This window comes from [Bacillus] enclensis (assembly GCF_001456935.1).
Classification (GTDB): Bacteria; Bacillota; Bacilli; order Bacillales; family Bacillaceae_B; genus Rossellomorea; species Rossellomorea enclensis.
Genome location: NZ_KQ758482.1, coordinates 56,841 through 474,323 on the forward strand (window position 1 = coordinate 56,841; position 417,483 = coordinate 474,323).

Annotated in this window: 395 protein-coding genes, 6 pseudogenes and 5 riboswitches (1 of these 406 cut by a window edge); of the genes and pseudogenes, 87 read left to right on the forward strand and 314 right to left on the reverse strand. The window is 44.0% G+C overall.

From position 1 onward, the window contains the following. The 3 genes from AS034_RS00300 to AS034_RS00310 form a co-directional block, all read left to right on the forward strand. Positions 1-859, forward strand: partial view of a FecCD family ABC transporter permease gene (locus AS034_RS00300; RefSeq protein WP_058297015.1) — the 3' portion only. The gene continues 149 nt to the left of window position 1, outside the view; 859 of the gene's 1,008 nt are visible here — the last part of the coding sequence; its start codon lies off the left edge, out of view; it ends in the stop codon at positions 857-859. Beyond that, positions 859-1,866, forward strand: a complete 1,008-nt coding sequence (locus AS034_RS00305) for a FecCD family ABC transporter permease (RefSeq protein WP_058297016.1) — start codon at positions 859-861, stop codon at positions 1,864-1,866. The genes AS034_RS00300 and AS034_RS00305 overlap by 1 nt, the downstream gene beginning before the upstream one ends. 149 nt (positions 1,867-2,015) lie before the next feature. After that, entirely contained in the window at positions 2,016-3,329 is a 1,314-nt protein-coding gene (locus AS034_RS00310; RefSeq protein WP_058297017.1) for a short-chain fatty acid transporter, read from the forward strand. A gap of 223 nt (positions 3,330-3,552) precedes the next feature. Here AS034_RS00310 and AS034_RS00315 read toward each other — a convergent pair whose 3' ends face one another. Further along, on the reverse strand, positions 3,553-4,536 hold the full coding sequence (locus AS034_RS00315; RefSeq protein WP_058297018.1) for a bile acid:sodium symporter family protein: 984 nt from the start codon (positions 4,534-4,536) through the stop codon (positions 3,553-3,555). After that, on the reverse strand, positions 4,533-5,930 hold the full coding sequence (locus AS034_RS00320) for an FAD-binding oxidoreductase (RefSeq protein ID WP_058297019.1): 1,398 nt from the start codon (positions 5,928-5,930) through the stop codon (positions 4,533-4,535). The genes AS034_RS00315 and AS034_RS00320 overlap by 4 nt, the downstream gene beginning before the upstream one ends. A gap of 167 nt (positions 5,931-6,097) precedes the next feature. Between AS034_RS00320 and AS034_RS00325 the strand changes: the two genes are divergently transcribed. After that, positions 6,098-6,361, forward strand: coding sequence for a hypothetical protein (locus tag AS034_RS00325; protein WP_058297020.1), 264 nt, complete (start codon positions 6,098-6,100; stop codon positions 6,359-6,361). 43 nt (positions 6,362-6,404) lie between these two features. Here the strand turns inward: AS034_RS00325 and AS034_RS00330 are convergent, their stop codons facing one another. From AS034_RS00330 to AS034_RS00350, 5 genes are all read right to left on the reverse strand, one after another. Continuing rightward, positions 6,405-7,370, reverse strand: coding sequence for an alpha/beta hydrolase (locus tag AS034_RS00330; protein WP_058297021.1), 966 nt, complete (start codon positions 7,368-7,370; stop codon positions 6,405-6,407). A gap of 290 nt (positions 7,371-7,660) precedes the next feature. Then, complete coding sequence (locus tag AS034_RS00335; protein WP_058297022.1) at positions 7,661-9,049, reverse strand: bifunctional metallophosphatase/5'-nucleotidase; 1,389 nt, start codon at positions 9,047-9,049, stop codon at positions 7,661-7,663. Between the two features lie 135 nt (positions 9,050-9,184). Further along, positions 9,185-9,817, reverse strand: coding sequence for a class F sortase (locus AS034_RS00340; RefSeq protein WP_058297023.1), 633 nt, complete (start codon positions 9,815-9,817; stop codon positions 9,185-9,187). Then, entirely contained in the window at positions 9,817-10,611 is a 795-nt protein-coding gene (locus AS034_RS00345; RefSeq protein WP_058297024.1) for a DUF4397 domain-containing protein, read from the reverse strand. The genes AS034_RS00340 and AS034_RS00345 overlap by 1 nt, the downstream gene beginning before the upstream one ends. Before the next feature lie 258 nt (positions 10,612-10,869). Next, positions 10,870-12,399, reverse strand: coding sequence for a flotillin family protein (locus tag AS034_RS00350; RefSeq protein WP_058297025.1), 1,530 nt, complete (start codon positions 12,397-12,399; stop codon positions 10,870-10,872). 181 nt (positions 12,400-12,580) lie between these two features. Further along, positions 12,581-12,776, forward strand: a riboswitch (cobalamin riboswitch). A gap of 147 nt (positions 12,777-12,923) precedes the next feature. On the opposite strand from AS034_RS00350, the gene AS034_RS00355 reads away from it, so the two are divergent. Next, complete coding sequence (locus AS034_RS00355; protein ID WP_058298043.1) at positions 12,924-13,397, forward strand: acyl-CoA thioesterase; 474 nt, start codon at positions 12,924-12,926, stop codon at positions 13,395-13,397. A 531-nt stretch (positions 13,398-13,928) separates the two neighbouring features. On the opposite strand, the gene AS034_RS00360 is transcribed toward AS034_RS00355, so the two are convergent. The 17 genes from AS034_RS00360 to nagA all read right to left on the reverse strand — a co-directional run bounded on the left by AS034_RS00360 (position 13,929) and on the right by nagA (position 38,813). Further along, complete coding sequence (locus tag AS034_RS00360; protein WP_058297026.1) at positions 13,929-15,290, reverse strand: SLC13 family permease; 1,362 nt, start codon at positions 15,288-15,290, stop codon at positions 13,929-13,931. 76 nt (positions 15,291-15,366) lie between these two features. After that, a complete protein-coding gene (gene tcuA / locus AS034_RS00365) occupies positions 15,367-16,881 on the reverse strand; it encodes an FAD-dependent tricarballylate dehydrogenase TcuA (RefSeq protein WP_058297027.1) in 1,515 nt (504 codons plus the stop codon). 15 nt (positions 16,882-16,896) lie between these two features. Further along, positions 16,897-18,411, reverse strand: a complete 1,515-nt coding sequence (locus AS034_RS00370; RefSeq protein WP_058297028.1) for a tripartite tricarboxylate transporter permease — start codon at positions 18,409-18,411, stop codon at positions 16,897-16,899. A gap of 12 nt (positions 18,412-18,423) precedes the next feature. Next, positions 18,424-18,870, reverse strand: a complete 447-nt coding sequence (locus AS034_RS00375; RefSeq protein WP_058297029.1) for a tripartite tricarboxylate transporter TctB family protein — start codon at positions 18,868-18,870, stop codon at positions 18,424-18,426. 69 nt (positions 18,871-18,939) lie between these two features. Then, positions 18,940-19,917: a tripartite tricarboxylate transporter substrate binding protein gene (locus tag AS034_RS00380; protein ID WP_058298044.1), complete on the reverse strand. Its 978-nt coding sequence runs from the start codon at positions 19,915-19,917 to the stop codon at positions 18,940-18,942. A 252-nt stretch (positions 19,918-20,169) separates the two neighbouring features. Further along, positions 20,170-20,865, reverse strand: coding sequence for a response regulator (locus AS034_RS00385; RefSeq protein ID WP_058297030.1), 696 nt, complete (start codon positions 20,863-20,865; stop codon positions 20,170-20,172). 2 nt (positions 20,866-20,867) lie between these two features. Then, positions 20,868-22,466: a sensor histidine kinase gene (locus AS034_RS00390; RefSeq protein WP_058297031.1), complete on the reverse strand. Its 1,599-nt coding sequence runs from the start codon at positions 22,464-22,466 to the stop codon at positions 20,868-20,870. 128 nt (positions 22,467-22,594) lie between these two features. Next, positions 22,595-23,143: a DUF3231 family protein gene (locus AS034_RS00395; RefSeq protein ID WP_058297032.1), complete on the reverse strand. Its 549-nt coding sequence runs from the start codon at positions 23,141-23,143 to the stop codon at positions 22,595-22,597. A gap of 119 nt (positions 23,144-23,262) precedes the next feature. Then, positions 23,263-24,567 (reverse strand): DUF4179 domain-containing protein, encoded by a 1,305-nt coding sequence (locus AS034_RS00400; protein ID WP_058297033.1) that lies wholly within the window; start codon positions 24,565-24,567, stop codon positions 23,263-23,265. After that, positions 24,560-25,087 carry a sigma-70 family RNA polymerase sigma factor gene (locus tag AS034_RS00405; protein WP_058297034.1) on the reverse strand — a complete coding sequence of 176 codons (528 nt, stop codon included), beginning with the start codon at positions 25,085-25,087 and terminating at the stop codon, positions 24,560-24,562. Before AS034_RS00405 ends, AS034_RS00400 begins: the two co-directional genes overlap by 8 nt. 490 nt (positions 25,088-25,577) lie before the next feature. Next, positions 25,578-26,306 carry a DUF2161 domain-containing phosphodiesterase gene (locus tag AS034_RS00410; RefSeq protein ID WP_058297035.1) on the reverse strand — a complete coding sequence of 243 codons (729 nt, stop codon included), beginning with the start codon at positions 26,304-26,306 and terminating at the stop codon, positions 25,578-25,580. Positions 26,307-26,892: 586 nt separating this feature from the next. After that, positions 26,893-28,338, reverse strand: coding sequence for an N-acetylglucosamine-specific PTS transporter subunit IIBC (gene nagE / locus AS034_RS00415; RefSeq protein ID WP_058297036.1), 1,446 nt, complete (start codon positions 28,336-28,338; stop codon positions 26,893-26,895). Positions 28,339-28,677: 339 nt separating this feature from the next. Continuing rightward, a complete protein-coding gene (locus AS034_RS00420) occupies positions 28,678-30,165 on the reverse strand; it encodes a glutamate synthase subunit beta (protein WP_058297037.1) in 1,488 nt (495 codons plus the stop codon). 18 nt (positions 30,166-30,183) lie between these two features. Then, positions 30,184-34,770, reverse strand: a complete 4,587-nt coding sequence (gltB, locus tag AS034_RS00425; protein ID WP_058297038.1) for a glutamate synthase large subunit — start codon at positions 34,768-34,770, stop codon at positions 30,184-30,186. 529 nt (positions 34,771-35,299) lie between these two features. Continuing rightward, the gene (mnmH, locus tag AS034_RS00430) at positions 35,300-36,349 is read right to left on the reverse strand and encodes a tRNA 2-selenouridine(34) synthase MnmH (RefSeq protein WP_058297039.1); all 1,050 of its coding nucleotides are present in this window, start codon (positions 36,347-36,349) and stop codon (positions 35,300-35,302) included. A 551-nt stretch (positions 36,350-36,900) separates the two neighbouring features. Beyond that, positions 36,901-37,620, reverse strand: coding sequence for a glucosamine-6-phosphate deaminase (gene nagB / locus AS034_RS00435; protein WP_058297040.1), 720 nt, complete (start codon positions 37,618-37,620; stop codon positions 36,901-36,903). Further along, complete coding sequence (nagA, locus tag AS034_RS00440; RefSeq protein WP_058297041.1) at positions 37,617-38,813, reverse strand: N-acetylglucosamine-6-phosphate deacetylase; 1,197 nt, start codon at positions 38,811-38,813, stop codon at positions 37,617-37,619. Before nagA ends, nagB begins: the two co-directional genes overlap by 4 nt. A 224-nt stretch (positions 38,814-39,037) precedes the next feature. Here nagA and AS034_RS00445 point away from each other — a divergent pair, with 224 nt between their 5' ends. The 6 genes from AS034_RS00445 to AS034_RS00470 all read left to right on the forward strand — a co-directional run bounded on the left by AS034_RS00445 (position 39,038) and on the right by AS034_RS00470 (position 46,364). Beyond that, positions 39,038-39,772, forward strand: a complete 735-nt coding sequence (locus AS034_RS00445; RefSeq protein ID WP_321174901.1) for a GntR family transcriptional regulator — start codon at positions 39,038-39,040, stop codon at positions 39,770-39,772. Positions 39,773-39,945: 173 nt separating this feature from the next. After that, on the forward strand, positions 39,946-41,325 hold the full coding sequence (locus AS034_RS00450) for a PTS transporter subunit EIIC (RefSeq protein ID WP_058297042.1): 1,380 nt from the start codon (positions 39,946-39,948) through the stop codon (positions 41,323-41,325). Positions 41,326-41,578: 253 nt separating this feature from the next. Next, positions 41,579-42,649 carry a DUF871 domain-containing protein gene (locus AS034_RS00455; protein WP_058297043.1) on the forward strand — a complete coding sequence of 357 codons (1,071 nt, stop codon included), beginning with the start codon at positions 41,579-41,581 and terminating at the stop codon, positions 42,647-42,649. Further along, positions 42,646-43,554 (forward strand): N-acetylmuramic acid 6-phosphate etherase, encoded by a 909-nt coding sequence (gene murQ / locus AS034_RS00460; RefSeq protein ID WP_058297044.1) that lies wholly within the window; start codon positions 42,646-42,648, stop codon positions 43,552-43,554. Before AS034_RS00455 ends, murQ begins: the two co-directional genes overlap by 4 nt. A 75-nt stretch (positions 43,555-43,629) precedes the next feature. Beyond that, entirely contained in the window at positions 43,630-45,042 is a 1,413-nt protein-coding gene (glcD, locus tag AS034_RS00465) for a glycolate oxidase subunit GlcD (protein WP_058297045.1), read from the forward strand. Next, positions 45,039-46,364: a (Fe-S)-binding protein gene (locus AS034_RS00470; RefSeq protein ID WP_058297046.1), complete on the forward strand. Its 1,326-nt coding sequence runs from the start codon at positions 45,039-45,041 to the stop codon at positions 46,362-46,364. Before glcD ends, AS034_RS00470 begins: the two co-directional genes overlap by 4 nt. 182 nt (positions 46,365-46,546) lie before the next feature. Here AS034_RS00470 and bioA read toward each other — a convergent pair whose 3' ends face one another. Beyond that, complete coding sequence (bioA, locus tag AS034_RS00475; RefSeq protein ID WP_058297047.1) at positions 46,547-47,914, reverse strand: adenosylmethionine--8-amino-7-oxononanoate transaminase; 1,368 nt, start codon at positions 47,912-47,914, stop codon at positions 46,547-46,549. After that, positions 47,892-48,617 (reverse strand): dethiobiotin synthase, encoded by a 726-nt coding sequence (bioD, locus tag AS034_RS00480; RefSeq protein WP_058297048.1) that lies wholly within the window; start codon positions 48,615-48,617, stop codon positions 47,892-47,894. Before bioD ends, bioA begins: the two co-directional genes overlap by 23 nt. Positions 48,618-48,711: 94 nt before the next feature. Between bioD and AS034_RS00485 the strand changes: the two genes are divergently transcribed. Continuing rightward, a complete protein-coding gene (locus AS034_RS00485; protein WP_058297049.1) occupies positions 48,712-49,287 on the forward strand; it encodes a biotin transporter BioY in 576 nt (191 codons plus the stop codon). Positions 49,288-49,348: 61 nt separating this feature from the next. On the opposite strand, the gene AS034_RS00490 is transcribed toward AS034_RS00485, so the two are convergent. Continuing rightward, entirely contained in the window at positions 49,349-49,957 is a 609-nt protein-coding gene (locus AS034_RS00490; RefSeq protein WP_058298046.1) for a class I SAM-dependent methyltransferase, read from the reverse strand. Positions 49,958-50,008: 51 nt separating this feature from the next. Further along, a complete protein-coding gene (locus AS034_RS00495) occupies positions 50,009-50,302 on the reverse strand; it encodes a hypothetical protein (protein ID WP_231938087.1) in 294 nt (97 codons plus the stop codon). A 186-nt stretch (positions 50,303-50,488) separates the two neighbouring features. Here AS034_RS00495 and AS034_RS00500 point away from each other — a divergent pair, with 186 nt between their 5' ends. Further along, on the forward strand, positions 50,489-51,163 hold the full coding sequence (locus AS034_RS00500) for an NAD(P)H-dependent oxidoreductase (protein ID WP_058297050.1): 675 nt from the start codon (positions 50,489-50,491) through the stop codon (positions 51,161-51,163). 20 nt (positions 51,164-51,183) lie between these two features. On the opposite strand, the gene AS034_RS00505 is transcribed toward AS034_RS00500, so the two are convergent. The 15 genes from AS034_RS00505 to AS034_RS00575 all read right to left on the reverse strand — a co-directional run bounded on the left by AS034_RS00505 (position 51,184) and on the right by AS034_RS00575 (position 66,047). After that, on the reverse strand, positions 51,184-52,452 hold the full coding sequence (locus AS034_RS00505) for an ATP-binding protein (protein ID WP_058297051.1): 1,269 nt from the start codon (positions 52,450-52,452) through the stop codon (positions 51,184-51,186). Positions 52,453-52,470: 18 nt separating this feature from the next. Then, positions 52,471-53,061, reverse strand: coding sequence for a helix-turn-helix domain-containing protein (locus tag AS034_RS00510; protein ID WP_074439934.1), 591 nt, complete (start codon positions 53,059-53,061; stop codon positions 52,471-52,473). A 219-nt stretch (positions 53,062-53,280) separates the two neighbouring features. Beyond that, on the reverse strand, positions 53,281-54,339 hold the full coding sequence (locus AS034_RS00515) for a C45 family autoproteolytic acyltransferase/hydrolase (protein ID WP_058297052.1): 1,059 nt from the start codon (positions 54,337-54,339) through the stop codon (positions 53,281-53,283). Between the two features lie 106 nt (positions 54,340-54,445). Then, positions 54,446-54,973 carry a hypothetical protein gene (locus tag AS034_RS00520; RefSeq protein WP_058297053.1) on the reverse strand — a complete coding sequence of 176 codons (528 nt, stop codon included), beginning with the start codon at positions 54,971-54,973 and terminating at the stop codon, positions 54,446-54,448. A 27-nt stretch (positions 54,974-55,000) separates the two neighbouring features. Then, a complete protein-coding gene (locus tag AS034_RS00525) occupies positions 55,001-55,915 on the reverse strand; it encodes an exonuclease domain-containing protein (protein WP_058297054.1) in 915 nt (304 codons plus the stop codon). 231 nt (positions 55,916-56,146) lie between these two features. Next, the gene (gene clpP / locus AS034_RS00530) at positions 56,147-56,731 is read right to left on the reverse strand and encodes an ATP-dependent Clp endopeptidase proteolytic subunit ClpP (protein ID WP_058297055.1); all 585 of its coding nucleotides are present in this window, start codon (positions 56,729-56,731) and stop codon (positions 56,147-56,149) included. Positions 56,732-56,752: 21 nt separating this feature from the next. Continuing rightward, positions 56,753-57,445: a sigma factor-like helix-turn-helix DNA-binding protein gene (locus AS034_RS00535; RefSeq protein ID WP_058297056.1), complete on the reverse strand. Its 693-nt coding sequence runs from the start codon at positions 57,443-57,445 to the stop codon at positions 56,753-56,755. A gap of 77 nt (positions 57,446-57,522) precedes the next feature. Further along, entirely contained in the window at positions 57,523-58,149 is a 627-nt protein-coding gene (locus AS034_RS00540) for a hypothetical protein (protein ID WP_058297057.1), read from the reverse strand. After that, the gene (locus tag AS034_RS00545) at positions 58,146-58,532 is read right to left on the reverse strand and encodes a hypothetical protein (protein ID WP_058297058.1); all 387 of its coding nucleotides are present in this window, start codon (positions 58,530-58,532) and stop codon (positions 58,146-58,148) included. Before AS034_RS00545 ends, AS034_RS00540 begins: the two co-directional genes overlap by 4 nt. A gap of 142 nt (positions 58,533-58,674) precedes the next feature. Next, the gene (locus AS034_RS00550) at positions 58,675-59,529 is read right to left on the reverse strand and encodes a DMT family transporter (RefSeq protein WP_058297059.1); all 855 of its coding nucleotides are present in this window, start codon (positions 59,527-59,529) and stop codon (positions 58,675-58,677) included. 715 nt (positions 59,530-60,244) lie between these two features. Next, complete coding sequence (locus AS034_RS00555; RefSeq protein ID WP_058298047.1) at positions 60,245-60,949, reverse strand: LutC/YkgG family protein; 705 nt, start codon at positions 60,947-60,949, stop codon at positions 60,245-60,247. Further along, positions 60,949-62,376 (reverse strand): LutB/LldF family L-lactate oxidation iron-sulfur protein, encoded by a 1,428-nt coding sequence (locus AS034_RS00560; protein ID WP_058297060.1) that lies wholly within the window; start codon positions 62,374-62,376, stop codon positions 60,949-60,951. Before AS034_RS00560 ends, AS034_RS00555 begins: the two co-directional genes overlap by 1 nt. Positions 62,377-62,399: 23 nt before the next feature. Then, positions 62,400-63,116 (reverse strand): (Fe-S)-binding protein, encoded by a 717-nt coding sequence (locus AS034_RS00565; RefSeq protein WP_058297061.1) that lies wholly within the window; start codon positions 63,114-63,116, stop codon positions 62,400-62,402. A gap of 225 nt (positions 63,117-63,341) precedes the next feature. Further along, positions 63,342-65,126 carry an L-lactate permease gene (locus AS034_RS00570; protein ID WP_058297062.1) on the reverse strand — a complete coding sequence of 595 codons (1,785 nt, stop codon included), beginning with the start codon at positions 65,124-65,126 and terminating at the stop codon, positions 63,342-63,344. Between the two features lie 201 nt (positions 65,127-65,327). Continuing rightward, positions 65,328-66,047, reverse strand: coding sequence for a FadR/GntR family transcriptional regulator (locus tag AS034_RS00575; protein ID WP_032086327.1), 720 nt, complete (start codon positions 66,045-66,047; stop codon positions 65,328-65,330). Positions 66,048-66,216: 169 nt separating this feature from the next. Between AS034_RS00575 and AS034_RS00580 the strand changes: the two genes are divergently transcribed. Then, a complete protein-coding gene (locus AS034_RS00580; RefSeq protein ID WP_058297063.1) occupies positions 66,217-66,765 on the forward strand; it encodes a 2'-5' RNA ligase family protein in 549 nt (182 codons plus the stop codon). A 44-nt stretch (positions 66,766-66,809) separates the two neighbouring features. On the opposite strand, the gene AS034_RS00585 is transcribed toward AS034_RS00580, so the two are convergent. From AS034_RS00585 to AS034_RS22595, 5 genes and pseudogenes are all read right to left on the reverse strand, one after another. After that, complete coding sequence (locus AS034_RS00585) at positions 66,810-67,664, reverse strand: AraC family transcriptional regulator (RefSeq protein ID WP_058297064.1); 855 nt, start codon at positions 67,662-67,664, stop codon at positions 66,810-66,812. 352 nt (positions 67,665-68,016) lie between these two features. Next, the gene (locus AS034_RS00590; RefSeq protein ID WP_141687640.1) at positions 68,017-69,342 is read right to left on the reverse strand and encodes a coiled-coil domain-containing protein; all 1,326 of its coding nucleotides are present in this window, start codon (positions 69,340-69,342) and stop codon (positions 68,017-68,019) included. A gap of 50 nt (positions 69,343-69,392) precedes the next feature. Beyond that, positions 69,393-70,433, reverse strand: coding sequence for a hypothetical protein (locus AS034_RS00595; RefSeq protein WP_058297066.1), 1,041 nt, complete (start codon positions 70,431-70,433; stop codon positions 69,393-69,395). A 154-nt stretch (positions 70,434-70,587) separates the two neighbouring features. Next, positions 70,588-70,956 (reverse strand): annotated as a pseudogene (locus tag AS034_RS00600) (M67 family metallopeptidase); the annotation flags it as partial. A 25-nt stretch (positions 70,957-70,981) separates the two neighbouring features. Further along, positions 70,982-71,146 carry a hypothetical protein gene (locus AS034_RS22595; protein WP_156416128.1) on the reverse strand — a complete coding sequence of 55 codons (165 nt, stop codon included), beginning with the start codon at positions 71,144-71,146 and terminating at the stop codon, positions 70,982-70,984. A gap of 134 nt (positions 71,147-71,280) precedes the next feature. Between AS034_RS22595 and AS034_RS00605 the strand changes: the two genes are divergently transcribed. Both AS034_RS00605 and AS034_RS00610 read left to right on the forward strand, forming a co-directional pair. After that, complete coding sequence (locus AS034_RS00605) at positions 71,281-72,483, forward strand: hypothetical protein (RefSeq protein WP_058297067.1); 1,203 nt, start codon at positions 71,281-71,283, stop codon at positions 72,481-72,483. A 31-nt stretch (positions 72,484-72,514) separates the two neighbouring features. Further along, positions 72,515-72,859, forward strand: coding sequence for a DUF1360 domain-containing protein (locus AS034_RS00610; protein ID WP_058297068.1), 345 nt, complete (start codon positions 72,515-72,517; stop codon positions 72,857-72,859). 40 nt (positions 72,860-72,899) lie between these two features. On the opposite strand, the gene AS034_RS00615 is transcribed toward AS034_RS00610, so the two are convergent. The 3 genes from AS034_RS00615 to AS034_RS00625 form a co-directional block, all read right to left on the reverse strand. Next, positions 72,900-74,078 (reverse strand): BMQ_0737 family morphogenetic spore coat protein, encoded by a 1,179-nt coding sequence (locus tag AS034_RS00615; RefSeq protein WP_473243009.1) that lies wholly within the window; start codon positions 74,076-74,078, stop codon positions 72,900-72,902. A 208-nt stretch (positions 74,079-74,286) separates the two neighbouring features. Further along, the gene (locus AS034_RS00620) at positions 74,287-75,393 is read right to left on the reverse strand and encodes a BMQ_0737 family morphogenetic spore coat protein (protein ID WP_058297070.1); all 1,107 of its coding nucleotides are present in this window, start codon (positions 75,391-75,393) and stop codon (positions 74,287-74,289) included. A gap of 243 nt (positions 75,394-75,636) precedes the next feature. Continuing rightward, on the reverse strand, positions 75,637-76,734 hold the full coding sequence (locus tag AS034_RS00625) for a BMQ_0737 family morphogenetic spore coat protein (RefSeq protein ID WP_058297071.1): 1,098 nt from the start codon (positions 76,732-76,734) through the stop codon (positions 75,637-75,639). 320 nt (positions 76,735-77,054) lie between these two features. Here AS034_RS00625 and AS034_RS00630 point away from each other — a divergent pair, with 320 nt between their 5' ends. The 7 genes from AS034_RS00630 (at position 77,055) to AS034_RS00660 (ending at position 84,833) form a co-directional block, all read left to right on the forward strand. Continuing rightward, positions 77,055-77,477, forward strand: a complete 423-nt coding sequence (locus AS034_RS00630) for an SRPBCC family protein (RefSeq protein WP_058297072.1) — start codon at positions 77,055-77,057, stop codon at positions 77,475-77,477. Further along, positions 77,478-77,801 (forward strand): ArsR/SmtB family transcription factor, encoded by a 324-nt coding sequence (locus AS034_RS00635; RefSeq protein WP_058297073.1) that lies wholly within the window; start codon positions 77,478-77,480, stop codon positions 77,799-77,801. A gap of 130 nt (positions 77,802-77,931) precedes the next feature. Beyond that, positions 77,932-78,888, forward strand: a complete 957-nt coding sequence (locus AS034_RS00640) for a DUF4003 family protein (protein WP_058297074.1) — start codon at positions 77,932-77,934, stop codon at positions 78,886-78,888. Positions 78,889-78,988: 100 nt separating this feature from the next. Next, positions 78,989-80,596, forward strand: coding sequence for a sigma-54 interaction domain-containing protein (locus tag AS034_RS00645; RefSeq protein WP_205629790.1), 1,608 nt, complete (start codon positions 78,989-78,991; stop codon positions 80,594-80,596). A gap of 184 nt (positions 80,597-80,780) precedes the next feature. Then, on the forward strand, positions 80,781-81,929 hold the full coding sequence (locus tag AS034_RS00650; protein WP_058297075.1) for an iron-containing alcohol dehydrogenase: 1,149 nt from the start codon (positions 80,781-80,783) through the stop codon (positions 81,927-81,929). Between the two features lie 75 nt (positions 81,930-82,004). Beyond that, positions 82,005-83,393, forward strand: coding sequence for a hypothetical protein (locus AS034_RS00655; protein ID WP_058297076.1), 1,389 nt, complete (start codon positions 82,005-82,007; stop codon positions 83,391-83,393). Positions 83,394-83,414: 21 nt separating this feature from the next. Next, the gene (locus AS034_RS00660) at positions 83,415-84,833 is read left to right on the forward strand and encodes an NAD-dependent succinate-semialdehyde dehydrogenase (RefSeq protein WP_058297077.1); all 1,419 of its coding nucleotides are present in this window, start codon (positions 83,415-83,417) and stop codon (positions 84,831-84,833) included. A 77-nt stretch (positions 84,834-84,910) separates the two neighbouring features. Here AS034_RS00660 and AS034_RS00665 read toward each other — a convergent pair whose 3' ends face one another. Beyond that, entirely contained in the window at positions 84,911-85,168 is a 258-nt protein-coding gene (locus AS034_RS00665) for a hypothetical protein (protein WP_082641588.1), read from the reverse strand. Positions 85,169-85,296: 128 nt separating this feature from the next. Continuing rightward, positions 85,297-85,656, reverse strand: a complete 360-nt coding sequence (locus tag AS034_RS00670; RefSeq protein WP_058297079.1) for a DUF805 domain-containing protein — start codon at positions 85,654-85,656, stop codon at positions 85,297-85,299. 270 nt (positions 85,657-85,926) lie between these two features. On the opposite strand from AS034_RS00670, the gene AS034_RS00675 reads away from it, so the two are divergent. Both AS034_RS00675 and AS034_RS00680 read left to right on the forward strand, forming a co-directional pair. Continuing rightward, positions 85,927-87,345: an alanine/glycine:cation symporter family protein gene (locus tag AS034_RS00675; RefSeq protein WP_058297080.1), complete on the forward strand. Its 1,419-nt coding sequence runs from the start codon at positions 85,927-85,929 to the stop codon at positions 87,343-87,345. 530 nt (positions 87,346-87,875) lie between these two features. Continuing rightward, positions 87,876-87,993: riboswitch (SAM riboswitch) on the forward strand. Positions 87,994-88,092: 99 nt separating this feature from the next. Then, on the forward strand, positions 88,093-89,709 hold the full coding sequence (locus tag AS034_RS00680; RefSeq protein ID WP_058297081.1) for a sodium:solute symporter family protein: 1,617 nt from the start codon (positions 88,093-88,095) through the stop codon (positions 89,707-89,709). Between the two features lie 68 nt (positions 89,710-89,777). On the opposite strand, the gene AS034_RS00685 is transcribed toward AS034_RS00680, so the two are convergent. The 4 genes from AS034_RS00685 to AS034_RS00700 form a co-directional block, all read right to left on the reverse strand. Further along, positions 89,778-90,539, reverse strand: a complete 762-nt coding sequence (locus tag AS034_RS00685; RefSeq protein WP_032086204.1) for a class I SAM-dependent methyltransferase — start codon at positions 90,537-90,539, stop codon at positions 89,778-89,780. A 111-nt stretch (positions 90,540-90,650) separates the two neighbouring features. Then, on the reverse strand, positions 90,651-93,734 hold the full coding sequence (locus AS034_RS00690; RefSeq protein ID WP_058297082.1) for a GNAT family N-acetyltransferase: 3,084 nt from the start codon (positions 93,732-93,734) through the stop codon (positions 90,651-90,653). A 253-nt stretch (positions 93,735-93,987) separates the two neighbouring features. Further along, the gene (shc, locus tag AS034_RS00695; RefSeq protein ID WP_058297083.1) at positions 93,988-95,868 is read right to left on the reverse strand and encodes a squalene--hopene cyclase; all 1,881 of its coding nucleotides are present in this window, start codon (positions 95,866-95,868) and stop codon (positions 93,988-93,990) included. Positions 95,869-96,020: 152 nt separating this feature from the next. Beyond that, entirely contained in the window at positions 96,021-97,145 is a 1,125-nt protein-coding gene (locus tag AS034_RS00700) for a PLL family lectin (protein ID WP_058297084.1), read from the reverse strand. Between the two features lie 234 nt (positions 97,146-97,379). Here AS034_RS00700 and AS034_RS00705 point away from each other — a divergent pair, with 234 nt between their 5' ends. Continuing rightward, on the forward strand, positions 97,380-98,093 hold the full coding sequence (locus tag AS034_RS00705; protein ID WP_058297085.1) for a Crp/Fnr family transcriptional regulator: 714 nt from the start codon (positions 97,380-97,382) through the stop codon (positions 98,091-98,093). Between the two features lie 319 nt (positions 98,094-98,412). Here the strand turns inward: AS034_RS00705 and AS034_RS00710 are convergent. After that, positions 98,413-99,192: pseudogene (locus tag AS034_RS00710) on the reverse strand (SDR family oxidoreductase). A 152-nt stretch (positions 99,193-99,344) separates the two neighbouring features. Here AS034_RS00710 and AS034_RS00715 point away from each other — a divergent pair. Beyond that, positions 99,345-99,728 (forward strand): DUF2512 family protein, encoded by a 384-nt coding sequence (locus AS034_RS00715; RefSeq protein ID WP_058297086.1) that lies wholly within the window; start codon positions 99,345-99,347, stop codon positions 99,726-99,728. Between the two features lie 60 nt (positions 99,729-99,788). On the opposite strand, the gene hflX is transcribed toward AS034_RS00715, so the two are convergent. From hflX to AS034_RS00760, 9 genes are all read right to left on the reverse strand, one after another. Beyond that, positions 99,789-101,054: a GTPase HflX gene (hflX, locus tag AS034_RS00720; protein ID WP_058298049.1), complete on the reverse strand. Its 1,266-nt coding sequence runs from the start codon at positions 101,052-101,054 to the stop codon at positions 99,789-99,791. A 516-nt stretch (positions 101,055-101,570) separates the two neighbouring features. After that, on the reverse strand, positions 101,571-103,028 hold the full coding sequence (locus AS034_RS00725) for a CoA-acylating methylmalonate-semialdehyde dehydrogenase (protein ID WP_058297087.1): 1,458 nt from the start codon (positions 103,026-103,028) through the stop codon (positions 101,571-101,573). Between the two features lie 62 nt (positions 103,029-103,090). After that, positions 103,091-104,287 (reverse strand): iron-containing alcohol dehydrogenase, encoded by a 1,197-nt coding sequence (locus tag AS034_RS00730; protein ID WP_058297088.1) that lies wholly within the window; start codon positions 104,285-104,287, stop codon positions 103,091-103,093. A 253-nt stretch (positions 104,288-104,540) separates the two neighbouring features. Further along, the gene (locus AS034_RS00735) at positions 104,541-104,996 is read right to left on the reverse strand and encodes a CotY/CotZ family spore coat protein (protein WP_058297089.1); all 456 of its coding nucleotides are present in this window, start codon (positions 104,994-104,996) and stop codon (positions 104,541-104,543) included. 79 nt (positions 104,997-105,075) lie between these two features. Then, positions 105,076-106,089: a YheC/YheD family endospore coat-associated protein gene (locus tag AS034_RS00740; protein ID WP_058297090.1), complete on the reverse strand. Its 1,014-nt coding sequence runs from the start codon at positions 106,087-106,089 to the stop codon at positions 105,076-105,078. A gap of 12 nt (positions 106,090-106,101) precedes the next feature. Next, on the reverse strand, positions 106,102-107,328 hold the full coding sequence (locus AS034_RS00745) for an ATP-grasp domain-containing protein (protein ID WP_082641590.1): 1,227 nt from the start codon (positions 107,326-107,328) through the stop codon (positions 106,102-106,104). Positions 107,329-107,475: 147 nt separating this feature from the next. Continuing rightward, positions 107,476-108,747, reverse strand: coding sequence for a nucleotide sugar dehydrogenase (locus tag AS034_RS00750; RefSeq protein ID WP_058297092.1), 1,272 nt, complete (start codon positions 108,745-108,747; stop codon positions 107,476-107,478). Continuing rightward, entirely contained in the window at positions 108,734-110,257 is a 1,524-nt protein-coding gene (locus AS034_RS00755; protein ID WP_272867391.1) for a glycosyltransferase family 2 protein, read from the reverse strand. The genes AS034_RS00750 and AS034_RS00755 overlap by 14 nt, the downstream gene beginning before the upstream one ends. Before the next feature lie 128 nt (positions 110,258-110,385). Next, positions 110,386-111,456, reverse strand: coding sequence for a YheC/YheD family endospore coat-associated protein (locus AS034_RS00760; protein WP_058297094.1), 1,071 nt, complete (start codon positions 111,454-111,456; stop codon positions 110,386-110,388). A gap of 280 nt (positions 111,457-111,736) precedes the next feature. Here AS034_RS00760 and AS034_RS00765 point away from each other — a divergent pair, with 280 nt between their 5' ends. Then, on the forward strand, positions 111,737-112,897 hold the full coding sequence (locus AS034_RS00765) for a glycosyltransferase family 4 protein (RefSeq protein WP_058297095.1): 1,161 nt from the start codon (positions 111,737-111,739) through the stop codon (positions 112,895-112,897). 98 nt (positions 112,898-112,995) lie between these two features. Here AS034_RS00765 and AS034_RS00770 read toward each other — a convergent pair whose 3' ends face one another. The 6 genes from AS034_RS00770 to bglX all read right to left on the reverse strand — a co-directional run bounded on the left by AS034_RS00770 (position 112,996) and on the right by bglX (position 122,507). Next, complete coding sequence (locus AS034_RS00770) at positions 112,996-113,403, reverse strand: YceI family protein (protein WP_058297096.1); 408 nt, start codon at positions 113,401-113,403, stop codon at positions 112,996-112,998. Positions 113,404-113,559: 156 nt separating this feature from the next. Beyond that, a complete protein-coding gene (locus AS034_RS00775) occupies positions 113,560-114,294 on the reverse strand; it encodes a YheC/YheD family protein (protein ID WP_058297097.1) in 735 nt (244 codons plus the stop codon). 188 nt (positions 114,295-114,482) lie between these two features. Next, the gene (locus AS034_RS00780) at positions 114,483-115,862 is read right to left on the reverse strand and encodes a DUF2254 domain-containing protein (protein ID WP_052011341.1); all 1,380 of its coding nucleotides are present in this window, start codon (positions 115,860-115,862) and stop codon (positions 114,483-114,485) included. Between the two features lie 415 nt (positions 115,863-116,277). Next, on the reverse strand, positions 116,278-116,787 hold the full coding sequence (locus AS034_RS00785; protein ID WP_058297098.1) for a mismatch-specific DNA-glycosylase: 510 nt from the start codon (positions 116,785-116,787) through the stop codon (positions 116,278-116,280). A gap of 203 nt (positions 116,788-116,990) precedes the next feature. Next, positions 116,991-120,323, reverse strand: coding sequence for a GH36-type glycosyl hydrolase domain-containing protein (locus tag AS034_RS00790; RefSeq protein ID WP_058297099.1), 3,333 nt, complete (start codon positions 120,321-120,323; stop codon positions 116,991-116,993). Between the two features lie 18 nt (positions 120,324-120,341). After that, positions 120,342-122,507 carry a beta-glucosidase BglX gene (gene bglX / locus AS034_RS00795; RefSeq protein WP_058297100.1) on the reverse strand — a complete coding sequence of 722 codons (2,166 nt, stop codon included), beginning with the start codon at positions 122,505-122,507 and terminating at the stop codon, positions 120,342-120,344. 677 nt (positions 122,508-123,184) lie between these two features. On the opposite strand from bglX, the gene AS034_RS00800 reads away from it, so the two are divergent. From AS034_RS00800 to AS034_RS00820, 5 genes are all read left to right on the forward strand, one after another. Next, positions 123,185-124,417, forward strand: coding sequence for a sugar ABC transporter substrate-binding protein (locus AS034_RS00800; protein ID WP_058297101.1), 1,233 nt, complete (start codon positions 123,185-123,187; stop codon positions 124,415-124,417). A gap of 254 nt (positions 124,418-124,671) precedes the next feature. Then, positions 124,672-125,571, forward strand: a complete 900-nt coding sequence (locus tag AS034_RS00805; RefSeq protein WP_058297102.1) for a carbohydrate ABC transporter permease — start codon at positions 124,672-124,674, stop codon at positions 125,569-125,571. 32 nt (positions 125,572-125,603) lie between these two features. Beyond that, positions 125,604-126,422: a carbohydrate ABC transporter permease gene (locus AS034_RS00810; RefSeq protein ID WP_058297103.1), complete on the forward strand. Its 819-nt coding sequence runs from the start codon at positions 125,604-125,606 to the stop codon at positions 126,420-126,422. A 353-nt stretch (positions 126,423-126,775) separates the two neighbouring features. Further along, the gene (locus tag AS034_RS00815) at positions 126,776-128,413 is read left to right on the forward strand and encodes a glycoside hydrolase family 13 protein (RefSeq protein ID WP_058297104.1); all 1,638 of its coding nucleotides are present in this window, start codon (positions 126,776-126,778) and stop codon (positions 128,411-128,413) included. 89 nt (positions 128,414-128,502) lie between these two features. Next, positions 128,503-129,489, forward strand: a complete 987-nt coding sequence (locus AS034_RS00820; RefSeq protein WP_032086180.1) for a LacI family DNA-binding transcriptional regulator — start codon at positions 128,503-128,505, stop codon at positions 129,487-129,489. 68 nt (positions 129,490-129,557) lie between these two features. Here the strand turns inward: AS034_RS00820 and AS034_RS23260 are convergent, their stop codons facing one another. The 17 genes from AS034_RS23260 to AS034_RS00905 form a co-directional block, all read right to left on the reverse strand. Further along, a complete protein-coding gene (locus tag AS034_RS23260; RefSeq protein WP_058297105.1) occupies positions 129,558-130,484 on the reverse strand; it encodes a methyl-accepting chemotaxis protein in 927 nt (308 codons plus the stop codon). Between the two features lie 178 nt (positions 130,485-130,662). Then, positions 130,663-131,484, reverse strand: a complete 822-nt coding sequence (locus AS034_RS00830; RefSeq protein ID WP_058297106.1) for a DUF6612 family protein — start codon at positions 131,482-131,484, stop codon at positions 130,663-130,665. Between the two features lie 117 nt (positions 131,485-131,601). After that, entirely contained in the window at positions 131,602-132,219 is a 618-nt protein-coding gene (locus AS034_RS00835; RefSeq protein ID WP_058297107.1) for a hypothetical protein, read from the reverse strand. A gap of 145 nt (positions 132,220-132,364) precedes the next feature. Further along, complete coding sequence (locus tag AS034_RS00840; RefSeq protein WP_058297108.1) at positions 132,365-132,652, reverse strand: glutaredoxin family protein; 288 nt, start codon at positions 132,650-132,652, stop codon at positions 132,365-132,367. Positions 132,653-132,668: 16 nt separating this feature from the next. Beyond that, positions 132,669-135,125 (reverse strand): heavy metal translocating P-type ATPase, encoded by a 2,457-nt coding sequence (locus AS034_RS00845; protein ID WP_058297109.1) that lies wholly within the window; start codon positions 135,123-135,125, stop codon positions 132,669-132,671. 18 nt (positions 135,126-135,143) lie between these two features. Next, complete coding sequence (locus AS034_RS00850) at positions 135,144-135,359, reverse strand: heavy-metal-associated domain-containing protein (protein WP_058297110.1); 216 nt, start codon at positions 135,357-135,359, stop codon at positions 135,144-135,146. Positions 135,360-135,555: 196 nt separating this feature from the next. Next, complete coding sequence (locus AS034_RS00855; protein ID WP_032086173.1) at positions 135,556-136,017, reverse strand: CopY/TcrY family copper transport repressor; 462 nt, start codon at positions 136,015-136,017, stop codon at positions 135,556-135,558. Between the two features lie 222 nt (positions 136,018-136,239). After that, on the reverse strand, positions 136,240-136,923 hold the full coding sequence (locus tag AS034_RS00860; protein WP_058297111.1) for an ABC transporter ATP-binding protein: 684 nt from the start codon (positions 136,921-136,923) through the stop codon (positions 136,240-136,242). Continuing rightward, the gene (locus AS034_RS00865) at positions 136,923-138,002 is read right to left on the reverse strand and encodes an ABC transporter permease (protein WP_058297112.1); all 1,080 of its coding nucleotides are present in this window, start codon (positions 138,000-138,002) and stop codon (positions 136,923-136,925) included. The genes AS034_RS00860 and AS034_RS00865 overlap by 1 nt, the downstream gene beginning before the upstream one ends. A gap of 81 nt (positions 138,003-138,083) precedes the next feature. Then, the gene (locus AS034_RS00870) at positions 138,084-139,496 is read right to left on the reverse strand and encodes a sensor histidine kinase (RefSeq protein WP_058297113.1); all 1,413 of its coding nucleotides are present in this window, start codon (positions 139,494-139,496) and stop codon (positions 138,084-138,086) included. Then, positions 139,493-140,170 carry a response regulator transcription factor gene (locus AS034_RS00875; protein WP_098151166.1) on the reverse strand — a complete coding sequence of 226 codons (678 nt, stop codon included), beginning with the start codon at positions 140,168-140,170 and terminating at the stop codon, positions 139,493-139,495. Before AS034_RS00875 ends, AS034_RS00870 begins: the two co-directional genes overlap by 4 nt. A 244-nt stretch (positions 140,171-140,414) precedes the next feature. Further along, positions 140,415-140,615 carry a cold-shock protein gene (locus tag AS034_RS00880; RefSeq protein WP_032086162.1) on the reverse strand — a complete coding sequence of 67 codons (201 nt, stop codon included), beginning with the start codon at positions 140,613-140,615 and terminating at the stop codon, positions 140,415-140,417. A gap of 275 nt (positions 140,616-140,890) precedes the next feature. Beyond that, entirely contained in the window at positions 140,891-141,586 is a 696-nt protein-coding gene (locus tag AS034_RS00885) for an MBL fold metallo-hydrolase (RefSeq protein WP_058297114.1), read from the reverse strand. Positions 141,587-141,621: 35 nt separating this feature from the next. Then, positions 141,622-142,866 (reverse strand): DUF418 domain-containing protein, encoded by a 1,245-nt coding sequence (locus AS034_RS00890; RefSeq protein ID WP_058297115.1) that lies wholly within the window; start codon positions 142,864-142,866, stop codon positions 141,622-141,624. 130 nt (positions 142,867-142,996) lie between these two features. Beyond that, on the reverse strand, positions 142,997-143,200 hold the full coding sequence (locus tag AS034_RS00895; RefSeq protein ID WP_058298050.1) for a hypothetical protein: 204 nt from the start codon (positions 143,198-143,200) through the stop codon (positions 142,997-142,999). A gap of 56 nt (positions 143,201-143,256) precedes the next feature. Further along, complete coding sequence (locus AS034_RS00900) at positions 143,257-144,411, reverse strand: ABC transporter permease (protein WP_058297116.1); 1,155 nt, start codon at positions 144,409-144,411, stop codon at positions 143,257-143,259. Then, positions 144,401-145,153: an ATP-binding cassette domain-containing protein gene (locus tag AS034_RS00905; protein ID WP_058297117.1), complete on the reverse strand. Its 753-nt coding sequence runs from the start codon at positions 145,151-145,153 to the stop codon at positions 144,401-144,403. Before AS034_RS00905 ends, AS034_RS00900 begins: the two co-directional genes overlap by 11 nt. A gap of 185 nt (positions 145,154-145,338) precedes the next feature. Here AS034_RS00905 and AS034_RS00910 point away from each other — a divergent pair, with 185 nt between their 5' ends. Both AS034_RS00910 and AS034_RS00915 read left to right on the forward strand, forming a co-directional pair. After that, entirely contained in the window at positions 145,339-146,037 is a 699-nt protein-coding gene (locus tag AS034_RS00910; protein ID WP_058297118.1) for a LytR/AlgR family response regulator transcription factor, read from the forward strand. A 14-nt stretch (positions 146,038-146,051) separates the two neighbouring features. Continuing rightward, entirely contained in the window at positions 146,052-147,035 is a 984-nt protein-coding gene (locus AS034_RS00915; protein ID WP_244888114.1) for a sensor histidine kinase, read from the forward strand. Positions 147,036-147,767: 732 nt separating this feature from the next. Here the strand turns inward: AS034_RS00915 and AS034_RS00925 are convergent. Further along, positions 147,768-148,532, reverse strand: coding sequence for a MerR family transcriptional regulator (locus AS034_RS00925; RefSeq protein WP_058297120.1), 765 nt, complete (start codon positions 148,530-148,532; stop codon positions 147,768-147,770). An 86-nt stretch (positions 148,533-148,618) separates the two neighbouring features. Next, on the reverse strand, positions 148,619-149,200 hold the full coding sequence (locus AS034_RS00930; protein ID WP_058297121.1) for a vWA domain-containing protein: 582 nt from the start codon (positions 149,198-149,200) through the stop codon (positions 148,619-148,621). 203 nt (positions 149,201-149,403) lie between these two features. On the opposite strand from AS034_RS00930, the gene AS034_RS00935 reads away from it, so the two are divergent. Further along, the gene (locus AS034_RS00935; RefSeq protein WP_058297122.1) at positions 149,404-149,895 is read left to right on the forward strand and encodes a hypothetical protein; all 492 of its coding nucleotides are present in this window, start codon (positions 149,404-149,406) and stop codon (positions 149,893-149,895) included. A gap of 42 nt (positions 149,896-149,937) precedes the next feature. Here the strand turns inward: AS034_RS00935 and AS034_RS00940 are convergent, their stop codons facing one another. After that, complete coding sequence (locus tag AS034_RS00940) at positions 149,938-150,810, reverse strand: AraC family transcriptional regulator (protein WP_058297123.1); 873 nt, start codon at positions 150,808-150,810, stop codon at positions 149,938-149,940. Positions 150,811-151,076: 266 nt separating this feature from the next. Here AS034_RS00940 and AS034_RS00945 point away from each other — a divergent pair, with 266 nt between their 5' ends. Then, positions 151,077-151,694, forward strand: coding sequence for a DUF47 domain-containing protein (locus AS034_RS00945; protein ID WP_032086152.1), 618 nt, complete (start codon positions 151,077-151,079; stop codon positions 151,692-151,694). 15 nt (positions 151,695-151,709) lie between these two features. Beyond that, a complete protein-coding gene (locus AS034_RS00950; RefSeq protein WP_058297124.1) occupies positions 151,710-152,708 on the forward strand; it encodes an inorganic phosphate transporter in 999 nt (332 codons plus the stop codon). Positions 152,709-152,919: 211 nt separating this feature from the next. Here the strand turns inward: AS034_RS00950 and desA are convergent, their stop codons facing one another. From desA to AS034_RS00965, 3 genes are all read right to left on the reverse strand, one after another. Then, complete coding sequence (desA, locus tag AS034_RS00955; RefSeq protein WP_058297125.1) at positions 152,920-153,945, reverse strand: Delta(5) desaturase DesA; 1,026 nt, start codon at positions 153,943-153,945, stop codon at positions 152,920-152,922. 375 nt (positions 153,946-154,320) lie between these two features. After that, positions 154,321-154,986: a hypothetical protein gene (locus AS034_RS00960; protein WP_058297126.1), complete on the reverse strand. Its 666-nt coding sequence runs from the start codon at positions 154,984-154,986 to the stop codon at positions 154,321-154,323. Positions 154,987-155,109: 123 nt separating this feature from the next. Then, positions 155,110-156,054, reverse strand: a complete 945-nt coding sequence (locus AS034_RS00965; protein WP_058297127.1) for a TRM11 family SAM-dependent methyltransferase — start codon at positions 156,052-156,054, stop codon at positions 155,110-155,112. 187 nt (positions 156,055-156,241) lie between these two features. Here AS034_RS00965 and nei point away from each other — a divergent pair, with 187 nt between their 5' ends. Beyond that, entirely contained in the window at positions 156,242-157,084 is an 843-nt protein-coding gene (gene nei / locus AS034_RS00970; RefSeq protein WP_058297128.1) for an endonuclease VIII, read from the forward strand. A gap of 30 nt (positions 157,085-157,114) precedes the next feature. On the opposite strand, the gene AS034_RS00975 is transcribed toward nei, so the two are convergent. From AS034_RS00975 to AS034_RS01015, 10 genes are all read right to left on the reverse strand, one after another. Beyond that, positions 157,115-158,560: a DEAD/DEAH box helicase gene (locus AS034_RS00975; RefSeq protein WP_058297129.1), complete on the reverse strand. Its 1,446-nt coding sequence runs from the start codon at positions 158,558-158,560 to the stop codon at positions 157,115-157,117. Positions 158,561-158,635: 75 nt separating this feature from the next. After that, positions 158,636-158,836, reverse strand: a complete 201-nt coding sequence (locus tag AS034_RS00980) for a cold-shock protein (protein WP_032086164.1) — start codon at positions 158,834-158,836, stop codon at positions 158,636-158,638. 200 nt (positions 158,837-159,036) lie between these two features. Next, positions 159,037-159,189, reverse strand: a complete 153-nt coding sequence (locus AS034_RS22165; RefSeq protein ID WP_074439936.1) for a DUF3934 family protein — start codon at positions 159,187-159,189, stop codon at positions 159,037-159,039. A 152-nt stretch (positions 159,190-159,341) separates the two neighbouring features. Next, on the reverse strand, positions 159,342-159,962 hold the full coding sequence (locus AS034_RS00985; protein ID WP_058297130.1) for a TetR/AcrR family transcriptional regulator: 621 nt from the start codon (positions 159,960-159,962) through the stop codon (positions 159,342-159,344). After that, positions 159,919-161,196, reverse strand: a complete 1,278-nt coding sequence (locus tag AS034_RS00990) for an MFS transporter (RefSeq protein WP_058297131.1) — start codon at positions 161,194-161,196, stop codon at positions 159,919-159,921. Before AS034_RS00990 ends, AS034_RS00985 begins: the two co-directional genes overlap by 44 nt. 788 nt (positions 161,197-161,984) lie before the next feature. Beyond that, complete coding sequence (locus AS034_RS00995; protein ID WP_058297132.1) at positions 161,985-162,926, reverse strand: NADP-dependent oxidoreductase; 942 nt, start codon at positions 162,924-162,926, stop codon at positions 161,985-161,987. A gap of 171 nt (positions 162,927-163,097) precedes the next feature. Then, the gene (locus AS034_RS01000) at positions 163,098-163,961 is read right to left on the reverse strand and encodes a 5'-methylthioadenosine/S-adenosylhomocysteine nucleosidase (RefSeq protein ID WP_058297133.1); all 864 of its coding nucleotides are present in this window, start codon (positions 163,959-163,961) and stop codon (positions 163,098-163,100) included. A gap of 159 nt (positions 163,962-164,120) precedes the next feature. Beyond that, a riboswitch (purine riboswitch) is annotated at positions 164,121-164,224 on the reverse strand. Between the two features lie 156 nt (positions 164,225-164,380). Beyond that, a complete protein-coding gene (locus AS034_RS01005) occupies positions 164,381-165,457 on the reverse strand; it encodes a GGDEF domain-containing protein (protein WP_058297134.1) in 1,077 nt (358 codons plus the stop codon). A gap of 170 nt (positions 165,458-165,627) precedes the next feature. Continuing rightward, entirely contained in the window at positions 165,628-166,413 is a 786-nt protein-coding gene (locus AS034_RS01010) for an SDR family oxidoreductase (protein WP_058297135.1), read from the reverse strand. A 122-nt stretch (positions 166,414-166,535) separates the two neighbouring features. Continuing rightward, a complete protein-coding gene (locus AS034_RS01015) occupies positions 166,536-168,008 on the reverse strand; it encodes a protein adenylyltransferase SelO (RefSeq protein ID WP_058297136.1) in 1,473 nt (490 codons plus the stop codon). A gap of 182 nt (positions 168,009-168,190) precedes the next feature. Here AS034_RS01015 and AS034_RS01020 point away from each other — a divergent pair, with 182 nt between their 5' ends. Next, positions 168,191-168,697 (forward strand): GNAT family N-acetyltransferase, encoded by a 507-nt coding sequence (locus tag AS034_RS01020; protein WP_058297137.1) that lies wholly within the window; start codon positions 168,191-168,193, stop codon positions 168,695-168,697. Between the two features lie 227 nt (positions 168,698-168,924). Here the strand turns inward: AS034_RS01020 and htpX are convergent, their stop codons facing one another. Further along, positions 168,925-169,806 (reverse strand): protease HtpX, encoded by an 882-nt coding sequence (gene htpX, locus AS034_RS01025; protein ID WP_058297138.1) that lies wholly within the window; start codon positions 169,804-169,806, stop codon positions 168,925-168,927. 165 nt (positions 169,807-169,971) lie between these two features. On the opposite strand from htpX, the gene AS034_RS01030 reads away from it, so the two are divergent. Further along, entirely contained in the window at positions 169,972-170,709 is a 738-nt protein-coding gene (locus AS034_RS01030) for a DUF1836 domain-containing protein (RefSeq protein WP_058297139.1), read from the forward strand. Positions 170,710-170,798: 89 nt separating this feature from the next. Here the strand turns inward: AS034_RS01030 and AS034_RS01035 are convergent, their stop codons facing one another. The 10 genes from AS034_RS01035 to AS034_RS01080 all read right to left on the reverse strand — a co-directional run bounded on the left by AS034_RS01035 (position 170,799) and on the right by AS034_RS01080 (position 176,204). Next, positions 170,799-171,521, reverse strand: a complete 723-nt coding sequence (locus AS034_RS01035) for a hypothetical protein (protein WP_058297140.1) — start codon at positions 171,519-171,521, stop codon at positions 170,799-170,801. Further along, a complete protein-coding gene (locus AS034_RS01040) occupies positions 171,518-172,264 on the reverse strand; it encodes a hypothetical protein (protein WP_141687643.1) in 747 nt (248 codons plus the stop codon). The genes AS034_RS01035 and AS034_RS01040 overlap by 4 nt, the downstream gene beginning before the upstream one ends. Beyond that, the gene (locus AS034_RS01045; RefSeq protein WP_058297142.1) at positions 172,242-173,144 is read right to left on the reverse strand and encodes an ATP-binding cassette domain-containing protein; all 903 of its coding nucleotides are present in this window, start codon (positions 173,142-173,144) and stop codon (positions 172,242-172,244) included. Before AS034_RS01045 ends, AS034_RS01040 begins: the two co-directional genes overlap by 23 nt. Then, positions 173,141-173,527, reverse strand: a complete 387-nt coding sequence (locus tag AS034_RS01050) for a GntR family transcriptional regulator (protein ID WP_058298052.1) — start codon at positions 173,525-173,527, stop codon at positions 173,141-173,143. The genes AS034_RS01045 and AS034_RS01050 overlap by 4 nt, the downstream gene beginning before the upstream one ends. A 540-nt stretch (positions 173,528-174,067) precedes the next feature. Continuing rightward, positions 174,068-174,256, reverse strand: coding sequence for a hypothetical protein (locus tag AS034_RS01055; protein WP_058297143.1), 189 nt, complete (start codon positions 174,254-174,256; stop codon positions 174,068-174,070). Between the two features lie 23 nt (positions 174,257-174,279). Beyond that, positions 174,280-174,684, reverse strand: a complete 405-nt coding sequence (locus AS034_RS01060) for a DUF5412 domain-containing protein (RefSeq protein ID WP_058297144.1) — start codon at positions 174,682-174,684, stop codon at positions 174,280-174,282. 32 nt (positions 174,685-174,716) lie between these two features. Continuing rightward, positions 174,717-174,995, reverse strand: a complete 279-nt coding sequence (locus AS034_RS01065; protein WP_058297145.1) for a SunI/YnzG family protein — start codon at positions 174,993-174,995, stop codon at positions 174,717-174,719. 49 nt (positions 174,996-175,044) lie between these two features. Next, entirely contained in the window at positions 175,045-175,230 is a 186-nt protein-coding gene (locus tag AS034_RS01070) for a hypothetical protein (protein ID WP_058297146.1), read from the reverse strand. A 99-nt stretch (positions 175,231-175,329) separates the two neighbouring features. Further along, entirely contained in the window at positions 175,330-175,827 is a 498-nt protein-coding gene (locus AS034_RS01075) for a hypothetical protein (protein ID WP_058297147.1), read from the reverse strand. Beyond that, the gene (locus AS034_RS01080; RefSeq protein ID WP_244888115.1) at positions 175,824-176,204 is read right to left on the reverse strand and encodes a hypothetical protein; all 381 of its coding nucleotides are present in this window, start codon (positions 176,202-176,204) and stop codon (positions 175,824-175,826) included. Before AS034_RS01080 ends, AS034_RS01075 begins: the two co-directional genes overlap by 4 nt. A 249-nt stretch (positions 176,205-176,453) precedes the next feature. Here AS034_RS01080 and AS034_RS23265 point away from each other — a divergent pair, with 249 nt between their 5' ends. Continuing rightward, on the forward strand, positions 176,454-176,576 hold the full coding sequence (locus AS034_RS23265; protein WP_269751515.1) for a hypothetical protein: 123 nt from the start codon (positions 176,454-176,456) through the stop codon (positions 176,574-176,576). 325 nt (positions 176,577-176,901) lie between these two features. Here the strand turns inward: AS034_RS23265 and AS034_RS01085 are convergent, their stop codons facing one another. Both AS034_RS01085 and AS034_RS01090 read right to left on the reverse strand, forming a co-directional pair. After that, positions 176,902-177,255, reverse strand: a complete 354-nt coding sequence (locus AS034_RS01085) for a hypothetical protein (protein WP_058297149.1) — start codon at positions 177,253-177,255, stop codon at positions 176,902-176,904. A 257-nt stretch (positions 177,256-177,512) separates the two neighbouring features. Continuing rightward, positions 177,513-179,192 (reverse strand): glycoside hydrolase family 13 protein, encoded by a 1,680-nt coding sequence (locus AS034_RS01090; RefSeq protein ID WP_058297150.1) that lies wholly within the window; start codon positions 179,190-179,192, stop codon positions 177,513-177,515. Positions 179,193-179,406: 214 nt separating this feature from the next. Here AS034_RS01090 and AS034_RS01095 point away from each other — a divergent pair, with 214 nt between their 5' ends. Both AS034_RS01095 and AS034_RS01100 read left to right on the forward strand, forming a co-directional pair. After that, positions 179,407-180,318, forward strand: a complete 912-nt coding sequence (locus AS034_RS01095; protein ID WP_419184974.1) for an NAD(P)-dependent oxidoreductase — start codon at positions 179,407-179,409, stop codon at positions 180,316-180,318. Positions 180,319-180,398: 80 nt separating this feature from the next. Then, the gene (locus AS034_RS01100) at positions 180,399-180,905 is read left to right on the forward strand and encodes a 2'-5' RNA ligase family protein (RefSeq protein ID WP_058297152.1); all 507 of its coding nucleotides are present in this window, start codon (positions 180,399-180,401) and stop codon (positions 180,903-180,905) included. Between the two features lie 55 nt (positions 180,906-180,960). On the opposite strand, the gene AS034_RS01105 is transcribed toward AS034_RS01100, so the two are convergent. From AS034_RS01105 to AS034_RS01150, 10 genes are all read right to left on the reverse strand, one after another. Then, positions 180,961-181,539 carry a DUF4256 domain-containing protein gene (locus AS034_RS01105; protein ID WP_058297153.1) on the reverse strand — a complete coding sequence of 193 codons (579 nt, stop codon included), beginning with the start codon at positions 181,537-181,539 and terminating at the stop codon, positions 180,961-180,963. A 141-nt stretch (positions 181,540-181,680) separates the two neighbouring features. Beyond that, positions 181,681-182,490, reverse strand: a complete 810-nt coding sequence (locus AS034_RS01110) for a DUF2935 domain-containing protein (RefSeq protein ID WP_058297154.1) — start codon at positions 182,488-182,490, stop codon at positions 181,681-181,683. A gap of 146 nt (positions 182,491-182,636) precedes the next feature. After that, entirely contained in the window at positions 182,637-183,158 is a 522-nt protein-coding gene (locus AS034_RS01115; protein ID WP_058297155.1) for a phosphatase PAP2 family protein, read from the reverse strand. A gap of 163 nt (positions 183,159-183,321) precedes the next feature. Then, positions 183,322-184,842, reverse strand: a complete 1,521-nt coding sequence (locus tag AS034_RS01120; RefSeq protein WP_058297156.1) for an MDR family MFS transporter — start codon at positions 184,840-184,842, stop codon at positions 183,322-183,324. A 200-nt stretch (positions 184,843-185,042) separates the two neighbouring features. Beyond that, positions 185,043-186,698 carry an FAD-binding dehydrogenase gene (locus AS034_RS01125; RefSeq protein ID WP_058297157.1) on the reverse strand — a complete coding sequence of 552 codons (1,656 nt, stop codon included), beginning with the start codon at positions 186,696-186,698 and terminating at the stop codon, positions 185,043-185,045. Between the two features lie 143 nt (positions 186,699-186,841). After that, a complete protein-coding gene (locus AS034_RS01130; protein WP_058297158.1) occupies positions 186,842-187,240 on the reverse strand; it encodes a VOC family protein in 399 nt (132 codons plus the stop codon). A gap of 19 nt (positions 187,241-187,259) precedes the next feature. Further along, positions 187,260-187,979, reverse strand: a complete 720-nt coding sequence (locus AS034_RS01135; protein ID WP_244888116.1) for a DUF2711 family protein — start codon at positions 187,977-187,979, stop codon at positions 187,260-187,262. Positions 187,980-187,999: 20 nt separating this feature from the next. After that, positions 188,000-188,251 (reverse strand): hypothetical protein, encoded by a 252-nt coding sequence (locus AS034_RS01140; RefSeq protein WP_032086087.1) that lies wholly within the window; start codon positions 188,249-188,251, stop codon positions 188,000-188,002. Between the two features lie 29 nt (positions 188,252-188,280). Continuing rightward, positions 188,281-188,562: a hypothetical protein gene (locus tag AS034_RS01145; RefSeq protein WP_058297159.1), complete on the reverse strand. Its 282-nt coding sequence runs from the start codon at positions 188,560-188,562 to the stop codon at positions 188,281-188,283. 66 nt (positions 188,563-188,628) lie between these two features. Next, a complete protein-coding gene (locus tag AS034_RS01150; RefSeq protein WP_058297160.1) occupies positions 188,629-188,952 on the reverse strand; it encodes a hypothetical protein in 324 nt (107 codons plus the stop codon). A gap of 165 nt (positions 188,953-189,117) precedes the next feature. Between AS034_RS01150 and AS034_RS01155 the strand changes: the two genes are divergently transcribed. Beyond that, positions 189,118-190,668, forward strand: a complete 1,551-nt coding sequence (locus tag AS034_RS01155) for a hypothetical protein (RefSeq protein ID WP_058297161.1) — start codon at positions 189,118-189,120, stop codon at positions 190,666-190,668. A gap of 457 nt (positions 190,669-191,125) precedes the next feature. Here the strand turns inward: AS034_RS01155 and AS034_RS01160 are convergent, their stop codons facing one another. From AS034_RS01160 to AS034_RS01175, 4 genes are all read right to left on the reverse strand, one after another. Continuing rightward, entirely contained in the window at positions 191,126-191,545 is a 420-nt protein-coding gene (locus AS034_RS01160; RefSeq protein ID WP_058297162.1) for a GNAT family N-acetyltransferase, read from the reverse strand. A 23-nt stretch (positions 191,546-191,568) separates the two neighbouring features. After that, complete coding sequence (locus tag AS034_RS01165) at positions 191,569-191,874, reverse strand: hypothetical protein (protein ID WP_058297163.1); 306 nt, start codon at positions 191,872-191,874, stop codon at positions 191,569-191,571. A gap of 24 nt (positions 191,875-191,898) precedes the next feature. Beyond that, positions 191,899-192,099, reverse strand: a complete 201-nt coding sequence (locus AS034_RS01170; RefSeq protein ID WP_058297164.1) for a hypothetical protein — start codon at positions 192,097-192,099, stop codon at positions 191,899-191,901. A 180-nt stretch (positions 192,100-192,279) separates the two neighbouring features. After that, entirely contained in the window at positions 192,280-192,714 is a 435-nt protein-coding gene (locus AS034_RS01175; protein WP_058297165.1) for an NUDIX hydrolase, read from the reverse strand. Positions 192,715-192,925: 211 nt separating this feature from the next. On the opposite strand from AS034_RS01175, the gene AS034_RS01180 reads away from it, so the two are divergent. After that, on the forward strand, positions 192,926-193,660 hold the full coding sequence (locus AS034_RS01180) for an SDR family NAD(P)-dependent oxidoreductase (RefSeq protein ID WP_058297166.1): 735 nt from the start codon (positions 192,926-192,928) through the stop codon (positions 193,658-193,660). A gap of 81 nt (positions 193,661-193,741) precedes the next feature. Then, positions 193,742-194,161, forward strand: a complete 420-nt coding sequence (locus AS034_RS01185) for a MarR family winged helix-turn-helix transcriptional regulator (protein ID WP_058298054.1) — start codon at positions 193,742-193,744, stop codon at positions 194,159-194,161. A 57-nt stretch (positions 194,162-194,218) separates the two neighbouring features. Here AS034_RS01185 and AS034_RS01190 read toward each other — a convergent pair whose 3' ends face one another. The 3 genes from AS034_RS01190 to AS034_RS01200 form a co-directional block, all read right to left on the reverse strand. Beyond that, positions 194,219-195,322, reverse strand: coding sequence for an AI-2E family transporter (locus AS034_RS01190; protein WP_058297167.1), 1,104 nt, complete (start codon positions 195,320-195,322; stop codon positions 194,219-194,221). 80 nt (positions 195,323-195,402) lie between these two features. Next, a complete protein-coding gene (locus AS034_RS01195; protein WP_058297168.1) occupies positions 195,403-196,707 on the reverse strand; it encodes a hemolysin family protein in 1,305 nt (434 codons plus the stop codon). Between the two features lie 796 nt (positions 196,708-197,503). Next, positions 197,504-198,985, reverse strand: coding sequence for a PTS transporter subunit EIIC (locus AS034_RS01200; protein ID WP_082641594.1), 1,482 nt, complete (start codon positions 198,983-198,985; stop codon positions 197,504-197,506). Positions 198,986-199,110: 125 nt separating this feature from the next. Between AS034_RS01200 and AS034_RS01205 the strand changes: the two genes are divergently transcribed. Beyond that, positions 199,111-200,838, forward strand: a complete 1,728-nt coding sequence (locus AS034_RS01205) for an amylo-alpha-1,6-glucosidase (protein ID WP_058297169.1) — start codon at positions 199,111-199,113, stop codon at positions 200,836-200,838. Positions 200,839-200,953: 115 nt separating this feature from the next. On the opposite strand, the gene AS034_RS01210 is transcribed toward AS034_RS01205, so the two are convergent. The 18 genes and pseudogenes from AS034_RS01210 to AS034_RS01295 all read right to left on the reverse strand — a co-directional run bounded on the left by AS034_RS01210 (position 200,954) and on the right by AS034_RS01295 (position 218,246). Continuing rightward, a complete protein-coding gene (locus AS034_RS01210) occupies positions 200,954-201,346 on the reverse strand; it encodes a nucleoside 2-deoxyribosyltransferase (protein ID WP_058297170.1) in 393 nt (130 codons plus the stop codon). Between the two features lie 93 nt (positions 201,347-201,439). After that, a complete protein-coding gene (locus tag AS034_RS01215; protein ID WP_058297171.1) occupies positions 201,440-202,240 on the reverse strand; it encodes a DUF6612 family protein in 801 nt (266 codons plus the stop codon). Between the two features lie 139 nt (positions 202,241-202,379). Then, positions 202,380-203,099, reverse strand: coding sequence for a trehalose operon repressor (treR, locus tag AS034_RS01220; RefSeq protein ID WP_058297172.1), 720 nt, complete (start codon positions 203,097-203,099; stop codon positions 202,380-202,382). 663 nt (positions 203,100-203,762) lie between these two features. Next, entirely contained in the window at positions 203,763-204,539 is a 777-nt protein-coding gene (locus AS034_RS01225; RefSeq protein WP_058297173.1) for an MBL fold metallo-hydrolase, read from the reverse strand. Between the two features lie 85 nt (positions 204,540-204,624). Further along, positions 204,625-204,750, reverse strand: coding sequence for a hypothetical protein (locus AS034_RS01230; protein ID WP_058297174.1), 126 nt, complete (start codon positions 204,748-204,750; stop codon positions 204,625-204,627). A gap of 837 nt (positions 204,751-205,587) precedes the next feature. Then, complete coding sequence (locus AS034_RS01235; protein ID WP_058297175.1) at positions 205,588-207,222, reverse strand: SagB/ThcOx family dehydrogenase; 1,635 nt, start codon at positions 207,220-207,222, stop codon at positions 205,588-205,590. 21 nt (positions 207,223-207,243) lie between these two features. Further along, a complete protein-coding gene (locus tag AS034_RS01240) occupies positions 207,244-209,190 on the reverse strand; it encodes a TOMM precursor leader peptide-binding protein (protein WP_058297176.1) in 1,947 nt (648 codons plus the stop codon). Then, positions 209,187-211,097, reverse strand: coding sequence for a putative thiazole-containing bacteriocin maturation protein (locus AS034_RS01245; RefSeq protein ID WP_058297177.1), 1,911 nt, complete (start codon positions 211,095-211,097; stop codon positions 209,187-209,189). Before AS034_RS01245 ends, AS034_RS01240 begins: the two co-directional genes overlap by 4 nt. 236 nt (positions 211,098-211,333) lie before the next feature. Next, on the reverse strand, positions 211,334-211,627 hold the full coding sequence (locus AS034_RS01250) for a heterocycloanthracin/sonorensin family bacteriocin (RefSeq protein WP_419184970.1): 294 nt from the start codon (positions 211,625-211,627) through the stop codon (positions 211,334-211,336). 397 nt (positions 211,628-212,024) lie between these two features. After that, the gene (locus AS034_RS01255; protein WP_058297179.1) at positions 212,025-212,561 is read right to left on the reverse strand and encodes a DinB family protein; all 537 of its coding nucleotides are present in this window, start codon (positions 212,559-212,561) and stop codon (positions 212,025-212,027) included. A 99-nt stretch (positions 212,562-212,660) separates the two neighbouring features. Further along, positions 212,661-213,695, reverse strand: a complete 1,035-nt coding sequence (locus AS034_RS01260) for a serine hydrolase domain-containing protein (protein WP_058297180.1) — start codon at positions 213,693-213,695, stop codon at positions 212,661-212,663. Between the two features lie 111 nt (positions 213,696-213,806). Continuing rightward, the gene (locus AS034_RS01265; protein WP_058297181.1) at positions 213,807-214,643 is read right to left on the reverse strand and encodes a hypothetical protein; all 837 of its coding nucleotides are present in this window, start codon (positions 214,641-214,643) and stop codon (positions 213,807-213,809) included. A 39-nt stretch (positions 214,644-214,682) separates the two neighbouring features. Next, entirely contained in the window at positions 214,683-215,444 is a 762-nt protein-coding gene (locus tag AS034_RS01270) for an NUDIX hydrolase (RefSeq protein WP_058297182.1), read from the reverse strand. Then, positions 215,422-216,004, reverse strand: a pseudogene (locus tag AS034_RS01275) (GrpB family protein). The gene AS034_RS01270 and the pseudogene AS034_RS01275 overlap by 23 nt, the downstream one beginning before the upstream one ends. Before the next feature lie 84 nt (positions 216,005-216,088). Continuing rightward, positions 216,089-216,676 (reverse strand): GNAT family N-acetyltransferase, encoded by a 588-nt coding sequence (locus AS034_RS01280; protein ID WP_058297183.1) that lies wholly within the window; start codon positions 216,674-216,676, stop codon positions 216,089-216,091. A 98-nt stretch (positions 216,677-216,774) separates the two neighbouring features. Next, complete coding sequence (locus tag AS034_RS01285) at positions 216,775-217,305, reverse strand: hypothetical protein (protein ID WP_058297184.1); 531 nt, start codon at positions 217,303-217,305, stop codon at positions 216,775-216,777. Positions 217,306-217,334: 29 nt separating this feature from the next. Then, positions 217,335-217,688: a YunG family protein gene (locus tag AS034_RS01290; protein WP_058297185.1), complete on the reverse strand. Its 354-nt coding sequence runs from the start codon at positions 217,686-217,688 to the stop codon at positions 217,335-217,337. 105 nt (positions 217,689-217,793) lie between these two features. Beyond that, the gene (locus AS034_RS01295; RefSeq protein ID WP_058297186.1) at positions 217,794-218,246 is read right to left on the reverse strand and encodes an NUDIX hydrolase; all 453 of its coding nucleotides are present in this window, start codon (positions 218,244-218,246) and stop codon (positions 217,794-217,796) included. Between the two features lie 551 nt (positions 218,247-218,797). Between AS034_RS01295 and AS034_RS01300 the strand changes: the two genes are divergently transcribed. Further along, positions 218,798-219,469, forward strand: a complete 672-nt coding sequence (locus AS034_RS01300) for a 5'-methylthioadenosine/S-adenosylhomocysteine nucleosidase family protein (protein WP_058298055.1) — start codon at positions 218,798-218,800, stop codon at positions 219,467-219,469. A 131-nt stretch (positions 219,470-219,600) separates the two neighbouring features. On the opposite strand, the pseudogene AS034_RS22600 reads toward AS034_RS01300, so the two are convergent. From AS034_RS22600 to AS034_RS01335, 8 genes and pseudogenes are all read right to left on the reverse strand, one after another. Next, positions 219,601-219,754 (reverse strand): annotated as a pseudogene (locus AS034_RS22600) (transposase); the annotation flags it as partial. A gap of 41 nt (positions 219,755-219,795) precedes the next feature. Further along, positions 219,796-220,215, reverse strand: a complete 420-nt coding sequence (locus AS034_RS01305; protein WP_058297187.1) for a VOC family protein — start codon at positions 220,213-220,215, stop codon at positions 219,796-219,798. A 19-nt stretch (positions 220,216-220,234) separates the two neighbouring features. Beyond that, a complete protein-coding gene (locus AS034_RS01310; RefSeq protein WP_058297188.1) occupies positions 220,235-220,669 on the reverse strand; it encodes a GyrI-like domain-containing protein in 435 nt (144 codons plus the stop codon). Positions 220,670-220,690: 21 nt separating this feature from the next. Beyond that, positions 220,691-221,701, reverse strand: a complete 1,011-nt coding sequence (locus AS034_RS01315; RefSeq protein ID WP_244888118.1) for a hypothetical protein — start codon at positions 221,699-221,701, stop codon at positions 220,691-220,693. 15 nt (positions 221,702-221,716) lie between these two features. Continuing rightward, positions 221,717-222,487, reverse strand: a complete 771-nt coding sequence (locus AS034_RS01320; protein ID WP_058297190.1) for an RNA polymerase sigma factor — start codon at positions 222,485-222,487, stop codon at positions 221,717-221,719. 174 nt (positions 222,488-222,661) lie between these two features. After that, on the reverse strand, positions 222,662-223,495 hold the full coding sequence (locus AS034_RS01325; RefSeq protein WP_058297191.1) for an alpha/beta fold hydrolase: 834 nt from the start codon (positions 223,493-223,495) through the stop codon (positions 222,662-222,664). Between the two features lie 388 nt (positions 223,496-223,883). Further along, entirely contained in the window at positions 223,884-224,429 is a 546-nt protein-coding gene (gene lepB, locus AS034_RS01330) for a signal peptidase I (protein WP_058297192.1), read from the reverse strand. A gap of 57 nt (positions 224,430-224,486) precedes the next feature. Beyond that, a complete protein-coding gene (locus AS034_RS01335; protein ID WP_058297193.1) occupies positions 224,487-224,945 on the reverse strand; it encodes an SAM-dependent methyltransferase in 459 nt (152 codons plus the stop codon). 481 nt (positions 224,946-225,426) lie between these two features. Here AS034_RS01335 and AS034_RS01340 point away from each other — a divergent pair, with 481 nt between their 5' ends. The 3 genes from AS034_RS01340 (at position 225,427) to AS034_RS01350 (ending at position 229,478) form a co-directional block, all read left to right on the forward strand. Next, positions 225,427-226,344 carry a proline dehydrogenase family protein gene (locus AS034_RS01340; protein WP_058297194.1) on the forward strand — a complete coding sequence of 306 codons (918 nt, stop codon included), beginning with the start codon at positions 225,427-225,429 and terminating at the stop codon, positions 226,342-226,344. Between the two features lie 44 nt (positions 226,345-226,388). Then, on the forward strand, positions 226,389-228,020 hold the full coding sequence (gene pruA / locus AS034_RS01345) for an L-glutamate gamma-semialdehyde dehydrogenase (RefSeq protein ID WP_058298056.1): 1,632 nt from the start codon (positions 226,389-226,391) through the stop codon (positions 228,018-228,020). 186 nt (positions 228,021-228,206) lie between these two features. Then, a complete protein-coding gene (locus tag AS034_RS01350) occupies positions 228,207-229,478 on the forward strand; it encodes a PucR family transcriptional regulator (RefSeq protein WP_058297195.1) in 1,272 nt (423 codons plus the stop codon). A 598-nt stretch (positions 229,479-230,076) separates the two neighbouring features. On the opposite strand, the gene AS034_RS01355 is transcribed toward AS034_RS01350, so the two are convergent. Further along, the gene (locus AS034_RS01355) at positions 230,077-230,475 is read right to left on the reverse strand and encodes a VOC family protein (protein WP_058297196.1); all 399 of its coding nucleotides are present in this window, start codon (positions 230,473-230,475) and stop codon (positions 230,077-230,079) included. A gap of 373 nt (positions 230,476-230,848) precedes the next feature. Then, positions 230,849-231,289, reverse strand: coding sequence for a YybH family protein (locus AS034_RS01365; RefSeq protein WP_058297198.1), 441 nt, complete (start codon positions 231,287-231,289; stop codon positions 230,849-230,851). Between the two features lie 186 nt (positions 231,290-231,475). On the opposite strand from AS034_RS01365, the gene AS034_RS01370 reads away from it, so the two are divergent. Next, a complete protein-coding gene (locus tag AS034_RS01370) occupies positions 231,476-232,348 on the forward strand; it encodes an alpha/beta fold hydrolase (RefSeq protein ID WP_162266013.1) in 873 nt (290 codons plus the stop codon). Positions 232,349-232,721: 373 nt separating this feature from the next. On the opposite strand, the gene AS034_RS01375 is transcribed toward AS034_RS01370, so the two are convergent. The 14 genes from AS034_RS01375 to AS034_RS01455 all read right to left on the reverse strand — a co-directional run bounded on the left by AS034_RS01375 (position 232,722) and on the right by AS034_RS01455 (position 248,294). Continuing rightward, complete coding sequence (locus AS034_RS01375) at positions 232,722-233,735, reverse strand: ABC transporter permease (protein ID WP_058297200.1); 1,014 nt, start codon at positions 233,733-233,735, stop codon at positions 232,722-232,724. Continuing rightward, positions 233,732-234,586, reverse strand: coding sequence for an ABC transporter permease subunit (locus tag AS034_RS01380; protein ID WP_058297201.1), 855 nt, complete (start codon positions 234,584-234,586; stop codon positions 233,732-233,734). Before AS034_RS01380 ends, AS034_RS01375 begins: the two co-directional genes overlap by 4 nt. Positions 234,587-234,638: 52 nt before the next feature. Further along, complete coding sequence (locus AS034_RS01385; RefSeq protein ID WP_058297202.1) at positions 234,639-235,355, reverse strand: hypothetical protein; 717 nt, start codon at positions 235,353-235,355, stop codon at positions 234,639-234,641. After that, positions 235,352-235,852: an RNA polymerase sigma factor gene (locus AS034_RS01390; protein WP_058297203.1), complete on the reverse strand. Its 501-nt coding sequence runs from the start codon at positions 235,850-235,852 to the stop codon at positions 235,352-235,354. Before AS034_RS01390 ends, AS034_RS01385 begins: the two co-directional genes overlap by 4 nt. 1,019 nt (positions 235,853-236,871) lie before the next feature. After that, positions 236,872-237,978 (reverse strand): glycosyltransferase family 2 protein, encoded by a 1,107-nt coding sequence (locus AS034_RS01395; protein WP_058297204.1) that lies wholly within the window; start codon positions 237,976-237,978, stop codon positions 236,872-236,874. Positions 237,979-238,026: 48 nt separating this feature from the next. Continuing rightward, entirely contained in the window at positions 238,027-239,553 is a 1,527-nt protein-coding gene (locus AS034_RS01400) for a phytoene desaturase family protein (RefSeq protein ID WP_058297205.1), read from the reverse strand. Between the two features lie 195 nt (positions 239,554-239,748). Continuing rightward, complete coding sequence (locus tag AS034_RS01410; RefSeq protein ID WP_176716071.1) at positions 239,749-241,245, reverse strand: phytoene desaturase family protein; 1,497 nt, start codon at positions 241,243-241,245, stop codon at positions 239,749-239,751. Positions 241,246-241,495: 250 nt separating this feature from the next. Then, positions 241,496-242,383, reverse strand: a complete 888-nt coding sequence (locus AS034_RS01415; RefSeq protein ID WP_058297207.1) for an alpha/beta hydrolase — start codon at positions 242,381-242,383, stop codon at positions 241,496-241,498. 417 nt (positions 242,384-242,800) lie between these two features. Beyond that, positions 242,801-243,457, reverse strand: coding sequence for a DUF4396 domain-containing protein (locus tag AS034_RS01420; protein ID WP_058297208.1), 657 nt, complete (start codon positions 243,455-243,457; stop codon positions 242,801-242,803). Between the two features lie 448 nt (positions 243,458-243,905). Further along, the gene (locus AS034_RS01425; RefSeq protein ID WP_231938082.1) at positions 243,906-244,496 is read right to left on the reverse strand and encodes a CBO0543 family protein; all 591 of its coding nucleotides are present in this window, start codon (positions 244,494-244,496) and stop codon (positions 243,906-243,908) included. Positions 244,497-244,825: 329 nt separating this feature from the next. Then, positions 244,826-245,227, reverse strand: coding sequence for a hypothetical protein (locus tag AS034_RS01435; RefSeq protein WP_058297210.1), 402 nt, complete (start codon positions 245,225-245,227; stop codon positions 244,826-244,828). 17 nt (positions 245,228-245,244) lie between these two features. Then, on the reverse strand, positions 245,245-245,718 hold the full coding sequence (locus AS034_RS01440) for a GNAT family N-acetyltransferase (RefSeq protein WP_074439939.1): 474 nt from the start codon (positions 245,716-245,718) through the stop codon (positions 245,245-245,247). Positions 245,719-246,361: 643 nt separating this feature from the next. Further along, positions 246,362-247,723 (reverse strand): TrkH family potassium uptake protein, encoded by a 1,362-nt coding sequence (locus AS034_RS01450; RefSeq protein WP_058298059.1) that lies wholly within the window; start codon positions 247,721-247,723, stop codon positions 246,362-246,364. Positions 247,724-247,946: 223 nt separating this feature from the next. Continuing rightward, a complete protein-coding gene (locus AS034_RS01455) occupies positions 247,947-248,294 on the reverse strand; it encodes a hypothetical protein (RefSeq protein ID WP_058297213.1) in 348 nt (115 codons plus the stop codon). A gap of 138 nt (positions 248,295-248,432) precedes the next feature. Here AS034_RS01455 and AS034_RS23270 point away from each other — a divergent pair, with 138 nt between their 5' ends. After that, complete coding sequence (locus tag AS034_RS23270) at positions 248,433-248,561, forward strand: hypothetical protein (RefSeq protein WP_272867392.1); 129 nt, start codon at positions 248,433-248,435, stop codon at positions 248,559-248,561. 351 nt (positions 248,562-248,912) lie between these two features. Here AS034_RS23270 and AS034_RS01460 read toward each other — a convergent pair whose 3' ends face one another. The 8 genes from AS034_RS01460 to AS034_RS01495 form a co-directional block, all read right to left on the reverse strand. After that, positions 248,913-250,151, reverse strand: coding sequence for a dicarboxylate/amino acid:cation symporter (locus AS034_RS01460; RefSeq protein WP_058297214.1), 1,239 nt, complete (start codon positions 250,149-250,151; stop codon positions 248,913-248,915). Positions 250,152-250,676: 525 nt separating this feature from the next. After that, the gene (locus AS034_RS01465; protein ID WP_058297215.1) at positions 250,677-251,243 is read right to left on the reverse strand and encodes a DUF2812 domain-containing protein; all 567 of its coding nucleotides are present in this window, start codon (positions 251,241-251,243) and stop codon (positions 250,677-250,679) included. After that, positions 251,230-251,547: a PadR family transcriptional regulator gene (locus tag AS034_RS01470; RefSeq protein ID WP_058297216.1), complete on the reverse strand. Its 318-nt coding sequence runs from the start codon at positions 251,545-251,547 to the stop codon at positions 251,230-251,232. Before AS034_RS01470 ends, AS034_RS01465 begins: the two co-directional genes overlap by 14 nt. 684 nt (positions 251,548-252,231) lie before the next feature. After that, the gene (locus AS034_RS01475; RefSeq protein WP_058297217.1) at positions 252,232-252,870 is read right to left on the reverse strand and encodes a hypothetical protein; all 639 of its coding nucleotides are present in this window, start codon (positions 252,868-252,870) and stop codon (positions 252,232-252,234) included. Positions 252,871-253,015: 145 nt separating this feature from the next. Then, positions 253,016-253,444, reverse strand: a complete 429-nt coding sequence (locus tag AS034_RS01480; RefSeq protein WP_058297218.1) for a hypothetical protein — start codon at positions 253,442-253,444, stop codon at positions 253,016-253,018. Positions 253,445-253,496: 52 nt separating this feature from the next. Further along, complete coding sequence (locus AS034_RS01485; protein WP_058297219.1) at positions 253,497-253,847, reverse strand: VOC family protein; 351 nt, start codon at positions 253,845-253,847, stop codon at positions 253,497-253,499. A gap of 162 nt (positions 253,848-254,009) precedes the next feature. After that, on the reverse strand, positions 254,010-255,425 hold the full coding sequence (locus AS034_RS01490) for a DUF4179 domain-containing protein (RefSeq protein ID WP_058297220.1): 1,416 nt from the start codon (positions 255,423-255,425) through the stop codon (positions 254,010-254,012). Then, positions 255,418-255,957 carry a sigma-70 family RNA polymerase sigma factor gene (locus AS034_RS01495; RefSeq protein ID WP_336433358.1) on the reverse strand — a complete coding sequence of 180 codons (540 nt, stop codon included), beginning with the start codon at positions 255,955-255,957 and terminating at the stop codon, positions 255,418-255,420. The genes AS034_RS01490 and AS034_RS01495 overlap by 8 nt, the downstream gene beginning before the upstream one ends. 844 nt (positions 255,958-256,801) lie before the next feature. Here AS034_RS01495 and AS034_RS01500 point away from each other — a divergent pair. From AS034_RS01500 to AS034_RS01510, 3 genes are all read left to right on the forward strand, one after another. Beyond that, on the forward strand, positions 256,802-259,834 hold the full coding sequence (locus AS034_RS01500; RefSeq protein WP_058297221.1) for an efflux RND transporter permease subunit: 3,033 nt from the start codon (positions 256,802-256,804) through the stop codon (positions 259,832-259,834). Between the two features lie 671 nt (positions 259,835-260,505). Further along, positions 260,506-260,922 (forward strand): NAD(+)--rifampin ADP-ribosyltransferase, encoded by a 417-nt coding sequence (arr, locus tag AS034_RS01505; RefSeq protein WP_032086031.1) that lies wholly within the window; start codon positions 260,506-260,508, stop codon positions 260,920-260,922. Between the two features lie 460 nt (positions 260,923-261,382). After that, positions 261,383-262,177, forward strand: coding sequence for a DUF2935 domain-containing protein (locus AS034_RS01510; RefSeq protein WP_058297222.1), 795 nt, complete (start codon positions 261,383-261,385; stop codon positions 262,175-262,177). Positions 262,178-262,585: 408 nt separating this feature from the next. Here AS034_RS01510 and AS034_RS01515 read toward each other — a convergent pair whose 3' ends face one another. From AS034_RS01515 to AS034_RS01540, 6 genes are all read right to left on the reverse strand, one after another. Continuing rightward, positions 262,586-264,475 carry a S9 family peptidase gene (locus AS034_RS01515; protein ID WP_058297223.1) on the reverse strand — a complete coding sequence of 630 codons (1,890 nt, stop codon included), beginning with the start codon at positions 264,473-264,475 and terminating at the stop codon, positions 262,586-262,588. Positions 264,476-264,559: 84 nt separating this feature from the next. Beyond that, positions 264,560-265,447 (reverse strand): alpha/beta fold hydrolase, encoded by an 888-nt coding sequence (locus tag AS034_RS01520; RefSeq protein WP_058297224.1) that lies wholly within the window; start codon positions 265,445-265,447, stop codon positions 264,560-264,562. A gap of 52 nt (positions 265,448-265,499) precedes the next feature. Continuing rightward, the gene (locus AS034_RS23075; protein ID WP_244888119.1) at positions 265,500-266,156 is read right to left on the reverse strand and encodes a hypothetical protein; all 657 of its coding nucleotides are present in this window, start codon (positions 266,154-266,156) and stop codon (positions 265,500-265,502) included. 110 nt (positions 266,157-266,266) lie between these two features. Beyond that, positions 266,267-266,671 (reverse strand): DUF4111 domain-containing protein, encoded by a 405-nt coding sequence (locus AS034_RS23080; protein ID WP_336433359.1) that lies wholly within the window; start codon positions 266,669-266,671, stop codon positions 266,267-266,269. Beyond that, positions 266,592-266,972 carry a nucleotidyltransferase domain-containing protein gene (locus AS034_RS23085; RefSeq protein WP_058297226.1) on the reverse strand — a complete coding sequence of 127 codons (381 nt, stop codon included), beginning with the start codon at positions 266,970-266,972 and terminating at the stop codon, positions 266,592-266,594. The genes AS034_RS23080 and AS034_RS23085 overlap by 80 nt, the downstream gene beginning before the upstream one ends. A 34-nt stretch (positions 266,973-267,006) precedes the next feature. After that, on the reverse strand, positions 267,007-267,294 hold the full coding sequence (locus AS034_RS01540) for a hypothetical protein (protein WP_058297227.1): 288 nt from the start codon (positions 267,292-267,294) through the stop codon (positions 267,007-267,009). Between the two features lie 568 nt (positions 267,295-267,862). Here AS034_RS01540 and AS034_RS01550 point away from each other — a divergent pair. Together AS034_RS01550 and AS034_RS01555 are read left to right on the forward strand one after the other, a co-directional pair. Further along, on the forward strand, positions 267,863-268,498 hold the full coding sequence (locus tag AS034_RS01550; protein ID WP_058297229.1) for a lysozyme inhibitor LprI family protein: 636 nt from the start codon (positions 267,863-267,865) through the stop codon (positions 268,496-268,498). Between the two features lie 155 nt (positions 268,499-268,653). Then, positions 268,654-269,199: a hypothetical protein gene (locus AS034_RS01555; protein ID WP_058297230.1), complete on the forward strand. Its 546-nt coding sequence runs from the start codon at positions 268,654-268,656 to the stop codon at positions 269,197-269,199. A gap of 189 nt (positions 269,200-269,388) precedes the next feature. Here the strand turns inward: AS034_RS01555 and AS034_RS01560 are convergent, their stop codons facing one another. Beyond that, positions 269,389-269,958 carry a hypothetical protein gene (locus tag AS034_RS01560; protein WP_058297231.1) on the reverse strand — a complete coding sequence of 190 codons (570 nt, stop codon included), beginning with the start codon at positions 269,956-269,958 and terminating at the stop codon, positions 269,389-269,391. A 153-nt stretch (positions 269,959-270,111) separates the two neighbouring features. Between AS034_RS01560 and AS034_RS01565 the strand changes: the two genes are divergently transcribed. Continuing rightward, positions 270,112-270,429, forward strand: coding sequence for a hypothetical protein (locus AS034_RS01565; RefSeq protein WP_058297232.1), 318 nt, complete (start codon positions 270,112-270,114; stop codon positions 270,427-270,429). A 68-nt stretch (positions 270,430-270,497) separates the two neighbouring features. Here AS034_RS01565 and AS034_RS23090 read toward each other — a convergent pair whose 3' ends face one another. The 14 genes from AS034_RS23090 to AS034_RS01625 all read right to left on the reverse strand — a co-directional run bounded on the left by AS034_RS23090 (position 270,498) and on the right by AS034_RS01625 (position 282,928). Next, positions 270,498-270,677: a hypothetical protein gene (locus AS034_RS23090; RefSeq protein ID WP_244888120.1), complete on the reverse strand. Its 180-nt coding sequence runs from the start codon at positions 270,675-270,677 to the stop codon at positions 270,498-270,500. Positions 270,678-270,705: 28 nt separating this feature from the next. Then, positions 270,706-271,269, reverse strand: a complete 564-nt coding sequence (locus tag AS034_RS01570) for a phosphotransferase family protein (RefSeq protein WP_244888121.1) — start codon at positions 271,267-271,269, stop codon at positions 270,706-270,708. A 28-nt stretch (positions 271,270-271,297) separates the two neighbouring features. Continuing rightward, on the reverse strand, positions 271,298-271,453 hold the full coding sequence (locus AS034_RS22905; RefSeq protein WP_169792798.1) for a hypothetical protein: 156 nt from the start codon (positions 271,451-271,453) through the stop codon (positions 271,298-271,300). An 830-nt stretch (positions 271,454-272,283) separates the two neighbouring features. Next, on the reverse strand, positions 272,284-273,759 hold the full coding sequence (locus AS034_RS01580; protein ID WP_058297234.1) for an amidase family protein: 1,476 nt from the start codon (positions 273,757-273,759) through the stop codon (positions 272,284-272,286). A gap of 108 nt (positions 273,760-273,867) precedes the next feature. Then, positions 273,868-274,536, reverse strand: coding sequence for a Type 1 glutamine amidotransferase-like domain-containing protein (locus AS034_RS01585; protein WP_058297235.1), 669 nt, complete (start codon positions 274,534-274,536; stop codon positions 273,868-273,870). 136 nt (positions 274,537-274,672) lie between these two features. Continuing rightward, complete coding sequence (locus AS034_RS01590; RefSeq protein WP_058297236.1) at positions 274,673-274,996, reverse strand: MazG nucleotide pyrophosphohydrolase domain-containing protein; 324 nt, start codon at positions 274,994-274,996, stop codon at positions 274,673-274,675. Positions 274,997-275,092: 96 nt separating this feature from the next. Continuing rightward, complete coding sequence (locus AS034_RS01595; RefSeq protein ID WP_058297237.1) at positions 275,093-275,533, reverse strand: NUDIX hydrolase; 441 nt, start codon at positions 275,531-275,533, stop codon at positions 275,093-275,095. 342 nt (positions 275,534-275,875) lie between these two features. Next, complete coding sequence (locus tag AS034_RS01600) at positions 275,876-276,793, reverse strand: MBL fold metallo-hydrolase (protein ID WP_058297238.1); 918 nt, start codon at positions 276,791-276,793, stop codon at positions 275,876-275,878. Between the two features lie 14 nt (positions 276,794-276,807). Continuing rightward, positions 276,808-277,566 carry a GNAT family N-acetyltransferase gene (locus tag AS034_RS01605; protein WP_058297239.1) on the reverse strand — a complete coding sequence of 253 codons (759 nt, stop codon included), beginning with the start codon at positions 277,564-277,566 and terminating at the stop codon, positions 276,808-276,810. Between the two features lie 224 nt (positions 277,567-277,790). After that, positions 277,791-278,207, reverse strand: a complete 417-nt coding sequence (locus AS034_RS01610) for an AAA family ATPase (protein WP_205629791.1) — start codon at positions 278,205-278,207, stop codon at positions 277,791-277,793. A gap of 139 nt (positions 278,208-278,346) precedes the next feature. Next, on the reverse strand, positions 278,347-278,487 hold the full coding sequence (locus AS034_RS22605) for a hypothetical protein (protein WP_156416129.1): 141 nt from the start codon (positions 278,485-278,487) through the stop codon (positions 278,347-278,349). 460 nt (positions 278,488-278,947) lie between these two features. Next, positions 278,948-279,802, reverse strand: a complete 855-nt coding sequence (locus tag AS034_RS01615; RefSeq protein ID WP_058297240.1) for a hypothetical protein — start codon at positions 279,800-279,802, stop codon at positions 278,948-278,950. Positions 279,803-280,151: 349 nt separating this feature from the next. Beyond that, positions 280,152-282,356 carry a PAS domain-containing sensor histidine kinase gene (locus AS034_RS01620; RefSeq protein ID WP_058297241.1) on the reverse strand — a complete coding sequence of 735 codons (2,205 nt, stop codon included), beginning with the start codon at positions 282,354-282,356 and terminating at the stop codon, positions 280,152-280,154. A 308-nt stretch (positions 282,357-282,664) separates the two neighbouring features. Then, a complete protein-coding gene (locus AS034_RS01625; protein WP_058297242.1) occupies positions 282,665-282,928 on the reverse strand; it encodes a hypothetical protein in 264 nt (87 codons plus the stop codon). 279 nt (positions 282,929-283,207) lie between these two features. On the opposite strand from AS034_RS01625, the gene AS034_RS22610 reads away from it, so the two are divergent. After that, a complete protein-coding gene (locus AS034_RS22610; RefSeq protein ID WP_156416130.1) occupies positions 283,208-283,363 on the forward strand; it encodes a hypothetical protein in 156 nt (51 codons plus the stop codon). Positions 283,364-283,564: 201 nt separating this feature from the next. Here the strand turns inward: AS034_RS22610 and AS034_RS01630 are convergent, their stop codons facing one another. Further along, positions 283,565-283,756, reverse strand: a complete 192-nt coding sequence (locus AS034_RS01630) for a hypothetical protein (RefSeq protein ID WP_058297243.1) — start codon at positions 283,754-283,756, stop codon at positions 283,565-283,567. Between the two features lie 127 nt (positions 283,757-283,883). After that, positions 283,884-284,219, reverse strand: coding sequence for a hypothetical protein (locus tag AS034_RS01635; protein ID WP_058297244.1), 336 nt, complete (start codon positions 284,217-284,219; stop codon positions 283,884-283,886). Positions 284,220-284,965: 746 nt separating this feature from the next. Between AS034_RS01635 and AS034_RS01645 the strand changes: the two genes are divergently transcribed. Continuing rightward, positions 284,966-285,235: a DUF3243 domain-containing protein gene (locus AS034_RS01645; RefSeq protein ID WP_058297246.1), complete on the forward strand. Its 270-nt coding sequence runs from the start codon at positions 284,966-284,968 to the stop codon at positions 285,233-285,235. A gap of 513 nt (positions 285,236-285,748) precedes the next feature. Further along, positions 285,749-285,922, forward strand: a complete 174-nt coding sequence (locus AS034_RS22615) for a hypothetical protein (protein WP_156416131.1) — start codon at positions 285,749-285,751, stop codon at positions 285,920-285,922. Between the two features lie 252 nt (positions 285,923-286,174). Here AS034_RS22615 and AS034_RS01650 read toward each other — a convergent pair whose 3' ends face one another. The 10 genes from AS034_RS01650 to AS034_RS01695 form a co-directional block, all read right to left on the reverse strand. Further along, entirely contained in the window at positions 286,175-287,041 is an 867-nt protein-coding gene (locus AS034_RS01650) for an aldo/keto reductase (protein ID WP_176716072.1), read from the reverse strand. A gap of 41 nt (positions 287,042-287,082) precedes the next feature. Beyond that, entirely contained in the window at positions 287,083-287,490 is a 408-nt protein-coding gene (locus AS034_RS01655) for a cupin domain-containing protein (RefSeq protein WP_058297247.1), read from the reverse strand. 74 nt (positions 287,491-287,564) lie between these two features. After that, positions 287,565-287,981: a MerR family transcriptional regulator gene (locus AS034_RS01660; RefSeq protein WP_058297248.1), complete on the reverse strand. Its 417-nt coding sequence runs from the start codon at positions 287,979-287,981 to the stop codon at positions 287,565-287,567. Between the two features lie 522 nt (positions 287,982-288,503). Beyond that, positions 288,504-288,938 (reverse strand): hypothetical protein, encoded by a 435-nt coding sequence (locus AS034_RS01665; protein ID WP_058297249.1) that lies wholly within the window; start codon positions 288,936-288,938, stop codon positions 288,504-288,506. Between the two features lie 2 nt (positions 288,939-288,940). After that, complete coding sequence (locus AS034_RS01670) at positions 288,941-289,135, reverse strand: helix-turn-helix transcriptional regulator (RefSeq protein WP_058297250.1); 195 nt, start codon at positions 289,133-289,135, stop codon at positions 288,941-288,943. Positions 289,136-289,331: 196 nt separating this feature from the next. Further along, the gene (locus AS034_RS01675) at positions 289,332-290,099 is read right to left on the reverse strand and encodes a hypothetical protein (protein WP_058297251.1); all 768 of its coding nucleotides are present in this window, start codon (positions 290,097-290,099) and stop codon (positions 289,332-289,334) included. Next, positions 290,089-290,622: a sigma-70 family RNA polymerase sigma factor gene (locus AS034_RS01680; protein WP_058297252.1), complete on the reverse strand. Its 534-nt coding sequence runs from the start codon at positions 290,620-290,622 to the stop codon at positions 290,089-290,091. Before AS034_RS01680 ends, AS034_RS01675 begins: the two co-directional genes overlap by 11 nt. A gap of 266 nt (positions 290,623-290,888) precedes the next feature. After that, complete coding sequence (locus AS034_RS01685; RefSeq protein ID WP_058297253.1) at positions 290,889-291,695, reverse strand: ABC transporter permease; 807 nt, start codon at positions 291,693-291,695, stop codon at positions 290,889-290,891. Positions 291,696-291,698: 3 nt separating this feature from the next. Further along, positions 291,699-292,511, reverse strand: a complete 813-nt coding sequence (locus AS034_RS01690) for an ABC transporter permease (protein WP_058297254.1) — start codon at positions 292,509-292,511, stop codon at positions 291,699-291,701. A gap of 4 nt (positions 292,512-292,515) precedes the next feature. Continuing rightward, on the reverse strand, positions 292,516-293,490 hold the full coding sequence (locus tag AS034_RS01695) for an ABC transporter ATP-binding protein (protein ID WP_058297255.1): 975 nt from the start codon (positions 293,488-293,490) through the stop codon (positions 292,516-292,518). Between the two features lie 376 nt (positions 293,491-293,866). Between AS034_RS01695 and AS034_RS01700 the strand changes: the two genes are divergently transcribed. From AS034_RS01700 to AS034_RS23275, 4 genes are all read left to right on the forward strand, one after another. Continuing rightward, positions 293,867-294,394, forward strand: a complete 528-nt coding sequence (locus tag AS034_RS01700) for a MerR family transcriptional regulator (RefSeq protein WP_162266014.1) — start codon at positions 293,867-293,869, stop codon at positions 294,392-294,394. 494 nt (positions 294,395-294,888) lie between these two features. Continuing rightward, the gene (locus AS034_RS01705; RefSeq protein WP_058297257.1) at positions 294,889-296,418 is read left to right on the forward strand and encodes a glycine betaine uptake BCCT transporter; all 1,530 of its coding nucleotides are present in this window, start codon (positions 294,889-294,891) and stop codon (positions 296,416-296,418) included. A gap of 865 nt (positions 296,419-297,283) precedes the next feature. Further along, positions 297,284-298,111, forward strand: a complete 828-nt coding sequence (locus AS034_RS01710; protein WP_058297258.1) for a type II toxin-antitoxin system SpoIISA family toxin — start codon at positions 297,284-297,286, stop codon at positions 298,109-298,111. 116 nt (positions 298,112-298,227) lie between these two features. After that, on the forward strand, positions 298,228-298,356 hold the full coding sequence (locus tag AS034_RS23275; RefSeq protein ID WP_269751513.1) for a hypothetical protein: 129 nt from the start codon (positions 298,228-298,230) through the stop codon (positions 298,354-298,356). Positions 298,357-298,697: 341 nt separating this feature from the next. On the opposite strand, the gene AS034_RS01715 is transcribed toward AS034_RS23275, so the two are convergent. The 15 genes from AS034_RS01715 to AS034_RS01785 all read right to left on the reverse strand — a co-directional run bounded on the left by AS034_RS01715 (position 298,698) and on the right by AS034_RS01785 (position 315,195). After that, complete coding sequence (locus AS034_RS01715) at positions 298,698-299,546, reverse strand: sialate O-acetylesterase (RefSeq protein WP_058297259.1); 849 nt, start codon at positions 299,544-299,546, stop codon at positions 298,698-298,700. 114 nt (positions 299,547-299,660) lie between these two features. After that, positions 299,661-299,927 carry a hypothetical protein gene (locus AS034_RS01720; RefSeq protein ID WP_058297260.1) on the reverse strand — a complete coding sequence of 89 codons (267 nt, stop codon included), beginning with the start codon at positions 299,925-299,927 and terminating at the stop codon, positions 299,661-299,663. Between the two features lie 166 nt (positions 299,928-300,093). Then, positions 300,094-301,092 carry an adenosine deaminase gene (gene add / locus AS034_RS01725; RefSeq protein ID WP_058297261.1) on the reverse strand — a complete coding sequence of 333 codons (999 nt, stop codon included), beginning with the start codon at positions 301,090-301,092 and terminating at the stop codon, positions 300,094-300,096. Between the two features lie 52 nt (positions 301,093-301,144). Further along, positions 301,145-301,244, reverse strand: a riboswitch (purine riboswitch). A gap of 704 nt (positions 301,245-301,948) precedes the next feature. Beyond that, positions 301,949-303,448, reverse strand: a complete 1,500-nt coding sequence (locus AS034_RS01735) for a sodium/proline symporter (protein ID WP_058297263.1) — start codon at positions 303,446-303,448, stop codon at positions 301,949-301,951. Continuing rightward, positions 303,445-303,567 (reverse strand): hypothetical protein, encoded by a 123-nt coding sequence (locus AS034_RS23280; protein ID WP_272867393.1) that lies wholly within the window; start codon positions 303,565-303,567, stop codon positions 303,445-303,447. The genes AS034_RS01735 and AS034_RS23280 overlap by 4 nt, the downstream gene beginning before the upstream one ends. Before the next feature lie 27 nt (positions 303,568-303,594). Next, positions 303,595-304,386, reverse strand: a complete 792-nt coding sequence (locus AS034_RS01740; RefSeq protein ID WP_058297264.1) for an enoyl-CoA hydratase — start codon at positions 304,384-304,386, stop codon at positions 303,595-303,597. Positions 304,387-304,397: 11 nt separating this feature from the next. Continuing rightward, positions 304,398-305,948, reverse strand: coding sequence for a class I adenylate-forming enzyme family protein (locus AS034_RS01745; RefSeq protein ID WP_058297265.1), 1,551 nt, complete (start codon positions 305,946-305,948; stop codon positions 304,398-304,400). Positions 305,949-306,252: 304 nt separating this feature from the next. Beyond that, positions 306,253-307,632, reverse strand: coding sequence for a sigma-54 interaction domain-containing protein (locus tag AS034_RS01750; protein WP_058297266.1), 1,380 nt, complete (start codon positions 307,630-307,632; stop codon positions 306,253-306,255). Positions 307,633-308,262: 630 nt separating this feature from the next. After that, positions 308,263-308,859: a flavin reductase family protein gene (locus tag AS034_RS01755; protein WP_058297267.1), complete on the reverse strand. Its 597-nt coding sequence runs from the start codon at positions 308,857-308,859 to the stop codon at positions 308,263-308,265. A 39-nt stretch (positions 308,860-308,898) separates the two neighbouring features. Further along, positions 308,899-310,140 (reverse strand): MFS transporter, encoded by a 1,242-nt coding sequence (locus tag AS034_RS01760; RefSeq protein ID WP_058297268.1) that lies wholly within the window; start codon positions 310,138-310,140, stop codon positions 308,899-308,901. 7 nt (positions 310,141-310,147) lie between these two features. Beyond that, positions 310,148-311,653 (reverse strand): sodium:solute symporter family protein, encoded by a 1,506-nt coding sequence (locus AS034_RS01765; RefSeq protein WP_058297269.1) that lies wholly within the window; start codon positions 311,651-311,653, stop codon positions 310,148-310,150. 3 nt (positions 311,654-311,656) lie between these two features. Next, positions 311,657-311,908 carry a hypothetical protein gene (locus AS034_RS01770; RefSeq protein WP_058297270.1) on the reverse strand — a complete coding sequence of 84 codons (252 nt, stop codon included), beginning with the start codon at positions 311,906-311,908 and terminating at the stop codon, positions 311,657-311,659. A 43-nt stretch (positions 311,909-311,951) separates the two neighbouring features. Beyond that, the gene (gene leuD / locus AS034_RS01775) at positions 311,952-312,560 is read right to left on the reverse strand and encodes a 3-isopropylmalate dehydratase small subunit (RefSeq protein WP_058297271.1); all 609 of its coding nucleotides are present in this window, start codon (positions 312,558-312,560) and stop codon (positions 311,952-311,954) included. Further along, positions 312,557-313,981: a 3-isopropylmalate dehydratase large subunit gene (gene leuC, locus AS034_RS01780; RefSeq protein ID WP_058297272.1), complete on the reverse strand. Its 1,425-nt coding sequence runs from the start codon at positions 313,979-313,981 to the stop codon at positions 312,557-312,559. The genes leuD and leuC overlap by 4 nt, the downstream gene beginning before the upstream one ends. A gap of 11 nt (positions 313,982-313,992) precedes the next feature. Next, positions 313,993-315,195, reverse strand: a complete 1,203-nt coding sequence (locus AS034_RS01785) for a CaiB/BaiF CoA transferase family protein (protein WP_082641600.1) — start codon at positions 315,193-315,195, stop codon at positions 313,993-313,995. Between the two features lie 162 nt (positions 315,196-315,357). On the opposite strand from AS034_RS01785, the gene AS034_RS01790 reads away from it, so the two are divergent. Both AS034_RS01790 and AS034_RS01795 read left to right on the forward strand, forming a co-directional pair. Beyond that, entirely contained in the window at positions 315,358-316,005 is a 648-nt protein-coding gene (locus AS034_RS01790) for a GntR family transcriptional regulator (RefSeq protein ID WP_058297274.1), read from the forward strand. Positions 316,006-316,023: 18 nt separating this feature from the next. After that, positions 316,024-316,908, forward strand: a complete 885-nt coding sequence (locus tag AS034_RS01795) for a hydroxymethylglutaryl-CoA lyase (protein ID WP_058297275.1) — start codon at positions 316,024-316,026, stop codon at positions 316,906-316,908. Positions 316,909-317,034: 126 nt separating this feature from the next. On the opposite strand, the gene AS034_RS01800 is transcribed toward AS034_RS01795, so the two are convergent. The 21 genes and pseudogenes from AS034_RS01800 to AS034_RS01900 form a co-directional block, all read right to left on the reverse strand. Next, entirely contained in the window at positions 317,035-318,288 is a 1,254-nt protein-coding gene (locus tag AS034_RS01800) for an ATP-binding protein (RefSeq protein ID WP_058297276.1), read from the reverse strand. A gap of 190 nt (positions 318,289-318,478) precedes the next feature. Continuing rightward, positions 318,479-319,960 (reverse strand): phytoene desaturase family protein, encoded by a 1,482-nt coding sequence (locus AS034_RS01805; RefSeq protein WP_058297277.1) that lies wholly within the window; start codon positions 319,958-319,960, stop codon positions 318,479-318,481. A 410-nt stretch (positions 319,961-320,370) separates the two neighbouring features. Then, positions 320,371-321,450 carry a hypothetical protein gene (locus tag AS034_RS01810; RefSeq protein ID WP_058297278.1) on the reverse strand — a complete coding sequence of 360 codons (1,080 nt, stop codon included), beginning with the start codon at positions 321,448-321,450 and terminating at the stop codon, positions 320,371-320,373. Positions 321,451-321,523: 73 nt separating this feature from the next. Next, positions 321,524-322,762, reverse strand: coding sequence for a hypothetical protein (locus tag AS034_RS01815; RefSeq protein ID WP_058297279.1), 1,239 nt, complete (start codon positions 322,760-322,762; stop codon positions 321,524-321,526). A 788-nt stretch (positions 322,763-323,550) separates the two neighbouring features. Continuing rightward, entirely contained in the window at positions 323,551-324,258 is a 708-nt protein-coding gene (locus tag AS034_RS01820) for a M48 family metallopeptidase (protein ID WP_058297280.1), read from the reverse strand. Between the two features lie 3 nt (positions 324,259-324,261). Continuing rightward, a complete protein-coding gene (locus AS034_RS01825) occupies positions 324,262-324,756 on the reverse strand; it encodes a YehS family protein (RefSeq protein WP_176716073.1) in 495 nt (164 codons plus the stop codon). Positions 324,757-324,861: 105 nt separating this feature from the next. After that, positions 324,862-325,542 carry a copper homeostasis protein CutC gene (locus AS034_RS01830; RefSeq protein WP_058297281.1) on the reverse strand — a complete coding sequence of 227 codons (681 nt, stop codon included), beginning with the start codon at positions 325,540-325,542 and terminating at the stop codon, positions 324,862-324,864. Positions 325,543-325,847: 305 nt separating this feature from the next. Next, entirely contained in the window at positions 325,848-326,522 is a 675-nt protein-coding gene (locus AS034_RS01835; protein ID WP_058297282.1) for an HAD family hydrolase, read from the reverse strand. A gap of 18 nt (positions 326,523-326,540) precedes the next feature. Then, complete coding sequence (locus AS034_RS01840) at positions 326,541-327,272, reverse strand: GntR family transcriptional regulator (RefSeq protein ID WP_058297283.1); 732 nt, start codon at positions 327,270-327,272, stop codon at positions 326,541-326,543. A 65-nt stretch (positions 327,273-327,337) separates the two neighbouring features. Beyond that, complete coding sequence (locus AS034_RS01845) at positions 327,338-328,153, reverse strand: PfkB family carbohydrate kinase (RefSeq protein WP_058297284.1); 816 nt, start codon at positions 328,151-328,153, stop codon at positions 327,338-327,340. Positions 328,154-328,159: 6 nt separating this feature from the next. Then, positions 328,160-329,047, reverse strand: a complete 888-nt coding sequence (locus AS034_RS01850) for a carbohydrate ABC transporter permease (RefSeq protein WP_074439940.1) — start codon at positions 329,045-329,047, stop codon at positions 328,160-328,162. Between the two features lie 2 nt (positions 329,048-329,049). Further along, the gene (locus AS034_RS01855; RefSeq protein ID WP_058297285.1) at positions 329,050-329,934 is read right to left on the reverse strand and encodes a carbohydrate ABC transporter permease; all 885 of its coding nucleotides are present in this window, start codon (positions 329,932-329,934) and stop codon (positions 329,050-329,052) included. Between the two features lie 63 nt (positions 329,935-329,997). Continuing rightward, positions 329,998-331,266, reverse strand: coding sequence for an ABC transporter substrate-binding protein (locus tag AS034_RS01860; RefSeq protein ID WP_244888132.1), 1,269 nt, complete (start codon positions 331,264-331,266; stop codon positions 329,998-330,000). Positions 331,267-331,335: 69 nt separating this feature from the next. Beyond that, complete coding sequence (locus AS034_RS01865; RefSeq protein WP_244888122.1) at positions 331,336-332,361, reverse strand: SIS domain-containing protein; 1,026 nt, start codon at positions 332,359-332,361, stop codon at positions 331,336-331,338. Between the two features lie 519 nt (positions 332,362-332,880). Beyond that, positions 332,881-333,086, reverse strand: a pseudogene (locus tag AS034_RS22620) (DUF819 family protein); the annotation flags it as partial. Positions 333,087-333,169: 83 nt separating this feature from the next. Further along, complete coding sequence (locus AS034_RS01875) at positions 333,170-334,417, reverse strand: hypothetical protein (RefSeq protein WP_058297288.1); 1,248 nt, start codon at positions 334,415-334,417, stop codon at positions 333,170-333,172. A gap of 311 nt (positions 334,418-334,728) precedes the next feature. Continuing rightward, complete coding sequence (locus tag AS034_RS01880) at positions 334,729-335,541, reverse strand: hypothetical protein (protein WP_058297289.1); 813 nt, start codon at positions 335,539-335,541, stop codon at positions 334,729-334,731. Between the two features lie 146 nt (positions 335,542-335,687). Then, positions 335,688-336,914 carry a DUF819 family protein gene (locus AS034_RS01885; RefSeq protein ID WP_058297290.1) on the reverse strand — a complete coding sequence of 409 codons (1,227 nt, stop codon included), beginning with the start codon at positions 336,912-336,914 and terminating at the stop codon, positions 335,688-335,690. Between the two features lie 189 nt (positions 336,915-337,103). Further along, a complete protein-coding gene (locus AS034_RS01890; RefSeq protein WP_058297291.1) occupies positions 337,104-338,057 on the reverse strand; it encodes an LCP family protein in 954 nt (317 codons plus the stop codon). 310 nt (positions 338,058-338,367) lie between these two features. Then, positions 338,368-339,351 carry an LCP family glycopolymer transferase gene (locus AS034_RS01895; RefSeq protein WP_058297292.1) on the reverse strand — a complete coding sequence of 328 codons (984 nt, stop codon included), beginning with the start codon at positions 339,349-339,351 and terminating at the stop codon, positions 338,368-338,370. Further along, positions 339,338-339,868 carry a sigma-70 family RNA polymerase sigma factor gene (locus AS034_RS01900; RefSeq protein WP_058297293.1) on the reverse strand — a complete coding sequence of 177 codons (531 nt, stop codon included), beginning with the start codon at positions 339,866-339,868 and terminating at the stop codon, positions 339,338-339,340. The genes AS034_RS01895 and AS034_RS01900 overlap by 14 nt, the downstream gene beginning before the upstream one ends. Before the next feature lie 295 nt (positions 339,869-340,163). Between AS034_RS01900 and AS034_RS01905 the strand changes: the two genes are divergently transcribed. Next, entirely contained in the window at positions 340,164-340,928 is a 765-nt protein-coding gene (locus AS034_RS01905) for an alpha/beta hydrolase (RefSeq protein WP_058297294.1), read from the forward strand. Between the two features lie 262 nt (positions 340,929-341,190). Here AS034_RS01905 and AS034_RS01910 read toward each other — a convergent pair whose 3' ends face one another. The 4 genes from AS034_RS01910 to AS034_RS01925 all read right to left on the reverse strand — a co-directional run bounded on the left by AS034_RS01910 (position 341,191) and on the right by AS034_RS01925 (position 344,034). Then, entirely contained in the window at positions 341,191-341,490 is a 300-nt protein-coding gene (locus tag AS034_RS01910; protein ID WP_058297295.1) for a hypothetical protein, read from the reverse strand. 118 nt (positions 341,491-341,608) lie between these two features. After that, positions 341,609-342,934 carry a replicative DNA helicase gene (locus AS034_RS01915; protein ID WP_058297296.1) on the reverse strand — a complete coding sequence of 442 codons (1,326 nt, stop codon included), beginning with the start codon at positions 342,932-342,934 and terminating at the stop codon, positions 341,609-341,611. Continuing rightward, entirely contained in the window at positions 342,885-343,193 is a 309-nt protein-coding gene (locus AS034_RS01920; protein WP_058297297.1) for a replicative helicase loader/inhibitor, read from the reverse strand. Before AS034_RS01920 ends, AS034_RS01915 begins: the two co-directional genes overlap by 50 nt. After that, positions 343,180-344,034, reverse strand: coding sequence for a hypothetical protein (locus tag AS034_RS01925; RefSeq protein WP_058297298.1), 855 nt, complete (start codon positions 344,032-344,034; stop codon positions 343,180-343,182). Before AS034_RS01925 ends, AS034_RS01920 begins: the two co-directional genes overlap by 14 nt. A gap of 638 nt (positions 344,035-344,672) precedes the next feature. Between AS034_RS01925 and AS034_RS01930 the strand changes: the two genes are divergently transcribed. Genes AS034_RS01930 through AS034_RS01940 form a run of 3 tightly spaced genes read left to right on the forward strand, consistent with a single transcriptional unit; the run spans position 344,673 to position 347,508 of the window. After that, positions 344,673-345,899, forward strand: a complete 1,227-nt coding sequence (locus tag AS034_RS01930) for a hypothetical protein (protein ID WP_058297299.1) — start codon at positions 344,673-344,675, stop codon at positions 345,897-345,899. 12 nt (positions 345,900-345,911) lie between these two features. Then, positions 345,912-346,457: a hypothetical protein gene (locus tag AS034_RS01935; protein ID WP_058297300.1), complete on the forward strand. Its 546-nt coding sequence runs from the start codon at positions 345,912-345,914 to the stop codon at positions 346,455-346,457. Then, positions 346,450-347,508: a hypothetical protein gene (locus AS034_RS01940; protein ID WP_058297301.1), complete on the forward strand. Its 1,059-nt coding sequence runs from the start codon at positions 346,450-346,452 to the stop codon at positions 347,506-347,508. The genes AS034_RS01935 and AS034_RS01940 overlap by 8 nt, the downstream gene beginning before the upstream one ends. 287 nt (positions 347,509-347,795) lie before the next feature. Here the strand turns inward: AS034_RS01940 and AS034_RS01945 are convergent, their stop codons facing one another. From AS034_RS01945 to AS034_RS01955, 3 genes are all read right to left on the reverse strand, one after another. Beyond that, a complete protein-coding gene (locus tag AS034_RS01945; RefSeq protein WP_058297302.1) occupies positions 347,796-347,993 on the reverse strand; it encodes a hypothetical protein in 198 nt (65 codons plus the stop codon). Between the two features lie 551 nt (positions 347,994-348,544). After that, positions 348,545-350,635 carry a DUF262 and DUF1524 domain-containing protein gene (locus AS034_RS01950; protein ID WP_058297303.1) on the reverse strand — a complete coding sequence of 697 codons (2,091 nt, stop codon included), beginning with the start codon at positions 350,633-350,635 and terminating at the stop codon, positions 348,545-348,547. A gap of 184 nt (positions 350,636-350,819) precedes the next feature. After that, positions 350,820-351,503, reverse strand: a complete 684-nt coding sequence (locus AS034_RS01955; RefSeq protein WP_058297304.1) for a uracil-DNA glycosylase family protein — start codon at positions 351,501-351,503, stop codon at positions 350,820-350,822. 139 nt (positions 351,504-351,642) lie between these two features. Here AS034_RS01955 and AS034_RS01960 point away from each other — a divergent pair, with 139 nt between their 5' ends. Continuing rightward, a complete protein-coding gene (locus tag AS034_RS01960; protein WP_058297305.1) occupies positions 351,643-351,990 on the forward strand; it encodes a hypothetical protein in 348 nt (115 codons plus the stop codon). 130 nt (positions 351,991-352,120) lie between these two features. Here AS034_RS01960 and AS034_RS01965 read toward each other — a convergent pair whose 3' ends face one another. The 8 genes from AS034_RS01965 to AS034_RS02000 form a co-directional block, all read right to left on the reverse strand. After that, a complete protein-coding gene (locus AS034_RS01965) occupies positions 352,121-354,589 on the reverse strand; it encodes a restriction endonuclease-like protein (protein ID WP_058297306.1) in 2,469 nt (822 codons plus the stop codon). A 2-nt stretch (positions 354,590-354,591) separates the two neighbouring features. After that, positions 354,592-357,156 carry an MrcB family domain-containing protein gene (locus AS034_RS01970; protein ID WP_058297307.1) on the reverse strand — a complete coding sequence of 855 codons (2,565 nt, stop codon included), beginning with the start codon at positions 357,154-357,156 and terminating at the stop codon, positions 354,592-354,594. Positions 357,157-357,940: 784 nt separating this feature from the next. Continuing rightward, complete coding sequence (locus AS034_RS01975) at positions 357,941-360,919, reverse strand: type I restriction endonuclease subunit R (RefSeq protein WP_058297308.1); 2,979 nt, start codon at positions 360,917-360,919, stop codon at positions 357,941-357,943. Beyond that, positions 360,910-362,262 (reverse strand): restriction endonuclease subunit S, encoded by a 1,353-nt coding sequence (locus AS034_RS01980; RefSeq protein ID WP_162266015.1) that lies wholly within the window; start codon positions 362,260-362,262, stop codon positions 360,910-360,912. The genes AS034_RS01975 and AS034_RS01980 overlap by 10 nt, the downstream gene beginning before the upstream one ends. An 8-nt stretch (positions 362,263-362,270) precedes the next feature. Beyond that, the gene (locus AS034_RS01985; RefSeq protein ID WP_058297310.1) at positions 362,271-364,394 is read right to left on the reverse strand and encodes a type I restriction-modification system subunit M; all 2,124 of its coding nucleotides are present in this window, start codon (positions 364,392-364,394) and stop codon (positions 362,271-362,273) included. Between the two features lie 35 nt (positions 364,395-364,429). Continuing rightward, the gene (locus tag AS034_RS01990) at positions 364,430-364,663 is read right to left on the reverse strand and encodes a helix-turn-helix domain-containing protein (protein WP_058297311.1); all 234 of its coding nucleotides are present in this window, start codon (positions 364,661-364,663) and stop codon (positions 364,430-364,432) included. 540 nt (positions 364,664-365,203) lie between these two features. Then, the gene (locus tag AS034_RS01995) at positions 365,204-365,407 is read right to left on the reverse strand and encodes a hypothetical protein (protein WP_058297312.1); all 204 of its coding nucleotides are present in this window, start codon (positions 365,405-365,407) and stop codon (positions 365,204-365,206) included. Positions 365,408-365,497: 90 nt separating this feature from the next. Beyond that, the gene (locus tag AS034_RS02000; RefSeq protein WP_141687646.1) at positions 365,498-365,851 is read right to left on the reverse strand and encodes a hypothetical protein; all 354 of its coding nucleotides are present in this window, start codon (positions 365,849-365,851) and stop codon (positions 365,498-365,500) included. Positions 365,852-366,148: 297 nt separating this feature from the next. Between AS034_RS02000 and AS034_RS02005 the strand changes: the two genes are divergently transcribed. Together AS034_RS02005 and AS034_RS02010 are read left to right on the forward strand one after the other, a co-directional pair. Next, positions 366,149-367,249, forward strand: a complete 1,101-nt coding sequence (locus tag AS034_RS02005; protein WP_058297314.1) for an AAA family ATPase — start codon at positions 366,149-366,151, stop codon at positions 367,247-367,249. An 8-nt stretch (positions 367,250-367,257) separates the two neighbouring features. Further along, positions 367,258-367,899 carry a DUF4276 family protein gene (locus AS034_RS02010; RefSeq protein ID WP_162266016.1) on the forward strand — a complete coding sequence of 214 codons (642 nt, stop codon included), beginning with the start codon at positions 367,258-367,260 and terminating at the stop codon, positions 367,897-367,899. 157 nt (positions 367,900-368,056) lie between these two features. On the opposite strand, the gene AS034_RS02015 is transcribed toward AS034_RS02010, so the two are convergent. The 3 genes and pseudogenes from AS034_RS02015 to AS034_RS02030 all read right to left on the reverse strand — a co-directional run bounded on the left by AS034_RS02015 (position 368,057) and on the right by AS034_RS02030 (position 369,255). After that, a complete protein-coding gene (locus AS034_RS02015; protein WP_058297316.1) occupies positions 368,057-368,302 on the reverse strand; it encodes a DUF3006 family protein in 246 nt (81 codons plus the stop codon). 47 nt (positions 368,303-368,349) lie between these two features. Next, a pseudogene (locus AS034_RS23450) lies at positions 368,350-368,866 on the reverse strand (phosphorothioated DNA-binding restriction endonuclease); the annotation flags it as partial. A 56-nt stretch (positions 368,867-368,922) separates the two neighbouring features. Continuing rightward, a complete protein-coding gene (locus AS034_RS02030) occupies positions 368,923-369,255 on the reverse strand; it encodes a nucleoside triphosphate pyrophosphohydrolase (RefSeq protein ID WP_058297319.1) in 333 nt (110 codons plus the stop codon). 259 nt (positions 369,256-369,514) lie between these two features. On the opposite strand from AS034_RS02030, the gene AS034_RS02035 reads away from it, so the two are divergent. Then, entirely contained in the window at positions 369,515-369,766 is a 252-nt protein-coding gene (locus AS034_RS02035) for a helix-turn-helix domain-containing protein (protein WP_058297320.1), read from the forward strand. A gap of 346 nt (positions 369,767-370,112) precedes the next feature. On the opposite strand, the gene AS034_RS02045 is transcribed toward AS034_RS02035, so the two are convergent. Then, on the reverse strand, positions 370,113-370,514 hold the full coding sequence (locus tag AS034_RS02045; protein ID WP_058297322.1) for a hypothetical protein: 402 nt from the start codon (positions 370,512-370,514) through the stop codon (positions 370,113-370,115). A gap of 611 nt (positions 370,515-371,125) precedes the next feature. Between AS034_RS02045 and AS034_RS02050 the strand changes: the two genes are divergently transcribed. Next, positions 371,126-372,100 (forward strand): DNA/RNA non-specific endonuclease, encoded by a 975-nt coding sequence (locus AS034_RS02050; protein ID WP_176716074.1) that lies wholly within the window; start codon positions 371,126-371,128, stop codon positions 372,098-372,100. A gap of 287 nt (positions 372,101-372,387) precedes the next feature. On the opposite strand, the gene AS034_RS02055 is transcribed toward AS034_RS02050, so the two are convergent. The 3 genes from AS034_RS02055 to AS034_RS02065 all read right to left on the reverse strand — a co-directional run bounded on the left by AS034_RS02055 (position 372,388) and on the right by AS034_RS02065 (position 377,036). Continuing rightward, positions 372,388-373,590: an Mbeg1-like protein gene (locus AS034_RS02055; RefSeq protein ID WP_058297323.1), complete on the reverse strand. Its 1,203-nt coding sequence runs from the start codon at positions 373,588-373,590 to the stop codon at positions 372,388-372,390. Positions 373,591-373,628: 38 nt separating this feature from the next. Then, positions 373,629-376,076, reverse strand: a complete 2,448-nt coding sequence (locus AS034_RS02060) for an AAA family ATPase (protein WP_058297324.1) — start codon at positions 376,074-376,076, stop codon at positions 373,629-373,631. Positions 376,077-376,556: 480 nt separating this feature from the next. Beyond that, the gene (locus AS034_RS02065; RefSeq protein ID WP_058297325.1) at positions 376,557-377,036 is read right to left on the reverse strand and encodes a GyrI-like domain-containing protein; all 480 of its coding nucleotides are present in this window, start codon (positions 377,034-377,036) and stop codon (positions 376,557-376,559) included. 94 nt (positions 377,037-377,130) lie between these two features. On the opposite strand from AS034_RS02065, the gene AS034_RS02070 reads away from it, so the two are divergent. Further along, complete coding sequence (locus AS034_RS02070) at positions 377,131-378,099, forward strand: helix-turn-helix transcriptional regulator (protein ID WP_058297326.1); 969 nt, start codon at positions 377,131-377,133, stop codon at positions 378,097-378,099. Between the two features lie 120 nt (positions 378,100-378,219). Here AS034_RS02070 and AS034_RS02075 read toward each other — a convergent pair whose 3' ends face one another. Continuing rightward, positions 378,220-378,393, reverse strand: coding sequence for a hypothetical protein (locus AS034_RS02075; protein ID WP_058297327.1), 174 nt, complete (start codon positions 378,391-378,393; stop codon positions 378,220-378,222). 36 nt (positions 378,394-378,429) lie between these two features. Further along, on the reverse strand, positions 378,430-378,930 hold the full coding sequence (locus AS034_RS02080; protein ID WP_058297328.1) for an LURP-one-related/scramblase family protein: 501 nt from the start codon (positions 378,928-378,930) through the stop codon (positions 378,430-378,432). 164 nt (positions 378,931-379,094) lie between these two features. Here AS034_RS02080 and AS034_RS02085 point away from each other — a divergent pair, with 164 nt between their 5' ends. Continuing rightward, the gene (locus AS034_RS02085; RefSeq protein WP_141687647.1) at positions 379,095-379,337 is read left to right on the forward strand and encodes a hypothetical protein; all 243 of its coding nucleotides are present in this window, start codon (positions 379,095-379,097) and stop codon (positions 379,335-379,337) included. A 149-nt stretch (positions 379,338-379,486) separates the two neighbouring features. Here AS034_RS02085 and AS034_RS02090 read toward each other — a convergent pair whose 3' ends face one another. The 4 genes from AS034_RS02090 to mobB form a co-directional block, all read right to left on the reverse strand. After that, the gene (locus AS034_RS02090) at positions 379,487-380,422 is read right to left on the reverse strand and encodes a hypothetical protein (RefSeq protein WP_058297330.1); all 936 of its coding nucleotides are present in this window, start codon (positions 380,420-380,422) and stop codon (positions 379,487-379,489) included. 337 nt (positions 380,423-380,759) lie between these two features. Continuing rightward, a complete protein-coding gene (gene moaA, locus AS034_RS02095) occupies positions 380,760-381,767 on the reverse strand; it encodes a GTP 3',8-cyclase MoaA (RefSeq protein ID WP_058297331.1) in 1,008 nt (335 codons plus the stop codon). Positions 381,768-381,818: 51 nt separating this feature from the next. Further along, positions 381,819-382,409, reverse strand: coding sequence for a molybdenum cofactor guanylyltransferase (locus AS034_RS02100; protein WP_058297332.1), 591 nt, complete (start codon positions 382,407-382,409; stop codon positions 381,819-381,821). A gap of 11 nt (positions 382,410-382,420) precedes the next feature. Continuing rightward, complete coding sequence (gene mobB, locus AS034_RS02105) at positions 382,421-382,942, reverse strand: molybdopterin-guanine dinucleotide biosynthesis protein B (protein ID WP_058297333.1); 522 nt, start codon at positions 382,940-382,942, stop codon at positions 382,421-382,423. Between the two features lie 74 nt (positions 382,943-383,016). Between mobB and moaC the strand changes: the two genes are divergently transcribed. Further along, positions 383,017-383,508, forward strand: coding sequence for a cyclic pyranopterin monophosphate synthase MoaC (moaC, locus tag AS034_RS02110; RefSeq protein WP_058297334.1), 492 nt, complete (start codon positions 383,017-383,019; stop codon positions 383,506-383,508). A 60-nt stretch (positions 383,509-383,568) separates the two neighbouring features. On the opposite strand, the gene modB is transcribed toward moaC, so the two are convergent. The 7 genes from modB to AS034_RS02145 all read right to left on the reverse strand — a co-directional run bounded on the left by modB (position 383,569) and on the right by AS034_RS02145 (position 388,729). Then, on the reverse strand, positions 383,569-384,228 hold the full coding sequence (gene modB / locus AS034_RS02115) for a molybdate ABC transporter permease subunit (protein WP_058297335.1): 660 nt from the start codon (positions 384,226-384,228) through the stop codon (positions 383,569-383,571). A gap of 26 nt (positions 384,229-384,254) precedes the next feature. Beyond that, a complete protein-coding gene (gene modA / locus AS034_RS02120; RefSeq protein WP_058297336.1) occupies positions 384,255-385,013 on the reverse strand; it encodes a molybdate ABC transporter substrate-binding protein in 759 nt (252 codons plus the stop codon). 9 nt (positions 385,014-385,022) lie between these two features. Further along, positions 385,023-385,535, reverse strand: a complete 513-nt coding sequence (locus AS034_RS02125) for a MogA/MoaB family molybdenum cofactor biosynthesis protein (RefSeq protein ID WP_058298066.1) — start codon at positions 385,533-385,535, stop codon at positions 385,023-385,025. Positions 385,536-385,686: 151 nt separating this feature from the next. Next, positions 385,687-385,920 carry a molybdopterin converting factor subunit 1 gene (gene moaD / locus AS034_RS02130; protein ID WP_058297337.1) on the reverse strand — a complete coding sequence of 78 codons (234 nt, stop codon included), beginning with the start codon at positions 385,918-385,920 and terminating at the stop codon, positions 385,687-385,689. Beyond that, the gene (locus tag AS034_RS02135) at positions 385,913-386,389 is read right to left on the reverse strand and encodes a molybdenum cofactor biosynthesis protein MoaE (protein WP_058297338.1); all 477 of its coding nucleotides are present in this window, start codon (positions 386,387-386,389) and stop codon (positions 385,913-385,915) included. The genes moaD and AS034_RS02135 overlap by 8 nt, the downstream gene beginning before the upstream one ends. Then, a complete protein-coding gene (locus AS034_RS02140) occupies positions 386,382-387,698 on the reverse strand; it encodes a molybdopterin molybdotransferase MoeA (RefSeq protein WP_058297339.1) in 1,317 nt (438 codons plus the stop codon). The genes AS034_RS02135 and AS034_RS02140 overlap by 8 nt, the downstream gene beginning before the upstream one ends. Positions 387,699-387,715: 17 nt before the next feature. Then, on the reverse strand, positions 387,716-388,729 hold the full coding sequence (locus AS034_RS02145) for a MoeB/ThiF family adenylyltransferase (protein ID WP_058297340.1): 1,014 nt from the start codon (positions 388,727-388,729) through the stop codon (positions 387,716-387,718). A 376-nt stretch (positions 388,730-389,105) separates the two neighbouring features. Between AS034_RS02145 and fdhD the strand changes: the two genes are divergently transcribed. The 3 genes from fdhD to AS034_RS02160 are packed head-to-tail and all read left to right on the forward strand — an operon-like array spanning position 389,106 to position 393,373. Beyond that, the gene (gene fdhD, locus AS034_RS02150) at positions 389,106-389,921 is read left to right on the forward strand and encodes a formate dehydrogenase accessory sulfurtransferase FdhD (RefSeq protein ID WP_058297341.1); all 816 of its coding nucleotides are present in this window, start codon (positions 389,106-389,108) and stop codon (positions 389,919-389,921) included. A 25-nt stretch (positions 389,922-389,946) separates the two neighbouring features. Continuing rightward, positions 389,947-392,892, forward strand: a complete 2,946-nt coding sequence (gene fdhF, locus AS034_RS02155) for a formate dehydrogenase subunit alpha (RefSeq protein ID WP_058297342.1) — start codon at positions 389,947-389,949, stop codon at positions 392,890-392,892. Next, entirely contained in the window at positions 392,885-393,373 is a 489-nt protein-coding gene (locus AS034_RS02160; RefSeq protein ID WP_058297343.1) for a helical membrane plugin domain-containing protein, read from the forward strand. Before fdhF ends, AS034_RS02160 begins: the two co-directional genes overlap by 8 nt. A 267-nt stretch (positions 393,374-393,640) precedes the next feature. Here AS034_RS02160 and AS034_RS02165 read toward each other — a convergent pair whose 3' ends face one another. From AS034_RS02165 to AS034_RS02200, 8 genes are all read right to left on the reverse strand, one after another. Further along, positions 393,641-394,072 (reverse strand): cytidine deaminase, encoded by a 432-nt coding sequence (locus AS034_RS02165; protein WP_058297344.1) that lies wholly within the window; start codon positions 394,070-394,072, stop codon positions 393,641-393,643. A 274-nt stretch (positions 394,073-394,346) separates the two neighbouring features. Beyond that, on the reverse strand, positions 394,347-395,624 hold the full coding sequence (locus tag AS034_RS02170; protein ID WP_058297345.1) for a TRAP transporter large permease: 1,278 nt from the start codon (positions 395,622-395,624) through the stop codon (positions 394,347-394,349). Beyond that, positions 395,621-396,085, reverse strand: coding sequence for a TRAP transporter small permease (locus AS034_RS02175; RefSeq protein ID WP_058297346.1), 465 nt, complete (start codon positions 396,083-396,085; stop codon positions 395,621-395,623). The genes AS034_RS02170 and AS034_RS02175 overlap by 4 nt, the downstream gene beginning before the upstream one ends. A 61-nt stretch (positions 396,086-396,146) precedes the next feature. Continuing rightward, entirely contained in the window at positions 396,147-397,166 is a 1,020-nt protein-coding gene (locus AS034_RS02180; RefSeq protein ID WP_058297347.1) for a TRAP transporter substrate-binding protein, read from the reverse strand. A gap of 28 nt (positions 397,167-397,194) precedes the next feature. Next, a complete protein-coding gene (gene rhmD, locus AS034_RS02185; RefSeq protein ID WP_058297348.1) occupies positions 397,195-398,379 on the reverse strand; it encodes an L-rhamnonate dehydratase in 1,185 nt (394 codons plus the stop codon). 21 nt (positions 398,380-398,400) lie between these two features. Continuing rightward, a complete protein-coding gene (locus tag AS034_RS02190) occupies positions 398,401-399,417 on the reverse strand; it encodes a galactitol-1-phosphate 5-dehydrogenase (RefSeq protein WP_058297349.1) in 1,017 nt (338 codons plus the stop codon). A gap of 10 nt (positions 399,418-399,427) precedes the next feature. Continuing rightward, entirely contained in the window at positions 399,428-400,324 is an 897-nt protein-coding gene (locus AS034_RS02195; protein ID WP_058297350.1) for a fumarylacetoacetate hydrolase family protein, read from the reverse strand. Between the two features lie 17 nt (positions 400,325-400,341). Next, the gene (locus tag AS034_RS02200) at positions 400,342-401,106 is read right to left on the reverse strand and encodes an IclR family transcriptional regulator (protein WP_058297351.1); all 765 of its coding nucleotides are present in this window, start codon (positions 401,104-401,106) and stop codon (positions 400,342-400,344) included. A 270-nt stretch (positions 401,107-401,376) separates the two neighbouring features. Between AS034_RS02200 and AS034_RS02205 the strand changes: the two genes are divergently transcribed. After that, a complete protein-coding gene (locus AS034_RS02205) occupies positions 401,377-401,877 on the forward strand; it encodes a fasciclin domain-containing protein (RefSeq protein WP_058297352.1) in 501 nt (166 codons plus the stop codon). 69 nt (positions 401,878-401,946) lie between these two features. On the opposite strand, the gene AS034_RS02210 is transcribed toward AS034_RS02205, so the two are convergent. Genes AS034_RS02210 through AS034_RS02220 form a run of 3 tightly spaced genes read right to left on the reverse strand, consistent with a single transcriptional unit; the run spans position 401,947 to position 405,110 of the window. Continuing rightward, positions 401,947-402,585 (reverse strand): dienelactone hydrolase family protein, encoded by a 639-nt coding sequence (locus AS034_RS02210; RefSeq protein WP_058297353.1) that lies wholly within the window; start codon positions 402,583-402,585, stop codon positions 401,947-401,949. A gap of 50 nt (positions 402,586-402,635) precedes the next feature. Beyond that, entirely contained in the window at positions 402,636-403,829 is a 1,194-nt protein-coding gene (locus AS034_RS02215; RefSeq protein WP_058297354.1) for an aspartate kinase, read from the reverse strand. Between the two features lie 33 nt (positions 403,830-403,862). Then, a complete protein-coding gene (locus AS034_RS02220; protein ID WP_082641607.1) occupies positions 403,863-405,110 on the reverse strand; it encodes a homoserine dehydrogenase in 1,248 nt (415 codons plus the stop codon). A 124-nt stretch (positions 405,111-405,234) separates the two neighbouring features. Next, positions 405,235-405,344: riboswitch (SAM riboswitch) on the reverse strand. Positions 405,345-405,877: 533 nt separating this feature from the next. On the opposite strand from AS034_RS02220, the gene AS034_RS02225 reads away from it, so the two are divergent. Continuing rightward, a complete protein-coding gene (locus AS034_RS02225) occupies positions 405,878-406,699 on the forward strand; it encodes an STAS domain-containing protein (protein ID WP_058297356.1) in 822 nt (273 codons plus the stop codon). A gap of 323 nt (positions 406,700-407,022) precedes the next feature. On the opposite strand, the gene AS034_RS02230 is transcribed toward AS034_RS02225, so the two are convergent. The 3 genes from AS034_RS02230 to AS034_RS02240 are packed head-to-tail and all read right to left on the reverse strand — an operon-like array spanning position 407,023 to position 410,986. Then, positions 407,023-408,126 carry a GerAB/ArcD/ProY family transporter gene (locus AS034_RS02230; RefSeq protein ID WP_058297357.1) on the reverse strand — a complete coding sequence of 368 codons (1,104 nt, stop codon included), beginning with the start codon at positions 408,124-408,126 and terminating at the stop codon, positions 407,023-407,025. Between the two features lie 21 nt (positions 408,127-408,147). After that, positions 408,148-409,374, reverse strand: coding sequence for a Ger(x)C family spore germination protein (locus tag AS034_RS02235; protein WP_058297358.1), 1,227 nt, complete (start codon positions 409,372-409,374; stop codon positions 408,148-408,150). Further along, positions 409,364-410,986, reverse strand: a complete 1,623-nt coding sequence (locus tag AS034_RS02240; RefSeq protein WP_058297359.1) for a spore germination protein — start codon at positions 410,984-410,986, stop codon at positions 409,364-409,366. The genes AS034_RS02235 and AS034_RS02240 overlap by 11 nt, the downstream gene beginning before the upstream one ends. A 140-nt stretch (positions 410,987-411,126) precedes the next feature. Between AS034_RS02240 and AS034_RS23100 the strand changes: the two genes are divergently transcribed. Next, positions 411,127-411,342, forward strand: coding sequence for a YczF family membrane protein (locus tag AS034_RS23100; RefSeq protein WP_473243010.1), 216 nt, complete (start codon positions 411,127-411,129; stop codon positions 411,340-411,342). 143 nt (positions 411,343-411,485) lie between these two features. Here the strand turns inward: AS034_RS23100 and AS034_RS02250 are convergent, their stop codons facing one another. The 10 genes from AS034_RS02250 to AS034_RS02300 form a co-directional block, all read right to left on the reverse strand. Further along, complete coding sequence (locus AS034_RS02250) at positions 411,486-411,767, reverse strand: hypothetical protein (RefSeq protein WP_058297361.1); 282 nt, start codon at positions 411,765-411,767, stop codon at positions 411,486-411,488. Positions 411,768-411,777: 10 nt separating this feature from the next. Further along, positions 411,778-412,167 (reverse strand): SHOCT-like domain-containing protein, encoded by a 390-nt coding sequence (locus AS034_RS02255; RefSeq protein ID WP_058297362.1) that lies wholly within the window; start codon positions 412,165-412,167, stop codon positions 411,778-411,780. A 12-nt stretch (positions 412,168-412,179) separates the two neighbouring features. Then, positions 412,180-412,545 (reverse strand): DUF2089 domain-containing protein, encoded by a 366-nt coding sequence (locus AS034_RS02260; RefSeq protein WP_058297363.1) that lies wholly within the window; start codon positions 412,543-412,545, stop codon positions 412,180-412,182. A gap of 577 nt (positions 412,546-413,122) precedes the next feature. Continuing rightward, positions 413,123-413,632, reverse strand: coding sequence for a DinB family protein (locus AS034_RS02270; protein WP_058297365.1), 510 nt, complete (start codon positions 413,630-413,632; stop codon positions 413,123-413,125). 254 nt (positions 413,633-413,886) lie between these two features. Further along, positions 413,887-414,246, reverse strand: coding sequence for a DUF2750 domain-containing protein (locus tag AS034_RS02275; protein WP_058297366.1), 360 nt, complete (start codon positions 414,244-414,246; stop codon positions 413,887-413,889). Between the two features lie 187 nt (positions 414,247-414,433). Beyond that, positions 414,434-415,300, reverse strand: a complete 867-nt coding sequence (locus tag AS034_RS02280) for a GNAT family N-acetyltransferase (RefSeq protein WP_336433360.1) — start codon at positions 415,298-415,300, stop codon at positions 414,434-414,436. Between the two features lie 132 nt (positions 415,301-415,432). Further along, entirely contained in the window at positions 415,433-415,630 is a 198-nt protein-coding gene (locus AS034_RS02285; protein WP_058297367.1) for a hypothetical protein, read from the reverse strand. Then, positions 415,602-416,036: a hypothetical protein gene (locus AS034_RS02290; RefSeq protein WP_058297368.1), complete on the reverse strand. Its 435-nt coding sequence runs from the start codon at positions 416,034-416,036 to the stop codon at positions 415,602-415,604. The genes AS034_RS02285 and AS034_RS02290 overlap by 29 nt, the downstream gene beginning before the upstream one ends. 170 nt (positions 416,037-416,206) lie before the next feature. After that, the gene (locus AS034_RS02295; protein WP_058297369.1) at positions 416,207-416,938 is read right to left on the reverse strand and encodes an alpha/beta fold hydrolase; all 732 of its coding nucleotides are present in this window, start codon (positions 416,936-416,938) and stop codon (positions 416,207-416,209) included. A 240-nt stretch (positions 416,939-417,178) separates the two neighbouring features. Further along, the coding region (locus tag AS034_RS02300; RefSeq protein ID WP_162266017.1) for a GNAT family N-acetyltransferase at positions 417,179-417,483 on the reverse strand (305 nt) is incomplete at its 5' end.

Here is a 417,483-nt window from a genome sequence, read left to right on the forward strand (position 1 = left end):
TGAGAATGAAAAAACAGCCATGCTTCAGGAAATCCGGTTTCCCCGTGCAGTGGCTGCCATCTTTGTCGGTGCAGCCCTTTCAGTTTCAGGTGCCATCATGCAGGGAATGACCCGTAATCCGCTTGCAGACCCGGGCCTCTTGGGACTGACAGCCGGGGCGAATGCCGCGCTGGCCGTCACCCTTGCCTTCATGCCTTCTGTTCATTCATTCGGGATCATGATCGCCTGCTTTATCGGTGCCGGGGCCGGAGCCCTTATGGTGTTCGGGATCAGTTCTTTGAAAAGAGGCGGCTTCTCCCCCCTTCGGATTGTATTGGCAGGAGCAGCCGTTTCTGCATTCTTATTCGCAATAGCTGAAGGTACCGGCCTGTTCTTCAAGCTTTCAAAAGATGTATCGATGTGGACGGCAGGAGGATTGATCGGGACTACATGGGGACAGCTGCAGATGATTGGACCGTTCATAGCTGCAGGAATCATCCTTTCGATTATTCTGTCGAGGCAGCTTACCATTCTCAGCCTGAATGAAGAAGTTGCCGTGGGATTGGGACAGCGGACCGCTTTTATTAAAACGATCCTATTTATCGTCATAATTTTATTGGTGGGGGCGGCTGTTGCACTTGTGGGGAATATGGTGTTCATCGGACTGATGGTCCCTCACATCGTACGCGTGATCACCGGTACGGATTACCGGTTCATCATACCTGTCTCCACCCTGCTTGGGGCATCATTCCTGCTGCTGGCAGATACGCTTGGGCGCACCATTCATGCCCCTTATGAAACCCCTGTAGCGGCGATCGTTGCGATAATGGGACTGCCTTTCTTCCTGTTCATCGTCCATAAAGGAGGGAAAGGTTTCTGATGATACATCCTGACTTAATCAAAAAACAAAGACTGCTCCTTATGATGCTTTCTGTCCTGATCCTTCTAACGGCCTTTATCGGTATCGGATTGGGTTATTCATCTGTATCGTATGACCGTCTGCTCCCCACCCTGTTTGGATATGGAAGCTTCAAAGAAGAATTCATCCTGTTTTCAATCAGGCTGCCAAGGATCATCATTACCATCCTGGCGGGTATGGCGCTGGCCTTATCCGGTTCGATCCTGCAGGGAATCACCCGTAACGACCTGGCAGACCCGGGCATCATCGGCATCAATTCAGGAGCGGGAGTATCGATTGCCGTATTCTTTCTGTTCTTCCCGATCGACGCCGCCTCCTTTGCCTATCTGCTGCCGATCGTTGCTTTCGTGGGAGCCCTGCTCACAGCATGCTTGATCTACTTGTTTTCTTACAGTAAACGAAATGGCATCCAGCCTGTGCGCCTTGTGCTGGTCGGGGTCGGTTTCTCGATGGCTTTCTCAGGACTGATGATCATCCTGATTTCAGCCGCTGAGCGTCAGAAAGTGGACTTCATTGCCAAGTGGCTTGCAGGAAGCATCTGGGGTACCGACTGGCCGTTCATTTGGGCAATCGTCCCTTGGCTTGTCGTTCTGATCCCGCTGACACTTTATAAGTCTCAGATGTTGAATCTTCTGGGTCTGAGTGAACCTGTCTCAATCGGAGTCGGGATCTCGGTTAACCGGGAACGTTTCCTTATGCTGATTGTAGCCGTGGCATTGGCCGCTTCTGCAGTATCGGTTACAGGAGGGATTGCTTTTATCGGCTTGATGGCTCCTCATATGGCAAAAGCTCTGGTCGGCCCCCGCAGCCAGATGTTCATCCCCGTTGCCATTCTCCTTGGCGGCTGGCTCTTGATGCTTGCCGATACCATCGGCAGGAACATCCTGGAGCCGGACGGTATCCCTGCCGGCATCATGATTGCATTGATAGGGGCGCCTTATTTTATGTATTTGTTGTTGAAGAAATAGAATGATTGTTTGTAAGACGTTTCCGCTGGCCTTCGTGCCAGCGTTTTTTATTTCATGCAACTATTTCCCACACCTTGTTCAACAAATGTGGACATGAAAACATAGCTGCACAAATATATTAGTAACAACACCTGAAAGGAGTTGTTATGATGTTATCTTCGATTGCAGACCGAGTTTCAAGGGTTGTACAGCGTTACCTGCCAGATGCCTTTGTCATTGCAGTCCTCCTTACTTTATTTGTTTTCATAGCCGGGTTTGTGATGAATCCCCAGGAACCGATTACACTTTTCAAATCATTCGGGGACGGTTTTTGGGTATATCTTGCTTTCACTATGCAGATGGTCCTCTTGTTATTAACGGGAATGGTCCTGGCAGCTGTCCCTGTAGTCAAAAGGGGGCTTGAATCAATCGCCAGCCTGGCCAATACTCCCGCCAAAGCTTATGTACTCACATTTGTGGTCTCTGCTTTGGCTTATTATATTAACTGGGGGCTTGCCGTTGTCGTGGGAGCGATTTTCGTCAGGGAAGTGGGAAAACGGAACCAGCAGGCACATTTCCCTTTGTTAGTCGCCGCAGCCTACTCTCCAACCGTTCTTTACACTGCGGGCTTATCAAGTTCAATCGGATTGACCGTCGCAACCAAAGACCATTTCCTGGCAGACGTAATGGGAATCATACCTACTTCACAAACCATCTTTCATCCTTCCACCCTTATCATTTTTGCCGTTTTATTCATTACCATGCCAATCGTCATTTGTCTGATGGCACCAAAAAATAATATAAAACCTTACCAAGTAAAAGAAGTCACTTCTAAAAGTGAAGCGACTTTGCAAAAAGCTGATACACCAGCCCTGAAGTTGGAGCAAACCCCGATATTGGGCATTGTCACCGGTGCGGTCGGTTTGATTTATGTAATCAATGAATTCATCAATGGAAAAGACTTAGACCTTAATATTATAAATCTGTTATTTCTTTCACTCGGTCTCATCATGCATCGTTCTCTCGGAAATTATGGAAATGCATTTAAGGAAGCAGTGGGTTCCACTTCGCCGATTATTTTGCAGTTTCCTTTCTATGCGGGCATCATTGCCATGCTGACGAGTTCTGGCCTGGGTCAGGCAATCATTGACGCGATGGCTTCGGTTGCCAATAAAGAAACATTTGATGTATTTACCTATTGGTCGGCAGGTATAGTGAATATCCTGGCTCCATCGGGCGGCGGACAATGGGCGCTGCAGGGACCGCTCCAGGTTCCGGCCGGCGTGAAGCTGGGAGTGGACCCGGCAACGATCGCCATGGCTGTAGGATGGGGAGACGCATGGACAAATCTTATACAACCATTCTGGGCATTGCCTATCCTTAGCATCGTAGGCCTTCATATTAGACATATCATGGGCTATTGCTTCTTACTAGCGATATGGGTAGGTGCAGTTACCACTATTCTATTATTCTTCTTGTATTAGGCTCTTTTCGCATACTTTGTTGCTTTACTCACAAGAAAATACCGGAACTTGGGTATTTTCGGCTTGTCCGTCCGTCGGTTGTTGAAGTTTGAGTTCGAAAAGAGCACGTCCACAAGCACTATTCAGGCAACAGGACTATTTACGAAAAGCAACAATCTTTTAGAAAACAGCCTTATATTAAACAGGAAGCGGCACCCGGGGATTAGTCCAGGTGCCGCTTTTTTTATCTGAAAGACGCTTGCGGTTCATGACCTTCATCCGTCATTTGAGTTTCTTCCTCGTTTACTGTCTTCTTACTCCAGTAGGTAGCAATGATCGGCCCGGAGATGTTGTGCCAGACGGCAGCGATGACACTGGGAAGTGCTGCGAGCGGTCCGAAATGGGCTGTCGCAAGCGCCACTCCCAGACCTGAATTCTGCATCCCCACTTCGATTGAAATGGCCCGGCGCTTGCTTTCATCCAATTTCATCATGACCCCGGTCCCATATCCAAGTGCCAACCCAAGGATATTATGAAGAATCACTGCTGAGAATACCAGCATTCCCGAAGTGGCGATATTCCCGACATTTGCCGAAACAACAGCCGATACAATGATGATGATCGCTGCCACCGAAATCAACGGGATGACATTCAGGCTTTTTTCCACCGTACCCGGGAAAACCTTTTTGAGTACCAGTCCAAGCGTAATCGGAATGATGATGACCTGCACGATTGAAAGGAACATCGCATAGGGATCAACCGGAAGCCACTGCCCTGCCAGTGCCAATAAAATAAGCGGGGTGGCAAGCGGCGCCAGCAATGTGGAGAGCGATGTCATCGCAACCGACAAGGCCAGATTTCCTTTCGCCAGATACACCATGACATTGGACGCTGTCCCGCCAGGCACCGATCCCAGCAGCACCAGGCCGGCTGCCAGTTCATTCGGCAGACCCATCACATACGCGATCGCGAAAGCACCGAGCGGCATGATGATGAACTGGGCAAGTACCCCGGTGATGACTGGAAGCGGTTTTTGAAGGACCAGTTTGAAATCAACCGGCTTCAAGGTCAGTCCCATGCCGAACATGACAACTCCGAGAAGGATCGTGATATAGCTGCCCAATGGTAAAAAGGGCTCCGGGATTAAATATGCGACTGCCGCGACAAGGATGACCCAGACGGCGAAGTACTTTCCTGCAAGATTGCTGATGGTTTCCAGTAGTTTCATTCTTCTTCCCCCTTCGCTTTCCGGATCAATTTATTTGGGTTCAGGAGTCCAGATGGATCAAGGGCATCCTTTATGTTTTTCATCACCTGAAGCGCCCCTCCGTGTTCCCTTTCCTGGTATTTCATTTTACCGGCCCCGACCCCGTGTTCACCGGTGCAGGTACCGTTTCTCTCAAGGGCATATTCCACAATCTGTTCATTGAACACTTCAGCTTTTTGAACTTCTTCCCTATCGGTTAAATCGAGCATCACTAGTGCATGATAATTGCCGTCTCCGACATGCCCAAGAATGCCTCCGGTCAGTTTCAGCTCATCCAGTTTTTGACGTGCAGCCCTGATGGCGCCGGATAATTCCGAGATGGGCACACATACATCGGTGACCATCATTTTCTTACCGGGATTCCCGTGGATATAGGCATAGGCAAGGTTATGCCTTGCATCCCACAATTTATTCCTGGCTGCCTGGTCTTCCTCGAAATGGATTGCCTCGCATCCATGATCTGAAACGATTTCCTCCATGAATGCCACATCCTGTTTCAGCCCTGCTTCGTTTCCATGAAACTCGAGAAACAAGGTCGGCTTCTCTATGTAATCTGTATCGCTGAACAAGTTCACCTGCTTCATTGATGCATCATCGACAAGCTCCACCCTGGCAACGGGTATCCCGGCCTGAAGAATCGATACAACCGCTTCAACTGCATCATCAATATGAGGGAAAAATGCCCTTGCAGCAAGAATATGTTCAGGTATTCCATATACTCTCAATGTCAACTCCGTAAAGCATCCAAGCGTTCCTTCAGACCCGACGAATAAATGGTTCAGGTTATATCCTGATGATGATTTCTGTGCAAGATTCCCCGTATGGATGATCTCCCCGGAAGCAAGCACCACTTCCAGATTTCTGACCTGATCTCTCATCACACCATATTTCACCGATGTGGTCCCGCTCGCATTCGTTGCAGCCATTCCCCCAAGTGTTGCATCCGCACCGGGATCGACTGAGAAAAACAACCCGTATTTCTTTAATTCTTTGTTAAGCTGCGACCTGGTCACCCCAGGCTGCACCCTGACAAGGAAATCCTTTTCCCTTATTTCTAGGATTTTGTTCATTTGCGAAAAATCAATGCTGATTCCTTTTTCATAAGGAATGACGTGCCCCTCCAGGCTTGTCCCCAATCCAAAGGGTATAATGGGAGTATTATAAGCCCCTGCCAATTTGACAATTTTGCTTACTTCTTCAGCATTCTCCGGGAATACGACAATATCAGGAGAGAACGGATGGTGATAGGATTCATCCTTTCCGTGTTGTTCCAATACAGTTGCATTTGTAGTCACTTGATGACTTTTAAGGGCTTCTCTCAATTCATGAAGCAGTCCTTTCTCTTTAACGGTCATCCGTTTCTCCTCCTTTGGCAAAATGTATAATGTATGCAATTATACATAATAATCTGAATTTTTCAATAGAACTGAAGTCATTTTTATATTTTTTAAATCAGGAACGTTTAGGTAAAAACATAAAGGGAAACAAGACATTAATTCATTTTTAAAAGGAGGAACCAAAGTTGAATACAATAAAGATTGAACTGGAGTACTCCCCTGATTCGCTGTCTGCAGATGAAGCAAAAGATCAAATAAAGAAATCACTGGAAGATTCCGGATTGAAGGTTGTTTCTTTCGATGCTGGAGGGGATACGGATTCTTCTGTTAATAAAATGCATTCTTCCCTGCCGAACCAGCCTGACTTCGCCGAGCCGGATGTAAATTCCTCGGGTGCCGGCGGAATGGTATCACCTGACTCGAGCGGGTACCCGAATAAAGATAAATAGGAAAAGGACAAGGGGTTCGTGCCCTTGTCCTTTTTCTCCCATATTATTGTTTCATCGCTTCTTCGATGAAACCATTCAGCCGGCGCTTGTATTCTTCTCCCTCATCTAAAAAGCCCTGCGTATGGCCTACTCCCGGGATGATCCACAGCTCTCTCATGCCTGCTGCATTCTCATAAAGGCGCTGGGCCATTTCCGAAGGCACTAGTTCATCTTTATCACCATGGATGATAAAGAGCGGCAGGTCATCCTTCTTTTTCTTCACTTGATTCAACGCTGATGCTTCATCGAATGAGTATCCTGCCTTGCTTTCTGTGACCTTGCTCGTGATGTCAATCAGCGGGAAAGACGGGAGATTGTAAAGATGCTTCAGCTGATGAGCCATTTCTTCCTCTACAGATGTGTACCCGCTGTCTGCAATGATTCCCTTCACTTGATCCGGAAGATCTTCACCGCTGGTCATCAGTACGGTCGAGGCTCCCATTGAAAAGCCGTGAAGGAAAATGGCCTTTTCATTCTTCTCTTCTATGAGATAGTCAATCCATTTTCGCATATCATTCCTGTCATCCCACCCCATGCCTATATAATCCCCTTCACTCTTTCCATGGCCGCGGGCGTCAGGCTTCAATATATCGTATCCTTTATCATAATAATACCTTGTCACTTCCGGAAGCTGTTCGTTACTCCCTTTATAGCCGTGGGCCAATATCACCGTCTTGCCGATCGGGGCATCATTTTTCAAGTAAACGGCACTAAGGGTAAGACCATCATCACTTTCTATTTCAACTTCTTCAAAATCCTGACTTTCTGTCCAGCTTGTGAGCTCCTGAAGCCGCTCCTGTTCTTCTTCAAGTGCACTGACAGCTTTGACTGCTTCCTCAGTACCATATAACTTGATTGCTTCATCACTCCGGTTGATAGCGAGGTTATAAAAATAACTCGCAGCACCGAAAAGTACAATCATCGTAATGACGATCAGCCAACAAACAGTATAGCCGATGCGTTTTATCATATTGGATTCTCCTTCAATGCTAAAATGATATACTCTATAAGTTCATACCCCCGGCTTTTTCGCTGAAAACCTGTCAGTTTGAGGAAATAAGAAAAGCGCCCCAGGACTTTGGACGCTTTTCATGGCCATATCATTTTTTCTCTAATTCTTTTACCCTTTTATCTAGTTTTCCTGCAATCGATAATGCACTGATTGCAACCCCAAGCGAACCAACTGCAATGGAAAAAGCGAATATCAAAAAGGTTTCCACTAGGACACTCCTCCTTTCTTCATTCATTGTGCAATTTCATTTATACTTTCATATCCACATTCTCTTTCCAGCGACTGATACCGGACTTCGTGAGGAATTCATTTTTTTCGGCATAAATCCGGATGACATCCTTGATTTCTTCTGCTAAGTATTTTTCGCCGCGATTGTTTGCAAGTGCCGGGTAACCGGACCCCCGCTGGAGATAATCAGAAGAAGCAACACTGTACCACTTTTCATCATTCAGAGATTCGCCTCCGATGAAGATTTCCTGGATACTTTTCCCATCATGTATAACCTCCGCCCCCGACACATGCAGCCTGCCGACAAATCTGCCTCTGAATCCTGGTCCTTTGCCGTCATGCAGGCATATACCGGCATCAAGTGATTGTCCTATAGCCTCCTTCAAGTCTTTTCCCTGGACCTCGAAAGAAGTCGGATTCAAAGGAGAAGGGCAGACCTCAATCAATTTCTTATTCGATACATAACCGAAGAGCCCCGCATTCACAATCCCGCTGTTCATCAGGCCGATATCGCAATCAAGCATATCCCTGACACCGTCTGCAATTAAATTAGTAAGTGGGTTTTCTTCCAGAACATCATGCCAAAGAGGGGTTTCAATCGTGTACAGCGGCTCGCTCAATACCTCTATCGCTTTTTCTTTATTTCTCTTTAGAATAGAAAGCACCCCTTCATCCCTGTGTGCATCTTTCGTCGCTAAATTTTGCGAATGCAAGAGGTCCACACCGCGATCGCTGACTTCAATTTCTATGACTCCGATATACTCCCCATAGCAGCCCGCACTATTCATGATTGTTCCGTTCACCACTTTTGCCTGAGGATAAAGTTTATGATCGTGGGCGGATAATATGATGTCTACACCCTCCAATTCCGTCACAAGCTCATCATCCGCAAACGTCCCCAGGTGATTGAAGAGTATGCACAGGTCATAGTTCCCCGCATGCTTCGCCACTTCAGCTTTAATCGCATTATTATAGTTGGTCATATGTACACCCAATCCATCACTGAACACGTCCATGTCAGGTGATGATCCTGTGATGAGGATGCGTAAACCTTTCTTCTCGAGAAGGGTGCTGGATACTACGCCATCGATCTTTGTCCGGCAGCTTTTCAAGAGATTATTACTGATGAAAGGTACCGGGCTGTTCGACGCCATATGTTCAAGTGTGTCGATTCCGTTGAACATCTCATTATTCCCGATTGTCAACGCATCATAACCGGCATAATCCAGGAGCTCAAGTGCAGCCATCCCCCTTGTCCCCTGCAGTTCGATGCTTTTAAAATCTGCGAAGTCCCCTCCATCGAGGATCAATGTATTGTCGTCCTTGAACTGCTTGATCAGTGATACAGCCTTAGAGAAAGCTTCAAAATGACTGTGCAGATCATTTGTATGAATGATTTTCAGTTTCATAATTACCTCCGTCTACATCTTTTTTCCAGAAAACTCCCTACTCTAATAGTAATTGAAATAACGAAGGTGTAAAGGATTATTTTGGAAAAAATACAAAAAGAGCTCCCTCCCAAGCGGACCTTGGAACAAAGCTCTTTATGATTCATTCTGCTGTTCGGCGAGTTCTGTGTAGACGACAAGTCTTTCAACATAATTGTGGATATCCCGGTCAAAATAACCGGTGCATGTAATAAGATTGAGCATCCTTTTATCGCTTGGCCCGAAGATTTTCCTGAGCGGCGCGTCATCTTTTTGATAGGCGATTTTGTCTTTTACCACAAATGTGAGATGCTTTCCATCTTCATCATAAAGATGGATTTCATCGCCTTTTTCCAATTCCTTCAATTTGAAGAAGACAGCCGGTGCTTTTTCATTATCCACGTGACCAGCCAACACGGCGTTCCCTGCTTCGCCGGGCTGTACACCCGGTTCAAACCACGCCACATCTTTCCCGTTTTCAGGCAGTTCCATATTCCCATTTTCATCGAGACCGAAATCTTTCACCGGTGCTTCGAGGTCAATGGCAGGGATGGAAAGTGAGGATGGTGTAATGCCTGATTGCTCATGGGCGGGGGCATTCGTCCCTTTATTGCCGGCCGCAATTACGGCCTGCTGGACTGGTTGTTCGGCATATACTTCTGTTTCTTTAGTTCCTTTTGACAGTTGAGGCTCTTTGGCAGAACAAGCTGCCAGAAGAGCCGTCAAAAGGATGAATAATAGAGGTTTCATTATTTTACAAGTTTCCTGCGTGCAGCGAATACCAGCGCAGCTCCGCCCAATACTGCAGAGGCAAGGACGATCGGAAGCGCAGTAGAAGAAGATTCTTCAGCAGTTCCTCCCATTCCTGTTTCAGGCATGCTTCCAGGCATCAGGGTGTAGTCTTTCAATAAAAGGACTTCCAAAGAATCAGCTGTATTGATGGCAAATACGCTGTATACCGTATTTTCTTCCAGCATGGTTCCAGACAGGTCCAGTACCTGTTCTCCCTCAGGCGTTCTGATTTCAAGGTCATACGTACCTGGATCAAGTTCCTTGTAATCTGTAATGGCTTTGAACTCAGCCCCGCTGAATAATGCGTCCCCGCCGATCGGTCCCACATCAACTGCAGGTGCATCTGGTGAAAGGTGACCGACACGAACTTTCGTCATTCCTTCAGTGACTTTCATTGAGTCCTGTGCAACAACGAGTTCCAGGTTATCTACTGTGTTGGCAGCAGCAACTGTGTAAGCCATTCCTTCTTCAACAGTAAGGGACTGGGAAATGACTGGATCTTCGCTGCCCATTGTTCCGGCCGCATAGATCTCTACCTTATGTTCCCCTGCAGGCAGGTTCATGTATTCTGTCGCAGCTTTGAACTCGGCTCCTTCAACGACTGCTTTACCGTCCACATAAACATCTACAGCAGGTGCATCTGGTGAAGCATGGATGATGCGCACCATCGCATCATTCCCGGCAGCAAACGCGCCTCCAGTAAATGTCAGCATGAGAATGGCAGTCACAAAAATCGAGAAAATTTTCTTCATTCATTTCACTCCTTCTGTTTTGTTCAAGTTTTGTATTAAACTTGTAAATATAATGTACAATCATTAAACAGAATGTACAACTATTAAACTGCCAATTCAGCACATTCGGGAGCATGTGCTCGAAGAACCCTTTAGTATCAAGGGTTTAACAAAATAACGTTGCTGCTTAAATGATGACATTCACTTTACACATTTAAAGGTGAGGCATTTTTTTGTAATGAAAAAAGCCCCTCTTCAAATTGAAGAGAGACTCTTTTCTTACTTCACTTCCTGTGATTCTTTTTCCTGATTTTGCACTTCTTCCCTGTCTTCTTCATCCGTGTTCTGTGATGCTGCGCTCTCTTTTTCCCCTGTTTGGGAAATGACGGGCTGGTATGGTCTTTCAGGTTTTCTGTCTGCATACGAACGGAGTAATTGACCCACATCGATCCCGGTCATTTCCTTCAAAGGTTCCTGCATATCGAGCATTGTTTTCGTGATGCTCCTGCCGAATGACGGGACACCCTGCCCGTTTCCGGAATCAATGATTTTAACAGAATCGATGTTGTTCAACGGCTGTGCAATCTTCTCTGCAAAGACTGGCAGCATTTCGATCAGTTTTTCCGTTATGATGACGTCACCGTGTTTTTCCATTGCTTCAGCAAGCAGTTTACGTGATTCTGCTTCTGCTTTACCGCGCTGTCTGATGACATCTGCTTCGGCAGATCCTTCTTCACGGCGGATCTTCGCTTTCGCTTCCCCGTCGATTTCCGCTTTGCGGGCTTCAGCTTCCGCTTTACGGGTCGTTTCATAATATTCGGCGTCCGCTTTAGTCTGGCGGACTTTAGATTCTTCCGCTTCAAGTTTGACCGCTCGCTCGCGCTCAAGGAACTGAAGCGTCAATTCTTCTTCTTTTACCTCTTTGGAAAGCTTTGCTTTTTCCAGCTCATAGGATTGTTCTGATTTCGCGCGGGCACGTTCTGTTTCTTCTTTGAATGCCGCATCCTTGATGTCTTTTTCCTTCTTGGATTCAGCAATGGAGATTTGTCGCTTATACTCTTCTTCCTTCGCTTCCTGATCCGTCTGGGCACGGTGAATACGTGTTTCTCGCTCAGTATTGGCCTCGGCAATCTCAGCCTGCTTGCGGACCTCCGCAATACGAGGGCGTCCCAGGTTCTTCAAGTATCCATTTTCTTCATCAGCATCACGGATATCCGTCAAACCGAGGGAAGTAATTTTGAAGCCCATAAGATCCAGCTGTTTCTGCGCGATCTCCGAGACGTCGGCGTTAAACTTCTCCCGGTTGCTGTTGATATCCTCAACGGTCATTTTTGATAAAATGGCACGAAGATTACTTCCTAATACCTCAATGATTTCATCTTCGATCTCTTTTTGATTTTTGCCAAGGAACTGCTCCGCATAGTTGGCAATCCCGTTCAACGTATCTGCCACTTTGACCATTGCGACCGCATCCGCCACGATCGGCACCCCGCCGTTCGTGTACACACGCGGAGTCGACAATTTCAATTGGAAAGATGTCAGATTGACAGGCGTACTTGTCTGGAACCGTCTCAGACGATATCCTCCACCCCTGATGATCTTCATAGAACGCCCTTCCTGATCGGTGAAAATATTTGTTTCTTTTTCAGGATCCCCGAGTTTCGGTCCTGTGATGATCAATGCCTGATTTGACTTGGCCGTGCGGTAGCGGAATCGCATCCAGAAATAATACCCGATCCCCACAATGGCCGCTACGATCAATACCGGAATAAGGAACATCATAATACCAATGACAGTCAATGAACCCATTCTTACCTACCCCCTGTTTATTTTTCTGCGGAAGATACCGCGTTTTAATAGGTTATATGACTATCTACGGGGCAGCTGCCCTGAAGGTTTCATAAAAATGGGAATTTATTAAATTCCTTCAATTTATCGACAGAATCAGAGATTCCGGTATGTCGAATATGATAGAATAATAGCGTTCACAATTTCATTATTGCCCGTTGGTGAAGGGGATGAGAGTCCATTCTCTTCTTAAAAGGGAAGCTGGTGGAAATCCAGCGCGGTCCCGCCACTGTAAAGCTGAGATTTCTTATATAGGACCACTGTTTCTTTTCGAAGCGGGAAGGGATAAGAAATCGGCGAAGCTGAGCCAGGAGACCTGCCAATCGGGAAGAACACATAGTTCCTACGGGAGATAGGAGGGTGTTGCGCCAGATGGAACGACATACAAGATCTCATTGGATCATGATCGTCCGATTGGAATAGCTGCATCTTCTTATAATGGGAGATGCATTTTTTAATTCAAAACGGACAGGGAGTTGAAAATGATGGAACAAGCTTATCCAGTTGATCATTCACGTACGATCCAGACAAAATTGGTATTGCCGCCTGATACGAACCATATGCAGACCATCTTCGGCGGAAAGGTATTGGCATTTATCGATGAAATCGCTGCGCTGTCAGCCATGAAGCATTCGAGCTCGGCCGTGGTCACGGCTTCGATCGATTCGGTCGATTTCCTTTCGTCCGCAACCGTCGGGGACGCACTCAGCCTCGAGGCGATTGTGACTTCCACCGGAAGGACTTCGATGGAGGTATATGTAAAAGTCTTCTCTGCGAATCTATTGACCGGTATCAAAACCTTGACGACAGAGTCATTCCTCACCATGGTCGCGGTGGATGAAGACGGGAAACCGAAGCCGGTGCCGAAAGTGATCCCGGAAACGGAAGAGGAAATAAGATTGTTCACCACCGCTGTTCTGAGAAAGGAACATCGGAAGAATCGGGCGTTGATTAAATAAGTAAGAGGGCTGGGGTAATTAAAACAAAATAAAATATCCATTTAGGGTTATTAGGAGTTTGTTTTCCGCAAGTTAGCCGTGAGCCGCATTTGGTTAACCTGCGGTATCTTTTTAGGTGGTGATGATGAACATGGACAGATATTTTAGAATGATTCTTATTAGCTCATAAAATGTGAAAATGGATCATATATTTCTGAAATGGATCATATTTCCGGAAAACGGATCATATATTTTCAGAATGGATCATATTTCCGGAAAATGGATCATATATTTTCAGAATGGATCATAAATCCTGAAAACGGATCATAAACACCCCACACCGTATCACTTCACCGCCTCAATCAATAGATAACTCTCCCCTCTCCCGCCTTTACAGCCCTCTTTTCACATTTCCACACAGAAATCCCCTTTAGTTTCATCAAAATATTGAAAAACCGTACACGAATTCAAAATAAAAACACTTCTAATGATCGTTCTGATTTTCATTAGACCAGGCATTCCCTCCCCCTCCCTTGCAAAAAAGAAATTCCCTTACCAGTAAAAGAACACCGAGCAGATAATGACGGCTATCCAGGCGGCGGATGACCAAAATCCTGCCCGCATTAAATCCTTGTCAGTAAAATAACCGTACGAGTAGCTGATCAGATGGACCGGGGACTGGGTGACAAGAAAGAAGCCCGGGACGCATGCCAGAAACACGGGCATGGCAATTTGCATGGGTGATAAATCCGGGATTGTATGTCCAATCGTAATGCTGAGGGGGAGCATGATGGTCAAAAACCCCAGGATATTGACAAAGACGATACGAATGATACTGGTGCATAAAATGAGAAGGAGAATGATCATCCAGGATTGGCGGCCTGTCAGCAGTGAGTCCAAACCTTCTGCCATCCATTCAATCGTGCCTGTATGGATCAGCATCCCGGATACCATTAAAGTAGAGGCGAAAAAGAGCATCAGATCCCAATCAATCGATTCCCTTGCTTCTTCCCATTTCCATACTCCTGCAAAAGGGATCAAGGTTATACATGCGCCCAGCAGGCCGACCTGAGGAATGGAATAACCATGCAGAGGCTGTGCAATCCACAGGATCAAGGTTCCACCGATTATACACATGATCTTTTTTTCGTTGATGCTCACGGGCCCAAGCTCACTGATTCTTTCTTCGATCAATGCTAATAACAGCTTTCGGTCAATCTTCTCAGGAGGAAAAATCAGTAAGAATATCCCCCACAGTATCACGATAAAAAGCAGCACCGGTATTCCAAAAGTCAGGAACCATTTTATATAATTCAAATCGCTCGAAACATCGCTCAGGATCCCGAAAGCGTAGATAGTGGAACTTGCCCCCGTCGCAACAAACGCCCCTGAAATGGCAGCAAGATAGGCAACCCCGATAAACAGTGACTTGCCCAAATAATGGACATCCCCTAATTTGCGCAGACTTTTCAGCAGGCTGTCCAGTACAGATGATAACAGGCTGCCTTTCCCTACATTCGACGGTATCAGGACAGACAGGACGATCATGAGCAAAAACGAGATGAAGATCAATGCTTTGCCCGATCCTCCAGACATCTTTAACATAAAGAGCGATACCCTGCTTGCCAGACCCGTTTTGATGAATGCAGCTGAGATAATGAATGTTGAAAACAAGAGCCAAACGATACCCGAACTGAAATAACTCAATGTCTGTTCATAACTGAAAAAATGAAACGAAATCAGCAGTATGAGCAGCAGCGAGCTGAACGCAAGCGGAAAGACTTTGCCGATCCAGAGGATTTGAATGATGATGAGTGCAGCGATAGCCTTCCATGTTTCATCCCAGTCAAAAAAAGGGAGAAAAAATAAAACATATAATAGGAACGTGATAACCAGTAACAGTTGTTTTTTCATGACGATTACTCCCATCTTTCATTCAAAGGAAAAAGCCACCGGCAATGGGGTGACTTTTTCCTTTTATCAATCGGTATCAGTGAATGATCGTAGAATCCCGCTTATTACCGAGGGCATACCGGGCAGCCGAAGAGCCGGCTGTTTTCCCATAAACTGCCCCAGACATCAACCCGGATCCCCCAGGGTAATTGTGATAAAAAATCCCGCCGACCATTTCTCCTGCAGCGAACAGGCCGGATAATGGTTCATCATCCGTCTTTAACACTTCTCCTGATGGATTGACACGCAGCCCGCCGAAAGAAAATGTAATCCCGCACGTAACCGGGAAAGCATAGAATGGACCCTTCTCGACCTTCAACGCCCAGTTCGTCTTTTCAGGCGTCAGCCCCGCTGTTTTCTTGCCGTCTTTTTCCGTAGGATTGTACTCCCCGTCTTGAACGGCTGCATTATACTCCTCAATCGTCTGCAGGAATTGCTCCTTGTTAACGGAAAGCTGATTAACAAGCTCCTCCAGGGTTTCACCCTTATAGCAGGTCGCTTCCTCAAGATCATATTCCTTCCTCAGCAGCGGCCGGACTTGAGAGTCGTAAATCTGATAGGCGACGTGACCCGGCTGTTTTAAGATTTCCCTTCCGTACTTGGCGTACGTGTAATTCCGAAAGTCCGCTCCTTCATCTACAAATCGTTTTCCATCTTTATTCAACATGATGCTGAGGGGATAGGAATGTTTCTTGAAGATGTCACCGGGTTTTTTAAAGTCACCGACTTTTGGTGCATGATAGTCCGTGCCGATTGAATGACAGCCGGAGTATTCACCAAATTTCTCCGCTCCTGCAGCAACCGCCATTGTTATTCCGTCGCCGGTGTTATATTCGGTTCCGCGGACAATTGCCGCTTCCCATTCTTCCCCGATATGTTTTTTCCGAAGCTTCTTGTCTGCTTCAAAACTTCCGCAGGCGAGAATGACCCCTGAGGATTCAACGTTGATCCGCTCTTCACCCTTCTGTACAACCACACCGCTTATCTTTCCGCCTTCTTTTACAAGTTCCACTGCAGCAGCCTCATACCAAATATCGATCCCCAGTTCACCTGCACGTGAAAAAAGCTGCTTCATCAAACCGATTCCTTTGTTTTCCGTCTTGACAGGAAGACCGCCCCAGAAATGACGCTTGCCATCCTTTTCATATGATTGATTATCATAATTGAGTTCAAATTTCACTCCATGCCCCTTCATCCAAACGAGCGTTTCAAACGATCGGTCCACCAGTTGTCTGGCAAGCTCCGGCTGGCTCTTTCCCTCTGTTACGCGCATGATATCATCATAATAATCTTCCTCATTGTAATCGGGCATGACGATTGAATCTGCCTCTTCATCAGAGAGATCCGTCACAACCTTTCGGATATCGGCGAAATCATGATAGGCCACTCTGATCGCCCCATCGGTGAAAAATGAATTTCCGCCTTTCTTATGTTCAGGACCTTTTTCGAGGACCAGTACCTCCGCCCCTTCTTCGCAGGCTGAAATGGCCGCACACAAGGCCGCGTTCCCCGCTCCGACAACAACTACATCATACGATTTAACCTTTGACATCGATTTGCCTCCTCATTACATGTCTTTTGTGATTGGGTCGACAGGATTCTTCCCTTTCTTTTTAAACACTTTGATCAGCAATGGATAGAACAGTGATAACAGCGTCAATACAGCTAATCCGATGGCAATCGGCGTGTCAAAAAAGATACCGAGGCTGCCATTTGACGAAAGCACTGCCATCCTGAAGTTCTGTTCCATATCTGTTCCGACAATCAAAGCCAGAACCAGCGGGGCAATCGGGAAATCCATGACCTTCAAAAATAAACCGAATACTCCGAAAATTAACAGCAGGAAGAAATCCACTGCACTGTAACTGAGCGTGTAGGTTCCGATAAAAGCAAGGATCACAATGACCGGATACAACACTTTTGCAGGTGTATCCAAAATCTTCACTAACAGCCCGACAAGTAAAATATTAATAATCACAAGTGCTATATTCCCGATGAACATACTATTGATCAGTGTCCAAACCGTATTGGGATCATTTTCAAACAAAAGAGGTCCCGGCTTCATACCCAGCATGACAAGTGCTCCGAGCATGACAGCGGTGGTGCCCGAGCCCGGTATCCCCATCGTCAATAACGGGATCATCGCACCGACAGAAGCCGCATTATTGGCAGATTCAGGAGCTGCAAGCCCTTCTACTGCACCTTTCCCGAATGCTTCAGGTTTTTTGGAGATTTGCTTCTCTGTCGAGTAACTGATCATCGATGCGATCGATCCCCCGGCTCCCGGAAGGACACCGATTACAAATCCCAGCGGACCGCTTCTGAGAATCGGCCACAGTGAGCGTTTCCACTGCTTTTTCGTAAACCAGATCTTCCCGACTTTCTTTTTCTCTCTTTTCTCCTGATCGATCGTCAAATAATTGTAAAGGACTTCCCCTACTGCATATACGCCGATGATCACGATTAGAAAATCGATCCCTTCACTTAAATGTGAACTCCCGAAAGTGAAGCGATAGACTCCGCTTTGTGTATCAATGCCCACCGTACTTAGCATCAGCCCAAGAAACATGGCGATGAACCCCTTCACCATTTTTCCTACTGACAGGGCAACAATCGCCGAAAGAGTCAGCAGCATTAATAAAAAGTATTCAGCCGGGCCGAATTTCAATGCAAAGCTTGCAAGCGGCTCGGCAAGGAAGATAAACCCGATGACGGCCATCATTCCCCCGATGAAAGAGGCGACTGCCGATATGGCCATGGCCTGTCCTGCCTGACCCTTCTGAGCCATTGGATAACCGTCGAAAGTTGCGGCAATCGCAGAACCGTCACCCGGCGTATTTAATAGAATCGAACTCCTTGATCCTCCGTACATCGCCCCGTAATAGATGGCAGCCATCAGGATGATTGCACTGACGGGCTCCATGCCAAATGTAATCGGGATCAATACGGCTACGGCTGTTGCCGGTCCCAGGCCGGGGAGCATCCCGACGATCGTTCCAAGAAATCCTCCGATGACAACCCACATAATATTTATTGGTTCCAACGCAGTGGTTAACCCCTGCATAAAATTGCTAAAATCCATCTAGTGCACCTCCTATGGAAGACTGACTCCTAATAAAATGCTGAATGCATACCATGATAGAAAAGAAAAGCTGATAGCCACTATCACATTAACAACATATTTTTTACCGTTGACCGTAAATAACAAAGCACCCAAAAATAAAATAGTAGAAAATAAGAACCCGATCCGTTCAAATATGAACGCATAAACAGCTCCGTATAAAACAGTCAGGGCAATCAATTTCGGTGTTCTCCCTTTCAGCAGAAGTTTGATATCTTCATTATGAACATCAAGATTCTTCCACTCTTGAAATAAGTAAACCACGCTAAATACCAGCATGAATACACTTAATCCGACCGGAAAATAGAGCGGCCCGTTTGGATTCCCGAGATTGGCCTTTGGCAAATTGATGGATGCTATTAAAAAAAAGAAGCTTAATAGAATTAAAAAAATGGGCATCCCGAGTTTGATTGCTCTCATGCATTTCAACCTCCTCTATGACAGTAGACCGGCGGGAGACTCTCATCAGTCTCCCACCCGTCCGTCAGATTAATTTTTCAGCCCGGAACTTTCCACAAGGTCTGAATATAATTTTTCCTGCTCCTTCATGAATTCCTTTGTTTCTTTGCTGTCTTTGTAAAAATCATCCCAGTCATTGTTTTCAAGCATCTTCTTCCATTCATCCGTTTTGACCATTTCACCGATTTTTTCATCCCAATAAGCGATTTCTTCTTCAGTCATATCCCCAGGGCCCATGATGCCTCTCCAGTGAGGGAAGACCATGTCCACTCCTTCTTCCGTCCAGGTTGGAACTTCATCCAGTCCTTCCAGCCTTTCTTCAGAAGATACCGCAAGGATCTTCAGCTTCCCTGCCAAGTGCTGCTCTTTCACTTCTGAAAGGGATGTCGTCACTGCATCAACATGTCCTCCGAGCAGCGCCGTCACGACGTCGCCGCCACCTTCATAGACAAGAAAGTCGAGTTTAGTGGGATCGATTCCCTTCTCGCTTGCTGCCTGTACAATTGACAGGTGGTCATCGTTCCCGAGTCCCGGACCTACTCCGATTTTGAGAGACTTTGGATCTTTCTTCATCTGATCCAGCAGTTCAGAAGCGGTTTCATATTTTGAATCAACCGGAACCGCGAGTGCCTGCCATTCTGTTGCCAATGTGGCAATCGGAGTGAATTGTTCATGTGATAGATCGCTTTGTCCCAATAATTTATTTGTCAGTACCAGACTTGAATTGATTGCAAGATGGTGGGCATCCTTCTTCTCGAGATATTTCCATCCCGCTTCTCCGCCTCCGCCCGGTTTATTGATGACATTGATGTTTTTATCCACAATGTCGTTGTCACGCAAAACCTTCTGGACAGAACGCGCCGTTAAATCCCAGCCTCCGCCCGGAGAAGCCGGTGCGATGATTTCGATATTCTTCGACGGAAATTCCTTGTCACCCGAAGCAGAGCTTGAACAAGCTGTCATCAATGCCATTACACAAATAATCAATACGAAGCCAAACCTTTTCATATTTTTCTGCACCCCTTTTATCTTGTTTGTACTCACCAGAAACATCCCCTGTCAAAAAGGTGAAATACGTTAATCTAATCCTAGTTGCCGAACGAGTCTATGTAAACGTTTCCAAAATATTATGTTTTAAAAAACTTATGGGGATTTTGTTCATTTTGTTCACCGGTTTCTTCAGCTTTAAATAAAGAAGTCTGCCACCTAGGTTAAAGTGATCACTTTAGCCGTGGTGGCAGACACTATTTTTCCCGGGAACTATTTCATTGCATTCTCACTTCCGATTCGGTATCTTCTTTCGGGACGCCCGACTATCCCGTAGACATGCTCGACCGTGGCATCCTTTATCCCAACCAGATATTCGAGATATCTCCTGGCGGTGGTCCGGGACGCCCCCATTTTTTCGCCGACTCTTTCAGAGGTGATCCCTTCTTTTTCCTCTTGCAGGATCGCTGTCACTTTATGAAGAGTCAAGTAATCGATGCCCGGCGGAAGATCGTACCTTTTTTCGGCAGCTTTCTTTTTTTCCCTGCCAAAAAATTGATCCAGGACCTGTTGATTGACCTCTTCGGCAGAATCAAGCGCCGCTTTTTTCTGAAGATAGGACGTGATTGCTTCATGGAATTTCTCCAATGTTACCGGTTTGATCAAGTAGTGTTCGACACCATAACGAAGTGCCTTTTCTAAAAAGGCTTTATCTTTTGCAGCCGTGATCATAATGATATCTACGCAGGGATACTCGGATCGGATATTATGCAATAATTCAGTGCCAAGCTGATCAGGCATGTATACATCAAGTAATAGCAGGTCAACATGATGTTCATCAAGAATAGTCAATGTATCTTTCGCATTCATCGCTTTGCCGACTAATGTCAGCTGCTCATTTTTCGCCAAAAATTCTTCATGTATCTGTGCAATCCGAAAGTCATCTTCGGCAATGACAACTTTAATCATACCTATTCCCCTTTTGTGTGTGATTTCGGCAGGATGACAGTGAAAACCGTCCCTTTATCCTTTTTGGAATCCCATTCGATTGTCCCTCCCAGCTGAGACAGTTCTTCCTCGACGTTGGCTAGTCCATAACCGCGGTGGTCGCCTTTTGATGAGATTCCTTTCAGCAGGATACGTGCCTCTTCTTCTTCAGATATCCCTTTTCCGTTATCTGCAATTTCAAAGATGATATCGCTGCCAATGTCGGTAACGAAAAAAGAAACAACTTTGATCTTTTGGTCCATCACCGCTTCGAATGCATTATCAATCAAGTTACCCAATATGACGATAAGGGGTGAAAGACCGATGAATCCAGGGAGCGGGGAAAGTGAACTTTCACCGTCGATTTGGAAATCAATTTTCTTTTCTGATGCTTTTGCTATCTTCCCTAATAGAATGGCTTGAACTTTCTCATCCAGGATACTTTGAAAAAATATTGTCGAATGATACTCCTGGAGATCCGATTCCTCTGTGAGGAAGGCAATGGCTTTATCATATTTGTGCAGCTGAAGCAGCCCCAGAAGGACATGGAGTTTGTTTTTGAATTCGTGCGTTTGAGCCCTTAAATCCTGCGAATATTGCTGTACTTCCGAAAGGGCATCGACCATTTGTTTAATTTCTGTCCGGTCCCTGAAGCTGAACACAGTGCCTGCCTTTTGGTTATTTTCAATGATAGGCTGGGCATTTACAATCATCGTTTTTTTCTTATATTGAAGTTCGATGTTGGAAATATGCAAAGAAGAAGCCAGCATTTCGGACATCGTTTGAGAAGAAATGACATCGGTCACGAATTTGCCCTCAATCTTTTCATCAATGTCCAGTAATTCTCGGGCGGATTGATTCATCATCGTAATCACACCTTGTGTGTCGATGGCTAAAATCCCTTCCCTTACAGATTCCAGAACCGCATTTCTTTCTCTGAAGAGCGCACTGATCTGATAGGGTTCGAGACCGAGTGTATCCCTTCGGATACTTCTGGCCAAAAATAGACTGCCAAACACCCCGAGGATCAGCACTCCCCCTGAAAGAGCAAGCATGGTTCGGATTTCATACGCGATCTTATTCCTTATGGTTTTCATATCAAACTCCACCGTTACGGTGCCTTCGACTTTTTTGTAATTGTCGTACCTGATCATAACCGGGACAATCCCCTTTAACACTTCTTCGTCGCCGTCCCCGGTATGGATTAGATTATTACTTCCGAATACCAGTGCCCGATAACGGTCGGCGGGATCACCATTCCCAATCGATTGTCCGACAAAACTAAATATCTGTCCGTCCCTGTTTTCAATGAGGACAGCAGAAGCATCCACCTGGTCACGGATCTGTTCCGTGACCGCACTTAAATCCCCTACAGGCTCCTCATTCTTAAAAGAATCCTGAATCACCGGCATATAAGAAAGTGTCTTGGCCGTCTGCATCGCGAGATCTTCCGCCTGCTCAACGTCTTCCTCTGATTCCCGGTATGCAAACATCCATGTAAGCAGTCCTATCACGATCAACAGAAGCGAAATGACCAAGCCCAATATTTTAATTTGAAGCGGGACCCTAAGAAGTCTATTCATCCAAATACCCCTGATTATACTGAATTTTCTATTATATTAATATATCATACTCCTCGCAGGGTGAGGAACTTAAAAAACCTTTAGAACAGAAAAGAAACCTTTCCCAAGGTAAGAGAAAGGTTTCACTATCATTGGATCGGAGCCCCCGGCGGGATATATGCAGGCGGAACTTTCAACCATCCGCGCTCCTTCATTTTCGTCTTCAGTTCCAAGCCCAATACGGATTTCTCCGACTGGAACCTCATCCACATCAAACCGATGTCACTCCTGATGCTTTGACTGTTATTCGTCGCACACATAACGATGTTGGTGGCAATCTTTGCAGAAATCAGATTCGCGATTTCGGAATCGGTTGCCTTCACCCCCATCGGGATACTGTCTGGGTTGGACACGGGTTTCTTCTCGGAAGTATCGGAAAGGGGGATGCCTTCTTTCAGCATGAATTCTTCAATCGTCTGCATTTGATGCAGGGCGAGTTTTTTTGTATCTTTCAGGATATGCAGCAAATCCTTGTCCGTGGTCGTGTTCAATGCTGCTTCCAGAATCGGCACTTCTTCTGCAATTGCCGTGTAATAAAGCCAGCATCCCATCGCTTCCCCGATATGAGGGCGGGGCTTGGGTTCATCATCGAACCGGGTTCTCAGGTAATCAAACATTGCTTCCAGCGTATTAGGCATGGAAAATCACCTCATTGGACTAGTTTATTATCAATTAGGATAACCTCTGGTTGGGAAATTATTCTTATAAAAAAGATACCCGCACCCGACGTTTAGTCAGCGGATACGGGTAATCGTTTTTATTGGAGCGGGATCTTGATATCCCCTTTGATCCATGATGGATAGTCCTGGAGTTCAAGCGTAATTGGTGAGAGACTGTCATTGACACTGTATGGGAACCCGAATTCTTTATCCCCTATTTTCATAAATTGATCCAATTCATGTTTCTTTCCGCTCGGGTCTTCGAAAGAATTGAAGGCAGTTATATGATTCACTTTGTCGTATGCTTTATCCCAGGAGAACAACAGTGAATGATCCTCATACTTTACCGAGGCCAATCTGCCATCTGGGGCTTCAAGAATTTTTTCTTCGGAAGGATCGACATCGACTTCTAATCGATCCTTTTCAAGGGCCCTGATTGAATTGAAGGCAACATATAATTTATCTGGTTTTTCAAAGTAATTGCTTTGCAGATAATACGTGATTTTATCGAAATCGCCGGTGGACACGATTCCATCAGCTATCTTCGACCAGGTTTCCCCTTTTTCATTCACTAGCCTCAGGTCCTCAATATTGAAAATCCTCATCGTATTCGTTGACGGAAACTCGAAGGAAACCGCTGTTCGGGTCGGCGCTACCTTTACTTCCCCAACATGAATTTTCTGATTTTCTATTACAAATGTCTTGTCGACTTCGACGGCTCTTGTTTTCCCCACCTTATCCCTGTCAATCGTAAATGGGATCCGCCATTCCCCGATCAGCTTCTCTGTCCCGTCTTCCAGGTTCAGGACAAACTCATATGCCTGTTCATTCAGCGGCTTTTCCAGCCCGATTGTTGAAGTATATAATTCATCCGAATCATTCAAACCTTCCCCGCCGACGGATGAATGTATCTTAGGAACCGACTTCCCATTTCTTGTTTGAATATCAATTTTGTATGAACGTACATCTTTCAATGACCTTCCTTTTGAGTCTAAGGAATAAAACAACACAATCTGTTCTTCATCCAGGATAAAGGAGTCCAGTGTGACGGTTATTCCATGATGTTCATCCGATCCCCCTGCCTTTTGAGCATAATTATTCTCGATGGTCGAAAGTAACCCTTTATCCATTCTTACGAGCTCAACAACCTTCTCCATACCGGGCATGCCGCTCACCAATCGGGCAAAATCATTTGAAGTACGTAGTGACCCGGCAAATACAGCAAGGATAAAAACAGCTGCTGCAGATACCATCCAAGCCCTGGCAGCCAGACTCTTTCCTGACGCTTTCTTCCCTTTTCGGAAACCGGATTGAATCGCTTCATCCAAACGGTTATGAGGGATCGTCACATCTTTTAGCTTTTGCTTCGTTTCATTCAACTTTTTTTCTTCGTGTTCATACATGGAAGTCACCCTCCTTTTCTTTCAACTGATTACGGAGTAAACGAAGTCCTTTGTGCAGCCATGTTTTCACAGTACCTTCTGGACAATCTAAAATTTGCGCAATTTCGTTGATTTTCTGATCATGGAGATACTTGAGCATGATGACATGTTGGTACGGATGCTCCAGCGAACGGATGGCGTCCTCTGTCTCAATTGAGGTACGATGTTCAGGGTCTTCAATTGACTGGATGAGCTGATCGTTATAGACTACACGTTTCTTTTTCTTTACTTCATCATGGCAATAATTCAGCAGGATCCGGATCAGCCAAGTGGTGAAGTATTCATTTTTCCTCAGCTTCTTGATCCCCTTATACGCCCGGTATGTCGTTTCTTGAATCGCCTCTACGGCATCATCTTCATTTTTTAAATATGAAATGGCCATGCGATAGAGCTGTTCTTTATGTGAGAGGATCAGCTGATACAACGCATCCTCATCGCCCTTTTTCGCTTTCTTGACCATGGTGAGATCCAGCTCACTCATCAGGAATTCCCCCTTCCCTCTATTGATTAGACATCAGAATGCCGAAAAAGTTTTGATGGATTTGAATTTTTCAGGCTTTTATTACCGCTATTGATTTCCGTGCAAGACTTCGCTTTCCGCGGGTAGCCCGTGAGCCTCCTTGGCAAGCCTGCGGGAGGGAAAAGCGGAGGGGCTTTGCTCAGAGGCGGGTGGCGTAAGGCGAATCGGCCACGAAGGCGTTCTTTGCCTTCTTGGTCGATTTGACTTATGACATGTGCCTCTAAGCCCCGCAGCTAGACAAGTCTCACATAAGCTACTCTTCCCGCAGGAGTCTACGTCTTGCACTCCAATCAAACGCTGGAACAGCTAAAAGCGCCCCTTCATACGGAGCTATAAAAAACCCGAACTAAATTGCATCTCTTAATACAATTTAGTTCGGGTTTTACTTAAACTAAAATATTTTTTTCAGCCCCATGCTTAAATCGATTGAAAAAAGGAATATCCGTCACAGCTATTCGGATTTCAAATTGCATTTCATCTTATCTTCATAATAGGTCACCAGTTCCGGATAATCTGCCATTTCTTTTTTTCCTTTTTCATTAAGCTGATAGATGCCCCTTTGGACGCGGTCGAACCATTTATAATAATTTTTCTGCAGGATGGAAGGGGTTTTATCGCCGGTCCCGATTTCTTTCAGTGCTTTCGGGGACAGCGGTCCGTATTTATCGAGGCAGCATGCGATATGGATGCAGCTTTCCTTGTAGGCAGTCATGATTTTTGTCTTGTTGCTGCCGCCGGTATTATAATCCGCGCTCCTGCCTTCGATTTCTTTTATGAGTGCGGTCCGTTTCCTTTTGCTGTAGGTCATGACTTTCTTTCGATCGAACGGCTGCGGGTGCGCCGTGAATTCAACTTTCGGCCTTTTTGTCAAGGATACGGTGATCAAGCCCAATTCCAATCGTTTTACGAGATGGCATATGTCATTCCATCTTTTCGAGCGGGTGCGCTTCGGCTTTGGGATCGCAATATAGACAAGCTCAGTCAATCGCTGGCGTTTAGCGGCCTGTATCAATAAATCGACCGTCAGGGAAAGCTTCAGCTCTACGATAATAAGTTCTTCGCCCTTCACCGCCGTCAGGTCGCAGTCGTTCACTTCCCCGTTCACTTTGTACCCGAGTTTTGTGAAATGTTTCTGTATGGGCTGATAGAGATCGGCTTCTTTTCTTTTTTTCTCTGTCATATGTAAAACCTTCTTCATGGATAATCTGTTAATTAAAGTATAGAGCATTTGGTGCGGTTTGTAAGGGGGATTTATAGATTAATAGAGGGGGTGGATGTTTGTGGATGTTCCGCCTCATTTAATAGGGATGATGCGTTGTGGTAACTCTCACCCCGCGGCATGGTTATGTTCTTAAGTGGGCGGTCTTTCAGGCGGTCCTTATTTAGAATCATTCTTATGAGATCATATAATTGGAAATAGGATCGTATTTTTTGTCGAATGGATCATAAATCTGCAATTAGGATCGTATTTTTCCAAACAGGATCATAAATCTCCAATCAGGATCGTATTCTTTCGAATTGAAGCAGAAAGCCGCGATCAGAGGACATATTTAACCTTCAAAAAAACAAAACAGACTCTCCCCTAAGGAAAAGCCTGCTTTTTTCTTCGTTTCTTGTCTCTATCACGTCAATTTCATGCAGATTTTATGCCAGAATGAACATTCCGCTTCTGCTCGGACGTTTACCAGGTACAATCAGAATCATTCAACACCCATAAACGTTAATCCACACTGAATATCAGACTCTCAATAAACCAAACCTAGAATCTATTTATTCCTCAGCTTCTCAACCTCATCCGCCACGAATTGAACGGAAGTGCCGATCACGACCTGGATGGAGTTGGTGCCTACGATATTGATTCCCGGTACTCCGGTCGCCTTAATGCGCTGCTGGTCGACTGCTTCCATGTCTTTCACTTCGACGCGGAGGCGGGTGACACAGTTGTCGACGGACGTGACATTTTCATCACCGCCGAGGCCGGCATAAATTTCGGAAGCCATGACAGAGAAACGGTCACCTTCAGTTACAGGACTGGCGATCGCACCTTCTTCAGTGTCTTCTTCACGTCCCGGTGTCATCAGATTGAATTTTGCAATCAGGAAACGGAACAGGAAGTAATAAATAAGGGCGAACACGATTCCCTGTACAAGAAGCATATATGGCATATTTGCAAGCGGAAGTCTCGAGCTAAGGACAAAGTCAACGAATCCAGCGCTGAAACCGAATCCTGCCGTCCATTGGAAGAATGACGCAATGGCAAGTGATAATCCAGTCAATACGGCATGCGCAACGTATAAAGCTGGAGCTACGAACATAAACGCGAATTCAAGCGGTTCCGTGACCCCTGTAAAGAAGGAAGCAAAACCAGCCGCCAGCATTAGGGAGGCAACCTGCTTCTTCTTGGCAGGCTTTGCCGCATGATACATGGCAAGTGCCGCCGCCGGCAAACCGAACATCATGACCGGGAAGAATCCGGCCTGGTACATTCCGGTTACACCCTTCTCGCCCTTTCCGGACCAGAAGTTCCCGATATCGTTGATTCCAGCTACATCGAACCAGAATACCGAATTCAATGCGTGGTGAAGTCCGGTCGGGATAAGCAGGCGATTGAAGAATCCATAGAGTCCTGCTCCCGTGAAGCTCAAGGCACTGATTTCCTTACCGAAAGATACAAGTGCTGTATAGATAACCGGCCATACGAACAGCATGATACCTGATACTACAAGCATCGCCACCGCCGACATGATCGGCACCAGACGCTTTCCGCTGAAGAATGCGAGTGCATCCGGCAGCTTCACATGACTGAAGCGGTTGTACATACCTGCCGCTACAAGTCCGGAAAGAATCCCTACGAATTGATTCCCGATCTTGGCGAACGCAGGATTGACACTTTCTGCATCTATCCCTTCAAGCATCGCGACTGAGTCAGGTGAAAGCAAAGTTGTAATGACAAGATAAGCGACCAATCCACTTAAGGCAGCAGATCCATCTTTAGCTTTCGCCATACCCAAGGCGACACCGACCGCAAACAATACGGCCATATTATCAATGATCGAGGAGCCGGCTTTGATCAAGAAAGCAGCAACCGGACTGTCGGCACCCCATCCTGTCGGGTCGATCCAATACCCGATCCCCATGAGGATCGCTGCTGCCGGAAGAACGGCAACCGGAAGCATCAGTGAACGCCCGATTCTTTGTAAATATTTCATCATTTTGTTTTCCCCCTATCTTGTGAGTTCTCTGTTGATTCTAAAACAATCATCTAATGGATAGTCTTGACATCACTTCCTGTCTTTCTGGATGCTGGACGTGTTGTCCGGATTTGGACAAAACTCCTCTAGTAGAAACTATTCACTCATGAACCAGTTTAGAATCATATGTAATGACGTTTGAAAACCCTTTCATCTATTTTCCCTTTAATGCACCCGGGAGAAAAGAGACTAATGGCTTAGTAGAATAGTAATAGAAAATTATGGTAAAGACAAGGTTTTTTTGTAAATACAAAACCTCCAGGGCAGATATCCCTGGAGGTGAGGTCTGTTCCTTGAAAATTATGGTAGTTCAGTCGTACCCATCAAGAATCGGTCGCATTCTCTTGCAGCCCCGCGTCCTTCATTGATTGCCCATACGATAAGGCTTTGACCGCGGCGCATGTCTCCTGCTGCGAAAACGCCGTCTACATTGGTTGTGTATTTATCATACTCTGCATCGACAGTTGTGTTGCTTTTCGTTTCGATTTCAAGCTCCTTCAACAGCCCCTGCTCAGGACCGCTGAAGCCGATTGCAAGCAGAACAAGGTCTGCCGGCCATACTTTTTCCGTGCCGGGAAGCTCTTCTCTGACACGGTTGCCATTCTCATCAATTTTCAATGATACGTTCACCGTATGCACTTCTTTGATATGGCCGTCTTCATCCCCGACGAATTTCTTCGTCATGACGGCATAGGCACGCGGATCATGACCGAATACTTCTTCCGCTTCCTTCTGTCCGTATTCCACACGATGGATGATCGGATATTGCGGCCACGGGTTCCCCACTTCATCGCGGATTGCCCCTTTTTTTGCATAGATATCGAATTGCGTCAGGCTTTTGCAGTTATGTCTGATGGAAGTTGCAATGCAGTCTGTGCCCGTGTCACCGCCTCCGATGACAATCACATTCTTCCCAGCTGCAGACAGGTATTCTCCATCAGCAAAATTGGAATCAAGCAGGCTCTTGGTGTTTGCGTGAAGGAAGTCCATTGCATAATGGACACCTTTCAAGTTTCTTCCTTCCACTTCTAAATTCCGGTGGACTGTCGCCCCTCCGCAAAGGATGACGGCATCGAACTCACTCTTTAATTCAGAAGCGGAAATATCTTTCCCCACTTCTGTATTCGTGACAAAATTAATTCCCTCTTTTTCAAGGATATCCACACGACGCTTCACGACGGAGTATGGTAGCTTCATTTCAGGAATGCCATAAGTCAGCAGACCTCCCACACGGTCATTCCGTTCGAATACCGTTACCAGGTGACCTGCTTTGTTAAGCTGTGCGGCGGCTGCCAATCCGGCAGGACCTGAACCTACCACTGCCACCCTTTTTCCTGTACGGATCTCTGGAGGCTGCGGCACGACCCATCCTTCTTCGAATCCTTTCTCGATGATGGACCTTTCCACCGTCCGGATGGCGACAGGAGGTTCATTGATGCCGAGGACGCATGCCCCTTCGCAGGGAGCCGGGCAGGCAAATCCCGTGAACTCCGGGAAGTTATTCATTTCATGTTCCCGTTTAAGTGCTTCCTTCCATTGTCCTTGATACACCAGGTCATTCCATTCTGGAATCAGATGATAAACAGGGCACCCAGTCGTGACGCCTGCAAGCTCCATCCCGGACTGACAGGTAGGAACGCCGCAGTCCATGCAGCGGGCCCCCTGCTTCCTGACCTCCTCCTCTGAAAGGGGGAGAGTATAATCATCCCAATCTTTCGTACGGTCGGCAGGTTTCCTTTCATCCAGCGTTTGTCTCTTGTATTCCATGAAACCAGTCGGTTTTCCCATCCATATCCCCCTCCTTCTTTACTTAACTGTCTCTAATTTTTTTGTACTTTCTTCAAATGCGGTCATTTCAGCATCGAATTTCTCGAGGCCGCTGTCTTCAAGTTCAGAGATCCTCTCTTTCATCTTCAGATAGGATTTCGGTATCACACGTACAAATTTGGAAACATAGGCATCCCAGTTAGCCAATATCTTCTTTCCATTTGCACTATTTGTATACTCAACATAGTTCTGGATCAGGTCGTATACTTCTTTTGTTTCTTCAGGGTCGAATAACGGCTGCAGTAGGACAAGCTCCTTGTTGCAGCGGGAACTGAATGAACCGTCTTCATCAAGGACGTAAGCGGTCCCGCCTGACATTCCTGCTGCAAAATTGCGTCCTGTACGGCCAAGAATGACGACTTTTCCGCCTGTCATGTATTCGCATCCGTGGTCCCCGACACCTTCTACCACGACGTTGGCGCCGCTGTTCCTTACACAGAAGCGCTCCCCGGCAATTCCGTAGATATAAGCTTCACCGGCAGATGCACCGTAGAATGATACATTTCCGATTATCGTGTTGCGTTCAGGGATAAAAGTTGATGTCGGATCAGGATGAACAATGATTTTACCGCCGGATAATCCTTTTCCGACGAAGTCATTCGCATCCCCTACAAGCCTCAGGCTCAATCCTTTTGGAATATATGCACCGAAACTCTGTCCTGCAGAGCCAGTAAATTTCAGGCGGATGGTGTCTTCAGGCAGACCTTCTGCACCGTAGCGCTTCGTTATTTCACTTCCAAGCATCGTACCCGTCACCCGGTTGATGTTCCGAATGGCGGTCGAGACTTCAACCGGTTCTTTATTTTCAATCGCTTTCCGGCAACGCGGAATCAGCTCTTGATAATCAAATGTCTTTTCAAGTTCATGATCTTGTTTTCTGACAGCATATCTGCTGACCTTCTCAGGCACATCCGGCTGATGCAGGAGCGCCGACAGATCGAGTCCCTTTGCTTTCCAGTGGTCGATCGCTTCATTGGCTTGGAGCACATCGGTCCTTCCGATCATTTCGTTGATCGTTCTGAAACCAAGCTGCGCCATCAGCTCTCTCGCTTCCTGTGCGACGAATCGCATGAAGTTTGCCACATGCTCCGGGTCACCCATATATTTCTTGCGGAGCTCCGGATCCTGAGTCGCAATTCCGACAGGACATGTATTCATATGGCACACACGCATCATGACGCAGCCAAGGACAACAAGCGGTGCAGTGGAGAAGCCGAATTCTTCAGCTCCCAATAGGGAAGCCACGACCACATCACGTCCGGTCATCATTTTTCCGTCGGTTTCAACGACAATCCGGTCACGCAGGCGGTTCAGAAGAAGGGTCTGGTGCGCTTCGGCAAGACCAATTTCCCAAGGGAGTCCTGTATGCTTCAAGCTCGTTCTTGGAGCGGCGCCCGTTCCACCGTCATATCCTGAAATCAATACAACATCGGCACGGCCTTTTGCCACACCTGCAGCAATCGTTCCGACACCCACGGCCGATACCAGTTTCACGCTTATCCGTGCCTGCGGGTTCGCATTTTTCAAGTTATGGATCAGTTCGGCAAGATCCTCGATTGAATAGATATCATGGTGAGGGGGAGGGGAAATAAGCTCGACACCCGGCGTCGATCCGCGCACTTCCGCGACCCATGGATATACTTTCTTGCCTGGCAGGTGTCCGCCTTCACCAGGCTTCGCTCCCTGTGCCACCTTGATTTGAATTTCATCGGCGTTGACAAGATAATGACTTGTCACACCGAAACGCCCTGAAGCCACCTGCTTGATGGAGCTTCGTCTGAGGTCGCCATTTTCATCCCGTGTGAAACGGTTTGGATGCTCGCCGCCTTCTCCAGAATTGCTTCGTCCGCCGATGCGGTTCATTGCGATTGCAAGGGCCTCATGGGCTTCCTGGCTGATCGAACCGAATGACATCGCACCGGTCTTGAATCTCCTGCAGATCTCTTCCACCGATTCTACTTCATCGATCGGGACCGGCTGTCTTTTCTTAAAGGAAAGAAGGCCGCGCAGTGACTGGAGGTTCTGCTTCTCATCCGTCAGCATAGTGGAATATTTCTTGAACGTTTCATAATTGTTCGTTCTGCAAGCATGCTGCAGTGTATGAATCGTACTTGGATTATACTGGTGATCTTCCCCATTTTTGCGGTATTGGAATTCATCACCGGACTCCAGCGTACGGTTGTAGTCTTTTCTCTCCACAAATGCCTTGCGGTGTCTCATCAGTACTTCTTTTTCAATGATGTCGAGTTTAATTCCGCCTAATCTTGAAGCAGTCCTCGTGAAATACTTATCGATTACTTCCTTATGGATGCCGATTGCTTCAAATATCTGGGCACCGCGGTAACTCTGGATGGTGGAGATGCCCATTTTAGAGAGCACCTTCATGACGCCGTCCGTTGCCGCCTTCACATAAGTTTTGACTGCTTCCCGGTAGGTCCTTTGCTGCAGCTCCCCTTTATTGACAAGGTCGCGCAGTGATTCATATGCAAGATAAGGAGTTATGGCTTCCGCACCGTAACCGAGTAGTGTGGCAAAATGATGGACCTCACGCGGCTCACCGGATTCAACCAGCAGACTGACCTTGGTCCTTGAACGCTGACGGATCAGGTGCTGGTGCAGACCCGATACGGCAAGCAGAGCCGGAATGGCGGCACGCTCTTTTGACACCCCTCTGTCGGATAAGATCAAAAGGGTAGCTCCTTCTTTGATTGCAAGGTCGGCTCTGGCAAATAGTTTATCGAGGGCACCTTCAAGCTGGTCCTCTTCCTCTGTTACGTTGAACAAAGTCGATAGCGTGACAGCCTTGAAGCCTTCTTCATTCTGGTAGCGCAGTCTTTCAAGTTCTTCTTGTGTAAGGACAGGCGTGTCCAGACGGATATGCCTGCAGCTTTCAGGACCTGGATCGACAAGGTTCCCTTCCGCTCCGATCGTTGTTCCGACAGATGTGACGATCTGTTCCCGTATCGCATCGATCGGCGGATTGGTTACCTGTGCAAACAGCTGCTTGAAATAGTTATAAAGAAGCTGCGGCTTTTTCGACAGGACGGCAAGAGGGGAATCGTACCCCATCGAACCGACCGGGTCTTTCCCGTCCGTTACCATCGGTTTGATGATTTTATTGATTTCTTCTGTTGTATAACCGAATGCCTGCTGCTGAGCAAGCACTTCTTCAGATGTGAAGATTTCAGAACCATACGGCGCTTCAGGCAGGTCTTTCAGCTCTTTTTTATAATTGTTCAGCCAGTGTCTGTAAGGCTGTTCATTTGCTACTCTGAGCTTGATTTCCTCATCTGGGATCATTCTTCCTTTTTCCAGATCGACGAGAAGCATCTTTCCAGGTTGAAGACGATCTTTATAGACGATGTCGTCGGCGAAAATGTCGAGTGCACCAACTTCAGATCCAAGGACAATCATGCCATTTTTCGTGACATAATATCTTGCAGGTCTCAGGCCGTTACGATCGAGGCACGCCCCGATTTGTTTACCGTCTGTAAACACAAGTGCAGCAGGGCCGTCCCACGGCTCCATCAGGCAGCTGTGATATTCGTAGAAATCCTTTTTCTTTGGATGGATCGTATCATCATTTTCCCAAGGCTCCGGTACCATCATCATCGCTGTATGGGCAAGTGATCTACCAGACAGGTGAAGGAACTCAAATGCATTATCGAACATGGATGAGTCACTGCCCGTCTCATCGATGACCGGAAGGATCTTCTCCAGATCTTCTTCACTGAAAGCAGAAGAATGGCACAGCTGCTCACGTGCTCTCATCCAGTTGACGTTCCCTCTTAATGTATTAAATTCTCCATTATGAATGGTATATCGGTTAGGGTGTGATCGCTGCCAGCTTGGAAATGTATTCGTACTGAAGCGGGAATGCACCAGGGCCAGTGCGGATTGGAACTCGGGATGATTGAGGTCGATGTAAAAGGAATCCAGCTGTTCGGGGATGAGCATCCCTTTGTATACAATCGTTGTGGAAGATAAGCTGCACAAGTATACATCTCTTAATTCCTCAATCTGCGATGTTTCCTTCTCGATTCGTTTTCGGATGACGTATAGTTTTCTTTCAAAATCCATCCGTGTCTTCATGTCATGGGAAGCACCGATGAACACCTGCCGGATGAACGGCTTTGACTTTGAAGCTACTTTACCAACGAAGGAATCATTGATTGGTACAGGTCTCCATCCGAGTGTCGTCTGTCCTTCTTCCTCGATGATTCGTTCGAATAATTCTTTACTCTGCATTCTTGAATCATACTCTTCAGGGAGGAAAACCATCCCTACTCCGTATTCGCCTTCACCCGGTAAATGGATATCTTCTTTTTCACATTGTTTTTTGAAGAATCTGTGTGGGATCTGGGTGAGGATACCTGCTCCGTCACCGGTACTGGTATCGGCGGATTGCCCGCCGCGGTGTTCTAGGTTACAAAGGATATTGATGGCGTTCTGCACGATATTATGAGATTTCCTGCCATCTATATTGGCAATCATCCCAATACCGCATGCTTCATGTTCATGCGCCGGATCATACAACCCCTGCGCTGAAGGAAGATTATTTTTCATTCACAACGTCCCCCTCTTCTTGATTACTATTATTGAAAGATAATATTATCTTTTAATCGAATTTTCTTAATTTTTGTTAGTATATCATGAAATTTAGAAAAAACGAAAAATTTAGTTAACGGTTTGGGCCCTTTTAAACCCTCAATTTGAAGAATACAGAAGGATAAAACCAGGTGGGGAATTGTCTATTTTACTAAATTTTCAAAAACTTTAAACCCTTGTTATTTCAATAAAGAAATCGTTTACAAAATCTTCGCACGAAGAAATACATAGTTATAAATTTATTTGAATTTTTATGTGGGAAATTCATTAGAAAAAATTTTTTTTGGAGTGGATTGTCATTAAGTGTTTTTACGTTTTTTTGTAGTGGACGCAGTGAGGTTCATTTTACTTTATATAACCCGTTTCGGTCTTGAGCAAACCTAAAAAAATAACCCCGCTGTCTTCGGGGTTATTTTTCGAAATGATTCACCATGACATTTTCCGGGAAATATTGACTGTTTTTCGACAAAGCGTAATCGGGCGGCAGTCAGTTGCTTCCCACCAGTCCTTTTTTTTCAGCGACTATTCCTTTAACTGCATTTACAGCTTCATCAATCGTCTTCACTTTCAGGAGGATTTTTTGATCATCCCTGTACTTTTCTGCTGAGTGTTTGTATCTCGGGTCATAATAGTAGGTCAGGAGCAGTTCCAGTACCTTTTCATAATTTCTCGTTTTCAGTTCTTCTTCAATTTGATTGGCCACAGGGCTGTGGATCCGGCGTTTGATCTTTTTGAATGACATTGCAAATTCTTCGTGGTGCTCATGAAGTTTGTACTCGGTCATAATGTGCCCGACTCTTTCCTCGATCGGCAGTTCAATGAAGATATGTGTGGCTTCTTCTTTTTTATTCAATATAAAAGAAGGAAGAAGAACTTTCCCCACCCGTTTGCTTTCCGCTTCAAACAGGACGAGCGGATGATGTTCAAGCCGTTTCAATTCATTCACTAAAAGAGAATCAAATGTTTTCTGCTTATGGGGGGTCAGTCCCAGCCCGCCGAATACAGAGCCGCGGTGATTCGCCAGCCCCTCGAGATCGAGAACCGGGAATCCCTCTTGTGCCAGCCTGTGGAGAATCTCTGTTTTCCCTGTTCCGGTTCCCCCGTTCAGGACATACGCTTCCTGTGTCAATTCAATCGACTCAAGCTGGTCCAATACCCAATGACGGTATGTACGTATCCCCCCTTTTATCCGATAGGTCTCAATGCCCATCAAATCAAGGAATGTGGCAGCGGATTTGCTTCTCATGCCTCCCCGCCAGCAGTACACGACTTTCTTTCCAGGGAGTTCTTTGAATCTTTTTATGAAGTCAGGAAGTTTAGCAGAGAAAAGTTCCAGCCCCCTGTCAGTCGCCGCCTCTTTGCTCACTTGCTTATAAAGCGTCCCGACTTCCGCTCGTTCCCTGTCATCGAAGACCGGGATATTATAACTTCCGGGTATCGTCATTTCTTCATATTCAGAAGGTGAACGGACATCGACCATTACATAGTCATTAGTATGATTAGAAAGTAATTCGTTAATTGAAATATCTTTAAACAATATGTTTCACCTCTATTTCCTTCATCATCATTATGGTCAATAAGAAGGAATTTAATATGGATTTATCTTTAATAGTAAACCATCCAGGCGTGATTTTCTATGGATACAGAAAGAGGTTGGGACAAAAATAAAATTCCTTTGTCTAAAGACGAACATTTCAGAGTGGACTCAAAACAACGCTAATGATTTCCGTGCAAGACTACGCTTTCCGCGGGTAGCCCGTGAGCCTCCTCGGCAAGCCTGCGGGAAGAAAAGCGGAGGGGCTTTGAATAGAGGCGGTTGGCATAAGGCGAATCGTCCACGAAGGCGCTATTTGCCTTCTTGGACGATTTGACTTATGACATGTGCCTTTAAGCCCCGCAGCTGGACAAGTCTCACATAAGCTACTCTTCCCGCAGGAGTCTTCGTCTTGCACTCCAATCAACCGCTGAATGAGCTATTTCCTAGATGTACAATGAACAAATTAAAAACCCGAGCTACTTTGCCTCACCTCATGCAAAATAGTTCGGGTTTTACTTATGCTACATCACTTTTGTCCCAGCCTCTTAAGATCATGCAAGGGCGGCCGAATCGGCGATGATTGTGACCTTTGGATGTTTTTTCAGGATTGAAGCGGGGAAGTTTTCGGTTACGTCATTTTCGATGAGCTTCTGCATGGCTTCCCGTTTTGATTTTCCTGATACGAGCAGGAGGATTTCCCTGCTTTTCATGATGCTAGAGATGCCCATCGTGATGGCCTGACGCGGCACTTCATCAAGTGATTCAAAATAACGGGCATTGGCCTCCCTTGTCGACTCTGTCAGTTCCACGATGTGCGTACCTGATTGAAAGGAAGTACCGGGTTCATTGAAACCGATATGCCCATTCTCCCCTATGCCGAGGATCTGAAGGTCGATTCCGCCTGCTTCTTCGATCATGTTTTCATAACGGCGGCATTCTTCCGCAGCATCATCTGCCATTCCGGATGGAATATGCGTTTGAGAGAGCGGGATATCAATATGGGAAAAGAGATTCGAGCACATATATTGATAGTAGCTGTTAGAATCTTCCTTTGAAAGACCGATATACTCATCGAGATTGAACGTATTGACGCATTTATAGGAGGTCCCGTTTACATGATGATCCTCGATGAGTTCACCGTACAGCCCTTTTGGGGTTCCGCCAGTGGCAAGTCCAAGCGTCAAACAGTCTGAATTCCTTATATTTGCGATCACATGCTGAGAAGCTTTTACGCTCATCTGCTTATAGTCTGACACTTCAATGATTTTCACTTGACCTCATCCCCTTTCATATAAGCCACTTTCCCTTTACAGAACGTCATCAAAACGTCTTTTTGATCGTCTAGGATCACGAGATCGGCATCCTTTCCGGCAGCGATGCTCCCTTTCCTGTCGAACACACCGAGCTGTCTTGCTGGATTCTCGGAGGTGATCCTGATGGCTTCCTCCATTGAACATCCGGTGAACTTCTGGATATTTTGAAAGGCAGACTTCATTTCCAGCACACTCCCCGCCAGCGTATCTTCGTCTAAAAGCGCCATGCCGTCCTTCACGGTCACCATCTGTCCGCCGAGATCATACCTGCCGTTCTTCAGGCATTTGGCGCGCATGGAATCCGTGATAAGGATCATCCGCTCATCCGTGATTTGCTTAAAAGCGATATCCACGGCTTCGGGCCTCACATGGATGCCGTCCGCTATCAGTTCGACCATCAATTCCCTTCGGTTGAAAGCTGCACCAGCTATTCCCGGTTCCCGGTGATGAAAACCGGACATTTGATTGAAGAGGTGCGTGACATGACTGACTCCGCTGTCTATGGCCTTGCCCATTTCATCATATCCCGCAGCGGAATGTCCCGCTGAAGCGACGACCCCATTTTTCTTTAAATGCCGTATCAGTGTATGTCCTTCATCCATTTCGGGAGCGATCGTCACCAGCTTAATGTGATTCCGCGAAGCCTGCTGCCAGCTGTCAAACATTTCAACAGACGGTTTTGTAATATGATGCAGTGGCTGTGCGCCTGCTTTCCCGCTATTAATGAACGGCCCCTCCAGGTGGATGCCCAGGATTTCTGCCTTCCCTGCCTTCTGCTTTTCTTCTATATACTGGCCAGTATTGATCAGCGCTTTTTTAATCTTTTCTTTCGATTCAGTCATCGTGGTTGCCAGGAAGCTTGTCGTCCCTTCCTGTGGAAGTGCCATCGTCATCGTATCAAGCGCAGCTGTTGTCGCATCCATCGTGTCCGCTCCTTTGACACCATGGATATGGACATCGATCATGCCAGGGATGACTGAAGCCTTGGCAGGGATTGAAATATCAGCATACTCCCCATCTATTTTTAAATCGGACATGTCCCCGATTTCAGTAATGGTGCCGCCTAATATTTTAATGAATCCATTTTCGATCGTTTCATTTTCAGCATAAATTCTTTGATTTCGAATGATGCAGGTTTCGGGACTGCTCATTATTCATTCCCCTTCCGAGTAAACGTTATCTGATGTGAATGTATCATTTTAAACTATAGTTGTCTATACCAATTTAATTTATGACTAAAATTAGACATAAAATCCAAGAATATATTTACAGCCCACTTCATACTGGTATAGACATCATGTAGAATGGGATGATAAGATATGTTTGATTATGTACGACCATACGTTATTCAACAATAATTCCCAGGACGGTGACAATGAAATTGGTCAATAAGAAGTCTCCTTTACCTCTGTATTACCAAATTGAAGAACATATAAAAGCGATGATTGATTCCGGCGACCTCAAACCCGGGGACGTTCTCCCTTCTGAAAGAGAGCTTGCTGAACAATTCACCATCAGCCGGATGACCGTCCGCCAGGCCATCACCAACCTTGTTAATAAAAACCTTCTTTACCGGAAAAAAGGGAGCGGCACTTATGTTTCCCAGCATAAGTTCGAACAATCCCTGCACGGCTTGACCTCATTCAGTGAGGACATGAGAAGGCGCGGGCTTGAACCCGGCAATAAATTAATCCATTTTGAACTGTCGAGTCCGACCGATGATCTGATTCACCATTTCGGCTTGAAGGGCGATGATCTTGTCTACAAAATCAAACGGATCCGCCTTGCAAGCAATGAACCGATGGCCATGGAGACGACCTATATCCCAGTGAAACTGATTCCGGGCCTGAGCCAGGAAATACTGTCCCACTCTCTTTATCAATATGTAGAGGAAGAAATCGGTTTAAAGCTCGGCCATGCTTCTCAGTCAATCGAGGCTGCAGCAGCAACCGAAGATGATGCTAAACATCTTAAGCTTGATAGAGGAGAACCGGTTTTATTCATCCAGCGCGAGACGTTCCTTGAAGACGGCTCACCCTTTGAACTGGTAAAGTCCACCTACCGGGGTGACAAATACAAATACAAGATGAATATCGAAAGATTGAGATAAAAATACTCACCTGAGGGCAAGTGATCCCGGGGTGAGTTTTTGTCTATTATTCTTAAAAACTTGTTCTTTTCTTTCAGGAAATGGTATAGACATCTATACTAATAGTTGATATGATACTTTGTAAGCGAATTCATTTTTAGTTATTACATTTTTATTAAAAAGGGGAGAATTTTATGCGGAAGGAAGAAAGATTGGCCCAGGAAATCACCGCGCTGCTTGGCGGACCCGGGAATATCGCCTCATTGGAATCATGTATGACGCGCCTTCGTGTTAAACCGATCGATGAGAGTAAGGTCGACTTAGCAGGCATCAAAAAAATAGACGGGGTGCTTGGGGTCGTCGAAGCAGAAACGATCCAGATCATTTTGGGACCGGGGATCGTAACGAAGGTTGCATCTGAAGTTTCAGCCATGACAGGCAAGTCTGTTTCATCTGTGGACGAGGAGGAAGATGAGGACTTTTCATTCGAAGGTCTCGCCGACCGTACGAAAGCAGATTTAAAGAAAAAGAATGCTACGCCATTCAAATTATTTTTACGGAAAATAGCCAGTATCTTCATTCCGTTAATCCCGGCTATCGTTGCTTCAGGGTTGATCGCGGGGCTCACAAACGTCATCGTTCGATCAGGTGTTAATCCTGAGTCGACATTGATTGAGATTCTTAACTTGATCGGATGGGGTCTATTTGGTTACCTTGGTGTATTCGTCGGTATCAATACCGCGAAAGAATTTGGCGGTTCTCCTGCCCTTGGCGGTGCAGCCGGCATCCTCATCATCAACCCGGGTCTTGCCAATATCACATTATTTGGGGAAGACCTTGTTCCTGGACGGGGCGGTTTGATCGGCGTCATGCTTGCTGCCGTATTCATCGCATTCCTTGAGAAGAGAATCCGTAAAGTGGTTCCTTCAGCACTGGATATCATCATTACTCCGACGCTGGCACTATTAGTTACCGGATTTGCAACGCTGGTCATCCTCCAGCCTGTCGGGGGATTCATTTCAGATTTAATCACAAAAGGTTTACTTGGACTGATCGACATGGGCGGTTTCTTTGCGGGACTTATCCTTGCAGGTACATTCCTTCCGCTTGTTGTAACCGGGCTTCACCAGGGCTTGACTCCGGTGCATATGGAATTGATCAATACCATCGGAAATGACCCGCTCCTTCCGATCCTTGCCATGGGTGGTGCAGGTCAGGTTGGTGCAGCATTTGCAATTTACTTCAAAACAAAGAACCAGCGCTTGAGAAAAGTAATCAAAGGCGGACTTCCTGTTGGAATCCTTGGAATCGGCGAACCGCTTATCTTCGGTGTCACCCTTCCGCTGGGCCGTCCATTCATCACGGCGTGTCTCGGTGCGGCAGTCGGGGGAGCTTTCCAGGCAGTCTTTAAAACGGCAACCATTGCAATCGGTGTATCCGGTATCCCTCTTGCCTTCCTGATGGAAGACGGGCAGATCCTTCTGTATCTTGCAGGTGTCCTGATCGCCTACGTATTCGGATTCATCTTCACATGGATGTTCGGATTTAAAGATGAAATGGCAAAGGATATTTAAGTAGAATCATACTATAGTAAAGAAGGAGGATCTTCCTCCTTCTTTACGTTTTTTCATGTAAGCTCTTTTCGCATACTTTGTTGCTTTACACAAAAGAAAATACCGGAACTTGGGTATTTTCTGATGTTTGTCCACCTGTCATTTAAAGGTGAATTCGAAAAGAGCACGTCAACAAGCAATATTCAGGCTGCTAGCCAATTTACGAAAAGCAGCAATCTTTTAGAAAACAGCCTTCATGTAAGGAGTGGAAAACATGCTGGGAATCTCAATTTATCTTAAAGAAGAAAACAGGGAAAAGAATGCGGAATGGATCAGGAAGACCTCCTCTTATGGATTTAAGTCCATCTTTACCTCCCTTCATATTCCTGAAGATAATCCGGAAACCTATAAAGACCTGCTTCAGGAGCTCGGCAGCCTTGCCCGTACATATAATATGGAACTGATGGCCGACGTGTCGCCGAAGTCACTCGGCCATTTGGGGATTGACGGAGATAGAGTCCCGCTGCTTCTCGATTGGGGACTGGCCGGGATCAGGGTTGATTATGGCTTTTCCCCGGATGAAATCGTGAATCTTTCAAAGCAGCTGAAGATCGGGATCAATGCGAGCACCGTATCTGATGCTGAACTTGACAGTCTGATCGAAAAAGGATTAAATGTGGAAAACGTCGAGGCCTGGCATAATTTCTATCCCCGTCCCGAAACGGGGCTTGACCTTGATTTTTTAATAGAACGAAACGTTATGTTGAAATCCAGGGGTATTACGACGATGGCATTCATACCTGGAGATGATACGCTCCGCGGTCCGATATTCGAAGGGCTTCCCACACTTGAACAGCACCGGAGGCTCTCCCCCGCTCTTGCAGCGGCGCAATTAAAGTATTCGGGTTATACAGATAAAATACTGATCGGGGATCCTTCCTCGAAAGAAGAAACGCTCAAGACACTGAACATCATCGATAAAGGTGTCATCCCTTTAACCGTTGAATTACTTACAGATAAGAATTACTCTCACCTCCTTGAAGGGGTGCATACGAACCGGATGGATCCTGGAAGGGACGTCATAAGGTCAGTGGAATCACGGTCATATGCCGGAACCGGCAAAACCATCGAACCGTGCAGCACGGTTGAGCGCAGAGTGGGTACAGTGACGGTCGATAATGAATTATACGGCAGATATTCCGGTGAACTTCAGATCATGAAACGTGACCTGCCGAAAGATGATAAAGTCAATGTCATCGCAAGGATCGTGGACGAAGACCTCCCCCTCATCCATCAGATAAAAGCGGGAGGCAAATTTCAATTACTAGCGAGGGATACAAAATGAACTTAACGAAATTGAACACAGAACAGCAAAACCCAAAAACATTGAATATCGATTTGATGGGCACGGAAGAAATCGTTACAGTCATCAATCAGGAAGACCTCCTCGTTCCAAACGCGATTGCAAAGGAAATACCTTCAATCAGCGAAGTAGTGGACAAGATCGTACAAGCCTTCAAAAATGGCGGACGCCTGATTTATACAGGTGCAGGTACCTCCGGACGGCTGGGCATACTGGATGCCTCAGAATGCCCGCCTACATATGGTACGGATCCCGGGATGGTAATCGGCATCATCGCAGGGGGAAAAGAAGCGACCACTGAAGCGATCGAAGGCGCGGAAGATGACGGTGATCAGGGAAAACAGGACCTTATTGATATCGGCTTGACCGGGAACGATGTCGTCGTCGGGATTGCCGCAAGCGGACGTACCCCTTATACCATCGGGGCTTTGGAATACGCCAATGAAATCGGGGCTGTATCCGTATCGGTCGTCTGCAGCAAGGACTCCGAGATGGAGAAAATCTCAGCTTACACGATTGCTCCGATTGTCGGCCCGGAAGTGGTGACCGGATCTACCCGCATGAAAGCCGGTACTGCCCAGAAGCTTGTACTGAACATGCTGACCACTGCCTCCATGATCAAAATCGGTAAAGTATACGGCAACCTCATGGTCGATGTCCAGATGACCAATGAAAAACTCCGCAAGCGTGCTGAAAACATCGTCAAGACCGCAACCGGTGCATCAGATGAAGAAGCACGTGCTGCCCTTGCCGAACAAAACAACCATACGAAAGCCGCAATCCTGCAGATCATGACGGGGCTTAAAGGCAAAGGGGTACTCGAACTCCTGGAAAAGCATGACGGGCATTTACGCGATGCCGTTGCCGCTTTTCATTCTTCCAAATAATCCATAAGAAACGGGACGGACTTATTTTATAAGGCTCGTCCTTTCTTTCATATCTTTATTAAAGGCGGTATATCCATGATTTCAACTTCATTAAAAAAACAATTCATCGAAGTGGTCGGTGAAGACCACTACAGGGACAGTTCTGCAGAAAGACTCGTCTATTCCTATGATGCAACGCCAAATTTCCAATCGATGCCGGATGCCGTCATCGTCCCCCGCACAACACAGGAAGTTTCGGAAATTGTGAAACTATGCAATGAGCATCGTGTGCCGATCGTCCCAAGAGGTTCAGGTACGAACTTATGTGCAGGCACGTGTCCGACAGAAGGCGGTCTCGTTCTACTGTTCACCCATATGAACAGGATTCTGGAGGTAGATGAAGAGAATCTGACAGTCACCGTGCAGCCGGGAGTGGTTACTCTGGATCTGATCAATGAGGTCGAAGCACGGGGTCTCTTTTATCCCCCGGACCCAAGTTCTATGAAAATATCAACGATAGGCGGCAACATCAATGAAAATTCAGGAGGTCTAAGAGGACTGAAGTATGGCGTCACCCGCGATTATGTCCTTGCTTTGGAAGCGGTCCTTCCCAATGGTGATATCGTGCGGACGGGCGGGAAACTTGCAAAAGACGTTGCCGGATATGATTTGACCCGTCTCTTTGTCGGATCCGAAGGAACTCTGTGTGTCATAACGGAAGCAACGCTGAAACTTGTACCGATGCCGGAAACGAAACAGACGATGCTCGCACTCTATCAAGATATTGAAGCAGCTGCAAAGAGTGTTTCAAACATCATCTCGAACCGGATCATCCCTGCCACCCTCGAATTTCTTGATCAGCCTACATTGGAAGTTGTCGAGGATTTTGCAAAAATAGGTCTTCCCACTGACGTGAAGGCAGTACTCCTGATTGAACAGGATGGCCCCCGTGAAGTGGTAGAACGGGATATGAAACGAATGGAAGAGGTGTGCCTGGAGAACCAGGCGGTATCTGTCCAATTGGCAGCGACAGAAGTGGAGGCAGAGGCTCTCCGCACTGCCCGCCGTTCTGCCCTGTCGGCGCTCGCCCGGCTGAAGCCGACGACCATCCTGGAAGATGCAACGGTTCCCCGTTCGGAAATCGCCAAAATGGTTAAAGCGATCAATGAAATCGCCGAACGTCATGATGTGAAAATCTGTACATTCGGCCATGCAGGTGACGGCAACCTCCACCCTACCGTGGCCACCGATGCGAGGGATCATGATGAAATGGAGCGAGTCGAGGCGGCATTTGAGGAAATCTTTGCCCATGCCATAGAACTCGGCGGCACCATCACCGGCGAACATGGAGTCGGGATGATGAAAGCACCCTATCTGGAGTGGAAGCTTGGACCAGAAGGAATCGGGGCTATGAAAATGATCAAGCAGTCATTCGACCCGAATAATATAATGAACCCGAATAAAGTATTTGCGAAAGAATCAAGAAAACGAGTGGTGATTTCAAGATGACGACAACCAGGGAAAGACAACAGATACAGCAGGAATTCAAGGATCGCATGGATCAGGACGAGCTCCTGAACTGCATGAGATGCGGTTTCTGCCTCCCCTCCTGCCCCACCTATATCGAATCGGGCTTCAAGGAATCCCATTCCCCCCGCGGCCGCATCGCCCTGATGAAGGCAGTGGTCGACGGGGTCATCGAACCGGATGAAGACGTGGAAAGATCACTTGACCTCTGCCTCGGATGCAGGGCATGCGAGCCGGTCTGCCCCTCAGGCGTGAACTACGGCCATCTGTTAGAGGAAGCACGCGATATCATCAATCAGAACAAAAAGCATTCCCTTCCCGTGCGCGTTCTGCGGAAGACTGTGTTCGAAGGATTATTCCCTCACCCGGGAAGGATGAGGATGGTGACCCACCTTCTTGGAATCTATCAGCGGTCGGGACTGCAGAAGGCCGCCCACGCCACAGGGGTCATGAAGTTGTTCCCTGAAAGCATGGCTGTGATGGAACGGGTCCTCCCAAAGGTTCCAAGATTGAAAGAAATGAAGAACCGTCCGTCTTCCCTGCCGTCAATCGGTGAGAAGAAGAAAAAGGTCGCTTTCTTCTCCGGGTGCTTGATGGATACGATGTTCCTGGAAACAAATAACGCCACGACAAAGCTTCTGCAGCTTGCCGGATGCGAGATCGCCATCCCTGACACTCAGACGTGCTGCGGTGCCCTTCACGGCCACAGCGGCGAGAAAGATGCCGCCAAACAATTAGCAAGAAGGAATATCGAGGCATTTGAAGAAGCCGGCATTGATTATATCATCACCAATGCCGGCGGGTGCGGTGCCTTCCTCGTCGACTATGACCATCTGTTGAAGGACGACCCGGAATGGAAAGACCGAGCCGTACAGTTTAAAAGTAAGATCAAGGACATCTCTTCTATTTTAGTAGAACTCGAGTTTCATAAGAAAGTGAAACTGCGTTCTGACGGGGGACGGATCACCTACCAGGATTCCTGCCACCTCCGTAACGTCCAGCGGACATTCATGGAGCCCCGCATCCTCCTTCAATCGGTAGAAGGGGCCGAATACAAAGAGATGAAGCAGGCCGATCACTGCTGCGGTTCTGCCGGTATCTACAATATCGTCGAATCCGAAATGTCCATGAAGATCCTCGATCACAAAATGGAAAACGCAGCCGCGACGGGAGCAGTCACGATCGTAACGGCCAATCCCGGCTGCCTCCTCCAGATGAAGCTCGGGATCGAGCGGGAAGGCCTTTCGGATAAGATGCGGGCTGTTCATATTGTGGATTTTTTATTGGAGTCAGTGAAAGAGTAATGGATGACCGCCCTTTAAGGGTGGTCTTTTTTCTGAAGCGGGTGATGGGCGTGAAGTGGTGCCAGACACAAATCAGGGGTTTTGTTCCTGGCACAATCCCGCCCTTTTGTTCCTGGCACAAATCAGCTGTTTTGTACCAGGTACAAACATACCTACCTTGTACCTGGTACGCCCCCACAAACTCACACTGCTTTTTCACCTGCATATTTCTTCGTCGTCATTTCAATCGCTTCACTCATGATACTCACCATCTCCCTAAGTTCCTCTTCATTCGCTGCAAGCGGTGGCATGAAGACAATCGTATCCCCAATCGGACGAGTCAGCATGCCGAGTTCCCTCATTTTCAGGGTGGTATGATATCCGACTCTGTCTTCCCACAGGAAAGTCTTTTTCGTCTCCTTCTCCAAAACCAATTCAATACCGCAGATCATCCCGAGCTGCCGGATATCCCCTACGTGTGGATGCTGTTTCAACGGCTTCAGCAGATCTTCAATTACTGATATTTTCTCCTGTGTCTTCTCTATCAGATTTTCTCTCTTATAGATTTCAAGATTGGCAAGTGCAGCTGCGCATCCAAGCTGATTTCCTGTGTAGGAATGGCCGTGGAAGAATGTTTTTAAAGAATTATAGTCGTCGTAAAATGCTTCATAGATTTCTTCCGTCGTCAGTGTCGCTGCGATTGGCAGATATCCGCCCGTAATCCCTTTTGCAACCGTCATGATATCAGGTTGGACGCCTTCATGCTCGACGGCGAACATTTTTCCGGTGCGGCCAAACCCTGTCGCCACCTCGTCGACGATCAGAAGGATATTGTATTTCCTGCAAAGTTCTTCGACTCCTTTAAAATACCCTTGTGGCATGATATTCATCCCGCCTGCTCCCTGGATGAGGGATTCAACGGTCATTCCGGCAATTTCATGATGATGTTCTTCGAGGATCGACTCCAGCTCTTGAAGGCAGCGATCGCGGATTTTATCTGCACTATCCAGTTCCGGGTGGTGGTAGACGTCGGGAAACGGGGCGACCAGGGAATGGAACATGAGAGATTTATAGACGCGGTGAAAGATATCCACCTTCCCTACGCTGATCGCTCCGACCGTATCGCCATGATACGCATTCTTAAGGGTGATGAATTTCTGCTTCTCGGGCCTTCCGATGTTCTGCCAATATTGATATGCCATTTTGATTGCGATTTCGACGGAGGTTGCACCGCTGTCTGAATAGAAGACCCGCTTCAGCTTTTCAGGGGCAAGGTCGATCAGCTTTTCTGCCAGCAGAATCGATGGGATATTGGCAGCCCCAAGCAAGGTCGAGTGAGCGATTTTATCCAGCTGCTCCTTGATGGCAAGATTGATTTCTTCATTCCGGTGTCCATGGACATTCAGCCATAGAGATGAGTATCCATCGAGATACTCCTTTCCATGGACATCACGGAGGTAGACACCTTTCCCGCTTTCAATCACCAGTGGATCTGCATCATAGTCCTTCATTTGAGTGAACGGCAGCCACAGATACTGGCTGCTTTTTTCAATAAGCTTTTCTGGATTCATGCTGCATTGCCTCCTCTAGAATATTGATGTTCCAGTTTTCAAGGATTTCTCCCACGTCCAGCTTTTCAAATTCTTCGCCTTTTATGTATGGAAAGGTGCCTATGACGGGAACATCAGATAATTTCTCAAGCATTTTTCTATTGTCTTCCTCGATCTCAGGCAGCTCATCGGGTGTCACCTGGTTGAGGACGATCCCGGCAATTTTGATGTTTCTCTGTTTCAGCGCCATCACCGACAGGACTGTATGATTGATTGTACCGAGACCCGCCCTTGCCACCAGGATGACCGGCAGCGACAGCCGGTCGATCAGGTCAATCATCGTTTCTTCCTCATTCAACGGGACGATCAACCCGCCTGCCCCTTCTACCAGCAGAAGCTCATGGGAGTTCAGTAGTTTCTCTGTTTGATCAACAATCGGCTGAGATTCAATTTTCACGCCTTCCAGCGCTGCTGCCAGATGAGGGGAACTAGGTATTTTGAAAAGATATGTATTGGTTTCAGCTCCAAATTCCCTGCCTGCGAAACGCTCATAAAATACGGTGTCCGGTGCAGTCAGCTTGTCCCCTTCCCATTCAGCCCCGCTTTGAACAGGCTTGTACGGAAAAATGTCAGCTCCCCTGTCAAGATAATACTTGGTCAACACGGCTGTAATCATCGTCTTGCCAATTTCAGTATCGGTGCCTGTGATAAAAAATCCACCCACTGCAATTCCTCCTTTTTATTTATGTTAACTATATTTACTTTTTAGTTAACATATTTGATAATAAGTATCATATCACATTATGAGAAAGGATGGTATGGACATGAGTAAAACGAAGGAAATAGTACTATGCGGCCTCTTTGCCGCCCTGATGGCGGTAGGGGCGAATGTCTCACCGTTTCTGGTGATCGGCGGGGTTCCCGTCACGCTTCAGTTGATGTTTGCGATACTTGCCGGGGGGATGCTGGGGAGCAGGACAGGCGCAAAAGCAATGACGGTTTACTTGGCACTCGGCCTTGTCGGTGCCCCGGTGTTTGCCCAGTTCAAAGGAGGTCCATCCAGTTTATTGAGCCCTACATTCGGATTCGTTCTATCTTTTATCGCTGTCGCTTTTGCAGTGGGAATGGTGCTGGAACGTAACCGTACGCTTGCTGGATATGGCGGAGCTGGAATTCTCGCATTGGTGTTGAATTACATAATCGGCACGAACTTCATGTATGCCGCACTTTCCTTCTGGGCAGAGGCACCCAGCGGCTTCAGCTATACAGTGGCCTGGGGATGGATGGCCGCCTACCTGCCTCTGGACCTGGGGGTCACAGTGGTATCAATGGTGATCCTGCAGAGATTGTATAAAGCAGTCCCATCGGTGACACCGCAGTATGTTTCCAAGTAGTTACTGCAACGTTCAGGAAACAGAAAAAATCCAGCAGCTTTTACAAAATCAGCTGCTGGATTTAATAAGTGAGTCCATAAACCAAGAAACGCTCGTACACATTATGCTCATACTCTCCCGAAAGATTGATTTCTTTCCGCAGTTCGAACAGGGGATGGTTCTCAAGATAGTGAACATAATCATCCGAGCTGTAGTAGAGGACGATTTCGATGTTACGGGGAGAAAATTCCAATGAAAACAGGATGTTGTTGATGATTTTCATGAAGATCTGAACAGAAAACGGGTTAAAGAAATAGAATACGTTATCACCGGGGTGTATTTCATACTCCTCGGCCAGGCAGCAATCAAATTCTATCGCAGTTCTTCTGCCCTTCTTCTTTTTAAAATAGTTCTCACGGTTTTCGATGGCCTCCTGGTAAAACTCTTCATTCATCTCAATTCCGATGACAGTCGATCCAAATAAATAATGCGTGAAAAAATTGAGACGGCCCTTGCCGCAGCCGAAATCCACGACGCGGTCATTCTTCTTCAACTCGTAAACCTGGAACAACTCCTGAAGCGCCCCATATGGTGTGGGCTCATACCGGTGATAATGAATCGACCTCGGCATCCCCATCTGATCTTTCCCGGTTTTGATATTCAGCAGCTCATCAAAATAGCTTTCTTTCATATACATCTCCTCGCCATACTCCATCCACACCTCTTTAGCAGGGACGGGCCTTTACTTTTTAATCGGTTTAAGAATGGTCCGCTGCATGGGAACCCCGCCCATGGAAACGGTTCGTTCGATGAATAGATAGGGTCGATCGTCTATGATAAAATAGCCGTTACCTTGATAGTGAACCTTTTTCCCCTGTTTTTCAAGTTCCAGCCTGATTGCTTCAATATGTTCCTTCTCCTTGAAGTAACGTTCTTCAAAATCTATCTGGATATACCCTTTCCCATACCCCATCAGCCAATTAAAAAGAGCGAGCATCCCTGCCCCAATCACGAAGGTCAGGATGATTCCCACCATAGTATCTCCTCCTAAAAACATTTCCCTTGGGTAAATTAATTGTTAAACAGTCCCTTTCCTCTATATACGAAACAAAATGGAAATAGTTTCATGAGGGTACGTATCCGCCGAACAAATGATGTGAATCCTCAGACAACTTATGCTATTTTAAAGAAGTCAATGAATTCAAGTAAGGAGCGATGTTCAATGCGCGATAAAGAAGCAATCAAACAGGAAATACTGGATGCCTATGAGTTCAGGCATGCCACCAAGCAATTCGATCCAGATAAAAAGGTAGCCGATGATGATTTCCAATTCATCATGGAAACCGGCCGGCTTTCACCAAGTTCTTTCGGCTTTGAGCCATGGAGATTCCTTGTCATCGAGGATGCGCGCCTACGTGAAAAAATCAAGAACACGGCGTGGGGTGCTTACGGAAAACTGCCGGATGCAAGTCATTTTGTAGTCGTACTGGCCCGTACAAAGCTTGATACGAAGTATGATTCAGAATATCTGCGCAATCATTTCCAAAACACAAAGAACATGCCGGAAGATCATATGAGCAAATATCTTGAAAGAATCGAGCAGTTCCAGAAAGAGGATTTCGACCTTCTTGACGGGGAACGCCCGTTGCTTGACTGGGCAGGGAAACAGACTTATATTGCCCTGGGGAACATGATGACGGCAGCCGCTCAAATCGGGGTCGACTCCTGTCCGATCGAAGGCTTTGATGTGGATAAAATGAATGCGTTGCTCAAAGAAGAAGGATTGCTCGAAGACGGTCACTTCAGCATTTCAGTCATGTGTGCGTTCGGATACCATGTAAACGATCCGGCACCGAAGACGCGCAGACCATTCGAGGATATTGTGAAATTCATATAAGGCAAAAAGGAATCCAGCTGTTACGGCTGGATTCCTTTTTTGTCTGTTATGACTGTCACTTCACCAAATTCCAAAAAGACGGTTGTTCCCCTGTCCAATTCACTTTTAACCTGGATCTTTCCCTTCATGGAATTGACGATGATACTTGCAGCCATGATGCCGAGGCCTGTCCCTTCATCTTTTGTCGTGTAAAAAGGTTCACCGAATCGATGGACCTGCTCTGCGGTCATTCCAGATCCTGTATCGGCAATGGAGATGACCAGATTATCAGCCTGTGTCATTTCTATAAGGAGCACACCGCCGGAAGGCATGGACTCGATGGAGTTTTTCATGATATTCATCATGCATTGCTTGAATTTCCGAGTCTGGCCTTCAATGTATATGTCCGGCATTAACTTGTATTTGAGGGATACACCGTGATTGGCGGCAATCGGCTTCATCATATGAATTAATTCACTTATCAGTTCCTTTACGTCGATGTGCTCTATTTTATCTGGGGATGTGTTGGCAAATGTTAAATACTCGTCGATCACATGTGACGCCTGATTGATTCCTTCCAACGAAAGATCGAGGAATCTCTGTTGACTGTTTTGATCTTGTTCATTGCGCATCAGCTGGAGAAAGCCTTTTGAGGAGGTTAACGGATTACTTACCTCATGAGAAATGGTGGCAGCCAATTGTCCGACTGCCTGCAGTTTTTCCTGCTGTATGAATAATTTTCTTGCTTTCATCACCTTCCGCAGCATTTCAGCTATAAAGATAGAAAAGACCATCGCGGCCAGCGGTATGAGAACGATGCCAATTTGTTCAAGCATCACTAATTCTGCACCGTACAAGTAGCCAACTATTATGTTATAGACCGACATCAGTAAACAGAGGCCGGCTGAGTATACCAATTTATGTGTTTTCTTTGCACGATAAAAACCTTTTGAAAGTTTTGCTAAAATTAAAAATGCACTAAAATAATTCAGTGCGACAAGCAGGATCAATTCATCCCCTATAAGAATCATTCTGATAAAAATGATGAAGGCCATGAGTACAAATGATACTAGGGGACCGAAATACAGACTCGCCAAGAAGAATGGAATCCGCCTTAAATCGATATAGACCCCGGATGCTAGTTTGGAGCCGAACACCACACATAATAGGATCGTCACGCTAGAGATGAGGATGACAAATAACCTGGATGGGACTTTCTTTTTGACATCATAAAATACCGCGATGATCAGAAGACCTGATAAGATAAAAAAAGAATTCAATAATAAGTTCGTCAACATAGAATCCTGCACATCCTCCACCCCTATTCTTTAATTTAATGTGAGGTTCTCAGATGAGCGATCACCGTTCGATATTTCTGTTTTATCCACTTTAGTAAGCTCAGTGGATGCAGAACTCCCTCCAATCAATGCCCCTTTCTCGTTAAATAAAGGATGACAGGAGACATCATACGTATATAAACCGTCAGACATCGGGAACAGGATGGTTTTCCTGATCGGCCTGCACTCAGTGATAACTTCCCTTTTCAACTCCATTAACTGCCTGGTACCCGGATTATCCTCCAATTCCACATCGTTCATTCCAATCACTGAAACGGCATCAAAATCAGGATGGGGATTGAAAATCCAGGTGTATTCCAGATTAAGGTTGAAGTGTGCCACGATCATCGGGGCATCCTGCAAAGCAAAGTGAAAAGGACTGTCCTCCAGTTCAAAGATAGAGACGTGAAAGTTCAGCAAATCAGCCAGATCTTCTGCCGTTGCCGGACTCGGAATCCTGACACCGCTCTCAATTTTGGAATAATAAGACCTGTCTATGTGAACCAGGTTAGCGATTTCTTCTTGACTGAATCCTTTTATTTTCCTTAACTTTTCAAGCCATATTCTTTTCCTTTGACCCATTGGCAGCCCTCCCGTCAAAAAAACCTTCTAGTTCTATTATACTGACAACCGAAACAAAATCTATGTGCCTATTTTGGCACGTTTACCAAATTAAGATGAAAGTAACAAAGCTCTTCATAATATAGGAATTATCAGGTTGTTATTGGAAGTCGATTTTCTTTTTTTATCCATTATCATCATAAAAAATCCAAATAAAAAAGGTATACCTGAAATACAGGTTTACCTTTTAAACCAATCCGCTCCCTCATCCATATGAACAAAGGGAATATCTGTATCTACCTCACCTGACATTTTTACCTGGGAAACATTTTCGCCTTCAAGCCACTTATCAAAATCAAATACCACAGGGTCCCGGTCTCCGCCAAGGGCAAACCAAGCCTTCATCTCTTTTGGAAGATATGCGGATGTATGAATCGTTCCCGCCCAGCTGCCGTAAAGGTCTGAAAAGACTCCCCGGTCGCTGCCGTTCATGAGCCGGAAAGCCTCTTCTGCATTTTCAGGCTTCTCCTCTTCCATCACGGCCAGGCGCCTTTTAGAATCGACCAGATGATTTCGGTTTTCTTCTTTCATTATTTCGAAATGGTTGGTACACATAGTAGACTGCCTGACTTCGACGCCGCGCGGAGAGGTCTCAACGATGTAAGTCTGACCGCTCTTGTCATACACCACATAACTGAAAGAATGCCGGTGCGGGATTTCCTTCAGGAGAGCCACCGCTTCCTCCACTGATGCAGCCGATTCGAGGACGATCCTTCCGATCATACAGCAAATGAATCCGTCGCCGGGATTCTTCCTGTGCATGAAATTATAGCCAACTGCAAGACCCTTCTCATTCATGCCGTCCATCCGTCCCGTCACACGCTGGCTGGGGCCGATCATGGCATATCCAGTGTCCGTTGGCTGGAAAAAAATATACCTGCCTTCATAGGTTTTTGGATGGTAATCATAATTCCTGATCATATAGTCTTTTCCTGTCATAATCGAACAGCCGGAACGCACGTAGTCGACCCTGTAGCCGCCGAACTCCTGAAGGATCTTTTCCATCGGCCACTCCAGCGCTTCCCTGAGGCCGAGGAGTTCGTCCCAGATGCCGGGGGCAAAACGAGTGATGACTCCCTTTGTTTCATTCACATCGATTGAAAATCGCGGCTTTCTGACCTTCCACTGATTTTCACGGTTTTTGACCGTAATGGAGCCCTTGATGCGTTCTCCCTGCATGTATCCGAAATCATAATGATTTCCCCTGAATTGTATGATGTCACTATGTATGGTTTTCATTACAGTCCCTCTTTTTATAGCATTTCCTTATAGGATAATGGAAAGCATTTGAGAAATAAAGAATGGTGCCTGGCTCAAAAGAGGTGTTTTGAGCCAGGCACCATAATTATGCTTCCCTCGAAAAAGAATCTTTCGTGAACAGAATGATGCTTAAACAGGTAAGGAAAGCCACTGCAGTCACGAGGATTCCGACCATGAATCCAAGGGTGGCCATGAATGTGTCGTCTCCGGGAAACTGCGGGACATAAGAGACGATTTGATAATAAAAAAAGACGGCCATACATAAATAGAAGCTGCTGCCGGTCGCGGCAATCTTCACCCGTTCCCCCTTTTTCCAGCTGCGTGCGGAAGCGATCGATTTCCATACGAGGATGCTAACGATGACTGCAAGCATCATGATTACCAAATGAAAATACGGAATCATCAAAAATGAAAGGCCGAATAAAATCAAACCAGTCAACCCAAATAAGAATAAATTGACCCCAAATAAAAATAATCCCGCGAGCCACGGATTGGCAAACCATGAATATTTCTTCAAAGAGTGAATCCATTTAATTTGATAGCGATTGCCTTTTTTCCCAGCCATCATCCATGCGATGACTCCGAGAATGAGAAGCAAGAGTGTCAGTGTCAATTTTATATCTCCTTCTTCTGAGTATATTTAGCCGTGTACCTTTTTCAGAAAATCCTCTTCACTGATGATTTCTACTTTCTTCCCATCGTTGATCAGCTTTTCGGCTTTCATTATTTTTGAAGACTTTTTACCTTTTATCATGACATCTTCATAGTTTCCAAGGATGATATAATGAGTTTTCGCGGTAACACTGTTCTGCGGCTGTCCTCCACACCCGGCAGCCATCTTTGCTGCTTCTGATCTTGAAAAATATTTCAGTTCACCGGTAAATACGATGTTCTTTCCGTAAAAATCATGGTCCGGGTCTGCATCTTTTGAGGCTTGAAACTCTCTCATATCAAGTTTTTTCGGAAACTTCTTTACCAGGGAAGAACGATAGGCGCCTTCGGATATTTCTCCGGGTGTGATCCTGGTCTTATTGTAAAGAGAATCAAAGTCTGTAACCCCATACTCTTCTGCCAGCTTCAGCATGATATGAGCACACGCTTCGGCATCATCTGCAGCATGGTGATGATTCTCTAAATCTATTCCGAAGTGGGTACACACTGAAGAAAGCTTGTATGCAGGAAGACCAGTGACCATTTTCCTCGACATCTGATAGGTGCAGAGAAATTGATTATAAACCGGCTTTACACCATAGCGGGCAAGATTATCACGCAGCGCATAGCCATCAAAGGATAGATTATGTGCAACCATCAACTTATTTTCTATTTTTTCTTTAATTGAATGATAGAAAGCATCAAACGTCTGCGCACCTTCCACATCCTGAGGGGTGATGCCATGGATATTGATATTGAACCCATCAAAATCCTCTTCTGGATCAATTAATTCATAAAGCGAATCCACTATTTTCCCATTTTCCACAAACACCATGCCGACTGAACAAATACTGTGCCTCGAACGATTAGCTGTCTCAAAGTCAAAAGCAATAAAGTCCCTCATATCAAGTCACCCTTTCTTATGAAGCGATTTTAGCAGGGATATGTATATATCATTATTAAGAGTTAAAAATTTCTTAAGCTTTCTAGTTTTAATTTTACTATAACCCTCTCCCTCTTACCATAAAACACCTTGCCCGTTCAATAAATCGAGACCTCATACACTAGTATTAATTTGTATGATTAAACGAAAAAAAGGACAGTCACCTGTCCCCCAATAAAAGTGTGTTTACCGCTATTTTTTCTTTTCGATGATGGCATCGATGATCCCGTATTCCTTCGCTTCCTGTGCACTCATGAAATAATCACGGTCGGTATCGAGGGCGACCTTTTCGATGCTTCGGCCCGTTTTTTCCGAGATGATTTCGTTGATATGCTCCCTCAGCTTTAATATCCTTTTAGCCGATATTTCAAGGTCTGTTGCCTGACCCCTGGCGCCTCCCAGCGGCTGATGGATCATGATCTCGCTGTTCGGGAGCGCGAACCTTTTTCCTTTCGTGCCGGCGAGCAGAAGCATCGCCCCAAAGGAAGCGGCCATACCGGTGCAGATCGTCCGGACATCGGGGCTGATATACTCCATCGTGTCAAAAATCGCAAAACCTGCGGACGTAGAACCGCCAGGGCTGTTGATGTAGAGTGATATATCCTTTTCCGGATCATCCGCTGCCAGGAATAACAGCTGGGCTACGATGCTGTTGGCCATATGATCATTGATCTCATCGCTCACCATGATGATCCTGTCTTTCAACAACCTCGAATAAATATCATAGGAACGCTCACCTTTGCTTGATTGCTCTATTACATAAGGGATGGTGCTCATTTTCATTCCTCCTCTTGAACGTTAAGCTGCCATTGAGAGGACGCTTGAAGAAGAAGAAACGCTGCGGGTAACAGTCGGGAACGATAGCATCTTTGGAGCGGACTGTCCGGAAATCAAATCAGGGAGCTGATCAATCAAATCCGAGGGATCCTGGTTTTGGATGCTTTCCTGAAGAAGTGTCATCACGTCTTCTTGTGAGTACTCTTCCCAGTATTCACTATTCGAACGTGATTCTTCATCATTTGAACGTTTTTCAAGTCTCGCCCTGGTGCGTTTGAGCAGTGCCTTGACGGACGTCTCCGTCATGCCCAGGAGTTCAGCGACTTCATGGATTTTATATTGAAAGCCTTCTTTCAGGACGAGCGTAATGAGCTGCTTTGGCGTCAGTTTTTTCACCAGCATGTCTAAAATATCACGGTCGCTCCCTGTATTCTCCTCCCCACTCTGATCGGGCACATCGCCAAGCATTTCCCTGTTCAGCTTACGAACCTTATCGACCCATGCATGGTAAGCCATCTTCTTCAATAACGGCGGGCTCCATTTCTCCCGGTCAGGGTAATGCTTCAAGGCCCGGCAGATGGATTCCTGGCACAGATCCTCCCCGTCCCATTTGTTTTTTGTCAGGAACAGACAGTAATGAAGAAGCTTATCCATAAGCTCGTTCAGTTCCTGGCCCTCCGATTCCCTTTCTTTCCTCAACGTTCCACGAATCATATTCCTTCACTCCTTTATATCCTCTCATGCTTATAACGGATTCAGCGTAAAAAAAGATACCGGTTCCGAATGTTTTTTTACCGTAGAAGCTGCTTGAGTTTTACCGGGTCATCGACTCTCAAAGCGATACTTGATACAGACCTCTTCCTCCCCATGAAAAGAGTGGCCTCAACGGGTTCTTTGAAGTGGAGTATTACTTGTGGCTCTGTCTGTTCAAAGTCACGGTAAATGAATATGAGCGTATCTTTTTCCGGGTCCCCTCCCCAGTCACATTTTTCTATGGCAGCAAGCGGGACTGAGACACGATGCATCAGGCCTTGTGTGACATACAGCTTCCCATTTTTTATTTCAAGCGGGTTCAGCCTCATTACATTGATTTCTGCAAGGAAGAAAAAGACCCCATAAATGTTCAGGGCAAGCAGTACAATCGAAAGGACAGGCCAATTCGAATGGAGCCACCAGTGAATCCCGATTGACTCAATGACGATTGCATGGATGACCATGATATTCATGGCGAGTGCACTTGTTTTTTTATGCATCGTCACACAGCCTGCATGTGCGGGTGCTTTCCTGCGCCAGGAAAAAAGCAAATAGTGGAACATAAGCGCTTCAGAGACAAGGATTTTAATGAGGGGATGGCTTCCGACCGTTTTTTCTGCAGCCGGCAGCATGGAAAAGACAGGCGTATCCCCTGATTTCTTCATTTCGGCCCGGACTTGGGGAATTTCCAAAGGAGATAGCCGATAAGGGTCAATTCAGCGAGAAACAGCAGTGCTTCGAATCCAACTCCTGCATATAAGAGAATTTCATACGGTGTAAAGAACTCTTCGGGGATTAAAAAACGGGCGAGGACGAGGCCGGCAATCATGAATCCGATGATCTGTTTCTTCGATACCCGGAAAGCGGCATAAACAAGAAGAGGAGCACCGACAGCCATATCCAGAAAAGAACCGAGAATGACTCCACTTTGCAGCTTAATCATAAGGGCTTCCTGGACTGCAGGTTGATATAACATGATATTACTCAATAACACCAGCCCCAGGAGCAGGACAGCCCACTTGGAAAAAACCGTTTGACGCAGGATCATTGACAGCACTCCCTTACAGGAAATGTTTTCTTATATCTATTATAGACTATTTCACCTTAAAAGTTTTCCATTGAAAATGGCAAATTCTGTACAAAAGGCCCGTCCCTCATCACTTTAAAGCGATGAGGGACGGGCCTTTTTATCAGGATGGTTGCCTGTTGTTTTTCAGGAACATATAAAGCGAAGCGGCAAAGATGATGATATAACCGATGATGCTCCACGTATCAGGAATCTGTCCGAACAGGAAGATGCTGATCAGTGCGGAGTAGACGACGGTTGAGTAAAAGAAAATCGAGATTTCTTTCGCCGGTGCGAACTTATAGGCAATGGTGATCCCGAACTGCCCGATCGTCGCGAAGAAACCCGCCCCCAAGAGGTACACCCACTGCTTCATGCTCATCGGCTCATAGAAAGCGATCACGAACGGCAGCAGGACCATGGTGGTGAAGAAAGAAAAATAAAAGACAACCGTATAGAATTTTTCCTTCGTACCCAATACCCTCAGCACCGTATACGCACCTGCTGCAAATACAGCCGACAACAGGCCTGCGATATAGGGGATCGTTTCATACGAAAACGCCGGCTTAATGATGAACAGCGTTCCGATGAAAGCAATGATGATCGCCGTGATCTGGAACATCCGGGCTTTCTCTTTCAGGAAGATCGATGCAAAGATGATCGTTAAAAATGGACTGAGCTTATTCAGCATATCGGCATCCGACAGAACGAGATGGTCGATTGCATAAAAGAACAGCACAATCCCTGCAGCCCCGAGACTCGAACGGAGGAGCAGCAGCTTCTGATTCTCTTTCCTACCGAACAGCCGCTCCCCATAATATTTCACAAAACCGAAAGCGATGATGGCTGACACAAAATTCCTGAAGAACGTCTTTTGGATCGTCGGCACGTCACCGGAGAGTTTCACCAGCGCGGCCATCATTGAAAATCCGAAAGCGGATAATAATAAAAGTATGATTCCTTTATTTCGATTCGACATAGCTTCCTCCAATGACCTTTCTTATAGTATTGTCTGATGTATTTGAATAAATGAGATGTTTTATGCAACTAGGTCAGTGTAACAAATTTTGATTGGTTTATGGAGGGAAAAGCTCATCACGGTGATGGATTTATGGGGAGGTAAGGCGCTGAACCTTTTGAAGGTTACTAATGTGCCGGGAATCTCGGTTCATGTGTGGAAAATTGACAATAGGTCGGAGTAGTTGAGATATGCTGTGCGAAAAATGATGTGTCACCCGGCTGTTATTGGACAAAATCCGTCTCCGCTCTTCATTTTAAAGCGATCTTAAAGACAATTGTGCATTTTCCTGTGGTAATTGATCCTCTCCCACGGGTTATTAGGCCCTTTAAAAAATATTTGTGCCTCTCATCAGATTTATTGCGCCTTTCAATTTATAATTGTGCCCCTCTCCAGATTAATTGCGCCCTTCAGTACAATAATTATGCCCTTCATGTCGAAAATTCTTTACTTGGGACAACAAATAGGATTCCATCACGTTTAGGTCATGGATCCCACCTAATTATCGAAATCAACAGTAACCTGGTATTCTAAAACACTAATTTGTCAAAACCGCTTTTAAACTGCACCCATGGGGAATACCATCACGGAGAACGAGCTCCATCACGAATTCACTCCACTTTTCCGGTTAAAAATAAAAACACCTGACTCAAAAAAAATCAGGTGTTCACATTCCTCATAAATCATCCACAATGACATAAGTAGCCTTAACCGGGCCATGCACACCGACGATGAGGTTCATTTCAATATCCGCTGAGTTGCTGGGACCTGAAATGAAATTCACGCAGGAGGCAACAAGTTCCCCGCTTTCGATTTTGTCGTGGATGCTTTTGGCTGCCTGTGTCATCCTCGGGACGATGGTGCTTTTTGGGATGATGGCGATGTAGATGGCAGGGAGCAGGCTGACAGCCCGACCTTTTCCCCTGTCGCTGAAAAGGACCACGGTTCCTGATTCCGCGAGTGTCATATCACTGAAGGTGATTCCTACATCTGCAACGGCTGAAAAAGCAAGGTTTTCATCCCTGGCTTCTGTATTCCAGACGTGATGGGTGAGGTCCCCGTCCCCGATATCAGCAAGGCCGGCTTCTTCAAAACGCGGGTCGTCCCAGCTGACAACGGACTTCCCTCCATATTGTTTGATTAAATGCGGGATCAAGGTTGAAAGCTCGCTCGTGACGGTCTCGTGTACCTCTGTATGAATCAGTTCGCACTGTTTTTTCAGCACAGCGGCAAGTTCATCCTGGGAATAGCCTTTATACACTTCCCATTGAGGGTTGTGCTGCCACTCGGGTTTCACTACTTCCACACGACGATCCCGGCCAAGGTTCTTTGCCAGCTTATCTAAAAAAGATCCCCTATTATGGATTTGTCCGATCGCCATCATTTGTCACCTTCTTTACTTCTCTTCTTATACCAATCCCTGAACCGCTCTTTTTTCGGCGCCGGGAATTCACGGATATCGGTCCAGTTCTTCAGCGGTCCCGGTCCTTTCGAAATACTTCCGTCTTTTGTAAAAGCGGCCAGTGATGCGGGTGCAAGTTTCGAGCCGATGTTGTACATGGCCGGGGATGCGGTCCCCATGCTGAACGCCTTCATCGACAGGTTTTCAAAAACCGGTGCCTTCCCTTCACGCTCGACGATCTCCTGGCGGTGTTTAAGCAAATGCTCGTGCAGCGGGATTTTCACCGGGCATGCTTCCGTGCAGGCTGCGCACAGGGTCGATGCATATGGAAGCTCTTTATATTCTTCGTATCCGCCAAGCAGCGGGGATAATACAGCCCCCACCGGTCCCGGATAGATTGAACCGTACGAGTGTCCGCCTACATGACGGTATACGGGACACACATTGATACAAGCTGCACATCGGATACAATGGAGAATGGACTGAAAAGCTGTGCCAAGGATTTTCGAACGCCCATTATCAACGATCACCAGGTGGAACTCCTCGGGGCCGTCCACATCATCTTCTTGCTTCGGTCCTGTCAGAGCGGTGATATAGCTTGTAAGCTTTTGTCCGACTGCCGCCCGCGTCAAGAGGCTGACAAGAACCTCCATCTCTTCCCATGTAGGCACGATCCGTTCCATGCCCATGACGGTGATTTGCGTCTTGGGAACGGTTGTCACCATTCGTGCGTTCCCTTCATTCGTTACGAGGGAAATCGTTCCGGATTCTGCGATTGCAAAGTTGCAGCCGGTGATGCCGATATCTGCCTGCAGGAATTCTTCTCTTAATTTTTCACGTGCAAACAAAGCAAGTTCTTCAGGCTTTTCCGTTTTGTCATACCCGAGTTTGTTTCTGAACACATCCCGGATTTGCTCTTTATTTTTGTGAAGTGCCGGAGCAACGATATGGGATGGCGGATCATGATCATCCACTTGCAGGATCCATTCGCCCAGGTCGGATTCGATGACCTCGCAGCCGGCTTTCTCAAGTGCTCCATTCATATTGATTTCTTCCGTGACCATCGATTTCGATTTAACTACTTTTTTTCCTTCTTTCTTCTTGACGACTTCCGTAATGTATTCGTTTGCTTCTTCAGCCGTCTCTGCGAAAAAAACATGTCCTCCGCGTTTTGCCACATTCTCACTTAAAAGCTCGAGGTAATAATCGAGGTTCTCGATCGTATGGGATCTGATTTCCTCACCCAGCTGCCGCCACTCTTCCCAGTTACCGAGTTCTTCTGCCGCATTCAGGCGCCCGCTGCGCAACCGTGCTTGTGCGGAAGATACAGCCCCCCGCATGAATGTATCGGCGATTCCGCTCGACACTCTATCATTGAAGGGTTTATCCCCTATTTTCATAGCCATATTGCTTTCCCCTCCTCTATTTCCTATTGACTGTTCAAGACTGAGGCAATGTGCATCACCTTGATTGGTTTGCCTTTCCGGTCGATCCTGCCTCCGATGTTCATCAAGCAGCCGCAATCCGCTCCGATCAAGATGTCCGCTCCCGTCTCTTCAGTACTCGTAACCTTTTCATCTACCATCTGTTCAGAGATTGGAGACATTTTCACTGAAAACGTCCCGCCAAATCCGCAGCAATTATGATTGTTTGGAAGCGGATTCATTTTCAACCCGTCAACCTTGCTCAATAGTTTCATTGGCGCTTCCGTCACACCGAGCAGGCGGGTCATATGGCAGGACGTATGATAGGTGGCATTCCCATCCAGTTTTGCCCCGACGTCCTCCACACCAAGGACTTCGACGATGAACTGCGTGAGCTCATACGTTTTATCGGCGAGGTTTTTCGCCCGTGCCTCCCATTCTTGATCTCCCTTAAACAGGTGGGGATACTCACGGAACATCGTTGCACAGGAACCTGAGGGTGTCACAACATAATCGGATGCCTTAAAAACAGAAATCATATGCTTCATAGATTCCTTTGCCTTTTCAACATGCCCGCTGTTATAAGCAGGCTGACCGCAGCATGTCTGTTTCTCCGGAAAATCCACCTCGCATCCAAGCCTCTCGAGGAGCTCGACTGTATCCCTGCCGACGTCTGTCTGAAAAATGTCGATTAAACATGTCACAAATAGTGAAACCTTCATGATCGTTCCCCATTTCTTTTGAAGAAGCTCCTTATAGAAGTGATGAGTTCTTCTTTTATCGTAAATTATTATTTGTAATTCCCTGAATACTCTCTTTTATTCTATTAAATACTAGTGTAAATCTAACGGCCACCATAGTCAACAGGTCATCAGATGACTTTGTTTTTGTTTAAGTAAAAGACCCGTCCCCTGCTTTTATAGAAGTGACAGGGGCGGGTCATGTATTTATGCCGTTTTTCTCAGTTGTTTTGCTTCTCTTCTATTTTGTCTTTCCCCTTTTAAGATAAGGGTGAAGATGAATAGGGCGACACCAGCCAGGATGAGGGTGCCGATATTCAGTCCAATCCCGTTGATCGCCACGTATCCGATCGCTCCTGCAAATATGACGTAGAATGTCATCGGAATCAGAGTTTTCCTGATCAGGTTTCCTTCCTTGCCGATGAGTCCTGCGGAAGAGGATGCCGCCACTACGTTGTGAACGCAAATCATGTTTCCGGCTGCACCGCCGACTGCCTGCAGAGCGACGATCGTTGCAGGTGCCGCCAGGATATTATCGGCAACCCCAAATTGGAACAGGGAGAACATCATGTTGCTGACGGTGTTGCTTCCCGCTGCAAACGCGCCGATCGCTCCGATTGTCGGGGCGGCAAGCGGCCAGTAACTTCCGAAGATGCTGGAGATCCCTTCTGCCAGTGCCAGCGGCATGCTCGTATAATCGGCTGCGTTAATTCCGGAGTTAATGAAGACCTGCACCATTGGCACTGCAAAGATCAAGGCGGCCATCGCACTCACAATCGTCTTAAACGAATCCTTCACCGCGCGGGAGTATTCCTTCATATTCATTTTAAAGATGAAGATTGAAATCAGCGAAACAAGAATAAAAATTGTTCCCGGTAGATTCAGCGGTTTTGAAGCGACCGTGATTTCTGTACCGAATAACGTTTCCAGATTGATGACCCACGATTGCAGCCAGGCTGAGAATGGCAGGTAGCTGACCCGGGTAACGACTAATAAAACCGCTACCAGCAGATATGGCAGCCAAGCCTTCACGAAAGAAACATGTTGTTTCGGCTTATCGGATTCATCCACTTGCAGTGTACCCGTCCATGCCGGATCCCAGTTCGTTTCTTTATCAAAATCCCACGTTTTCTTCGGGATGAACAGCCCTTTCTTTGCAGCTGGAACCACAATGGCAAGCCCCACCAATCCGCCGATGAGGGATGGGAACTCTGGTCCCAGGAGATTGGCCACCAATGCGTAAGGAACGGTAAATGACAATCCTGCAAAAATGGCAAACTTCCACATCGCCAGTCCTTCTGTGATCGACTTATTTTTACCAAAGAAATAGGTGAGCATTGTGACCATGAATAGAGGGATGAAAATTCCGATTACACCGTGGATGAGTGCAACCTGGCCCCCTATTCCATTTATGTATGCGTCAAATGTCGTCCCCTGCTCTGCGACATATTTCTGGACAAGCGGAGAATCCTTTAATCCCGAGTTCACACCGATGAGGATAGGCGTGCCGACCGCCCCGTAGGATACAGGCGTCGATTGAAGAATGAGTGCGACCATGACAGCCCCCATCGCCGGAAATCCGATTGCTACCAAAAGCGGCCCTACAATCGTGGCAGGCGCCCCCCAGCCCGCAGCCCCTTCAAGGAAAGAACCGAACAGCCAGCAGACAATGATCGTCTGAACCCGTCTATCCGGGGAGATACTCGTAAATCCCTTCCGAATCGTAAAAATGGCGCCGCTTTCTTTCAGTGTATTCAATAAAAGAATCGCGCCGAACACGATGACACCGACTTCCAAAGCCGTCACAATCCCCTTAACACTTGCTGCAGCAACTTGATTTCCGGGCACCTTCCATACAACCATTGCCATGATAATCGTGATCAATAATGAAACCGGCATCGCCCTTTTGGCCGGCCATCTTAAAATAACCAAGAATAAAAACACAGAGACAATCGGTAATGTGGCGATCCACGCCAGCGTACCAATACTCATCCCCTCCATCTCCCTTCAATAACGTTAAATGTCTGTCAACACATTAACAGGTCATCAGATGACCTGCATTATAAATAACAGTATAATTAAAACGCTTTCACATCACAATGGTATTTTTTAAATTTTATAAAAATAATCTCACATCCACAAAAGAAGGCCCGTCCCGCACTGCTTTAAAGCGGTGCGGGACGGGCCTTCTAGTTATTCATTCATCTCATCAAAATAATTCATCAGGACTTCTTCCACACTTTGAAGATGATCGAGCATCAATTTCTGTGCTTCGCTTCCATCCTGCGCTTCAATGGCTTGATAAATCTGCTGATGCTCATTCCAGAGCCGGTCTAGTGTCGACTTTTCTGAGTAAAGCCACAATCTTCGGGTTTCACGCATCGTGGTGACCATCATTTCTGACACATTGTTCATCAGCCCGATCAACAGTTCATTATGAGAAGCTTTCGCGATGGCCATATGAAAACGGAAATCGGCTTCCTCCCCCAGTTCCTGATCATTGGCCGTTTCCATTTGGTCGAGGGCTTCTTTTATTTCAGCAAGCTGCTCATCCGTCCTTCTGTCGGCTGCTGCCTGGACGGCACCGACTTCGAGGATACGCCTCACTTCCAAAAGGTTCTTCACATCATCTTTTTTCATCAATACAGCTATGTAAACCGGGAGCGACAGCATTTTACTGTCAAATTCACGGACATACGTCCCTTCCCCCTGGTGCATTTCCACCAACCCCATCGCCCGGAGCGCACTCAATGCTTCACGAACTGCGGAACGCCCGACTTGAAAATTTTCAGCGAGCTGCTGAACCGATTCCAGCTTGTCCCCGCTCTTCAATTGACCAGACTTGATCATATCGATCAGCGCCTCGGCCACTTCCTCATAAATCTTTCGCGGTTTAATACGTTTATAATTCACCAATTCTCACCCCATCAATGTTCCTATGTTTGATTTTATAGTATTGTAGGATCAGGGACAATGTTTTGAAACTTTTTTCACTTGAGTCCGTAAATACATTCCAGAGATGGTTACCCCCGCCCGAAGTGGGGTATCGAGGATAGTATACATAATTTAAGGTGGTTACGATATGTACTGGGTGGTTGCCCTGTTCGATGAACAAACGGAACAGCTGATAAAAGATGTGTGGAAAGAGCTGCGTGATGAGGATATTTCCTACTACATAGACGAAGTTAAAGACGGCAGACCTCATCTGACGCTGGCAAGCTATAAAGAATTGGATAAGGAAAATTACATAAGGCAGATGGATATTTTTTATGATGATAATGAGAGTTTTGGCGTCACCTTCAATCATGTGGGGACTTTCTTAAATTATAATACTCTGTTTTTGTCCCCGACGATGACGCAGGAGCTGCTGGATTTCCATACAGATCATCATAAACACTTTGAAACGTTCAGCACAGAGGCCAATAAATTATATGAACCGGGACAGTGGATCCCCCACTGCACTCTTGCTAACAAGCTTGAAGTGGATGGATTGTCAAAGGCTTTTCATTATTGTGTTGATCGTGTAGGTCTCACTGAGGGAAGGATAGAGGAAGTGGGCCTGATAGAATTGGTGAAGCAGGACGGGGATGCAATGGAAGCCCCCCTTATCTATTCTAAGAAATTGAAGTAAACCGAAAAAGAAGCTTGTAAAGTCCGCAAGCTTCTTCTTTGACGTTATTTCTTTTTAATCGGAATCCACACTTCACTCCGGTAGTCTTCATCTTCAACATTGCCTGTTGGATACAGCTCAAATTCCGGTCCTCCCGCATGTTCATAGCCGGTCGATGGGAACCATTCTGAGTAGATCCTCTCCCAGACGTGCTGGATGGCATGCGGCATCGGTCCCACCGATGTGAATACTGCCCATGTTGCTGCAGGGATTTCCTTGGACTCAAACGTATCGCTTGCGCCCTCGCTTTCCGCCCCGATGAAATAGGTGAATTCCTCTGCAGGATGATTGAATTCCATACAGATGCCCAACATTTCACCTGTCCCTGCTTCAGAGCAGATGGCTTTTGAGGTTCCGTTATGATTCACCTCACTCCAGAACTTTGGGATTTCCTGATGATTTTCCCCATCGGTCGTTTTCATCCTCAGCCCTTTTCCAATTACGTTGAATGACTCCCTCTTTACAATCTTATAGTCCATTTCCTTCTCTCCTTTTAATTGTATTTGAAAAGAGATGCGCGGGAATGCTTTAAGGCTCGCCCCTGATTCCCTGACTGCCGAGGGAGATACTCCATGAACTTTCCTGAACGCTTTAGAGAAGGCTTCCGGTGTTTCGTATCCATATTGAAATGCCACATCGATCACTTTGCTGCCGGTGTCCGTCAGTTCCTGGGCAGCAAGTGTCAGCCTCCTCCTGCGAATGTAATCCGCCACAGTAAACCCTGTCACGATATGAAACATCCGCTGGAAGTGGAATTTCGAACTAAGGGTGATATGAGCCAATTCGTCGAGCTCAATCTTTTCATGAAGATTGTCTTCGATATACTCGATACAGTCATTCATTCTTTGGAGCATCTCCATGCGGTTTTCATCTCCTTATGTAAAAAATTATAGCAACCCCGGGTTTCATGGTCCGGTTCCATTGTGCTCAGTGGTGACAGATTGATTTTCTGAGAGTTTATAAGAGCCTGAAGATTTCTCAGTACTCAACACTACTTACCATTCTCCAATTAACAGGGAGATTCCTTTAATATGTTTTTATAGATTACCTTGGCATTCACTCGACATTTAAATCAGCCCCATCCGTTTCGCCTGTCCACTTCGTCACATAAGCAGCAGTAATGTCAAAAGGAGCAGAAAAGGCTGTCTACAAGACACTGAGAGCATGACTCGATCTGTGTCACGCTTTCTGATACACCGCCATTCAGTGGGATCAGCCATTCTGCCCCTTTAACATTTGTGCCTTCAGGTAGTGAATCTCTTTTGTTAAAAGCCTTATCTCCTCTTCCATGGAGTAAATAATGGAAAGATTCATAGTCAGTTTACTTTCATACTTTGAGGCGAGGTTTGACAACTCTTTGATTTGTTTTTCAAACCCATTATCATCATTCCTTGATGTGTGGTTGACCTTATTGGTGGACAAACTATGCAGCTCTTTTTCAACCTCCTCGACCTTCATCATCAATTCTTGATTATGACTTTCCAATCTTGCTAACTGTTGTTGATATAGCTTTTGTTCATCTTCCAAAGTGTTGGATTCTTCAAGTGCCCGAACCAGTGATTCGTTCGTTTGTTTCAATTTTTTGTTTACTTCCAGGAGTTCCTCCATCTTTTTTGATGCATGGGGAGGACCGGCGTCATGTTTCTGTATCAGTTTGTGGTTATCTGCTTCTGCCTGCAGTAATTTAGCTTTCAAAGCTTCAAGTTCGTGTTGCAATGCTTGTATCATTCCCGACGACTCATCTTTTTCTTCTTTTGTATTTTCTAAGGTTTTTGTAGTCTGTGAGAGTTTGTCTTCCATTTTTTGTTTTTCCTTTATCTGCTCCTGCAGTAAGGAACGGGCATTCTGGATGTCAGTTTCAAGCTCTTGATTTATTCTTTTTACTTCTTCAGTTTCTGATTGAAAAGCTTCTTGAGCGGAAGTGATTTTGTTATATTGAGTGGTCTTTTCTTTTAATTCTTTGATCGTTTTTTTTAGCTCAGACCTCAGTTTTTTGTTCCGCCTGTCTTTTTTCTGCTGCTCTTTTTTCTCCTTTGCCAGCTCCTGTTTGAGTTCTTTGTTTATCGACACGGCTTGTGTTATTTCTTCTTTCAGCCTGGAGATTTCTTGCTGATGATCATGCTCGGCCGATTGTAATTCACTGTGGAGCTCCTTGCTTTTTCCTTTCCATTCTTCCACTGCGGCGTTCTCAGTAACTAATTGCTGCTTCAAATTAGCAATCTCAAGGGATAATTGTTGATTTTCCTTCACTTGAGCTGCTAATTGTTCGTGGTTCGCTTTAATATGATTATTTTCACCTGTTAACTGCAAGTTCATTTCAGTTAAAGCATTGATTTCTTTTGCAAACTCTTCCTGAAGTTCTTTCAGGTACGCTGTCAGCTCGTTATTCTTCTCCTGCGCTTTCTCAAACTCCTGAACCGTATAGTTTTTTCTATACCTTTCTACTTTTCTCTTATATTTTTCCAACTCTGCTTTATAGTAGAGGATCTTTTGTTCAAGTAGAATGGTTTCATCCGTTTGTTTACGCTTTTTGCGCATATCATCTTCACCCCCTTCCTGATTCACTGTCAGCAAATGGCTCCCTTTGATTATCTTGAATTGTTGAAAGGATTTATTACAGACGAGGACGATCCCAGATTCTTTGCTTCATAATATTTTCTTAATGCTTCTTTGCTTTTTTGATTGTCATCTGAATCATGATAGGGTTCCGTGAAGTCATTCGGTGCATAGGGCTGACGATTTCGAGATTGTGACTGGACAGCATGGGTTCTTTGATGATTAAAGTGCTCATTTGCATATGGATGATTAGGTTGGGCTGACAGCATTTCCTTTAATTGCTTGTTTTCAGTACTGATTCTTTTATTCACTTCTTTTTGATTAGAAATCGTATTCTTGATTTGTTGTATGGCTCCCTCGTATTTGTTCTCATTTTCATTCATTTTTTCAATCGTTTGCTTTAATTGCTGTATTAATTGTTTATTTTCTTCTTCTTTCTTCATATAGGTGATCAACGACTCCTTCATAAGCTCAATCCGGGACTTACTCTCTGACACTTCACCTTTCAGCAGCTCGATCGAACTCAGCAACTGGTCGATTTTATCTCCTGCATGGTCTTGATTTTCATCTTTCTGGGAATTCCAGAACATATAACTCCACTTCTTTCTGCTTGTTTGTTTAAGCATTCTTACCGATTTATAAAAAGAATCAAGATCTTCCAGGATCCCTTCATACCGGGGCAGAATTTCTGCAATGATCCTGTTGATGTTTTCTGCTGTTTTTTCTTTTTCAAACAAATTTTTCTCCAGTGAAAGTAAGATCTTCAGTACCGATGAAGGCTTTCCTTCTGCGTTTCCTGAAGAAATTTCCGGCAAAGAATGTTCAATATAGGATTGGGGTGATGATAGAGTTGAACCAGGTACAGTTCCTAAGCCTCCATCTTTGATTGAATCCCCCGCCTGATAGGCTCGAGCAGGAAAATCACTTTTGTTCAGCAGCTGACCCAGAGCAGAGTTTAATCTTTGGAATTCTTTCAAAGAGTCCTTCATTTGATTGAGCGCTTCTGAATAAGCGGTCAGCTTTTCTTCATGGTTTTTCAGGTTTTCCAAGGAAAGCGGATCTGGATTCTGCATACTAACACACCTTCTTCGTTATCTCATATTTAATATATGATTGCAGTGAAGCTTAGGTGAAAGGGGATCTCTATTTCTTTCTTGTGTGCTGAAATCACATTTGCATGCTAAAAACTCGTAATCCTGATGAATTACGAGTTTTATAGAATTTTAATTAAACAAGCTCAATCTTCAACTCTGTTACAAGGCTGTTTTCGATTAAGAAACATCGCACAGCCGGTTTATTTTGAACAAGTGAAACGATAATATAGGGAATCTCGGGATAATTGTGGAACAGAATGTCTTCCTGTGAAGGGTATGCCCTGTCCGTGGGATGAGAATGGTAGATTGCCATCCACTCCTCGTCCCTGTTCTTGAAGCCTTTGAAAGCCCTGCTGATTTCATTTTCACTCATAGAAAAAGAAACAGGACTGCGATCCACGTTTCTCATCCGGCAAATTTCAGTTGCCATTCCGTTCTTGCCTGATAATAATCCGCATGCCTCAAGGGGCAGCTCTGTTTGGCAATGTATGATGAGTTCATTGTAGAGTTCCCGTGATAGGTGAAAATTACGATTTCTTGTTTTTCCCGCAGCACCCTTTTACTACGTTATCCGCAGTTTTTTTAATGGTATTAACAGGCTTCTTAAAGGAAGTTTTCATCTGGTTATTTGCCTGGCCATTCATTGCTTTAAGATGCTTTTGAACACTGTTATAAAAATTCTCAAATGCCATTTATTCATCACTCCTTTATTTTTACATATATATATATATGTCCAGTGAATAAAACTCGTACCATCATTAGGGGAAAATAGGTTATTAATAGACTGAAGCCCCATTCCCTGTTACCCGTTAAAAGGAGGATAAACATGGAGATAACTGTAGAGATTTCAGGTATCAGGCAAGGCTCGATATCTTATGAGTCCATTCCTGCATTTCTGCTGTTTGTTGACAATCTCGGATTTGAAACGTCTTGGGATTCATCTCAGACATTACAATTAAAGCCTCGTGCTTCATCAAAGAAAGTTGCCCTTTCCCATGGTTCATCCGTTACTCACTCCCACAGGAAACGCGATTTAGAATCGCTGATATTAAAGGAAATGGAAGGTTTTTTGGTTCATGATGGCATTGAGGTAACAAAGAAAAAGAAAAGAAATAAAATCGCAAACACTGACCTCCAAATGATGGTAGAAGTCCTCGAAGATAAGAATGCAGCAAAAACCCAATTGGACCTTTCTTATACGAATCACGATTCCTCCCATACATGGCTTGATTCTCTCCAGAGACAAGTTGAAGCTTCGGGATTCTCATTTTGTGCACGGAAAAAATTTGAGTCATCCTCACCACAGCTTCAAGTGACAATACGTTTTCCTAAAAAGATGGAAACTAGTGAGAGGACCATGAAACTTAAGCAAGCTTCCATGATCCTGACGATGGGTGTATTGGCCTATATGAATACACACCATCCACTGTCTTCGTTTTCTCTCATCCCATTTAATGAGTTATCTTCATTTCTGTCCCCTCCTCCCACTGAAATAAAGGATACAAGTAAAACGGCAAGTCATGAATCCAACATTACGAGTCTACCCGCAGAAGAGATGAAAATAATAGAAGCCGAAGCTTATTTTGACTATCATGTCTTGTTACACAAAGAAGACAGCTCAAAGGTGAAGATCATGGGCAGCTTCCATCTGAAAAATACAGGAACGGAGGCTTTGCAGAATCCTGTTATCTGCTTTCGAATAAGTCCTGTGAACAGCGTAAAAATTTCCGGACAGATTCTGCCTCCGAATGTAGTCGAGACAAAGGGAGTCCAGGGAGATTACGGTTCAAAAGGCTGGAGATATCTGAATGATTCCTGGCATAAAGAGATTCAGGAAAAAGGGGAAGTATGGATTTGTCCTGTTCATTCGCTTCAAATACAACCCGGACATTTTGAATCTTTCCAAAATATTCAAATGACCCTCCTGCAGCCGGAAGAACATGATAAAGTGTCGATCCAGGGTTTTGTCTTCTTCAATGACAACGATCTTCAAATCGAAGCAAATAATCAAGTATCTCTTTCTTTCTAAACTGAATATAAAGCAGAAGGAGGTGTGCAGCATGGTAAGTCTATCTTGGATTGAATTCATCATCCTCATCCTGGCTTCATTCAGGCTGACCCATTTAATTGTCTATGATGAAATTACTTCGTTTATCAGGGACCCTTTCGTCTCGGTTACGTATGAAGAAAATGAAGCTGGGCAGCTCGTCCAAACCATTGAAGTCAAGGGGAACGGCCTGAGGAGCTGGATCGGCAAACTCTTGAGCTGTCATTGGTGTACCGGGATATGGAGTGCAGCATTAATCGTAGGCATTTATGTATACTTGCCCGGCGCTTTCCCTGTCATTCTAGTATTGGCTGTTGCGGGAGCGGCTGCTGTGATTGAGTCAAAACTATCTCTATGAGAAATAGGGGGAAGCAGCAGCTTCCCCCTTTTAGGGTATTTTAGAATCGGTCGCAGGCCCCAACAGAGATATTATCCTCTGAGATGGCAACAACCATATCTGCTATAGTCTCAACTCCGCCTTCTTCTCTGAACGCAAGAGTTACTGTGTTGGCAGCATCATCTATTATCATTAGGAATTGTGCGTTTGTTTCTTCCTGTCCTGCTAATTTAATCGTTCCAACACCAGTTACTGTAAATGCAGCAGGAGGGTCGGTAGCAAGACTACAAATAGGCTGGTTGAGTTGAGTTGCAAAGAACGTGAAGCTTTGGTCCACTGCAGGGTCAGTACCTCCAGGTAAATCCTGGAACATTACAGTCAGTGAACTGTTTGAGAGAGTACATTGATCACAAATCACTGTGTTTAATGTCAATCTCCCATTAACAGGCAACAATCCGCCACCATAACGTACTGCAACTGTACGAAGCTCATTCTGCAATGCAGCACTTCCTTGGCATCCGCAGTTGTCAGGCGGAAAGAATGTTGGACATTGGCGAGGGAATAACGGGAATCGGTCACATTGCGGACGCAGGTTTTCAACAGGGATCGCCTGGCGCGGGCCACAGAATTTTGCTTCTACTTCCAGTTTCACTTCTGCTTCTACTTGGACGTCTGCACATATGACAAGATCGATCAATACTTTGTTATCCAATAATCTGCTCAGGACTACGGCACAGTCGACCTCAAAAATGTCACATTTGATTTCTGTTCCTGGAGGGTTACATAGTATCACTTCATCCGTAAAGCTGACAGGGACGGTGAATTTACAAATGAATCTTCCTGAACAGAAGAAGTGAATCCGTAGCTCAGTACTTAGTACAAGCGTGACGATACGGGCACCTTCAACTCCTGGGACTTTTGCTGGTCTACATGCTGCCACTTCACAATCACGGCTCCCCAACACTTCTTCGCATGTTGCTGTTACTTGCCCGGCACGTTTGAGGCATCTTTTAATACGAGCAATACAATCTTTCGGGATATCTACTTTATTGATGTATCTGTCCGAAATCACTACCCAATCGTATACTTTAGTCACTCTGATACACTCTGGACCAATAGGGTTCGGGTTAGGCGTTTGTTTGCCCTGGATGGGTTTTATGTCTTTTCCCATCGCATTCATCCTTTCTATTAATATAATAGTTTCCCTACATATTATGGGAGACAAGCAGTGGTGGTACATGTTTTTGGAAGAAGAGACTGATTCACTATATAAAAATAGATTTAATTTTTTGGTGTACTGTTCTTGAAAACTAGTAAGAATACTTGTATATGTATAACCTGTTATTCTTATGGTATTTGTAGCAGTAGGCTGTCACTGTGAGAGTCGAAAGAAACTACCTCTATAAAAAATAGGGAGGAAGCAGCAGCTTCCCCTATTTGAATAAATATTAGAACTGATCACAATCCCCCACAAAGATATTTTCAGCTGGGATAGCAACTGTCATAGTAGCTAAAATCTCAGTTCCGCCTTCTTCTCTAATTGTAAGATCGACTGTGTTAGTTGCATCATTTATGGTCATTTGGAACTGAGCGTTTGTTTCTTGCTGTCCAGCTAATTTAAACGTTCCAACACCGGTTACTGTCAGATTAGTAGGAGGGGCACCAGGGCTGGTAGTAATGCAAGCTGGCTGGTTGAATTGGGTGGCAAAGAAGGTGAAGCTTTGATCTACTGCCGGGTCGGCGCCTCCAGGTAAATCCTGGAATACAGCAGTCAGTGAACTGCCCGAGAGCGTACATTGATCACAAATCACTGTATTCAATGTCAATCTTCCATCAACAGACGTTAACCCACCACCAGAACGTACACTCACTGTGCGAAGTTCATTTAGCAAGGACGCACTTCCTTGGCATTGGCAGTTCGCAGGCGGGAAGAATGTAGGACATTGACGCGGGAATAGCGGGAATCGGTCACATTGCGGACGGAGGTTTTCAATAGGGATTGCCTGGCGCGGACCGCAGAATTTTGCTTCAACTTCCAGTTTCACTTCTGCTTCTACTTGGACGTCTGCACAAATTACTACATCAATCAACACTCTGTTATCCAATAATCTGCTCAGGACCACAGCACAATCAACATCGAAAATGTCACAGTTGATTTCAGTTCCAGGAGGATTGCATAGAATCACTTCATCCGTAAAGCTGACAGGCACGGTAAATTCACAAATGGAACTGCCTGAACAGAAGAAGCGAATGCGCAGCTCAGTACTTAATACCAGGGTCACGATGCGTGCGCCTTCAACTCCAGGCACGTTTGCCGGTCTGGAAGCCACTTCATCACAATCACGGCTTCCCGGCACTTCTTCACAAGTTGCGGTTACTTGGCCACTGCACCCCTCAATTGCAGCAATACAGTCATCAGGAAGATCTACTTTATTGGAGTATCTGTCCGAAATCACTACCCAATCGTATACTTTTTGTACTCTGATACATTCCGGACCAATCGGATTCGGGTTGGGCGTTTGATTGCCCCGGATGGATCTAATGTCTTTTCCCATCTTTTTCATCCTTTCAATTAATAGTTTCCCTACATATTATGGAAGACAAGCAGTAATGGTACATGTTCTTGCGAGAAAAGGCTGAAGTACTATATAAATAATTGGGTCTGCAATATTTTTAGCAGGGAATTTATGTATTACTTATTATTAATGTGAAGTATGAAAGGGCGATTGATATAATTCAGTCGAAATTATTTCAATAATAAATAGGGGGAAGCAGCCCTCCCCCCTATTTTCGGTATGTTAGAATTGGTCGCAATCCCCCACAAAGATATTTTCAGCTGGGATTGCAACTGTCATAGAAGCTAAAATCTCAGTTCCGCCTTCTTCTCTAATTGTAAGAGTTACTGTGTTAGTAGCATCATCTATTGTCATTTGGAATTGAGCGTTTGTTTCTTCCTGTCCTGCTAATTTAAATGTTCCTACACCGGTGATTACAAGGTTAGTAGGGGGATCGGTAGCTCCGCAAACAGGCTGGTTGAATTGGGTGGCAAAGAAGGTGAAGCTTTGATCTACTGCCGGGTCGGCACCTCCAGGTAAATCCTGGAATACAGCGGTCAGTGAACTGCCTGAGAGCGTACATTGATCACAAATGACTGTGTTCAATGTCAATCTTCCATCAACAGACGTTAACCCGCCACCAGAACGTACATTCACTGTACGAAGTTCATTTAGCAATGACGCACTTCCCTGACACCCACAATTAGCAGGCGGGAAGAATGTAGGACATTGACGCGGGAATAACGGGAATCGGTCACATTGCGGACGCAGGTTTTCAATAGGGATTGCCTGGCGCGGACCGCAGAATTTTGCTTCTACTTCCAGTTTCACTTCTGCTTCTACTTGGACGTCTGCACATATGACAACATCAATCAACACTCTGTTATCCAATAACCTGCTCAGGACAACGGCACAATCCACATCGAAAATGTCACAGTTGATTTCTGTTCCAGGAGGGTTGCATAGAATCACTTCATCCGTAAAGCTGACAGGTACGGTGAATTCACAAATCGAACTACCTGCACAGAAGAAGCGAATGCGCAGCTCAGTACTTAATACCAGGGTCACGATGCGGGCACCTTCAACCCCCGGCACGTTTGCCGGTCTGGAAGCCACTTCATCACAGTCACGGCTTCCCGGCACTTCTTCGCATGTTGCTGTTACTTGGCCACTGCAACTCGCAATTGCAGCAATACAGTCATCTGGAAGATCTACTTTATTGGAGTATCTGTCCGAGATCACTACCCAGTCGTATACTTTTTGTACTCTGATACATTCCGGACCAATCGGGTTCGGGTTGGGCGTTTGATTGCCCCGGATGGATCTAATGTCTTTTCCCATCTTGTTCATCCTTTCAATTAATAGATTCCATACATACTATGGAAGACAAGCAGTATTGGTACATGTTTTTCTGAAAAAAGGCAGGTGCACAATATATCCTTATTGGGATGAAGTTGAAGTCTCTTTCTACTAATAGAAAATCAATTACCGACTTTAATTTAATAGGTAATTAGTAATGATTCAAAGTAACCATTTATAGGAAATATAAGAATATCGAAAAAATCCTCTCACATTAAAAGTTAGTTGACATATAACCAAAAGGTGTTATATTAATAAACGAAACCATATGGTGTTATTTTACTTAGAAAGCAGGAGGTCAAATGACAAATCTAGTGAAAGATATTGAACAGACAGCGATTTTCGATGCATCCATCCAAAAAGTGTGGGATGCTGTCTCAACTTCAGAGGGAATTTCTGCGTGGTTCATGCCGAATGACTTTGAGCCTGTTGTCGGCCATGAATTCCATATTCAATCCCCTTTCGGCCCCTCTCCCTGCAAAGTGCTGGAGATCGATGAACCGAACAAACTCTCATTTGCGTGGGACACCGACGGCTGGGTTGTGACGTTCCAGTTGAAAGATCTTGGAAACCAGACAGAATTCACGGTCGTACATGCAGGCTGGAAAGAATCGGATGATACGATCTCGAAAGCCGGCGAGAAGGCTTCCATCATTCGCGACCGCATGAACAACGGCTGGTCCGGACTTGTGAATGATCGCCTGAGGAAGGTTGTGGAGGAATAAATGGGAGCGGTGAAACACGATGTCTTTCATGCAATCGCAGATCCGACCCGCCGGGAGATGCTGCGCCTGCTTTCCGAAAAAGACCGTCCGATTTCGGACATCACTTCCCATTTCTCCATCAGCAGGACCGCGGTCACCAAGCATCTCGGGATTCTTACCGAGGCAGACCTTGTCAGCGGTAAAAAAGTCGGTCGTGAAAAAATATACAGCCTTCATCCTGAACCCCTGACTGAACTCAAGGACTGGCTGTCCTACTATGAACGTTTCTGGAATAATAAACTGTCGATGCTTAAGCATCTGGTTGAAGATGACGAAGATCTTTAGCCTGCTTTTTTATGAGCAGGCTTATTTCTTTTTAACTAAACTTCTCGCGTAACGATTTCCGAATTGACGAAACTTTTCCATTTTTCATCCGTATATAAACTAAACAACTTCTCTTAAGGACGTGATACGGTTGAACAAAATCGAAACGTATAAAGATATATATGCAGGCGCAAAAAAGAAACTCAGCTGGAAGGTCACCGACCAGCGTTCCGTCATGTTGATCGCTTCCCTTTATGTGACCGAGAATCTTGAATTTGATGGCGACCGGCTTGAGGCAATGGCAGACTTCATTAAAAAGAAAGTCGGATTCTTTACCACGCTTCATTCCCATCAGCGCTATCTGTTTGCAGCGATGCTCATCACCCGCTTTCAAGACCCCAAAACAGCGTTTCAATCGTTCATTTCAACGTACAAAGCACTGGTGGATGAAGGTTTCTCGATGGGAGCGTATACCTATATTTCCGCTATGGTACTGATCAGCGCTGAAAACACTGATGGAGAGACATCCTCCCGTGCAATGGAAGTGTACAAGAAGATGAGAAAGAAGCATTTCTTCCTTACAGGCCAAAGCGACTATCCGCTTGCGATGCTTCTTGCTCAAAGAACAAAGGATACGGACCTCTTGATTGACCATATCGAATATTTCTACGATAAGCTGAACCTTTCCGGTTTCAATAAAGGTAATGACCTTCAGACGATGAGCCACATCCTTTCGCTTGTCGAAGACGAGGATCCGGATGACCTGGTGACACGCTGTACGGAAATCTTCGATTGTTTAAAAGAAGAAGGCATCCGGCCGAAATCCATGTTCTATCCACAGGTCGCCATGCTTGCCTTTTTAAAAAACGGCAAAGATCAAATCAGTGAATTAAAGGAAATCCGGGAATCATTGAATGAAAAAATCCGCTGGCAAAAGGACATGAATTTCATGATGGCTGTCAATCTTCACCTCAGCAATCAAATTGATAATTCATCCCTCTTGCAGATGAATCTGTCCACGACCATCGAAGCGCTCATTCAGGCACAGCAATCCGCAACGATCGCAGCCATCGGCGGTGCGACCGCTGCAACGCATAACGGGAGTTGATTGAGGGGACGGGCCTTTAGTGTTAAGGCCCGTCCCTCGGTGCGTTAAAGTGTGATAGTATGATAAAAAGATTATGATTTTGGACTTGGGAGGTTTCAAAATGCGGATTGGAGTTTCAGATGATCTAGAGCGAGCAGTTGAACTGTTCTCTTCTTCTGAAGAAGAGTGTTTGGAGGTTCATGATGAAGAAGGTAAAACGATTAGCATTTTGACGCTGGATGAATTGAAGGAGATATTCCAGGAGGTACCATCGCATTTATCAGTAGGAGAAATTATCCATAAGCTGTCAACAGACCTCCATACCACTAATAAGCAGGCAAGAGTAATGAATGAATATAGTGAATTGCTTGAGAACGAAATTTTCACTAACATCATCAATTCCCTTTATGATGGCGTATTTATCACAGACGGGTATGGGATAACGGTCAAAATAAATAAGGCATATGAAAGGATTACGGACCTGAAACCCCAGCAGCTGATCGGTTATCATATGGAAGAAATCATTAAGGAAGGCTATATTTCAAAATCCGCTTCCATCCAGGTAATTAAAGAAAAAAAACCCGTTACACTGATGCAGACCATTCATAACGGCCGCAAGATCATTGTATCGGGTACCCCTATATTCAATGAAAAAAAGGAGATTCTTTATGTCATTAACAGCGTAAGGGACATCACTGAACTTTTGAAGCTCAAACTCCGGATTGAAGAGCTGCAAGAATTAAAGAATCTCAGGCAAAGTACAAAAGCAACCTTCATGAACGATTCACCACAATCATCATTCTATCATAGTGAAAAAATGAAAAAGACATTCCAAATCATTGATCGAGTGGCGAAAACGGATGCTAAGGTACTCCTTCAAGGTGAAACCGGTGTAGGTAAAACAATGGTCGCGAAGTATATTCACGAACACTCAACCCGTACCGCAGGAAGCTTTCTGGAGCTGAATTGCAGTGCCCTCCCTTCAAGCTTAATCGAAGCTGAACTATTCGGGTATGAACCCGGGGCATTTACAGGAGCTCTGGCGAAAGGAAAAAAAGGGCTGCTGGAAATTGCCGATAACGGGACTTTATTCCTTGATGAAATCGGGGATCTGCCTTTGGAACTACAAGTTAAATTACTAAAGGTCATCGAAGACCAGGCTTTCATTCCGATTGGGGCTTCAAAACTGAAACAAATCAATGTAAGGATCATTGCCGCCGCACACAAGAATATTAAAGAGCTTGTAAAGAATGGAGAGTTTCGGGAAGATCTTTATTATCGATTAAACGTGGTGCCAATTGAAATCCCTTCCTTACAGGAACGGCAGGAAGAAATCATCCCCCTGGCAGAGCAATTTCTTGAGAAATTTAATATAGAATATGGATTGAGCAAGACATTAAGTATTGAAGCATTGAATATCCTTCATGAATATAAATGGCCGGGAAATATCCGGGAATTAAAAAATTGCATTGAACGGTTAGTGGTCACATCACCTTTCGAAACCATAGCTTCAAAGGATTTGCCTTATGAACTCTCAGAAATAAGCAACAAGCAAGAGAGCTTCTCAACTGAAATGGAAATCATACCGTTAAAAGAAGCGGTAGACAGCTTAGAAAGAAATTTAATTACAAGGGCATTGAAGAAATACAAAACAACACGTAAAGCAGCCGATGTATTACAAGTCAGCCAGTCAACAATCGTACAGAAAATGAAAAAATGGGAGATTTGATTATTTTTTTAATCAAATCTCCCGTTTTTGATTTATTTACTAATCATCCCCTCCCCCCCTACATTCTTCAACCCCTTCCATTCTAACTTTTCTGAAAGTTGGCACAAAAATTGCATTAATGATTACAAAGAGTTTTTTCTAAAAGCTATCTACGATTTCATAAATAAGAAAGGAGCACGTCATCATGTCAATATCCACATTTAAAATTGCAAACAAACTCATTACCGGGAAAGGTGCCATAGAAACAATCCCAAATGAAATTCAGCGTCTGGATATCAAAAAACCTCTTATTGTGACGGACGAAATTCTTCAAAAATTAGGCGTCGTCGATCAGGTCACACCGTTTTTGAAAGGGCTTACGGTCGGGTTATATACAGGAGTAAAACCTGAGCCTGAATTTTCAGTCGTGCACGAATGTACAAACATGTTCAACGAAGGTGCCCATGATGGACTGATTGCCATAGGTGGAGGAAGTGCCATCGATATCGCCAAAAGTGTATCGGCTTTTGCAGGCTTTGATGGAAAGCTTACGGATTTAGTAGGGACAGACCTCGTACCGAAGAAAGGCGCTCCGATTATCGCTCTTCCCACTACAGCGGGGACTGGCTCTGAAGTAACGAATATTTCCATTCTTTCTGATAAGGAAGCTCAACTGAAAAAAGGAATTGTCAGTGATTATCTGCTGCCAGATGTCGCGATAGTTGCCCCTGAGATGACCTTGACGATGCCTCCTTCTGTCACGGCTGCAAGCGGTGTTGATGCACTTGTCCATGCAATCGAGGCCTATATCTCGGTGCACGCATCGCCAATCACAGATGCACTCGCTATATATGCCATTAAAATGATCGCTGACAATCTGCCAAAAGCATACGCCAACCCATCCCATTTGGAAGCACGTGAAAACATGGCAACCGCAAGTTTGATGGCAGGTATGGCATTTGGAAACGCCGGAGTGGGCGCTGTACATGCCCTCGCTTATCCGCTTGGGGGGCGTTACCATATTCCACATGGAGTAAGCAATGCCCTGCTTCTTCCTTACGTAATGGAATGGAATAAGATTTCCTGCATGGAGCGTTTCAGGGATATCGGATCAGCTTTAGGTGAAAAAGTTAGTCATTTATCTGACGCTGATGCCGCAGATCAAACCGTTCAAGCAATGAAACGGTTGTGCACTGCAGTTAATATTCCTTCTGGATTACGGGCCTTCTCCATTCCTGAAAGCGATATTCGGGAAATGGCTGAAGATGCAAGCAAGATTGAACGTCTCTTAAACAACAACCCTCGTAAACTGACTCAAAAAGAAATCGAACAAATTTATCAGGCTGCTTACTAAGCAGTTTTGATTTGAAGGATGGGATGAAAAAGCTTAGAAAAGAGTAATAACTATTGTTGAAAAGGGGTATATAATATGTGGAAAAACCGTAAACATGGTGAAGAATCACCATACATCCCTATGGGACCATTTAAATTAAGACTTCCCTTTATACATTATAAGTTTGAATGGCCCGACTATGTACAGGGACTGCTCATGTGTGCCGTGGATTTAGCTGCCATTCCATTGATGATCGAATTATTGGGGATGCCATTTGAAGTCGCTTTGGCCGTAGTGTTACTGAATGGTTTGCTTTATTTGACTCATCATTTACTTGGCGATCCGGTTGTTCCTGGCTGGATCACACCGGCCATCCCGTTAATTATGGCTTATGTATCAACGTTTCCAGAAGGTGTAGACAGGGTGCACGCACTGGTTGCCTTCCAGCTCACCCTTGGGCTCTTCTCTATTTTCTTAGGGGTGACAGGACTTGCAAAGAAAGTGGTATCGTTTGTTCCACCGGCGATTAAATCTGGCGTCATTCTGGGTGCAGGATTCGCTGCGGTCATCTCGGTTTTTCAGGTTGGAGGCCGTTTCGAAAGTTTCCCATGGACCATCTCAATCGCTGTAGGAATCGCATTTTACATCATTTTCTCGCAGCATTTCAATCAACTTAAAAACAAAAGCGCACTCTGGGGATTAATTGGGAAGCTCGGTATTTTCCCTATCATTATTCTAGCAGTTATCATTGCTCCTTTATTCGGTGAAGCACCTTGGCCTTCGATTGAATGGGGCCTGATAAATCCGGATTTCGGTACTCTATGGAGTGAATATACCGTATTTGGGATAGGCTTCCCATCAGCTATGTTATTTTTGACTGCCCTGCCAACAGTACTGGCAGCATATATTGTATTATTCGGTGATGTCCTGCAGAGTAAGGCATTGGTTGAAGAAGCTGATGATGTCCGGCGTGATGAGAAAATCGACTATAATCCAAACCGGGCTCATATGATTTTTGGGGGACGGAATACGATCATGAGTATCCTCGGTCCTGATGTGACGATGGCAGGTCCCTTATGGGCAGCCATGCAGGTCGTTGTCATCGAACGGTTCAAAGAAGGAAAAAAAGCGATGAATTCTATCTTTGGAGGATCGGGCTCCTTTCGGTGGGGGACCAACACCGGGCTTCTATTGCTTCCGATTGTGAGTTTAGTAGAACCCATTCTCGGAATTGCCCTTGCTCTTACTCTATTAATCCAGGGCTACGTCAGTGTCCGGGTAGGTATCCTCGAAGCCCGCAGTCATAGGGATCTCGGGATTGCAGGGATCATTGGCGCAGTACTTGCCACTAAAGGAGCCACCTGGGGCTTTGCAGTCGGAATCATTCTTTGTGTACTCATTTATGGAAAGAAGTTTTTCAAAGGAGAAAATGATAAAATATTCACTAAAGATTTAGAAGAAGATGAAATTAAAAGAATTTCTTAATATTTGAAGAGGAGGCAAAACATGCAACACTACAATATGCTCATAAACGGTGAAGAAATCGGGAACGACCTGCCAAAGACGGAGGTGACGAATCCTGCTACATCAGAGGTTGTGGCGACGATTCCACGCGGCGGTAAAGATGAAGCGGTGCGTGCGGTCGACGCAGCGGATACAGCATTCCGTGACTGGTCAAAGAAATCCGTCTACGAGAGAAGCGAGCTCATCCGAAAATGGTACGACCTCATCAATGATCATAAAGAAGACCTGGCTGAAACCATGACAAGGGAACAAGGTAAGCCCCTTAAAGAAGCAGCGGGTGAAATTCAATATGCCAACGGCTTCATTTCCTGGTACGCAGAAGAAGGAAAACGGGTTTATGGTGAACAAATCCCGGCTACCCAGACCAACAAGAGATTATTTGTTTCGAAGCAGCCTGTCGGTGTCGTGGCGGTCATCACTCCTTGGAACTTCCCAGCTGCGATGATCACGAGAAAAGTGGCTCCGGCCCTTGCGACCGGCTGTACCGTCGTCATCAAGCCGGCCAACCTGACACCACTGACCGCTTTGAAAATGGCTGCTCTTGCTGAAAAGGCGGGTATCCCGAAAGGAGTCATCAACGTCGTCACCGGAGATTCGAAAGCGATCGGTGAAGCATGGCTTGAGGACATGCGCGTGCGCAAGCTTACCTTTACCGGATCGACGGAAGTAGGCAGACAGCTTATGAAAGGCTCTGCTGATACGATAAAGAAAATTTCACTTGAACTTGGCGGTCATGCCCCATCCATCGTGATGGACGACTGTGATATTGATAAAGCAGTCGAAGGCGTCGTCGCATCCAAATTCCGTAACGCCGGTCAGACATGTGTGTGCTCAAACCGTGTTTATGTGCATGAGGATATCTCTGAAGAATTCACTCAGCGACTGGTGAAAAAAGTGAAAGAATTGAAAGTCGGAAACGGACTTGAAGAAGGCGTTGACATCGGGCCCCTCATCGATGAAGATGCAGTGGAAAAAGTCCAGAAGCATATCGATGATGCTGTAAGCAAAGGGGCAAAAGTGGTCACAGGAGGTAAAGCCGGCAAAGGGCTTTTCTTCGAACCCACCGTCCTCACTGATGTGAGTGAAGACATGATTTGTATGACGGACGAAACATTCGGGCCTCTTGCCCCGATTTCAACATTCAAGACTCAGGAAGAAGCAATCGAGCGAGCCAATGATTCGATCTATGGACTTGCTGCCTATGTGTTTACAGAGAATATCACACGGGGCATCCAGATCTGCGAGCAGCTTGAATATGGGATTGTCGGCCTGAACGACGGCGTCCCTTCCACACCTCAGGCTCCGTTCGGCGGATTCAAGCAGAGCGGACTCGGACGGGAAGGCGGACATCAGGGAATCGAGGAATTCCTGGAGGTTAAATATATTTCTGTTGGATTGTAAGAATTTCAAAACCCCTGACACATTTAATGGTGTCAGGGGTCTTTTATTATCCATCCATCTTTGACAGTTAAAGCAGGTTACTTTTTCTTATCTTCCTCTAAATCAAGCCAGGTCAGCACCTCTTTCAGAATCGTATTGACCTTTTTGCTCACATATTCTTCTCCGTAAATACGTTTCGCTTTCTCTAGGTCTTCAAGGACCCCTTCCTCCAAATCGATAAACGGAGTGTCTTCTTCCATATCATTATACAATTCGATCATTGCTTCGAGTCCCTCTTGCATCTTATCGATTGCATCACTGTACTTTTGGATTTCATCGCTTTTCCCTCGCATCATATCACCCACTTCTAGTATGCGTGGGAATTGCTGGCATTATTCTTTCACCAGCCAAAAGTCCATTCCGTCATAAAACTAAATCAAAACACCCGGCTCCCTTTTCAAAGGATGCCGGGTGTCGACGTTTACTATAGATAGCCTCCGCCAAATTTAGGGTTCTGTCCCCATTTATTGGACTGGCTTTCGCCTTCCAGGCACATGAATACAAGGATAACGATCCATCCAACGACCGGAATCAGGGAAATGAGAATCCACCAGCCGCTTCTTCCAGTGTCATGGAGCCTGCGAATGGTAACTGCAAGAGAGGGCAAAAAGATAAATAATGAGTACAATCCGTTCAACCACCCGTCTATGCCAGCTGCCATTTGAATGACAAAAATCCCCATGCTTATTAAGAAGTTGACCAGATAAAACATCCAATACTCTTTCCGTCTTGCTCGATCCCCAAAGTTTACATAGTTCTTTATTACTTTTAAATACCAGCTCATTTAAAAACTCCTTTATACTGCAATTCTACTATGCTAGTATAACATATCATTGTCGAAGTTTGTCAGGACGAGGAGGGCAAAATCTCGTTTATCCTTCTGTATAAAAGGTCTCTTTCTTCTCTTCAACCCTTTCCAGCACTCGTTTTTATGATAGTCCATAAAACTCATTCTATGGCAAACTTTCACATATTACTGGACAGGCTGGGGGTGTTACTATATATAATAGAAAAGGATTCAACCAGAAAACGCTTACATCATGAGGGGGATTTTATGTTAGATGTGCTAAACAAGATCAATGCTTTTCTATGGGGTACACCAAGTTTAGTACTGTTGTTTGGAACAGGCTTATTTTTGACCATTATGCTTAAAGGTTTGCAATTCAAAAAACTATTTTATGCTTTTAAGCTTGCGTTCACAAAGGAATCAAATACGGATTCCTCTGATTCTGAAGGGGATATCAGCAACTTTAAAACGCTGATGACTGCTCTATCAGCCACAATCGGTAACGGGAACATTGCCGGTGTTGCGACCGCACTGACAATCGGCGGACCGGGAGCGATCTTCTGGATGTGGATCGTCGGCCTACTGGGCATGGCGACGAAATATGCCGAGGCGCTGCTGGCAATGAAATACCGTGTGAAGAATAAAAACGGTGAATACTCGGGCGGTCCGATGTATTACGTTGAAAAAGGGCTCGGCAGCAAATGGAAATGGCTGGCCGTCGCTTTCGCATTATTCGGTGCTTTCGCTGCACTCGGTATCGGAAACAGTGTTCAGTCCAATACAATTGCCGACGTCATGACCACTAGTTTCTCCATCAATAACTGGGTCACGGGGATCGTTCTTGCCGTGCTGACTGCTTTGATCATTTTTGGCGGTATTCAACGTATCAGTACAGTTGCTTCATTCTTTGTGCCGATCATGGCATTCCTTTATATTGGCGGTTCACTTTTGATCATCGGGTTGAATTATGACATGATCATTCCGGCTTTTAAACTGATTTTCCATTACGCATTCAATCCGGTTTCGGCTGCAGGCGGATTCGCCGGGATCGTCATAAGTGAAGCGATCCGAAGCGGTGTTTCACGCGGGATCTTTTCCAATGAAGCAGGTCTCGGTACGGCTGCACTCATCGCGGGGAATGCTAAGACCGATCATCCAGTAAAACAGGCTTTGGTTGCGATGACGGGTACCTTCATTGTTACCATCATCGTGTGTACGATGACAGGACTTGTATTGATCATCACCGGTTTCTGGGATCCGACAGGCGGAGCCATTTCAGGCATCCAGCATTCCGCTTCACTAGATGGCGGGGCGTTGACGAGTGCCGCGTTCGGACATGCCATCGGGGTTGCAGGAGAATACATCGTTTCATTCTCTGTCATTTTCTTCGGCTTCTCCACGATCGTCGGCTGGTATATGTATGGGGAGAAATGCTTCGAATATCTCACAGGCTACCGCTACATCGCTTCCTACCGCTTGATCTATGTCGTTGCGACAGGTATGGGTGCAGTGGCGAACCTTGAACTAGTTTGGGCGTTTGCGGATATGTCGAATGCTTTAATGATGATCCCGAATTTGATTGCCCTGCTGCTGCTTTATAAGGTAATCGTGAAGGAAACGAATCATTATTTCAATGACTATCTGCCTTTGCAGATGAAGGGTTATTCTAAGAGGAAAGCAAGTTAAGAGAAGAAACTGAGTCTATATAAAACCCGAACTAAATTGCCTTAAGAGCGGCAATTTAGTTCGGGTTTTTTTGTAGTTTTGTATAATGATGCATTCAGTTCCAGCGTTTGATTGGAGTGCAAGACGAAGACTCCTGCGGGAGAAGTGGCCAATCAGAAAAGCGGAAGGGCGGGTAGCATAAGACGAATTGGCCTGGAAGGCGTTCTTTGCCTTCTTGGTCGATTTGGCTTATGACAAGGTGACTCTAAGCCCTGCAGCTGGACCCGTGAGACCCCGGAGGCGCAGCCGAGGAGGCTCACGGGTCTCACGGGTCACCCGCGGAAAGCGAAGTCTTGCACGGAAATCAATAGCGGTGATTAAGTCTGCCCTAATGTGCTTTAGTTATATTTTTTATTTTGAGCTCTGCTAATACCTGATTTCTCGGAATTATTTTGGACATTACATCATTTAGTCCTTTTTTCTCAATTTTCAAAATCAATTGACGGCATCCTATTAATGCGTTACAGTAATACATAACTTAAAACGAACAATCCTTATCAAGAGCCAGGGGAGGAAATTGGTCCTGTGATCCTGCGGCAACCTGTTATTTTCTTAATTGAAAGTAGTAAGGTGCTAATTCCAACAGACACACAGTCTGGAAGATGAGGGAGAGATGATGCCTCTTCCTCTGGGAGAGGTTTTTCTTTTGATTCCTCTTTAATTCCTGACTAAACAGATCGTTATAAAATATTAAAGGGGATGCTAAAGATGACGGAAGTTGGTTATTGGTTTATCGGATTTGCACTTTTTTACACCGTTTTTCTTATTTTCGTAAGTCAGTTCTCAAGAAAGAAGGCTGCCGACGGCAATGGTTTCTTTGTTGGCGGCCGGGGATTCAATTCCTTTTTTGTAGCAGTATGCATTACCGGATTATTTTCGGGGTCTTCCTATATCGCGATACTCGAACTGAGCTATCTGACCGGCATTTCAGCGATTTGGTACGGGGTGGCGGAGACCATTCACGTATTGATCATTGCTCTTGTCTTGATTACCCCATTTAGAAAAAAAGCCTTGGTGACGATTTCAGGCCTCCTGGGAGATCGTTATGGTGAAAAAGTTAGAGGGATTGCAGGTGCCATTACGGCATTCACATTCCCAATGTGGTCGGTCGCCACTGCACTTGCTTTTGCCTCTGCATTGTCAGTATTCACCGGCGTCTCATTGATTTGGGCCGTCACGATGACAGCCGTCCTTCTCCTCGCTTATCTTCAGTTTGGCGGGATGTGGTCAATCGGATTCACACAATTGAGTAATGTGGTCGTCTTTTTCATCATGCTGGTAATAGGAACATATGCATTCTTCATCAACCCCGGCGTGGAAGGAATCGCTTCATTATTTAATGAAAAACCGCAGTATGCTACATGGGATGGGGCAGGAATACAAACGATACTTGCGTGGTTCGGAACCTTTTTATTCAATGTGATCCTGGCTCAGGCAGCCTTTCAGATGGCATTATCCTGCAAAACTCCTGAAGAGGGCCGGAAAGGATTATTATATGGCGCTGTATTGGGTATCCCGCTCATACTTGGAGCTGTGTTATTCGGTCTTGCTGCCCAGCAGGTGGTTCCGGGTCAATCCCAGGGATTGGTCGCGATCCCGCTTTATTTGATGGAGACTCTGCCTGCTCCACTTGTCGGATTATTCTTTCTTGGATTCTGGGCTGCTGCCCTGAGCTGGGGGGCTCCTTGTCAATTCTCTGGCGCCACAAGTCTTGGGAGAGATACCGGGAAAGCCATTAACCCGAAAGCGACAGAACTTCAGCTTGTCCGTTATACGAAGTGGTCACTTGTGTTATTGACTGTATTAATGATCAGCTTTGCTTTGATTCGTTCTGAACAGTCCGCCTGGTGGAATGTTCTGGCCTGGGTTACACGGAACTCGGCAACCTTCGCCCCGGTTGTAGCTGCTTTATTCTGGCCGGCCGTCACAAAACGGGCTGCCCTCATTTCCCTTTTTACAGGTTCTTCATCGGGTTTGCTCTGGTATCACCTTGGAGGATGGGCGATTAATGATTTTTATCAGAACATCCACCCCGTGTGGATCGGGATGATCGTGAATATCCTGACGATCGTTTCAATAAGCCTCATTGAAAATGCCGGCAAACTGGAATGGAAGAGTTCCATCAACAGCATCGGCACGTATTCAGCAGCAATATCCCTTTTGCTTGCTGTCACAGCGGCATTTGCTTTCAACTTTCTTTACAATACAGGGCTGCTCGGCATTGTGCTGACACTGATTGTACTCGGACTATTCACGACTTGTATCAATTTCATCAAGAAAAAAGAAACATCACAGGCCAAAAACGCACTGTTGAGAACAAGCTGAATGACAGAAAGAAAGCCTGCTCCAAAGAATATGGGAGCAGGCTTTCTTTTCGGATATATTATTTCCCTTTATTTTTCTGCAATATAAATGATTTTCTGATTCCCGCTTGCCGGCTCCTCACCTTCCTCGAAATCCGCGCATATTTCCACGTGAGAAAACCCGATTTCCTTCAGGACGAGTCTGAGTTCCTCTACTCCATACCATCGCAAGGCAAAGCGCTGGAGTTCTGTCTCGACGAGGCTCCCGTTTCTCCATTTTTCATATTTCAAGTGAGTCACTTTACGCTGATGGAAGAAATCCACTTCGACTAGCTTGCTTTCCATCGTGATCGTGTCCCCGCCTGGAAGCGGGAAAACAGAGGTGTGCACCTTCCCGATATCAAAAGTTGCATCAGGCAGGAAAACATCCATGATGAGTCTTCCACCCGGTTCTAAATGGGCATACAGCTTCTTTAACGCTTCCATCGATTCATTACGGTCATCAATCAGTAAGAAGGAACCTCCCGGAATGATGATGACTTCGTACTGATGAGGGAGATCGAGATTCTGCAGGCTTGATTCGTAAAGCTCCGCCTTGAGACCCCTTTCTTCCAAACGGTGACGGCATGATGCCAGCATCTCAGGAGAATCATCCACTCCATCGACCACTATGCCGTTTTCCACAAGCGGGATGGTGACCCTTCCCGAGCCGGCCATCGCCTCGAGGATCCTGCCTTTGCATTCTTTCAATTTTCCCTGATAAAACTCGATATCACCGCCGAATGATTGTCCGACTTCTTTCGTCAGATCATATACTTCGGTGCATAATTTGCCGTAGTGACTAAATGACATTTTCGTACATCCTCCATTTACCACAGTCCGCCAGAATGCAGTCCGTGTCCATTATCTTAAACATGATTAAAAAGAATGCCCTCCCCGGATGTCCGGGTCGGGCATTCTCCGTTAGTTAAACGATATTTTTCTCAGTTGTTTATATGCACCGGACAAATCTTCTTCACCCAAAACCATCATGGTCGGTTTGACTTTTACGGATTCACCGGAAGCAGCTGTCCACTCCTCAGAAGAAGCCGCTACCAGCACTTCCTGATTGATATACACTTCGGTCATTTTGGCCGAATCAGGATGGATGAGCATCGCCTGCTCTTTCCGTTCATCGGAACCGGCTTGAATGAATGGACTGTCCCCGATCACAAATTCCTCGATACCTGCATAATACGTATCGAATTTGCCGTCGGACGGCAGCTTCACAAAACTTGAGGTCAATGTTTCACCCGGCTTGAAAAACACCTCCAGATCCACTGACTCCCCTGTAAAGGTACGGCCGGATTCCTGCTCGATTTCACAATAGAAGGCAAGTACCGGAACTTCGGGAAGGGTTAGGGCATATTGACGGAGCGTGATCCCCTTCATCGATTCATGCTCTTTTAAGACAGTGGTAACTGCAAGCCCTCTCCATGAATTTCCGTTAGAATCCTGCTTCGTGACGGGATTCACACTTGTCGGTTCCTTCAGCATCGAATACGGGCTTACATTCATGAATGTATAGCGAATTCCTCCTCCCCAAGGATTCCACCAGGCTTTCGGTCCTGGGGCAGGGTACTGATGATGAAGGAATTCTTTATTTTTATACATCAATGAATAGATTCCAGGATAATAGCCTTCTGCCGCTTTGAAGGAAAGCACTCCATTATCGACCGTCCAGCCGTCAGCTTTCTCGACTATTTCGATTATTTCCTTCTCTCCTGTTACCATAGAAATAGTTTCAAATGAAGCCCTCTGGCCCTGAGAGTGGAATTTGCCTTTGATACGCTTGAGGCCCGCTTCTCTATGATGCAGCTCCACATTCACATCTGTGGTTTCATCCTTTTTCGTTACGGTTTTATCCATGCTTTCGTCTTCATTCTTAAGCTCCAATGTCCCGTCGAGATATGGTGTAAGCATGGACCGGAATGAGTAGCCTGCATGATCGCCCGCAGCCGAAACGAGATTTCCATCACTTGGTTCAAGAGAATAAAGCGGACATTCCTCAAGGCGTTTCATATCATCACCGAGTACGAGTGACCTCCACTCTTTCCACGAAGGTGCTGTATTGATCCCGACTTGAATCGGCCCTAGACATACTTCCCCCTGGGACTGGACAGGATCTACCTTATACTCAATCGCAAAGTGCCAGTCATTCTTTCTGCCAATTGCCCCTTCCGGCCACGCAAGGCCCTTCGTTTCCCCATTCGCCCCAGAGGTGAACAACCAGCGTTCCGAGATTTCCTTGTCACGGATGTAATCCATGAAGGGCATCATGACTTCGTCGCCGATTACTACACCTTCCTTTTGAGGGATGGCCATACCCTTGAACTCAATCGGAAGCGGCTGAATGAGATAGAGCTGTTCCTTCGTTTCTTTCGACTTGTTCACGACTTCATGCTTGATATCCACAATCCCGGATCCGTACAACTTAAAATACGTATTCAGGACAACAGATGGAAAGGCCTCTGATTCCAGGGTTGTCTTTACTACGAATGCCTCAGGGGTTTCAATGTATTCAACTGAAGAAGCTTCTTTTTTAGAAAATTCTTCGCTGAACGGTTTGCCGAGCCTTGGAGTGAACAGGATCGTCGGACTCTGTTTTGACAGGACAGACCCGATCTTGACGAAATGATTCCTCTTTTCGATTTCGACAAAGTAAGGACCGGTAAAGGCCTTCCAGTGATATTCGGATTCTCCGCCGAACCGGGCTCCAAGACCAGGGAATTCTAGAGCCAGCCTTGAACTGAATTCAAAGGATTCCCCGTCTTTTTTCACGACTTCGATTTTGACTTCTTCCGAATAGAATCCGTTCTTAAGCAGTTCAGCATGAAGCGGCACCGAAATCCTGCTTTTCCCTTTTATCTCAGCATTGATTTCCGCCTGTGACCATTTCACAACATGGCTGTGCGGAAGTTTGACTGTCCAGTGCGCGTCGTCCTCAAGCTGACTTTCAATATCCAGATGAAGGACGGCTTTCTGGTTCTGCCGCCAATGTTTGTTCACCGTGCGCAAATGAAGTTTGCCTGCCTGTTTCGGGTAGACCCCCATTTTCAAAGGGAATAATTTTCCGTCAACCTCGATATTTGCAGAGACCACGGGATGTGTTTTCCATGGACTCGGTTCCCGGTCTGGCAGAGTCAGGACCGCCGGATACTCTCCCGTCCATTCGCCTTCCACCGTTTCTTTTCCTATGAAACTATGATTCACGATTTCTGTGGACATCCCCCATATGGAAACATCAACAGGTGTAGTGGTCTTATTGACGACACGGTAGGAAACCAGATGTTCTTCCTTCTCCAGAAGCTTGAAGTCCGGAAGCTTCATTTCCACCAGGAGTTCCTGCGTTTCAATCAGGCGGATTCCGCGTCCTGTCCGTTCAAATTGGACACGGACAAATTCATCTCCCGCTTCCCATTTGTACTCATAATAAGTATGGTCTTTATCCTTGATCCCGTCAGGCTTCACCTCGATGATGCGCTGACTCGCAGAGTACCAGTCATGTTTTTCAAAGAACGGCTTCAGCCAATCGACCTGCAGTACTGAAGGAATGAAGTTCATCAAGTGGGTTGTGTCATCACGGTCTTCCCAGAAGAAACCGCACTTCTTGTATAGCGGGACAGCCTTCGTGTTCCCGGGCCACGTAAATAAATCGAGCCGCGGCCACTTCAATTCGATCGTCTTTTCGAGGGCCTTCAGGACGAGCTGCTTTCCGATCTTCAATCCATGATAATCAGGATGGACATTCAAGAGCGGAATGTACATCGCCCCTTCGTCTTCACGGTATTGAGACAATCCGCAGTACCCGACGACCTCGTCGCCCACCATGGCCAGATATAAGTGCAGATTGGAAGAGTTAGCTTCCTTTTCGATCACGTCCTGCTCCGTTGTTACCGTGGAATCACCGCCCCAGTTTTCGCGGCTTTCGTTCCACATCTTTGCAATCCCCTTTGCAAGACCTTCATGGTATTCTACGATTCTTACTTTCTCCAACGTTGTCTTCATAATGTCCTCCTGAGCTACGTTTTAATGTGTCGAACCTCACGCTTTTTTCCGTTATCCTCTGCTCCGTTAAAAGTAATCATCATCTTTGATCTCCTCCTTTTTTTATTTGGAAAAAATTACTTCCCACTCACAGTTTAAAATGATATGCCCGATAAGTAAAGAATATTCTAACTCTTTAGCGCGGTGCTGAGATGAGGGACGGGCGTTTAGCACAGTGCAGCATTTTGACTGCTGAAGGATAGCGGCACTCTTTTCATCCATACTTTTTAAGATAATGGTTTAATGTAAGAAGCGGCCAGATATACTGGTAACTGTGATAGTGAGCGTAGAATACATCTTTTAGGACCGCACCTGTCGGATAGGTGTGTGCCGGGGACGATTCCTCGCTGTGGAGGAGTTCCAAGAGTCTCCCCATCCCCTTTTCAATGGCAGGGGTAGGCTGATCCGATATACTGATGAGTGCATCGAGTGCCCAGGCCGTCTGAGAAACGGTACTGAATGAGAGCGGGACATACTTCCCCCGTTGATCGCTGTAGCATGATTCTCCCCACCCGCCGTCGGTTCTTTGGATATTTTCAAGCCACTTTTCAGCCTTCCCGATCCTTTTGTTCGAAGAAGGCACCCCGGCGGCCCTCATGCCGGTGACAGCTGCCCATGTTCCATAAATGAAATGAATTCCCCACCTGCCTGCCCAGGAACCGTCTTCTTCCTGAGTCATTGTCAACCATGTGATCCCTCTTTTCACATCGGGATGATCCTTTGTCAATCCGGCTCTGCTCCCGAGGAATTCAAGGGTCCTTCCTGTCAGGTCTGCCGTAGATGGATCAATCGCCGCGGCCTCTGCCCCGTCCAGCGGAAATGAAGCGAGAATCCCTTTGGTCTTATTTTTCTCAAAAGCAGGCCATCCGCCGTCTCGGTTCTGCATTCCAAGAACCCAGTCGACGCCCCTCTCCCAAGCGTGCCGAATTTCCGGTTTGGCTCCTGCTGAATACGTGATGGCGCGGAGGGCGGCAGTCGTATCATCTACATCCGGATGAATCGAATTGCTCTCAGAAAATCCCCATCCTCCCGGTGATACGTCCGGTAGATCGATGGCCCAATCCCCGAACTTAAAGTGCTGATGCTTTAACAGGTAGTCGACGGATTTCCGGATTGTCTCATTTTCAAAGGAAAGACCGGATTCTTGAAGCGCATGGCTGATGAGAGCCGTGTCCCATATAAGGGAAGGTGAATTTTGGACATGGGGACCGTTATCGGTCTGACAGATCATCCGCTTCAATCCGTCTAATGCATTTTTTATGATGGACGAATCACTGCGGTAACCAATCGATTTCAAAGCATATATCATAAAAAAGGTCGTGCTGAAATAACTCAGGTACGTCCCATCCCGTTCGATTCGTTTAAGCATATAATCCTTCGCAAATTGCCTTGCCTCTGAACGGAGTAACTCAGGGAAACCAGCAAGCCCCTTTATGCCCTCCTTCAGTTTTTCAAAAAGGAAAAAACGGTCTTCATCAATATCATGCAAGCTGTCCGATCGCCCTTGGAGGAACAGATGTCTGATATTCGGGGTCCGGGCACTCTGCAAATGATAGCGGGCATCCCTTACCAGCAGAAACGGAACAATATGGGCCCTTGCATAAGAGCTGAAATCCCAGAAACTGATCGGGAACGTCCGGGGAATGAGGAGCACTTCAATCGGAACAGGCATGATATGCCGCCATTCATATTGTCCGTGAACGGCAAGCATCATCTTTGTCAGTGAATGAGCCTTTTCCAGTCCGCCCATATGTTTAATGAATCGTTCCGCTTTTACCAGACGGGGATCTTTTTCATGAAGCAGCCCGCTGTACCGCAGAGCGAAATATGCCTCGATCGTCGCCGATAAATTCCCTTCCGCTTCATCCTTGAATAACTTCCATGTTCCCTCTTTTGTCTGCCTGTTCAAGAGCCGTTTTACAAGCTGCGATACCAGCGCGTCTTCCTTAAAATATAATGATCTGATGAGGATGATCATATAGGCATCCGTCATCGGGCTGTTTTCAAAACAGAATGACCAGGTTCCGTCAGGATTTTGTCTTTCACGGATCTCTTCCGCCATCTTGTCGGCTGTTTCTTTGATTTCTCCTTTCATATCTAAGCCTCCCGCTTTCTCTGATGTGGATATCTCTGCTATGTATATGTGTATGGGGTGATGGTTAGTCGTTGAAGGCTGTCCATTTTCCACTCATTAAAAGAAGGAACCGTTGTTGGGTGGTTCCTTCTTAAATGCCGTTCAGTGAATCATTACGAATACCATTTATGCCACATATGTTCGTTTCTTCCCCTGGCGAAGGTGTCGATGCGTCTTTGCCCCCACGAGACAGCCCCTGGTGAGGAACGCACTCCTCCCCTCGGTGCCCCGAGGTCTTCCCAATTGCTCCATCTGGAACCATTCCACCATTTATGCCACATCGTATTGTTGTCTCCGCGGACAAATGTATCAATTCGGTTCGATGCCCAGGATGACGCTGCCGGGGCCCCCTCAAAACCGCCGCGCGGCGACCCGAGATCCTCCCAATTGCTCCATCTTGAGCCATCCCACCATTTATGCCACATCCGGTCGTTATTTCCTCTCACAAAACAATCGATGCGGTTCGGCCCCCATGATACCGCTCCAGGTGAATCCCTGAGACCGCCGCGTGGTGCACCGAGATTTTGCCATCCGCTCCAGCGCGAGCCGTCCCACCATTTATGCCACATGTTGTTGTCGTCTCCCTCGACGAATACATCAAGCCGGTTTGCGGACCATGAAGAAACGGCCGGATCGCCTTTGAATCCACGAGGGGGTCCGCCAAGGTCTTCCCATTCACTCCAGCGCGAACCGTTCCACCATTTATGCCATAAGGTGTCCCGGTTCCCCCTTACGAAGGTATCGATCCGATTCGGTCCCCATGATACGGCCGCAGGGGAACTTTTCAATCCCCTTCTTGGAGCACCGAGATCTTCCCAGTTGCTCCAGCGCGAGCCGTTCCACCATTTGTGCCACATCCGGTCGTTTTCCCCACGGACAAATGCATCGAGTCTGTTTGACTGCCAGGAGGCAACAGCAGGAGATCCTTTCATTCCCCTTGGCGGTGCACCGAGGTCTTCCCATTGCTTCCAGTTTGCGCGGAACTCATCATGGTTTCCGCCCCCGTACTCATATCCGTAACCGTACGGATAATGGACAGGCTGATACTGGGGAACATAATAAACCGGATCGTTCTGGTAAAACGTTCTCTGTTGGTAAGGTTTCATTTGATAAGGATAATAAGAATGTGCATGCACCAGCCAGTCATACTGAATGCCACTGTACAGGTCCGGATGACCGTTTGGAAACATTCCATTCCGGCCATTAAACTGATTTACAGGATAATGATAAGGCAGCATCGTGTACCCCTCCTTTTCAATCTGTATTTACCTTATGCAGGCAGCCCAATTTAGGAGTACGTACACTTTTTCAAACCGCCTCTTTATGATTCGTTACAACTTAGTGTCAACGCTATTTTTTTCCAGAATCTTGTTGTAAACTCCTGCCAGACATGTTAATTTTAAATCGATAAGTACTATTTGAAATGCATGTTTTAATGAACTTTAGTTTATATAGGAGGGAAAGATGTTTCGATGGATAGGATGAAAAGAAAAAGTGACCTTTCAACTGTTTCAGAAGATTTGTCTTCCTTATTAATATCAATCGGAACACCCCGCACAGTAAAAAAAGGATCTTTTTTGTTCCAGGAAGGGGAAAGGGCCGACGAATTGTTTCTGATCAGATCCGGTGTTTTTCAAATCAGCAAACTGAGCCTTGAAGGCAAGGAATTGAATATGCGTATATGCAAGAAGGACGATTATATCGGGGAGCTGACCCTCTTCTCGGAGAATGCCACATACATGCTGAGTGCATATGCCCTCGAAGCTGGAGAAGTCTTGACTATCCAAAGGAACCAGCTTGAAAAAGCACTGATCAATGATGCCCCGCTGACTTTTGAATTTATGAAATGGATTTCGACCCAGCTGCGAAAAAACCAGTCAAAAATCAGGGATCTCATCATGCACGGAAAAAAGGGAGCCCTCTATTCCACTCTCATCCGCATTTCGAATTCATACGGAGTAAAAATGGATGACGGCATCCTCCTCGATATCCATCTCACCAACCAGGAGCTCGCTAAATTTTGCGCTGCCACAAGGGAAAGCGTCAACCGGATGCTGAGTGACCTTAAGAAAAAGGGTATGATTGATTACACTCCTGATGGCAGGATAATCCTCCTTGATCTTGGGTACCTGCGGGAGGAAATCGGATGTGAGAACTGTCCTATTGATATATGCAATATCGACTAGGTAGGATTTTCACGATTCCGGGATGAAAATCATTTGAATTTTTGTCCCTTTCTTTGTGCTTGAAGGGTTTATGATCCATTCGACAAAAAATACGCTCCTTTTTGGAGATTTATGATCCATTCCTGGGAAATATGATTCATTTTGTAATTATATGATTTTTTAAGAATGATTCTATACAAAAACGCCATCATATCACCCTGCAAACCCAACATATCCGTCAACCGACAAAACTCCCTTTTCCTCAACATATTTCCCGGGCTATATTCGACATTCCCACTAAAAAAAGCCTGCTGAATAAATACTCAGCAGGCTGCCTTTATTATTTCCCTAAAAATCCTCCGTTCGATTCGATGACCTGTCCTGTCACCCATTGTGATTCAGCGCTTGCCAGAAATCGGATCAATTTGGCTGCATCTTCCGGAAGCCCGATTCGTCCCTGTGGGAACATCGGAAGAAATGCTTCCGCCAGGGCTTCATCGATCCATCCGGAATCAGTCGGCCCCGGATCAACCGAATTGACTGTAATTCCAAGGGGTGCCAAGCCTGTCGCAAGCGGCGCGGTGATGGCCTTCAGTGCTCCTTTTGTGGCAATGTAGGCTAGATTATCAGGGTCAGGTCCTCCTGAAACAAGATAAATGATCCTGCCCTCTCCGCCATCGGGATATTCTTGTTCAAATGCTTTTGCAAACTCCATCGACAGCATGAGGGTTCCCCGGTTGTTCACGTTGTAACGCTTATCCAATATGTCTGTGTCCAAGGTACGGAAGCTTGAAGGTGCACAGTATGTGGCGTTGTTAATCAGGATATGGGGGGTGCCGAGAGATTCACGGACGGCACCGATGATTCTGCCCGGCGTCAAATCATTTTCAAGGTCCGCCTCCATATGGGAGGCACGTACCCCCCTCTGCAATAACTTTTCCTTTAATTACTGAGGCCATTCCCTCTCCAGTCCGTTGCCCGCCGTTTCATCAAACGGTATCCAATGGGTGAAGAAGATATCCGCCCCCGCTTCAGCCAGCGCGAGGCAGATGGCTGTCCCGATTCCATTTGACCGGCTTGCCCCTGTGACGATGGCTGTTTTTCCTCGTAATGAGTTCATAGCGTTCCCCCTCCTTTTTTTGATTATATCAGTCTATTTGAGTTCCTCTAGCATTGTCATTTATTTAGCGTGTTACATAGAGCCATTTTCAATTTGTTTATCTTTCATCTCAGCGGGAAAAACAAAGCACGTCCCGAAGGAGGAGATATCATATGAAGCATGCAAAAGCGTTCGCCATTAAAGGAATCATGATCCTGGCTGTGTTTTCATTCGTTCTAAGCCTCGGGTTCCGTGTCTCTGCTGAAAGTACTGCGCTCATTGCCGTCCTGTTTGGAGCCGTCTCATATGGGCTCGGAGATCTGGCCTTTCTACATAAAACCAATAATGTCGTCACCTCCACAGCTGAATTGTTCATTGCCTTCATATTGGTCTGGGCAGTGATTTCCATGATTGAAGGATTGGACGCAGATGTCGCCCTGCCTTCTGCATTCATTTCAGCCCTCCTCATCGGTGTGGGGGAATATTTCTTTCATTTTTATATTTATAGACACAAGCTTGGGTCGGTGGACGATAGGTCCATTAATGTATCAGATTAATAGAACAGTTTAACAAAAAGGACTTTACGCAGCCGTAAAGTCCTTTTCTCTGTACTCTGTTTATTGAACCACATACTCCCTGTACTTCTCAAAATCCGAACTCCTGCATTCCATCGTCAGCTTTGTGCCGTTCTCTTCATATTCGGTATGAAGCACGTTTGCATGTTCATTGAAATAAGATATCAGTTGTCCCTGGCTGAACGGGATGAGCATGTCGCATTTCTTGTAGTCTTTAAAAATATGGCCTTTGATGACATCGATCAGCTCATCGATGCCTTTTCGCTGTTTCGCGGATAGATAGATCCTGTCGTTCACAACGCTTCCGACTGATTCTTCATCGACTAGTTCCGCCTTATTGAAGGCGTAGACCATCGGAATGCCTCCCACTCCGATATCATCAAGAGTTTTGTTCGTGACTTCCATCATTGTTTCATGATGGGGATCGGAATAATCCACCACCTGGACGATGAGATCTGCCTCTGCCACTTCCTCAAGCGTCGAGCGAAATGCCTTCACGAGATGGTGGGGCAGCTTGTTGACAAAACCGACGGTGTCGGTCAGCAGGAAAGACTTATTATCAGGAAGTGTGATGTTCCTGACTGACGTATCCAATGTGGCGAACAGCATATCTTTTTCAAAAACCTGCTTGTTTTCACCGGAATTGAATGTTTCCAGAAGGGCATTCATGGTCGTCGATTTCCCTGCGTTCGTGTATCCGACGAGTGAAACAACCGGGATACCGCTCTTCTTGCGCTGCTTCCGCTGAGTCTTCCTCAGATCAACTAGCGCTTCAAGCTCTTTGTTAAGTGCCGTGATATTGTCTTCGATGCGGCGGCGGTCGAGCTCAAGCTTTGTTTCACCTGCACCCCTGTTTGCAAGTCCGGATCCCCCTCCTTGACGTCCAAGTGATTCGCGCCTTCCGATCAGGCGTGGCAGCATGTATTGAAGCTGTGCCACTTCCACCTGCAGCTGAGCTTCCCTCGTCTGCGCGCGTTCTGCGAAAATATCGAGGATCAGCATGGTCCGGTCCATCACACGGATATCAAGTTTTTCTTCGAGCACCCGGATCTGTGACGGCGACAGCTCATCATTGGCGATGAGTACATCCGCTTCCATTTCTTCAATCAGAGGCAGAAGCTCATCGATTTTCCCTTTCCCGATATAATGCACATGATTCCTTTTCGGCAGGTTCTGCGTCATTTCTGCGAGGACATCAATGCGGCGGGCTTCGGCCAGCCCCTTCAATTCAAGCATATTGTATTCAAAATCTTCTCCCTTTTCCTTGGTGTTCACGCCAACGGCGATGGCTCTTAAACGTTCTTCCATCATCTATCTTCACTTCCCATTCTTTTTTTATATCGAAAAAAACACAGGCTGCTGCCTGTGCTTTAGCAAATGGATCCGTCAACCGGCCACGTGCAGCTGTTTTCAAAAGAAAACAACGGTCCGCGTCCTTTTCTTGCATGGGCCGGCATGACTTTAGGATACCCTTTTCACTACACGGTAAAACTCGCGGGAACCCGTTAAAAGTCCACTATTCAGTTCTATTTTCAAGACACGAAAAAAGAGGAGTCCTTCGCCCCCTCTTCTTCACCAACACGTTAAATGAAGTTTCCCTTAAAAATAGGCAGACCAATTCCATTTACCCTGCGCACAGGCAGAGCGTCCGAACATATTCAATTATCTGTTGGAATCGCGGAATCGTAGTCTGATTAAGATCAAAGGGAAAACCTCCATTTCTTGTAAGTTATGATTATCTTAACATAGATGACCGGGATTGAGAAGACCAATTTGAAGGCCCGTCCCCCATCGCTTTAAAGCGGTGAGGGACGGGCCTTCATTTTACCAGCGTGCGGTCATCATCTTGCGTCTTGTATAGAATTCGACTCCATCCGGTCCGTTGGCATGAAGGTCTCCGTAGAAGGAGTTTTTCCAGCCGGAGAACGGGAAGAATGCCATCGGTGCAGGCACCCCGATATTGACGCCGAGCATGCCGACTTCGATAAATTCACGGAAGTAGCGGACATCGCTCCCGTCTTTCGTGAACAGGCAGGCACCGTTTCCAAAGTCTGATTCATTGGTCAGGTTAATTGCGTCTTCCAGTGTATTCACACGGACGATCGAAAGAACGGGAGCAAAGATTTCATCTTTCCAGATTTTCATGGTGGATGTCACATTGTCAAAGATGGTCGGGCCGATGAAGTAGCCGTTTTCCTTGTACGCTTCATCCGTACGACCGTCACGTACCAATGTCGCCCCTTCTTCAACACCGCTCTCAATATAGCTTTCCGTCTTCTTTTTATGTTCATCGCGGATGACAGGACCCAGGAACACATCTTCATCCATCCCGTTGCCGATTTTAATCGCATCCGCCTGCTCGTTCAGCTTCTTGATCAGATTATCCGCAACATCTCCCACTGCGACTACAACAGAGCAGGCCATGCAGCGTTCACCGGCAGACCCGTATGCTGCAGCGATGATTTCTTTTACGGCAGCGTCAAGGTCGGCGTTCGGCATGACGATGGAGTGATTCTTCGCTCCTGCAAGTGCCTGGACCCGCTTGCCGTTCCCTGCAGCGGTTTTATAAATATACTCTGCCACCGGCTGCGAGCCGACAAATGAAATCGCCGGGACATCCTTATGTTCAAGAAGGCTATTCACGACGTCATGAGCACCGTGGACCACATTAAGCACGCCGTCCGGCAGGCCTGCCTCCTGGAACAGCTCTGCAAGGCGGTTGGCAAGGAGCGGCGTCCGCTCGGAAGGCTTCAGGACAAATGTATTTCCGCACGCAATCGCCAGCGGGAACATCCAGCATGGCACCATCATCGGGAAGTTGAACGGCGTGATGCCGCCGACCACACCGACGGGATAGCGGTACATGCCAGATTCAATATTCGTCGCGATATCAGGCAGCTGTTTCCCCATCATCAGGGTCGGGGCACCAGCTGCGAACTCCACGCATTCGATCCCGCGCTGTACTTCACCGTATGCTTCTTTAAAGCTTTTCCCGTTTTCCTCTGTGATTAATTTTGCAAGCTCGTCCCAATTCTCGACAAGCAGCTGCTGATATTTAAAGAGAATACGTGCACGTTTTGGCACCGGCGTCCTGCTCCATGATTTGTATGCTTCTTTAGCGGTATGCACCGCGTCATCCACGTCCTGCCTGGTTGAGATCGGAACCTGGGCCAGTTCTTCACCGGTAGCAGGATTCGGTACGGATTGGTAGTGGTCCGTCTTGGCATCCACCCATTTTCCGTTGATAAAGTTCTTCAAGGTATTAGTCGTTGCAGTCGCCATGAATGATTTCCCCTTTCGAGAGTTGTTTTCGGTTGATCAGTGATCCATGCTGATCCCATTTTTCACTTTACTTTTTCGTTTGAGGTGTACTGATAATCGTAGCAGTGGTGATACAGAGCTTCCAGTTCCGCTTTCGTCGGCACCCTCGGATTGTTTGCAGGGCTGCCGCTGATGAAGGCATCTTCCGTCATTTTTCCCACTGCATTAGTGAATGCCTCTTCCTCGATTCCCCATTCCTTAAGATTCGGGATGTTCAGCTTCCGGCAGAGCGCTTTGACCGAAGCCAGTGCATTTTCGGCACATTCCTCATTCGTCAGGGGCCCGCTGTCCTTCACGAATATCCGCCCTATATCAGCCAGGCGGTCGATGCAGTGGTCTTTGCTGAATTCCAGCACCGCCGGCAGCAGCATCGCATTCGAGTAGCCGTGCGGGACATGGAACAGTGCACCGATCGGGCGTGACATTCCATGAACCAGGCAGACGGAAGCATTGGAAAAAGCCATTCCTCCCTGCATGGCAGCAAGGCTCATTGCTTCCCGGGCATCAAGGTTCCCGCCATCATCATATGCCTTCAACAGATTGTCCGCAATCAGCTCGATGGCAGCAAGAGCTGCTGTGTCGGTCATCGGTTGGGCTCTCCTTGATAAATATGCTTCCACCGCATGGCTCAGCGCATCGACGCCGGTCGCAGCCGTCACGGTTTTGGGTGAGGAGACGGTCAGGAGCGGATCCACAATGGCGACGTCCGGCATAAAGGCCGGCTGCTTGATCATCATTTTCACGTCATCCTGCGTATTGGTGATGACCGTCACATCCGTCGCTTCCGAACCAGTACCCGCAGTCGTTGGGATGGCGATATGAGGGAGAGGTTTTTTATCAGCTAAAAACCTGCCACCCATATAATCCCCGATATACCCTCCATTCGAAGCAAGCACAGCAATTGCCTTGGCGGTATCGATGCAGCTCCCCCCTCCGAGTGATATGACCAGATCGCAGCGTTCCTCCTCGAGCATCGAGAGGGCCTCTGCAACATACCGGTCGGTCGGTTCAGACTCGACCCCAAGATAGACGGCGCTCGGAATCCCATGATCCTGTAAATACTGGCGGCACCGGCTGACATAGCCGAGCCCGTCCATGATTCCATCACTGATGATCAGGGCCTTTCCGCCCCGATCTGCCGCTTCCCGGCCGACATTCCCTAAAGCCTCCCGGCCGTAAAAAATCGTTTCCGGTACACGAAAAATTGCAAACTTCTCCACAGACCAGCACCCCTTTTATCGTTTGATAATAAGATAGGGTCTCTATGAAGTACATGCTTCCCAGGATGCGCAACCCGTCAGTAAAATCTAAATATTTAAACTATTCGTTTAGTATAACAGAAATTGTAACAGACGTCCCTTGTTAAGCTAAAGCATCGCCGCACAGGCATTTAACATGGTATAACGGCGAGGACCGATACCGAAGAAAACATTCCTCAAACGAAAAAACGCACCTTCGAGTAAAGGTACGTTTTCACCATTTCGGTTCAATGATTATTTTGCGTTTTAAAAGGTCGATATCGATGCACTGGATGGCACAAATACAGGTTACATCCACTTTGACGCAAGTGTCGGTTCTTTTCAACACAAGGATTTTACAGCAGGAGTGATCATTTTTTCCACAGATGCAAAGCGGGCGCAGCAGGGAGATTGTTGCACAACCGGATTTTCCATCGAGATCTTCAATGCGGAAATAGCTTGTTTTAAAAGACGCCGCTGTTCCACAAGGGTCCTTATCAACCCCCGTAAAGGTCAGCTTTCCATCCTCTGTGTATAAAGAAAAAGGAATCGTATCCACACCTACCAGCTTTGAGAACATTTTTCCAAAGTAAGGGATGTCCGCTTGGTTGATGAAATCCTGGACCTTCTTCAGTTCAGCCAGCGCTTTATGGATACATGTAGAATCAGCTTTGCCCTGTTCTTTTTCCAAGTCTCTCCCCCCCATCGTCTACATCATTATTCTATGGAAAGTAAGGTCTCAGGTGTATGAAATAGAGCAAAATGGACATTTATCCCTCCTTCTTCATTAAGTACGCACAATATGGAAGAAGCCTCTTCGCCACTTCAAATTCACGGTGTTTGCTGCCTGGCCTCCAATTCACTTCAAAGATCCACAATTTCAAATTTTCATCGATACCGACATCGATCCCCAGTTCATCAAATGAATGAGGATAAAGGCTGTCAAAATGTCTTGGGAAAGCATGTGCAAATGACTCAAGCTTCCCCCTTACCTCTTCCCAGTCCTGGCCGAATTCCGCTTTCAGGAAAGGCACCCAGTCACCACGGTACCCGCCGCTGCTTACATTGCTCACGAGCTTTCCAGTTCCGCTGATACGCGGGTAAATAAGATTGATCTCCCATCTCCCTCTTCCATTTCTCTGGACATGAATTCGTATATCATACGTCAACCCTGCGTTTGTCCTGCACAGGATGAATGGCTGAATCAGATAGCGGTTATCCAGCAGCAGCTGATGAATCCATACTTCCAATTCGTTTTGGCTGTATTTCTGAGAGGAGAGCCCTGCGGTTACTAAGTAGTGAGCGTCTTGTTGTTCAAGAAAATAAACATTCTTCCCTTTATTTCCCGACAATGGCTTGATGACAAGCTTTTGATATTGTTGAAAAAAAGCGGTCACCTCACCGAATCCCGTAAGTGGTAAGGAAGGGATAAGGTATGAGGCGTATTTTTTCTTGTTTTTAAGCTTGTGATAGACGGTCAATTTGTTGCCCACGGAATGACTGGTGAATATACAGTGTTTCTTTAATTCTTTTGTGACGATTGATTGCTCCTTCGTTTTCGGGTTGGACAAATTAATAATGACCTCGGGATAGTTTAGGTTCTTTCTTTTCCACTTTCCTTCCTGAAAGACCCATCCTTTGATCTTTTTATCCTTTTTATTTACGCCGCTGTAGGTAAAGTAGCAAAAATTGATGTCCTGCATCTTTGCGACGGCTGCGCATGCGTATGCCTTTTTCACCCGGTGAGGCTGAGAGCGGTGGTGCAGCATCCCTACCATTTTCATCTTCCATTCCCCCTAGAGAGGTTCTAAATAAAACTTCAATTCCTTTGCGGCATGCCTGGCAATGTCCTTTGCTTTTTGAATTGTTTCAGCGCTTGTAATAATGCAGGCATACCTCTCCCCCATTGATTTTGCCGGCATGACGATACTGCCTGGTTCAGGTGTTACATGCACGTATTCGACTCCATCGAGGCTCTGCGCCTTTTCTAATCCGCTTATATACAAAAGTCTTCCGGCCGTCTTCAGCGTTAAATACCTGGCATAGGTGGAGCGGGCAGGTACCGCATGGAAGTCAGGCACTTCCCCCAGCTGCATCTGCAAAAGTTCCTTCAAGGGATTGAGCCCAGTCCCCGTCTCGATAATCTTATTCATCCATCCCCCCGACATCCGCGGATTGATTTCAATAAGCTTCCAGGTGTTTTTAACGTTACGCATTTCGAGGTGGCAAGACCCCTGGCGAAGGCCGATGAGTTCGAGGATGTCACGGACGGCTTTCCTGAGGGAATTGGCCTCTTCACTGCTGATTTCTGCGGGGAAAGAGTATCCATTTATGATGAAGGATTCATTCCATTCCTGTTCGATGACTGCAATGATTGAAATTTCCCCTTTGTAAACTGCCACTTCGATCAAGTACTGCGGACCATCCAGGTATTCCTCTGCTAATACCGGCTGTTCTCCATACTTTTCAGAAAAAAACAATAACGCCTCTGCCATTTCCTCCTCTGTCTTCACAAGTTTTATATCCTTTGAACCGTTGGAGACCACGGGCTTAAGGATGAGAGGAAGCGCATGAACATGAGAACGGGAGAATTCGGTGAAGTTGCTAAGATTCTCAATCACTGAGAAAAAAGGGGAGGAATTCAATTCCTTCAGTTTTTTCCGAGTGTCAGCTTTGTTTTCTGCAAGTGACAGTGCATCTGATGAAAAATCCCCCAGTCCCAGCCCTTCTGAAATCCGGGCCGCATAGGACACAAAGGGATCTATGAAACTCATGCAGGCAGATACCTTGTTTCCACCGCTCTCTAAACTCTTTAGGAGGTGGAGCAGATCTTCTTTTTCAAAAAGATTCGGCATATAGATGATTTCATCCGCTTCAGGTATTTCCAACCGGTGACGGTCTGTAACCAAAACGGTATGGCAGCCCAGTTCTTTCGCCGTCCTTACGGCTTCCCTGCTTGTACCGGACTTTCTGCTTCCGAGAAATACAATCGTCTGCATCTCTTTCATTCCTTCTTGATTCAATATTACTTATTCTTATGAAAAAAGAAGTTGGGGTGACACAGAAAGCAGGCCATTCGGGGGAAAGCGAAGTCATCCACGGCAATCAATTAGCCCGATGATTAAAACCACCCTTATCAATAAGAGTGGTTTCATCGATTTACAGCCAATCTATAACAGAATGACCTTATTATTATTATTTACTTTTGTTACTCTGCGGGTATCCAATACCAAATTGGAGAATTGTACGATTTTTTCATAATCAAGGGAAGCGTGATCAGTATGAATGAGGGTAAGATTTGCTTGAGCGATGGTTTCAGGAGTTAACTCAACGGATTTCAGGGTGTGGGCATTCAACTTAATGGATGGAATGTACGGATCATGATAGTGAACGTCAGCTCCTTTGTCTTGAAGGAGTTTTATTATTTTCAAAGCCGAGGACTCTCGAACATCGTTCACATTCTTCTTGTAGGCCGTGCCTATCACAAGAATTTTCTTGCCGTTCAAAGAATGTCCTTCAGAATGCTCTTCGATTTTATTCACAATGTAGGAAGGCATTCTTTCATTTACTTGATGCGCCCATTTTATTAAATCAAGATCTATTTGATAGGTACCTGCTTTCCATAATAAATACATGGGATCGACAGGTATGCAATGTCCACCTATGCCGGGTCCGGGAAAATAAGGGGTAAAGCCAAAAGGTTTGGTACTTGCTGCGTCTATGACTTCCCAGAGGCTGATATCCATCTTCTCACATAAAAGGAGAAGTTCATTCATGAATGAGATATTGATCAACCGCTGGGAATTTTCCACCAGCTTGCTCATTTCGGCGACCTTGGGTGAGGATACAGGAACGACGGAATCAAAAATGGTTTCATACACTTCACTCGCCCGTTCTGTACATTCTTTCGTTACCCCTCCGACCAATTTTGGGATTTCATTTAACTGGTAGGAGGTATTACCAGGATCGATTCGTTCAGGAGAATAAGCAATAAAAAAATCTTTCCCGATCGTATAGCCTGAGGATTTAATTGCAGGACATATCACTTCTTCAGTGGTTCCTGGATAGGTGGAACTTTCAAGAATGATAAGCTGATCTTGCTGCAGATGTGGTATACAGTTGGAAAGTGCGCTTTTTAAAAAGCGTAAATCAGGCTGATGTTCCGGCGTTAACGGGGTCGGGATGCATAGAATCACTGTTTTCACTTGGGATATGACATCAAAAGCTGTACCCGGATGAAAGGAACCGTGCTCAAATAGGTCAGCAATCGCTTCATCCTTGTAATCACTCAAGTAACTTTTGTGCTGCAGCAAGCTGTCTATCTTGGATTGATCAATATCAATACCGTACACTTCCCAACCGCCTTTTATAAACAATTCTGCCAACGGCAGCCCAACGTACCCTAAACCTACTATTGCCACCGGGGCTTTATGTTGATTCATTTTCTTCCTCCTTTTTGCGAAGTTCATTGATCGCTTCAAATTTCTTCCCATCTGAGAATCCGCCTTTTTCGTGGGTATTTTCTATTAATAGATTAATAGCTTCCAGATGATCCCCAAAGAAGATTTCATCGCATATTACATCCTCTTCACACGTCTTGATTCTCTGTGGTGCGGAAACGTTAAAATTGGAGAGCAATGCCTTCACATAAGCTACCGGTGGTTTTAGCAAATCTTCTGGTTGAAGGTGATTCAGCACTCTACCGCTTAAGGCATGAGGATATTCTGTCAGGGAAAAATTAAGAAGGTCAGGTTTCTTCATTAAAATATTCAAACAATAATGAATGGAGGTTTTCGAACTCATAGGATAGTGTCCCAGTAAATATCCTTTGTCATTAAGAGCAAGGTCCGTGTTTCCCTCAACCGCTTTGTAAAAACGATTAATTTCCCGCGTAGAGAGTAAAAAATCCCCGTCCAAAAACAACACATTTTCACCTCTCACATGCTGCACGGCTATGAACCTTTCATAGTAAGTGCCCTCTGATCCAGATATCTTTATAACTTTCACTTTTTTATTCTTTTTCATTTCAGAATAAGAATCTATTGTCTGATCCGTCACGATGACAATCTCATTAACCTTAGCTGTTTCTAAGCGGGATATTAAGGAAGGTACGGATTTCCCCCTCCCTTTGGTGGTGACGATTACAGCGCTTCTTTTGCTTTTTGTCTTCCCAAGTGTGGGGGTTTCTTTGTTAACAGTTGATATTGCGGCATTTCTGTCATCAAGGAATCCCCCTCTTACTCCTTTTTGTCGGATTAAACAATGTAACCCTAAAACATGATCACCCAGGATTTCATCATGGGTGATAGCAAAAGGAGACGTCTTTGCCCTTATCCTGGCCCCGGGTCTGCGAGCATTTTTTCTTAACACATTAATGGCAATGGGGGATTCTACTTTCAGATCACTCATAAATGTTTTGGCAATGGCTACTCCCGTTTCCGCTAGATTCCACCAGCCTATTGTTTCCAGTGCTTTTCTATTCATGGCATGAGGAATTGATACGTAAGAATCTATATCATGTTCCTCTTTATTTAAAAATAAATTTAATCCTTTTCTCGCAACGGCTGTGCAGTGGGGTCTTCTCTTTTGTTTCAGCACGTATCTGAAATCATTTAAGGTAACATCCGCCCCCTCCTCGATCGCTTGAATGAATGGTTTAAGCTTGTCAGAAGATATGACTTGATCTCCATCAATGAATAGAAAAATATCCCCCTTCGCATAGTAAGCGCCAATTGCTCTTGGTACGTTCCTGCCGAGGGGATATGGATATTCAATCACTCTTCCACCAAGTTGTTTGACGATTTCTTTCGTATTGTCTCTAGACCCGTTATCGACAACGATTATTTCAAACGGTTTCAGTTTTGATACTTCTTTCATGATCCCACCGATCAGCTTCGCCTCATTTTTAGCAGGTATGATGATCGAGAGTTTATTTTCAGCCAATACAATCACCTCTCTTGTGATATTTTTATCTCAGTACAATTAAACCAAGTTATCTATTTCAGTTTATTTCTTCCCCATTTTCATGAAACGGCGCTTGTCCATTAAAAAAAGCCCCGATATGGCTTTTTTCTGTTTCTCTATGATTCTGATAAAAACTTTGCATATCCCACCGGGGCGAAATGAGTCTGCTTCCATTCTTCTTTCATTCCTGCATGCTTGTAGACGATTCTTAAATCCCTGCAGTTGCATTCAATAAACATGGGCACCCCATCATGGGTAATGCCTATATCAAGACCTACGTCAGCAATGTTCGGGATCTCCTGTGCCAGCTGCCCGGCGATCATAATGGATAATTTCTTGATATCCTCGCTTACCTGTTTTTGATTCAGATGCGGCAGGTCATCCAGTAATTCTTCTAATGAATGGCACGTTCCTCCCCGTGCTACATTCGTCAAATACCAGCCTTTTTGGGCGACTTTACCCGCCATTCCAGATACCTGCCAATTCCCGGTATCATTTCTCTGCACCGTTACCCTCATATCGAAGATCCCGCCCTTGCTTTTTGCAAGCGGAATTCTTTCTTGAATGATGAGATATGATTTATCGGCAAGCTTCTGTAATAGGGGCGGCCAATCAGTGGAGAAACACTGCTTCTTTAATGAATTATGTTCGCGGCTGGTTAGTTCCCATTCCTGATTATCTTTTTTCGTTAGTTTTACTACTCCGATCCCCAGCGTCCCGCTATTCGGTTTTATAATTAATTCAGGATATTTATCCATCATGCGTTTTAAATTACCCCTGCTCGCTTGAACCGTTTCCGGGAGATGTGGATGAAGTGTCTTATTCTTTCTAAGAATCTTATAGATGTTTAATTTCTTGTACCGATTATTTTCATTAAAGAAAGTGATTCCCTCTTTCTTAAGCTTTCTCATTTTCCTTCTCTGAGCTCTTTTCCCTGTGAATGTCCGGTTGTGGATAATTGCAGGCTTTTGAACTTTGCGGAGAATGTATTTTCCCTCGGCATTCTTCACATAAGCCATCACAGTATCTTCTCCCGGATTAATATCTTCAAAGCGGAAATAACACACTGTTAAATTGTAATGTTCACAGGCAGCCTCATAAAATGAAAGGTTTTCAAAGGAAGTTCTCCCTTTTGTAATTCTTTTATATATACCTGTCCCTACCATAATACCTAAATATGTGTCCAATGATTCTAATCCTCCTAATCAGTTATTTACTCTGTAAAAAAAGTAAAGATATTTCATGATGGTGATGATCAAATTCTTTATAACTACTCTATTCAGCGTTCAAAGGAATGGTATAGGCAATCGGCTGACTTAGGCCTTCCCGATGTTGGCTTTAAGAATGGTGAAATAGTGATGTGACCATTTTGAGCAACATCCCCCAAAAATGTGAATAGAATATGTAAAAATAAAGCTCCTCCTTCATTAACAGAACCAACTATGAAAACGAGAGAAGGTGAGAAAATTGACTTTAAAGAAACCAAAGGTGCTGATCATCACTCCCGGATCCTTTCCTATCCCCTCTCCACGTTCAAGTTCCGTAGAAACGGTGATTGATAGAGTCACCAATGCTTTACAAGAAAAAGTCGACTTTTATATAGCAGGCAAGAAGTCGCGGGGATTCTCCCGTATTGAACAGAATGGAAATATTCACTATTATCGCTGCCGCTTTAAGAATTGGCGGCATTATCTATTAAAGGTCCTCCCTTATATCAAAGAGATAAACCCTGATATCATTCAGGTTGAAAACAGACCAAAGTTCGCAGGTTTTCTCCGTAAAATCCTGCCACATCAAAAAATTTTTTTATCCCTTCACTCAACAGCCTTTATTTCTTCATCCGCTATACCCAAAAATGAGTTGATTCAGAGTATACATTCTTGCGACAAAGTGATTGTGAACAGTCACTTCTTGAAAGAGGTTGTCATCCAAAAGACTCAGTGTCCGAGTGAGAAGGTCGCAGTCAACCATTTAGGTGTAGATATTTCTCAATTCACATCAAAATGGGATTCTGACTTGATGGCTAATAGAGAGGTACTTAAAAGGAATGATCTTGAAGATAAGCAGATATTATTATTCGTAGGACGTCTTCGAAAAATGAAAGGAATTCATCATCTATTAAATATCTTGCCTTCCCTTATAAAAAAGCATCCTGACCTTTGCCTGGTGATCATCGGAAATGCTTTTTATTCAAGCAAGCGTAAAACAAACTATGTGCTGAATCTAGAAAAAACTGCGAAACAATTTCCCGGCCATGTTAAATTCATTCCATTTGTTCCCCACAGCGAAATACATCGCTGGTTCCAATCAGCAAGTATCGTTTACGTTCCATCGCAAGTAAAGGAAGCATTTGGATTAGTAAACGTTGAAGCAATGGCCTGCGGAGTCCCGGTCATCGCTTCAAGAGCAGGCGGTATGAAGGAAATCATCAAACATGGAAATACCGGCTACCTTATTGATTTAAACAATATCGAAGCAGAGCTTACTCATTATACAGAGAACCTTCTTACCGATCCCGGGAAACAGAAAGACCTCGGTATAAATGCCATTTCGTCTATCAACAGCCATTTTACCTGGGACCATTGTGCAAACCGTTTGTATGAATTGTATTTGGATGAATGGAAGTAAACATAGAACGATTTTCCACAAGAAAAAAAGCTGCCGGAATTTATCACGGCAGCTTTATGAAACGTATCATGTTTCTCTATTTCTCTTTAGCAACAGGATTAACAAGGTGCCCCAAAAATGACCGTTGCAGGTAAGCAAAATGGGTCAATACCTTCTGCTTCGATACATATTTCTTGATTTGCTTCATTGATGCTTAACGTAAACGTTACATCTGACGGCACACCCATAAGTGTCAGAGTTCCTTCAACGACAACGGTTAAGGTCTGATTCCCAGCTGCATCAATTGTACAGATTGGAAAACCGATTTCAGTTGATACGAAATCTGCTTCAATCTCCAGTCCAAAAACAGTAACTGTAAAAGCGCCAGTCACTGAGCTGCTGGCAGGTAAACACTCCGGACAAATATCTGCATTAAATTCGAAATTCAAAAAGAGCAGCGGCGATTCGCAATTCATTTCTCCGGATCCTGCAGCTGTAGCACGGCAATCACATAAGACCAATCCCATAAAAATCCCCCCTTTCGTAAGAAGATAAAGTATTATATGAATAACTCATAGATTTGCATGGACATATTTAATAGTGACTGAGAAAATAACCCGAATGAACTATACAGGAGTCATGTATTTTACTCGCCCCCCGGATAAACTGTGTACGAAGTACGATCATCCTTTTCTATACATCCTTATCTTTTCGTACACTGATTTATTTTTAAGAAACTTAAACATAGCAAGATCCGGACCGAGGTTTGCTTCAAGGATCGAGATATGCCCATCCTCCGTCAGCCCCACATCCAGCCCTATACGCCTTGCAGCTGGATAGTGTTCCTGTAAGATGTTTGCTGAGTTAAGACCAACTTCGTTCAATTTCTCTACTACTTTATTTGCATCCAACCCTCTTGCACCCGACTTTTCCAATGCCTCTTCGACAGTCATGACAGCTTTAGCATAATTCGTAACAAAATAACCTTTCGCCGCAACCCTAACGAGAATACCCGTGACTGCCCACTGATAAGAACTTTTTTTTCGCTGAACCAGCACTCTTATATCAAACGGACAACCATTAATGGTCGTCAAGGTGATTCTTTCTTGTATAATGTACCTTCTCTTCTTGAATAAATGATTTTTTTTCAAGGAAGAAAAGGCTTCCCCTTTGCTCTCAAACACAGTTTTAGTTAAACCTGACTGTATTTCAATGTTCGTCCCATTCAATAATCTAATTTGTACAACACCTATTCCTTTATATCCTCTGCATGGCTTCACGATGACGATGCCGAACCTGTCCAGATAGTCAGAAAAAGACTGCTCTGTCAATAAAGCCGTTGCCGGTAAATGAGGAGCGATTACAGAATGCTCTTTCATGAACTTGTATTTCGTATACTTTCCAATCGGACTACCCATCATAATTTACTCCTTTTCCTAATACTCTCTTAGTATCCTATGAAGATCAGGAGCAAATTCTTGTACGATAACCCACTAGTAGGCGTCCATAATAAAAACAGGTGCCTTCATTTTATATAAGGGGCACCTGTTTATTCGAGAACCTGTTCTATATTCATTACGCATGGGATCAATCGTCAATCTCCCGGTTAGCTCTTCATCATATTCATTAGTTTTTCGTAAGCCTCTTCGTTACCTGTGATATCGGCGATTTCCCACACGACATCCTGGAAGTGTTTAAGGTCCAAGTTATAGAGAAGCTTATGGTCAAACCCAGTGGCTGTATACTCTGTAAAGTTCCATATATGGTGGTGATCCTTTTTATCAATGGCAGTTGCAATTGATCTGATGACGCGCAGAAGTTCCCCGGTGATTACCGCGTCCTCTCTCGCGTAATGTCTGATAGACGCAAACCCGCGGTAGAGATAGTCATCGAAGTTTAAGTTTTTTAAAATGACTCGAAGGTTTCCTTCCTCATCTGTAAGATAGGGTGAAAATACTTCCATTTCCGATATATGAATAAGGAGGTCACCGATTTGATAGATAATATTCGTTGCTGTCTTTGGGTCATCATTCCCGAGTGCGCGTATGGCGATCTCCACAAATTTATTAATACTGAATTCTATATCCTGGACTTCCGTTTGATTCTTACCAACCTCAAACATACGGGTATAGCGCTCTTCATCAATTTCAAAGTCTGATGAAGGATGCCAGTACGTCATAAAAGGTGTCGACCGGAAGACGAAGCTACCGATGCGGTTATCAATCCGGATGATCAGATTGTCCTCGGCTGCCTGCCGGATCAGTGCATCAAAGTAGGTTTTCTGCAGATAGCCGGACTGTTTGGCATACATCTGCTTCCCCTCTCCGCCGGGGACCTGCATCTTTATACCATCGGGCTGCTTCGCTTTATGAGGCTTCAATTCATTAACCAGCGAGCTTTCAATGATATCGACGGATTCCAGCTTGATCTGCTCGGTCAGATTGGTGACCTGCAGCCAGTTGACGATATGGTTGATGAAAACAGCGAAGGTACTGATCGTGAGCAGAGCTGTGAACACAGCTCCAGATGGAATCAGACTGTATGCCTGAGCCGTATCTTCATTGATGAAAAACAAACAAAAAAGCACATATAGAAAGCTTCCGCTAAAAATCCCGAGCGTCCGCTGGGTCACTTTATTCATCATGAAGTTCTTAAGGATCCTCGGAGAGAACTGACTGGAAAATGTGGACAGCGCCCCGAGCACGCCGTAAAAAGTAAACGTGGTAAGCGATAAGATTCCTGCGGTCAGTGTACTCAGGATCGTCTTGGTCAACCCGTAGTCGACCTTTAAGAACGACGGCATCTCTTTGTACACATTCATTTTCAGATCCGCCCACAGTGTTATGAAGACGAGTATAAGGGAGAGAAGCGCATAAATCATGGGGGTCATCCACAAGTTGGAGTAAAGGACACTCCACTTTTCCCGCTTTGTCATCCTTGCAAATCGCTTCGCCTCCGAGGGCAGTTTTTTAAATATGTAATGCATTCCGGTCCCACCCTGTATAAAAGTATCCAGCTGAAAATGTTCAACTTTCCCGTAATCTTCCCTGATGGGGGCCTTCTTAAACTTCTGGAATACCCTTTATTTAAAAGAAGGAATCCGGCCGCAGCCGGGATTCCACTCTGGCGGATTATACAGTCGTGTTACATACTCCGTTTCTCAGGCAGGTTAATACACTGCCCAGCAAACCGAGAATCCAGCAGATAATGCTGCGAAGCCAATCCAAAATGCATGATGATCCAGGAAGAGCTGCTCCCATTGTTCCCCCCTCCTTTCTCTATGAAACTAGTAAATAAAATTCACCACTATCTATTCTATTAATCGTCCTTGATTGTTGTATAAACCCTTGTACCAGTCCTTTCGGAATTTAGGCCGGAATACCAACAAAAAAAAGACCGCCTTAGATAGAACGGTCCCCTTCGAGTAATTTTCGATAGATTGCTGAAATTTCATCTACTTTCATCCGTACCAGTCCGCTTGATGAAGGTGCTACAAAATCGCGTACCCCGGGTACCGTCGATTCTTCCTGCCATCCCCACGGTACCTTCTTCTTTCCTGAAAACTGCTGATAGACGCCTTTGCCAACGAAGCATGCGATCCGGGGTCTATACGTTTCCAGTTTTTCTTTTAATAGAATCCTTCCTTCCCGGTATTCTTCCTTCGTTATCTCAGAAGCGTCCTTGGTCGGTCTTTCTACGATATTCGTCAATCCATATCCAAGCTCCAGCAGACTGCTGTCTTCCTCCGTTTGATAGAGCCTGGGCGTCAGGCCCGACTGATAAAGGATCTTCCAGAAGCGGTTTGTAGGATTCGCATAATGATGCCCCGTTTCACTCGAGCGGATACTCGGATTGAACCCGATGAATACAATGTCAAGGCCGTGTTCCAGGTGATCCGGAATGGTGTCCATGAGCATTACCACCTTTTTGTATTTTCTATCCTCCATGATAACCGAGACTCCGGCCCAATCAAAGTTTGTAACCTCGGGCCATCTCAAGAGGGCACGTCAGAGGGTCCGGTGTGCAGCGCTTTGCCGTGTTGAAACCCAGTCGCTGACACCCTGGAGAACGAAAGAAAACCCGCTTCCGGACGGAGGCAGGTTTTCTGGAAATATCACAGATGAATTTCGATTGTGCTGGTTTCGCCTGTAAGCAGTTTTTCAAGTTCGGTTTGGGTAATTTTCACTCCGCCTTCACGGTATCGGTTGGATACAGGGATGGCAGACGCTTCCTGACCGTTGATCACTACACGCATTCCGTCATGGCTCCCCAGGTGATAGACGAAAGTCACCGGCTTGTGCTGGAATGTGAAATCGAATCTCATGCCGTCAAGATCTTCCGGCAGAACCGGGTCGATCACGAGGTCCCCATCTTCCTGGCGGATTCCCAGTGCATTTGAAATCAATTGATTCATATAAATCCCCGGTCCGCTTGAATAGATTCTCCAGCCGCCTTTGACCGACACGGAACCGTCACGCAGTTCACCAAAACGCTCCTGTGCTTCGTACCTCGTATTGAATTTTCCATCAGAAGAGCTGAAATACACATTGCTCTGACGGCGTTCCGCGTTCGGCACGGCCTCTTTCAGGCCGACCGGATTGATGATTTCGAGGCCTTTCCATACTTCATCCGTATACCCGAGCTTCGCCATCGCTTCCACAAAGCGGATGTGGGCATGGACGTATTGAAGGCCGATTTCACGTCCGAAGTTCGAGGCCTGTTCGGCACGCTTGAAGTGGGTGCTGACCCCGCCTTTATACTTCGCCGGGCGGTTCATCAGGCGGACCCCGTCCGGACAGTATAAGTGTTCCTTCACCAATTCATAATGCGCTGCTGCCTGTTCAGGTGTGAACAGCTCAGAGATGATGCTGCGGTTCATCGGCAGCAAACGGTAATGTATGCCGGTTTTTGTATCCTTCGGATGAACCATGAATTCGGGTTTCCCCGCTTCTTCCATATACACGAATCCAGGGATGACGTCATCCTGGAGGATATACTTGTTGAAATCCTGCTGGATGCCCTCCGCAAGGGCTTTGAACTCCTCTGCCTCCTCCTCTAAAACTCCTTGGAGCACGGAGGAAAGCTTCCCGATCACTTGATAGGTCAGCGCGACCGTCCAGCTGCTTGCCATGTATTTTTTCAGATTGGCGTTCGCCGGCTGAAGCGTATCGTCCCAGTCCCCGTCGCCGTAGGAAGACAGGAACGTATCATGCAGGAAGTTTTCCTTGATATAGGAAAGCTCTTTCCTGATATGATCGAGAAGAGTCGCTTTCCCTTCAGTGAAACCGAATCCTTCCCGCTCTGTAAAAGGAATCTCTTCCTGTAGAATTCCGTAGTCATTCGTCGCCGCGAGATAGTCGCTTACCACTTTCAGCGGCCAGACGATGATATCCCCGTGGCTGTCATCCTGCTGGAATTTATAATACTTGTCAAACATGAACCATTGCGGCCAGTTGCCGTCATCTTCATATTGATGCGCATAAACGGTTTTGATGATTTCCTTCACGGACTCATAGTTCTGTGTCGCCATGAAATATTCGGTCGGACCCTGACACACATCGCGGGTTCCCCAGGCTGCCCCTCCGTATTGTTCCAACCCGTGCGGAACGGAGTAGTGGACCAGCATATTGTGAGTGTACCACCAGGCGAGCGCATTCACTTTTTGAAGGGATGCCGGTGTGGATTCATTGGTGGAAAGTTTGAAGCCGTTCATGACACCTCTATAGTATTCACGGTACTTCTCGATTTCTTCATTGAGATCGCGCTTCACGAAATCGCGCTCTTCCCCGTTCAACAGACCCTGGACGGTCAGATTCCATTCTGCGGACGCACTTACTTCCATCACAACGAGGGAAGCAGCACCTTGTTCAACACCGCCCGCAAGCTTCTCTTCACGGCCGGTTTCCATATCCGCACCGTCGATTTTCAACCTGTAGCAAAGATGCGGAAACGTTTGACTGCTGTCCGCTTTCGGATCGGCAGTGATCGTCAGGATTCCGTCTTCCTGCTTCAGGTTGAAGCCTTTTTCATATTCATTGTTATTCATCGTCACCTGATTCGTCACGATATAACGGTACGATTTGCCGTTTCGTGATTTCACGTTCAGCTGCACTTCCGGTGAATCGACCACGGTATAATTTGAAATGACGATCATATCGTCCTCAGTCTTATAGTACCAGCGTGCGTAATTGAAGCCGATTTCGAACAGGGATGGCATCGTCAGCAGCCGGTACTCGCCGTCCACTTCTATATAGATGCGCTGCCCCGATGTTTTAGGCACATTCAAATGACTGCGCTGGTTCGTCAACATTTTATTAAACGACGTATTCCCGACCACAAGCTGCGAGTTGAACAATCCGTACATGAAGGAGGTTGTCGTAATCGTATCTGCTTTCATGCGGTGGTTTTCACCCGACATCAAAATATGACCGTGCGGCCGCTCCACCATCAATTCCTTTTCTTTCAAGACGACATGCTCATGTGTATCCGTGAAGAATGACAACAGGCGATCGCCTTCCCGCTCCTCATTGTGACGGTCTCCAAACAGTTCTTTTATTTCGGTTTCATTCATAGAGAGCGTTTGGAGGGGCTTGCCGAATCCCGGTTTCATTTTCACATATTCACCGGCACCCTTATATTCAGTTCCCCCGGCCTGCGCCTCTTCCCATGCCGCTTCGATTTCGTCCTGGAATTCTAATTCTTCAATCGCTCCAGCATGATCTTCCTTGAAGACCCCATAGAAGGTAAATCTCTGTTTGCCTTTTAGTATTGCCTTTCGGGACTGCAGGGCCGTATAGGCGAATTCATACTGATAGATTTCATTTGCCAGCGATTCTTTTGTCAAGACTTCAGGTCTATCTGTTTCTTTATAAGACAATCCGTAAAATTGGAACCCGTCCGTTGAATAGCCTGCCGCTTTTCCGAGCGAACCCTGCTGAAGATAAGGGAATCCGCTTGACTGCGGCTGATTCTGTCTCGAGCAGACCACATATCCTCTGTCTTCATTCTTAAACACGCGATGATCGATATACTGGGACATATAGGCTTCATTTGAACGGACGGCCCCCCTGTCGGCAAGTCCCAGATCCTGTCCGTAAATGACATCGACCTCTATTCCATCTCCTTCAACCTCGGCATCCCAGAACCAGATACCGCGGTCCGTCAATGTGAACGTCACTTCGTAGGCCGCGCCTTCGAAAGAACCGCTCCATTTCACGTGGGAATCAGCCCATTCCACCTTGCTTCCTGATTTGACCCCGATCATCGGCTTGAATGTGATGCCATTATCCCCATGAATGCGAAGATACAGATTGTTCATCGACCCATCGATCGGGTTGGCCATCAATCCATTCACCATGATGTCTTTATGTGTAAGGGCAAATAAGTCGCCGCCCGGTAAAAAAGTAAATGTCAGATCTCCTGCTGAGAGTACAACGTTTGTATTCATTTCTTTCCCCTCGCTTCTCTATTTTTCCAGTATAAAGGATGCCTCCATGACGTCCTTGCTGTTTCCTCCAATATAGGCGATGAATGTACCTCTGTCGCTCGTAAACGTAAGATCGGAGTGATGATATCTGAGCTGCTCCTCTGTCAGGCTGAAGCCCACTTCTTTCGATACCCCCGGTTCCAGGCTTATTTTTTCAAAAGCCTTCAACTCCTTCAGCGGCCGTACCACTTCACCACTGACGTCCCGCACGTACAGCTGAACGACTTCTTCCCCGGCTGCCGTGCCGCTGTTCGTCACAGTGACCGTCAGATTCAACGGGCGATCGCACGTCATTTTTTCACTCGATAGCTCCATACCGCTGTAAGTGAACTCCGTATAGCTCAAGCCGTATCCAAATGGGAACAGCGGGCTGTTCGGGATATCCAGGTACTGTGAAACATAGCGTTCCTGAGCGTCCGGCGCTCCCTTCGGCCGTCCGGTATTGTACTGATTATAATAAACCGGGATCTGGCCCGCACTGTAAGGGAAGGACATCGCCAGACGTCCGGACGGATTCACGTCACCGTATAATAGGTCCGCAACGGCTGCGCCGCCTTCCGTTCCCGGATACCAAGCTTCAAGGACTGCATCGGTTTCATCCCACACACCATGAAGATCAAGCGGACGGCCGTTGAACAGCACTGAGACAATCGGCTTGCCCAGCTTCTTCATGCGCTGGATCAACTCGAGCTGTGCTTCGGGGAGACGGATATCTGCGCGGCAGCCCGCTTCCCCGCTCATTTCCGAGTCCTCGCCGAGTGCGAGGACGATGACGTCTGCGTCTTTTGCCGCATGTAGCGCGTCCTGAATTTGTTCTTCTGAAATCGTTTCAATGTCACTGCCGCCTGCGACAGTCAACTGTGCTTCATTGATTTTTTGTGAAAAGCCTTCTCTAACCGTCACGGCATCTTTCTTCGATCCCAGCCATGACCACGGTCCAAGAATGTCCCCGCTTTCTGCAAAAGGACCAATCAAAGCGATGTTCTGCTCTTTTCGAAGAGGTAAAACGCCTTCATTTTTCAGCAGCACTGCCGATTTCGATGCAAGCTCCCTGGCAGCTTCGCGGTGCGCGGTACTTAGCATCACTTCTTTTTCGAGCTCCTCATCCGCTCCCCTGTAGGGATTTTCGAATAAACCAAGCTTTTCCTTCAGCGTCAGGATCCGGAGGACGGCTTCATCGATCAATGCCTCCTCCACCTGACCTTCTTCTACTAATATCTTTAAGTATTTCACATACGCGGCGGTCATCATTTCAATATCCACCCCTGCCGTGAGTGCTTTCAACGCAGCTTCCTTTTCATCTTCTGCGACACCGTGAGGAATCATTTCCTTCACCGCCCCCCAGTCGGAGATCAGGACGCCGTCAAATCCCATTTCTTCACGGAGGATCGACCGCATCAGCTTCTTATTTCCGGTCGCCGGGATGCCGAACACGGTATTGAATGCCGTCATCACCATCTCACAGCCTTCGTCGAGCGCCGCTTTATACGCAGGCAGATAACTCTCCCGAAGCTCCCGCTCAGACATATCCACCGTATTATAATCACGTCCGCCTTCTGCTGCCCCGTACGCAGCAAAATGCTTTACACAGGCGGCTACGCGGTCCGTTTCATTTGTCAGGTCATTCCCTTGAAAGCCGCGCACGAATGCCCTGGCAAACTCACTGTTCAAATACGGATCTTCCCCTGTCGATTCCATCACCCGGCCCCAGCGAGGGTCCCGGACGAGATCGACCATCGGAGCGAATGTGACATGTACACCGGATGCCGATGCTTCACGCGCGGCAATTTCGGCACTTTTCTCCGCCAGTTCAAGATCCCATGAGCAGCCGATCGCAAGCGGTACAGGAAAGATCGTTTTATATCCGTGCACGATATCGGACATCACCAATAGAGGGATGCCGAGCCGGTTCTCTTTCAGATGCTTCCGCTGGATGCTTTTCACTTCTTTCGCACCGGACGCGCCGAGCACCGATCCCGCATTCCCGATCGTCTCGTCGCTGATTCCCATTTCGGCCATCGGACCGGTGATCTGCCCCCCGTCACTTGCCCCTTTGAAAAATGGAGTCGCGAGCTGTGTCAGCTGGGCGATCTTTTCATCCAATGTCATTTCATTTACTAATGAAGTAAGCTTCTGTTCATTCATACCGGAACCTCCGAGTTTTAGGATTTTGTCGTACGATCCTTTATTTGGTGAAACGTTTCAATAATCAGTTGAGTCGAATTATAAGCGTATTCTTCTTGATAGTCAACAAGGATCCGGTGCTGTAATAATTACCAAAATCATCTATTATCAAGGCTTCCAACCTATTAACCAGTGAATTTTAGTGAAATTGATTTTATCAGTCCAACATTTTTAAAAAAGTGGTTGAAAGCGGATTCATGTTTGATTATAATATAGTTATCGAAACGTTTCAATAACGTTTGGCTGATTTTTGGGTTTGTTCAATAGAATGCATCCAGCAGTGATTCAGACAGTGCAAGGCCATATGCTCTGTATCAGTTCTAGCTTTTGATTGGAGTGCAAGACGAAGACTCCTGCGGGAAAAGCGAGACAGGTGAGACTTGTCCAGCTCCAGGGCTTAGAGGCACATGTCATAAGTCAACTCGCCCAAGAAGGCAAAGAACGCCTTCGTGGACGATTCGCCTTATGCCACCCGCCTCTGACCAAAGCCCTTCCGCTTTTCTAACCCGCAGGAGCTTTAGCGACGAGGAGGCTCACCGGCCGCCCGCGGAAAGCGAAGTCTTGCACGGAAATCAAAAGCGGCATTTACAGGGACTGCTTTTTTGAAAAACAATAAAGAATAGAATGGAGATGGGAGAATGAGAAAGAAATCATGGACACTGTTACTGGTCGCGATGATCGCATTATCGGCCGTACTTGCTGCATGCGGAGGCGGCGGCGATTCAAAAGACGGCAAGAAAGAAATCACCGTCTGGGCCATGGGTGAAGAAGGAAAGAAATTGAAGGAAATAGCTTCTAAATTTGAAGAAGAAAACAAAGACATCACTGTAAAAGTGCAGGCGATCCCTTGGGGCAACGCCCACGATAAACTATTGACTGCCGTTGCTTCAGGAAACGGACCGGATGTCCTTCAATTAGGGACAACCTGGGTTCCTGAATTTGCAGATGCCGGCGCTTTGCTAGACTTGGAACCTTATCTCGAGGATTACCCGGAATTCAAACCTGAGAATTTCTTCGAAGGTTCCGTCACTTCCATGAAATATGACGATAAAATTGTCGGTGTTCCTTGGTACATCGATACACGCGTACTCTACTACCGCACAGATCTATTGAAAGAAGCTGGTTACGACAAAGCCCCTGCCACATGGGACGAGCTGAAGGATGCAGCTGAAAAGCTGAACGCACGCGGAGACGACATGTACGGTCTTGATATCGACCGTAATGACCAGATCACACCTTTCATCTTTGCATGGCAAAATGGATATGAATTCGAAGGCAAGGACAAAATGAACTTCGACAGCCCTGAATTCAAAGGCGCAATCGAATACTATGCAAGCTACTTCAAGGAAGGCTTAAGCCCGACTGCAGAAGGAATCGATATCGTACAGGCATTCAAGAGCGGTTCAAAGCCGATGTTCTTTAGCGGCCCTTGGATGATCAACATTATCAACGACCAGGCTCCTGACCTTAAAGACAAATGGGCAGTAGCTGAAATGCCGAAGAAAGAAACAAACACATCAAGCATGGGCGGATCGAACCTCTCGATCTTCCACAACTCTGAAAATGTTGATGAATCCCTTAAATTCATCTCTTATATGAACGAAGTGGACACACAAATGGAATGGCTGGAAATGTCAAACACACTTCCTTCACGTACAGAAGCTTGGGAAGAGCCTAAGCTGAAAGAAGATCCATTACTTTCTGTGTTCGGTAAGCAGCTGGAAAACACTAAAGCATCACCGCAAATCAAAGAATTTGAAAAGATCGCACAGGAATTCCTTTCTTCCATCGAAAGAATCACTGTCGGCGGTGCAGATATCGATAAAGAACTTGAACAGTTCAATAAAAAAGCAAACGACATTGTTGAGTAAAACGAAAAGCGGAGGCGGCCCGTTCAGCCCCGACAAGTGTTGGAAGTCCGGCCGGTGAAGTCGTTCTTTGACTTCAGTGGCCGGACTGAAACGTCTCGAGGGGCTGGCCGCCGGAGCTGGATAAGATTAAATACTAAAAAGCATTCGCTCTTAATAAGGAAGATAGTTGGAGTTACAGGCATATCCCCACTGGGATTGCCTGAACTCCATTTTTAAAATAAACCTTCTGCGGTGTTTTGGTTAGGTGGGATATCATGAGCAATGGATTAAAAAATATCAGAACAAATAAGCATCCATACGTGTTTATTGCTCCTGCAGTCATCATATTGGCTGTTTTCAGCATCGTTCCGATCATAGTGGCCTTCTTGATCAGCTTTACCGACCTGGATCTTGCCGGGCTTGCCAACTGGTCGAATGTACACTTTGTCGGCCTGGAAAACTACTCTGCATTGATTTCAGACGAACTCTTTCATAAATCGATTTACAACACATTTTTCTATGTCATCATCGGGGTCCCTCTTGTCATTGTATTCTCTTTAGGGATCGCCCTTCTTCTTAATTACGGGACAAGCAAGCTGTTCACGGTTTTCCGCGGGGTCTATTATATGCCTTCGATCACGAACATCATCGCTGTGGCGGTTATCTGGGGCTTCCTTTACAACACCGAGTACGGACTTTTCAACTACTTATTATCTCTTTTGGATGTCGAGAAAATCCCATGGTTAGGAGAGCCAACGATCGCCAAGCTATCGTTGATTGTTTTAGCTGTATGGAAAGGGATCGGGATCAATATGATCATCTTCCTCGCGGCACTCCAGGGGATACCGAAATCTTACTATGAAGCGGCCGAAATGGACGGGGCCAACCGCTGGCAGGTGCTTTGGAACGTGACCATTCCATTACTGAGGTACGCTACGTTCTTCGTCACCGTCACGACACTCATCGGATGGCTTCAGTTCTTCGAAGAACCGTTCGTCATGACAAACGGCGGACCGCTTGACGGGACGATCTCAATGGCACTATTCATTTACCAGCGGGGCTTCCAGTTCAGTGAATTCGGATACGCGGCAGCAGGCTCATTCATTCTGTTCGTGTTCATCATCATCATTACCTTGGTTCAATTTAAGATTAGAAAATCTGATACAGAATACTAAGATTGTAAATACACAGTATCGGGGTTGAAACTATGAAAACATTTAAAATGGAACGGCTTTTTGTCATCATCCTCCTGATCCTCGGCGGAATCATTGTATCCGTCCCGTTCATCTGGATGATCTCAAGCTCATTCAAGCCGGAAAGCGAAGTGCTTCAAATACCGCCTACGCTCATTCCTGAAAATCCAACGCTCGAAAACTACGCCAATCTGTTCGAAAGCATGAACTTCGGCGTCTACTTGAGAAACACATTGATCATCGTGCTCTTCTCCTTTGTCGGCCTGTTCTTCAACGCCATGGCCGGTTACGGTTTTGCGAAATACCAATTCAAAGGCAGGGAAAAAATCTTCTACATCGTGCTGGCAACGATGATGATCCCTGCACAGGTAACGATGATTCCCGTTTACCTGATCCTGAATGAAATGGGTCTGACCAATACGATGACAGGGATCGTGCTGCCGGGACTTGCAGCCGCCTTCAGCATCTTCCTGTTCAGGCAGTTCATGACGACGATCCCGACCGACCTGATCGAGGCTGCCCGCCTTGATGGCGCAGGAGAACTCTACATCTTTTTCCGCCTGATCGTGCCGATTGCCAAACCAATCTTCGCCGTACAGGGGATCCTGACCTTCATCGGGGCATGGAACAGCTTCCTCTGGCCGCTGATCATCGCCAATGATGAAAGCCTTTATACCCTGTCAGTCGGACTTTCGCTTTTACAGGGCCAGTACGCCAACAACTTCGGCCTGCAGATGGCCGGCGCGGCATTCATGGTGGTACCGATCATCATCATCTTCTCGTTCTTCCAGAAATATATCGTGGAAGGATTTACGATGTCGGGGATTAAGTAGTTGATTTGTTGGGGGTTTGTGAGGTTGTTTTAGGGGTGTACCTGGTACAGTGGGGGTTGGTTGTACCAGGTACACCAGCTCGGATTTGTACCTGGTACAATCCTTTTTCGGATGGTGGCGGGCTTCGTTTCGGTGAAATGAGCCTGGCACCTTTTGGTGTATTTTGAGCCTTGCTCATTTTGGGGGTTTTGAGCCAGGCTCAATTCCGGCTGTTTGAGCCTGGCTCGAACTCGCCGGGGCCAGGCACAAATCAAACATATTGTTCCTGGCACCAAAAACAATGGACCGCACACCCCAGACACCCTATCCCCTCACCCAGCATCCCGGCAACCAACACATTCAAGGAGGCAGCCATGGAGAAAAAATGGTGGCACCGCTCGACGGTGTATCAAATATACCCGCGCAGTTTTAATGACCATAATGGCGACGGGATCGGGGATATTCCCGGTATTATTGAAAAACTCGATTATCTTGCTTTTCTCGGGATTGATATCATCTGGCTTAGCCCGGTGTATCAATCGCCGAATGACGATAACGGATATGATATCAGCGATTATTATGAGATCATGAGTGATTTCGGTACGATGGATGACATGGAGAAACTAATTCAAGAGGCACGCAAGCGGGATATCCATATCATGATGGATCTTGTCATCAACCATACTTCTGATGAACACCCATGGTTCATCGAATCCCGGAAATCAAAGGATAATCCGTATCGTGATTATTATGTATGGAGGGATGGCAGCGGCGGTCCGCCGAGCGGCATCACCTCTGTTTTCAGCGGTCCTGCATGGGAATATGATGAAGAGACCGGCGAGTACTACTTCCATCTTTTCAGCAGGAAACAGCCTGACTTGAACCTTCATAACAAGGAAGTCAGGGAACATCTCTATAATATGATGAATTTCTGGCTCGATAAAGGAGTGAGCGGGTTCCGTATGGATGTGATCGATTTGATTGGGAAGGAAATCGATCACAACGTTTTGACAGACGGACCGAAGCTGCATGATTACCTGCAGGAAATGAATCGGGAGGTCCTCTCGAACTATCCGACCGTCACTGTCGGTGAAACTCCTTCTGCCACGCCTGAGACGGCAAAGCTTTACACGGGAGAAGGACGGAATGAGCTTGATATGGTGTTCACTTTTCAGCATATGTCGCTTGATGAAGTGGATGGAAAAGGAAAGTGGGCGCTAAAGCCGCTTAATCTGCGGGACTTGAAACAAACACTGGGTAAATGGCAGACTGAACTTCACGGGCAGGGATGGAACAGCCTGTACTGGAATAATCATGATCAGCCGAGGATCGTTTCCAGATGGGGCAACGACAGAGAGTACCGGGTGGAATCGGCGAAGATGCTTGCCACCATCCTTCATATGATGCAGGGCACACCCTATGTTTATCAAGGTGAGGAAATCGGGATGACGAATATCGTTTTTGATGATATCCGGGACTACCGCGATATTGAGACGATTAATTTATATAATGAAAAAATTTCGGAAGGCATCCCGCATAAAGAGGTCATGAAATCCATCCATGTAAAAGGAAGGGATAATGCCCGCACCCCGTTCCAGTGGGACCGCAGTCATCACGGCGGCTTCACGACCGGGACACCTTGGCTTGAAGTGAATGCAAACCATAAGGAAATCAACGCGGAAGATGCACTGAAAGATGAGGACTCCATCTTCCATTACTATAGAAAGCTGATCCGATTAAGGAAAGAGCACGACATCATCGTGTACGGCGGGTACGATCCGATCCTGGTTGAACACCCTGAAATTTTCGCCTATAAGAGAAAGCTCGGAAATGAGACACTGGTTGTCGTCGCGAACTTTTATGGAAACGAACCGGAGCTGTCACTGCCGGAACAATTAGACGGCACCAGCTGCGAAATCGTGATAAACAACTGTGAAGGGGCATCCGGACGGCCTTCCGGATTGAAAACTTTACGTCCATATGAAGCAATCGTCTATCTCATAAAACACTAAACCGCTTACAATCCATACCAATAATTGTATAATAAGACATATACCAGACAATGAACTGACAAGCCCTATGTTAAAAGGAAGTGAACAACATGGCCACCATAAAAGATGTAGCCAAGCTTTCCGGGGTCGCGGTCTCCACCGCTTCCTACGCGCTCAACAACAGCACGAAGGTCAGCGAAGAAACCCGGCAGAAAGTATTGGCCGCAGCAAAAGAATTGAATTACCAAAAAAACGGACTCGCTTCCGATTTGAAAAGGACAAGCACAAACACGATCGCTCTGATCCTCAGCGACCTGTCAGGGCCCTACTACTCCGAACTGATCAAAGGCGTCCAGGATGTTGCGTCGACGAACGGATACGATTTGATCGCCTGCAGTTCGATCGGCGGGGCACAGTCCACCGCTGTGAAATTCCTGCGTGAAAAGCGTGTGGATGGCGTGATCATCCTTGCTCATAATATCGATGACAACACCATTCTTGAGTCAGCCCGGGAAGGCTTCCCGATTGTCGTCCTCGACCGGAGTGTGCAAAATGATCATGTCGTCCAGATCGAGGTTGACAATGAACACGGGGCATTCATGGCGACTGAACACCTGATAGAAAAAGGCAGCCGGGACATTGCCTTTGTAAGCGGACCTTATAACTCGCATGACAACGAACTCCGTTTCAAAGGTTATCAGGCCGCACTTGAAAAGCATGGAATCGATTATCGTTCCAAATGGAAAGTGTCTGGAGGCTTTACGAGGGAAGGCGGCTATCAGGCGACGAAGATGCTCATCGCCCAAAAGGATGTCCCCCAGGCCATCTTCTTCGCCAATGATGAAATGGCCATCGGCGGACTTCAGGCATTGAATGAAAAGAAAATCTCTGTCCCTGATGACATATCAATCATCGGATTCGACGATATCCAGCTTTCAGAATATGTCTCTCCTCCGCTGACAACGATGCGCCAGCCTAAATACGAAGCCGGCGCCCTGGCAGTACACTTGATCTTCCAGGTACTGTCGAAGGAAAAAGTCGACCACAATTACAAACTGACGACGGAACTGATCGAACGGAAATCTGTCAAAGGATGATGGTCCGCGACATGGCAAAGGCCCGTCCCGCACTGCTTTAAAGCGATGCGGGACGGGCCTTCATTTTATTATAGGATCTCTTTAAAATCCCTTGCCTGCAGATCGAGCTGACGGGCTGCATGGCCGATCTCTTTGAATGCGGCGACCGCCTGTTCGTTGAGGTCCTGATTGTTTGAGATTCCTGCCTGTGAGCGGATCGTCCCTTCACTCACCTTGTTGATTTCAGAGGTGATCCCTTCGATGCGGGCGTTGACTTCGCCGATCGAATCCTGGACGCGGGTAGCAAGCTTCCTTACTTCACCCGCCACAACATTGAAGCCTCTGCCATGTTCACCTGCGCGGGCCGCTTCGATGGCTGCATTCAATGCCAAAAGATTCGTCTGGGCTGCGATTTCCCTTATCGTTTTCACAATGCTTTCAATCGATTTTGCCTGTGATTTAAGAGATGCCATGATTTCGAGATTTTCCTTCGACTCTTCGACGAGTCTTCCAATCGCTTTTGCCGCTTCTTCACTTCGACGGATGCCGTCCTCCGCTTTACCACTGAGTTCTTCAGACATCTTCTGCAATTGAGATGCCACCTTCACAGCCGTGTTTTCCCGTTCTGTGATATCCGTTGCCACTTTTACCACCCCCACGACCCTCCCGCGCTCATCTTTGACTGGCGTATAGGTGGCTTCAAGCCAGATAAGGTCACCGCGCTTTGTCACACGCTGGATCTTCTCCTGAAAACTTCTACCGTTCCGCAGGTTCCTCCATAACTCCTGATACGCGCGGCTTTCGGCAAATTCAGGTGTACAGAATGCCCTGTGCCTCATGCCGGGCATCTCTGCTGCTCTATATCCGACCGTGCCCGCAAAATTCTCATTCGCCCACAGCACATTTCCTTCCGGGTCGAATTGAATCATCGCAAGCGACCCTTTAATCGCGTCCATTACCTGTACTGCCCCAAATCCCTGATTTCTTTCTTCGATTTCTGTAAGTGTACTGTTCATCCTCATCCTCTTTTCTGGAATCAAGCATCATATGTATTTTCAACCGTGAGTTAAGATACATTCTGCTAATCGTAAGACTATCGTACTAAGTAAATTTAAATTTAACAATTTACAACTCTCGAAATCGAAACATTTCTATTAAAAAAAGCGTGCGGTCCAGGCCACACGCTCTTTACTCTTATTCACCCTGCAAAGCTGCTTCATCCATTTCCACGACATTCTCTTTTACTTCTGCCGGAATCGTGATGTCCTCGATCTCATTGAACTTGGAATAGCTTCCCGTCATCTTCTGGACAGATTGCACCTTCTCCCCTTCAATCTCCATATCGAAATCCATGTTCACTGTGAAATTCAAAGGGTGATAGGTTTTTTTGTCAATTTCATAGGTATAGTCCAATTTGTTTACTTTCAAGCCTTCCAGCATCTCCTTCGGCATCAAACCTTCAGGCATCGTGGCCTCGACCTGTTCCTCTACAAGATTCTGATACTCTTCCCCGGAAGCAGAGAATGAGATGACATAGCGATCATCTTTCTCATCCACTTTAACATCTTTGATGTATTCCTTCATTTGCTTGAGCTGCTCAGTCGCATCCGCTTGATCCTTGCTCATCTGGACAATTGAGTCAGACATTTCCTTAGGCGCGGCCTGCCACTGGTTACTCATCGAATCCTTCGTATACATTCCTTCTTCGGTAAAATAGGTTTCCGCTTCAATCGGCATTCCCATCATCGTCATTTCTGTCGTCTGATACAGCCCGAGCGGCTCTGTGACATAATCCATTTCGATTGTCGACTCCTGCGTCACTTTTTCAGCATCTTCAGCAGCCGGGATGATATCCTGCTCCATCTCCATTTTCACATGAAAACTTTCAAGCTTCTCCGACGCTGCAATCGATGAATTGATGATGTCTTCCACATCTTTCCCGCTCGTTGTCGTCCCGCACGCCGTCAAGCCAACCGCCAAAAATATTGCTGAACCCAGTCCCAGTAATTTCTTCATGATATCCTCCTCTTGTATAATTCAGTCTACCTGTATATACGGCTACACATGAAGAAAGTTTCAAAAAAAAGGAAAAAAGAGTCGAATTCCCTTTTTACCAAGTTCCGTCTGCAACAATTATTTTGATTGCCTGCTGTTAATCAGTCCTTTATAAACCCCTTCAAGTTTGGTCATGCCCCACTGCAGTGCAAGCCCCTGAAGTGAAATCCCGATGATCGCCGTAACGGTCAATAACCACATGGACACCCCGCTCTGAAGATTGACGATCGTGCTTCCCATATAAACCAGATGTCCGAATACCACAACGATCCCATCATAAAAACTGCTCACTGTTTCTTCTATAAAAAAAATGATAAATGATTCCGCAAGCAGGAAGCCAAGCAAAATGGAGATGAGGAGCGTCCACGATTGATATGTAAGTTTTTCAACATAAGGAGAAATATAATATTTTGTAATGGTCTTCAACCTGAACAAGTAGATGACCCTCACAATCCTCGCCATCTGGAAAAACTGATCGAATGGAAGAATCGCTATGACCAGGAAGGGATTTTCCTTCAGGAACTCCCACTTCTTCTCGGCCTTTAGCAGCCTCACCACAAAATCGGCGAAAAAAATCCCCCACACAAGCCAGTTCAAAAGCGAATTATGATTGTCTTCCTGCCACAAGTTGATGATTGTCACCATCACAAGGAGGAGCATGAACATCTCATATATGATTTTCATGATCTTTTGCATGAATGCCCCTCCTTACCTTCGACTTTTATGTATTTATATTGTACCAAAGATGGAAGGGTTATCTGAGGTGAGACTGGGTAATCGTGGAAGAATTTTATTTTCCAAAAAAAGAAGAGCCTCCAACCCGCTGGCTGGAGGCAAACCTTCATTCTTTTTTCATACCCAATAACTCTTCAATCTCTTCTCGATTTTGCTCAAATCCAATCAAACTCTTCACCAGCTTTTTCTTACCAAGCAGGCCTTTCTTGTAAAAGGCAAATGCCGGGACAATCCGTGAGCCGAATGTTTCTTTCATCTCTGCTTCGAGTGATTCATCCGCCCCAACATCTTTGTGATTGTATTCGATATGCTGCTCCGACAGGTACTCTTTGGCAGCCTGACAGTCGGAGCAGGTCGGACGTGTGTAGAGTTCAATCATTAATTCCTGATTCATATTAAAGTTTCACTCCTCAAACGCGTGATGGTTTGAATCCTTTCAGTCGCAGGGCATTGAGCAACACGGATACAGAACTGAAGCTCATGGCAGCCCCTGCGATCATCGGATTCAATAAGGGGCCTCCGAATAGGTAAAGCACACCCATCGCAACCGGAATCCCAAGAATGTTATAGGCAAATGCCCAGAAAAGATTCTGTTTGATGTTCCTTATTGTTGCTTTGCTCAGTTCAACGGAGGTCGGTACGTCCATCAGGTCGCTCCTCATCAGGACGATATCGGCTGATTCCATGGCAACGTCCGTACCGGAACCGATGGCAATCCCGATGTCTGCCTGCGCAAGGGCGGGTGCATCGTTGATGCCGTCACCGACCATGGCGACTTTCCGTCCTTCTTCCTGCAATTTTTTGACTTCATTCGCTTTGTCTTCGGGAAGGACTTCGCTCAGCACCCGGTCGATTCCGACCTGTTCCGCGATGGCCTGAGCCGTCCGCTTGTTGTCACCCGTGATCATGGCGACTTCGATACCCATTTTATGAAGCTTTTCAATGGCCTTGAAGCTCGATTCCTTGACCGTGTCAGCGACAGCGATGATACCGGCGATTTCTTCTTCCACTGCAATATACATCGGGGTTTTCCCTTCGGCTGCAAGGCGGTCGGACGTTTCATTGAGATCACCGAGATCCACATTATTTTCATCCATGAGCTTCCGGTTTCCGAGTAGCAGGTCTTTCCCGTCTACTGTCACCTCAAGCCCCTGGCCTGTGACAGCATCAAAGAAATCCGTTTTAAGTAAAGACAACCCTTTTTCCTCTGCAGCCCTGACGATTGCTTCACCCAGCGGATGCTCAGATCCTTTTTCAGCCGAAGCGGCAAGGGTCAGGAGTTCTTCCTCCACGATGTCCCCGGCCGTCACGATATCCGTCACGACAGGCTTCCCTTCTGTAATCGTACCGGTTTTATCAAACACAATCGTATTGATTTTGTGGGTGGACTCGAGTGCCCCCCCGCTTTTGATAAGCACGCCATTTTCGGCACCTTTCCCCGTTCCGACCATGATGGCGGTCGGAGTGGCGAGTCCAAGGGCGCATGGACAGGCAATGACGAGAATGGAGATGGCAATCGTAAAGGCGAAGAGACCGGTTTCACCGCCGATGAACCAGGCAAGCCCCGTCACGATGGCAAGACCGATGACGATCGGCACGAAATAGCCGGAAATGATATCGGCCATCTTTGCAATCGGTGCTTTTGATCCCTGTGCATCTTCGACCAGTTTGATGATTTGAGAAAGGGCTGTGTCTTTCCCGACCTTGGTCGCTTCATAGCGGATCGAACCGTTTTTATTGATGCTTGCGCCGATCACTGCTGATCCTGCTTCTTTTTCCACAGGGATGCTTTCCCCTGTCAGCATCGACTCATCCACCGACGTCTTCCCTTCCACTACCACACCGTCCACAGGAAGCTTTTCCCCTGGCTTGACGATGATGATGTCGCCGACTTCCACCTCTTCAATTGAAATTTCGGTTTCCATGCCGTCCCTGATGACCGTCGCTGTTTTAGGGGCCAGCCCCATCAGCTTCTTGATCGCTTCAGACGTTTTTCCTTTTGACAGTGCTTCGAAATACTTCCCTAACGTTATCAACGTCAGGATGACCGCAGCCGATTCATAATAAAGATCCTGCGCGTAGCTCTCATTTCCCGATAAGATGAAAATGGACGCAATGAAGCTGTATACAAAGGCCGCACCGGTTCCGAGGGCAACCAGGGAATCCATATTCGGATGGCGCTTGATCAGTGTTTTGAATCCGACTGTGAAGAATGGTTTTCCCATCACCATCACCGGAATCGTCAGGACGAGCTGAATAAGCGCAAATCCTGTCGGGTTGGTCATCGGATCGATGGCATCCGGCAGCGGCATCCCGAGCATATGTCCCATTGAGACGAGCAGGAGCGGGATCGTGAAGACAGCCGAGATCCAGAAGCGTTTCCACATATGCTTGATATGCCGTTCTTTCTTATCCCTGTCTTGATCGGCTTTATCCTCTGTCTCCACATCTTCCTGCGCTTCATATCCCACTTCGGATACCGCTTTTTTGATGTCGGCAGCGGTTACGACTGACGGATCATATTCAACGACCAATTTTTCGGTCGTCAGATTGACGCTTGAATGTTTCACACCCTCTAACTTATTTGCCGCTTTTTCTACCGACTGTACACAGGAAGCGCAGGTCATGCCAGATACGGAAAATGTTTTCTTTTCCATTTCCGAGATGGCTTTGTAACCCGCCTCGTCAACGGCTTGCTTTATTTGATCAAGGGTAATTTCATTTTCATCATACGTGATCCTCAGTTTTTCGGTGGCCAGGTTCACGTTCGCTTCCTGGACACCACTCAATTTCCCGGTTGCTTTTTCCACCGTCTGTGAACACGACGCACATGTCATCCCTTCGATGCTTAATGTTTTTTCCGTCATCGTGCAAGACCACCTTTGTTATTTTTTCGGTTCTGTTTCATATCCCGCTTCCGTCACGGCTTTGCTCAGGCTTTCAGGGGATTGTTTCGTTTCGTCGTATTTCACTTTTGCAGATGCATTTTCAAGGTCTACTTTAGCTTTTTCCACTCCGTCGAGTCCGTTTAGTGTGGTTTCTACTTTCTTCACGCAGTTTCCGCATGTCATACCTGATACGTTTAATAATGTTTTTTCCATGTTTGAACACTCCTTAAGTTATATTTAATATTTTTCCATTAATACCGTTATTGATTTCAGTGGAAGACTACGCTTTCCGCGGGCGGCCCGTGAGCCTCCTCGTCAAAGAGGGGAACTGTCCAACTACATGGCCTAGAGACACATGTCATAAGCCAAATCATGCCGGGTATACTGACGTTTTGCAGTAGATACTACCTTAATGCCGGCAGTTCATGCCGTGGTCTTTTTTGCAGGTGCACTGGCCGGGGACGCAGTTGCAGACGACTTGGTCGACGGCGTCTTTTTTCTTATTTTGCAGGACTTCTTCTATCATGGCGATGTCGTCATGGCTGAGTGTTGCGTCTCCGATCAGATCGGCTATCGTCTTCCCTACTGCACGGCTGCAGATGTGATGGAACAGCCCTGCTTTCAGGGTATTGAGACTGTCTTCTTCGCTGACCGCGGCTGTGTAGATGAACCGGTTGCCTGACTTTTCGGTTTGCAGCATCCCTTTTTTGACGAGACGCCCGATGAAAGTCTTGGTCGTCGCAGGCTTCCAGTCCATCTTTTCCTGCAGGACATGGCTGATTTCCTTGCTGGTCACTTCTTCAAGGGCCCACACGACCCTCATGACTTCCCATTCAGAATCCGTGATTTCCGGTTTTTCTTCATTGGGCAAATGACAACACCTCCTATATCGTTTACATTTGTAATCAACTTATATTTAGAGTTTACAACTGTAATCGTTTTTAGTCAACCATTTTGTTTTCTTTTTATCAAAATGGGCTGAACAGGATGTTTTATTATTCTGTACCACTGGACGGCTATTATAAACTGCACGGAAAATGCATAACTCCATAGAAAAAGCTGGACAGGAGTATTCGCCTGCCCAGCTTTTGGTTCACTTTCTTTTTTCAAGCCTGCCGTCGTTCATTTCATATATATTGTCACATAGATGAAGGATGGTTTCATCGTGGGTGACCATGACGGCGGCTTTCTGTTTTTCTTTCACAATCTTTGAAATGAGCTTGATGATGTCGATGCTCCGGCCTGAATCAAGACTGGCGGTCGGCTCATCGGCCAGGATGATGTCGGCGTCATTCATGAAGGCGCGGGCAATTGCTACCCTCTGCTTCTCTCCTCCGGACAGCTGATAAGAGTAATGATCGGCCCGGTTCTCAAGACCCACTGACTTTAAAAGTTCTTCCGCCCTCCTCTTTGTGTCTCCATTCCACTTACCCGCGAGCTCTGCAGGCAGTTTGAGCTGCTCTATCACTTTAAGATACGGAACAAGATTGGAGGATTGAAAAATATAGCCGATTGAATGAAGTCTCACTTCAGACTTTTGTTTATCGGAAAGTGAAGCGATGTCATGGCCGTTTACAAGCATCTCCCCTTCATCGGGGGATAACAGTGCGCCTGCAATCGACAGGAACGTGCTTTTCCCTGATCCCGACGGTCCGAGTACCGCGGTCAGCTTGCCTCTCTCAGCTTTAAAAGAAAGAGAATGAAGGACATCGACCATCTTTTCGCCGTCCTTGAAGGTCTTTCTGATTTCTTTCAGTTCAAGTGGCCAGGTATTCATTATTGAGCCCTCCCCATGGCAGTCAGCGGGTCCGCTTTTACAATATTGGCTGCAGATACAAGTGCACCTGCAAGCGAAACGATCAGCAGCACCCCTGAAAATTTCAATATAAGGTTAATATCGAAGACAAAAGGGATGTCCTCTGGAAGCAGATTTGGAAGTAAGGCGGTGAACCCGACTGACGTTCCGATGCTGACGAGCGAAAGGATCAGTACCTGAAAGAGAGTGGAACCGATCAAGAATCCGTTCTTTGCCCCGATGGCCTTCAACACACCAAACTCATTCATTTTTTGGATTGTCATGATAAAGAAGAACGCCGCCAGGACAAATACAGCGATCACGATCAGAAACGCAAGCATCATATAAAGCGAGCTTTGCTCTGCCTGGTAGCCGGGGATGCCCCCGATTACCTCATCCTTGGATACCCAGTTACCGCCTTCGACCTCCGATTTCACGATTTCCCTCAGCTTTTGATTATCTTCTACCATGACAAGTGCATTCACTTTATTCTTTTGATTCTCCGGGACCAAGTCATTCCACAGATCGATGTTCATGAACACAGCGGGTGTATGGCTGAACGTTTGCTGCTCCGTGAATCCGGCAACGGTAAATACTTTGTCAAACTGTTCGTCATAGAGCCTGTCCCCGATTTCTATCCCCTCTTTTTGAAGGGTGATATCGGCCGTGACGCTGGCATCTCCAGATTTAAAGCTTTCTCCATCCGTCACGTTTGGCATCAGAAAGCCGTCGGGTTGGACGGCCATGACGGTGATATCGACCGTCTGATCCGTGCCTTCTTTTTCTAATGAACGCATTTGGAGGTTCAATGGCTCAATTCCGGGAGAAAAAGTATTAGACGAAACGTCAATCCGTGACCGGTCGATCCGCCCTTCCGCCCCTTTATCCAGATAGAACGCATGAACATCCATGTTCTGTATGGATGAGGCATTGTCTGATGAGAGACCGCCTGCAAGGCCGCTTATGATAAAAACGAGGGAGGCAACGAAAAACAGGATGAACCCGATCAGTAAATACCTCATCTTGTAAAAGCGAATTTCTTTTAATGACAGTGAAAACATATCTCTGTTCACCTTCCTTTAAGATTAGTACAAAACCAGAATACTTCCTGAATATGAACGGAAGATGAACACAAAAAAATATCAGCCATTTATCGAATGGCTGACATTTTTTTGTTTCAAAGGAAGGTTAACCGTAAAAGTGGATCCTTTCCCTTTTTTACTGTCAAGATGGATGGTTCCTCCGTGAAGATGGATGATCGTCGAAACAATCGACAAACCAAGCCCGGTCCCTTCAACCGTTTTCGTCCTGGATGTATCCGCCCGGTAAAAACGGTCAAAGACTCGCTCTTTTTCCCCTTCAGAAAGTCCGATGCCTGTATCCTTGAAGAGGATGGACACGATTCCTCCTCTCGATTCAACGCTGACATCGATTGTGCCATTGGGGAGGTTGTATTTAATCGCATTGGACAACAGATTGTCCCAGACGGTACCGAGAAGCACGGGATCTCCGCTAATCTCTTGATCGGGAAGCGAGTAGCCGAGCATGATCCCTTTTTCACTGATGACCCATTGATATTGGCTGATGCGTTCCTTAAGCTGTTCCGACACATTGAAAGTTTCTTTTTTTAAAACGTCGTCGTTCCGGTCGAGTGATGCCAGGAGCAGCAATTGTCTGGTCAAGTTGGAGAGTCTGTCGATTTCTCCATTCATGATGGAAATATACTGATTCTTTTCTTCTGCAGACAGGTGTTCACTTCCCAGCAGATTCGTGTATCCCTTAATATTCGATAATGGCGATTGGATATCATGGGAGACATTCGAGATGAACTCCTTCCTCACTTCATCAAGCTGACCGAGCTGTGTGGACATCCGGTGAAAGCTTGAGGCAAGCTGGCCGATTTCATCCCTCCTGCCCCGGTCCACCTCCACTTCATAATTTCCGCGGGCAAGCGAATGGGTCGCTTCCGTCAGTTTCGAGATGGGCTTGATCAAAAAGCGCGTCCCGATGATGACGAACAGGATGCTCAAACATAAGGTCAATATGAGCAGCCATCCGAACAGCAGATGCATCTCATTGAAGAGCAGCTTGATATCTGGACGAAGGAACAGTGCATACCGTTTGCCATCATGATCCAGCGGCACGCCGATCGTATTGGATAGTTCATTGGCAAAAAAACCCGTCACAAACGTTTTATCCGGAAATTCCCGCATGCCATGATAGGTATCCCCACCAAGCACCTTGCGAACGGCGGATGGATTCAGTTTCTTGTCCCGGTAAGGGGCACCGAAGAACTTCCCTTTATCCGTCTTTCCATCCACGAGATAAAATTGATAGCCGGCGGATGCTGCATGTTTCAGGTATTCATCGATGCCAACCTCCGGGTGTTCCTCTATAAATCCGGCCATTTCCTTGCCGATCCCCGCATTCTTCAAATCATTCTGGGGTTTCAAATACTGCTGATAGTAAACATTCGATAAGATGAACGCGATGATGCCGCTCAGGATCATGATGCCGATTGTATAAACGGTAAACTTTATATACAAAGACTTCATCGCTTCATCTCCAGGGCGTATCCCACTCCGCGCACCGTCTTGATGACGAAGTCACCTGAGATACCCGAAAGGCGTTCCCTCAGTCGTTTCACATGTACGTCCACCGTCCGTTCGTCTCCTTCATAATCAATTCCCCAGACTCTTTCAATCAGCATGTCCCTCGACATCACATGGTCCGGATTTGACATGAATAAATAAAGGAGTTCGAACTCTTTCAACGGTAAAAGCAGTGTCCGGTCCCCTGCACTGACTTCGTACTTATTGCGATCAGCTGTCACGGTTCCGATCCTGACCACATTTTCATCCTCTTTTTTTCCATACCGGCGGGCCAATGCTTTCAAACGAAACAGCAATTCTTTCGGTTCGAACGGTTTTACGAGATAGTCATCCGTTCCGGAATTATATCCGCGTTCCTTATCCTCGATCCCGCCCTTTGCGGTTAAAAGAAGGACGGGGATATCGTATCGATCCCTGATTTCCTTTGTGAGATCATAACCGTCCATGTAAGGCATCATCACATCCACAACCGCAATGTCACAGGCTTGATTTTTCAGTACATCCAGTGCCTCCATGCCATTTTTAGCAGCATGGACGATATAGGACTCCTGTGAAAGGTGGAGTTGAAGCAGATGCAGAATATGCGGGTCATCATCGACGATCAAGATGTTCATTATTTAATCCTCCTTGCGTTAATGGATTATGTATCAGTTCATTCTGTTAAAGGGTTCGTTTATCTTTATTATACCCTTGGCTTTCTTTCTGTCACTTGTTAACAGAAAAAGCCCGAGAGGTTTTATAAAGAATGGAAAAAGTAAATAAATATGAAAGAGTTCATTTACTCAACTTATAAAAAATGAAGAATCTAAGCCCACGAAAAAAAGAGCCCTCCATCAGGAGAGCTCTTTTTCAGCAAAGCTATTACGCTTTAACGACGTTAGTCGCTTGAAGTCCACGTTGACCTTGTTCAGTGTCAAACGTTACTTTTTGACCTTCGTCTAAAGATTTAAATCCTTCGCCTTGGATAGCTGAGAAATGTACGAATACATCTTCTCCACCTTCGATTTCGATGAAACCGAAACCTTTTTCTGCGTTAAACCATTTTACTGTACCTTGTTGCATAATTGTTTCCTCCTGCGTGGATTCGAGTCCACATTTTATTACTATTATTGCTCAATTAGATATCAAAGGCGAAAAGTTTAAATACTTTCATTCCTTACAGACCGAACAAAAATAATTCTTCCTTAGAATAACAGGTGTTGCGTAGAAAAGCAAACTTTATTTTACGGAACTTCGTTTTTTACTCCGAATAGATGCTTCAGTTATTTACCGCCAAGCAATAAAACGGCATCATATTAGCTTTTCATCAGACACCGCCTGATGAGTACTGGAAATCATTACTTTGTTTCCACGTTCAACTGATTCTCAGCTTCACTCACAAGCTCTTCCATAAATTCATTCACTTCCCCGACAAGCACCCCTCCGTGACCCGTGCACATGATCTCGGACTGAAAATGAAGGGGAATCCTCAATGCCTCAAGAAACCCGGGTAAGTCGGAAGTCGAAACCCCTCCGCCTTTCAAATAGTCAACCCATGCTTGACGGAGCTCTTTCCCTTCTGAAACAAGCCCTTCCTCTGACAGCGGATCTCCGAAAAAACACAGCAGGTCACCGGTAAAAAGAATCCGGGACGGCCGGTGGTAGTAGATGACGGAACCGGGAGAATGGTAACCGGCAAGCATATAGTCGAACTCCCCGGCCACTCCCTGGTCACTAAGTTCACGGTCAAACCCCCGGATCTCTTCACCTTCTTTCGGGTGAATGAGTTTCTTCGCATGTTTAAACATCTGTGCACCTTCTACATGATCTTCATGTCCATGGGTAGCCAGCACAAGCTTCACATCGTCTGCCGTTTTCCCCAAATGATGGAGGGCTTGAAGAAGGTAATTGCTGTGTTCTTCTTTACAGGAATCAATCATGATGACTCCGTCTTCCTCCAGAACGAAATAGCAATTATTATAAGATTTCCACTCCGTATCCCAAAAGGCAATAGCATATATACTGTCTTTCACTTTATCCACTAGAAAATCCATGACTCATTCTCCCATCATCAAGCTACTTTCTTACCTTAAACCGCTTTGCCTTTCCCTGCTTCTCCCAAGCCATTTCTCTTCTTCATCGGCTGGAACCTGAGATACGTAAACGACCTCCACAGCCATTCGAACGGTCCGAAACGGAACTTCTTAAGCCACCATGTGCTGAAGACCATTTGCAGTGAGAAGATGACCAGGCAGATGACGGTGCCAAGCCAGAGACTTACATCCCCATAAAAGCCAAATCCAACAAAGATCCCGACAGACAAGATGGTTTGCATCAGGTAGTTGGTCAGCGCCATCTGACCTGTGAATCCAAGTGGACGGAGCTTACGCTGCCACCCTTCTCTTCTCAGCAAGAGCGTCAGGGATGAGATATAAAAGAAGCAGAGCGTCAGCCCGCTCAAGCTGGTGAACAGCTGCACGACAAATTCCTGTTTCACCCCGAGGTCCCAGACCTTTGTCATATACATGGCAAGAATGAGGACCAACGGTACACTGATCACGAACGACAACGTGCGGATCTTCCTGATGAACCCGGCATGCTTTTCAACATCACGGAAGATGCCCGCTTTTCCTGCAGCCAGCCCGAACAGGAACATGGCAAGCACAGGGAACATCGCTGGAATCAGGTTTGCAAGCATAGCAGGCACCTCGGTTCCAAGTCGGTAGGAAACCCACTCGGTATAACTTCCATGCTCATACACATGCAAGTATTCTTCCATACTCCCGTACAACATGCTTGCAGCCGAAGCTGATTCCGTTTGTTCAAGGAAACTCGAGGGGATCAAGAGCATTAGGGCGAATAATGCATTGATGGCAAACAATAAACTGAATGCCCAGATGACCATCGTCTTAATCTTTCTTTTATAAAAGAAAATAAGCAGCAGCCCGGCAGCCGCATACGTATGAAGGATATCACCGAACCAAAGTCCGATCAGATGCGCAATTCCGAAAAGCAGCAGGGCGAAGATCCTTCTCAAGTAAAGGCGGTTCATACGGAGTCCCTTCTCTTCGGCACGGCTCATAAAAATATAGAAACCGAGTCCGAACAAGAACGAGAAAATCGTGAAAAATTTCATGTCCACAAACAATGCAAAAAACACATCAATCCAGTGATCCACTCCACTATAATCGACAGGGATACCGTACATCGATTTCATGAATTCCGGGGAATGGAACGTAGGCATATTAACAAGGAATATACCGAATAAAGCGAATCCGCGGATGACATCAATGGTGACCATCCGTTCTTTCCCTAATACAGGTGACGATTTCATGTGGTTTCTCCTCTTCTTTTATTGTATATATTTTACATTCTGATCTATAAAATTATATACCAAATGGAGAGGGGAAGAGTACAACTATTTTCAGAAGGTAAGAGCCTTTTGTTCAGTTTGAGAGGCGGAGCTATCTTTCTGCCGCTTTACGCTCTTCCCTGATATGCTTGAGTGTCACGATAAGACCTGTAAAACCTGCAGTGAAAGACCCCGGCAGGCTGTATAAAAGATACTTCCAGTCGCCGGTTAATAATGAAATCACTGTAAAGATAACCGGAAAACTGACTAAAACAAATAATGACGTAAAAAGGGCAATCTTATTCCCTGTTTTCATATTGACCTTCCTTTCTCCATCACAGGGGAGAAGTGACATCTTCTCCCCTGCCGGACTTAGTTCAGGACCCACTTATCTTTCATGAACAGAATGCGCCCGATGATGAACACAACGAGCATCACAATCAAGTTGCTGGAAACCGTGATTGCCAGATGCTGATAATCGACGATTCCAAACAGCAGCTCTTTCATTTGGCTGAATAAATTCAAGATCGGAATGGCAAAGTGATGGACTTCAAGTTCGTTCACGCCCAGGCTGCTGATGATCATCCCCGGGAACATCGCAAGCATCGAAATAGGTGTATAGTAGCTTTGCGCTTCCTTCACTGTTTTCCCCATGATGCTTGTGATCATCATGATCGAAGCATTAAATACGGCATAGACCAATATGACAAGCAAAGAGATGCCGGCGATCAAATAAAGATTATCTCCAAACGAGATGGCTTCTTTTAATTTTTCCGTAAAGAAGGTGATTTCAATCATCATGACCAAGAGGGTGATGAATCCCATGAGCGTGCTCAAAGTCGAGATTGCGAGCCATTTTGCCAGGACAAGTGTCGAACGGTTGACTGGAGTCATCAGCAAAGCTTCCATTGTCTTCTTTTCTTTCTCACCGGCAAATAACTCAACGGCAGATGGACTGGCCCCGATTCCGATTGCGATGGCAAGAATGAGCGGAACCAATAAAGCGAGCATGTTGACGCTCAAATCCTCGGACATTTCTTCCTGGTTGACTGTAAACGGCTGAATTATGGATAAGTCCGTTCCCTGTTGTTCCAGGCGCCGGGCTGTGATTTCTTTTTCAAGAGTGGTGAATTCATTGGTGATAATCGCAATCAGACTTGACGATTTCTGACTGAAAGAGTCGCCTATGACGGTTACCTCCGCTTTTTCTCCCTGTTCCACCGCTCTCATAAAATCACCGGTGACGATCAGTCCTGCCAGCGCTTCTCCGTCGCTGACCATCTCTGCAGGATCGGATGATTTTTCGACTTTCACATTTTCATAGGAAGAAATCCTGGCAAGGATCTCTTCGTCGGCATCCTGATTCACGGCCAGCGTATACGTATCTCCCTTATCATCGGATAACATATTTTCATAGAAAAAGGTCAGTCCGCTCATCATCAGGATCGGAAGCAGCACAATCAGAAACAATGTCCTCCTGTCCCTGAAACTGTCTTTCATTTCCTTGAAATAAATTCTACGAAGCATAATGTTCATTCCCCCTGACAAGCTTACTCATGAAGATATAGTTTAAATCACGGCTTTTTTCATCCTTATAGAGTTCCTCGAGTTCGCCTTCATAGACGAGATCCCCTTTGTGAATCATCGCCACCTTACTGCAAAGCATCGATACTTCCTCCATAATATGGCTCGAGAAAATGATTGTTTTCCCTTCTCTCTTCAACTGATGAACAAGCTGCCTGAAGACATTTGAAGAAGTAATATCTAGGCCGGTCGTGGGCTCATCGAACAGGATGATGTCAGGGTCATGGATAAGCGTCCTCGAGATGGCGACTTTTTGTCTCATCCCTTTTGAAAATCCCCCCACTTTCCTGTCAAGATAATCCCTCATTCCGAACATCCGGGCGAGTTCATCGATCCTGACCTTTGTCCGGTGTTTGCTCAACCCATACAAGCCAGCAAAATATTCAAGATTTTCACGGGCTGTCAAACGTTCATACAAACCTGTTTCCCCCCCGAACAGAACCCCCATCATCCGCTTGATTTCATTCGGGTTCTTGACGGTATCATATCCGGAAACCGTCACCGCCCCTTCAGTCGGGGTCAGGAGCGTCGCGATTGTTCGGAGTAGGGTTGTTTTCCCTGCGCCGTTTTCACCGAGAAGCCCGACGACCTCCCCTTCCTTCACTGAAAACTTCACATGTTTCAGCGCGGTCACATAGTTCTTTTTATCTTTGAACTGCTTAGTCACTTCTTGAATTTCAATCATTCCATCCACCTCGTGTTTTATGTTCTTGTCATCATCTTACAAACAAATCAAGGAAGAATCTGCCCTTTTGTCGTGAAAATTCCATTTCATGTCGCGAAAAGGTCAAATCGGGATGAAAACATGGTAAGATAAATGTAACCTTAATTGGAATATTTTATCTATTTGCATACGAAAGGCTGAATGAAATGAAGATTGGATTGGTTGATGACCGGCTGATTGATTTAGATAAATTGAATGGGATCGTGTCAGGGATGACAGGGATTGAAATCGTCTTTTCCACGACATCTGCCGAGGAAGCCTACGAACAGATCAAGAGGGAAACGGTGGACGTGTTGATCGCCGATATCGAAATGCCCAACCTTTCCGGCTATGAGCTTGCTGACATCATTCACTCCCATGCACTGAATATTTCCGTCATTTTCGTTACAGCCAACAGCGGCTATGCGGTCCATGCATTCGAGTTGAACGTCCACGATTATATTATGAAACCTTATACAAAAGAACGGCTGTCCGGATCAATCGAACGGTTAAAGGAAAAAACGAAATCGGCTGAAATGACCGGCAGGCTCTATCTTAAACAAAAGAATGATATCCACATCATCCAGAAGAAAGATATCATTTTCATCGAACGCTCGGGGAGGTCGACCACCATCCATACAAAAGACGAGGAAATCAAGACCTACCTGACACTTAATGAGCTTGAAGGAGAACTGAGGGAAAGGGACTTCATCCGTTCCCACCGCTCGTTCATCATCAATATTCACTTTGTAAAAAACTTCTCACTCTATGCCAAAAATTCGTATATGATCCGGTTTGAAGGCACAGAGGCGCAGGCAATGATCACGAAGGAAAAAGTAGACTTCCTGCAGCAACAATACTTTTAGAAGGTGGCAAAACGTTGAAGCATCAGAATTTATTGTATTGGACTTATATGGCACTATTCAGCTTTATTCATTTGCATTTTTTCCTTGAAGGCTTTTCCCTCGAGCTTCACTATGCCGTCCTGATCCTAGTGATCCTGCCAGTCATATATTACCTTCATCTGATTATTCTTCTCCCCTTATCGCCATTGGGAGCAAGATGGAATTTCAGTCTATTTGTCTTGCAATCTATCATTATAGCTTTTTATTATGGAGCGGCCCCTGCCCCGGAGCACGGAGTCTTATTTTTGCTTTTTATCGGCTTGGAATTTTTGAGAATTGCAGTATCCAGGAGAATTTCGGGTCTGACTCAATCGATCAGACAATTGGAAGATGAACAACAACAGCTGAATGATACGTTCAGGGTCGTACGGAGCGAACGTCATGACTTTCTTAAACATATCTCCGCCATTCATTTCATGCTGGAACACGATGAGATAACGGAAGCGAAAAACTATTTTAATGATCTCGTGGACGGCTATGAAGAAACCAATTTGTCCATCCGCGGTGAAAGAGGCAGCGCAGCCGGTATTCTCCATGATATGTACAGGAGGGGCAGAAGAAGCGGAATCGAGATGGTATATGACCTTGATATGCCTCTATCCACCTTGCCCTTGTCCGATAAAGATCTCGTGACCCTTCTCGGGAATCTTCTGTCCAACAGCCTGGAAGCCTGTGAGGAGTTCCAGAAACACAAAGGGAAACAAGCTGAAATCAGTTTACAATTCTATAAAAGGAGTGGATTGTACATGCTGATTTGTAAAAATGACTCGTTAGAGATTCTCCCTCATATAGTAGATAAACTATATGCAAGTTTTGGACATACGACGAAAACAGGTTCGCATGAAGGACTCGGAACGATGATGATTGATGATGTGGTGAAGAGACACGGGGGTTATTTGGATTTTATCCACAAGAATGAAACCTTTATGGTAAAAATCAAATTCCCGGCGGTTCATTAATGTGGAGTGAATAGCTCAGATCCCGATCCAGCCGGGGTTTAGACGGAAAAAGCAGACAGTAAGGGAATGTATACTTCTTTACTGTCTGCTTAACCGTTCAATTTCTGATTCAACTTTATATATTCTTTTGTTTAAAGCTTCTGTTTTGTTGTCAAGATGGTCAACTATTCTATCGGAATGTATGGACAGGATTTCTGCAAACTCTTTGTGAAATCTCTCTTGTCCCTTTTCCATTCTGAGTTGGCTTTGCTTTATCTCATCAAAGGTTTTCTCAAAATTGGACTTACTCTCTTTCATAATATACTCTGATTTTTTTCATTATAACATGTTATAGAATGGTTGAAACAAAACTTGAAATCCCATGTCTAAAGACAAACATTTTAGAGCGGACTCTAAACAACGCTAATGATTTCCGTGCAAGACTTCGCTTTCCGCGGGTAGCCCGTGAGCCTCCTCGGAGCTAAAGCTCCTGCGGGAAGAAAAGCGGAGGGGCTTTGAAGAGAGGCGGTTGGCATAAGGCGAATCGGCCACGAAGGCGCTCTTTGCCTTCTTGTGGACGGGTTGACTTATGACATGTGCCTCTAAGCCCCGCAGCTAGACAAGTCTCACATAAGCTACTATTCCCGCAGGAGTCTTCGTCTTTCACTCCAATCAACCGCTGAATGAGCTAAACCCTAAATGTACAATGAACAAATTAAAAACCAGAACTAATTTATTTCAGCCTCATTGCAACTATTTCTTCATCCCAGTATAAACGTAGATTGCATCTCTCAGGAATTCCGCCACACCATCCTGCTCTTTATCATAATAGGCTCTAAAGCGTTCATCCGCGACATACATATCTCCGAGACCGGCGTGTGCTTCGCCGCTGTAAGTCGGCCAGTACATGGATATCCACTCTTTATGGAGTTCAGCCGCCTTCTGGGCCGCATCGCCTGATGGATCCCCGGTTTTGAACGCTTCCGCCAGCGTTCGGTGAATTTCTTCGGCAAGTCTGTTCGCACGCTCGTACTCTTCCTGTGACATGTTTTGAAGTTTTGCGTTCGATTGATTAACCGTATCGTCTCCATACTTCTCTCTTACTTCTTTTCCATACTTCCGTTCATTTTCATCAATCATATCTTTTTTGAAACCTTCGAATTTTTCTTTATCAGACATGGTCATTCTCCCTTCCTTAACGGCAATCGTTTTATCGACATTGGCAATCAGCAGATCGAGCTGTTTTCTTCTCTCCAGTAATTGTTCCCGGTGTTCGGCCAATGCGCTTGAAATGTCAAAAGCGGGATCTTCAAGAATACCTTTTATTTGGTGAAGCTCAACGCCAAGTTCCTTGTAAAAGAGTATTTGCTGGAGCTTTTCAATTTCCTTTTCCCCGTAGATCCGGTATCCGGATGAATTGATCCTGGCCGGCTTCAGGATTCCGATTTCATCATAATACCTCAAGGTCCTTGTGCTGACGCCTGCTAACTTCCCAAGCTTCTTCACGGTATATTCCATTGATCTCACCTCCTGACAATTTCACTTTACACGTTGACGCCGCGTAAAGGTAAAGGGGTTTTTTGAAAAAAAACAAATGTTATTCTTTAGTCTATCCGTCTATCCGATACTGCATCACATACCATGTCATACATTTTCCCGACACCCTCATGTGAGGCTTCGAATGAAAAAGAATCTTCCTTTTGGATACCGAGGGACTGTGCTTCTTCTGCTGCATCTATGTTAGCACCCATGAAGATGAAATCCCAGCTGTATTTCTCCTGCTGATGTGTAATCATCCCTTTCACTTTTTCATACGTGTATTCCCGGCTGGCGTTTTCCATGCCGTCGGTCGTGATGACAAAGATCACCTTGCCGGGCTTTTCACTGTCATCTAAAAGAGACAGGCGCCTGCCTGCTGCTGAAATGGTTTTCCCGACCGCATCTAGGAGCGCAGTACAGCCCCTCACATAATACTCCTCAGCCGTTAATCTGGCATGCATGGCATCGATCCCGTCCCAGAGAATCTCCGTCTCGTCATCGAACAGGACAGTCGTAAGCCTGGTTTCCCCTTCTTTGCACTGTCTGCCGATAAATGCATTAAATCCGCCTATCGTATCGCTTTCCAGACCACCCATGGATCCGCTCCTGTCCAGCAAGAAAATAATTTCGGTCAGATTCTTATTCATGTTCATCTTCCTCCTTTTGGTTCATGATATAATCATAATCAACTACATCCATTATTTGGTCGCCTGGAAAGCGACATATTAGAAAATCGGAAGTTCCTGTTCGGACCCGCAAGCGTTGGAAGGCCGAGGACATCAGTGATCCGTCTGAAACGGCTAGAGGAGCCAGGTGCTGGAGCTGTAGATTTAAAAAGGGGGCTTGTCCTTTGCTGAAAGAAGAATGGTTAATTGAACTTGAAGAATATCTGAGTCTTCACCTGCAAGACAGCATCGACTACTACTGTCTTGAAGCTCCCATGGATATTTGCAAGGAAGAGATTGTAACCAGTGAATTGGATGATTTCATCGAAATCAACCGGAAACCCCCGTTCAACCAGGTTCTTTTTCAGTATATCGATGAAAAAGGGGTAGGGGACTCTGTGATCTATAAGAAAGCGGGACTTGACCGCAGGCATTTCTCGAAGATCCGCTCAAACCCGGCTTATCAACCGAAAAAAGCCACCCTCATCTCCCTGGCACTCGCACTTGAACTGAACAGCGATGATACGGAAGATCTGTTGAGTGCAGCTGGATATTCACTATCAGACAGTGACAAATTCGATTTGATCATCCAGTTCTGCCTGGAGAAGGAGATCTATGACCTTCAATCCGTAAATGAGATACTGCATCACTATGGGATAAAACCGCTGAATGTATAAAACTGAAAGAAGGCAAGTCCCCTTGAGACTTGCCTTCTCCATTTATCTCTTTCTGACAGGTATCCAGATTTCACTCTTAAACTCAGGGGAGCTGGTGTCTTTACTTTCGTTCCAGAGGATTTCCGGGCCTTCTGCCTGTTCATAGTTCGAAGATGGAAACCATTCTGAATAGATGCGTCCCCATACGTTTTGAAGCGTGTCCGGGAATGGGCCGGCGGCTTCAAATACTGCCCATGTCAGGGCAGGAACCTCAAGCTTCTCAAAATGGTCCGGACATTCTTTCACCGTGGCTGCGCCGATGTAATGATCGAGTTCTCCCTTCTCTTCCATCCGGCCTTCGGAGAAGTTCGCTGAGGCGCTGATGATACCGGATGGCTCAGTGTCAGACAAATTCTTCATTTCTTTTATCATTTCTTCATTCAAGCTGCTCCACATGGACGCGATTTCCGGGTTGACCCCGCTGAATTGAAGGGGGACCCGCTTCTTTATTCCTGCAATGCGAAAGGCTTCTTTTTCCACGATACGATAATTCATTTCTTTCCCTCCATGTATGGTTAATTGGAAGGTCATCTTTGGAAAGGCTTTGAGGGCATTCCGGTCTTCCCTTGCTGCAGTGGGTGTGCACCCATGATACTCCTTGAATGCCCGCGTGAAGGAGTCGGCAGATCGGTATCCGAATTTCACGGCTGTATCGATCACCTTCACGTGCTGATCTCTCAGCTCCTGGGCAGCCAGAGTCAAACGCCTGCACCGGATGTATTCTGACAGGCTGACGCCTGACAAGTAAGAGAACATCCGCTGGAAATGATATTCAGAACAGACCGCACGCCTCGCGATTTCCTTCATATCAATTTCTCCTGACAAATTCTCTTCTATATAACTCAAAGCCTCATTCATTTTCTGCAGTGAATCCAAATGAATAACCTCCTTTACATCCATAGAATAACAGGGTTTTGAAAGGACCACCCGACAGTTCATGCCGGTTTTTGCAGGGCTCTCCTATCATTTGTTCTTCATCATATATTTCTCACTATAATAGATAGAAATTCAAATCGTGAAGGAAAACCCGGAAAAATTCTAGACTAATAATTTCATTATACAACTACCTCTTTTCGACAATTTACGCTATGATGATATAGTTTAGTAATTTAAATTAAGATGTATGTGGAGGTTTAAACGAAATGGTTTTCAAGAAAAAAGACAAGTTCGCCATTCTTTTGAGCAGCATTGCGGGTAATTTAAAGGAAGGTGCCCATTATTTCGCAGACTATAAAATCACGAATATCACTGATTTAAAAACCTTTTCCGGCCATATGAAGGAACTTGAAACAAAGGGTGACAGTTTTGTCCATGATGTAATCAAGGATTTGAACAAAGTCTTTATCACACCGATTGAACGCGAGGATATCCTTGCGCTTGCAATGAGTATGGACGATGTATTGGACGGCCTTGAGCATACTGCTGCCATGTTCGAAATGTACAGTATCACACAAGCAGATGAATATATGCTGAAATTCGTGGCAGCCATCCGTCAATGCAGTGATGAAATCGAAGCCGCCGTCGAACTGCTGTCAACGAAAAAGTGGACACAGGTGCGCGAGCATTCCATCAAGATCAAAGATTTGGAGTCTAAGTGTGACGGGATCCTCAGACAATCCATCAAGCATCTGTTCAACACTGAAAAAGACCCGATCCGCATCATCCAATATAAAGAGATATATGAAGAGCTCGAACAGGTTGCAGATTACTGCCAGCATGTAGCCAATACATTCGAAGCAATCATCATGAAGAATGCGTAAGGAGCGTAATCACGTATGGATACAGTTTTAATTTTAACGCTTCTCATCGTGGTCGCTGCCCTGGCATTTGATTTCATTAACGGATTCCATGACACGGCCAATGCCATTGCGACTTCCGTCTCGACCAAAGCGTTGAAGCCGAGACATGCCATCATACTTGCTGCCGGGATGAATTTCGTAGGAGCGATGACATTTACAGGAGTGGCCAAGACGATCACGAAGGATATTGTCGACCCGTTCACACTGCAAAACGGGACAACCGTTATTCTGGCCGCCCTTCTTGCAGCGATCGCCTGGAACCTCATCACATGGTATTACGGCATCCCAAGCAGTTCATCCCACGCCCTGATCGGTTCAATTGCAGGGGCTGCCATTGCGGCAGCAGGCTTTAGTGCACTGAATTACAGCGGCTTCATCAAGATCATTCAGGCCCTGCTCTTTTCACCGATCTTGGCTTTCGTCATTGGATTCATTATTTACAGCATCTTCAAAGTGGTATTTAAGAACAGCAACCTGGCGAAAACAAACCGGAACTTCCGTTTCATCCAGATTGCGACTGCAGCCCTCCAGTCGTTTACACACGGGACAAATGATGCCCAGAAGGCGATGGGAATCATCACGATGGCCCTGATTGTAAACAATTATCAAACGTCCGATGACATCCAGACCTGGGTTCAGTTCTCCTGTGCCCTTGCGATGGGACTCGGAACGTCAATCGGCGGCTGGAAGATCATCAAGACCGTCGGAGGAAAAATCATGAAGATCCGTCCGGTCAACGGAGTGGCTGCCGACTTGACGGGCGCTGCCGTTATTTTCGGGGCTACCGCCATCCATCTGCCAGTCAGTACGACACATGTCATTTCCTCTTCTATCCTGGGAGTGGGTTCGGCTCACAGATTGAGAGGGGTTAAATGGGGCACCGCACAGAGAATGCTGATTACATGGGTGATCACCCTGCCGATTTCTGCATCCCTTGCAGCTGTCATTTACTATTTATTGAATCTGTTCTTTTAATAAGGCTCTTTTCGCATATTTTGCTGCTATGAACAATAGAGAATAGCTGAACTTGGGTATTTCCGGCTTGTTCGTACTTCTAAAAGACCACGGTCACCAGCTAAATTAAGTCCGCAAGCCGTTGTACGTAAGAAACAATCTTTAAGAAAACAGTCTTTAATCACAAAAAGGTCTGTCCTTCAACTTGTTGAAGGACAGACCTTTTATTTGTTTACAGTTCAGGCTTTGCCTGTGTGGAAATGCTCGTTTTCGGAAGCGATTTGACCTCCCTGAAACTGACGAAATTCTTTCTGTCTTCGTCCCATAAACGGAATTTGAGCGATGTCAGGCTCGTTGCCAAAGTGATTGTCGGCACATGCTGAAGCTCAGGGATGCTGTTATGCGTCTCTTCCAGCCTGTAGTTCGGCACTCTCGGGCTTAAATGGTGAATATGGTGATAACCGATATTACCAGTCAGGAACTGAAGGACCTTCGGAAGCTTGTAGTAAGAGCTCCCTTCCACTGCGGCCAGCACATATTCCCACTCTTTGTCTTCTTCAAAATATGAATCTTCAAACGTATGCTGAACGTAGAACAGCCAAATTCCGGCTGCACCTGAGATCATGAAGATCGATCCTTGTACGATCAGGAACTGCTGCCAGCCGACTGTCACACACATAATAGCTGCGGCTGCAGCGATCAGTACGTTGACTAGATACGTGTTTTTGCGTTCTTTTTTCCTGGCGTTCTTGCGGTTGAAACGATTTTTGATCAGGAAGACCCAGATCGGTCCCAAGACAAACATGACGATCGGATTGCGGTAGAATCGATAAGCCAGGCGCAATTTAAGCGGAGCTGCCTTGTATTCATCGACCGTCAGCGTCCAGATGTCACCGGTGCCGCGCTTATCCAGGTTGCCGCTTGTGGCATGGTGGACGGTATGATCGTGTCCCCATTGATCAAACGGAAACAGTGTGAGGACGCCCATTGCGGTACCCACAATCCGGTTCGTGCGGCGGCTCTTGAAGAAATTATAATGCGTACAGTCATGGAAGATGATGAAGATCCTTGTCAAGAATCCCGCAGCGATCACCATCGGCACTAAAGCAAGCCAATACGATACGGAAAGACTCTGATAGGCAAGAACCCATAAAATAATAAACGGTATCACCGTATTGATTAGCTGCAATATACTTTCTTTTGTTGTCCCTTTTTCAAAAGGTGCTACTTGTTTTTTCAATGTTTTAAGATTTGTCATTTGTTCAGATCCCCTTTTCATTGGGTTGTAAGAACAACTATATAGGAAGCAGTAACATATTTTTAGTAGTAGGTGTCATAGCCTCGGTATGACAAGTGTCATATATTGATTGATTTCACACACAAAAAAACGCCTGATCCCAGTTGTAGTCATGCTTTAGCATGCCCGGGATCAGGCGGGTTAAATCGGAAAAACAGTTGATTTTTATAAGGCTTCCCATCTTGATCAGGAATTCGTGTAAATCTGAGATATGAGTAAATTTATATGAAAAACCATAGCTGGTCGGCGTTTTCCTATTTTCCGATTTTTTTCGGGAAAAGTCTTAAGGCGGTACTGTAGTTATAATCGACAGCGAAGCGCCTCTCTATAGTCATCTTATCGAAACGAAGTGAATTTCAGCACAATCTTCATGAATTCCTCATAGGACGAATTCCACTGGTTGTACCATTTACGGACGGTTTCGACTAGCCAGAACGGGACCGCTTTCCCGTCAATCAGCTGATAGTAATCCTCATAGCCCTTTTTCAGATGCTCCCAGCGGAAATCGTTTCCGGGAAGGACGTATTCGGATACATCGATGATCTTCGCCCGTCCGTCTTTCATGAGGATGTTTTTCAAATGGATGTCGCGGGGGTTCAGGCCCTTTTCACGAACATAATCCCGGGCAGCTTCCACATCTTCCACGACCTGCCAGGGGATATGGACACCTTGGAGGATGCAGTCGAAGAGTGTGATACCTTCTTCATAACTCAGGACGAGAAAGGTATCATTGGCAGCATAACAGGTGGAGAAATAAGGTGAATCCCCGATCATGCTGTAAACCTCTTCCTCTATCTTTATTTTGTCAGCCTTTTCTTCTGCATACACTTTAAAAGCAAATTGTGGAACATCGAGATGCTGGAAAACAGCCGCGTCCGTCCCCACTCCGATACAGCGGAGGCGGTCATGTCCACCCGCGATCGTGACTGGTTCATTATTTGGATGGGACGTGACAGTCACCTCGGATAAAGAATCAATTGCAGCTTCCCACTTCTGATTCATGTCATTCTCTCCTCATACAAATTGCTTTCTTTGTTATTCGCACAAATATAGCATGTATCAAAAGGAAACTCCAACTATAGCCTATTAGTAATTTTTATCAGTCATTCCTGTTTCAGGCCGTACCTATTCACAGACAATAACCTGACGGACAAAATTCGCTTTCGTGACCTCGCAGCGGTCCGTAATTGTGAACCCGGCTTCATGTATGACGGGATCGACATCCTCGACGGTGACGATGACCGCCTTATCAGCAAACCGCCTTGCACTCTGAAGCATTTCAAGCTGCTCCTCCACTGTGATGACGGAACATAGATTATAAGGAAGATCGATGATGGCCGCGTCGTAATGCCCGGTCACTTCGCGTATGTCCCTAAGCGTCACTTCGCCCTCGAGGCCAAAATGTTCGATGTTCTCCCTCACTCCTGTTAGGATCAGAGGGTTCCGGTCGCTTCCGACGATATCAATCCCCATCGATAACGCCTCCACGAGAACCGTCCCGATGCCGCAGCATGGGTCGATCAGTTTGATCCCGTCCGTTTTAGGAGCGGCAATATTGACGACCGCCCTTGCGACGCGTGTCCCGAGTGCCGTTGAATAGCTGTGCGGTTTCCGCTGATGATGCAGCCAAACCGCTTCGTTCTTGGCATACTCCCCGAGGATCCAGCGCTCACCGATGTTCATGATGCCCAACCATACACTGGGATTGACAAGGTCCGCTTCACCCTTGAAATGAAGGCCGACACTTTTTTCTATGTGCCGGAGTTTTTTGAAACCGACTCTCTCTTGATCGGGGTTTTGGACAAATACGATTTTGAAGCCATCGAATGAATCCAATTTCTTCACTTCTTCTATCAATTCTTCTATACTTCCACCCTCGCAGATAACCCCGAGTCTCTCTTTTATGAACGGGCTTCTGCTTGGGTCGATTTCATAAGAGCTTTCAACAATATCCGATTGGGAGTCCACACCGAATAAAGCCCGCCTCTCCAAAGCGCATAAGCCTTCTTCATTTGGTTCCCAGGTAAAAGTATATATATATGAACTTGGTACGATTGTTAATGTTTTCATAAATTCATCTCCGTGTGATTCGTTAATTTCCTCAAAGCTGCTATTTCTCCATTGTACCATCCTTGTAAACTACCGTCTTAAAGGCCCGTCCGTTGATGCATCAATGCGTCACTTCATTGAGGGACGGACTTTCAGGGATTACATCATGTTAAATCAGGGAACTTCTATATTAAAAGGAGGAGAATGTATGCCGGAAGGTCCAGAAATCAGGAGGGCGGCCGATCAAATTGAACGCGCCCTTCAGCACAAACCAGTGGCGGAAGTGTATTTTGCTTTTCCCGAACTGCAGGGTTACGAGGAGATCTTGCAGGGTGCTGTTGTGACGAGGGTAGACACCAAAGGGAAAGCCATGTTAATTCGTTTCGATAATGGCTATACCATCTATTCACATAACCAGCTTTACGGAAAATGGTACGTAAGGAATGCATATAACTACCCCAAGACGAATCGTCAGCTGCGATTGGCGTTAAATAATGAGAAAAAGTCCGCACTTCTATACAGTTCATCCGATATTGAAGTGCTGCGAGACGAGGAGGTCGGCGGGCATCCATTCATTGCGAAGGCGGGCCCTGATATTTTGAGTGAAAAGGTTACACCGGAGGATCTGCTGCAGCGGATAAAAGATAGGAAGTTTTTCAGAAGGAGATGCGCGATCCTTCTGTTAGACCAGGGATTCGTGGCAGGGATCGGGAATTATCTGAGATCTGAAATACTATTTGCTGCACGCATCCACCCCTCTCTCCGTCCAATTGACTGCAGTGAAGAACAACTTATAAAAGCTGCTGAATCCATCATCCGATTGATGGAACAATCTTACCGGACAGTAGGAATCACGAATGATCTTGAGCTCGCAAAAAAATTGAAGGCTGAAGGTGTCAAACGCTCCCGCTACCGTCACTGGGTTTTCAACCGGGAAGGCGCATCATGTTTCATATGCGGCACCGAAATTAAAAAAACACAAGCTGCTTCCAGGAGACTTTACTACTGCCCGGAATGCCAACATGCAAAAGCCCGTCCCTCGGCGCGTTAATGCGTCAGCGTGCAGCGGGACGGGCCTTTTTTAGTTTCTTGCCTCGTGGACTTTTAATTTCTTCCCTTTAACGGTGGTGGTTTTCATGGCTTGGAGAACAAGCGGACCTTTTCCGTTGAGGATATCGACATAGGTCAGGTTTTCCTGGATGGTTATGATGCCGATGTCTTCTGCGTTCACGCCTTCGATTTTGGCGATGGTCCCGACAAAATCCACTGCCCTGAGCTTCTTTTTCTTCCCGCCATTGAAATAGAGCTTCATGATTTCTTTATTTAATCGTTCGCTTTTATCCGATTTGATGTCCGGCACCTGATTCAGTTTTTCTTCAAAAGCACTCGCCGCCATCTCAACCTGGTCTTTTGAAGGGGCCTGAACTTCAGCGATTGTAAAGCCGATATACGCTTCGATCTCCTCCAGGAATTTATCTTCATAGGGAGTGATGAACGTGATCGCTTTTCCAGAGTTCCCTGCACGTCCTGTTCTTCCGGTTCGATGGACGTAGCTTTCTTTTTCAAGTGGAAGATCATAATTGATGACGTGTGAAATCCGCTCCACATCAATCCCTCTTGCAGCTACATCTGTTGCAACCAGATAACGGAATTCTCCCCGTTTAAATTCATCCATCACTTCAAAACGGGCTTCCTGATTCATGCCGCCATGAATCTTATCGACAGGATATCCTTTATCAAATAACTCGTCACAGACCTTATCTACATTCTCTTTTGTCCGGCAAAAAATGATACAGCTATCCGGATTTTCAACGGTTGTCACATCCGTCAGCAGTGAAAACTTATCTTTCTCCTCCACTTGTATGACAGAGTGGTCAATTTTATCAGTGGTGACGCCCTTCGCTTTCACCTCGATGTTCACGGGGTCTTTCATATATTTGTGGCAGAGCGATTCGACGTCCTCCGGCAGTGTGGCTGAGAATGTCAATGTCACTCTGTCGGCAGGGAGTTCCTTTATGATCGCTTCAACCTGTTCGATAAAGCCCATATTGAGCATCTCGTCCGCTTCATCTATGACTAAATAGTTCAGTTTGTCCAGCGGGAATGTCCCTTTTTCGATATGATCCAGTACACGGCCGGGTGTACCTGCGACCACGTGCGTTTTTTGGTTCAGTTCAAGCTTTTGACGGTGAAACGGGGATTTCCCGTATACGGCAGCGGCTTTGATCCGCTTAAATCTTCCTATATTGGTGATGTCTTCTTTCACCTGGACCGCAAGCTCCCGGGTAGGCGTAAGGACCAGTGCCTGGGGCTTGTTCTCTTCCCACTCCACCATTTCACAAAGCGGAATCCCGAATGACGCCGTCTTTCCGCTTCCGGTTTGCGATTTCACGACAAGATCTTTCTTTTCCAACGCAACAGGCAGTACCTTGGACTGCACTTCCGTCGGAGTTTCATACCCTAATTCCGTCAGGGCCCTGGTAATTTCCACGCTGAGCCCGAAATCGGAAAATCGTTTCTTATTCATATAACACACCCTCATTTCATTTTAAATGTCCGCATAAAAAAAGGACCCTTCGAGAGAGTCCTTCGTTTAAAGCTGTTACGCTTTGTTTACGTTAGCCGCTTGAAGTCCGCGTTGACCTTGTTCTGTGTCAAACGTTACTTTTTGACCTTCGTCTAAAGATTTAAATCCTTCGCCTTGGATAGCTGAGAAATGTACGAATACATCTTCTCCACCTTCGATTTCGATGAAACCGAAACCTTTTTCTGCGTTAAACCATTTTACTGTACCTTGTTGCATAATTATTTCCTCCTGCGTGGAGTCGAAGTCCACATGTTATTACTATTGTTGCTCAAGTTAGATATCAAAGGCGAAAAGTTTAAATACTTTCATTCCTTACAGACCGAACAAAAATAATTCTTCCTAACCTTAACAGGTAATGAAGCTAAAAGCAAATCCTTTTAAAAATCGCTGGCTGCAGCCGGCTTTTTGTGACACATTTATTTCTCTGCATCCGATTTATTCCCGTGCTTCACACCTTTACTCTTATAAGGCTTATTGCTCTTTGCCTTATTGGCTCCTGCCTGCCAGCGATTCCAGCCTTTCTTGCCGGTCCCTTGACCCGTTCCGCTTTTTTTCTTCGGTTTGCTCATGCGTTCCCTCCTCCTTATGTGCTGCATGTCTTTAAGTTCAACATCATACCATAAGAAGCAATGAAAAAATAGGGCCCGTCCCTCACTGCTCTGATGCGTCAGCGCAGCGAGGGACGGGCCTTTAGCATGGTGAAGAACAGTCCTATACCTGGTCAGTCTTTGACATTCAGACCCCAGCGCAGGTATTCGATCAATAATTCGGTTTGTTCTTTTAACTTTATGCTTTCTGAATCGAGGATGGCGTGGTCCACGGCGAGGCCGTCGATATAGGAAATGATGTACCTGGCGATGACCTCCGGAGCGAACCGGGGGGCAAATTCGCCTGCCTCTATCCCTTTTTCAATGATTTTCGTGGTCGCTGTATACGCATGGTGGTACCTTTCTCTCGCATGCTCCTGCCTTCTCTTTTCATTTCTTCCTGTAATGAAGTATTCAAGCTTGGAGGGTGCGAGCGGGTCCATTCTATCGCTCGGTTCCTTTGATTCTCCCAGAAAGGTCATCAACAGTGCATCCCAGCAAGATCCCTGATCCTCGATCATCATCTGCAGCGACTCATCAAGGCTTTCCTGCTGCTGTTCCCCGATCAGGGCTTCAAAGAGATCTTCCTTATTATCGAAGTACTGATAGAGACCACCCCTGCTCACCCCGGCTTTATCCATCACGTGTTTCATCGTCGTATTTTCATATCCATGTTCAATGAAAACTTCCTCTGCAGCCTGCAATAATTGATTACGTCGCTGCTCCTTGTGTTCCCGGCTTACTTTCGGTGACATGATTCTCCTCCTCTGCTACTTTCTTTCGAATCGCAATCGATACAGCGAACAATACAATCAACAGCGATCCCGTTACGATAAAGGAAGGGATGATGCCGATGACTGTCGCAAGTGCACCCCCCGCCAATGGACCGATGATCGTGGCTGTCGTCGTGGTGCTGTTGATGACTCCGAACACCCGCCCCGTCATGTTCACAGGGGTTTTTTCCTGGACTGCAGCCTGGAATGGAATGAACACGAGGGCAGCCGTACCTCCTGCGAACAATCCCAGCGCCGGCATCCAAACCAATGAAAGACCTGCATCATAGTAAGTCAGGATTCCCATCACCCCAAATCCAAGACCGATTCCGAGCACTCCGATGCACATATAGATAAATGCGTTATAATCCGTCTTTTTCGACAGGAATATCCCGGTGATCAGCATCCCGATGCCAGATCCCGTCACGGTATAACCGAATAAATCCGGGGACGCGTCCGTCAGCTGTCGAAGCAGCACGATGATTTGGGAGTCGGATAATTGAAGGATCAGCAGACTGATACCCATCAGGAACAATCCATACATCAGAAAAGTACTCTTTTTCAGGAACTGAAATCCTACTTTCAATTCCTCCTTAAATGCAGTGCCTTTTTCTTTCTTCTCCTTTTCATCGGCAGTCTCAACTGCCCTCACCGCCTTCGGCAAGGTGAAGATCAGCAGGGCTGAAATGAAAAAGGTGGCCGAGTCGATATAAAAAACATTGTACGTCCCCACAGCGGTGACGAGGATTCCGCTGACCAGCGGACCGATGACCTTCGTGCTTGAATCAATCATCGAGGTCAGGGACATCGCCCCCTTGATCGCATCATCGGGAACCAACTCCTTCAATTTACCATTCTTCGCCGGAACAAAGACTGAAGAGAAGATCCCGATGAGAAAAAGGCAAACGTACACCATCCATACATTTGAAGCAAGCGTCAACAGAAGAATGAGTCCCCCTCGGATCACATCGGATACAATCATCAGAGTCTTCCGTTCCATCCTGTCAGCAACCGTCCCGGATACCGGGCCCAACAGAGCCATCGGCAATGCCAGACTGAGGATGATGAACGACATCTGCATCGGTGTCGCTTCCCATTTTAAACCGACCAGCGTAATGATGGCCACAATACTCAGCCAATCCCCCAGACTTGAAATGGCCTGAGCCGTCATCAACGTAATGAAATGTTTATTCTTTCCCAATGATGTTGACTCCATTTATCACTACCCCCTTTTCACAAAATAGACAACCATGTCGTTTTTCTTTCTTTAATTATATCGACACGAATGTCTCTTTTCAATCCTTTTTTTAAAAAATCTAAAAATTAGGCTTATCCTATCTGCTAATTCCCTGTATTGGCTTTGGCAATAGTCTTTCTATATGTATGTGAGCCGCTTTTGATCAAGTTAGGAAAAGTTCTTTTTTAAGTAAAACACCCTATTCCATAAAAAATTTTCAAAAATAGGTTCTAAAAGACACGAATGTCGTTTATAATAACGACACAGGTGTCACTTTTATTATTGCAACTGCATATGATTTAAAAAAGCACAAACCAAAGAAGTTCAGAAAGGAGATTGAATATGATTGTCGTCTTGTTCACTTACTTTTTCCATATTGATTGTGAAACGAAAAAGCTTCATGACCGGAATCTGGACCGCCGTGCAGAATTAAGAAACCGTTTGTTTTAAAATCTAAAATCGAAATGGAGGAATTCTTATGTTAACCATGATCAAATTATTTTTCTTCAACACACCGAATCCGGAATTCAAACGAATCCAGGAAGAAATCCTGGACCGCCGTGCAAGCTTTCGGAATCAATTGATCTAAAATCACGTGAAGAATAAAAGGAGACAGATATGAAGAAGTTCGCTTATCTATCCACTTAGCTGCCCGATGTCTTTATAAATTTCACAAGATGCCGGGCCCCCGTGTTTTTACTCACACGAATCCCTGAGAACTCCACAAAAAAACTCCGGGTCCATACTGGACACCGAAGCTTTGCTCATCAATCTTCACTTATTTTAATGACAATCTTCCCTTTTGCATGATGGGTTTCACTCAAGGCATGTGCGTCCTTCAATCCTTGTTCACTAAAAGTGAAGGTTTCGCCTATGACCGGTTTCAGCTCACCTTTTTCGTAGAGATCCGCAAGCTGTTTCAACTGCTCGCCTTTTGGCTCAAGCCACAGGAAGCCGGCTTCGACGCCGTACTCCTTTGCTTCATCCTCTTTTGGAGGCTCGGCAATGGAAACGAGCTTCCCGCCTTTCTTCAATACTTTATAGCTGTTTGACTGGACTTCTCCACCCATTGTATCAAGGACGATGTCGAAATCCTCGAGGACCTCGCTGAAGTCTTCCTCTTTGTAATTGATGAACTGGTCTGCCCCCAGCGACTTCACAAACTCTTCATTCTTTCCGCTTGCCGTCGAGGCGACATGTGCCCCGAAGCTTTTGGCGATCTGGATGGCAAAATTCCCGACTCCCCCTGAGCCTGCATGGATCAGGACCTTATCCCCTTCTTTGATATCTGAAAAGTCAACAAGGCACTGCCAGGCCGTCAATCCTGCGAGCGGGATGGCCGCCGCTTCCTCAAAACTCATCGACTCAGGCATCGGGGCGAGCAGATGATCGTCTACGACGACATACTCAGCATATGTACCGCGGTTCGTCGTATCAGGCCGTGCAAATACCCTGTCGCCGATTTCGAAGCCTTCTACATTCTTCCCTTTCCTTGCCACGACGCCGGCTGCATCCCAGCCCAGGATGATCGGGAAATCAAAGGGAAGCATGTCCTTCAAATACCCTGCTCTCACCTTCCAGTCAATCGGGTTGATCGATGTTGCGCGGTTGGACAACAGAATTTGATTGTCCCCGATTTCAGGCTGTTCCACTTCCCTTTCATTCAGTACATCCTTATCTCCATATTGATCGATTACAATGGCTCTCATCCATTTTCCCTCCCATTATTCATTCCGAAAACCCCTCTTGGAGGCCCGGATCATCACATAGAGATATCTTTCCCTCAACCATTTGTTTTCTAAACACCGGAACGCTTTTAAAAAAAGACCGTCCCTCGCATGGCTGCCGGTTAAACACATGGAGGGACGGGCCTGGGCCGCTTATTTTGTGGTGATGTATTCTTTCAGCACTTCCAGGACATACGCCTGATTGGCTTCTGCTGTATCGGGATTGTACTGTCCGCCGTTCACTTTGTTATTCGACAACACGCGGATTCCGAGAAATGGAACATCGTATGCGGCCGCGATCTGCGCACCGGCTGCTCCTTCCATTTCCTCCACAGAGGTGCCATACTTTTCATGGAACCAGTTGATGCGGTCCACTTCATTATTCCATACGTCTGCGGAACCGATCGTCCCCTCGACGACTTTCCCCTTCTCGTATTTTCCTTTCACGGCTTTAGCCGCTGCAAGCAGGCCTTCATCGCCTTCGAAATAGCGGATATTCTCTGCATCAGGATCTTCACCGGCACTCCCTTCGGAGGCCATCAGGTCCATCGGGATCCATTCCTTCGGTTCGATCCCTTCCCCTTCATCCAAAGCACCTGTTTTCAGCGATCCCAGATTGACCGTTCTTTCCCCGAGCACAATATCAAAAACGTTCAGCTCAGGATCGTGACCTCCTGATGTTCCCTGATTGATGATGGCAGCAGGGTCATATTTTTCAATTGCCACTGCCGTCGCTGCCGCGGTATTTTCCATACCCTTTCCTGTCTTCGCAACGATGACCGGGTACCCTTCCAGCTTCCCTTTATAAAAAACGAATGATCCGGATTTTTCCTCTTTTACATCTTCCAGATGTCCTGCCAGCTTTTCAGCTTCGATCGGCATCGGGCCCTGGACGATGATCGGCTGCTGTTCACTAGCTTCCGCAGCCCCCTGTTTTTCCTTTGAAGTATTGCACCCTGCCAGTCCCGTCACTGCCAATGCGGCAAGGATGACCAGGGAAATGAATTTTTTTAACATGCTGTTCCCTCCTGTTGAATGCTGTCCCATATAAAAACAATAAAAGGTCCGGAAAAAGAGAATGCTCTCTGCCTTCCGGACCGTTAAGTCAAAGTATGGGTAACCAGGGGATGCAAGATATGCCTATACCCTCTTCCTGTTCAGATTCACACTGAAAAACCGAACAATACTTCAACCCGTAGTCCGGTTCTTCCGATGGGAACCAGGTAGAGACTCTCAGACCATATTACTTAGTTTATACGAGTGTGCTATGTAGTTTGATTACGAAGTAAGTCTAACAGACGGGGAAATCAAATTCAACCTTAAATACGAAAATAAAACAATATTATTTTTATATCGTTCGTGTTTTTGTCAAGAAAGCCCGTCCCTCTTCCCAGAAAATGAGGTGCGGGCCGCAAGACTTTCATTCATTAGTTCGTTCACGCACTTTCCACCCGGTTTCTGCCTCTGTTCTTTGCCAGGTAAACGGCCCGGTCCGCAGCCTCAAGCAATTCTTTCGGCTCAACGCCGGGCGTGGCGGCGATTCCGACAGACAAGGTAATGGCTATGCTGACACCGTTGTGACGAAACGGATGACCCTCTACGGCTTCCCTTACCCGTTCCATGATCATCCTTGCATCCTCCCTGCTGCAATCCGGCAGAAGGACGACGAATTCTTCCCCTCCGTACCTCGCCACAATATCGACATTCCGAAGGCTGCCTGCAATAAGTGCGCTGACATGCTGCAGCACCCTGTCCCCGGTGGCATGGCCGTATTGATCATTCACTTTTTTGAAATGATCGATATCGATGAAACCGAGGGATAAAGGGGAAATCTCCTCGTCATCGCTGTATTTTTTAAAATAGCGCAGGAAAGTCCTCCGGTTATACAATTTCGTCAATGGATCCCTGCCGGCTTTGTCCATCAGGTCCAATTTGTTTACATGTTCATCAATCATATCCTTCACAATCCAAACAAGCAGCAGGCTCAACAGGATGTTTGCAGGGAAAACGGTCGGCATGATCATACGCAGGACATCGTTTATCGGAATCACTCCCAGCAGGGCGATGATGAGTGTGTTCAGCACGTTTAATGTCAGTACCACCGTCCACATCTTCCTCCGGTACGTCCATGACCTGGTCAGATGGGAAATCAACACGCCGACAAGGGCCAGGAAGAGCATATTGATGAATCCCACCGCGGCAGCCAGACTGAATCCGAACGTGAATCTCATCAATCCTGTCCCGATTCCCACCCATACAATATAACGGCGCTTTGTCGCGTACAGGGAAGCAATGATAAGCGGGACGAAACGAAGGTCAAAGATCACCGATTCGGTCAGATGAATGCCGAAATACATGGAGACCCATCCGGTCAGTGCCGCAATCACAACGAGGGTGATTTCCTTCAGGTCCCCGTCTGCGTTCATGAGGAAATGCTTGTACAATAAAGAGGTCAGATAAATGAATGAAATCATGAGACCGAGATTAATGATGTATTCCTCGATATTAATCATTGCCTCTCCCTCTTTTCCCCTAGAATAATCACTTTCTAATCTATACCCATTCTGACGAAAAAGTAATACTATTTTACTAGTTAAATATAACTATCTATAAAATTGTAATACAAATAGAAAAGCACATTCAAAACTGAATGTGCTTTAATGTGGTCGATCACTTTATCTTTTTAAATCTTCATCTCCCAGCGTTCCTTCTGCGTTTCCTTGAGCTGTTTCTCCGTTTCTTCAGGATAGACGGTCCGGAATTTATGGGTTTCTGCTAGAATGATTTCAATCATCTTCTGAATCATATCCTCTGGATCGAACTGATCCTTTAACCCTTCCTGCTGCTTTTCGATGTCTTCTCTGCGGGTAAAATTCTTCTCATCATCGAACCATTTCCAAATTTCCTCTCCGCTTCGTTTATTGAACCCGGTCTCAAAGGCTCCTGGATTGATGGTAGCGACTTTCACCCCGAATCCTTCAAGTTCTGACTTCATCGTTTGGGCGATCCCTTCGACTGCATGCTTTGTTGCTGTATACGGACCGACATACGGCGTCGCTGATATCCCCGCCATCGAGCTCATGAAGATGATTTTCCCGCTTCCCTTCTCCACGAGTTTCTTCGCCGCAATCTGGGCGGTTTCCAGCGTCGCAAATACATTCACTTCAAAAAGAGCGCGGAACCGGTCCATCGGCACTTCCGCCAGCGGTCCGCCTTCATTGATCGCCGCATTCGCCACGAACACATCGAAATCATATTTTGCGATTTGTTCCTGATCGCGCGGATTGGTGATGTCGAGTTTAAAAATGAACATGTTCAGCCCTTTATCTTTCGCTTCCCGCATGAGATCCGTCTTCTGGGAAGTGAGTTCCGTCGTCGCAATCACGCGGTGTCCTTCCTGTGCCAAACCGAGCGCTGCGCCTCTTCCAAGTCCGCTTCCCGCGCCCGTTATAAAAATCGTCTTAGCCATTTCATATTCCTCCTGTTAAGTTGCTTCTAGTCTATTTCTTCCCTTAACTTGAAATATGAAACATAAATGTAAGGCCCGTCCCTCGACGCATTAACGCGTAAAAGGGCGGGCCTTTATCTTTATCATGTACCGCAGAACGTACGGTATGGACGTTCCGAAGGAGGAGCCGGTGCACAGTACTCTTCCTGCTCCGGAGAATGTTCATATGGATGGGAAAGGACTCTAAGCAGTCTTTCCAACACACTTAGATCTCCTCTTTCAACCGCGGCCTCCAGCGCTTCCTCCACACGGTGATTCCGCGGGATGACTGCGGGATTGCTGTTCTTCATCAGGCGGCGTGCATCTTCTTCCGATTCCGGCTGACGGCCGGTCCGTTCCTGCCAGCGTTTTTTCCACTGAACGAAGGCCTCTAAAGAAAATAAAGCAGAATCCCCTTCCCGGCCGAATGTGAGGGCACGGAATGTATTCGTATAGTCGGCTTTCTGCTCATGCATCATCCCGAGGAGTTCCTCGATCAGGACCTTGTCCCCGTCCTCTTCTCCAAAGAGGCCGAGTTTTGCCCTCATTCCTTTCAGCCAGTGGGCATGATAGAGTGTCGGAAATTCGGAAATCGCATCCTGGGCGATCCCGACGGCCTGCTCGCTATCATCATGCAGGAGCGGCAGCAGGGTTTCGGCAAAACGGGCAAGGTTCCAGCCTGTCATCGGCGGCTGATTCCCGTATGCATAACGTCCCTGCCTGTCGATCGAACTGAAGACCGTCGCCGGGTCGAAGGTATCCATAAAGGCGCATGGCCCGTAATCGATCGTTTCCCCTGAGATCGTCATGTTATCGGTATTCATCACACCGTGGATGAAGCCCGCAAGCTGCCATTTGGCCACCAGTTCAGCCTGGCGCCCGATCACTCCATTCAATAATTGGAGGTACGGATTTTCCGCGCCGGCTGCTTCCGGATAATGACGTTCGATTGCATAATCCGCCAATGCCCGGACATCATCTTCAGAACCGAACTTCGAGGCATATTGGAATGTTCCGACCCGCAAATGACTAGACGCCACGCGTGTGAGGATGGCTCCGGTCTGTTCGGTTTCCCGGATGATGGCTTCCCCGGTCGTGACGACCGCAAGACTCCTGGTCGTCGGGATCCCGAGGGCATGCATCGCTTCACTGATGATATACTCGCGAAGCATAGGCCCGAGTCCCGCGCGGCCGTCTCCTCCCCTGGAATAAGCCGTCCTCCCCGCCCCCTTCAGTTGGATGTCGAAGCGTTCACCCGCAGGCGTCAGCTGTTCACCCAACAGGACGGCACGGCCGTCCCCGAGCATGGTGAAATGCCCGAACTGATGCCCCGCATACGCCTGCGCCAACGGCTCAGCGCCCTCCGGCGGCTCATTGCCCGCAAACACTTCCACCCCCGATTCACTCTGCAGGATATCCGTATCCAGCCCGAGTGACTCAGCGAGCGAACCGTTCAGGATGACAAGGTGCGGCGAAGCAACGGGTGTAGGCATCTGTTTTCTATAAAAAGTCTGCGGAAGAGATGTGTAGCTGTCGTCAAAATTCCAGCCTGCTTCCGTTGTTTTCTTTTCCTTCATGTTATATCCCCTTCTTTCCGAATGATCTTTCACATGGCCATCTCGTATCGGGTTTCTATCACCATACTAACATACGTACACTTCCCCTATAGCCTTCTCTGCCTAAGGAAGGTTATACTTATTCCTTCTTTGTCTGAAATGATTTACTATAAATATAACTATCAAATGCTGGAGGTCACACCATGAACGTAATCGAAACAGAACGTCTCATTCTTCGGAGAGTCGAAGAATGCGATGCAGCATTCATTTTTACACTGCTAAACGAACCTGGATGGATCGAATATATCGGTGATAAGGGGATCCGGACAACCGAAGACGCGGTACACTATATACAAAACGGACCGCAGGCGATGTATGAACGGGAAGGATTCGGCCTGTTCCTGGTTGAATTGAAGGAGAATCATAGTCCCATCGGGCTGTGCGGGCTCATCAAGAGGGAAGGCCTTGAAGACGTGGACATCGGTTTTGCCTTTCTCGAAGATCATCAGTCCCGGGGATATGCGCTGGAGGCAGCGAAGGGAACTGCTGCCTATGCAAAAGAAATCGGCCTGAAACGTCTGGCTGCGATCACCACGAAGGACAACCTCCCTTCTTCAAGGCTGCTCGAAAAGCTGGGAATGCAGCTTGACGGATACGTGACCCTGCCCGATGACACCGAGGAATTAAAGAAATATACGATGACATTATAAAAGGCTGTTTTCTAAAAGATTGTTGCTTTTCGTAAATTATCTAGTAGCCTGAATGCTTCTTCTGGACGTGCTCTTTTCGAATTCAAGTTTAAACAACAGGTAGAAGTACATCAGAAAATACCCAAGTTCCGGTATTTTCTTGTATGTAAAGCAACAAAGCATGCGAAAAGAGCTTTATAAAAAAAGCCCTTCCTCCACTGATTGAACAGTGATGGAAGGGCTTTTCATTATTTAGCCTGAAGTCTGTTGATGCGGTCATCAAGGTCCGGGTGAGTCGAGAAAATGGCTGATTTTCTGCGGCCGTTGATTTTCAACGTGGAGATGGCTGTATCATCCTCGCCTCTCATCCGGGCTGAATAGTCTTTCAGCATGCGCAGGGCATGGACCATTTTATCCTTCCCGGCAAGATCCGCCCCGCCGCGGTCTGCATGGAACTCCCTGTGACGGGAGTACGCGAATACCACCAAACTTCCAAGGATCGAGAAGACGATCTGGAAAAGGATGACGGCAATGAAATGGACGATCGGTGCCATTTCTTCTTTTACAAAACGGGACGCAATCCATGCTGCAATCCTTGAAAGGAACACAACGAATGTATTGACAACACCCTGCAGAAGCGTCATGGTCACCATATCGCCGTTCGCCACGTGGGCAACCTCATGGGCGATGACACCTTCCACGGCATCGTCGTCCATCTCGCGGAGAAGTCCTGTTGAAACTGCCACGAGGGAACGTTTCTTAGACGGCCCCGTTGCGAAGGCATTCACTTCAGGCGAGTCATAGATTCCAACCTCAGGCATATGCATAAGTCCTGCAGCTCTTGATAGACGGTGGACTTTCTCGACAATCCCCTGTTCTGCTGAGGACAGAGGTCCGTTCGGATCAAGCACACGGACATTCATCATTCTCTTTGACATCCAGCGGGACATCGCAAGAGAAATAAAAGATCCGGAGAAACCGATTATGGCACTGAAGATCAAGAGTGCCCCGAAATCTATTCCACCCGTTTCCTTAATATAATTTCCGGCTCCAGTCACCGAAAAAATGATGGAGATGGTGAGTAGAACCAAAATATTGGTTAATAGAAAATAAAAAATTCGTTTACCCATCTTCAATCTTCACTCCTGTTTTTTTAAGTTCATATGAACTTATATTTGAACTTATTATATAGCTTTTATTGATAAAATTCAATCAATTTTTACTTGGGGTGCAATTGACGGGGCTTTTGGGAAGACGTACTATAAGAAGGAGATTTAAGATAAGGGGGGTTGACTGTGGAACACTATACATTATCACGCAAGAATATGGCTGACCTGCTGCACTCACTCAATGGCCAGCACGATAAAACCCCTGTCATGATACTGAAAGAAGCCTGGCTGCTAACGAACAAAGAAGAGATGAGCAGTTTAATCACTTCCGGGATCCCTCCCATTTTCGAGAAAGTCCTGAAACATACAAAAAATGAAATCGGGTTTTCCATCAATGAAATCGTATCCCTTGGGAATCAGATTGAATATACCCAGCTCTCCCCAAGCGCCGTCCAGAATTGGGTGAAGCGGGATATCAAGGAACTGGTGGGAAGACCCCAGATCGGCAAGAAATATAACGTCGATCAGGCCACCATGCTCTTGATCGTCGAGGACTTGAAGTCATCGCTTGACTTCGATTCCATCCGCAAGATACTGACTCTTATTTTTAATAATCCAGAAGACCGGTCAGATGATGTCATCCATCCCATCGACCTCTATTCTGCCTATGCGGCCGTCTTTGAAAAACTCCATCACCACCCGCTTCCAACGGTTGACGGCTCATGTTCCATGAACGAATGGATCGAGCAATTCGTACATACTGAATGCCGAAATATTTTGCCTGCATTCAACCAATTGAAAGAAGAGCAAATGGACGCGGTATTGAATGTCCTCATCCTGTCTTCCTTAAGCGTGCAGGCAGCCTATTACCAATCAGCCGCCAAACATTATGGTTATGCGGCGTTGTTTATGCAGGAAAAATAGAAAAGACCCGCCGCCTGCTGTATTGATGTGTTGATACAGCAGGCGGCGGGTTTTTCACCTTCATTTACAAAAGGAATTTTCTTCTTCTTTTAATCCCATGTTATATAGTTGGTCTGCCCTTCTACCTTCACGCTAGCGGGTACTTTCAGAAGGATGAAATCCTGGCCGAATCCCATAGCGTGATGATCAGTAAATAGCCCCGTTTTCGAATCAGAAAATTGTTGATAAGGAAACCCTGGCGAAAACATGGTTATATTCACATGGGCCATGCCCGGTTCTCTGACAGTAAGGACTCCTTCTTGTAATTCCAAACCTGCCGGCACTTTTTTTCTCGTCATATCCATACCGTCGATAAAAACATTCCCAGTATAGTGGAGTGCTTCGATGACTCCGTCTTCCGTGTCCTTCACCTGGACAAAAACAAGAACGCCGGCAGACTCATCATCCTCCATGTGCTTAATTTCGAGCTTTGGATCATCATACGGGAATGTCCAGCTTTTTATGCTTGCAAAAAGACCTTCAAGATTGAGGAGCCTGCCGGAATGTGCAGCCTCCATCACGTTCATTTGACCGCGGTCGATCCGTTCTACCTCTTTTGCAGAAACCGGTGTAGACTGTTGAACATTATCGGGTGCAATACTGATTGAAATGATGGAAGCTGCCAGTAAGATCAAAGTGTATCCCCCGACCATCCATCGTGCCTTTTTAGCCCCTGTCATGCGCTTGCGGGTTGTCTTTGCAAGCAACATTGCCACTCCGGCAACCAAAAGGAGTATGATTATCATCGGCATAAACATCCACAACATACTCATTTCCTTACCCCCAATCGACTGGAAACTCCCATGCCGCCAAGCAAAAGAAGTACCGAAACGCCTAGTATTTTCACAAGAAATATGCCAAACGAGGTTTCTGAACCAAAAAATGTACCGGCATTAACCAGAAGCGTCGGATCCCCGCCTATACCGTCGAGAATCAAAGCACCCACAAATATGACCGGCACCACTATAGTGAAGATTTTGTTAAACTGCACCAGCATCCCCACAAAATAACCGGCACTTGCGAAAAGAAAAATATACAGGATGGATGCAGGCACGCCTGTCAACAACCCTGATAACGTCACCGACTCCACTATGATTGAAGAGTGTTCTTTCACCATGAACCTAATGACTTTGAACAGATGACCCGCGAGATACACAGTGATGCCAGCAAAAACACTTGCCGTGAACAGAAACAGAATGCTTGAAAGATGACTGATCCACCGGTTCGTAACAAACACAGCATCTTCAAAGCGGTAAGCCTTAGTCGTAATCAGGACGGACGTAATGAAGGCCCAGATCATCATGAAGACCTGAAGGACATCACTTGTAAGATAGTGGACCTCATAATCAAGGCTTGCCGATGATCCACCGCTCATTCCGGTTCCGTTAAAAGAAAATAAAATGGCAAGCAGTTGTATGACCACCAGCGAAGTGAAGACGCCGAAATAGGATTTCAATTTATATCGATATTGTTTTTTGATGATATCCCATGCCTTAACCTCTGCTAAATACATCATCGATTCCCCCTTTTGAACGACCCGTCAAATAGGTGCATATATCCTCAGCCGTAACCGGACTGATATGGAGTCCAAGCAATCTCGCTTTATCCATTTCTTCCGGCGTCCTCTCATTTTTTATTACCATGAAGGTCAATCCGGGTCCCATATCTCTTTCGTGAAGCGGTTCTGCATCCCCTATCCAATCAAGGACGGCTTCCGTCTTCCCCCTTACGCCGATGGCATATCCCTTCAATTCTTCAATTCCTGTATGGAGGCATGCATTTCCTGATTTGATCAATAAAACTTCCTCCAGCAGATCTTCAATTTCACCAAGGAGATGGCTGGATAAAAGGATGGTGCGCGGATGGGCGATATAGTCTTTGAGCACGGCCCGGTAAAAATCTTTCCTTGTTGCCGCATCCATGCCGCTCGTCGGTTCGTCAAAAATCGTGAGCGGACAACGGGCTGAAAGGCCGATGATCATATTGAACGTGCTTCTCATCCCTTTTGACAAACTCCCGTGGTACTGGTCCGGCTTAAAAGAAAAATAGGAAAAAAGACCTTTCGCAAGTTCACCGTCCCAGTTCGGATAGAAATCCCCCGCCGTTCCAAGCAGTTCTTCCAATGTAAGACCACTGGAAAAACTCATTTCATTATCGATAAAAATGGAATTGGCCGATACCTTCAAATTACTGAATGGGCGTTCCCCGAACACCCAGACCTCCCCTGAATCATGACGCAGATATCCTGCGATGATTTTCAAAAGCGTGGTCTTCCCGGCTCCATTCCTCCCGATCAATCCGGTTATCTTATTCTCCGTTAATGCAAACGACAAATCATCAAGCGCGGCATGATCGCCATACCGCTTTGAAACATTCTTACACTCCACAACATTCATGACCCTTCCCCCTTTTCCTTTCGGCAGACTTCCCTGATCATCGCGACCAGTTCCTCCTCCTCTACCATCAGATGACCGGCCTCTTTCACAAGGTCGGCCACCATCCCGTTAAGCTTCGTATTTTTTCTATTTTCAAGAATGATGCTTCTTGCCTCCGGCGCAACGAACATGCCGAGGCCCCGCTTCTTATAAAGGATCTCTTCATCCGCAAGCAAATTGATCCCCTTCGCAGCCGTCGCCGGATTGATGTTAAACATCTCAGCCAATTGATACTGCGAAAAAACCTTCTGTCCGGTATCTAAGTTCCCGTCAAGAATCTCCGTCTCAATCCACTCCGCGATCTGTACATAAATTGGCTTCATACTATCCGGATTCAACACCAGAATGCCACCACCTTCACAAACTACTATCCACATTAGTACATTACTCATGTAATGCACTATATAGTACCATTATATACAATATTTTCTTTTTGTCACTAAAAAAGACAATTTCATCCAGGAAGGAATGAAATTGTCTTTTGGGTATGGGTTGATGGACTCGATTGGGTTAAGTCTAGTTGATATTTGAGATTGGGAGATGAATGGTGGTGGGGGCGTATCTGTAAACGGGTAGAGGAAGCCTAGCTATGAGGACTTAATTAGAATAATTCTCATAAGATCATAAATTTGAAATTAGGATCGTAAAATTGAAATTAGGATTATAAATTTCTATTTAGGATCATATAATTCTAATTTGGATGGTAAATTTCGTTTTAGGATCATAAACCCTGCCTGGGTCAGTAATCTATTGACCAAAATACAGCTTGAAGGCGATCGAACCGGCTAAAGCTCGGATTTGAGGGTTAATCTCTCCCCAAAACAGACAAATATCAATCATTTTGAGCTAAAAACAAGCCAAAATCCCCTGTTAAAGTCCCCTCCTTAAAATCCACGCTCCTCCTTTTCCCCCTTCAACTTCACAACCAGCGCCATAACCAGCAAAACCAGCCCGATCACACCACCGGCAAACTCCGCTATGTAAAAATCCCCGTCCCTTATCAAACGAATCAAAAATCCGCCGCCGAAGATGACGATCAGGGCCATTCCGAAAAAGGATAATGCTTGTTTCATATTACAACCTCCCCTGCTTATCCTCAGTCATGCCTAAAATCATACCGATCCCCCGGCACATCCAACGTATGTCCATTGATGACGACGGTATCGTCATCCTTCCAGGTGATATCCGCATCCTCCTCCCGGTAGCTCCAATAGATTGTTTTTACCTTGTGGTCATTTTCATTAAAAACCAGTTCACCGCGGACCGCATACGATACGGTCGCTCCGCCGTTTGCCACATAGGCTCTTACAGTGTAGGTGCCATCAGGTGAAGTTTCTTCCGTAAGAAAATCCCCCTCCGGCAGGCGGGCCATATCATAAAACAGCCAATAAACACCATATCCAAAGATTCCGGCAGTGACCAATCCAACGATGAGAAGTATGATGAGTATCTCTTTGAAAACTCTTCTTTTATCGCTTTTGAATACTGCATCTGAATCCATGATTTAACTCCTTACTTCTCACTTGTATCTTGTCAGCCTGCTTCACTATTTTGTTGATAAGATAAAATTTTCTCCCTCAACCCGCCGATGCTTGTAAAAAGGATATAGGTTTCAGTTTTTGTTTGGATGACCACCCTGTCGGTATGTCCATAAGGATTGCCGATCCGGATCGCTGATTTTTCCTTGCCTCCGTATGTATCATCGTTTTCCACACTCACTATGTCTGCCAGAGGAATCTCAATCTTGCTCAATTGCCATCTGATTTGGAGAATTCCTTGATTTTCAGTCACTTTCAGTTCGAATAATTCCATTTATCCCACACCTTTTCAGGTTGATTAGTACATCCAGGAGAAAAGGGGCTCATTCGCCGCCCCCGCCTCCTCCGCCGTCAAACCCGCCGCAGTGGTCGGAATTGTCATTGTCACCGCCAAAATATACCGGATGACTTACTCCGTCTGTATGCTTCCTCTCTGAAGGGTCTGCCATGAGTTTTGCAATGAAGACAATGAAAAACGGTACCAATATGATTAAAAATATTCCAGTCATCTCAATCACCTCTTACAATTATTTACGAATAATAATAGGAAAAGTTTCTATTTTTTGTAAAATAAAAAAGCTCCCAATAAAAGGAGCTTTCAATCCACTTTATTTAAAAATGATCGAAATGATTTCATCCATGCTCATTCCGCTTTCGATCTGGAATGTGCCCGGTCTTAATTCATTCTCGAGGCCGCGGTTTTCGACTTCTTTGTAGAATTTCATCCCGTCATCGATGATTTTTGCCTCTTCCAATGCATTTCCGATGTCAATGCTCGTCATACCCATCGATACGTTCAGGATGGTTCGGTACACGACATCGTCTTCATTTTTCTTTTTTGATTTTTTCTCAGGTTCATCTTCCTTGGCTTCAGCAGAAGCAGCAGCGACCTGCTTGTCCCATGCTTCCTTCGATTGGACGACAAAGCCTTTGGCAGTCAGCTGCTCGATCATTTCGTCTTCTGTGAGTTTTTCTGTTTTTACTGTTTTTTCATCGGATTTCTCGGTGCTTTCCGCTTCTGAAGGGCCGAAGAAATAGACTCCACCGGTTGCTGTTGCGGCAAGCAGGAGGCCCAGGGCAAAACTGCGCAGGGAATTAGATGTCATTGTGCCACCATGCCCCTTTCAGCCTTTCTTGTCATATAAGGCGTAAGCATGCGCTCCACTTCAGTCTTAGGCAGCTTTAATTTAGCTGCGATGCTTTCTGTTGAATACCCCCGTTTATAGAGATCAAGCATGTCGCGAAGCATTTGGCGCTCTTCTGAAGAAGTTTCCATCGCGCCGGATTGCTGGGCGGTGATTTCAGCGTCCAATTGCATATTACGGATCTGCTTTTCAAGTTCATGGACTTCATTCAAAACAGAAATTGAAGCATGTTCCACCTGCTGCTCCAGCTGTGATTTTTGTTGTGTCGTTTTAATCAACGATATAATGAGCAGCACGACGGCTGTACCGAACAAAATGGCGATTATCCATCCCATCATCTGTTCCTCCTTTAAATATGTATGTAACTTTCAACAATTCTAAATTATACCGTGACATCCAGAAAAATTCGATTTAAAAGGACAAAACCCCACGAAAGTCCTGTTTTTATGACAGAATATCGGATGCTCACCTGGACGGAGGAGCTATTCCAACTGAAACAATGAAAACTGTGGCAAAAAGGAATAAGCTTTTCCAATAAAATCAAAACTAGAGAAGAACTTGACCGAATCGAAAGGGAGGGAAACATCATGGCAAAGCCTACTCAAGAACAGCAGCACGAAGCAGCAAAAAAGCTTGCTGAAAAGCAGATGAGCGACAAGGATGAAATCATGTCCGTTCAGACGGATGGAACACAAAAGAAGCAGAAATAATGTCAAACAGGATAGCACCCGTTAAAAGGTAACGGGTTCTGTTTAGAAGTAGATAAAAAGAATTAACACTATATTTAGGGTACTAATTCGCATATGGATTGGTATCCCGTTTTTTTGCTTATATATAAACGTTTTACCGATTTCAACAGATGATTTAGCGAGTGAATTTCCATACAAATCAGCTAGTATCTGATAGCCAGCAGAAAACTGCTATTTAGTATGTTAATTACAAATGTTAAAATTCGAATATAAAAAGGTCAGCGGCTATCACCTCTGACCCAACAGCTTATTCAATAAAAGCCTCCGTTTGTGTAATAACACTAAATTACATACTAATACTTTTGTTTCTTCCTTTCTTAAAAAGATTAACAATCAGGAAACTTACCATTAGTAGCACAACGTAGATTATGGTGTAAAGGCTTGGTGTTATTAGGACAGATAAGGTTTCTGAAAAGGATAAACCCGAAAACACAGCTAATCCTTTTCCAGTTGCATCCCTTTCAATCCCTGCAAATCCGCCGTTTGAAAGATAAAAAAAAGCCAAATTAGAGAGTAAAAACCCTATAAAAATAATGGAAATCGCATTTAACTTCGAAGTCTTAAAGAAAATCCCTAAGACTATACCTAAAAGCAAAAAGAAAACAGGATACCAAAACAGCAATGCTGCAAAAGTGTTCACTGCACCAACCCTTTATTTGAATTTTCAAAATAATTATAACATAATATGGTTAAATATGGATATTTAATTAGACTGCCCGTTATCTGAAAAACCTAATATATTAACATAAAGTTACATAATCCCTTGATTATGGTGTTAGCAGGATTGCGAATAGCAATGAAAAAGGGATGTCAAAAACACCCCTTTTTTTGCTGCTAATTATTTTCTACTTCTGTTCCGAACCCGTTAGTCAAAAGGTGCTTTCCTGTTTCCCACCATTACTTCATTAAATAAACCCGTGCCTCATACGGGCGGAGCTCCACTTCACGGAGGTCCGTGCCCGCTTCAACCCCGTAGTTGCCAATCAGCAGGTCACCTGCACTTTCATATTCTGAAGGAAGTTTAAATACAGGATTTTCAGAAGAGAAATTGAGCATGACAATCATGGTTTGTCCCTCATATTTCCTTGTGTACGCATAAATCCTATCGTGGTCAGGCATGAGCAGCTCATATGAACCGTATACCATGATCGGATATTCTTTACGAAGTGAGATCAGCCTGCGGTAATAATGGAAGACGGAATCGGGGTCTTCCATTGCCTTTTCTGCATTAATCTCCGTGTAGTTCGGATTCACCTTCAGCCAAGGGTCGCCGGTCGTAAATCCTCCGTGCTCCGAATCATCCCATTGCATCGGTGTGCGGGCATTGTCGCGGCCCTTCACGTAGATGGAATTCATCACAAGGTCTTGATCTTCTCCGTTTTCGATGACTTTTTCCCGGTACATATTCAGGGTCTCGATGTCCTGATAATCCTCGATGGAATCGAATCTGACGTTCGTCATGCCGAGTTCTTCACCCTGATAGATATACGGCGTCCCTTTTAACGTATGAAGGAACGTCGCGAGCATTTTCGCTGATTCCACCCGGTATTCCTTGTCGTTTCTGAACCGCGATACCATGCGCGGCTGGTCGTGATTGTTCAGATACAGACTGTTCCAGCCTTCGTGCTCGAGCCCTTTCTGCCATTTGGTGAAGCTGTCGCGAAGTGCGCTCATCTTCATCGGACGGAGATCCCATTTGCCGCCGGGACCGGAGTCAAGGTCCACGTGTTCAAATTGAAAGACCATATTCACTTCACTACGGTCCTCGGCTGTATAAAGCTTCGCTTCCTCCACGTTCACCCCGGGCATTTCACCGACCGTCATGACGTCATAGCCTGACAGCGCCTTTTCATTCATTTCCTGAAGATAGTCATGGATTTTCGGCCCGTTCATGTAGTAGTCTCCGCCCGGCGCGAACTTCCGGCCGTCCGGTAACTCTGCATCCGGCAGCCCGTCCACTTTTGAAATGAAGTTGATGACGTCCATCCGGAACCCGTCGATCCCTTTATCAAGCCAGAATTTCATCATGTCATACACTTCTTCGCGGAGCTTCGGGTTCTCCCAGTTCAAGTCCGGCTGCTTCTGGCTGAACAGGTGCAGGAAGTATTGATCCGTTGACTCATCGTATTTCCATGCCGATCCGCTGAAGCACGACTCCCAGTTGTTCGGCTCGCCGCCTTCTTTGCCGTCCCTCCAAATATAATAGTCACGGTACGGATTATCCTTTGATTTCCTGGATTCCACGAACCACGCATGCTCATCCGAACTGTGGTTGACTACGAGATCCATGATCAGCTTCAATCCGCGCTTGTGCATCTCAGCAAGGAGGCGCTCCCAGTCTGCCATCGTCCCGAATTCATCCATGATCCCCCGGTAATCACTGATATCATAGCCGTTGTCGTCGTTGGGAGATTGATAGACCGGAGACAGCCAGATCACATCGATCCCGAGTTCCTTCAGATAATCAAGCTTCGAGATGATCCCGTTGATATCACCGACCCCGTCGCCATTTGAATCCTTGAAGCTGCGGGGATAAATTTGATAGATGACCGCTTCTTTCCACCATTGCTTAGACATAAAACCGCTCCTTTATATGAAGTAAATCATTATTCTACAATAAAATTAGTATACTATGAAACCGGTTGCATTAACAGTGATAATTCATATGGCCGTCCCTTACCGCAATGAATCGGCACCGCAGCGAGGTACGGGCCTTCAGCGAAACCCGGCAGGATTTCTTTCCTCTTATTCTGCTGCTATCTTTGGTATACTTTATCTAATAGTTTTAAAGATTCTAAATACGAAAGCAGGTAGACGAATGCAAACAAAGACGATAGGATTCATCGGGACCGGCGTCATGGGGAAAAGCATGGCCCGCAACCTTATGAAAGCAGGATTCCAACTGAATGTTTTTACGAGAACGAAGGAAAAAGCTGCAGATCTCCTTGCAGAAGGAGCGCTGTGGAAGGAAAGCGTGGCCGCAATCTCTAAGGAGTCAGATATCATCATTACGATCGTCGGTTATCCGAGTGACGTGGAGGAAGTCTATCTTGGCGAGGCCGGTATTTTGGCTAATGCAAAGCGGGGTTCGTATGTCATCGATATGACCACTTCTTCCCCGGATCTTGCGAAGCTGATCTTTGACAGAGCGAAAGAAGCCGGAATCCATGCCTTTGACGCCCCTGTGTCAGGCGGCGATGTCGGAGCCAGGAATGCTGCCCTCACTATAATGGTCGGAGGCGAAAAAGAAACATTTGAAGGAATCCAACCGGTCCTCGAAGCAATGGGGAAGAACATCGTGCTGCAGGGAAGTGCAGGCGCCGGACAGCATACTAAGATGTGCAACCAGATTGCGATCGCTTCCGGTATGCTCGGTGTCTGTGAAGCCATTTTTTATGCAGAAAAAGCAGGCCTCGATCCAAAAACCGTGTTAAAAAGCATCGAAGCCGGGGCTGCCGGAAGCTGGTCGCTTTCAAACCTGGCCCCACGCATGATCGACGGCAACTTCGACCCTGGATTTTATGTAAAACATTTCATCAAAGACATGAAAATCGCTATCGAATCCGCGGAAAACATGGGCGTCCCTGTTCCCGGCCTGAAGCTGGCAAAAGAATTGTATGAACTGTTCAGCCAATCTGGCGGTGAAAATAAGGGCACGCAGGCGCTGTATCAGTATTATGAAATAATGAGTCAGGCTGACTGATTAATAGGCCCGTCCCAGCCCGCGTTAACGTATTGACGCGTAAAAGGACGGGCCTTCAATTCCATCGAAGGGTGATATCAATGATAAATCGATCGATTTGTATTTTCCCCGAGTTTAATAATGTTGAAGAAATCGAAGGGTTGAGAGAAAAATATGATCAGCTTCATTCCTTCATCGCTCCTCATATTACACTGATTCATCCGTTCAAAGGCAGCCTCCTAAAAGGGGAACTGATTGATCATATCCAAGACAGCCTGATCGGCTTCAAGCCTTTTGAAATCAGATGTCAGAACGTGACAGGGGCTGATGGACACTATTTATTCTTGAATATTAAGAAAGGGAATGACCACATCATCGAACTGCGTGACCGCTTATACCGCGGTATTCTGAAGAGACACTACACACGTGAGCTGAGTTACATACCGCATGTGACGGTGGGAAAACTGAATGGTGAGGAAACGTTCCAGAAGGCGCTGCATGATACGGAGGAGTTCAACACTGAATTCACTTCAATCGTATATAAAATTTCGGTTGAGCAAATTGACGAAGACGGGACTTCGATGATTGAGTATGAATATTATTTTTAGTCAAAACAAACAGCCCGTTCCCTGCCGTCGGCGGCAGAGAACGGGCCCGATTTTTTTATACGGTCAACATCCCGCGGAATCCCCGGGCTGCATAGTAGGAGTCCGCCCCGTTATGATACACGAAGACGTGGCCGAACCGGAAGTCGCAGAACAGGGCTCCGCCAAGCTCCCTGATATCAGCCGGTGTCTGGATCCAGCTGGACGTTTTCTTATCGAATGCTTCGATTTCCTGGAGGGAACGGTATTGTTCTTCCGTCAATAATTCAATCCCCATGGACTCAGCCATGTCGATTGCGCTGTTTTCAGGCTTGTGTTTTTTTCGGGCCTCGAGGGCCGCCCGGTCGTAACACACGCTTCTCCTTCCTTTCGGGCTTTCTTTTGAGCAATCACAGAACAGGTACTCGTCCTTTTTCTCATCATAACCGATGACATCAGGTTCGCCGTCGGTCCGTTCCATTTCATGGAGCGACCAGAGTTTATCAGGATGTGCATGGAACTTCTTCTCTACTTTTTCCCATTCAATGCCTTCATGGCGGTGCATGTTCTTCTCAAAGCGGCTCTTTAATTCCGTGAGCAGCTCTTCCGTCTGTTCTTGAGATAGCTTTCCTTTTAATGTTCCTTTTTGCGCAGTCATATACATTCCCTCATTTCCCATAAAAATCATTCACTACTAGTATTCCAGAAAATATCAAAGAAACCTGCCAGATTTCAAGAAAAATCCCGCCCTGCTTTATAAACAAGGCGGAATTCTATGACAGATCTATCTATGGTGCAATCAATATGGATCCTCTGTACGCGGCTTTCCGGGGTCACAGTCCAGGGATTCGACTTCTGAGGACTCAGCCAATTTTGTTAAATAATAGCATTCCTCCCTCGCCATATGATCGGCCATCAACCCGGAAAAAGTCCCCAGCACCTCTTCTGACAGCTCCATCTCCTCAAGCTCCCTTAGAAATGTCTTAAACAGGCGCATCTCCACATCAACATCGCGATTGAAGCGGTTCAGGGCCGGGAATTCCGACAGGTTGGTCCGCAGATAACCGGTCAGTTCGACCGCTTTAAGATAAAATCCTTCAAAATGTTTGGTAAACTCACGGCTTTTCTTTCTCAGCCTTTTTTCAACGCCGTCCAGTTCATCGTGAATTGCACCGGCATGCCCGCCGGCATCACTCAGCCAAAGAAGGTGATGATGAAGTTCATGGTATACAGGGACGGCCTCCCCTTTTACCAGGTAGGCGAGCACAAGCAGGAATTCATCCAGCTCATTCACCATATGGTTGATGAATGTCTGGGACAGATGGATTCCTACTTTCCCCTGAAGCTGATCTTTCAAAATCGTCAACTTAAAATGACGCAGCTTGCGTACCTCTTTTTCCACATCATTGGATACTTGTTTGTAGTCACGGACATTGCCTTTACGAACTGTATCTAAGTACCCGTCAAACACGGTGACGAATTCTTTCGCCTGATTGATTTTTCCGGTTTCTGACGGATACAGCGAATCTCGGATGAAGCGGGCATGATCCCCAAGCACCTGCAGCCAAAAGGTATGTTCAAATACTGCACTTTCCTCGAAACTCTTCAATCTCTCATCCCCTCATATCATTATCTCTAGATTTATATGGAGGGAGATGGAGAATAAGACGCTTAATCATTGTGAGGCATGCAGGTAAAAAAAGGAGTACAAGGCCGCGGCCCCATTCTCCTTTCTATGGCGTTGCCTGTCGACACCTAGTATAGGAAAGAAACCAACATTGCTGTACACAAAGCGAGGAACGCCCCAGCCATCACATCGGAAGGATAGTGCACACCAAGCACGACTCTCGAGTAGGCAACAAGCACACTGATTGGAAACAAAATCACGATGACCGCAGGAAATTGCAGCATAAATGGGATTGTTATCGAAAAGATCGCCGTGGTGTGGCCTGATGGAAATGAGTGATCTTCAAACGGGTGACCGTGGAGCATTACATCCGGAAGCGACAGATAGGGACGGATCCTTTTCACCGAACGTTTGATAAAGTGCATGATAATATGGCTGACACTCAAGACAAGGAATGCTTGGAGGACGGCCGGCCTGATCGAAGGGTAGAATAAGCTTATAAAAGCCAATGAAAGAATGGAAAGGATCGAGATTTTCGAACCTCCCAAATGAGTGATCGCACCAAAGAAAGAACGGTACAATTTACTGCCGTTTATTTTATAAAAGAGCTGCTGATCCATCTTGTGAAGTCCTGTAAACATCCGATCCATTGAAATCACCCCTTTAAATAGTCACCTTCATTATAATGACGGATTGTGACTGCAATGATAATGAGCGGTAAAAAAGTGTAAATTTTAGCCGGTTGATGTGTAAATTAAGAAATAAAAAAAGAGAACGAGGCCGCAGCCCCATTCTCCTTATTCATTCATGCACTTATTCAGAAGCCTTTGGTGCTCCCTTTTCAACTTCAAGCCTGCTGCTGCCCATGCGGTAAACAAAGAATACCGCGATGACCAGCGGGATCAAGGCGTAGGCGAATGTCGTCGTGATCGAGTCCGACATGGCCGTCGTGATTTTCTCAAGGACAGGAGCAGGGATCATCTCACGCATTTCCGGTTCGAAGATGCTTCTCGGGTCACCGCCGCCCGGGAAGGCCTGCCCGCCGCCCTGGCCTTTAAAGGCTTCTTCAAGATTGGAAGCAAAGAGCTTTGTTTGAAGCGTCCCGTATACGGTAATCCCGATCGTCATCCCGAGTGAACGGAAAAACGCATTAGTTGAATTGGCGGATCCCCTGAACCTTGGATCAAGCTTATGGATCGTTGCATTCGGCAGAAGCGAGAACGAGAAACCGACACCGAACCCGCTCAGGATCATATAGAATGTGAGCAGCAATCTGCCCGTATCCGGCCCCATCGTTGCAAGAAGCAGCATTCCTGCTAGGAACGACAGGATCGATATCCACATGATGCTCCGGTAACTTGCCTTCGTCATGCGCATACCGGCAACCGCACTTCCGGCAACCGAGCCGAGCATCAACGGTGTCAGGATAAATCCTGCATTCGTCGCCGAACCGCCATACACAGCCTGCACGAAAATAGGGATCAGGATCGTCAGGATGATGAATGCCGCCCCGTATAGAAAGGCAAGTGCCTGGGCAGACGCAAACAACGGACTTTTGAACATCCAGAACGAAATGATCGGTTCTGCCGCTTTCCGTTCGATCATCATGAAACTCACGATGAAAACGAAGAAGGAAAGAAGGAGTCCGATGATCTGCCATGAATCCCAGGCGAATTCCTTCCCGCCGAGTTCAAGCGCGAACATCAGGCTCACGACCGCGATGACTAGCGTGACCGCCCCGCCCCAGTCGATTCGCTGATCGGAACGCTGAGGGGATTCTTTATAAGCCGTGATGATGAAAAATAACGACAGCAGCCCGATCGGCACATTCACGTAGAATACCCAGTGCCAGCTGAGATTATCGGTCAGGAACGCACCGATCAGCGGACCGAATACAGAAGCCGATCCGAATACGGCACCAAGCAGCCCCGTCATTTTCCCCCGCTGTTCAGGAGGGAAAAGATCGAATACGATCGTAAAGGCGATTGGAAGCAGGGCGCCTCCCCCTATTCCCTGTATCGCACGGAAAATACTCAGCTGCACGATGTCCTGCGCGATCCCGCACAACGCGGAACCGATCAGGAAAATGGACAATCCGAAGATATAGAACCTCTTCCTTCCATACATATCCGACAGCTTTCCGAAAATCGGCATCCCGGCCATGACGGCCACCATATACGCCGACGTGACCCAGACAAATTTATCAAGCCCGCCGAGATCGGACACAATCGATCCAAGCGCCGTCGCGACAATCGTATTATCCATCGCCGACATCAGGATCCCGAGCAGCAGCCCCGCAAGCGCAAGCTTCATATTGCTTTCTTTCGCCACCATATATCTCACCCTTTATATGTAAATTGTAGTATTGCCTTTTTATTATAGTCCTTTAAGTGGGAATGTCTAGTTCTAATCGGGTGAAGGATAGACAAGTGTATGCCGATTGCATGAAGGTTACATACTGCTGTCAGGTGATGATTCTGAAACCAAGAAGGGATTGGCACGAGGAGTTATTCTCTTCGATCAAAAACCCTCCCCTACTTCACATCCACGGAAATCGCCCGGCCTGCCACCCGTCCGCTGAAGAGGCATCCCCCGACAAAGGTTCCTTCCAGCGCACGGTACCCATGCAGCCCGCCTCCGCCGAATCCGGCCGCTTCGCCTGCTGCGTAAAGTCCGGGTATCGCCTCACCGGAAGCATCGAGCACCCTGCCGCTCAGATCTGTCTGAAGTCCCCCCAGTGTTTTTCGGCTGACGATATTCAACCGCACGGCAATGAGCGGTCCATTCTTCGGATTCAGAATTTTATGCGGCGGCGCGACACGGATCAGTTTATCCCCTATGTAATGGCGTGCACCGCGGATGGCGGTGATTTGCAGATCCTTCGTGAACCTGTGATCGATTTCGCGGTCCCTTGCTTCTATCTGCCTCTTAATCTCTTTAACATCCAGCAGGTTGTCCCCTGTTAATCTGTTCATCCGGATGACGAGGTCCTCAAAATCCTCCGCAATGATGAAGTCCTCCCCTTTATCCATGAATGCCTGCACCGGTCCGGCTGCACCCGGGAGCGCCCTGCCGAGAACCTTCTTTATGCTCTTCCCCGTGAGGTCGGGATTCTGCTCGGATCCGGAAAGGGCGAATTCCTTTTCGATGATTTTCTGCGTCAGGATGAACCATGAATAGTCATAGCCGGTCTTCTGGATTGCCTCCAGGGTCCCGAGCGTATCGAATCCCGGAAAATTAGGGGCGCCGAACCTTCTTCCTTCTGCGTCAAGCCAGATTGAAGAAGGGCCGGGCAGGATGCGGATGCCGTGATTGCTCCAGACGGAATCCCAATTTTTAATCCCTTCCGTGTAATGCCACATCCTGTCCCGGTTTACGATCCGGCCCCCGGCTTCTTCCGTGATGGAAAGCATCCGGCCATCCACATGAGCGGGGACACCGGATATCATATTCTTTGGCGGCTGCCCCAGTCTTTCCGGCCAATTTTTCCTGATCAATTCATGGTTTGCCCCAATACCGCCGCTTGACACAAGGACTGCCTGGGAGGAATATTCAAAGTTTCCGATCACTTCCCTGCTGCTGTCCTGCCCCCGCTGAGCGGTACTCGGCGCGAGGACGGATCCGGCCACTCCCGTCACAGTGCCCCCTGCCGTCTTCAGCCCATCCACCCGGTGCCGAGGGAGATAGGTGACCAGTCCTGCCTTCATATGTTCCCGGACCCGCCTCTCGAAAGGTTCGACAATCCCCGGTCCCGTGCCCCAGACGATATGGAATCTTGGAACCGAGTTGCCGTGGCCGTCAGCAAGATGACCGCCCCTTTCAGCCCACCCGACGATCGGGAAGAAGCGGACACCCAGGCCGTGGAGCCAGGCACGTTTCTCACCCGCGGCAAAGTCCACATAGGCTTCGGCCCACTTCCTGGCCCAATGATCCTCATCCTCTTCCCTGTCAAACCCGGCCGTCCCGAGCCAGTCCTGCATGGCAAGCTCCCTGGAATCCCGGATGCCGAGCCTTCTCTGCTCAGGTGAATCCACAAGAAATAAGCCGCCAAACGACCACCATGCCTGCCCGCCAAGTGAAGATTCAGGCTCCTGATCGACGAGCAGCACCTTCTTCCCGGCATCACCCATCTCGGCTGCTGCAACTAGACCTGCTATCCCTGCTCCTACGACAATCACATCATAATCCATTTTATCCCCACTCTTCTCCCTGTCAGCGACAGCGTAAATTAAGTTCAGTATAAACCCGCTATCAAAATAGGGTCAATCCATTTTCTGAATAGTGTTATAATTAAACACGGACCTCCCTGACTCTTGAGGCCCTCCACCCGTTTTTACACAGGGGCAGCTAACTCAACCTTAATCCGGTCGGGATCTTCAAAGTACACGGCATAATAATCCTCCCCGCCTGCAAAAGGGTGGAGGTTTTCATAGAGGATCCTTGCCCCCTTCTCCCTCAGCTTTTCCGTCATCTCATCCACCCGTCCGCGGGAAGCCGCATGAAACGCCAAATGGTTCAATCCCGTCCTGCACCTGTGATAAGGTTCGTCAAGGAACCTCTCCTCCGTCTGCACAAACACAAGATAGGTCTCCCCGAGCTTCCAGCTTTCTCCCTTCTCCCATTTCTGATAAGAATGATACCCCAGTTCAGCTAAAAACCATCCCCAGAACTCTAATGATTTCTTCAGATCGGATACGTAGATTTCGATATGATGAAGCAGTCCTTCAGACAATTTGACACCTCCTAAACAGCTAGTTACTCAGACTCCAATATATTTCTGTCTTTTCATTACAATAAAACCCTTCCAATTGACACTCTTCCACTATTTTTTTCAATGTGGCCTTATCAGAACAAAGCATGGAAAAATGGCTGTCCCAATGAGTTGTGATCAAAATGGATTGATCATGGGTAAAGAGATTCCTCCGTTCCCTGTGGAGCAAATCCAAATCCTTGATCAAGTCGGCCGTATACTCCAATTTTCTCTCTGTGCAGAATTCATCCCCGCACCAGATCCAATCATGGCCAAGATTTTTAATACTTTCTAAAAGGCCGGCCATGATGATTTCAGGGAAAAGACCCTCGGTTGGACACACAATCTTTTCCTGTTCGCAAATATTTGCGATGATCTTAGCGGTTTTATCATTTGCAAATTCCCTTTTCAATCCATAAATCAATGAGCGCAGTCCGATATCCAACTGAGCGGCATCCGGTATCCCGGTCAGCGCTAAAACCTGTTCCCATGTGACTGCTTCACAATGTTTAAGGATTTCCATTCTTGCAGGATACGTATCCGGCATGAATCGCTCATAGTCGAGCGTTCGGGGTTTGATGAAAGGATGATAAAAAATAAAGACGTCTTCAAATACTCCTTCGTAAAACTCTTTGATCGGCATATCTTCGTATGCACACACCGCATACCTGTGAGGCTCCGGCAGCGATTTTGCATTGGCCATCCATTCTAACTCTTCCAATAGCAGACCCTCCCCCTAAATCAAGGCGTGTTCCAAAAAAACGTCGTCACGATAAACGGTACAATGAGCGCGACGCCCACGATGACACCATTTCCGGCGATGGCGATTTTTTTAAACGTCCCTCTTTCTGAAAACAAGGCAATGATCAATCCCGCCGCGGAGCAGCTCACGCCTGCCAGCAGAAATTCATCACGTCCAAAGAGCATCATGACGTAGAATAAGGCTCCTATTAAAAACAAGACAAACGACAGAAAACTTAATTTTTTCTTCATGCGATCTTCCCCCTTTATCTCTTATCGACTTACGCTTCCCCCATCCCGAAACCAAGCAGGAGCAGGTAAATAAGGGAACCGGCCAGCAGCATGGATAAGGACAGCCCCAGCACAGCAAATCCATTCTTTTCACTTTTCTTGAATAGTGCAATAACACTTAAAATAATAGATATTGGAGCCCCTAAAAATAATACATAAAAGATACCTTTAACCACTGATTGCTCCGCAATGCCAGGCACCGCAAACAACAGGATGAATAAACCAACCGGGATTCCTGCAGAACCCCAACTCAGCCAAGAGTATTTTTTCAAGGTGATGATCCTCCTCTCCATCTTTTCAGTCTTCATCATTAGACGTTAGGTGCTCGATTTAAGTTTTCACCCCAACACCTTTTTGCCCGTTCTCTGTTGTCCGATGAACGCCAGAAGATTCAACAGGATGGTGACGGCCAGAAGAAGGACCGAAGCTGACGCGACGGCGTACATCGTATCGAGGAGGGCACTCCAGTCCTCAACCGTTACCTTATGATAGATATATAGAATCTGAAAACATAATGAAACACCGCATGCGCTGAAGCTTATGATGGAGAGCATGCCCCGATGCGGATTGTTTTCTTTTTTATCAGCCACAAGGGTTATCAATGGCAGCACCCATGCAATCAAGCCAAGCACCAGGCTTCCAAGATTCAACCAAACAAACATGTTCGTCATCTCCTTTCTTTTATAAATCCCAACTATTTGTAATCGTACCATATACAGTGAATTTTAGTGTGCTCTGATTTAGTGATTTGTAAAATTATGGTGTTATGACGGCACCTTTGTGTTAAAATTCAAAATTATACAGACAACTATGGGGGATGTTATGCAATGAAAGAGAAGTTGAAAGCCTTTGGATTGCCAATTGGGATTACGTTGATATTTATAGCAGCACTATTCGTCCATCAACTGCTGCTTGTGAAAGAGCTTCCGCAACAGGGATGGAGCAGGTCGCTGCCATTCGAGGAATCGTTCAAGGAGAAGCCCCAGGTATTTGTGGATGCTGAAGACAAGATACATATCGCATCAGACGGTCATGTGCAGACAATCAAGATGAATGATAAACTGGCAATCTCCGAAGAGAGCACGACAAAAACAAAGATTACGAGAGGGTACCCATTTTGGACGGATGGAAAGCAGTACATTTTTTATAAAGGCGGAAATTTACTTTTGTCCTCCAGCGGCGAAGAACAGATTCTTGAAAAAGATATTGCCGGTCTCGGAACAGGAAAGAATGACGTCTTCTTCTGGAAAGACGGTACATTGAGCCGGTACGATGTGGAGAAAAGAACCTCCTCCGATGTTCATACCTTCCCGAATGCCATTGCCGGCATGTATGTGGCAGACAACGGGAGCGCGGTCGTTCAAGTCGAGAAAGACAATACACACGACGTTCTTTATTACTTAGATGAAAAGCAGCTTGCGAGCGGCGCTTTCCTGACTGTCGACAGCTCACCTAATAAGAAGATGGATGGACTTACGTTTAAAATAAAGGACGGAAACCTGCTTGTTTTTTATAATCAAAAGTCAAGGAGCCAGGGAACACTTGCCTATAATGTATTCAAGCTCGAGACTCCAGTTGGGAAGATAGGAAATTCCATGCTGGAAGGGGAAAAAGTAGAGTTCGATCTTAGTGATACCGGACAGAAGCTGATGAGTCCCGGGGGCGTGCAGCTGATGGAAATGGAAGGGAGAGAAATGATCCTCCTTACATCGGAAGGCACAAAGATCGGGGATAACAACACGGTCAGCGTGTATGCCGCACCTTTAGAAGATGGTGCAGTCTTCAGTGCAGCACCGGTGAGTACGACGAAACACGTATCCTATCCGCCGGTGAAGATTTCCGATGAAGCGATTGTCTGGGTGAATTATGACGGAGCAGACTATGCACTGAAAGGGAGCTCCCGAAATCCGGAGGTCATCTCGGAAAGCACCAACTGGTCGAAGAGTTCTGTTAAAGAAGCCATCAATAACGGCGTGCTCATGATGTTCAGCAGCCTGGTGACAATCATGACTTCATTCTACTGGGTGCTGCCTTCCCTGTTCTTACTAATCCTCATGTACATCTTTAAGCCGAACGCATTCGAGAAAGACGGGATCAGCTGGGTTGAGTACCTTTCCATCATCATCTTTATTTTCATGCCGGTTTCCTATACGCAGAATGCAATGAATGCCTACTTTGAGCAGATGGCCCCGGGGTATCTCCTCTTTCCGGGCAGTGGCTATGCCGTCATCACCTTCCTGACGGTCATCACTCTCGCCATCTGGAAATTCGGCCGGGACCCGGATTGGGGCTCGATGGGCGGCGCATTTTACTTCATGGGCACGTATATCCTGCTCTACATTACGTTCATAGGCCCTTATATCTTTAACTTGTATTGATTGGGAAAGATGCCTGCATCCTGGTTGGCCTGGATGCGGGCTTTTTGTTTGGGTTGAGCCACAAACTATCCCTCATTACAGCCGCTTCCATTCTTGAAAAAAGCGGAGTACAGGCTTTATTTGTGTTGTTTCAAGACCACTTTTTATTAAAACCCACCTAAAAAACACCCAATACATGTATTCGGAACTATAATTTGGCTGCCTCCACTTAAAAAGGAGAGTAAATCAACCATTGCGATGGATTAAATCGGGGGTTATTATCGAAAATCCGAATTTTATTATCGAAATCAAAAGTTTTATTATCGAAAATCAACGATTTATTATCAAAACACCCCATCATCACTGAACCAATCTGCGATCTTTTTGAAATACAAGCAAATCCCAGCGTATATCATCACAATTGCCTATTTATTATCAAACTCAAAAACCGCTGCTTCCAAACAAAAAAAGACAAGCATCACTCAAGATACTCATCCTGCAATTCCTCCCGGATATACCGCGCCATCCCCGTCTTCACCTTTCTGAAACCGCACTTCTTATAAAACTCCTCATTCCCGCTCGTGGAAATCAAATGGACGCAGGAAACTCCCTCGAGTCTTTCCAATAACCTCCTCATGATCTTACAGGCGATGCCTTGATTTTGAAACTCCCGGTGAACGACGATATCATAGATGGCGGCATTGAACACACCGTCAGACAGGGCCCTTCCAAAACCGACAACCTGTTCCTCTGCTTTGACAATCACAATGACATTGCTGGATTCAAAGACCTGCTTAATCACCTCAGGAGAATGCTTCATCCATCCCACAGATTGATAGACTGCTTTCATTTCCTCAAGATCATCGGTGTGAAATTCTTCTTTTATGTCGAGTTTCATTTACTCCCCCCTTTAAGCTAGGTTCACCCTTCACCATAATACTCAGCGAAATGCAGAAAACCGATTTTCTTTACGCGATAATTCCTCAACTGCCCCTGGGTGGCTTCTTCTACCGGCGGCTCTGTGAGGGTGTATACTTTTTCATTTGATCCGCTTAAATCGTCTGTATCCACATATTTTTGAAATACATCGTCTGCAATGCCTGATTTCAATGCTGCGGCAGGATATCCCATGACAAAAACGCTGGTCCTTACTGCCAGATGCGGTGTGCTGTGCAAAATAAGAAACATCAGAATGAGTGTGCTTATAATCCCGATCCATTTTTTCATCATACAATCCCCTATCAAGAATAGTTATGCAGGACCCCCGCCCCGGTTATTGTTATTCCTAAGCTGAGGGGCATGCTGTGCAGATTTTTCATATGCTTCATCTCTGGAATTGCGAGATTGATTTTTCAAGCTGTTCCCATAAAAAACCATCTTTCTGGAGCCGATCCAAATCCTGATTCCAAAATAAAGAACGATGACTCCGATGAAAATAAAAAAATACATCATGTTGGACTCTCCTTTACATTTTTCAAAAAATTCCCTTGCTCTGAAACGCGTTTCATACTTTAAGCTAAAGACAGGATGATAACCCGCATCCTGCCGCCACGATCGGCGTAACGCGAACCAGGGCGGCGTGACGATCATGGTCAGGCTGAAGTGTTCATGATGTCATGAACACTTTTTTCATTATGAGCAGCCGGCACCCTGAAGCTTCGTCTCTGCAAGCGAGACATTCGTTTTTAAATAATCCGGGATTTCCTCATTTGACAATATTTCAGACGTCGTCATCCACAACACCTCACCGACTTCATCCGGACTCTTCGGGTAAGGCTCGCCGGATTGAAGCTGACAAAGGAACACGATATCAACCACGTTTACCCCCGTATCCGTTACAAAGGAAGAACTGTTCACATAGACAAGCCCGCCTATCACCGCTCCCACTTCTTCCTCCACTTCCCGGATCAGGGTCCGTTCGAGTATGTCACTCGACACCCCTTCAGGATCACATTTCCCTCCGACGAGTGAAAGTTCCCCCGCCGCATGCTCCTCTTTTTCACTTCTTCTTATTAAGAGCCACTTTCCATCACGATGGATAGCTGCTTCAACGTTGACGATGAACATGAATCTTCCCCCTTTTCCCCGGCCGGTAAAACCGGCGTCTCCTCTACTAGTTCCACTCCAAGACAAAGATTTCCTCCTCAAACAACTGCTTGTTTGGATATAACATCCAGCACTCAATTTGTAGCCTCCTGCTTTAAAAGATGTTATTATTTAGTTGTCTAATAGTTAGACGACTAAATAATAACTGATACAATTTGGGGAGGAATAGAAAATGGGAAGACTCGAGAATAAAGTGGCGATCATCACAGGCGGAGCCTCAGGCATCGGGGAGAACATGGTTGACCTTTTTGCAAGAGAAGGGGCGATCGTCATTGCCGCCGACATCAATGAAACAGCGTTAAGGAAAGCAAGTAAAAAGAAAAACGTCTACGGGATGAAACTAAATGTAAGTTCGGATGAAGACTGGGCTGCTTTGGCAGAAGAGGTGAAGGAACGGTTCGGAAAAATCGATATCCTTGTCAACAATGCCGGAATTTCTTCAGAAAAGCCTTTCCAGGAAATCGGTCTGGAGGATTGGGATAAGATGCTGTCGATCAACGGCTACGGCCCATTCGCAGGAATCAAACACATCGCTCCCATCATGGCAGAGCAGAAAAAAGGATCCATCATCAATATCTCTTCCTACACCGCCCAAATCGGACAAGGGTTCAATCATTATTCAGCCTCGAAAGGAGCAGTCCGGGCTCTGTCAAAGGCAGCGGCCACGACGTTTGGACGCCAGGGAGTACGTGTGAACACCCTCTTTCCGGGCATCATCGAGACCCCGATGACCCAGGGCCTTCAGACTTCGAAGGAGCTTCTGGGACAGCTCATCATGGCCACACCCCTGCAGCGTTTAGGGAAACCCGGGGATATCGCTAACGCCGCCTTATATTTTGCCTCTGATGAGTCTTCTTACATCACCGGAGCCGAGCTCGTGATCGATGGAGGATTCTCCGCTCAATAATGTGATATGATAGAATCAGCTGTGAAGCCCCATTGGTATGATGAGGGCTTCTTATTCTTAAAAAAAGGCAGGATATCCGCTATGAAAGATCAATCGATATTTGAATTGCTTCACACAATGGATCAAGTCACAAATAAACTCCTCATACAGTGGAACAAGTCGTTCAAGGAAAGCCTCGGCATCTCTCACATCTTGGTCCTCAGCCATTTGCAGGTGAACGGGAAAAGCCGTCCATCCGATATCGCCAAAAACCTGGGCATCACCCCTCCCTCCCTAACCAATCTGGCTAATAAACTTGTATCGAAGGATCTAATCGTACGATTATTCGATGAGAAGGACCGGAGAAACAGCTATCTGGAAATAACGGATGCAGGGATCGAAATGGTCAACAAAGCAGCCGACGAAGGTCAGAATCTGCGCAGGAATCTTTTTGAAAAGCTGTCAAAAGACGAGCGCCGTCAGCTGACCTCCATTTATGAGAAGTTAAATCATTTTTTATAACAGATGAAAAAGCCCGTCCCTCTGATAATGGAGGGACGGGCTTTCTATTGAAACACACTATTCTTTTTTCAACTCACTCAAGTTATACCGGCGCATTCTGATGAACTTCACGACATTCACGACGATGGTCTTCGCCACTGCATACGTCGGGATCGCAAGGATCATGCCGAGGATTCCGGCAAGATTACCTGCCACAAGGAGCAGGATGATGATCGTTGCAGGGTGTGTGTCGAGGCTCTTCCCGAGGATGAGCGGCGACAGCACGTTCCCTTCGATCTGCTGGGCGATCAGGATGACGACCACGACGAGAATGGCTTTCGTCGGTGAATCGAACAATGCGATGATGACGGCCGGAGCTGCCCCAAGGAACGGCCCCAGGTACGGGATGATGTTCGTGACCGCTCCGATGAGGGCCATCACCAGCGCGTACGGAAGCCCGATGATCAGATAGCCGATGAAGGTCAGTGTCCCGACGAACAGGCCGACGAGAAGCTGCCCCTGGATGTATGCGGCCAGTGTATCATTCGTGTCGTGCAATGTTTTCAATCCTTCTTCGCGATACGCATCCGGCATGAATTTTGCAATCGCATTCGGAAGCTTATGTCCGTCCTTGAACATGAAGAACAACAGGAATGGAACCGTGACGATCGTGATCGCTATGCTTGTCAGGATGCCGAAAAATCCAGTGATGGCGGTGGTGATATTGTCAGGAAGGGTATTGGCATACTCACCCAGACGTTTCTCGATATCCTCAAGCGGAACATAATCCTGATTCATCATCCACTTGAACTGTTCACTCTCGGATAAATGGATGATATAATCACGGGTCTGCCTTACATAGTCAGGCATATCGTTAATCAGTCCGGTCACCTGTTTTGAAATGATCGGTGCGATATTTCCGATAATCAGGCTGATCGCCCCGATGATCAATGCATAAAGGACAAGGATGGCGACCGACCTCGGCAGCTTCAGTTTTTCAAGCAGATTCACCAGGGGATTCAACAGGAAATAAAGGAATCCGGCAATGATGATCGGGAAAAAGATTGTGGAGAACAGGACCCCGATCGGCTGAAATAAAAACTGGACTTTCGTTGCGACATAAATGATGGTCAAGATGATGAGAATCTGGATGCTCCATCGATACAGTTTGCTTTTTGCCAATTGAATCACCTACCTTAAAAGAATGTTCATAAGTATGAAAAGAAGCAACCGGTCTACCAAACCAGTTGCTTTTCTTGCATTTAAAGCTTCGTCACTTCAAGGTAACGGAGCTGGATGCCGTCTTTTTCAATGATCTTGAAGCGGTATCCCTCTTCTTCGATGACACTGCCGATTTTGGAATTGATGTTATGCGTCATGAACCAGCCTCCGATCGTGTCGATGTCAAGTTCCCCAACGTCGATCGAAATGCCCAGAAGAGCGTTCACCTCATTGATCAGCACCTTCGAATCAAGCAGGTAATGTCCTTCCTTCAGCTTTCTGACCTCGGCGACCTCATCCTCATCAAATTCATCACGGATCTCACCGACGATTTCTTCAAGGATGTCCTCAACCGTCACAATCCCGGCCGTTCCGCCGTATTCATCGATCAGCACTGCGATATGCACGCGTTCCTTCTGCATCTTCACAAGCAGGTCATGGATCGCAATCGTCTCGATGACGGTAATGATCGGATTAAGGAACGAATGAACCCTGAAATGGTCCTCTTCAAGATTCCTTGTCACCGTCTCCGTCAGAAGCTCCTTCATATTGACGAACCCTTTGATGTTATCCTTATCACCATCGATAACCGGATAACGGGTGAAATTCTCTTTTCTCAGTGTCTCCACCACGTCGGCGAATGTATCGTCGATCGAAAGCGAGACGATTTCTTTTCGCGGCACCATGATTTCCTTGGCGATCCGCTCATCGAATTCAAAGATGTTGTTCACATACTTCAATTCATTCTTATTGATTTCCCCGCTTTGATAGCTTTCCGAAAGAAGGATCCGCAGCTCTTCTTCAGTATGGACCTCGTCATGCTCAGAAGCAGTCTTTAGTCCAAATATACCCACAAACACCCTGGCTGAACCGTTCAAAAGCCAAATAAACGGATACATGACCCGGTAGAACCAGATGATCGGGCCAGCGAACAGCAATGTCACAGCCTCGGCTTTCTGGATCGCCACTGTTTTCGGTGCCAGTTCGCCGACCACGACGTGAAGGAAGGTCACAAGCGCAAATGCGATACCGAATGACAGCAGATGCGTGAGTGTCTCATTCAGCTCCATATAAGCGAACAATGGATGCAGGATTTTCTCAACGGTAGGCTCACCAAGCCACCCCAGTCCAAGGGCTGTGATGGTGATCCCGAGCTGACAGGCAGACAGATACTCGTCGAGATGCGTCACGACTTTCTTCGCCGCCATCGACCCCTTTCTGCCCTCGGCAACAAGCTGGTCGATTTTCGACCCCCGCACCTTCACAATCGCGAACTCAGTCGCCACGAAAAATGCGGTCAAAGCAATCAATAAAGCAATCAAAAGTAAATTTATAGACGTTGTCAATTAGCAGCCTCATCCATGGACGAGGCTTACACCTCCATTATTTTTAAAAATACATTCACAAAGTAAATGATGACGGGAGATGAAAGCTTATGAATCTACTTATCTAATGAAGGGATAGCATAGAACCTGTCATGAGAAGCAGACCTTCCGGCTTTCAGCAGCCCGCGCTGATACGTACCAACATATATTCCTGCGCGTCCCGCAAGCAATCTTAGCTTCTCTGTCCCATTTCCATCCCCCCAGCCGTTTCAAAAAAATGAATATAAAAAGATTTTACCTAATTCCGGGTTTTTAATCAAACAATCTATTACTATTTATTTTTTACCATCCCTGGGGTCTTTAAAGCTTGTGAAAACGTTGTTCCCCCTCTTGCGTTAGCTTGGATCATCGTGGATAGACCGTAAAAGATGAGGTTAGTTGGGGACGGTTCACACCTTACTTTTTGGATAAGTATCTTGGCGGGAGGCGTATATCAGGGACGATGTTGGACTGCGTGTATGGTAAGAGGGGGCCGGTCTGGGGCTCTGGGTGCATTTCTGCCTCAGAACTCTCAACGATACACCACCACGTATTAAAAGCGATGATTACAAGTTTTTGATAATATATTTCTATTTTTGATAATAAATGGGTCGGTTTTGATAATATATTGGGATTTTTGATAATAAGTCGGCCGGTTTTGATAATAAACACAATTCATGACCCGATAATACCCCCCGATAACAAGCATGAGCCCCCCCTCTCGACCCTATACAACCAAAAAAACGAGGCCCCATCACTGGGTACCCCGTAAAAATCATCAAACCGATACATTTTCCGCTTTCAACTTCTTCTCACCAGCACCACTCTTAGCACCAGCTTTTCCATCAGCCGTCTTCTTAAAGAAATTACTCTTAAAGAACCCGAACGTCAATCCAACCGTGATGATAAACGTAATGGCCATGCCCGTAAAGTAGAATGTCCAGTGTTCCGGATAAACGGACAGGAATGATAACACGCCGCCCACTCCTACGGATGTCGCCTTCACTCCCTGTGCGGCCAAGTAAGCACTTCCGACCGCGCTTCCGATCATCACAGCGATGAACGGATAGCGGAATCGGAGGTTGATACCGTAGATGGCCGGTTCCGTTACCCCTAGCCATGCAGACAGTGTTGCCGTTAAAGAAACACCTTTCAATTTCTTGTTCTGCTTAATGATGAAGAACATCGTCAATGCTGCAGCACCTTGGGCAAGTGTAACCGTTTCCCCGATCGGCCACAGTGTAACGTAGCCAAGCGTTCCGGCCATTTGCAAGTTGACACCCAGGAAGATGTGATGCATCCCTGTGATCACAAGCGGACCGGAGATGAATCCATACACGGCGCCGGCAATGACAGGCGATACTTCAAACAGATACAGGATGCCGTCTGTGATCCAGTTCGAACCTGTCATCGTGATCGGTCCGATGACTCCAAACGTCAGCAACCCCGCGAATACCAATGCAAGCGGTGCCACAAAAATCATCTGTAAATTATCCGTGATGACCCTCTTCAATTGCTTTTCAGACCAGGTCAAGATCCATGTCGCAAAAATGACCGGCAGGACCTGACCCTGATACCCGATCTTCGCAATGTCCCATCCGAACAGGCTCCAGTATTCAACGTCCCCCGGATTCTCCGCATATGCATAAGCGGACATAAGCGATGGGTGAACTAGTAACAAACCAAGTACGATCCCAAGCAGCGGGCTTCCACCGAACTTCTTCGCAGCCGACCAGGCGATGAGCACCGGAAGGAATGTAAACGCTGTATTCGCAATCACATTGATGAATTCGGCAAAGCCTGTCCAGCCGGTGTGAACGTCAAGCAGTGATTTTTCATCATAGAAGATGCCTGGATTGGCGAGCATATTATTCAGCCCGAGCAATAGACCGGCCGCAACGATCGCCGGCAGGATCGGTATGAAGATATCCGCGAGCACCCGGACGCCCTTCTGGATGACATTCCCCTTCTCGGCCACTTCCTTCTTCATATCATCCTTCGTCACGGCCTCCGCACCGGTTTGCGTGACAAATTCGCTGTAAACCCTTTCAATCATGCCCGGACCGATGATCACCTGGAATTGACCGCTCGCCGTGAACGTCCCTTTCACCAGTTCATTTTCTTCAAGGGCATCTTTATCTACTAAACTTTCATCCACCAGCACCAGGCGCAGTCTTGTCACACAATGCGACGCACTGCTGACGTTCCCGGAGCCGCCTATATTTTTTATGATATCAGCAACATTTTCCTTAAAGCTCATCCTCGTGACCTCCTTCAATAAATCGCTTTCATAAAATTTTCAACTTGTTTAAACAAGTTCGTTATAGTACAGTATAAATTGTTATCAATTAATGTCAAGACAATTTTGAAAAAGGAGTGTTCAATATGGATATTAGCATTACACCGATGAGCCACTTCGGTTCCTATATGGCCCTCACTTACCAGAAAAGAGAAACGCCAGAAAAAACAGGCTTGTACCTGAACTCGGTTAGGGGGAAATCCAAGCAGCACCAAAATGCCCTAAAGGTCATCCCGGCCGTGAACGGAAGCCCCGTTCCTTACACATATGAAGCAGACGAATTCCAGATCTCACTTTCCTTCGACGAAGGGGAACTTCACCTCTGCTTCGAGGATTCCGAGCGTATTTTTGTAAAAGGAACCGGAGACAATGTCGGGCTCATCCTCGACACCCAGCCAGTATTCAACTTCGAATACAACTATCTATTAGGGAATCCCGGCGAAGAATTCTGCCTGATCAACAGCTACAAGAATCTCACCAAGTACATGATCTTTGCCCCGGACGGCAACGTCTCCCTTCAGCAGAATGTTTTCATGGACACAACCGGGAGCACGGTCGAGGCGGATAATCTGTCTTCTATTCATATTTCCCAACTTGAAGGTGCCGGGGACTTCCTATGTGTTATCGAAGACGTGCCGACCAATGGGGGTTTCCCTGAAGAACGGGACTACTCATTCGAGGCCGCACTCGATAAAAGCACGAATCATTTTCTATCATTCTTGGAAAAACAGCCGGCTGTCCCTGCAGGATATGAACAAACACTGAGAGAAGCCGCGTATTTGAACTGGACCTGCATCGTCAATGAGCAAGGCCTGCTGAAACGAAAAGCGATGTATATGTCGAATGCAAACTTCCCTGGTGTATGGAGCTGGGACAACGCCTTCAACGGACTGGCCCTTGCCGGTGTCGACGATGAACTCGCATGGGATCAGATCCAGCTTCTATTCGACCACCAGGACGACAAAGGCCAGATCCCGGGTTCCGTCAGCGACTCGACCATCCGCTGGAACTTCTCCAAGCCGCCGGTGCAAGGTTTGTTCGTCTTGAAGATGATGGAAAAGATGACCCTCTCCACCGAACAGCTGGAGACCATTTTTTCACAGATCAAGAGACACGTAGAATTCTACCTTCAATACAAGGACTTCAACCGCGACGGTATCTGCGAATACCATCACGGAAATGACTCCGGCCAGGACAACAGCACCGTGTTCAGGGATGCCGACATCATCGATTCACCCGACCTGACAGCCTTCCTGATCAAATCGATGGACATGCTCGCAGTCGTGGCTGGAAAACTCAACAGGACAGAAGACCAAGCCCACTGGGAAAAAGAAGCGGACAGATACACAGAGAAATTCTGCGAATACTTCCTAGTTGACGACCTGCCCGTCGCCCGCTTCACAAGGGACAGAAAAGAGATCGAAAGCGAAGGCTATCTGCCACTGGTTTCCATCATACTTGGGGAAAAACTGCCGGAATCTGCCCGCAGAAAAATGATCGAGACACTGAAGAGCGACCGCTACCTGACCAAATGGGGAATCGCCTCTGAAGCAATCGACAGCCCTCTTTATGAAGAAGATGCCTACTGGCGCGGCCCGATCTGGGCGCCGACCACCCTTCTGTTCGTGGAAGCATTTGAAGAATGCGGGGAACATGAACTGGCGAAGGACGTAGCCTGGAAATTCCTTGACCTTTGCAAGCACGGAGGATTCGCGGAGAACTTCCATGCTGAGACCGGTGAGGGATTGAGGGATCTTGCGCATACATGGACGTCGAGTGTGTTTATTCATTTGGCTGGGAGACTGGCTGGATAATACAAGACGTATTCTGAAAAACAATTAGACAGTAAAACACCCAGGCTTTAAGATCCTGGGTGTTTCTACTTACCTATTTTGTTTCTTTCAAAAAAAGCCCTAGATAAAAAGCCATTCATCCTGAAATTTTCTTCAATAAATCATCAAGTGTCCCGAAACACTTTTCCACTTCAGGTAAGTGATAAAACGTACTCGTCGTTTCCACGTTCTCTATCTCTCTGTCCGGCGAATAAAGAAAGATCCGCTTTCCCTGGCCGAGGGCAATACCCAATTCAATATGTGTCCCTTTCCCGCCGGGTAATAAAACAACAATAAAATCAGACTCCATGACAGCCTTTTTCTCATTCTCTCCGATTGTTTTTAGATCATCCAATGTTAATGAGCCTTTTGACTTTTCACTGGTGGTCCAATCGTATGTATGAAAATAACCGTTATCTACTAATTTACTGGTGACATAGCGGACAGCATCGAGGTTACGAAAGCTGGATGCTACGTAAAATTTCTCCATGTACCCTTCTCCCTTTATGTTGTTAAATTTTTGTGATTCTTAGCCAACCTCATCTGCAATAGAATCCATGATCGCGGTCGATTTCCGTCTGAACTAAAACTTATCCTTCGCCGTATCCTTCACCTCTGAAGGAATGGTAATGGCCTCAATTTCGTCTATCTTCGTGTAAGTCTCTTTAATGGTTTGGGTGGTGGCCATCTCGTTACCATCCAGTTCATTCATCATCTCGATATCCATGTTGATATCAGACTTGGCGGGCAGAAAGCTTTCCCGATTGATGTAAATACTGTAAGTCAGGTCGTTTGTTTTAATATCTTCCAAGTATTTGGAGTGATAAAGAGCCGGTTTGGAAAGATCCAGTATGAATTCAGTGAAGCGATTGAATTTGTCACCTTCACCGGTGAAGGTAAGAACCCATTGTTCCTCCTCTTCCTTTACTTCCATTTCTTCTGAATGAGTTTTTAACCATTCCAGTCTCTTATCCAGGTCCACCATCTTCCTGACCGTATCCAGAGACGGCTGATAACCATCCTCCTTCCCTTTGTACCAGTGATCCCATCTCGAAGAAGTCGTATACACTTCGCTTTCTGCAAGATACATTTCTGCATCAACCTTTGCACCGGCCACGTTCATTTGAGTGTTGAGATGCAATCCTTCTGGTTCCTTGACGTAATCTGTCACAATCTTAGCTGTCTGTTTGTCAAGTTCGCCTCTTGGAGGTCCGTATATGAGATCCTGGTCAATATTCATGTCTATCTGAAAACTATTCGTTTCTTCCATTGCCTTGATGGAAGCATCCAAAATCTCTTCCGGTGTATCCGGTTTTGGCGAACACGCTGATAATCCGAGAGTCAAAGTACTTATTGCAAGTGATGTTAAAAATAATTTCTTCATTTTACCCCCTGTATGTCTAATAAAAGTAAAAGGAGAACCACCCTCATATTGAGAGAGTCCTCCTCCTGACAAATTCCAGCTGCTGAATCTATCCGGTATGACCGGCCGATCTCCCGCGGTGAGCAATCCGCCTCAGTTCCTACTTCCTCCGTGTCTGATCAAAAAACACAAAATTCCCCGGCGTATGCCGCGACTGGGTATGCTCAAACATGACACCATCCGAATTGAAGATATGGCTCGTCACGACGACGACGCTGTTGAATCCGTCGAGATTTAAATAAGTCTCATCCTCTTCCGTCGTACGTTCCACCACCATCTTCCGCTTCGCGGTGACCGCACGCTGATCGAGCTCCCTGTCGAGATATTGATAAATGGAATCCTCCGCGATCTCGGCCGTCAGCCCCTTCACGACATCCTTCCTGAAATAGTTGTGGTCCATGATGACAGGTTTTCCTTCAAGGTAGCGGACCCGCTTCAGATGATACACCTCGACCCCGACCGGGATCAGCGTGTGCGCATGAATCTCCTCATCCACCGTCAGTTCCTCAAACAAAATCACCTTCGTCTCATGCTGCTTATGATTTCGCCGGGCAAACTCCTTGAACGACTCCGTCTCCCCGAACATATATTCATTCTGCTTGAAATCCTGATAAATGACACGTACGCCCTGCCCGTGCTTCGTCTGAACATACCCGTCGTTCACCAGATTCCCGATCGCACGACGCACCGTATTCCGCGAGCACTCATACTCCTTCACCAGTGTGTTCTCCGAAGGCAGCAGCTGCTGGTACTCATAAATATTCTGTTCAATCTTATGTTTCAGGTCTTCATAAATCTCAATGTATTTCGTTTTTGGCATGGCTGCCTCCTGTATTCCGCTTGTGCTTCTTATTGAGATAGTACCATAAAATTCATGTGGACAGGTACCCCGGTTCATTAATATCACTGCCGTTGACCGGTGGTTACGGCTACTACCGCAGTCTGAAATTATGGATTATCTTGGTAATTGATGGAATTATAGGCAGAATTGAAAGAATAATCGTCTAAATTAGAAGATTTAAGGTGGAAATTAAAAGATTTTCGAATTCATTTCGAAGATTAACGACCAGAATCGAAAGAATAACCAACTTTTTTCCAATTCCATCTGCAACATTCCCCTTTCAAACTCTATCAAGAGTCCTCTAACGAAGTCTCAAAACCAAATGTGCCTGAATTAACCACGGAGTATAGCTTCAAACCTCCATTCCTGACAAAAAACGGTGTTCTATTATCCAGCCTCAACCTCCATTTAATCTAATCCAGCCCTCCGAAGCTTCAATTTCACACTCAATTCGAAATTTATATGTACTGCCCTGATTTCTCCCGCTTCTTTTCTTATTAAAGAACATTCGCCAGGCAGCGGGGAAGGATTTTACCATGTGAAATATCGTTCCCCCACTACCCTGAACAGCATGGGGATTATCAAACTGATACGACTAAAAAAGTGAAGCCCTCCCATAATCAGAAAGGCTTCACTTTATTTCTAATCCAAATCCCCGACACTCTTATTCAACTCCTCCACATTCATCGGCTTCCCATGACCGCTGAGCAGAAGATGCGGCTTCATACTCAGGATCACCTTGATTGATCGGAAGGCTAAATCCTGATTTTGCGTCAGATAATCCGGGGGACTATCAAGCTCCTTCTGCTGAGTGAGTACGTGGGATAAGGATTCCTGTTTAACGGTAATTAATGCGTCACCTGCGATCAGGATCCTGCTATCGTGATGATAAAACGAGACATGTCCCGGTGTATGCCCCGGCGTGTGAATCCATTGCCAGCCCGGCAGGTGGGGCAGCTGATGATCATCTGAATAGGGGTGAATGTTTCCGCTTATATCGATCCCCTCATTCGGGAAGAGCTTTGGAGACAGTTTCACCACCATGCCTTTACCTGCATTCGGGTCAGGCTTAGGATAATCAAGCTCCCCGGTTAAATAAGGGAACTCCTCCTTATGGGCATATACCGGCACGTCCCAAACACTGATTAGCTTTTCAAGACTGCCGATATGATCAAAGTGACCGTGTGTCAGGTAGATGGCTTCCGGACGCGCACCCTTTCCGTAAAGCTTTTCCGCCTGTTCCATTATTTCGTCAGCGGACTTTGGCATCCCGGCATCAATCAGCACCCAGCGATTTGAATCACCTTCAATATCAATGAAAAAAAGATTGACTACCTGATTGGTGTATTGATGAATACCCGGTGCCGGTTCAATCAGATGGCCGGATTTTACAGACGTGACAGGGATTTTCTTGTTCATTGTGCATTCCTCCTTTTTTAAGGATTCTCCTATATAAGAAACCCTCCCAGTCAATGGATGATGACTGTAAGCAGGGATTTTATAATTATTTGTCGGTCTTTTCATTCCTGCTGTGTGCAGGCTTGGCCGTATCACGCTGGGGATCTATGTCCTGGCCTCCTTCCTTCTTTTTCTGCTGTTCAATGGAGTCCTTGTCTTTTTCTTCATTCATTAGATAACCTCCTTTTCAACAGTCTTATAACTAAATTCAGAATACTTCCAGTAAAGATCTGGTATCTAGTCTGCGTTTTCCCTTCAGAACAGTAGAAAAAACAAAAACTGGGACACGGATATAAAAGAGTATAAATGTACTACTGATTTCTCATCGTGGTAAAAGAGGGACATTGTGCTTTTTAATGTAATTATGTATGAATTTATGATACAGAACGCGCAAAAAATAGGTTGGGAACTTTCCCCGCTCTGTGGATATACCTGATCCCAAGGTGACGCCTGTCTTCTTGACCTTCCACAGACATGCTATGTAAGCAGTTGAATTAAATTTATTTGGTATATGGTTGAATTAATCGCAGAATCGAAAGAATAATCCGCTAAATTCGAAGATTATAGGTGAAAATTAAAAGATTATCGACCCAATTTCGAAGATTACCACCGGAAATTAAAAGAATAACCAATTAATTTCCAATTCCAGCTGTCACAACCCCCATTATTAGATATTCAAGTGCCATCTAATCTTAAATATGACTGGATTCATCACGCAAAATCGCTTTAATACCACAATAGAATCTTAATCCGGGTAATCCGGGCGTCTATTATCCTCCCCCAACCTACATTTAACCTATTTCACCATCATATACTTCAATTCCCCACATAATTCAATATTAATAGTAAACTAACCGGATTAATTCAGCTTAAGAAGTGTGATAAATACGGCCAGGATTTTCTATATAAAAAAGTAGACCGGGAACCGTTCCCGATCTACAAGAAACCACAATCAAACCTGCAGCGATCAGTACCAAAAAGCGGCTCCCCCGATCCCCACGGCACTGCACTAACTCAATAAGCTCCCTTTCATCCATCCCCGCTCCCGAAATGGCCCGATTGGTATTTGGATCAGGGTGGTTCTGCCACCGTAATCTGTCGTGCGGCCACCCGAATCGGCAGTTCGATCCCCAGAATCAGTCCTTCCACCCTCAAATTCCAATCCATAAATCCGATCCGTCAGCGTCGTATCAAACCCAAGCAGCGGGTGTCCGCCAAATCCCAAAGCGGAAGCAGTCAAAAGCAGTCGCTGGACAAGCATGCCGGCTTCCATCTGCATGATCCTGTAGCCTCGGTATCCGAGGGTGTTTTTATAATGTTCTTTGTTAGCGACGATGTGAAGGCACAGCGGCACCTGAAGCAGATTGACGTTATCCATTGACAAACCTGATTGCAGCTGCAGGCGGTAATCCCCTGTATCGATCTGCCGCAATGAATGACGGCCGCTGTCATAGTGGTAGGCGCCATCAGGTATGCCTTCTACATTATAGAAACACCCGTATATCGAAACACGGGGTTCCACGTCGAAAGTCATTTCATCTATGTCGTTTCGGAAAGAGTGATGTGCACTTTTCAATAAAACCGACAGCTGCTCCTGGCTCACCTTCCCCATCGCAAAATCCATCTCAGGTGAATAACGGTTTTTGCACGCCGAAACAAAATCATACTCGAGCGCCCCGGCCTCAGGCAAATGGATTTCTTTTTCCCAGCCGTCAACACGCGGCAGTCTGCCCAGCCTGCTAAAATACCCGGTACAATCCAGCTTGGAAGCTTCGTTCACCGCGAGTAACATCGGAAACTCCCTGACCTTTTCCGACCATTCGAAATGTTCAGTAGTAATAGAAGGCATCTTCCGGCATAATTCTGCACTCGTGAATTCGCCTCCCATTCCCCTCCTGGTTCCGGCCCAATTCGTTACAGCCGCCGAAAGCGGGATCACAGAATAGACGTTTTCTTCTTCCTCGTTCAGTCCAAGCAGGTGGTTGACGGCTGTATCAAGAAACTGAGTATACACCCCTGACTCAAACCCAAACCGTTTGCCTGTTTCAATCAGCTGTCCAACCGCAACGCCGGCATCCAGCCCCTGCAGCCGGTAAGAAAAGTTATTATATTTGAAAAAGTTTTTCCAGAATCGGGTGGAGACAAATACCGTGCCGAAACAGGATGAGATGTCACAGCGATTGCCGAGTGCCCGTTCCACATACGAATCAAAATTCCCTTCCCTGAGTAAGTCGAGGCGATGACGGGCGGCATCATAATGGTAGATTCCCTCCGGCAGATCATCCAATTTTAAATAAAGATAAAGTTCATTCGGATACAGCGCCCCTCCGGAGGGAGCAAACCGCCGGTACGAGTGGACGGGGTAAGGCGCCTCTTCCCCGGGATCATCCCCATACACCGACTGGGTTACCGCGGTGATCCCGTAGACATACCAGAGAAAATGGCCGAGTCTTTCTAAATCAGGTTCAGACGGCGGCCGGATCCCGGTGAGGGACAGCGGTACTTCTGCAGACAATGCCACCCCCGGCAATTTCCGGTACAGCTTATAGGGGAGTGGCGCATCATCCCAGTCCGCTTCCCAGTTCGGCTGATTGGCGCGCTCGATATCAAATTGCAGATTGTGCAGAAACTCTTCCAGATTCATCCTCCTAACCTCCCGAGTATCCTAAGGAAACGGATGCGGTTTTTGATTGAGCTGTTCGAATGATAACGGCCGGTCGGCATAGCCGAGTTCCGCCGGGACGTTCAGTACCCGTTCGAGTCCTGTCAGACGGGTAAGATGATGCCCGAATGTCATCGGCAGCATGCCCGGGATCAGGACTTTCACACAGTGCAGGCCGTTCTTTTCCAGTTCCGGCGCGGTCTGGTCAACGACAATGACATCCAGGTCCCGGCTGCCCAATGCGGCAAGGAGATCCTTCAGGTCATCCGTAAGATCACCGTGGACGGACGTCCATTTGAATTCCCCCTCGAAACTCCGCAATGGCCGGCTGTCGTTCAGTAAAAATCCCAGCCGTTCTTCCGCCTGCGGCAGCCCATACAGCATGCCGTGATCATCCATCTGCCTCACCAGCGAGTCATCGTTCAGCATTTTTTCATATTTCCCCTTGTTCTTCTCCAGCTTTTCATCAAGATTCAGCATCATCCCGGCAAGCTCCTGGATCGCGCTCTTGGCCGCCCTGACAGGATCCAGATGCGCGCCAGCCGCAAGGATCAGATTCAATCCTGCATCCTTCCTGTTCTTTGCTATCGCAAAGATACTCGGGATCCCATGCTCCATCGTGGCGTTATACAAATAAAGATCATACCCCGCGACCGCCCGCATCCGCTCAATCATCAACTCCAGTTCCTCATCCCCGGCAGACAGCGGATCAAGACGCGGCAGATTGAGCTCTGCATACCAGGTCAACAGGAATGAATCCCGTTCGACGACCTCCATGATTCCGTAAAAAATTGCTTCCTCCCGGCTTCCGCCTAATGCACAGCCATTGGACGTCTCATAGACAAAACCGGCTGAGCCGCACCCTAGACTGTAATAGCTCAACAGTTCAGGGACGAGGATCGGCCGCTCTTCGATGAGAGAGTAGCCCCACACCCAGTCAATCGCCCTGTCCGGATCGAACTTCGCAAATGGAAATCCTGGCATGGCATATTGTTCATCGGTGTGCACGCCGACCTTCAAAGGATCGAGTGCCTGCCCCTTCACATTCCGGTAGCTGTCATGGACGACGGTCCGCTTGCCGCGCGGCTCCAGTCCGCAGTGGCGCTCCAGTCCTTCAAGGATGGCGGTCAGCTCGCTGTCCGAGTATACTTGAGTCCGGCCGGCCGTCCCTTCATCCCCGTCGAACATCGGCATATTGACACTCGCATCCGCAAACGGCGTCACCAGGTCATACATCTTACTGTTAAAAAGTCCCGTCCTATTATCGAGATAATCTTTTACAAGAACGTCTTTCAACCCACCCAGCGGTTTACAGCGAAAACTGCCCCTGTTGATTTTCGGGCTGGGCTGAAGGGACACACGGGCGAGTTCCGGTGTATCGTCCGGAATCCGGCTGCAGACCCCGCATAAAGAGTCGGGAACGAAGGAGTGCCACGAGCTGTTCAATGATTTCAGTTCGGTCAGACATACCCTGCCTGCCGAATGCGGCCTTTCGCCCTCAATCACCCGGCGCGCTTCTGCTGCAATGATGTGAGCCATATGCACGAGACCGGTATTTGACGCCCACGGGTCCCTCGTCATTCCGCCGGCTTCAGCCAGTTTCCCCTGCACTTCCCGCATCTCATGGCGTTCCTTCCCGCCGAGGAGACGCCGCAGATCGGCACATTGCGAGCATCCCGGTCTGTCTGGACGGACGAGCGGCCCGATGACTCCCTCCCCGAACGAAATAAATCCCCTCAGCCACGGGACTTGGGCCCCCCTCGTCACTTCTTCTGCCTGCTGATGAACGGCAGGATTCCACATATCATCCAGTGCCAGCACCAAATCCGCACGCACAGGAAATCTTTTTTTAAAATTGCTTTGCCTGAACACGGGATACCAGGCGGAAATCTGCGCACAAACCCGGTCCGCAAGCATCCCGTCCCCGACAATCACCACGAAAGAATTCATTGGGCTTCCTCCTCTCGCAGCAGCACAGCAAACACGCCTTGGAGCTCTTTTTTAAAAACGGGTTCCATCTCCAGTTCATACACCGCTGCCCGCATCCCATTCCTCTTCAAGGTTTCAATGGCTTCTTTCAAGGAATCAGGCTGGATCCCATCTTCATCGCTAGAAATCGCGATTCTCCCTGCACTTCCTTCTGCAAATACAGCAGCAACAGGTTTGGCATCAAAAGCATCGGTACCGTTCTGGGCTTGAAAAATCGCATGCTGCAGCGATTTCCTAAGTGCGGAGGTGCGCGTGAAATCTGCATTTCCATACCAGCCGTTTTTCCCGCGTACATAGACGACAGGAAATCCGGCCACGTCCTCACCCACCCCGATTTCCGGGTCTCCCTGCATCGTGGTCAGTGCCTTTAGATAAAACCTGCACCTTTCATCCTCGACCTCATCCAACTCAAGCCGGGAAATGGCACATGGTTGAACACTTTCCCTTTTTCTCAGCTCATCCGTCAGACATTTCCGGATCCCGCGTCCCACGCTTTCCGCAAACGTCGTCCCTGTGCAGGCCGCCATGTATTCACCTTTACGATAAGGAACAATCGAACGGGCCAGCCTTGAAGCGTATGCCTCTATTCCTTGCAGCCCTGCTTCCCGCCGTGCCTCTTCATGGGTCAAGCCGCTGCAGACCATCTCATCCAGCAGTTCTGCCGGGCCCCCGGACAATACATCAACCGGCCTGACACGGCACTGCGCAAGCGGCAGCTGCTTTGTATCTCCTTCCTCCCATACATGGAAAACCCCTGTCTCCTTTGACGTCAGCAGACTGAAGAAATACAGTATTTTTTCAGTATCGCTTCTTTCTGATCCCTGCTCCAGCCGGGTTTCCAGGTTCCGGACAGCTTCAGCCGCTTTATTCCCGGTCTCCAGCGGATGCGGCAAAAAGGAATGCCAGCTTCCTTCAAGCGTTTCTGTGTCCAGCAGGAAGATCCGATTTCTCTGGGTCGGTTTCGTCACTCCCGTTATCTCTTTAAACGCTTCAAAGACAATCATGTTCGCGAGCATCGCGGCCGGGATCGCCGATGGGGCAGGGCACTGTTCTTTTTTTCTAAATGCAGTGGTGTGTATGCGTCTCCATGCAAAGTTCCAGCCAGCCTCTGAATCAGGATGGATGATCGGCCCGGCGATACCTTTCTGCTGGTGGCAGATTGCCGGGACAAACAGCTTTTTATCCTCCCTGCAAATGGCCTGGAGCCGGTCCAATTCCTCAAGGTTTTCGTTTTGCGTCACATATAAAATTAAATCGAACGGCTTCAAAGTCTCCCGCCACCCGTCTTCACTGAACGCGACTCCATGCAGCTCCAGCTCCGGATCAGTTTGACGGGCATGGTCCACATGCTCGAGAATCCGTCCTCTATTCGTCGGCGCTTCATCTGTGATCAGAACCTGCAGCTTTGCCGTCCCGGATTCGATCAGAGAAGAAACGAGTGAGGTCAAAAAAGGACCGGAACCCACTGCCAGCACATTGGAATGGCGGTAGGTCTCAAATCTTGATGCACCCGAATCTGCCAAACTATCTACAAACTCGATCTGTGATGCGAACTTTTCCACGGCATGCCGGGGCAGCCCGTGCGGCAGATCCCTGCTCACATCGCGGACAAATCCATTGGAGTGCAGGACCTCCGCAATTTCCATGACCCTGTTTTTATAAGCATCCGGCAGTCCGTTCGTCATATACTCAAGCGAGTATTCCCCATTGAACATCGGCAGCAGCTTCTCTACCCACTGATCGATCCCGCTGCCTTCCATCCGGAAAGAGCACTGGTTATTCCTGAAATAAACACCCCTGTCTGGTTCAGGGAGGTAAAACGTATCTCTCTTCACTTTCAAGCGCATAGAAGGGTCCAACTTTTCCATAACGCTCCTCCTTCCCCCGCTGCTTTCAATTGTTGTAGTGACCGTCATTACTATCGTATGAAACTCAATTTGTCCCTTATGTAAAGAAAATCAGAAGCGGCTGGTTCAGTTTCTGGGAACGCTTTAGGGGGCCGGATTTCATGCGGGGATCGTGCTCTCATAAAAAAGAAAGACCCCTGCGCTGATTCATGCAGGGATCCTTTTGAACACTATATTCTACATGCTGATTAACGTCCTCAGCGACCGCATCTGCCGCAGCCACCGCAACGGCCACACCCTCCGCAGCGTCCGCATCCGCCGCAGCGGAAGCATCCTCCGCAGCCAAAACAACTGAAGAAGCAAGAGAAGCCAAACCCGAAACAGCCCCCAAATCCAAGGAAAAGCCTTTCGTCATTTGGATCATACATATGCTGATCCCAGGAAACAGGCTGTGTTACCTGGAAATCCCCTACATTTAGACCTTGAAGTTCATGGTGAAAATTATTCATCATCTTCATTACCTCCCAAATAAAATAGCCAGTGGCCCTCATCCAAGAAACATCTTTTAAGAAAAAGTTCTGTCATTAGGTGTATTCACTAGTCATATGAACACTCCCAAACAATTTATGTGATTTAGGGAGGTGTTGTTACTGATGTAAAAGCCTAATTTGGAAATTGGAGGGAGATGAAGGGCAATAAAAAGAAGCATGGACCGGATTCGCGCATGCTTCGAAATGGGATGGGTACTGCGGTTGGTGGTAATGGGGGTTGGGGTTGGGGTTGGGGTTGGGGCTGGAGGCTGAAGTCTCGTATACCCGATAATACCCTGCTGATCACTTGAACCCTTCACGACTAGGAAGGTAAAGAAAGATTCCCGCCTCTAAAACATTAATAAACACCGGAATATATAGGATCCTCTCCCTTATTGGCTGCCAGAGAAAGCACAAATCATCCCCGCTCTTCCGGCCAGGACCCTTGTTGTTTACGGATCAGCACAATTTGCCCGATATGGTAGGCGTTGTGCAACATTTGCCGGGCAAGCCTGCCAATCCGTTCCTCATCGAGCTGACTATCACTCCCCCGTGCCAATGTTTTTCGTAATTCCCCACAAATCTGGCGTGTTTCTTCGAGGACAGCGTCCCATTTCTCAGTATTCTCAGCTTCCCCGCTGCCTCCAAAAGTGTCCTCTGCCAAAACCGACTCCCATTCAAGACCTGCCGGTTCTCCGATGTCTCCAAAAGCAGCCTTGCCGCTGGATTCCTTTTTCCGTAATATTGGATCATTGAGTTGTTTAATGAGGACCGCATTGTAATAATTGAGGTGGTTCACAATTTGCCAGATCGTATTTCCTCCCCCGGGAGGCTGCCAGCTTGCATGAGTAGAATCCAAATCCTTAAGCGCAGATTCCAAAGGTAAAAACCAGGCCTCCTTGTTCCAGCAAAAATCAAATTCCATGCGAAAGATATCCATCAGTTCGAAGTTCATTTGCCAGCTCCCCCTTATTTAAAATTCACAATCAAAAAGACTTGGACAGGCCTCATAGCTAACCCGAAGCCTTGGGCCAGTGTACCCGTCCCCCCGGCTTTATCGTTTTTTCATAGAGTGATAGACCTCACCAATCAACCCTTTCATCTGGTGTAGACCTGTATCTGTATTGGTCATGATGATGAGGCCTTTTCCCAGATGAGGGTATGCAGCCACCATGGATTGGCAGCCGATTCCCCATCCCAGGGAAGAAATCTCAAGCTCTTCTTCTGCCCCATCCAAAAACACTCCCAGTCCGGCCCATTCCTTACAACCTTGAGAACGGATCATTTCGTCAGCTTTCACATCAGTTAGGCCGATCTTGCTTTGCCCCTTTAATGAACCGGTTAACTCAATGACCAATCTGGCTAAATCCTCAGGGGTTGTCCATAGTCCTGAAGCTGCCGGGTAGGGGTAGATGGAGTACCCGCCATCAATCAATTGACCATCCTTGTTGTGCCCGAAGGAAAAGTTTGTCATGCTCTCTTTAAAAATATCCGTCGGGAATGAGCTATGTTTCATCTTTAACGGGTTGAAAATCAGCTCGCTTGCTAATGTTGCAAAAGGCTTGCCCGTTACATCTTCGATAACCTGCTGTATGATGCAATAACCTGCATCTGAATAGTGAAATTCACTCCCCGGCTCGACGTTCACTTCTATCGGAGTTTTACAATAGGAGGTCTTCCCTTCCAATACCTCCACCATGGAAGGGACTGAATCTGTCAGCTTACGTTCTGGAAAACTGCCATCCGGATCCATGATCCCTGATTGATGGGAGAGTAATCGGCGCAGCGTCACTTTGGCAGAAAACCTGTGATGGGGTACCTTCCATGTCAAAAGCTGGTCATTGACATCCGCGTCCAAATCAAGAACCCCCTGATCAGCCAGGATCATAACAAGCATCCCTGTTACGAACTTACTTATCGAACAGGCATTAAACATAGTGTCAGTGTCCACAAATTTTTGGGTTCCCGTTTCACGTACACCATGAGATTCATTTGCACTCATCTGCCCGTCTTTAATGGTTGCCAAGCTTAATCCGCTGATGTGATAATGTTGCATTCGTTCTTCTATATTAATCTTGCTTAGTTTCATACAGCACCCCTATATTTCACGAATTTCAGTACCTCGTTTTAAGGAAAGCCGTTAGAAGAAAATACCGTGGCGGCCCCTTTGGCAAGCACAATTCCGCTCTGTTCTACTATTCTACAGATTCCATTCCTTTTTGGGGTTATGAACGTCCAGCCATTTATCAGCTTCATTGATCATCCAGCTTCCCATCCCCTCCAGGAATGCCAGTATCTCATCCCGGCTTTCCACCGGATTGACCGCATAATGAAGAGCTTGTTTCATCTCAGTTTCTTTCCCTGGATAATGCTTCGCGAACAGTGTATAAGCCGGGTACAAATCCCTTGTATACTTGGATTCTTTATCAATGACAAGGGCAAGGCCCGCCCGCACGATGATTTTCATGATCCATCTGCAGCAATCGACAATATCCTCCTCATCGTCATTACCGACGAGGTCCTCTTTCGCCTGGTCGATTTGTCTCTTCAGATTCACAAGATGTGCATTTCCAAGTGTGATATCGGCTTTAAATTCAGGCAGGTGTACACGTACATCTTCGCCATACACACATACACTGTGAGTCTTGATCATGAACGGTATGATAGAGAAGTGATTCGTGTTTAAAACCTCCTCAACGGAATAGAAACTAAATTCCACCCCATCTACACATCTATACTCCTCGTTTAAATAGTGTTCAGACTTCTCCACCCATCCAAGGTCCAAGTCATGAATGTTCCTTTTCGTAAGAGTGATCGTATCCAGATCTGAAACACCTTCTATCCCCAACCCGCGTGGGATAGAGCCCCTTATGTATATGCTGTGCAAGTCTTCTTTTAAATGAGTCTTGTAATGTTGGATCGTCTCTTCTATTACCTTCATAAACCCTGGATTGATGTTCTGCAGGCTGGCATCATTTAAGATGTTTCCGTTATGATCCGTCGGGCAAAAACGCCCTATTTCTTTAATGGTTGTCAAAGTACCTCTCCACCTTGCTTATTCTAAAAATCTTTCTAGTTAGAGTAGAGACCTACTCTTCATTTCCCATTTCAACACGTCCCCAAGAAAATCCACCCTCGGCCGTTCATCCTGTTCAAAGAATCGGGAAATTGACTCAGGTTCTGCCGGCAAGAGTTGAATCGACGAAAACTCCGGCGTCTCCTTTCTATCTCGCAAACTAGTTTCAAATTGTTCGTAATGAGCCAGAAATTCAGCTGAATCAATGTTCATTTTAATCAGATAGATAAGCGCAATATTACCCCAGTGTACGACATACCGGGGTTCGATATTCAATACCAGGTTTTGGTCATTCAGATCGAGCCCGACTTCTTCACTTGTTTCACGAAAGAGGCAGCCCATGATGTCGACTGTATTTTCTTTTACATCGCTGCCGTCTATCCCGCCTGCAATGAACTGTACACGTCCGGGATTGGCAGTGCGGCTGTTCATCTGGCCCAGAACAAAATGGTTGTCCCTTGTTAAGATGAGCGCGTTCGCTACAATCACACGACACTTGAATTCATCAGGCAAATCGAAATGTTTACCGTAAATAAAATGGGCAAAATCAGTCCTTTGCAAGGTCACGCGTAATTCCTTCTCCGTTTCTGTCATTTCTTTTATGGAAAATACGTCTCCTCTTTGAAATGGCCTGCATTTTTCCAGAAGGGAATTCCAATATGTGTTGATGGATTCTTTCAGAGAGTCCGGCAAAATCATGCCATCTTCTGAGACCGTGATGGCCACGTCGGCCGGTATCTTATTGAGTGTCACCTTGTTCATTGTGATCCCCCTTGAAGGTAGAGCTTTCACTCAACACCTTATCTATAAATTCCTTCTTCGCTTCTGTATATCCTTCTCGATCATCTTGAAATTCCTGCGCCAGCTTGTATTTGATAGTCGCGTATTCTTCTACAAGGTGTCGATTCTCTCTTAGTTTATCCCGAAAGATAAGATGCTTCTCCCACCGCTCTTCCCCTTCCAGCATGAGTTGAAGGTGGGCCGTCCGTTTGTCATTCTCCACCTTGACGAAAAATCTTCTCCAAGGCTGTTTATCCAATTCAGGGGGCGTAATGCCACTGGTGCAGGCGTTCTGCTATTTGGTCCACCTCTTCAAATGATGAAAAGGAAGCCATTAAGTCGATGATGGGTTTTGCGGGAAGATGAGGGATGGCTGTACTGCCGATATGCTCCACCTGCTTCACACCGAATCGTGATAGTAGATGGAACAGCTCTTCTTTTTCTTGATTTCCTTTGTCCATCCACTGAGGATCAGGGTTTTTAAGCTCTATTTTTTCGTATGCCCATACTGGAATGTCCTGTTGGTCGTCACTTTTGGCCATTGTAATTTCCTCCTTTGATTAATCTTGCTTAGTTGGAAGACCGAATCTTAAAATTGCCCCCGCCCCTGAACAACAAGTGCCTGCTTAGCGTTTTTTCTTCCACTCTGACTTACTCAATATGTAGTGATGATAACGTTCGTTTTCGATCATCTGTTTACCTCGACAGGTAAACCCGCACTTCTCAATCACCTTGTTTGATGGGACGTTGTTGATTAAAGCCACTGCGTTTAGGGTTTCTACATTTGTATGCGAAAACAGATAGTCAATCAATCCCATAGCGGCTTTCGTTGCGTACCCCTTCCCCTGGTATTCACTTGAAATGGCATACATGATTTCTCTATTCGGTTCAGGCAGCTCTTCTTTGATGCCTGTACAGCACCAACCGATCAGTTCATCCGTTTCCTTAATAAATACACCCAGTTTTAAAAAATGGTCTCCGATGTCGGTCATGTTTGCAGCTGCATCAAGGAATGCTTTGTTTGCCGGTATTTCGTAATTTGTTACCCATTCAAGTCTCTGTTCCTTGGTGGATTTCCAGTCAGGGAGGAAATGATAGATTTCAGGTTGATTTGATATTTTGTAAATATTGATTGCATCTTCGATTGAAAACTCTTGAAGATAAAGATCTTGGCAATCGATTCTGAATAACCCTTGTGGTGTTTTCTGTTTCATTGCTTTCCCCTTATAAATATTATTTTATTACCCCCTAAAATAGCATCCAGAGCAGGGGAGTGGTAACCGTCATTCAGCTCCGGTCAGTCATCCGTAAATCATTCATACTTATCAATCATAACCCCATTTTCATCGTAATAGGTGTAGTTCCGATACTCATATCCACCATCTCTTGATTCAGGCAGATCAACCCAGGTTACGCTCGGCTCGTAAGGAGGGAACGTTTGTTCCAGGGTTTCCCCGTTAATATCCACCGTCATTTTTGCAATGTCATTTTCACCATTAGTTACGAACATAATCTTTTCAAGTTCCCTGCCAGGTAAAAACATTGCAAATGCCTCTTCCTGATTGGATTCAATATGCTTCCACTCATAATTACCTTTTTCATTTTTGGCAAACTGTATATAGGATGGCTGTTGATTGGCTAGAAACCCTGCAATCCTTACATCATCAAAATCATTGATTTGTACAAGTTGAATGTCTTTTTCTTCATAACCTTCAACTGACTTGATCACTTCAATGATGGATTGCTTATCATTACCATATACCCTCGTGGATTGATACCAGGCAAAAAAAGCGGAGAGAACCACGAGTGAAGTGATCAGGATTGCTATTTTTTTCTTTTTCATATAATGATCCCCCTGTACTTGGATGGATTTCACCAACGTAAAACAGTCCACACTTTTTGTTTCAAGCAGCAATACTGCTCTGCATTCGTATCAGAAAAGGCTTCCTCTCTGTTTGAAGGGACATACGTATAGGTGATGTTTTCACTAAATTGAGAAGCGGTGAAGTCGTATCGTTTCCCACTTATGAAATTATAAAAATGCCAACCCTCGGCCAGTTTGGTCTTTTTTATTTCCCCGCCTAAAAGGTCATTGACCACCAATGCGGTCACACCACACTGTCCTTTCGCAGGGTTTTCCCTGCTCCATTTAGAACTTGACTTAACAGACCAGGATTCTGCCATAGCCTTCTTTAACTCTTCTGGTTGTATCGTCTCCTTTTTCATACACCGCCTGCTTTCTCAGCTGAATAACTAAATCCAGCTTTTGGTTTCGCCTGCAATTGATGGTCCCCCTTCTATTTATAAAAACACAAATCTGCATCATTACTTTCATGAAAATTTCTGTCTATACTCATCAATGATTGGTGAGTCAGTGGGATTAATGTTAGAAGGGATTTCATTCACATTAAAAAACTGCAATTTTTCAACTTCATTTTCTCCCTTTTTTAACACTCCCTCATACGAGTCACATATAAACGCTGTCACCACATTAAATACTTCATCCCCGTGAGGATACTTGTAGTAAAAGTCTTGTCCTGAATAGACATTGAACAACTTCAGTTTAGATGCTGTCAGGCCCGTCTCTTCAAATAACTCCCTTTTGGCCGCTTCTTCCAAGGATTCTCCCAACTCAAGGGAACCGCCAGCCAGCCCCCAGCAATGATTGTCAGTGCGGCGTTGCAGCAATAATTCATTCCTGCTGTTAACCAATATGACGCATGCCCCTGCCATAATCAGCGGGCGGCTTCCCACTATTTTTCTTAAATTCATTATGTATCCCATAAGGTCCCTCCAATACTGTGTCTATGTCGAACTGACGGATCATTTTATAGTCATTTTCATCCTTATATCCTCTATGAATTACAGCCATCTTCTTTCGCCAGCTTTATTATCTTAAAAGAATTCCTAATCTTACCATCTTCAATTATTTCAAAATATTCAAAACAAAACAATGTAAAAAAAATTAGGATGACCAAATATAGTAGGCAGTCCCGTTTTCGTGGCGGCATAAGAATCAGTATACCTTGTAGCACTGTAAACCGCAGGGTTGTTATCGTTGATTTATAAACCTTTAGATAGTAACGTTAAATCCCCCCGCACAACGACTTAACAATGAATATTGTCATCGTGCGAGTCAGGGGGGCCATTTTACGTGTTATTTGATTTTATAATCTTCCAAGAAAACTCAAGGATTTATAACATTATATGTTAAAATACACTTAAAGATTTCACCGTGGAAGGTTAGCCTAAAAAATCTATATTATATAATGTTGGATTTGAAGTCGGCGTTGATAAAAACGTTCTTTATAGACAAAAAGCAGGGTGATAAGTCAATAATCGGAATAAGTATAGCGACGAAGTGGGAATATGAAGCGACATTAGAATACTTCAGCATAAAAGATGACGAACGTTTCGGTTATCCTTATGGCGAGTATTTCATGAGAACAATGAATGATACTGAGCTTGTTTTTTATAGTACCGGTGTAAGAAAAGTAAATGGTGTTGGCGGTAATCAGTATATGATTTCTAAGTTTAATTTAACGAAAGTCATCGTTGCCGGCACATGTGCAGGAATAGATGACAGGTTCAGTAATTTGGATATTTTTGTACCCAATAAAGCCGTTCAATATGATTGCACAGTAAAAGAAATCGAGCCTTTTATTAAACAATCTTTCATTGTCGATATTGAACTATCAAAATATGGTTCTAATTTTCATACCGGAACAATTGGCACCGCTGATAAAGCAGTCGTGATGTGGAAGGACTATTTAGAGCTAAAAGAAAATAAAATAATAATTGCCGATACAGAAGCGGGTGCAATTGCTTATATCTGTAAGAAGAATGATGTTGAGTGTATCATTATTAAAGGAATATCCGATTTTCCTACAGAAGAAAGTAACTCTGCTACATTCGAATCGAATATTGAACAAATGAATGTTTATGTAGAAAACACGCCTAAAGTGATGAACAAAATATTTGGGGAGTATTTAGAGAGATTTATTTGAATCATTTTATTTAATATGCCTACATATTTAATAACGAAAGCTTGGTAATCTCCCAAACTTCAGGCCTTAGACAAACCCCACCCTCGTTGTAAGCGAAAGTGGGTTTTACTGTTATCTTAAAGATTTTCCTTCTATTTCTTGGAGGGACATGGCCCTCGCCAAGTCCAGTTTGCCAATTTCTTAAGATCCATGGCAGCGAATGTAAGCAGCCTGCATTGAAACTTTTTTAAGACCTCTTAAGGTCAACCAACGCATGCCTTGCTTTTCTTTTGCGTCCGCAAAGAGACTCGTTCACCTCACTCGTTCTTTAAGGGCTTTGTTTTACATCATGCCTTCTTAAAATGCTTCTCCTTGAACGCTATGCTCAACTCACTCCAAACATCAAACATATTCCCGTCAATATCCTCAAAAACAAAGTTCCTTCCTGCATGACCTCTGTCTTCAATCTCCCCTACTTTCATACCTTTCCGTATAAAGTCATAATGAAATTTTTCAAGAGCATCCATTCCATTCACTTCAAACGTCAGGGAAAAACGTTCATTCCCATAACTATCGATGAAGTTTAAACTTTGGTTCTCTGCTGCCTTTACAAGAAATATACTCTGATCTGCGAGATTTACTATCGCCTTATCTTTATCTATAAAACCAAGCTCGGCACCAAGCTTCTCTACATACCAATCTGCCGATTGATCGACGTTGGTTACAGGTATATAAGTTGTTCCAACTCTCCATAATTTTTCATTCATACCTAAACATCCCCCTTCCCTATTGAATGGCATCGAATAATTCTACTATCAGTTGATCGGGATTCTGCCAGGATTGAAAAATCTCGACATTCCATTTATCAGTTGATCGCTGATAACCCTGTTCTGATTCCCATTTATGCAGTTGATCATAAGCATCGAAAATCCTTTTGTTTGAACCTCTGTATATTGCTCTTGCATACTTTTGCGCAGGAATCGTGAGAGTAACCATATCTTTTGGGATATCCTCGAACTCTTCCACTTCGATGGCCACCCAGTACCCATCTTCGTCTTTATTTCTCACCTTTTTTATTTCTTTCAGACGATTCCCTATTAATCGAGATGTTTTAGGAATCTCTTCTGCATACTCTTCTCCAGCACACCAAACCCTGTATCCTACCAATTTCATCTCTTGAAGTGTTATGACTTTTTCGTCCTGTATCACTTTCACTGGCATTATGGTACCTCCCTGAAATAATTAATGAACCCATTTTTCCGCATAATAATTATTCATGAAATCCGATAAGGTTTGCAGACATTTCAATCCTTCCTCCTCGGCTTCCTTTGCTTTTTTTAATAATTGAACGGCCTTTTCTTTATTTCCTTTCTCAGCTGGTTCACCACCATGTGGGAAAGGAAACAACTCCCGAAGTTCAACCAAAGCCTTTGCTGCGGTCGTATAATGTTTCACAGCATCTGATGCGAATTTTCTTACACCCCTTTCCACAATATTCGTACCAACCCACTTGATGGTAAGGTCATGTAAGAATTTCACCGCAAATTCCCTTGCATCGGAAACAACAAGAGCATTAAATGCATTGCCATGGGGATCTGCATTTCCTTTTTCCAACACATCCACCCATGTATCATACGCTTTTAACCCAATGACATACTTATCTTCAAAGGGACCCTGCCATTCCCTTCCGTGAGCGTGATCCAGTATAGTATCCAATGCCATTCGCAGCATCTCATATTTAGAGTGTGGAAGGCTTTCTTCTATAGTGGTGGAGTACAATACACCTCTGATATCCGAGTATTCCTCATAAGTCACTTCTCCATCTCTAGAACAATCCTTAGCGAAAAATACCTTTTTAGTATCGTCATACCCGTAGATCAAACCGAATTCCGGAATGAATAAATCAAATCCGATTGCGGGTATCCCGCGATCGATGGAATCTTGAATCAATTCTAGAGTCTGTTCAACTTTATCTGGTTTTGCTGGGGCCTCTGAATCTGCCAGATTACTTGTGAAACCAAGGTTCGTTAAACTTTTCCTCATCAAATATCCACCAGGAATCGCGGTAGGGCCTGCGACATTGATCTCTTTCGAATCAATGTTTATTCGGAAGGCATGACTGGTAAGTCCCATCACATCTATGAGGTTCAAATATTTTTTATCCGTATATTTAATTGCGCCATGGATGGCTGATGCAGCAGAAGTCTTTGTTCTCAGCCAATGATTTTCATTAACTAGTTGTTTTCTTTCCAATTTTAATTCCCCCATTTAGATCTCAGGTATGGACAAAATCTTTTGTTTTCTTGCTCCCCGTTCCGCTTTTTTCTCTACGTAATCATGAATACATATACGGATCCTCTCCTTTTGGACTTTGACTTTTGCCCGGGAGATGGTATTGTACACATTGGCTTTCGAAGTATTGAAGAGCTCTGCAATTTTACGTGGAGGTAGATCGTCGAAAAAATATGCTTCAAAAAAAGCTTTTTCTCTTTTGCTCAGACACTTCAATAAAGAACAAATACCATCCACCACACTTAACCTCATCATGTACTCTTCTGGATTGTTCTCTCTGGACTTTTCTGATGCTTTGTATGAAAGAAATGATAAAACCTGATCGATATCTCCCCAATCGACGGTGGGCTCTTTGTGTTGTGTCGGTTGAGAAGACAGCGAACTCTCCATTTTGTAACTCGCAATTCTCATCTTCATATAAGCTTCATTTCTAACAATCTGCTTTAACCAGGGAGTGAACTTATTTGTATCCAGAAGGGTCCCGAGTTTAATAAATGCCCTGAATAAAGCTTCCTGGACGATATCTTCCGCCAAGAATGTATCTTTTGCTACCGAATAAGCCCAGCCATGCGCTTTGGCCCTATGCATTCTTACCAATTCATTGAATGCTTCCTGATCTCCTTTCCTTGCCTGTTCAACAAGTTTCCCTTTTTCTAATTGTTTGAAATTTTCAATATCCAAACCCTTTAATTCTCCCTCAATTAAACGGCTTTCACCCAATTCAACTAAAGTACCAGTACCTGACATATAGATTGGACTCCTTTCAACACCTCCATATATAGAGATGCATCTGAAACGGGAAATCTAACAAAATAGCATTAAATTTTTCTTCATCTTCCACTTATACCAATTATTTCAAATTCACTTTAGTTGTACAATCAATTAATAAATTTATGATGAAGGTGGGTCAATTTTTGCACTTCACCATCTATATCTAATTTCCCTAATCACCACCCCGGGATCATCCCAATGCAGCATATGAGACGTGTTCGGAATCAGTTTCACCGTTGCACCGGTTTTTTGTTCAAAAATGCCGGCGGTCAGGTTCCTGTATGGAGTTCGTGATTCAGGCAGCGCTGCCCGAAGCAGGCAAATGTCCAGGTGGCGGGGGAGTTTTTCATAAATATCCTCCGTTTCATTCTTGTGCATGCCTCTAATGATGTTACCGCCCGTTTCTCCCCTTGCGTGCCAATAATACTTCCCATCCTTTTGAAGGGCTAGATCCTTGGCTGCAGTCAACAATAACGGCGTTCTTCGGGAGTCGCCAAACACTGCTACATCCAAAAATTCTTCCCAGGTTACTGCGTATTCTTCAAAATCTTTTTCTTGAAGTGCCACCTCCTCTTCCATTGAAATGGACAATCGTCTTTTTGTTTGATACCCGCCGTCAATCAGGATTGCCCCCAGTACCTTCTCCGAGAAGTTCAATATGTAGAATAACGAAACAAAACTTCCCCACGAATGCGATAAAAAATAGAATGTATCGATTTTCAGCAAGTCTAGTATTTTATCCAGCCAACCAGCCAGCGCAGGCATTTCATAGCATTCGGCACGGGTGAATGGATCGCTTTTACCGTGACCTGGAGCATCTATGCTGATGATCCTGTACTCACCCTTCAGTTCTTCAGCTATTTCTATAAAACTGAGACCTGTACTCCCCAGCCCATGCAGGCAAAAAATCACCGGTTTATCCTCACCCCCCCATTCTGTGATCCTTACATCGATTTCTCCATCATGAATAACATACCGTTTCATAAAAACCACTCCATTCTAATTTTTCAAACACAAAAAAACCACAGAGATTACTCTGCGGTTTTAAAAAGGAAAGAAGTCCGTAGAGTAAAAAATCAATCGGCATACTAAATAAGCATAAGAACATGCTTTCATCAGCTTGCTTCAAATTGATTTTCCACTCGTTCCCAATCATAAATCAGCCTTGTGTACCAGGCCGCTTCTATGTCGGACTTCTTCACCTGCTTTTGATGTTTTTATCAATATACCACACTGTGATATGCATAACTACCAATAATTAACGGTAAACAACCACCAGCAACCCAATCGATGCCTGCAAAGCAGAGAGCGTCTCCTTTTTCTAAAAAAAGCTGAAGACCCATCACCAATCTTCAGCTTTTCTCCTACAAATCTATTTATTTTTAATAATCTTCATATCCTTTAACGGATAAAAAACAACATTCGTCGTCCCTACAACCTGATCCATAGGGACCGCCCCGATTATCCGGCTGTCCGTGCTGTTCCTTCTGTTATCCCCCATGACGAATAAATGCCCCTCGGGTACAGTGGCCTGTCCGACAGCGGTATCCTCCAGCCTAAATGACCTCGTTAACTCGCCATCTATTTGTGCTTTCTGCTCATCGAGGTATGGCTCCTTATACGCTTTTCCATTTACATACAAGGTGTCGTCCCTGTACTCGATTTTATCTCCAGGCAAACCGATCACACGCTTGATATAATCCTGTTTCTCATTTGCGTGGAACACTACAATATCGAATCTTTCCGGTTCCCCTATCTTGGATACAATCATCCGGTCCTGATCGTGTAATGTCGTATTCATCGAAGCCCCGTCAACAAGGATGGGTGTAAACAAGAAAGCCCGGACAACTAACACGATGACCAGCGCAACACCCAAAGATTTAATCCATTCAAACGTTTCATTTTTCTTTTTTGCCATTTGGTTCATCCTCTCGCCTGCAAAATCTCTAAGAAACATGGGGACAGGTCCCTCAGTTCACTCCCAATAATGCTTCATTATATCATGTGTCCACTCGGGCTGGGTAATCGGCTCTTTCGGAAGAAATTCCTTCATGACAGGCTTTATATCCAATATCGGCGTTTCGTTGATACAGTCCAGACCCGCTAAAAATAAGGTTCTTCCCTCTCGTTTTATAACCCTTGCCGTCGTCAACCCAAGTTGATTGGGCCTGTTTTTGCCACGCTGGCTGAATATCCCTGCCTTTGGGAGATTCACATCGTTCCGGGGATGGCGGGCACCTGTTATGATTTTGGCCTGATCGACTTTATGGAAATGAAAAATAATCTCCACATGAGAAAAAGATTCGATTCCACTCAGCGAATCTTCCGGAAGGGAATCATCCAGAATGATCTTCGAAACCACCTTCCCCCAGTAATCATCTTCAATCTCATTCCGTTCATTATAAGCAACACCGATTGGATTCAACGTAATCATTTTATCATATCCCTTCCTTTTGGCTGCCTGTCAAACTCCTGGAGGACAGCCTTTTTAGGCAGAGTACACCTAACCAGTACAATTCCCGCAGCAGCACATGCTTCTTTACACGAGTTTTCTTTAATCCAATTATTCCAAATTTTACAACAAAGGGCAATAATCTCTTACGCCCTAGCCAAAAATAATAAACCGGGGCCTATGGATGCCCGGGTATTCTCCCCACACCACTCTTGTTCTCAAAACGCTAATTTGGGTCATGGTACCTGTCCCCACGACCCACCTGCGACCCGCCGTCCCCACTACCCCTCCCCCTTTTGTGTCTAAACCATAAATCATCACCGAATTTATTGTGGTTGGAACACGTTGTTTAAAACAGGTATTTATCGTTATAATTTTCTTAACAGAGGAAATAGTTTAACGATTTTCAGTTTATTCACCCTGTACTGAAGGGAAACAGTCAATACAAGGAGGTGTGGCGATCTTGGAAGCCATAAGTAAACGCTTTTTCTTGTATCTGTCCTACAATAAGGCATTGGACCGAATGGCCAAGCGATGGGGATCTAAATTTGGGGCCAACAAGATCATTGGGGGCCAAACCTTTTCACAGGCCATTCCATTGATTACTCAATTGAACCAGGAAGGATTCCAGGTTACAGTCGATCACCTAGGTGAATTTGTTGATTCCGTGGATGATGCACGGGAACATGTCAGGGAGTGTATCGAGAGTTTAATGGCAATCGCTCATCATCAGCTGGACACTGAAATGTCTGTGAAACTGACATCGCTGGGATTGGATATCAGCCGCGATCTTGTGCTGGAACATATGGAATTGATTTTATCCAAGGCGAAACAGTATGGAATCACAGTCACCCTCGATATGGAGGATTCGTCCAGGTGCCCAGCCATCCTTGATATTTACAAAACACTCCGGCAGAAGTACGACAACGTGGGAACAGTCATCCAGTCCTATCTTTATCGATCAGATGAAGATGTCGAGGCCCTCCAGCAGTTCTCTCCATATTTGAGGCTGGTGAAGGGTGCATATAAAGAATCAGGTAAAGTTGCTTTCCCGGAAAAGCAAAAGGTGGATGAGAACCTGAAACATCTCATCAAAAAGCAGCTTTTAAACGGTCATTATACAGCCGTGGCAAGCCATGATGAGGCAATCATCGATTACACCATCGGGTTAGTGAAAGAACACAACATCCCGAACGACCGCTTTGAATTCCAGATGCTTTATGGAATGAGGAATCAATTGCAGGCCGATCTAGTGAAAAAAGGGTATACCGTCCGTATTTACCTGCCTTACGGTGAGGATTGGTACGGATACTTCATGAGAAGGCTGGCGGAAAGACCGGCAAACATCGCGTTTGCTTTGAAGGGAATTTTCAGTAAATAGTTTTTAAATCATAACAATCAATTTAAGGAAGGAACGTGAAAAATATGAGTAACGGAGTTTTCAATATTCCAACACCTAAAAATGAGCCTGGCAATACATATGCCCCAGGTACAAAAGAAAGAGAAACATTAAAGGCAGAATTAAAGCGCCAATCAGAGACAGTAGTCGATATCCCTGTGATCATCAATGGAGAAAACATCAAGACGGATTCAGTGAAGCAAGTCGTCATGCCGCATGATCATCAACATGTCCTTGCAAACTTTTCGCTTGCTGGTGAAAAAGAGCTGCGTGATGCTGTAGATGCTGCAATGGCTGCAAAAGAATCTTGGGCCAACATGCCGTGGCAGCACCGTGCATCCATTTTCCTGAAAGCGGCGGATTTGATTTCCGGACCTTACCGTGACGTCATCAATTCAGCTACGATGCTGGGTCAATCGAAAACAGCTTATCAAACTGAAATTGATGCTGCACAAGAATTAGCAGACTTCCTGCGCTTCGGTGTCGATTATGCAAATCAAATCTATCAAATGCAGCCGGACAGCATGAAAAATATCTGGAACCGTTTGGAATACCGTCCATTGGATGGTTTCGTACTGGCGATCTCCCCATTCAACTTCACGGCAATCGGCGGGAACCTGCCATCAGCACCTGCCATCATGGGGAACGTAGTCGTTTGGAAACCGGCGTCAACTTCTGTACTATCAAACTACTACTTCATGCGTATTTTAGAAGAAGCAGGATTGCCTAAAGGGGTCATCAACTTCGTCCCTTCCCGCGGTTCGCAGGTATCAGAGGTAGTCTTGACGGACCCTCGCATGTCCGGATTCCACTTTACCGGATCAACAAGCACATTCCAGACCATCTGGAAAAACGTCGGAGAAAACATCATGAACTACAAATCATACCCTCGTCTCGTCGGGGAAACAGGCGGAAAAGACTTTGTATTCGCCCACGAAACAGCACAGGCAGACAAAGTGGTCGCTGCACTTGTCCGCGGAGCATTTGAATACCAAGGTCAAAAATGTTCAGCAGCCTCCCGTGCCTACATCCCTGCAAGCATGTGGGAAGAAGTGAAGGCTGGTGTGCTGGAAGAAACCGCTAAGCTTAAAGTCGGCGATGTACGTGACTTCAGGAACTTCATGGGTGCGGTCATCGATAAACCGGCTTTCGATTCCATCACAAGCTACATCGACTATGCGGCAGATTCCGAGGAAGCAGAAATCATTGCCGGCGGCACGTATGATGATTCTAAAGGCTACTTCGTTCAACCGACAGTCATCGTGACAACGAATCCAAACTTCAAAACGATGACAGAAGAAATCTTCGGACCAGTCTTGACGATTTATGTATATGAAAATGACCAATTGGAAGACACATTGACTGCAGTCGATACGGCATCCATGTATGCATTGACAGGCGCGATCTTCGCACAGGACCGTGAAGCGATCATGCACCTTGAGCGCCGCCTATCCGGTGCAGCCGGAAACTTCTATATCAATGACAAACCAACAGGCGCCGTGATCAACCAGCAGCCATTCGGCGGTTCACGCGGTTCCGGTACAAACGATAAAGCAGGCTCTGTCTTCAACATGATCCGCTGGACCAGCCCGCGTATCATCAAGGAAAACTTTGCACCGACAACAGACATTTCTTATCCTTTCATGGATGAAGAATAAGATTGAATTTGGCGGTCTGAACGTCCGGTCCTGATGCAAAATCAGGGCGTCCGGATACAGACCATCTCAAAAACGAATAAGCTTCCAATGACAAAAGCTCCCCTGCCAACGGGGGGCTTTTTCTTTTCATTCAAAAATTAAACGCTATAATAGGGGTAATAACTCTCGTGGAAAGGTAAGATCCCTATGGAAGCAAAAGATTTAATCCTCCAGGCAGAAGACATCCATAAAGCGACGGAATTGATCAGTTCAAAACTAGGCAACCCCGTCATTATTGAAAACAAAAATTTCGAATTGATTTCCTACAGTTCCTCTTTCGATAAATTCGATCAAACACAGCAAAAGACAATCCTTACAAAAAAATGTCCGATCTTCATCATCGACCGGCTGAAAAAAGAAGGCATCGTACACCGGCTTGAAAGTCAATCCAGTCCGATCCGGGTCCAGCCGATGGAAGAACTGGGGTTCCACCAGCGTGTCGTCATTGCCGCAAAGTATCTCGGGAATACGATCGGGTATATCTGGGTCCAGGAATCAGGTCGGCTTCTCCAAACGGAAGAGCTTGCCTTCCTTGAAGAGATCTCTCCTTACCTCGGAAATCTGATCAATGATATTTACGCGAAGGCAAATTTTAAAAAAGACAAAAAAGAAGAAGTATTATGGCGTCTCCTTCAGCATGAATATGGAAGCGAAAGCCAGCTGCGCCATGATGCTTCTCTCGTCAAACTGACCTTGCCGGAACGGTTCACCGTGGCCGTTTATTCAATTACATCGCCACAATATAAACCGATGCTCCACCATCTGGAGAGGATCGTCCAAGAATCCGCCTTCAGCACAACGATCTACGCGTTGAAAACGGAATACCAGGTGATCCTCGTACTTTACGGCAAAGCAGATAAACCATTTTCATCACTGGAATTAGCCAGGGATCTGGCCGGAAAGGTCAAGGAACAAACAGGTGAAGAATTCTACAACTTCCTGATCGGGATCGGAAAAGAATACACCTCCCTCTATCAAATGAGAAAGAGCTTCCTGGAAGCGTCTGAGGTCATCGAAACCGCCAACTTTATCAGCCCGCGCCCAGAATCGATGCCGCGGGAATTCGCACAACTGGGCATTTACCGGTACCTGCCTGCCCTTTACGAAAAAAACACATCAAAGGATTATTACAGCGATGACCTGCTGTCACTGATCAGAAATGATGTCAAAAAACAGACAGACCTGCTCCGGACACTCGAAGTCTATCTGAAGAACGACGGAAAGGGTAAACAGACCGCCAATGAACTGTTCATCCATCCCAACACCTTGAATTACCGTATCAAAAAAATTCAAGAGCTGACCACCATCGATTTCAACAACTTTAATATGAAAGTTTATCTGTATACTGAATTACTGCTGTTGAATAATGTTGAGGCTTATTATCAGCGTTATAAGGAGGCTTTGAAGGGGATTGGTTGATTGGTTGATCGGTGGTTAGCCGATTGATGTTTGACCGGAGGAGGTTCTTATCCCGCTTATTGGGATGGGGGGATCTGAAGTTGACCGGGGACGGTTCTCATCGTGCTAATTTGGGTGGGGTGAGCCGTCCCCTGTTGGCTACTGAACATATACACATAAGGGTATTTAGAGCGACACAAACATGGTTTTGATAATATATTGGGAATTTTTGATAATAAATCTTTGATTTTTGATAATATAATTGGATTTTTGATAATATAATTGGATTTTTCGATAATAAATTAATCATTTTTGATAATAAATTCGATCACACACCCCATAATACCCCCGCCGACACTACAAAAACCTGCACCAGCGTGCCATCCTAAACGTATCTTGACTAAAACAAAGGGAAATTCGGCCAAAAAGGTGGATTTCCCTGTCAAATTACTATATTTTGACCACTATTTGGGTCATAATATCTGTCTCCATGATCCACTCTATACTTTTTCGGGTCGAGGTACCTGTCCCCATGACCCACTGCACACATTTTGATGCCGCGTTACCAGCCCCCACGCCCCGCGGACACACGACACTACCCTACTCACCACACTCAAACTCACCCTGGAAAATTCAACTGCCACGATACCCCAAACCTATCATTCAACCAGCCAAACTTCTTGCTGAACCCATAATTCCCCACCGGCATAAGCTCCTGCCCGCCTTCATTCAGCTTCTCATAAAGATGATCGAGTTCCTCTTCAGTATCACATGTCACATATATCGAGAAAGAAGGGGTGAAGGTAAACTGGTGGTTAATATTGCTGTCGATGCACATGAACTCCTGTCCCTTTAAGGTGAAGGCTGCCTGCATCACAGTCCCTTCGTCCCCGTTTTCATTAGCGCCGTATCGAACAATATCCGTGATTTCGGAGTCCTCCACAAGAGAGGTGTAGAAATTCATCGCTTCCTCTGCCTTTCCGTCTTGAAACATCAAAAATGGGGTGACCTTTTGCATAATAAATCTACTCCTTTTGGTTTTAAATAACCTTACAAAAATTGGATAGTGCGTTATACTTAAATAGCGGCTGCTCCGAACACAAAAGGCAGCCTGCTAAAAAAGGGGGCAGTATCATTGGTTAAGAAAAGCATCCGGTACCCTATCATCTATCTCTTGGCACTGACAATCTGGCAAGGTATCACAAATGGCCCCATCAAGTGGACAACCAATCTCAGCATTTGTTTTTTTATATTCCTGGCTATGTTGCTTGTGAATTGGGCTAACAAGCCTTATAACTGGAAAAAGGATAAGGGAAAAACGCATTAAAAACAGCCTTGAATTCCCTATCCGTGGCTGTGGTCGGGATTGGGACCGCCGCCAGCCGTCACACTCACCTCAAATCAAACATACCCTTCCCATCCTCCATATTAATCGGCAATGATGAGTGTTCGTGGGTAATCAGCCAGGAGCCGTTCACCCGTTTCAGACCAAATGTAAACCGGTTGGTCATCTGGCGGAGTTTCTCATCAGATCCTTCTTTGTAAGCAGCATACGTAATCGCACAATGGACGAATGCGAGATTCGTATTTTCTTCAATCACAATATCCTCCACACTCACTTTCAGCACGTCGCCGTTTTCCTTCAAATCATTAAACCAGCCACAAACGTTATCCCTCCAAGCATCGATCCCTTTGCACTCCCAGCTCCCCCAGCAGTCATAAATATGAACGTCAGATGCATACATTTTTAAAAATCTTCCGCTGTCCCTCTCATTTACTGCCTTCTTGTAAGTTTCAAGCACTTCCTGGACGGTACCGATTTTTTCAGACATCATGTTCTCTCCCTTGCCGTGATTATTATACTTCAATTACTTCTTCCATACTGAATACACGAAATCCTCCGTAACTCGGCAGCATTCCCGTGAATCGGCCCATGTAAGCGTCACCCATTAGAGGGATTTTAGAGTTTTATGTTGAATAGTAATTGGAAAAAAGAAGAAAAATCGAGGTGCATTATGGTGGGTACATACAATGACTCATTGATCCATTTAAAAGATGAACGGAAATTATCGTATAGAGAGTACGGGGATACGAATGAGAATACCGTTCTCTTCTTTCACGGCTTTGGTTCGTCGGCGGGCGCCATCCACCCTGATCCAAACATATTGGATGCAAATAATATCCGTTTCTTTGCGGTCAACCGCCCGGGTTACGGGGCATCAGACCTTGCGGCGAACTATTCCCCCGAGGATTTTGCTGATACAGTAAATGATTTTCTAATGGCAAAAAATATCGATAAGGCTTCGATTATAGGTTGGTCAGCCGGAGGATTGTACAGTCAGGTCTTCGCAGAGAAATATCCTGAAAGGGTCTCTTCACTGAACTTAGTCAGCAGCGCCATCCCTCTGAACAGCAAGGAAACCAGGAACATCCTGCCCTCAAATTGGAAGATGATCAGCAGCATGAACAGATACCTACCTATTTTGACAAAATACTTTTTTAAAAGTTTTAGTAAGAAACTAACCAAAGACTTGGATTCTGCCATCCAAGAGTCCATCAACCAAATGGTGGAAGAGGATAAAAAAGTGGCAAATGACCCAATAATGAAACCGGCCATCATCAGGGGCGCTGTGGAAAGTTATCACAATCGCGGACTCGGGGTATATTCCGATGCCCGCGCACTTTGCAAAAATATCAGCACCAAAGCGCAGCCTCTCCTCGATACGAAAGTGAATATATGGCAGGGCAGCGAAGATAATGTATGGACCCCCGCTGCATCTGAATACCTTCGTCAACGGTATCCAGCGTCCACATATTCCTTTATCGAAAAAGAAGGACACTTACTTTATTTATCCCATTGGAATGAAATTCTTAAGAAGGCTGTGGAGTGACTGCTTCACGTGTGAAAGGGGCCGTTTTTTGAACCAGCCCCCTTCCATTTTAAAGATTTTTCGACAAGTTGGTTGATAAACACAGAAAGTGGAATGTATTTTGGAAAATTGGAATGGAAATTTGGAATGGGGCACGTATTTTTCGAAAGTGGCACGTAAATTGGGAAAGTGGAATGTATTTTAATCAGGGGAGGAAATAAGCGCGTATTTGACCTTCAGAACGGCGACCCACTCCCGAGTCTGGTCCCCTTTAGAAGAGAATTTACAAAAAAATAGTCTCCAGAAAATCGCAAAGGATGGAATGCTATCCATCCTTTGCAAACTCGTATATTACTAAAATCAGTGCGGGAGCTGTCCCGTCCTCTCACTCAATTCAACCACTCACCCGCTTCAAATCTTCAACGTTGACCACTCTCTTATTATTCTTTATTTGACTCGCCTTTTCTTCCCTCCCCTTTTTCACATCAACTTGGACATTGGAATCTAACAAAGCTTCTACTCCCCTGGCAATCCCATTCAAAGAAAGGATCGTCAAAGAGAAAAATATCATGGGTACCATGAAGATCCACCAGGCATTGAAGAGTTCATCGAAATTCAGGGCCATGAGTCCTGCCCATTCCTGGACGATTGGTTTGGGTGGATCACAGAAAGGTCCATAACATACGTCTGTCCCGCCAAAGAACAACTGGAAATAACCAAGATGAGCAATAATCAATAATACCTGAATAACGATTTTTGGATAAATGATGAAGAGTCTTAGCTTCAAGTGTGGCATGACATGTTTTTTGAATAGGAAGAACCTGCTGCCTCCGAGCACCTTTGCACTTGATATGAATTCTTTTTTCAGTATCTCCCTGGTCTCATTCGAGATTAATACGGCTGTGGTCGGAATAGTAATTATGGCAAGGGTGATACCGGTCAGAATTACCCTTTCCGTAAAAGTTGTGTCAAAACCTCCCTGCGGTTCCCAAAGTAACGGGAATAGTATGTTGTAAGCAATGATGGATTGAGGGATGAAATATAGGGAAGATAATATTGTTTGAGAAATGAATTGATTGGCAGAGTTCCTAAATCCCCAAACGACCCCTGCGATAAAAGAGACCCCAAAGCTCAAAAGTGAGATGACGACTGCCGCACCAAGAGTATATTGTGCTCCCTGCAGTACTTTAGCGAACATATCGTATCCGTTCCGGTCTGTTCCAAAGGGATGTTCGATGGAAGGACCAAAGGGTGCTTTCCCAATGACCTTTCCATCCTGGCTGTAAGCAAGCAGGGTTTGCGGGATATTCCCTTCATACATATAGTTAAATGTCAGGCTGCTAGCGAGCAACAGGAGCATAAAACTAATGCACAGTATAATTAAAATCAATGCTTTCCCCCGCGTCATAAACTCATCTCCTTTCCAATCCTTCTCTTAATGAACACCTGAAGGCCCTTAAGAAAAATGTAGATGGGGATGAATAACAGGATGGCAGTGATTGCAAAGATAGAAGGAGAATTATAGGAAAATAGAAAAGAAGTAACACCAAATACATTAAAAAGATATTCCAGAATCAATAAATTGGACAGCATCATCCACACAATCTGCTTCCCGTGATACGTGACACTGATCAAGATATTCCGGATCATATGTATAAACAAAATGTGATACTTATTCAATCCCTTGCTCTTCGCCAGCTCAACATATGATAAATGTTCTTCTTCTTTTAAAAAGGAAACCAGCAATCCCAAAAAGAAAAAAGTGGGTAAAATACTCAATATCACAGCAGGAAACAAGATCACTTGATTTTCCCCGGTTGCTGCAACATCAATTAACAAGACACCAGTGCTCTTAAAGAAGACGACAACGCCGAGTTGAAGGACGGCAATAATGAAGATATCAGGGAGTGAGCTCACAACGACTGAACAAGCCTTGATAATTTTTTTAAAAAATCCACTTGCAAAAAAATAAAATACGAGCAGCAGAACTGAAGTGAGAAGGGCAATCCCCAAAGCAAGAAACACAATCCTGGCGCTGCTAAAAAAGGCGATGAATAGGATGGGAAAAACATTCCGTTCAATTTCAGAAACAGGATTGACATAAACAAGCTCGTTCGGCCTGACGATGTCTTGAAAAACGGACAGCAGACTATCGATATAGGAAGTTCCTGCATCAAATACTGCAGATGTCGAACTAACCAGCACAATCCCAAAAATGATCAACAATGGCTCCATAACAGGTTTAATCACAGATTTCACTACGCTCACTCCAATCATCTTTATTCCTGCGTTTTTAGACCATCACCACACCTTACTCTTCGATGGCTTCAATTTCCCTCAGATGGTTCGGCATTAGATGGTACTCAGTCGTGTCGACTCGATACACCACTCCCATCAACTTCAGTCCGTAGTAATCGTTGCCGTTGAATCGATATTTAAAGGAGCCTTTCGTATTCTTTACATCTTTTAACTCTTCTCCCCGCTCCCCCAATATGTTTTTCACACGCTGTGTCTGAAGATGAGGATAGATGATGACGTTAAGAAGAAATTCCTCATCCCTCTTCACGCGTTCAGTCACAAACTGAAACGCCCCATCACGATCGACTTTCACTTCATCTTCAAGTACAAAAGAGTTTTCTTCCTCACCCGATTTTTCGACCGTAATGATTGTACCTTCAGGAAAATTGCTTAATCCTTTAATGACAACTAATTTGGGAAGATTGTATACATTTCCTGAGAATTGAAAGGATTCAGTCTTGCCTGCATTGTTTGTAGTGAATTGATCAAAAGGAGCGACAAACGACATGATCATCACTAATACAGCTATTCCCGCAAGACTCAGTAAGAGAGGCTGCAGCTTGTTTCGAAAGAACTTTTTCTTTTCCTGTTTTTTGGAGACATCCATTAAATTTTTATGTATTTTCTCCTGGACAGATCGATTAAAATGCTGGTCATAATCCGGTTTCGGCATTGCTTTGATTTCATTTACCAGTTGATCAATCTGCTGATTGTCATATTCCTTTCTCACTGCAGCCCCTCCTTCTTGTTTTGTAGAGCTTTTAACGCCCGGTGATATGTAATTCTTACTTTGTTTTCATTCCAATTTAATACGTTCGCCGTTTCCGATACCGTAAACTCTTTTATACCTCTCAAGATGATGACATCCCGATAATTCCTTTTTAGAGAGTGGATTGCCTCATAAAGAATTTTGTTTTGTTCATTAAACTGCAGTATGTTCTCAGGATTATTATCATTGAGATCCTCGATTTCTCTGCCCGCCAATATGTTAATGATTCTTGAACGTTTATTCTTTCTAATTTCATCTAACCCCACATTCCTGGCGATACCAAACAACCATGTCTTAGGGCTGGATTTCTCTTGAAAGTGGTCAATCCCTTTAAGCGCACGGTAAAACACTTCCTGAACCAAGTCCTCAATATCCGCAGAACCTGTATAGTAAATCAGGAAATGATAAATATCCTTATTATATTGGTAAAACCAGTCAGAAATCCTGTTGCCTGACATCGAACGTAACCCCCACCCATGTGCACACTTATTAATAAGTCGATTTAAATTTCTTTTTATTTCACTTTTTTAGAAATTTTTTCAGAAAATAAAAAACGCATTCCTGTTAAGTGAATACGTTTTGGCCATCCCCTTACTACCAATCATTTCAAAATACCCTTTCATTCTCAATAATTAATTTCTTATAGTCCGACCAATTTACCCATAAATTCGGAAGCGCTTCTTGAAGCGAATTATTCATTCTTTGCTGATTTGTTGGTCTTTGATTCTTATGAAGTGTTACAAGGGCCAAATGATTTTTCGACAAGTTGGTTGATAAACACAGAAAGTGGAATGTATTTTTGAAATGTGGAATGGAAATTTGGAATGTGGAATGTATTTTCCGAAAGTGGCACGTAAATTTGGAAAATGGAATGTATTTTCTATAGCGGGGTGAAAAATGAAGCTGTTTAGCTGAACACAGGTTGCTTCCGACCCGCCCTGACGCATTTTTCAAAGAGATTTTGTAAAAAAGCTTTTCAGACAAGCAAAATGGATGGAATTTTATATCGGAAATGTTTTTACATCTGCTCTCATAGGCATGCTTTTTATCGGTAAAAAAGCGCAGGTACCTTCCTATCTCTCCACTGGAACACCACCGATTTTATACGCCACCAGGTATTACAAACGGACAAAACCCAGTTTTGATAATATATTTCTATTTTTGATAATAAATGGTTGGTTTTTGATAATATATTGTGATTTTTGATAATAAGCAGGCCGTTTTTGATAATAAAAATAAGCCAGCGCCCATTAATACCCCCGATGACAACTGGAACGCCACCCTAAAATGGACACTCACAATCGTTGATACCGGATATTAACGAAACGTGACTGAAATTCGAACAAAAAGGTGAATATCCAACCCAAAATCTCACTTCCGACCAACTATTCCGGCTGGGTCAAGGTACCTGTCCCCCCGACCCGCCGCAAACATCCGCCAAACCACGCCAACGACCGTAGCACCCAGCACCCACTAATCAAACCTTGATCTTCCGCCCCTTCCAATTCACCGAATGAAATACATTCACCCTGATGAAGGAGTACAGATAGACCCCTGCAAAAAACACAAACAGTATCGGATAAAATGGGAAAACCGCCCATCTGAAGTTGCCGACCCTGCGGGCAAACCATGCTGTTTGAAGCATATAGAGGATATACATCACTCCGCTAAATATCAATGCTGGAACGTCCCATTCAATGATGGAAGTGAGCAATGCCCCGGATGTGATGAAACTGCCGGCAATCCAGAAGATGACCATCAGCATGACGGCTGGATGGGTGGATTTGGAGCCGACTGCAAAGCTTTTGCACCAGCCTTCGATCAGGCTGCCGAGGCCTTCCGGGTACATGCGCAGCGAAATGATTCCTTTGCCGCCGAGGCAGCGGACCGGGAGATTTTTTTCAAGAAATGCCTCCCCCAGGGCGAGGTCATCCATGATGGCCCCCTCGATTCCCAAGTGCCCTCCAGACAAAAAATAATCGTCCCGGTTACATAGTATGCAGGGACCGAACGAGCCGGCGGTTTTAAACCGTGATCCCCAGATCGTAAACAGATTCATCCCCACCACAACGATGATGTTAAAGACAATGGAGAGATGTTCATACCACCGTTCCACTGTATGAAAGGGCTGCAACGCAACGATGCCCCGGGCTCCTTTTGACTGGTAGAACTGCATCAGACTACGGATGCCATCCACACTGGTGAACCGCGTATCTGCATCCAAAAACAACAGCCAGCTCCCTTTTGCCTTTTCGGCACCGATCCAGCAGGCCGAAGACTTCCCTGCCCCTGTGTTCTTCAGGACCGTAGCACCGTATCTTTCCGCAACTTCCGACGTTTTGTCAGTTGAATCGTCATCCACCACCAGTATTTCAAATTGCTTGAACCGCTGCTCCTGCAAGGATTGCAGTAACGGCGGGATCCTGCCCTCTTCATTCCTGGCAGGGATGATAATGGACAGAAACGGGAGGCCGGCCGAGTTTCTGTTGGAGAACCCGGGAACCGGCAAGGACCAGAACATGGGGATGCCGATCAACACGGCCAGAAACCCAATCGCTAGACTAATCACTTCCGATGTTGTCATAAAACCCGCCTCCTTTCTGCGTGAGAGCATACCCTCAACACTAAACCTCTATTTCACTGAGTAATCATACATCTCCCCGGTATCGTCCTGGATCAGTTCCTGCGCCGTGATCCTTGCCGATAACAGCACGATCGGGACACCGGCGCCGGGGTGGGTGCTGCTTCCTGTAAAATATAAATTCTCACAGTGGCTGGCCTTGCTTTGCGGACGATAGTGGTTGCTCTGATCCAGCGTTGGCTGCAGCCCAAACGTCGCACCGTTATAAGCATTGAATTTCGATTGGAAGTCGAGTGGTGTGGTGCACGTTTCTGTTACAATCTCATTTTCGATGTTTTCAAACCCGCGGATCTTCTTCAGTTCATTTAAAATATAGCTTCGATAATACGAGATGGTCTCCTCGTCCCATTGATAGTCTGCGGCCGCTACATTGGAGACGGGCATCAGGATATACAAACCGTCTTTCCCCTCGGGTGCAAGGGAAGGGTCCAATTTTGAAGCGATATAGACATAAAAGGAGGCATTGGTCAGTTTCTTGCCGTCAAAAATATCCTCCAGATTCTGATTGAGGTTTTCATTGAAAATAAAATTATGTACATGCTCGATTTCTTCATATTTACGGTCCATTCCGAGATATAAGAGAAAACAGGAACAGGAATATTTCATACTGTCGATTTTTTTATCGGTGAACTTCCCTTTCGCCCTTTTATCTTTGACCAAGTGTTTCATGGCGTAAGGGAAGTCTGCATTACAGACGACATAATCCGAAGGGATTTTCTGGCCCTCAACGATGATCCCGTCCGCCCTGCGATTCCCAATGCTAATTTCATCAACAGCTTTCCCGTAATGAATGGTCCCGCCAAGTTCCTTGAAGAGCCTCTCCATCGCAAGGGCCATCGTAAACATCCCGCCCTTGATGAACCAAACTCCATATAAAAACTGAATCATTGGGATCATCGTATAAAAAGACGGGCTCTTCAACGGAGAAATGCCTATGTATAATGTCTGAAAGCTGATTAGCTGCTTCAGCCGTTCATTTTTGATGAATTTTCCGATAAAAGAATCGGCCGTGTCGTACGGTTTCAGTTTCAGCGCTTTCTTCAGCATCGGAAGGTTGTAAAAATCAGACCTCTTGCGGAATGGCCGATGGAGGATGTGATTCTTTGCAATGACGAACCGTTTGTAAATTTCATGCAGGTAGTTAAAAAAACCTGCCGTGTCCTCTTCGCTGATCGATTCAATCGTCTTGGTGAGTTCGGTAAGGTCCGAGGAAATGTCAAAGGGTTTGTCGGGAATGTCACTGAAATACGCGCGGTAAATCGGATCTAATTTTTGCATCGGAATATAATCGTCTGGATCGCGTCCGCATAATTCGAACAGTTCGCGGTACAGCTCAGGCATCATGACGATGCTCGGACCGAGATCGAATGTGTAGCCATCCAGCTCAATCCGGTTCATCTTGCCGCCGGGTGTGGATCCTTTCTCATACAGCTCCACCTGATACCCCGCGTGCTGCAGTCTGATGGCACTGGCAAGCCCCGCGACACCTGCACCGACGATAATCACCTTTTTACTCATGTGCATTCCCTCCTCTCCAAAAACCCCTCAACCTTTTCTCATACCATTGTTTCCAAATATCAGGTATTGCAACAACCGCTATGTCAATATGATCACATTTGCCCGGAAAAAGGCGGGAATTCCCCAACCCAAGTTCGCGGAGAACGCGCCGCTTCATCGATGATGCCGGGGCTTCCCCCCTCCCCTTTCCGGTCATCAGGCAAGGGATGAATCCCTCTCCACAATTTTCCTGCCTACCAGCTGGCCGCTCAACGTAACCATCGGCATTCCACCGCCAGGGTTCACTGTGCCGCCGACAAAATAGAGATTGTTATAGCGTTCACTCTGTTTCGGATGCTTGAATCCTTTATTCTTCTTTTTGTCCGACACGGTCCCGTAGATCGCGCCGCGGTCGGAGCCGTATGTCCTCCTGATATCTTCCGGGGTCCACATATCCCTGGTGACAATATTCTCGCGTAAGCCTTCGAGGCCCATTTTTTCCAATTTGATCAGAGTCCGCTCAGCGAATTGTTCATAGTCCTGTTGCGTAAACGGGTTCTCGTCCCGGATAAAAGGAATATGCGGCAGCACTTTTATATTTTCATGACCCGGAGGAGCCTGCGTCGGATCGGTCTTATTGACGTTGACCAGATAAATGACCGGATCCTTTGGCAGCTCGCGGCGATGGAAGATCGATTGCATCTGCTCCTTCATGTTTTCAGCAAAAAAGAAATTATGATGGCGCAGCTGCGGATAGCTTTTCTTCACGCCGAGATGCATGACGAGTCCGGAGCTCGCCGGCTCGAATTTCTTTTTCAATTTTTTAATATAATGGCTGTCTTCCTCCAGCAGTCTCTCGTAAACCGGAATGACTTCCATATTGGAAACGAAATAATCCGCCGTCAGCATGGTCCCGTCTTCCAATACGGCCCCCGTGATCTCGCCGTCCTTTTTTTCAAGTTTGACGATCGGCTTTCCGAGATGGAAGTTGACGCCCACTTCTTCCGCCAGCTTCACGAGTCCGTCTGCGAGCTTGTTCAAACCGCCGGGCACATACCACACACCCTGGTCATGCTGCATGTAGATCATCATATTCAGCACGGCGGGAGCATCATAAGGCGACGAACCGACGTACTTGATGAAATAGGAAAGCATATCGCGAAATTGCTCATTGCTGATCCGTTTATCAATGGCGCCGTGGACCGTCGAAAACAGATCAAAGTTCTTGATTGCACTGAACAGGCCCGTATGCTTCATGATTTCCCTCGTCCGGTCGACACCATGCTGGAAATAGGTCTTATCCGTCATGTCATAAAGCGTTTTCGAATAGTCCAGCAGATCCTGATATTCAGAGATATCCTTTTCAGTCAGGGACGGATTCTTCTCCAGCATGTCGGTCAAATTTTCATATAAGTCTATGACATTTCCATCTGGAAAAAAGGAGCGCCACTGATGATCCAGCTTCTCGATCCGGACGTAGTCCTTCATCGATTTTCCGCTCGCTGCAAATAAACGCTCAAAAATCTGCGGCATCGTCAGGATGGACGGTCCGAGATCAAAGCCGAAACCATCCTGATCCAGCCGGTTCAGCTTCCCGCCGATGTGATTGTTTTTTTCATATAAGGAGACATCGTATCCGGCCTGTGCCAGTGAAATCGCAGCCGACAATCCGCCGAGTCCGCCTCCGATGACGAGAACAGTTTTATTTTTCATCCGTAAACGCACCTCCATTTCCATTGATACTGCCTTTATGTAAATCCTTGTACCCGCCGCTTTTTCCCTCATGAAATGTAAAAACCGCTTGCCCATGCACTGTGTCCATATCGGTCTCCTCCTGATCCCTCTCCGGATCGTTAAAATCTGATAAAACGGCTTGGTTCAGCCTTTTTGTGATGCTATCAAGTCTGTATCCTCAGCCCTTATTTTATACCCTTGTTCTCCTTCAAAAAACTTTGGGTGTGTTTCAACTTTCCTGTGTGCCGGCCGCCGCTTTGATTTTCCCCGTGATCAACCGCCATGCCTCTTCCGCCTTTTCTTTCGGCCCCATATGGGTGAATGCATGGGCACACTCCGTGAACAGCTCATCCTGAACGCTCACCCCTGCCGTTTTTAATTTCTCCACATAACATTCGGCTTCCGGCCTGAAGGCATCGTATTCGGCTATGAGAATGAGGGCCGGAGCCAAATGCCCTTTCACCTCCGCACGGACAGGCGACGCGAGGGGATGTGCGGCCAGCTCCTTATCCGGCACGTAACACATGTTGATGAACTGAGCCACCTGAGGATAGCGGGCACGCCACTTATCCGGTTCCGGCTTATCCGCATGCGGTGTGACAAAATCCAGCATCGGGCAGGACAGCACCTGCAGCAGCGGCTGGTCGTCCCCTTTTTCTTCAAGGTAGAGACAGAGGGCTGCGGCGATATTCGCACCGGAACTCTGTCCGCCCACCATGATTTTTCTTCTATCAATCTTCAATTCATCAGCGTTCTCCTTCACCCACTGAAGAATGTCATAGCCCTGATGGATCGGTTTCGGAAAAGGGAACTCCGGCGCCTTCCCGTACTCAACATTGATCACCACGCACTCTGCCTCGTTGGCCAGAAAGCGGCAATAAGGATCATCGAGTTCCTTGTTATTCATGATGAACGCCCCGCCATGGAAATTGAAATAAACAGGATACCTTTCCTTCCGTGCCCCGAGGGGATAATAGATGGAAATGGGAGTGGGTGCAACGGACGTTTCAACCACCATATCCTTTTTCATCTCAACATCCTGACGGGGAATCATCGGGTTTTTCAGCGCTTTATCTGGGAGGAGACGCAGAAATTTTGTAATAACAGCATGGAACATAGGCTGACCTCACTTTTTAAAATACTTTTAGTATGTATTCAACGGGGATGGGGTGGAAACCTGCTTTGGGGTTGGCTGGGGTTAGAATTGGTATACGGTACCGGGTACTAAAAGGGGCTTCGAAGAGGATTTGATAATATAATAGGATTTTTGATAATAAGAGGGCCTTTTTTAATAATAAACATCACCCCTGGAGCGAAAATACCCCCGGTGTGACCGGCCGTATCGCCTGCTCACAAGATTTTGAACGTTATAGTTTTAAAAAAACGTCGATCGAGCCCCATATTTTCAGAAAAGCACTGATCCAATTAAATGTTTTAGGCCGTTTCCATTTAAAAAAGAAGCCCCCGTTCCACCGGGGACCTCAACACCTGGGGCTGGCCCAAACTTTCTAAAAAGAGCCTTCCGTTCCCCCCATCACATCGCTTCCTTCAGCCCTTTCTTGATCAACAGTTTATTGGCTGGATAGCTGGTTAGAAAACCTAGTATCATAGCAATTTGCATCATGAACCAATAGGCGGGTTCTGATGGTTTCGGAGGCTGAGTGAATAATACATATTCGACGATGGCCATCCATCCGAACATCCCGATTTCGAACGCAATCAGGGAAAGAGAATCGGCCTTCACCGCCTGCTTGAGGGCGTTGAGCTTACCGTCTTCTTTGTTCATTGGATAAATCGCATAGAATTGAAAGATGATGCCAAATACATAGGCGAGGATAAATTCAACCGTATAATGTGCGAATAGAGTCGAACCGGCAACCATGATACCCGTCACTGCGACAATCGGAACCCCGATGGCATCCCCGAAGGAACAGCCTGCCGAGCAGTGACTCGTAGACACGAACACTTTGGCTGCATGCCTCCGGTCATCTTCCTTCTCTATATTTTTCGCCTTCACCCTCCCCCATTTGAAGTATGTCCACAGGGCAATCGGTCCGAAAAACCAGCCGTTGATCGGCCACACTACATTCATGATCGTCATCTTCTGGGGATGCTTGGACACATCCACTAAAATGATCAGGGATGACAGCAATCCCATCCCCAAGAAAATCCAAGAAATGGTTGTAAGCACGGTATCATCCTTTCTAATTTTGTCGTCTTTGGGTAAATATACCCGTTGGCGGATGGGGATAATCTTCTTATGGAGAAATCGATTGTCGGGGTTGTTGTTTAAATGAAACTTTGGAAAAGCTGGATTCAGCCTGTATGAAAATCACGCAGCAAAGATTTTTTGACAAGTGGCTTAAAAAAAAGGAGAAGTGGCTTTACTTTGAGAAAGTGGCTCGTAAATATGGAATGTGGACCGTATCATCCTAACATGGCTTGAAATACACGGAAAGTGGCTTGTATTCATCATACACAGTGGCAGAAGGACCTGTTTGGCTGACACATCGGTGTCTTTTATCAGGTACAGCCAATTTCCAGCACAGATTTTATAAAAAAGACTTCAGGAAAGCAAAAAAAGAATGGAATTTAATCCATTCTTTTTAAAGTTATGTGCAAGTTCCATTCCCACGCTTCTAATCCGCCTTCCCAGTCTTTTTCGCCTGGTTCTCAAAATAAAGAAAGACCTTCGTAATGATGATTGCCATAATTAAGATGCCAAGATAATTGAGGAATAGATAAAAGAAATTCATCCCATTCCCCAGCTGGATGAAATCCCATGCGTTCATGACTGGCTTGAATAAGAAAGCAAAAAATATACTGGTCAATACACCGTAAAGAAGTACATTTTTATTGTTATTGATACACCACTGATAAACAAGCATGTAGGTGACTGGGACAAGTGAAGCATCCAGGGCAAAGTTAACGGGCAAAATGGGTATCGCCTGAAACGGGTAATATACGTAGCCCGTCCTCATGGCGATCGCATCAGAATATGTAAACCACGTATGGATATTGAATCCGTAAAAACCTATTTGTAAAGCCTTTGTCCGGTCAATTTTAAAATAAATAATGACCAGAGGCACCACCAGCATCGAAATAATGACCCAGAATGGGACAGTATCAACAGCAGAGAATTCTTTCCAATAATCCATCCACATGGAAACAACCTTCTCTTGTTGATCCAGAATCACATCCAGCCTCTTTCCCTGATCCTTCGTAATCAACGTTAACCACTCCAGCAAAGTATTTGATGCTAGTATTGGTTAAAAACATTAATCATATCAATGAAATTTCAAAATAGGCGGCCATTTGAGACGGCTTTCCTATTTTATTTGCAGGAAACCGACCAATTAAATGCAAGTAAACCCGTTTCAACCATCGGGGTCTTATTGTTGTCGGTACAAGCTTTTTTCGCAAAAGCAAACGAGCCATAATTTAGTGCCGCTGATACGGTGATAAAAGCTAAGACTATTAGAATCAGACCTATTAACTTAGACTTATTTGTCATCATTTGCTCATTCCTTATTAACGTTTTTTCAAAAAGTGCCCACCTCTAGTCCCGTGAGATTTCTATCACATCCTGTTCCGGGGTAAGAAACTCAACACCACCAATCGAAAAATCAGCCCCCTGACGATCTATTTCTGCATATTGCACAACCTCTCCACCGTGCAGAAAGACCAATAAATAGATATCATCCCTGCTCCTGAGATTGCTGGGATCTTCAAACTCAACACCCAGTTCCTTTTCCATCTGCTCATCCGGAGTATAAGGTTCGAATAAGAATGCCTGATCCCACTTGAAATCTGTCAGGGCTCCGACCGATATCTCACTATTATTTTCGTCATCAACAATGGTGAAAATAGACTCTTCCAAATCCTTATTATGCTTGATGCTCTTCTGGTTACAACCTGCCACTAACACGATAAACAGGAAGGATATTATTAATTTCTTCAAATAAAACCCCCTCTTCCTTACTTCAAATCAATCCCCATCAACCTCGTCTTCGTCTCTAATTTCATAGATTCATAGAATTTTATCGCATCGTCATTGAACTCCCACACGCCCAGTTCCAATGAGTCTGCTTCCATCCTTTTGGCGAACTCTACGATTTTACCAAAGAAAAGTTTCCCCATTCCTTTCCCCCTGTAAGCCTGGTCGACACCGAAATCGTCCATATAGACAACTTTCCTTGGAATGAGAATGGGTCTTTCCGCTGTATTCTTGATCGTGAGGATTGAATACGCGATCGGCTGCTCATCTTCGAGCAAAAACACCCTGGTGTATTCCCCATCAATCAAGCTGTTGAAATACTCTCTGTCCAGCGTCGTATCCGCCATCTTATAATGGTCCGGCCGCTCCTTTGTGTGCAGTTCATGCACTTGTTTTTGTATGTGATGAATGATGTCGTAATCATTCTTTGTGGCTTCTCTGATATGTAGATCCATCATACTCCCCCTAGTTGGCACGAAGTAAAAACTTCCATTATTTACAATAGTATCATATATGTCTTCGAGGAGGTCATGCGCCTTCATGAAAAACAGGTCCTCTTATAAAAGACTTGAGGGTAATCGCCGGGCACCGCAGCGGCTGCCTGAATAGTTTTCGACAAGTTGGTTGATAAATGGGAAAAGTGGAATGTATTTTTAAAATATTGCACGCAAAGGTGGAAAGTGGATCGTATATTCTAAAAGCGGCACGGTAACTGCTGAAAAGGGAATGTATTTGTTAAGAGTGAGGATATTGGGTCTAACCCGGACCGTTCTTACCCTGGTTTTCTTCGTTGTTTCACACCAATCTTGAAGCTTTTACGACAAGGTTCGTTTTATCTTCATGAAAAGAAAAAACAGAACGGGAAACGTCCCCCGCTCTGTTTTTCCACGAATCAATAACTTTTCTTCTTATCCATCCGCCAAATCACGAAACCATAAAGTCCAAATATCAGAGCAACGCTGTTAATCGTCAAAAGATGATGTTGTTCTATCCAATGAAGCTCATTGATGTTTGATTCCACTAAATAAAATAATGTTTTCCCTACCAATAATCCAATGAACATCCAACAAAAGACCTGAACCCAGCAGCTCTGATTGATCATCCGATGATCACTCTCTCCTTCGGATAATGGAATTTTTCATTTATTGTTTTTCCTCTTATTAAGAATAAGAACGAAAAGATCCCGATCCTTCCTATGAACATGAGCGCAATGATGATCACTTTTCCGATCGTACTGAGGTCAGCGGTAATGCCCATGGAAAGTCCGGTCGTTCCGAATGCGGACATGACTTCGAATATGATTTCCATGATACTGAATTCAGGCTCGAAATAAATCATTGCCAGGATAGCAGAGAAACATATGAAAAAAGCTGTCGCGATGACAATGAAGGATCTGAGAATATCTTCAGGATGCACTTCCCGTCCAAATACCTTGATGGTGCTTCTCCCTTTTGCGAAAAAGTAAATACTCAGGATCATGATCGCAAAGGTGGTTGTCCGAATCCCTCCGCCCACACTGCTCGGCGAGGCTCCGATGAACATGAGTCCGCTCATGAACATTAATGTAGGATTCGTAAATTCACTGACATCCATGGTCGCAAGTCCCCCATTCCTTGTAGAAACGGACTGAAACAATGAGTAGAAAAGGGACTCATGCCAGGATTTATCACTGAAATAATGATTCTTTTCAAAAAGCAGGATGAACAATGTTCCAAGTACGATTAAGAGAAAGAATGTGAGCGTCGTAAGCTTGGTGAACAAGGTAAACCGATAAGGCGTTTCTCCCTTATGGGAAATCCATTCCTTCAATTCGATCAGTACAGGAAACCCGATCGCCCCCAGAATGAGCAGGATAATATTGATCGTCTGCACAAAGTAATCATTTGCAAACGGAATGAGGGAAGTACCCGTAATATCAAATCCGGCATTTGTCGTGGCACTGACCGAAGCGAAAAAACCTTGGATGAACGCTTCTTCCCAAGTCGGATAATAGCCTATAAAATAGACACCAAGTATAAGGGCCCCGATGAGCTCAATGGCCAGCACAATGATAAGGATCTGCCTCATCAGCTTGACCAGCCCTGAAAAAGACGATCTGTTTTGATCCGTCATGATCAGCTGCCGGTCCTTCAGGCCAATCCGTTTACCAAACAGGATCCATATAAACGTTCCAAGCGTCATAATCCCGATTCCGCCGAATTGCAGAATGAAAGCCAGAATAAAGTATCCGGTCACACTAAATGTCTCGGAAGTAGGCACAACGGTCAAACCAGTCACACTTATGGCACTCACAGCCGTAAATAAAGCATCAATGAAAGACCAATGCATGTCCGGCTTATGGGCAATAGGCAGGCTCAATAAAGTAGTAGAGATAATGGCAGCGACCGTATAAAATAACACAATCAGTTGAACAGAAGTAAGTCTGTTAATAAATCTTCCATAGCTATTTTTAAGTTCCAATGTTTCACACAACCTTGTTTCCAGATGGATTAAGTATACCAAATCGAACAACTCAGGAACACTTTACATGATAAGATATTATTTTAAGCACTTCAGTGTTGGGCATGTCCGTCTTTGGAGACATGATAATGCCCAAAAAGCTCCGAGCTAATTAAACGACCAAAGTTTAAGCTTACCCCAAATTAAAAAACAGGCCCTCTTTAAAAGAAAGCCCGTCCTGCCCTCAATTCAATTTAATCGGTGAATCCATATTTACGCCATCCCGATAAGATCGATGGGAAACGAATTTCTTCCCGTTTGAATACCCGTCCAGTTGTAAAATACGTTCACCCCTGGTTTCCAAATAGAGCTGATAATTTTCCGTATCCAGTTTATAAAAGGTATAGTCGCTTCCAAGTAAATTCTTTCTGATCTCCCGGGTATCAGGGTGCTGCTGAATAAACTCAGCCAATTCCGGCACAGTAGAATTTGGAATATCAGCGATGGAATAGAACCTCTCCTTCACATTGTCTTTCAGCGTATGCATTGCATGCATCGCCCTGTCCTTCCACTCACTTCCGTGTAACTCCATAAGACCCCTCCTCATTTCTTGTTATTATGAAGAGTCTCCAATATTGCATAATAAATTCCCCGCTGAGGAAACCGGTCAGTGTTTCATTTTAATTTCTAAAGGGAAAATTGAGCATATTATCGATAGGAGGTGTTTTGGATGGCTGACAAAAAGAAAGAAGATCGCACATTAAAAAACGAAGAGAAAAATGATCGAAACAATGAGAATGCCAAGGCAGCGGCAACTCTTAAACAGGAGACCCCGAGGATTAATACGGAGAATCTTTAATGGTGGTTGAATTTGCGATTGGGGACCTGCCTTCAGTGTGACTCTACCCTTTTGAATAGAGATTTTTCGACAAGTTGCTTGAAAAACGGGGAAAGTGGCTCGTATTTTTATAATGTGGCTCGTAAATGTTGAAAGTGGCTCGTATTTTTCAAAAGTGGACCGTAAATGCTGAAGAGTGGACCGTATTTTTGATTTCAGGGGACCTGGACAACTTGGGACGGCTTAAATTCTGCTTTATTACCCTGAACCCAGCAGAGCACATTCATTTTTTTAAAAAAGAGGTGGAACCACCCCCGAAAAAAGAGGGACGGATCCCTCAAGAGAGACCCGTCCCAATCCATATACATTTATTTAAACCACCGAAGGCTCTACTTTCTCCTCTCCAGCTTCATCCACAACAGCAGATCCGACGATATCGCCCATCACATTCGATGCCGTTCCGCCCATGCCGATGAGGGCATCGACTCCGGCAATAAGTGCGACAATCTCCAGCGGTAAACCGAACATCGTCAAGACGGCTGATAATGTGACGAGCCCCGCAGCCGGGACTCCCGAAGTTCCGATTGAAAGAAGTGTCCCGACCAGAACGATCATCAACAGATCAGAGACTGAAAGCTGTAAGTTTGTCACGTTTGCCGCGAATACGATCGAGACACCCATGCGCAATGCCCCGCCGTCTGAATTGAAGATGGCGCCGAGCGGAAGGGCAAAGTTTGCCGCCTTATCGGAGACCCCTGCTTTTTTGGCTGACTGAATCGCAACCGGCAAAGACGCAATGCTGCTCGAGGTGAAAAAGGCTGTGCTATACGCTTCTTTCGTTCTCTTGAAGAATGAGAGAACCGGCTGCCCGGACCACTTCAAGAAGCCTGCATACACAACGATCCAAAGGAGGATGATCCCTGCGTAAAAGACCCCAACGAACCCGGCGAGAGATTGAATCGTTTCCCATCCCTGCTGGCCGAAAGTGGCTGCACTTATGGCAAAAACACCGAACGGCGCGTAAACAAGGACTCCTTTCAGGAGGATGTAGAACATCTCATTGAAGGCTGCAAACACCTTATCAAGGAGATTCCCGTACTCCTTCATACTCTTATCTGCAGAAAACTTCATCCACGAAATCGCAATCCCCATGATTACGGCCAAAAACATGATTGCAAGGGTGTCTCCCCCTGCAAAAGCCTGAAACAGATTATCCGGGATGATCTGAAGCAGAACATCCGAGAAGTGAGGTGTTTTCGGCTCTTCCACCTGAGCGTCCGGCAGCGACAAATTCATCCCCGGATTGAACCAGAAGGCCAACCCAAGACCGATGAACACAGCAGCAGCCGTCGTGGCTGTATAATAGAGGATCAGCTTCCAGCCCATCCTGCCAAGCTGGGTGACACTCATCTTGTTCACCGCCTGCACCACCGTAAGGAAGATGACCGGAATCGCAATCAAACTGAGTAGATGGATCAGCACGGTTCCGAACGGCTTCAGGACTTCAGCATCTGCCTTGAAAATCAGACCGGCGGCAATCCCGAGAAGGAATCCGGCAGACATCTTCAAAACAAACGGCACTTTCATATATTGCTCCCATATGTATTTCATTTTTATCTACGCCCTTACAAGTTTTTTAGAGACTTATTATATCACTATTTGTGGGAGAGGGACGGGTTTGATTGTGCTTTGGGGTTAATTGGGGATGATTCACATCCACTTTTTACGGTCGATCCAGAACTGCAGGTCCGATTTTTTAGGATTGGTCCTTTTTTTCTTGTTAGTGAATCGTCCCCATTCTCCAGAGTCGAGGGTTCGACTCCAGCGCCAATCCAATATACCTGTCTCGATGAGCACGAACCAAAGATTTTTCGACAAGTTGCATGGAAAAAGGGAAAAATGGAATGTATTTTTAAAATGCTGCACGTAAATGTGGAAAGTGGTTCGTATTTTCTAAAAGTCGCACGAAAATCCGGAAAGTGGTTCGTATTCTCTAATTACCTGGGTTCCACATAGCCGGAAAGGTTCATATGCTTACATTTTCAGATTGAATTTTACGGTTAACGGAAACTTTTAGAGGTTATCGTTGATTTTTTCTTATAAAATGAAAAAAGCAGAGCGGAAAAATGCCCAACCCTACTCTTCTCTTAACATCGAATACTTCCGATACGCTTTATAGAAGCTGCTGCCAAATAGCACAACAAAAAGTGCAGGTATCAATTTCAACAGGACAAATGGAGTTTCGAATAAAAATGCCTTCCAAAACAATGAACCTTCCATATTCCATAGGCCGTCATGGTAGAATCCGGAATCCTTGTAAAGGATAAATGAATACGATAAAAAAAGCATACTTAACACAAATGAATAATCTTTCAGTCTTTTATAATAATACTTCTTTGATTGGCGGTCCGAGAAGATTTCAGTTTGACCATCAGCTTCTTTTTGCCAATACCGGATTCCACCAAGCCAGGGGCCTCTTAGATACTCCCAGCCGAAGTCTTCATAAATCTCTTTGTACTCTCTGAACTTTTTCTTTGATAAATAATCCTGGTAATCAAGCCGCATTACATATCTCTTGTCGCTTCGTTCAAAAGTGTAGAATCCCAGACCGCTAATCTCTGTACAGCGATAGCCTTTTTGTAATTGCTCATTCAGCCAGCGCTCCTCTTCTTCAATATCAAAGAACATTTTAAATTTCTTCATTTATTTCACTTCCTTCGTACAGGGATAAAATATGCAATAGCCTTTTCTGTTCCATTTCCAATACAGCGCTGCCTTCTGAAGTGATCTTATAGATTTTTTTCCTGCCCGATTCTCCAACAGACTCTATCCACCCGTGCTTATTCAAGTTATCAAGTGCACCGTATAATGTCCCGGCTGCTAAAATAACCGTTCCGTTACTCAACTTTTCGATCTTCTGCATGGCGGCATACCCATGGAGCGGCTCACGCAGAGCAAGTAAAATATAATGCATGGTTTCAGACAACGGTAATAATTTGTGTTTCACCTTTTCACCCTCTATTCAGTTCGACTATATAGTTCAACTTAATAATAAGATAATACAGTTCAACTGAATAGTCAATGGTATTTACAGAATTAGTAAAAGAAAAGATCTAATAACGGAAAGGCTGGGGCTGACGCATTCTAGGCTTGGCCTTTGTGCACGGGGGTTAAAGATTTATCGACAAGTGGCTTGTATTTTTCAAAAGCGGTCCGTAAATTTGAAAAGTGGCTCTTATATACGGAATGTGGATTGTATAACGATTTGGCATACCTGGCAGATTCAATGCCTGCTTTTCACGGCAAAATCCAGCAGTAAAGTGAAGGTTTTCGGTTTTCGATAAAAAAAAAGAGCAGGCGCCCCCGCTCTTTTTTATTCATTAACACGAAACCGACCAATTAATTGCTAGAAAACTCTTATCTACGAATGGTGTCTTATTGTTCTCCACGCAGGCATTTTTTGCAAAATTGAAAGAACCATAATTCAGTGCCGCAGCCAAAGTAATGCATGCTGCACAAACAAAAGAGAACCGATTGATCTTGTTTCGCACTGACATAGTTTGCCCTCCCCATTTATGTATATATTAGATTGGGTATGCTTCTGCACTCTTATGACCTCCGGCGTTGTCTATGATAAAATCCACCTTATCACTTGAAAGGAGCAGAGCGGGACCCGCCCCCACCCTACCCCTTATTTTCCTTTTTTACCACGAGAAAAAATTTTATTAAGAAAGGAGAAAATGTGTGGACTTTCGGTGGGTGCAGGGTCAGCTTGAACCTCTATGACTTCCCACGACCCATCTTTTTCAGCAGGGTCGGTTAAAAGATCTATATTAAAATGAAGGCAGTATGCGTACATATCATTGTAGTCAAAAATGCGGGAATCGTCTTCTCCCGTCCCGGCCTCACTGCCCACCATGATCTTCTCAAATGAAAGCGGCTCACCGTATTGATCTATACCTGCATACCCTTCACCAACATTGATCCTCCGTAAAAGATTCCCCTCCTGAAAGATGGTTAAATGATAGGTGTCAACCGTACTCTGCGCCAATGCATGAATAACCATTGTGTGGAAAAAAGAAGAAAGCCTGGACGTTAATTCCTCAAGCTGTTCATAGGAATCATGTAAAACCGTTACCCATCCATCATGCATCTCACATAAGGAAAAGTGTGTCGGGATTTCATTATGAAAGAACGAAAACGAAGAATTCTGCTTTGAGTGAACGGCGGGTATTATTCCATATTTATCCTCCAGCCAATTCACCAAAAAAGCTTTTACTTCATCTATCTCTACTGATTTAATGTGAAGTTGAAATATGTTTACTGACATAGGTTATCCCCTCTTTAAGCCATTCAGCTGTGGTCTGTATGTATGTCCTGCGCTGCTTTACTTGGTGCGCTTATCAAAGATTTGCTTTCACTATTGATACAAAAAAAGCTGAAAGCCTGCCCATCCAACCTTCAGCTAAAACCATTTACTCACATTCGTTACGTTCAAAATGTTCCCCTTGATTAGGCAGTCTGCCTTCGGGCGGTGTCCAAACGCTTTGGCAGATATTCTTTTCATCTACTACTGAATACGTATATGTCCATCCTTTTTCGTTTTCGAACTCCACCATCAAATGATAAGGGTTGTACTGCCTCCCGATTCGGCGGCTGATTTTCCATTCTTGACCGGGGTACTTTCTCTCAAGATAATGATTGAGTTGTTCTGTCTTCCTGGATACATGATAATCGATCCAAAAGGGTCGAAGGGCAAAGAATAACAGTATTAGTACAGTGGCAGACGATGCAGCAATGATACTCAATCTCCTTATCTTTGCCGGCAATAAAAAGGCTGTCACAAAAAGAAGAAAGATAAGAGCAGCAGACATTAACATCTCTATTACGGTTATTGGATGCACTGAAATCCCCCTGCCTGTATCTTTATCATCTGATCACCGTTCAGCGGTCCATCTAACACTGACAAACCATCAAATGATTCCCGTCCGGATCTCTAAAATTGAACCAGTTCCCTTCAATGCCGGTTGTGAGTTCTACGTTTTTGCTTTTCATGTATTCATAGGCTTCTTCGATATCATTGGTGTTGAAATGGAAAGGCGGTGCTTTATAGATCGTTTCCTCTGAATGGATTTTGCTGTCGAGTACGATATCCGTTCCGTTCATAGGCAGTATGTACAGGTGACCGAATAAAATCTCTCCATCTGCCGGTAATCCCAATATGTCACAATACCAGTCGCGTGCCCTTTCAATGTCACTCACAGGAATGAAGGCAGCTCCGATTTGATTCACGATTGGTTTTGACATCAACATTTCCCCCTTTGTTTTCCCCTTAAATTTCATTGGACTCACTACCAATTATTTCAAAATCAGGCAGCTAACTCAAGATAAATTTTACCCTGTTAAGCGTCTATAAAAGAAAGACGATGCCCCCCTGAGTCATCGTCTCCCTATTACTCCTTCAGCTATTTATTCATCCCCCGCCGCGACCTCAACCGTAAATGGTTTCAACTCCTCAGAAGAGGCAAACGACGAGAATTCAAACTGGAGGACCGTATCTTCCAGATTAAAGTCCTGTATTTTGTTATCCCCATTCAAGTCGAATGTGGATTGGTAATGAGCAGTCGCTTGATCGACCACTTTCACTTTATTTAAAGTAATCCCATGATTTTTAGGCGGAAACGGATTGTCCGGATCTATTTTTGATACGTAATCTTTATCAACCAGCCAGAAGGCATATCCCAGATTATGCTTGGTGACTTCCTGTTTATGATCACTAATGTTCTCCGGTAGCCCGGTGAGTTGATAATCCACGACTACTTGATCGCCCTTCTGTTCAACATCATTGACCTGAAGCCCTAAACCAAGGCGCTCGCTTTTTAATGTGAATGACTTCTTATCCAGCAGCTGTTCTTCTCTTGGAGCTGTTATACTAATCTCCGGATAAAACGTCAGGGAAGTGATGCCGGCCTTCAGCTTGGTCATTTCTGTCCGGACGGTATTATGGTATCCCTCTTCTTGTTCCGACTCCGAGAGTATCGTTTGGTTGCCAAACCGATACACATTCCCTTTCTCATCCACCGCTTTTGAAATCCTGATGTCATCATACTTATATTGCTGCGTGGTTTCATACACAAGGGAAGACGACTCTTTTGCGGTGAGAATCTCTTTGATCCTGATGCTGGTCCCCATGTCCGGATACTCCTGCCCTTGATCAATCGCAACCGTACGATTCACATCCTGCCTGACCGGTATATCGAAGTTCCATTCTCCCTGGATTCCGTTGATATTGTGGATTGTTACGGGAAGAGTGAAATTCTCATTGAATGTTTCATGAGGATAATTCATTTTCCATTGAAAGTGGTACCCGCTCTCTACTTTCCTTATGTCGTTTGACTTTCCGTTCAGCCAGGGATCATTGTCCCCTTTATTGTTTTCAAAATTCACGTCAAAGCTGACTTCGCCTTCTTCGTTCCGCCCATTCTCAACCCCGTCGTCCACAAATCCGGTGATGGACACGATACTTCCATCAAAGTAAGCGCTTGTCAGTTTGACCGTCACGCCATTTTTCGTAACAGCCTGATTCAGTTCGGTCACGGCATCCTGACTGGCGAGATCCACACCCATCTGATCATTGAATTCTTGAAAAATCCCCCCGATTAACGGTGCATTGGCCAGGACATTATTCATGGCAGGACTGACAAATCCGGAAGCTAAGGTAAGTCCAAGGACAGCGGCAGCAGATACAGCACCGGCCAGTATCTTCTTTTTCGTTCCATGACCACTACCCGCATCCCGGTTGATCCCTTTGGAAATGGCGTTGTACACTTTTTCTTTTGGCACCGGTATTTGTTCAACTGCCTCATTAAGTTTCTTATTATCCATGGGATCTCTCCTCCTCTTTTTCATAAACCTTTTTTAACTCGGCTTTCCCTCTGCTTAAGTAGGTCTTTACGGTATTCTCCGGGATGTCCATTACCCGGCTGATCGTCTTGATCGAATAATCATGATAATAGAATAGGATGATGGCGGTACGGTGATTGTGTTTCAGCTGCCCGATGGCATGCCACAGCTCTGAGGCCGCTTCAATGTCCGGAGTTGATTCATCCGCCACATTGGACAAATACTCATCATTCATCGGCACCACTTTGCCCCGTTTTCTGATCACATCCACCGCACAGTTGATTACGATCCTTGTCAGCCAGGTCAGGAAATACTCCGGATGTTTCAACGTACGGATCGATTTATAAGCCTGGTAGGCTGCTTCCTGCACGGCATCCAACGCATCTTCTTCGTTGTGTACATACAGATAAGCAGTCCTGTAGATTTGTTCATAATGCTGCTGAACTAACTTTTCAAAAGCATTCTTGTTTCCTTTGATTGCTTTTTTAACTAAACGTTCGTTTTCAATTTGCACCTGATTTTGCCCCCCTTTGCTTATTAGTGGCACCTATTCATAATAAAAGTTTCAAATTTATGTATTTTTCTTGAAAAGCATATCATGTATGTCGATTTCTACGTTCAAATAATAGAGTTTTGGGGGCAGTGTTAACCCTCACAGCTCCGGCAGTATCGGGGACGGTTTTTTCCTGCTTATTCAGGGCGTGCCCCACTCCCACTCTCACCAGGCTCTCCCCAAGATTTTTCGACAAGTTTGTTGATAAACAGGAAAAGTGGAATGTATTTTTTAATTGTTGCACGTAAATGAGGAAAGTGGATTGCATTTTTTAAAAGTGGCACGTAAATGCATGAAAGTGGAATGTAATTTTAGTTTCCGCCGATTTTGGGTAACCGGCGGCGGTGCTTCTGCTCCTTTTATCGGGGATCAACGCACGTAGTGAACCATTTTTTAAGATATTGACCCTTTTCTCTTGTAAATAACGCTCCCTCTCTACTATTTTCACAAAATCCAACAATTCGATATTCCCACTCTTCATCATTAGGTCTATAATACTATATTGTAACAGGAATATTTTAACAGGTGAGGCAGCCGGCTCTGCAAAAATTTTTACAGACTTTAAGAATACCTCGCCCTGCTCCTCAGTAAAATGATTCTTGTGGCTATTCGTTTAGGTTAACCGGGGAGAAAGTTTTTTCATTATGTACATAAAGAACCGTCCCTGCTCTGCCAAAGTAAAGGAGGATGATCTACGCCTCAAGACCTAGGAAAATATTGGCCTGGAGGAGGCTGTGAATCAGACAGCAATGCAGTACCTTTATAAAGAAGGAAAAATAAACCATAAGTATCAGGGGGGAAACACATGCAAGCTTTAATAAACTGGGGGTTTCGCAATAAGGCAGCCATGGGCCTTTTGGTCGTCATCACATTGATTATCGGTATCATCAGCTATTTCCGTCTGCCCATGGAATTTTTGCCTGAAGCGGACAATCCGCAAGTGACGGTCGTCACCCTGGCGCAAGGGTATGACGCCGGTTCCATGACAACGAATGTCACAGAACCCGTGGAGCAGGCGGTCACATCGATTTCAGGAAAAACATCGATCCTGTCCACGACCGGGGAAGGATATTCCCAGGTTACACTCAACTTTGATTCGAAAACCGACATGAAAGAAGCCAAGAATAAAGTCGAGGATGCGATCAAAGGAATCCGTCTTCCCGAAGGAGTGGGAGAGCCGCTGATCTCGCAGCTGAATACTTCCATGATACCAATCGGTCAGGTGTCGGTGACATTTGATGAAGGATTGACGAAAGAAAATCTTGATCTTGCCAACGATGAGTTCAGACCGTTGTTCGAGAAGCAATCCGGCCTCTCACAGGTCACCTTCGCCGGGGAAAACAGCCCGCGTATCCAAATCAATCTTGACCACGACAAGCTGAAAGAGTTTCAAATCCCGGTCAACGCGGTGATGGGCGTGCTCCAGGGGCAGGATGTTTCAGCCTCAGCCGGCAGCACCACCATCGATGGTCAAAAGAGTACCATCAACGTCACGGATAATCTGACTTCCGTTGACGCACTGAAGAACCTGCCTGTTCCGATGCAGGTCCCGAATGCGCCTGCAGTCAAACTGAAGGACATCGCAACCGTTGAAAAAGTGAAGCCTGAAGACATCATCACCCGGGTAAACGGGAAAGAAGCGCTCGCCGTTGTCCTTTTTAAAGAAAGTGATGCCAGTGCAGTCACGGCAGGAGAACAAGTGACAGAAACGGTTGATAAAATCAACAGCGATTATGAAGGGGTCGAAGCCACCGCCCTGTTCACAACGGGTGAAATGGTGGAGAACTCGGTGAACAGCATGGTGCGGGAAGTGGCCCTGGGTGCACTGTTCGCAACACTGGTCATTCTTCTGTTCCTAAGAAAATTCAAGCCGACGCTCGTAACCGCCGTCTCCATCCCATTATCGCTCTGCATTACGCTTTTCCTGCTCTGGTTATCCGGAGTCACATTGAACATCCTTACGCTCGGCGGAGTGGCTGTGGCGGTCGGACGCCTGGTCGATGACAGCATCGTCGTCGTTGAAAACATCTTCCGGCGCAGTCAGAATGCAAAGATCACGAAGCAGAATGTGCTGCAATCCACCATGGAGGTTTCGCGTGCAATCACGTCGTCCACGCTCATTACCGTGGCGGTATTCCTGCCGATGGGACTCGTCAACGGCTCGCTGAAAGCATTCCTGCTTCCATTCGGATTGACAGTGACGTACTCGCTGCTCGCTTCCCTGCTTGTAGCCTTGACCGTCGTGCCATTGCTAAGCCGAGGCATGTTGAAAAACACAACCTTGCCAAGCCACCGCACACCGCACCGTTATGTGAACGTACTGCGATGGTCCTTAAATCATAAATTCGTTCCAATCCTTTTGGCCATTCTTGTGTTCGGGGGATCGATTGCCCTTTACATCACACTGCCGAAAGCAGCAACCAATGCAAATGATGCTTCATTTGTCGCTGTCACAATGGAATTCCCGAGTGATGCACCGCAAGACACCATAAAGCAGCGCATGACAGACTTCGAAGACAAAATTTCTAAGTTTGAAGGGTACGACCATCTGATCACCCAGTACGGTTCAAGCGAAGAAAATGCCCAATACGGAGCCGTAAGTGATTCAGACACCGTATTTTATACCGTTATCATGAAGGAAGATGGGGATGCTGAATCCTTCATTGAACAGGTGAATGAAGCGAAAAAAGATGAGAAGGATGTGACCATCACCGCGTCACCGTCGTCCATCTTCGGGGGATCATCCAACTCAAGCATCACCTACGACGTCGTCGGAAATGACACGGATGAACTTCTGGCCACTTCAAAAACGCTGATGGATAAAATCAGCGATGTGGACGGAGTAAAGAAAGTCTCAAGCAACCAGGAGAAAACGTCACCCGTCTTCACGGTGAACGTCAACACGGAAAAAGCGAATGCCCAGCAAACGGCCATGCAGATCCGCTCCTTGCTGAATCCGCAGCCGATCGGGGCCATTAACCTGGATGACGCACCAACTCCTGTGTTCCTGGACGCCGGCGTCAATCCGGATACCTTGTCCGATTTGAAGGATTTAACAATCGCAACAAGTTCAGGCATCCAGCCGCTTACCGACGTTGCTTCCATCACGGAAGAAGAGAAACCAAGCACCGTCCTTCATAAAGATGGTGACTTATATGTCCGGGTAACAGCCGAGGTTGAACCGGAAGAGCTGTCGGTCATTTCGAAAAATATTGCGACGGAAATTAAGGATATCGACCTTCCGAAAGGCGTCTCCCTGGATACCGGCGGAGCAGCCGCTCAGCAGGCGGATGACTTCAAGGATCTCGGGTTGACCATGCTTGCTTCCATCCTGATCGTCTACCTGATCATGGTCCTGACCTTTAAGACATTGAAAGCACCGCTTGCCATTTTGATTACGCTGCCGCTCGCCTCCATCGGGGCCGTCCTCGGACTGCTCATCGCAAGGGTGCCTGCAGATGCAACAGCCCTCATCGGAGCGCTGATGCTGATCGGTATCGTCGTCACGAACGCCATCGTCCTGATCGACCGCGTCAAGCAGAACGAAGAAACGATGATCATCCGCGACGCGATTCTCGAAGCATGCGGCACCCGGCTTCGCCCAGTCGTCATGACGGCGGTTGCCACCATCTGCGCCATGCTTCCGCTTCTATTCGGCCACACCGAAGATGGAAGTCTCGTATCGAAATCGCTTGCTGTTGTCGTCATCGGCGGGCTGGCAGGAGCCACCGTGCTGACTTTGGTTGTCGTTCCTGTGTTCTACGAATTGCTTTATTTCAGGAAATCGAAACGCCAGCGTGCTCAGCAGTTGGAGGTTGGAGAAAAGATCGCTCAATAGAATATAGATTTGGTTTGAAGGCCCCCGAAGTGTTTCGGCGGCTTGATTTTTTGGTTGAGGAAGTTGTGGTTTTGCCGCGGGGATATAGTGCCTGGGTTGATTAAGGACGGTTTATCTTCTGCTTTTAACAGTTATCGGGTGTTGATTGGAGACGGTTCCACCCTATTTTTAACGCAGAGTAACTGGCTCCTCTCCCAATGCTGACTCAAAGATTTTTCGACAAGTTGCTTGAAAAACAGGAAAGTGGAATGTATTTTTTAAATGTTGCACGTAAATTTGAAAAGTGGATTGTATTTTCTAAACGTGGCACGTAAATCCTGAAAGTGGAATGTATCTTTAATCGGTTGTAGATTCTGCATACCCGGAGCCGCTTATATGCCTTCTTTCAAAAAAGAATTCAACGATACATTGTAAATTTACGTTGATGATTCCCATTTTTAAGTTGAAAAAAGATAAAAGCAGAGCGGGAACCATCCCCGCCCTCCTCCAGAACAACAAAGGGACTCCCTGCTCGTGGAGTCCCTGTTTTCGTATGCAGATGTATGAAAAACGTCGCTCACATCCCTCTCTACTTCCATTATACTATGAATAAAAAATTCTTTACAGACTGCATTTTCTCCTTATACTCCCCTATACTATTAGATACAAATCCAAAGAAGAGGTGTATCAGTATGGATACCGAAAAAGCTGTGTTAGATAAAGGTCCGTTCTTTCATGGTACAAAAGCAGCGCTGAAAATTGGAGATCTCTTAGTACCACAATACAAATCGAACTACCAAGACAAAAAGTCGAATTATATCTATTTCACGGCCACATTGGATGCGGCTAAATGGGGTGCTGAATTGGCGGCCACAGAGTCAAAAGAAAGAATTTACATCGTCGAACCAACGGGTGAATTCGAAAATGACCCGAACGTAACCGATAAAAGATTCCCCGGGAACCCGACCCGTTCTTACAGGTCCAAATCAGCATTGAAAATAACAGCTGAATTAAGTGAGTGGGAAAGACATTCCGATGAAGAAATAAACCATATGCTCGCTTCACTGAAACAATTGCGTGAAGAGGGAAAAGCGGTTATATACGATTAAGTCAGTGCACAGTCCTACCCTGCTTTTCGGTGGATGGTGCATTGTCCCGACGAAAGAGTCGGAACCTTTCCCGCTTTAAGCAGCAAGGATACAGTCCCCACGTACTATAATTACATCCCGTTTGCTCAATAAAAAAGCCGCATCCATTAAGATGCGGTACCCTATTTCAACTAATTAAACTCGCCCTTTTATAAACCGCTAATTATTTTCTGCATCTTGATCCGTTAAAAGAGAAAAGGAGAACGTGAATCATTCCTGCCCAACTCTCAGGCTATTAGTCACCTTCCCCTGAAGCCCTCCAGAAAGATATCCAATTCTGCTTGAATTGCTACATTTCCCCTTTCACAGATTATTCTCCTTTGAATAAACAGTGCTAAGTTCCCGTAAGTCCACCTTGAATATGACAACCTCCCTAAACATATCTATTTGAATGGAATGTTCAATAAAGGAGGAGGATTTGATGACGAATCCATTCGTGGCAAGATCACTGGATGAAATAAGGTTTTGGTCCAGGATAATGAAAGAGCATGCATTATTTTTAAGTTTGGGTTTTACCTATGAGCAGTCACAGCTCATTGAAGAGGCTAAACAGTTTATAACGATGTTTGAAAGGATAGAAGAAAAGTTATCCAGATTTACGATTAACTCGGGCTTGCGTGAGGTCCAGGCATTCAATAGAGAGGTTTATCAAGCGGCTGCAGCAATATGGAGCTATAAACGAAAAGTTTTAGATTTAACCCTGAGGTGTGAAATCCGGCATAACAATTTTCCATTGTTAATTGACCACATAAGCAGGGAAGCAGCTTACTTCGCCAATCGATTAAAGGAGCTAAATGAAGGGAGGCTGGCACCTACACCAGACGACGTAATTAAAGAAAATGTTTTCTTTTTAAAAATTATGGCTGACCATGCTAAGTTCATCGGCCATCTATTAGATCCTTCAGAGAGGCAATTGGTTGAACAGGCCAGGGAATTCAGCCATGATTTTGATCAACTGGTGTTTCAGGCTGTTGATTTAGACTCCATGCGTCCTCAATCAGAGACCGAACCAATGTTGGATCAGTTCTTGGACCAAAACAGAGTATCAGTGGTTTCGTTACGTGATTTTAAGAAAACAGCAAGAGAATTAATTGAGGCTTGTCGTATAAAGAGCAATATTCATCCCCTTTTAGCTGATCACACATTCAGAGAGGCAGAGAGATTCTTGCAAATCATTGATTTGTTTGAGGGAAACCTTGAAGGGAATCATAAGTAAGCTTCAACTACTGATCTATGATCGGTTGTAAAACTTTCATTTTTTCTTCAGCCATACGCCTAATCCATTATTGGTAGCCGGGGACCGTTCTTCCCTTACTTTAGGGATCCGTCCCCCACTCTATTCTGGCCCGATGACCCAAATATTTTTCGACAAGCAGGTTGATAAACAGAAAATGTGGAATGTATTTTTTAAAGGAAAATGAAGTAAGTGGATCGTATTTTTCAAAAGTGGCACGTAAATGCAGGAAAGTTGCTCGTATTCTTGATCTAGAAGAGATTTGGCCAACCCGGGCCCGTATTTCTCCTGCTTTTCAAAGTGAATCCAGCCTCCCAGTAACCACTTTAAATCCCATGGACCTTTTTTTCTTATAAAATAAGAAAAGCAGAGCGGGAACCGTCCCCGACTCTACTCCCCAAGCACCCTCTCCAAAAACCACCCCAAATTCTGCTCCATCACAGCCCTATTTACCCCCGGCTGCTCAGAACTATAAGCCATCCCCTTAAACACGACCAACTCCGTCTCCACGCCCATATCCTTCAATCCCCGATACAGCTCATACGAATTGGTTACCGGAACCCTCGCATCCACTTCGCCGTGCTGGATCAAAGTGGGCGTGCAGGCAGATTTGATATAGGTCATGGGTGAGGTTTTCTCATAAATCTCCTGGTCATTCCATGGATTATTTCCAAGATGCATCCTGATGAACCAAGGGATATCAGTGTTGGCATAATGGTGGCGCCAATTCGTGATCCCGCCGCCGACTGACGCGGCCTTGAAGCGGTCACTATAGATGGAACAGAAGGCTGAAATGAATCCGCCCTGGCTCCATCCCATTACCCCAACCCGTTCCTTATCGGCAATTCCCTTGTCAACAAGGGCATCCACCCCGGATATGATATCGTCGCAGTCCCCGAGTCCCAGGTGTCGATAGTTCGCTTTTAAAAATTCATTGCCATAACCGGAACTTCCCCTGTAGTTAGGTTCCAGCACGATAAAGCCTTTTTCAATAAAGGTTTCAACCGGATACTTATCATTGAAACAGCCTGAATGGATCGGGAAGGATGCCCACGCCGGACCGCCATGGATGAGAACCAATAAAGGATAGTTCCTATCCTCATCAAACGCTGCCGGGGTTGTTAATACTCCCCCTATTTCAAGACCATCATGACTTTTCCACGAGATGACTTCCCTATCACTTTTAAGCCTGCTGTTGAAAAAGCTGTTTTCATCTGTTATCTTTTTATCGTCCACATAGACTTCAAACGTTTCATTCGGCAGTGCCTTGATAAAAGATAGATGCTTTCCATCGGCAGTCACGGATGCACCCAGTATAAAACCATCCCTGCTGACCATTTCTACCGTGCCGTCCTCGGATAGCAGCCCCATGCAAACATTCGTCTTATCCTGCCATTTAATCAAAATTCCTTTTCTTGTCCAACGTAATGGAACAACCGTACTATCACTATCAGTTAAAGGCTGCGTCCGATGCCCCGTATGAAGATCGAATATCTCCAGGGTGCTGTCCTGAATGCGGGTTCTATAATACTCCTTCTCCCGGATGCTTGCTGCGTAACATAGTTTGCTGCCATCGGGCGAAAAGCACACGCCCCCTCCCAGCAGCTTATCGACATTCAGCTTTTCCAGCCCGCCGGCTTCAATATCCAATATGTAAAAATCCCGTTTAAAATAATCACCCATATCCGGGCTTGGTGCCGCCAGCAACACAGCCTTTTTTCCGTCACTTGAAACATCAAATTCATGAATATGAAAATCCTTACCGTCCGTTAGTGGATGTGCCGCGCCATTTTCACTAGTATCCTTGTAATATAGACAATGATTCCGGTATTCCTTGCCTGCATAATGGAAGTCCCCATAGATCTCCCTGCGTTTCTTTATATCCTGGGATTCATTTGATGGGGCCATATAATAAAATCCCTTGCCGGCTGGATCCCACTTGAATGCACTTACTCCTTCTTCCTCATCCGTCACCTGAACCCTGCTGTCACCATCCAATGACTCTGCAAAAATTTGATTTCCCCCATCAGCCGAGCGGAGGTATGCAAGATTCCGAGAGTCCGGCGACCATAATGGGGACGTACCCTCTATTAACTCGCGGGGGTCTCCGTTGTTATTTTCAAAGATCCATATGTGATTCTTATATGCATTGTCGTTCCAGTCAGCTGTACGTTTGACGAATGCGGTGTTTTTGCCGTCGTCGCTTATGTTGGGGCTTGATATGGTTGGCAGTGAGATGAGGTCTTTTATGGTTGGATATGTTTGTTCGGCCATTTTCATTTATGAAACTCCTACTTTTTTATTGTCATTCCACATTAATTACAAAAGGGATTTCCTCCCCATGGTAATATCCCTTAAGGTTCGTTATTTTGATTCCAAGAAATGTTGTACAACCTCTACAAACTTCTCTGTCTCCTCCAAGTCAGGAAAGTGTGCACTCTTTTCAAATAATGCCATGGTACTGTTTCTTAGTTTCTTGTGTATGATTTTAGAAATGGGTATGCCTGTATTTCGATCGAATACTCCTGTAATAATCAGCGTTTCATGTTTGATTTCCCCCAGGCGAGGGATTAAGGGACTGTCTGATAGGTTGGATGTGAGGGCATTCATCATTAAACCTGTATTGGTTAATTTACTTTCTTCCCATAACGCTCTGTTTTTACTTGCCACATCTTGATTCTCAAATAACAATAAATCGACAGTCTCTGAGTCCACCAGAGCCCATACCTGGTTATAAATCTCATCCAAAGCCAATCCTTCTTGATGAAGCAAAGAAATTTTCTCATATAAGGATGGATCGGCTATGGACATAAAGCCCGTTAGTTGCACCATCTTTTGAATATCCGTATTCATTAAACTCGGTGCCGACAAAATCATTTGGTTTATCTCTTCAGGGATCGCACTTGAAAATTCCAGGGCTAACTCCCCGCCGAAAGAGTATCCAAGCAAATCTACCTTTTCTGCACCCAGCCAACTCTTTAATTCTCTAAAATCACGAATCAGGAAATCAATGGTATAATCCTCATCCGCCCCTGGCTTTTGGGACCTGCCGCAACCACGCTGTTCATAATAAATGACAGTCCTTGTCTGCGATAAAAATGGCCCGGCAGTTCTTTCAAAAACATAGTGATTACCGCCTGGTCCACCGTGGATAATAACTAGTGGTAATGTGCCATTTTCACTTCCCTCTATTTTCACCCAGTGATCAATTCCATTTAAATTTACGGTGAACTCCCCATTCGTTACGTTCATAAGTACGTTTCTCCTTTTTCAGCTTTCTTAACTGTCCCCATACTTCCTTGCTTCATCCATAAACATTAAGTCCAATAACCCGATTATCATTTTCATTAACCATAAGAATGATTTTCTTTGCAAAGGTACTCATTGATTGTAATGTCACTGACTCTCTCAAGGAATCTTCCAGTAACCACCCTGACGGCATAAATGTTAATAATCCCTTACTCTCAAAGAATGAAGACCTGAGAAATCCGCTTATATCTTCCATCCCATCAAGTACCTTTTGTTGAATCTTATCTTGATTCACTAAATAATACTTTACCTTTCTAGGATATGGGGATATATTAAATTCTACGTCTCTATACAAATCCGGCACGATCGGGTGAATATCCGCTGAAAGCAAGTCAGATAACCTTTTCCGGGACTCTTTTTTCAAAAATCTCACATTTATTTCTATTAATTCTTTATCAGTGTAGATCTCTTTAACTTCTAGAAAATGTGGCACAATCTCATTTTGAACAATCTTTAAAGCATGACGATTTGGAACAGGAAATGATGCTAAGAAATCCTGTTGGAAAATAACATTTACCGAAGCGAATAGTTGAAAAATGGGGCTCATTTTATCTAATGAGGTATTCGATTGAATCCTTTTTAATCGTAACTCCCCCGATTCATCCTTATAAGGATATTCAGGCTCTTCAATTTCTTTAAGCCATTCATACACAGCCATTCACCTCGATTCATTCCCTTTACTACCAATTATTTCAAACCACCACCAAGAACTCAATCTATTTTTCCAAACAAAAAAGCTTATCCCACCCAGGATAAGCCCCGTCACCTCAATAACTCCTGAACATGATCAGAAAAATGATCCCTAATTATCACAAGTTCCTCCTTAGTAAATGTACAATCATCATTTTTACCCGAATAACAATCGTTCACCTTTTTAATCGTCACCCTAAACTCTTCCGGCAAATTTATTACTCCCCATTCACCTGCTTCCTGCTTTGAAGAAATGACACCTTCTTTTAAGTACCAGAAAACCCGAATCATATTGAGCGTACAATAAATGGGATCTTCCTCGATGTTTTCAAGACAGTCATGAAAATCTCCTACTATTGACGAGATATAATCAGACCGGGGAACCACCGGGAAGACTTCATGTATCGGCCTGCCTGCGATACAAATCCCCTTCGTACCGCTCTCTCCAAAACTCACTAAAATGAAAATCAAATTCACAAGGATGCTGCCATTCTTTTAATTGTCCCTTATGCAGGAAGCTTATTTCAATGGGGCAGGGGTCATTGGAAGACAAAAGCAGGAGCTTTGCCAGTCTCCTTTTCATTTCAACCCGGATCGGCTGGTCCGTGACGATCACTATATCAATATCACTGGTATGAGGGTTGAAGCCCCCCATTGCTAAAGAACCGTGTAAATAGAATCCTATCAGCTCAGCGTCTAGTATGTTGGTAATCTCTTTTTGAAGGTGAGTAATAGTATTTTTCACATCAGTTGCACACGTATCACATTTAAAGTTCATTTAATATTCCTCATTTCGCTCGTATGATGCTTTTTCACCCCTCCTTATATTTCCTAACCACCGTTACTAAAATCGCAGCCAACAAAACAACTAGACTATTGATCAACAAATAAAATCCCACCTGCAATCCATAGAAAATGGCAAAAGCATCACGAATCATAACCAGTGCCAATACACCGCTGAACCCTCCGAATACAACCGAAAACAGCAAGATTGTAAAAGCAGCGGAATACAGGCTCTTTTCTTTTTTAAAGGAAAGAAACCCAATGATATTTGCCGAGACAATAAACACCCCTATAAGAATCAAGAAAAAAGTCGTCATTATATTCTCCCTTTAAATGAATTAAATAACCGCCTTCTTTATTAGACGGGGAATACTGTAAGCAGGGTTCCAGCTCTTTTCTTAAAATTCTTTATTTATATTTTACCAAAATAGTAAGTTTTATCATCAATAATCTTGTTACAACGGTTTACGAGGGACGGTTCTTCCCCTGCTTTTCACTATGAACGCAGAGTGATAGGATCCTCACGAAATGGTGTTCTAAAGATTTTTCGACAAGTGGGTTGATAAATAGAAAAAGTGGAATGTATTTTTCAAATGTTGCACGTAAATTTGGAAAGTGGCACGTATTTTTCAAAGGTGGCTTGAAAATCCTGAAAAGTGGTTTGTATTTTAATCGTGGAGCGATTTTGGATAACTCAAGACGGAAAATACTACTAATTTTCATGAAATATCCGGGCGTCCAGTTAGATTTAAACCAAAAAGATTCCTTTTTTCATATAAAAAAGCAGGAAGCGCATCAAACATTCCGGTTTCATTAGAAGGATATATCTGGATATGTTAAAATAATCCATACGCGCATTTTTAACAAAAGATTGGAGCTGTAACAATGAATAAAAGATTAGTAGTATCGGCCCTTTCCGCTATGTTACTCATGGGAATGTCGGCCTGCAGTCAATCCCCCGATGAGGATGCGGCCGAACAGCCGGAATCCGATGCGATCTCAGCAAGCACAGAGGATTCTTCAAAACCGGATGACTCATCTGCAGAAAGTACAACGTCCAGTGATGAAAATGAGGAGGATCAGCCGAACGAGTCTTCCTCTGAAAACAGCAGCACGGAAAGTTCAGACCAGGAGGTTACGGTCACAAAAGTTGAAGGAAAACAAGCATACGCAGAAAAGCTGGACAACATCCAAAAAGAACTCGATGCCCTTCCATATAAAAAGGATTCCGATAAAGGGGTCACCAATGCGATGAAAAACTATTACGGGGTCGCATACGAAAAATATGACGGCGCCTTGAATGAAATCTATGCCCTCTTGAAAAAAGAGCTCTCCCCAGAGGTCATGGCCGAATTAAAGGCCGAACAACTGGAATGGATCAAGGAAAAGGAAGAAAAAGCAGAGAAAGAACGGCTGAAGTATGAAGGCGGCACGTTTGAATATGTGGCGTGGTACATCTCTCTGTACGAGTCTACGAAGGACCGGTGTTATGAATTGGTGGAGGAGTATATGAGGGATTAATTGGGGATTTTTATCATTGAGGGACGGTTCACACAAGAGAACCGCCCCTCTTCCTCAATCATGGCTCCTGCCCTTATAACTTTTACAGCCCCCTAAATCTCAGGCTGGTATCCTCGTTTTCTTTCCACTATAATGGTAAAAAGGAGGTTAGAAAAATGGAGAAGCAAATCATGAACATGTTAAACGATATTCAGCGTAACATAAAAGAGCTTGACAGTAATGTGAAAGAACTTGAAAGTAACATGAAAGAGTTAAGAACTGACGTGCAAGCGGATATGAGAGAGTTTAGAACTGACTTACAATCGGATATGAAAGAGTTGAGAACTGACGTACAGGCAGAAATGCAAGAGTTTAGAACTGACTTACAAGCGGACATGAAAGAGTTAAGATCTGACGTACAGGCGGAAATGCAAGAGTTGAAATCTGACGTACAAGCCGACATGATGACGTTAAGAACTGACGTACAATCGAACATGAAAGAGTTAAGATCTGACGTAAAAGCGGACATGATGACGTTAAGTACTGATGTAAAAGACATTAAAGAAACAGTCAATCGAATTGAAGCCTCACAAACAGAAGATGTCATCGCGATGTTAAAAGTTGGCGCCCAACGCTCGGAAACGGACTTTCGTTACCTCAATACAAGAATTACAGACATCGATAAGCGGGTCTTCACCCTGGAAAATCGCCCCGAAAGTTAACCTGCATCATCAGAGTCAAACGTTTGAGCGATTGGCCAGAACCAATCTTCCGTATACCCTCATCATGAACCTCAAATAGGTTCCTTCTAACTCAAAATTCTAATTTCTAACCTGAAAGCATAGGGGAAGGCTCTCCTGTTTCCAAAGCATGCATACCTTCCCCGTGTTTCAAACGTATCCCCTCGCATCTCACTTATACTCATGCCACCTGAAATCCTCCTGCCTGAACATATTGGTCCCCTTCGGATAGCCAAAGTAGTAGAGCTCCTTACCTTTTTCATCAAAGGCCGTGGCATTAAGTTTGTCTATCTGCTCGCTAAACGGAAACAAAAACGTAACACGCTCCCCTTTACTCACCTCCCTGCGTTCGACATGGGGCTCCACTCCCGCTTCGATATAGGCCACCTTCTCATCTTTTGACAACACACTCAAATAAGTAAGGGAATTTTCTTCGGTGGTAACGCTCATGCCTCCAATAAGCTGGAGAGGGTCAGAAGTATACGGGGTATAGGTGGAAGTATTACTTCTATATAAAAACCCTGACTTTTCAGCTAATACTGTCATATACTCCTCTTTCACATCACTTTTGAATAATAGAACCTCAGCCTCGCCAATCCCCTTTTGATCCACATATTCAAAGTCATCTGTCACGGCAGGATTACTTAGGGCGGCACTTTCCGGCGTGAACCGATAAGCACTCAACACAAATATGAATATGGCCACTCCAATTGACCCTGCTATCAATACAAGTCTTCTCATCCAATACCTCCTTTTCCTTTTTTTAACCTGCCAGCATGTGGATTCAACGCAAAAAAACTGTCCCCGCGTTCTTCCCAATCCCATCCCTATTCACAAATCGACTCTTTTGCTATACTTCAAGAATACCTTTTACAAAAATCCGAGGTGTTCTTCATGATTAATGCAACCGGCTGGGTGACCTTTTCCTATACCCCCAAGGCCGTCAAAAACTATAAACCAAAAGCAATTAAAACCATCAATTCTTTCAGTAAAAATGGCCATACATTCGACGTCCAATCCGTCTCACCCCCGTTCGACCGGGAAGGCGATATCGCCGTGCAGGTTAAATGCAACTTCGACATCAATATAAAAGAGCGATACGGATTCCGCGAAGGTGCCGATTACATCAGTGTCATTTCGGATGAACTGCAGCTGCTGCTGCCGATGGCCGGCGTGCCGATTACGCAGATTACGAATATTTATCGATTTTAGGGAGGGGGCTGCCCCCTAAAAAACGGCGCCTGCCCTCCTCTGGCCTGGCGCCTATATGAGTTGCCTTTCTAGAAAAACTCATACAACCCCTCATCAAAATAATGAAATTCTTCCTTTGTCACCCTATACCGCGTATATCCCTCATAAAAAGCCTGTACGTATTCTGCGTTACTTATAAATTTCCTTATTGCCAGGGACTCATCATATCGGGGATCACCCACTGTCATACCGGCTACATCAATAAACATCCGTACCTCTCCATCTACCACGAATACATTATTCCGCTGTGCAGTCACCATGTATCATCGTCTGGTTTACGGGAGACGGTCTGTCAGCCTTCAAATTCTCTAATAAAGATAAATTTCCGTCACACTGGCCATTTTCAGCATAGTATTGTGCTTTAAGAAGCTGGTCTTGTAACCAATCACCCTCGCTTTTGAAAATATCCAGTGGCTCTTTTTCATGAAATTCATGAAGAAATCGTCCAAAACTCCTGATCAACGATTTCCTTTCGGTTTCCGACGCTGCTTTGGTTAAAGCTGCCGTCAAGGACATCCCATCCTCAAATGACATGATCAGATGGTCACCGTCTTTTTCCTCTATAAAGCCATAGTATTCGGGAACTGATATTTCTGGATTTTCACTCAGTTTTTTTAAAACCTGAGCCTCTTCCTTCAACCACTCTCGATATTTTTCCTTAAAAGAGCTTTTGAGTAAATATGAACGATCCGATGTAAAAATCCTCCGCACCTTCGAGGTCCAGCCTTGTTCGTCCAATGTGTTGGTCTTATGTATGGAACCTGTTATTTTCTCTATCTTTTCTTGTAAACTCTGATTCATTTCATCTACATCTCCAATTTTTTCTTATCTAAATGAAAATATTTCGAAGGTACAAAACACCGTATAACAAAGCTCCGCCAACCAGAATGAGCAGTGCAACCATCACAAAACCATAGATAAAGCCTTTTCCCATTGCAAATAAGTCTAAAAACATGTTCTTCATTCCATTCACTATCGCCTTCATAGAACCCCCTCATTTCCGTAAATTTACTACTGAGTTGACCAGGGACTGCCTCTCAGAGTGATTCACCCTGATTCACCCGATTTTTCGACAAGTTGGTTGATAAACTGGAAAAGTGGAATGTATTTTTTAAATGCTGCACGTAAATGTGGAAAGAGGAACGTATTTTTTAAAAGTGGAACGTAAATCCGGAAAGTTGCACGTATTTCAATATATACACCAAGAAGCACGGTCCTTATACTGCTTTTCTCATCGGATCGAGCTTTACAGTGAAGCAAATTTGAAGATTCAGTTCATTTTTCGGTTAAAAAGTAGAAGAAACCACGCTTTCCTGGAGCTTCAGGAAACTATTAAGCACTAAAAAGTAACTAAACCCACTACTAAAATTCCAAGCATAATAGAAAAATAGATGTACCTTTTATTTATGAAAAAAATGATGATACATATCAGGGTAATGAATACCCAAAAGATGTTATCTGCTAATTCCGGCATGAGGTCCACAACAAATAGGTCAATTGTATTCTTTAGAAAATAGATTAGTAATAATACAAGTAAGATAGTATCAGTTGTTTTACTTTCTTTATTCTTTCTAAGAGTTACCACCGAATTCCCCCTGTTAAAAGTACACAATACTGCCTAGTAAATCCCGGAACCGTTTTTCAAAACCACCTTGTTAGTTTATCATAAATTTTCCATTTTACAGTAAAAAAATAGTAGAGCAGGAACCGTCCCGCTCTACTCTAAATACACTATGCCAGAGACCGCTCCTATTCTTCGAAGCAAGAGAAAATGAGGGCAAGCCCCATCTCCCCTCTGCCTGTTTCTTGTTCAAGTCACTTAAAAACTGGGGGTTTCCGATGTTTTGCAGCTTGTTCAAAAGAATACCCCAGCTTGATCAATGTTCCCTCACTAAAGGCGCTTCCGGCGAAGGTTACTCCAAATGGTCTTCCGTTTTTCATATAACCTGCCGGGACTGCAATCGAAGGGTAGCCCGCTTTGGCACTAATAGTAGACCCGATATAAGAAGGAAACAATATGGCATCCAGGTTGAATTTTTTTAATGCAAAATCGATGCCCTGCTCTTGGGAAAAATATAAGTCTTGGAGTTTTGCCTGTAAATATTCAGGGTTAGCTAAAGTATTGTGTGGCAGCCCCGCTCTATATTCAAGCATATTCTGTCCGTACTTTAAGGTATTCTCTTCATTCGATTTATTGAAATGAATCAATTCTTTGTCGGAATGGACAGGCAGGTGTGAAGGCAATCTGGAAAGGTAATTTCCCAATGCATGTTTCATTTCGTAAATGGGAACCCCCCAACTCCACTCCCTGTGAAAGGATGGGATGTCTATTTTATCGATTACTTCTGCTCCTTTATTTCTCAAAGTCCCGATGACACGTTGAAAAAGGTCCTCATCATACTCTCCTGACTCTTTGTAATAATCTTCGGAAGCATGATTGAATACACCAATCCTTGCGCCTTCCAGTCCTTCCGGATCAAGAAAGGATGTATAATCTTGAAATGATAAACCCTCACTTTTATATGTAGCCGGATCAGCCTGGTCGACACCGGTTAAAGCACCTAATAGAATTGCTGCATCAGTGACCGTCCTTGCAAAAGGACCCGGAGTATCTTGGGTGTAGGTAAAAGGAACAATTCCGCTGCGGCTGATCAGCCCCACTGTTGGTTTGATGCCCACTACCGAGTTTTGGGTGGCGGGACTAAGAATGGACGCATCTGTTTCTGTCCCGATGGCCATTACGGTCAAGTTGGCCGCGACTGCGACAGCGGAGCCTGTACTGGAACCTCCTACAAAAAACTCGCCCGGACCATAAGGATTTAACGTCTGACCGCCTCTTGAACTGTAACCTGCCCACATGGTTGTAGACATTCCATTCGCCAGTTCGGTCATATTGGTTTTACCAAGAATGACCGCTCCTGCTTCCCGCAGTTTCTCCACTAAAAAAGCATCTTTTGCCCCGGAATGCCGTTCCAAAGCCAAAGTGCCAGCACCTGTATGCATATGATCGTTGGTTTCGATATTGTCTTTAAGCAAAACAGGAATACCATGAAGCGGACCTCTGACTCCCCTCGTCTTCCTTTCATGGTCCAAACCCTCTGCAATAAAAATAGCGTCAGGATTGATCTCCAGTATCGAATTCAATTTCGGCCCGCTTTGGTCATACTTAGCGATTCTGTCCAGATAATACAATACGAGTTCTTTTGAGGTGATTACTTCAGCCTCAAATGCTGCTTGAATTTCCTTAATCGTCAACTCATCGTTGAGAATTTCATTAAATAGTAGCTTCATTATTTTCTTTCCCCATTCGCCCAGTGTAATCATACAACTTTGAAGTAAGAGGACGGTTCTTGCAAAGCTGGGAACCATCCCCCATGCTGTCCGCACAGCAAAATAACATCACTTCGAAAACAATCTCCAATTCCCTGCAGTAATCACCTCAACCTCACCATCAATCACTTTGATCGCCGTTTCATCATCAATCGCGTATGCCGGTCCCTCCATCCCGGCTGCCCATTTCTCCGCGGCAGCCATCGTGTTATGCGGCAGCATCTCGTGATCGAGGTGGGGGAAGATTGAAAAGTCGACCAGTCCCAGCGCGTCATCGCCGCCTTGTGGCGGAGTCCAGCCGACGAAGAATTCCCCGATGCGAGGGGCCATCACCATGCTCCCCGCGCTCATTCCCACATACACGCCCTTCAGAGACGGCAAAAGCTCTGCCATCCCGGATTTCTTCATCCAGTAATTCAGATACAACGCGTCGCCGCCAGATACCAGCAGAACGTCCGTCTCCTTGACCAGCGGCATCCACCGTTCTTCATCGATACTTGGCAGCGCCGTGAGCTCCAGCACGCCGACCGACTTCCAGCCAAGGTCCACCATGGGATTCTCCGAATTACCGCTGATGAACTCCCAGGTTCTTACACCGGGTCCGACCCAGGGGTGTCCGTACATAGCGGTCGGGATGCACAGTGCGGTGGATTCGGCGATCGGCTTGTCGAGCATGCCGGTCAACGCATCATGTATGCTTTTGTTATTGACGCCTGCAGATGTGAGCAGTAGTTTCATCACTTCATCTCCTTGTGATTGTGAGGAAGGAATCACCTTGACAGGAATCCTTCACCCTTCTTCTTTCCATAAGAAATTCAACAATAAAGGCCGTGAATCCTTCTTGGAGCACGGCCTTCTCAACTCTATGCGGATGTCATTTCATTTGCACTAAAAATTCTTCTAAATTTGGAGATTGATTATATTTAATGGCAGCTTGTTTATCTTTTTTAATCATGGCCTCTGTTAAATCGATATCATTTATGCTTGCAATGGCCACGGCGTAATGGATAACATCCACTAACTCTTTTTCTAAAGATGCATCCTCGGAATTTTCTTTCCTGCCTTCCAGCTGGTTTAATACCTCTGCCACCTCGCCAATCTCTTCTACCAATTTCATAAACAGAGCAGAAGAAGTGCGCCCTTCTTTGTATTTTAATGCAAGGTAGTCTTGTAACTCATGGAATGTTAATTGCTTCATAGAAATCCTCACTTGTCATTTTTTTAACCATAACTCCTTCTTTACTTTCATTTCAGCTCCGCTCGATTATGAAAAAACGAATGTCTCCCCTTTTACTTAAGAAGATAAATCACTTCTTTTTCTAAGCAAATACGGTGCTGACGCGTCACCCTTGAGCAGCCCTGTTGTACCTCTTGTAATATGGACGTACTCTTCAGCATCTTCAGCATCCATCCACGTAACCTCTTCTATTTCTTCAGGCCGGGTTATCGTAATCTCTCCACCGGTTATCTTCCCTCTGAACGTAAAGAAAACGGCGTGGTGCCCCCGGTCCTCAAAAAATCCCTCACCCACAGAAAAAATATCCCCTATTTCAGCATCCAGGCCTGTCTCTTCCTTCACTTCTCTAATCGCAGCTTCCTCAAGTGTTTCCCCTGGCTCTGCTGCACCTCCAGGAAGTGTATAATACGACCCGTTCTTCCCAGTATTTTTCACCAACAGTACCTTCTCTCCCGGTTCATCAAATAGAAGCATATAGGTGACATCCACTCGTTTCATAAAACAACCCCCCTCTTTATTTTCCTAATGCCGACTAACCAATTCATTCCATCAGCAAATGAACATCAACATGGTCATCCAGCCAAATTCAAAAAGCCTGTCCCACTAAGAAGGACAGATTTAACCCGCGATACCACCCACATTTTAACGATTATGCAGCTTCACCACTTCATCCACAAACATTTCAGCTGTATTCTCGACCGGAGGCATCCACAAACCTGGAATGGGCCCATATACAACTAGTTATGTTGGTTCAATAAGTTATTCCACAAAAACGCCGTTAATCCTCCTTGGATCAACGGCACCTTGCGTTGAACATGCACTTTCAAATTAAGGTAAAAACTAATCAGATAACCCGTTTTGTGCATGATTCAACAGTTTTATATTCTGATAAAAAACGTCAGGAGATTTCCAATCCCTGTACTTTTCAGGTATATCGATTTCCTCTATGCTACCGCATTCTCTAACTGCATCTTGCAGTTCATTTATGTAAAGGATTAGTTGAATGACATCATCCTTGCCTCCCACGGAACCATGTCCCGGAATTGCCGCCTCAAAATCAAAATCTACAACCTTCCTTAAAATCTCAACCCATTTATCAGGGTTTGATTCTTCAAAAAATGTAGGGTGACAGCGTACAAATAATAAATCTCCCATGAAGATCACTTTTTCTTCCGGGATATATAGGATGGTATCACAAATGGAATGTCCACCCCCCAATGAGAAAAGTTTGGCACTGCATGTTGTTCCGAAGAATGTCAATTCGCCACTGTAAGTTTGGTGGGGTAAAGTCAATTTTAAAGTCGGCAATGATCGTTCTAACTCACGCAGGAAATGTATTTGATCCTGTAATGCAGGATCATTCTTTTTGCTTAGGGACTCAATGTAGTCTGATAATCCTTGAAGATCATTTTTCTGCTTACTGATTCTTGAGGGATGAATCTCTTTCATTTTTGAATAGGTGATTTCACTTGATATAATGTTACGATCATTAAATGTCTGGTTACCTCGTATATGATCACCATGCCAATGACTATTGATCACCCATGTTATGGGCTGTTTAGTCACTTTTTCAGCAATATACCTTAAATCTTCTGATGCTTGCTGTGTGTTGAATGTGTCAAACACCATCACCTTATCCCCTAAGTCAACAAAACCTGCATTCGCTGCTGATCCGCCGCCTTCCTTTGCTATTGCTGCATAAACACTGGGACTGACCTTTTCAAGATTAAAATGTTTACTATTAAATTCTTCTATCATTTGCCCTTCTCCCTTTATTTTAAATTTCTATTTATCTTTTTAAAAACCTTATTCCGCTCAACAACCGCACATCCGTTACGTTCGAATGTCTTAAGCATCGGAAGGTTGTTGTGACCAGTACTTCCAATGTAATAAGAAGCTTTAAAGTCCCTTTTTAAAATCTCCAGTGCTTGCTTATGAAGAAGTCTGCTTTTCCCCTTCCCTCTTTCGCCTGGGATGATTCCAAAATAAAAGAGCCTTCCCTCTTCTGAAGTCCCGGGTTCTATATGAGGCATAACAACCCCGATTGGAGCTCCATTTTCATAAGCAATCATGCAGGATTTCTTATAGTCATCGCCTAATTCCATCTCTACACTTCGCATTTGTTCATCCATATTCAGTGAGGATGGCGCATTTAATGATCCTTTCATGGAAGCTTCCCAGACCCTTTTAAACTCTGCTACCGGAAGTTCAGATAAATCCTTTAATAAAAAACCGTCTTCAAATTCAGCTAATTCATCAAGCACCTTGCGAACCGTGACGTTCTTATCATGTAACTTAAACCCATACTCTTTTAAAAGAGTGGCTGTCTCTTTGCTGAATTTACGATCCACAAGGATATTTACATTTTTACTGGTTTGTATAAATGGCTGTTTCATCAAATATGGTATAAGTTCCATTAGTTCTTGATCCGTCAGGCTGCTTGTATGTTCGATCGTGACAAAATTTTCTCCTTTTACAAGTTTAATCTTTGCCATTAAGTCAGAAACGTTGTGTGACTGTTTTCTATCCATACATTCCACCTCTCTCTTTTTTTGGGTTAGCCGTGGATGGTTCTCATCCTGCTTTTGCTGGATACGTTTCTCCACACCTTTAGTAAAAATATTTGGTGGTGAAAATACAATTCTTAAAAAGCAGAGCGGGAATCGTCCCCGCTCTACTAGATTACTTGCATCGCCGAACGATATCATCAACAACCTGTCCGATTGGAACAGCAGCGTCGATGATGATTCCGTCTTTAGGAATATCTTCTTTCGTTTGATGCAATCGTAAAACGAATTCCCGCTCCTTTTTTCTTTCCCCCAAACTCATCTTGGGGTCGATCATCAAGGCGCCTCTTCAATGTGGCACTATCAACTTCGAGAACAAACACTCCGTCAAATAGATGGATGAATTTCGAATAGTTCCTGGACCCGCCGCAGAAAAATGTTACCTCATGATCCTGGTTGGCGACTAAAGATTTAACTTTCTCTACATCCCAAATATGATTCTCGTGCGAAGCTGTACCCGTCCGCTTACCCGTTTCCGGATCTCCCTGATAAGCCAATTCACGGTCACCATGAATGGAGTGGTAACCGCGTTTCTGCAATTCATTGCAGACCGAAGTTTTACCGGTACAGGAAACGCCTTCGATCAAATAATTTTTCTTTCCCATTACTGGACCCCCTTTTAAGCATGTAGAATCATGGGGACGGTTCTCGTGCTTCTTTTTTGTGAATTAGATGAAAGCAGCAGAATCGACCCGATGCTTCATGGCTTTCCACCCCGTCTGTGAAGATACTTGGTGGTGAAGTTCAATTCTTAAAAAGCAGAATAGGAACCGTCCCCGCCCTACTCTTCGCTGCTGAACCGCTGCCTACCTTTGCTATCGCTGCATAAACATTGGGACTGACCTTCTGCAGCATGAAATGTTTACTATTAAAACCTTCCAGCATTTTCATTCCCCCATTTGCAATATTTCTTAGTACTGCTTCCGAAGTAAGTGAACCGGATCAGTGTTTCCCAAACATAATTCCTGCCCCTTTGATATCTCGATACCAACCTGAATTCATGGCAACTGGAAACATAATGAAACACGGTCAGATCCATCCCTGTAACTTCCTTTGGGTATTCAATACAGTTTCACCGAGTCTTGTAACAGAAAGGCTAAGCAACCTATTCATCTCCTTACACAATCGAGTATAAGTAACATTTTACCATTAAAGCTAGGATAGTCGTTTCAAACTCACCCCACATAAAATGAGGGCTGTGCTTAAAAGGAGGCGAAGGAACAAGTAAGATGGCCAAAAACGACTAAAAGGGACAAGGCGGCCGCCTTGTCCCTTTTTAAAACTATTCGCAGTGAACCTAACACTCTCTCTTACCTTAAATGTGCCAGTCCTCCACTGTTTTTATCTAAGCACGCAATAAAGCCCCATTTGGCTCTTTTAACTCCTGCTCTACTATTTGATTCATCTTAGAGAAGTGGTCCAGAAATTGTTGTGCCAGCTCTTGTTCCTCCGTGTCACTTTTCAATGAGACGATGTCGCGCAAAATCTGAGCCATCCATGAATTATCAAAATAACGGTACTTCCCTGTATTCCAAGTCGTTTTTTGAGGGGATTTTTCATTGACATAGTACTTCCAAAAAGGCATCTGCTTCGATTCCTCGTCTGTAAGTTTCAGTCTGTAATGGGAATGGGCAGGAATATTCCCATCTTCACAAAGTTTACCGATGAAATTATCCTTCACCATATAGACTCCTAATATCCGTCTGTCTTTTTCAGGGATGCCGGGATCGACCGTTGTCAGCAGGACCGCACTGTTTTGGTGTAAGCGACTGGGCTTGTTTGGCTTACCCTTATTATTACCACTTTTTATTTCACCAGAGGAAACCGTCCAATCTGAAAAGGGACTACTCTGTTCTTCTGTATCGCACCGATAAACCATCTGCGATTCGGGATGAAGTTTATGATTTTTCATAAGTTTTTCATGATCCGCTCGAAGCTCCTGGTTTTTTCTTTGCCGTGCCTTTTCCTCTTCCTTCTGCATTTCTTCCTCTTTGAGTTCCATTTCCTGCTCGTGTAAAATTTTTTCAAGTGAATTGGCAGCATTTTTATCATGTAGTTTCAAGTGCTGTCCAAATACATCCGGGTAAACAAATTTTTTATTTTCCGAGGCGAAATGTATTTCAACTACCGTATCATTTTGTTTAACGATACTTCCCGTACCAAACCGCTCATGTGTAACTTTCTTATTGATTAAATTCAATATATTAGTCCTCCTTGTATAATATCTCGGGTCCTATTGCCTAAAAGCTCACAAAAACTGTTTGAATTCCCCTACGGAATAAATATGATTTTTAACAAAACGTTCAATATAAAAAAATCACTTGTTAATAATTATAGCATTTTTATGATAAAAATACAAATTAAGTGTTGACAACCTATTTTATTGCGAGGTAAAATGAAGTTTTGCTCAAATCTTAATAATTGTTCAACCCTGGAAACACGGGGACGGTTCTGCCGCTTCCTACTAATCAAAAATGAAGCACGAGAACCGTCCCCATGCTTCATTTTTCTATAAAAAAAGTAGAGCGGGAACCGTCCCCACCCTAGCTCTACTCCAAGCACGAAAGCTCTATCGTAACAACGGTTCCTTTCCCTTCTTCACTGTCAAAATAGATTTTCCCATTATGCTGATGGGTGATCTTCAGGCACCGCATCAATCCGAGGCCCGTCCCTTTTTCTTTAATGGAATAGTATGGCTCACAGAGGTGCTTTAACCGGGCTTTACTGATCCCTTTTCCGTTATCGATTACACGGATCCGGGCTTTATCTTCCACACGGTCCAGCTTTACGATAAGGTGCCCGGCCGGTGACATGGCTTCGATCGAATTTTTGAACAGGTTGATAAAAAGCTGTTTGAGCTGAGGCTTGATACCGTGTAAAAGCAGCCCATCATGAAAATCGGATTCTATAACCGTTGTGATTTGTTTGCCATTAAGGTCCGTACCAACTGCAGTAAGGGCGGACTGTATGATGCCGCCCATTTCAACATCCGTCCATTCATCATCCTGCGAGTGGGACAGTTCTATGAATTCATCGGTAAAGCGGTTGATTTGCTCCAGCTCTGTTTTTATGACGGGAAGGAAATCAAATAGTTTATTTTTATCATCGCCTTCTTCGATCAATTTCAAAAACCCCATGATCCCCGTAAGCGGGTTCCGGATTTCATGTGCGATCCCCGAAGCCAGTTGTCCAACCAGTGCAAGTTTTTCAGACTGTTTAAGGAGCAGATCCATTTCCTTTTTCTTTGTGATATCTCGAAAGGTGGAAATCACATATTCAATCTTTTCGCTGCTGCCTAATTCAAAAATGGCTCTCGTGTCAACGAGTATCCATCTTTTTTCGTTCCTTGCAGGATTGTAAATGGACATTTCAACATTGCTGTGGGATTCTCCGGTACGTAACGTTTTCATAGCCGGGTGTTCTTCCCCTGAGATACCATCGCCTGAATCATTTAATGCTTCCCACTCCTCATTCATGGAAGACATTGTGATTAATGCCTCTTTATTGTATCCAAGAATGTCACTTGCATTTTTGTTCGCATAAACGATTTTTCCGGTCGAATCTTGAAGGACCACACCGCTGGTCACGGCTTCATAGATCCTTTTATGATGCTCTTCAAGTGTTTTCTTTTCCGTTATATCACGGGTCACGCCGACAACCTTCTTGATGACGTGGTCTTTTAAAATGATCGGTGACAATACACTGTGAAAATAGTGCTTCTTATCGTTTATCGTGAATTCCCATTCAAATTCAGTCGTTTTACCTGATAACGCCTGCCGGGCTGCATCCAGGTGCAGACGGGAACCGTTGAAGATCTTCTCAATCGACTCCCCTTCGAACATTTCCTTCGTGAACCCGTTTGATTCGATCCACTTTCCGAATACGCTCATGACAGTCAACGATTGATCAATCGTGAAAACGAAGTCGTCCATGGACGAGACCAGTGTCTTATATTTTTCCTTGCTGTTTTCCAGCTCATTAAGAGAATGAACCTGCTCGGTGATATCCACTCCTGTCGCTACAACATACTCTAAATTTCCGGTTGGATCGTTGAATACGACATTTTTCCATTTGATGTGTCTTTTTTCACCATTCTTTATCAACCAATAATTCTCGTAATCAGAGGGGATTTTCCCGGACAAATAGTTGTCTATGATTCGGTTTTCTTCGTCTTTTTCTAAAAAAAGTTCCCAAAACTTCATGTATTGCACTTCTTCGAGCCGGTACCCGCTGAACGATTCCGTGAAGTTATTCCAATGAGCAATGCGTCCTTCCTTATCCAGGATCAATACAATGGACTGTGTGGTGTTCATGATGGTATTAAGGTAATTGTTTTCTTCTTTAAGGACTTCGTGATAACAGCAGGGGGTCGAATATTCTTTCAGCAGGCAGAAAACGATGCGTTTCCCTTCTATGTCATTCAAGGATACATTCAATTCCACAGGAATCATGGTGCCGTTTCCATCCGGAACATCAAGGATCGTTGTAAATTTTTCATTTGTAAAAAAGAGATTTTTAATTGTGCTGAATGCGAGGGGGGACAGGTGGCTGAAAAAGGACATCACATCTTTCTCCATCAACTCTTTTTCCGGAAGCTTCAGTAAAGCACAGGCTGCTTCATTCACTTCAAAAAGTCGATAATGATCAATCTCCTCGTTCACTATTTCAATCAGTAAGACCGGATATGCTAACTTTTTAATCATGTCTCGATACAGGGACGGATCATTTCCTACCATCTCCATCTCCATCTCCATAGGGCACCTCCTGACTGCATTTTTTGCGGGTGATGCTGTAAATATAATAGCCCGGAACAGGTAAATATTTTACTACAGAGACACAAATACGAAAGATATGTTTCTATTATTTTATCACAAAATAGGCAAAAAGAAGGGGGCACTCTCTTACTTGGTAAAATATTTATATGTAATTTATCTTGTGTGAGCGTTGTATCCCCCCATTTTCCATACATATGAAAAAGGAAGCAAAGGAGCCGTCCCTTGCTTCCTATCAGTAGTATAGTAGAGTGATGGAATTGAAAGAGAGGACAGTGGGAATAAACTGCTTAAAGTATGATGGTTTCATGAGGTTTGCTGAAGTGAGTTGTTCCCCCGCCTCCGACTGTCACCGTGCCTCTTTTTGGGAAAATGACCAGCCTGCTCGAGCCATCGTTTAATAACACTTCCATTTGTGAACGTTCAGCCAATGCAACATAGATCACATAGCCTGTTGGGGAAATAATGGTCTTCCAGTTATCATCAAACTCTGCTCGTTCCACACGATTTGAAAAGGTCTGATTGGTAAGACTTGTGGAATTTGATTTCTTCATTTACTTACCTCCCTTCGTTTTACGTAAAGCTCTCTATATACTATTCATAATTTATAAATCTGTATGGACAAGTATACGTGCGGTCGAGATGTATTCGGGTTAATCGAATAATGATTCAAGGAAGGTAGGATTTAGAACTTAGTAATCTATTTATGCATAATTGGACAACCCTTTTTTGATTCTTGTTATGTTCGCTTATACCTTCTCTCTTTTATTTCATAGTATGAACAATATAAGAGGCCTCTTATAAAGATAGCTGTAAGAGGGAGGTGAAGTTAAATGAATACTCTAAGTTCTTTACTTTGTCTTCTTGGAAAATTCTTAGTCTATCTTCTATTGATTGTTGTAGCTCTGCTTGCAGATTTATTGATCAACACTACTACTGGAGATAGGATTAGAGAACTTGCCAATTCTATTGCTGGACAACCTTGTTAATGGTAGAATAACAAACTCTTTGCAGCAAAAAACCTGGAAGAATAGCATGAGCTTCCAGGTTTTTTTAAAATACTTCCTTACATAGAAGCACGGAGACATTTCTTGTGCTTTCTGTAAACCAAACAGGTATTATGGCAGCAGCACCTGCCTTTGTATGTTTTTCAATAAGACATATTGGTTCCCAGTGTTTGTTATGTTGAATTAACCTTTATAATCATCATCCTCAGGATCATTTACTTTACCGTTAAGAATATCGTCCAACGGAGTATATTGATTGGAAGGGAGCTTCTTTTTCCTAATAGCTTTTATGAATATAAACGCTGGTATGGCAATATAAACTGCAAAAGCAAGTCCACTGGTTAATAATTCTTGAATAGTATTCATCATTTCCAAACTCATTACCTCCCACTTTGGTGAACGTTTAAGGGGTTAGCCGGGGACAGCTCTAATCCACACCATCAGTAAAGATGTTTAGTGGTGCAGATTCAGTATAATGGGAACCCTCCCCACGCTGCCCCAATCAACCAGCATAATGCAGAATCAACCTATACAGTGCTACACAACACCCTAATATACTGGCTTTCATTTTAGATGGATGTTTTCTTTTACTTAAAAACATATAAAATAATACAACGATAAATCCTAAAGGAAACCACAGCTCGAAGGTCCCTTCTTTTGTATCCTCAGAAAATCCGGGACCAATATGTGTACTGATCAAAAAGTAAATAAACACTTTGTAACGGCCTGTTTCTAATTGCTTACTCCACCTGACTAAAAAGAAAAGAATAATGATGGCAAAGATGGTAATGAAGAAAGGCGGGAGAACAATAGAAAAGTCACCAAGACTGAATTCCACCGGATATACCCCCTTTTTGCTTCTGTATTTATATTCCTGCAGATCTTACGAGACAAGGAATCCGTTCAGCCGGCCACATATTCAACTATTGAAGCGTGTATTGGAAAAACGCTCTTCCCTATAAGGGGCAGGCAGTCCTATTTAAAACGAATTGTTTAAATCGTTTGCTATCTTCTTGAATAATTTAGGTATGGGTATCCCTGCATCCATAAAAAACAACTCACTTATCACAAGAAATAAAAGTGCAATCACGAAAAAAGCAACGATAAATACTGTCCACGCTTTGCTCACATTATTCCGTTTTACCTTTTTATGCTTCTTCTTTCTATATAAGCTTTGCGCAATTCTCAGCCGTTGATTTGTTTCTTGCTTGTTGAAATTCATCGTTAAATTCCCTTCCTGCCATAACCAACTCATTAAACAGTATATTCATTTAATTTACATTTTTCCTAATTATTTCAAATAACTCATGATTGGACAACCCTGTATTTCTAAACTGGCTCATAAAAGGAAAAAGCGCCTCAACCTTAAATTGGGTGAAGCTCTTTACTGTTAAGGGAGGTTCCTTCATTTTTTACAATGAATAGTAAGTTAGCAATTCACCGATACCACTCTTCCAAAAACATCACCCCGAATTCCGATGTGTCCTTCACTGTTTATTTCTATTTTTTACGGGAAAGACACTATTAACCATAACAAAGGAGGAATTCATTATCGCACACGATCCAAAACAAGCAGCGGCACAGATGAATGAAGACAAAAAAGAGGAAATTCTGCAGCATTTTGACTCTTTCAAGAACTACCTGGGAAATCAGGTTCAAAAGGGAGAGAAGCTGGGTCTTAGTGAAGAAGCTCTTTCTAAGGGGGCTAAGCGCGTTGCAGACTATTTAGCGGAACACGAGGAGCCGCGAAACCGGGAACAGAAAGTGTTGAATGAGATGTGGAGCGTGGCCAATAAAGAAGAGCGGGAGCATATGGCTCATGTACTGGTCAAGCTTGCTGACCAAACCAACTAAATCACGCATTAACGTCCGCAGCGATTTAGACCGCAACAAATCGAGGAAAACGCTATTTTTATGTGCTCAACACTGCAAGTTTTGCACCAGCTCTAAGATGGTTAAACAAGATCAGAAAGGAATAGATGTTTTAATATCGTTTTAAACTATTGCTTCTAGATCCATCACCTTAGGTCTTATTAAAAACTAAGCTCAGTTCCTGTATTTTAAAGGAACTGAGCTTTTGTTGGTTATCCCAAATTCAGGTCATACTATCATCTTTCATTAAATGGCCCTTTAACCGCCACCCCACTTAACCTCTTCCGTCATCCACATCAACACATCCATCATATACACCGTTCGTAAACTTAGAAGAGACTCTCATCCTACTTCTCAAAAAGCGCTAGGCACTTCCCAACCTCTCTCAAGGATTTTTCGACAAGTTGGTTGATAAAACTGAAAAGTGGAATGTATTTTTAAAATGATGCACGTAAATATGGAAAGATGCACGTAATTTTCAAAAGTGGAACGTAAATGCTGAAAAAGGAATGTATTTCTCATGATATAGGAATTCAGGTAACTGACGAGTATTTTAAAGCTGTTTTTTGCAGGGGATCAAACCGTGCAGTGATACTTTTGGCAGATCTGGTTCAATTTTTCTTAGAAAAAGAGAAAAGCAGAGTGGGAATCGGCCCCACTCTACCATAACTGTCCCTACCCACCCTAACTAAACTTTAGGTTAACCAGGAAAGTTTCTCATCTACTTTCTACAGTGATTCCATAGTGCCTCCCTAAAAGATTTTCGACAAGTTGGTTGAGCGTTTATAAGGTGAAGGCTGTTCTTCACTCTCTCTTAAAGAAATTAACCATCACAGTTCTCCTATTAAATCCTCTGCAAGAATGAGAAAGAAGCAAGAGAACCGTCCCCTTGCTTCCCTGTTTTTAACAAGAACGTTTTTATTACTTCAGCTTCCCACCAAATACAGGCATCATGCTCGCTTCACCATAATCTTTGATGCCTTCAATATTTTTCAAGAACTCCATATCCTCCTCAGAAATAACAAAATCCACTTCTGCATTATTTTTCATATGCTCAGGGTTTGCTGTCTTAGGTAACGGAAGAAGTCCAATCTGCAGATCATATCGAATACTTAATTGAGGAACAGAGACATCGTATTTTTCTGCAAGCTCGACAACTTTTTGATTCTTCAGCAATTCTCCATGAGCAATCGGTGAATAAGCCTCGACGAGAATGCCCTTTTCTTGAGTATATTCAATCAAGTCTGCAGGTGTATTGCTTATATGAGCCAAGATCTGGTTGACCATCGGCTTGACTGTACAAGAACTAAGAATGTTGTCAAGGTCCTCTTTTTGAAAGTTAGATAAGCCTATGGCGCGAAGCTTTCCTGCATTGTATGCTTCTTCAAGGGCTCTCCATGCTTCACGGTTGCCTTCGAAATGACGGTCCTCGTCACCGAAATCCATCCATGGTTGCGGGCTGTGAATGATCATCATATCGATGTAGTCCAGGCCCATCGTCTTCAGTGATTGATCAATGGATGAGACGGCTTCTTCATAAGACTTTATTTCTGCAGCAAGTTTTGTTGTGATAAACAAATCCTCTCTGTTCACACCACAAGCCCTGATTCCTTCTCCGACACCTCGTTCATTGGCATATGCCTGCGCCGTATCGATATGTCGATATCCGATTTTCACAGCATCCACAACTGCTTGTGTAACATCGGCATCATCAATCATCCAAGTACCAAGACCCAATTTAGGAATCTCTACTCCATTGGATAGAGTATAGTTTTCTTTTAACATCATCTAGAACATCTCCCTCTCCATTTTATGTTGCCATTCATCTTTTATAATTTGCTATATAATTCATCATCCACAGGCTCCAGCCATTCCGGCTTGCCCGCTGTAATGGCGATGTGTTCAAACCAACTGTCTTTTGCAGCGCCATGCCAATGTTTCACACCATCATAGGTGACAATGACATCACCGGCTTTCAGGAGTTGAGCAGGTTTACCTTCTTCCTGATACCAGCCTTCGCCACCAGTTACTAATAAGATCTGATAGCCACCCCGGTGAATATGCCAGTTATTTCTGCATCCTGGTTCAAAGGTGACATTCCCGACAACCACATTCACATTAGGATCAAATACTAAGGACTGCAGATAACTCTGCCCTGTGAAAAATTGTGAAAAAGCTTCATTCTTTTCACCCGCCGGGAAAATAACGCCATTTTTTACTTCTTCATGTCTTACCATGTTCATTCCTCCCTATTAGTTAATACGAGGGTCATTATATTTCTTAGAGAAAACTCTAAGTCAAGCGTTAAAAATCATTTTCCCCCATTCTTTTTTCTTTGTACAAACTCTTCATATAGGTCATCCGTTCTGTTTTTCTTTAAATTACGTTGATAAAAAGCAATCTTTGTATTGACTAACTCCAGGTTCTTTTTATAGGTTTCCAGCTTATCCATTACTTTGTCACGGTGATCAACCAGTATTTCAAGCAGTTCAGGAATACCCGCGTCACCTAATTCCCATGATTTCGTGTATCTTTTCAAATCTTCCAAAGACATTCCCGTCTCTTTCATGTGAAGGATAAATTCTGCCCACAGCTTATGTTCTTCTGTGTAATATCGAATATTATTTTCATTCCGTTCCGGTATTACCAACCCTTCTTTTTCGTAGTATCTCAACGTATGCTCACTTACACCTATTTCTTTGGATAACTCTCCAATACGATACTTCATCCAATATCACCTCGCCTTAATACTTGTTGTTTGGGAAGGTTTGACTACCTTATATTGAAACCATACTCCTTAGAGTTTACTCTAAGTCAATGTTAAACTTTTTTTCATCGTATTTATGTATTGCTTTTAACTCAATGATTGTTAAAATATTTGTAATGGTCTATTGAAACACTATAAATCTTCAGCATGAATCCCCCTATGTGATAACGTTGATGTGATAACGTTGATGAGAAGAAGTTGCAGCTGATAAAACGGCTGCTTTTTCATGTGATATGAAAAAGAGTGGGATTCTTCCCACTCTGCCATTAATAAAAAAAGTCTATTTTTTTCTTCTAATAATAATCACTGTAGTCAATACAATTAGAAGTAAAAACATTCCACTCCCCATTTGCCCTCCACCTCTCTAAAAGTGTTTAAATCTGACCGAGCACAAAGAATAATGTTGGTTTGACCTTAGTGGTCCATGTCATGTCAAATTATCAGGGACCAATCGACACCCATCCTCTGATGACCATCCTTATTTCATGTTTCTTTCGTGATATGGCGGAAGATCAATGGAGCGAACAGTGATAGGAGCAGAACGATTAACGTGATCCACCATCCAATCGAGTTGAAGGTGTCCTCGGGGATGATAAATGTGTAGCCTAAATACGATAGGAACAAAACGCCTTGGAGCAACTTTAATGCTTTTGCATCGGCTTCATTTTTTTCGGCGACAAGTCTTTCATCCGTTTCAGAAAGGATTACTTTAGGGTTCTTTTTTATTTTCATCAGTTTAAGGAAAGAAGCTAGGGCTGCACTAAGAGGAATAAGCGAAAAAGCGAGCAGAGCTTTGTTGTTCATGAAAGATACTTCCGTTATGTCGAAAATAAACCAGGTGACAAGAAGGGCCAAGCTTACAAACATAAGTACACCAATGGTTATCTTTGTTTCATTTACCATTTTTTCAACACTCACCGTCATTCCTCCCAAAATAAATCGTTCAACGTTTTATTTAGAGCTTTGCAAATGGCTGTACATAATTTCAGGCTCGGGTTATAGTTTCCTGCTTCGATCAGATTGATCGTCTGCCTGGTGACGCCAACGATGCCAGCTAACTTTTCTTGTGACACATCCGCTTCCACTCGCGCCATCTTCATTTTTCGGTTCTTCAAGAAATTCCCTCCTTACTTACAGTATATTCAGAATACTCCAAATATGTCAATTATATATTACATATTGTCATGTATTTTAAACAGGGAGCGCGATGACGGATCTTGCACTTCCCCTTTTACACGGTAAATCCACGCGATGATTCAAAAAAAATAGAGCGGGAATCATCCCCACTCCACTTCGTCATACTTTTAAAAATTAATCAACCATCTGATTAGCAAGATCCATTAACACTTCACGCGCATTATAAATATTTTCAGAGTCATGTAGATAGATCTTTATTTTTATCCCTTTCTTGTTTTCAAATTGGATTTTTCCTCCGCTACTCATCATTTCCAAATTGCCTTGGATTCCTTTTTTGAGTTCTACTTCTTCAACGGAGGTCTCTGACTGGTTCCCACTTTCTACAAACTCCTGTTCAAAGTCAATGGCTTCAATCAGGATGAATTCGTTACCCTTGGCAGCCCTAAAGGTAGCCGAGATGTCCTTTCCATCTGTATTGGACGGGTAGTGCCAGTCGTTAATTCCTTCGACAACAAATGCTGAATCAAATGGCAGCTTTTCGGGCAAGTTCAGTTTGAAAGGTAAAGCGTTAAGAGCGTCGTCCACCGATTCAGCATAGTAGGCTTTTGGCTGCCTGGTCAGGAACTCTTCCCTCCGCTCCTCTGACATATCCTCAAGTCCGTGGATTTCACTTTCCTTCAAGAGTGAAGTATCCAACTTGTCAGGCTGTCCGCCTCCGAGAAATGAAAATAGTCCCGTTTGACTGCCGATCAACCCAATCATCACCAGAACCGCTGCACCTGCAAGGCTCAAACCTACTAATTCAGGAAACCATTTTCTCTTGGCCGGAGGAACATGATGATTCTCTATCTTGGTGAGCAATTCATACTCCTCTTCTTTTGAAAAGACCTCTCCTTTTCCGATATGATTGTGAATCGCATCATAAATTCGTTTATTGCTCATCGAGATCGCCTCCAAGCTTTTGATTTAAAAGGCTGCGGGCCCTGGATAATCTGGTTCTGATCGTGGAAGAGTTGATCCCAAGGACTTCTGAAATCTCTTCAATCCTCAACTCCTGATAATAAAAGAATATGATGACCTCTCTGTATTTCACAGGAAGAGCAAAAACCGCTTCACTCAGTTCCGTTTTCTCCTGTTGTTTCAGCAGTAAATCTTCCGGACCCTCTTTACTGGTTGTCAACGAAAATGTATTCGTCAACAACAATTTACGATAATGCCAGCTTCGAAGATAATCCTTCGACTTATTTGCAGCAATAGAAAAAATCCATGCTTTCGCCGAGCTTGCGTTTTCCAAGGTATCCATCTTCCCATAGACCGTGATGAAAACCTCCTGCATCAAGTCCTCAGCTGCACTCCAGTTTTTTACGTATGAGTATATAAGTCTCTTAACATCCTCTCCATATTTGGTGACTAGGTATCTGATCGATCGTTCTTCTTGGAAATCTTGTCCAGCACTCTTTGTCATATCACACCACCATGAATTGTATTTTTCACTCAACAGACGTTCGCCGATGGAGAAAAGTCCCACTTTTTAAGAAAAAAGGGTTTTTTTATTTAAAATGTGTAGTTATAAATAGTATAGCAGTGAGGATGAAGGGAAGTATCCAGACCTTTTTAAAACTCCTGCTCTTTGCTGGAAACGGTTATCCACACCGTCAGTGACGATAGTTGGCGGTGCAGTTCCATTCTCAAAAAGCAGCATAGGAACCGTCCCCCATGCTGCCCTTTCCCCTATGAAGTTGCACTCGAATAACGCCTCATCCCCCTCTTCCACAAATAATTAGTAAAGAGGTATATGAGCAGCGTAATACCTATTAACCCCAGGAACGGTAACGCCGAAAGACCATTGAAGAGCACATAAGTTGGTATAGCTGCTACAATCCCAACCGGCACTAAGGTGTAAAGAAGCCACTTGATGAAAGGGGGATACATGTCTACGGGATATTTACCCATTGTCCAAATACTTGAGAAAAGGACGAATCCTCCACCGGTTCTTCCAAGCCAGAAGGCGAGCGTTGCAATCCACATTCTGAATGAATAACTGATCAGCAGCGAGCAGGCCATTAAAATAATAAACTGAACGAATTGAAGTGAAAATTGACCTGGCACCTCTGTCAACTGAGTGATCTTGAGGGATACGGCTCCGATTATAATAAAAAGACCTAACAAAATATCATTGATAGCCCATACATTACAGCTTCCAAAGCTAGAAAGAAATTGTGAGTTTTCAGGCATTAAGATAGTTTCATCTAAATGACCATCGACGATTTTGTCTGGAAGTCTTTCAACATTGCCCATTACAAAAAAGGCAAGGACACCTGCAACAAATTGGTAGACACCTAACAATGTGACAATCTCGAAAAAGGACCATCCTGCTAATGAATCCGTGTAATTAAAGACAATACTGAGACCAAAAATCCCACTCGCAAAATAAAATAAGGTAGAGATAGCTTGCGTGACAAAGTTTACTCTATAAGGCAGTTGAGTCATGAGTGACGTTTTAAAGAATAGAGAAATCAAAGCGGCCTTCTTTTTCATTTATTAACCCCCAAGAGCTGAATATCTTTTGATTCCTTTTTTATAGACAAAAGAACACAAAAGAAGCAGGATGAATATCCATCCGTACTGTAATGCAATTCCTGTACTTACAGCAATTCCTTTAGTTCCAGTTAAGGTTTCAGCTGGAAAGCCCAACATTCCATAAAAAGGAAGGTGATTCAATAGGTCTCCAAATCCCCCTTTGATTAGAAAGAGCGGGGCTGCCTCTCCACCAATTAGAAAAATGGCTACTTCGCCAGTGTTAACCAGCGATTGCGTTTTTTCTGTCCAAAAAGCAGTGAGCGTCAGCAAGTAAAGCCAAAGAAAGCGCAGAATACATGCATTGATTACAGTCAGAATAAACAGGGCAATATTTAGTATTGAGGGTGGATTTTCAGGTGTAAACCAAATCCACAGCCCGATAATCAACGGGATTGAAACGGTATACGAGACGATTTTCACTGCAAGGTTTTCTCCTATGACCGCATAAAGTAAATGATGTGGCTTTAATAACAGATTCGTTACTTCACCACTATAGATGTTCATCCCCAACATATGATGCTCGTAGGAAACAGTGAGCTGGCGCACCATGACAATAGCCAGATAATAGACCAGGAACTGAGAAGATCCCCAGCCGCCGACACTTTGTTCTTGAGAAGTGACAGCCTGCCAAACCAACAAGGAAACAAGCGGCGTAATTAAATGAGAAAATACCAATAGGTAGATGAATGTTCTCCAGCTGAATACATCCATTGTCTTCCAGGCTGTATAACCTTTAATTAAACGAAATGAATTTAAAACCCCGGTTTTATTCATATCATTACACCACCTCCGATTTGTATAATTGCTCAATCGTTTGTTCAAAAGGTGGATTTTCAACGGTCAAATCAAGGATTGAAACCTCTGATAGTAAGCGGGCAGTAACGGCCGGAACTTGTTGATTTGGCACGCGTAACGTGTACCTCCCATTTTGCAAATCCATCACTGCCCCATAGCGCTCAACATTTATACCTGCAGATTGCTCTGGGGTAAATACAATCAGTTTATAGGGTGTTAAACGTTCGACTAATTTTTCAATTTCCCCATCAAATAGCAACTTCCCCTTATCGATCACCATCATTCGTTTACATAGTTGTGTAACATCTTCCATGTAATGTGAAGTCAACAGGATCGTTGCATTCGTTTCCCTGTTATATTCTTTTAAAAAATGCCGAATGCGATGTTGAGCATTTGTATCGAGCCCGATAGTAGGCTCATCTAGAAAAAGCACTTCAGGGTTATACACTAATGAACATGCTAAACCACAGCGCATTCGTTCACCTAGAGACAACGTTCTCAACGGTTTTTTATAATAAGGTTCTATCCCCAACCAATCCACGATCTTATTTAAGTCCCTAGTAAATGGTCTAAAATTCAAATCATAAATAATCCGCTGCATGTTCAAGGCATCAAGTGCCGTTAAATCAGCTGGTGCAAAAAGAGGTTTACTTCCTCTAATTAAAGCGATTTTCTTAAGATACTCCTTTTGACGGTGATGAGGTATGTAATCTAAAACTGAGACCTCCCCTGATGAGGGGTGCAAAATTCCACTGAGCATTTTCAAGGTTGTACTCTTCCCGGCCCCATTTGAACCAATAAAACCGACCATCTCCCCTTTCCCGATTTCAAACGAAATATCTGAGACTGCAGGTACCTCTTTTTTCTCACGTCTGATAAAGCTTGATAGTGCTCCTTTAAGTCCTGATTCTCTAACAGGGACCTCATATGTTTTTCCTGCATTCTTAACGTGAATCATATTTGTCCTCCTCTAAAAACAGATTTACCTTCCATAAAATACCTTATATATCCATGATACTACTCTAATGCAAGGTTCTAGGGTTTAGACTGATTTCATCAAAATAAATAGTGTATACTCTTATATAAGCTGGAATGAGATTTTAAGGTTTTATTTTAAGGTTGAGGTGATTTCTATTAAAGCGTACAAAGGAATTGAGATTACACGTCCTTTTCATTTAAGCCCGGATTTACTTAGGAAATATGAAACCTGGAAGCTTATCCCTCGAGCTGATAGAGGTGATAACAATTATCGGTTGTACAATGAGACCCATAAAGTATTTTTCCAGGCATCCAGAAGAATGTTGATCGGATATTCATGGACGGAAGTAGCTAAAATGATGAAATTACTTGTGGAAAAGGATGCAGAAGCTGCTACTGTTCTTGCAATTGAATTCCAAGCAAAACTGGTCGGGAATTACAAAGAGGGGAAGCATGTCATTTCTCAGTTGAAAAAGACAATCAGTAAACATGGGGTAAACGAGGATTCATTAGCCAAACGAATTGACCGGCTCATCACAATAAGCGAGATATCTGACATAATAAATCTCCCGGTTTCAACATTACGGGTATGGGAGCAGCATCAGTTGTTTGAACCAATAAGGGGTGACAATAATTACCGCTATTTCAATCAAAGGTTATTGAACCGACTCTTTACTATTAAGTTACTGCGGCTGTCTGGCATAGGATTCGAACAGTGCCAGCATATCCTGAAAGAATTAGATCAGAAGAACTTCAATGAAATAATTATGATCCTGGAAAAAAGATTAAAAGATATGAAAAAAGACATTAACAACGGCTTAAAGGCGCTCGGGCACCTTAATGATTTAATTATTCATCTAGAAGGAGACGACTATTTTGAATAAGGGACGGGTTGGTGTGGGGAATCGCATTCCGGGGCTCGATTTATCAGGCTGGTATGTGATTCCCAACAGTAACCCTCTCCCTCCTAACAAGCCCTTCCTCCTCCATCCACGTCAACACATCCATCATCACCGCAACTCCCTCTTTATATAACCTAAACAACCCCCGTTCATAGCAAGCCCGCCAGATCTCCCCGTAACTCAAGAACCCCAGCCCGTCATCTCCCCTTCTTTTTTAAAATTCGATCCTTCCAACTGAGAGAAGGTACCTGTCCCATTGCGAAAGTGAATGAGCTTCAAAGTGTAGGATGAGGGAGTATTCACAACCATCCCCTAGTAATTGTATACCTAACAAGGGTGAACTCATCTCCATGTTGATAACCGCGAAATTTGACGAAATATGAAAGCGACAGGACTTTTTCTATTTTTTCAAATTATGGTTTAATGGATAGTTGTACTAGGTATTAAGGATTATCTATTAAAGTAGTAAAGGATTGATGCGAATGGACAGGTCCGTATTTAGGATCTCGGTAGGAATTGCAGTGGTTTTCGTCCTGATCGGGGTGTTGATACCCGAACAATTGGGAGCTGCAATGGAAGTAGCAAAAGGATTTGTACTTGAGAAATTTGGCTGGTTTTATCAGCTGGTCGCCACCTTTTTCCTCATATTTGCCGCATTTATGATTTTCAGTAAGTATGGAAAAATCAAATTAGGAAAAGAAGATTCACAACCCGAATTCAGCCGACCGACCTGGTTCGCGATGTTATTTTCGGCCGGAATGGGAATCGGTTTGTTATTTTACGGTGTCTCTGAACCAATCTCTCATTTTTCCTCGCCACCTGCAGGAGAAGGCGGGACGGCACAATCGGGCATTATGGGAATGCGATATACCTGGCTTCATTGGGGACTGCATGCGTGGGCGATTTATGCCATCGTTGCATTGGCACTGGCCTATCAGAAGTTTAACAGAGGAGCTCCCGGATTGATGAGTGCAACTCTTCATCCTGTAATTGGTGAAAAGGTGAAAGGCCCAATCGGTAAGACAATTGATGTTGTCGCCGTGTTTGCCACATTATTTGGCGTTGCGGCATCATTAGGATTGGGATCTCAACAGATCAATGCTGGACTGGAATATCTGATTGGAATTCCGAACAACTTTTTCGTCCAGTTCCTCATCATGATGATCATCACTGTACTTTTCATTGTTTCAGCGACTACAGGCATTTCAAAGGGAATCAAGTTATTAAGTAATATCAATATGTCGTTGGCGGTCATATTGTTTATTGCCATACTCATACTTGGGCCAACCTTATTCTTGATGAATATGTTTACCACCACCATGGGCAGCTATTTGCAAAATGTCGTTCAAATGGGCTTGCGCTTGTCGCCTTTTAATGCAGATGAAGCAGCGTGGACCCAAGGCTGGACTGTGTTTTATTGGGCTTGGTGGATTTCCTGGACTCCGTTTGTGGGAATGTTCATTGCACGTGTGTCCAAAGGGCGTACCATCCGTGAGTTCACGGTCGCGGTCTTACTTGTGCCATCGCTTGTCTGTGCCTTATGGTTCACAGTATTCGGCGGAACGGGAATCAACCTCGAGATGGTGAAGGGCTTGGATGTTTCAGGACAAAGCCTGGAAACCGCTCTATTCTTTGTTTATCAACATCTTCCGTTCGGCGCGCTTTTATCGGTATTGACTGTCGCTCTTATCACGACCTTCTTTGTCACATCAGCCGACTCGGCCACCTTTGTTCTTGGAATGCTCACAACAGGCGGGGAATTAAACCCTCCTAATCGTGTGAAAGTGATATGGGGAATAATCCTTGTCGCGTCCACACTCGTTCTGATGGCATCCGGCGGCCTGACCGGCCTGCAGACAGCAATCATCGTAAGTGCACTTCCACTTACATTCGTCGTGCTCGTCATGTGCTATGGATTGGTCAAGGAGCTTGGAAAAGAATATGATATCCAAATGAATCAATGGAAAACGGATAAAAAGAATAAATCAAATCAAAAAGCAGGCTGAGGAAATGACCTGTCCCGAAATGGGGCAGGTTATTTTTTATGTAAAAAATCTTCTCGGTCTTAAAAGGGAACTTGGTTGACTGAAGATGGGGAGAGAATCTATTCATCTATTCGTTCCAACAAACTCTCCCCAGCCTTCTCCCTCCTCACAAGCCCTTCCTCCTCCATCCACGGCAACATAACATATCCATCATCACCGCAACCCCCTCTTTATGTAACCAAAATATCCCCGGCTCACAACACCATTTATGTCGTTATCCATTGTTGCTCCCCAGCTTCATCCCATTTATTCAAGTTCACCCCAAACCCATAACAATCCCGATATTCTTTTACGGAAAAAGAATCATCTATTTAAGAGAAAGTCGATTCACCATCTAAAGATTATTCGACAAGTTGCTCGAAAACAGAGGAAAGTGGCTTGAAAAATAAAAAAAGTGGCTCGTAAATCTAGAAAGTGGCTCGTATTTTTAAAATGTGGCTTGAAAAGGTTGAAAAGTGGATCGAAAACGATATCTGAAGAGTCAAAACCGGTTTCTCTTCAATCAGGAATCCTTTAAAACCGAAATTTTCATCATGAAGTGACCCCATTCATAACGTGATTTACCTACTTCTCGGCCATTTATTCTGAAAAACGAATAGAATCCGTGGTTTTTAAGAATCCCCCTGGTACAACAAACAACCAAATGGACGGGCACTCCGATTTTAATCAACAAAAAACCGCAGTACCTGTCCCCTATGCCCCAACCCCAACGCTCCTCAAGAAAAAAGGAATCATCTAACCATTCCCCAATAAAATACTAGAAAGATACTTTAATTAACTGGCACTCTCAATAGGCTGGCAGACAGAAATAAGCAGGAGGGGTGGCATGGCTTTTAAACTTTACATTGTTGTTTTGCTGGTCTTTTCGCTGGCGAATTTAGCTTTTTTCATCTTTAAACCGTTAAGATATCATGTGTCTCTCCGGACATTGCGGAAAACACTTTATACATTGTTTATCGGAGCCATCTCCCTCGGTTTATTGCTGGATGAAATCCGATTGGCTGATTGGGAGTTGATCCTGACCCTGACTGCCATCGTGGTTTTTATGGATATCGCCCTTCTGCTGACTCCGAGCATCATGAAAATTTGGAGTGCTGAATTTCATTACACCGATTACGTGGAAGAGATCATCAAGGCCAATGACAAGATTCATAAAGCCATGGTCTACCGGGTCGAAGCGATGTCTGAAATGATTCAAACCAACAGTGAGCTGCTTCCATTCAGGAATTACACGGATCAAGAGTTACGTAACTATCTTGACCTCTATGCTGAAAAGTTCGGTTTCGACATTCAGATTCACCGGATCCCCCTTATTGAATTTTCAGCTGATGATGCAGATCCTTCAGTGATAGAGGGATTGGCTGCCGATGAGATCGAAGTGCTTGTAGATGCCTACCGGTTAACTGAAGGAATCAGGATGACAGTAGAACAAATCAAGACCATTAACAACTTTGACTTCGACAGTGAGGAAGAGGATGTGGAAATTCTGGCACAATCAGCTGTCGTTCCTCTGATCGAGGATGAAAGCATGCTTGTACCTGTATTTATGGAGACAGACCAGTTCATTGTCGTCTTAAAAGAGGATATCGGTGAAGTGTTGGAGGTTGATGCGATCCACATCACCAACTTAATTTATCTTTTTTATTCGCTTTAAAACAACCCGGGTGCAGAAAGCTATCTTGCACCCTGCTTACTTATTTTATGAGTATACTTCTTCCCTCCTCCTGAATATGATGGATAGTAACCAAGCAGGAACAGGAGTGTGAAAACATGGACAAGGACGAAAATAAGAAGCCCGCCCCTAAAAAAGTGACGCATCTTAAGGGCGAAACCAAAATAGATAAAAAGAATAAAGAAGCACTGAAGGTCATTAAATCGATTAAGGGGATGTTTGGATGAATTCGGTGTTATTGACATTATGAATATATGAAGTTACTAAAAAAGCAAGCATGGGGCTCGCTTTTTTTCTTATTTAAGCCCAACCTCATAACGGTTACCAGCCCAGGATACCGGTAATACAGAAAAAATATTAGAGCAGAGTACTAATAAAACAAGGCTATCCGGCTCTGTTTTCATATAGTATCTTTCTGTACTGTTACGGCCACATTTGTATATGCGGAATCCTTCACACCCTCTTATTCACCAGCCCCCTTCCCTTTTAAATGTTGTTAGAATCCAACTCAATGCAAAAAAGACGCCTCCTTATTCAAGAAGGGCGTCCTTTGTTAAACATTTTTGTATTACTTATTTTCATTGATAGTGGAGATATTGATAGAAAAATCCTCAAAACTCAATTGTCCTAAAGCAAACTTCGTACTTTGAACAAAGATCTGTTCGTTTTTAGTTAATTCACGTTTTGTTAGATTTCCAACCCATTCGTCCTCTATTTCTAATCTATCTAAAACATGCGTCTGTTTTGAAAAAGCTTCATAGTATCTTAAACCAAATTTCCTTTGTGAAACAGCATCAATATGGATGCCATCCGGGTTTGACGTCAAGCCTTTCGAGGTTACGAAATAGCAATTTTTTTCGGTATGAGCAACCCTGGATAATACCTGGTTTATTTGTTTATATTCGACAGCGCTTTTTCCAAATCCTGATTCGCCGAGATATTGCCCCAGCTCACCGATCATAATCGGGATATCTGGTGCATTCAATTCTTTTCTCAAGTGTTTGAATAATAAAAGTAATTTATCCTCATACGTCTTATAACGCCCTCCGTAACTGTCGCTTTCACCTTGATGCCAAAGGATACCTACTATTTCACTTGTTTCCATAGCAAATTTCGCTTCTGAAATTGCATGTCTTGTTAAGAGGCCATCTATTGCCCATTCATCAATGGAGCTTCCTCCCTCGGCACATGGTATGACCCCTACGGACTCGCCTGGATGATCCTCTGTCCAAGCCTGAGCAAAAGAAGCTGCGGGTCCAACACCAGATATGTGACGATCCACATTAATCGGCTCCGCCATCATTTGCCATCTGCCGTTCCGCAGCATATGTATGTGCTCATTATAAATTGGCGTTACATCCTCAAGAAACCCTCTGCCTGCCATATTCGATTGTCCAATTAATAATATTGATTTCATAAAAATCCTTCTTTCTTTTATACAAAGGTCTATTAATATTATTGCTTTCATTGCCTTTATTGGCCATCTTGGTACCGCTGCGTCTTTCAGCCTTTAAATCAGCCTACAGTCCAGTTAGAGAACGAAAGGTGCAGACACATAAGCGATGAAAACAGATAGCAGGAGATACAGACTAAACTTTTTAAAATCTTTTTCCACACCATGTTTGATGGCCAGAGTCAACAGCCACAACGAAAACAGGGCAGGACCTGCAATATTCACATAGTAGCCAAGTTCCGTTCCATACCCATATTTAGGAAAAAAGAAGGCTTGAAGAATACCCCACATCACCAAAAGGATGGCTGCCATGTTCTCAAGAATCCGGGTTATTTTCACCTTCATTAGTATGCGCCTCCTTACCGATAACAAATAGTCTTGTTATCTTCAAGAGTACCATATTTTAGGATGATATTGGACTCAGATTTATTTCCATAAAAAACGTACCTGCTCCTATACGACTTAGCATGATCGCAGCGGAACAGGCCTCATGACCTGTTCCCCTGGCTCTCTACTCCACCAAATACTTCTTCAACTCTTCTTTAATCTCATCACTTGCAAAAGCGGCTTCCACGCTGTTCATATAGATCTCCCTGTAATCCTCACCGCTCATATCAAACTGATTCCAGACCACATTAAATTCCTTCGTCATCGTTGTATCCGATACCGTTCTGTTATCGGTATTGATGGTGACGCTGATTCCGTCCCTGTGGAAATCGTATAAGGGATGATCCTCGAATCGGGTAACAGCTTTGGTCTGTACATTACTGGTCGGGCAGATTTCCAGCACGATCTGTTTATTCTTCACAACCTGATAGGCTTCATCGCAGTCTTTTATATATACACCGTGGCCGATTCTTTCAGCCCCGAGCCATTCAACAGCCTCGAGCACATTTCTTCCGATCCCCGTTTCACCTGCGTGGATCGTGACTCTGTAGCCATATTCCCTGGCAAGCGAGATGGGTTCAATGAATTTCGCGCAGAACCCTTCCTCTTCGGAAGCACATAAATCAATCGCGACGACTCCCTTGCCAAGGAAAACCTTCCCCTTTTCCACGACCTCAAAAGCACGTTCAGGAGCCATCGTCCTCATGCAGGATAAAATGATATTCCCTCTGATATCAAATTGCCCTTCTGCTTCCTGCATCCCCTCGATCACACTTGCAATGATTTCTTCAACGGATAATCCCTGATGTGTATGAAGCAATGGAGCGAACCGTACCTCCATGTATTTCACCTGTTCATTTGCAGCGTCTTCAAAAAGCTCAAAAGTAATCCTCTTCAAATTTTCCTTAGTCTGCATGACTGCATTGGGGATCGAGAATTTCTCCAAGTATTCATCTAATGACCTGCAGTCCAGCGGAGCAATGAGCTCTTCTTTCATCTCTTCTATATTCTCAGACGGGATACGGATGCCATCCCTTTTGGCAATATCGATAATCGTTTCAGGCCGAACACTCCCATCCAAATGGCAGTGCAATTCAATCTTTGGCATATCAGCAATATTCATTAATGGACCTCCTCAATTTCTCATAAAAAAATCCTGATTACGAAGAAAATACAAGAAAAAGTATCTTCTTCGTAATCAGGATTTTTTGGTTCCTGGTAGAGACCTCCAAACCATATTATTGGAGTTATACGAATATAAATAACGTATTCGGTTTTAGATTACGATAATAAATTGTTCATTTATTGTCAAGTAGAGAGCCGGGGGGACAGGTACGGTGGCTCAGAAGTGGAGGAATAATGGCAGGAAATCAATAACGGTCGTAACTGAGTGGGGTCTCTCACCTCCTTTCCACACTAAACTCATAATGACTGGTGCCTGTCCCTCAACACTTCTCCAAAGGCGAACCGATCATCTGCTTGCCAGAAAAACGAAACTACCGTCTAAAGATTATTCGACAAGTTGCACGAAAACAAAGAAAAGTGGAATGAAAAATGAAAATCTTGCACGTAAATCTGAAAAGTGGATCGTATTTTCAAAATGTTGCTTGAAAAAGTGGAAAAGTGGATTGAAAACGAAAATTGGAGCATAAGACCGACTCTTCATTCATATAAAAATCCCTTAGCACCGGGGTTATCAATATCCAGCCCCTAGCCCCATATACAAATTCACTGACTTTTCGTCCATTTAAGCTGAAAAATGAACAAAATCCAGCAAATATTATAAGGAAAGGTACCGGATCTACTTTAACCATAAAAAAACCGCAGTACCTGCCACTGCGGTTCTCGCTCCACTCTCCTATCCCATCAACCAAAAGAGCCACGGTACCTGTCCCCCCGGTTCACCCGCGGCTCACCCCCAAAAAAACGACAGGCACTCCCCACGCACCATCGCGCAAAAGCACCTGCCACCAACACAATCAAGAAAAATTCGCAGCAGCCGGATCTTCCCCGGCTGTTTTATCTTTAGAGGTTTTTTCAAATATCGGACTTGCTTCGTGTTTTGTTACAAGAGAGATTCCGACAAGTGATACGGTCGAAATAATCATCGCAATTGCTCCAGTATCAAGGGCTGGAACATAGACACCCTTCACTTTTAAAATATAAAGACCGATACTGAAGATGAATCCAAGGGCCGATGACCAGATGGCAGCGACTCTGGTGGCGCGCTTCCAAAGGATTCCGATGCTTAATACCGGTACCAGTGAAGCGGCGAATATTCCCCATGAAGCGTTTCCGAGCCATCCTACAAGATCCGGCGGATTCAGGGAAAGCAGGAATGTCAAGACGATGATGGCCAATGTGAACCATCTGGACAGGGCCAATTCTTTCTTTTCAGGAAGCTTTTCACCTTTTTTAATGATTTGCTGATAGATATCCCTTACGATGGATGAGCTTGCAACCAGCAGGAACGCCTCGCTTGTCGACATGATGGCAGCCATGACAGCTGCGAAGATCAATCCGGCAATCACCGGCGGGAAGAAGTTTTCGATAAACATCGGCGCCACCATATCCGGTGAGGCAGGAGCCACCATTTCCCCGCGATTGACCATGACTTTTGTGTAGAGACCGACAAACCATAATAACGCAGTAAGTCCATACGTACCCGCAGCAATGATGCACGCCCATTTCAGCATGGAAAGCTTCTTGATCATGTAAAACTTGGATACAACATGCGGCTGTCCTTGATGGCCGATTACATAAATGAAGAAATATGAGATAAAGGCGAAAATGCCGATCGGGCCGGTTGTATGGAATGCCTGCACCAAATCAGGGTTCATGCCGGCAAGTTCCGAGTTAAGCTGGGACATGCCGCCAACCATTCTCATCCCGCCGATGAAGACGATCAGAGCCCCGGCCACCATGACGATCATCTGAATGAAATCCGTCCAGACAGCGCTGATCATACCGCCGCCGACTACGTAAACGGTCAGGATGGCAACACCGATAAACAACGCGAGCTTATAGTCAACTCCAAGAACGGTTTGCAGCATGTTCCCGAGGGCTTTGTATTGAGCCATCTGGTAACCGATTGCGCCGCCTAATATCGCCAGGGCGGTGATCGCACGGATGGCTTTACTGTTATAGCGGACTTCCAGAAGATCCGGAATCGTCAATGCCCCGAATTTTTGTGTGATTCTCCTCATTGGCTTCGCCAAGACTAGAAAGCTGACGAATATCCCCGCCGTGGCAAAGATTCCGATCATGAAGATGGCATAGCCATGTTCATAAACGAGTCCCGTCAGCCCGATGAATCCGTACCCCGACATGGTTGTGGATGAAACTGCGAGCGCCACAAGCCAGGGGCCGAACCTTCTTCCTCCCGTATAAAACGTATCCATATCCTTTTGATGCCTCATTGAAAGTAATCCGATAACCAATATGACAAGCAAATAAATGATTCCAATCGCTAATATCATGAAACATCCTCCTCTTCATTGTTTTTGAACGCCACAGCTCCCCAGATGCCTGCTGCCACAATGGCGCCCGGCCAAAATACAAATAACATGAAAGTCATTAACGGCGATAATCCAAACAAGTCAATCCCTCCTTTTATATTCGTTTATTACCTGTCAACAAAATTCGGCTCCCTTTTTTGGATAAAAGCCTCCACCCCCTCCTTCACGTCCTTCGTTTGAAAGACCCGGCCGAAATATTCGGCTTCGGTAACAAGCCCTTCATCCACATGCTGTTCAAAACCGTTATCTATTGAACGTTTGGCAAAAGAAAGTGATGGGGAAGAATACCGGCTGATTTTTTCGGCAAGCTCCACCGCTTTTTTCAACGCCTCTCCATTTGGAACAACGTGATTAACCAGCCCAATCCGGTTCGCTTCTTCAGCGGTCAGAGGTTCTCCGGTAAAAATCATTTCCTTAGCCCTGGCTTTCCCTACAAGCCTCGGCAGTCTCTGCGTCCCTCCAGCCCCCGGGAACAACCCCAGCTTTATTTCAGGAAGGCCGATCTTGACCTGCTCCTCAGCAATCCGGATGTCACAACTTAACGCAAGTTCACAGCCGCCTCCCAATGCAAAACCATTGATCGCCGCAATCGTAGGCTGGGGCAGTCGTTCAATCTTGTTGAGCGGTTCCTGCAGCCAGAGCGATTTTTGCTTGGCCAGCTCCACCCCTTTACCTGTCCAGTCAGGAAAACCCTTGATATCCCCTCCTGCCACAAATGCCTTATCACCGGCCCCGGTCAAAATGACGACCTTCACACTGGAATCACTTCCGATTTCATCCGCGGCGGCTGACAATTGCTCGATGACCTCGGCGCTCAGCACATTCACAGGCGGATTATCGATCGTAACTGTGGCAATACACTGCTGTTTTGACCATGAAACAACCTGTATTTTTTTCATCCGTACCCTCCTCACTTATGGCTGTATTGATTTCTTAAAATAAATTTCTGCACCTTCCCGGATGGTGTGCGCGGCAATTCATTCACAAATATGACCTTCCTTGGCTTCTTGTAGCTGGCTAGCTGGCTTTTACAATAATCAATGATTCCTTGTTCAGTAAGATTGGCACCCTCATCTTTCACAACCACTGCGCAAACCGCTTCGATATAGTGTGGATCAGGGACACCAATGATGGAGACCTCCCTTATGCCGTCAATCCGGTAGAGGACATCCTCGATTTCAGCCGCATAGATATTCTCGCCGCCGCTTCGAATCATATCTTTTTTCCTGCCTGCAATCGTCAGGTAGCCATCCTGATCGAGCCGGCCCAAGTCCCCTGTCCTGCAAAAACCATTTACGAATGTTTCCCTGGTCGCTTCAGGCTTTCTCCAATAGCCGGCTGAAACAGCAGGGCTCTTAATGGCAATCTCCCCGACCTCACCTGGAGGGAGCTGATCACCATTTTCATCAATGATATGAATCTCCGTTAAAGGCAGAGGCTTTCCGACGGTATGTCCTTTTGTAAAAACATCCTCTGGATTCAAACATGCGGCAATCGGCGTTCCCTCTGTCAGCCCGTATACCTGAACGACCCCTATATGCGGGAATTGCTCCTTTAATTTTTCAAGTGCCCATGGCATGAGCGGATCTCCGCCGGTGTAAATCGTCTTCAAATCCTCCAGCTGATACCTGCTTATATCCGGATCGTTCAGCATTTCATAAATCATGAAGGGGAATAAAAAACATTCGTTCACCCTCTCCCTCTCCATCACTCCCAGGATCCTGCCAATCTCAAATCCCTGGCTTCTTGTGATGATCATCGTTCCTCCCATCATGAGGATGGGAAGGGCGATATCCTCCATGGCCCCAACATGGTAAAGGGGTCCGGTCGTCATGCCGACCTCCTGCCCGGTAAAATTCCACTTTAATGCCTGCATCGAGGAGAACCAAAAGGTCGTTTCGTGAGTCCAGATGGCACCCTTGGGCCTTCCAGTCGTTCCCGACGTATACATCAGCATGACTGGTTCGTTCAGTTTGATGTTTTCAGACCTGAGTTCATCTGTTGATCCGTTCTCTAAAACCCGCCAGCTTTCAGCCCAGTTTGGAATGTTCCCGTCTTCGTGTGGAAGGCAAATAAACCGCTGCACAGAGACTTTGCTGCGCACAGGCTCAAGCTCACTGGCCAAATCTGAATGGAAACAGAGTATTTTTGTATCCGAATCGTTAAGCAGGTATTCAAACTCATTGCTTGAGAGACGGAAATTAAGCCGGACAGCAATCGCCCCGATCTTGGCGGCAGCGAAATAAAGACCGAAGTATTCCAGGCAGTTATAAAGTAGAATCCCAACGCGGTCCCCTTTTCTCACACCCATTTCACGAAGTTTATTTGCATAAGCATTCGAAACCCGGTGAAGATCCCTGTATGTCCACGATTTTCCCGACTCTTCTTTAATGGCGATTTTTGATGGGTTCTGAGGGTTTAGATCGTTCGCCATTCTTCTTGTAAAATATCCGACATCCAATTGACTCCCTCCTTAATTATGTAAGCGCATACAATTCCGAGTAAGAATGTACTTTCTAAAACTTGCCTCCCTTTATAAATACTCTTTGCAAGATTCGTGCCAAAAAAGAAATGCCCCGTATTCGCTTGATTCCCCAGGATTGGCTAACATCTAAAATTGATATTTTTTCCGATTTCCCAGAACGCATTTTTACTTTTCTGAATTTTCTAGTTATTCAATACAGCTAGTAAATCCCATAAATACGCGGTATGTGGATAAAAAGAAAAAAATCCGGGTGCTCGGAAAGAATTCCGAACTCCCGGATTTATTCAACACAATCAGTAATCGTATATTTTTTTATTTTGTCATAGATCGTGGAATTCCCTATTCCCAGCGACTCAGCAGCCTTATTTTTATCGTATCCGCACTGTTTTAAAGCCCGTTCGATTGCTTTTTTCTCCGTCTCTTCTATTATGTTCTTCAGACTTCGTTTTTCCATCTTGGTGGTCTTGCTTTTCACCAAATAATCCGGTAAAGCCTCGATTCCCATTATCTCGCCGTCTGATAAATGGACACCTGCATCGATGACATTTTCCAGCTCCCTGATATTCCCCGGCCACTCATATTGTTCGATAATGGACAGGGCCTCCGGGGAGACTGATGTGACACGCTTCCCGATCCTCACCGTTACTTTTTTCAAAAAATGATCAACAAGTAAATGAATATCCTCCGTCCGCTCCCTAAGCGGAGGAATGAAGAGTTGAACAGCATTGACCCGGTAAAATAAATCCTCTCGGAACAGCTTGTCCGCGATCATTTTTTCCAGGGGACGATTCGTCGCAGCTATCACACGGATATTGATTTTTTTCGGCTGCAGCGCCCCGACCGGCTCGAATTCCTTTTCCTGCAGAACACGCAGCAGCTTTACCTGCATGTGCTGAGGCATGTCTCCGATCTCGTCCAGAAAAATCGTTCCGCCGGCCGCAAACTCGAACTTCCCTATCTTCCCTCCCTTTTTCGCACCAGTAAATGCCCCTTCCTCATACCCAAAAAGCTCCGACTCCAACAAGTGTTCCGGTATGGAACCGCAATTCACTTTCACAAAAGGCTTGTCGCTGCGCTCACTAAGTTTATGTATACTCTGGGCCAGGATTTCCTTTCCGGTTCCGCTCTCCCCCCTGAGCAGTACGGAAATATCCCCGCTGGCCACCCGTTTCACACGTTCTTTCAACTCGGTGACCTCAGGAGTGTTACCGATAAGATCATGCAGGGAATACTTAAGTCCATTCTCGGTTTCCCATTCATTGCGATAATAATTGAGCTCTGAAAGGACATCCTTTATATGACTATTCATCTTCTTCCAATCATCAAGATCCCTGAAAAGGATGGTGCCGATCGCCCCCAGGATTTCATTGTTTTCGATGATGGGAATTCGATTGGCAATCACGAACTCCCCTCTCAGCAGCTGCACATCCGCCATATCCTTCTGACCTGTCCGCGGGATAAGGTGCATTCTGGTATTTTCAATCACATCCGTCACATGCTTCCCAATCACCTCTTCCCGGTCTGCCTCTAAAAACTCACAATAGTTATTGCTTATGTATTGGATTATCCCCTCGCAATCCACAATGACAATCCCGTAATAAGCACTCTCAAAAATGAGATCAAGCAAGTGGTCATTAATAAACAGTTCGGTACCCCTCATAAGACCATCCCCTTTTTTGGCTTTCTATCTTTTATAGTAGCATGATTGATCATGTTTAAGTATTAGTAAATTGAAAATTAAAAATAGTCAGATATAAATTCAGTAATCATAGGGACAGGTACTCCGGTAGGGTGAAAGTACGGGGACAGAGATGCCGGTATTTCTACAGGTAAAAACCGCGGTACCTGTCCCCGCGGCTTTTCACAAACTTCTCAATGGAAATTCAAATCCACCATCTAATCCACCATCTAAAGATTATTCGACAAGTTGCACGGAAACTAAGAAAAGTGGAATGAAAAATGAAAATCTTGCACGTAAATCTGAAAAGTGGATCGTATTTTCAAAATGTTGCTTGAAAAAGTTGAAAAGTGGATCGAAAACGAAAATTGGAGCATAAGACCTGTTCCTCATTCATCTAAAAATCCCTTTGTACCGGGGTTTTCAACATGAGGTCACCTGCCCCATATAAAGTTTTGCTGACTTTTCGTCTATATAGGCTAAAAAATGAACCGAATCCTGCAAAAGGACAGGCACCCCGGTCTATTTTAAACCCCCGGCACCTGTCCCTGCGGTTCTCCCTTCAAAAAAACCACAGTTCCTATCCCTTCTATTCACAAACCACCCAGCCACTCACCTCGGCAAATAAAAATAATCCCCCATCTCACTATAATTACCCGCCAGCCTACCGAGCGGCTGCAGTTTATCCAAATCAATCTTATAGTTTCCTAGATAGTATGCTTCATCAATATGGTAACGCAGCATTCGGCCGATGATTAAGTGGTCACTGCCCAGTTTGATGATTTGTTCAAGCCTGCATTCCATTTGGATGGGTGCCTCTTTCACACGTTTCGGCCTCACCACGACACTGTCAATCGCCGTTACTCCCGCCGCTTCAAACTCATCAACGCTGCTCGGAAGGTTCTCAGCACTTTTCTGCATTTCATTTCCAAGAAAGGTTGGGACAACATTAATGACGAATTCTTTCTCATCCCGGATATTAACAAGCGTATCCTTCTCCGTCCCTTCCCTCTCTCCTACACCGGGTCCCACTGAAATTGATAGCATAGGCGGATTCCTCGACGCCACCGAAAAAAAGCTGAACGGCGCGAGATTCAAGGTACCGGATGACGATACAGTAGACACCCATGCGATTGGCCTCGGTACCACGGATCCGCTCAACAGCTTATAAACTTGTTTTTCTACTAACTCCTCAGGATTAAATTCCACTATTCCAAACTCCTTTCATGTACAGCACGAAGACTAAACCTAGTATGCCGATTTCTTTTTCAACTCCAAAATCAACATTAGCAATAACAAAAACACCAGAATCATCACACCGACAATCATCAGCCATCCAGCCGTAAAACTCCCGAACGAATCCACAACAAATCCAAATAACGGCGGCAATGTGATGACACCCATTGACCCAAGTGTGATACTAAATCCGCTGGATAACCCGGAAAACCTGACATCCACTACCTCACTGGCCACATTCATCCACAGCGCATTAAAACCGGATATGGCAAATCCGAACACCATCGTGATCGGAATCATCACCAGGAATGCCGTATTGGAAGGTAAGAATGCCAGGGTCAAACTCGCCGCCCCGGCTATTCCCGAAATGATCATCAGCACAATGACGCGTTTCCCTTTAAACAGCCGGTCACTGATAAGTCCCCAGACGATCCGGCCGATCGATCCGCATATTTCTGAAATGACGAGAAGTACCCCTGATAAAAAGAGGGAGATATGCAAGTATTCATAGCAATAAATGACGATATAGGTGACCAGGCACAGCTGGGAGCCGCTCAATCCCATCGCACTGATGCTGACGATCATCAGCGGCTTGTTCGCCAGCATATGTTTCATTGAATATAAAAATGAAGCCCGGTCCTTCTCCCCATTATTCGTTTCCTTAACTGAATCATGATAAAGGGTAAAAGCAACCACCCCGCCAATGATCAGCAGCATACACGCTATGGCAACTACATGCCTCCACCCATAAACCGAAGCTAAAGGCAGAAGAACCAGCCCTGCAAGAGCTGATCCTGTGGTAATGCCCGTCTGCTTGATTCCCATCGCAAATCCGCGTTGAGTCCGCTGGAACCAATGAATGATTCCCCTGTTTGTCACAGGATGCATCGCCCCGTACCCCAATCCCCCAATGGCAACGAGAAGGAGTACGAACCCGAATTGATGGGAGAATGTCATGAGAATGAAGCTGCCGCCTACAACTAAAGAGATAACCAGCAGTAATTTTTTTGAACCGGTTTGATCGACGACAAACCCTACCGGGATCGAAGCAAGTCCCTGCCCCAGAAAGAGGGCGGCAGGCAGCATGCCGATTTGAGATTTCGTCAATTCCAGGTCTTCTCCAATGAGGACACCCAACGGCCCCACGCTTCTCCCGATAAAAGCCACCAATAATTGGGCAAGGAGGAGGCACGCAAGCATCCTCCAAGGTTCCCGGTAAACGGCCCTCTCCATCTGTTGTTGAGCAGTATTCATAGGTCTGCTACGCTTTCACATCTAATGACATAGGCTCATCCTCGATCACCATGCTCTTTTTCGAAACAGGAACGAGAAGGGACCCTGCCACACAGATCAGGAAGTTCAATGTCAGCCCGATGACTCCCCCATGGATTCCGTACACTGTCTTATGTCCTGTAAAGGTCAGGAATCCTGCAAGTACAGCACCTATCAGCATTCCCCAGAATACAGACCGCTTGTCGAGTCGCTTCCAGTAGAGTCCAAGGACGAACGCCGGGAAGACTTGAACCAACAACTCAAATTTCAATACAAAGATTTCATACAGCGTCCCCGGAGGATTCCACGCAATCCATAATAGAAGGAAGACGGCGATGATTCCTCCGATTTTCCCGACCATTACTTTCTTATGCTCTGATGCACCCGGGTTGATGAACTTCCCATACACATCATTTGAGAGCATGGAAGAGAAACTGAGCAATACTGAATCGGCAGTCGACACGATCGCGGCTACGATCCCGCCGAAGAAGATGATCATGATCCAATAGAAGAATGGGTTGATCGCCGCAATATCGTTCGCCATGAGTCCGACGATTGTTTCGGATCCCCCTTTATCCAGACCTGGATAAAGCATGATACCGATAATACCGATGACGAAAACTAACCCTGTCGTGATAGGCGGCATCCACGCCATTCGTGAGAAAGATTTCTTCAATGTCTTTTCACTCTGGGCGGAATAAATTCTCTGAACCGCATGTGGATAAATACTTGCACCCAATCCTACAAGCACGAGCATACTAAACCAATTAATCGACACATCCATTGCTGGAACCGCTGTTTTGACAGGTTCCATTTCATTGATGTAACGGGTCACATCACCAAAGTTTCCTCCAACCAGGTATAATCCCCCAATCAGGAACACAATGATACCCACCATCAGGATCAAGCCTTGCATGACGTCGGTAAAAGCAACCGCTTTCATCCCGCCCATCCACTCATACGCGAGCATGACGAAAATAAAGACAAGGACTGCAATTTGATAAGGAACCGTTCCTCCGGTCATACCGGATACAGCCTGACCGATGGCTACCAGTTGTTCTAATAAATAGTTACCAAGTCCCCATAGCATGAGAAAAATACTGAGAAGGGTGACGGCTTTTGAATTAAATCGATGCTGGATCCAATCTGTCGGTGTGACAAAGTTCTTTCGTTTTGCGATGACATAGAGTCTGGGAGCAAATAATAAGTAAATACCGATGATGATCGTCATGAAGGAAATAGACTGTAACCAGGAAAACCCAGTTCGATAGGCAGCTGGAGCATACCCTACAATGGTATTACCGCTATACTGAGTGGCATAAAGCGTAAAGAATAAAGCAATAAATCCTAAATTTCTTCCAGCCAAGTAATATCCGGACAAACTTTGATGCAAGTTTTTATCCCCTCTTCCGGACAAATACCCGATGAGCAGCATGACAACTGCGAATACCGAAAGGATGATAATACCATCCGCGCCTGCAAACGTTAAATCCATCTTCTATTCTCCTCCTTTCATCTGTTCTTCTTCATCCTCGACAATGTTCCATTGCGTGACACACAGCCAGCTCAGGTAACCGCACAGCAGGATGGAAAAGACAGTAGAAATAAAAGCCCATAACGGAAATCCCAGGATGATCGGTTCAACTGCACTGGATGGAAAATACCAAGGGACGATTGCAAGGACAAGCAGCAGTAAACCAATCCAGATCCATACTTTCCGGATCGGTTCCTTGATTTGATTCTGTTTCATGATTTTCCTCCTATCACATGTTTTAATTCAACAACTCTTCAAACTAAGATTTGAGACGATAATGAATACTGTGATGTTTTTCAAAGGAGTCAATACTATCTTTATTTTCCAAAGTAGAATCGATTTCGTCCAGTCCCTTTAAAAGCAGTTCCTTACGATAAGGTTCCACGATAAAATGACTGTTGAAGCCGCTGTCATCCGAAACGGTTTGCTTTACAAGATCAACATTCAGTCTGTAACCCGGTGTTTTCTCCGCCTTCCTGAAAAGAACCTCGACTTCCCTTTCTTCCAGGACAATCGGCAGCAATCCATTTTTAAAGCAGTTATTATAAAAGATGTCTGCAAAGGAAGGCGCAATGATCACCCGTATCCCGAAATCCGCGAGTGCCCAAGGAGCATGCTCCCTCGAAGAACCACACCCGAAATTCTTTCCGGTCAATAAGATCGGCGCATCCCGGTAGAGTTCCTGATTCAGAACGAAGCCCTCTTTTTCTTTTCCATTTTCATACCGCCAGTCATAGAAAAGGAATTCCCCGAACCCTGTCCGTTTGATCCGTTTGAGGAACTGCTTCGGGAGGATGGCATCCGTATCCACATTGATGGCATCCAATGGGATCACTTTCCCCGTCAGTTCAGTGAAAGCTTCTGTCATGGCTGCACCTCCTCCCTTGACTGAGTTTCCCACTTTCGCACATCGGTAAAATGCCCCATGATCGCAGCAGCAGCCGCCATTTCAGGACTGACCAGATGTGTCCGGGCATTCCTTCCCTGTCTTCCTTCAAAATTGCGATTGGACGTCGAGGCACACCGTTCACCCGGCAGCACGATATCGTCGTTCATCCCGAGGCACATGCTGCATCCCGATTCACGCCATTCAAAACCAGCTTCTATAAAAATGGAATGAAGGCCTTCCCTTTCAGCTTGCTGTTTCACCTGTTGAGAGCCCGGTACGACCAACGCTGTAACGGAATCAGCCACTTTATATCCCTTCACAATGCCTGCAGCTTTCCGGAGATCTTCTATCCGGCTGTTGGTACATGAACCGATAAACACTTTATCGATTGGAATGGAGTGCATCGGTGTCCCCGGTGTCACCCCCATATACGTCATCGCCTTCTCCGCAGCTTTTTGCTGTTCCGAAGGCAGCCCATCCAGTGAAGGAACACGTGAATCGATCCCGGTGACCTGACCGGGATTGGTCCCCCATGTCACCTGGGGTACGACCTCGGAAGCGTCCACTTCGATCGACAAGTCAAAAACCGCATCACTATCCGTATAAAGCTCCTTCCATTCTGTAAGAGCCTGCTCCCACTCCCCATCCACGGGAGCATATTTCTTTCCTTTCAGATAATCGAACGTCTTTTGATCCGACTGGATGAGCCCTGCTCTTCCTCCCATTTCAATGGACATATTGCAGACCGTCATTCTCTCTTCCATCGAAAGACTTTGGATCGCCTCACCCCGGTATTCGATCACATGTCCAGTGGCAAAATCATGCCCGAACTTCCCGATGATCGTGAGAATAAGATCCTTGGCCGTCGTGCCTGCCGGAAGGGAACCGCTTACATTTATTTCGAGCGTTTTGGACTTGTACTGCTTCAGCGTCTGAGTTGCCAATACATGCTCGACTTCACTTGTCCCAATCCCGAAAGCGAGCGCCCCGAACGCACCGTGAGTGGACGTATGACTGTCCCCGCATACAATCGTCTGACCGGGCTGGGTCAATCCAAGTTCAGGTGCGATGACGTGGACAATCCCCTGAAATTCACTTTGCAAATCGAAAAGTTCGATTCCAAATTGTCTGCAATTTTCCGCCAGCGCCTCCACCTGCTCCCTCGCAAGTTGATCTTGAAAAGGGGCGGAGCGGTTTCTCGTCGGTATCGCATGATCTATCGTCGCAAGTGTCAGATCCGGCTTACGAACGGACCGCTTCTTCATCCTCAACCCTTCGAAGGCTTGGGGAGAGGTCACTTCATTCACCAAATGAAAATCGATGTATAAGAGAGAAGGAAGTCCCTCTTCTTCCCGTACGACATGATGGTCCCAAATCTTTTCATATAACGTTTTAGCCACCCTTTTCCCCCCTACACGATATTCTCATTCTCCAACTCTCTTAATTGTTCTTCCTGAAGCCCCAACAGCTGGATATAAATCTCTTCATTATGCTTGCCCATCCGTTCTGCGCCCGGTTCCTTCACCTTCCCCGGGGTACGGCTCAGTTTAGGCACAACGCCTGGCATCGGGAAATCCCCAAGCTCCGGGTGCTCGACGTTGATGATCATTTCCCTTTCCTTATAGTGAGGGTCCTCGAGGATTTCCTTGGCTGTGTAAATCAAGCCTGACGGTACCCCTTTTTCTTCTAAAATCTGCAGGGCATCCTTCGCATTGAGCGATTTGGTCCACTCCTCGATTAAAGAATCCAAGAGTTTCATATTTTCCCCTCTGGCATGATGGGTCGCAAATCTTGGATCCTCGCTCAGTTCCGGCTGCCCCATCGCCTCGCATAAGCGTTTGAACACACCGTCGGCATTTGCGCCGATGACGATATAGGTCTTATCCAAGGTGAAATAAATATTGGACGGCGCGACACCAGGCAGGATATTCCCCATCCTCTCCCTTATGTAACCAGCCAGCATGTAATCCGGTATCAAGCTTTCCATGATCGAAAAGACAGATTCATAGAGGGCCGTATCCACTACTTGCCCCTTCCCTGATTTCGTTCTTTCATGGACAGCCACCAGGCACCCGATCGTGGCAAACAAAGCAGTAAGCGTATCCCCTACAGACACCCCGATCCTTGAAGGCGGACGATCTTTGAAACCTGTCACATTCCGCAGGCCACCCATCGCTTCCCCGACACTTCCGAACCCGGCACGGTCCTTGTAAGGTCCGGTCTGGCCGAACCCTGACGTTCTGACCATGATCAATCTCGGGTTGATTTCAGACAGGGTTTCATAAGAAAGATTCCATTTCTCCATCGTCCCGGGCCTGAAGTTTTCGATGACGATATCCGCTTCTTTGACGAGTTCTTTTAAAAGATTCTGGCCTTTCTCTTCCCGCAGATTCAACGTGATCGATTTCTTATTCCTGGACTGGATCGGCCACCAGAGACCGACTCCATCCTTCGATTTCCCCCAATTTCTCATCGGGTCTGCTTTCCCGGGTGGTTCCACTTTAATGACCTCAGCTCCAAAGTCAGCAAGCAGCCGTCCGCTGAAAGGTCCCGCCAGCAATGTTCCAAGTTCTATGACACGTAAACCTTCTAAAGGCAGCGTATGTTCAGCCAATTCCATCCCTCCTGTTTGAATTTTCTTAATCTTGTATACAAATTTAAACGCTTGTATACAATAAGTCAATAACTTATTTAAAAAAGGGTAAATAGACCGCTTACATCATAAAAATATTGTGTTTTCTAAATAGTTTGTATACAATGGACGTGAGGTGTTGACATGGATGCATACGAATACATAAAAGGGGCCATTATCGACGGGAAGTTCGAACCGGGCATGAGATTGGGTGAGGAATTTCTCGCAAAGGAATTAAACTTGAGCAGAACCCCCATCCGGGAGGCAATCAAACATTTGGAATCAGACGGGCTGGTCGTTCCGTTAAAACGCGGGGTCGGAGTCCGGAACTTCACAACAGAAGACATCCGTCAGATTTATGATCTTCGGACGATCCTGGAAGGATATGCTGCGAGTCAGGCTGCCATCTACAGGACGGATGACGACATCCGGAAAATGGAAGAAGCAAACATCGTCTATGAAAGAGTCATCAATGAACATGTGGAGTCGGATATGGACAGCATCAAAGAAATCGTAGCCGTCAATCAACGATTCCACGAAGTCATCATTCAAGCATCGAACAATGCTCATATCCACTTTCATCTCTCAAAGGTCGTGGTGGTTCCCATTGTATATAGATCATTTTACTGGTATAACGATTATCAACTTAAACAATCACTTGAGGTTCACAAAACAATCCTTCAAGCAATTCGCAATAAAGAGCCGGAGCGGGCGAAAATTGCGATGCACGAGCATATCTATCAAGGCCGCGATCATGTGTTGAAGCATTTGCAAGAGATAAAAAATAGTTGATTAAGAGGAGGAAAAGAAATGATTGAGATCTGTGAGGTTGGTCCAAGGGATGGTCTGCAAAATGAGTGCAAGATGGTTACAACAAAAGATAAAGTAGAACTGATTAATCAATTGATTGAAGCAGGAATCACCTACATTGAAGCCGTTTCATTTGTTAATCCAAAAGTCGTTCCCCAGATGGCTGATGCAGAAGAAGTTCTCCTCCAGCTCCCGAAAGACAAGGGTGTCAAATATGGAGGGCTAGTCCTCAGCCGCTCGGGTCTCACTCGCGCTCTTCAAACGGATATCGATTATTTACACGTCGTCACGACAACGAGCGACACATTCAATCTGAGAAATGCAAAACGAACGGTCGATCAGGCCGTCTCAGAATTAAGCGAAGTCATCAAAGAAGGCGTCCAGGCGAATAAAAAGGCCGTCGGTGTCCTCGGCACTGCATTCGGCTGCCCTTTCGAAGGCGAAGTTTCCCTCGAAAAAGTATTATTCACAGCGGATGAATTTATGAAAGCCGGCTGTACAGAACTTACTCTAGCTGATACTACAGGTATGGCAAATCCAATCCAAGTTCAGACTGTCGTTCACGCCTTCAAAGACCAATTCGGCGAAGATCTGTCATTGGGTCTCCACTTTCATAACACACGCGGCCTCGGCCTTGCTAATACTCTAGCAGGCTATCAAGCCGGCGTCCGCCGATTTGACTCTTCCATCGCCGGCATGGGAGGCTGTCCATTCGCCCCTAAAGCTGTCGGCAACGTGTGTACGGAAGATATGGTCAATATGTTTCATGGCATGGGCATTGAAACGAATACCAACCTTGAAAAGCTTTTGGAAACGTCTAAGTGGCTGGAAGGTATTATGGGGCGGCCGTTGGATGGGATGTTGATGAAGGCAGGGATTGCTTAAACCAAAGGGACAGGTACTACTGGTTTTAATTAACCAGAAACGGTTTATACCAATTTGAAACCGCCTCCCCACTCTTAGAACAAAAAAGAAAACGGCGTTGACCAACAAAAAGTCAACGCCGTTTTCTCATGCCTGGACACTCGGAAACTCAATCACAAACTCCGTCCCCACCCCTTCCTCACTTTCCACACGAATCTTCCCGTTAAAGGATCGGATGATTTGGTAACTGACCATCATCCCGAGTCCCGTTCCATTTTCTTTTAAAGAATAATAGGGGGATCCAATTCGCTGGACCTGTTTCGGGTTCATGCCGACTCCCTGGTCCTTAACGGTGATCCTGATGTGTCCATCGATGGTTTGGTGACAAGATAGCGATACGGTTCCGCCATTCGGCATGGACTCCACTGCATTTTTCAAGAAATTGAGCAGGGATTGGTTCAGTTTCTGGGGATCTGCTTTCATCCAGCAGTCATCCTGGATGTCTATTTGTAATTCAACCTGGTGATTTACGTTGAAGGTTTGAATAAGCGCAGCTGTCCGTTTTAATTGTTCACTGACATTGATGGTGCCATATGTACTGTTGGAGGGTTTGCCTAAAGCGAGAAAGTCGTGGATGATTTCATTCGCGCGGTCTAATTCTTCAATCGACAATTTGATGTATTCTTTCTGGCGATAAGGGAGGTCGGGATCATCGAGGAGCTGCAGAAATCCCCTGCTCACCTGCATAGGATTTCGGATTTCATGGGCAAACACACCGGTGAGTTCACTGATCACCCTGAATCTTTCCGTGTCCTGGACCTCCAGCCTGAGCTCGTGGATCTCATGGATTTTCTCGATCAACACGGTACAGAACCCCGTGACGGCAATAGTAAAAATCAGATGAATGACCTGCACTTTCAATACAGGGATGGAGAATCCATTCATGCCCCCAAATACCATCATGCCGCAGAGACAGTACAGGAACGATAATCCAGTTGCAATCATGATTCTTCGATCCCTGTTCACTCGTAAAAATAATCGCTGCACGTAAAAAATAACAGGGAGCGTAAGGATGAGCACATCGACCGTCGTCACAACCCCCATGCTGATTCCGAAAGTCAGGCGGTAAAGAATGATGAGGAATGACAAAAACACGCCGGGCCAAACTCCGAGGTATAACGTCCCGAATAACAGAGGGATAAACCGAATATCGAGTCGTGCGCCTCCGCCGTATTCCACGGGAAAGGACATGCACAATAGGATGGACACTCCCCACAAAAGGGTCATGAACATCTTAATTGCCCGGTCCTCTTTCACCTTCTCCAGAATAAACGTAAAGTAACTGAAGATAGGGATAACCATTAATGTAAACTGCAGCAGGAAATCTTTCAGTATACTCATCCGGGCACCATTCGCCTTCTGTTCTAGGTATCTTCTATTTTAGCAAAATTCAGAAACTTTGGGTACTTGGGGCCTATTATTTTGAAAAAACCGAATTGCCTGTCCCTATGTCTTTCTTTTAAAAGAAAAAGTAGAGTGGGAACCGTCCCATCTCTACCTCAAATTCTCTTTATATAGATACACGACACCTTCACTTATCATCCCCCATAACACTCCTAGCCGCATAATACCCACTAAGAACCGATGACAACGTCCCCGGCCCCGGAAAGACCTGTTCGCCGGCAATGTACAACTGCGGCAGTGAAGACCGGACACTTTTCGGCCTGGTGATGGCATTTCGAACGGTGAACGGATAGCCCCCGACGGCCCTTTTTCCGATATAGCGCTCATAGGTCAGGGGAGTGCCCGCTTCTGCATACAGGAGGTTCTCTTTTACCGGGATGACCTTCCCGATCTCGGCGAGGATCTCTTCTGTCACCCTCTCCTTGATTTGTTTATACTCATCCTCTGTATACCCCGACCAGCTCTCCAATTCAGTATGCAGCGAGACCGTCATCATCACCTCCCCTTCCACCAATTCACCTTTTCGGTCAACAGCATGATTGAAGGTGACATAAACAGGTCCATGGGTGTTTGCTCTGAGAGTGTGAGAATCCAGGCTCGGAACGATTTGATAAGCGAAAGGGAGTGTCTTTTCCTTTAACTTCCCGCTCAACCCTTCACTAGACAAAATGGCATCGACCCGAAAGGCTCCCCAGGAAAACTCTTCCCCACTCTCATAGCTCGTTCCCTCCCCGAAGGAGATGCCTGAATTGTTGATCACAAAGTCGAAGGAAGACGTACATTTACGACTGGTCACACGCCATTGTTTCCGGCTTTCTTCATAGACAAGGCTTTCAACCGGAGAGACTTTCATGATCTCGCCGCCGAGATCTTTAATGTGATGAGCCATTGCTTTTCCCAGCTGGCCCATACCGTTTTCTATAAAAAAACTGCCTCTGCGGTAAATCGTCAGAGCCAGACTTGATGGAAGCAACGCTGCCTCCGTGACATCCGTCTGCACCGCATCAAGAAGCTGAGCGTTCAGTAATTGCCGCAACGGCTCATACGATTCAAGATCATATTTTCTCATGAGATCTTCCACTGTATACAGCGCATACCGCGCCAAGCGGGCCATTGAAATCGGATGCCGTACAGCGTGAAGAGGCAGGCTTCCCAAGTCATAACGTTTTCTGACGGGCAGCGAAACCCTGCTTTCTGTCACAGCCAGGACATCATCACTTATTCGTTGAAGAGCCTCCCAGAACCTGACCACATCCGCGCTTCTCGGCTGAAATGCTTCCTTCAGTTCCTGTGTCCATAACGCCGGACTTTTCACGACCGAAACCTTCCCTTCCGGCAAAATGACATCCATGGGGTGAAGCAGTTCCTCCGCAGGCAGGTCGATATCCAGCTCGTTCAACACGGTTCTCAACAAGCCCTTTTCCTCCAAGCCAAACGCAATCGTCGCGCCTGTCGGAAACTTCCGGCCCCTCCGGACATACCACCCTGCTGAACCTCCAACAGTCGTCGCCTTCTCAAGGACCGTCACCTTATACCCTGCTTTCGCCAAATAAGCAGCCGCCGTCAATCCGCCCACACCCGCACCAATAATACAAACCGACTTAGACAAGGGATCACCTCCGCTCCTTGCTTCCCGCAAGCAATGTTCGTTGTTAGTTGCCATTAGTATACCTTAATAGACCTGGGATGATAAAAATGGAGGTGCTGTGATTGCTGACTTACGTTAACCTTGGGACCTTTTATTTTGTATAACGAGAAAAGTAGAGCGGGAACAGACCCTACTCTACCCTACTTTTCATAGTGAGCAATTTTCCCAAGAAGAGATGAAAAGCAGAGTGTGAACCGTCCTACTCACAACTTACATCAAACCAGAAAACCACATCCCCAGCGTAGTCCCAACATGGAAGAACGGGGACGGGGACGGTTCTTGTATTTTGGAAGCAAAAGAACCGTCCCCCATGCTGCATTAGCATTTAAACTATGTTTTAATAAGTCTCAGACAAAAGTACAAGTATATAATTAACTATTTACTTTTCCTACAGATACTACTGAGCTTAAAAACCTCTCAAATTTACCAAAGTCTGTTTTACCATATTGTATTGAGGGCACACCCTCAATTTCTAATTGTTTTTCATGAGTATATTCTTCACCAGAAGGTAAACCTTGGGAATTATGAATCTCAAAAAACTGCCATGGAATACCTGGAGTTAGTTCAAAATAATCCAATAATTCTTTACAATGCCCTTCTTCTTCAACAGTTTTGGCAGGAAAAACATAGTTGTGATGTAACAAATAGTTATTTGGTGAATATGATGTATTCACTGATAGGTACCTAATACCATCAAACTCTTTTTCATTTGTTACATACTGAAGTAATAGTTGAGGAATAATATATTCTGGCTTAAATGGGTGATTTTTCTTATTTACTTTTACTGAGCTAGCTGCAATAAGTGGCCATAATAAAAAATATGTCTTTAGTATATTTTCGACGAGAGCATTTTCACCCTTCTTAAGTTTTTGATCGCAATATTTAGCAATAAATAACGGTGGTATTCCTAAATCTATTAAAGTAAGTGTTTTTCTACTTTTATACATAGAACAATTAAGATTCTTGAAATTCGGTCTATTCATTTCTTCCCAACAGACGTATAATGTACTCCCTAAATATATCGAAGGTAAACCCGGTATACTAAATCTCTGTGTACTAACTAATGACCTTAACTCAAAAGGAATATGGAACATTTCCCCTCTGGTAAAATTATGACTACTTCCGCCATTATTCTCTCTTATACGAAAATAAGTTAAGGAGCTTTCAGCTATGTTCAATCCAGTAAGTTCCTTCTCAATATCATTTAGTACATCACTAAAGTCATGATAGGCTGATGCGGGATTTCCTTTAAAATATTCAAGTACTGCATTACTAACGGCATAACTTACAGTTTTAATTTTTGCTGTAGTATCACTTCCCAAATTATGCTCTAGTTGTTCTACCGCAATTCTATAACCCTCTAAATAGTTTGAAATATAGTTAAAAAAATCACCCTCATAGGTTAAAGGCAATTTCATATTCTCTTCTAAGTACTCAACACACTTATCCATTTTTTACCTCTATTCTATGTATCATATGTTTTAAAATTTATAGTAAAAGATAAATATACTTCTTTTGTTGTTATCAAAATAAATATTCAGGTAAAAGTCCATCAATTTCTTCATTAATTTTCTTATACTCATCAACCAACTGTGGATTTTCCTTAAACATATCATTTAATGCCTCTTGCAATTTCCAAGGATGTGACGAAGTCATAAATGTATTGTTACAAGCTTTTACTATTACTTCATCAAGTCCATATCTCTTTATATATTGCACAATTAAATATTTATTTTCTCTTGCCCAATCGAAGTTATTTATTTTTATATCAACAAATGCTAATTTATAAAACAAACCAAAAAATCCCGAATTTTCTAACACGGTGATGTCGGCTTCTTCAGCTTGCCTAAATAAATCTGTATTTATTTTATTAGTTACAGTAGACACAAATTCCCTTAGTTGATTTTCAGGTATTAAATCATTCCTTAGCAATCCCAAAACAATTTTATAGTGCGTAAAAGAATTGTAAATTTTATTTGTCCATATAGTTCGAATAAAGCCAGGGTCATCGCAAAAGAAACTTATTTTACTGGGGTCATATATTAATATTTCTAAGAGTAAGTTATCCCTTTCCTTTAAAAATCCTAACAACACTTCCCTATTTTCTTCTTCAAGAGTAAATAATTGTTTCCATATATTTAAATTGAAATCTATCTCAGTCTTATCAAATTCATATATTACACTCAATATTTCTTTTAAATCTGTATTAGATTCAATAGAAGATGGAATATCTTCTATTATTGGTTTTGGGTCCTCATCTCTAGGTGTATAGTTTTTATCATAAAATAATTTGATTTTTTCGATCAAAGACTCTTTACCTCCATTAACATTAAATTTTGAAAGGCTTGATCGAATAAAAAGCCAGAAGGTTTCAACATGACTTGCATCAATTATATTGCTTTTTGCATGCGCACAATCATTCCTTCTATCCTTCCAGTAGGTATACTGTCTCTTCATTTCTTCTGATAGATTGAAGATACTAGTCGGCTGGTTTCTATCAATATTTGAAATTATAGATCTATCCCACTTATCATCATCTCTTAATTCTTGTTGAATATTAATCCAAAGCCCTTCTGGTATACCGGGTGGCCTATTAGATTGTAACATTCTTTCCTTAATGATATTTTGAAATGCTATAAAGGAAAACAAGAGTGCAGCTTTATATGCTTCACCCTTATAGCATATAAAAGCTTCGTCAATTAATCGAGTAGTTCTAACTGATATATTTTGATTGTAAATCCATTCTCTAAATTGTATTTTCAATTTATAACCTCCCACATTTTTCTTTGAAATAATAAATTTCAGGTTCAATAAATAGACAAAAAAACATTCTATTTTTATAATACCATTTATTGGTTTCAAGGATAATTTTTTCGATTAATAATTCGAAACCTATTGAATTATTCGTGAATTTAAGGTTTCACGAGGGGAGGAATAAAATTTATGGAATTGGAAGTAATGGAAGTAATCAAACAAAACTTAGAATCATTATATATCGAATAATTTGATGGCTTATACTTAGAGCATCAATTAAAAATAATGGTATATAAAACTATTTAAACAAAGTAAGATAACTGATACCAAATGGTCAGAGTTAATCTTGATGCTTAATGTAAATATGCGACTGCTGAAGATTATAATTTGAAAATCAAGTAATTTGCTGAACAGAATAAAGAAGATGGTAATTAGGAAGCTAACTTCACTACATACCATCTTCTTTTCATTAGTTGTTTTTCTTAATAATTTGACTAACTTTATATCTCTCACTACTTAAAATAAAAGGTACCTGTGCATGTTAACTGGGGACGGTTCTCATCCTACTTTTTTGTATAACGAGAAAAGTAAAGCCGGAACCGTCCCTCACTCTAGAAGTCGCTGTCTGTTTGGGACATCCTTTCTGGTGTTTTTACTGACTTACCCGCATGGATAAACGGATCTTCCCACTAGAAAAGCGGGCTGAATGATAAATACATTCCTGCTGGCTTCTTTACCCTCACCCGCCCCCTCAGCAAATCTTTCGGCAAACCAGATTACACTACTATCCCAACCTGCTACACCGTCATCTTCCAACTGGATGCTGCCAGCCAGTTTTCTTTCTCTTTATAATCCGGCACAATTTTTCCAACAAGACGCCAGAAGGAACGGTCATGATTAAGATGCACCATATGGCACATTTCATGGACGACTACATAATCGACCACTTCCCGGGGAGCCATGGCCAGCTTCCAGTTAAAGGTCAGCTGTCTTTTGGCGTCACAGGTTCCCCATGTTTTGGTGCTGTCTGTAATTCGGATCGAATGCGGCTTTGTTTTAAAATGATGCTGGTGTGAAGAAATACTTTTCTCTACTAACGCTTTGCACTGTTGATAATAAAAGCGTTTCAAAGCTTGTTTGATTCGTTCATCCTCCAGCTGTTTGACATAGACATGGATGGTCGTTTCATCAAACAGGACATGATCCTGCGGGCTGGATGGATCGTGATGGACTTCTATAGGAAAGACCTTGCCTACATACAGAAACTGCTCACCCTGATCATAGACCTTTTCCTGGGGCCCATTCAGACGGTCCTTCCTTTCTTTCGAATTCCTCAGAATCACATCCCATTTATCCTCTACTAATTGAATGATAGACTCGTCCGGCGTGCCTTTCGGGGCATGTACCTCGACATTTCCATAATGATCAAGATAAATACCAATGGATTTTCGATTTTTGTACTTAATATCAAGATATATCGTCTCACCTAAAAAAGTATGATTCATGATTTATCCCCTGTATCTGATCGTTAATCCTTTTAAGAAATTCCTGGCATATCGGTCACCACAAATTTGGTAATTCTTATGGCCTTCTCTCCGTAAAATGGCGCTCATTTCGCCTTTGGTGACCTTCACACCCGCATCTTCGAGGATGTCGATCATATCTTCACTTGTCAAAGAGAGCGCAATTTTCACTTTCTTGAGGAGAAGATTATTTACGTGTTCATACGTTATTGCCGGCCGTTCCGGCTGTCCCGGCTTAGGCTCCTGTTTGCCTCTTTTAAATGTAATGAATCCATTTAAAAACGACTCGAACATTTCATCATCACATGGTATATGATTTTCCTGATGATCATCCTCGTCCACTGATTTGGTCAGGACCTTCATCACTTCCTCTTTAGACAAATCCATGCCGCCAAGCTTAAAAATCTCCACCATCTCTGTATTTTTTATATCCAAAGCATATCGTAAACGAATCAATATATCGTTGTTATCTATATTCATGGGTTGACCTCCTGTTCATTATCTTGACACTGAATCACTAGCTTACCACTTTAGAGGCTTTGTTAAAATAGTATTAATTTGAGGGACATGCTGCTTCTATGCTTATCAACCTTTTAACAGTTGAACAATTTCCTTCGCTTTTTCCAGGTGAATCCCTTCGATCGGACTATGATTTTTTCGCACAGCTGTACCAAAATGATAATAGCCTGTATTTACGGCTGAATGAACAGTACAAATATTGCTTGCATTTAATCCACTTCCAACCAAAATTGAAATATGCTCAGAGACTGTTTTCATTTCCTGTATAGTTTGCAAGCGACTGGAAAATTCACCATTTCCGCCAGAAGTTAAGATTGTTGTGATTTCTTTGTATTGAGCTAATGTTTTTGCCGCCTGAACGGGATTGTTTGTAGAATCAATTGCCCGATGAAATGTAACTTCCAGTCCACTGCATTCGGTTAATAACTCTTCAAGCATGTGTTGGTTGACTTCATGATTCTCATTCAGCACTCCTAGTACTACAGCATTCGCACCTAATGAACGGATTATGTGTATATCATTCTTCATGATCAGAATATCGTCATAAGAGTAACAAAATGTTTGACTGTGCGGTCTTACCATCACATTGACCGGAATGCTTACACGGTTAACTGCTGCTTCGATTAAGGAGTGACTTGGAGTTAAACCGCCCTCTGTTAAAGCGGATACCAGCTCAATCCGGTCTGCCCCGGATTGTTCAATTATTAAAGCATCTTCTAACGTTGTCGCAATAAATTCTATGTACATCGTATCAACCTTTCTTATGCTGCCTACTTCACTTCTTTATATGTTTGACAGTCAGGGGTTTTCATAAAAGGATACCCTATTCATGCCGCATTGATTATGTTGATTGGTGACGGTTCTCATCCTACCGAAAAAGTAGAAGGAGAATCGCCCCCTCTGTCCTACCTTTCAGGGTGAGCAATTTCTCCAAGAAAAGATAAAAAGCAGAGTGGGCACTGTTCCCACTCTGCCTTGTGCTTCAAAGCATGAAAATCTCCCTCTCTACCGCAATCAAAAAAGAGCAGATCCATCAGCTTGCCAACAAATAACTAATCCTTACCAAAATGGATATTCATTTCTTCCAGCAGTTGATAGAATGATACGTCACTCATGGAGTTCAGCCTATGTTTCACAGTTGGAAATTCAAGTTCCCGGGTCGTTTGATTAGGGACAATGATACATGTTAAGCCGGCCTCAACAGCAGCCGATGCTCCATTTGCAGAATCTTCGAAGGCAATGCACTCTGAAGGCGATACATTCAAGTCTTCTGCTGCAAGCTTATATAAAGCAGGATCCGGCTTAACGAATTCTACGTCATCTGCCGTTCTGATTGTTTCAAAATAATCGATCAGATCAAGGTTCGTTAAATGTTCCGTGACCCACTTTCTGTTCGAGCTTGATGCCAGTCCAATCCTTAGCCCTTCGGATTTAGCACCCTTCAAGTATTCAAGGACCCCCGGCCGTGCCTCGAGCACGCGTACCCGTTCTGAAAATTTCTGCTGGTTTTGGGCTTTTAAGAGATCACGGTCTACCTTCACCGAGGCAAGTTCCCTTTCTAATAGATCAAAGACAGTGAATGTGCTTTTTGTACCGATATGTTCAATCCAATCGGCATAAGGAAATTCAAGACCATGGTCATTGAACATTTCTTGAAATATTTCCACATGAAGGGTTTCCGTATCTAAGATCAGTCCATCAAAATCAAAAATAACTGCTTTATACATTCCCTTCACCCTCTTTTATTAGTCTTGGTCTATAATATGTTCCAAACTCAATTTCACCCGTTCCGCAATTAAATAGTATTTGGAATAATGGACGGGAGTATCCTTTTCCCCGAAGATCACTTTATCCACCGATACGAGTAAATTTAAGCTATTTACCTTTAAATGTCTTTGCACTTCTTCATCAGGATGAATAAACTCTAAGTTCTTATTTACTCTTTTAAACTTTACTCCATAATCATCATGGATGATGGCGAAGGTTGAACTTTCGGGCGTAATTTTTTCTTCGATGCCAGGATAAAGGTCTGTCGGCAAATAGGCAAAGTCCAGGCTTAGCTCCTGGTCATTGCGATACACTTTTCTTACCAGTTCAATATATTCGTCGTATCGCTTCTCAAAAACCCTGTCTAAATCCTCGTTTCTATTCACTTTCTGGATGGAAATGATATCTTTCGTGATAGTATCATTATCGGTTGTCAGTCCTTCTGAAAAACCTTGCAAATCCAACAGATGAATTTCTTTTCGCTGAGCGCTTACAAATGTTCCTTTACCTCTGACAATTTTCAGCGTACCTTCATTCACTAATTCCTTGATGGCACGTCTGATGGATATCCTGCTGGCATTAAACAAATCCCCCAGCTCTTTTTCAGTAGGAATTTTATCTCCTTCTTTTAATCCATTGTTATCAATATATTGTTTAAGGCCAGTCATGATTTCTTCATATAAATAATGCTGCAGATTGTCTTTTTCCATTGTCAACGCCTCAATATCTCAATTTTACAATAATTATACATGAACCACGGTTGAAATAAAATGAATTACATTTTTGCAGGGTAGCCAAATCCTCCATATACTTGACATGTGTTTTCAGCTGAGACTGTCCCTTTTTCAATTGCCTTTTCGATGTCGTTACTCTTCACATATTCGGTTAGAAAGCCGGCAATCAAGCTGTCTCCTGCCCCCATTGTATCGACCACTTCTATTCTGCGTAATGTTTGTTTGTAGATGGTTTGATTATGAACAAATACCGCAGGCTCCCCTCCCCGTGTCAACCCGATTATTTCAAAGCCAAACGGTGCAAGGCTTTCAACAAATTCATCCAGTTCTGTTTCTGATAGTTCTGCAGCCGAGAAGAAAGCATAAGATACATACGGGGCAATAGAGGAGATATAGTCCAGATCTTTTCGATTTGAAAAATCATACGATATTTTAATCTCTTTCGAAATCTTAACCAGTTCACTTTCCATGGAAGAATAGCAGCTTACATGGCATAGGTCGAATTGTTTAAGGTAGTCCACTTCTTCCGGTATAAGCTGGATTTTAAAGCGATGTTGGACAGTGTCTTTAGGTCCGCCGACAAATACCCTGTCGTTCTCTTCTGTAAGCGCCACTTTTGGCTGGCCGGTAATGCCTATAGCCTCCCGTGAGAATCGGAAGTCTACCCCTTCTTCCTGCAGTGCTGCCTTTATATGATCAGCAGGTCCATCTGTAGCAAAAATACCAATATAAGCAACCGTGCTTGCGCCATTGCGTTTTGCATTTACAGCGACATTCACACAATTCCCGCCCGGAAAATATTCGTTACGATCCAAATAGCAGTCTACAACATTGTCACCAATTGTAATCAGTTTCATAGGTTTCTATCCTTTCACCGAGCCTTCTGATAAGCCTCGCACTAAGTATTTTTGCAGCACAATCAACAGTATAACCATCGGTACTGATGCAATCACCATTCCAGATAATAAGACACCCCAATCGGTTCTTAAAGCATCCCTGAATACCATCAAACCGGATGGGATCGTTTTCAATTCACTGGAATTGATAAAAACCGTCGCAAATAAAAACTCATTCCATGCATAGAAGGCGTTTATAATGACGGAAGTAATGACGATCGGGATGGACAAAGGCAAGTAAATCCTCCAATAGATCCCAAACTCGCTGCATCCATCAATCAAAGCAGATTCTGATAGTTCTTTTGGAACAGTAATGAAAAAAGCGCGGATGAGGATAATCGTAAGAGGAAGCCGGTAAGCCACATACGTTAAAATTAATGCCCATCTCGTATCAATTAAGTTAAAGAATGTTAGAATCTCAAACAAAGGAATGAGAGCAACCTCTGGATTCATCATCAAACCGCCAATGATGAATAGAAGAGCCGCATCAATCCAGCGATTCCGGTACCGGGCCAGGACAAAGGCAGCCATCGTACCTGACATCACCGTAAGGAGGATTGAGAAACCAGTAACATAAGCACTATTCAGGAAGTAGTTTTGAATTCCTTTTTCCCAGGCCAATGCGTAATTTTCAACGTGCCATTCACTCGGAAGTGCCCACACGTTTGTATAAATTTCCTGATAACTTTTAAAAGAAGAGATAAACATCCAAAAAAGCGGATATAGGATCATCAAAGCGAAAATTAATAATCCAAGAAAAACGATGTTTCTGGAAATACGTGTTTTGAGCGGCATATAGCTTCTTTGGGCAGCAGGTAAAACTGTTTTTTCAGTTGCAAGATTTTCTAGTTTCATCTTTAATCCTCCTTCCCTGTTTTAGACACTTTGATCTGGACTAATGCAAAGATCGCCGACAACAAAAACATCAGGGTAGCGATTGAAGAAGCATACCCCATATTGTCCTTAAAGAATCCATTTTGATACATATGGACGGCTAGTGTCATCGAACTGTTACCAGGTCCGCCATTGGTTAAAATATAGGGTTCATTAAAGACCAGGATGGAACCAGTGACTGTAATCAGCAGATTGACAAACATGGTTTCCTTTACTTGAGGAAGTGTAATATGAAAGAACTGACGGATTTTCCCGGCACCATCTATGTGGGAGGCTTCATACAATTCAGCAGGGATTTTTTGAATAGCGACAATGAACAGCATCGTGATTAAGCCGATACTCTGCCATTGTGACATGGCAATGACACTGTAAATCGCGGTCGTCGAGTTGCCAAGCCAGGGTTTAGCAAGATCACCGAGTCCGATTAACTCTAGAAAGCTGTTTAACAAACCGATCTGAGGATTATATACAAAACCAAACAACAGAGCGATGACCGAAATGGAGATCATGACAGGAATAAAATAAATGACCCTCAGTGCTGGAGCGACTCTGCGAAACAATTTATCTTCCAAAATACTTGCAAGTATCAAGGCAAAGAATATCTGAAAGATCACCGATATCGCTCCATATTTCAAATTGTTCAAGAATGCGGTACCAATCACTTCATCGCGGAACAATTCTTTTATATTACTTAAACCCACAAACTCTTTTGAATCTGAAAACACATTGAAATCAAAGAAACTGTTATAAAAGTTTTGAATGAGTGGTATGTAAATGAAAACACCTAAAAATAGGACGGTTGGCAGAAGGAATAAAATTGGCGTAATAGACAGTTTTTTAGCATTCATGTGTGTCACCCACTTTCACGATAATGAGAAAGCCCCGACACCCGAATGTCAGGGCCCTCCTTTTTACTCACTCATTTTCGCTGCTTCAGTTTGAACCTCTTTCATGATATCTTTTGGTGTTTTTTGTTTCGTTGCGAGTTCCTGACCGCCGCGCATGAAGATATCCGCAATCGTAATATCAACCGCATTGTCAAACCATGGAGCTGTATTGGATGCATCTAACACAATTTGATACGCTTCATAGCTGGTAGGACTCGTATTCTCTTCCGTGACACCATTTTTCACGGCATTTAATTGGCCGTCTGCTTTCGTGAATTCCTGAGCTGTTTCCTCAGAAGTTAAGAATTTCAGGAATTCAACCGCTTCTTCAGGAGCATCTTTGCTGAGCATCCAGCCTTCAGGGGCACCGGTCAGGGAATCCGCCCGACCTTCTCCATCCGTTACTTCAGGGAAGTTGAAGAAACCAATTTCTACATCCCCAATCTCTTGTACCAACCCTACTTCAGCAAATTGCATATAAAGAACCGGTACCTCTCCAGCGGCAAACATATTTCGTGCTGCTTCGTGATCAATGGCAGTGGAGACTTCTCCCATATAACCAGTCAGCTCTTGGAACATCTCCAACCCTTTAATATATCCTTCATCAGTATAAGGTGAAGAACTTTCCAATTTATAGTCTGCCTCGCGGACTTCAGGATCCACTACACGGTCAAAGATTGTCCCCATATAGTGGGAAATAGCCCAGGCATTTGTTAATCCTTCGACAAGAGGAGTTTCATAGCCAGCCGACTTTAATTGATCCAATGCTTTAAGCATCTCATCGTAAGTCTTTGGAACCTCGATATTATTTTTTTCAAAGATTTCTTTGTTGTAGAAGAAGGCTTTTCCATCTACTGTGAAAGGGATACCATATGTTTTATCATCAAAGGTGAAGCCTTGATATTGGGATTCAAGGATATTCCCACTCCATTCTTGATCTTCACTAATGATATCATCTAGTTCTTTTATCCTGCCAGAGCTGACTAGATTTTCAGCAAAAGAGTCTGACCATGAAGAGAAAATATCAGGCAGGCCATCATTTGATACTAAAACTCTTACCTTTTCTTTATAAGAGTCATTTAAAACAGAATCGACATTAATGGTGACACCAGGATGCGATTCTTCAAACTCTTTTATTTTCTCATCATAGAATGATTTTCTGGGCTCATTTGGCCAACGGTGAAAGAAGTCAATAACGACCTCCCCTTCTTTAGATGCGGAACTTGAGTCAGATGAGTTACAACCTGCCAGAAGACTGGCAGCGGTAAAGCCTGCCAGAAGAAAGCTCAACATTTTTTTCACTATTATCCCCTCATCCATACCGTTATTTTTTTAATAGATTTTACACCAAGTGAATGACAATTAATACTCCATTTTCCACATGTATCTTCTAACAGACAGCGGGTGGCCAGTATGTTCTGCCAAACCATCTGCATACAGGCGCATGACAGGACCTGCCAGGGCTGGACCGAAATACTCTTTCAAATCATCATCCACACCGCTGTAATCGAATTTGCTGACGTCCACCACTTCTACTTTCTCACTGTATTTTGTGACGAAATCCAGCGCACGCTGATCTAATGGCTTACTTGGACCCTCACCTACAATCAGCAGGAATGGAACATCATAATCCGTGATTTCAAACGGACCGTGGAAGTATTCACCTGAATGAATCGCATTTGAGTTGATCCATAACATTTCCATCAGCAGGCAGCTGGTGAATGAGTATGCATGATGGATATACGCGCCGCTTGCCATCGTATAAATGGTTTTCTCTCTCTTATTCCGTTTACCGAATTCAAAGGCTGCCTCTTTATGCTTCTCCTGATTCGTTTCGATTAATCCTTCAAGATTGCTTAACTGTTCAATTCCTCGATCATACTTTTCGTCACCTGTAAGGGTTTTTAACAATTTGAAAATAAATGTGTAATAAATACCGATTTCTCCGTCAATGGCATTTGATCCATCTTTGTAATTGTAGTGAAGGACGTATTCTGCTTCTTTGCAAAGCGGGGATTCAGTATCCATAGAGATGGCAACAGTGAGAGCACCTATATTTCGCGCATATGTAGCTGCTTTGACTGTTTCCGGTGTTGTTCCAGAGTGAGAACGCAGGATAACCAGACTGTTTTCATTTAACCCTTTAGGTTGAGAATGGACAAATTCGTTAGAAGTATAAACGAAGCTTGGTTTTCCAGTATCTTTCGTGACGAAGTAGTCACCAAACGATAAGGAAGCCATTGATCCTCCGCAAGCTACGAAAAATACATTTTGAATATTTCTCTTCTCAATTGCGCTAATGGCGTTTTGAATTTGATTTACATGCTCTTGTTTCATACCTTCCTTTCCATTGTTTTTGGTTGTTGAGTGAGATAATGATTGTGTCATGAAAAGCACCTCCGAGATTTTATGATGTTATGTGACATCATATTGATAATTATAATACGTCATATGACGTTATATGTAAACAGTTTATTTAAAATTTTCATACTATTTTTAATATACAAATTACGACAGATTCTGCAGTAGTCTTTCAAAGCATCATATGAGATAGCACAATTTTAATGGCATAAAAAAGACGTGCTTCTTTTGTTATTAAAAGAAGCACGTCTCTTTTCTTTACTCTACCTGGCTTATATTTAATGGTTTTTTAAGCAGCTTTCCTTACTTCTCATCTCGCTCTTAGTACCACGTCGGAAGGATCTTTGCTTGGAGAATACTTTGGTTAAAAAATCTCCCCTGGAAACCTCCACTTATTAGAAGTTTCCCAATAATCATTTCGAGTCTTTTATCTGCAGTCATTATGGGTTGAATCAATTTAATTGGTGACATTTCATCTACAAGCAGAAACGTCCCCGCCTTTGTCCCGTTATGGGACACAGAATGATTTCTTGCGGGCAGAGCCTTTTACATAAACCCAGAAAACCACATCCCCAGCGTAGTCCCAATATAGTTCCCAATAATATAACCTAACGTCCCCACAACAAGAATCGGTCCAATCAAATCCTTCCATCCTTTCGCAATCGCCATGGCTGCAGCTGTTGTCGGACCGCCGACATTGGATTGCTGGCAAGGAGGATTTCTTCAAGGTCATATTTTAAGAGCTTTCCTGCAGTATAAACGTTGACTGGGCCGGTTCTCCTCCTACTTTTTTAAAATACGAAGAATAGAGCCGTACCCGTCTCATCTCCCTCTTTTATTTGGGAATATTAGATTGTTTTAAAAGCTCTAGTATAGTTTGTAATGCTATATGGTTACTGTCAGCTTTATTTTGTTGGTTGCTCTCATTGTAAGTTGTAGCTGCTGTCTCTTTGGTAAACAAATGATCAGCTAATTTAAGCTTCATATCTTTCACTTCTTGAGGAGATTCATCTTCGTAATTTTGCAAGTATGGGTTGATTGACTGGATTTTCATTTGTACATTTCGATTGTATCGTGCTTCTCTTTTATGGTCCCCAGCTTGTTTGGCTGAATATGTAATGAGTGCACCAATACCTAGAGTTATTGAAAGTTTCTTGATGATTTCCACCAATGTAAATTGTGGCGGAGTTTCAACAAAAAATTCAGAAGCGAAGAATACCCAAACGGAATACAAAATTAATGCTCCGAAGCCTCCTATAGTTAAACCAGTCCACATTTTCCTTGCTTTGTCTTCATCTTTAGCTGCTTTATTAAACTCTCCACTTATTGTTTTATCTGTCACCAACTCAAATAATTCATTAAGTTCACTTTCTTTTTTTCTTAAGCTTTTATTCGTTTCACCTACTTGTTGATCAACTTTTTCGATTAGTTCCCCTAATTGTTCTACATAAGCATCCCTTTCTTCTTCTAAAACTTTTTCTTTTTCTCTAATAAAAACATCTTTTTGTGTAATTAATAGTTCTTCGATTTGCTTGGGAAGATTTTCTTTTAAAGTTCTAATTTCTTCTTCATAGCTTGTAAGTTTTTGTGTTAAATCAGTAGTTTCACTTTCTAATGTAGTCTTTAATTCAGCTACCTTTTCACCGTCATCTGCTACATTTGCACGGTGTTGACTAATTGAACGCTTTACTGTATGGATATGTTCTCTAAATTGCTCAAGATCTTCAATAGAACGAGGGATAGAGAGATGTTGTATAAGCTTTAGGATGGTATCGCAATTTGCATTCGCATTAGTTAGATTTCCGATTTGATTATTACCTTTATAGCTGTTTATTTGAGTATACATATTGTTTAAGTTGTCATTGATGGCTTTAATAGAATCGTAGGGCGTGAGAATGAAATCAGCAGAATTTATTCTGCTTTCTAGAGCGTCTAAAACTAACTTAATTCGTTCTAAACGTTCTAACACTTGTTCTTGGCCTTCAAGTTCCTTTTCTTCTTCAATAAGGAATATCATCTCTCTATTTCGAGCGATATTAGAGGTTATTTGAAGGTCTTCAATTCTTTTTATGTAAGTCTCCATACTATTTAATCCTCTCTATTTCTAATTACTCTGATTATAACAATTTACCAATATTAGGTCTTTTAGCTCGGGAGTAACAGGCTCTTCTAATAAATAAGATATTACTCATTTTCAAAACAAAATCGATGCTAGTATCTCTAAACTATGTCTTTAACGATCGTTGGCACTAGGTAAGCGTTGGAAGTTACCTCCGGCTTTTCCCCTACTCCACACGTAACGTACTAGTTTCCATTCTATGCTCCATCGGAAGCAAAAGGAATGAGATTGTGCTTTAGAAGCAAGAGATACTCCTCCTGTTCCACGGTAAAGCTTCATACTTCGATATCCTCAATCTCTTCAAACTCAACATCAATAATCTCAGGAAATTCTTTACGCAGTTCATAAAATTCTTCTTTGACTTCCTCGTCTGTCATGACAAGGGTTTCTGATAATGTTACGGCCAATCTTTTTCCCATGGGTCTCATAGTGCTATAGGTAATGGAACCAGATATTACTCCCCCTACCACTGGGATTGCTTTAGAAAGACCCTCGGCAAATGTCTCTTTGGTGAGCTTTACGCCTATATATCCGGCAATCTTCTTAATAATCGGGTAGTAAACTGTTTTCGTTAATGCTTTTTGAGGCAACTTTTTCAATACCTGCTTAGATAGGCTTGAGGACAGGAATTTAATTGCTGAAGTGGAACCTCCCACTCCAAACATGACACCCAAGAAAACGATGATTTTATCCCGTGCTCTCTCTGTATCCAGGTGTTCCTCCAACCATAAGTCGTGATGTCCATATAAATAGGCCAATTCTTGGGCGAGCCTCATGGCTATCCCGTAGAATTGGATGACATCCCCGGGGATCGTCCCTGCCATGGCAAGCCCTCCCGGAAGCCCGGCCCCAAATGAGATGGATGTACTTGTCAACGTTCTTTTATGAATGATCGACTTAGCAATGTTATCAATTTCCTTCCTGGTTACCCCTGCACCATATGGCCCCTTCTCTACAATCTCCTTTAGCTGGGCCGCATCTTTTCGTTTAGAGAACACGCTCGTTAAAAAATCTTCCCTGGAAACCTTCACCCCAGGCAAGCTTAAAGATTTTTCAATAATTAATTCGAGTTTGTTAGTTGCAGTCATTTAGTACACTCCTAAATAAAAATAATTTCACGCTTATTATGAATCAAACCGTTTACAGTTTATTACCCCCCTCAAGAATCATCCCCCTTTACCCTTTTACAATAGCGATAAAGAGAATATAGCAGATTCCTAGCGGGAGGTGCCATTTACATAATTCCAGAAAACCATATCCCCAACGTAGTCCCTACATAGTTCCCGATAATATATCCCAACGTCCCCACAACAAGAATCGGTCCAATCAAATCCTTCCATCCTTTCGCAATCGCCATCGCTGCAGCGGTTGTCGGGCCGCCCACATTGGCATTGCTGGCCAGGAGAATTTCCTCAAGGTCATATTTTAAGAGCTTTCCTGCAGTCAGTGATACCGCCATGTTCACGACGACGATAATGAATACAAATACGAGCAGCAGGGGAGCATTTTGCACGATGAGCGGAATCGATGCCGGAATGCCGATCACTACGAAAAACAAGTAAATGAGGAACGTACCGATTTCCTGGCTTCCGTTAATCGATTCGAAATACCTCGGAAACAGGGCAAGCACCAAGAATGTCAGTGTCGTCAACATCAAGTACTGGTCCCCGAACAATCCATTCAGCAGATTTAAAAAGAAAGACGTCCCCTCCCCGGAAGGAATCGCCCCGTCCAGGAATGCTGCAACCTTAAACGAAACCATCACGAGCAGGAAGGCAGTCCCTACTGACAATGCGATATCCTTCAGGGAGATATCCTTCCGCTCCCAAAAGCTTTCGGCGAGTGTCTTACCCTCTTCCCTGACACTTCCGCTTTCCACCTTTTCCACATGCGGCGCTTTGAAGCGTTTTCTAAAAAAGTTCATGGCCGGTATCATCATCAGAACGATGAAATAAATGGCCATCATCAAATTGTCAGCGACCACTGCGGAAGAAACCATTTCCCCGGGTGCTTCGAATTTCGCTGCCATCGCGGCAAAATTGACCCCGCCGCCAATATAAGAGGCACTAAGCATGGCGCCAATTTTATCAAGGACCGGTATATGATCCTTCAATAGAAAGAAACTAATGATCACCCCTGCAACCGTACCGATTGAACTGAGCAGGAAAATAATCAACAGCCGTCCGCTTTCCTGCCAGATCCTTTTAAAGTTCACATGAAAAAGCAGCAGCGGAATCGCGAGCGGAATGATAAACGTCCAGACCGCATCATAAACCGGCGACGCTGTAGGAATGATACCGGTATTTGATAGAACAATAGCCCCAATCAGCGCAACAATCGCACCAGATATCTTCGCTGCCCAGCTGTAACGCTGTTCTAAGTAGATACTTGCTGAAGCCCAGACTACGATGATGCCCCATAAGGTTATGTAATCATCTGCTTTAATTAGAGTGTTTTCCATAGCGGTTCCTCCTTTTTACAGTTTTTTCTTTATTATAGATTACCTGTATTAGGTGGAAAATTCAAAATATTTACCATAGAACTTAACAGGGGACGGTTCCCTATTGTTAAGTAGGAACCGTCCCCCATGCTTCACAAATTCTTCTTTTTTACTATCGGAAGCTGGTTATGTCCCAGCCCCATTACCTAATTACTCAGACAGAAAATCTTTGATAGCTTTTTTATTTTCACTAATATCTAAGTCAAGTACTAACCCGACACCATCATAATACTCGTCGGTATATGTGTTATCTAATGGGATTCTCATTGATTCAATGTTATTGTCTTTTTCTCCTAATACTGAAGTAGCTATGGAGAGTACTTGGGATGTCTTAATATTAGTATTAATAAAAGGCTTAATTATCCCTAATGTTTTGGGAATTTTAATAACTCCTTGTAAATCAGTCATCTCATCTGTTAGTAACTTAAGAACTTCTTGCTGTCTGCGTACTCTGCCGAAATCACTTTCCATATCTTTACGGAATCTCACATAACTAAGCAACTGATCTCCGTCAAGTTTTTGCAGTCCAGGATAAAGTGGAGGATTAATCCCTTTGACCATTTCTTTTTTAATGTCAATTTCGACACCATCTGGAAATACCTCATCGATAATACTGGAAAAACCTTTAAAGTCTATTATGGAGTAATATTGAATATCAATATCAAAATTTTCTTTTAATGTTTTTCTCAATAGTTCTGGTCCACCAATTGCAAATGCAGCGTTGATTTTTTGTGACCCATGACCAGGTATATCAACATAGGAGTCTCTCATAATGGATAAGATTTTCACTTCATTGTTATCCGAATTATATTGGGCGACCATTATGGTGTCAGTTCTTGATACTTCCTCTCCCCTTGCATCAGTTCCAAGCAACAAAACATTAGTCATTCCCTTTTTAAGCGCTGCTCCATTAAACTCAACCTTCTGATCAAGAATTACTGAATCGTTGGCTGTTTTTTCAAGTCCAGCTTGATACTGAAAAAATACAAAAGAAGCACCAAGTAAAAAAACAAGAAAAAATATAAAAGAGATTAATAAAATGATTTTTCTTTTTTTTCGTTTTCTATTTCTTCTATACATTTTTCTGTCTACTTTTTCATTCATATAGATTCTACCTCTCTGAGTGATACTTTATTTAACTGTTACTAAATTGAGCATACAGGGAGGGTCTCACTCTACTTTTTTGGGGATGGTCGAAAGGCCAAGAAAAAGAACCGTCCCCACTCTATTTAGATCCCTGCTCAAATCGTCACCGTGTAAAAAGGGTGCCGACACCAATTTTAGCTCAATTATTATTGCATCTCTTTTCAACCATTCTAGATTCTTCAAACTAAGAAAGAACGTATATTATTATCCCGTTTGTCTTTATCCCCAGAACGTTCAAAATTCTGTTCATTTAACCACCAAACTGAACTTATTTAAACTCGACCAATTGTTTTGATAACCGCGCTTTAAAGGTTTCATCCAATTCAACATAGAATAATCCATCAGTTATATTAGGATGTAAAAATCCTTCCAGAGAAATTGTGTTAATATCCAAAGAATCCATTTCGTTGAATACTCTCTTCATTTCTTCAGGTGAAACATTGCTTACTCCTTGTTGCCTGAAAGATTTGAAATCACTTGTACTAAAATAAGTAAGCATGTGTGAAAAAAGTTTATTCATAAAATAAGGTGGTAGTTGGTGTTCACCGTCGATTGATAAGATTCTAGCCATTTCTTCACCACTGACATTTTCCATTCCCTTATAGTAAGTATAATTGTTTCCGTTAGCTGACTTCATTTCTATATTCTCTTTTACGTTTATCTGAATGTCTTCCATCGAATTGAGAAATTCTTCAACTTCTTCCCTTTCCCACATAAAGTAATAATCAATTGGCATATTCAATGCCTTTTCCACGGTATTATTTACTGCAACTGCACTGCCCCTCAAACCAAAAGCAAGAGTAAGTTTATCCTCAGTTAGGTGCTCTTTATCTGCATTCAAGATGGGAACCTTAAGGCTTGGAGGAAGCAGAATGACATTTACCTTTTTAGTTCTCTTATTAACAGTAAAGAGAAGGTTGATGTCCGTCGACTTGTTTTCATTGGCAACCATCACCAATATTGAAGTCACCTGATCCTCCTCTTTTTCATCGGCATTAGAAAGACTTAACATCTGATTATCACTGTGATCACCTGTCAATGAAGGAATAAATACAAGAAGGAATAGCGATACCAATATAAGAGTAGCCACCGCTGGAAATAGGTGTTTTTTATTCATTACCCCTACAGTTCCAGTAGCCTTTAATTGATTTTTCTCATGTATTTTCTTTAATACTTCTTCCCGATCTTGTTTTGTAAATTGAAGCGACTCTTGGGTTAGCTTAATCGCCTTCTTAAAGTTAATGGGATCCATAGATTTCTGCCTCCTCCATCATAGGTTTTAAAACCTTTCTCCCTCTCCTCAGCCTGGTTTTTACCGTATTTGCATTCACACCAGTAACCTCCGATATTTCATCAATGGTCATTGAGAGATAATAATAGAGATAGATGATTTCCTTGTATTTTGTTGGTAAGGAAAAGACAATCTCTTTGATTTCCTGATTGACAGAATTTTGAACGACGTTTTGATCCAATGATTTCTGATATTTTTGCGTATTTTCTTGTAGATAGTGCACCAGTTGAACCTTCTTATATTTCCAACTCTTTAAGTAATCTTTACATTCATTTATAGTAATCCTGTAGAGCCATGTCCGAAGTTCAGAGTCTTTTCGGAAGTGTTCTAGATGGTTGTAGCATTTGACAAAGGCATTTTGCGCAAGGTCTTTTGCCATGTGCTCTTCCTTTACATATGTATAGGCAAGCCTTACCAATTCGTCACCATAGTCAACCATGGCTTGGTCAAGGATGTAATCTCTTTCTCTTTTTTCCATTTTTATTCCTTTCTTGTATAAGTTTCCTGTTTGACGATTGGGGCAGACAGATAGTTTCATTTTTTTAGATTTTCGGAAATTTTTTCAAGATTATCGGGGTCTGTCCCCCAGCACACTAAAGGGTTACCGAAGTGGGGGTCAGACCCCGAAATTCCCTGTATTTTAAAATGTTGCACGTCAATATAGAAAGTGGAATGTATTGGGAAGCAAGAGAACCGTACCCATACTTCTGAAAAAGGACTTTCCACAGTGGTTGGAGAACTTAATAAAAAAAGGAGCTAGAGGAGGAGTTAGTTTGCTAGAAACATTCCCTATACATATGACTTCATTCAAACAAGACAGACAAATCAGGGTTTATTTACCTAAGGGTTACAATCATGGAAAGAAAAAATATCCTGTTTTATATATGCATGATGGTCAGAATGTTTTTAATGATGAGGATGCTATTGGAGGTACTTCTTTAGAACTTGAAAAGTATCTGGACGAAAGAGGATTAGAAGTTATCGTTGTAGGAATAGACCTGAATACAGAAGACCGCCTGAACGAATATTGCCCTTGGGTAAATGGGGAGTACAGCAGAAAAATTATAGGACAGCTGCAAACATCTGGCGGAAAAGGGAAAGAGTATGTGGAATTTATCGTGAATGAATTAAAGCCATTCATAGACAAAAACTATCGGACAATAAAGGATCATACTGCTATGGCTGGTATCTCTTTAGGCGGGCTTATTTCCGTATACGCAATGTGCCGTTATCCTCATATATTCAGAAATATAGCTGTATTTTCTTCTGCTTTCTTCCGTAACCAGGAGGAAATTGAAAAGCTGATTAAGGAATCTGACCTTTCTTTAGTTGAAACGATTTACCTCGACAGCGGAGATAAGGAATCCGGAAATAAAGAAATGATAAACAAGGAGTTCCTGCATTCAAATAAAGTCATTTATGATCTTTTAAAAGAGAAAGTACCACGTACAGAGTTTGAAATTATTAGTGATGGTGAGCATAGCTATGCCTTTTTTAAGGAAAGAGCACCTATGATTTTTTCTTTTTTAACCGAGTAAACATTATTTTACTAAGGTGAACACGTCACTTTTAATGATACTTAATGTGTACAAAGGATCATTTGGGTGTGTTCACTTTTCAGGCTGAATTTTAAATGAACAAAAAAAAGACCAAAATAATCTGGCCCTATCAATACTAGCAAATTCCTATTAAGTTTTGTCATCGTACTACTCAGATTATCGGGGTCTGTCCCCCGGCACACTAAAGGGTTACCGAAGTGGGGGTCAGACCCCGAAATCCTAAAAACCCTCTCACATCACTTCAAACAAATGAATGTCTACCAGCCCCAAACCAACTCCCCCCAGTAACCCTCTCCCTCCTCAAAAGCCCTTCCGTTTCCATCCACGTCAACCCATCCATCATCACCGCAAACCCCTCTTTATGTAACAAGAACATCCCCCGCTCACAGCAAGCCCGCCAAATCTCACCATAACTCAAGAACCCCAGCCCATCCTCCCTCACATCCGCTGCCCCCATCAAGTCGATCAACAACCGATACATCTTCCTGCCTTCTTCTAAAAAAGAATCCCCGGACTCAACCGCAGCCTTCGTCATAAACATCCCCGTCACTCCCCTTCTTTTTTATAAAAATAAACCACTCCAACCGGGTCAGGGTTCCTGTCCCTGCGACCCGCCCCCGACCCAAACTGGGACAATGAACCTGTCCCCTCGTACCGCTTCACTTCCCATTCCCACTAAACCGCCCGCACTCCTTCTTAAACCTCAGCTTCACCGTCCCCACCGGTCCGTTCCGGTTCTTCGCCACCTTCACTTCCACAACATCCCCCACTTCAGATGCACTGTTGTAATATTCATCCCGATATAAAAACAACACAATATCCGCATCCTGCTCGATATTCCCGGAGTCCCGAAGATCCGACAGCCTCGGTCTCTTGTCATCCCTGGATTCTACGCCCCGCGACAGCTGGGACAGCAGGATGATCGGGATCCCGAATTCCTTCGCCATGCTCTTCAGCTGCTTTGTGATATGCCCGATCATCAAATCATGCCGGTCAAACCGCTCCTTCACGTTAATCAGCTGCAAGTAATCGATCACCACCAAAAACGGTTGAGTTGGATACTCCCGCTTAAGATTCAAGATCCGCTGCCTGATTTCCATCAGCGTGATCAATCCGTTATCCGCAAGCTGCAGGTTCGCTTTGTAGACCGAGTTCAACGCTTCCTGCATCCGGGGCATTTCTTCTTTCGATAAGTATTTATACGGGTTATGCCATTTCATCATATTGATATCGGACAGATTCGAGAGCAGCCGCTGCATGATTTGCTTCGAGCTCATCTCGAGGGAAAAGACGAGCGGCACCCCCTCTTCCTTCGTGCTCTCCCATGCGAGCTGGATCGCGAGCGCCGTCTTCCCCATCGACGGACGTGCCGCGAGGATGATGAGTTCGCCTTCCTTCCAGCCCCCCGTCAGCCCGTTCAACGCAGGGAACCCGGTGTTCACCCCCGGCATCCCCCTCCGCTCCTCATAAAGAGATTCATAGAGTTCCATAAGGATACTCTCTTTCGTCTCCTCGTCATGACTCTGTTCGTTATGCATCTCGATGAGCACCTTGTACAGATCCTGTGCAGATTCCGGGGTGTAATCATTCAAAAAATGGCTGGCCGAATTCCGGATCACACTCAGGTCATAGTATTTCATCACGATCTTCTCGTAATAGCCGAGATTCCCAACCGACGGACAATGAGCCGAGAGCTCCAGAAGATAGGTGACACCCCCTGCATTCTCGGTTTGATCCTGCAGCTCTTCCACAAGCGTCACCGGGTTGATCTCGACATTCTTCTTCTGCAGATCCTTCATCGCCCCGAACACGATCCGGTTCCTCGACTGGGTGAAGTGCTTCGTCTCGAGGCTGACCTGGTGGATCCTGCCCTCTTCCAGCAGCACAGCCCCGAGGATCATACTCTCTGCTTCATGCAGCAGCCGTAAGACCGCTTCATCGCTCCCAAGGTTTCTTCGGTCCGCTCCCTCGCTCAATGTGTTCAAGCCGATCCACTCCCTCCTTCTCCCATTCCCCAAGCATGTCAAGCACCGTCGTTTCCGTCTCGGGACTCACATAAAGCTGAGAGACACCCGGGATATATTTGTGCTGTCTGATATGGTCGTCCAGCCGTCTTTTCACCTCTCTAAAACTACACTCCCTCAGCAGTCCGAACCATAGATTCATCGTTGTTTCCGGAAGCTTCTTTGCCGGATACGCCAGATGCAGCAGATTCATAAGCTCCCTGAACTCATTCTTCGTCATAATCGTTCAAGCTCTCTTCCAGCCGGTCAAGCATCGCATCCAGCTCGGCCATCCTCTTTTCCGGCGACTCCCGTCTCTCCAAGGCTTTCAGCAAATACTTCGGACTGTGAATCGTGGCGTTCGGCTCATACACCTTGATTTTCTCGAACTGCTCATCCATGAACGCCTTCAGCTCGTCCACCGACATCTCATGCAGGCTGATCTTCTCAAGCGCCATCTGATCGACCGGTGATAGCGAAAAGCTTCCGCCCCTCCTCACCAGGAAGTGCTCCGTGATGAGCGCCAATCTATCTGCCATAGTATTCGTTAGGGTGGTGAGTGTTTTTTTCTTTTCGTTCTCTACGTTCTTTACATTCTTATTTCTGTTACCGTTGCTGTCCCAATTGTCCTTCTTTGCTGATTCACATCGCGAGGGCAAAATGATGCCGGCATCCCCTTCGTGCCGGTTTGTATCGGTCATATCCTCTTCATTCAATGTAATATCCACAGTCTGCGGATCCCTTACAGGGTCCCTTGCCTCCCTCACCGTAAACAGATACCCGCTCCTGAACTTCTCTGCAGTAAACAGTCCTTCCTTCTCAAGCCGCTTGATCGACCGCTGAACCTTTGACGAACTAAACCTCTCCTTCTTCTTCCCGTTATAAAACACAAGCTTGTCCCGAAGCTCCCCGATCGACTGCACATACTGCCCCTTCTTCAATACCCGGTCACCCACCACGACACCATCCTTCACCACCGCATGATTCAAAATCCACAAATAAATGCGCACATCCTCCGGGTGACAGAACACCCTGGACTCCAAAATACTTCTCTCAAACTTCGTCCACCCAATCAATGCCATTCCAAATCACTCCTTTTTCTTATTCACCTCCTATATATTGATTTAGTTGTGAAAAGGACACCTTTGATTGAAAAAAATTTATATTTCTTTCCCAAATGATTTAATTCGAGATCAATTGTTGTTACCTGGCTGCATTACATTGAACAAAATGGCCTTCTGCAAAGCCACCCTGAACCCACAGCAAAAAGAGCAATCCCGGCACCCTTTGCCAAGATTGCTCTTTATCATTTAAGGATCTATATTCATCAGGAATCCTCCCTTTGAAGTAAATCACTTGTTCGTTTATGATCATTCCTTCACGGAGATCGCAATGGGAAGCACGAGGATGGTTCTTATGCTTCCTGTCCCATATACGGTTAAGGCGTTACTTCTTATTGAAAAAATCTTCTATTCGCTAATCAGGCTGACTCAATACCTTTTAAGCACTACTTGGTCTAAACTTCTGACAGGCAGACAGATACTAGACTAGCGAAAAAAATTTATTTTGTGTGTGCGATTTACTTCATGCAAAAGGAAGCAAGAGTACCGTCCCCGTGCTTCAGAAAGAAACTCGTAATTCTTCTATTTTTTCATAGCCCTGATTTAAGTAATTTGGTAAAATTGATGAAAATGTTATTATTTACCGGGGGAAATATTTTATGGATATACAGCGTTTTACAGCATACTACAATAAAAAAATGAAAAATAATTTAACAAAAACTAAGAGGTTACAAGAAATCAGTGATTTTTTTCAAGCAAATTCTGGAGCAAAAGTTTCATTTACTAACGAAAAAGAGTGCTATTTATACATAGTAGATTACATTAATTCTCGAGAAGATGAAGCTGAGGACATACTTGATAAATTGTATTTTAAAATGGAATATTCATTTTCTACACAAAATCCAAATTATGTTTTTGATTTTAAAAACACAACACAAGATAGTGTTGTATTTTTTACTAACTTTAAAAAGCTTTTCAAAAAGAATAAAATGAAAAAGAGCAAGGTGAGATTTGGAGAATTTGAATTTACCTTGTTAAATGAAATCAAGTTAGACAGCCAACAAAATATAGTTGTATGTGACCTGGAGTATAGAGAATACACTGAAAATCCCATATCAGGGAAAGAGCATTTAAAAAATCATGGTCCCATTACTGTAATATTTGATTTAAGGAACAATAAATTCATTTCTTCTAAATCGGCGAACTATAAAAGTCATAATAAACTTGTAAGTTATTTCAAATCGATGGGCTATAATATACAACCAATTTATATCTTAAAAAGGGTCCAAACATTAAAGAAACAGAATACAACTGAATTCTCAGCTACAACGCTGTTAATTATTAATTTGCTTTATGAAACAATACCTGTTTTAGGTTACAATATAAATTTAGAATCAATTAGCTTTACTAATTTAGATTCACAAAATATTCAGGGTGTGAAATTAAAAGGCACAGATTTGCTTAAAGCACCTGAGGTACTACAAAGAATACATTCAAGCGATGAAGTACACACAGTAAGGTTATTCTTAGAATTCACCGACAAAAAACAAAATGGAATTGAAGAATACTTTAGTACAACTTTCACAATCGATTTAAAGAATAAGCTTGCATTTATCTTTAGTGAAGAAGACATTAGCGAGTATAGGAGAAGAGAAATATGTATAAATCTCCAAAGTAGCCTCATGCACTTGATTTATGCTGAAGATACTATCTCTAAAGGTGAAAATATTATTCATAAAGAACTTCCTAAACCTAAATCATTAAACCAAACTGTAAATGAAATTCAAAAATCTGTACTTAAAAAAGTAAATGACGAAAAAGATAGAATTGAGATAAAAAAATATTTCATCGAAACGTTCCCGGTGATATTTTCCATCGATTCATAAAGGAGGTTGGTTATGTTTTTTTCTAACAGTTTCATTATTGTGGAAATTAAAAATTTTAACGCTGAAAAACATTTAAAAGACCACTCTTTTTTTGAAGACAATGGAAATAAGAATTTTTCTCGAAAGTTTTTTTCCATCAATTTCTATAATAATAGTTGTATGGGGGAGGTTCATTATACCAATTCATTTGAATATGGAAAGATGAATGTAATAAATTTCATTAGAAAGTTTAATTATTTTTTTCTTTTTACATCTAGTGTTCAACATATTAAATATTTCAAACGGATTATGAACCATTTGAGCAAAGGCGAATTGAAATATCATATACCTAAAATCCCCTTGAAAAATAATAATGAAGATTTCACAAATATCGAAAACTTCAATATATCCCAATTTGATAACGTTTATGGAATAGTTGGAACACTTAATACGAATGAACATGCATATTTAATAAAAATTTACAGTAATGGCCTTGTTACATTTCCTTTGACGAATAATTTTGAAATTATTGAGGATGTAATAAAATTATCAATACAAATTGTGACGCGTTATGAATAAAGAAAGTTACCTTGACATAGCCTCAGATTTTCATTTATTTATTGAGGGAATTACAACATCCTCAATTACATATCTTGCTTGGACTTCAGCGGTTGTAGCTGCCTTATTAGCTTTAACAACAATAATTTTTAGCCAATTTAATGAAAGACTAATATACCATTCTAATGAAATTCTGGGCGAAATAAAGAAATTAATTAAAATAAAGGAAATTACTCCTAATGAATTTAACTCCAAACTAAGTGAAATTATTAATATTCTCTCTAACCAGATTGTATATAAATTCACTTACATATTCTTTTCTATTATTTCATATTCTTCTTTGATAATTTGGTTATTTTCAGGCATGGGGTATAAAATTAATCAACCCCAAGAAGATCAAACATTGGGTAACTCTTTTGTTATTACACTTTCAACAACAATTATTTCTGCTACATTTTTCTTTCTGCCTATAATATTAAAACAATTCAACAAGAACCCACCGTTAAAAATAGATAATAAGAATAGAATAAAATATAAAAATGTGTCTAATTTCTTTGAATCTAACTTTAACATTTCAGATAATGAACTAATAGTTGATTATTTGAGTCCATCAATAAAAATAAATTTGGATTATAATGAAAACGTAATATTAAAATTTCATCATGAATTACCTATAAAAGATTTATATTATATTTTTGAATTCATAGATGAAAGTAATAATAAACAGTTATTGAAAATTAATAATGATTCATCTAATTTATATATGGAATATTTGATTCATTCATCTTTAAAAGGAGAGAATAACTTTAGGGGATTATTTGAATTAATTAAAAATTCTACTCAACTGAGACTGTATGTGGTTACTGGAAATAGGAAGGATAGTTTTGTTACAATTATAAACTTGGCACTTGAAAATTCAGGTCTTGACGAAATCAGGTTGTTTTGCGAGGAATCGATTAGAATTTCCCCTCCTCACTGGGTAACATCTTTTTTAAAAAGTAGAGATAAATTTAAATGTTATATTGATATTGACCAAGTAAAAAAATACAAACTAAAACATAAAAATAAATGAGGAAGTTTAAAATAAACTTCCTCATTTATTTTTATTTTAGCATTCACAATCACTACGTATGGCATTGCCGAGATAATTCGTTTTAAGTGCATTATTCGTGTGCGTGACCTGCTGTCCACCTATGTCATGATTCTTTCATGTTGTGTGGCTCTTCTTTTAAGCCCCCCTGATATCGTCCCTTCATGAACAACCAAGATGCGGTCAATGCAATCCGCTTGTCCAGCATATCAATCAACTTCACAATCGGGTACGGATTTTCACAATAATGACCTACGCTACTTATAATTTCATTTAGACGATCGAAGTAATCTCCCTCTCTCATCAAAATTACTCTCATATAAAAATTCCATTTGCTCTTCTTTGCTTCTCATTGATATACTTACATGATTCTTAAAGTCACCAGCTAACCTGTCTAACAAGACATTATATTGATTCTTTATTTCCTCATTAACTTCAATTATATTAACAACATCTCTATCAACCATACTTACATTAGTTCTCCTACTTTGTATAGAAATTAAATCATCTTTTCCTATTCTAAATTCTTCAAATGCATTTATTATATCTAATAAGCTCTGTAATGATCTTCTCTAATTAACAGTATATTTTGTCCTACTTTCTTTTTGGTTTCAAATAATTGTTTAGCAAATGACTTCATATTTATTACACTGGCACGCTTCCATATTTATCTGCCTCATACTTAAATCATATAAACTTGCCCATAATTCATTATAAAGTTTAAATTGATATTCAGAGTATCTTGCAACGTCTTGCAAATGATTTTTATGATCCTCGACCATTTTTTGTGAATTTAACCGGACATCTTCTAACTTAACATTAAAGTCGTTCCTTAAAAATTCAAGCTGAATTTGATGTACATTTTTTGATATCTTCTAATAATACTCTATTTTTTTGTTGGTGCACCTCAGATAAAAGGTTTGTTAGTAAAGTAGGAAAGAACTTTAATATACCAAAGGTACCTAATGCTCCTCCAAAAAAAGAAGTAATTAGTATTAACATGTCCCAAAACATCTACCTACTCCCTTTCTTCCCTATGTTTCTCAAAGGATTGCTTGATCAGATCCATAGCATCATCAATATCGTTAAAACTTGATGCACCTAATTCAACGTCACCATTCCCCCACCTTCCTAAATTGGTAACATCTCTACAAAGTCCTTTCGGATCGTGTATTTCGTCAAAAGCCATATTTAAACTTAATCGAAGTCTGCTTTTTTGAGGCACAATGTCTACAAAGTTAGTAGTGATTTTATACGCAATATATAGTTTTTTATATTCTTCTCTTACAGAAGTATCTAAATTGCAAATTCTTTTTCTTAATTCCTCAAACAATTCTAGTATTTCGCCAGTTAATTCACTATAATCATTGATTGTATAAGTAACATTATCCTTTTCATGTGGTTTTTTCTTATAAGCTGCTAGTTCTTGATTTGATAGTTCAGGATACCCCCAAATTGAAATGGCTTTTTCTACTAGTCTTTTTCCTCTTTTTATAATTTCTTCTTCATTCCATTCTTCAAGCTGACCCAAACCTTTATTTAAACGTAGCGGACTATCTGCAAATCCACCCTCTATGTCTCTTTTAATAATGAACGGTCTATCACTTAATTCAGAGTTATACCTGGTAAGTGTAAGATTCCCTAATGTATGAAGATATTTCTTTTGAATGTTTTCCCAATCTTCGCCAAGTTGCTCTCTCCACTCATCTGACAAGTTTTTATTTTGTGGCATTATATGTTCTATTGTGTAAGCTTCAATATTTACGATTTCTTTTCTATTCTCGTTCTCAAGCTTTCTAAGTATATAATTACGATTTCTAAAGTTATAAATATCCTTTACCTTTAGTTCCCTTGTAAATTCATCATTGTCCGGAAACCTTTTATATGAATCTTTAAGTATAAAAGCTGCCTGCATACTCTCCACGTACTTATCATTATCCAATTCCTTGCTTAACGTTGAAAATGTTTTATTTAGTGAATTTGTAGGAATTCCACATATCGCTCTGCGGAATACATATGACTCTACTAATTTTAAAATTGATAGAAAGTTATCCTTGGTTAAGATTTGATTATTATAATCATCATAAACTTCAAGCAAGAACGGATAGGATACATCAACCTTTAAAGAATTAATATCTTTTAGTATATCGTTTATTTCCTGATCTCTTTCTGTCTGAAAAGCTAAGCGAACAAAGTATTTAGAGTATTTGTAGATATCTCTTAAAATGTCTTCTATAGTAGAATCATTTTGCCTAGAAGCGTACTCTTTAAACTCAGAATACACTTTCTTAATATTAGGTATGCGCCCGGTTTTTAAAGTTAGATAATCACGCATAAATCTATCAAATATAGAAGATTCGTTATAATTACCAAATCCCTTCTCCATTGGGTACCAATAATTCTTATAAAGCAACTCCTGTTCCTTTGGTTCAAGTTTCATTAACACGTAATTTCGAATTAAATCAGCTTGAGATAACTCAAGTCCTGTCGAGTTTAAACTTTCAAATATTAATTGTGGATTATCATGATCTCGATCAAGAGAGATATCAACGACAATAAGTTTATTTATACCATGATAAAGTTTGTTTAAATTAATTCCGCTTTTATATATTTGATCAATAAAAAATCGAAAGTTCTCAAAGACCCTAGTTGAATATTCGTCCGGTAAATCTCTATCTTCAATTAAACTTAGTAACGTTTCTTTATCGGATTTAGTTAACAACATTTTATGATACAGATCATCCTCTTCATCATTATTTACAAGATACCTATTCTTAATTTTTTTACTTGTAATCTCATGAATCTCTTCATTGCTTTTTATGGCTTTACCAAGTGCTAACAACAATAAGGTTAAAGTTGTCATACGTTGCTGTCCGTCAATAACGAGTAATTGGGGTACAGCAGAAATCTGGTACAAACCTTTTTCTATGTAAACTACAGAACCTACGAAATGTCCCTTTATCTCATCATCGTTTGAGGCACGAATAATATCATTCCAAAGCTGTCTGCACTGCTCCAATGTCCAACTATATTTCCTCTGATAAATCGGAATAATAAATTGCTTTGGACCTTGAAGAAATTTCAAGAAGTTAGTTTCAGAAGCTTTCATTTTAAAATCACCCTTTTTTAGAATCTATTTCCTATAATTTTAACAAATAAAAATCATTAATTTTCAAATAAGTGAAAATTTCAGTTTAGTAAAAGTCCCTAATCCATATACACCAAAAAGAGAAGCCCTTTAATTGCGACTTCTCAACTGCCAGTCAACTTATATACAAACATAATTAAGCGAATTATAATAAAACATTAGCCTTGTCTTCCCTAAGTTCATTTATCATTTTTACATAGACTTCTTTATACTTAATTGCATTTTGCCCAATTGAACAATAATATGGATGTGGTAACCGGGATGATACTGGATATTGTAATTTTCCTGCTTTTTGCATTTGTTTCAATGTCTTTTCTACTCTTTGGCTTAATGGGACAATGATCTTAGGTTTTACAATATTCATTTCCGAAATGAATGACTCAGTAAAGAGAGCGGGTAATGGATCAGGTAAGTCATAATAATTAAGGTTTTTATTATTTTTCACAAATCCAAACCATGATAGATTGGTCATGTGAACGGCATTAAAATACGTTTTATTTCCTAATTCATCGATTATAGACTTAATAAATTGTGCACTCTGTTCTTTATCACTTCTATTAATGTTTGGTACTAGACTTGAAACTGACTCAAAGTCCAGAAAAGGTATGCCTGTCTTACCAGCACCATTTCTTCCTGGATTAATCCCACAGAGAACAATTCTTGATGCTTCAGATGAATAAACCAATTTGTAGTAGTTACTAACTAATTCAAAATTTTTATAGAAGCCATCTAGTACTGTTATGTTTTCGCTCTGTAGAAGCTCTCTTATTTCTAAATCACTTTGTATATTTTCAAAAAATTTGTAATGTAATTGAAGAATTCTATCCATTTCATCACCCCAATATATTCCATATAACCAAACATTCTACAAAAACATTAAATATCCTTTTTACTCCTTGTTTTGGAGTTTTTGTAGGTTTATGATTAACTCAATATTATTTAAGTTCATTTAAAAAGGGGAGTTGAAAGTGAAGGAAGAAATACTAATCTTAAAAATACATAATGGCCTTAAAGATGGGAAAAATTTTTACGAAGCAGCACGAGGAAACTGGAAAATTAATAAGGCTAGACTCACTCATATTAAATATGTGATTGGCATTAATCGAGGTAAAGTGGTTTGTGCATTTGAGCCTATCAAATGGATGATCATTGAGGAGGGTAGTGATGCCGGTAGAAAAAGGTTCGATGGTAAAGAGGTTACTTCCGAATTGTTAAAGAATTTCCAAGAAAATGAGCAGAGTCTGTTAAGAAGATTTGGTATCGGCCAGGCGGTGGCTTATTGTTATATGAATGATATTTCACTTCCAGCAGATTGATAAAAAAATTAACTACATAGTATAACCTGCCCCATTGGCAAGGGCAGGTTGATAAAGATCTTTCCTTTAAATTCAAGTAATAACTATAAGATCCGGAAGAATCCGAATCTTAATTAATAGAAACTTCATTTTACCTATAAACACTTTCCTTTATTACCTTAAACGCCTGTGCAGGATACTTTAGTAAAACGTCTAATGAAACAGTATTTAACAATTCATCATTCTGCAAAACTTCAATCTGCTTTTTCACTGAATTAAATAACACCTCAACATGCCCAATCTGATAAGCCTGAACCTTCCTAGCCCGATCAATAGAAGTATCATCTAAGCTAGTGAATACCTTACTAGATAGCCGACGCAGCATCCGCCACAACTTAATCTCCTCACCAGACTTCATAAACAACTCCGGAAGCTCCTGAGCTTGCTCAAGTAAAGTAATCGTCGTCAACATATGAGACTGAATTCCATAACCAACCGGACGAATCCCATGCTTCAGCTTACGCCAACTCTCAACTTCAAACCTCACCCGAGGACCTTGTATCTTAACATCTTGAACTTGCCCATAAAACTCAATCCCATTAGCAACTTCAGTCTCAGCACTAACCTCACTAGTCACATACAACGCCACATACGCAGAACTCTGCCAACCTTTCCTTAGCCCAGCAGCATCCAACTCGAAATATCCATCCCTCTTATAATCCCGATACATCCTAGCATCATTCACCGTACCTACCAACACCTTCTCATCAAGCGAAGACTCCCAGTGATTCCATGCTCCAGTCGGCAAGACGCCCTCCTCCTGCAGATCCTCAGGATTACTCTCAACAAGCCGGTCAACTAACCGCTCAACCAACACGGTTGAATTCGGCAGGAACGGCAGCCCGCCAATATTCACTTCATCAATACTCTTATAAAAAGGATGCTCTAAATAAGCCTGCTCTTCATTCCAAGGGAACAGTACATATGCTCCAAAGGAATATCGCTCATAGCTGTCACGCTGATCATGCTTCTTCACCAGCGCATCCCGGTAGCGGTGCATCGTATTGATGTCCTCTTCAAGCGGTCCGACCTTCTCGGCATCACCCGTCCCAAAACCGAAATCAATCCGATATTTCGCATCAAACACATAATGATATCTGTTATGCGAATGCTTCTTCTCGACTTCAAGCATAATATCAGGCTTCTGCGTCACCGTAGGCAGCTTTCCTTCTCTCTTCTGAAAAGAAAGAACAATCCGCTCGCCCGTCTGAGGATGAGTAAATACCTGTTTTGCATTTGATGACTGGTCCAGATCAACAAACAAAGACCCGTGACGGATTGCCACAACGTCCTGGTACTCCGATACATAGTTTTTCCGCAGGATCTGGCCCATCTTCAAATACGTCCAATACTCATAAAGAGTCGCTACATCCTTCACAGACATCTTAAACAGCTCGCCTTCTAACGCCAGCCCTCTCGTAACCACCAAATAAATCTTATAAACATCCCGGTACCCAATCTTCCGTTGAATCACCATACTCGTCACTGTTCGATCAATGGAGCTGATACTCTTCCAAAACGGCTTGTTCATATAAGCCTTTAACTTCTTCTGCATGGACATGATGTTACCCAGCAGTTCCTCATCAACCGCCCGCTCATACCTGCCTGACTGACTGGCAACCCTCTTAGCCAAATCCGCTAACTTGTGTGTTAGCCGCTCCATCATCCACTTTACAAACCGATTCTCTAACGTATCGTAGGTAATCGTTTTCCGAGCATTTAAGCCTTTCACTGGGAACACAGGCTTATCATGCAGGACCATACCATTCTCCGTTTCAACAAATAAACGAGGGTTGCGGCGTAAGTGCTTTCTCCCCTTGCTATCCAGCTTCTTGATCCGCTCACCTCTTACCATCTGATGCTCTGTCAGCAGCTGATGATGCGGCTGCTCCTCAATGCGCTGAATCGACTTGATAAAACTTTCGAAATAAAACTCGATCAACCGGTAAAACTCAGTTAACGAAGGATTCTCTGACAAATGATTCGAGGCTCCTAAAAACGTCTTCTTAATAAAATGAAAGGCCAGATTATAGACTTCATCATTCACCTCTTCAAGCAGCTTACGGTAATCGTCCTTATAACTTAACTTCGTTGGGAAAATCTCAAGTGTAACATCAACTAATGTCTTCCCCTTATGCTTCACTTGAAAGCTCGTGAATCCGACTTCATTAATGAACTGCAAGTTCCCCATCAGAATCGGATTATTCCCTCTCCCAACAGGCTCAACAGCATTCCTTAAACCCGGATGCTCATGATAAAATGTTAATGCCTTATCATTCTTCGGGGAAATCACAAGCTGATAAGTGCCATTCTCAAAGAAAATAGGAGAATATGAATGTCCCTCTTCGACTTCAAGCGAATCCGTCTCCACATCATAAAGTTCAACTGAATCTATGTTCTCCCCGTTCACCTTAAACCTCATAGCCTCTTTCTCTATCACAGAGTGCTTTCGATACTGTGAAAGACTCTCAAATCGGGCATTATATGGAGTCCCCTTAATATAAAGCGACAAATCCTCCGTTTCAATGTACAGAAGCTCTTTCGTCTCCGATCCACTCATCCTTAACTACCCCAAAAAGAAGTGAAGCCGTCATGCATAATCTTTGGTATCATATTAGACAGTTTTTTAGCTGATTTCGAGAAACGAGCTTCTTTCACAATCGACTCGACATCTTCATCCATCCACTCATGACTCGTACAAAAACTGAACAACTTCTTCAGTGCATCTTCCGTTTTAAGATCATTACCAGTTAACCGCGGAAGCACCTTCTGAAGCAACTGATAATCAAACGCCTCATCAAACGCCATCAGTTGCCCTTCGTCGTTATAAATCATATAAAAACAAACCTCGTTCCGAACACGGTAACCATAATGAGCCTTAATCGGTTCTAAAATTGAATTCACTTCAACTAGTAAACTAGTAACCTTTTTAACCAAATCTTCATGATCAAAAAAAGCATCCTTCAAATTCAGAAACCTTCCAGCCACCTGCTTATTCGAAACAGGCATTGGTTCAGCAACAGAATCTTTACTCAAGAAACCAAAGTGATCCAGAACCACCTCATTGTATTCAATCGTATTGGCACGGTCTAAAACCTTCGGACTGAATGGATGAGTCGTTTCATCCATATTAACCGTCCCAATGATAAATAGATTGTCTCTCATCAGCAATCGGCCAACTTCCATCTCCTCAACCACAGGAGCAGAGACCAACTCACCTTCCTTACGATCACGGCTTTCCATAACACTCAGCAAATCACTGAAGTAGTATTCCACTCTGGCTAGATTCATCTCATCTAACAATACAAAATAAGGCTTATCCCTGTTTTCGGGTTTATTAGCCTCCATTAATACCTTTGTGAATGGTCCTGCTTGAAATTCGCCTTTAATGTCACGGTAGCCAATAAGATCTGATCCGTCGCTCCAATCAGGTCGGACAGGGATTAAAGCGAATTGTCCGTTATCTGCGGTTGCTCCTAGACTCTCAGCAAAGAGTTGGACGATTTTTGTTTTTCCAGTTCCTGAGATACCGGAGAGAATAACAAAAGGCTTTGTCTTTAAAGAAAGATATAAATTATTAATATCTCTCCGTTCATAATAGAATCCTTTAGTAGAAATATAAAAATGGATATGCTCAACCAATTCACTGTCATTCCTAAACTCGACTGCGGTTTCCTCAACTTCCGGCAACAAATCCTCTGTATTGACTTGTGATTTAGAATAAACAATGTATCTCTCATAATAGGAAATCATACTCTCTAAATCTTCCACAAACTCTCTTTCAGAGGGCATTTCATCTTTTTGATATTCAATGTAAGCAGCAGTTGATAGAGCATACCCCTTTGCTTTACTTGACTCTCCTAGATATAAATCATTATCTTTCTTAATCGAAGCTCTCATTTCAACGTGATCTCGTATCTCTTGCTTACGCTTTAACATCTCTTCTTTTGTGGTTTCTGTTACTCCCTGGGCTAACGTTAAATAAAGTCTACTCATATCTTCACTGAATAAATAAACGATATAATAGCCTCTTTGTGTAGAAGTTGTAATTTCTTTATTCATAATAGCAATCCAAGGTACAGATGCCCAGTTACCTTGACCCACAGAGCCAGTAACAACATATTTATCATTCAAACAAGGAAGCTTTTGAAATTCTTTAGGCACATCATTCCTTACATAAGCTCCAAGCGCGTTCCCTCCGAAAGGTTGTGCCTTTGCTGAAACATAGTTATTCATGATATATAAGAGTTTTTCACGGATCAATGTATTCACCATAGGGTGCTCCTTTAGTGTATTGACTTGAATATTGGGTGTGTACTCTTCATCTATTAAATCTACATATTGAAGCCATTTGAGAAGATTGGTAGTTCTTTCTTTGGCTACACTATCTACCATCAAATTATTTCCAAGTGAATTCCTTACGATTAGTTTTCCTAGTTCAATCAAGACTCTCTTTTTCTCATTTGTTGTATGATCTTCTAATAAACCCAATATTTCAAGTGCGATTCTAAAATACTGTTTATGTAAAATTTCTTCCCTTAATAGATCAATCTTATTAGAAGATTGAATGTATTTGTTAATAAGCTCCTTGTTTTGATGTTGATTCTTATCTAGGAAGCCTAGCAACCTTAAGTCCTGGCGCGCTCTTGATTTGATTCGATACTCATTACCTTCTAGTTGTTCACTTAATCTTTCGGGATGATAAGTACCCTCAATGATTTCCTCTAAAAAGGTCTTTACTTTGTGGATGTGCTCATTTGGCAAATCATCTGTTTTAAACTCTATAAACGAAATCGCTGTCTTTTGTCCATTTTCTACTACCTTTACAAAAGGAAGCTTTGCAAAAAATGACATTATTAATGAAGTTCTCCCCCGTGTTCTAACAAAGTCCTCTTTTGAAGCCACCCGCTTAAAGGAAAATTCTTGCCATGCTTGTTTAATAAACTCATAGGAAATTAACTCCAGTGAAGTCGTCTTTTCTCCACGCCGGAACTTCTCAAATGATGACTCCGTCTCTACATAAATACCTTTTTCATCAATTTTTCTAATGAAGTTTTTATTCTTCTGTGATATGGTTTCTATTATTTTAGTTTGTTCTGCCATTGCTTTTAAGATTTCTATTATCATAGGTGTCTCCTAAACGTCGTTTTCTCTAGTTTAGCAAAAAATTTCCATATAAAATAGCCTTCTTGCAGTATGCGAAGAAGACTTCAATATTTTTTCAATATCCTATTAAAACAACGTATTGATGTATGCCGTTTTCCTATATAGGTCAGTCTTGTAGCACACTATCCTAAAAGAAGGGTAAACTATTTCAATTAAATTAAATTAAATGAATCAACCCTCTACCTCAATCAAAAATATCTTTTCTTCGAACCCGCCGCGCTTCTCAGTTCTATCTTTACAGACAGCTTCTACTTCATCAATCGAAGACCCGTAATGCCTAGCTAATGCATGGATGACCTCTAACAAATCAGCAAGTTCTTCAACTGCCTCCCCGTCAGTTTCAGCGTCACAATACTCCTCTAGCTTTTCATAGCTTTTTTCTTTTAAGTACTTTATGTAGTATTCATCGGTAAGAGTTTCTGTTAAAAATTTCTTCCTCGTCTTTTCAAAACCATTTGAGATTTTATCCCGTAACTAGTTTGTTGGAGGTTGGGATGTGGTCGAAAAGAAAAAAGTTCAAGATATCCGTGTATCTAGAACTCCTCATTATTAATGCAATACAACCAAGCAATCCTCAAAAGGAGCACGGATTTTGGGGACTGTCCCCCGGCGAGTTAATGCGTTAACCGACTGGGGGTCAGATCCTAAAATCACTTTTTTATTTATGTCTTAAAACAGAAAAACATAAAGGGCTAAGTAAAGCTATTGATCACACAAAGGTATCCTCTGAAACATCCGGTTGGATCTATTTATCCTCTCTTAATAACCTATAAATTTCTTCCATATACACATTGGTAATCCGCTCCCGGAGTTCTGCATTTTCAAGTAACAATGTATAGAAATCCATGTTTTGCTCGTACCCTGCCACCAATGCATCTTCGACGCTATCTTCATAGGTGAATTTGAAATCATCAATTGGGTTATTTTTAGCACTCGCTCTTAATCTTCCATCTTTTAATAATAAATCTCGAATTTGCATTGCAGATTTTGATGCCACATCCGGCTCATAATCTTTATCATACAAAGAATTTATTTCATTTATTATTGCTGACAATAACTTCTTATTTACAACCTCTGGATTAGAAGGTGTAGGTTTTTTGAGTTTTACTTCTGGAGTAGATTTAACATCGGCTGTTTTATTTTCAAAAGTTTTTTCTTGCCTAAAGCTACTAACAGTAATTTTGTCAGCGACGTCAAAATCATTACCTCCTCCCCCAACATTAATTTCCTTGATTAGATAAGACAAAAAGTTGTATTTCTTATGCAAAGTAACATTTTCATAGGCAGTAGCTTGAATCAAGAAGATATAACCCTTCAAAAATTGTTTAATTGTTCCACGAACTTCAACCTTCTCTAGTTCTGCCTTTTGATCAAATTCCCTCAATGACTTATCTAAAAGTGACCACATTTTTGACTTATCCTTACTTGTACGCTTATCCTGATATAGATATGTATTAAATAAATCTATGTCATCCGCATCCAGAATACCATATCCATCAATAGCCTTTTCTACATGACGAATATCTGAAGGAGTAATTGTTTCAAACAAAATAGTGTCTTTAAAATAAGGCTCAAAAGCTCTTTTAATATCATCATATTCATTCTTAAAATCAAGAATGAAAGTTGTTTTTTCATAAGGAGGGTAGATACGATTTAGGCGAGATAATGTTTGAACAGCAGAAGTTTTATGCAACTTCTTATCCACATACATAGCCACCAGCTTAGGCTGGTCAAAACCCGTTTGATATTTATTTGCTACAAGGAGCACTTGATAACTACTTTTATCAAATTCCTCTCGCAACTCTTCTTCGCTAACACCATTCATAACCGGCTCTGTATAGTCTTCCCCCTCAATTGGCACCTTTCCAGAAAAAGCAACAAGAGCATGAATATCGGTATAACCATTAGAAATAATGTATTTTTCACATTCCTGCTTATAACGGACTGCCGCTTCACGAGAAGATGTTACAACCATCGCTTTTGCCTTCCCATCCAATAAATGAGCAACGTTTGTTCTGAAATGTTCAATAATTATTTCTATCTTCTGAGCAATGTTAGTATCATGTAAGTCGATAAATCTAGCGATCTTTCGCTTTGCAGCGATGGAATGTAGTTCTGGATCTTCCTCAATCTTTTTATTTAAATGAAAATATGTTTTCCATGTCACATAATTGTTCAACACATTCAAGATATATCCTTCTTCAATGGCCTGCTTCATTGGATACAGATCGAAGGCGCTTTTTTGCCCATGTTCGTTCAGTGTTCCAAACAGTTGAATAGTCTCAGGTTTTGGCGTTGCTGTAAAAGCAATCATTGAAACATTTTCCTGTTTACCACACTTTTGTATTTCATCAAGAATTTTATCTTCTTCTGTTATTTCATCATCAGTTTCTCCACCTGAAAGCACAGTGGTTACAGCATTCATTAAAGTACCACCTGTAGAGGAGTGTGCTTCATCTATTAGAACTGCAAAGCTCTTATTTCCCATATGCCCTAACAAATTTTGCTCTAAAATATAGTAAAATTTATGAATTGTTGTTACGACTATCTTTGTATTTCCCGCCAGTGCATCGGCTAAATCTGTGGATGTACATTTATCATCCATAACCTTAATTTGACCCAATTTATGATCAATTCCTGACACTGCATCTTGCAACTGTCTATCCACAATAATTCTATCAGTAATGATTAGAATAGTATCGAAAATGTTCTTCTCAGAACGGTCATACAGGGATGAAAGTATATGAGCTAACCAGGCTATGGTATTTGTTTTGCCAGAACCCGCCGAATGTTCAATTAAATAATTACTACTTGAGCGGTTTTCAATCATATCATCCATCAATTTTTCTATGCACCGAAGCTGATGGTAACGTGGAAATATCAAACTTTCTGAGTAACTTTTTTTACCTGTGTCAGGATCCTTAGTTTCTTTTTGCTCCACAAAAATAAAGCGCTCAATCAGAAAAATGATCTTATCCTTTTTCCAAATATCCTCCCACATATAAGAAACGTTGATTCCGTTCTTATTATGCGGGTTTCCTCTGCCGTAATCTTCAGATCCTTTGTTAAATGGACGGAAGAATGAGGACATTCCTTTTAGCTCGGTGCACATAAAGACTTCCTTTAAGTCCATCGCAAAGCTAGTTAAACAACCGGATTTGAATTTAAACAGGCGAGTGTTATGATCACGTTCTTCCTTAAATTGCTTAATAGCATCCTCATAATTTTGACCCGAGGTATTACACTTTAGCTCAACAGCAAATATAGCAAGTCCATTTAGGAATATAACCAGATCTATACGCTCGTCCTCTTTATGATAGACCTCCTCCATAACAGACAGGATATTTGCGTTATATAGTCCCGTTGCCTTCTGATTAAAAGAAGTTGCTGGCTGACGAAACATTAGTTGTAGTGTTGCACCATTATCAAATTCCACGCCATTTTTTAGGACATCAATCAAACTTCTACTAGACTTATTAATTTCTTGATTGATAAAGTTTATAATAGTCTGTTCAGTTTTGTTTTTGTAAAACTTTCTCAACCTTTCCATTACATCCGGTTGTGTGTTTTCCAAAAACTGAAGTAACACTTCGGTATCAATTGCCAATCTAGGGTTGTATTTTACTGCAGGGCGGATAAGGTAGCCATTATCCTCTTTTAGTCGTTCTAAAATTAATTGTTGATAATCTTCTTTTTCTCGCAACTGATTTGCTGTTACTGGCATGCTTCTTCAACCTCCTTTAATCGTTTTTTTCCTGTTACATATTCAAAAATGAGGGACTTCTTATACTGCTTCATGGTTTCAATTGATTGTTGCTTCTCACCTAGAATTGCATCGATCTTTGAACATCTGTCATCTAGAAATTTTACTATTTCATGTTGTTCGTCGTATATAGGAGAGATAAATGGCAAATCACCAAACTGTGTTTGAGAAATATTTTTCATACTGTTACTAGAGCCTGTTGCAATTACACCGATCCAGTTCCTAACCCCTATTGATGTCAAATAATACCAAGCGTATTTACAGACAATATTTTCCTTGAACTTCACTTGCCAAAGACGGTCTGGTAAAAACAAATTATTATAATTTTCATCAACATAACCACATGCCCCTACCCATTCTGGAGTATTCATACGACTCACAATTAATCTATCTTTTTTTACACGACAACTAACAAGATCAATTTCATCATCATTTACTTTTTTGTTTTCACTAGGCGAAAATCTATCATGATATACACAGCTTGTTTTCAAAACACCATATTCCCAAACTTCTGCAGGGAAATTCGCAGCATTTACACTAGTGCCGCTTTCTACTGAATCAAGATGATATTTAAGTCGTTTAATTTCCCAATGCTCTGGTATATGACCAATCCATTCGACTTCACTAGTTTTCATTTGTACAGTCTTATCCAACCCTTTTGTCACCGTTTCAGTTATAAGAGACTTTTTATGTTGATTTAAGATCTCTACCTGCCGTTCCATATCGTTAATTATAGAATTAATTTTCGAACATTCGGATTCAAGGAATTTAGCAATGACTTGTTGTTCAGATAAAGAGGGCACACAGAATTTTTCATTGGCAAGTAAAGATGTTAAATCTAAGTTTTGAATTCCTGTAGTTTGCTTAATATATTGCTTGGTTATATCATCTTGATACATAGCAACGAACAAAAATTGTAAATAACCCGGCACAACTAATCTATTTGTCCTGAGTCTTTCAACGAAGTTTGAGAATAACGCATCAAAATCTTCATTAAAGATCACGGTCCGTCCCACTGGTGTTTTTTCACCACCACCAGACTTTTCAATTAAAATATCTCCTTTTTCAAGTTGCAATTTCTTAATTGTTGCTTTGTCGTAATTCCTATAAGTAAAATCATTGTTTTTAATTGACGAATTTTGGTAATCAAAATCTGCAACTCGAATACATATTACATCATTACTATTATTTGTTTCCTCTTCTCCCCAAGCTCCATTATCACGCTTATCGATTAAAAACTTTAATCTATACATATCCCATTCAGAAGGTATATTGTTAATCCAAATGCTATCGCTAGGTTTCATTTGGCCCATCACTTTAAAAACTCGCTTTCAATTAGATTAGCCACTCTTCCAGTAAGGGATTTTTCCAATTCTATGAATTGATTCAACAGATTCTCTGCTTTTTCTGGCTCCTTGTACTTATAGAAAAAACGTGTAAAAGAAAACTCTGCCCCTAACTTCTCCTTATTGGAAGCACTTGCCTTTTTATTCTCATCAAATTCGTATACAAAATGGGCATCAGGTACATAAGGATAAACTTCAGTCTTAAAATACTCCTCAATATCCTGTGTTAGTTTTACAAGCTCCACATCTTTTGTAGAAGGGTCATATAGCACTCTTCCCTTGCTATCCTTTTGTATGACTGCTGTTTTATCCATAACTGAAAGCTCCATTGCAATTCCACGAAGACGGCTAGGTGTAATTCCCTCGACTTCATTCAGAATTTTCTTCAATAGCCTCTCAAAATCTGAAAAGTTCTTATAAATCTCCTCAGATGCGTTTTGGCTTAATATTGTAATAACTTCCTCTGTAAACTTCTTACCTTTTTGATGTTTTTTGAACTTCTTTTCGTCAGCAGCAGAACGAGGATTCATCTCAGATAGTACCTCAAAATCTGTTTCATTAAAGATATGTGCATTTGAAGTAAAGAAGGGACTATTTTTTAATCGGTCAATGTTCTCTATAGAGATACTACCTGTTCTTTGTAATGGCTGGTAAACAGCATATTCTTTATACATAAACTCTTCGTTTTTTAATACCTTACAGTTTGGCCCAGGTTTAAAGGAGGCATAAATCTCAGTTATTGTTTTAATATCCTCACGTGATATCTCTTTTCGCTTTTTACCCAATGACTTTTTGAGTGGCTTCCAAAAATCAACTGCATTAATTAGTTGTACCTTACCTTTACGTTCAGGACGCTTGTTCTTTGAAAGAATAAATGCGTATATACTAATATTAGTATTGTAAAATAAGTCACTAGGCAGGGCGATGATAGCCTCTATCAAGTCATTCTCAAGCATATATCTACGAATTTGACTTTCGCCACTTGTAGTGTTCCCACTAAAGAGCGGTGAACCATTAGTGATAATAGCAGCACGTCCAAAATTTTCATCCATTTTATAGATAGCATGTTGCATAAATAGCAATTGCATATCCCCAGTTGATGGAAGCCCTGCTGAAAAACGTCCATTTTTTCTCTTGAACTCTTCTTTAACTGCTTTCTCCACACCATCAGCCGCATCTTTACCTCCCCATGGTGTACCAAATGGAGGATTTGCAATGACAATTCGCATCGACTGGTCATCGAAGCAATCATTTTTCATTGTGTCCTGAAAGCGAATGTTCTCTGCATTTTGGCCCTTGATAAGCATATCTGCCAAACATATCGCATAAGATTCTGGATTTATCTCCTGTCCAAACAATCTTATATCAGCATCCGAGTTCATCCGTTTAACAAAATCATAAGTAGTTGATAGCATTCCGCCTGTACCGCATGCCATATCCAAAACTGTAGTGATTTTTCCCTCATTAAATAAATCGTCACAGCCCTCTGCTAACATAATATTAACCAATAGTCGGATTACCTCACGAGGTGTATAGTGGTCACCGGCTTCAGCATTTTCAGAAAATCTTTGAATTATCTCTTCAAACATATAACCCATTTTTATTCCATCTATAGTTTCTGGATCTAAGTCCAATTCTGAAAACTTCTTAACAACACCCAGGAGACGGTTATTTTTATCCATTTTCATTATCTCTTTTTCAAAATCTAGACTACGAATAATTTCTTGTATATTGGAGGAAAAACTTTCTATATAGCTGTTAAAGTTGGTAGCAATATTATGTGAATCATTCAATAACTCTTTTAATGTATATCTACTCGTATTATAAAATTTAAAGCCCGAAGCACGTTCTAAAATTCTACTTGGAGTATTTGGATTTTTTTCAAACAATTCTACAACCTTGTCTTTTGTTGAAGCCAGAGCACACTCTATACGGCGTATTATAATCATAGGAATAATTACATCTTTATATTTATCCGATTTATATGTACCTCTTAGTGTATTTGCAATAGAAAAAACCAAGCTAACCTCTTTATTTACATTCATAGAGGTTTCATCAAGCATTACTTTAGTAAAGTTAGATTTTGTCATGTTGTCCTCCTAAAAATTTGCGTCTATTTAGTTAATTACATATCTTTTGATTTCACATCATCCTCAGGGCATAGCTCGACTTCTACAATATCACTAAGTTGACATTTGAGTGCTATACAAATACGCGCCAAGACTTCTAACGACACATATTCATTCTTATACATCCTTGTAAAAGTACTTGCAGCAATACCCGTTGTACTACGAAGGTCAGATTTACTCATATCTCTATCAATAAGTATCTTCCATAACCCTTTATAATTGATATTCATATCGCACCTCGCAATAATTCGATATAAAACACACTATTAATCCATATTAAACTTATTAGTTTTATTTCGACATGTCAATCGTTTTTTCGATTTATCGAATTTTTTCAACTATACTTTGCAACTTTGTGTAAATGGTAATAGCTATTTTTGCATATAATAAGACCCTCATAATAAATAAGCCCCCAAACAAAACAGTTTGAGGGAACATAACCTAACTTCATTTTCAACTTATAATTCACTAAACCTATTGATTACAAGCTATTTTAACTTTATCAACGCCACGCACTGACGTGCCAGTTTGAGGCTCATTTATTTAATCGCCTTTTATATGACCACCTATTGGAGCTAAAAATCCTGCAAGGAAAGCGTCATTTGCTTTTTTGTGTTCTTCACTAAAAGGAATGCGACTTCCATTTGTCTTATGTTCAAAAATTTCTTTTTACTTGTTAAGCTAAACTGCCACGATATTTAAAGAATACAACAATATGCTTCATCAGAGACTGATTACTTAAATATTTTTCTGAAAATGCACTTACACACTTACCAATATAAAGCCATGTGGAATTTATCCTTTTCCTTGCCAAAAAACATACAATTTGCACCCTTACCTGCATATCCTGGAATTCGTATTGGTATCGGCTCATAGGCGTAAGGATACATATAGAAAATATCTTTTGTCTTCTGTCCGGTTCTATTTAAAAAAGGAAAATACTTCATTTTATCTTCATCAATATCTGGTACCATTCCTTTACCTTTTCCTAACTGGACTATTTGACTCAATCTATCTACAGCATTAAACCAGCCAATAATAAATGCCCGTGTTCCTTTATTACCTTAGCTTATCTCAGTATATAACCAATCAAAATCTTTTTTTATTTCCTTCCATGTAATTTTATTTGCTTTTCCCCCACCCCTTTGAAAATTGCGGAGAAACTTTACTTCAATTAAGAAATCTTTTGAATCAACAATAATATCTCTAGTGTCAGGTCCCTGCATATTAAATTTTGCCATCTGTCTAAATGGATAACCTAATCGAACAGTTAAATCAGCTTCACTAAATCCTGAGTCTGCAATATCCTTTAATTCACTTTTATCATTTACATAATTAAATCGTTCGTTAAATTCATCAATAATGAATAGACAATTTGAAATTAAGTACTGATCAATCGTTGCTTGTTTTTTCACCATATATAAGTCCCCATCACTTCTTTTCATTACAATTATTTCAAAAAAATCACAAAAACTCAACAACTTTCTTCCATTAACTGGACCTTTTACGGAATAAAGCTAACAAGGTTGAGGAAGAGCTTTTAATCGATCTTATTTCTAAAGATCTACCATTTATTTCTGCCGTATTAAGGCCCGAGCATTTTCGTGTATTAGAACTGATATTTATAGAAGGGGAAAATAACAAAAATTGTATATGAAGAATCTAAAACTAAAGTATAATGGTGATAATGAAAATAAGATAAAGGGGGAGGAAATTTGAAAAAACTTGATAGGGTAATTATTAAAGGATTTAAATCAATCAAAGACCTGGATATTAAACTAGCACCTTTAAACGTTTTAATAGGAGCTAATGGTGCCGGAAAGTCAAATTTCATTTCTTTTTTTAAGATATTAAATAACGTAGTGAATGAAAATTTCCAAAATGCTGTTATAAAATCAGGTGGAGCTAACACTTTGTTTTACTTTGGAACTAAAGAAACTGAGAATATTTATTTTAGTTTATACTTTGGACAAAACTCTTACCGCGTAAACTGGAAAATAACAGATGATTCTAAACTATACTTTTCATCAGAAGAGCTAGGCTTTTTAGGAGAAGGCTATGATAATCCATTAATTAACAGCTTGGGTTCTGGTCATGTTGAAACACAACTTCTCGAAGAATCGAAAAGGAATCCTCACAGGACAGTAATAGCAGACCATATTATTAGAAACTTAAGACAGTGGAAAGTATACCATTTCCATGATACTAGTGACACTTCCAAGATGAAACAAACTTGCTATGTAGAAGATAATAACTATTTTAGAGAAGATGCATCAAACTTAGCAAGCTTTCTATATTTATTAAAAGAAAAGCATCCAGAAAATTATAAAGCTATACTTCAAACTGTACAATTAGTTGCTCCTTTTATAAAAGGTTTTAATCTTTCTCCATCCAAATTAGATGAGAGTAAAATACGATTAAAATGGTTTAACGAGAAGTCAGATGATTATTTTGATGTAAGTCAGTTGTCAGATGGGACCCTTAGATTTATATGTATATCTGTCTTACTCTTACAACCTAACTTACCAAGTACGATTATCTTAGATGAACCAGAACTTGGTTTACATCCCTTTGCTATAAATGTTCTTTCTTCACTTTTCCAAAGCGTCTCAAAAAAGACCCAAATAATTATTTCCACACAATCTCTGGCATTAATGGACAATTTCGATCCAGAGGATATCATTGTAGTTGATTATATTAATAATGTATCAAAGTTTAATCGTTTAGATAAAGAACAATTAGAGGATTGGTTTGAAGATTATTCGTTAGGAGAGCTTTGGGATAAAAACCTGCTTGGAGGTAGACCAAGACAATGAGACATGTAATGATGTTAGTAGAGGGGCAAACTGAGGAAGCATTTGTAAATAAAGTTCTTAAACCTTACTTTTTAGAAAAACAGATTTTTGTGGATGTTACGATGGTATGTACGAAAAAAGTTAAAAACTTAAGAGCGCATAGAGGTGGTTTTTCAGATTTCGATCAGGTAAACCGAGATATAACTCGTCTCTTAAAATCTTCTCATTTTGATTTGATTACTACATTAATTGATTATTATGGCTTGCCTTCCAATTTCCCCGGATATGGTTCAACTCCAGATAGTAATTGCTATGATAAAGTAAATCATCTTGAAACCGAATTCGCCAGGCATATAAATAATGATAAATTTTTACCTTTTATTATGCTTCATGAATTTGAAAGTTTGATATTCTGTGATGCACATTCATTAACTGGTTTCTTTAGTACAAGAAAGTTGGAGAGGTTAAATAGAATAGCTTTACAATATGATTCGCCAGAACTCATTAATAATTCACCTCAAACAGCTCCCTCCAAAAGAATACTTTCAGAACTAGATAATTATGAAAAGCCATTACATGGTCCAATTGCAGTACAGAATATTGGATTAGATAAAATAAGAGATCAATGTCCACACTTTAATGAATGGATAAGTTATATCGAAAAAATATAAAAATATATCTTAAACCGCATTTTAGTAGATTATTTCAAAAAAATTATATAGAGTGTATAGAAATTAAATCTACACTAAAATGGTTTTAATAAAAATGGTCAATGGCAATTCAGCCACTGACCATTTTTATTATACTTGATTAAAATTCTGGTGACTTTTATTTTTCCTTTATCCTGTTCAATATTTCTAAGGATCTTTTCCGAGTATTTATTGTTTCTTTTTCTAGGTAGTGCACCTTGAATACTTTGTAATCGTTCGAAAAACATTTTTCATATATATTTCCTTCTTTAGTATGCAGTATACTCTTTTTCGAAATAATTTCTTCTACCGTTTCATCACCTTTTATGAGTAATACTGCTTTGTCTCCTTCAAAACGATCCAATGTATATTTAAGGCATTTCATCAACTTTCACACCTTTAGAATTGTAGAGTGCTGCAGCATCCTCATTACCCATAAGCCCTGAGGATCTTCTCCCTAAATTTAGGATCTCTTTTATTTTTTGTATAAATGGTAAAATCCAGTCCAAGCGCATCCAGTATGTCCTGGTGGATTGTTTAAGGAAATTGACTATCCTATATGATATGGGCAACCTCCTGTACGAGCCTCGAGTCATTTTTTAGAAGTTGATTAACTTCCGGGGTGAATCCCCCTGCAATCCCATCGCCAGTAACTGAACGATTACTTGGACTCTCTGCATTGGCTTCTTTATCCAGAAGCCATATCCCGTCTCTTCTCAAACGTACAAAAAGTTCTTCAGGATAATAGGATTTCCTGAGCGGACCAAATTTCCCTCAACAGCTCCGTCAGCTTCTCCCTTGTAACTTCATAACTTATGAATCTGGGTTTGTCAGCTTGAAGCTGTCCCAATGCAAATAAAATTAATAAAGGTTTATGCGGGGCTCTCTGGTCCCCTTTTTTCCATATGGACAGGTTGTTGATTCTATCTTTTAATTCAGCGCTGTTCATTGATTTCCACCTTGCTTAGAAATTTATTTTTCCTATGTAATAGATGAGTTACAAAATCATTGGAAATAATCCTCCACTCTAATCAAAAACACCTTCTCCTCAAATCCCCCACGCTTCTCAGCCTTTTCTATCCGCACTGCTTCCACTTCCTCTATAGAAGATCCATGCTGCTTGGCCAAAGCCCGGATAATTTCCAACAAATCAGCAAGCTCTTCCACTGCTTCTCCATCCGTTTCAGCCGAACAGTACTCGTCTAGTTCCTCATAAGCCTTTACTTTTAAATACTTTATATAGTCTTCATCGTTCAGGACCTTTGTGGAAATCTTCTTGCCTTTACTTTCAATGATTTGAGGTATTTTATCTCGGACTAACTTGTTATAGGTCGGCATGTTAGTGACCTCCTGTTTTTATAATATCTATATTTTAACATTTTAATAGTGGCATACTCCCCCACTTTTTGAACATTCCCCTTAGCGAGTAACAACAAGCACCCCATATTAATTAACGGCAAGTAGTAGATGCTTATCAATAAGTACATAATGAAAAAATATTCTTCGTTTATTTTACATAATTTTTAATAATTCAAACTACAGTTCGTAGAGTTCGTTTTTCCCCATTTGATATTGGTTGTAAAAAGGGGAGAATTCTTTGACAAAAGAAGATTTCGCGAAATTTTCGGGTGAATATTTAAAACGGAGAAGATATGAACTTGGAATGACACAGGCTGAATTCGCTGGAATCCATATGTCAGAAGAAGGCTATAGCAAGATTGAGCGGGGAAAAAGCGTCCCTAGTGCACTGACATTATGCGTCATATATAACAAAACAGGAATCAGTATGGATTATATTTTTAAGGAATTTGATATAATAGATCAAGAGATGAAACCAGAAAAAGAATGACTTATTCGTTAATTGGGGGGATTTACATCAACAAACAAGAATTAATCCTATTCAAAGAAAAGCAAACCTACAACTTTATGATTCTTGGCTTTACCCGTGAACAGGAATACGGGGAGATTTATTTTACCGATCATACTAGAAGGACGACTATTTACAGAGGGTCTGATGTGAAGGAAGTTATTAAGTTGGCTAAGAGAAAAAGTAGGATCTTACATTCAAAGTAAGCACCTACTTTTTCTTATCATGTTATCAATTGACTGAATTGGAAGTTCAAGGCTTTTCCTCCCTCGGCGTTAAAGCGGTAACCGACTGGGGGGGGCAGGCCACAATTTTCCTTAAATCCCATTTAACTCAAGTTCTCTTGTTCCCTCTCTTTCTCATATTCTTCAAAAAATTTCTTCACCTCTTCTTTATTAGATGAAATAAAAAGAGGATGTTTATACCCTTCTTTGACTCCCTTATATGCGGTAAGCTTAAAGACTCCTATAAGTGGGTATTTAGGAAAAGCTGGTAAAGGAACACCGTAATCTTTGGCCCAGTAGGATGACATCACACCCGATTCGCCTAGAGAACGATACCCCCAAAACTCATCTTCTAATTTTGTATACACATCGTCCTCATGACTGTCACTATCAGCATCCCCTTTATAAATAATGAAAAGTTCCAGAGTAGAAAAGTAGCTGGGATCTTTCCCTTTGGGTTGTTTAGGGCTTCTGCTTTTTCCGAATAATTTGCTAAAAAATGCCATTGACCCGTCTCCTTTCAATCATCATTTTTGCTGATATTATCACGCTCATATTTTCCATTAAGTATTGATTAGACTTTCGGCGCTCTCGCTATTGTAAATTAATTACAATAGGATGAGTTATTTACAGTTTAATAGAACGAAATCATAAAGCCAAGCCCTGTGGTTCTACTCAATGACAATTGTTCCTTCCGGTTCTGGATGTGTATTCGATAAGGAATCTGGGAACCAGCACCGCACCGTGAGTGGAGTTTTTGTTAAATATTTCAATATGTAAAACGAAATCACTGGGACATTAGATGCTACGACATTGCAGACGATCTTACCTAAATGGAGCTGCCAGGAAATCCACAACCCATTCCAGATCATGGCCTATATCCAACGTATAAACAAGAAGACATTCGCATATGTATTCTAGAACCGGCACCTGAAAAGGGGGTGTCTGTTCTTTTTTTGCCTAAAAACCCTTACCTTATTAACGGTATGAGTTTATTATTAGTACTTTAAATGTGATTATTCTGATTAGTTAAAATATAAAGGAATTTTAACAATTTGCGGTAAAATGAAGAAATGATGTCAATCTTTCAGAAACATATTATAGGGGTGTCTACACAATGAAAATGAAACTAAACGGATTACTCTTGCTTTTAACGAGTATGGTCATCGTTGGTTGTGCCAACGTAGAAGGCGCAGCCGCACCAGATGAAGAAGCAGATCCGAAAGTAGAAGCCACGGAGAATGCTGATAGTAAAGGTGAAACGGAAGAAGCTGCTCCGGAGGCTGTGGATGGGCCTGAAGCAGAGGAAGCAGTCGCAGAAGAAACCTCAACCGAAACAAATGAAGAAGGGTTTCCAGGATTCGATCTCCTTGAAGTCGATGGTGGTGATTTGTCTGGGTATCGTCAACCGAACGTTGTCGTTGACATTGGTTTTGGGGACCGGAAGTATTGGGCATTCACGAATGAATACGGTCAGCTGGTGCGCGTCATTGCAGACGAAATCATTTTACAGGATGACCGCACGGAGCCGGTAACATCGTCCGGCAGATACTACTCTGATGAGGCAAAGGTTCCCGGCATCGAAAGTGATGTATTGGATGAAGGGCATATCATTGCCGACTCTCTCGGCGGGGTATCAAACGCTTATAATATCACCCCTCAAGACAGCACGCTTAACCGGCACGGTGATCAAGCGTATATGGAAAAAAGTATCCGGGACGCAGGTGGAGCCACTGATTTCGAAGCCATTATCACCTATCCAAACACGGAAACGCAGATCCCTTCAAGTTATCAGTATACCTATACGCTAAGAGGGAACGTAATCGTTGATACATTCGACAATGTGAACCCTGATGAAGTAAACGAATCACTCGGTCTGACAGAAAGTAAACCTTCCAGTTCAACGAGCTCCAGCACAGATACAACGAATTCAACCACAGAAGGCGATCTCTCAAGCATTGACACGGACGGCAGTGGACTGGTGACGATCAAAGAAGCAAAAGCAGCCGGCTTCAGCATGCCAATCACAAGCGATCATTGGTTATACCCTCATATGCGGGATAATGATGGAGACGGGATGGTTGGAGAGTAGGATATCGGTTCAGAAGACATACAAAAAGCTTGGGGTTGGTGCTTACCCCCAAAGTTAGATTTTCGACTCTAACTTTCGGGGGGCGGTACCGTTCCCAAGCTTTTTTCTTATGGCTATCATGTCACCTTGATAAAGTCGAATTTTTTTGTGGCCATTCTTTTAAGATCTTACACTTCCGCAATCAATCAACCACTAAAGATCGAATACCTCACTCGTCTCATAACGCTAAATTTAAACTCTGCTCAGGGTCAGGTCCATAAAAACTATATTCCTTTCCCACCTCATATTCAACGCCTCACCAATATCCAAAGAACCAGAATAAATAGGCTGGCCAAGCTAGCACTCAGAGCAAAATTATGAAAAAGATCATAGACTATTAAACACACAACTCCCCATAAAATAATGTAATTTATAAGTGAGCCAAACCCGCGAGAACTAAATTTCTTCCGGAATAGATTAATCAAGATAAATAGAAGGATTAAAAAAGGGATGAACATTCCAATTTCATTCAGTACCTCACCCGCAATGCCCATGAATGTCAATTCTGAAAACGTTCCATCTGCAAGTGCAATTATTAGTGGTTTCCCATTGCTCTCAGCCGCTTTACCGAGAGAATTATGCATGCCGGCAATTGCATGGCCTTGACCATCCAAATAATAGCTGACGCCTATATGCCTCCCATAATTACCTACCAGATCTTCTGAAACGATATAATTCTCAACATGAAATCCGCAATTATTGTTGAACTGCTTCTCACTAATTAAATTCTCCAGATGAGGCCCCTTGGGATTTTTAAATCCTGGGGCGTTAAATGTTATACCACCGCTGACTTTCAGTGCTCCTTTCTTTTCATCCATAGAATAACCAGGAAGTTTTCCATCCTCTATTTCAAGGATTACTTTCTGGACAAGGAAGCCCCCAAGCGAATGCCCAGTTAAATAAACCTCTTTAATTCCTTTTGCTTCGGCTTGTTCTTTAACCGCATTCATAAACTCCTTCGCCTGGTTAACTTGTGTTGAAACATCTGTTTGCAGAACAACAGCTGCTAAGTCATATGAAATAGAACTGGTGTCATCTGTCCCCCTAAAAGATACAATCAGCGTATCTTCCTTTATAAATGCAGCACCCCAAAAACCAAGAGAGCTCCAAAATGACCCCTTATCTCCGTCTGCATTTAGAACGTACCAATCCTCCAAACCCTCTGAAAAATCGTTAACCCCTTTTTCCTCAAGCGCATCGTTGAATTCAGAAAATGTTATGTCCAACTCTTCATGGCTATCAAATAATGAGGCTACAGGCTTCCCTTTAACTGAGGAAGGATCATCAAAGTCAGCATAAGCCAGATGAGAAAATTTCAACGCGGTTTGAACTATTTCACCCGGTTCTCCTCTCACTTCCTGCCTGCAGGCATCTTCCGTACTCCCGTTTACTTGTTTTATGAGAACATAAGGTAATAGGAGTATTAAGCAAACAATCAATATTTTTTTCATCCTCTGAATAGCCCCTTACTCATCAGATTCTTGCTTTCTTATCGTTTATCCCTTTCGTAAAAGGCCGCACCCAGTACATCTTCCGGGAGGATCACTTCTAAATCGCTGTCATCTCCTGCCGCCAAGCGATCACTTTGATTCAATACGATTTTATCAACCTGGTTCCTCGCCCATCGACCGTTCCCTTTTGCTACTTCCGCTTGATACAGAGTCATTTGCCCCTTGATATATGTCAGGATAGCATCTTTTGTCTCTCCGGGAACCTTATAATCCCGATCCCTTAGTCCTTTTTCCAGAATGAAGTAGAGCGCTTCAGCGTCAAGACTCGGGAATGTGAAGCGATTTCGTATTCTTGAGTCGAAACCAGGGTTCGATTCCATCAACTGATCAATTTCATGATCATAGCCTGCAAGGATGACGACTACCTCTTTTCGGTGATTTTCCATTAAGGCAATCAGCGTATCAACGGCTTCCTGACCGAAATCATCACGTTCCCCCTGTACGAGCGAATACGCTTCATCGATAAATAAAACCCCGCCTTTTGCTTTTTCAAACGTCTCTTTCGTCCGTTCACTTGTATGGCCCACATATTTTCCAACAAAATCGCTGCGGGTCGCTTCGACGAAATGGCCTTTCTCAAGGACGCCGGAACCACTCAGGAACTTCCCAATGATCCTTGCCACCGTTGTTTTCCCTGTGCCCGGAGGACCCGTGAATGCCATATGGAGAGAACCAAGTTCAGATTTCAACCCTTTCTTCTCTCGTTCTTTCTGAATATAGATGAAATTCAAGATGCGCCTGACTTCATTTTTTAAATCATCGAGGCCCACCATATTTTCCAATTCCATCAATGCTTCATCACGCAGCCCCTTCATCCCTTCCTGATCCCGGCCGGCAAGCCTGTTCGTACCTGCCTTCTTGACGGTTTCGGGCTGAATGACCGTAACCTCATTCACATGTTCATGGCTGATGTAAATGCGATGCTGCTCAAGGATCCGCTCGCTGAAGGACCTTGCCCATCTCGCATTCCCCGCGATGACTCCCTTTTGTGCTGCTCGATTGATCTCCACCTCGATGGCTTCTTCGGACTCTTTCTCTAATCGGAAGGATGATGACTTGAGCATTGCGAGCGTAATTTCTTTCATTTCCTTCGGTGTATAATCCGGGAACTGAAAGAACTTTCCTATTCTCGATTCGAGACCGGGATTCATATCCAGGAACTTTTTCATTTCAAAGCTATAACCCGCGAAAATGAAAACGATCTCATCCCGGAGATCTTCCATTGCTTTAAGAATTACCTCAATTGCTTCAGAACCATAATCATTCTCTCCTCCATTGGCGAGGGCGTATGCTTCATCTATGAACAAGACTCCCCCTTTTGCCCTTTGAATCCATTTGTCTGTATCTTTCGCGGTGTCACCAATGTATCTTCCAACCAGATCTTTCCGTGACACCTCTATACATTTGTTTTCTTCTATATAGCCGAAGCTGTGCAAGATCTCAGCCATCAGCCTGGCTACTTCTGTTTTACCGGTTCCTGGCGGTCCTTCAAATACCATATGGAGAAGCGGCTTCTTTGTATGAATTCCTTGCTCTTCCAAACGTTTCTGTCCATTGAAACTCTGAACCATCGAATGGACTTCATTTTTAATGACCGATAATCCAATCAGTCGATCCAGCTTTTGGGAAAAATGTTGACCTTCAGCTAAATTGGTTGTCTTAACATAATTTTTGTTCTCATGTCTTTCCAAACTCTTTGACGGTTTTAATACTTCACCATTTGAATCCGTGTCGTTCAAGTCATCCTGATTTCTATGTGAATTTGTATTTTCAATTCGCTCTCGCTTGAACTTTTTCTTCCCTCCCGTGTAACCGAGTTCATCCAGGATGTCATGCCTGAGATCAAGTAGATAGCTCTTATACTCACTATCTTCCAGGAGTTGAAAAAGTTCATCAACAGGCTCATTAATCTCATTTATATATCTAGAAGCAGCAAATATTGCATCCTCTCTCGTCCTGTAACCTTCCCAATCTATTGCACCCAGTGCCAGGACATGATCAATGACCCAAAAGCCATGCTCGTTTTCTCTAACTGCCAGCGTCTCTTCAACCGGAATTCCTTCAACAGAATCAAACGATATTCCTAAATAGGTGTTATAAGAAATTCTTCCAGTATCGGGATCATAGGTAGTCATTACGTTTCCATTATCCACCACATCGACCTGAAAATTATCCCTGATGCTATGATATGATCGTTGTTTTTTTATAAAATCCCTTGTTTCCCACAGTGAAGAAGAAGGACTCTCACCAAGCTTGCGGGAAAGCTCATCCACTGCGCTCTCCGCATCCTCCAACTGATCCACAGCAAAAAGATCCTCTCCTTTGGATCCCATACGGAAACCCACCTGATAATATCCATTTGAATCATGTCTGATTGTATACGTGATTGTGTTGCTTCTTTTTCCAAATCCCTTAAATAACCCCATAAAAACCTCCTAATGCTTTTCGACTATCCCCTTACCTCATCCCAGTATATGAAGAACATATTTATAAAATCCTCTATACTCGTTGAATCCGTAATAATCGATACAAATTAAAAAGCATAGCTTCTTTTTACACATATATTCATTTTATTATAATTTTTGGAATTTTTATAGAACATATGTCACAAATTTTTTATGGAACTCTTTTAGGGAATCTTCTAGCGGAGCAGGAAAAGGTTTTTGAACCTTCCTGTGAAATAGGTTCGGTGATTAGAAGATTTTTCGTAGAAAACAGTGAGGGGTGATAATCAAAACTTCACTCTGAAAAGGTAAGAAGTAAAGGGACTGACCCCCCTCCACGTTAATACGTTAGCAGATCGGGGGTCAGGCCCCAATTTTCAGGAGAGTAGGATATTCATATGAAGCCACAAGTAAAAGCTTGGGAGTCCCCAAGCTTTTTTCGTGGCCATGCTCCTTATTGCCCTAATTCCTAACAACAGGAATCCACATTTCACCATATACCATTCCGTCTTGTTCTCCCATCACCACCGCTGTATTCGGAGCACCAACATACGATACCTCTGTTACTTCCATAAGGACTTCACCAAAGGCAATACCGGTAAGCTTGTTAGCCAGCTCTTCATCGGTACTCGCTTCCCCTTTGACAACGATGTATTCCCCTGCAGGAAATTGGATCAGTCTGGATGCCTCTGGCAACGACTCCTTTGTTATGACCCCGACATAGTGCATCATCTTGTTGTTCACTGCTTCATTTACTACAAAAAGATAGTCATTCGCGGCGACATTCTTCAGCTTATCGAGTCTTCCATCTTGATTGACGGCTTGCCAGAATTCTGCTTTTTCCTTATGAATACCTTCAAAGTCTCTGTAATCACTCTTAAGTTCTGTCCCCATACCTAAAACCATGAAGCTTTCTTTTTCTTCTAATAAATAATTTGCCATTTCAAATTTCCTCCTTAATAATTTGTTTTTTGACTTCCTGAGTTTATAATAGCATTGAATCATGTCAAAAAATGATACTGTTTAGGAGGGTCAAATGAAAAAAGTTGAACGGATCAATACCATCATGCGGTATATCAACAACCGATCCTACTTTACCATTTCAGAAATCATGCAGGAATTCAATATCTCCCGTTCGACTGCTATCCGTGATATCAGGGAAATTGAATCCATGGGGATGCCGCTGGAGTCAGAGGTTGGAAGAGATGGCGGGTATGCTGTCATGAACAACTCTGTCCTGCCTTCCATTCACTTTACCGATAGTGAAGTCAAAGCACTTTTTATAGCCTTCATGGCCTCAAGGAATCAACAGCTGCCCTATCTAAAAAGCCGGCAGTCGCTGGCAGAAAAATTACTCGGCCTGATACCGGATTATCAGCAAGAAAGCCTGGTTCTGTTAAATCAAATCCTGCTATTCGAAGGGACCAATCCCAGTAATCCTGATTTACTTGACCTGACAGACCTCCCTCACCCGATGTTAGAAAAGCTCATCCAACTGCTTCTGATGGATAACCATTTATTACTCACCATTAAAGAGGAGAAGTCCATAAAGGCTTATCCCATTTTTATCTTGCATCTTTATCGTGAAAAGAGCATTTGGCTAATAGAAGGATTTGACTTAAAAGAAGAAAAAAAGAGGGTCTTTCCAGTTGACCACCTTACCAATGTAGAGCCATATCACACGAATAAACGAGTAACTAAGAAGAAGGTTCTGGAAAAACTAAGTAAGCAGAAAGAAATGATCAACCTTGTCATCGAATTGGGTCCTAATGCAGTCGCCCAGTTCAAGAAATACCATCCATTTAAATTCTCCATTTCCTATACGAATCCCTACCAGGCCACAGCCATACTGAAGGCTTTCATCAACGTTACTATGCCCGAAGAATTAACCGATATGATCAATTGGCTGCTTTTCCTTGGGGAGGATATCAAGTTCAAGGAAGTGCCGGATGAAGTCTTAACCGGTTTAGAAGAGAGATTGCGGGTAATCAGCAGAGGTCGATGATTTCATCGGCAAGTTCCTTCACAGGCCATTGAAGTTCAGGGTCTGCCTCCCTTCCCACGTTAATGGGGGGCAGTCCCCCATTTTTTAATGAGAAACTAGAGTATCCCCTGCTACCTTAAATCAATCGTCTCCCTTATCAAAGCACTCCTCACAAATAAACCTGCCTTCATTTTTCAAATACGCTTTAATCTCAGTCATCCCTTTATGCTTCGGATAACGCATCTTCACATACACCACATCATCGCCCTTGATTTCTTTACTGCAGATAGAACATTGGGGTTTATTACCGAACACGATTGGCACCTCCACTATAATTCTCGCTTCATTGCTTTAATCAAAAGATATACTCGAAGAAGAAGACGACTCATCCGCCTTCACACAATCAATCGCAATCACCAGTGCAATCACAATCGTCTCCATCTCTTCATCCAGCACCTGCACCCTGTAGCTGTCGCCCCAGCTGAACCACTTCTTATCCACTTCACCTACTACCTTGCCATGCTGCAATACCTGAAAGTTCATATCCCACCAGTTACCGCGCACTTCAATGCCTGCCGCATCGATCGTATAGCGTGCTTTTAAAAAGGAGAATTCCTTCTTGATCGTCACTACATCCTGCCCATTGACCTCAACGTAGAACTTCGGCAAGAAGCTGAATACCTTTTTCGTGATGAGTGCAACTTCGTCCCTGCTTGCATTCAATATGGAGAACGTCTTCGGGACCTTCATGAAGCTTCCCTCCACATAATAACGGTCCTTCTCCTCCTGATCCTTCACCGTGAATTTCCCGCTGAGACTGAATACCTTTTGCTTTATATAAAGTTCTTTCATATAAGTGCCTCCCGTTTTTACGTCTTTCTTTATTTACGGTTGAGATGGGATTTGGTTCCAATTTTTTCATGGTGTGTTTATAAATAAATAGAAGCGCAGGCTTGCTCCCCGCGCTTCCTTGTATACTTATTTAATTTTCTTCTTTCACATCGAGGGGGATAAATGTGTCCATGTTAAGGGCTGGTCAATTATTAGTCGTGAGTATGATAAATATAAGCACAGTTAGCAGTAATGATATGGAAAGTGATATCATTACTGCCGGGATTTTAATTGTTAAATTATTCTTACTATCTGGAGGAGAGCTGAACACCTTATATAAACAAAATATCAAAAGTGCCACACTTATTATTAAAATAGTCCACAAAGATAAGCTTGTATTCATTTCCCCCAACCCTCTCCTTCATTAACGAAAGACGATCATATTCAGTTATATCCCCTTATTTGGAACAATTAAACAGTTTAAACCCAGCAGAGATTCTAGAGGAACATCTCCAACTCACCACGTTAATTGGATGGCAATTAGATTATTTCCTACAAACCATTCAATGATAACCGCCTAGTTTTTAAGGCATTCTTCCGGATCGATGGCAATGGGTTTCCAGACTCCCGCAGCATCCATTTTAAATTGAGAAATCAATACATCCGTATCATTCGTTAATTGATAAAATACAAACCGGTAATCGGCTCCATCCGTGCCGATGAAATCAATGATTTTGACGTACCCATCTTGTTTGACATGCAGCTGTTTTTTGACCAGCTTGCACCAGTCTCCGTACATAATGCCGACGACGGCTTCCGCATCATGCTGCCACAGGTGATAGGCTGCACACAGGAAGTTCTCTCCGTATAATCTCATGTGGTCGATTTTATAAAGATTATGAACCTTCTTCAATTGGATATAGCCGTAATAATAAGCAAAATAGGTGACACCCTTTGATGAACCTTCGATGCTTTCTAGTTCGATGAAATAGGATACGGTGTCTCCATCATCTGGGAGTCTATTCATCTTAATTAAATTCAGATGCCCGATCCCGGCAAACGATTGGAGATAATCATGATAGGAAACCCTTTTTTGATAGTCGTCAGTGAAAAAATTGTAAGCAACAGGAAAGGGCAGCTTTGCCATCCCCACCGTTCCGCACCCGCCCATCTGCTTATCAGTGAGATTTTCTGCCTCTCTTAAAATACTAAAATAATGTAAGATCGTTTCATCAGCAGTGCGGGTCAATGCAGCAGGGAGTTTCACTTCCTTATAGCTTTTTTCATAATAGGGATCAAAAAATTGAAAGTCCTTGAGAAGAGTATTTTTAATGGGGATGCAGGAAGGACGGAAATATTTTTCAAGATCACTGGTACGTACGGGCGAAGACTCTCCTCGTTCAACCGGCTGGCCAAATTGTTGAGGTTCGTATTGGGCCCCCATAACGAGGGTCCATTTCTCTTTACGTGTACGAGGAAAAATCCCCATTATCCAACTTGTAAGCTTCTTCATTCAGCCTCCCACCTTCAAGAAAATACTGTTTTACCTTATTCATTTAGTGGGAAGATTATGAGCCAAGGGGACAGGTACAATGACCCTTCCTCATTTATCTTACTACCTAAAAAAAACCAGGGGACCTGTCCCCTTGGCTCAAACACGTCGAATTACCTAAAGTTGTTGGAGATTCTAAATACAAACAGGTGACTGATGATTGGTTGGAATAGTGATTGTAGATAAACATAAAACTGAGGAAGTTATATGGAGCGTTTGCTGAACAAGCACCATAATGTCGTTTACATGATATGCACCCCAAAACGGAACAGTATACAATGAGTGTGGGTATATATCATCAACCGCCAATATAGGACATTTCAATTTTCCTGGATTTTTGACTTTCTTCAGTTCTGATTTCAGAATAACGATCGTCACGTTTTTCCCATACACCCCTGATTGCTTGCTTCAGTTCCTCATCAGAGGCATTCCCTCGAACCATTTCCTTTAAATCAAACCCACTTTGAGCAAACAGGCAGGTGAAGAGCTTACCATCTGTTGACAGCCTTGCCCGAGTGCAACTGGAACAGAAACTTTCTGTCACGGAAGAAATAAATCCTACTTCAGTGTCGGTTCCGGCATAACGATACCTTTTTGCCACTTCTCCAAAATAACCAGGCTCAACAGATTCTAATGGGTAATGACTATTTATTAAATCATGAATCTCCTTCTTACTGATAACATCTTTATAATTCCAGCCGTTTGTGGTTCCAACATCCATAAACTCAATAAATCGAAGGGTAATGCCTTCCTTTTTAAAATAATGGACCATTGGCATGATTTCATCGTCGCTTAAACCTTTTTTCACTACCATATTCACTTTTACTTCCAGGCCTTCTTGTTGAGCAGCTTTAATCCCATCTAATACCGGCTGTACTCCCCTTCCCATATCGTTGATTTTCTTAAACACTTTATCATTCAGGGAGTCCAGGCTCACATTGACCCTTGTAAGGCCAGCTTCTTTCAATTGTTTGGCATACTTCGGAAGGAATACTCCATTTGTGGTTAAGGCGATATCTTCTATTCCTGATACTTTATATAAGCTTTCAATTAAATCGGGTAAATTTTTTCTGAGCAGGGGCTCCCCACCTGTGAGCCTGATTTTTTCAACACCAAATTCAGAAAAAATGCCTGCTAAACGAGTGATTTCCTCAAAAGAAAGGATTTCTTCTCTTTCTAAAAATGGATAGTCTGCACCAAAAATTTCTTTCGGCATGCAATATCTGCAGCGGAAATTACATCGATCCGTTACAGAAATCCTCAAATCACGAAGAGATCTGGCTCGCTTATCTACTAAATGTTCCATGCATTGCTCACTCCAATTAGGTATATCCTCTTTTCTGCCTATTCGATTCTCTTATTTTATATAAGTATCAAAGTCTTTCTTTGTATTAATATTATGAAACGCTTCAATTTCTCCAACTTCTTCTTCACTTAAGTAGAGTACAGAGAAGCCTTTCAATACATTACCCATTTTGTAGTCTTCACTAACAAGCAGACAGTAGATTTTCTCCTTAACAGTATCCCGGTACACAGCTAATAAAGGTTGAAGCTTACCATTGATGATTGGAACGATCGCATCATATCTTGTGTCAATTTTACTTACTAATCGATTGACTAAGCTGCTTGTCACCAGTGGAACATCTATAGGCAGTATGACGTACCATTCCGCTTTATACTTACTCATGGCAGTATAGATCCCCCCTAAAGGTCCGCATCCTTGGAATTCTTCTAAATCCTCTGTCACCTGTATGTTTGGTAAACCATTGAATTGGGAGAATAAAGCTGCGCTTGTTACAATGATAACCTCATCGGTGATTGAAGAAACCGCTTGTAAGGAATGCTGAAAAAATGGCTTTCCTTTGTATAGTGAAAAAGCCTTGTCACTTCCAAATCGTTTGGATTGGCCGCCGGCCACAATTACTCCGGCTATTTTACTATCACGCATAATCATCCTCCTTAGTTTGAAAGAGCTTTCTGAACCCACTTAAGATACCAATGTGAAAATTCTTTCATCTTGTCTTTCGAAAAATAGGCGATGGTGTCCTTTTGATTTTCAATAGGGAAAGGTGCTATCACCGCAATCACATTCTCGACTTCCTGAAGGATTCGATCATCACTCCGCTCGCGGAGAAGGACCACCTTTGGGTATCGTTCCTTTTTAAATCCCTCACATATAATTAAATCCGTTTTAATATAAGAATAAAATGAGAGAATGTCATCAAGCTTCCATTCCTTTCTCGAAATGGATAACTGGAGCACTCCATCACCTTCTACACCTGATATCTCTGCCCCTGCCTGCTGATGAAAAGTACTATCGGTATTTTCAACCGTATCCGGTTTTCCCCCATGTCCATGATGCTTGCAGGAAGAAACAGAAATTCCAAATTCAGAAGCCCATTTGATCATGTTACAAACTAAGGAAGTCTTCCCGCTATTTTTAAACCCCACTACCTGCAGGACCGGAATATCATTGAACAAATCCCTACACCTCTTTCCATTCAAGTTTTACTTTCCATTTAAATACGATTACACTAACAACAGAGGTGAAAACAATGTCCAAATTTACTCATTTTAATGAAGAGGGAAGAGCGAAAATGGTGGATATATCCAGTAAGGATGAAACCGTCAGAACGGCGATTGCCCTCTCATCTATTCAAGTTAATAAAGATATTTATCAAAAAATAGTAGACCATGATTTTAAAAAAGGCGATGTGCTTGGTGTGGCTCAAGTTGCCGGAATAATGGCAGCAAAACAAACAGCTACTATTATTCCTATGTGCCACCCAATTCCAATCAGCAGTGTAAATATATCTTTTACATGGAAAGAAATAAGTGAAGCTGCATACGATTTGCATATTACTTCAGAAGTGAAAACGAAAGGGAGCACAGGGGTTGAAATGGAAGCTTTGACTGCCGCCGCTGCTACAGCCCTTTGCGTGTATGATATGTGCAAATCCGTAGATAAAGGCATGATTATCGGTCCAACATACTTGCAGCATAAATCGGGTGGGAAAAACGGCGATTTCAACCGGGAACAGCTCTAATCCCTGCTTTATTATGAATCCCACAGTCCTGATGAAATCTAAGATTTACTGTTATGTATATCAGGGCCGGCCGTTGATTCGATTTACAAAAAAGAGAAAGATGAAAGAAATAGCAATGCTTATTCCTACGTATTTCCAAGCTAAACTGTCTTCTCCTGATTCTATAGCTACGTAGATGGCAGTTGAGATGGTTTTTGTTTTCCCTGGAATGTTACCGGCAAACATTAACGTTGCCCCAAATTCCCCCAATGCCCTTGTGAAGCTTAATATCGCTCCTGTGAGCAAGGATCTGCTTGCGAGCGGGATCGAAACATACATGAGTACCTTTGCCTCTGAGGCCCCATCCACCCGCGAAGCTGCTTCGATATCTCCATCAATGCTTAAAAATCCTGCTTTTGCTGATTGATACATTAATGGAAAAGCTACAACGACGGCTGCAACTATGGCGGCGTATGGTGTAAACAAAATCGTTTCCCCCATGACCTTTTCTATTCCTCTCCCTATCGGACTATTGATCCCAAACATAATCAACAGGATAAATCCAATGACTGAAGGCGGCAATACCAACGGGAGAATGAAAAGAGTTTCCAAAAAGGTTTTTCCACGAAAGTTGATCCGGGAGTATTTATGTGAGAGCAGTACTGAAACAATGAAAGTAAAAATAGTTGATGCTCCTGCTACCAAAAGGGAAAGCTTGATAGGGAACCAAAATGATTCCATTCTAATATCCACCTACTTTTTACATATTACCCTTTCGTAAATCCAAATTTTTCAAAGGTTTCTTTTCTTTTGTCATCTATTACAAATTTGGTAAAAACAGCAGCTTCTTTAGGATGTTTGCTTTTTTGCAATACGCCCGCATAATAACCAATCCTTGAATACAGGGAGGGATTTATCAACTGGATTGATTTCACCTTTTCGCTGACCATTAAATCACTAGCATAAACCACCCCTAAAGACACAGACTGATTTTCTACCAGTGTAAGAACACCTCTTACATCTTTGGAGAATACAAGCTGATCCTTTACCTTGTTCCATTTATTCATTCCTATTAATGCCTCTTTAGCATAGCTTCCTGCCGGTACAAATTCCGGATTTCCAATGGCAAGCTTATTCTTGGAAGGGGAAAGACCATCAAGGCTGGATATGGTGCTGGATTTAGGAGCGATTATCACTAATCGATTTGTTAAGAACTCTCCTCCCAAGTTTGAATCGATAAATCCTCGGTCTACCAATCTTTCATAATCTTTTTTTGATGCAGAAAGAAAAACATCACTCGGGGCTCCTTGTTCCACTTGTTTTCTTAAGGCCCCCGTACCACCAAAGTTAAAGACGATATGAATATCAGGGTGTTCTTTTTCGAAATCCTTCTTTACCTCCATCATACTATCTTTAAGGCTGGCAGCTGCTGATATGGTCAGAGTAACCTTATTCTTATCTTTAGGAGCACATCCAGTTAAGAGCAGCATAATGGAAAGAATGGTCAGTATCTTTTTTCTCTTCATTTTTTCTTTCTACCTCAAATCTTTTGTCATTTCATTTGCAATATGACCTATTTCGGGAATGATTAATTGTTCCATCGCAAGCTTTACAGCACCGGATGAGCCCGGCATCGAAAAAATAATCGTGTTATTGGAAATTCCTGCAATCGCCCTTGAAAGAATGGCAGCCGAACCAATATCATCCCGATAACTTAAAAAGCGGAAAATCTCACCAAACCCTACCAATTCTTTATCCAATAAAGCTTTTACTGCTTCTATCGTAACATCTCTATTGCTTATCCCGGTTCCACCGTTTAATAAAACCGCCTGTATTTGATTGTTATGTATTGCTTTTTCCAGTGAAGCATTTATGAGAGTTTTTTCATCTTTTATAATTTCATAATCAGCCACTTCATGTCCGGATCGTTGGAGTAATTCCATAAGGAGCCCTCCGCTTTTATCCGTTTCTTTTGTTCTCGTATCGCTTACTGTTATAACTTTGCATGTAACTTTTTTAGTCGATGCTTTTCTATGCTCCTGCAGCACTGGATTCTCCCCCTTTTTTAATGCTGTTTTGGAAAAACTGTGGTCTTGGGAATGCCGTTTTTCTGCCATCCCCTCGGTAAGCGAGCATCCTGCAACTACTTCCTTCTGTAAGATAACAGCAGCCTTTGCGAAAAGGTCCTATCAATCATGCTTATCCTCCGCTGACCGGGGGGATGAACGCAACAACGTCTCCTGAAGAAATCACTTCATCCTCAAGGGCATATTGTTCATTGACGGCCACCATAACTCCATCTAAACGGGAAAGATGATAATCGTTGATCATCAGTTCCTTTATCTCTTTTACGGTTAGATCCCCTTTGTCAATAGACACTTCTTGTTGACCTGCTTCTTCCTGTAAATGGGCAAAAAGCAATACTTTAATCATCAGCTGCACTCCCTTTCATCGGTTTCCCGTTAGAATATTCCACCTGCTGAAGTTGATCTCCTATCCACAGTTCTCCATCTTCCCAATGTTCTTTTTTCCAAATAGGAACAATCTTTTTAATCTGTTCGATCACAAATTCATTTGCTTCATATGCCGCTTTCCGGTGGGGAGAGGATACGGCTATGACCACTGCAAGATCAGATATTTCAAGCCTGCCCACTCGATGGGTGATAGCAACCTTCGCAGTCGGCCATTTTCCCTTCACCTGCTCCCCGATTTCCGCCAGCTTCTTTACCGCCATCGATTCATATGCTTGATACTCTAAGTACAGTGTTTTTCTGCCTTTTGTCCATTCTCTAACGGTACCGCAAAATATGGTCACGGCTCCGGCATCTCTGCTTTCAACTTTCGCAGATACCTTTTCTGGCTTAATAGGAACATCTGTCACTTCAAATAGCTCTTCACTCACGATGCTGCATCCTTTCTTCACTTCCTATTGATTTCTGGAATAGATTATTAACAGAAAAACTGCCCTGTTGGTCTTCCAACAGTAGCACCTTTACTGGCATGCCTTGTTTATACCCCCTTGTTCCACCAGGAAGCACAATTAGAACATTGGCTGAGGCTAATGAGGAAACGACACCTGACTTATCGAGACCAGTAGGCTTGGCGACCACTCTTCCGTCTGAAAACGTCATCTCCCCCCTGACAAACCGGGTAAATGGATTTGGTTTTGGAAAATCCACACCAAGCACCGCTTCTTCATTTCTTACAAAAAGATTAGGACATTGTAAGAAACCTCTCATAACCGGTCGAACGAATAATTCAAAACCTACATAGCAAGCAGATGGATTTCCAGATAATCCGAACAGCAGCTTCCCATCCTTTTCAGCAACTGTCGTGACACTTCCCGGCCGCATCCCTACTTTATTAAATAAAACATTGGCTCCAAGTTTTTGATAAATCTCCGGCAGGTAATCATAATCCCCGACTGATACACCACCTGTTGTGATGAGAAAGTCAACCTCTTGCAGGGCACTTCTCACATGTTGAAAGCAGAGGTCCAAATCATCGCTTAATTGCCCCAAGAGAATACCTTCGCCCCCTGCGCGTTCAATCTGAGAGAGAATCATATATGAATTACTATTGCGGATTTTCCCAGGCTGAAGGGGTTCATCGATTGCCAGCAATTCACTTCCGGTAGCTAAGACGCCTACTTTCGGTTTCCTGCTGACAGGTACTTTTTTATAGCCGAAAGTGGCGAGAAGTGCAGCAATTCCAGGATTGATATGGGATCCTTTTTCAGCCAGTATAGTCCCCTTTTTAGTATCCTCACCCCGAAAGGAAATATTGTCACCGCCACTAAACGACCGGTTGACCGTAATAAATGCTCTTCCGTCTTTTTCAATGTTTTTCACCAATTCAAGCATGACAACTGCGTTACATCCCTCCGGAATAGGTGCGCCTGTCATGATCCTGACTGCTTGGTTTTCTTTTATTGGCTGATTGTACACACTTCCTGCTCCAATTTCGGAAACAACCTCCAGATGAACAGGAGTCTCCCGGGACGCATATGTAGTATCTTCCGCTCTTATCGCAAATCCATCATACGGGGACCGGTCAAATAGAGGGACATCATGATCTGCAAGCAGATTGTCTCCCAGTACTCTGCCATAGGCATCCTCTATGGCTATTGATTCTGTGCTTCCTTTCTTTTTATACCTTAGTACACGGTCTATGGCTTCTTCTACCTTGATGGGTGTTCGACTTTCTAACATCGGCTGCCTCCATTCTCTTATCCGATAAAGCGATGATATATGTTTTTAGCTTCGTTCATATCATTGGTTCCATGAATAAATGTTCGTCCATCATGAAAAAACACAATTCTATAAGGATCGTATGTAAATGAAAGTAAATAAGGATTACGTTTAATATCACCGAGCCCCTCTAAGTTTCTTTCGATTTCATTTAATGAAAGTTTAATATGCGGCGATCTGATCTGAACCGTATCCCTTCCACAAAGAACCGTCGTTTTGGTGCGGTTTTCATATTGTAAATATGGATAAACAGGTTTATCACCACAGGTAGGACACTCATCTTTTTTAGCCTTTGATACTTTCATATGATAGGATTGATTGCCCCATAAATCGAAGGTTAATACTCCTTCTCTCAATGATTGATGATCATCTGCCAAGAGCTTTAGGACTTCTGTTGTTTGATAGGCGGCTGTCATTTGCACAGCAGGAGCTATGATACCGGAAGAATCACATGTCCCTCCTGATATCGGAAAGGATTCTGTTAAGCAATTTAAGCACGGCGTCTTTCCCGGAAGAATGGTATAGCTCATCCCTGAACTTCCGACACAAGATCCATAAATCCAAGGAATCTGATATTTAATAGAGATGTCATTTATAATAAAACGAATATCAAAGTTATCCGTGCAATCCAACAAAATATCTGCATCCTTTACCAGCTCTGCCAGCATTTCTGCATCAGCTTCTGCTACATAGGCGGTGATATGGGTTTCTGAGTTAATCTCGTTCAATCTATTTTTTGCAGCAACCGCTTTAGGTAAACCCTCCATCGCATCTTTCTCTGTATATAACTGCTGACGATGAAGATTGCTCATCTCAACATAATCCCGATCGATTATAGTCAATCTGCCAATTCCGGCTCTTACAAGAGATTCTGCATTGACAGATCCCAAAGCGCCGGCCCCGATAATGATTACATGTTTTTTAGCTATTTTTTCCTGCCCGGCTTCTCCAAGCGGTTTAAACAGCTTTTGACGGGAATATCTATCACTCATTTTAGCATCTGCCCCTTTTCAGACTCTATCAACGTTAGTGTTTTAAGTATATATGGGAAAAACGCTCTTCTTATCCTGCGGAGTCTTTCCATCCCTTTATCCTCAACACTATCATTTAATCGAACTATTTTAAAAATAGAGAATCATAGAAACATTATTTTTTACCCCAAACGGTTCACTTATATTCGTATACGCACTTAATTTTTTATTAACTAGTAGAAAACCTCCCTGCTTGTTTAAAGAACAAAAAACGAATGGGTATATATTAAATATGAAACAATTTTTTAAAAAATTTTAAATTTTATGTTTTCCCTTCCTTCCTAATAGGGAAAGCAAAAGATGATGATGTTATTTTTACATAAGGGAGGGTGTGCTGTTGGAGGACAAAAGTATTCTGACCCGTGCTGTCCGCAAATATGAAAACGGAGTCTTTTTTGACGAAGTCGATGAGGTAGCAGCTGAATTCCCGCTTACCCTACGATTAAATGGAGAAGAATGGGCGACAATGGTCTGCACTCCTTCCAACCTGGAGGAAATGGTCGTGGGATTCCTTGCTTCCGAGGGGATTATTCGCCGCTATAAGGAAATAACCAGTCTCTCCATCGATCGTGAAAAAGGGTTTGCCTATATTGAAATTGACAAACTGCCTGAAGACAGAGCAAAAAATACTTCAAAACGATTTATTGGTTCCTGCTGCGGAAAAAGCAGACAATTCTATTTTACAAACGATATGCTTACAGCCAAAACGATTACGGCCAAAACAGAGCTTACCGCTCTCCAAGCCATCCATCACATGCAAGAGCTTCAAAATCATTCCGAGGAGTTTCAGAGAACCGGAGGAATGCATAATGCAGCTATTTGCAGCAGCACCGGCTTAATCCAATGTTATCAGGATATCGGAAGACATAACGCACTGGATAAGCTTTATGGATACTGCCTCATGAATCACATTCCAGTTAAAGATAAGGTCATTGCTTTCAGTGGCAGAATCTCTTCGGAAGTGCTGCTGAAGATTTCCAAAATGGGGATCGGCATTCTGCTTTCTAAGTCCGCCCCTACTAATCTTGCATTAGAATTAGCAGATGATTTAGGAATCACAGCCATTGGATTTATCAGAGGAAACCGAATGAATGTATACACCCATCCTGAAAGAATCACGGAGGCAGTCTTACATCCATCGGAAACCATCTAAACTTGTTGAGCAGGGGAGTTTTAATATGGAAGGAAAATTATCAGTTTTTATTAATGGAATGGAATATGAGGCAGATCCAGGTCTGTCTGTTCTGGAATTTCTCAATTTAAAAAAAGTGGAAATTCCACAGGTCTGCTATCAAGAAAGCCTAGGTGCTATCGAAACCTGCGATACATGCATCGTTTCCATTAACGGAGAACTCAAAAGAGCCTGTGGTACAACACTTCAAGAAGCAATGGATATTAAAACAGAGCTTTCAAATGTGAAAGAAGCAAGATTCAAAGCAATGGATACCATTCTTGAAAATCACGAACTTTATTGTACCGTCTGTGAAAAAAACAATGGCGACTGCACCCTCCACAATACCGTAGCCCAGATGGGCCTCGAACATCAAATGAAGCCATTTGAACCAAAACCATATGAAAAAGATTTCTCCGGACAATTCTATCGTTATGATCCGGATCAATGTATCCTCTGCGGAAAATGTGTAGAAGCATGCCAGGATATCGAAGTCAACGAAACACTGTCCATAGACTGGGAACGCAAAGAGCCCCGGGTCATATGGGATAACGATGTCCCGATTGATCAATCCTCTTGTGTCAGCTGCGGTCAATGTGTAACCGTATGCCCGTGTAACGCTCTTATGGAAAACGATATGCTGGGAAAAGCCGGATATTTAACTGGCTATAATACCAGCCTGCTGCGTTCGATGATTGATATTACAAAAAATGTTGAAACAGGATACGGGCCCCTTTTCGCTGTTTCAGATTCAGAAGCCCAGATGAGGGATGATCAAATCAAAAAAACCAAAACCGTGTGTACTTATTGCGGAGTGGGTTGCAGCTTTAATGTCTGGACAAAGGGAAGAGAAGTGCTAAAAATGTCACCCACTGAAGAAGCACCTGCTAACGGAATTGCTTCCTGTGTGAAAGGTAAATTCGGTTATGGTCATGTGAATAGTGACAAACGTCTCAGTCGTCCTTTAATCCGTGAAGGAGATCATTTCAAAGAAGTCGAGTGGGAAGAAGCCCTCAATTATGTTGCAGCAAAGTTTAAGGAAATCAAAGAAAAGAACGGTCCTGATGCCCTTGGTTTCATAGCTTCTTCTAAAGCAACAAATGAAGAATCTTATCTTCTGCAAAAATTAGCAAGACAGGTGATTGGAACAAATAACGTGGATAATTGTTCCCGCTATTGTCAGTCTCCCGCTACGAAAGGATTATTCAGAACAGTCGGGTATGGCGGGGATGCAGGTTCCATGGAGGATATCGCACGTGCCGACCTTGTCATGCTGGTTGGGACAAACACAGCAGATGCCCATCCCGTCCTCGCTTCTAAGATCAAACGTTCTCACAAACTCTTCGGTCAAAAACTGATTGTAGCTGACTTGAGAAAACATGAAATGGCACGAAGAGCTGATCTATTTTTACATCCTAACCCGGGAACTGATCTCGTATGGTTATCTGCACTATCGAAATATATCATTGACCAGGACTGGCATGATAAAGATTTCATCCATAATAAAGTGAATGATTTCGATGAATATTACCAAAGCCTCGCTCCCTTTACTCTGGAATATGCTGAGGAAAGAACGGGAATTTCGAAAGAACATCTAAAGACTGTCGCTGAGAATATCCACAGAGCAGGTACAACAGCCATTTGTTGGGCAATGGGAGTTACTCAGCATCAAATCGGATCTGATACTTCCACTGCGATTTCAAACCTCCTTTTAGTTACCGGAAATTACGGAAAACCAGGAGCAGGGGCATATCCCCTTCGCGGTCATAATAATGTGCAGGGAGCAAGCGATTTTGGCAGTATGCCGAATACGTTCCCTGGCTACCAAAGTGTGGAAGATAATGAAATCCGCCAAAAATTTGAAAAGGCTTGGGAAACTGAACTTTCTAAGGATATCGGTATGGACAATCACGAAATGGTGGAGGAAATCCACGAAGGAAATCTTAAAGGATTGTATGTCACCGGAGAAGATATGGGAATCGTGGACTCAAACATTAACTATGTGACAGGCGCATTTGAAAAGCTGGAGTTTTTCGTCGTACAGGATCTTTTCCTTACAAAAACCGCAGAGTACGCCGATGTTGTTCTTCCTGCAGTCCCAAGTGTAGAAAAAGAAGGAACCTTCACAAATACCGAGCGTCGAATTCAGCGTATTTATAAAGCCCTTGATCCCCTGGGAGAAGCAAGAGCCGACTGGGAGATTTATTCAGGGATAGCTGAAAAACTCGGATTCAATTGGGGTTATGATTCCCCTGCAGATATCATGGATGAGGCTGCTTCACTGACTCCACTCATGGCTGGGGTTTCGTATGATAAATTAGAAGGGTTTAACAGTCTGCAATGGCCAGTACAAGAAGATGGAACGGATACACCTCTCCTTTATACAGATGGTTTTCATTTTGATGATGGGAAAGCCCGATTCTATCCCCTTGAATTTGAATACAATTACCCTGCAAAAAAAGGGCATGATTACCATGTGAACAATGGCCGGATACTTGAGCATTTCCATGAAGGAAACATGACCTCCCATACAAAAGGCATCCGAACCAAAGCTCCAGAACCATTCTTTGAAGTATCTGAAAAAATGGCTGAGGAACTTGAAATTGAAGAAGGTGCCTTGATTAAGCTTTCCAACGATAATGGGGAGAGCACTGGACGGGTGCATGTGACAAAGGAAGTCTTTGGAAAAGAATTGTTCATCACCTTAAACAGCGACGGGAAAAATGCGGTTAACTATTTAACCAGCAACAATGTGGATAAAGATACCGATACACCGGCTTATAAAGAAGTTCCTGCCAAAGTGGAAGTTCTCGAGAAAAAAGGGAAATCACCCATTCCATTTAATAATCACCGCTGGGCTACCAGGAATCCACAAATGGGACCTGAGGTTGACCGCAAATGGAAGCGAGAAGATTACGTTTTTCCAGGAAATGAGGTAGATCAGAATGGCTAAATCCATTGATAAGGTTGTCCGCCTAGAAGTTCCCAAAGAAAAAATCCAGGAGCAGAACCTGAATGAACTGATAGAAGCTTTGTCTGAAAATAAGAACTCCCTGCTAAAAGTCATTGGAATCATCAAACATATGGATGAGAACCGAAATCTCGATACATTGAGCGCCATGGTAAATCACCAGGAAGATATTCTTCATAATTTTTCAAAGGAAGCCAATAAAGACCAAAACGCGGCCATTCTAAACAATTTGGCCCGTATGACTGAATTGCTCGGCAGCCTGAATTTCGAAGGCATCGAAACGCTGAGTGTCCGAAACACCCGTAATCTAAATATAGGTAAGGAAAGACCACCTACCAAAAGAACCGGTTTTTTCGGATTGCTTGGTGCCCTTAGGGACCCGGCAGTACAGCGGACACTTACGATCATCATCTATATTTTGAGAGGTATAGGTAAAAACCGGGTGAAGAATGACAAGAAATAGGAAAGTTCAGCTCCCTCCTTTTACGGATTTCAAAGTCTTATTTTCACTAACCTAACCGACTACATTCGTAAATCGTGCCGAATAGAGGTCCACATCATATATATGACATATAGAATGGCGTGCAATCTGACAAAGATTTGACACGCCATTTTCCTTTTTTATTGATTTTTTGATGAGCCACGGGGACAGGTACAGTGGCTCTTCCTCATTCATCTTTTTAGTTCAAAAGAATCAGGGGGCCTGACCCACTGGTTCACGTTTAAGGTATTATTCAATATCGCTTGTGTACTTCTCAGGCAGTAACTCCATGACATTGCACTTCACTAACTCATCATTATACGAAATGATGACATCCGTATTTTTTCCATAATCACTGATTAACTCCCGGCACATACCACAGGGAGCGACTACCCAGCATTTTTCTATATCTTCGTGTGGATGAGGGTGAGCGACTGCTACGATCGTTTCAAATTCGTGGTCTCCTTCTGAAATGGACTTGCCGATCGCCATTGCTTCTCCGCACACTGTTATCCTTCCCACATTCGCTTCTACGTGAACGGCTGAAAAAACATTCCCGGTTGTTGTCCTGACTGCTGCACCAATATGATGCCGTCCATACCGATAATTCTTTTCTATCACGCTTTCTGCCTGCTTAATCAATTCATAGTCGTTATCTTCTAAAGGCCTTACTTTTAACATCATGATTCTCCCCTTTGGTAGTCCAATCTTTTCCTTCTTTTCAATAGTCCTGCACCTTAAACGGAACAAGACACATTGTTTACTACAAAATTTTAACATAAATTACCTATCCCTTTTGATTAATTTTAGAAAGAGCCACGGGGACAGGTGAAGTGGCTCTTTTAACTATCTCAAAAAAAGAACCACGGGACCTGTCCCCATGGCTCACAGTTTAATTATCCAGAAGTGATTCAAACAAAAAAACCTTTTCCCCAGCCCAGGGAAAAGGTTAATCCTACTCAATTAAACTTGGTAGAAAGGTGGACAACGACGGAATATAAGCTACCATTAATACAACGATAAGGATTAAAGTGAAGAACGGTACCAGATATTTAAGAGTATCTTTAAATCTCGCCTCAGCAATACCATTTGTGATAAAGAGAAGTACTCCTACAGGTGGTGTCACGCCTCCTATTATCAAACAGATTGCAACTACAGTGGCAAAATGGTAAGGGTCAAACCCACTTGCTGCAGCAATTGTTGCAAGAACTGGAATAAAGATAATCGATGCTGCGATGGTTTCGATTACACATCCAATGATTAAGAGAATAATAACAATTAGAAGCATGATCAGGTAAGTATTCGTTGTAAATTCACTCAGCCATGTCGAAATCTTCAAAGGCAGCTTTTCATTGGCCAGTATCCACCCAAAAATGGAGGCGGTCACTGCAATAAATAGAACCATTACGCTTGTATGAGTTGATTGTATGATCACTTTATACAAGTCTTTTAGATTTAGTTCCTTGTAAATGAACATACTTACCAGCAGTGAGTAAATGACTGCGACTACACTCGCTTCAGTAGCTGTAAAGAAACCTAATAGTATTCCCCCGATTATAATCACAGGGGCAAGCAATGCCCAAAATGCATCCAAGAAGCTCTTCCAGACTTCTTTTAACGTAGCCCTCTTTTCGTAAGGCAGGTTATATTTGATGGCACCAAGATAGTTTGTGATGATTAAACCTATGGCCATGATAACCCCTGGTATGGCTCCTGCTAAAAATAACTTGGAAATAGATAATCCCGTAAGTGATCCGTAAATGATCATGATGATACTTGGCGGGATGATCGGTCCAATGGCACCGGCACAGGCAGTCAATGCTGCAGCATATCCTCTTGGATACCCACGTCTGACCATAGATGGAATCATCACGGATCCAACCGCTGAGGTATCCGCTGATGCAGAGCCGGATATCCCTGCAAAAATCGTGCTGGTAAAGATCGTGGCATGACCAAGTCCGCCTTTAATATGACCTAATAAGCTATTTGCAAAACGAACAAGTCTGGTCGATATACCTCCATGCTCCATAATCGAACCCGCCAGCATGAAGAAAGGAATAGCAAGGAACGTAAAGCTATTCAGAGTATTAAAAATTCTAGGAATGATAAGCGATAGGGTTACATCCGTTGTAATGAGCAAAGTCACAATTGAAGATACTCCAATAGCAAACGCTACCGGCATTCTAATGACAAGTAAAATAATTAGAATACCAAACATGATTAAAAGCGTCATATACGTTCCTCCTTTCCTTTAATTAAATCCACCAGGTTCAATATCGTGTAAAAAAGCATCAATAAACCACTGATCGGTATTGCTAAAAATACATAAAACATAGGAATCCTCATGGAAGAAGACTTCTGAATCCCCATTACATTTGCTACCTCATATCCATATTTAATTAAAACAAAGATGAATGATAGCATTATGAGATGTACGAGAACATCCAGTACTCTGATTATATTTTTTGAAATTGATTCACTCAGTAAATCTACAACAATATGTTTTTTTTCACGTATGGCATAAGCTGATCCTATAAATGCAAACCAAATAAACAAAAACCTCATCGCTTCATCTATCCAGCTCATCGATATTCCTGCAAACCGGGTTACGACTTGTACTACTGCTAATAACGTAATGATTGAAAATAAGGTTACTAACAATACCCTAATGACTTTGTTAAATCCCTTTTCCAAGGTCTTCACCCCTTTTATTTTTAAAAAGGAAGACCAGCAAACGTTTGCTGGCCTATATTATTTATTGAAGTTCTTTAATTTCTTCTAACAGATCCGTCACTTCAATTTCTTTCGCGTACTCATTAACAAATTCCATGGCTGCTTTTTTGTAACTTTCTTTATCGATCTCGAGAGTTTTCAAACCCTCTTCTTCTAATTTCTCTTTATACTCAACATCTCTTTCCATGGCTAAATCTCTTCCATACAGGGCAGCTTCGCGTCCTGCTTCTTCAATCAACTTCTGATCTTCACTCGACATGCCTTCAAATACACTTTTGCTGATGTTTAATGACAGGACCGTGAAGATATGCTCTGTCGGCACTCGATAATCCACCACTTCATGCAGGGCTGATGAATGGATACTCTCAGCTGAACCTTCAAAACCGTCTACTACTCCAGTTTCAAGAGAAGTATACAAGTCACCCCACGGAATCGTACTGGCGGAAGCCCCCCATGATTGTACGGTCCTTAAATATTGGGGAGCATCAGGAACCCTTATTTTCAGGCCATTTACATCTTTAATTGAAGAGACTTCCTTATTCACTAACAAATCACGGAATGCAGAATCAACCCAACCAATTGATTTAATTCCAATCGCATCCAGCTCTTTTTCTAATTCCTCTGCAACAGGACTATCCAGTACCTTATGGACGTGATCATAATCTTTAAACGTGTAAGGTAAATCCAGCACCCCGACTTTAGGAGCGAAGTTTGATAGGACACCGGCATCATTTATTGTCATTTCAACAGACCCTACTTGAAGGGATTGAATCAATTCACTCTGTCCGCCCAGTTCACCTGAAGGGTGAATTTCCACAGTAATACGGCCGTCAGATTTTCCTTCAACAATCTCCTTGAATTTTTCAGTCACTGCAATAACTGAGTGGCTGGGAGGTAAGTGGGATCCTAAACGAATCGTCATCTCTTCCCCGCCAGAAGCGCTTGAAGCGGTGCCTGAATTCGTTTCCTGGTTACTACCATTACAAGCTGCAAGACCAAAAGACAAGATTACTAATGTGAAAATAATCATTATTTTCTTCACGTATTCCATCCCCTTTATTTAAAAATAGTTAATCTTTATGGATCAGTTGTAAGTTTGAAGTATTGTTCAGACTCACTCCAAACCCTGGTCTGTCATTCAGCTTCACTTTCCCGTTAACCGGGATCACTTCTCCTTCTAATAGCGGATAATACTGAGGGACCACTTCATCCGCTTTAGGGCTCATCACCAAGTATTCTGCAAAAGGGCTGTTTGTCTTTGTTACTACATAATGATAGCTATAAATTCCGCTGCCATGAGGAATGACATATTTTCCATATGATTCTGCCAGGTTCCCAATCTTAATTAATTCTGTTAACCCGCCGCACCAGCCAACGTCAGGCTGGACGATGTCCAAATCACAGAATTCCAGAAGCATCCGGAACCCGTACCGGGTAGCCTCATGCTCTCCTCCTGTTACAAGGATATTATTTGATGCCCTCTTCTTCAGATCTCTGTAGGCCCAGTAATCATCAGGATTAAAACACTCTTCTATCCATTTAAAACCGAGCTCATCAGATTTTTGCATCAGTTTTTGTGCATAAGGGAGGTCTAACGACATCCAGCAATCCCACATCAGCCAGAAGTCATCGCCTACCTTCTCTCTCATCGAAGCTGCGGTTTCCAGGTTCTTTCTGAGTCCTTCTTCCCCATCGGCCGGACCAAATACTAATGGAAGCTTCCCTCCGATAAACCCCATTTCTTTTGCCAGGTCAGGACGCGGCCCTGTCGCATAGCACGGAATTTCTTCACGCACTTTCCCGCCAATCATTGCATAAACCGGCTCCTCGCGAATTTTCCCCAATAGGTCCCATAAAGCTAAATCGACAGCTGATATCGCATTCATGACTACGCCTTTTCTTCCGTAATACATGGTAGACCGGTACATCTGGTCCCAAATTTGTTCAATATTTTCAACTGGCTGATCGACAATGAATCGATCCAAGTGGTTCATGACGATCCAGGCAGCAGGAACTCCCCCGGTGGAAATCCCCACTCCCACTTCACCATTGTCTGACTCAATTTCAACAACCAATGTCTTTAATGCATTTATTCCAAAGCTGGTTCTCGTCTTTTTATAATCCGGATAAATACTCATCGGAGTAGAGATTTGATTCACAATCCAGTGTTCTTCTTTCTGATCGTGATAATCTCCCCCGCCGCCGCTTGCTACATAAGCCCTTACTGCCGTAATTTTTCGCCCAGTCACACCCATGAGTTACCTCCTGAAAATTTATTAACTTAGAAAAATCTTGCTGTTTTCAACCCTGTTTCCGATGAGATCCAAGAAAGCTTGCTGACCTTCATTTAATTCCCGTTCTTGAGTCCACCCTTTTATATCAATCTTCGAATCTACGAGAAGATTCACTGCATCATGGAAATCTTGTTTCGTGTAGCAAAAAGAACCTAATACAGTAATTTCACTTCTTATGAATACATTTACAGGTAAAGGGGTTTCATCTATACCAAGGCCGATATTCATGATGACCCCTCCCGTATTCACGATACTGGCTGCTTGTGTACGTGTCGGCAGAAAACCGGCTGCATCAATGACTACATCGATTCCTTCAGGACCAGCCATTTCACTTAATTTCTCTTCAAAGCTTTCTTCATTTGGATTTAAAGTATGATTAAAACCGACATTATTCAAGGTGTTCAAACGATCATTGTTAATGTCTGCAATGACTACTTTTCTGGCTCCTAGAATATCTGCCACAAAACCACTTAACACTCCGATTGCACCAGCCCCATAAATCAACACATTTGAAAACGGATGCTGTGCCAAGGCCCTTCTGACCGCTCTTAAACAACAAGCTAAAGGTTCTGATAATGAGGCGGTATACGAATCTAAACTTTTAGGAACCTCTATGACCGAACTCGCCGGCACCACTACATATTCAGCAAATGCACCAGGCCGGTGGACACCGATGATTTGCCTGTTGTCACATAAATTCTCAAGGCCCCTCCTGCATTTTGGACAACTTCCACAACTGATCAAGGGATTTACAACAACCTTGGAGCCGATCAATACATTCTGCACCTCATCCCCCATTTCCTCGATATAACCACTGAATTCGTGCCCCATAATGAGTGGAGGTACGCGCAGACTGTTGTGACCCAGGAATCCTTCAATTTCCGACCCGCAGATCCCGACTACGTCAACCCTGATCAGCACCTCATCTTTTTTGCATTCCGGCATTGGGCGTTCTTCTACATCAATTTGTTTTGGACCATTCCAAGATAAGACTTTCATAGCTTTCCTCCTAGTTGACTACTTTGTTTTCTAATACTCCAATTGATTGAATTTCTATTTTGCAGGAATCACCAGGTTGTAAGAATATTTGAGGGTTGCGGAACACGCCTACTCCATGAGGGGTTCCAGTCGCGATGATATCTCCAGGTTGAAACGTAAACCCTTTTGATAGATAAGAGATGATGTGTGGAATGTTAAAGATTAGATGTTTTGTGTTAGAATCCTGAAGAGGTTCACCATTAACTTCCAATCTGATGTCTAGGTTGTGAGGATCTTCAATTTCATCTTTTGTTACAATGACAGGACCTAAGGGAGCAAATGTGTCATAGGATTTCCCACGTACCCACTGTACGTCCTCAAATTGTATATCTCGTGCGCTTACATCATTTAATATGGTATAGCCAAATACATGATCAAAGGCTTCTTCCTCCGAAATATTTTTCCCGGCTTTGCCTATGACCACGGCGAGTTCAGCTTCATAGTCAACCTGTTCTGAATCTGGAGGAAGCACGATGTCTTCTCCATCTGCAATAATGCAAGTCGCCCATTTTGAGAAGATCATTGGCTTCTTTGGAGGTTCTACATTTTGTTCGATACAATGATCCATGTAATTATTCCCTACACAAACCACCTTTCCAGGATTTGAAATAGGGGCTGCGATTGTCACTTCCTGAACAGGTACGGCACTGCCCTCTGTCTTGCTTGGATTTGTCTGCACCCAATCCCATATGTTGTGGATTGCAGTTTGATGGTTTTCAATCAGGGAAAGCATATCCCCTTCAATGGTGACGCTTTCATTTCTTTCAGCATTATAAAGTTCTGCAAGTTCTGCCAAACAATAAACCAAATCGTTTTCCAGAACTCCAATTTTCTTTTCATTTTTCACGTGATAAGTAAGTAGCTTCATCCTATCCCTGCTTTCATTTATTTATTTACAAATGATTGATTTGTAGACAACTTTTTTGCTAGCTTCATAATTTCTTCAGTAGCCATTTCCCGCTTTTCCTTCCAGCTATTTTCCAACATCGTAAAACTTACTCCCGCTGTGATCTGATTTTCTTGATTATAAATAGGGGCTGCTACACAACAAAAACCAATGGCTCCTTCCTGTTCTTCTGTAATAAAGCCGTCTTTTTTTGCTTTCACTAGTTGCTCCCATAGTTCATCAACGGTTTCCACCGTATTTTCTGTTTTCTTTTCAAATACTTTTTCAGGATACAACTCTACTAATTCTTCATAATTCAATTGTGATAAATTAATTTTGCCTATCGCTGAAGCGTAAGCTGGAAATTTCATACCGGGATCTGTTACTAAGCGCGCCGGTGAGCTCCCATCTTCCCTGGCTAAATAAAAAGTTTCTTTCCCTACCAACGTCCCCAGTTGAATATGCTCATCAACAATATTAATGGAATTCCTTGCTTCCAATGAAAAGGTTTCCAAAATGTCGTATTGGCTAAAATAAGCGGAACTATACGATCCCAATACTGGTCCTAATGTATAAAAATCCTGTTTATCTTTTTTAATCCAGCCTATCGTTTCGAGTGTGTTCAACAAGGAGTACATGGAGCTTTTATTAATATCTAACTTTTTAGAGAGATCAATTAATCTCAATTTGGAAGGGTGATTTGCAATTAACTCAATGATTAAATTAGCTCGTTCTAAAGCAGGGACCCAATACTTTTGTTTCATAAACCTTTAACCTCCATGGTTTATTATAATAAACCAAGTTTTATATATTAAACTTATAGGTAAATATTAACACAATTTTTAAAATTGTCAAACTTTTATTTTTGACAAAATCTATAGTCACCTGGTTAGAGAAAGCGGTTTTGTCGTATGTAATCTACATATTGGGCAATCCCGCGCTAATATAAGAAAAATGGATAATCCTACTAAACAAACACATACTACTTTCTGAGTAAACACATGTTTACATAAAAACAGCAGGAGGTAAGACGAATGAAAAAGAAAACATTTGCTTTCATGATGGCAGCATTCATGGTTTTCATGACAATGTCGAATGGAGTATCAGCTGTTGAAGGCGGGACTCCGGCAACCAAGGATATCGTCGACACTGCAGTGGAAGCCGGCCAGTTCAAAACACTTGCAGCCGCTTTGGAAAAAGCCGGTCTGGTTGAAACATTGAAAGGTGAAGGGCCGTATACGGTATTCGCGCCGACTGACACTGCATTCGCAAAGCTCTTGAAGAAATTAGGCATTACCGCTGATGAATTACTGGCAAGGGAAGACTTGAAGGACATTCTCCTCTACCACGTACTTTCCGGTAAAGTGATGTCGACAGATTTAAAAGAAGGCTCACAAGTGGAAACACTGGCCAAGAAACCAGTTCAGATTTCCCTCGATCCCGTCCGTGTCAATGATGCCAACGTGACTCAGGCGGATATCCAGGCTTCGAATGGGGTTATCCATGTGATCGATGAAGTTTTACTTCCAGAGTAAGTTTACTAAAAAACAGCCTGCCCAAAAATCCGATTACGGATTTGGACAGGCTGTTTTATTTATGAAAGTTCAGATGCGTGTTCCCGGCCGGGTAATCCTTGATTGATTAACCGACCCGAGCTCTAAAGTCTTTTTCAGAAGGGCAAACGTTGAATCAAAAGCTTTCTGGCAGAACGCTTTCGAATACGGATTGGCAAATCCATGCTCAGCGTCAAACAGATGAATGTCGATATTCTGATTCTCTTTCTTCTCAAGTCCCGTGATAAGAGGGTTTACATCAAACGACTTTTCCGTGCTTGAAAAGAACAATATTGTACGTGCAATTGGATTCACTTCAACATAGTCTCTTATCCTCGACCCATAGAAACACAGCACGCCTGAAACCCCTTCGTGCTCACTGCATAGCCAGGCAGCCGTGGCCCCGGCACTGAAACCAACTACATAAATGTTTTTATACTTCCCTCTTTTTCCCTCAATGGATTCCTTGATCTGTGATGCCGCTTTTTGAAACCCGACATACTTCAAAAAGGTGTCATAAACCTCTTCTTCACTTTCTCCCGCTGATATCCCCGATGGATATAAATTTGGACAGATGACATCAACCTCAAATTGATCGATCAAACTGGAAATATACCTCATATGCTGATTCACACCGTGAATTTCATGAACGAGAATCACGAGGGTATCGCTTTTCTTATCGGAAAGCATACTAAACAACCCCTTCTGAAATTAATTCGGTGCAGTACCTTTCAATCCGCTCACAAAACAGCTCTCATTGATTCTACACTATCCAAACCAAAGTGCATATGAAGGATCCTGGCAGCCTTTTCAACATCACTCCTGTCAACGAGCGCACTTATTCCCGCCGGGGATTCCCATATTAACTCCTTCGCAATATGGCAGTCATGAAAAATGTTTGTAACGTTCTCTTTTCCCTCATGGGAGTTAATGCGCCCGATCACAGAAATCTTTGATAGGCTTTCTTTCTCTTCTACAGAAGAATAGGCTTGATTATATTGACCAACGATTCTCTTTACTTCCCGAAAATCCTTATCTTTTACTATGAGGATCAGGGTGTCATTGAATTTAATGATTTCTGTCTCAATATGATGAGAATCGAGATCATAAAGAATCAGTGATTCTCCACCCCGGCAATCATGGATTTTTATAACAGAAATGTCTTTTTGGAAGGCAATTCCGAGAATACGGGCTTTTCTCTGTGTTCCTTCACTGATGACGGTTCCCAGTCCCTCATCCATACTGGAGCAAACCACAAGCGGCACAAGATGTTCCTTTGCATGTTTAATCGCTCTTGGATGCAGGACACCAGCTCCCATGGCAGCTAATCGCAGCATCTCATCATAGGAGAGGGTGTCGATTTTTGCTACCTGTGGAACGATTCGCGGATCCGACGTATACACCCCGTCTACATCCGTATAAATATCACACCTATCCGCTTTTAAAGCGGCGGCAAGAGCAGCTGCGGTTGTATCTGAACCACCCCTGCCTAACGTCGTTACTTCTCCTATATCTGTGATTCCTTGAAAACCGGCTACCACGACGATGCGTCCTTTTGATAGCTCAGATTTTATCCGATCGGTATTGATTGAGGTAATCTTGGCATTTCCGAATACCCCATTCGTTTGGATTCCCGCCTGTCTGCCTGTTAGGGATACGGATTCCAGCCCCCTTTGCTGCAACGCCATTGTCAAAAGGGAGATCGTCACCTGTTCACCGGTACTTAAGAGCATATCCATTTCTCTCTTACATGGCTTTGCAGAGAGTTCCCCAGCCAATCTAACGAGTGTATCTGTCGTTTTATTCATTGCTGATACTACTACGATAACATCATGACCTTTTTCTCTTTCCTTTATGACATGAGAGACCATTCGCTTCATCCGATCTGTCGTACCAACAGAGGTTCCACCAAACTTTTGAACAATTATACTCAATGATACCCCTACTTTCTTTTCAGACCTATTTTATTAATGCACTGCAGTTCCAGTCTTCACTTCATTTTCTAAGGGAATTTCCTTTAGAATAGGCACCGCCTGAATATGACACTGCGTCCGAAGCAGCGATTCCAGTGTCTCTTTCCTGCCTTCAACAAATACGTACAAGAAATCTCCAAGCTGAATATGATCCAGTAACGTGAACGATGGGAACCAGTTTTGATATTCATCCCCTTTACGGATTCTTAGAACCCATTGGTGTGTACGTTCAACAAGAACCTCCCCGGCCACCGCTCTGCTTTCGGCAGATGCAGTGTACTTCCTTTCGATTAACGAAAGAAAATCCTCTACCATTGCGCTGCCTGTAGGCAATTTTCCAGCTCCCGGACCAAGCAAGGTAATTCTTCCTACGAGGCTGCCCTTTAGCGATATCGCATTCTCTACATCCTCCACACCGTAAAAGGGATGGGTCTCGTGGACTAGGACGGGTGCTACTTCACCTTTGATGTGGTCGGCTGAATCTCGCCAGAGAGTACCTGCGTGCTTGAACCTTAATCGAAAAGATTCCGCTGCCTGAAGCCACTCTGCAGTTAAATGGGATATCCCTTTGCATTGAATATCATTCCAGTCAGGCTGCCGTCCAAAGGCTGTTTGACTTAAAATCAACAATTTATAGAACGCATCACGGCCTTCAATATCATTGTTCGGATCGGCTTCAGCGTAGCCCTTCTCCTGAGCAATCTTTAAAGCTGCATCAAAGGAAAGACCCCTGGTTCTCATTTGAGATAAGATGAAGTTGGACGTCCCATTCAAAATCCCTTGAATTTGCCGGATTTCATTCACCTTCAGAAGCTGTCTGATACTGCCGATCACCGGTATTCCTCCAGCTGTCGTTGCTTCAAATCCGACCGATACTCCGTTCCTTTTTGCTTTTTCCAATAGTCCCGGACCATGTTTCGCAAACATCGCTTTATTGGCGGTGATAATATGAATTCCCTTCTCAATGGCTTTTGTTAAATACGTATAGGTCGGTTCCTCCCCCACGATTGCTTCAAACATCACGTGGAGGTCCGGGACATCCAGGATATCTTGGAAATCCGTTGTGACGTGTATGGATGGATCAATGTCCCTCTCTTTTGCGGGATCTTTAATAAGGATGGCCCTTACCTTAACCTCTTTTCCCAGTACTTCCTTCAGTCTGTCCTGATGAGTATCGATTGCTTCACAAACCCCTTGCCCCACCGTTCCGAACCCGAGTATTGCCACATTAATCGTTGACATCATTCATCCTCCTTTTTATGATTTTCACTTTAAGCGCAGGATAGATTCATATGAGCGGAAAAGAAAGGGGTATACAGAAAAGCCCTCTTCTTATTAAGAAGAGGGCTAAATAATCATTCTCCTCCCCTTATCTTCCAGATTCATCTGAATCTGTAGGAATTGGCACCTTTACAGTCTGACACTGCAGGTTGCCGGGCTTCATCGGGCCTATCCCTCCGCCGCTCTTGATAAGAGATCTAAAATTGTTTTTTGGTATTACTTGTTAATTGAGTATGAAGTCGATTATAAAGAGGATTCATTCCATCGTCAATACTATTTTCAGTGTTTTACAAAGATTCTTTCTAAAGTCCCGCTTAGCAAAATCCCGATCGGTTTTCTTTGGTCTGCAACAAAAAAGCGTTATTCCTTCTTAGATCAACTCCCCCTACGATTTAATAACAATTTTCAACCTTATGTTTGCTTTCTTCTGTACATTTTACTTCATACGCTCCTGTATCTTCATTGTAATAACTACATTCTTGCTGAATCGCTTAAGGCATGACAAAAAATTTAAAGGTGAAATTTTGCAGGCAAATAGGTTTATGGCCCATTGTAAAGGGTATATATTATTGTTTGTTTTTTTAATAAGGAGTTTTTGACTGGGATTAAACTATAAGATTATAAATTATATTCCGGGCAAGAGTAGATATGTGTAAGAGCCTTTAGTTCAGACTTATAGGTTCTTTTATGCATGTCAACTTCAAGTAAAAAACAGGGGGAGACATTTTATGGAATTGATGTCCAAAGTAAGTGATGAAGTTCACTCTTATATCCTTGATAACGGGGAAGCATTCAACGAGAAATTGCTTTCCGAAGCTGTAAACGTATCGATTAAGATAAAAGATATCTTAGATCGAGGAAACATAGATCTATTAAAAAATGCACGAAAACTCATATCCTATGTCCTTGAACAAAAGGATGAAGAATTAACTTCTTTTGCAGAACAGGAAGGTATTGCATGGGCGACTTATTCTTTAACACTATCCTTAAAATTGGAATGGGTACAAGCTATAAGAAGAACCTTGTGGCAGTTAATACACGACCTGGAATCCAATAAGAAGATCACGGATACCCGAGATGACTTTTTTGATATGGAGAAATACGTTAACGATCGGATTGACCAGTTCCTCAACAGCTTTTTTATAAGTTATTCTTCATATAAAGATGAAATGCTGCACAAACAAAGGGAGATTGTCGAACATTTATCTGTCCCCATCATTCCTGTAAGGGAAAATGTTTCCGTCTTGCCTCTGATCGGATCGATGGATTCATATCGTATGCAAATCATTGAGGAGAAGGTTTTCAATGAAATTTCCACATCACGAATCCAATCTCTTATTATCGATTTATCAGGTATGGCCTTAATGGAAATTGATGTTATCGATGAATTCGAGAAAATTTTAGCCGGTCTATCAATGATGGGATGCAGAGCGATCCTTACCGGTTTACGACCAGATCTCGTTAAGAGAATGGTTCATTCAGGAATCCGCTTTGACAAGGATATCGACACAAGAGGAACGCTTCAGGAAACCTTGAGGGAATACCTATAGAAATAAGGACTATTTTTATAATCTCATGTTATTCTACTAGCCATTGCAATATCTAACCGCGTATCAATAAACATTGCATAATCAATAAGTTTGCTTGTTTCGGGGTATGTCCCCCGCCGCAACAGGCCCCCGTATTCATTGAACATGGGGGCCTGTTTGATGCTGAGCATGGATTGCTAATCCATATACTAAAGCGTTCTGCCAGGAAGCCTTTGATTTGTTTGCTCTTTGGGAAGGGAATAATACTTAAGTGGCCAAAGTACGGTAAGTGTTTGTTTTAAATATAAAAGGCGTGCATGTCATTTTCACCTTCACCCTTCCCCCTAAAACGAACTTTCCTTCTTCCTATTTCTCAAAAACGCAACCAGCAGAAGAATTATCGGAACAATCACTAAGAGAGGCAGATGCAGGACAAACATGGCTATCTCTAATCCTTCATGGATATGTTCTTGGAAATTGCTCGCAATTGTCATCGACATAAATAAAACGACAAGCCCCAAAGGATAGCAAAGTCGTGAAGGCGATTTAACCTTAAATAAACTGGCAGATCCTATGACAGCTGCATAAAACAGTATGCTTATCTTAAAGAAAATCCCAATCACCAAGGCAAGCATGAAAAACACATCCAGGCGTTCCAGGAAATCAGCTACCTGGATAGTTTGAACCGTACTGAGAAGCGGAAATTGGGAACGTGCAGTCAGGTCTACACCAAGCACGCTAATGTTAATGAGCATCGTAAGAATCAAATTGATTCCACTTAATCCTGTTGCACAAAACATCGTCAGCCTTACCTTCTTGGGATTGTTCAAATACGGCAATATCATGGTGAATACAAACACTTCTGCAAAGGGGAAATATAAGGTTTGAGTAAATACCACCTTCAGGACAGGGACAATTCCTTCTTCAAGTACGGGTTGTAAGTTGGTCATATCGATTAAACCAGAACTCACAATCAATATAAACCCAATGACCGAAAGCATAAACATAAGGATAAAAAGCAGTTCTCCCGATCTCGCGATGACCTCGATCCCTTTTCGCACCATATAGATAATGACCAGTATTAACAATGCATTTGCAATGAACAGCGGAGTTTCAGGATAGGCAAAGGTTAACAGCATTTCACCAAAATCGCGAAGGATCCTGGAGGCGTCATACATAAAGTAAAAAAGATAAAGAAAGGCAAGTACGCTTCCTATCGCTTTTCCCAGAATTTTTTGCATGTACTCGGTGGGCAAAAGATCAGGATAATACCAATAAAGTTGATGATAGACGAGTAAAAGAACAAAACTGACTGCCATTCCCAGCAGAATGGCTAACCAGGCATCCTGTTTTGCGTCTATCGCAAGAGGTACTAGCAAAGCACTCCCCAGTTCAAACAGAACCATTAAGATAAAGAGCTGGCTGGCACTGATTTTTGCTTTCTCCACTCTGCTGGTACCTCCTTTTCATCACTGCTGGTTTTCTTCTATAGTTGATAGAAACGATTTATTTCTTAAACCGGCACGACGGATGTAAGCTTCGACGGTAATATCCACATTCAATTCTGGAAAATATACCTCGTTCCACATCGGTTTTAGCCGCTGCCAGTCACTTGGACTTTTACGGCGGATGACATCTCCAAACTCAAAGATATCCGCTTTATTTGTTTGAGCTTGTTCAATCGCTTGTTTTATTTCTTTTTTAACCTCTTTTGCCAATTCTTTTTCCATTTTTGAAATAACCTTCACATCTGTTATATCCACAGGGACATTATTCATTTCCCCTATGCCTCCTTCCACGCGTGTATGAATAGAGATAGAGGGGCGGCCATTCTTTACGTGCGCTGATACATCCGTTTTTTGACGGACAGTTTGGTAGGAGATGGCATCTTTCTTTCCCTTCCAATCAATGTTGATGTTTGTCCCTTGGATTTTATCCAGAATCCAAATCGTTCCTCTGGCATTTCTTCCATACAGCCAATCGACTAATTTGCCTTCTTTCAGAATGGCGATACCACTGGCTTGAAGGGTAGCTTCAGGCTCACTTTCCTGAAGGTTCTCTAAACTGCTGGCATGCTTGGAATCTCCTGAAAGACGAAACCCTGATACCACGGTATCGCCATTCAGGGATTGAAGGCCCTTCATCACGTCCTGCACCGATGTTTTAATGTTTTTCCCCCCAATCTTTTGGGTGAATTCCAGTGTTTTAAGCACCTTATTTGCAGGAATCTTATCAACGGGGGTTAATGCCTTCACAAGCTCTTCTGCAGTTGACTGATGGGTAATCACCATCGTTGTGGTGATTCGAAATTCATGATCCCGGTCGATCGCATCGATGATCGGAGCCAATCCTTCGTCTTGTGCCAGGTTCTCCCCGACAACCACCAGGTTTGTATGTGCATAATATAATCTTCGGGATATCTTGCTGGATGCAGTCCTGCTTGCTTCCACCAAATTATTACCTGTAGCCGAATAAATGGTAACAGGCGGGCTTTGTGGACCACTCCCGCGTATGCCTCCAGCCACATTCCCAGGATTGATAATTTGAAGTGTCACGGCATATTTCCCGTCTTCTGATTTATCTACTCCCATAGCCGCCACAATCGCAAGATCAGTTAACTCTTTTTTGCTCCAGCAACCTGAGAGCAAGACGGGGATTGTCACCAATATTATAAGAAAAAACAGCCTACGCTTCATTACTGCCACCTTCTTTAAAATCACGATTGACCATACCGCGGGATGCAGGAGGCTGAGGGTGCTGACTCTTCCCTTCCCGCCGGGTATTCGCACTAATTAAGCGTGGTCTTTGTCTTAGTGTCCACCATGGCAGCCTTATGAATGTGTCTCCATTATTCAACGGTATAAAAGGAGCAAACGGGGCCATATAGGGAACTCCAAATGAACGTAAGCCGCTTAAATGGACGACCATCATCAAGAGGATTAATATGATGCCGTAGAAACCGAATGTGGCTGCACCGATCATAAACAAAAACCGCAGCAACCGGACTGAAATGGCCATATCAAAGGATGGAGTGGCAAAACTGGCAATCGCCGTGATCGATACGATAATGACCATAGCAGGTGATACAATGCTCGCTTGGACAGCTGCCTGCCCGATCACAAGGGCACCGACAATGGAAACAGCCGAACCAATCGCTTTAGGCAGACGGATCCCGGCTTCCCTTAAGATTTCAAATGTTAGTTCCATAAGAAGAGCTTCCACGAATGCGGGAAAAGGCACGGCTTCCCGCTGAGCCGCAATGGCCACTATGAGTGTTGTGGGCACCATTTCCTGGTGGAAGGTGGTGACTGCCACAAAGGAAGCAGGCGCAATAAGCGAAATGAAAAACATCAAAATACGCAAAAGGCGGATTGATGTCGCAATATCATAACGTACATAATAATCCTCTGCCGATTGGAAAAATTGAATAAACACAGCAGGTGCAATCAGCACAAATGGCGTTCCATCAACAAAAATGGCGATCCTTCCCTCAAACAGATTCCCGGCCACCACATCAGGTCTTTCGGTGTTAAAAATAGTCGGAAAAGGCGTCATGGTTTGGTCTTCAATTAATTGTTCGATATAGCCTGATTCTAAAATGCTGTCAATGTCAATCTTGTTTATTCGCTGACGGACCTCGTCAACCACTTGATCATTGGCAATGCCGTTTATGTACATAAGCGTCACATCTGTTTTGGTCACGCGGCCAACTTTAAAGGACTCCATCCATAGATCGGGAGTCTTAATAATGCGGCGCACCATGGATGTATTCGTCGCAATCGACTCTGTAAACGCCCCTTTTGGACCGCGGACCACCATCTGCGTGGTGGATTCTGAAATGGAACGTTTTTCTCCGCCTTGCGTGGATGCACTCAAAGCCTTAGCGATTCCATCTACGAGGATAAGGGTATCCCCTGCCATTAAGGATAAAAACAGCTCATCCCAGGTATTGGAGGCAGACACATTACCAACCGTCATCATGTCTTCAGAGATCCGATCCAACGCATCCTCCTGAATCAATTTCTCTTTCTCATCATCTTTCATCATCGATTGAAGTAGGAACTCTTGAATCGATTGATTGTCTACGATGCCTTCGATATACACAATGGCTGTTTTAATATCGGAGTTTCTCCCCAATTTCAATTGACGAACGACGACGTCTGAGCTGTTCCCCGTCTTCTCTCGAATGATGGCAAGGTTGGCTGATAATGACTCTTGTATATGGTCATCAGAGTGAACTGCAGCTTGATTTTCAGCATCCTGCTGCTTGTTCTTTTTTGATTTTCGACCTTTAATGTACGAAGGCATATCATCAGGCACCCTTCTTTTATTTTTTATTACTTTAACCCTATACGGGGTTATTATGTAATTTTTAACAAAAGATATCACTGTATGATACGGGAACAATAAGAAAACCTAGAAGGAGGAGAGTGATCTGTATGAAAATCATGGGTATTTCCCTTTTGATGTTAGGATGTTTAATGGCTTTTTCCCTAAGTATCGATATTCTCCAAGGGTTTGATTTTTCGCATGCCTTGCAAAATACTGTCAGTCCATTTCGGGTAATGGAAGTTATCGAATTATTCGTCCTCTATTTCCTTCTGTTTCTATATTTCGCTGAGTCAGCCTATTATTTTATAAAGAGACGAAATGAAAACAAATAGATCATTACAGTTATGAGTTTTTTAGATCGTTGGAACGCAAGCAATAATTACGAGTATGAGGGTGCCGCTGGACAAACCTGCTGAGAGCAAGAAACTTCAAAAAAAACGCAACCGGTCTCACATAACCGTCTGCGTTCCTTCAATTACAGCCTGATCACAACCTCCGTCCCATCCTTCGCCTTCACATCCACAAGCACAAGCCCCCTATGCTTTTTCAGTTCCCTATAGACGGGCTTCAACGCTTTTCTGTCGATGTCCATGATCGTAAAGTCCAGCTGCTTTTTCTTAAAATGCTCTTTCGTCCAATGATGGAGGCGTTGGTGAAAAAACTTGGAGGATAGGATGGATATACCGACGTTCAAGATGGCATATGGAATCGGGATGGTGAACCGGGTGTCGTTTGATTTCACTTTTATATGCAGCATCGGCAGTTCCCTATTCGATGATGACGGAAACGGTATCTCCGTTTGCCGATTTCACATCGACAATCGGGCCTTCCAGTTCATTCTCGATGGCTTCCGTGATCAGGTTGATGTCGATATCCTTTACATATTTCTCGGATTGCGGGATGCCCGCTGCAATGCTGTGTCCTGCCTTCAAGACCGCCTTGATCAACTTGATCGGCAGATTGGCTGCGACGTTGTCACCTTCGGCTGATACGACACGGACTTTCAGCGTCTTGTCTGCATAAGCTGCCGGCTTTTCTGCCACCCTGACACCAGTCGCTTCCTTCTCTTTCAACACAGTGATCAGTTCGGCCCCCTTCGCCGCGTCGATTTTCCCATCCTGCACCATCGTCAACACTCTCGTGATTTCCTCATTCATGGAACGTTCCCCCTATTCGTTTTTTAAAAGCTTAATGGCTTCCTCCGGAGTGATTTCGCCATTCTCGAGCATCGTGACAACCTTCTTCTCGTCAACATCGTTTTTCTTCTTCTCTACATAACCAAGAGATGAAATGATGTCAGTCAGCTTGCCCCGGACCGTCGGATACGAAATCCCCAGCTCCTTCTCAACTTCCTTGATATTCCCCCTGCACATCAAAAACACTTCCACAAAATGAAGCTGATCCGGCGACAACGACGCCAGCTTCGATAACTCAAACTCATTTTCAATCGTCGTCTGACAATGAGAACACTGAAGCTTTGTAATCTTCATCGTTTCACTGCAGACCGGACAATTCGTAATTACTTTATAAGCCATAATGAAAGTCCTTTCTTTTATTTGTCTTGATTATATATCAATAAACAAAATATGTAAATGACAAAAATTAATATTATTAATATTTTTATTAAAATAATTAATTTTATAATTAAATAATTTAATGTTCCCTTAAAATATAATCACTTTTTTATCAAGACACCCTTTTCAGGAATATTTTTTTAATTTAAGCAAAAAATAATAAGTAACATACATAGAAAGAGGCGTATTTACATGAAAAAATCTCTGCCTACCATCGTATTAATGATCACGTGCACACTTGTTCACTTATATTTCACGCATCTGGGTCAAGAAATGAACCGGAAACGCTTTATCATAAGCGGCATCGCGTTAACTTTCTTTGGGAGTATATATTCAACTCTGCAAACCATGTTCATTATAAAAGCTGGCAGAAAGAGGACATAGAAAAGATAAGCAGCCTATACCCCAAATTTAATGAAGGGAATACAGGCTGCAAAGTTAACTCAAGATGAAGAAATGCCATCCACTGTCACGAAACGGGGCCTGTCCCCCGGCACACTAACGCTTTCATGTGCCGGGGGTCAGACCCCAAATCCAATTATAAGTATTTATCCCGAATCACGTTCAAATGGTGCAACTCGTGCCCGGCAATGCCATATGCAATGATATCTACCGAAACCGGGCTGTTCATGACAGTTCCACTGCGAACCCACGCTTCATCATCAATGGTTGAAATAAGGCTTAACGTATTAGCGCGCACCGCGTCCAAACCAGCCAGTAACTGCTCCCAGGATAATTTGTTGAAGTTCGCCGCAGAGACGTATTGATCCTGTTCCATTGCTGGCAGTGGTTCACTTTCATTTCGTGCAATGGCCAGCATTCGATACGACATCACACGCTCCGAGTCGGTCATATGCCCAACCACTTCTTTTAACGTCCATTTCCCTGGTGCGTACGCCTTCCCTGCTGACTCCTCTGACACGCCGCTTAAGAGGGAAATCGTCTTAGTCCGTTGCTTACTAAGTATTTCTTCAATATCTCCATCTGGCACAAGACTAACATACCTATCATGTTCTGGATTTTCAATACATAATGGTCGAGGACGCACATGAATCCTCCTTATTGGAATAGTTAATTATACTTCTAGTCTACTATTCGACTGTCACCAAGATATTTCCTTTACTTATGATCTTTACCCCATAATAATTCCAAATTAAAAACATTATTATCTCTGTACAACTGATTTATGCAGCTAGTAATGGGTTCATTCACTTTTCTTCCCCTAAGCTTCCCTATAACTATAAAAAAAGCTGAAGATCATCTGCCTGATCTTCAGCTATAGCGCCCGTTAATGGAACAACTTCACTTTTTACTTTGCTCATATCTAATTCGTTCAAGCACTTCATTTGGCTTTATGTCATAACCTGTTGCTCTTTTTCCACTCCAATTAACGCCAACATATAAACTGTCCTTCTCTAATCCATTTAACCATCTATTAATAAAATCTTCTAATGAAATTTCGTGTGGTTGAAAATTACTAAATGTCGGTACATTTTTGATGACTTTCTCTGCTCTCGACTTCAATGACCAAAAAGGGATTGATGTTTGACCATTGATATTTGTCGTGCTTGGAAACCCTTGTTCATCTTTTATCGCCCACACTTTTCTACATTTTAATATTTCTTCTATAAAAGCATAATATTGTGCTGATGATTGGCTCATTTTCACATTCCCTCAAAGTTTTAATTTAGAATATATTTTCCACTTTCCTTCTTCAAGTATTCTGCCCTTTACTTGAACAAAGGGCGGCTGCTTGTTCAGCAAACGCCCCCTTTAGTTTAAGTGCATGGTTTCACAAAGTTAGGTTTATTATAGAAATGCTGCCCGATTAGAGGTCATAAGAAATATCTTATTTAGCCAAAAATCTGGGCAGCAATTCCGAATAATGTTTTGTTTCTAGGCGGCATTTCAGCAAATTAATCACCATTACTGGTGGTTGACTCACTTGTTTAAAGCCTTGCTGCTCCAGAAATATCATAAAATCTTCATTGCCTGATGGCACATCAATCCTTAATTTCCCTTGATGTCTAGAAGCTAACTTATCTAATATTAAAGCAGCTGTTTGAGACTCAGGTGCTACAATAGGTCCTAATATCAGATTAACTGGTCCTAAAATAGATATTCCATAACCAATAATGTTCGCTTTGTTATCTCTAACTACTAGGCATTGTTCTGATTGGTTTATTCTATTTTGGAGAAATTTGCTTCTTTTATCTCCAAATGCAGCCTTATCTAACTTTAAAATTTCTGTAATATTATTACTATTGAACCTTTCAATAGTAACATCCCCGCTTTTGTTTAATGGTTTATATCCCTCGCAAAGGAACTTATGAACACAATCGACAGTTATAAAGCCCATTTTATCATAAAGGGGTCTGCCTTCTTCGGTTGCAATTAACATAATTGAAGTATTGCTTGAAGTAAAATCTAGACACTTTTGGGTAGCGTCTTTCCCTAGTCCCATTCCCCTATACTCTTTATGAACAATCACCATACCAATCGAAGCCAACTTATTATCATAAAGGACTATTGCCGCACTAGAAACAATTTTCCCCTCCGCATTCTTATGTCCGAATATCTTACCGGATGATAAGACTGTGCCAATCTCATATTCATCATAATCCCACCCGACTGATGCTGATAACTCCATTAAATCCTTAATATCACTTTTATTAAATTGCACTAATTCTAATATTGAATTTTTGAATATAGCCATTACGGATTTCCCCTTTGTACCTCACATAATCATATTAAAATACATTCTTAATTATTTAACTATCCTGCCCTATGCTTGAACAAAGGTCGGCTGCTTGTTAAGCAAACGCCCCCTTTAGCGGAACAAGGGGTACTAAAGTTGTTTTTCAACTTCCTCTTCATATTTTTCAACTTGTTTATTATTATCTGTGATGCCGTATTTCTTTTCTAGCTCTGGTTTGAGTTTTAACCACATAACATTCTTTTCATAAATGTCCCTGTCAAAATTGTGGTTAAGTTCTTCTAGAGATAAGCCTAAAGCATCAGCATATGCTTGTTTGGGGTAAATCAAAAGTATCAGGACCTTCCTTGATATACTTATCTACTTGATCTTCAGTAACAGTAACGTCGTATTTATCTTCTGCAATGGACTTCCACACTTTATCTTCTTCCAGAGATTTTTCTGCTAATTTTAAAACTTGGTCATCTGTTAAATCGGTTTCATAGTTTAATTTTTCTTGGGCTAAAGTCCTTATTATCCATTTGTTTAATTTCCCGTCTTTCTCAAACTTACTTGCTTCAGCCACTGCCTCTTCAAGCACCCTTTTATAATCCTCGTAAGTGTAAGTATCGGCAATTTCCTTCAATTCTTCATTACTCTTCATTTTTACTTCTATTGCAGCATTATCACTTGATTGGCATCCTGTGAATAAAAATAGTGCCGTTACACAATATGCAACTAATTTTAAAAATTTCATTATTAACTACCCCCTCTCTAAACTGCACCCCGTTTCTTCTTAATAAATTTGACGAAGACCAACAATTTTTAGTTTCGCTTATTCCGTTAACTTGCTCATAAATTGAATAAGGGCAATAGCCGGATCATTAGCTGATCTTCACTTATTGCCACCTATAATGGAAGAATCATTTATAGTTTAGACTTCATTTCCTTAATAGCATTTATAACTAATTGAGGTTCGTCGATGTGGACGGCGTGTCCAGCCTCCTTAATAACAAGGTGATTACTTGTTGTGGAGAGGTTGGCAAGTTCCTTCTGAAACATCATCCATTGAGCCATAGACTGGTTTGTATGATGGGACTGTGTACCGCCTGTAATGACAAGAAGAGGAATTTCTCCAAGTTTTATTCCTTTTACTTGCTCCAAACTTTCTTCAAACTCGCTTAGTGTAGCTTCTACTGCAAACTGTCCTAAATAATCTTTTTGGACTTTCTCTGTAAATAATGGAACCATCTTTTTATTTTGTTCTTCGTGAACGGAATCCAACAGAATTACTCCTGCGACCTCTTCTGGATACCTATTAGCAAATAATCTAGCGTTTACACCCCCGAAAGAATGCCCTACTAGTAGATACGGAGGTTTGACTTCGGCTTCTTTGAGTAAATTTCTCAGATTATTGATAATTTGCATACTATGTTTTGGTTTGCTACTCTTCTCGCTTCTCCCAATACCGTCCCTATCATAGAAGAATACATTTGCAAACTTTGAAACATCGTTTTTAATCGAATTCCAGTTATTCAAGTCCCAACCATATCCAGACTCAAAAACGATTGTTAAATTATCAGTACAACTTTTTATGTATTCATAATATAGTTCAATACCTTCTAAGTTTACTTTTTGACCAACAGCACTTCCAGTCATAAACTCCTCCAAAAATTTGTCATTACAGAAGTAATTCTAGGTATTCTTCAATTAACCTGCCCTTCACTTGAACAAAGGGCGGCTGCTTGTTAAGCACACGCCCCTTTTTGTGGAATAAGCCAATTATTCACAACGACTAAATACTCTTTTAATATCTTCCCGCCTAATCCTCTTCAAAAAATATCCCCAATTTAAACCCTCACCGGTCTTTTCATTTTTCTCAGGAGAGCGTAAGAATACTTATACTATCCGAGAATAGTAAGCTACATCGGCAACTCTGCCTTGTAAATGCGATTCAGGCAGCACCGCCACCAAAGTAAATCCGAGTTTTTCAATTAACTTTTTTGACGGTATAATTTTATTTTCTATAGTAGCAAATAGGCGTTTAAAGTTTAATGTGCTTTTACAATGCTCAATGACCGCGGAAACCGCTTCATACGCAAAACCGCTTCCCCAATGCTCCCTCATGAAGCGATAGCCAATTTCGCCAAGATAACCTTCTGCTATTTCTGGAATCATGACATCACCGATGAATTCATCCGTAT

Bases quoted from the DNA above. Each gene is read 5' to 3' on its own strand.
- AS034_RS00785 (WP_058297098.1), bottom strand. From the start codon at position 116,787: ATGGACACCATTCCGGATCACCTGGAACACGGCCTTGACATTGTATTC.
- AS034_RS01090 (WP_058297150.1), bottom strand. From the start codon at position 179,192: ATGTCTAAGCAATGGTGGAAAGAAGCGGTCATCTATCAAATTTATCCC.
- AS034_RS01855 (WP_058297285.1), bottom strand. From the start codon at position 329,934: ATGAATGCTAAAAAACTGTCTATTACGCCAATTTTATTCCTTCTGCCA.
- AS034_RS00585 (WP_058297064.1), bottom strand. From the start codon at position 67,664: ATGGAGATGCTCCAAAGAATGAATGACTGTATCGAGTATATCGAAGAC.
- AS034_RS00385 (WP_058297030.1), bottom strand. From the start codon at position 20,865: ATGATTAAAGTTGTCATTGCCGAAGATGACTTTCGGATTGCACAGATA.
- AS034_RS02200 (WP_058297351.1), bottom strand. From the start codon at position 401,106: ATGAAACAAAAGTATTGGGTCCCTGCTTTAGAACGAGCTAATTTAATC.
- AS034_RS01820 (WP_058297280.1), bottom strand. From the start codon at position 324,258: ATGAATCATACTTTTTTAGGTGAGACGATATATCTTGATATTAAGTAC.
- rhmD (WP_058297348.1), bottom strand. From the start codon at position 398,379: ATGGGTGTGACTGGGCGAAAAATTACGGCAGTAAGGGCTTATGTAGCA.
- AS034_RS01045 (WP_058297142.1), bottom strand. From the start codon at position 173,144: ATGAATGTTGTGGAGTGTAAGAATGTTTCAAAGCGGTATGGCGATCAT.
- AS034_RS00455 (WP_058297043.1), top strand. From the start codon at position 41,579: ATGCTGGGAATCTCAATTTATCTTAAAGAAGAAAACAGGGAAAAGAAT.
- AS034_RS01150 (WP_058297160.1), bottom strand. From the start codon at position 188,952: ATGTTTGTTTGGTTGAATCTTGGAAGCCTGGTGCTTGGCTTGATTGCA.
- AS034_RS02170 (WP_058297345.1), bottom strand. From the start codon at position 395,624: ATGACGCTTTTAATCATGTTTGGTATTCTAATTATTTTACTTGTCATT.
- AS034_RS00510 (WP_074439934.1), bottom strand. From the start codon at position 53,061: ATGGGTCAAAGGAAAAGAATATGGCTTGAAAAGTTAAGGAAAATAAAA.
- AS034_RS22610 (WP_156416130.1), top strand. From the start codon at position 283,208: ATGAATACTCTAAGTTCTTTACTTTGTCTTCTTGGAAAATTCTTAGTC.
- AS034_RS00845 (WP_058297109.1), bottom strand. From the start codon at position 135,125: ATGACGGAAAAAACATTAAGCATCGAAGGGATGACATGTGCGTCGTGT.
- AS034_RS00705 (WP_058297085.1), top strand. From the start codon at position 97,380: ATGGATAGGATGAAAAGAAAAAGTGACCTTTCAACTGTTTCAGAAGAT.
- AS034_RS00945 (WP_032086152.1), top strand. From the start codon at position 151,077: ATGGTTTTCAAGAAAAAAGACAAGTTCGCCATTCTTTTGAGCAGCATT.
- AS034_RS00320 (WP_058297019.1), bottom strand. From the start codon at position 5,930: ATGACCGTTAAAGAGAAAGGACTGCTTCATGAATTGAGAGAAGCCCTT.
- AS034_RS01795 (WP_058297275.1), top strand. From the start codon at position 316,024: ATGATTGAGATCTGTGAGGTTGGTCCAAGGGATGGTCTGCAAAATGAG.
- AS034_RS23100 (WP_473243010.1), top strand. From the start codon at position 411,127: ATGGGTATTTCCCTTTTGATGTTAGGATGTTTAATGGCTTTTTCCCTA.
- AS034_RS01365 (WP_058297198.1), bottom strand. From the start codon at position 231,289: ATGTCTGAAAAAATCGGTACCGTCCAGGAAGTGCTTGAAACTTACAAG.
- AS034_RS01980 (WP_162266015.1), bottom strand. From the start codon at position 362,262: ATGAAACCTAGCGATAGCATTTGGATTAACAATATACCTTCTGAATGG.
- AS034_RS00860 (WP_058297111.1), bottom strand. From the start codon at position 136,923: ATGAATACCTGGCCACTTGAACTGAAAGAAATCAGAAAGACCTTCAAG.
- AS034_RS01540 (WP_058297227.1), bottom strand. From the start codon at position 267,294: ATGACGACTTTTTTCTTGATTCTTATAGGGGTGTTTATTGTCTCGGCA.
- AS034_RS01335 (WP_058297193.1), bottom strand. From the start codon at position 224,945: ATGATTACGTTGAATCCAATCGGTGTTGCTTATAATGAACGGAATGAG.
- AS034_RS00605 (WP_058297067.1), top strand. From the start codon at position 71,281: ATGGAGATAACTGTAGAGATTTCAGGTATCAGGCAAGGCTCGATATCT.
- AS034_RS01970 (WP_058297307.1), bottom strand. From the start codon at position 357,156: ATGATAATAGAAATCTTAAAAGCAATGGCAGAACAAACTAAAATAATA.
- AS034_RS02240 (WP_058297359.1), bottom strand. From the start codon at position 410,986: ATGCCTTCGTACATTAAAGGTCGAAAATCAAAAAAGAACAAGCAGCAG.
- AS034_RS00715 (WP_058297086.1), top strand. From the start codon at position 99,345: ATGAAGCATGCAAAAGCGTTCGCCATTAAAGGAATCATGATCCTGGCT.
- AS034_RS01735 (WP_058297263.1), bottom strand. From the start codon at position 303,448: ATGATATTAGCGATTGGAATCATTTATTTGCTTGTCATATTGGTTATC.
- AS034_RS22605 (WP_156416129.1), bottom strand. From the start codon at position 278,487: ATGCTGGAAGGTTTTAATAGTAAACATTTCATGCTGCAGAAGGTCAGT.
- AS034_RS01760 (WP_058297268.1), bottom strand. From the start codon at position 310,140: ATGAATACTGCTCAACAACAGATGGAGAGGGCCGTTTACCGGGAACCT.
- AS034_RS00555 (WP_058298047.1), bottom strand. From the start codon at position 60,949: ATGGCGATCGGACAAATCCATAATAGGGGATCTTTTTTAGATAAGCTG.
- AS034_RS00805 (WP_058297102.1), top strand. From the start codon at position 124,672: ATGAGCAATGGATTAAAAAATATCAGAACAAATAAGCATCCATACGTG.
- AS034_RS00725 (WP_058297087.1), bottom strand. From the start codon at position 103,028: ATGGCGACTGCAACGACTAATACCTTGAAGAACTTTATCAACGGAAAA.
- AS034_RS01295 (WP_058297186.1), bottom strand. From the start codon at position 218,246: ATGGGATACATAATGAATTTAAGAAAAATAGTGGGAAGCCGCCCGCTG.
- AS034_RS01155 (WP_058297161.1), top strand. From the start codon at position 189,118: ATGAAAGAGAAGTTGAAAGCCTTTGGATTGCCAATTGGGATTACGTTG.
- AS034_RS01060 (WP_058297144.1), bottom strand. From the start codon at position 174,684: ATGGATTCAGATGCAGTATTCAAAAGCGATAAAAGAAGAGTTTTCAAA.
- AS034_RS00930 (WP_058297121.1), bottom strand. From the start codon at position 149,200: ATGAATAAGAATCTGACCGAAATTATTTTCTTGCTGGACAGGAGCGGA.
- AS034_RS01655 (WP_058297247.1), bottom strand. From the start codon at position 287,490: ATGGTAAGACATGAAGAAGTAAAAAATGGCGTTATTTTCCCGGCGGGT.
- AS034_RS01250 (WP_419184970.1), bottom strand. From the start codon at position 211,627: ATGAGGGCCACTGGCTATTTTATTTGGGAGGTAATGAAGATGATGAAT.
- AS034_RS00340 (WP_058297023.1), bottom strand. From the start codon at position 9,817: ATGAAACCTCTATTATTCATCCTTTTGACGGCTCTTCTGGCAGCTTGT.
- AS034_RS01810 (WP_058297278.1), bottom strand. From the start codon at position 321,450: ATGGATAAGTGTGTTGAGTACTTAGAAGAGAATATGAAATTGCCTTTA.
- AS034_RS00775 (WP_058297097.1), bottom strand. From the start codon at position 114,294: ATGGGTAGTCCGATTGGAAAGTATACGAAATACAAGTTCATGAAAGAG.
- AS034_RS02090 (WP_058297330.1), bottom strand. From the start codon at position 380,422: ATGAAGAAGCTTACAAGTTGGATAATGGGGATTTTTCCTCGTACACGT.
- AS034_RS02045 (WP_058297322.1), bottom strand. From the start codon at position 370,514: ATGGCATTTTTTAGCAAATTATTCGGAAAAAGCAGAAGCCCTAAACAA.
- AS034_RS01165 (WP_058297163.1), bottom strand. From the start codon at position 191,874: ATGAAAAAATGGATCGGGATTATAAGCACACTCATTCTGATGTTTCTT.
- bioA (WP_058297047.1), bottom strand. From the start codon at position 47,914: ATGAATCCAGAAAAGCTTATTGAAAAAAGCAGCCAGTATCTGTGGCTG.
- AS034_RS00655 (WP_058297076.1), top strand. From the start codon at position 82,005: ATGTGGAAAAACCGTAAACATGGTGAAGAATCACCATACATCCCTATG.
- AS034_RS01230 (WP_058297174.1), bottom strand. From the start codon at position 204,750: ATGAATGAAGAAAAAGACAAGGACTCCATTGAACAGCAGAAAAAGAAG.
- AS034_RS01015 (WP_058297136.1), bottom strand. From the start codon at position 168,008: ATGAAGGAAAAGAAAACAACGGAAGCAGGCTGGAATTTTGACGACAGC.
- AS034_RS01310 (WP_058297188.1), bottom strand. From the start codon at position 220,669: ATGCCAGTGAAAGTGATACAGGACGAAAAAGTCATAACACTTCAAGAG.
- AS034_RS01290 (WP_058297185.1), bottom strand. From the start codon at position 217,688: ATGAAAAAGGAGACGATACAACCAGAAGAGTTAAAGAAGGCTATGGCA.
- AS034_RS00550 (WP_058297059.1), bottom strand. From the start codon at position 59,529: ATGTCGAATCGAAATAAAGGAATCATACTTTTATTATTATCCGCTTTC.
- AS034_RS00560 (WP_058297060.1), bottom strand. From the start codon at position 62,376: ATGGCTATGAAAATAGGGGATAAACCCTTCAATGATAGAGTGTCGAGC.
- AS034_RS01500 (WP_058297221.1), top strand. From the start codon at position 256,802: ATGCAAGCTTTAATAAACTGGGGGTTTCGCAATAAGGCAGCCATGGGC.
- AS034_RS01800 (WP_058297276.1), bottom strand. From the start codon at position 318,288: ATGAGTATACTGAAAGATTTCCTGCTGCAGTTTACATTAATGGTTATC.
- AS034_RS23260 (WP_058297105.1), bottom strand. From the start codon at position 130,484: ATGAACAGTACACTTACAGAAATCGAAGAAAGAAATCAGGGATTTGGG.
- AS034_RS01200 (WP_082641594.1), bottom strand. From the start codon at position 198,985: ATGAGCTTTAAGGAAAATGTTGCTGATATCATAAAAAATATAGGCGGC.
- nei (WP_058297128.1), top strand. From the start codon at position 156,242: ATGCCGGAAGGTCCAGAAATCAGGAGGGCGGCCGATCAAATTGAACGC.
- desA (WP_058297125.1), bottom strand. From the start codon at position 153,945: ATGACAAATCTTAAAACATTGAAAAAACAAGTAGCACCTTTTGAAAAA.
- AS034_RS00675 (WP_058297080.1), top strand. From the start codon at position 85,927: ATGTTAGATGTGCTAAACAAGATCAATGCTTTTCTATGGGGTACACCA.
- AS034_RS00335 (WP_058297022.1), bottom strand. From the start codon at position 9,049: ATGAAACTGAAAATCATTCATACAAATGATCTGCACAGTCATTTTGAA.
- AS034_RS00835 (WP_058297107.1), bottom strand. From the start codon at position 132,219: ATGCAAAAGATCATGAAAATCATATATGAGATGTTCATGCTCCTCCTT.
- AS034_RS00740 (WP_058297090.1), bottom strand. From the start codon at position 106,089: ATGAAAATGGTAGGGATGCTGCACCACCGCTCTCAGCCTCACCGGGTG.
- AS034_RS01875 (WP_058297288.1), bottom strand. From the start codon at position 334,417: ATGGAGACTTACATAAAAAGAATTGAAGACCTTCAAATAACCTCTAAT.
- htpX (WP_058297138.1), bottom strand. From the start codon at position 169,806: ATGGGTAAACGAATTTTTTATTTTCTATTAACCAATATTTTGGTTCTA.
- bglX (WP_058297100.1), bottom strand. From the start codon at position 122,507: ATGAATGAACAGAAGCTTACTTCATTAGTAAATGAAATGACATTGGAT.
- AS034_RS01995 (WP_058297312.1), bottom strand. From the start codon at position 365,407: ATGGTACCAGATATTGATGAAGATAAAATGAAGTATTTTCCTTTTTTA.
- AS034_RS01990 (WP_058297311.1), bottom strand. From the start codon at position 364,663: ATGAATATCAATTATAAAGGGTTATGGAAGATACTTATTGATAGAGAT.
- AS034_RS00540 (WP_058297057.1), bottom strand. From the start codon at position 58,149: ATGAAGAAATCAGGGGATACGCCTGTCTTTTCCATGCTGCCGGCTGCA.
- lepB (WP_058297192.1), bottom strand. From the start codon at position 224,429: ATGGCAAAAAAGAAAAATGAAACGTTTGAATGGATTAAATCTTTGGGT.
- AS034_RS02055 (WP_058297323.1), bottom strand. From the start codon at position 373,590: ATGAAAAAAATATTGATTGTTTGCTTAATACTCCTATTACCTTATGTT.
- AS034_RS01595 (WP_058297237.1), bottom strand. From the start codon at position 275,533: ATGAAACGAGTGGATGTCACCTATATGCTTCTATTTGATGAACCGGGA.
- AS034_RS01910 (WP_058297295.1), bottom strand. From the start codon at position 341,490: ATGTTTATGACGAAGGCTGCGGTTGAGTCCGGGGATTCTTTTTTAGAA.
- AS034_RS02000 (WP_141687646.1), bottom strand. From the start codon at position 365,851: ATGGTGAAAAAACAAGCAACGATTGATCAGTACTTAATTTCAAATTGT.
- AS034_RS01605 (WP_058297239.1), bottom strand. From the start codon at position 277,566: ATGGATAGAAAACAGTCACACAACGTTTCTGACTTAATGGCAAAGATT.
- AS034_RS01390 (WP_058297203.1), bottom strand. From the start codon at position 235,852: ATGTCAGGCAACAGGATTTCTGACTGGTTTTACCAATATAATAAGGAT.
- AS034_RS00960 (WP_058297126.1), bottom strand. From the start codon at position 154,986: ATGAATCAGAAGTGGGAAGCTGCAATTGATTCTTTATCCGAGGTGACT.
- AS034_RS01400 (WP_058297205.1), bottom strand. From the start codon at position 239,553: ATGAGTAAAAAGGTGATTATCGTCGGTGCAGGTGTCGCGGGGCTTGCC.
- AS034_RS02225 (WP_058297356.1), top strand. From the start codon at position 405,878: ATGGAATTGATGTCCAAAGTAAGTGATGAAGTTCACTCTTATATCCTT.
- AS034_RS02290 (WP_058297368.1), bottom strand. From the start codon at position 416,036: ATGAAATTTTTAAAATTAGTTGCATATTGTGTAACGGCACTATTTTTA.
- AS034_RS02210 (WP_058297353.1), bottom strand. From the start codon at position 402,585: ATGCTTTCCGATAAGAAAAGCGATACCCTCGTGATTCTCGTTCATGAA.
- AS034_RS00910 (WP_058297118.1), top strand. From the start codon at position 145,339: ATGAAGATTGGATTGGTTGATGACCGGCTGATTGATTTAGATAAATTG.
- AS034_RS22595 (WP_156416128.1), bottom strand. From the start codon at position 71,146: ATGGCATTTGAGAATTTTTATAACAGTGTTCAAAAGCATCTTAAAGCA.
- AS034_RS01720 (WP_058297260.1), bottom strand. From the start codon at position 299,927: ATGAAGGTGAAAATAACCCGGATTCTTGAGAACATGGCAGCCATCCTT.
- AS034_RS01930 (WP_058297299.1), top strand. From the start codon at position 344,673: ATGGATATACAGCGTTTTACAGCATACTACAATAAAAAAATGAAAAAT.
- AS034_RS00680 (WP_058297081.1), top strand. From the start codon at position 88,093: ATGACGGAAGTTGGTTATTGGTTTATCGGATTTGCACTTTTTTACACC.
- AS034_RS00580 (WP_058297063.1), top strand. From the start codon at position 66,217: ATGTACTGGGTGGTTGCCCTGTTCGATGAACAAACGGAACAGCTGATA.
- AS034_RS01205 (WP_058297169.1), top strand. From the start codon at position 199,111: ATGGATATTAGCATTACACCGATGAGCCACTTCGGTTCCTATATGGCC.
- AS034_RS01680 (WP_058297252.1), bottom strand. From the start codon at position 290,622: ATGACAAAGAGTGCTGGACAAGATTTCCAAGAAGAACGATCGATCAGA.
- AS034_RS01350 (WP_058297195.1), top strand. From the start codon at position 228,207: ATGGAAGCAAAAGATTTAATCCTCCAGGCAGAAGACATCCATAAAGCG.
- AS034_RS00410 (WP_058297035.1), bottom strand. From the start codon at position 26,306: ATGACAGAGAAAAAAAGAAAAGAAGCCGATCTCTATCAGCCCATACAG.
- AS034_RS00880 (WP_032086162.1), bottom strand. From the start codon at position 140,615: ATGCAACAAGGTACAGTAAAATGGTTTAACGCAGAAAAAGGTTTCGGT.
- AS034_RS00420 (WP_058297037.1), bottom strand. From the start codon at position 30,165: ATGGGAAAACCGACTGGTTTCATGGAATACAAGAGACAAACGCTGGAT.
- AS034_RS01890 (WP_058297291.1), bottom strand. From the start codon at position 338,057: ATGAATGAAAAAGTAGACAGAAAAATGTATAGAAGAAATAGAAAACGA.
- AS034_RS01700 (WP_162266014.1), top strand. From the start codon at position 293,867: ATGATGAAATTACTTGTGGAAAAGGATGCAGAAGCTGCTACTGTTCTT.
- AS034_RS02190 (WP_058297349.1), bottom strand. From the start codon at position 399,417: ATGAAAGTCTTATCTTGGAATGGTCCAAAACAAATTGATGTAGAAGAA.
- AS034_RS01000 (WP_058297133.1), bottom strand. From the start codon at position 163,961: ATGTTAAAAAAATTCATTTCCCTGGTCATCCTTGCCGCATTGGCAGTG.
- AS034_RS01845 (WP_058297284.1), bottom strand. From the start codon at position 328,153: ATGAAACTGATTACAATTGGTGACAATGTTGTAGACTGCTATTTGGAT.
- AS034_RS01695 (WP_058297255.1), bottom strand. From the start codon at position 293,490: ATGATTCACGTTAAGAATGCAGGAAAAACATATGAGGTCCCTGTTAGA.
- AS034_RS00830 (WP_058297106.1), bottom strand. From the start codon at position 131,484: ATGAAGAAATTACTGGGACTGGGTTCAGCAATATTTTTGGCGGTTGGC.
- AS034_RS01020 (WP_058297137.1), top strand. From the start codon at position 168,191: ATGAACGTAATCGAAACAGAACGTCTCATTCTTCGGAGAGTCGAAGAA.
- AS034_RS01920 (WP_058297297.1), bottom strand. From the start codon at position 343,193: ATGACGAAGAATGAGTTCAGGGAGCTTATGAATCTGCTGCATCTGGCG.
- AS034_RS01210 (WP_058297170.1), bottom strand. From the start codon at position 201,346: ATGGAGAAATTTTACGTAGCATCCAGCTTTCGTAACCTCGATGCTGTC.
- AS034_RS01825 (WP_176716073.1), bottom strand. From the start codon at position 324,756: ATGAATATAGATAACAACGATATATTGATTCGTTTACGATATGCTTTG.
- AS034_RS00820 (WP_032086180.1), top strand. From the start codon at position 128,503: ATGGCCACCATAAAAGATGTAGCCAAGCTTTCCGGGGTCGCGGTCTCC.
- shc (WP_058297083.1), bottom strand. From the start codon at position 95,868: ATGAAAGGAGAAATCAAAGAAACAGCCGACAAGATGGCGGAAGAGATC.
- AS034_RS01255 (WP_058297179.1), bottom strand. From the start codon at position 212,561: ATGAACTTCGAACTGATGGATATCTTTCGCATGGAATTTGATTTTTGC.
- AS034_RS00625 (WP_058297071.1), bottom strand. From the start codon at position 76,734: ATGGGAAAAGACATTAGATCCATCCGGGGCAATCAAACGCCCAACCCG.
- AS034_RS01885 (WP_058297290.1), bottom strand. From the start codon at position 336,914: ATGGAAAACACTCTAATTAAAGCAGATGATTACATAACCTTATGGGGC.
- AS034_RS01395 (WP_058297204.1), bottom strand. From the start codon at position 237,978: ATGACAACATCGGAAGTGATTAGTCTAGCGATTGGGTTTCTGGCCGTG.
- AS034_RS01850 (WP_074439940.1), bottom strand. From the start codon at position 329,047: ATGAAACTAGAAAATCTTGCAACTGAAAAAACAGTTTTACCTGCTGCC.
- AS034_RS01965 (WP_058297306.1), bottom strand. From the start codon at position 354,589: ATGAGTGGATCGGAGACGAAAGAGCTTCTGTACATTGAAACGGAGGAT.
- AS034_RS01550 (WP_058297229.1), top strand. From the start codon at position 267,863: ATGAATAAAAGATTAGTAGTATCGGCCCTTTCCGCTATGTTACTCATG.
- AS034_RS00700 (WP_058297084.1), bottom strand. From the start codon at position 97,145: ATGCTGCCTTATCATTATCCTGTAAATCAGTTTAATGGCCGGAATGGA.
- AS034_RS00975 (WP_058297129.1), bottom strand. From the start codon at position 158,560: ATGAATAAGAAACGATTTTCCGATTTCGGGCTCAGCGTGGAAATTACC.
- AS034_RS00565 (WP_058297061.1), bottom strand. From the start codon at position 63,116: ATGAAGGTTTCACTATTTGTGACATGTTTAATCGACATTTTTCAGACA.
- AS034_RS00380 (WP_058298044.1), bottom strand. From the start codon at position 19,917: ATGAAAAGGTTTGGCTTCGTATTGATTATTTGTGTAATGGCATTGATG.
- AS034_RS01475 (WP_058297217.1), bottom strand. From the start codon at position 252,870: ATGTCAGTAAACATATTTCAACTTCACATTAAATCAGTAGAGATAGAT.
- AS034_RS01180 (WP_058297166.1), top strand. From the start codon at position 192,926: ATGGGAAGACTCGAGAATAAAGTGGCGATCATCACAGGCGGAGCCTCA.
- AS034_RS01415 (WP_058297207.1), bottom strand. From the start codon at position 242,383: ATGTTCCATGCTGTTATTACAAAATTTCTGCGTCTCCTCCCAGATAAA.
- AS034_RS01320 (WP_058297190.1), bottom strand. From the start codon at position 222,487: ATGTCAGGTACTGGTACTTTAGTTGAATTGGGTGAAAGCCGTTTAATT.
- gltB (WP_058297038.1), bottom strand. From the start codon at position 34,770: ATGAAAAATAATCTTCCTTCAGCGCAGGGGTTGTATGATCCGGCGCAT.
- nagA (WP_058297041.1), bottom strand. From the start codon at position 38,813: ATGAGCAGTCCCGAAACCTGCATCATTCGAAATCAAAGAATTTATGCT.
- AS034_RS01270 (WP_058297182.1), bottom strand. From the start codon at position 215,444: ATGAACAAGGTGACACTCAATAAGATACCGGCCGACGTGGCCATCACG.
- AS034_RS02205 (WP_058297352.1), top strand. From the start codon at position 401,377: ATGAAAAAGAAAACATTTGCTTTCATGATGGCAGCATTCATGGTTTTC.
- AS034_RS01040 (WP_141687643.1), bottom strand. From the start codon at position 172,264: ATGATGTATTTAGCAGAGGTTAAGGCATGGGATATCATCAAAAAACAA.
- AS034_RS01880 (WP_058297289.1), bottom strand. From the start codon at position 335,541: ATGACTGCAACTAACAAACTCGAATTAATTATTGAAAAATCTTTAAGC.
- AS034_RS01770 (WP_058297270.1), bottom strand. From the start codon at position 311,908: ATGAAACAGAATCAAATCAAGGAACCGATCCGGAAAGTATGGATCTGG.
- AS034_RS00595 (WP_058297066.1), bottom strand. From the start codon at position 70,433: ATGCAGAATCCAGATCCGCTTTCCTTGGAAAACCTGAAAAACCATGAA.
- AS034_RS00790 (WP_058297099.1), bottom strand. From the start codon at position 120,323: ATGAATACAAACGTTGTACTCTCAGCAGGAGATCTGACATTTACTTTT.
- AS034_RS01070 (WP_058297146.1), bottom strand. From the start codon at position 175,230: ATGACTGGAATATTTTTAATCATATTGGTACCGTTTTTCATTGTCTTC.
- AS034_RS01490 (WP_058297220.1), bottom strand. From the start codon at position 255,425: ATGGATAATAAGAAACTTAATGAGGCAGTTGAACAAATACCGGTGCCA.
- AS034_RS01080 (WP_244888115.1), bottom strand. From the start codon at position 176,204: ATGATGGGATGGATAATCGCCATTTTGTTCGGTACAGCCGTCGTGCTG.
- AS034_RS01835 (WP_058297282.1), bottom strand. From the start codon at position 326,522: ATGTATAAAGCAGTTATTTTTGATTTTGATGGACTGATCTTAGATACG.
- AS034_RS01685 (WP_058297253.1), bottom strand. From the start codon at position 291,695: ATGAAAAAGAAGGCCGCTTTGATTTCTCTATTCTTTAAAACGTCACTC.
- AS034_RS01830 (WP_058297281.1), bottom strand. From the start codon at position 325,542: ATGTACATAGAATTTATTGCGACAACGTTAGAAGATGCTTTAATAATT.
- AS034_RS23265 (WP_269751515.1), top strand. From the start codon at position 176,454: ATGGCAAAGCCTACTCAAGAACAGCAGCACGAAGCAGCAAAAAAGCTT.
- AS034_RS02080 (WP_058297328.1), bottom strand. From the start codon at position 378,930: ATGAAAGAACTTTATATAAAGCAAAAGGTATTCAGTCTCAGCGGGAAA.
- AS034_RS01650 (WP_176716072.1), bottom strand. From the start codon at position 287,041: ATGATGTTAAAAGAAAACTATACTCTATCCAATGGAGTAGAGATTCCT.
- AS034_RS01690 (WP_058297254.1), bottom strand. From the start codon at position 292,511: ATGAATAAAACCGGGGTTTTAAATTCATTTCGTTTAATTAAAGGTTAT.
- AS034_RS00450 (WP_058297042.1), top strand. From the start codon at position 39,946: ATGCGGAAGGAAGAAAGATTGGCCCAGGAAATCACCGCGCTGCTTGGC.
- AS034_RS01005 (WP_058297134.1), bottom strand. From the start codon at position 165,457: ATGATTAATATCGAGGAATACATCATTAATCTCGGTCTCATGATTTCA.
- AS034_RS01750 (WP_058297266.1), bottom strand. From the start codon at position 307,632: ATGAGGGGTACCGAACTGTTTATTAATGACCACTTGCTTGATCTCATT.
- AS034_RS00345 (WP_058297024.1), bottom strand. From the start codon at position 10,611: ATGAAGAAAATTTTCTCGATTTTTGTGACTGCCATTCTCATGCTGACA.
- AS034_RS00665 (WP_082641588.1), bottom strand. From the start codon at position 85,168: ATGATGCGAGGGAAAAGCGATGAAATCCAAAAGTACAGTGATGCAATC.
- AS034_RS00990 (WP_058297131.1), bottom strand. From the start codon at position 161,196: ATGGAGTCAACATCATTGGGAAAGAATAAACATTTCATTACGTTGATG.
- AS034_RS01705 (WP_058297257.1), top strand. From the start codon at position 294,889: ATGCGAATGGACAGGTCCGTATTTAGGATCTCGGTAGGAATTGCAGTG.
- AS034_RS00750 (WP_058297092.1), bottom strand. From the start codon at position 108,747: ATGAATCAACATAAAGCCCCGGTGGCAATAGTAGGTTTAGGGTACGTT.
- modB (WP_058297335.1), bottom strand. From the start codon at position 384,228: ATGGAATCATTTTGGTTCCCTATCAAGCTTTCCCTTTTGGTAGCAGGA.
- AS034_RS00515 (WP_058297052.1), bottom strand. From the start codon at position 54,339: ATGAAAACCATACATAGTGACATCATACAATTCAGGGGAAATCATTAT.
- AS034_RS00645 (WP_205629790.1), top strand. From the start codon at position 78,989: ATGCGGATTGGAGTTTCAGATGATCTAGAGCGAGCAGTTGAACTGTTC.
- AS034_RS00360 (WP_058297026.1), bottom strand. From the start codon at position 15,290: ATGAAAAAACAACTGTTACTGGTTATCACGTTCCTATTATATGTTTTA.
- AS034_RS01285 (WP_058297184.1), bottom strand. From the start codon at position 217,305: ATGAAAAAGAAAAAAATAGCAATCCTGATCACTTCACTCGTGGTTCTC.
- AS034_RS01955 (WP_058297304.1), bottom strand. From the start codon at position 351,503: ATGGATAGAATTCTTCAATTACATTACAAATTTTTTGAAAATATACAA.
- AS034_RS01580 (WP_058297234.1), bottom strand. From the start codon at position 273,759: ATGAAGCTACTATTTAATGAAATTCTCAACGATGAGTTGACGATTAAG.
- AS034_RS02160 (WP_058297343.1), top strand. From the start codon at position 392,885: ATGGCTAAATCCATTGATAAGGTTGTCCGCCTAGAAGTTCCCAAAGAA.
- clpP (WP_058297055.1), bottom strand. From the start codon at position 56,731: ATGAGCACCATCCCTTATGTAATAGAGCAATCAAGCAAAGGTGAGCGT.
- AS034_RS01600 (WP_058297238.1), bottom strand. From the start codon at position 276,793: ATGATAGAAGAATTTAATAGTAAACATTTTAATCTTGAAAAGGTCAGT.
- AS034_RS00810 (WP_058297103.1), top strand. From the start codon at position 125,604: ATGAAAACATTTAAAATGGAACGGCTTTTTGTCATCATCCTCCTGATC.
- AS034_RS01645 (WP_058297246.1), top strand. From the start codon at position 284,966: ATGAATGAAGACAAAAAAGAGGAAATTCTGCAGCATTTTGACTCTTTC.
- AS034_RS01950 (WP_058297303.1), bottom strand. From the start codon at position 350,635: ATGAAAGCTTCTGAAACTAACTTCTTGAAATTTCTTCAAGGTCCAAAG.
- AS034_RS00370 (WP_058297028.1), bottom strand. From the start codon at position 18,411: ATGGATTTTAGCAATTTTATGCAGGGGTTAACCACTGCGTTGGAACCA.
- AS034_RS01620 (WP_058297241.1), bottom strand. From the start codon at position 282,356: ATGGAGATGGAGATGGAGATGGTAGGAAATGATCCGTCCCTGTATCGA.
- AS034_RS01860 (WP_244888132.1), bottom strand. From the start codon at position 331,266: ATGTTGAGCTTTCTTCTGGCAGGCTTTACCGCTGCCAGTCTTCTGGCA.
- nagE (WP_058297036.1), bottom strand. From the start codon at position 28,338: ATGATGAAATATTTACAAAGAATCGGGCGTTCACTGATGCTTCCGGTT.
- AS034_RS00890 (WP_058297115.1), bottom strand. From the start codon at position 142,866: ATGAAATCGTCACCTGTATTAGGGAAAGAACGGATGGTCACCATTGAT.
- AS034_RS00630 (WP_058297072.1), top strand. From the start codon at position 77,055: ATGACAAATCTAGTGAAAGATATTGAACAGACAGCGATTTTCGATGCA.
- AS034_RS00815 (WP_058297104.1), top strand. From the start codon at position 126,776: ATGGAGAAAAAATGGTGGCACCGCTCGACGGTGTATCAAATATACCCG.
- AS034_RS01945 (WP_058297302.1), bottom strand. From the start codon at position 347,993: ATGGTTGATAGAGATGTTGTTAATATAATTGAAGTTAATGAGGAAATA.
- AS034_RS01245 (WP_058297177.1), bottom strand. From the start codon at position 211,097: ATGGAAAAGTTGGACCCTTCTATGCGCTTGAAAGTGAAGAGAGATACG.
- AS034_RS01125 (WP_058297157.1), bottom strand. From the start codon at position 186,698: ATGGATTATGATGTGATTGTCGTAGGAGCAGGGATAGCAGGTCTAGTT.
- AS034_RS22905 (WP_169792798.1), bottom strand. From the start codon at position 271,453: ATGAAGGCGATAGTGAATGGAATGAAGAACATGTTTTTAGACTTATTT.
- AS034_RS00610 (WP_058297068.1), top strand. From the start codon at position 72,515: ATGGTAAGTCTATCTTGGATTGAATTCATCATCCTCATCCTGGCTTCA.
- AS034_RS00670 (WP_058297079.1), bottom strand. From the start codon at position 85,656: ATGAGCTGGTATTTAAAAGTAATAAAGAACTATGTAAACTTTGGGGAT.
- AS034_RS01140 (WP_032086087.1), bottom strand. From the start codon at position 188,251: ATGAAGAAAAAATTAAGTTTTCTGTCGTTTGTCTTGTTTTTAATAGGA.
- AS034_RS01485 (WP_058297219.1), bottom strand. From the start codon at position 253,847: ATGTCAAAACCAATCGTGAATCAAATCGGAGCTGCCTTCATTCCTGTG.
- leuD (WP_058297271.1), bottom strand. From the start codon at position 312,560: ATGACAGAAGCTTTCACTGAACTGACGGGGAAAGTGATCCCATTGGAT.
- AS034_RS02165 (WP_058297344.1), bottom strand. From the start codon at position 394,072: ATGTTAAAAGTAAGGCCTTTAGAAGATAACGACTATGAATTGATTAAG.
- AS034_RS00905 (WP_058297117.1), bottom strand. From the start codon at position 145,153: ATGATTGAAATTCAAGAAGTGACTAAGCAGTTCAAAGATAAAAAGAAC.
- AS034_RS00925 (WP_058297120.1), bottom strand. From the start codon at position 148,532: ATGGAATATACCGTGAAGAAGCTTGGGAAGTTAGCAGGCGTCAGCACA.
- AS034_RS00500 (WP_058297050.1), top strand. From the start codon at position 50,489: ATGCGCGATAAAGAAGCAATCAAACAGGAAATACTGGATGCCTATGAG.
- AS034_RS01710 (WP_058297258.1), top strand. From the start codon at position 297,284: ATGGCTTTTAAACTTTACATTGTTGTTTTGCTGGTCTTTTCGCTGGCG.
- AS034_RS01975 (WP_058297308.1), bottom strand. From the start codon at position 360,919: ATGCCAGTAACAGCAAATCAGTTGCGAGAAAAAGAAGATTATCAACAA.
- AS034_RS00885 (WP_058297114.1), bottom strand. From the start codon at position 141,586: ATGGATTTTCTAGTGGATAAAGTGAAAGACAGTATATATGCTATTGCC.
- AS034_RS00650 (WP_058297075.1), top strand. From the start codon at position 80,781: ATGTCAATATCCACATTTAAAATTGCAAACAAACTCATTACCGGGAAA.
- AS034_RS01985 (WP_058297310.1), bottom strand. From the start codon at position 364,394: ATGACAAAATCTAACTTTACTAAAGTAATGCTTGATGAAACCTCTATG.
- AS034_RS01325 (WP_058297191.1), bottom strand. From the start codon at position 223,495: ATGAAACGGTATGTTATTCATGATGGAGAAATCGATGTAAGGATCACA.
- AS034_RS01465 (WP_058297215.1), bottom strand. From the start codon at position 251,243: ATGAAGAAATTTAAAATGTTCTTTGATATTGAAGAAGAGGAGCGCTGG.
- glcD (WP_058297045.1), top strand. From the start codon at position 43,630: ATGATTTCAACTTCATTAAAAAAACAATTCATCGAAGTGGTCGGTGAA.
- AS034_RS01075 (WP_058297147.1), bottom strand. From the start codon at position 175,827: ATGACATCTAATTCCCTGCGCAGTTTTGCCCTGGGCCTCCTGCTTGCC.
- AS034_RS01625 (WP_058297242.1), bottom strand. From the start codon at position 282,928: ATGAAGAAATCAAATTCCACAAGTCTTACCAATCAGACCTTTTCAAAT.
- AS034_RS01305 (WP_058297187.1), bottom strand. From the start codon at position 220,215: ATGAATGAAAAATTATGGAGAGTTGGAACAACTTATATACCTGTAACC.
- AS034_RS00840 (WP_058297108.1), bottom strand. From the start codon at position 132,652: ATGAATCAGGAATTAATGATTGAACTCTACACACGTCCGACCTGCTCC.
- AS034_RS01160 (WP_058297162.1), bottom strand. From the start codon at position 191,545: ATGAAACTCGACATAAAAGAAGAATTTCACACCGATGATCTTGAGGAA.
- AS034_RS00315 (WP_058297018.1), bottom strand. From the start codon at position 4,536: ATGAAACTACTGGAAACCATCAGCAATCTTGCAGGAAAGTACTTCGCC.
- AS034_RS23275 (WP_269751513.1), top strand. From the start codon at position 298,228: ATGGACAAGGACGAAAATAAGAAGCCCGCCCCTAAAAAAGTGACGCAT.
- AS034_RS02145 (WP_058297340.1), bottom strand. From the start codon at position 388,729: ATGAGTGATAGATATTCCCGTCAAAAGCTGTTTAAACCGCTTGGAGAA.
- AS034_RS02065 (WP_058297325.1), bottom strand. From the start codon at position 377,036: ATGGCAAATTATTTATTAGAAGAAAAAGAAAGCTTCATGGTTTTAGGT.
- AS034_RS02220 (WP_082641607.1), bottom strand. From the start codon at position 405,110: ATGTCAACGATTAATGTGGCAATACTCGGGTTCGGAACGGTGGGGCAA.
- hflX (WP_058298049.1), bottom strand. From the start codon at position 101,054: ATGGAAGAACGTTTAAGAGCCATCGCCGTTGGCGTGAACACCAAGGAA.
- AS034_RS01375 (WP_058297200.1), bottom strand. From the start codon at position 233,735: ATGACGCGGGGGAAAGCATTGATTTTAATTATACTGTGCATTAGTTTT.
- AS034_RS00770 (WP_058297096.1), bottom strand. From the start codon at position 113,403: ATGGGATTGGTCTTATGTGATTGCCGTGCTACAGCTGCAGGATCCGGA.
- AS034_RS00590 (WP_141687640.1), bottom strand. From the start codon at position 69,342: ATGCGCAAAAAGCGTAAACAAACGGATGAAACCATTCTACTTGAACAA.
- AS034_RS00995 (WP_058297132.1), bottom strand. From the start codon at position 162,926: ATGAGAGCCATTGTAATCGATCAATATGGAGATAAGGATGTACTGAAT.
- AS034_RS01065 (WP_058297145.1), bottom strand. From the start codon at position 174,995: ATGGAATTATTCGAACTGAAAGTGACTGAAAATCAAGGAATTCTCCAA.
- AS034_RS01590 (WP_058297236.1), bottom strand. From the start codon at position 274,996: ATGAAGCAATTAACATTCCATGAGTTACAAGACTACCTTGCATTAAAA.
- AS034_RS00780 (WP_052011341.1), bottom strand. From the start codon at position 115,862: ATGCATTACATATTTAAAAAACTGCCCTCGGAGGCGAAGCGATTTGCA.
- AS034_RS01740 (WP_058297264.1), bottom strand. From the start codon at position 304,386: ATGAAAAAAATACAGGTTGTTTCATGGTCAAAACAGCAGTGTATTGCC.
- AS034_RS01715 (WP_058297259.1), bottom strand. From the start codon at position 299,546: ATGAAATCAATATTATTAATTGGACAATCGAATATGGCAGGCAGAGGG.
- AS034_RS01280 (WP_058297183.1), bottom strand. From the start codon at position 216,676: ATGAAACAGAAAACACCACAAGGGTTATTCAGAATCGATTGCCAAGAT.
- AS034_RS01115 (WP_058297155.1), bottom strand. From the start codon at position 183,158: ATGGATCGGATGTTTACAGGACTTCACAAGATGGATCAGCAGCTCTTT.
- AS034_RS01765 (WP_058297269.1), bottom strand. From the start codon at position 311,653: ATGGATTTAACGTTTGCAGGCGCGGATGGTATTATCATCCTTTCGGTA.
- AS034_RS02015 (WP_058297316.1), bottom strand. From the start codon at position 368,302: ATGAAATGCCTTAAATATACATTGGATCGTTTTGAAGGAGACAAAGCA.
- AS034_RS02100 (WP_058297332.1), bottom strand. From the start codon at position 382,409: ATGCGTGATAGTAAAATAGCCGGAGTAATTGTGGCCGGCGGCCAATCC.
- AS034_RS00865 (WP_058297112.1), bottom strand. From the start codon at position 138,002: ATGTTTTCACTGTCATTAAAAGAAATTCGCTTTTACAAGATGAGGTAT.
- AS034_RS23085 (WP_058297226.1), bottom strand. From the start codon at position 266,972: ATGAACTTTAAATGTGATACGTGTGCAACTGATGTGAAAAATACTATT.
- AS034_RS01660 (WP_058297248.1), bottom strand. From the start codon at position 287,981: ATGAAGTATCGTATTGGAGAGTTATCCAAAGAAATAGGTGTAAGTGAG.
- AS034_RS00950 (WP_058297124.1), top strand. From the start codon at position 151,710: ATGGATACAGTTTTAATTTTAACGCTTCTCATCGTGGTCGCTGCCCTG.
- AS034_RS02235 (WP_058297358.1), bottom strand. From the start codon at position 409,374: ATGAAGCGTAGGCTGTTTTTTCTTATAATATTGGTGACAATCCCCGTC.
- AS034_RS02275 (WP_058297366.1), bottom strand. From the start codon at position 414,246: ATGAGCCAATCATCAGCACAATATTATGCTTTTATAGAAGAAATATTA.
- AS034_RS01565 (WP_058297232.1), top strand. From the start codon at position 270,112: ATGATTAATGCAACCGGCTGGGTGACCTTTTCCTATACCCCCAAGGCC.
- AS034_RS01240 (WP_058297176.1), bottom strand. From the start codon at position 209,190: ATGAATTCTTTCGTGGTGATTGTCGGGGACGGGATGCTTGCGGACCGG.
- AS034_RS01940 (WP_058297301.1), top strand. From the start codon at position 346,450: ATGAATAAAGAAAGTTACCTTGACATAGCCTCAGATTTTCATTTATTT.
- AS034_RS02060 (WP_058297324.1), bottom strand. From the start codon at position 376,076: ATGGGGTTATTTAAGGGATTTGGAAAAAGAAGCAACACAATCACGTAT.
- AS034_RS01585 (WP_058297235.1), bottom strand. From the start codon at position 274,536: ATGAAACTACTGCTCACATCTGCAGGCGTCAATAACAAAAGCATACAT.
- AS034_RS02070 (WP_058297326.1), top strand. From the start codon at position 377,131: ATGAAAAAAGTTGAACGGATCAATACCATCATGCGGTATATCAACAAC.
- AS034_RS00395 (WP_058297032.1), bottom strand. From the start codon at position 23,143: ATGCCTAATACGCTGGAAGCAATGTTTGATTACCTGAGAACCCGGTTC.
- AS034_RS01100 (WP_058297152.1), top strand. From the start codon at position 180,399: ATGATAAATCGATCGATTTGTATTTTCCCCGAGTTTAATAATGTTGAA.
- AS034_RS01455 (WP_058297213.1), bottom strand. From the start codon at position 248,294: ATGGAGTTACACGGAAGTGAGTGGAAGGACAGGGCGATGCATGCAATG.
- AS034_RS01185 (WP_058298054.1), top strand. From the start codon at position 193,742: ATGAAAGATCAATCGATATTTGAATTGCTTCACACAATGGATCAAGTC.
- AS034_RS01610 (WP_205629791.1), bottom strand. From the start codon at position 278,207: ATGGGAAAGAAAAATTATTTGATCGAAGGCGTTTCCTGTACCGGTAAA.
- tcuA (WP_058297027.1), bottom strand. From the start codon at position 16,881: ATGTCAAAGGTTAAATCGTATGATGTAGTTGTTGTCGGAGCGGGGAAC.
- AS034_RS01510 (WP_058297222.1), top strand. From the start codon at position 261,383: ATGACGAATCCATTCGTGGCAAGATCACTGGATGAAATAAGGTTTTGG.
- AS034_RS00305 (WP_058297016.1), top strand. From the start codon at position 859: ATGATACATCCTGACTTAATCAAAAAACAAAGACTGCTCCTTATGATG.
- AS034_RS00375 (WP_058297029.1), bottom strand. From the start codon at position 18,870: ATGAGAGCAATCAAACTCGGGATGCCCATTTTTTTAATTCTATTAAGC.
- AS034_RS00350 (WP_058297025.1), bottom strand. From the start codon at position 12,399: ATGGGTTCATTGACTGTCATTGGTATTATGATGTTCCTTATTCCGGTA.
- arr (WP_032086031.1), top strand. From the start codon at position 260,506: ATGGATACCGAAAAAGCTGTGTTAGATAAAGGTCCGTTCTTTCATGGT.
- moaA (WP_058297331.1), bottom strand. From the start codon at position 381,767: ATGGAACATTTAGTAGATAAGCGAGCCAGATCTCTTCGTGATTTGAGG.
- AS034_RS00570 (WP_058297062.1), bottom strand. From the start codon at position 65,126: ATGAGTATTGGTACGCTGGCGTGGATCGCCACATTACCGATTGTCTCT.
- AS034_RS00545 (WP_058297058.1), bottom strand. From the start codon at position 58,532: ATGATCCTGCGTCAAACGGTTTTTTCCAAGTGGGCTGTCCTGCTCCTG.
- AS034_RS00310 (WP_058297017.1), top strand. From the start codon at position 2,016: ATGTTATCTTCGATTGCAGACCGAGTTTCAAGGGTTGTACAGCGTTAC.
- AS034_RS00390 (WP_058297031.1), bottom strand. From the start codon at position 22,466: ATGAATAGACTTCTTAGGGTCCCGCTTCAAATTAAAATATTGGGCTTG.
- AS034_RS00985 (WP_058297130.1), bottom strand. From the start codon at position 159,962: ATGTCACCGAAAGTAAGCCGGGAACACAAGGAGCAGCGACGTAATCAA.
- AS034_RS00405 (WP_058297034.1), bottom strand. From the start codon at position 25,087: ATGAGTGAGCTGGATCTCACCATGGTCAAGAAAGCGAAAAAGGGCGAT.
- AS034_RS02030 (WP_058297319.1), bottom strand. From the start codon at position 369,255: ATGCCGACCTATAACAAGTTAGTCCGAGATAAAATACCTCAAATCATT.
- AS034_RS00685 (WP_032086204.1), bottom strand. From the start codon at position 90,539: ATGTCATTTAGTCACTACGGCAAATTATGCACCGAAGTATATGATCTG.
- pruA (WP_058298056.1), top strand. From the start codon at position 226,389: ATGAGTAACGGAGTTTTCAATATTCCAACACCTAAAAATGAGCCTGGC.
- fdhF (WP_058297342.1), top strand. From the start codon at position 389,947: ATGGAAGGAAAATTATCAGTTTTTATTAATGGAATGGAATATGAGGCA.
- AS034_RS01010 (WP_058297135.1), bottom strand. From the start codon at position 166,413: ATGGCTAAGACGATTTTTATAACGGGCGCGGGAAGCGGACTTGGAAGA.
- AS034_RS00895 (WP_058298050.1), bottom strand. From the start codon at position 143,200: ATGAAAACAGGGAATAAGATTGCCCTTTTTACGTCATTATTTGTTTTA.
- AS034_RS00485 (WP_058297049.1), top strand. From the start codon at position 48,712: ATGGACATGAGTAAAACGAAGGAAATAGTACTATGCGGCCTCTTTGCC.
- AS034_RS01105 (WP_058297153.1), bottom strand. From the start codon at position 181,539: ATGACTGCGCAAAAAGGAACATTAAAAGGAAAGCTATCTCAAGAACAG.
- AS034_RS00870 (WP_058297113.1), bottom strand. From the start codon at position 139,496: ATGAAGTCTTTGTATATAAAGTTTACCGTTTATACAATCGGCATCATG.
- AS034_RS01840 (WP_058297283.1), bottom strand. From the start codon at position 327,272: ATGGAAAAAGACAATCTGCAGCATTATTTATATGAAGAAATCATGACT.
- AS034_RS00615 (WP_473243009.1), bottom strand. From the start codon at position 74,078: ATGTACCACCACTGCTTGTCTCCCATAATATGTAGGGAAACTATTATA.
- AS034_RS00620 (WP_058297070.1), bottom strand. From the start codon at position 75,393: ATGGGAAAAGACATTAGATCCATCCGGGGCAATCAAACGCCCAACCCG.
- moaC (WP_058297334.1), top strand. From the start codon at position 383,017: ATGTCCAAATTTACTCATTTTAATGAAGAGGGAAGAGCGAAAATGGTG.
- AS034_RS02195 (WP_058297350.1), bottom strand. From the start codon at position 400,324: ATGAAGCTACTTACTTATCACGTGAAAAATGAAAAGAAAATTGGAGTT.
- moaD (WP_058297337.1), bottom strand. From the start codon at position 385,920: ATGATTAAAGTATTGCTTTTTGCCCATTTACAGGAAGAAGCAGGTCAA.
- AS034_RS01515 (WP_058297223.1), bottom strand. From the start codon at position 264,475: ATGAAAATGGCCGAACAAACATATCCAACCATAAAAGACCTCATCTCA.
- AS034_RS02010 (WP_162266016.1), top strand. From the start codon at position 367,258: ATGATGTTAGTAGAGGGGCAAACTGAGGAAGCATTTGTAAATAAAGTT.
- AS034_RS00690 (WP_058297082.1), bottom strand. From the start codon at position 93,734: ATGAAGACAACGTTGGAGAAAGTAAGAATCGTAGAATACCATGAAGGT.
- AS034_RS01935 (WP_058297300.1), top strand. From the start codon at position 345,912: ATGTTTTTTTCTAACAGTTTCATTATTGTGGAAATTAAAAATTTTAAC.
- AS034_RS01055 (WP_058297143.1), bottom strand. From the start codon at position 174,256: ATGAAACAAGCATTATCCTTTTTCGGAATGGCCCTGATCGTCATCTTC.
- AS034_RS01235 (WP_058297175.1), bottom strand. From the start codon at position 207,222: ATGAATCTGGAAGAGTTTCTGCACAATCTGCAATTTGATATCGAGCGC.
- AS034_RS00900 (WP_058297116.1), bottom strand. From the start codon at position 144,411: ATGCTTCGTAGAATTTATTTCAAGGAAATGAAAGACAGTTTCAGGGAC.
- AS034_RS01895 (WP_058297292.1), bottom strand. From the start codon at position 339,351: ATGGATCCCATTAACTTTAAGAAGGCGATTAAGCTAACCCAAGAGTCG.
- AS034_RS00635 (WP_058297073.1), top strand. From the start codon at position 77,478: ATGGGAGCGGTGAAACACGATGTCTTTCATGCAATCGCAGATCCGACC.
- AS034_RS01440 (WP_074439939.1), bottom strand. From the start codon at position 245,718: ATGGATCTACATATCAGAGAAGCCACAAAGAATGATTACGACATCATT.
- modA (WP_058297336.1), bottom strand. From the start codon at position 385,013: ATGAAGAGAAAAAAGATACTGACCATTCTTTCCATTATGCTGCTCTTA.
- AS034_RS01120 (WP_058297156.1), bottom strand. From the start codon at position 184,842: ATGGTGGCGAAAGAAAGCAATATGAAGCTTGCGCTTGCGGGGCTGCTG.
- AS034_RS22615 (WP_156416131.1), top strand. From the start codon at position 285,749: ATGCTGAAAAAGGAATGTATTTCTCATGATATAGGAATTCAGGTAACT.
- AS034_RS01225 (WP_058297173.1), bottom strand. From the start codon at position 204,539: ATGAACAAGAAAATCCCTGTCACGTCTGTAAAATCCGGCCATCTGATT.
- AS034_RS01215 (WP_058297171.1), bottom strand. From the start codon at position 202,240: ATGAAGAAATTATTTTTAACATCACTTGCAATAAGTACTTTGACTCTC.
- AS034_RS00355 (WP_058298043.1), top strand. From the start codon at position 12,924: ATGGAACAAGCTTATCCAGTTGATCATTCACGTACGATCCAGACAAAA.
- AS034_RS01865 (WP_244888122.1), bottom strand. From the start codon at position 332,361: ATGACACAATCATTATCTCACTCAACAACCAAAAACAATGGAAAGGAA.
- AS034_RS01520 (WP_058297224.1), bottom strand. From the start codon at position 265,447: ATGAACGTAACGAATGGGGAGTTCACCGTAAATTTAAATGGAATTGAT.
- AS034_RS00660 (WP_058297077.1), top strand. From the start codon at position 83,415: ATGCAACACTACAATATGCTCATAAACGGTGAAGAAATCGGGAACGAC.
- AS034_RS01555 (WP_058297230.1), top strand. From the start codon at position 268,654: ATGGAGAAGCAAATCATGAACATGTTAAACGATATTCAGCGTAACATA.
- AS034_RS01460 (WP_058297214.1), bottom strand. From the start codon at position 250,151: ATGAAATACATATGGGAGCAATATATGAAAGTGCCGTTTGTTTTGAAG.
- AS034_RS00535 (WP_058297056.1), bottom strand. From the start codon at position 57,445: ATGATTCGTGGAACGTTGAGGAAAGAAAGGGAATCGGAGGGCCAGGAA.
- AS034_RS00495 (WP_231938087.1), bottom strand. From the start codon at position 50,302: ATGGTGGGAATCATCCTGACCTTCGTGATTGGGGCAGGGATGCTCGCT.
- AS034_RS01675 (WP_058297251.1), bottom strand. From the start codon at position 290,099: ATGAGCAATAAACGAATTTATGATGCGATTCACAATCATATCGGAAAA.
- murQ (WP_058297044.1), top strand. From the start codon at position 42,646: ATGAACTTAACGAAATTGAACACAGAACAGCAAAACCCAAAAACATTG.
- AS034_RS02255 (WP_058297362.1), bottom strand. From the start codon at position 412,167: ATGAATGAGGAAATCACGAGAGTGTTGACGATGGTGCAGGATGGGAAA.
- AS034_RS00850 (WP_058297110.1), bottom strand. From the start codon at position 135,359: ATGGAAAAAACATTATTAAACGTATCAGGTATGACATGCGGAAACTGC.
- treR (WP_058297172.1), bottom strand. From the start codon at position 203,099: ATGCCAAAAACGAAATACATTGAGATTTATGAAGACCTGAAACATAAG.
- AS034_RS01175 (WP_058297165.1), bottom strand. From the start codon at position 192,714: ATGTTCATCGTCAACGTTGAAGCAGCTATCCATCGTGATGGAAAGTGG.
- add (WP_058297261.1), bottom strand. From the start codon at position 301,092: ATGAATATTGCTGATATGCCAAAGATTGAATTGCACTGCCATTTGGAT.
- AS034_RS00965 (WP_058297127.1), bottom strand. From the start codon at position 156,054: ATGAAAACATTAACAATCGTACCAAGTTCATATATATATACTTTTACC.
- AS034_RS01560 (WP_058297231.1), bottom strand. From the start codon at position 269,958: ATGAGAAGACTTGTATTGATAGCAGGGTCAATTGGAGTGGCCATATTC.
- AS034_RS00525 (WP_058297054.1), bottom strand. From the start codon at position 55,915: ATGAGGGACTTTATTGCTTTTGACTTTGAGACAGCTAATCGTTCGAGG.
- AS034_RS02140 (WP_058297339.1), bottom strand. From the start codon at position 387,698: ATGTTAGAAAGTCGAACACCCATCAAGGTAGAAGAAGCCATAGACCGT.
- AS034_RS00800 (WP_058297101.1), top strand. From the start codon at position 123,185: ATGAGAAAGAAATCATGGACACTGTTACTGGTCGCGATGATCGCATTA.
- AS034_RS00490 (WP_058298046.1), bottom strand. From the start codon at position 49,957: ATGAAAGAAAGCTATTTTGATGAGCTGCTGAATATCAAAACCGGGAAA.
- AS034_RS02295 (WP_058297369.1), bottom strand. From the start codon at position 416,938: ATGACTGGAAGTGCTGTTGGTCAAAAAGTAAACTTAGAAGGTATTGAA.
- AS034_RS00400 (WP_058297033.1), bottom strand. From the start codon at position 24,567: ATGTATGAACACGAAGAAAAAAAGTTGAATGAAACGAAGCAAAAGCTA.
- AS034_RS23090 (WP_244888120.1), bottom strand. From the start codon at position 270,677: ATGTTTATTGATGTAGCCGGTATGACAGTGGGTGATCCCCGATATGAT.
- AS034_RS01410 (WP_176716071.1), bottom strand. From the start codon at position 241,245: ATGAAAAATAAAACTGTTCTCGTCATCGGAGGCGGACTCGGCGGATTG.
- AS034_RS01570 (WP_244888121.1), bottom strand. From the start codon at position 271,269: ATGAATCAGAGTTTACAAGAAAAGATAGAGAAAATAACAGGTTCCATA.
- AS034_RS02260 (WP_058297363.1), bottom strand. From the start codon at position 412,545: ATGGCTTATAAAGTAATTACGAATTGTCCGGTCTGCAGTGAAACGATG.
- AS034_RS22165 (WP_074439936.1), bottom strand. From the start codon at position 159,189: ATGAGCAAACCGAAGAAAAAAAGCGGAACGGGTCAAGGGACCGGCAAG.
- AS034_RS01900 (WP_058297293.1), bottom strand. From the start codon at position 339,868: ATGGAAAAAAGAGAAAGAGATTACATCCTTGACCAAGCCATGGTTGAC.
- AS034_RS01925 (WP_058297298.1), bottom strand. From the start codon at position 344,034: ATGGCATTGATTGGGTGGACGAAGTTTGAGAGAAGTATTTTGGAGTCC.
- AS034_RS01170 (WP_058297164.1), bottom strand. From the start codon at position 192,099: ATGATGTATTTTTTTATTTTCATCGGAGTCATCGTTCTTTATTTTGGA.
- AS034_RS01260 (WP_058297180.1), bottom strand. From the start codon at position 213,695: ATGAAACTAAGCAAGATTAATATAGAAGAACGAATGCAACATTATCAC.
- AS034_RS02050 (WP_176716074.1), top strand. From the start codon at position 371,126: ATGAAAATGAAACTAAACGGATTACTCTTGCTTTTAACGAGTATGGTC.
- AS034_RS02250 (WP_058297361.1), bottom strand. From the start codon at position 411,767: ATGCTGCATATAAAAGTGAAATCAAACGACACCCGGTTCACCATCCCG.
- AS034_RS01355 (WP_058297196.1), bottom strand. From the start codon at position 230,475: ATGCAAAAGGTCACCCCATTTTTGATGTTTCAAGACGGAAAGGCAGAG.
- AS034_RS00330 (WP_058297021.1), bottom strand. From the start codon at position 7,370: ATGATAAAACGCATCGGCTATACTGTTTGTTGGCTGATCGTCATTACG.
- AS034_RS01035 (WP_058297140.1), bottom strand. From the start codon at position 171,521: ATGAGTATGTTGTGGATGTTTATGCCGATGATAATCATACTCCTTTTG.
- AS034_RS23270 (WP_272867392.1), top strand. From the start codon at position 248,433: ATGGCTGACAAAAAGAAAGAAGATCGCACATTAAAAAACGAAGAGAAA.
- AS034_RS02280 (WP_336433360.1), bottom strand. From the start codon at position 415,300: ATGGCTATATTCAAAAATTCAATATTAGAATTAGTGCAATTTAATAAA.
- AS034_RS00980 (WP_032086164.1), bottom strand. From the start codon at position 158,836: ATGCAACAAGGTACAGTAAAATGGTTTAACGCAGAAAAAGGTTTCGGT.
- AS034_RS00470 (WP_058297046.1), top strand. From the start codon at position 45,039: ATGACGACAACCAGGGAAAGACAACAGATACAGCAGGAATTCAAGGAT.
- AS034_RS01790 (WP_058297274.1), top strand. From the start codon at position 315,358: ATGGATGCATACGAATACATAAAAGGGGCCATTATCGACGGGAAGTTC.
- AS034_RS00445 (WP_321174901.1), top strand. From the start codon at position 39,038: ATGAAATTGGTCAATAAGAAGTCTCCTTTACCTCTGTATTACCAAATT.